Source organism: Halobacterium sp. DL1 (genome assembly GCA_000230955.3).
In the GTDB taxonomy this organism is placed as follows: domain Archaea; phylum Halobacteriota; class Halobacteria; order Halobacteriales; family Halobacteriaceae; genus Halobacterium.
On the sequence record CP007060.1, the window covers coordinates 1,562,436 to 2,004,523 of the forward strand.

The 442,088-nt window shown below is 67.6% G+C and carries 484 protein-coding genes, 7 tRNA genes and 2 pseudogenes (2 of these 493 cut by a window edge); 242 read left to right on the plus strand and 251 right to left on the minus strand.

The genetic code is table 11. The features are described from left to right. Positions 1-92, plus strand: the final stretch of a protein-coding gene (locus HALDL1_09735; protein AHG03849.1) for a 5-amino-6-(5-phosphoribosylamino)uracil reductase. It extends 568 nt beyond the left edge of the window; the window shows 92 of its 660 coding nt (coding positions 569-660); its start codon lies off the left edge, out of view; its stop codon occupies positions 90-92. Positions 93-172: 80 nt separating this feature from the next. Here HALDL1_09735 and HALDL1_09740 read toward each other — a convergent pair whose 3' ends face one another. Further along, a complete protein-coding gene (locus tag HALDL1_09740; protein AHG03850.1) occupies positions 173-1,102 on the minus strand; it encodes a glycosyl transferase in 930 nt (309 codons plus the stop codon). Between the two features lie 479 nt (positions 1,103-1,581). Here HALDL1_09740 and HALDL1_09745 point away from each other — a divergent pair, with 479 nt between their 5' ends. Next, positions 1,582-3,117 carry a hypothetical protein gene (locus tag HALDL1_09745; protein AHG05274.1) on the plus strand — a complete coding sequence of 512 codons (1,536 nt, stop codon included), beginning with the start codon at positions 1,582-1,584 and terminating at the stop codon, positions 3,115-3,117. Positions 3,118-3,201: 84 nt separating this feature from the next. Here the strand turns inward: HALDL1_09745 and HALDL1_09750 are convergent, their stop codons facing one another. After that, a complete protein-coding gene (locus HALDL1_09750) occupies positions 3,202-3,486 on the minus strand; it encodes a hypothetical protein (GenBank protein ID AHG03851.1) in 285 nt (94 codons plus the stop codon). Between the two features lie 65 nt (positions 3,487-3,551). Beyond that, positions 3,552-4,871, minus strand: coding sequence for a thioredoxin reductase (locus HALDL1_09755; GenBank protein AHG03852.1), 1,320 nt, complete (start codon positions 4,869-4,871; stop codon positions 3,552-3,554). 104 nt (positions 4,872-4,975) lie between these two features. Between HALDL1_09755 and HALDL1_09760 the strand changes: the two genes are divergently transcribed. The 4 genes from HALDL1_09760 (at position 4,976) to HALDL1_09775 (ending at position 6,222) form a co-directional block, all read left to right on the plus strand. Further along, positions 4,976-5,260, plus strand: coding sequence for a hypothetical protein (locus HALDL1_09760; GenBank protein AHG03853.1), 285 nt, complete (start codon positions 4,976-4,978; stop codon positions 5,258-5,260). A gap of 71 nt (positions 5,261-5,331) precedes the next feature. Continuing rightward, positions 5,332-5,607 (plus strand): DNA-binding protein, encoded by a 276-nt coding sequence (locus tag HALDL1_09765; GenBank protein ID AHG03854.1) that lies wholly within the window; start codon positions 5,332-5,334, stop codon positions 5,605-5,607. Positions 5,608-5,680: 73 nt separating this feature from the next. Continuing rightward, positions 5,681-5,983: a hypothetical protein gene (locus HALDL1_09770; protein ID AHG03855.1), complete on the plus strand. Its 303-nt coding sequence runs from the start codon at positions 5,681-5,683 to the stop codon at positions 5,981-5,983. Positions 5,984-6,039: 56 nt separating this feature from the next. Further along, positions 6,040-6,222, plus strand: a complete 183-nt coding sequence (locus HALDL1_09775) for a hypothetical protein (protein AHG03856.1) — start codon at positions 6,040-6,042, stop codon at positions 6,220-6,222. Here the strand turns inward: HALDL1_09775 and HALDL1_09780 are convergent, their stop codons facing one another. Next, entirely contained in the window at positions 6,223-6,624 is a 402-nt protein-coding gene (locus tag HALDL1_09780; protein AHG03857.1) for a translation initiation factor 2 subunit beta, read from the minus strand. 143 nt (positions 6,625-6,767) lie between these two features. Between HALDL1_09780 and HALDL1_09785 the strand changes: the two genes are divergently transcribed. Next, positions 6,768-7,007: a hypothetical protein gene (locus HALDL1_09785; GenBank protein AHG03858.1), complete on the plus strand. Its 240-nt coding sequence runs from the start codon at positions 6,768-6,770 to the stop codon at positions 7,005-7,007. A 63-nt stretch (positions 7,008-7,070) separates the two neighbouring features. On the opposite strand, the gene HALDL1_09790 is transcribed toward HALDL1_09785, so the two are convergent. Continuing rightward, positions 7,071-7,496: a hypothetical protein gene (locus HALDL1_09790; GenBank protein ID AHG03859.1), complete on the minus strand. Its 426-nt coding sequence runs from the start codon at positions 7,494-7,496 to the stop codon at positions 7,071-7,073. A gap of 86 nt (positions 7,497-7,582) precedes the next feature. On the opposite strand from HALDL1_09790, the gene HALDL1_09795 reads away from it, so the two are divergent. Genes HALDL1_09795 through HALDL1_09815 form a run of 5 tightly spaced genes read left to right on the plus strand, consistent with a single transcriptional unit; the run spans position 7,583 to position 11,375 of the window. Then, a complete protein-coding gene (locus HALDL1_09795) occupies positions 7,583-8,473 on the plus strand; it encodes an 8-oxoguanine DNA glycosylase (protein AHG03860.1) in 891 nt (296 codons plus the stop codon). A gap of 33 nt (positions 8,474-8,506) precedes the next feature. Then, positions 8,507-9,079 carry a hypothetical protein gene (locus HALDL1_09800; protein AHG05275.1) on the plus strand — a complete coding sequence of 191 codons (573 nt, stop codon included), beginning with the start codon at positions 8,507-8,509 and terminating at the stop codon, positions 9,077-9,079. A 31-nt stretch (positions 9,080-9,110) separates the two neighbouring features. Continuing rightward, entirely contained in the window at positions 9,111-9,389 is a 279-nt protein-coding gene (locus HALDL1_09805) for an acylphosphatase (GenBank protein AHG03861.1), read from the plus strand. Between the two features lie 50 nt (positions 9,390-9,439). Next, positions 9,440-10,876: a yjeF family carbohydrate kinase gene (locus HALDL1_09810; protein ID AHG03862.1), complete on the plus strand. Its 1,437-nt coding sequence runs from the start codon at positions 9,440-9,442 to the stop codon at positions 10,874-10,876. Then, the gene (locus tag HALDL1_09815; GenBank protein ID AHG03863.1) at positions 10,869-11,375 is read left to right on the plus strand and encodes a molybdenum cofactor biosynthesis protein MoaC; all 507 of its coding nucleotides are present in this window, start codon (positions 10,869-10,871) and stop codon (positions 11,373-11,375) included. The genes HALDL1_09810 and HALDL1_09815 overlap by 8 nt, the downstream gene beginning before the upstream one ends. Here the strand turns inward: HALDL1_09815 and HALDL1_09820 are convergent. After that, complete coding sequence (locus HALDL1_09820) at positions 11,372-12,679, minus strand: GTP-binding protein HflX (GenBank protein ID AHG03864.1); 1,308 nt, start codon at positions 12,677-12,679, stop codon at positions 11,372-11,374. The genes HALDL1_09815 and HALDL1_09820 overlap by 4 nt on opposite strands. Positions 12,680-12,786: 107 nt before the next feature. Here HALDL1_09820 and HALDL1_09825 point away from each other — a divergent pair, with 107 nt between their 5' ends. Beyond that, positions 12,787-13,104, plus strand: coding sequence for a hypothetical protein (locus HALDL1_09825; protein ID AHG03865.1), 318 nt, complete (start codon positions 12,787-12,789; stop codon positions 13,102-13,104). A 14-nt stretch (positions 13,105-13,118) separates the two neighbouring features. On the opposite strand, the gene HALDL1_09830 is transcribed toward HALDL1_09825, so the two are convergent. The 5 genes from HALDL1_09830 to HALDL1_09850 all read right to left on the minus strand — a co-directional run bounded on the left by HALDL1_09830 (position 13,119) and on the right by HALDL1_09850 (position 16,550). Then, complete coding sequence (locus HALDL1_09830; GenBank protein AHG03866.1) at positions 13,119-13,844, minus strand: RNA-associated protein; 726 nt, start codon at positions 13,842-13,844, stop codon at positions 13,119-13,121. Between the two features lie 78 nt (positions 13,845-13,922). Further along, positions 13,923-14,723, minus strand: coding sequence for a proteasome subunit alpha (locus HALDL1_09835; protein AHG03867.1), 801 nt, complete (start codon positions 14,721-14,723; stop codon positions 13,923-13,925). A gap of 3 nt (positions 14,724-14,726) precedes the next feature. Next, positions 14,727-15,206, minus strand: coding sequence for a ribonuclease P (locus HALDL1_09840; protein ID AHG03868.1), 480 nt, complete (start codon positions 15,204-15,206; stop codon positions 14,727-14,729). A gap of 53 nt (positions 15,207-15,259) precedes the next feature. Then, a complete protein-coding gene (locus HALDL1_09845; GenBank protein ID AHG03869.1) occupies positions 15,260-15,862 on the minus strand; it encodes an S-adenosylmethionine-dependent methyltransferase in 603 nt (200 codons plus the stop codon). Next, positions 15,846-16,550, minus strand: a complete 705-nt coding sequence (locus HALDL1_09850; GenBank protein ID AHG03870.1) for a ribonuclease P — start codon at positions 16,548-16,550, stop codon at positions 15,846-15,848. The genes HALDL1_09845 and HALDL1_09850 overlap by 17 nt, the downstream gene beginning before the upstream one ends. Before the next feature lie 113 nt (positions 16,551-16,663). On the opposite strand from HALDL1_09850, the gene HALDL1_09855 reads away from it, so the two are divergent. Beyond that, on the plus strand, positions 16,664-16,849 hold the full coding sequence (locus HALDL1_09855; GenBank protein ID AHG03871.1) for a hypothetical protein: 186 nt from the start codon (positions 16,664-16,666) through the stop codon (positions 16,847-16,849). Here HALDL1_09855 and HALDL1_09860 read toward each other — a convergent pair. The 9 genes from HALDL1_09860 to HALDL1_09900 form a co-directional block, all read right to left on the minus strand. Beyond that, complete coding sequence (locus HALDL1_09860) at positions 16,846-17,277, minus strand: hypothetical protein (protein ID AHG03872.1); 432 nt, start codon at positions 17,275-17,277, stop codon at positions 16,846-16,848. The two genes, HALDL1_09855 and HALDL1_09860, sit on opposite strands and share 4 nt — an antisense overlap. A 60-nt stretch (positions 17,278-17,337) precedes the next feature. Continuing rightward, positions 17,338-17,556: a hypothetical protein gene (locus HALDL1_09865; GenBank protein AHG03873.1), complete on the minus strand. Its 219-nt coding sequence runs from the start codon at positions 17,554-17,556 to the stop codon at positions 17,338-17,340. Between the two features lie 48 nt (positions 17,557-17,604). Next, complete coding sequence (locus HALDL1_09870) at positions 17,605-19,704, minus strand: DNA polymerase I (GenBank protein ID AHG03874.1); 2,100 nt, start codon at positions 19,702-19,704, stop codon at positions 17,605-17,607. Continuing rightward, positions 19,704-19,946, minus strand: a complete 243-nt coding sequence (locus tag HALDL1_09875; protein AHG03875.1) for a hypothetical protein — start codon at positions 19,944-19,946, stop codon at positions 19,704-19,706. The genes HALDL1_09870 and HALDL1_09875 overlap by 1 nt, the downstream gene beginning before the upstream one ends. Next, positions 19,946-20,575, minus strand: coding sequence for a hypothetical protein (locus HALDL1_09880; protein ID AHG03876.1), 630 nt, complete (start codon positions 20,573-20,575; stop codon positions 19,946-19,948). Before HALDL1_09880 ends, HALDL1_09875 begins: the two co-directional genes overlap by 1 nt. Positions 20,576-20,700: 125 nt before the next feature. Further along, the gene (locus tag HALDL1_09885; protein AHG03877.1) at positions 20,701-21,528 is read right to left on the minus strand and encodes a hypothetical protein; all 828 of its coding nucleotides are present in this window, start codon (positions 21,526-21,528) and stop codon (positions 20,701-20,703) included. 63 nt (positions 21,529-21,591) lie between these two features. Continuing rightward, a complete protein-coding gene (locus HALDL1_09890) occupies positions 21,592-21,708 on the minus strand; it encodes a hypothetical protein (protein AHG03878.1) in 117 nt (38 codons plus the stop codon). Between the two features lie 40 nt (positions 21,709-21,748). Beyond that, on the minus strand, positions 21,749-22,207 hold the full coding sequence (locus tag HALDL1_09895; GenBank protein ID AHG03879.1) for an aspartate carbamoyltransferase: 459 nt from the start codon (positions 22,205-22,207) through the stop codon (positions 21,749-21,751). Further along, positions 22,204-23,106, minus strand: a complete 903-nt coding sequence (locus HALDL1_09900) for an aspartate carbamoyltransferase (GenBank protein ID AHG03880.1) — start codon at positions 23,104-23,106, stop codon at positions 22,204-22,206. Before HALDL1_09900 ends, HALDL1_09895 begins: the two co-directional genes overlap by 4 nt. A gap of 83 nt (positions 23,107-23,189) precedes the next feature. On the opposite strand from HALDL1_09900, the gene HALDL1_09905 reads away from it, so the two are divergent. Beyond that, positions 23,190-23,801: a CDP-4-keto-6-deoxy-D-glucose-3-dehydrase gene (locus HALDL1_09905; GenBank protein AHG03881.1), complete on the plus strand. Its 612-nt coding sequence runs from the start codon at positions 23,190-23,192 to the stop codon at positions 23,799-23,801. A gap of 27 nt (positions 23,802-23,828) precedes the next feature. Further along, positions 23,829-24,455: a transcriptional regulator gene (locus HALDL1_09910; protein ID AHG03882.1), complete on the plus strand. Its 627-nt coding sequence runs from the start codon at positions 23,829-23,831 to the stop codon at positions 24,453-24,455. 93 nt (positions 24,456-24,548) lie between these two features. On the opposite strand, the gene HALDL1_09915 is transcribed toward HALDL1_09910, so the two are convergent. Then, positions 24,549-25,466, minus strand: a complete 918-nt coding sequence (locus HALDL1_09915; GenBank protein AHG03883.1) for a peptidylprolyl isomerase — start codon at positions 25,464-25,466, stop codon at positions 24,549-24,551. 25 nt (positions 25,467-25,491) lie between these two features. Next, on the minus strand, positions 25,492-25,731 hold the full coding sequence (locus HALDL1_09920) for a hypothetical protein (protein ID AHG03884.1): 240 nt from the start codon (positions 25,729-25,731) through the stop codon (positions 25,492-25,494). Positions 25,732-25,842: 111 nt separating this feature from the next. On the opposite strand from HALDL1_09920, the gene HALDL1_09925 reads away from it, so the two are divergent. The 4 genes from HALDL1_09925 to HALDL1_09940 all read left to right on the plus strand — a co-directional run bounded on the left by HALDL1_09925 (position 25,843) and on the right by HALDL1_09940 (position 29,839). Next, positions 25,843-26,454, plus strand: coding sequence for an adenylate cyclase (locus HALDL1_09925; protein AHG03885.1), 612 nt, complete (start codon positions 25,843-25,845; stop codon positions 26,452-26,454). A gap of 66 nt (positions 26,455-26,520) precedes the next feature. Beyond that, positions 26,521-27,741, plus strand: a complete 1,221-nt coding sequence (locus HALDL1_09930) for an S-adenosylmethionine synthetase (GenBank protein AHG03886.1) — start codon at positions 26,521-26,523, stop codon at positions 27,739-27,741. A 470-nt stretch (positions 27,742-28,211) separates the two neighbouring features. Continuing rightward, positions 28,212-29,390, plus strand: a complete 1,179-nt coding sequence (locus HALDL1_09935; GenBank protein ID AHG03887.1) for a tRNA sulfurtransferase — start codon at positions 28,212-28,214, stop codon at positions 29,388-29,390. Further along, the gene (locus HALDL1_09940) at positions 29,387-29,839 is read left to right on the plus strand and encodes a hypothetical protein (GenBank protein AHG03888.1); all 453 of its coding nucleotides are present in this window, start codon (positions 29,387-29,389) and stop codon (positions 29,837-29,839) included. Before HALDL1_09935 ends, HALDL1_09940 begins: the two co-directional genes overlap by 4 nt. Here the strand turns inward: HALDL1_09940 and HALDL1_09945 are convergent. Together HALDL1_09945 and HALDL1_09950 are read right to left on the minus strand one after the other, a co-directional pair. Continuing rightward, entirely contained in the window at positions 29,836-30,831 is a 996-nt protein-coding gene (locus HALDL1_09945) for a cysteine synthase (protein AHG03889.1), read from the minus strand. The genes HALDL1_09940 and HALDL1_09945 overlap by 4 nt on opposite strands. A 61-nt stretch (positions 30,832-30,892) precedes the next feature. Continuing rightward, on the minus strand, positions 30,893-31,243 hold the full coding sequence (locus HALDL1_09950; GenBank protein ID AHG03890.1) for a hypothetical protein: 351 nt from the start codon (positions 31,241-31,243) through the stop codon (positions 30,893-30,895). A 95-nt stretch (positions 31,244-31,338) separates the two neighbouring features. On the opposite strand from HALDL1_09950, the gene HALDL1_09955 reads away from it, so the two are divergent. Continuing rightward, on the plus strand, positions 31,339-31,704 hold the full coding sequence (locus HALDL1_09955; protein ID AHG03891.1) for a thioredoxin: 366 nt from the start codon (positions 31,339-31,341) through the stop codon (positions 31,702-31,704). On the opposite strand, the gene HALDL1_09960 is transcribed toward HALDL1_09955, so the two are convergent. Beyond that, entirely contained in the window at positions 31,694-33,868 is a 2,175-nt protein-coding gene (locus tag HALDL1_09960; protein ID AHG03892.1) for a hypothetical protein, read from the minus strand. The two genes, HALDL1_09955 and HALDL1_09960, sit on opposite strands and share 11 nt — an antisense overlap. Before the next feature lie 149 nt (positions 33,869-34,017). Here HALDL1_09960 and HALDL1_09965 point away from each other — a divergent pair, with 149 nt between their 5' ends. Beyond that, on the plus strand, positions 34,018-35,304 hold the full coding sequence (locus tag HALDL1_09965) for a phosphoribosylamine--glycine ligase (GenBank protein AHG03893.1): 1,287 nt from the start codon (positions 34,018-34,020) through the stop codon (positions 35,302-35,304). A 3-nt stretch (positions 35,305-35,307) separates the two neighbouring features. On the opposite strand, the gene HALDL1_09970 is transcribed toward HALDL1_09965, so the two are convergent. The 4 genes from HALDL1_09970 to HALDL1_09990 all read right to left on the minus strand — a co-directional run bounded on the left by HALDL1_09970 (position 35,308) and on the right by HALDL1_09990 (position 38,528). Then, a complete protein-coding gene (locus tag HALDL1_09970) occupies positions 35,308-35,934 on the minus strand; it encodes a hypothetical protein (protein AHG03894.1) in 627 nt (208 codons plus the stop codon). Next, positions 35,931-36,515 carry a hypothetical protein gene (locus HALDL1_09975; GenBank protein ID AHG03895.1) on the minus strand — a complete coding sequence of 195 codons (585 nt, stop codon included), beginning with the start codon at positions 36,513-36,515 and terminating at the stop codon, positions 35,931-35,933. The genes HALDL1_09970 and HALDL1_09975 overlap by 4 nt, the downstream gene beginning before the upstream one ends. Before the next feature lie 130 nt (positions 36,516-36,645). Further along, entirely contained in the window at positions 36,646-37,185 is a 540-nt protein-coding gene (locus HALDL1_09980) for a hypothetical protein (protein AHG05276.1), read from the minus strand. A gap of 1,073 nt (positions 37,186-38,258) precedes the next feature. Next, positions 38,259-38,528, minus strand: coding sequence for a hypothetical protein (locus HALDL1_09990; GenBank protein AHG03896.1), 270 nt, complete (start codon positions 38,526-38,528; stop codon positions 38,259-38,261). Positions 38,529-38,715: 187 nt separating this feature from the next. Between HALDL1_09990 and HALDL1_09995 the strand changes: the two genes are divergently transcribed. Beyond that, positions 38,716-39,735: a hypothetical protein gene (locus tag HALDL1_09995; GenBank protein AHG03897.1), complete on the plus strand. Its 1,020-nt coding sequence runs from the start codon at positions 38,716-38,718 to the stop codon at positions 39,733-39,735. A 4-nt stretch (positions 39,736-39,739) separates the two neighbouring features. On the opposite strand, the gene HALDL1_10000 is transcribed toward HALDL1_09995, so the two are convergent. From HALDL1_10000 to HALDL1_10015, 4 genes are all read right to left on the minus strand, one after another. Further along, positions 39,740-40,276, minus strand: a complete 537-nt coding sequence (locus HALDL1_10000) for a membrane protein (protein ID AHG03898.1) — start codon at positions 40,274-40,276, stop codon at positions 39,740-39,742. Next, a complete protein-coding gene (locus HALDL1_10005) occupies positions 40,273-41,271 on the minus strand; it encodes a membrane protein (GenBank protein ID AHG03899.1) in 999 nt (332 codons plus the stop codon). The genes HALDL1_10000 and HALDL1_10005 overlap by 4 nt, the downstream gene beginning before the upstream one ends. A gap of 269 nt (positions 41,272-41,540) precedes the next feature. After that, a complete protein-coding gene (locus HALDL1_10010; GenBank protein AHG03900.1) occupies positions 41,541-42,644 on the minus strand; it encodes a glutamate--cysteine ligase in 1,104 nt (367 codons plus the stop codon). 451 nt (positions 42,645-43,095) lie between these two features. Then, positions 43,096-43,761 (minus strand): hypothetical protein, encoded by a 666-nt coding sequence (locus HALDL1_10015; protein ID AHG05277.1) that lies wholly within the window; start codon positions 43,759-43,761, stop codon positions 43,096-43,098. A 381-nt stretch (positions 43,762-44,142) separates the two neighbouring features. On the opposite strand from HALDL1_10015, the gene HALDL1_10020 reads away from it, so the two are divergent. The 3 genes from HALDL1_10020 to HALDL1_10030 all read left to right on the plus strand — a co-directional run bounded on the left by HALDL1_10020 (position 44,143) and on the right by HALDL1_10030 (position 45,295). Next, complete coding sequence (locus HALDL1_10020; protein AHG03901.1) at positions 44,143-44,499, plus strand: hypothetical protein; 357 nt, start codon at positions 44,143-44,145, stop codon at positions 44,497-44,499. A gap of 114 nt (positions 44,500-44,613) precedes the next feature. Further along, entirely contained in the window at positions 44,614-44,859 is a 246-nt protein-coding gene (locus HALDL1_10025; protein ID AHG03902.1) for a hypothetical protein, read from the plus strand. A 118-nt stretch (positions 44,860-44,977) separates the two neighbouring features. After that, on the plus strand, positions 44,978-45,295 hold the full coding sequence (locus tag HALDL1_10030) for a hypothetical protein (GenBank protein ID AHG03903.1): 318 nt from the start codon (positions 44,978-44,980) through the stop codon (positions 45,293-45,295). Positions 45,296-45,330: 35 nt separating this feature from the next. Here HALDL1_10030 and HALDL1_10035 read toward each other — a convergent pair whose 3' ends face one another. Next, a complete protein-coding gene (locus tag HALDL1_10035; GenBank protein ID AHG03904.1) occupies positions 45,331-46,014 on the minus strand; it encodes a histidinol phosphatase in 684 nt (227 codons plus the stop codon). 49 nt (positions 46,015-46,063) lie between these two features. Further along, positions 46,064-46,990 carry a diacylglycerol kinase gene (locus HALDL1_10040; GenBank protein AHG03905.1) on the minus strand — a complete coding sequence of 309 codons (927 nt, stop codon included), beginning with the start codon at positions 46,988-46,990 and terminating at the stop codon, positions 46,064-46,066. Positions 46,991-47,211: 221 nt separating this feature from the next. On the opposite strand from HALDL1_10040, the gene HALDL1_10045 reads away from it, so the two are divergent. Further along, complete coding sequence (locus HALDL1_10045) at positions 47,212-48,000, plus strand: transport (protein ID AHG03906.1); 789 nt, start codon at positions 47,212-47,214, stop codon at positions 47,998-48,000. A gap of 45 nt (positions 48,001-48,045) precedes the next feature. Here HALDL1_10045 and HALDL1_10050 read toward each other — a convergent pair whose 3' ends face one another. The 3 genes from HALDL1_10050 to HALDL1_10060 form a co-directional block, all read right to left on the minus strand. Further along, positions 48,046-48,873, minus strand: coding sequence for a succinylglutamate desuccinylase (locus HALDL1_10050; protein AHG03907.1), 828 nt, complete (start codon positions 48,871-48,873; stop codon positions 48,046-48,048). 141 nt (positions 48,874-49,014) lie between these two features. Then, positions 49,015-49,245 (minus strand): membrane protein, encoded by a 231-nt coding sequence (locus tag HALDL1_10055; GenBank protein AHG03908.1) that lies wholly within the window; start codon positions 49,243-49,245, stop codon positions 49,015-49,017. 61 nt (positions 49,246-49,306) lie between these two features. Next, positions 49,307-50,197, minus strand: a complete 891-nt coding sequence (locus tag HALDL1_10060; GenBank protein AHG03909.1) for a small mechanosensitive ion channel protein MscS — start codon at positions 50,195-50,197, stop codon at positions 49,307-49,309. Positions 50,198-50,363: 166 nt separating this feature from the next. On the opposite strand from HALDL1_10060, the gene HALDL1_10065 reads away from it, so the two are divergent. Together HALDL1_10065 and HALDL1_10070 are read left to right on the plus strand one after the other, a co-directional pair. Next, entirely contained in the window at positions 50,364-50,819 is a 456-nt protein-coding gene (locus HALDL1_10065; protein AHG03910.1) for a rubrerythrin, read from the plus strand. 44 nt (positions 50,820-50,863) lie between these two features. Next, entirely contained in the window at positions 50,864-51,058 is a 195-nt protein-coding gene (locus HALDL1_10070; GenBank protein ID AHG03911.1) for a XapX domain-containing protein, read from the plus strand. A gap of 196 nt (positions 51,059-51,254) precedes the next feature. Here HALDL1_10070 and HALDL1_10075 read toward each other — a convergent pair whose 3' ends face one another. The 5 genes from HALDL1_10075 to HALDL1_10095 form a co-directional block, all read right to left on the minus strand. Beyond that, on the minus strand, positions 51,255-53,102 hold the full coding sequence (locus HALDL1_10075; protein ID AHG03912.1) for a succinate dehydrogenase: 1,848 nt from the start codon (positions 53,100-53,102) through the stop codon (positions 51,255-51,257). Positions 53,103-53,105: 3 nt separating this feature from the next. After that, positions 53,106-53,987 carry a succinate dehydrogenase gene (locus HALDL1_10080; GenBank protein ID AHG03913.1) on the minus strand — a complete coding sequence of 294 codons (882 nt, stop codon included), beginning with the start codon at positions 53,985-53,987 and terminating at the stop codon, positions 53,106-53,108. Between the two features lies 1 nt (position 53,988). Continuing rightward, positions 53,989-54,351, minus strand: coding sequence for a succinate dehydrogenase (locus HALDL1_10085; protein AHG03914.1), 363 nt, complete (start codon positions 54,349-54,351; stop codon positions 53,989-53,991). A gap of 1 nt (position 54,352) precedes the next feature. Continuing rightward, a complete protein-coding gene (locus HALDL1_10090; GenBank protein ID AHG03915.1) occupies positions 54,353-54,745 on the minus strand; it encodes a succinate dehydrogenase in 393 nt (130 codons plus the stop codon). Positions 54,746-54,862: 117 nt separating this feature from the next. Continuing rightward, on the minus strand, positions 54,863-55,885 hold the full coding sequence (locus tag HALDL1_10095) for a succinylglutamate desuccinylase/aspartoacylase (GenBank protein AHG03916.1): 1,023 nt from the start codon (positions 55,883-55,885) through the stop codon (positions 54,863-54,865). 93 nt (positions 55,886-55,978) lie between these two features. On the opposite strand from HALDL1_10095, the gene HALDL1_10100 reads away from it, so the two are divergent. Both HALDL1_10100 and HALDL1_10105 read left to right on the plus strand, forming a co-directional pair. Further along, positions 55,979-57,304 (plus strand): alpha-L-glutamate ligase, encoded by a 1,326-nt coding sequence (locus tag HALDL1_10100; GenBank protein ID AHG03917.1) that lies wholly within the window; start codon positions 55,979-55,981, stop codon positions 57,302-57,304. Positions 57,305-57,460: 156 nt separating this feature from the next. After that, entirely contained in the window at positions 57,461-58,732 is a 1,272-nt protein-coding gene (locus HALDL1_10105) for a hypothetical protein (GenBank protein ID AHG05278.1), read from the plus strand. Between the two features lie 44 nt (positions 58,733-58,776). On the opposite strand, the gene HALDL1_10110 is transcribed toward HALDL1_10105, so the two are convergent. Both HALDL1_10110 and HALDL1_10115 read right to left on the minus strand, forming a co-directional pair. Next, positions 58,777-59,352, minus strand: a complete 576-nt coding sequence (locus HALDL1_10110; GenBank protein AHG03918.1) for a 3-methyladenine DNA glycosylase — start codon at positions 59,350-59,352, stop codon at positions 58,777-58,779. Between the two features lie 25 nt (positions 59,353-59,377). Further along, the gene (locus HALDL1_10115) at positions 59,378-59,812 is read right to left on the minus strand and encodes a hypothetical protein (protein AHG05279.1); all 435 of its coding nucleotides are present in this window, start codon (positions 59,810-59,812) and stop codon (positions 59,378-59,380) included. Positions 59,813-60,006: 194 nt separating this feature from the next. Here HALDL1_10115 and HALDL1_10120 point away from each other — a divergent pair, with 194 nt between their 5' ends. The 4 genes from HALDL1_10120 to HALDL1_10135 all read left to right on the plus strand — a co-directional run bounded on the left by HALDL1_10120 (position 60,007) and on the right by HALDL1_10135 (position 64,959). After that, positions 60,007-61,980 carry a 3-hydroxyacyl-CoA dehydrogenase gene (locus tag HALDL1_10120; GenBank protein ID AHG03919.1) on the plus strand — a complete coding sequence of 658 codons (1,974 nt, stop codon included), beginning with the start codon at positions 60,007-60,009 and terminating at the stop codon, positions 61,978-61,980. 56 nt (positions 61,981-62,036) lie between these two features. Continuing rightward, positions 62,037-62,111 (plus strand) — tRNA-Glu (locus tag HALDL1_10125). A gap of 264 nt (positions 62,112-62,375) precedes the next feature. Further along, positions 62,376-63,200, plus strand: coding sequence for a hypothetical protein (locus HALDL1_10130; protein AHG03920.1), 825 nt, complete (start codon positions 62,376-62,378; stop codon positions 63,198-63,200). Positions 63,201-63,246: 46 nt separating this feature from the next. Next, on the plus strand, positions 63,247-64,959 hold the full coding sequence (locus HALDL1_10135) for a hypothetical protein (GenBank protein ID AHG03921.1): 1,713 nt from the start codon (positions 63,247-63,249) through the stop codon (positions 64,957-64,959). Positions 64,960-64,980: 21 nt separating this feature from the next. Here the strand turns inward: HALDL1_10135 and HALDL1_10140 are convergent, their stop codons facing one another. Next, positions 64,981-65,376, minus strand: coding sequence for an acyl dehydratase (locus HALDL1_10140; protein ID AHG03922.1), 396 nt, complete (start codon positions 65,374-65,376; stop codon positions 64,981-64,983). A gap of 88 nt (positions 65,377-65,464) precedes the next feature. Between HALDL1_10140 and HALDL1_10145 the strand changes: the two genes are divergently transcribed. The 9 genes from HALDL1_10145 to HALDL1_10185 all read left to right on the plus strand — a co-directional run bounded on the left by HALDL1_10145 (position 65,465) and on the right by HALDL1_10185 (position 74,710). Then, on the plus strand, positions 65,465-66,262 hold the full coding sequence (locus HALDL1_10145) for a 3-oxoadipate enol-lactone hydrolase (protein AHG03923.1): 798 nt from the start codon (positions 65,465-65,467) through the stop codon (positions 66,260-66,262). Continuing rightward, on the plus strand, positions 66,255-67,814 hold the full coding sequence (locus HALDL1_10150) for a long-chain fatty acid--CoA ligase (GenBank protein AHG03924.1): 1,560 nt from the start codon (positions 66,255-66,257) through the stop codon (positions 67,812-67,814). The genes HALDL1_10145 and HALDL1_10150 overlap by 8 nt, the downstream gene beginning before the upstream one ends. A gap of 52 nt (positions 67,815-67,866) precedes the next feature. Continuing rightward, the gene (locus tag HALDL1_10155; protein AHG03925.1) at positions 67,867-68,562 is read left to right on the plus strand and encodes a DNA-binding protein; all 696 of its coding nucleotides are present in this window, start codon (positions 67,867-67,869) and stop codon (positions 68,560-68,562) included. A 66-nt stretch (positions 68,563-68,628) separates the two neighbouring features. Then, the gene (locus tag HALDL1_10160) at positions 68,629-69,987 is read left to right on the plus strand and encodes a branched-chain amino acid ABC transporter substrate-binding protein (GenBank protein AHG03926.1); all 1,359 of its coding nucleotides are present in this window, start codon (positions 68,629-68,631) and stop codon (positions 69,985-69,987) included. Then, complete coding sequence (locus tag HALDL1_10165; protein AHG03927.1) at positions 69,988-70,758, plus strand: branched-chain amino acid ABC transporter ATP-binding protein; 771 nt, start codon at positions 69,988-69,990, stop codon at positions 70,756-70,758. Next, the gene (locus HALDL1_10170) at positions 70,755-71,450 is read left to right on the plus strand and encodes a branched-chain amino acid ABC transporter ATP-binding protein (GenBank protein AHG03928.1); all 696 of its coding nucleotides are present in this window, start codon (positions 70,755-70,757) and stop codon (positions 71,448-71,450) included. Before HALDL1_10165 ends, HALDL1_10170 begins: the two co-directional genes overlap by 4 nt. Beyond that, positions 71,447-72,424 (plus strand): branched-chain amino acid ABC transporter permease, encoded by a 978-nt coding sequence (locus HALDL1_10175; protein AHG03929.1) that lies wholly within the window; start codon positions 71,447-71,449, stop codon positions 72,422-72,424. The genes HALDL1_10170 and HALDL1_10175 overlap by 4 nt, the downstream gene beginning before the upstream one ends. A gap of 88 nt (positions 72,425-72,512) precedes the next feature. Then, a complete protein-coding gene (locus HALDL1_10180) occupies positions 72,513-73,700 on the plus strand; it encodes a branched-chain amino acid ABC transporter permease (GenBank protein ID AHG03930.1) in 1,188 nt (395 codons plus the stop codon). Next, entirely contained in the window at positions 73,697-74,710 is a 1,014-nt protein-coding gene (locus tag HALDL1_10185; GenBank protein ID AHG03931.1) for a hypothetical protein, read from the plus strand. Before HALDL1_10180 ends, HALDL1_10185 begins: the two co-directional genes overlap by 4 nt. 12 nt (positions 74,711-74,722) lie before the next feature. Here the strand turns inward: HALDL1_10185 and HALDL1_10190 are convergent, their stop codons facing one another. Continuing rightward, on the minus strand, positions 74,723-75,058 hold the full coding sequence (locus HALDL1_10190; GenBank protein AHG03932.1) for a hypothetical protein: 336 nt from the start codon (positions 75,056-75,058) through the stop codon (positions 74,723-74,725). 434 nt (positions 75,059-75,492) lie between these two features. Here HALDL1_10190 and HALDL1_10195 point away from each other — a divergent pair, with 434 nt between their 5' ends. Beyond that, positions 75,493-76,377 (plus strand): hypothetical protein, encoded by an 885-nt coding sequence (locus HALDL1_10195; GenBank protein ID AHG03933.1) that lies wholly within the window; start codon positions 75,493-75,495, stop codon positions 76,375-76,377. 25 nt (positions 76,378-76,402) lie between these two features. Here the strand turns inward: HALDL1_10195 and HALDL1_10200 are convergent, their stop codons facing one another. From HALDL1_10200 to HALDL1_10210, 3 genes are all read right to left on the minus strand, one after another. After that, the gene (locus tag HALDL1_10200) at positions 76,403-77,983 is read right to left on the minus strand and encodes a thiamine pyrophosphate-binding protein (GenBank protein ID AHG03934.1); all 1,581 of its coding nucleotides are present in this window, start codon (positions 77,981-77,983) and stop codon (positions 76,403-76,405) included. Continuing rightward, positions 77,984-79,345, minus strand: a complete 1,362-nt coding sequence (locus HALDL1_10205; GenBank protein ID AHG03935.1) for a succinate-semialdehyde dehdyrogenase — start codon at positions 79,343-79,345, stop codon at positions 77,984-77,986. Positions 79,346-79,512: 167 nt separating this feature from the next. Continuing rightward, on the minus strand, positions 79,513-80,172 hold the full coding sequence (locus HALDL1_10210; protein ID AHG03936.1) for a DNA-binding protein: 660 nt from the start codon (positions 80,170-80,172) through the stop codon (positions 79,513-79,515). Positions 80,173-80,258: 86 nt separating this feature from the next. Here HALDL1_10210 and HALDL1_10215 point away from each other — a divergent pair, with 86 nt between their 5' ends. Continuing rightward, on the plus strand, positions 80,259-81,047 hold the full coding sequence (locus tag HALDL1_10215) for an epimerase (GenBank protein AHG03937.1): 789 nt from the start codon (positions 80,259-80,261) through the stop codon (positions 81,045-81,047). Further along, the gene (locus HALDL1_10220) at positions 81,044-81,469 is read left to right on the plus strand and encodes a hypothetical protein (GenBank protein AHG05280.1); all 426 of its coding nucleotides are present in this window, start codon (positions 81,044-81,046) and stop codon (positions 81,467-81,469) included. The genes HALDL1_10215 and HALDL1_10220 overlap by 4 nt, the downstream gene beginning before the upstream one ends. Here the strand turns inward: HALDL1_10220 and HALDL1_10225 are convergent. After that, positions 81,454-81,963, minus strand: a complete 510-nt coding sequence (locus HALDL1_10225; protein ID AHG03938.1) for a universal stress protein — start codon at positions 81,961-81,963, stop codon at positions 81,454-81,456. The two genes, HALDL1_10220 and HALDL1_10225, sit on opposite strands and share 16 nt — an antisense overlap. A 357-nt stretch (positions 81,964-82,320) precedes the next feature. Beyond that, positions 82,321-83,495: pseudogene (locus HALDL1_10230) on the minus strand (creatinine amidohydrolase). Positions 83,496-83,605: 110 nt separating this feature from the next. On the opposite strand from HALDL1_10230, the gene HALDL1_10240 reads away from it, so the two are divergent. From HALDL1_10240 to HALDL1_10265, 6 genes are all read left to right on the plus strand, one after another. Next, the gene (locus HALDL1_10240; protein ID AHG03939.1) at positions 83,606-84,025 is read left to right on the plus strand and encodes a lactoylglutathione lyase; all 420 of its coding nucleotides are present in this window, start codon (positions 83,606-83,608) and stop codon (positions 84,023-84,025) included. Between the two features lie 246 nt (positions 84,026-84,271). Beyond that, positions 84,272-84,877: a carbon monoxide dehydrogenase subunit G gene (locus HALDL1_10245; GenBank protein ID AHG03940.1), complete on the plus strand. Its 606-nt coding sequence runs from the start codon at positions 84,272-84,274 to the stop codon at positions 84,875-84,877. A gap of 63 nt (positions 84,878-84,940) precedes the next feature. Next, the gene (locus tag HALDL1_10250; GenBank protein ID AHG03941.1) at positions 84,941-85,903 is read left to right on the plus strand and encodes an ATPase; all 963 of its coding nucleotides are present in this window, start codon (positions 84,941-84,943) and stop codon (positions 85,901-85,903) included. Further along, on the plus strand, positions 85,893-87,155 hold the full coding sequence (locus HALDL1_10255) for a hypothetical protein (GenBank protein ID AHG05281.1): 1,263 nt from the start codon (positions 85,893-85,895) through the stop codon (positions 87,153-87,155). Before HALDL1_10250 ends, HALDL1_10255 begins: the two co-directional genes overlap by 11 nt. A gap of 237 nt (positions 87,156-87,392) precedes the next feature. Continuing rightward, the gene (locus HALDL1_10260; GenBank protein ID AHG03942.1) at positions 87,393-88,448 is read left to right on the plus strand and encodes an inner-membrane translocator; all 1,056 of its coding nucleotides are present in this window, start codon (positions 87,393-87,395) and stop codon (positions 88,446-88,448) included. Positions 88,449-88,528: 80 nt separating this feature from the next. Next, positions 88,529-89,419, plus strand: coding sequence for an ABC transporter permease (locus tag HALDL1_10265; protein ID AHG03943.1), 891 nt, complete (start codon positions 88,529-88,531; stop codon positions 89,417-89,419). A 92-nt stretch (positions 89,420-89,511) separates the two neighbouring features. Here the strand turns inward: HALDL1_10265 and HALDL1_10270 are convergent, their stop codons facing one another. After that, on the minus strand, positions 89,512-90,279 hold the full coding sequence (locus HALDL1_10270) for a short-chain dehydrogenase (protein AHG03944.1): 768 nt from the start codon (positions 90,277-90,279) through the stop codon (positions 89,512-89,514). Between the two features lie 327 nt (positions 90,280-90,606). Here HALDL1_10270 and HALDL1_10275 point away from each other — a divergent pair, with 327 nt between their 5' ends. The 4 genes from HALDL1_10275 (at position 90,607) to HALDL1_10290 (ending at position 93,846) form a co-directional block, all read left to right on the plus strand. Beyond that, positions 90,607-91,878: a hypothetical protein gene (locus HALDL1_10275; GenBank protein ID AHG05282.1), complete on the plus strand. Its 1,272-nt coding sequence runs from the start codon at positions 90,607-90,609 to the stop codon at positions 91,876-91,878. 28 nt (positions 91,879-91,906) lie between these two features. Further along, the gene (locus HALDL1_10280) at positions 91,907-92,662 is read left to right on the plus strand and encodes an amino acid ABC transporter ATP-binding protein (protein AHG03945.1); all 756 of its coding nucleotides are present in this window, start codon (positions 91,907-91,909) and stop codon (positions 92,660-92,662) included. Next, positions 92,613-93,353, plus strand: coding sequence for a branched-chain amino acid ABC transporter ATP-binding protein (locus tag HALDL1_10285; protein ID AHG03946.1), 741 nt, complete (start codon positions 92,613-92,615; stop codon positions 93,351-93,353). The genes HALDL1_10280 and HALDL1_10285 overlap by 50 nt, the downstream gene beginning before the upstream one ends. A gap of 94 nt (positions 93,354-93,447) precedes the next feature. Continuing rightward, the gene (locus HALDL1_10290; GenBank protein AHG03947.1) at positions 93,448-93,846 is read left to right on the plus strand and encodes a universal stress protein UspA; all 399 of its coding nucleotides are present in this window, start codon (positions 93,448-93,450) and stop codon (positions 93,844-93,846) included. Between the two features lie 57 nt (positions 93,847-93,903). Here HALDL1_10290 and HALDL1_10295 read toward each other — a convergent pair whose 3' ends face one another. The 3 genes from HALDL1_10295 to HALDL1_10305 form a co-directional block, all read right to left on the minus strand. Continuing rightward, positions 93,904-94,608 (minus strand): cyclase, encoded by a 705-nt coding sequence (locus HALDL1_10295; GenBank protein ID AHG03948.1) that lies wholly within the window; start codon positions 94,606-94,608, stop codon positions 93,904-93,906. 87 nt (positions 94,609-94,695) lie between these two features. Continuing rightward, on the minus strand, positions 94,696-95,973 hold the full coding sequence (locus HALDL1_10300) for a histidinol dehydrogenase (GenBank protein ID AHG03949.1): 1,278 nt from the start codon (positions 95,971-95,973) through the stop codon (positions 94,696-94,698). Positions 95,974-96,183: 210 nt separating this feature from the next. Further along, complete coding sequence (locus tag HALDL1_10305) at positions 96,184-97,665, minus strand: methylmalonate-semialdehyde dehydrogenase (protein AHG03950.1); 1,482 nt, start codon at positions 97,663-97,665, stop codon at positions 96,184-96,186. A 170-nt stretch (positions 97,666-97,835) separates the two neighbouring features. On the opposite strand from HALDL1_10305, the gene HALDL1_10310 reads away from it, so the two are divergent. The 4 genes from HALDL1_10310 to HALDL1_10325 all read left to right on the plus strand — a co-directional run bounded on the left by HALDL1_10310 (position 97,836) and on the right by HALDL1_10325 (position 102,988). Beyond that, positions 97,836-98,321, plus strand: a complete 486-nt coding sequence (locus HALDL1_10310; GenBank protein ID AHG03951.1) for a carbon monoxide dehydrogenase — start codon at positions 97,836-97,838, stop codon at positions 98,319-98,321. Next, entirely contained in the window at positions 98,314-100,707 is a 2,394-nt protein-coding gene (locus HALDL1_10315; protein ID AHG03952.1) for a carbon-monoxide dehydrogenase, read from the plus strand. Before HALDL1_10310 ends, HALDL1_10315 begins: the two co-directional genes overlap by 8 nt. Next, positions 100,707-101,576, plus strand: coding sequence for a molybdopterin dehydrogenase (locus tag HALDL1_10320; protein ID AHG03953.1), 870 nt, complete (start codon positions 100,707-100,709; stop codon positions 101,574-101,576). Before HALDL1_10315 ends, HALDL1_10320 begins: the two co-directional genes overlap by 1 nt. Positions 101,577-101,719: 143 nt before the next feature. Beyond that, on the plus strand, positions 101,720-102,988 hold the full coding sequence (locus tag HALDL1_10325; GenBank protein AHG03954.1) for an FAD-dependent monooxygenase: 1,269 nt from the start codon (positions 101,720-101,722) through the stop codon (positions 102,986-102,988). A gap of 10 nt (positions 102,989-102,998) precedes the next feature. Here HALDL1_10325 and HALDL1_10330 read toward each other — a convergent pair whose 3' ends face one another. Next, the gene (locus tag HALDL1_10330; protein AHG03955.1) at positions 102,999-103,490 is read right to left on the minus strand and encodes a glyoxalase; all 492 of its coding nucleotides are present in this window, start codon (positions 103,488-103,490) and stop codon (positions 102,999-103,001) included. Positions 103,491-103,687: 197 nt separating this feature from the next. On the opposite strand from HALDL1_10330, the gene HALDL1_10335 reads away from it, so the two are divergent. Further along, on the plus strand, positions 103,688-104,242 hold the full coding sequence (locus HALDL1_10335; protein AHG03956.1) for an AsnC family transcriptional regulator: 555 nt from the start codon (positions 103,688-103,690) through the stop codon (positions 104,240-104,242). Positions 104,243-104,254: 12 nt separating this feature from the next. On the opposite strand, the gene HALDL1_10340 is transcribed toward HALDL1_10335, so the two are convergent. From HALDL1_10340 to HALDL1_10350, 3 genes are all read right to left on the minus strand, one after another. Beyond that, the gene (locus HALDL1_10340) at positions 104,255-107,296 is read right to left on the minus strand and encodes an FAD-dependent oxidoreductase (GenBank protein AHG03957.1); all 3,042 of its coding nucleotides are present in this window, start codon (positions 107,294-107,296) and stop codon (positions 104,255-104,257) included. Between the two features lie 108 nt (positions 107,297-107,404). Continuing rightward, entirely contained in the window at positions 107,405-108,967 is a 1,563-nt protein-coding gene (locus tag HALDL1_10345; GenBank protein AHG03958.1) for an amidase, read from the minus strand. Then, the gene (locus HALDL1_10350; protein AHG05283.1) at positions 108,967-110,064 is read right to left on the minus strand and encodes a hypothetical protein; all 1,098 of its coding nucleotides are present in this window, start codon (positions 110,062-110,064) and stop codon (positions 108,967-108,969) included. Before HALDL1_10350 ends, HALDL1_10345 begins: the two co-directional genes overlap by 1 nt. Here HALDL1_10350 and HALDL1_10355 point away from each other — a divergent pair. From HALDL1_10355 to HALDL1_10375, 5 genes are all read left to right on the plus strand, one after another. Next, positions 110,030-110,215: a hypothetical protein gene (locus HALDL1_10355; protein ID AHG05284.1), complete on the plus strand. Its 186-nt coding sequence runs from the start codon at positions 110,030-110,032 to the stop codon at positions 110,213-110,215. The genes HALDL1_10350 and HALDL1_10355 overlap by 35 nt on opposite strands. 195 nt (positions 110,216-110,410) lie before the next feature. Beyond that, entirely contained in the window at positions 110,411-112,351 is a 1,941-nt protein-coding gene (locus HALDL1_10360) for a 3-hydroxybutyryl-CoA dehydrogenase (protein ID AHG03959.1), read from the plus strand. After that, positions 112,351-113,544, plus strand: a complete 1,194-nt coding sequence (locus HALDL1_10365) for an acetyl-CoA acetyltransferase (protein ID AHG03960.1) — start codon at positions 112,351-112,353, stop codon at positions 113,542-113,544. Before HALDL1_10360 ends, HALDL1_10365 begins: the two co-directional genes overlap by 1 nt. Continuing rightward, positions 113,541-114,092 carry a hypothetical protein gene (locus tag HALDL1_10370; protein ID AHG03961.1) on the plus strand — a complete coding sequence of 184 codons (552 nt, stop codon included), beginning with the start codon at positions 113,541-113,543 and terminating at the stop codon, positions 114,090-114,092. The genes HALDL1_10365 and HALDL1_10370 overlap by 4 nt, the downstream gene beginning before the upstream one ends. After that, positions 114,089-115,729 (plus strand): long-chain fatty acid--CoA ligase, encoded by a 1,641-nt coding sequence (locus HALDL1_10375; protein ID AHG03962.1) that lies wholly within the window; start codon positions 114,089-114,091, stop codon positions 115,727-115,729. Before HALDL1_10370 ends, HALDL1_10375 begins: the two co-directional genes overlap by 4 nt. Before the next feature lie 16 nt (positions 115,730-115,745). Here HALDL1_10375 and HALDL1_10380 read toward each other — a convergent pair whose 3' ends face one another. The 5 genes from HALDL1_10380 to HALDL1_10400 all read right to left on the minus strand — a co-directional run bounded on the left by HALDL1_10380 (position 115,746) and on the right by HALDL1_10400 (position 119,819). Continuing rightward, positions 115,746-116,273 carry an AsnC family transcriptional regulator gene (locus HALDL1_10380; protein AHG03963.1) on the minus strand — a complete coding sequence of 176 codons (528 nt, stop codon included), beginning with the start codon at positions 116,271-116,273 and terminating at the stop codon, positions 115,746-115,748. 89 nt (positions 116,274-116,362) lie between these two features. Then, positions 116,363-116,437: transfer RNA gene (locus HALDL1_10385), tRNA-Glu, on the minus strand. 115 nt (positions 116,438-116,552) lie between these two features. Continuing rightward, complete coding sequence (locus tag HALDL1_10390; protein AHG03964.1) at positions 116,553-118,064, minus strand: sulfite oxidase; 1,512 nt, start codon at positions 118,062-118,064, stop codon at positions 116,553-116,555. A gap of 4 nt (positions 118,065-118,068) precedes the next feature. After that, positions 118,069-118,932 carry a hypothetical protein gene (locus tag HALDL1_10395; protein AHG05285.1) on the minus strand — a complete coding sequence of 288 codons (864 nt, stop codon included), beginning with the start codon at positions 118,930-118,932 and terminating at the stop codon, positions 118,069-118,071. Between the two features lie 143 nt (positions 118,933-119,075). Next, the gene (locus tag HALDL1_10400; GenBank protein AHG03965.1) at positions 119,076-119,819 is read right to left on the minus strand and encodes a thymidylate synthase; all 744 of its coding nucleotides are present in this window, start codon (positions 119,817-119,819) and stop codon (positions 119,076-119,078) included. An 84-nt stretch (positions 119,820-119,903) separates the two neighbouring features. On the opposite strand from HALDL1_10400, the gene HALDL1_10405 reads away from it, so the two are divergent. Together HALDL1_10405 and HALDL1_10410 are read left to right on the plus strand one after the other, a co-directional pair. After that, positions 119,904-120,242: a cupin gene (locus HALDL1_10405; protein AHG03966.1), complete on the plus strand. Its 339-nt coding sequence runs from the start codon at positions 119,904-119,906 to the stop codon at positions 120,240-120,242. A gap of 63 nt (positions 120,243-120,305) precedes the next feature. Further along, positions 120,306-120,881, plus strand: coding sequence for a flavoprotein (locus tag HALDL1_10410; GenBank protein ID AHG03967.1), 576 nt, complete (start codon positions 120,306-120,308; stop codon positions 120,879-120,881). Here the strand turns inward: HALDL1_10410 and HALDL1_10415 are convergent. Beyond that, on the minus strand, positions 120,878-121,144 hold the full coding sequence (locus HALDL1_10415) for a hypothetical protein (GenBank protein ID AHG03968.1): 267 nt from the start codon (positions 121,142-121,144) through the stop codon (positions 120,878-120,880). The two genes, HALDL1_10410 and HALDL1_10415, sit on opposite strands and share 4 nt — an antisense overlap. A 90-nt stretch (positions 121,145-121,234) precedes the next feature. Between HALDL1_10415 and HALDL1_10420 the strand changes: the two genes are divergently transcribed. After that, on the plus strand, positions 121,235-121,681 hold the full coding sequence (locus HALDL1_10420) for a hypothetical protein (protein AHG03969.1): 447 nt from the start codon (positions 121,235-121,237) through the stop codon (positions 121,679-121,681). A 28-nt stretch (positions 121,682-121,709) separates the two neighbouring features. Here HALDL1_10420 and HALDL1_10425 read toward each other — a convergent pair whose 3' ends face one another. Then, positions 121,710-122,312: a superoxide dismutase gene (locus HALDL1_10425; GenBank protein ID AHG03970.1), complete on the minus strand. Its 603-nt coding sequence runs from the start codon at positions 122,310-122,312 to the stop codon at positions 121,710-121,712. A 101-nt stretch (positions 122,313-122,413) separates the two neighbouring features. Between HALDL1_10425 and HALDL1_10430 the strand changes: the two genes are divergently transcribed. Further along, positions 122,414-123,625 (plus strand): MFS transporter, encoded by a 1,212-nt coding sequence (locus HALDL1_10430; GenBank protein AHG03971.1) that lies wholly within the window; start codon positions 122,414-122,416, stop codon positions 123,623-123,625. A 4-nt stretch (positions 123,626-123,629) separates the two neighbouring features. Here the strand turns inward: HALDL1_10430 and HALDL1_10435 are convergent, their stop codons facing one another. The 3 genes from HALDL1_10435 to HALDL1_10445 all read right to left on the minus strand — a co-directional run bounded on the left by HALDL1_10435 (position 123,630) and on the right by HALDL1_10445 (position 127,255). After that, positions 123,630-125,051, minus strand: coding sequence for an alkaline phosphatase (locus HALDL1_10435; GenBank protein AHG03972.1), 1,422 nt, complete (start codon positions 125,049-125,051; stop codon positions 123,630-123,632). 313 nt (positions 125,052-125,364) lie between these two features. Beyond that, complete coding sequence (locus HALDL1_10440) at positions 125,365-126,768, minus strand: deoxyribodipyrimidine photo-lyase (GenBank protein ID AHG03973.1); 1,404 nt, start codon at positions 126,766-126,768, stop codon at positions 125,365-125,367. A gap of 37 nt (positions 126,769-126,805) precedes the next feature. Next, entirely contained in the window at positions 126,806-127,255 is a 450-nt protein-coding gene (locus tag HALDL1_10445) for an esterase (protein AHG03974.1), read from the minus strand. A gap of 92 nt (positions 127,256-127,347) precedes the next feature. Here HALDL1_10445 and HALDL1_10450 point away from each other — a divergent pair, with 92 nt between their 5' ends. The 5 genes from HALDL1_10450 (at position 127,348) to HALDL1_10470 (ending at position 132,260) form a co-directional block, all read left to right on the plus strand. After that, positions 127,348-128,907, plus strand: coding sequence for an AMP-dependent synthetase and ligase (locus HALDL1_10450; GenBank protein ID AHG03975.1), 1,560 nt, complete (start codon positions 127,348-127,350; stop codon positions 128,905-128,907). A gap of 101 nt (positions 128,908-129,008) precedes the next feature. Further along, complete coding sequence (locus HALDL1_10455; protein AHG03976.1) at positions 129,009-129,773, plus strand: 3-oxoacyl-ACP reductase; 765 nt, start codon at positions 129,009-129,011, stop codon at positions 129,771-129,773. After that, entirely contained in the window at positions 129,770-130,774 is a 1,005-nt protein-coding gene (locus HALDL1_10460) for an oxidoreductase (protein ID AHG03977.1), read from the plus strand. The genes HALDL1_10455 and HALDL1_10460 overlap by 4 nt, the downstream gene beginning before the upstream one ends. A 67-nt stretch (positions 130,775-130,841) precedes the next feature. Continuing rightward, positions 130,842-131,813, plus strand: coding sequence for an NADPH:quinone reductase (locus HALDL1_10465; GenBank protein AHG03978.1), 972 nt, complete (start codon positions 130,842-130,844; stop codon positions 131,811-131,813). A gap of 87 nt (positions 131,814-131,900) precedes the next feature. Further along, positions 131,901-132,260, plus strand: coding sequence for a hypothetical protein (locus tag HALDL1_10470; GenBank protein AHG05286.1), 360 nt, complete (start codon positions 131,901-131,903; stop codon positions 132,258-132,260). On the opposite strand, the gene HALDL1_10475 is transcribed toward HALDL1_10470, so the two are convergent. Both HALDL1_10475 and HALDL1_10480 read right to left on the minus strand, forming a co-directional pair. After that, positions 132,261-132,941, minus strand: coding sequence for a hypothetical protein (locus HALDL1_10475; GenBank protein ID AHG03979.1), 681 nt, complete (start codon positions 132,939-132,941; stop codon positions 132,261-132,263). A gap of 131 nt (positions 132,942-133,072) precedes the next feature. Continuing rightward, on the minus strand, positions 133,073-134,188 hold the full coding sequence (locus tag HALDL1_10480; GenBank protein ID AHG03980.1) for a dihydropteroate synthase: 1,116 nt from the start codon (positions 134,186-134,188) through the stop codon (positions 133,073-133,075). A gap of 93 nt (positions 134,189-134,281) precedes the next feature. Between HALDL1_10480 and HALDL1_10485 the strand changes: the two genes are divergently transcribed. Continuing rightward, the gene (locus HALDL1_10485) at positions 134,282-134,821 is read left to right on the plus strand and encodes a hypothetical protein (GenBank protein AHG03981.1); all 540 of its coding nucleotides are present in this window, start codon (positions 134,282-134,284) and stop codon (positions 134,819-134,821) included. Further along, positions 134,814-135,551, plus strand: a complete 738-nt coding sequence (locus HALDL1_10490; GenBank protein AHG03982.1) for an RNA methyltransferase — start codon at positions 134,814-134,816, stop codon at positions 135,549-135,551. The genes HALDL1_10485 and HALDL1_10490 overlap by 8 nt, the downstream gene beginning before the upstream one ends. A 19-nt stretch (positions 135,552-135,570) precedes the next feature. Here HALDL1_10490 and HALDL1_10495 read toward each other — a convergent pair whose 3' ends face one another. After that, positions 135,571-136,023, minus strand: coding sequence for an acyl dehydratase (locus tag HALDL1_10495; GenBank protein AHG03983.1), 453 nt, complete (start codon positions 136,021-136,023; stop codon positions 135,571-135,573). 349 nt (positions 136,024-136,372) lie between these two features. Between HALDL1_10495 and HALDL1_10500 the strand changes: the two genes are divergently transcribed. After that, positions 136,373-137,179, plus strand: a complete 807-nt coding sequence (locus HALDL1_10500) for a hypothetical protein (protein AHG03984.1) — start codon at positions 136,373-136,375, stop codon at positions 137,177-137,179. A 127-nt stretch (positions 137,180-137,306) separates the two neighbouring features. Here HALDL1_10500 and HALDL1_10505 read toward each other — a convergent pair whose 3' ends face one another. Further along, positions 137,307-138,245, minus strand: coding sequence for a hypothetical protein (locus HALDL1_10505; protein ID AHG03985.1), 939 nt, complete (start codon positions 138,243-138,245; stop codon positions 137,307-137,309). A 143-nt stretch (positions 138,246-138,388) separates the two neighbouring features. Here HALDL1_10505 and HALDL1_10510 point away from each other — a divergent pair, with 143 nt between their 5' ends. Further along, positions 138,389-138,874 (plus strand): transcriptional regulator, encoded by a 486-nt coding sequence (locus HALDL1_10510; protein ID AHG03986.1) that lies wholly within the window; start codon positions 138,389-138,391, stop codon positions 138,872-138,874. Here HALDL1_10510 and HALDL1_10515 read toward each other — a convergent pair. The 9 genes from HALDL1_10515 to HALDL1_10555 all read right to left on the minus strand — a co-directional run bounded on the left by HALDL1_10515 (position 138,871) and on the right by HALDL1_10555 (position 146,788). After that, on the minus strand, positions 138,871-140,790 hold the full coding sequence (locus HALDL1_10515) for a glutamyl-tRNA(Gln) amidotransferase (protein AHG03987.1): 1,920 nt from the start codon (positions 140,788-140,790) through the stop codon (positions 138,871-138,873). The genes HALDL1_10510 and HALDL1_10515 overlap by 4 nt on opposite strands. Positions 140,791-140,826: 36 nt before the next feature. Then, positions 140,827-142,323 (minus strand): membrane protein, encoded by a 1,497-nt coding sequence (locus HALDL1_10520; GenBank protein AHG03988.1) that lies wholly within the window; start codon positions 142,321-142,323, stop codon positions 140,827-140,829. Further along, positions 142,320-142,808 (minus strand): membrane protein, encoded by a 489-nt coding sequence (locus tag HALDL1_10525; GenBank protein AHG03989.1) that lies wholly within the window; start codon positions 142,806-142,808, stop codon positions 142,320-142,322. Before HALDL1_10525 ends, HALDL1_10520 begins: the two co-directional genes overlap by 4 nt. A gap of 64 nt (positions 142,809-142,872) precedes the next feature. Then, on the minus strand, positions 142,873-144,279 hold the full coding sequence (locus HALDL1_10530; protein ID AHG03990.1) for an aspartate ammonia-lyase: 1,407 nt from the start codon (positions 144,277-144,279) through the stop codon (positions 142,873-142,875). A gap of 64 nt (positions 144,280-144,343) precedes the next feature. Further along, positions 144,344-144,598 (minus strand): BolA family transcriptional regulator, encoded by a 255-nt coding sequence (locus tag HALDL1_10535; protein ID AHG03991.1) that lies wholly within the window; start codon positions 144,596-144,598, stop codon positions 144,344-144,346. A 142-nt stretch (positions 144,599-144,740) separates the two neighbouring features. Continuing rightward, entirely contained in the window at positions 144,741-145,724 is a 984-nt protein-coding gene (locus HALDL1_10540; GenBank protein AHG03992.1) for an endonuclease, read from the minus strand. Positions 145,725-145,761: 37 nt separating this feature from the next. Then, a complete protein-coding gene (locus HALDL1_10545; protein ID AHG05287.1) occupies positions 145,762-145,974 on the minus strand; it encodes a hypothetical protein in 213 nt (70 codons plus the stop codon). Positions 145,975-145,981: 7 nt separating this feature from the next. Then, complete coding sequence (locus HALDL1_10550) at positions 145,982-146,200, minus strand: hypothetical protein (protein ID AHG05288.1); 219 nt, start codon at positions 146,198-146,200, stop codon at positions 145,982-145,984. Positions 146,201-146,209: 9 nt separating this feature from the next. Then, positions 146,210-146,788, minus strand: coding sequence for an acetyltransferase (locus HALDL1_10555; protein ID AHG03993.1), 579 nt, complete (start codon positions 146,786-146,788; stop codon positions 146,210-146,212). A 251-nt stretch (positions 146,789-147,039) separates the two neighbouring features. On the opposite strand from HALDL1_10555, the gene HALDL1_10560 reads away from it, so the two are divergent. Beyond that, entirely contained in the window at positions 147,040-147,441 is a 402-nt protein-coding gene (locus HALDL1_10560) for a hypothetical protein (protein ID AHG03994.1), read from the plus strand. Here the strand turns inward: HALDL1_10560 and HALDL1_10565 are convergent. Then, positions 147,428-148,651: a sugar transporter gene (locus HALDL1_10565; protein ID AHG03995.1), complete on the minus strand. Its 1,224-nt coding sequence runs from the start codon at positions 148,649-148,651 to the stop codon at positions 147,428-147,430. The genes HALDL1_10560 and HALDL1_10565 overlap by 14 nt on opposite strands. A gap of 241 nt (positions 148,652-148,892) precedes the next feature. Here HALDL1_10565 and HALDL1_10570 point away from each other — a divergent pair, with 241 nt between their 5' ends. Both HALDL1_10570 and HALDL1_10575 read left to right on the plus strand, forming a co-directional pair. Beyond that, the gene (locus tag HALDL1_10570; protein ID AHG03996.1) at positions 148,893-149,105 is read left to right on the plus strand and encodes a hypothetical protein; all 213 of its coding nucleotides are present in this window, start codon (positions 148,893-148,895) and stop codon (positions 149,103-149,105) included. A 70-nt stretch (positions 149,106-149,175) separates the two neighbouring features. Then, positions 149,176-150,174 (plus strand): ornithine cyclodeaminase, encoded by a 999-nt coding sequence (locus HALDL1_10575; GenBank protein AHG03997.1) that lies wholly within the window; start codon positions 149,176-149,178, stop codon positions 150,172-150,174. 158 nt (positions 150,175-150,332) lie between these two features. Here the strand turns inward: HALDL1_10575 and HALDL1_10580 are convergent, their stop codons facing one another. The 4 genes from HALDL1_10580 to HALDL1_10595 all read right to left on the minus strand — a co-directional run bounded on the left by HALDL1_10580 (position 150,333) and on the right by HALDL1_10595 (position 153,031). Then, positions 150,333-151,283, minus strand: coding sequence for a hypothetical protein (locus HALDL1_10580; GenBank protein ID AHG03998.1), 951 nt, complete (start codon positions 151,281-151,283; stop codon positions 150,333-150,335). A 52-nt stretch (positions 151,284-151,335) separates the two neighbouring features. Continuing rightward, positions 151,336-151,563: an H/ACA RNA-protein complex protein Gar1 gene (locus HALDL1_10585; protein AHG03999.1), complete on the minus strand. Its 228-nt coding sequence runs from the start codon at positions 151,561-151,563 to the stop codon at positions 151,336-151,338. Beyond that, positions 151,563-151,844: a signal recognition particle gene (locus HALDL1_10590; protein AHG04000.1), complete on the minus strand. Its 282-nt coding sequence runs from the start codon at positions 151,842-151,844 to the stop codon at positions 151,563-151,565. Before HALDL1_10590 ends, HALDL1_10585 begins: the two co-directional genes overlap by 1 nt. 62 nt (positions 151,845-151,906) lie before the next feature. After that, the gene (locus HALDL1_10595) at positions 151,907-153,031 is read right to left on the minus strand and encodes a cobalamin-binding protein (GenBank protein ID AHG04001.1); all 1,125 of its coding nucleotides are present in this window, start codon (positions 153,029-153,031) and stop codon (positions 151,907-151,909) included. Between the two features lie 58 nt (positions 153,032-153,089). On the opposite strand from HALDL1_10595, the gene HALDL1_10600 reads away from it, so the two are divergent. From HALDL1_10600 to HALDL1_10610, 3 genes are read left to right on the plus strand one after another with little or no spacing between them, the layout of a single operon-like run. Next, positions 153,090-154,193 (plus strand): cobalamin import system permease BtuC, encoded by a 1,104-nt coding sequence (locus HALDL1_10600; protein AHG04002.1) that lies wholly within the window; start codon positions 153,090-153,092, stop codon positions 154,191-154,193. Then, entirely contained in the window at positions 154,190-155,389 is a 1,200-nt protein-coding gene (btuD, locus tag HALDL1_10605; protein AHG04003.1) for an iron ABC transporter, read from the plus strand. The genes HALDL1_10600 and btuD overlap by 4 nt, the downstream gene beginning before the upstream one ends. A gap of 43 nt (positions 155,390-155,432) precedes the next feature. After that, the gene (locus HALDL1_10610; protein AHG04004.1) at positions 155,433-157,439 is read left to right on the plus strand and encodes a hypothetical protein; all 2,007 of its coding nucleotides are present in this window, start codon (positions 155,433-155,435) and stop codon (positions 157,437-157,439) included. Positions 157,440-158,425: 986 nt separating this feature from the next. On the opposite strand, the gene HALDL1_10625 is transcribed toward HALDL1_10610, so the two are convergent. The 5 genes from HALDL1_10625 to HALDL1_10645 form a co-directional block, all read right to left on the minus strand. Beyond that, positions 158,426-159,028 (minus strand): hypothetical protein, encoded by a 603-nt coding sequence (locus HALDL1_10625; GenBank protein ID AHG05289.1) that lies wholly within the window; start codon positions 159,026-159,028, stop codon positions 158,426-158,428. Positions 159,029-159,371: 343 nt separating this feature from the next. Continuing rightward, a complete protein-coding gene (locus HALDL1_10630; protein ID AHG04005.1) occupies positions 159,372-161,576 on the minus strand; it encodes an ATPase AAA in 2,205 nt (734 codons plus the stop codon). Between the two features lie 420 nt (positions 161,577-161,996). Next, a tRNA-Thr gene (locus HALDL1_10635) sits at positions 161,997-162,070 on the minus strand. A 61-nt stretch (positions 162,071-162,131) separates the two neighbouring features. After that, positions 162,132-163,115: a tRNA (guanine-N1)-methyltransferase gene (locus HALDL1_10640; GenBank protein AHG04006.1), complete on the minus strand. Its 984-nt coding sequence runs from the start codon at positions 163,113-163,115 to the stop codon at positions 162,132-162,134. A 66-nt stretch (positions 163,116-163,181) separates the two neighbouring features. Next, on the minus strand, positions 163,182-164,183 hold the full coding sequence (locus tag HALDL1_10645) for an aryl-alcohol dehydrogenase (GenBank protein AHG04007.1): 1,002 nt from the start codon (positions 164,181-164,183) through the stop codon (positions 163,182-163,184). 86 nt (positions 164,184-164,269) lie between these two features. Here HALDL1_10645 and HALDL1_10650 point away from each other — a divergent pair, with 86 nt between their 5' ends. After that, complete coding sequence (locus HALDL1_10650; protein ID AHG04008.1) at positions 164,270-165,055, plus strand: diphthine synthase; 786 nt, start codon at positions 164,270-164,272, stop codon at positions 165,053-165,055. A gap of 18 nt (positions 165,056-165,073) precedes the next feature. Here HALDL1_10650 and HALDL1_10655 read toward each other — a convergent pair whose 3' ends face one another. From HALDL1_10655 to HALDL1_10670, 4 genes are read right to left on the minus strand one after another with little or no spacing between them, the layout of a single operon-like run. Continuing rightward, entirely contained in the window at positions 165,074-165,208 is a 135-nt protein-coding gene (locus HALDL1_10655; protein ID AHG05290.1) for a hypothetical protein, read from the minus strand. Positions 165,209-165,263: 55 nt separating this feature from the next. Then, positions 165,264-166,049 (minus strand): glyoxalase, encoded by a 786-nt coding sequence (locus tag HALDL1_10660; protein AHG04009.1) that lies wholly within the window; start codon positions 166,047-166,049, stop codon positions 165,264-165,266. A 56-nt stretch (positions 166,050-166,105) separates the two neighbouring features. Then, positions 166,106-166,510, minus strand: a complete 405-nt coding sequence (locus HALDL1_10665; GenBank protein AHG04010.1) for a hypothetical protein — start codon at positions 166,508-166,510, stop codon at positions 166,106-166,108. Beyond that, positions 166,511-167,623: a Developmentally regulated G-protein 1 gene (locus HALDL1_10670; protein ID AHG04011.1), complete on the minus strand. Its 1,113-nt coding sequence runs from the start codon at positions 167,621-167,623 to the stop codon at positions 166,511-166,513. A gap of 101 nt (positions 167,624-167,724) precedes the next feature. Here HALDL1_10670 and HALDL1_10675 point away from each other — a divergent pair, with 101 nt between their 5' ends. Continuing rightward, on the plus strand, positions 167,725-167,931 hold the full coding sequence (locus HALDL1_10675; GenBank protein ID AHG04012.1) for a hypothetical protein: 207 nt from the start codon (positions 167,725-167,727) through the stop codon (positions 167,929-167,931). 39 nt (positions 167,932-167,970) lie between these two features. Then, on the plus strand, positions 167,971-168,462 hold the full coding sequence (locus HALDL1_10680; protein ID AHG04013.1) for a 50S ribosomal protein L11: 492 nt from the start codon (positions 167,971-167,973) through the stop codon (positions 168,460-168,462). Positions 168,463-168,514: 52 nt separating this feature from the next. On the opposite strand, the gene HALDL1_10685 is transcribed toward HALDL1_10680, so the two are convergent. Beyond that, positions 168,515-169,294: a methyltransferase type 11 gene (locus tag HALDL1_10685; GenBank protein ID AHG04014.1), complete on the minus strand. Its 780-nt coding sequence runs from the start codon at positions 169,292-169,294 to the stop codon at positions 168,515-168,517. Positions 169,295-169,567: 273 nt separating this feature from the next. Between HALDL1_10685 and HALDL1_10690 the strand changes: the two genes are divergently transcribed. From HALDL1_10690 to HALDL1_10710, 5 genes are all read left to right on the plus strand, one after another. Then, positions 169,568-170,206 (plus strand): 50S ribosomal protein L1, encoded by a 639-nt coding sequence (locus tag HALDL1_10690; GenBank protein AHG04015.1) that lies wholly within the window; start codon positions 169,568-169,570, stop codon positions 170,204-170,206. 1 nt (position 170,207) lies between these two features. After that, entirely contained in the window at positions 170,208-171,254 is a 1,047-nt protein-coding gene (locus HALDL1_10695; GenBank protein AHG04016.1) for a 50S ribosomal protein L10, read from the plus strand. A gap of 2 nt (positions 171,255-171,256) precedes the next feature. Beyond that, entirely contained in the window at positions 171,257-171,601 is a 345-nt protein-coding gene (gene rpl12p, locus HALDL1_10700; GenBank protein AHG04017.1) for a 50S ribosomal protein L12, read from the plus strand. A 129-nt stretch (positions 171,602-171,730) separates the two neighbouring features. After that, a complete protein-coding gene (locus HALDL1_10705; protein AHG04018.1) occupies positions 171,731-172,963 on the plus strand; it encodes a hypothetical protein in 1,233 nt (410 codons plus the stop codon). 110 nt (positions 172,964-173,073) lie between these two features. Then, the gene (locus HALDL1_10710) at positions 173,074-173,286 is read left to right on the plus strand and encodes a hypothetical protein (GenBank protein AHG04019.1); all 213 of its coding nucleotides are present in this window, start codon (positions 173,074-173,076) and stop codon (positions 173,284-173,286) included. Positions 173,287-173,318: 32 nt separating this feature from the next. Here the strand turns inward: HALDL1_10710 and HALDL1_10715 are convergent, their stop codons facing one another. The 4 genes from HALDL1_10715 to HALDL1_10730 form a co-directional block, all read right to left on the minus strand. Further along, entirely contained in the window at positions 173,319-173,537 is a 219-nt protein-coding gene (locus HALDL1_10715; protein ID AHG05291.1) for a hypothetical protein, read from the minus strand. Between the two features lie 2 nt (positions 173,538-173,539). Continuing rightward, complete coding sequence (locus HALDL1_10720; protein ID AHG05292.1) at positions 173,540-175,384, minus strand: hypothetical protein; 1,845 nt, start codon at positions 175,382-175,384, stop codon at positions 173,540-173,542. A 533-nt stretch (positions 175,385-175,917) separates the two neighbouring features. After that, on the minus strand, positions 175,918-176,211 hold the full coding sequence (locus tag HALDL1_10725; GenBank protein AHG04020.1) for a hypothetical protein: 294 nt from the start codon (positions 176,209-176,211) through the stop codon (positions 175,918-175,920). Positions 176,212-176,753: 542 nt separating this feature from the next. Continuing rightward, positions 176,754-176,930 carry a hypothetical protein gene (locus HALDL1_10730; GenBank protein AHG04021.1) on the minus strand — a complete coding sequence of 59 codons (177 nt, stop codon included), beginning with the start codon at positions 176,928-176,930 and terminating at the stop codon, positions 176,754-176,756. Positions 176,931-177,290: 360 nt separating this feature from the next. Here HALDL1_10730 and HALDL1_10735 point away from each other — a divergent pair, with 360 nt between their 5' ends. Beyond that, positions 177,291-177,527, plus strand: coding sequence for a hypothetical protein (locus HALDL1_10735; protein ID AHG04022.1), 237 nt, complete (start codon positions 177,291-177,293; stop codon positions 177,525-177,527). 7 nt (positions 177,528-177,534) lie between these two features. Here the strand turns inward: HALDL1_10735 and HALDL1_10740 are convergent, their stop codons facing one another. Continuing rightward, on the minus strand, positions 177,535-178,296 hold the full coding sequence (locus HALDL1_10740) for a hypothetical protein (GenBank protein ID AHG05293.1): 762 nt from the start codon (positions 178,294-178,296) through the stop codon (positions 177,535-177,537). A 113-nt stretch (positions 178,297-178,409) separates the two neighbouring features. Here HALDL1_10740 and HALDL1_10745 point away from each other — a divergent pair, with 113 nt between their 5' ends. The 14 genes from HALDL1_10745 to HALDL1_10810 all read left to right on the plus strand — a co-directional run bounded on the left by HALDL1_10745 (position 178,410) and on the right by HALDL1_10810 (position 189,521). Then, positions 178,410-178,832, plus strand: a complete 423-nt coding sequence (locus tag HALDL1_10745) for a molecular chaperone Hsp20 (GenBank protein ID AHG04023.1) — start codon at positions 178,410-178,412, stop codon at positions 178,830-178,832. A gap of 116 nt (positions 178,833-178,948) precedes the next feature. Further along, positions 178,949-180,391 carry a hypothetical protein gene (locus tag HALDL1_10750; GenBank protein AHG05294.1) on the plus strand — a complete coding sequence of 481 codons (1,443 nt, stop codon included), beginning with the start codon at positions 178,949-178,951 and terminating at the stop codon, positions 180,389-180,391. A 229-nt stretch (positions 180,392-180,620) separates the two neighbouring features. Continuing rightward, on the plus strand, positions 180,621-181,196 hold the full coding sequence (locus HALDL1_10755) for a transferase (protein AHG04024.1): 576 nt from the start codon (positions 180,621-180,623) through the stop codon (positions 181,194-181,196). Continuing rightward, entirely contained in the window at positions 181,193-182,314 is a 1,122-nt protein-coding gene (locus HALDL1_10760; GenBank protein ID AHG04025.1) for an aminotransferase DegT, read from the plus strand. The genes HALDL1_10755 and HALDL1_10760 overlap by 4 nt, the downstream gene beginning before the upstream one ends. Further along, entirely contained in the window at positions 182,311-183,285 is a 975-nt protein-coding gene (locus HALDL1_10765) for an oxidoreductase (GenBank protein ID AHG04026.1), read from the plus strand. The genes HALDL1_10760 and HALDL1_10765 overlap by 4 nt, the downstream gene beginning before the upstream one ends. Beyond that, complete coding sequence (locus HALDL1_10770; GenBank protein AHG04027.1) at positions 183,282-184,667, plus strand: nucleotide sugar dehydrogenase; 1,386 nt, start codon at positions 183,282-183,284, stop codon at positions 184,665-184,667. The genes HALDL1_10765 and HALDL1_10770 overlap by 4 nt, the downstream gene beginning before the upstream one ends. After that, positions 184,658-185,455, plus strand: a complete 798-nt coding sequence (locus HALDL1_10775; protein AHG04028.1) for a hypothetical protein — start codon at positions 184,658-184,660, stop codon at positions 185,453-185,455. Before HALDL1_10770 ends, HALDL1_10775 begins: the two co-directional genes overlap by 10 nt. Then, positions 185,452-185,586 (plus strand): hypothetical protein, encoded by a 135-nt coding sequence (locus HALDL1_10780; GenBank protein AHG05295.1) that lies wholly within the window; start codon positions 185,452-185,454, stop codon positions 185,584-185,586. Before HALDL1_10775 ends, HALDL1_10780 begins: the two co-directional genes overlap by 4 nt. Next, positions 185,586-186,617: a hypothetical protein gene (locus tag HALDL1_10785; protein ID AHG04029.1), complete on the plus strand. Its 1,032-nt coding sequence runs from the start codon at positions 185,586-185,588 to the stop codon at positions 186,615-186,617. Before HALDL1_10780 ends, HALDL1_10785 begins: the two co-directional genes overlap by 1 nt. A 68-nt stretch (positions 186,618-186,685) precedes the next feature. Next, positions 186,686-187,579: a hypothetical protein gene (locus HALDL1_10790; protein AHG04030.1), complete on the plus strand. Its 894-nt coding sequence runs from the start codon at positions 186,686-186,688 to the stop codon at positions 187,577-187,579. A gap of 61 nt (positions 187,580-187,640) precedes the next feature. After that, positions 187,641-188,333, plus strand: a complete 693-nt coding sequence (locus HALDL1_10795; protein ID AHG04031.1) for a hypothetical protein — start codon at positions 187,641-187,643, stop codon at positions 188,331-188,333. A gap of 320 nt (positions 188,334-188,653) precedes the next feature. After that, entirely contained in the window at positions 188,654-188,803 is a 150-nt protein-coding gene (locus tag HALDL1_10800; protein ID AHG04032.1) for a hypothetical protein, read from the plus strand. A 187-nt stretch (positions 188,804-188,990) separates the two neighbouring features. Further along, positions 188,991-189,101 (plus strand): hypothetical protein, encoded by a 111-nt coding sequence (locus HALDL1_10805; protein ID AHG05296.1) that lies wholly within the window; start codon positions 188,991-188,993, stop codon positions 189,099-189,101. A 300-nt stretch (positions 189,102-189,401) separates the two neighbouring features. Further along, positions 189,402-189,521, plus strand: coding sequence for a hypothetical protein (locus tag HALDL1_10810; GenBank protein AHG04033.1), 120 nt, complete (start codon positions 189,402-189,404; stop codon positions 189,519-189,521). Positions 189,522-189,727: 206 nt separating this feature from the next. Here HALDL1_10810 and HALDL1_10815 read toward each other — a convergent pair whose 3' ends face one another. The 4 genes from HALDL1_10815 to HALDL1_10830 all read right to left on the minus strand — a co-directional run bounded on the left by HALDL1_10815 (position 189,728) and on the right by HALDL1_10830 (position 192,951). Next, the gene (locus tag HALDL1_10815; GenBank protein AHG04034.1) at positions 189,728-190,069 is read right to left on the minus strand and encodes a hypothetical protein; all 342 of its coding nucleotides are present in this window, start codon (positions 190,067-190,069) and stop codon (positions 189,728-189,730) included. 171 nt (positions 190,070-190,240) lie between these two features. After that, positions 190,241-190,873 (minus strand): hypothetical protein, encoded by a 633-nt coding sequence (locus tag HALDL1_10820; GenBank protein ID AHG04035.1) that lies wholly within the window; start codon positions 190,871-190,873, stop codon positions 190,241-190,243. A 46-nt stretch (positions 190,874-190,919) separates the two neighbouring features. Further along, entirely contained in the window at positions 190,920-192,404 is a 1,485-nt protein-coding gene (locus HALDL1_10825; GenBank protein AHG04036.1) for a cysteinyl-tRNA synthetase, read from the minus strand. A gap of 70 nt (positions 192,405-192,474) precedes the next feature. After that, positions 192,475-192,951, minus strand: coding sequence for a hypothetical protein (locus tag HALDL1_10830; protein ID AHG04037.1), 477 nt, complete (start codon positions 192,949-192,951; stop codon positions 192,475-192,477). A gap of 86 nt (positions 192,952-193,037) precedes the next feature. Between HALDL1_10830 and HALDL1_10835 the strand changes: the two genes are divergently transcribed. The 4 genes from HALDL1_10835 to HALDL1_10850 all read left to right on the plus strand — a co-directional run bounded on the left by HALDL1_10835 (position 193,038) and on the right by HALDL1_10850 (position 195,850). Beyond that, positions 193,038-193,382 carry an ArsR family transcriptional regulator gene (locus HALDL1_10835; protein ID AHG04038.1) on the plus strand — a complete coding sequence of 115 codons (345 nt, stop codon included), beginning with the start codon at positions 193,038-193,040 and terminating at the stop codon, positions 193,380-193,382. After that, entirely contained in the window at positions 193,367-193,681 is a 315-nt protein-coding gene (locus HALDL1_10840) for a hypothetical protein (GenBank protein ID AHG04039.1), read from the plus strand. The genes HALDL1_10835 and HALDL1_10840 overlap by 16 nt, the downstream gene beginning before the upstream one ends. Before the next feature lie 94 nt (positions 193,682-193,775). Continuing rightward, positions 193,776-194,657 carry a hypothetical protein gene (locus HALDL1_10845; protein ID AHG04040.1) on the plus strand — a complete coding sequence of 294 codons (882 nt, stop codon included), beginning with the start codon at positions 193,776-193,778 and terminating at the stop codon, positions 194,655-194,657. Beyond that, a complete protein-coding gene (locus HALDL1_10850) occupies positions 194,657-195,850 on the plus strand; it encodes a hypothetical protein (protein ID AHG04041.1) in 1,194 nt (397 codons plus the stop codon). Before HALDL1_10845 ends, HALDL1_10850 begins: the two co-directional genes overlap by 1 nt. A 14-nt stretch (positions 195,851-195,864) precedes the next feature. Here HALDL1_10850 and HALDL1_10855 read toward each other — a convergent pair whose 3' ends face one another. The 3 genes from HALDL1_10855 to HALDL1_10865 all read right to left on the minus strand — a co-directional run bounded on the left by HALDL1_10855 (position 195,865) and on the right by HALDL1_10865 (position 198,160). After that, on the minus strand, positions 195,865-196,422 hold the full coding sequence (locus tag HALDL1_10855) for a hypothetical protein (GenBank protein AHG04042.1): 558 nt from the start codon (positions 196,420-196,422) through the stop codon (positions 195,865-195,867). 44 nt (positions 196,423-196,466) lie between these two features. After that, positions 196,467-196,661: a hypothetical protein gene (locus HALDL1_10860; GenBank protein ID AHG04043.1), complete on the minus strand. Its 195-nt coding sequence runs from the start codon at positions 196,659-196,661 to the stop codon at positions 196,467-196,469. Between the two features lie 185 nt (positions 196,662-196,846). Next, entirely contained in the window at positions 196,847-198,160 is a 1,314-nt protein-coding gene (locus HALDL1_10865) for an adenylosuccinate synthetase (GenBank protein ID AHG04044.1), read from the minus strand. Between the two features lie 236 nt (positions 198,161-198,396). On the opposite strand from HALDL1_10865, the gene HALDL1_10870 reads away from it, so the two are divergent. Then, complete coding sequence (locus tag HALDL1_10870; protein AHG04045.1) at positions 198,397-198,699, plus strand: hypothetical protein; 303 nt, start codon at positions 198,397-198,399, stop codon at positions 198,697-198,699. 49 nt (positions 198,700-198,748) lie between these two features. Here the strand turns inward: HALDL1_10870 and HALDL1_10875 are convergent, their stop codons facing one another. The 3 genes from HALDL1_10875 to HALDL1_10885 form a co-directional block, all read right to left on the minus strand. Continuing rightward, a complete protein-coding gene (locus HALDL1_10875) occupies positions 198,749-200,821 on the minus strand; it encodes a hypothetical protein (GenBank protein AHG04046.1) in 2,073 nt (690 codons plus the stop codon). 78 nt (positions 200,822-200,899) lie between these two features. Beyond that, positions 200,900-201,178 carry a hypothetical protein gene (locus HALDL1_10880; protein ID AHG04047.1) on the minus strand — a complete coding sequence of 93 codons (279 nt, stop codon included), beginning with the start codon at positions 201,176-201,178 and terminating at the stop codon, positions 200,900-200,902. Positions 201,179-201,236: 58 nt separating this feature from the next. Then, entirely contained in the window at positions 201,237-201,452 is a 216-nt protein-coding gene (locus HALDL1_10885) for a surface glycoprotein (protein ID AHG04048.1), read from the minus strand. A gap of 154 nt (positions 201,453-201,606) precedes the next feature. On the opposite strand from HALDL1_10885, the gene HALDL1_10890 reads away from it, so the two are divergent. The 3 genes from HALDL1_10890 to HALDL1_10900 are packed head-to-tail and all read left to right on the plus strand — an operon-like array spanning position 201,607 to position 205,342. Further along, on the plus strand, positions 201,607-202,203 hold the full coding sequence (locus HALDL1_10890) for a sulfite oxidase (GenBank protein AHG04049.1): 597 nt from the start codon (positions 201,607-201,609) through the stop codon (positions 202,201-202,203). Between the two features lie 51 nt (positions 202,204-202,254). Continuing rightward, positions 202,255-203,580 carry an isochorismate synthase gene (locus HALDL1_10895; protein AHG04050.1) on the plus strand — a complete coding sequence of 442 codons (1,326 nt, stop codon included), beginning with the start codon at positions 202,255-202,257 and terminating at the stop codon, positions 203,578-203,580. Positions 203,581-203,602: 22 nt separating this feature from the next. Beyond that, positions 203,603-205,342, plus strand: coding sequence for a 2-succinyl-5-enolpyruvyl-6-hydroxy-3-cyclohexene-1-carboxylate synthase (locus tag HALDL1_10900; protein AHG04051.1), 1,740 nt, complete (start codon positions 203,603-203,605; stop codon positions 205,340-205,342). On the opposite strand, the gene HALDL1_10905 is transcribed toward HALDL1_10900, so the two are convergent. Further along, the gene (locus HALDL1_10905) at positions 205,343-205,975 is read right to left on the minus strand and encodes a hypothetical protein (protein ID AHG05297.1); all 633 of its coding nucleotides are present in this window, start codon (positions 205,973-205,975) and stop codon (positions 205,343-205,345) included. Positions 205,976-206,077: 102 nt separating this feature from the next. Between HALDL1_10905 and HALDL1_10910 the strand changes: the two genes are divergently transcribed. Further along, positions 206,078-206,992 carry a crotonase gene (locus tag HALDL1_10910; GenBank protein ID AHG04052.1) on the plus strand — a complete coding sequence of 305 codons (915 nt, stop codon included), beginning with the start codon at positions 206,078-206,080 and terminating at the stop codon, positions 206,990-206,992. A 24-nt stretch (positions 206,993-207,016) separates the two neighbouring features. Here the strand turns inward: HALDL1_10910 and HALDL1_10915 are convergent, their stop codons facing one another. The 3 genes from HALDL1_10915 to HALDL1_10925 form a co-directional block, all read right to left on the minus strand. After that, the gene (locus HALDL1_10915; protein ID AHG04053.1) at positions 207,017-207,568 is read right to left on the minus strand and encodes a metal-dependent hydrolase; all 552 of its coding nucleotides are present in this window, start codon (positions 207,566-207,568) and stop codon (positions 207,017-207,019) included. Positions 207,569-207,713: 145 nt separating this feature from the next. Beyond that, entirely contained in the window at positions 207,714-208,424 is a 711-nt protein-coding gene (locus tag HALDL1_10920) for a hypothetical protein (GenBank protein ID AHG05298.1), read from the minus strand. A gap of 395 nt (positions 208,425-208,819) precedes the next feature. Further along, complete coding sequence (locus HALDL1_10925; protein AHG04054.1) at positions 208,820-210,013, minus strand: histidine kinase; 1,194 nt, start codon at positions 210,011-210,013, stop codon at positions 208,820-208,822. Positions 210,014-210,172: 159 nt separating this feature from the next. Between HALDL1_10925 and HALDL1_10930 the strand changes: the two genes are divergently transcribed. The 7 genes from HALDL1_10930 to HALDL1_10960 all read left to right on the plus strand — a co-directional run bounded on the left by HALDL1_10930 (position 210,173) and on the right by HALDL1_10960 (position 216,310). Beyond that, entirely contained in the window at positions 210,173-211,108 is a 936-nt protein-coding gene (locus tag HALDL1_10930; GenBank protein AHG04055.1) for a 1,4-dihydroxy-2-naphthoate prenyltransferase, read from the plus strand. Next, positions 211,105-212,100 (plus strand): chloromuconate cycloisomerase, encoded by a 996-nt coding sequence (locus HALDL1_10935; protein ID AHG04056.1) that lies wholly within the window; start codon positions 211,105-211,107, stop codon positions 212,098-212,100. The genes HALDL1_10930 and HALDL1_10935 overlap by 4 nt, the downstream gene beginning before the upstream one ends. Continuing rightward, positions 212,093-213,547, plus strand: a complete 1,455-nt coding sequence (locus tag HALDL1_10940) for an O-succinylbenzoate-CoA ligase (protein AHG04057.1) — start codon at positions 212,093-212,095, stop codon at positions 213,545-213,547. Before HALDL1_10935 ends, HALDL1_10940 begins: the two co-directional genes overlap by 8 nt. Positions 213,548-213,572: 25 nt before the next feature. Continuing rightward, on the plus strand, positions 213,573-214,262 hold the full coding sequence (locus HALDL1_10945; GenBank protein AHG04058.1) for a hypothetical protein: 690 nt from the start codon (positions 213,573-213,575) through the stop codon (positions 214,260-214,262). Positions 214,263-214,287: 25 nt separating this feature from the next. Further along, positions 214,288-214,644: a transcription factor gene (locus HALDL1_10950; protein ID AHG04059.1), complete on the plus strand. Its 357-nt coding sequence runs from the start codon at positions 214,288-214,290 to the stop codon at positions 214,642-214,644. 75 nt (positions 214,645-214,719) lie between these two features. Further along, on the plus strand, positions 214,720-215,022 hold the full coding sequence (locus HALDL1_10955) for a divalent cation transporter (GenBank protein ID AHG04060.1): 303 nt from the start codon (positions 214,720-214,722) through the stop codon (positions 215,020-215,022). Positions 215,023-215,092: 70 nt separating this feature from the next. After that, positions 215,093-216,310 carry a glycerol-3-phosphate dehydrogenase gene (locus tag HALDL1_10960; protein AHG04061.1) on the plus strand — a complete coding sequence of 406 codons (1,218 nt, stop codon included), beginning with the start codon at positions 215,093-215,095 and terminating at the stop codon, positions 216,308-216,310. A gap of 6 nt (positions 216,311-216,316) precedes the next feature. On the opposite strand, the gene HALDL1_10965 is transcribed toward HALDL1_10960, so the two are convergent. From HALDL1_10965 to HALDL1_10995, 7 genes are all read right to left on the minus strand, one after another. Then, complete coding sequence (locus HALDL1_10965; GenBank protein AHG05299.1) at positions 216,317-216,685, minus strand: hypothetical protein; 369 nt, start codon at positions 216,683-216,685, stop codon at positions 216,317-216,319. 40 nt (positions 216,686-216,725) lie between these two features. After that, positions 216,726-217,661 (minus strand): hypothetical protein, encoded by a 936-nt coding sequence (locus HALDL1_10970; GenBank protein AHG04062.1) that lies wholly within the window; start codon positions 217,659-217,661, stop codon positions 216,726-216,728. Further along, positions 217,661-220,966: a transmembrane oligosaccharyl transferase gene (locus tag HALDL1_10975; GenBank protein ID AHG04063.1), complete on the minus strand. Its 3,306-nt coding sequence runs from the start codon at positions 220,964-220,966 to the stop codon at positions 217,661-217,663. Before HALDL1_10975 ends, HALDL1_10970 begins: the two co-directional genes overlap by 1 nt. A gap of 126 nt (positions 220,967-221,092) precedes the next feature. Then, positions 221,093-222,148 carry a nucleoside-diphosphate sugar epimerase gene (locus tag HALDL1_10980; GenBank protein ID AHG04064.1) on the minus strand — a complete coding sequence of 352 codons (1,056 nt, stop codon included), beginning with the start codon at positions 222,146-222,148 and terminating at the stop codon, positions 221,093-221,095. A 44-nt stretch (positions 222,149-222,192) separates the two neighbouring features. Beyond that, complete coding sequence (locus HALDL1_10985) at positions 222,193-223,317, minus strand: nucleoside-diphosphate sugar epimerase (protein ID AHG04065.1); 1,125 nt, start codon at positions 223,315-223,317, stop codon at positions 222,193-222,195. Positions 223,318-223,356: 39 nt separating this feature from the next. Further along, positions 223,357-224,322, minus strand: coding sequence for an epimerase (locus HALDL1_10990; GenBank protein ID AHG04066.1), 966 nt, complete (start codon positions 224,320-224,322; stop codon positions 223,357-223,359). After that, positions 224,319-225,329 (minus strand): dTDP-glucose pyrophosphorylase, encoded by a 1,011-nt coding sequence (locus HALDL1_10995; GenBank protein AHG04067.1) that lies wholly within the window; start codon positions 225,327-225,329, stop codon positions 224,319-224,321. The genes HALDL1_10990 and HALDL1_10995 overlap by 4 nt, the downstream gene beginning before the upstream one ends. 92 nt (positions 225,330-225,421) lie before the next feature. On the opposite strand from HALDL1_10995, the gene HALDL1_11000 reads away from it, so the two are divergent. Together HALDL1_11000 and HALDL1_11005 are read left to right on the plus strand one after the other, a co-directional pair. Further along, a complete protein-coding gene (locus tag HALDL1_11000) occupies positions 225,422-227,167 on the plus strand; it encodes a polyprenol phosphate mannosyl transferase 1 (Ppm1) (GenBank protein ID AHG04068.1) in 1,746 nt (581 codons plus the stop codon). A gap of 4 nt (positions 227,168-227,171) precedes the next feature. After that, positions 227,172-228,821, plus strand: a complete 1,650-nt coding sequence (locus HALDL1_11005; GenBank protein AHG05300.1) for a hypothetical protein — start codon at positions 227,172-227,174, stop codon at positions 228,819-228,821. Here the strand turns inward: HALDL1_11005 and HALDL1_11010 are convergent. The 5 genes from HALDL1_11010 to HALDL1_11030 are packed head-to-tail and all read right to left on the minus strand — an operon-like array spanning position 228,729 to position 234,578. Further along, on the minus strand, positions 228,729-230,195 hold the full coding sequence (locus HALDL1_11010; GenBank protein AHG04069.1) for a polysaccharide biosynthesis protein: 1,467 nt from the start codon (positions 230,193-230,195) through the stop codon (positions 228,729-228,731). The two genes, HALDL1_11005 and HALDL1_11010, sit on opposite strands and share 93 nt — an antisense overlap. After that, a complete protein-coding gene (locus HALDL1_11015; protein ID AHG04070.1) occupies positions 230,192-231,406 on the minus strand; it encodes a glycosyl transferase in 1,215 nt (404 codons plus the stop codon). The genes HALDL1_11010 and HALDL1_11015 overlap by 4 nt, the downstream gene beginning before the upstream one ends. Continuing rightward, entirely contained in the window at positions 231,407-232,603 is a 1,197-nt protein-coding gene (locus HALDL1_11020) for a glycosyl transferase (GenBank protein AHG04071.1), read from the minus strand. It lies immediately after the preceding gene. Further along, entirely contained in the window at positions 232,596-233,258 is a 663-nt protein-coding gene (locus tag HALDL1_11025) for a glycosyl transferase (GenBank protein ID AHG04072.1), read from the minus strand. Before HALDL1_11025 ends, HALDL1_11020 begins: the two co-directional genes overlap by 8 nt. 57 nt (positions 233,259-233,315) lie before the next feature. Next, on the minus strand, positions 233,316-234,578 hold the full coding sequence (locus tag HALDL1_11030; protein AHG04073.1) for a hypothetical protein: 1,263 nt from the start codon (positions 234,576-234,578) through the stop codon (positions 233,316-233,318). 89 nt (positions 234,579-234,667) lie between these two features. On the opposite strand from HALDL1_11030, the gene HALDL1_11035 reads away from it, so the two are divergent. Beyond that, positions 234,668-235,321, plus strand: a complete 654-nt coding sequence (locus tag HALDL1_11035) for a type 11 methyltransferase (protein AHG04074.1) — start codon at positions 234,668-234,670, stop codon at positions 235,319-235,321. Here the strand turns inward: HALDL1_11035 and HALDL1_11040 are convergent. The 6 genes from HALDL1_11040 to HALDL1_11065 form a co-directional block, all read right to left on the minus strand. After that, complete coding sequence (locus HALDL1_11040) at positions 235,318-237,078, minus strand: hypothetical protein (GenBank protein AHG05301.1); 1,761 nt, start codon at positions 237,076-237,078, stop codon at positions 235,318-235,320. The two genes, HALDL1_11035 and HALDL1_11040, sit on opposite strands and share 4 nt — an antisense overlap. Then, a complete protein-coding gene (locus HALDL1_11045) occupies positions 237,079-237,444 on the minus strand; it encodes a hypothetical protein (protein ID AHG05302.1) in 366 nt (121 codons plus the stop codon). Further along, on the minus strand, positions 237,445-238,158 hold the full coding sequence (locus HALDL1_11050) for a glycosyl transferase (GenBank protein AHG04075.1): 714 nt from the start codon (positions 238,156-238,158) through the stop codon (positions 237,445-237,447). Positions 238,159-238,184: 26 nt separating this feature from the next. Further along, a complete protein-coding gene (locus HALDL1_11055) occupies positions 238,185-239,240 on the minus strand; it encodes a glycosyl transferase (protein ID AHG04076.1) in 1,056 nt (351 codons plus the stop codon). Continuing rightward, positions 239,237-240,379: a glycosyl transferase family 2 gene (locus tag HALDL1_11060; GenBank protein ID AHG04077.1), complete on the minus strand. Its 1,143-nt coding sequence runs from the start codon at positions 240,377-240,379 to the stop codon at positions 239,237-239,239. The genes HALDL1_11055 and HALDL1_11060 overlap by 4 nt, the downstream gene beginning before the upstream one ends. Before the next feature lie 120 nt (positions 240,380-240,499). Beyond that, on the minus strand, positions 240,500-241,702 hold the full coding sequence (locus tag HALDL1_11065) for a glucose-1-phosphate thymidylyltransferase (protein ID AHG04078.1): 1,203 nt from the start codon (positions 241,700-241,702) through the stop codon (positions 240,500-240,502). Between the two features lie 259 nt (positions 241,703-241,961). Here HALDL1_11065 and HALDL1_11070 point away from each other — a divergent pair, with 259 nt between their 5' ends. Continuing rightward, the gene (locus HALDL1_11070) at positions 241,962-242,876 is read left to right on the plus strand and encodes a glycosyl transferase (GenBank protein ID AHG04079.1); all 915 of its coding nucleotides are present in this window, start codon (positions 241,962-241,964) and stop codon (positions 242,874-242,876) included. On the opposite strand, the gene HALDL1_11075 is transcribed toward HALDL1_11070, so the two are convergent. Then, complete coding sequence (locus tag HALDL1_11075; protein AHG04080.1) at positions 242,873-243,532, minus strand: hypothetical protein; 660 nt, start codon at positions 243,530-243,532, stop codon at positions 242,873-242,875. The genes HALDL1_11070 and HALDL1_11075 overlap by 4 nt on opposite strands. A gap of 69 nt (positions 243,533-243,601) precedes the next feature. On the opposite strand from HALDL1_11075, the gene HALDL1_11080 reads away from it, so the two are divergent. The 3 genes from HALDL1_11080 to HALDL1_11090 all read left to right on the plus strand — a co-directional run bounded on the left by HALDL1_11080 (position 243,602) and on the right by HALDL1_11090 (position 246,092). Next, positions 243,602-244,285 (plus strand): fosmidomycin resistance protein, encoded by a 684-nt coding sequence (locus HALDL1_11080; protein AHG04081.1) that lies wholly within the window; start codon positions 243,602-243,604, stop codon positions 244,283-244,285. 84 nt (positions 244,286-244,369) lie between these two features. Further along, positions 244,370-244,723 (plus strand): hypothetical protein, encoded by a 354-nt coding sequence (locus tag HALDL1_11085; GenBank protein AHG04082.1) that lies wholly within the window; start codon positions 244,370-244,372, stop codon positions 244,721-244,723. A gap of 88 nt (positions 244,724-244,811) precedes the next feature. After that, positions 244,812-246,092 (plus strand): UDP-glucose 6-dehydrogenase, encoded by a 1,281-nt coding sequence (locus HALDL1_11090; GenBank protein AHG04083.1) that lies wholly within the window; start codon positions 244,812-244,814, stop codon positions 246,090-246,092. A gap of 17 nt (positions 246,093-246,109) precedes the next feature. Here HALDL1_11090 and HALDL1_11095 read toward each other — a convergent pair whose 3' ends face one another. After that, positions 246,110-246,403, minus strand: coding sequence for a hypothetical protein (locus HALDL1_11095; GenBank protein AHG04084.1), 294 nt, complete (start codon positions 246,401-246,403; stop codon positions 246,110-246,112). A gap of 77 nt (positions 246,404-246,480) precedes the next feature. Here HALDL1_11095 and HALDL1_11100 point away from each other — a divergent pair, with 77 nt between their 5' ends. Next, complete coding sequence (locus tag HALDL1_11100; GenBank protein AHG04085.1) at positions 246,481-246,627, plus strand: hypothetical protein; 147 nt, start codon at positions 246,481-246,483, stop codon at positions 246,625-246,627. Here the strand turns inward: HALDL1_11100 and HALDL1_11105 are convergent. The 3 genes from HALDL1_11105 to HALDL1_11115 all read right to left on the minus strand — a co-directional run bounded on the left by HALDL1_11105 (position 246,624) and on the right by HALDL1_11115 (position 248,354). Next, positions 246,624-247,067, minus strand: a complete 444-nt coding sequence (locus tag HALDL1_11105; protein ID AHG04086.1) for a hypothetical protein — start codon at positions 247,065-247,067, stop codon at positions 246,624-246,626. The two genes, HALDL1_11100 and HALDL1_11105, sit on opposite strands and share 4 nt — an antisense overlap. A 69-nt stretch (positions 247,068-247,136) precedes the next feature. Then, positions 247,137-247,532, minus strand: a complete 396-nt coding sequence (locus tag HALDL1_11110) for a hypothetical protein (GenBank protein ID AHG04087.1) — start codon at positions 247,530-247,532, stop codon at positions 247,137-247,139. Between the two features lie 99 nt (positions 247,533-247,631). Then, on the minus strand, positions 247,632-248,354 hold the full coding sequence (locus tag HALDL1_11115) for a hydrolase (protein ID AHG04088.1): 723 nt from the start codon (positions 248,352-248,354) through the stop codon (positions 247,632-247,634). Positions 248,355-248,434: 80 nt separating this feature from the next. On the opposite strand from HALDL1_11115, the gene HALDL1_11120 reads away from it, so the two are divergent. Together HALDL1_11120 and HALDL1_11125 are read left to right on the plus strand one after the other, a co-directional pair. Continuing rightward, the gene (locus HALDL1_11120; GenBank protein ID AHG05303.1) at positions 248,435-248,659 is read left to right on the plus strand and encodes a hypothetical protein; all 225 of its coding nucleotides are present in this window, start codon (positions 248,435-248,437) and stop codon (positions 248,657-248,659) included. Positions 248,660-248,748: 89 nt separating this feature from the next. Beyond that, positions 248,749-249,477, plus strand: a complete 729-nt coding sequence (locus HALDL1_11125; protein ID AHG04089.1) for a 2-hydroxyhepta-2,4-diene-1,7-dioate isomerase — start codon at positions 248,749-248,751, stop codon at positions 249,475-249,477. Positions 249,478-249,495: 18 nt separating this feature from the next. On the opposite strand, the gene HALDL1_11130 is transcribed toward HALDL1_11125, so the two are convergent. Further along, entirely contained in the window at positions 249,496-250,701 is a 1,206-nt protein-coding gene (locus tag HALDL1_11130; protein AHG05304.1) for a hypothetical protein, read from the minus strand. Positions 250,702-250,798: 97 nt separating this feature from the next. Here HALDL1_11130 and HALDL1_11135 point away from each other — a divergent pair, with 97 nt between their 5' ends. Together HALDL1_11135 and HALDL1_11140 are read left to right on the plus strand one after the other, a co-directional pair. Continuing rightward, a complete protein-coding gene (locus HALDL1_11135; protein ID AHG04090.1) occupies positions 250,799-251,317 on the plus strand; it encodes a hypothetical protein in 519 nt (172 codons plus the stop codon). After that, positions 251,314-252,903, plus strand: coding sequence for a GMC family oxidoreductase (locus HALDL1_11140; GenBank protein ID AHG04091.1), 1,590 nt, complete (start codon positions 251,314-251,316; stop codon positions 252,901-252,903). Before HALDL1_11135 ends, HALDL1_11140 begins: the two co-directional genes overlap by 4 nt. Position 252,904: 1 nt before the next feature. On the opposite strand, the gene HALDL1_11145 is transcribed toward HALDL1_11140, so the two are convergent. The 3 genes from HALDL1_11145 to HALDL1_11155 all read right to left on the minus strand — a co-directional run bounded on the left by HALDL1_11145 (position 252,905) and on the right by HALDL1_11155 (position 254,250). After that, positions 252,905-253,339, minus strand: coding sequence for a (2Fe-2S)-binding protein (locus tag HALDL1_11145; GenBank protein AHG04092.1), 435 nt, complete (start codon positions 253,337-253,339; stop codon positions 252,905-252,907). A gap of 71 nt (positions 253,340-253,410) precedes the next feature. Next, positions 253,411-253,833 (minus strand): hypothetical protein, encoded by a 423-nt coding sequence (locus tag HALDL1_11150; protein AHG04093.1) that lies wholly within the window; start codon positions 253,831-253,833, stop codon positions 253,411-253,413. Between the two features lie 57 nt (positions 253,834-253,890). Continuing rightward, positions 253,891-254,250 (minus strand): hypothetical protein, encoded by a 360-nt coding sequence (locus HALDL1_11155; protein ID AHG04094.1) that lies wholly within the window; start codon positions 254,248-254,250, stop codon positions 253,891-253,893. A gap of 123 nt (positions 254,251-254,373) precedes the next feature. Here HALDL1_11155 and HALDL1_11160 point away from each other — a divergent pair, with 123 nt between their 5' ends. From HALDL1_11160 to HALDL1_11185, 6 genes are read left to right on the plus strand one after another with little or no spacing between them, the layout of a single operon-like run. Continuing rightward, positions 254,374-255,447, plus strand: a complete 1,074-nt coding sequence (locus tag HALDL1_11160) for a histidinol-phosphate aminotransferase (protein ID AHG04095.1) — start codon at positions 254,374-254,376, stop codon at positions 255,445-255,447. After that, positions 255,444-255,950, plus strand: coding sequence for an adenylate kinase (locus tag HALDL1_11165; GenBank protein AHG04096.1), 507 nt, complete (start codon positions 255,444-255,446; stop codon positions 255,948-255,950). Before HALDL1_11160 ends, HALDL1_11165 begins: the two co-directional genes overlap by 4 nt. Then, on the plus strand, positions 255,947-256,546 hold the full coding sequence (locus tag HALDL1_11170; GenBank protein ID AHG04097.1) for a CDP-diacylglycerol-glycerol-3-phosphate 3-phosphatidyltransferase: 600 nt from the start codon (positions 255,947-255,949) through the stop codon (positions 256,544-256,546). The genes HALDL1_11165 and HALDL1_11170 overlap by 4 nt, the downstream gene beginning before the upstream one ends. 54 nt (positions 256,547-256,600) lie before the next feature. Continuing rightward, positions 256,601-257,131: a transcriptional regulator gene (locus HALDL1_11175; protein AHG04098.1), complete on the plus strand. Its 531-nt coding sequence runs from the start codon at positions 256,601-256,603 to the stop codon at positions 257,129-257,131. Positions 257,132-257,165: 34 nt separating this feature from the next. After that, a complete protein-coding gene (locus HALDL1_11180; GenBank protein AHG04099.1) occupies positions 257,166-257,813 on the plus strand; it encodes a triosephosphate isomerase in 648 nt (215 codons plus the stop codon). A gap of 45 nt (positions 257,814-257,858) precedes the next feature. Next, entirely contained in the window at positions 257,859-258,563 is a 705-nt protein-coding gene (locus HALDL1_11185) for a 3-oxoacyl-ACP reductase (protein ID AHG04100.1), read from the plus strand. Positions 258,564-258,578: 15 nt separating this feature from the next. On the opposite strand, the gene HALDL1_11190 is transcribed toward HALDL1_11185, so the two are convergent. The 5 genes from HALDL1_11190 to HALDL1_11210 all read right to left on the minus strand — a co-directional run bounded on the left by HALDL1_11190 (position 258,579) and on the right by HALDL1_11210 (position 261,657). Then, a complete protein-coding gene (locus HALDL1_11190; protein ID AHG04101.1) occupies positions 258,579-258,851 on the minus strand; it encodes a hypothetical protein in 273 nt (90 codons plus the stop codon). 30 nt (positions 258,852-258,881) lie between these two features. Next, positions 258,882-260,126 (minus strand): DNA polymerase IV, encoded by a 1,245-nt coding sequence (locus HALDL1_11195; GenBank protein ID AHG04102.1) that lies wholly within the window; start codon positions 260,124-260,126, stop codon positions 258,882-258,884. A 61-nt stretch (positions 260,127-260,187) separates the two neighbouring features. Further along, positions 260,188-260,484, minus strand: a complete 297-nt coding sequence (locus tag HALDL1_11200) for a hypothetical protein (GenBank protein ID AHG04103.1) — start codon at positions 260,482-260,484, stop codon at positions 260,188-260,190. Positions 260,485-260,486: 2 nt separating this feature from the next. After that, entirely contained in the window at positions 260,487-260,762 is a 276-nt protein-coding gene (locus HALDL1_11205) for a DNA-binding protein (GenBank protein ID AHG04104.1), read from the minus strand. Between the two features lie 127 nt (positions 260,763-260,889). Next, positions 260,890-261,657, minus strand: coding sequence for a GTP cyclohydrolase (locus HALDL1_11210; GenBank protein AHG04105.1), 768 nt, complete (start codon positions 261,655-261,657; stop codon positions 260,890-260,892). A gap of 366 nt (positions 261,658-262,023) precedes the next feature. Between HALDL1_11210 and HALDL1_11220 the strand changes: the two genes are divergently transcribed. Both HALDL1_11220 and HALDL1_11225 read left to right on the plus strand, forming a co-directional pair. Next, positions 262,024-263,412, plus strand: a complete 1,389-nt coding sequence (locus HALDL1_11220; GenBank protein AHG04106.1) for a glucose/sorbosone dehydrogenase — start codon at positions 262,024-262,026, stop codon at positions 263,410-263,412. Between the two features lie 378 nt (positions 263,413-263,790). Then, positions 263,791-264,897, plus strand: a complete 1,107-nt coding sequence (locus tag HALDL1_11225) for a hypothetical protein (protein AHG05305.1) — start codon at positions 263,791-263,793, stop codon at positions 264,895-264,897. A gap of 175 nt (positions 264,898-265,072) precedes the next feature. On the opposite strand, the gene HALDL1_11230 is transcribed toward HALDL1_11225, so the two are convergent. Continuing rightward, positions 265,073-266,149, minus strand: coding sequence for an aminoglycoside phosphotransferase (locus HALDL1_11230; protein ID AHG04107.1), 1,077 nt, complete (start codon positions 266,147-266,149; stop codon positions 265,073-265,075). Between the two features lie 137 nt (positions 266,150-266,286). Between HALDL1_11230 and HALDL1_11235 the strand changes: the two genes are divergently transcribed. After that, a complete protein-coding gene (locus tag HALDL1_11235) occupies positions 266,287-267,516 on the plus strand; it encodes an acyl-CoA dehydrogenase (GenBank protein AHG04108.1) in 1,230 nt (409 codons plus the stop codon). 3 nt (positions 267,517-267,519) lie between these two features. Here the strand turns inward: HALDL1_11235 and HALDL1_11240 are convergent, their stop codons facing one another. The 3 genes from HALDL1_11240 to HALDL1_11250 are packed head-to-tail and all read right to left on the minus strand — an operon-like array spanning position 267,520 to position 271,050. Next, on the minus strand, positions 267,520-268,923 hold the full coding sequence (locus HALDL1_11240) for a dienelactone hydrolase (GenBank protein AHG04109.1): 1,404 nt from the start codon (positions 268,921-268,923) through the stop codon (positions 267,520-267,522). Further along, positions 268,913-269,917 (minus strand): pyruvate dehydrogenase, encoded by a 1,005-nt coding sequence (locus HALDL1_11245; GenBank protein ID AHG04110.1) that lies wholly within the window; start codon positions 269,915-269,917, stop codon positions 268,913-268,915. Before HALDL1_11245 ends, HALDL1_11240 begins: the two co-directional genes overlap by 11 nt. After that, positions 269,914-271,050, minus strand: a complete 1,137-nt coding sequence (locus HALDL1_11250; GenBank protein AHG04111.1) for a 2-oxoacid dehydrogenase — start codon at positions 271,048-271,050, stop codon at positions 269,914-269,916. Before HALDL1_11250 ends, HALDL1_11245 begins: the two co-directional genes overlap by 4 nt. Positions 271,051-271,265: 215 nt before the next feature. Here HALDL1_11250 and HALDL1_11255 point away from each other — a divergent pair, with 215 nt between their 5' ends. After that, positions 271,266-272,237: an agmatinase gene (locus tag HALDL1_11255; protein ID AHG04112.1), complete on the plus strand. Its 972-nt coding sequence runs from the start codon at positions 271,266-271,268 to the stop codon at positions 272,235-272,237. Positions 272,238-272,411: 174 nt separating this feature from the next. On the opposite strand, the gene HALDL1_11260 is transcribed toward HALDL1_11255, so the two are convergent. Next, complete coding sequence (locus HALDL1_11260) at positions 272,412-273,206, minus strand: transcriptional regulator (GenBank protein ID AHG04113.1); 795 nt, start codon at positions 273,204-273,206, stop codon at positions 272,412-272,414. 126 nt (positions 273,207-273,332) lie between these two features. Between HALDL1_11260 and HALDL1_11265 the strand changes: the two genes are divergently transcribed. Together HALDL1_11265 and HALDL1_11270 are read left to right on the plus strand one after the other, a co-directional pair. Continuing rightward, complete coding sequence (locus tag HALDL1_11265; GenBank protein AHG04114.1) at positions 273,333-274,661, plus strand: 4-aminobutyrate aminotransferase; 1,329 nt, start codon at positions 273,333-273,335, stop codon at positions 274,659-274,661. Further along, positions 274,654-275,616 (plus strand): 2-hydroxyacid dehydrogenase, encoded by a 963-nt coding sequence (locus HALDL1_11270; protein ID AHG04115.1) that lies wholly within the window; start codon positions 274,654-274,656, stop codon positions 275,614-275,616. Before HALDL1_11265 ends, HALDL1_11270 begins: the two co-directional genes overlap by 8 nt. Positions 275,617-275,635: 19 nt before the next feature. On the opposite strand, the gene HALDL1_11275 is transcribed toward HALDL1_11270, so the two are convergent. Next, complete coding sequence (locus HALDL1_11275; protein ID AHG04116.1) at positions 275,636-276,814, minus strand: X-Pro dipeptidase; 1,179 nt, start codon at positions 276,812-276,814, stop codon at positions 275,636-275,638. Positions 276,815-276,932: 118 nt separating this feature from the next. Here HALDL1_11275 and HALDL1_11280 point away from each other — a divergent pair, with 118 nt between their 5' ends. The 3 genes from HALDL1_11280 to HALDL1_11290 are packed head-to-tail and all read left to right on the plus strand — an operon-like array spanning position 276,933 to position 281,120. Beyond that, positions 276,933-278,297 (plus strand): aminotransferase class III, encoded by a 1,365-nt coding sequence (locus tag HALDL1_11280; protein AHG04117.1) that lies wholly within the window; start codon positions 276,933-276,935, stop codon positions 278,295-278,297. A gap of 1 nt (position 278,298) precedes the next feature. Further along, on the plus strand, positions 278,299-279,573 hold the full coding sequence (locus tag HALDL1_11285; protein ID AHG04118.1) for an indole-3-acetyl-L-aspartic acid hydrolase: 1,275 nt from the start codon (positions 278,299-278,301) through the stop codon (positions 279,571-279,573). 59 nt (positions 279,574-279,632) lie between these two features. Next, on the plus strand, positions 279,633-281,120 hold the full coding sequence (locus HALDL1_11290; protein ID AHG04119.1) for a glutamyl-tRNA(Gln) amidotransferase: 1,488 nt from the start codon (positions 279,633-279,635) through the stop codon (positions 281,118-281,120). Between the two features lie 3 nt (positions 281,121-281,123). Here HALDL1_11290 and HALDL1_11295 read toward each other — a convergent pair whose 3' ends face one another. Then, positions 281,124-281,240, minus strand: a complete 117-nt coding sequence (locus HALDL1_11295; GenBank protein AHG05306.1) for a hypothetical protein — start codon at positions 281,238-281,240, stop codon at positions 281,124-281,126. Positions 281,241-281,255: 15 nt separating this feature from the next. Here HALDL1_11295 and HALDL1_11300 point away from each other — a divergent pair, with 15 nt between their 5' ends. Next, a complete protein-coding gene (locus tag HALDL1_11300; GenBank protein AHG04120.1) occupies positions 281,256-282,065 on the plus strand; it encodes a creatininase in 810 nt (269 codons plus the stop codon). A 33-nt stretch (positions 282,066-282,098) separates the two neighbouring features. Here the strand turns inward: HALDL1_11300 and HALDL1_11305 are convergent, their stop codons facing one another. Beyond that, entirely contained in the window at positions 282,099-283,043 is a 945-nt protein-coding gene (locus tag HALDL1_11305) for a D-2-hydroxyacid dehydrogenase (protein AHG04121.1), read from the minus strand. Between the two features lie 151 nt (positions 283,044-283,194). Here HALDL1_11305 and HALDL1_11310 point away from each other — a divergent pair, with 151 nt between their 5' ends. Continuing rightward, the gene (locus HALDL1_11310; GenBank protein AHG04122.1) at positions 283,195-284,001 is read left to right on the plus strand and encodes a short-chain dehydrogenase; all 807 of its coding nucleotides are present in this window, start codon (positions 283,195-283,197) and stop codon (positions 283,999-284,001) included. Positions 284,002-284,036: 35 nt separating this feature from the next. On the opposite strand, the gene HALDL1_11315 is transcribed toward HALDL1_11310, so the two are convergent. Then, positions 284,037-284,849, minus strand: coding sequence for an oxidoreductase (locus tag HALDL1_11315; GenBank protein AHG04123.1), 813 nt, complete (start codon positions 284,847-284,849; stop codon positions 284,037-284,039). A 147-nt stretch (positions 284,850-284,996) separates the two neighbouring features. On the opposite strand from HALDL1_11315, the gene HALDL1_11320 reads away from it, so the two are divergent. Then, positions 284,997-286,358: a succinate-semialdehyde dehdyrogenase gene (locus HALDL1_11320; GenBank protein AHG04124.1), complete on the plus strand. Its 1,362-nt coding sequence runs from the start codon at positions 284,997-284,999 to the stop codon at positions 286,356-286,358. A 98-nt stretch (positions 286,359-286,456) separates the two neighbouring features. On the opposite strand, the gene HALDL1_11325 is transcribed toward HALDL1_11320, so the two are convergent. Both HALDL1_11325 and HALDL1_11330 read right to left on the minus strand, forming a co-directional pair. Beyond that, positions 286,457-287,596: an acyl-CoA dehydrogenase gene (locus tag HALDL1_11325; GenBank protein ID AHG04125.1), complete on the minus strand. Its 1,140-nt coding sequence runs from the start codon at positions 287,594-287,596 to the stop codon at positions 286,457-286,459. 234 nt (positions 287,597-287,830) lie between these two features. After that, positions 287,831-288,202 carry a hypothetical protein gene (locus HALDL1_11330; protein ID AHG05307.1) on the minus strand — a complete coding sequence of 124 codons (372 nt, stop codon included), beginning with the start codon at positions 288,200-288,202 and terminating at the stop codon, positions 287,831-287,833. 340 nt (positions 288,203-288,542) lie between these two features. Between HALDL1_11330 and HALDL1_11335 the strand changes: the two genes are divergently transcribed. Both HALDL1_11335 and HALDL1_11340 read left to right on the plus strand, forming a co-directional pair. Then, positions 288,543-288,644, plus strand: coding sequence for a hypothetical protein (locus HALDL1_11335; GenBank protein AHG05308.1), 102 nt, complete (start codon positions 288,543-288,545; stop codon positions 288,642-288,644). A gap of 476 nt (positions 288,645-289,120) precedes the next feature. Further along, complete coding sequence (locus HALDL1_11340; protein ID AHG04126.1) at positions 289,121-289,333, plus strand: hypothetical protein; 213 nt, start codon at positions 289,121-289,123, stop codon at positions 289,331-289,333. On the opposite strand, the gene HALDL1_11345 is transcribed toward HALDL1_11340, so the two are convergent. The 3 genes from HALDL1_11345 to HALDL1_11355 are packed head-to-tail and all read right to left on the minus strand — an operon-like array spanning position 289,330 to position 290,697. Next, positions 289,330-289,554, minus strand: a complete 225-nt coding sequence (locus HALDL1_11345) for a hypothetical protein (GenBank protein ID AHG04127.1) — start codon at positions 289,552-289,554, stop codon at positions 289,330-289,332. The genes HALDL1_11340 and HALDL1_11345 overlap by 4 nt on opposite strands. Positions 289,555-289,607: 53 nt before the next feature. Next, positions 289,608-290,522 carry a hypothetical protein gene (locus HALDL1_11350; protein AHG04128.1) on the minus strand — a complete coding sequence of 305 codons (915 nt, stop codon included), beginning with the start codon at positions 290,520-290,522 and terminating at the stop codon, positions 289,608-289,610. A gap of 1 nt (position 290,523) precedes the next feature. After that, on the minus strand, positions 290,524-290,697 hold the full coding sequence (locus tag HALDL1_11355; GenBank protein ID AHG05309.1) for a hypothetical protein: 174 nt from the start codon (positions 290,695-290,697) through the stop codon (positions 290,524-290,526). 306 nt (positions 290,698-291,003) lie between these two features. Between HALDL1_11355 and HALDL1_11360 the strand changes: the two genes are divergently transcribed. Together HALDL1_11360 and HALDL1_11365 are read left to right on the plus strand one after the other, a co-directional pair. Then, on the plus strand, positions 291,004-292,503 hold the full coding sequence (locus HALDL1_11360) for an inosine 5'-monophosphate dehydrogenase (GenBank protein ID AHG04129.1): 1,500 nt from the start codon (positions 291,004-291,006) through the stop codon (positions 292,501-292,503). A 58-nt stretch (positions 292,504-292,561) separates the two neighbouring features. Beyond that, positions 292,562-292,840: a hypothetical protein gene (locus tag HALDL1_11365; protein ID AHG04130.1), complete on the plus strand. Its 279-nt coding sequence runs from the start codon at positions 292,562-292,564 to the stop codon at positions 292,838-292,840. A gap of 2 nt (positions 292,841-292,842) precedes the next feature. On the opposite strand, the gene HALDL1_11370 is transcribed toward HALDL1_11365, so the two are convergent. The 4 genes from HALDL1_11370 to HALDL1_11385 all read right to left on the minus strand — a co-directional run bounded on the left by HALDL1_11370 (position 292,843) and on the right by HALDL1_11385 (position 294,936). Beyond that, positions 292,843-293,271 (minus strand): hypothetical protein, encoded by a 429-nt coding sequence (locus tag HALDL1_11370; GenBank protein ID AHG05310.1) that lies wholly within the window; start codon positions 293,269-293,271, stop codon positions 292,843-292,845. A gap of 64 nt (positions 293,272-293,335) precedes the next feature. Next, positions 293,336-293,872 carry a DSBA oxidoreductase gene (locus tag HALDL1_11375; protein ID AHG04131.1) on the minus strand — a complete coding sequence of 179 codons (537 nt, stop codon included), beginning with the start codon at positions 293,870-293,872 and terminating at the stop codon, positions 293,336-293,338. Between the two features lie 26 nt (positions 293,873-293,898). After that, a complete protein-coding gene (locus HALDL1_11380) occupies positions 293,899-294,417 on the minus strand; it encodes a thioredoxin peroxidase (protein ID AHG04132.1) in 519 nt (172 codons plus the stop codon). A 153-nt stretch (positions 294,418-294,570) separates the two neighbouring features. Continuing rightward, entirely contained in the window at positions 294,571-294,936 is a 366-nt protein-coding gene (locus HALDL1_11385; GenBank protein AHG04133.1) for an HxlR family transcriptional regulator, read from the minus strand. A 142-nt stretch (positions 294,937-295,078) separates the two neighbouring features. Between HALDL1_11385 and HALDL1_11390 the strand changes: the two genes are divergently transcribed. From HALDL1_11390 to HALDL1_11400, 3 genes are all read left to right on the plus strand, one after another. Next, positions 295,079-296,023, plus strand: coding sequence for a diguanylate cyclase (locus HALDL1_11390; GenBank protein AHG04134.1), 945 nt, complete (start codon positions 295,079-295,081; stop codon positions 296,021-296,023). After that, positions 296,020-296,655 (plus strand): phospholipase, encoded by a 636-nt coding sequence (locus HALDL1_11395; protein ID AHG04135.1) that lies wholly within the window; start codon positions 296,020-296,022, stop codon positions 296,653-296,655. The genes HALDL1_11390 and HALDL1_11395 overlap by 4 nt, the downstream gene beginning before the upstream one ends. Before the next feature lie 450 nt (positions 296,656-297,105). Continuing rightward, entirely contained in the window at positions 297,106-297,501 is a 396-nt protein-coding gene (locus tag HALDL1_11400; GenBank protein AHG04136.1) for a methionine sulfoxide reductase B, read from the plus strand. Here HALDL1_11400 and HALDL1_11405 read toward each other — a convergent pair whose 3' ends face one another. Beyond that, positions 297,502-297,735 (minus strand): hypothetical protein, encoded by a 234-nt coding sequence (locus HALDL1_11405; protein ID AHG05311.1) that lies wholly within the window; start codon positions 297,733-297,735, stop codon positions 297,502-297,504. 76 nt (positions 297,736-297,811) lie between these two features. Continuing rightward, entirely contained in the window at positions 297,812-297,958 is a 147-nt protein-coding gene (locus HALDL1_11410; GenBank protein AHG04137.1) for a hypothetical protein, read from the minus strand. Positions 297,959-298,076: 118 nt separating this feature from the next. Here HALDL1_11410 and HALDL1_11415 point away from each other — a divergent pair, with 118 nt between their 5' ends. The 3 genes from HALDL1_11415 (at position 298,077) to HALDL1_11425 (ending at position 301,902) form a co-directional block, all read left to right on the plus strand. Further along, positions 298,077-299,876: a DEAD/DEAH box helicase gene (locus HALDL1_11415; GenBank protein AHG04138.1), complete on the plus strand. Its 1,800-nt coding sequence runs from the start codon at positions 298,077-298,079 to the stop codon at positions 299,874-299,876. Then, on the plus strand, positions 299,869-300,135 hold the full coding sequence (locus HALDL1_11420) for a hypothetical protein (protein AHG04139.1): 267 nt from the start codon (positions 299,869-299,871) through the stop codon (positions 300,133-300,135). Before HALDL1_11415 ends, HALDL1_11420 begins: the two co-directional genes overlap by 8 nt. 852 nt (positions 300,136-300,987) lie before the next feature. Further along, the gene (locus tag HALDL1_11425) at positions 300,988-301,902 is read left to right on the plus strand and encodes a histidine kinase (GenBank protein AHG04140.1); all 915 of its coding nucleotides are present in this window, start codon (positions 300,988-300,990) and stop codon (positions 301,900-301,902) included. A gap of 489 nt (positions 301,903-302,391) precedes the next feature. Here the strand turns inward: HALDL1_11425 and HALDL1_11430 are convergent, their stop codons facing one another. After that, complete coding sequence (locus HALDL1_11430; protein ID AHG04141.1) at positions 302,392-303,822, minus strand: dihydroorotase; 1,431 nt, start codon at positions 303,820-303,822, stop codon at positions 302,392-302,394. Between the two features lie 102 nt (positions 303,823-303,924). On the opposite strand from HALDL1_11430, the gene HALDL1_11435 reads away from it, so the two are divergent. Both HALDL1_11435 and HALDL1_11440 read left to right on the plus strand, forming a co-directional pair. Next, positions 303,925-305,064 (plus strand): 3-ketoacyl-CoA thiolase, encoded by a 1,140-nt coding sequence (locus HALDL1_11435; GenBank protein ID AHG04142.1) that lies wholly within the window; start codon positions 303,925-303,927, stop codon positions 305,062-305,064. A 47-nt stretch (positions 305,065-305,111) separates the two neighbouring features. Further along, a complete protein-coding gene (locus tag HALDL1_11440; protein ID AHG04143.1) occupies positions 305,112-305,369 on the plus strand; it encodes a cobalt transporter ApaG in 258 nt (85 codons plus the stop codon). Between the two features lie 48 nt (positions 305,370-305,417). On the opposite strand, the gene HALDL1_11445 is transcribed toward HALDL1_11440, so the two are convergent. Beyond that, positions 305,418-305,780 carry a hypothetical protein gene (locus HALDL1_11445; protein AHG04144.1) on the minus strand — a complete coding sequence of 121 codons (363 nt, stop codon included), beginning with the start codon at positions 305,778-305,780 and terminating at the stop codon, positions 305,418-305,420. Between the two features lie 93 nt (positions 305,781-305,873). Next, positions 305,874-307,460, minus strand: coding sequence for a xanthine permease (locus HALDL1_11450; GenBank protein AHG04145.1), 1,587 nt, complete (start codon positions 307,458-307,460; stop codon positions 305,874-305,876). A gap of 175 nt (positions 307,461-307,635) precedes the next feature. Here HALDL1_11450 and HALDL1_11455 point away from each other — a divergent pair, with 175 nt between their 5' ends. Further along, positions 307,636-309,564 (plus strand): acyl esterase, encoded by a 1,929-nt coding sequence (locus tag HALDL1_11455; GenBank protein ID AHG04146.1) that lies wholly within the window; start codon positions 307,636-307,638, stop codon positions 309,562-309,564. A gap of 30 nt (positions 309,565-309,594) precedes the next feature. On the opposite strand, the gene HALDL1_11460 is transcribed toward HALDL1_11455, so the two are convergent. After that, the gene (locus HALDL1_11460) at positions 309,595-311,046 is read right to left on the minus strand and encodes a purine-cytosine permease (protein ID AHG04147.1); all 1,452 of its coding nucleotides are present in this window, start codon (positions 311,044-311,046) and stop codon (positions 309,595-309,597) included. A 657-nt stretch (positions 311,047-311,703) separates the two neighbouring features. Continuing rightward, positions 311,704-312,939, minus strand: coding sequence for a cytosine deaminase (locus tag HALDL1_11470; GenBank protein ID AHG04148.1), 1,236 nt, complete (start codon positions 312,937-312,939; stop codon positions 311,704-311,706). A gap of 199 nt (positions 312,940-313,138) precedes the next feature. Between HALDL1_11470 and HALDL1_11475 the strand changes: the two genes are divergently transcribed. Together HALDL1_11475 and HALDL1_11480 are read left to right on the plus strand one after the other, a co-directional pair. Next, positions 313,139-314,035, plus strand: a complete 897-nt coding sequence (locus tag HALDL1_11475) for a carbon monoxide dehydrogenase medium subunit (protein AHG04149.1) — start codon at positions 313,139-313,141, stop codon at positions 314,033-314,035. Then, positions 314,028-314,531 carry a carbon monoxide dehydrogenase subunit G gene (locus HALDL1_11480; protein AHG04150.1) on the plus strand — a complete coding sequence of 168 codons (504 nt, stop codon included), beginning with the start codon at positions 314,028-314,030 and terminating at the stop codon, positions 314,529-314,531. Before HALDL1_11475 ends, HALDL1_11480 begins: the two co-directional genes overlap by 8 nt. An 87-nt stretch (positions 314,532-314,618) precedes the next feature. Here HALDL1_11480 and HALDL1_11485 read toward each other — a convergent pair whose 3' ends face one another. The 4 genes from HALDL1_11485 to HALDL1_11500 form a co-directional block, all read right to left on the minus strand. Further along, positions 314,619-317,087 carry a carbon monoxide dehydrogenase large subunit gene (locus tag HALDL1_11485; GenBank protein ID AHG04151.1) on the minus strand — a complete coding sequence of 823 codons (2,469 nt, stop codon included), beginning with the start codon at positions 317,085-317,087 and terminating at the stop codon, positions 314,619-314,621. After that, positions 317,088-317,657, minus strand: coding sequence for a (2Fe-2S)-binding protein (locus tag HALDL1_11490; protein ID AHG04152.1), 570 nt, complete (start codon positions 317,655-317,657; stop codon positions 317,088-317,090). A gap of 130 nt (positions 317,658-317,787) precedes the next feature. Beyond that, positions 317,788-318,936 (minus strand): cytochrome oxidase I, encoded by a 1,149-nt coding sequence (locus HALDL1_11495; protein ID AHG04153.1) that lies wholly within the window; start codon positions 318,934-318,936, stop codon positions 317,788-317,790. 114 nt (positions 318,937-319,050) lie between these two features. Next, a complete protein-coding gene (locus HALDL1_11500; GenBank protein AHG05312.1) occupies positions 319,051-320,253 on the minus strand; it encodes a hypothetical protein in 1,203 nt (400 codons plus the stop codon). Between the two features lie 81 nt (positions 320,254-320,334). Between HALDL1_11500 and HALDL1_11505 the strand changes: the two genes are divergently transcribed. Continuing rightward, positions 320,335-320,859 (plus strand): OsmC family protein, encoded by a 525-nt coding sequence (locus HALDL1_11505; GenBank protein AHG04154.1) that lies wholly within the window; start codon positions 320,335-320,337, stop codon positions 320,857-320,859. 12 nt (positions 320,860-320,871) lie between these two features. Here HALDL1_11505 and HALDL1_11510 read toward each other — a convergent pair whose 3' ends face one another. Beyond that, positions 320,872-321,918: an NADPH:quinone oxidoreductase gene (locus HALDL1_11510; GenBank protein ID AHG04155.1), complete on the minus strand. Its 1,047-nt coding sequence runs from the start codon at positions 321,916-321,918 to the stop codon at positions 320,872-320,874. Positions 321,919-322,042: 124 nt separating this feature from the next. Here HALDL1_11510 and HALDL1_11515 point away from each other — a divergent pair, with 124 nt between their 5' ends. Then, positions 322,043-323,437 (plus strand): uracil permease, encoded by a 1,395-nt coding sequence (locus HALDL1_11515; GenBank protein ID AHG04156.1) that lies wholly within the window; start codon positions 322,043-322,045, stop codon positions 323,435-323,437. 51 nt (positions 323,438-323,488) lie between these two features. On the opposite strand, the gene HALDL1_11520 is transcribed toward HALDL1_11515, so the two are convergent. Next, positions 323,489-324,253: a cyclase gene (locus HALDL1_11520; GenBank protein ID AHG04157.1), complete on the minus strand. Its 765-nt coding sequence runs from the start codon at positions 324,251-324,253 to the stop codon at positions 323,489-323,491. A 180-nt stretch (positions 324,254-324,433) separates the two neighbouring features. Next, complete coding sequence (locus HALDL1_11525; protein AHG04158.1) at positions 324,434-325,636, minus strand: CoA transferase; 1,203 nt, start codon at positions 325,634-325,636, stop codon at positions 324,434-324,436. Between the two features lie 318 nt (positions 325,637-325,954). Here HALDL1_11525 and HALDL1_11530 point away from each other — a divergent pair, with 318 nt between their 5' ends. From HALDL1_11530 to HALDL1_11545, 4 genes are all read left to right on the plus strand, one after another. Further along, complete coding sequence (locus HALDL1_11530; protein ID AHG04159.1) at positions 325,955-326,719, plus strand: IclR family transcriptional regulator; 765 nt, start codon at positions 325,955-325,957, stop codon at positions 326,717-326,719. 359 nt (positions 326,720-327,078) lie between these two features. Then, positions 327,079-328,293: a molybdenum cofactor biosynthesis protein gene (locus HALDL1_11535; protein AHG04160.1), complete on the plus strand. Its 1,215-nt coding sequence runs from the start codon at positions 327,079-327,081 to the stop codon at positions 328,291-328,293. Continuing rightward, a complete protein-coding gene (locus tag HALDL1_11540) occupies positions 328,290-328,937 on the plus strand; it encodes a molybdopterin-guanine dinucleotide biosynthesis protein MobA (GenBank protein ID AHG04161.1) in 648 nt (215 codons plus the stop codon). Before HALDL1_11535 ends, HALDL1_11540 begins: the two co-directional genes overlap by 4 nt. A 40-nt stretch (positions 328,938-328,977) precedes the next feature. Continuing rightward, positions 328,978-329,376 (plus strand): thioesterase, encoded by a 399-nt coding sequence (locus HALDL1_11545; GenBank protein AHG04162.1) that lies wholly within the window; start codon positions 328,978-328,980, stop codon positions 329,374-329,376. Here HALDL1_11545 and HALDL1_11550 read toward each other — a convergent pair. The 5 genes from HALDL1_11550 to HALDL1_11570 form a co-directional block, all read right to left on the minus strand. Beyond that, entirely contained in the window at positions 329,353-330,123 is a 771-nt protein-coding gene (locus tag HALDL1_11550; protein ID AHG04163.1) for a histidine kinase, read from the minus strand. The genes HALDL1_11545 and HALDL1_11550 overlap by 24 nt on opposite strands. Before the next feature lie 81 nt (positions 330,124-330,204). Next, complete coding sequence (locus HALDL1_11555; protein ID AHG04164.1) at positions 330,205-331,095, minus strand: transporter; 891 nt, start codon at positions 331,093-331,095, stop codon at positions 330,205-330,207. Positions 331,096-331,200: 105 nt separating this feature from the next. After that, a complete protein-coding gene (locus tag HALDL1_11560) occupies positions 331,201-331,452 on the minus strand; it encodes a hypothetical protein (protein ID AHG05313.1) in 252 nt (83 codons plus the stop codon). Between the two features lie 241 nt (positions 331,453-331,693). After that, positions 331,694-332,251, minus strand: coding sequence for a thioredoxin reductase (locus HALDL1_11565; GenBank protein AHG04165.1), 558 nt, complete (start codon positions 332,249-332,251; stop codon positions 331,694-331,696). 31 nt (positions 332,252-332,282) lie between these two features. Then, entirely contained in the window at positions 332,283-332,756 is a 474-nt protein-coding gene (locus tag HALDL1_11570) for a cyclase (GenBank protein AHG04166.1), read from the minus strand. 129 nt (positions 332,757-332,885) lie between these two features. Here HALDL1_11570 and HALDL1_11575 point away from each other — a divergent pair, with 129 nt between their 5' ends. Then, a complete protein-coding gene (locus HALDL1_11575; GenBank protein ID AHG04167.1) occupies positions 332,886-334,028 on the plus strand; it encodes an aspartate aminotransferase in 1,143 nt (380 codons plus the stop codon). Here HALDL1_11575 and HALDL1_11580 read toward each other — a convergent pair. The 3 genes from HALDL1_11580 to HALDL1_11590 all read right to left on the minus strand — a co-directional run bounded on the left by HALDL1_11580 (position 334,021) and on the right by HALDL1_11590 (position 337,384). Further along, the gene (locus tag HALDL1_11580; GenBank protein ID AHG04168.1) at positions 334,021-334,449 is read right to left on the minus strand and encodes an AsnC family transcriptional regulator; all 429 of its coding nucleotides are present in this window, start codon (positions 334,447-334,449) and stop codon (positions 334,021-334,023) included. The two genes, HALDL1_11575 and HALDL1_11580, sit on opposite strands and share 8 nt — an antisense overlap. A gap of 107 nt (positions 334,450-334,556) precedes the next feature. After that, on the minus strand, positions 334,557-335,495 hold the full coding sequence (locus HALDL1_11585) for a 2-ketoglutarate ferredoxin oxidoreductase subunit beta (protein AHG04169.1): 939 nt from the start codon (positions 335,493-335,495) through the stop codon (positions 334,557-334,559). 2 nt (positions 335,496-335,497) lie between these two features. Continuing rightward, positions 335,498-337,384 carry a 2-ketoglutarate ferredoxin oxidoreductase subunit alpha gene (locus HALDL1_11590; protein AHG04170.1) on the minus strand — a complete coding sequence of 629 codons (1,887 nt, stop codon included), beginning with the start codon at positions 337,382-337,384 and terminating at the stop codon, positions 335,498-335,500. Between the two features lie 232 nt (positions 337,385-337,616). Here HALDL1_11590 and HALDL1_11595 point away from each other — a divergent pair, with 232 nt between their 5' ends. Both HALDL1_11595 and HALDL1_11600 read left to right on the plus strand, forming a co-directional pair. Next, positions 337,617-340,895, plus strand: coding sequence for a hypothetical protein (locus HALDL1_11595; protein AHG04171.1), 3,279 nt, complete (start codon positions 337,617-337,619; stop codon positions 340,893-340,895). A gap of 307 nt (positions 340,896-341,202) precedes the next feature. Next, the gene (locus HALDL1_11600) at positions 341,203-341,829 is read left to right on the plus strand and encodes a hypothetical protein (protein AHG05314.1); all 627 of its coding nucleotides are present in this window, start codon (positions 341,203-341,205) and stop codon (positions 341,827-341,829) included. A 4-nt stretch (positions 341,830-341,833) separates the two neighbouring features. On the opposite strand, the gene HALDL1_11605 is transcribed toward HALDL1_11600, so the two are convergent. After that, the gene (locus HALDL1_11605; protein AHG04172.1) at positions 341,834-342,049 is read right to left on the minus strand and encodes a hypothetical protein; all 216 of its coding nucleotides are present in this window, start codon (positions 342,047-342,049) and stop codon (positions 341,834-341,836) included. Beyond that, positions 342,042-343,076 carry an ATP-binding protein gene (locus HALDL1_11610; GenBank protein ID AHG04173.1) on the minus strand — a complete coding sequence of 345 codons (1,035 nt, stop codon included), beginning with the start codon at positions 343,074-343,076 and terminating at the stop codon, positions 342,042-342,044. The genes HALDL1_11605 and HALDL1_11610 overlap by 8 nt, the downstream gene beginning before the upstream one ends. A 138-nt stretch (positions 343,077-343,214) precedes the next feature. Here HALDL1_11610 and HALDL1_11615 point away from each other — a divergent pair, with 138 nt between their 5' ends. From HALDL1_11615 to HALDL1_11680, 14 genes are all read left to right on the plus strand, one after another. Beyond that, positions 343,215-344,174, plus strand: coding sequence for a radical SAM protein (locus HALDL1_11615; protein ID AHG04174.1), 960 nt, complete (start codon positions 343,215-343,217; stop codon positions 344,172-344,174). A 133-nt stretch (positions 344,175-344,307) separates the two neighbouring features. After that, a tRNA-Ser gene (locus HALDL1_11620) sits at positions 344,308-344,390 on the plus strand. 22 nt (positions 344,391-344,412) lie between these two features. Next, positions 344,413-344,928: a 30S ribosomal protein S13 gene (locus HALDL1_11625; GenBank protein ID AHG04175.1), complete on the plus strand. Its 516-nt coding sequence runs from the start codon at positions 344,413-344,415 to the stop codon at positions 344,926-344,928. Beyond that, positions 344,928-345,440 carry a 30S ribosomal protein S4 gene (locus tag HALDL1_11630; protein AHG04176.1) on the plus strand — a complete coding sequence of 171 codons (513 nt, stop codon included), beginning with the start codon at positions 344,928-344,930 and terminating at the stop codon, positions 345,438-345,440. The genes HALDL1_11625 and HALDL1_11630 overlap by 1 nt, the downstream gene beginning before the upstream one ends. 7 nt (positions 345,441-345,447) lie before the next feature. After that, the gene (locus HALDL1_11635; protein AHG04177.1) at positions 345,448-345,831 is read left to right on the plus strand and encodes a 30S ribosomal protein S11; all 384 of its coding nucleotides are present in this window, start codon (positions 345,448-345,450) and stop codon (positions 345,829-345,831) included. 2 nt (positions 345,832-345,833) lie between these two features. After that, positions 345,834-346,577, plus strand: coding sequence for a DNA-directed RNA polymerase subunit D (locus HALDL1_11640; protein AHG04178.1), 744 nt, complete (start codon positions 345,834-345,836; stop codon positions 346,575-346,577). 127 nt (positions 346,578-346,704) lie between these two features. Continuing rightward, a tRNA-Leu gene (locus tag HALDL1_11645) sits at positions 346,705-346,789 on the plus strand. Positions 346,790-346,822: 33 nt separating this feature from the next. After that, entirely contained in the window at positions 346,823-347,176 is a 354-nt protein-coding gene (locus HALDL1_11650; protein ID AHG04179.1) for a 50S ribosomal protein L18, read from the plus strand. After that, on the plus strand, positions 347,173-347,610 hold the full coding sequence (locus tag HALDL1_11655) for a 50S ribosomal protein L13 (GenBank protein ID AHG04180.1): 438 nt from the start codon (positions 347,173-347,175) through the stop codon (positions 347,608-347,610). The genes HALDL1_11650 and HALDL1_11655 overlap by 4 nt, the downstream gene beginning before the upstream one ends. Next, the gene (locus HALDL1_11660; protein ID AHG04181.1) at positions 347,604-348,002 is read left to right on the plus strand and encodes a 30S ribosomal protein S9; all 399 of its coding nucleotides are present in this window, start codon (positions 347,604-347,606) and stop codon (positions 348,000-348,002) included. The genes HALDL1_11655 and HALDL1_11660 overlap by 7 nt, the downstream gene beginning before the upstream one ends. A 12-nt stretch (positions 348,003-348,014) precedes the next feature. Continuing rightward, positions 348,015-348,215: a DNA-directed RNA polymerase subunit N gene (locus HALDL1_11665; GenBank protein ID AHG04182.1), complete on the plus strand. Its 201-nt coding sequence runs from the start codon at positions 348,015-348,017 to the stop codon at positions 348,213-348,215. Continuing rightward, positions 348,212-348,391 (plus strand): DNA-directed RNA polymerase subunit K, encoded by a 180-nt coding sequence (gene rpoK, locus HALDL1_11670; protein ID AHG04183.1) that lies wholly within the window; start codon positions 348,212-348,214, stop codon positions 348,389-348,391. Before HALDL1_11665 ends, rpoK begins: the two co-directional genes overlap by 4 nt. Continuing rightward, positions 348,392-349,588, plus strand: coding sequence for an enolase (locus HALDL1_11675; protein ID AHG04184.1), 1,197 nt, complete (start codon positions 348,392-348,394; stop codon positions 349,586-349,588). Continuing rightward, positions 349,585-350,334, plus strand: a complete 750-nt coding sequence (locus HALDL1_11680) for a 30S ribosomal protein S2 (GenBank protein AHG04185.1) — start codon at positions 349,585-349,587, stop codon at positions 350,332-350,334. Before HALDL1_11675 ends, HALDL1_11680 begins: the two co-directional genes overlap by 4 nt. Before the next feature lie 126 nt (positions 350,335-350,460). On the opposite strand, the gene HALDL1_11685 is transcribed toward HALDL1_11680, so the two are convergent. Both HALDL1_11685 and HALDL1_11690 read right to left on the minus strand, forming a co-directional pair. Beyond that, on the minus strand, positions 350,461-351,021 hold the full coding sequence (locus tag HALDL1_11685; GenBank protein AHG04186.1) for a hypothetical protein: 561 nt from the start codon (positions 351,019-351,021) through the stop codon (positions 350,461-350,463). 133 nt (positions 351,022-351,154) lie between these two features. Beyond that, complete coding sequence (locus HALDL1_11690; GenBank protein AHG04187.1) at positions 351,155-351,997, minus strand: hypothetical protein; 843 nt, start codon at positions 351,995-351,997, stop codon at positions 351,155-351,157. A 122-nt stretch (positions 351,998-352,119) separates the two neighbouring features. Between HALDL1_11690 and HALDL1_11695 the strand changes: the two genes are divergently transcribed. The 10 genes from HALDL1_11695 (at position 352,120) to HALDL1_11740 (ending at position 360,296) form a co-directional block, all read left to right on the plus strand. Beyond that, positions 352,120-353,106: a mevalonate kinase gene (locus tag HALDL1_11695; protein ID AHG04188.1), complete on the plus strand. Its 987-nt coding sequence runs from the start codon at positions 352,120-352,122 to the stop codon at positions 353,104-353,106. Next, positions 353,103-353,840, plus strand: a complete 738-nt coding sequence (locus tag HALDL1_11700) for an isopentenyl phosphate kinase (protein AHG04189.1) — start codon at positions 353,103-353,105, stop codon at positions 353,838-353,840. Before HALDL1_11695 ends, HALDL1_11700 begins: the two co-directional genes overlap by 4 nt. A 216-nt stretch (positions 353,841-354,056) precedes the next feature. After that, the gene (locus HALDL1_11705; protein ID AHG04190.1) at positions 354,057-355,403 is read left to right on the plus strand and encodes a ribonuclease J; all 1,347 of its coding nucleotides are present in this window, start codon (positions 354,057-354,059) and stop codon (positions 355,401-355,403) included. After that, positions 355,404-356,450: a phosphoesterase gene (locus HALDL1_11710; protein ID AHG04191.1), complete on the plus strand. Its 1,047-nt coding sequence runs from the start codon at positions 355,404-355,406 to the stop codon at positions 356,448-356,450. 208 nt (positions 356,451-356,658) lie between these two features. Continuing rightward, a complete protein-coding gene (locus HALDL1_11715; GenBank protein ID AHG04192.1) occupies positions 356,659-358,419 on the plus strand; it encodes a glutamyl-tRNA synthetase in 1,761 nt (586 codons plus the stop codon). A gap of 79 nt (positions 358,420-358,498) precedes the next feature. Beyond that, positions 358,499-358,789, plus strand: coding sequence for a hypothetical protein (locus HALDL1_11720; protein AHG05315.1), 291 nt, complete (start codon positions 358,499-358,501; stop codon positions 358,787-358,789). Next, positions 358,786-359,121 (plus strand): hypothetical protein, encoded by a 336-nt coding sequence (locus tag HALDL1_11725; protein ID AHG05316.1) that lies wholly within the window; start codon positions 358,786-358,788, stop codon positions 359,119-359,121. The genes HALDL1_11720 and HALDL1_11725 overlap by 4 nt, the downstream gene beginning before the upstream one ends. Then, positions 359,118-359,405 carry a hypothetical protein gene (locus HALDL1_11730; GenBank protein AHG05317.1) on the plus strand — a complete coding sequence of 96 codons (288 nt, stop codon included), beginning with the start codon at positions 359,118-359,120 and terminating at the stop codon, positions 359,403-359,405. Before HALDL1_11725 ends, HALDL1_11730 begins: the two co-directional genes overlap by 4 nt. Continuing rightward, entirely contained in the window at positions 359,402-359,761 is a 360-nt protein-coding gene (locus HALDL1_11735) for a hypothetical protein (GenBank protein AHG05318.1), read from the plus strand. Before HALDL1_11730 ends, HALDL1_11735 begins: the two co-directional genes overlap by 4 nt. Further along, the gene (locus HALDL1_11740; protein AHG04193.1) at positions 359,748-360,296 is read left to right on the plus strand and encodes a hypothetical protein; all 549 of its coding nucleotides are present in this window, start codon (positions 359,748-359,750) and stop codon (positions 360,294-360,296) included. Before HALDL1_11735 ends, HALDL1_11740 begins: the two co-directional genes overlap by 14 nt. 12 nt (positions 360,297-360,308) lie before the next feature. Here the strand turns inward: HALDL1_11740 and HALDL1_11745 are convergent, their stop codons facing one another. Both HALDL1_11745 and HALDL1_11750 read right to left on the minus strand, forming a co-directional pair. Continuing rightward, on the minus strand, positions 360,309-360,782 hold the full coding sequence (locus HALDL1_11745) for a hypothetical protein (protein ID AHG04194.1): 474 nt from the start codon (positions 360,780-360,782) through the stop codon (positions 360,309-360,311). A gap of 24 nt (positions 360,783-360,806) precedes the next feature. Beyond that, entirely contained in the window at positions 360,807-363,041 is a 2,235-nt protein-coding gene (locus tag HALDL1_11750; GenBank protein ID AHG04195.1) for a tRNA(Met) cytidine acetyltransferase, read from the minus strand. Between the two features lie 204 nt (positions 363,042-363,245). On the opposite strand from HALDL1_11750, the gene rpl7ae reads away from it, so the two are divergent. From rpl7ae to HALDL1_11780, 6 genes and pseudogenes are all read left to right on the plus strand, one after another. Beyond that, complete coding sequence (gene rpl7ae / locus HALDL1_11755; GenBank protein ID AHG04196.1) at positions 363,246-363,608, plus strand: 50S ribosomal protein L7; 363 nt, start codon at positions 363,246-363,248, stop codon at positions 363,606-363,608. A gap of 6 nt (positions 363,609-363,614) precedes the next feature. Next, a complete protein-coding gene (gene rps28e / locus HALDL1_11760) occupies positions 363,615-363,839 on the plus strand; it encodes a 30S ribosomal protein S28 (protein AHG04197.1) in 225 nt (74 codons plus the stop codon). After that, on the plus strand, positions 363,839-364,024 hold the full coding sequence (locus HALDL1_11765; GenBank protein AHG04198.1) for a 50S ribosomal protein L24: 186 nt from the start codon (positions 363,839-363,841) through the stop codon (positions 364,022-364,024). The genes rps28e and HALDL1_11765 overlap by 1 nt, the downstream gene beginning before the upstream one ends. Before the next feature lie 3 nt (positions 364,025-364,027). Continuing rightward, positions 364,028-364,510 (plus strand): nucleoside diphosphate kinase, encoded by a 483-nt coding sequence (locus HALDL1_11770; GenBank protein ID AHG04199.1) that lies wholly within the window; start codon positions 364,028-364,030, stop codon positions 364,508-364,510. A 44-nt stretch (positions 364,511-364,554) separates the two neighbouring features. Continuing rightward, positions 364,555-365,128, plus strand: a pseudogene (locus tag HALDL1_11775) (Appr-1-p processing protein). Between the two features lie 32 nt (positions 365,129-365,160). Then, positions 365,161-365,436: a hypothetical protein gene (locus tag HALDL1_11780; GenBank protein AHG05319.1), complete on the plus strand. Its 276-nt coding sequence runs from the start codon at positions 365,161-365,163 to the stop codon at positions 365,434-365,436. Positions 365,437-365,440: 4 nt separating this feature from the next. Here the strand turns inward: HALDL1_11780 and HALDL1_11785 are convergent, their stop codons facing one another. The 8 genes from HALDL1_11785 to HALDL1_11820 are packed head-to-tail and all read right to left on the minus strand — an operon-like array spanning position 365,441 to position 371,398. Beyond that, positions 365,441-366,502: a methionine synthase gene (locus HALDL1_11785; protein AHG04200.1), complete on the minus strand. Its 1,062-nt coding sequence runs from the start codon at positions 366,500-366,502 to the stop codon at positions 365,441-365,443. Next, positions 366,499-367,488 (minus strand): 5-methyltetrahydropteroyltriglutamate/homocysteine S-methyltransferase, encoded by a 990-nt coding sequence (locus HALDL1_11790; protein AHG04201.1) that lies wholly within the window; start codon positions 367,486-367,488, stop codon positions 366,499-366,501. The genes HALDL1_11785 and HALDL1_11790 overlap by 4 nt, the downstream gene beginning before the upstream one ends. Before the next feature lie 60 nt (positions 367,489-367,548). Beyond that, positions 367,549-368,124, minus strand: a complete 576-nt coding sequence (locus HALDL1_11795; GenBank protein AHG04202.1) for a methyltransferase — start codon at positions 368,122-368,124, stop codon at positions 367,549-367,551. Next, positions 368,117-369,259 (minus strand): small mechanosensitive ion channel protein MscS, encoded by a 1,143-nt coding sequence (locus HALDL1_11800; GenBank protein AHG04203.1) that lies wholly within the window; start codon positions 369,257-369,259, stop codon positions 368,117-368,119. Before HALDL1_11800 ends, HALDL1_11795 begins: the two co-directional genes overlap by 8 nt. Continuing rightward, positions 369,256-370,095 carry a 16S rRNA methyltransferase gene (gene ksgA / locus HALDL1_11805; GenBank protein AHG04204.1) on the minus strand — a complete coding sequence of 280 codons (840 nt, stop codon included), beginning with the start codon at positions 370,093-370,095 and terminating at the stop codon, positions 369,256-369,258. The genes HALDL1_11800 and ksgA overlap by 4 nt, the downstream gene beginning before the upstream one ends. 37 nt (positions 370,096-370,132) lie before the next feature. Continuing rightward, the gene (locus HALDL1_11810; protein ID AHG04205.1) at positions 370,133-370,702 is read right to left on the minus strand and encodes an adenosine deaminase; all 570 of its coding nucleotides are present in this window, start codon (positions 370,700-370,702) and stop codon (positions 370,133-370,135) included. A 41-nt stretch (positions 370,703-370,743) separates the two neighbouring features. After that, positions 370,744-371,103 carry a DNA-directed RNA polymerase subunit F gene (locus HALDL1_11815; GenBank protein AHG04206.1) on the minus strand — a complete coding sequence of 120 codons (360 nt, stop codon included), beginning with the start codon at positions 371,101-371,103 and terminating at the stop codon, positions 370,744-370,746. Position 371,104: 1 nt separating this feature from the next. Continuing rightward, positions 371,105-371,398, minus strand: a complete 294-nt coding sequence (locus tag HALDL1_11820; protein ID AHG04207.1) for a 50S ribosomal protein L21 — start codon at positions 371,396-371,398, stop codon at positions 371,105-371,107. A gap of 109 nt (positions 371,399-371,507) precedes the next feature. Here HALDL1_11820 and HALDL1_11825 point away from each other — a divergent pair, with 109 nt between their 5' ends. Beyond that, positions 371,508-372,668 carry a cystathionine beta-lyase gene (locus HALDL1_11825; protein ID AHG04208.1) on the plus strand — a complete coding sequence of 387 codons (1,161 nt, stop codon included), beginning with the start codon at positions 371,508-371,510 and terminating at the stop codon, positions 372,666-372,668. A 63-nt stretch (positions 372,669-372,731) separates the two neighbouring features. After that, entirely contained in the window at positions 372,732-373,343 is a 612-nt protein-coding gene (locus HALDL1_11830) for a hypothetical protein (GenBank protein ID AHG05320.1), read from the plus strand. Between the two features lie 254 nt (positions 373,344-373,597). Here the strand turns inward: HALDL1_11830 and ef1B are convergent, their stop codons facing one another. The 3 genes from ef1B to HALDL1_11845 all read right to left on the minus strand — a co-directional run bounded on the left by ef1B (position 373,598) and on the right by HALDL1_11845 (position 374,710). Beyond that, the gene (gene ef1B / locus HALDL1_11835) at positions 373,598-373,864 is read right to left on the minus strand and encodes an effector protein (protein ID AHG04209.1); all 267 of its coding nucleotides are present in this window, start codon (positions 373,862-373,864) and stop codon (positions 373,598-373,600) included. 2 nt (positions 373,865-373,866) lie between these two features. After that, positions 373,867-374,046: an RNA-binding protein gene (locus HALDL1_11840; protein ID AHG04210.1), complete on the minus strand. Its 180-nt coding sequence runs from the start codon at positions 374,044-374,046 to the stop codon at positions 373,867-373,869. A 94-nt stretch (positions 374,047-374,140) separates the two neighbouring features. Then, entirely contained in the window at positions 374,141-374,710 is a 570-nt protein-coding gene (locus HALDL1_11845) for a hypothetical protein (protein AHG04211.1), read from the minus strand. A gap of 111 nt (positions 374,711-374,821) precedes the next feature. On the opposite strand from HALDL1_11845, the gene HALDL1_11850 reads away from it, so the two are divergent. From HALDL1_11850 to HALDL1_11870, 5 genes are all read left to right on the plus strand, one after another. Then, complete coding sequence (locus HALDL1_11850) at positions 374,822-375,655, plus strand: nucleolar (protein ID AHG04212.1); 834 nt, start codon at positions 374,822-374,824, stop codon at positions 375,653-375,655. Continuing rightward, a complete protein-coding gene (locus tag HALDL1_11855; GenBank protein ID AHG04213.1) occupies positions 375,652-376,287 on the plus strand; it encodes a fibrillin in 636 nt (211 codons plus the stop codon). The genes HALDL1_11850 and HALDL1_11855 overlap by 4 nt, the downstream gene beginning before the upstream one ends. 72 nt (positions 376,288-376,359) lie before the next feature. Then, on the plus strand, positions 376,360-377,469 hold the full coding sequence (locus HALDL1_11860) for a carboxylate-amine ligase (GenBank protein AHG04214.1): 1,110 nt from the start codon (positions 376,360-376,362) through the stop codon (positions 377,467-377,469). Between the two features lie 68 nt (positions 377,470-377,537). Continuing rightward, positions 377,538-378,020, plus strand: a complete 483-nt coding sequence (locus HALDL1_11865) for a transcriptional regulator (GenBank protein ID AHG04215.1) — start codon at positions 377,538-377,540, stop codon at positions 378,018-378,020. Positions 378,021-378,059: 39 nt separating this feature from the next. Then, complete coding sequence (locus HALDL1_11870) at positions 378,060-378,536, plus strand: phosphopantetheine adenylyltransferase (GenBank protein AHG04216.1); 477 nt, start codon at positions 378,060-378,062, stop codon at positions 378,534-378,536. Here HALDL1_11870 and HALDL1_11875 read toward each other — a convergent pair whose 3' ends face one another. After that, the gene (locus tag HALDL1_11875; protein ID AHG04217.1) at positions 378,537-378,845 is read right to left on the minus strand and encodes a cyclin; all 309 of its coding nucleotides are present in this window, start codon (positions 378,843-378,845) and stop codon (positions 378,537-378,539) included. Between the two features lie 86 nt (positions 378,846-378,931). Between HALDL1_11875 and HALDL1_11880 the strand changes: the two genes are divergently transcribed. After that, positions 378,932-379,015, plus strand: a tRNA-Leu gene (locus HALDL1_11880). A 220-nt stretch (positions 379,016-379,235) separates the two neighbouring features. On the opposite strand, the gene HALDL1_11885 is transcribed toward HALDL1_11880, so the two are convergent. The 3 genes from HALDL1_11885 to HALDL1_11895 form a co-directional block, all read right to left on the minus strand. After that, entirely contained in the window at positions 379,236-379,529 is a 294-nt protein-coding gene (locus HALDL1_11885; GenBank protein AHG04218.1) for a hypothetical protein, read from the minus strand. Positions 379,530-379,668: 139 nt separating this feature from the next. Next, a complete protein-coding gene (locus tag HALDL1_11890; protein ID AHG05321.1) occupies positions 379,669-381,825 on the minus strand; it encodes a hypothetical protein in 2,157 nt (718 codons plus the stop codon). Between the two features lie 2 nt (positions 381,826-381,827). Further along, a complete protein-coding gene (locus HALDL1_11895) occupies positions 381,828-382,289 on the minus strand; it encodes a chemotaxis protein CheY (protein ID AHG04219.1) in 462 nt (153 codons plus the stop codon). 534 nt (positions 382,290-382,823) lie between these two features. On the opposite strand from HALDL1_11895, the gene HALDL1_11900 reads away from it, so the two are divergent. After that, positions 382,824-383,558, plus strand: a complete 735-nt coding sequence (locus HALDL1_11900; protein AHG04220.1) for a hypothetical protein — start codon at positions 382,824-382,826, stop codon at positions 383,556-383,558. Between the two features lie 71 nt (positions 383,559-383,629). Here the strand turns inward: HALDL1_11900 and HALDL1_11905 are convergent, their stop codons facing one another. Beyond that, positions 383,630-384,130, minus strand: a complete 501-nt coding sequence (locus HALDL1_11905; GenBank protein ID AHG04221.1) for a hypothetical protein — start codon at positions 384,128-384,130, stop codon at positions 383,630-383,632. A 264-nt stretch (positions 384,131-384,394) separates the two neighbouring features. Here HALDL1_11905 and HALDL1_11910 point away from each other — a divergent pair, with 264 nt between their 5' ends. The 3 genes from HALDL1_11910 to HALDL1_11920 are packed head-to-tail and all read left to right on the plus strand — an operon-like array spanning position 384,395 to position 386,548. Then, on the plus strand, positions 384,395-385,207 hold the full coding sequence (locus tag HALDL1_11910) for a hypothetical protein (GenBank protein ID AHG04222.1): 813 nt from the start codon (positions 384,395-384,397) through the stop codon (positions 385,205-385,207). Position 385,208: 1 nt separating this feature from the next. Next, complete coding sequence (locus HALDL1_11915; protein ID AHG04223.1) at positions 385,209-385,985, plus strand: mechanosensitive ion channel protein MscS; 777 nt, start codon at positions 385,209-385,211, stop codon at positions 385,983-385,985. Further along, on the plus strand, positions 385,982-386,548 hold the full coding sequence (locus tag HALDL1_11920) for a hypothetical protein (protein AHG04224.1): 567 nt from the start codon (positions 385,982-385,984) through the stop codon (positions 386,546-386,548). Before HALDL1_11915 ends, HALDL1_11920 begins: the two co-directional genes overlap by 4 nt. Here HALDL1_11920 and HALDL1_11925 read toward each other — a convergent pair. Both HALDL1_11925 and HALDL1_11935 read right to left on the minus strand, forming a co-directional pair. Continuing rightward, the gene (locus tag HALDL1_11925; protein AHG04225.1) at positions 386,545-387,066 is read right to left on the minus strand and encodes an acetyltransferase; all 522 of its coding nucleotides are present in this window, start codon (positions 387,064-387,066) and stop codon (positions 386,545-386,547) included. The two genes, HALDL1_11920 and HALDL1_11925, sit on opposite strands and share 4 nt — an antisense overlap. A gap of 260 nt (positions 387,067-387,326) precedes the next feature. Further along, a complete protein-coding gene (locus HALDL1_11935) occupies positions 387,327-387,491 on the minus strand; it encodes a hypothetical protein (protein AHG05322.1) in 165 nt (54 codons plus the stop codon). A gap of 77 nt (positions 387,492-387,568) precedes the next feature. Between HALDL1_11935 and HALDL1_11940 the strand changes: the two genes are divergently transcribed. Beyond that, a complete protein-coding gene (locus HALDL1_11940; GenBank protein ID AHG04226.1) occupies positions 387,569-388,540 on the plus strand; it encodes a glucose-fructose oxidoreductase in 972 nt (323 codons plus the stop codon). On the opposite strand, the gene HALDL1_11945 is transcribed toward HALDL1_11940, so the two are convergent. The 3 genes from HALDL1_11945 to HALDL1_11955 form a co-directional block, all read right to left on the minus strand. After that, positions 388,526-390,916 carry a helicase gene (locus tag HALDL1_11945; protein AHG04227.1) on the minus strand — a complete coding sequence of 797 codons (2,391 nt, stop codon included), beginning with the start codon at positions 390,914-390,916 and terminating at the stop codon, positions 388,526-388,528. The genes HALDL1_11940 and HALDL1_11945 overlap by 15 nt on opposite strands. Positions 390,917-390,988: 72 nt before the next feature. Continuing rightward, a complete protein-coding gene (locus HALDL1_11950) occupies positions 390,989-391,993 on the minus strand; it encodes a hypothetical protein (protein AHG04228.1) in 1,005 nt (334 codons plus the stop codon). A gap of 44 nt (positions 391,994-392,037) precedes the next feature. Further along, positions 392,038-392,238: a hypothetical protein gene (locus HALDL1_11955; GenBank protein AHG05323.1), complete on the minus strand. Its 201-nt coding sequence runs from the start codon at positions 392,236-392,238 to the stop codon at positions 392,038-392,040. A 114-nt stretch (positions 392,239-392,352) separates the two neighbouring features. Here HALDL1_11955 and HALDL1_11960 point away from each other — a divergent pair. Next, positions 392,353-392,437, plus strand: a tRNA-Leu gene (locus tag HALDL1_11960). An 88-nt stretch (positions 392,438-392,525) separates the two neighbouring features. Here HALDL1_11960 and HALDL1_11965 read toward each other — a convergent pair. Continuing rightward, positions 392,526-394,385, minus strand: a complete 1,860-nt coding sequence (locus HALDL1_11965; GenBank protein AHG04229.1) for a potassium transporter TrkA — start codon at positions 394,383-394,385, stop codon at positions 392,526-392,528. Between the two features lie 163 nt (positions 394,386-394,548). Between HALDL1_11965 and HALDL1_11970 the strand changes: the two genes are divergently transcribed. Genes HALDL1_11970 through HALDL1_11985 form a run of 4 tightly spaced genes read left to right on the plus strand, consistent with a single transcriptional unit; the run spans position 394,549 to position 398,108 of the window. Further along, positions 394,549-395,580 carry an oxidoreductase gene (locus tag HALDL1_11970; protein ID AHG04230.1) on the plus strand — a complete coding sequence of 344 codons (1,032 nt, stop codon included), beginning with the start codon at positions 394,549-394,551 and terminating at the stop codon, positions 395,578-395,580. A 51-nt stretch (positions 395,581-395,631) separates the two neighbouring features. Then, positions 395,632-396,426 carry an inositol-1(or 4)-monophosphatase / fructose-1,6-bisphosphatase gene (locus HALDL1_11975; protein ID AHG04231.1) on the plus strand — a complete coding sequence of 265 codons (795 nt, stop codon included), beginning with the start codon at positions 395,632-395,634 and terminating at the stop codon, positions 396,424-396,426. Between the two features lie 32 nt (positions 396,427-396,458). Continuing rightward, a complete protein-coding gene (locus HALDL1_11980) occupies positions 396,459-396,908 on the plus strand; it encodes an AsnC family transcriptional regulator (protein ID AHG04232.1) in 450 nt (149 codons plus the stop codon). Positions 396,909-396,968: 60 nt separating this feature from the next. Further along, positions 396,969-398,108 (plus strand): hypothetical protein, encoded by a 1,140-nt coding sequence (locus HALDL1_11985; GenBank protein AHG04233.1) that lies wholly within the window; start codon positions 396,969-396,971, stop codon positions 398,106-398,108. Positions 398,109-398,421: 313 nt separating this feature from the next. On the opposite strand, the gene HALDL1_11990 is transcribed toward HALDL1_11985, so the two are convergent. Genes HALDL1_11990 through HALDL1_12015 form a run of 6 tightly spaced genes read right to left on the minus strand, consistent with a single transcriptional unit; the run spans position 398,422 to position 404,403 of the window. After that, on the minus strand, positions 398,422-400,071 hold the full coding sequence (locus HALDL1_11990) for a hypothetical protein (protein AHG04234.1): 1,650 nt from the start codon (positions 400,069-400,071) through the stop codon (positions 398,422-398,424). Between the two features lie 50 nt (positions 400,072-400,121). Next, the gene (locus tag HALDL1_11995; protein ID AHG04235.1) at positions 400,122-402,245 is read right to left on the minus strand and encodes a RecJ domain-containing protein; all 2,124 of its coding nucleotides are present in this window, start codon (positions 402,243-402,245) and stop codon (positions 400,122-400,124) included. 56 nt (positions 402,246-402,301) lie between these two features. Beyond that, positions 402,302-402,565: a hypothetical protein gene (locus tag HALDL1_12000; GenBank protein AHG04236.1), complete on the minus strand. Its 264-nt coding sequence runs from the start codon at positions 402,563-402,565 to the stop codon at positions 402,302-402,304. A gap of 24 nt (positions 402,566-402,589) precedes the next feature. Next, a complete protein-coding gene (locus HALDL1_12005; protein ID AHG04237.1) occupies positions 402,590-403,198 on the minus strand; it encodes a hypothetical protein in 609 nt (202 codons plus the stop codon). Between the two features lies 1 nt (position 403,199). Then, on the minus strand, positions 403,200-403,787 hold the full coding sequence (locus HALDL1_12010) for a thymidine kinase (GenBank protein AHG04238.1): 588 nt from the start codon (positions 403,785-403,787) through the stop codon (positions 403,200-403,202). A 40-nt stretch (positions 403,788-403,827) separates the two neighbouring features. Next, positions 403,828-404,403, minus strand: coding sequence for an FMN reductase (locus HALDL1_12015; protein ID AHG04239.1), 576 nt, complete (start codon positions 404,401-404,403; stop codon positions 403,828-403,830). Between the two features lie 70 nt (positions 404,404-404,473). On the opposite strand from HALDL1_12015, the gene HALDL1_12020 reads away from it, so the two are divergent. Continuing rightward, a complete protein-coding gene (locus HALDL1_12020) occupies positions 404,474-404,908 on the plus strand; it encodes a universal stress protein UspA (GenBank protein ID AHG04240.1) in 435 nt (144 codons plus the stop codon). A gap of 58 nt (positions 404,909-404,966) precedes the next feature. Here the strand turns inward: HALDL1_12020 and HALDL1_12025 are convergent, their stop codons facing one another. After that, on the minus strand, positions 404,967-405,110 hold the full coding sequence (locus tag HALDL1_12025) for a hypothetical protein (protein AHG05324.1): 144 nt from the start codon (positions 405,108-405,110) through the stop codon (positions 404,967-404,969). Positions 405,111-405,156: 46 nt separating this feature from the next. On the opposite strand from HALDL1_12025, the gene HALDL1_12030 reads away from it, so the two are divergent. After that, on the plus strand, positions 405,157-405,255 hold the full coding sequence (locus HALDL1_12030) for a hypothetical protein (GenBank protein ID AHG05325.1): 99 nt from the start codon (positions 405,157-405,159) through the stop codon (positions 405,253-405,255). 22 nt (positions 405,256-405,277) lie between these two features. On the opposite strand, the gene HALDL1_12035 is transcribed toward HALDL1_12030, so the two are convergent. Further along, the gene (locus HALDL1_12035; GenBank protein ID AHG04241.1) at positions 405,278-406,285 is read right to left on the minus strand and encodes a sodium:calcium antiporter; all 1,008 of its coding nucleotides are present in this window, start codon (positions 406,283-406,285) and stop codon (positions 405,278-405,280) included. A gap of 37 nt (positions 406,286-406,322) precedes the next feature. Then, complete coding sequence (locus HALDL1_12040; GenBank protein ID AHG04242.1) at positions 406,323-407,246, minus strand: adenine glycosylase; 924 nt, start codon at positions 407,244-407,246, stop codon at positions 406,323-406,325. Positions 407,247-407,355: 109 nt separating this feature from the next. On the opposite strand from HALDL1_12040, the gene HALDL1_12045 reads away from it, so the two are divergent. Both HALDL1_12045 and HALDL1_12050 read left to right on the plus strand, forming a co-directional pair. Continuing rightward, positions 407,356-408,102, plus strand: a complete 747-nt coding sequence (locus HALDL1_12045) for a hypothetical protein (protein ID AHG05326.1) — start codon at positions 407,356-407,358, stop codon at positions 408,100-408,102. Between the two features lie 43 nt (positions 408,103-408,145). Further along, a complete protein-coding gene (locus HALDL1_12050) occupies positions 408,146-408,460 on the plus strand; it encodes a hypothetical protein (protein ID AHG04243.1) in 315 nt (104 codons plus the stop codon). A 44-nt stretch (positions 408,461-408,504) separates the two neighbouring features. On the opposite strand, the gene HALDL1_12055 is transcribed toward HALDL1_12050, so the two are convergent. After that, complete coding sequence (locus tag HALDL1_12055) at positions 408,505-410,352, minus strand: ATPase (protein ID AHG04244.1); 1,848 nt, start codon at positions 410,350-410,352, stop codon at positions 408,505-408,507. Positions 410,353-410,525: 173 nt separating this feature from the next. Here HALDL1_12055 and HALDL1_12060 point away from each other — a divergent pair, with 173 nt between their 5' ends. After that, positions 410,526-410,942, plus strand: a complete 417-nt coding sequence (locus HALDL1_12060; GenBank protein ID AHG04245.1) for a plasmid stabilization protein — start codon at positions 410,526-410,528, stop codon at positions 410,940-410,942. A gap of 52 nt (positions 410,943-410,994) precedes the next feature. Here HALDL1_12060 and HALDL1_12065 read toward each other — a convergent pair whose 3' ends face one another. From HALDL1_12065 to HALDL1_12080, 4 genes are all read right to left on the minus strand, one after another. Beyond that, entirely contained in the window at positions 410,995-412,371 is a 1,377-nt protein-coding gene (locus HALDL1_12065) for a 4-aminobutyrate aminotransferase (protein ID AHG04246.1), read from the minus strand. Between the two features lie 55 nt (positions 412,372-412,426). Next, positions 412,427-413,731 carry a magnesium transporter accessory protein gene (locus HALDL1_12070; GenBank protein AHG04247.1) on the minus strand — a complete coding sequence of 435 codons (1,305 nt, stop codon included), beginning with the start codon at positions 413,729-413,731 and terminating at the stop codon, positions 412,427-412,429. Positions 413,732-413,847: 116 nt separating this feature from the next. After that, a complete protein-coding gene (locus HALDL1_12075; GenBank protein ID AHG04248.1) occupies positions 413,848-414,096 on the minus strand; it encodes a hypothetical protein in 249 nt (82 codons plus the stop codon). Positions 414,097-414,098: 2 nt separating this feature from the next. Beyond that, positions 414,099-414,377 carry a PadR family transcriptional regulator gene (locus HALDL1_12080; protein ID AHG04249.1) on the minus strand — a complete coding sequence of 93 codons (279 nt, stop codon included), beginning with the start codon at positions 414,375-414,377 and terminating at the stop codon, positions 414,099-414,101. A gap of 142 nt (positions 414,378-414,519) precedes the next feature. Between HALDL1_12080 and HALDL1_12085 the strand changes: the two genes are divergently transcribed. Further along, positions 414,520-414,807, plus strand: coding sequence for a hypothetical protein (locus HALDL1_12085; GenBank protein AHG04250.1), 288 nt, complete (start codon positions 414,520-414,522; stop codon positions 414,805-414,807). Between the two features lie 219 nt (positions 414,808-415,026). On the opposite strand, the gene HALDL1_12090 is transcribed toward HALDL1_12085, so the two are convergent. Further along, complete coding sequence (locus tag HALDL1_12090; protein ID AHG04251.1) at positions 415,027-415,173, minus strand: hypothetical protein; 147 nt, start codon at positions 415,171-415,173, stop codon at positions 415,027-415,029. A gap of 80 nt (positions 415,174-415,253) precedes the next feature. Between HALDL1_12090 and HALDL1_12095 the strand changes: the two genes are divergently transcribed. Then, complete coding sequence (locus HALDL1_12095; GenBank protein ID AHG04252.1) at positions 415,254-416,387, plus strand: citrate (Si)-synthase; 1,134 nt, start codon at positions 415,254-415,256, stop codon at positions 416,385-416,387. A 47-nt stretch (positions 416,388-416,434) separates the two neighbouring features. Here the strand turns inward: HALDL1_12095 and HALDL1_12100 are convergent, their stop codons facing one another. The 8 genes from HALDL1_12100 to HALDL1_12135 all read right to left on the minus strand — a co-directional run bounded on the left by HALDL1_12100 (position 416,435) and on the right by HALDL1_12135 (position 421,567). After that, a complete protein-coding gene (locus HALDL1_12100; protein AHG05327.1) occupies positions 416,435-416,662 on the minus strand; it encodes a hypothetical protein in 228 nt (75 codons plus the stop codon). A gap of 117 nt (positions 416,663-416,779) precedes the next feature. After that, the gene (locus tag HALDL1_12105) at positions 416,780-417,118 is read right to left on the minus strand and encodes a hypothetical protein (GenBank protein ID AHG04253.1); all 339 of its coding nucleotides are present in this window, start codon (positions 417,116-417,118) and stop codon (positions 416,780-416,782) included. Continuing rightward, positions 417,115-417,447: a hypothetical protein gene (locus HALDL1_12110; protein AHG04254.1), complete on the minus strand. Its 333-nt coding sequence runs from the start codon at positions 417,445-417,447 to the stop codon at positions 417,115-417,117. Before HALDL1_12110 ends, HALDL1_12105 begins: the two co-directional genes overlap by 4 nt. A gap of 260 nt (positions 417,448-417,707) precedes the next feature. Beyond that, positions 417,708-418,601, minus strand: coding sequence for a hypothetical protein (locus HALDL1_12115; protein AHG05328.1), 894 nt, complete (start codon positions 418,599-418,601; stop codon positions 417,708-417,710). Further along, positions 418,598-419,617, minus strand: coding sequence for a hypothetical protein (locus tag HALDL1_12120; GenBank protein AHG04255.1), 1,020 nt, complete (start codon positions 419,615-419,617; stop codon positions 418,598-418,600). Before HALDL1_12120 ends, HALDL1_12115 begins: the two co-directional genes overlap by 4 nt. 7 nt (positions 419,618-419,624) lie before the next feature. After that, positions 419,625-420,023 carry a hypothetical protein gene (locus HALDL1_12125; protein ID AHG05329.1) on the minus strand — a complete coding sequence of 133 codons (399 nt, stop codon included), beginning with the start codon at positions 420,021-420,023 and terminating at the stop codon, positions 419,625-419,627. Positions 420,024-420,162: 139 nt separating this feature from the next. Further along, positions 420,163-421,074, minus strand: coding sequence for a hypothetical protein (locus HALDL1_12130; GenBank protein ID AHG04256.1), 912 nt, complete (start codon positions 421,072-421,074; stop codon positions 420,163-420,165). Between the two features lie 31 nt (positions 421,075-421,105). After that, complete coding sequence (locus HALDL1_12135) at positions 421,106-421,567, minus strand: hypothetical protein (GenBank protein ID AHG04257.1); 462 nt, start codon at positions 421,565-421,567, stop codon at positions 421,106-421,108. Positions 421,568-421,748: 181 nt separating this feature from the next. Here HALDL1_12135 and HALDL1_12140 point away from each other — a divergent pair, with 181 nt between their 5' ends. Further along, complete coding sequence (locus HALDL1_12140; protein ID AHG04258.1) at positions 421,749-422,021, plus strand: hypothetical protein; 273 nt, start codon at positions 421,749-421,751, stop codon at positions 422,019-422,021. A 21-nt stretch (positions 422,022-422,042) separates the two neighbouring features. Here the strand turns inward: HALDL1_12140 and HALDL1_12145 are convergent, their stop codons facing one another. Next, the gene (locus tag HALDL1_12145; GenBank protein ID AHG04259.1) at positions 422,043-422,591 is read right to left on the minus strand and encodes a hypothetical protein; all 549 of its coding nucleotides are present in this window, start codon (positions 422,589-422,591) and stop codon (positions 422,043-422,045) included. A gap of 285 nt (positions 422,592-422,876) precedes the next feature. Between HALDL1_12145 and HALDL1_12150 the strand changes: the two genes are divergently transcribed. Then, positions 422,877-425,618: an ATPase AAA gene (locus HALDL1_12150; protein AHG04260.1), complete on the plus strand. Its 2,742-nt coding sequence runs from the start codon at positions 422,877-422,879 to the stop codon at positions 425,616-425,618. A gap of 1 nt (position 425,619) precedes the next feature. Here the strand turns inward: HALDL1_12150 and HALDL1_12155 are convergent, their stop codons facing one another. Next, complete coding sequence (locus tag HALDL1_12155; GenBank protein AHG04261.1) at positions 425,620-426,633, minus strand: alcohol dehydrogenase; 1,014 nt, start codon at positions 426,631-426,633, stop codon at positions 425,620-425,622. Between the two features lie 130 nt (positions 426,634-426,763). Here HALDL1_12155 and HALDL1_12160 point away from each other — a divergent pair, with 130 nt between their 5' ends. Further along, on the plus strand, positions 426,764-427,156 hold the full coding sequence (locus HALDL1_12160) for a hypothetical protein (protein AHG05330.1): 393 nt from the start codon (positions 426,764-426,766) through the stop codon (positions 427,154-427,156). 9 nt (positions 427,157-427,165) lie between these two features. On the opposite strand, the gene HALDL1_12165 is transcribed toward HALDL1_12160, so the two are convergent. Next, positions 427,166-427,876, minus strand: coding sequence for a proteasome subunit alpha (locus HALDL1_12165; protein AHG04262.1), 711 nt, complete (start codon positions 427,874-427,876; stop codon positions 427,166-427,168). After that, entirely contained in the window at positions 427,877-428,596 is a 720-nt protein-coding gene (locus tag HALDL1_12170; protein AHG04263.1) for a proteasome subunit beta, read from the minus strand. It lies immediately after the preceding gene. A 108-nt stretch (positions 428,597-428,704) separates the two neighbouring features. Between HALDL1_12170 and HALDL1_12175 the strand changes: the two genes are divergently transcribed. Next, on the plus strand, positions 428,705-429,226 hold the full coding sequence (locus HALDL1_12175; protein ID AHG04264.1) for a hypothetical protein: 522 nt from the start codon (positions 428,705-428,707) through the stop codon (positions 429,224-429,226). Between the two features lie 18 nt (positions 429,227-429,244). Here HALDL1_12175 and HALDL1_12180 read toward each other — a convergent pair whose 3' ends face one another. From HALDL1_12180 to HALDL1_12190, 3 genes are all read right to left on the minus strand, one after another. Continuing rightward, the gene (locus HALDL1_12180; protein ID AHG04265.1) at positions 429,245-431,872 is read right to left on the minus strand and encodes a helicase; all 2,628 of its coding nucleotides are present in this window, start codon (positions 431,870-431,872) and stop codon (positions 429,245-429,247) included. 193 nt (positions 431,873-432,065) lie between these two features. Next, positions 432,066-432,515 (minus strand): GCN5 family acetyltransferase, encoded by a 450-nt coding sequence (locus HALDL1_12185; protein ID AHG04266.1) that lies wholly within the window; start codon positions 432,513-432,515, stop codon positions 432,066-432,068. 52 nt (positions 432,516-432,567) lie between these two features. Next, complete coding sequence (locus HALDL1_12190; GenBank protein ID AHG04267.1) at positions 432,568-433,218, minus strand: bacterio-opsin activator; 651 nt, start codon at positions 433,216-433,218, stop codon at positions 432,568-432,570. A gap of 139 nt (positions 433,219-433,357) precedes the next feature. Here HALDL1_12190 and HALDL1_12195 point away from each other — a divergent pair, with 139 nt between their 5' ends. The 3 genes from HALDL1_12195 to HALDL1_12205 all read left to right on the plus strand — a co-directional run bounded on the left by HALDL1_12195 (position 433,358) and on the right by HALDL1_12205 (position 435,281). Beyond that, positions 433,358-434,179, plus strand: a complete 822-nt coding sequence (locus HALDL1_12195) for a hypothetical protein (GenBank protein ID AHG05331.1) — start codon at positions 433,358-433,360, stop codon at positions 434,177-434,179. A 42-nt stretch (positions 434,180-434,221) separates the two neighbouring features. Next, the gene (locus tag HALDL1_12200) at positions 434,222-434,965 is read left to right on the plus strand and encodes a ribonuclease Z (protein ID AHG04268.1); all 744 of its coding nucleotides are present in this window, start codon (positions 434,222-434,224) and stop codon (positions 434,963-434,965) included. Between the two features lie 121 nt (positions 434,966-435,086). Further along, a complete protein-coding gene (locus HALDL1_12205) occupies positions 435,087-435,281 on the plus strand; it encodes a hypothetical protein (GenBank protein ID AHG04269.1) in 195 nt (64 codons plus the stop codon). Positions 435,282-435,336: 55 nt separating this feature from the next. Here HALDL1_12205 and HALDL1_12210 read toward each other — a convergent pair whose 3' ends face one another. From HALDL1_12210 to HALDL1_12220, 3 genes are all read right to left on the minus strand, one after another. Continuing rightward, positions 435,337-436,407, minus strand: a complete 1,071-nt coding sequence (locus HALDL1_12210) for an mRNA surveillance protein Pelota (protein ID AHG04270.1) — start codon at positions 436,405-436,407, stop codon at positions 435,337-435,339. 407 nt (positions 436,408-436,814) lie between these two features. Continuing rightward, positions 436,815-439,052: a fibronectin-binding protein gene (locus HALDL1_12215; GenBank protein ID AHG04271.1), complete on the minus strand. Its 2,238-nt coding sequence runs from the start codon at positions 439,050-439,052 to the stop codon at positions 436,815-436,817. Positions 439,053-439,122: 70 nt separating this feature from the next. Next, a complete protein-coding gene (locus tag HALDL1_12220) occupies positions 439,123-439,929 on the minus strand; it encodes a zinc permease (GenBank protein ID AHG04272.1) in 807 nt (268 codons plus the stop codon). A gap of 115 nt (positions 439,930-440,044) precedes the next feature. Between HALDL1_12220 and HALDL1_12225 the strand changes: the two genes are divergently transcribed. Beyond that, complete coding sequence (locus HALDL1_12225; protein AHG04273.1) at positions 440,045-440,818, plus strand: 5'-nucleotidase; 774 nt, start codon at positions 440,045-440,047, stop codon at positions 440,816-440,818. 336 nt (positions 440,819-441,154) lie between these two features. Here the strand turns inward: HALDL1_12225 and HALDL1_12230 are convergent, their stop codons facing one another. Then, positions 441,155-442,088 carry the 3' portion of a biosynthesis docking scaffold protein, SagD family gene (locus HALDL1_12230; protein ID AHG04274.1) on the minus strand. It continues 764 nt past the right edge of the window, so 934 of the gene's 1,698 nt are visible here — the last part of the coding sequence; its start codon lies beyond the right edge, outside the window — the gene reads right to left on this strand; it ends in the stop codon at positions 441,155-441,157.

The window sequence follows — 442,088 nt, forward strand, 5'->3', positions numbered from 1 at the left end:
ACGGCGAAGGGTTCGTCGACGACTTCCCGGAGCTAGCGCTGACGGGCGTCGAGCGCCTCGACGACGGCGTACTGCTCCGGTACGACTGCTAGGGAGCGCGGCGGCGAGTCGACGGACGCTGTCGCAGTCCGGTGAACCAGCCTGCGCAGAGACGCGGCCGAACTGCGCAAAGTCAGACCACCTGTCGGTAGACCGCCTCGATCCGGTCGAGTTGATTCGCTAGCTGGAGGTCCGCAACTGCCTCTCGGCCGTTGGAGCGTTCCCCGGAACGGAGCACCGCGACGAGCGCGTCCACGAGCACCTCGTCGTCGTTGCTGGCCGTCGAGTGCGTGACTCCTTCGACCCGCTGGGCGGTATCCCCGACGTCGGTCGTGACTACCGGGAGATTGCAGGCGAGCGCTTCCTTCACCGTGTTCGGCGACCCCTCCCGCGTGGAGGTGAGGAGCATCGCGTTGGCGGCGTTCATGTACCACGGGACGCGTTCGTGCGGTACTCCTGACATGGTCTGCAGTTCTACCGGGTCATCGAGTCGAGTCCTCGCCTCTTCCACAATGCGTTCCGCTCGCGAGAAGTTCTTCTCCTCCCGTGCAGGGCCATAGGGGAACAGTACCTGGTGGGCCTCGGAGTCCCAGCCGACCTCCGTGCGCGCAGTCGACTGTGGCAGTGGCCGGAACGTCTGGAACTCGACACCGTGTGGAATCACGTGACAGTCGCCGCCGACGATGTCCGCCATCTCCCGGGACATCACGACGACGGCGTCCGCGAACCGGGCACAGGCACGGCTGAGAAGCGAGATGTCCCCCGTCACGTCGCTCCCCCACAGGGTGAGTACGACCGGGTGGAACGGCTGGAGAACCGCCGGCGGGCCGGTTAGCCCGTAGTTGGCGTGGACGACGTCGTACGCTCCGGCCGCGGCGACGACCGCTCGTGGATAGTACCAGAGGTACGACGAAACGGGTCTACTCCCGGTGCGTTCCCCGTCGGTTCCGATGTTCCCGGGCACGGGGAGCGTATCGACGGTGTGGCCGCGGTTCCGGAGGCCCGCGACCTGCTGGCGGTAGAAGTTGGCGGTGTCGTTGGTGACGAGGCTGAGTACGCGCACTGCTTATCAGCTGTGGAACGGCCGGGAGCGTTCGAGAGCCCAGTTTCCACGTCCAGCGATGCCGAGTGACTGTCCGCCGGGGAGAACCGATACACTGTGGTTCTGAACACTGTCTGTCGCCCACTCACGACTGGCTGGTTCTCGCCGGTCAGACCCGTTCCGTGACATGAATCAGAGTGTTGTGTCCACCGTTGATTGGTACACCCCCCTTACTGAGTGTGGTGGCAATGGTTCCCCCACTCTCTCCGACAAAAGTACGACCGTCGTGGCTTCAGACGAACACACTCACTCGTTAGCGAGACCCTCCAATATCTGTCCGCTTCGTCGTTCTCGACCAGTTCGGGCTCGAATCTACGAACGGGACGGCTACCGCGTGAACGGGCGTTATAACAACGGATACGAGTAGCGAACACGTTCTCATCGATGGCTTCCAGACTCGAACGGTCGGTCCACCAGTCCACGACGGGGGCCGGTGATAGATGACCCGCGTCGTCTCGATCGGACTCGACGGTGCAGCGTGGCACAAACTCGACCGACTCATCGACGAGGGCCGCCTGCCCAACCTCGCGGAACTCACGAACGAGGGGGTCCGCGCCCCGCTACGGTCGGTCACACCGCCCGTGACGTGCCCGGCGTGGCGCTGCTCGACGTCGGGCAAGAACCCGGGGAAACTCGGTGTCTTCTGGTGGCTGAACGTCGACCGGGAGCGCGGAGAGATCACCTCGCCCGACGCAAATTCGTTCGAGACGGCCGACGTCTGGGACTACCTCGGTGAGGACGGCCATCGCTCTGCCGTCCTCAACGTCCCGATGACGTACCCCCCGAAGGCGATAGAAGGGACGATGGTTTCGGGGTTCGGCGCAGCGTTCGACCCAGGCGGGGACTCTGAGCAGTCGATCACCCATCCGCCGGAGTTCGAGCGCGAACTCACCGAGCGGTACGACTGGCAGACCACGATAGACGACGTCACGACACCAGACGGACTGGAGACGGCCTACGACGTTATCGACTCCCGCTTCGACCTGCTGTCGGACATCCTCGAAGACGACTACGACTACGTCCACCTCACCCTATTCTACATCAACGCCCTCGAGCACAAGTACGGGGACGGTGAGGAGACGAGTCGTGCCTGGGAGCTGATCGACGAGCGCCTCGGCCAGATAGACACCGAGGACACGTTACTCCTGCTCTACTCGGACCACGGCCACGGCCACATCGAGCACACGTTCGTCGTCAATCGGTGGCTCCTCGACAACGACTATCTCTCGCTCTCCTCGGACTCCTCGTCCGGGCCGGGGCTCTCACAGAAGCTGTACAGTACGCTCGAATCCCTCGAAGTGTCGCCGAAGAAGATGGCAGCGTACGGCCGGCGGTTCCTCCCAGAACCCGTGTACGACCGAATGATGCCGTCGAAGTTCCCGATATCGAGCGCGGAGCTGGCCGAGGAGGTCGACTGGGAACAGACCGACGCCCTCGCGTTCAGTCAGGGGCCGCTCTACCTCAACCGCGATCGGCTGGGCGACGACTATTCGAGCGTACGAGAAGAGCTCCGCCAGCAGCTGGCGGACCTGACTCACGAGGGCGAACAGGTGCTCTCGGACGTGCAACCCGCTGAAGACGTCTACGAGGGCCCGTTCGTCCCTGACGCACCGGACCTCCTGCTGTCCAGTCATGACGGGTGGGAGATCTACGGCGGCATCGTCCCCTCGACGTTCGAGTCCCAGGTCATGTCCTGGACGTCCGGGAACCACCCGGTCGGAATGCTGCTGGCGGCCGGCCCGGACATCGAGGCCCAGAGCCTCTCCGAGCGGTCGATTCTCGACGTGGCCCCGACGGTCCTCCACGCCCTCGACTCGGCGGTTCCGAGCGACGTGGACGGAACGGTGATAGACGAGATCGCCGGCACAGAGTCCCCCGTTTCAACTCGCGACCCGATCGACGGGTCGCGGACGGTCGAAGAGTCACGGAACGGTGACCTCGAAGAACACCTCCAGGATATCGGCTATCTGGAGTAGCAGCCGGCCTGAAGAACCTGCGTCCAAAATCTGGTCATCGGGCTACCTGCTGTCACGCCCTCGAGCGCAGCCGTCGGGAATCGCTTAGTGCTGGTGGCCGGTCGCCTCGCCGTACGTCATCCCGAAGCGCTCCTCGAACTGGTCGAGAGTCGCCTCCTCGATGGCCTGGAGTTCCTCGCTCGGGTTGTCCTCGTTGTGGTGGACGACCATGTGCGCGCGCTGGGCGAACGCCATCAGCGAGATGTCGCCGACGACCTGCGCCTGGGAGTCGTCGTCTTCCTCGCTGAACAGTTCGACGAGTTCGGCGGGAAGCGTGAGTTCGTCTGTGTTGCCGTCCGCGTCCTCGATGGTGAACGTGGTCTCGTTCATACTCGCACCGAGGCGACGGCGCCTAAAAGGGATGTGGGTACGCAGTTCTCGGCCGGGACCCGGCGTCAGTCGTCGGCGGGCGCCGCTTCGCTGCCTTCGCCGGTCGCCGCCGCAGCCTCGCTCTCGAGGTAGTCGTCGGCGTCGATGGCAGCCTTGCAGCCCATGCCGGCCGCGGTGACCGCCTGCTGGTAGTGGGCGTCGACGACGTCGCCCGCGCCGAAGATGCCCTCGACGTCGGTGTGGGTCTGCTCACCGCCCTCGCCACCCTTCGTCAGAATGTACCCCTCCTCGTCGAGTTCGACGCCCGTGTCCTGGAGGTACTCCGTGTTCGGCGTGTGGCCGATGGCGACGAAGAACGCCCCGACCGGCAGCGAGAACTCCTCGGTCTGCTCCGCGTCGAGTTTCTCCGTCGGGTGGCCCTCGGGGTGCTCGGCCAGCGTGACGCTCTCGACGCCGCCTTCCTTCGAGCCCTCGACCTCGAGAGCCTCCGTGTTCCACAGCACCTCGATGTCGCCGGCGTCGACGTGCTTCTGGACGCGGTCCTCCCAGTAGTCCTCCGCGCGGAGGTCCTCGCGGCGGTGGACGAGGTAGACGGTGTCCGCAAACTTCGTGAGGAACGTGGCCTCCTCGGCGGCCGCGTCGCCGCCGCCGACGACGACCATGTCCTCGCCCTTGAAGAACGCGCCGTCGCAGGTCGCACAGGTCGAGACGCCGAAGCCCATCAGTTCGTCCTCGCCCGGGATACCGAGAGTGCGCGCGCTGGCGCCGGAGCCCGCGATGACGGCGTCCGCCGTGTAGACGGTGCCGTCGGTCAGTTCGACGCGGAACGGGCGCACCGAGTCGTCGACAGACGCCACCATGCCGTGTTCGATGTCGGCGCCGAAGCGCTCGGCCTGCTCTTTCATGTTGTTGATGAGGTCCGGCCCAGAGATGCCCTCCGGGAAGCCGGGGTAGTTGTCCACCTCGGTGGTGAGCGTGAGCTGTCCACCGGGTTCGTCGCCCTCGAACAGCAGCGGGTCGTTGTTCGAGCGGCCCGCGTAGATGGCCGCGGTCAGCGCCGCGATGCCGGTTCCGGTGATGATGAGTTTGCGGTGCGCCTCGACGTCCGGTCCGTCGTCGGCGATGCCGAGCAGTTCGTCGAGTTCGCCGGTCTGGTCGAGTTCGCTGGTGTCGTCCCAGCCGCCGATCAGTTCGTCGTCGACGAACACCTCGGGTGCGGTCTCCCTGCCGTTCGCGCGCTCCTTCATCTCCGCGAACAGGTCGTCGTCGCCGGTCACGTTGTACGTCACGTAGTCGACGCCCTTCGCGTCGAAGAGCTCCTTCGCCTTCTCGCAGTACGGGCAGTCGTTTTTCGTGTAGATCTCCACTCGGGGCTCGTCGCTCATACCTCTACTTCGACGACCACGGGGTTTGTAGATTGTGTTGACCGAACTGGGTGCCGCTTCGAGACACCCAAGCGCTTACGCCGCCACTCCACGGAGAGACGACCATGACCGCGGACCTCCACGAGAAGATGGACCGCTACGAGGGGTTGCTCGCCGAGGCGCTGGACGAGGCCGAGTCAGTCCCACCGGCGGGGACGCCGCTCGCCGAGGCGGCCGCCGAGTACGAGGAGATGGCACAGTCCTACCTCGAGGACGGGCGGCACTTCCGGGAACACGACGACCCGGTCAACGCCCTCGCCGCGTTCTCCTACGGTCACGCGTGGCTCGACGCTGGCGCGCGCATCGGCCTCTTCGACGTCCCGGAGTCGGGGCACCTGTTCACCGTGTGAGCGCCGACCCGAACGTCCGCTACGCTCCCAGTTGGGAGGTTTTACGGTACTCCGCCGCGACGGCCCGACCAATGGAGGCTGCGCTCTGGTACGTGTTGACCGGCACGCGCGGCGGCCCCAACCGGGTTCGCCTGCTGCGCGCCGTCGACGAGCAGCCGCGCAACGCGAACCAGCTCGCGGAGGACCTCGAACTGGACTACAAGACGGTTCGTCACCACCTGGACGTGCTCGTCGAGCACGACATCGTGGAGTCGAGCGGGGACGACTACGGTGCCATCTACCTGCCGACCGACCGGGTGCGAGCGAACTGGGACACCGTCGAGAACATCGTCGAGGAGGTCGAATGATGGGGCAATCCGGGCTCGAACCGGCCGAATTTGGGAAAGCGTATAACTGTTGGAGTTGCCAACGGTGGTGTAGATGACAGTCTGGGCCGACGTCTCGCGGGTCGCGATGGGGGTGAACGTGGTGCTGCTCCTCGCGCTGTGCGTCATCTGGGCGCGGAACTACCGTCGGTTCGGCTCGAAGCACACGCTCGGTCTGCTGCTGTTCGGCCTGCTGCTCCTCGGGGAGAACGCGCTCGGGCTCTACTACTTCATGATGCACGCGACGCTTGCGGGCTGGTTCGGAGGGCTGCCGGAACTCGCCGCCACCGCGCTGATGGCGCTGCGCGTCCTCGAGACGTTCGCCATCGCCTTCCTCGTCTGGGTCACCTGGGACTGAGGCTCGTCCGCGGGAGCGCGACAACCTTTTTCTGCGCTCCCGTTGGACAGTGGGACATGGCTCACGAGGCGTTCGTCCAGCTGGACTGTCCCGAATGCTCGAAGAACTGGGAGAGCACCCCCAGCGAGTTGCCCGCGCACAACGTCAATTTCAGCTGCCCGAACTGTCACGCGACCCGCCGGCTAGCGGAGTTCATGCGGACCGACCGGGACCTCGAGAATCTCAAGCGGCTGCAGTAATCAGACGGCAGACCGGGCGCCACACGCCTCGCAGTGGAGGCGCTCGTCGCCTTGCTCGTTCGCCTCGATGTTCGTGTCCGGCAGGCCACACTCCGGGCAGATGACGTACGTCTCGACGTAGTCGTCGAGCACTTCCTCGACGCGGCGCTGGCCGAACTCACCGGTGAAACGCGCGCGGCCGCGGTCGTCGATCTGTGCGCTCGTCCCGAGTTCGTTCTGGATGAACTTCAGCACGTGGTCCTGCTGTCGGCTCAGGTCGTCGAGGGTCGACTGGAAGTTCTCGTACACCGTGACGTTCCCCTCCTTCCGCACGTTCGGCTCCGGCACCTCGAAGCGGCTCTCGTTGCCCGCGATGTCGGGTTTCTCTTCCATCGCGCGGTCGAGTTGCTCTTCGTAGTCCATAGGAGGCAGAAGTGGTGTCCTGCACAAAAGCCTTTCATAAGAGGCGGCGGGAACAGCCGAGAACACGTCTCCCGTTCACTAGCAGTCGTGTTAACGGTTCTCAGGATAATACTATAACCCCTTACCCGTTAGAATCGGGTGTCATGAAGAAGCAGGAGCTAATCCACCTTCACGGCCTTCTCGCGGAGGTCGGGAACTACTACGAGCAGCGAGAGAACGACGACATTCCACTCGACGAGTACGAGGACCTCGGTGTACGACCGACGTCTATCCACAAGTCGAAAACAGACCACAAAGCAGCAGTGTTCGCACTGGCCGGCGGCATCACGTCCACGATGAACGACGCCGAAGAGACGGACGCGGTCCCGGCCCAGGCCGACTAACTCGTCGGAACGCGACGGCTCCTCGTACAGCAACACTCCACAGCGACAGCCTCGCTCTGCGGTCTACGTGCCGTCCGTCGACGGACCCCGGCCACCGTCCCCACGCTCCTCGCTCCCCGCGTCCTCGGTCTCCTCCGCTCCGTCCTCGCTCTCCTCGATCACCTCGACGGTGAGCACCTCCAGTGGGATGTTCTCCAGTCGCTGACCGATCTCCTTCCTGGCGATGCGGGCGGCGTGCTCCTCGCGCTCGACGTTGAACACGGTCATCTCGAGTTCCAGGGCGACGAGGCTCTCGTCGGCCGCGACGAACGCCGGTTCCAGGACCTCCCCGCAGTGTGGGCACGACCGGTCGCCCATGCTGATCTCGACGTAGTTGAGGTCCGGATTCAGCATCTCGCCGGTCTTCGAGATGGCGATGCGCACTGCTTCGTCTGCGGACTGCACGTCGTAGACGGGGACGGCAGCCTCGACGACCACCCTACAATCCATAGCTACCTGAACTGTTCGCGGGCAACGTAGAAGAAATTTGGCCCGGAACCGAACCCGTCTTCACCCGCGACGGCCAAATCCGGCCGATGGAGCGCGGCGCTATCGCCCTCGACGACGTTCCGGGTTCGGTGGACCTCCAGTCGACCCTGGAGAGCGGACAGACGTACCTCTGGTGGCGGCCCGACGGCGCGACCTACGACACGACTGGCGCGTACGGCGGCGACGCCTGGTACCGGACCGTCGTCGACGGCGACGTGGTCGAGGTCAGACAGACCCCGGACGCGGTGGAGTGGCGCGCGACGACGGACGCCGACCCGCTCGTGCGTGAACTGCTCGGCCTGCACGACGACCTCCACGAGATACGGGCGGCGGTCACGGACGACGAGCTGCTCCAGGCGGCGTGGGACACCTACGACGGCCTGCGCATCGTCCGGGACCCGTTCTTCGGCTGCCTCGTCTCGTTCATCTGCTCGGCCCAGATGCGCGTCGAGCGCATCTTCGCGATGCAGGAGGCGCTCCGGGAGACGTACGGCGACCCCATCGAGTACGACGGCGAGACGGTGCACGGCTTCCCCGAACCGGCGGCGCTCGCGGCCGCCACGGAGGACGACCTCCGAGACCTCAAACTCGGCTACCGCGCGCCGTACGTCCAGCGCACCGCCGAGATGGTCGCCACCGGGGAACTCACCAAAGCGGACGTCGAGGGCCGGGCGTACGAGACGGCACGCGACGCGCTCACCGGGTTCGTCGGCGTCGGCGACAAGGTGGCGGACTGCGTGCTGCTGTTCTCGCTGGGCTACCTGGAGGCCGTCCCGCTGGACACGTGGATGCGAACGGCCATCGAGGAGCACTACCCGGACTGCGACCACGGCAACTACGCCGACACCTCGCGGGCCATCCGGGAGCGCTTCGGCCCGTACGCGGGCTACACCCAGACCCACCTGTTCCACTACCTCCGGTCGGGCGACGACACCTGAAGACACTTACCGGACCCGCGAGCTTCGGCGAGTATGGTTTCTCGGAGGCGACTGCTCACGGCCGTCGCGTCGGCCGCCGCGGTCACCGGTTGTCTCTCGTCGCCGGACGCGTCGGCAGCTGACGGAACGGAGACGTCCACACGGACGACCGAAACGACGACCCGAACGACCGAAACGACGACCACGACGGAGAAAACGCGCGACCGGGCGACGGACGACACGAAATACGACCGGACTGTCGTGGAGAACCGGACGGACACCGAACACCGTGTTTCCGTGGCAATCGAACTGGACGGCGAGACGCTCCACGAGGGGACCTACCGTGTACCCGCGAAGACGGGGCTCCGCATCGAACAGCAGTTCGACTGGGGAACGCAGACGGTCCGGGCCGCCGTCGACGGCGGCGAGACGAGAACGTACGAGTGGGAGCACGGGTCCTGTGCGAACACGCCCCACCCGAACGGCAACCAGAACGCCGGCGTCGTCGTCGAACCGGGCGAGTGGTTGTTCGTGACGAACGGCTGTGACTACCTGAAACTCGGCCAGGTGTACGTCGAGGAGTACGCGCCGGCGTCCGAGCACACTGTCACGTCCACGACAGCGTAGTTTTTTCGCTGGCACGGACAATGGTGCACGTATGTCCGACCGCACACGCGCACACGTCTTCGTCTCGGGCACCGTCCAGGGCGTCTACTACCGCGCGACGACACGCGAGCAGGCGGGCGAACACGGCGTCGACGGCTGGGTTCGGAATCTGGAGGACGGCCGCGTCGAAGCAGTGTTCGAGGGACCCGAGGACGCCGTCGAGGCGATGGTCGACTGGTGCCACGAGGGCAGTCCTGCTGCCCACGTCGAAGACATCGAAGTCGAGTACGACGACCCCGAGGGCGAGACCGGCTTCCGCGTCCGCCGGTAGCCGCCGCGCGCCCCCACGGTTTTAGGGTGGACGGCGACGAACGACCGGACATGATCACCAGCGAGCGCATGGCCGCAGTCGATCGGAACGCGGCCGCCCTCGGCGTCCCACGGAAGCAGCTGATGGAGTCCAGTGGGAACGCCGTCGCCCGCGAAGTACGGGACATCGCCGACACCGGTGCGAGCGTCGCCGTCGTCGCGGGTCGCGGGAACAACGGGGGCGACGCGTTCGTCGCGGCGCGCTTCCTCGACGACTACGACGTCACCGTCCACCTGCTTGGCCGACCGGAGTCCATCGCGACCGACATCAGCCGCGAGAACTGGGCAGCGCTCCAGCAGGCGGAGTACGACACTCGGATAGTCAAAGATTCTCGGAGTCTCGACCTCGGCGACCCGGACGTCGTCGTCGATGGCATCCTCGGGACTGGCGTCTCCGGCGCACCCCGGCAGCCCGAATCGTCGGCCATCGAAGCCGTCAACGATGCCGGAGCGACTGTCGTCGCCGTCGACGTCCCCTCCGGAATGGACGCGGACTCCGGCGAGACGTCGGGAGCCGCCATCGACGCGGACCGGGTCGTGACGTTCCACGACCAGAAACCCGCGCTCGCGGACCGCGAGGACGTCACCGTCGCGGACATCGGCATCCCCGACGCCGCCGACCTGTTCGTCGGCCCGGGCGACCTCCAGCGCCTCGAACGCGACCCCCAGGCCCACAAGGGGGAGTTCGGGCGCGTGCTGGTCGTCGGTGGCGGTCCGTACACCGGCGCGCCCGCGCTCAGCGCGCAGGCGACGCTCCGCGCGGGCGCCGACCTCGCCTTCCTCGCCGTCCCCGACAACGTCGCGGACAGCGTGCGCGGCTACAGCGAGAACCTCATCGTCGACTCCCTCGTCGGGAACCGCCTCGTCCCCGAGCACGTCCCCGAACTCCTCGACCGAGCTGAGGACGTGGACGTGGTCGTGCTCGGCCCCGGTCTGGGCGACGCCGACGACACGCTCGCGGCCGTCATGGCGTTCCTCGAGAAGTTCGACGGAACCGCGGTCGTCGACGCCGACGCGCTCCAGGTCGTCCCGGAGGTGGACACCGACGCGACGCTCGTCTGCACGCCCCACCAGGGCGAGCTACAGGGGATGGGCGGCCCGAGCGCGGAAAGCTGGGAGGAACGGGCCGAAGCCGTCGAGTCGTTCGCCGCCGAACTCGGCCACACGCTACTCGTGAAGGGCGCCTACGACGTGGTCTCGGACGGCGACACCACTCGCGTGAACCGCACCGGCAACCCCGGCATGACCGTCGGCGGCACCGGCGACGTGCTGGCGGGCGCGACGGCCGCGATGTGCTCGACGCTCGACCCCGTTCCCGCGGCGAGCGTCGGCGCGTACGCCAACGGCACCGCCGGCGACCTGGTCGTCGACGAGCAGGGGTACGGCCTGCTCGCGACCGACCTGATCGATGCGCTTCCCCGCGCGCTCTGGGGTGACGGCGATGAGTGAAAATAGCGAGAACTCGACGGCCGGCGACGACCTCACGCACACCACCGACGACGGCGACGTCCAGATGGTCGACGTCGGCGACAAGCCCGACACCGCGCGACGGGCGGTCGCCCGGGGCGAGATTCGTCTCTCGTCGTCGACCGTCGACGCGATTCGTGCCGACGAAATCGGGAAGGGCGACGTGCTCGCGACGGCTAGAGTCGGCGCCGTGCAGGCCGTCAAGCACACCTGGGAGACCATCCCGATGTGCCACCAGATTCCCATCACGAACGTCGAGACGAAGTTCGACGTGCGCGACGACCGCGTGGTGCTAGAGGTCGCCGTCGAGACGACCGGGAAGACGGGCTGCGAGATGGAGGCCCTGGAGGGCGTCACCACTGGGCTGAACGTCGTCTGGGACATGGTGAAAGCGGCCGAAAAGGACGAGTCGGGTCAGTATCCAGGCACTGCTATCGAGGGCGTGGAGGTCGTCTCGAAGGAGAAGCGGGAACTGGACTAGGCCTCGGCGACGAGTTCGCTGGCCTTCGCGTGGGACTGCTCGACGACGGTGGGCCGAGCTTCGAAGTCGATGACGACCTGTTCGTCACCGTAGTCCACCTCGCGGACGTACGCGTGGTCGTGGACCCAGGAGACGACACTCATCGTGTCCTCGGTCATCGGGAGGACGAGTTTCTCGCGCTCCCGCGGCGGGAGTTCGGCGTCGATGCGCGACCGGAGCGTGTCGAGGTTGGTGGCTTCAAGGCCGCTCACCGCGACCGGGTTCGGGGCGAGCGCCGACAGCGCCTCCATCTTCTCCGCGAGTTCGTCCTCGTCCACAGTGTCGACTTTGTTGAACACGGTGATGATGGGCGCCTCGTTGCGCTCGTAGAGGGTGTCGTGGCTCGTCGTCAGCTTCTCGCGTATCTCGTCGATAGACTCGCCGGCGTCTACGACGAGGAGCACGAGGTCCGCCTGGTAGACGGATTCGAGCGTGGACTTGAACGACTCCACGAGCCAGTGCGGCAGGTCGCTGATGAACCCGACGGTGTCCGTGAGCAGGACGTTCCGGCGGTCCATCTCGAGGCGCCGGGTCGTCGTCCCGAGGGTCGTGAACAGCTCGTCCTGGGACTCCGCGGTGGTGTCGAGGTCGGGGTGGAGGTCCTCGTTCTCGTCGACGTCCAGGTCGTCGGCAAGCTGGCGGAGTAGCGTCGACTTCCCGGCGTTCGTGTAGCCCGCCAGCGCCACGAGGTCGAAGCCGGACTCCCGGCGGGTGTCCCGCCGCTGGGACTCTGTCTTCTCGATCTTCTCGAGTTCGTCACGGATGCGAGAGATCTGGGCCTTGATGTCCTGCTCGCGGCTCTCGTCGTACTCGCCCAGCCCCATGAACCCGGGTCGCTCGTCGCGCTTCGCGAGGCTCGTCTTGGCTTCGGCCCGCGGGAGTTCGTACCTGAGTTCCGCGAGCTCGACCTGTAGCTGGGCCTTCCGCGTGTGTGCGCGCTGCCCGAAGATGTCCAGAATGAGGCGGAAGCGGTCGCCTACCTCGGTGTCCTCGGGGAGCCGCTGGCCCAGGTTGTACGTCTGGTAGGGGCCGAGACGGTTGTCGAAGACGACCCGGTCGGCGTCCGTCTCGTCGACGACCACCGCCAGTTCCTCGACCTTCCCTTCACCGAACTGGAGGGCCGCGTCGGCTTTCCGCTCCTGGGTCACTTCCGCGGCCACGTCGTAGCCCGCGGCGCGAACAAGGTCCCTGATTTCGGCGGTGTCCGGAGTGCCGTCGTCGACGCGCTTGGCGACGACAGCCACGTTCGTATCGGTTCCTGTCACTCGCTGTGAGCTACGCCCCGGCGATACTTAACTTCGGGGCGAGGAACGTGTCACGAACGTAGCGACTGGACACAAGAGTCTTACCAGTTGGTTGCACAGTGGTTCCTATGCCAGACGTAGATCTGACCACACTCGGCATCGAGTTCGGCGGTGGTGCGGGCATCGGTGCGATAATCGGGTTCGCCGCGAAGAAGATCGCGAAGCTCATCGCGGTCATCGTCGGCCTCCAGCTCGCGCTGTTCAAGTTCCTCGAGTCGCGGGGTATCCTCGAAGTCGACTGGAACCGTCTCACGGCCGGGATGGTGAAGGCGACGGAAGTCGGGGCGGGCGGCGCGCCGCCGTCGTGGATGAACACCATCCTCTCGACGCTGTCGGTCAGCGCCGGGTTCACCGGCGGCTTCCTGCTCGGCTTCCGGCGCGGATAACTGGCTGCGGGCGGTTACCGTGTGTCCAGTTCGTCCTTTTCCTTGACTATCTGCGTCTCGCCCTCCCCCTCGGAGACCTCGTTGACGAGTCCGTAGAAGTCGTTTTGCATCCCCGCGGGGAACGTCAGCACGCCCACCCACGAGCCGTCGGCCTGCCACTCCTCGCGTTCGAGTTCCGCGAACTCACGGACGCGGGCCTGCCCGCTCCCGGCGTAGTCCGCGGGCAACTGGACGGCCACCGTCACCTCCTCGAAGCGGATGGGAATCACCGGACGGAGCGCCTCCAGAGCGTCGTCGACCTGCTGCTCGGCGGGCGTCATCGGGTCGACGGTGAACCCGGCCTCCTCCAGCGCGCTCTCGATGCGCTCTGGTGGGTGCGGGGCGTCGTCCATCTGCGGGTTGATGGCGTTCCGCGTGATGGTGTTGATGAGCTTCCGGCGCTTTTGCTCCTGCATCTCCTCTCGCTGCTCGGCGGTGATCTGGATCTCCCCGCGTTCGATGACCTCCGGGATGATCTCCATCGGGTCCGTCGTCCCGAACACCTCCTCTAGGTCCTCCTCGGCGGGCCGGTCGCCGCGGGAGGCGTTCTCGAAGACGTCGCGCGCGGCGATGACGTCCTCGAGTTCGCCCTCGAACTCGTCGCGTTTCATCTCCAGGGCGGCGTCGGGGTCCACGAGTACCTCGAATCGCTCCCCGTGCGTCTCCAGGCGAGCCGTCACGGCCTCGTCGAGTGAAATCATACGCGTCGTTTCGTCGGGTCACTAAAAAGACCTTCTCCCGCGAGTCGCGCTAGCACGGAACGTGGTCGCGGCCGAACCTCACTCCTCGCTCTCTTCGTCCGCGCCGCTCTCGTCCTCCTGGCTACCGTCGTCCTCGTCCTCGTCCTCGTTCTCCGGGAGCAGTTCGTGTTCGCCGAGGTACCCCCTGATCTCGTCGTCCGTCAGTTCGTCGAACGTGGCCGTCTCCACGTCGATGGTCCCGACGCCGACGTCCTTCGGCGTGAGGGAGTCCCGTATCTGGCCGAGCGCGCGGAGCGCGAGTTCGACGCCCTCGTCGAGCGTGAGGTCGGGTTCGTACTCGTCCTCGAGGTAGTCCTGGACGTCCGAGCGGTTCTCGCCGATGGCGATTGCCTTCCACTCGTAGGGGGTGCCCGAGGGGTCCGTCTCGTAGAGGTGCGGTTCGCCGTCGGAGACCCCGCCGATGAGGAGGGCGACGCCGAACGGGCGTGCGCCCCCGACCTGCGTGTACTGCTGGATGTGGTCGGTGATATCCTTCGTGAGCGTCTCCACCGCGATGGGTTCGTCGTAGCGGACGCGGTTGACCTGCGCGTCGCGGCGCGCGAAGTCGATGAGCTGGCGGGCGTCGGCGACGTGGCCCGCGCTCGCGATACCGATGTGGTCGTCGGCCTTGTGGATCTTCTCGACGGACGTCTCCTCCATCAGGTCCGAGCTGATGCGCTTGTCGACGAGGAGGACGACGCCTTCGGCGGTCCGGACGCCGATGCTCGGCGTGCCGCGCTTGACTGCCTCCCGCGCGTACTCGACCTGGTAGAGTCGGCCGTCCGGGGAGAAGATGGTGATACCGCGGTCGTACGCCTGTTGCTGGTTCTGGCCTTGCATATTTCACCTGCAGTCGAATGTCGTCGCGCCGACGAACGACTCGCCGAGTTCCACGTCGACGCGCTCGCCGCGGACGACGGCGCGCCTGCAGTCGCCGTCGAACGCGACCGTCTCGTCCGATGAGGATTCTGCTCCGTCTCCTAAATACTTTTCCGCGGCCGCTCTGATCGTGCCCGAGACGCCCCGTACGGCGACTCTGATGGGGTTACCGTGGACCGAGTCCACGCACGCGACGGCGGCGCGCGCCCGCTCGACCTCCCCCCGGCGCACCCTGAGGAGCGCCTCGCCGCTCCCCGAGTCGAACGCGAACCGGACGACGCGGAGGTCCGCGTCCGCGCTGCCCGCGTCCCCCACGAGGTTCTGGGCGGCGAACCAGACGCTGCGCTGGAACTCCCCGCGGGAGACCGCTGCGTCCGGCCACGCCTCGAGTTCGACGGCGAGGTAGCGCCAGCGCGGCCGGAGGTGTTTCGGGAGGTGCTTCACGCCACTACGTTCGCCGGGCACCCATTTGTCAGTTTGTGTTGAGCAGCGGGCAGCTACCGGCGCTCGGCGACCAACACGCCGACCTGGTCGTGGACCATCTCGACGGCCGTCAGCGCGTAGCCCGCGTCCGTGAACGCGTCCGCGAGCAGGCCGACCGTCGCGGGGTCGTCCACTTTGGGGCTGAAGAACGGGTCGTCGGGGTCCGGTTCGCCGAAGAACATCACGTCTCCGAGCACTATCTTCCGGGGGCCGAGAGCGGCGATGGTCGCTATCGCGTCGCGCTTCTCCGCGTCGCTCAGGTGGTGCATCGCGAAGTTCGAGGTGACGACACTCACCGCGCCGTCGTAGTTCGGCTCCCGGAACCGGCCTTGGCCGAACTCGACGTTCTCCAGGCCGCGCTCGGCGGCCTTCTCCCGGGCCTGGGCGAGCATCCCGTCGCTGATGTCGCGGCCCACGACGCGCTCCGCGGCGTCGGCGAGGCCGAGAGCGATGGCGCCCGTCCCACACCCCAGGTCGAGGACCGTGTCGTCGCTCTCGGGAGCGGCGTGTTCGAGGACGAGCGCGACGCACTCGTTGTACTCCTCGCTCTTGTCCTCGTCGTACTCCGCGGCCACCTCGTCGAAGCGAGCGGCGTGCTCGTCAAGCGTCTTCTTCATCGTCGGCGACTTCGACGCCCGGCGCAATGAACTCCTCGGAGAGCAGTTCCCGGTTGCGCTCCGCGAGAACACCCCACTCCTCGAGACCCGCGCGGACCTGCTCGCGGTCGAACCCGATCTCCTCGCCGACGGCGAGCAGTTCCCGGGGTGCGCGCAGTTCGAGGTGGGAGGTCGGGTCCGCGCTCACGACGAACGGCGCGTCGTAGTACTCCACGAGTTCCCGGAGTTTCCGGAGACCCCGCAGCGCTTGCACGCGCTCGCCGCCCTCGGCGCGAAGCACACCCGAGAGGTCGAACTCGATGCGGACGCCGTTCTCCTTCGCGGCCTTGACGATCACGTGGTTGACGTCGCCGTCGCCGCGCATCGGCCCGGCCAGCACGTCAACCTTCGGTGATTCCGCGACGAACCGATTGAGTTCCGGCGTACCCCCGCGCACGGCCAGCAGGGTCACTTGCTCCCGGAGGCTGGCGATGGAGCCGCTGGCGTGCGAGCGGTCCTCGGCGTCCACTTCCACGCCGTCCACGACGTCCACGTCGTACTCTTCGCGGACCGCGTCGAGGTCGGTCTCCGGGCGGGCGTCGCTCCGACTCCGCACCACGACGCCGTCGAAGCCGTCGCTCGCGGCGGTCAGCGCGAACCGCGCGACGGTGCTCTCGCCGTCTGGGTGGGCGTGGACGGCCTCGTACACGGACTCTCGTTGACACCCGCTCCTAAAAACGCGTGCGGTCCGGGCGCCGGTTAGCGTCGCCCAAACGTGTTAGGCAGACACCAACTATCTCGGCCGGACCCGTACTCGACGGTATGCCCGAGAGCACCGAGCGCGCGACCTGGACCGACCCCGAGACGTGCCCGTTCTGTGGCGAAGCGTTACGGAACGGCGGCGCGGGCTTCGTGGAACACGCCGACGCGAACGCCGACTGCAGGACGCGATTCGACGAGTGGCGGGAGAACGTCGCTGGAGACGTGCGGTCCGAGTGGTCCGGCTAGGCCGCTTCGTCGGCCAGCGCGTCGCGGGCGTTCTCCACGGCTGCCTCCTTGTTCGCGGGGTACGCCTCGACTTTCGCCCGGAGGGAGATGCCGTTGCCCAGGCGGGCGTCCCCGAGGAACGCCTCCTGCTTGTCGAGGTGGACGAACAGCGAGCAGTTGTCGTCGACGCGCTGGTCGAGTTCCCCGCGGATGCGGTCGATGTCCGCGCCGTCGCGCAGCTGGCCGAGGACGTGGCGCATCTCGTCGGCGCGCTCGACGCGCGCCGAGAGCACCACGATGCGGTCGCCGTGGTGGCCCGCCGATTCGGCGCGTTCGAGTTCGACGTCCTCCGGGAGGAAGTGCTGGAGGGCGTCGGCGACGCGGTTCTCGTCCTCCGTGTCGTAGCAGAACGCCCGAAGGTCGACGTAGTGGAACGGAACCTCGCTCATTGATTCTGGGTACTCACCGGACGCCTAAAAGGGACGCTACTGCGGGCCGCTCGCGGGTCGCTACTCTTCGCTGTCTTCTTCGGCGTCCTCGAGGTCCTCGCCGTCCGCCGCTTCGAGGTTGTCCGAGGGGACGCCGGCTTCCTGGCCGTCCTCGAAGCTGACGGTGTAGTTCGGCTCGCCGAACATCGTGTCGACGACCTGCGTGACGCTGCCGGTCTGGCCGTCGTACTCGCTGTGCTTGTCGTGCAGGACGACTTCGTCGTCTTCCTCGAAGCTCATACAACTGGATTCCGTCGGCCCGCTCAAAAACACCCCGATTCCGGCGCCTCAGAACGACGACAGCGTCACGTCACGCGTCCCCCGTAGCTCACGTTCCACCCGCGAGCGGTCCCAGCCGAACGGCGAGAGCACGGTCGCTGCGGCCCGCACGAGGCAGTCGGCGTAGTGGTCGGTGTCGTAGTCCGCACAGTCCTCGAACGGGAGGCGGACGCGCCGCCGGCCGTCCGCGTCGTCGTCCACGACGACGTACTCGACGCTCTGGCCGGGATGGCGCTCGACGCCGTGGGCCTCGTACCGCCGGAGCGCCGCGACCGTGCGCGTCTCCCGGTCGTACTCGCCGGCGGGCTTCGACGCACGGCGAGTCACCACGAGGTCCGCGGGAGCCACCTCGCCCGCCCGGAGCGTCGCGAGGTCCCGCGAGAGCGCGTCCACCACGACGCCCGGGCCGCCGCGGTCGAGGACGCGCAGCCACTCGCGCTGGCAGTCCGCGACGAACGACGGCGTCGAGCGGCGGCGCGCCTCCACGCCCCTGAGTTTGTGGTCGTCTTCCCCGGCGACCTTCCCGAAGTACGACGTGAGCGCGCCACCGCCGCCGTCGCGCCGGGGCACGAAACAGACCCAGTCGTAGTGGCCGTCGCGCTCGAGGCGCACGTCCCGGTTCTCGGTGATGCGCTCGCAGACGTCGTCCAGTGGCTCCGGGTCGTCGGCGGGCGTCACCCAGACGCTGTCCACGATGGCGTGGGCGACGTGCCAGCCCGCGGCCTCCAGCGTCTCCTTCGCGCCGAGCAGGATGTCCCGCGCGTAGGCGTTGATGGCCTCGTGGCACTCGATGCGGCCGAACTTGCTGTTCCGGTAGCCCTGGTAGCCGAAACACGACACCAGCACCCACTTGATGGCCGCCGACTTCGCTTCGAGGCGCTCGGCCGCGTCCCCGGTCGCCGTCTCCAGCGCATCCTTGATGCCGCGGCGGTCGTCCAGCAGCGGACCGAGCACGTCCCCGAGGAAGCCGTCCTCGGGACAGAGGTTGTAGCCGAGTTCCGGCACCACCATCCGGTCGGGGTGACAGTCGCAGAGGACGGTGTCCGGGCTGACGTTGTACTCGCGGATGATGTTCGGGTACAGCGACGCGAAATCCACCGCGTAGACGTCCTCGTGGCGGCCGACCTCCGGCGCGAGCGTCGTGCCGCCGCGGTCCGCGGCGTGGAGCGTGCGGGCGTCGGTGAACTGCTCGGGTTCCCACTTGTTCCACGGAACGAGCACGCCGCGGTCCAGTGCCTCCCGCGTCTGCATCGCGGTGAGGACGTTGCCGATGCTCGCCCACCCGGCCTCCTCGATGGGTTTCCACGAGCGCTCGACGAGGTAGCGCAGGCCAGCGAGCCCGGACTGCCCCCAGAGGAAGCTGTTGGACTCGTCCAGCACGGCCCGCCCCGGCACCGTGTACCGGGCGGGCGAGTGGCCGGTGCGCCCGTAGCTCTCGTACGTGTTCGCGCCCGACAACTGGGTGACGCCGCCCGCCTCGCGGCCCCACTGCAGCGACACGCCCACCTCGCTCGCGCGGTCGGCGGCGAGTTCGAGGAGTGCGCCGTGACTCACCACCAGCACGTCCGGGTTCTCGCGGGTGAGTCGCGTCGCCAGCGTGCGCAGGACGGCGCCCTCGTCGCCCGCGACGCGCTCGCCGTCGACCCGGAGTTCGGTGAAGTCGCCGTCGGCGAGCGCGCGGTCGGTCGTCCGCACCGCGAGCGTACGCAACTCGCGGTCCGGCGTCGGGTCCGTTCCCGTCTCCACGCAGTACCGGAACCCCGGCGAGAAGTCGACGTTGTACAGCCGGAACGTGCCGGGGGCGCGGCCGCGCTCGTGGCGCTCGCGCACCTCCCGTGCGAGCGTCCGGACCTCTCGGACGCGCTCGACGTCCACCGCCAGCACCTCGGTCCGGTCGTCCGCGTGCAGGTCGAGGAAACGCTCGACCCACCGGAGGTCGGCGACCTTCGGGTCGTCGTCGAGCGCGTCCGCGAGCGACCCGAGCGCGCCGTCGCTGGCGTGGACGAACACGGTCGGCCGGTAGTCGGTGTCGCGTTCGGCGCGCCCCCCGTCCTCGGTGAGATGCCACGCCGTCACGCCGTTTTCGTCCACGTCGAAGGCGTACGCCATCAGTCGAGTCGCTCGCGGAGGTCCCGGAGCGCCGCCTCCTGGGCGACCAGCACCGAGAGGATGGCGGCGCGCTCCGGGTCGACCGCGTTCAGGTGGCCGGCGGCGTGGGCGTGGTTCCGGGCGCGCTCGAAGACGCGGTCGAAGTCCTGCTTGCGCTCGCGGCGGAGCGCCCGCCGGAACGACTGGCAGCGCTGCTCGTAGGCGTCGAGGTGGTCGCGGTACGTCGCGTTCGTGCGGCCCATCAGACCACCACCTCCGGTTCCGGCGGCTCAATGCGCTCGGCCACCCGCCCCGCGACGTCGACCCAGTACGGGATGGTCGTCTGCCAGCCGTTCTGCGTCCAGTACGCCGTCGTCTCGACGTCCTCGCCCTCGAAACGCGGGCCGAACCGCGTCTCCTCGACGGAGAGTTCGGCGTCGGCGTGCTCGGCGACTCTGTCGTCGTCCGTGGCGGTCACGAGCACCGGCACGTCCCGCGCGTCGGCGAGCGCCGAGAGCGTGGACAGCGACGCCGTCCGGAGCCGCTCGGCCTCGCAGGCGAGCAGGTCGTCGTCGCGGTAGCAGTCGTCCACCGCGGGCGCGACGACGAGACTGGTCGGCCGCCGGGCGTCGGCCACCAGTTGCCGGACGAGCGCGTGGTGCTGGTGGGCGGTGAACGCCCGCGCCACCCGCACACGGTCGAGGACGCGGTGGGAGCGCGCGGCGTCGGCGAGCGCGTACGTCGAGGCGTGGTTCCGGGCGTCGACCCAGCGAGCGGGGCCGTCGCGGCGGTCCAGCACGGCGACGACGAGCGCCGCAATCTCGCCGCGGTCGCCGCCCCGGAGCAGTGTCACGCCCGAGTCGAGTGTCGGCAGTGGGTCTGCGCGTGGCATACTCCAAGCGAGTGTCGACGCCCCGGATAACGGACGGCCATCCTCGGGGTGAAAGTGAAAGTAGACGCTATCTGGTTACAACGGTGCAGGTGACGAGGCTGGAGTCCGGGTCCGGGACTGAACCGTCACGTCGGGCCGAAGGACTCGCCCTCGCGCTCCTCGGCGCCCATCCGCCGGAGCGCCGCCCGCGCGTTACTCGCCTCGTAGCCGAAGAAGACGTCCTTCGCGTACTCGTCGGCCACCTCGGCGGCGTGGACGAGATTCTCCACGTCGACGTTAACGCCGTACAGTTCGACGCTGAACGGCGCGTCGAGGGCGTCCTGAAACCCAGAGGCGATGGTCTCCAGCCAGTACGTCGTCCCGTAGTGGGTGTCGTATAGCGGGACGACGAACTCGTCGACGTGCTCCGAGAGTGCCTCGAGGTCGAGGCCCGCGCGCTCGTAGAGGTGCCCCGGGTAGGGGTCGGGGTAGAGCGTGAGGTAGACCCGTCCGGGGATGCGGTCGGCCGCCTCGGCGACGAACTCCGTGATGACGCTCGCGCGCCAATCGTACCAGTCGTCGTGAGAAGACTCCTGGAAGGCGGTCACGCAGCGCTCGCAGCGACAGTAGTCGTCCCGGGGGAAGCCGACGTCGTCGAGGCGCACGTCCTCGTTGAGTTCCGCGCACGTCTCGACGACGGTGAGCACGCCGTTCCGGTAATCTTCGGCGAGCGGACAGATGTACGCCCAGTCGAAGTACGGCTGTTCGCGGGTGGCCCGGTTGCCCTCGCTGTCGACGGGGACGAGGTCGGGTTCGGTGCCCGCGGTGGCGTTGTCCCCGAAGCAGGAGACCATGTTGACCGCGTTCTCCACGGGGTCGGTGTGTCGGCCGGTGACGTCCTTGACCTCGTAGAACGCGCGGTCGAACTCCGGCCAGTCGAGTTCCTCGGCGTTCCGGGTGACGACGCCGTACATGCGACTGCGTTGACCGCGCTGCCGCGTAAGTCGTTCGGAAAGAGAACGAGAGAAGCGTGTTCGTCAGTCGATTCGGTCGACGCCGTCGTCGATAGTCTCGGCGTCGCCGCCGAGGAAGAGCTTCCAGACTAGCACGATCACGACCAGGGCGAGGGCGAACTTCAGCAGTTTTCCAGCCATAGCTGTTAGTATCGTGCGAGGAAGTAAACGCTTTGTGGGGTCAGTCCCGCAGGTAGTCGGTGAGGTCCTCGCGGACGATCTCGTCGCAGTACTCGCAGCGGACGCCGTCGTCGATGACAGCGAACGTCGGCTGGACGGGTTCACCGGCGTTCGTGATGCAGTCGCGGTTCGGACAGCGCAGGACGCCGGTGACCCGGTCGGGGCGTTCGACCTGGCGCTTCTCCACGACGTCGTAGTCCCGGATGATGTTGATGGTGGCCTCCGGCGCGATGAGCGACAGCACCTCCAGTTCGGAGTCGCTGAGTTCGCGGCCCTCGACTTTCACCACGTCCTTGCGACCCATGCGGTCGGAGGGGACGTTCATGCCGAGGCTGACGGTCGCCTCGCTTTCGCCGTCGATGCCCAGCAGGGAGAGCACGTGGAGTGCCGCACCGGCGGAGACGTGGTCGATGACGGTGCCGCTCTGGATCTTCGAGACGCGGAGTTCGGTGTCTGTCATAGCAGGAGGTCGAGGAGGGCCATCCGGACCGGGACGCCGTTGTGTGCCTGTTCGAAGTACGTCGCGTTCGGCGCGTCGTCCACCTCCGCGGCGATCTCGTCGACGCGCGGGAGCGGGTGCATCACCGCGAGGTCGTCTTTGGCCGCCTCGAGGGTCTCGGCGGTGATGCGGTACTCGCCGGCGACCGCCTCGTACTCGTCCTCGTCGGGGAACCGCTCGCGCTGGATGCGGGTGACGTACAAAACGTCGAGGTTCGGCAGCACGTTCTCGAGTTCCTCGTGCTCGCGGACCTGCGCGCCGGCCTCGTGGAGGTCGTAGCGGACGCCGCGAGGGAGGCGCAGGCTCTCGGGGCTGACGAAGTGCTGGCGCGCGTCGAAGTTCGTGAGCGCGTGGGCCAGCGAGTGGACCGTCCGGCCGTACTTCAGGTCGCCCATGATGCCGATGGAGAGGTCCTCGAGGCCCGCCTGCTCGCGGATGGTGTAGAGGTCCAGCAGCGTCTGACTCGGGTGGTGGCCGGCGCCGTCGCCGGCGTTCACGACTGGCACGTCGACGTAGTCGCTGGCGAGTTTCGCGGCGCCCTGTTTGGGGTGGCGCAGCACGAGGCCGTCGGCGTACCCCTCGACGACGCGCACGGTGTCCGCGAGCGACTCGCCCTTCTTCACCGACGAAGATTCGACGGAGCCCATGTCCACGACGTCGCCGCCGAGGCGCTTGGCGGCCGCCTCGAAGCTCATCTTCGTGCGCGTGCTCGGCTCGAAGAAGCAGAGCGCGAGCAACTTCCCGGCGTGCAGGTCGCGGGCGGCGTCGGGGTCCGCGTCGAACTCCGCGGCCCTGTCGAGCACCGTCTCGACGTCGGCCCGCGAGAGCTGTTTGGCGGTGAGGAGGTGGTCGTGGCGCATCGGTTGAGAGCGCGACGCCCAGCAGGGTAAAACTCTCGGAGTGTGCCGGAAGTTAAAGTGCGATGGCGGGACCACCCACCACCGTGCTCGCAGTCGCTGGCGGCAAGGGCGGGAGCGGCAAGACGACCACCGCGCTCGGCGTGGCGAGCGCGCTCGCACAGCGGCGGCGCCGGCCGCTGGTCGTGGACTGCGACCTCGACGCGCCGAACCTCCACCTCCGCGCGAACGTCGAGCGGGACCCCGGACTCGACGCGGAAGACCCAGCCACGGTCGCCCAGGAATCCTCCGTCGCCCCCGGCGTGGACGTGCTCCCCGCGGGGGACGCCGACGGCGCGACGCTCGAATCCGTGCTCCCGGAACTCCCCGGGAGCCGTCCTGTCGTCCTCGACTGCCCGGCCGGCGCGAGTGAGGCGGCGGCGCGCCCACTCCGCGCGGCGGACGGCTGTCTGGTCGTCGCAACCCGCGGCCGCGAGAGCGTCGAGGACGCGGTCAAGACGGCGGCGATGGCCCGGGCGGTCGGCACGCCGGTTCGCGCCGTCGCAGTGTCCCGGGAACGCTCGGTCCCCAGCGGACTCGCCGGCGCGCTCGACGCTCCGCGCGTCGTCCCAGTCCCGGAAGCTCGGGACCCCCTCGCTAGCCCCGAAACGGACGCTGCGCACGCGGAACTGGCGGACTGCGCGGAGCCAAATAGTTAACTTGCAGCGGTTCGTTGCGGTCATCGAATGGCCAGGCGGCTCTCGACGGGCATCGACGTGCTCGACCGGGAACTGGGTGGCGGGGTGCCAGCGGGGACGGTGGTCGCGTACGAGGCGCCTCCCGCGAGCCAGGGGGAGCTACTGCTGTACGAACTCACCAAGCCGCGCCCGACGCTGTACCTCACCACCGACCGCACGGAACAGGCCGTCCGCGACGCCTTCGAGGCGACGAACGCGCCGACGGGGGACCCCCAGTTCGGCTACATCCCGGGCGCGGACTCCCTGGAGAACGCCCGACGCGCGTTCCGTAGCGTCCCCGAGGAGTCCACCGTCGTCATCGACCCTGCGGACGCGCTCGAGCGCGCCGACCGGGGCCGCTACGAGAACTTCCTCAACGAACTCGGCAACCACATGCGGAACGTCGGGGGCGTGGCCGTCCTCCACTGCCTCGACACCGACCACGAGGGACCGCTCCGCGGCACCACCGAGCATATGGTCGACGTCGTGTTCCAGTTGCAGGTCGAGGAGAACAGCGGCGAGGTCGAGACGACGCTCACCGTGCCGAAGTTCCGCGGCGGGAGCGCACTCGACGCCCCGATAAAACTGAACCTCCGCGAGCGCGTCCAGGTCGACACGAGCCGCGACATCGCGTAGCGACTCTACTATACCGGCGCTGCGTCGCCACTCTCTCGTACGTACGCTAAAACCCGTCCCAGACGGCGGTCCGTCCGGCGCGGGAGAAGGGGGTTACTCCTCGTCGCCTTCAGCTTCGAGTTCGTCGACGATCTCGTCGGCGTCGACGTCGGCGTCCTCGAGGGCGTCCTCGATCTCACCGAGGTCCTCGCCGCCGCCCATCCCGCCCATGCCGCCCATCATGCCGGGCATGCCCGCGGGCTGGCCGTCGATGATCTCCTGGACGATGACGCGGTCGAGGTCCAGCATCTCGATGAACTCGTTGAGCACCTGCTGCTTGCCCATCATCCACTGCTGGTTGAACTGGAGCTGCTGGGACTGCTCGATGTACAGCGTCTCCTTCTCGACGGTCTCCGTCTCGGTCTCGCCGTCGTCGTTCTCGACCTCCTCCTCGACCTCGTCGGTCTCGATCTGCATCTCGAGGTCGACGTCGAAGTACATCCGCATCAGGCCCTTGGCCTTCTCGACGCGGTCCTCGACCTCGCCAACGATCTCGTAGTCGTACTCGACGTCCTCGCCGGCCAGCGGGTGATTGAAGTCGACGCGAGCGCGGCCGCCGATGATGGCCTCGATGTGGCCCTGCTGACCGTCGATCTCGACGTGGGCGCCGGGGTAGCGGTCGTCCTCGGGGATCTTCTGGGCGCTGACGGTGCGGACCTGTTCGTCGTCGTACTCGCCGAACGCCTGCTCGACGACGACGTTCCCGGAGTCGCCGACCTCCTTGCCGATCAGGTCGTCCTCGACCTCGTCGAAGATGTGGCCCTCGCCGATGACGATGGTGCGCGGGGAGAAGTCTCGCTCCTCCGTGTCGACGCCTTCCTCCTCGGCGGTCTCCTCGTCGGTGGTGTCGACGAGTTCCTCGCTGTCGACCGTGTAGGCGGTGTAGGAGAGTTCCACGAAGTCGCCTTCCTGGAAGCCGCCCTGTTCAGCGTCGGATTCATCGGCCGTCTCGGCCTCGGGTTCGTCGCTCATACCCGTACGGACTCCCGTTCCACCCTTAAGAATCACGTTTCGTGCCTGTCAGCCTCGGTCGCCGCGAATCGCCCGGCGGGACCATCGCGTCGGCGTTCACGGAGAGCCACGCGGTCAGCCGCCGGTCGTCGTCGACATCTGCCGGTGCGAGCGTGCACCGGTCGGGGCTGTCGCGGTACCGGACGACGGTCGCCTGTAGTGGTTCACGGCCTGCGTCTACGTCGACCCTCTCGCCCACGTCGGCCTGTTGGGTGTCGGCGGACATCCTACTCGAGTGGTCGACGGTGGGCGCTTAACGGCTGCTAGGAGCCCAATGTAGCAGTACTGAGTGCTCGGAAGCGCGGGTCTTTTCTCGGGTGGCCGCGTCCGGTAGGTCATGTACGAAGTCGAAGTGAAGGTGCCCGCCGACCTCGATGCGGTGCGCGAACGACTCGCGGACGCAGGAGCGGGCCGGGTTGCGACCGTCGCCCAGGCGGACACGTACTTCGACGCGCCACACCGGGAGTTCGCGGAGACCGACGAGGCGCTCCGCGTGCGACGCGTGGCGACAGCGGACCCCCAGTTCGAACGCGACCGTCCGCTCCCGAAACTCGTCGACGCCGTCCTCGACGGCGAGGAGCATGCGAGTGGGGAGTCCCGCGTGACCTACAAGGGACCGCTCGTGGAGGCCCAGTCGAAGACCCGAGAGGAGTTCGAGACCGGCGTCGACGACGGCGACGTGATGCGCGAGCTCCTCGCGCGTCTCGGCTTCGAACCCGCCGCGACCGTCCGGAAACTCCGCGAGAAACACGAACTAGACGGGTTCACGGTCCTGCTCGACGCGGTCGAGGACGTCGGCGAGTACGTCGAAGTCGAGACCGAAGTCGACGGCGAGGCGGCGGTCGAGGCGGCCCGCGAAGACGCCTACGAACTGCTCCGATCGCTCGGTCTCGACCCCGGCGACCAGGTCCGGACGTCCTATCTCGGACTTCAACTCGAAGATGCGTAGCGCGCATACTGTCGGCACTTTCCCTTTTCGCAAGTTATAGAAGCGGAGGCCGGGTACGTTCGCGCAATGACCGAGCGGAACATCCAGGTCCAGTCTCTCGACCGCGGAGCGGTCGAAGACGAAACCGTCGAAATCGTCGAACGAAAGGGGCTCGGACACCCCGACTCCATCTGCGACGGCATCGCTGAGCACGTCTGTGAGTCCCTCGCCCGAGCGTATCTCGACCGCGTCGGCGAAGTCCTCCACTTCAACACGGACGAGACCCAGCTCGTCGCCGGCCGGGCCGCGCCCGCGTTCGGCGGCGGCGAGGTCATCGAACCGATCTACATCCTCGTCGTCGGCCGCGCCACCAGCCACTACGTCGACGACGACGGCACCGAGTACGACATCCCGGTCGAGAGCATCGCGCTGGACGCTGCCCGCGACTACCTCCGCGAGAACCTCCCGAACCTCGACCTCGAGACCGACGTCATCGTCGACGTGAAACTCGGCGAGGGCTCCGGGGACCTCCAGGAGGTCTTCGTCGAGGACGGTCCCGACGTCCCGATGGCCAACGACACCTCCTTCGGCGTCGGCCACGCACCCCTCACGGAGACCGAGCGCGTCGTCTACGAGACGGAGCGCTCGCTCAACGGAGCGTACGGCGAGGACAACCCCGCGGTCGGCGAGGACGTCAAGGTCATGGGGAAACGCGAGGGCGACCACATCGACCTCACCGTCGCCGCCGCGCTCGTCGACACCTACGTCCCCAACATGGAGGCCTACGAGGCCGAAATCGAGGCCGTCCGCGAGCACGTCGAAGAACTCGCTGGCGAATACACCGACCGCGACGTCACTGTCCACGTCAACACCGCCGACGACTACGACTCGGGGTCGATCTACCTCACCACCACCGGCACGAGCGCCGAGCAGGGCGACGACGGCTCCGTCGGACGCGGCAACCGCGCGAACGGCCTCATCACGCCCAACCGTTCGATGAGCATGGAGGCCACGTCCGGGAAGAACCCGGTCAACCACATCGGGAAGATATACAACCTGCTCTCCACCCAGATCGCCGAGAGCGTCGTCGCGGAGGTCGAGGGTATCCGCGACCTCCGCGTCCGACTGCTCTCCCAGATCGGCCGCCCCATCGACCAGCCCCACGTCGCCGACGTCCACGTCGTTACCGAGGCTGGCGTCACCATCCCCGACGTCGAACCCGAGATTCGGGACATCGTCGACGAGGAACTAGCCGGCGTCACCGACATCACCCAGCGCGTCATCGACGGCGAACTGGACACCTTCTGAAGCGCACTTTTTGCGCTGCGGGGGTGCGCCGAAGGCGCACTCCGCTCGGCAAAACTTGCGGGAAATCACTCCTCCTTCGGTCCCGTCGGTCCCTCAGTCGTCGGCCTCCGCTCCCGCCGGTCGCGGAGTGAACCACTTCACTCGGGTTCTTCGAACCGCTCACGGGTCACGTCGTTCCCCGTTCGCACGTTCGGCGGTTCTCGCTTCGCTCCGAACCGCCCGCCGCTCGCTCGCGGATGCTGACACTGCAGGCGCATCTATCAGCCATGGGGCTCTGCTCGCGTAAATTCAAGTAGGAGAGCAGGACCAACCCGTCGCGTGACCTGATTCCGAGTGCGGGTCCGGCCGAGGCGGGAGCGTGGCGAGCCGGCCCACAGCGACGAGTCGCCACCTGTACGCACCTATCCGAGCGGTCTGTCTGTCCGCGAGAAGGCGATAGGCGTTTAATGCCGGGACGGCTTGCATCGACCATGCTACCACCCGGAGCGGACTCCGTGGTCGTCCGACACGGCGACGTGGGGGTGAAGTCGAGCCAGGTGCAGGCGGACATGGAGACGACGCTCCGGGAGAACCTCGCGGCGATGCTGGAGGCCAGGGGGATTCCTGGGACAGTCGAGCGAGAGTGGGGGCGACTGCTCGTTCGGACGTCCGACCCCGACGCAGCAGCGACTGCCGCGGCGGACACGTTCGGTGTCGTGTCAGCCAGTCCCGCCGTCTCCGTCGCGCCCGAGATGGACGCCATCACTGAGGCGCTCGCCAACGCCGCCCGCGAACAGTACGACGGCGGCGCGTTCGCGGTGGACGCGCGCCGCGCTGGTGAGCACGCGTTCGACAGCCACGACGTCAACCGTGAGGGCGGCGACGCCGTCTGGCAGTCCGTCGAAGACGAGTTCGACCCAGAGGTGGACCTCGACGACCCGGACCTGACGTTCTCCGTCGAAGTCCGCCAGGAGGAGGCGTTCGTCTTCCTCGAGACCCGCGACGGTCCGGGTGGGATGCCGCTGGGCACCCAGAAGCCGCTGGTCGCGCTGTTCTCCGGCGGTATCGACTCGCCGGTCGCCGCCTGGGAGGCGATGAAACGCGGGTCACCCGTCGTTCCGCTCTACCTCGACCTGGGCCGCTTCGGCGGCCCCGACCACCGTGCCCGTGCCGAGGAGACCGCGCGGAGACTCGCCGAGTTCGCACCGGGAGAGGACCTCCGCTTGCGCGTCGCTCCGGCCGGCGACGCCGTGGAGGAGCTCGCCGGACGAACCGGCCGCACGCGGATGCTCTCCTACCGGCGGTTCATGTACCGGGTCGCCGAGCACGTCGCCGAAAGCGTCGGCGCTGTGGGCATCGTCACCGGCGAAGCGATGGGCCAGAAGTCGAGCCAGACCGCCGCGAACTTCGCCGTGGTCGACGGCGCGACGGACCTCCCGATTCACCGCCCGCTGTTCTCGCTCGACAAACAGGAGATCATCGCCCGGGCCCGCGACATCGGCACCTACCGCGACTCGACGCTCGACGTGGGCTGTAACCGGCTCGCGCCGAGCCAGCCGCTGACAGCGGCGCCCGCCGAGAGCGTCCGGAAGGACGAACCCGACGAACTGTTCGAGTGGGCGCGGGACGTAGCCGATGCCGTCGAACAGACCAGAGAGGTGGAGGCGTGACCCGCGTCTGCATCGTCGGCAAGGACGACGTCGACGTCCGCCTCGACCTCTTCTCCTACGAGACGGCGCGGAAGGCGCTCGCCACCTACGACGTGCGCTCGCCGTACGAGAACACGGTCGCCGTCGACACCGTGAGCCTGGGGGCCGCCGTCTCCCTGCTGAACGACCTGAACTGGTATCTCGTCCGTCTCGCCGACGAGGCGTTCGTGCTCGAACCGTCGATATCGGAGACCGAGTGGCTCTCCCGGGAGCTCGCTGCCGCGGTCAGGGAGAGCGAGGTGCGCGCGTCCGAGACGGACGCCCGCCTGAAGGTGTACGGCGTCGCGGACGGCGAACTCGTCGAACCGATGTACGTGACGAGGGTCCAGGGGGAGCGTCCCGACTACGACCTGCGGGACGTCGAGGAGACGGTCGTCGTTCGCGTCGCCGAGTCGGAGTTCCAGACCTAGTCGAAGACGCCCGCGGAGAGGTACCGCTCCCCGGAGTCAGGGAAGACAGTGACGACGAGCGGGCAGTCGTCGTACGGATCACCGCCGTCCGCGAGCGCGTCCTCGTCGATGTCGGCGTCCGCGAGGTCCTCGGCGTCGAAGCTCACCTCCGGGCAGTTGAGTTCCGGTTCGGCGATCCGCTCGGCGACGCGCTTCGCGCTTAGGTACGCGGCCCCGCTGGACTGTCCGACGAGGATGCCCTGTTCGCGGGCGAGTCTCCGGACTGCGGCCTCGGCGTCCGGGAGCGCCACGGTCTCGACGTGGTCGATGAGGTCGAGGTCGGTGATGTCGCTGACGAACCCTGGCCCCATTCCCTGGTAGTCGTCGCTCCCGGCCTTCCCCGTCGAGATTACGGCGTTGCCTTCCGGTTCGACGGCGACGACATCCATGTCGGGGAACTCCTCGCGGAGGCGCGTTGCCGTCCCGGTTATCGTCCCGCCGGTGCCGACGCCCGCGACGAACGCGTCGATTTCGCGGCCCTCGACCTGCTCGAGTATCTCCTCGGCGGTCGTCCGGTAGTGCGCCCGGGGGTTCGCGGGGTTCTCGAACTGGGAGACGCGGAAGCCACCGTTCGCTGCGGCGAGCTGGTCGGCGCGTTCGTTGGCGGTCGTCATGCCGCCGTCGACGAGTTCGAGGTCCGCGCCGTACGCCCGCAGTAGCTGCTTGCGCTCCTCGGACATCGACTCGGGCATCACGATGGTGAGGTCGTAGCCGCGCGCGGCCGCGACGACGGCGAGGCCGATGCCGGTGTTCCCGCTGGTGGCCTCCACGAGGCGGTCTCCGGGCTGTACGAGCCCCTCTTGCTCCGCGGCCAGCACCATCTCGCGGGCCGGGCGGTCCTTCGCGGAGCCGCCGGGGTTGAACCCCTCCAGTTTGGCCGCGATGGTCGCGCCCTCGGGCGCCGGTACCCGCACGAGTGGCGACCCGATGGCGTCCAGAATGCTGTCCTTCATCGAGTGGAACTACTCATCCGGGGGGTAAACATTTGGCGGGCAGTGGCAGTTGCCGCCGCCTCTACAGACTACCGAGGTGGGTGTCGCCGAACCCGGTCGGTTCCTTGAGTCCGTACCCCAGGGCGCGGTCCGCGCCGATGTGCGCAGCCCAGACGAGCCCGCCGAAGACGGCGAGTTCGGCGCCGAACGCGAGTCCACCGCCGGCGAGCGCGAGCGGCCAGACGTAGAGGTGGGTTGCGTTGTACGTCCATGACCCAACGCGCGGGCCACCGAGGTAGCCGACCATGCCGAGGTCCGGCAGAAGGACGAGCAGGAGATAGAGCCACCAAGCACCGTCGAGCGTGACGAAACTGCCCGTGGCCGCGAGGAACACCGCCAGCCCTTCCAGTCTGAGGAGGCGAATCGTCGCCATACGGACGTACACGTCAGTTCTGTGGATAATCGTGTCGGCCGGCAACCACCGCGACGAGCGCGAGCCTTTTGCCGGGTGCCCACCAAGCCGGATGCATGACGCTGAACACGATGGAGCCGAACCCGACGTGGGGGGCCGACGCCTACCCGGAGGTCGTCGAGGCGTTCTCGGCCCTCGAGGACGACGCAGTCGTGCGGGTGTGGGGCGCGGACTGGTGTGGCGACTGCCGCTCACAGCTACCGGACTTCGCCGCGGCGCTCGAGGCGGCGGGCGTCGAGAACGTCGAAGAGTACCCCGTCGAACGCGTTGACGGGGAGAAGGTCGGCCCGAAGGTGGAGGCGTACGACGTCACGCTCATCCCGACCATCGTGATCGAGCGAGACGGGGAGGAGGTCGCCCGGTTCATCGAAGAGGAGCCCGTCAGTCCCGAAGTGTACCTCGCGGAGCAGCTCAGCGACTGAACTCCGCGAGCCACTCCTCGATCTCTTCTGCGGTCGACAGTGGTGGCGAGCACGCGCGCCGGCAGACGTAGGCGGTCGCAGCCTCGTGGCTCTGCCTACCTGCCCAGATTGGCGGAGCGTCGGCGAGGCCGAGGGCCGCGAGCCACTCGTCCAGTTCGACGGCGCTCCGCGGCCGGCGGCTCAGTAGGCGGTCCGGCAGGTACGCAGTGCCGACCGTCCGGCGCCACTCGACGGGCAGCGAGTCCGCGGCGACGGTGACCTCGCGGTGGCCAGTGACGAGCATGTCGGCGGCGAGCACGAGCGTCGGGTGGGCCGCCGGACTGCGCTGGACGCGTTCGCCGTACCGTTCGAGCATCGCTTCGGCGGCGTTCGCGTATTCAGCGTCGGGGTCGAACGCGTCGAGGGCGAGCAGCGTCTCCGCGGCGACGCCCACTGGCGAGGGCGTGGGACCGCCGTCGACAGCCTGCGAGCGCACGTCGACGTCCTGGACGGACGCCGGCGTCTGGTAGAGCGCACCCGTCTCGGCGTCGTAGCAGGCGTCGAGAAGCGCGTCCGCGAGGTCGAGTGCGAACCCGAGGTGCGCGTGGTCGCCGGTCGCCTCGTAGGTCGCGAGCGCGCCCGCCGCGAGGTAGGCGTAGTCCTCGGCGTAGCCGATGCCGGCGACGTCCCCGTCGATGACCCGGCGCGCCAGACGCTCGCCGTCCCAGAGTTCCGAACGCACGTGGTCGATGGCCTCGGCCGCGCGCTCGGCGTAGGAATCCTCGTCTGCACGCGCCTCCGCACCGTCGAACGCGAGGCCGGCTTCCGCGTAGGCTCGCGCCATGAGCCCGTTCCAGCCGGCGAGCACCTTGTCGTCGCGAGCGGGACGCGGCCGGTCGTCGCGGGCGGCGCGGAGCCGTGTCTCTGCGGCGGCGAGCAGTTCGGCCACCTCGTCTTCCTGGTAGCCGAATTCGTCGGCCAGTTCTTCGCGGGACGCCGAGACAGTCAGGACGGTCTGGCCGTGCTCGAAGTTCCCGGCCTCGTCGACGCCGTAGCGCGCACGGAACAGGTCTACGAGGTCGCCAGGGTCAACGTCGGCGGGCGCTTCGTCGGCGTAGTCGGCAACCGCGTTCTCGACCTGTTCGGGCGTCCAGACGTAGAAGGCGCCCTCCACACGTTCTCCCTCCGGGTCGTCGATCGGCGGACTGCGCGCGTCGAGCGTGGCGTAGAAGCCGCCGTCCGGGTGACCGAGTTCACGGTCGACGAACGCGAGCGTCTCCCCGACCTCGTCGGCGTAGCGCTCTTCGCCGAAGGACCGATAGCCGTCCACGTACGTTCGGACGAGCGTCGCCTGGTCGTACAGCATCTTCTCGAAGTGCGGGACCGTCCAGTCGGCGTCCGTGCAGTAGCGGTGGAAGCCGCCGCCGAGGTGGTCGTAGAGACCGCCTCCGGCCATCGCGTCGAGTGCCTCGCGGACGATGTCACCGTACTGTTTCCCGTCGTCAGAGGCGTCGTGGGCCCGGAGCAGCGCGTCCACGCGGCCCGCCTGGGGGAACTTCGGCGCCCGTCCGAAGCCGCCGTTGTCGCGGTCGGCGGTCCGGGCGAGCGCGTTCGCCGCCTCGTCGAGCGGGCTGTCGTCGCCGAGGTCCGTTGCGTCCGGGAGGTCCTCGAGTTCGCCCTTCGCCGCGCTCAGCCACTGCTCCGCGCGGTCCTCCAGGTCGCCGCGCTCGGTCTGCCACGAGTCGGCGACGTCGTCGAGCAACTGCGTGAAGCCTGGCTGGTTCCGCTTGGGCTCCTTCGGGAAGTACGTCCCGACGAAGAACGGCTTCCGGTCGGGCGTGAGGAACGCCGACAGCGGCCACCCGCCGCCGCCCCGGACGACCTGGCAGACCTTCATGTACAGTGAGTCCACGTCTGGGCGCTCCTCGCGGTCGACTTTCACCGGGACGAAGTTCTCGTTCAGCGCCGCGGCGACGCCGTCGTCGGAGAACGACTCCTCCTCCATCACGTGACACCAGTGGCACGCGGAGTAGCCGATGGAGAGGAAGATGGGGACGTCGCGCTCGCGGGCAGCCGCGAAGGCCGTCTCGTCCCACGGCTGCCAGTTGACGGGGTTGTCGGCGTGCTGGCGGAGGTACGGGCTCGCAGCCTCGTCGAGTCGGTTGCGCCGCGTCGGGTCGGTCATGGCTCTCTCTCGGTGCTGCGAGCGGGTAAAACCCCGCGTAGAGAGACCGCCTGGAGGCCCGCCAGCAGCCCGTCAAATATGCACGAACGAGCACACAAACGCCCGGTCGAAGGGCAAGGTTTACACTTGTTTGCTCACTCCGTTCGGGTATGACCGAACGCGTCCTGCTCGTCGGTGGCGGCGGCCGCGAGCACGCCATCGCCGACGCGCTGGCCCCCGACTGCGACCTGTACGCCTGCGCGAGCAACCGGAACCCCGGTGTCGACCGCCTCGCCGAGGAGTTCCGCGCGCTCGACCCGAGCGACCCCGACGCAGTAGTAGAGTACGCAGAGGACGTCGAGGCGACACTCGTCGTTGTCGGCCCGGAAGGACCGCTCGACGCGGGCGTCGTTGACGCGCTCGAAGACGCCGGCATCTACGCCTTCGGCCCGAAGCAGGCCGAGGCGCGCATCGAGACGGACAAGACGTTCCAGCGGGAGTTCATGGCCGAGGCGGACGTCCCCGGACAGGCTGGCTTCGAGACGTTCACCGACGCCGAGGCGGCCGCCGACTACGTCGAGAACGTCGAGGGTGACGTCGCCGTCAAGCCCGCCGGCCTCACCGGCGGCAAGGGCGTCCGCGTCACCGGCGACCAGGTGACGAAGGCCGAGGCCGCCGACTACGTCCGGACCGCGGGCCACGACGAGTGGGTCATCGAGGAGCGACTCGTCGGCGAGGAGATCACCGTCCAGGCGCTCATCGCGAACGGCGAGTTCCGCGCGACGCCGGTCGCCCACGACCACGGCCGCGCCTACGAGGACGACGAGGGGCCGAACACCGGCGGCATGGGGAGTATCGCCGGCCCGGAGAAACTGCTCCCGTTCGTCACCGAAGCGGAGTACGAGGCGGCCCTCGAGACCATCGACGCCGTTGTCGAGGGGCTCCCGGACTATCGCGGCGTCCTCTACGGCCAGTTCATGCTCACCCCCGAGGGCCCGAAGGTCGTCGAGTTCAACGCGCGCTTCGGCGACCCCGAGGCGATGAACACGCTGCCCGCGATGGAGACGCCGCTGCTCGACGTGCTGACCGCGGCGCGGGACGGCAACCCGCTCCCCGAACTGACGTTCGCCGAGGTCGCGACCGTCTGCAAGTACGCCGTCCCAGAGGGCTACCCCACGAACCCCGAGGGTGGCGTTCGCCTCACCATCGACGAGTCGTCGGTCGGCGACGCCCGGCTGTTCTACGCGAGCGTCGACGCCCGCGAGGACGGCGTCTACACCACCACCTCGCGTTCGTTCGCGGTCGTTGGCTCCGGCGAGACGCTCGCGGAAGCGAACGCCCAGGCCGAGGCGGCGCTCACGGACCTCCCCGATGGCGTCCGCGTCCGCCACGACATCGGGAGCGAGGAACTGCTCCAGCGCCGCATCGACCACCTGGCCGAACTGCGCGGCGAGTAGGCGCTACTCGAGCAGACGGCGGCGTGCGAAGGAGACGACGCCGTCGAGGTAGCCCGTTCCGAAGACGGCCAGTATCACCGCGCCGAGCGTGTTGAAGACGAGGTCCGAGACGATGTCGTCGACCCCCTTTACCGCTAGTGGTGCCTTTGCGCCGACGAGTGTCGCGGCCACCCCGGAGCCGAACTCCAGTAACTCCCAGAAGACGCCCGCGGCGAGCACGAAGACGACGATGAAGAGGGCCCGGAACTCCCCGGGCACGTCTATCTCCGCGGAGTGCTGCTCGAACGTCCGCAGTATCACGTATCCGATGCCGGCGATGAGTACGGCGGAGACGGTGTGGGCGACGCTGTCGTACCATCCCCACCAGTCGTAGGGCCCCAGCGAGCCGATGGTGTGGATGAAGATGGAGAGCGTGATCCAGAGCGCGAGCAGCGGGTCTAGCGAGTAGCCGTACTCCCGGCGTACCACCGCGGGCAACAGGGTGACGGCGAGGCCGAACCCGACGCCGAGCGCGAGTCCGAACCGCGCCCGCACGAGCGTGTAGACGAGGAGCGCGAACAGCACGGCCTGCATCGCACGCACAGCGAGTCGTTCGGCTTTGTCGGAGCCGTCGTCCTCTTCGCCGCTCACGTTTCGTTCACCGTCGGTTCCTCCTGTGAGCCGGCGTCGTCCGCCTGTTTGAAGTACAGTTCGAAGGCGCCACTGAACACCAGCGCGACGAGCGTGACGAAGACGAAGTCCCACTGGACGTCCGCCTGGCTCTGGATGTACTCCGTGCCGAGCAACTGGTCGGAGTAGAACCGGACGATGGTCCAGATCCCCTGGATAGCCATCGTCGTCAGCGCGGCGAACGCGATGGCGAACCGCCGGCTCATCTCCACCTCCGTGTACGCCTCCAGTTCCGCGACGCCGACGAGTGCGAAGGCCGCGACGGCCGTGTACGCGGTCAACTCCTGGTGGAGGCCGAGCGACTGGGCCCCCATCGCGACGGCGCCGACGAGCAGGAGCGGCCACGGGACGAGCACCCGCCAGTCCCGGCTGAACAGGACCGGCAGCGCGGCGACGACGACGAAGAGGAGTTCGAACCCGCCCCAGAGGTATCTCGCCGCGAGGAAGCTCTGGGCGGCCGACAGCAGGACGACGCCGAGTAGCCCCCAGCCGATGATTCCGTTCGTCCGCTCGTCGGTGTTCCAGAGACGGTCTACCGACACAGCCGTACTTCGGTAGAGTTCCCTAAAGATATGAAGTCCGTACTCGGCTAAGGTGGCCGCAGGCCGGCGGTAAGGTGACCTTTCGACGGGACGGCCGGAGGGATATCAGTCGCCAGGCCATCGTCGATGCCTACGACTCCCGGTTCGGAAGTTCAGCTATCTCGACGTCCCCGCCGGTCTTCGGGTCCCGCTCCTGGGCCGCGTCGACGGCCGCTCGCGCGACGTCCGCCGCGTCCGCCAGTTCCAGGCCGACGTCCCCGTCCTCCAGTCGGCCCAGCGCGACGGACGATCCGCTCCCGATTGCCGCCTTCTCCGCGGACACCGTGCGACCGTCCGATCCGACCTGCAGGAACGCGGCCTGGCCCTCGCCGTCGTGGGTCGCCACGATAGCGTCGACGCCGAGGTTCTCCGCGATGTCGGCCGCAATCTGGCCGAAGCTGGTGAGGCCGAGTTCCCGGCCCGCCTCGACGTCGACCTGCCGCAGTTCGGCCTCGAGGCGGCGACCGAACTCGTCGACGTCGCCATGGTCGCCGACGACGCCGGCGGCGCCCCCCTCGAACTCGAACAGCCGGTGGGCGTGCTTGCTCGTCACGTCCCCGTCGTCGACGGCGAGCGTGTCGGCGGCGAGCACGACGCCGTCGGCGGTCTCGATAGCGACGACTACCCCCATCGACTCACCTTCGGGGTCGCAGCCTCATCGCCGACTCCAGCGGCGGAGGAGCCGCCGGACGGCCGTCGCCGCCAGAACGCCCGCCACCATCCTGCCCGTTCGGCCGGTCAGTCGCTTGCGGAGTCCGCCGCTGTCGGACCGGCCGCCGGACGACCCGCTGGAGGACGAGGCCGACCGGTTTCGTTTCTTTCGCCGTCCGGAGCGCAGCCGACGGATGAGGGCTGCGGCGCCGAGTCCGGCGACAGCCAGTCCGAGTCGCCGGCGCATCGACCCACCGCCGGAACTGGACCCACTCGACGGCTTTCCTCGGGCTCGCTCGCTCGACGTCGTCTCTGCTTTCGTGCTCGAACCTGACGGTAGTAAGCTGCTCATTGCAGCCTACCAGACGGGGTCGGCGAGTATAGTTAGCCAGTGCGGTCACGAACCAATGCAGAGGTTACGGGTCGGCGCTCGTCGGTGGGTCAGGTTCCGATCGAACGCGAGACGATGGCCACTCTTAGACCCCTTTACTGTGCCGGGTGGCAGCGTATTCCGCTCACGGGAGTAGTAGGTCCGATGGCACGGTCTCGACCACCACGGAGTCGTAGCCAGGAGGAACCGCCGGAGCACGGGTTGCTCCGGTCAGTCGTGAACGGCGCCCTGGGCGGCACGCTGGCGACGGTCGTGATGACCGCCTACCGGATGCCGGTAGCGTCGTCGCTGCCGCCGACGGCGGAGTTCTGGGCGCAGTACGTGGCGGACGGCGACGCCGACGACCACCCGATTCCCGCGCTCGTCCTCCACCTCGTCTACGGCGCCGGCGCGGGCAGCGCGTTCGGCGTCCTCTTCCGTCCCGTCGACCGCCGCATCGAGAGCGACGAGGCCCGCGAGACCGCCGGTGTAGTTCTCGGGGCGCTGTACGCCCTCACACTCTCAGTGTTCGGCGAGCGGGTGGTGCTCGGTGAACTCCTGGACGTGGACCTCGACGGCTCGGAGTCGCTGGTGTTCCACGTCGGCCACCTCGTCTTCGGCCTCTCGCTCGGGTCGTGGGTCGCGTCCCGGTCGACGTTCGAGGACCTCGAACTCCGGTGAGATCACTCCTCTATCTTCTGGACGATCTCGTTGGCCTGCTCCTCGGCCTGGTCCTCGCCGACGTGTTTGTCGATGAGGACGGACTGGACCTCCCAGTCGTCGCTGTCCTCGCGTTTGCCGGTCCGCACTTCGCTGCCGTCCGAGACGGAGTCCGACGCTTCGTCCGCCCAGTCGGGAGTCCGAATCGTCTCGAAGTCGTCGGGGTCGCGGTATCTGACGTGGATGTACTCGTCCTCGGTCTCCACGGCCGTCGGTTCTGGGTGGTCGGCCATGTGAGAACGTAGGTTGCGAACGTGGAAAAGACGTATGGCAGCCCCAGGCCACCGAGCACGCCGGTCCAGGGCTTGCACTTGCAGGCTCTCCCTGTAAGTGGCTGACGGCCGTCAGTTCTCGTATGCGCGACGTTCCAGTCGTCCGGAGTGAATCGTGTCGAGCCGTCGTGTGGCCGACCACGTGGCGATGAGTTTGGCGGACCACTTCTACGCGCTGCGGGACTGGGTGCCCGTGCCAGTGGACGGCGTACGCGTCGAAATCGTCCGGTGGGTGCTGCTGGAGGCGAACCGGCGGGCGGTCACCGGCGCGCTGCTCACGCTCACGTTCGTCTCGATGCTGGCGCTCGGGAACGTCTGGACGTTCGAGATGCAGCGCCTGTTCACCGAGACCGACAGCGTCCAGACCGTCCTCAACAGCCTCCTCAGCGGGATCATCCTGCTCGTCTCCGTCGTCGTCTCCATCAACTCCATCGTGCTCACCTACGACATCACCGCCATCAGCACCCAGCGCGAGCGCGTCCAGGGGACGACGGAGTACCGGCGGGAGATCGGGCAGATGGTCAGAAGCGAGCGGAGCCCGACGGACCCGCGGTCGTTCCTCGAGCTGATGACCCACGTCATGCAGGAGCGCGCGGAGGACCTCCAGGAGACTGTCACCCGGGACAACCACGAGGAGTTCGCCGAAGCCGTCGACGAGTTCGTGGACTCCCTCGAGACCTCTATCAGGACACTCGAGGACCCACGCGAGGAGGTCGGGGGCGCGGACTTCGGCACGCTCTGGCTCGGCCTCGAGGCGGACTTCGGTCGGCTGGTCGACGAACTGCAGACGATCAGGATCGCCCACGCCGAGGAGATTCCGGACGAGGAGAAAGAGGAGTTCGACAAGCTGATGGAGGCGTTCGAACTGTTCGAGACCGGCCGCCAGTACTTCAAGACGCTGTACTACTCCCGGGAGATTTCCGAGCTCTCCCGGACGCTGCTCGTCATCTCGTTCCCGTCGATTCTGGTCACCGCGTGGACGATCATGGCCATCGACGCGGGCACCATCCCGGGCTTCGGGCTGTTCGGCCTCCCGCCGCTGCAGGTCTTCCTGGCGACCTCGTTCACCATCTCACTGGCTCCCTACCTGGTGCTGACTGCCTACGTCCTCCGGACCGCGACTGTGGCCAGGCGCACGGCGGCCGGTGGGCCCTTCGTCCTGGACTGAGGGGTCACCGCTCGTGTAACTCCAGGTCCTCGTCGAGTTCCTCACCGAACACCGTCTCGTCGCCGACCGATTCGATGACGGAGAACTCCCCGCTCGACTCGATGACGATGGCCTCCACCTCGGCGAGCGTGCTGAAGTCGTTCTTCCGTGCCGCGGTCTCGAGTTCCGACCTGGTGACGCGCTCGCGTCGCATCGCGTCCCGGAGGAACTCCCCGCGGAAGTAGAGCAAGACGGGAGGGTTCGTCACCACCCGTCCGAGAGACGGCCAGCGGACCTTCAGCCTGGTGACGACGTACTGCAACGAGATGAGCAGCGCGAACGCCGCGACGGCCTCCACGAGCGTCACTCGTCTGGCCGTGAGGGCGCGACCGAAGACGGAACCGATTGCGACGGTGATGATGAAGTCGAACGCACTCATCGTCGACAGCGTCCGGCTCCCCGAGACGCGGAGGAACGCCACGAGCGCGATGTACATCGATACGCCGACGACGACGATGCGGACGAGTGGCCGCAGTCCGTCGAAGATGAAGGGGCTGCTCATTGTTCGATTGGGGGCCAGTGCCACGCGTCGCTGCGCACGAGCGCGAGCAGTTGCCGTCGCCGTTCCTCGAGGTCGTCGACCGCGTCCTCGAACTCGTCGTCGGACACCGTCGGGACGTCCGCAGACCGGACGCGGTCGAGGTCCGGCGGGTCGGGCGTCTCGTCGGCCGGATCGATGAACGCCTCGTTGAGCGTCTCGAGGTAGTTCTCGGTGGCGCTCCGCGCGTTCTCGACGAGCGCGTGGTTCGGGCGGTCGTCCTCGGTGACGCCGAACCTGAGGACGGTCAGCGCCTCGTCGAAGATGACGACAGCCATCGTGGAGGCGTGTTTGGCCTCCTCGCTGTGGTAGTAGTGGAGTATCGGGTAGGCCTTGTGCTGGGTGGCGAGCGTGTCGAGTCCGGCGGCCAGGGAGTTCAACGGCGGGTGTATCCCCTCGAAGTCCTCCCCGTCCCACCCCGTCTCGACCACGGTCTCGCTGCGTTCCCCGAGCCCCGTGACGCTGCTGGCGAACGACCGCTTGTCCGAGACGGCGCCCAGCACCGAGAGGACGTAGGAGACGCCCATCGTGACGAACAGCATCCCGCTGGCGGTCGTCAGCGAGGCAGCGATCTGGAAGCCGCCGTCCGCCGGGTAGAAATCGCCGTTCCCCATCGTGAACATGGTGTAGGCGACGAAGTAGATGCGGTCGATCCACGTGACCGGCGTGCCGCTCCGCGCGTTCGTGAGCGAGGCCCCGCTGCTGCCGAACACCAGCGTCCAGCCGCCCCAGATGGCGGCGACCCAGACGACGAGCGTCGTTGTCAAGATGATTGGGCCCGCCAGGCTGAGTACCCGCGAGCGCTCGCTCCCGAACTGTCGGAGGCCACGCCAGAGCCACGACGTCAACCGGGAGGACAGCGGGCCGGAGCCGCCGTCGACCCACAGCGTCGTCCAGAGGATGTCGACGATAGTGACGACGAGAACTGCGATTCCGACGACGAGGTAGACGAGACTCATGGTCCGGGAGAGCGTCCACTCGAGGCGTCTGTCGAACCTGTCCGGAACACGCTTCTACCGTCTCCGTCCTCGGGACGTTCGTTCGTTCACCCGCTCGCGGGCGACGTGACGCCGACGGTCAGCAGCCCGCACGACGATTCCGCGGCCGACGCTGACCGTTCTCGGCGTCGGACAACCGCCTCTCGTTCGCCCGAGCGGGGGTTCGTGCACGATAGCTCTGTACGTGACTGAGCGGCATAAGCAGCGGACTGGCACCTGCAAGCACCAGGTCAGGCTTCCTCGATGGGGTCGGAGACCGCGGGCTGCGGGGCCGTGAGTTTCGCCACGTCGGCCTCGAATCGGTGGGCCTGTTCGAGGCGCATCCGGCAGGCCTCTTCCTCGCTCAACGTCTCCCCGCCGTCGATGCGCGGCGACAGCGGTCGGTAGGCCGAACAGTCGAACCCCAGTCGCTGGAGGTAGTTCTGGACGGGCGACGGTCCGAGCCCGAAGTTGATGGCTACCCGGCTGAGGTCGTACAGTTCGTCGAACGGCGGGACGGAGATTCGGTCGTCCGAGACGCCCGGGCGCCCGACCTCGACGGCCTTCTCCTCGGTCTGTTCGACGAGTCGGCCGACGTCGGTGGCGAGCCTGACGACCTCCGAGGGGAGGGCGGCGTCGGGCGCCCGCCACTCGACCGTCGGCTGGCAGCGCCGGAGTCGCACGGGGTTCAACACTGTGTCCTCGGGGTCGAACTCTTCGTCGACCCTCGCGGGCGAGACGCCGCGGTCCGCGGCGAGAGACTTGAACGCCTCGTACGAGGAGTCCACGCGTCGTTCCCACTCCTCGACGGAGTCGGTGTACGCCCAGAGGTCACAGAACTGCGTGAACTCGTTACCGCACTCCTTGCGGTAGGCGTGGGCCCTCGACGACGACCGGCCGCGCTCGCCGCAGTAGTACGGCGAGGAACTCGTCAGAGCGAGCGCCGGGTCGAGCGCGGTCAGCAGGTTGAGCTGCCGGACCGTCTCCTCGCGCTCGAAGTGGACGTGGGTGCCGGCGCAGTTCTTCGCGCTCCTGACGCCGTCGCCGTATATCTCCTCGAACAGCTTCCCACGTTCGGTGTAGCACGGTTCGTCCGCCTCCGTGAGCGGCGTTCCCAGCGGAACTAGTCGCTTGTCGCTGGCGCGTGCGGCCCGGATGGCCGTCCGGAGCGTCTCCTGGAGGTCCTGGCGGAGTTCGGTCTCCGAGGCGCGGGGTTCCGTCTGCACTTCGAGGAGCGGCCCGATGAATTCGGGCTTGATCCGCTCGTGTTCGTCGGCGATCTGCCGACCCTCACACAAACAGCCGTTCTGGTCGACGACCCAGAGTTCTAGCTCGATCCCCGTGTTTACTGTCATTGTTGTAGGTTCTAGCCGCGAACGGCTACCGATTTGACATCGCTGAGACGACGAACGTCTCTACTTCACCGAAGACGAAGCGCCCGGTTGTGCCCGTCCCTTACTTGTGCAACCTCTTTATCACAGATAGGGGCCTGTGCGGCCGGATACTCCCCCGATATGGCCGTCGAAAGGGGGTTCCGAACACCACTGGAATCGTCCGCCGTCCCGTGGTATCGTGAGACACGGTCGCATCACGACTGGTGGGAAATCACGAAGCAGCACCGCCGGGAATCGTGGCCACTGGGAGGGGGCCTCGACTGACTGCCCAGTAACCACGAACTATCGATTCGGCTACCGCCGTCTCATCCGGTCGGAGCCGGCCGAATATCTACTAGGATTCGGTTACCGGTTACTGAGTCGAGCGGAGGCGACGGGTTCGCTTTCGGGGTGGAGGGAACGGCCTCAGCCGTCACTTGACGTGGGCGAGCGGAAAGTCGGCGGAGACGACGTTCGTTATCATCACCCGGTGGGCGCGGGAGAGGCGTTCCGAGAGCGCCTGGTGGGTGACGTCGAACTCGTCGGCGAGTTCCTCGAGGGTCACCTTCCGGGGGATGTCGTAGAACCCTTTCTGGAGCGCGGTCTCGAGAGTGACGTACTGCTTCTGGCTGAGTCCGTACTGTCGCGGGCGGACGGCCACCGTCGGGTCGTAGATCGACTCGATGTCGACGCGGAGGCCACAGTCGCGGCAGTGGTGGTACCAGTCCTCCATGGACTCCCGCTCGGCGAAGAGGACGCGGAAACACCACTTGCCGTCGAACGCCTGGGTCCGCAACACCGTGCCGTGGTCCCAGAACATCTCGCGGAAGCGGTCCTCCGTCGGCTTCGCCCACTCGACCCGGTAGACGGACTCCTTCTCTAGTGTGGCGAGCGGTGACACACCCTCGACGGTGGGGTCCTCGCGGAGTTCCGGACCGATGTCCTCGTCGGTCCCCTCGAAGGCCAGCACGGGCATCACCGAGTTCGGCCCCGTGGTGACCGTCCGCAGCACGTCGACTCTCGTCTCCGGCACTCCCGACAGCGTGTCGGCGAGTGCGAGCTGTTCGGCCGGAACGGCGATTTCGATGATTGATGTCATGAGCGGAGCGCTTCTCGTCGATTCGTGTTCGGCTGTACCAGCGACCGGGCGGACGGACCCGTGGGCGGCGAGCACGCTCCGGGCGGCGCCCGTCGGACGGAACTCCGTCTCGCACCTCCCTGTGCCTCCATTGCTTGGAGCCCACTGCGGGGGAGCACGTACTATCGATAGCCCCAATGTTATTTGGACTGTATCGTACGAAAGGGGCGTCTACGCCCCGATTTCAGCCGAATTTCGAACTGGCCCGTATCGGAGAGACTGGCGGTAGAGCCGGGTAAGGCCGGTCTGCGGGACCGACGACTGTGGGTCGGTCGCGCGTTCCGACCGGTCGCAGCCGAGACCGGCACAACACGCTTACGACGCATTGCCGTAGTTGGGGGCATGGCATCCGACGACGAACGGGACGCTAGCACCTCAGAGAGCGACGACAGCCGCCAGCAGGGGGTCGAACTCGGACCCCTCGACGAGGAGCTGGAGTCCCACGACTACCCCACCACGTCGACGGAGCTGGTCGAGGAGTACGGCGACTACGAGATCGACCTCCCGGGTGGCTCCCAGCGCCTCGAGGAGGTACTCGGTATCCTCGAACAGAACGAACAGGAGTACGAGGAGCCCGAGGACGCGCGCCAGGCCATCTACAACCTGGTCGGGTCGGAGGCGGTCGGCCGGGACCGCTACAGCGACCGCGGGGGCGATACCCCGGACGCGGGGACGGACAGCGAGGACGAGTCGTTCTGAGTCTCCCCGCCCGGCGAATCGAGTGATGCCGGGCGGACGCCCTCCCGGGACAGTTAAACACCACGCAGTCGCAGCCCCCGGTGCAATCCGACGAGCCGCCGAAGGGACTACTGCATGGATTCGAACGTCACGATAACCGAGGACGAGAAGGGCAAGAAAGTTGTCAACGAGCACGGCGACGCAATCGGTCGTGTCGTCGAGGTGCAGAACGGGACCGCACAGGTCGACCCCGACCCGGACATCACGGACACCATCATGTCGAAGATCGGCTGGAGCAGCGACGACGGGGGCACGTACGCGCTCGAACCGCAGGCTGTCGACAGGATCACGGACGACGAGATTCGCCTCGACCTGCAGTAGCGCCGTCGGCCGCGGACTCCTGTTTTTCCACCGCTGTCGAGGAGTGCAAACCGTCGATAGGCCTCGCTGTAGTCCCACTGGCAGTAGGTTGATGTGCGCGGCTCTACAACGTTATAGCATGGAAGACTCCGGAGACGATTCTCCCGAAGCCGTCAGCATCGAGAGTGGTGACACGGTGTACGACGACGAGGGGCACGTGCTCGGCATGGTCACCGAGTCCACCGACGAGGGGTTCGCCGTCGAGGTGGTCGAGGCCGGACCCGACGTCGAGGTGTCCGAGGAAGGCACCGAAGCGGCGGACGACGACGGGGAGGGGTACCTAATGTGGCGGTGCGAGGACTGCGGGGAGATGGGCGACCTCGACGACGGCATCCCCGAGGAGTGTCCGAACTGCGGGGCGCCAAAGGAGCACATTCACAAGGCCCAGGAGGACTGACCGCGGTCGCGAGCCGCCGTTTTTCGAGGCGACGGTTACTGCTGGACTTCCCGAGAGCGCGTCACGGAGCGCCGCTTGTACCGGTGGACCTGTCGATACGCCCTCCGGAGCAGTCGCTGGGTCGGCCCGGTACGCACTCTGGGTTCGACCCGGCCGTCACGGATGGCGTCGACGACGGACTCGGGAGTCAGCGTGTCCGCGTCGATGCGGGTGTAGGCGCGCCCGGCCTCTAACGGGAAGTGAGCGTCGCTGCCCGCGACAACGGGGAGCCCGAGGTCCTTCCCGAGTTCGTGTATCTGGTCGGCGTTCCGCGGGTGTTTGCCGCTGATCTCGACCGCGTCGAAGTCGGCGCCGCTCTCGTGGATGCTGCCGTGCCGGTAGGGGTGGGGGATGATGGCGGCGCAGTCCGCACCGTGAGCCAGGTCGACGACCGCCTGGGGCGTGAGTTCGCCGGGCGGCGTCCGGGACGGCGGGTCGGGTCCCACGACGATTGCGTGGCCCTCCGTCGTCGAGATTTCGATGCCCGGAATGAACAGCGGCGTCGTCGAGATGGCGCCGACGTCCGTGTAGTAGTCGTGGTTCGTGAGCGCGACGCCGTCCAGTCCGCGCCACCGACTCGCCAGTGCCAGCAGGTTCGCCCCGAGCGGGTCGTAGCGCGTCGGCTCACCTGCCCACTGGTGGAAGAACCGGGTGTGGGCGTGCAGGTCTACGTCGAACATCCGACCACCTCCGCGCTGACCGCGCCCGGCAGCCCTGTTCCACACCGACTCATTGCCTGTCCGGGTCGGGGTCGTACCCCTCTCCCACGGCCACCTCCACTCTCCCGGGGTCGGTGTGCACCGACAGCGACTGCCCCTCGACCATCTCGCCGTCCAGACTGAACTGCGTCGCCTCCGGCGTCTGGAGCGTGATGTCCAGGGCCGGCGCGTGGAACCGAGTGACGTACTCGGAGGCCCGGCCGAACAGCCGGCCCGCGACGGCGTCACCCATCAGGTCGAGCGCCGAGACGTCCTCGACGACGGTCACGTCGAAGCGGCCGTCCTCGACGTTCGCCTGGCTATCCTCGCCCGGGACGAAACGGCGGGCGTTTCCGACAAGCACCGTCATCGCGTTGCCCTCCCAGACGGTCGCCTCGCGGCCGTTCTCGTAGATGTCGACGGAGATGGGGAGCGACTCGAACTCCGCGACCGAGCGCAGCGTCGCGACAACGTACGCCAGCACGCCGAGGCGCTCTTTCATCTCGTCGGAGGTGTCCCCGCTCGATTCCGCAGTCAACCCCGCGACACAGGAGTTCACGAACAGGTGGTCGTCCGTCCGCCCGAGGTCGATGCGGCGCCGCTCCCCGTTCTCGATGACGTCGAAGGCGTCGTCGATGCCGGTGACGTCGATGTTGCTCGCGAAGTTGTTCCCCGTGCCCACGGGAATCACGCCGAACGTCACGTCGTCGAAGGCGTCCGCGGCGTCGATGCCGCGGAGCACCTCGTTGATGGTGCCGTCGCCGCCGGCCGCCACGACGGTGGACGCGCCGGCCGCGGCCGCCTCTCGCGAGAACTCGACGGCCTCCCCCTCGTTCTCCGTCTCCCGGAGGCCGTACCCCCGTATCGATGCCCTGTTCCGAATCGCCTCCGCGTGCTGTCCGTCCCCGCTGTTCGGGTTGACGACGACGACCGTCTCCGGTGACTCTGTTGCTGACATGGTGTGTACAGTGACTCCATCTCCGGGTGGACCGGCGAACACCGCGGCGGTTCTGACCACCCGCCGGCGACTGGGAGCGCTGCCGGCCGGTCGGACGACCCCCATCCTGGCGTCTCTAGGCATCCGTCGGCGGCCGCGGGTTTTGTTATGGACGGCGTACGGAAATCGGCCCGGAGAAAGCGCCCTGCACACTTTTCGACCTCCCAACCGACCGTCTACCCGTGAGCGGTGCCCCCGACCCGAGCGAAATCTTCCAGCGCGCCGTGGACGAGGGAAACCGACGTCTAGACCAGACGACACTCGAACTAGTTTCGACGAGTTTCATCGCGGGATTCACCGTCGTCTTCGGGATGGCAGCCCTCGGCATCGCCCACGCCGCCGTCGAACCGCAGTTCGGCGACGTCTCCAAGATCGCGGGCGGGCTCGCGTTCGGTCTCGCGCTCGTCTTCCTCGTCGTCGGGCGCACGGAGCTGTTCAACGAGAACTTCTTCGACCCGACCGCCGCGGCGGTCGACAACGACGACTCCTGGATGGTCGGTCCGCTCGTCCGCCTGTGGGCGCTCACGTTCGTCTTCAACTTCGTCGGGGGCGCCATGCTCGCGACGTTCGTCGCCATCGAGGGGGCGCTCCCGCCGGGCACTGCAGAGGCGCTGGTCAGCACCGCCGAGGATATCGTGGCCAGGAGCCCGCTGGCGCTGTTCGCCAGCGCCGTCTTCGGGGGCGCGCTCGTCTCGCTGCTGTCCTTCCTCCTCCAGGCCGTCGACAGCGACGGCGCGCGAATCACCCTCTCCTACATGGTCGGGTTCCTGCTCGCGCTCGGTCCGTTCGACCACGTTGTGGTCAGCGTCCTCCACGTCTACTTCGGGATGCTGTTCGGCGGCCCCATCGGCTACGGCGCGCTCCTCGTCACGATGGCTGTCTCGACAGCAGGAAACTTCGTCGGCGGTCTGGGCCTGGTGACGGTCTCGCACGTCGCGCAGGTGAAGGGGTCCCGCAGCGAGTCCGACTGAGTGGAGGACTCTGGCTGACAGCCTAGACCCCAACAGGGCCCACGGTCAGGCGGAGAGCCAGCCGTCCTCGACGTCCTCGAGCGAGTCCCCGAGCTTCCGGCCCTTGTAACCGTAGATATCGACGTAGCCGCACTCGGACATCAGTATCGGGTAGAACGGCCGGTCGGCGACCAGTTCCTCCCCGTCGACAGTGGCGTACACAGTCCCCTCCGGGACGCACTCGAAGTTCTTGACGTGGAGCTCTCCGTCGGCATCCGGACGCTTCGGGACGGCTCCGGTCATGTGGAAGAAATCCGGGTCGCCCTCCGGCGGATTCCCCGGGAGGGAACCGACCCGGCGGAGGAACGCTCGGGCCTGCAGTTCCGCAGAGATAGCAGCCGCGTCGGTTCCCTGGATTCCCACTTCGATCTCGACGAGACAGCCACACGTCGTAATCGTCCCTTCGTTGACGCCCGAGTGGTCGACGACGTGGGGGAGTGGCAGTTCCGAGATGAGTTCGTACTCCTCGGGCTGTGAGCGGTGGACCAGTCCGAACGGCTCCGGGTGTGAGTGCGTCCCGTGTATCGACACCGTGGTCAGTGGCTCGATCAGGTCGCAGAGTTCCGCCGCGAGACGCTGCTCTCTGTTTCCCTCCGAGTCGCCCGGAAACATCCGGTTGAGGTCCGAGTCGAGGAAGCGCTGGCCCGCCTCGACCGCTGCCGGGTTGGCGATGACGAACATCACTCCCCGCTGGAGGTCGAGGTCGGCCTGCCGGAGGGTACGCACGGCGTGAACGCCGCTCGGTTCGTCGCCGTGGACGCCGCCGACCACGGCCACCTCGGGTTCGCCTGGACCGGCGACGGTCACGTCCGGCGGGACGTACTCACCAGTCATGATTCCAATTTGGTTCGCACGTCCCTGAACGCTTCGCCGCACCCCGGTCTACGGGTGAGAAGTGCCGTCGAAGACAGTGTTGCGCCACCGGAGGGGCCGACGCGCCAGCGGGGTCAGCCGCTCACCTCGTCGGGGAGCGGGTCAGAGGAAGAACGTGACGATGGCGAGCACCACGAAGATGATGACGAGCCACTTGGCGATATCCATACTCAGCCCCGCGATACCTCTGGACCCGAGGACGGCGGCGACGATTGCGAGTATCAGGAAGAACACCGCCAGGGCGATGAGGTCACCCCCGAACTGGAGCGGCGTTAGCTGACCAATCTGCGCGACTGTACCTGCAGCCACCACGGTTGACGGTGTGAACGCCATGCCAATTCGAACGCGCCACGAACACTTCGTTACCTGATGCATAGTGTCGCCGCCTGTCGCCTCACTCGGGGCCGTCGACGGTTATGCTGCCGCTGAGTTCCTGCTCCGGTGCCGGACTGATGGCGACGCCCTCGTCCTCCAGACGGCGTTTCACTGCTCGCGCGTACGCTGACCGGACGTCCACGACGTACCCGGGTCGTGGCCGCTCGATCCAGTAGTGGACGCGGACTACGACCGCGTCGTCCCCGAGTTCTTCGACGTAGGCACTCGGCGCAGGTTCCTCGAGCACGGCGTCGAGTTCCGCCGCTGCCTCCCTGACGTAGCGCAGTGTCTCGGTGACGTCTGCCTCGTAGTCGACATCGACGTGGTCGACGATACGGTGTTCGGCCCGACCGTACGGACGGACGATGGCGTCGTTCGTCAACGCCGTATTCGGAACCGTGACGAGTTCGCCGTTCACCGTCTCGATGCGTGTCGCCCGAAGCTGTATCGACTGGACGGTTCCCTCGTACTCCCCCCACTCGATGTAATTCCCGACGCTGAACTCCGGGTCGAAGACGAGCACCAGGCCGCTAACCAGCGACCCGATGACCGTCTGCGCGGCGACACCGACGGCGAGCGTCCCGGCGGCGACGACGATGGCCGAGTCGCCGATGATGTGTCCGTACCCCGCGACCACGGCCCCGACCAGGACGGCGAAGAGCAGCACGAGGAGGCGGACGTACCGGGTTATCGCATCCTGGAGAGTCGGGTTGTTGCGGTTCCGTCGACGGACCGCCCGACGGACGAGCGGTTCGACCACGAACCAGCCGACCGAAACGACGACGAGAAACCCGAGGAGGAACCACGCGGCCTGGAGGAGGATCGGCACCAGTTCGACGAGTTCCTCGGGGCCACTGCCGGGCGTGGCTGTCGCGGGTTCTGCGCCGAGATGGTGACTGGTGGGGGACATGACAGACGCCCTGCTCCGTGGATACCCTCCGTCGGCCAATGTTATGTGGGCCGTACGGCTCCGAGGGTCGCTATCGGAACCACTCGGTTGTTCTCTGTCGGCACCGAGAACCCGCAGCATCTCACGCAGCAGACAGTTTGATACGTCTCGTCCCCGTAGCGTCTGTATGACCAACGAAGAGGTCACTCGACTGCTGAAGAAGGCGTACGGTGACGAGATCGAGACCGTGATGAACTACCTCACGAACTCGATCGTGCTCGACGGCGTACGCGCCGAGGAGATCAAGGAGTCCCTCAAGGTAGACATTCAGGAGGAACTCGATCACGCCGAACGGCTCGGCGAGCGACTCAAGCAGCTCGAGGAGGCGCCGCCCGCCTCCGCCGATTTCGAGGCCCACCAGCACTCCCTCCAGCCGCCCGAGGACACCACGGACGTGCCCGCTGTCATCGAGGGCGTGCTTGAGGCCGAGGAGGGCGCCATCGACACGTACCGGGCGCTCATCGACGCCGCGACGGACGCCAACGACCCGGTCACGGAGGACCTCGCGGTGACCATCCTCGCCGACGAGGAGGCCCACCGCACCGAGTTCCGTGGCTTCCGGAAGGAGTACGTCAACGACTGACGCGTATCGCGCGCTTTTTGGGCTGCGTCCGTCTGTCGGTCAGTATGGACGTGGCTTTCGTCGCGGCGGCGACGCTCACCGGACTGGTCGTCGGTGCCGTGTTCGCATCGCTTCGCATCCCCATCCCGGCCCCGGGGAATCTCGCGGGCGTGATGGGTGTCGCCGGTATCTGGCTCGGCTACCGACTCGTCAGACACTTCGACGTCGGCATCGACCTGGTGGACGCGCTCGGGCTGTAGCTAGTCGTGGGGTCTAGGCGCGTCGAGGTTCGGGCTGACAGACGGCGCGCAATCGAACCCGGGCCGGTGCGCCGCCAGTTTCCGCGTCGCCGGCCCGGGCAGCACTCAGGTCACACGGCGAGTTGCCCCCGCTCTCGTAGATAAAGCTACGCGACGGGGCGGCAGTGGAGAACTGAGGTAGGGAGTCTGCAGCCAGTTAGTACGAGCGTTCCTTCGGCTCGTACTTGCCTTCGGCGCCTTCGAGGAGCACCGGGCGGTACCAGAGTTCGGGTTCGCCGTCGTTCCAGGAGACGAGCGTGTGCTTGAGGTACTCGTCGTCCTTACGCTCCTGGTGTTCGGCCCGCCAGTGGGCGCCGCGGAACTCTTCGCGGGCGAGGGCGCCCATCGCGATGGCCTCCGCGACGTCGAGGAGGTTGCGCGTCTCGATGGTGTGCTGGAGGTCCGTGTTGAACGTCCGGGACTTGTCCGCGACGTAGACGTCCTGGTAGCGTTCGCGGGCCACCTGGATGTCCCGCAGGGCCTGCTTCAGGCCCTCCTCCTCCCGGAACACGTTGACGTTCTCCGTCATCGTCTCCTGGAGGTTCGCGCGAACGTCGGCGTGGTTGACGCCGTCCTCGCGTTCGAGGAGCGTCTCGATGCGCTCGGCTTCCGCGTCGCGCGTCGCCTGCACCACGTCGCCGGGGCCGCGAGCGTCTCTGCCGCCTTCCACGCTCGCGCCGCCGTCGGCCGCGGGTTCGGCCTCTTCGCGGTCCGGGGCCCCGACCGGCACGCCGATTTCCTCGCGCTCGGCGTCGTCGTACGGTCCAGTCTCGATCTTCGGCTCCGGCATGTCGGCACCAGCAGCGTGCCGACCCGCACGCGCGCCGAAGACGATGAGTTCCGGGAGCGCGTTGCCGCCGAGGCGGTTCGCGCCGTGGAGACTCACGCAGGCGCACTCGCCCGCGGCGTAGAGGCCGGAGATGCACGTCTCGCCGTGCTCGTTGACCTCGATGCCGCCCATCGCGTAGTGCTGGCCGGGCTTGACCGGCATCGGTTCGGTGAGGCCGTCGACGCCCTCGAAGTCCCGCGCCAGGTGGAGGATGTTCTCCAGTCGGTCCGTGATGCGCTCCTCGCCGAGGTGGCGCATGTCGAGGTAGACGTACTCGTCCTCGACGCCGCGACCTGCGGCGATCTCCGTGAGTTCGGCGCGAGCGACGACGTCCCGGGAGGCGAGTTCGCCGTCGTTGGTCGCGTAGCCGTACTCGAACATGAACCGCTCGCCCTCCGAGTTGTAGAGGATGCCGCCCTCGCCGCGCACGCCCTCGCTGATGAGGACGCCCGTAGAGGGGAGCGTCGTCGGGTGGAACTGCACCATCTCCATGTCCTCCATCGGGACCCCGGCTCGGTAGGCGATGGCGACGCCGTCACCGGTGTTGGCCACGGCGTTCGTCGTGTGGTCGTACGCCTGGCCGGGACCGCCCGTCGCGAGGATGACGCCGTCGCGGGCGCGGAAGCCAGCTATCTCGCCGCTCTGGACGTCCCACGCGACGATGCCGTTACACTCCCGGTCGTTCGGGTCGTCCTCGTCGGTGACGGCTAGCTGGCTCACGTACCACTCGTCGTACACCTCGATACCCCGTTTGACCACCTGCTGGTAGAGCGTGTGGAGCATGTGGTGGCCGGTCTCCGCGCCGGCGTACGTCGTCCGCGGGAACGACAGCCCGCCGAACGGCCGCTGGCTGACCGTCCCGTCCTCTTCACGGGAGAACGGCATTCCCCAGTGCTCCAGCTGGATGACCTCCTCGGGGGCGTCCTGCGCGAGGGAGTCGACGGCCGGCGCGTCGCCGAGGTAGTCCGACCCCTTCATCGTGTCGTACGCGTGGTCCTGCCACGAGTCCCCCTCGCGGAGCGCGGCGTTGATGCCGCCCTCCGCCGCGCCCGTGTGCGAGCGCACCGGGTGGAGTTTCGTGACGATCGCTACGTCTGCGCCTTCCTCGTCGGCGGCGATGGCTGCGCGGAGCCCCGCACCGCCACCACCGACGACGATTACGTCGTGTTCGTACATGTTCTACCAGAATTTGAGGTTCTGCTTGACGGCTTCTCGCTTCAGTTCCTGAATGTGTTCGGTGAGCGGGATGTCCTTCGGGCAGACCTCCGTACAGGAGAACTGGGTCTGACACCGCCAGACGCCGTGTTCCTGCTCGATGATCTCGAGGCGCTCCTGGCGCTTCTGCTCGCCCTCGCGCTCGTCCATGTAGAACTGGTAGGCCTTGTTGATGGCCGCCGGGCCGAGATACTGGTTGTCGCCCGCGGCGATGTTACAGGAGGACATACAGGCGCCACACCAGATGCACCGCGTGCTCATCTTCACCTTCTCGTGGTTCTCCCGGGACTGGCGCTGCTCCGCGAGTTCGCCCTCCGGCAAGGAGTCGGGGTCGAAGAACGGGTCGACGGACTCCATCTGGTCGTAGAAGTGGTCCATCTCCACGACGAGGTCCTTCACGACGTCCTGGTGGGGGAGCGGTTCGACGCGGACCGGCCGCTGGAGGTCCGATATCTGGGTCTGGCAGCCGAGTCGCTGCTGGCCGTTGACGAAGAACGCGTCGGAGCCACAGACCGCCTGGCGGCAGGAGTGGCGGAACGTGAGACTGGAGTCGTACTCGTCGCGCGCGTAGATGAGCGCGTCGAGCACCGTCATCCCCTGCTCGAACGGGATGACGAAGGAGTCGAATCGGGGGTCCTGCTTGCCCGCTATCTCGGGGTCGAAGCGGAACACCTTCAGCTCCACCGTCTCCCCGTGGATCTCCTGGGCGGCAGCATCGCGTTCGGTGTCCTCACGCTCTCTGCGCTCTCGTTTCTCGGCCAGCCGACGGTCCTGGTGGGGCGTGGTCGAGGCCTGTTCGGTCTCCGTTTCGGTCTCGGTCTCGGTTTCGGGTGTCTGGGTACTCATGTTAGAACCCCGCGAGCGCGTTTGCGACACGGATTCCCTGTGCGATCAACAGCAGGCTGGCGACGCCGAGCACGACCTGGGCGGCGCGCTTGGCCGTCCCGTCGAGGCCCTGGTTGAGGAGGGCGTTGTAGACGCCGTTGACGCCGTGGAACGTCGCGGTCACGAGGAACAGCACCATCGTGAGGTAGTAGCCAACTTCCTCCATGCGCGCCTGACTGCCCAGGAACTCGATCTCGTAGGCGTGGTGGACGAAGTGTAGCAGGAAGAAGTGGAACGCGAGCACGACGACGAGGAACGCTGCCGTGACTCGCTGGAGCAGCCACGTCGTCGAGTTCGAGTCGAACGAGGAGTATCGCTTCGCCATCTCAGAACGCCCCCGAGACGAACGTCGGCACGCTCGCGACCACGATGATGCCGGTCAACACGAGCGACGCGTAGAAGCTCTTGTCCTGCGATTCCAGCCCGATTCCCAGGTCGACGAACAGCAGGCGGATGCCGTTGAGGATGTGGAAGACGGCGACCGCCAGCAGTCCGACCTCGAGGATGCGGACGAGCGCGAGGCTCTCCAGTCCGCCGAGCGTGCTGTTGTACGCCTCCGCGCCCTGAAGCGACGTGCTCAGGACGGGAATGTGCATGAACAGGTACCCGACGAGCACCCACCCCGTAAACTTGTGAAACACCCAGGCCCACATGCCGGCTTGGAAATCCCGCCACCGGCCGAAATCCTCGACGGGGCCTCGGTCGTACGACTCACTCATACATCGGATGATGTGAGCCCTCGGCACATAGAAGTTACTACACGCGCGTCGTCCGCTCCCCCGCAAACGACAGACGTCGGCAGTTCGCGCTGACCGCCGTTGCCCCGCTCGTGACGTTCACGACGGCCGTTCGGGCATCGTCCCGCTGCGCTCCCGGAGGTAGGCGCGCTGGGTCCGTTCGTCCAGTTCCACGAGGTGACAGATCGGGTTCCCCGGGTAGACCACTGGGTTCTCCAGCGCGCCGGCGAGAAGTCCAGTGAACGGCGCCGTGACGGTGACGACGTCCGTCTTGAACGGATTGGAGATGGTGCAGATGGTGGCGCCCTCCTCGACGAGTTCGCCGGACTCGTAGTGGTGGTCGACGAGGCCCCCGGCGTCCGCGCGAATCCACGTCTTCTGTTCGGCCGAGACGACGGTGCGCCACCCCGGCCAGTTGACGGGTTCAGTTGGGTGGACAGCGTACTCCGCGAGGACGCTGGCGATGCCGTCGAGCGCCTGGTCTATGAGTCGGCGCTGAAAGCGGTGGGCCTCCCCCATCTCGACGGTGATGGTGGGAATGCCGCGCTCGGTGGCTTCGCGGCGGAGCGTCCCGTCGGCGCCGTCGCTGTCGATGATGACGTTCGTGCCAAAGGCCCGCGCGAGTCTGGGGACATCGTCGTCGCTCATGTCCGCTCGCACGTGAATCATGTTCGTTCGGCCCCGGGTGGACGTGTGGAAGTCGACGCCGAAGTCGCAGGGCTCGATGAAATTCCGGAAAACCTGGTCGGCCATGCGTTTCGAACTGGTCGAGTCCTCGTGGCCCGGGAACGACCGGTTGAGGTCTCGGTCGTACACCGGGAGATAGCGCTCCTGGGCGAGGAACCCGGGCACGTTCACGACCGGCATGCAGACGAGCGTGCCGTGGAGGTTGCTGTGGGGCCACTCGTGGGCCACCTCGCGGACTACCTCGACGCCATTGAGTTCGTCGCCGTGGATGGCCGCCGAGAGGAACACTGTGGGACCGGGTTCCTCGCCGTTGATGATGGAGACCGGGATGCGAACCGGGTCCCCCAGGTAAGTATCGCTAATGCTGTACCTGATGTCCGCGCGCTCTCCGGGTGGGACTCGCCCGCCGTTGTACGTGAACGCCCCCGCTGTCATGGCCCCGGCTTGGTAGCGGACACGTAAAACAGGGCGGAACTACCGACAGAGCTATCGGCACCATTTTGGTCGCGTCGGTGCACGATACCGACAATGGATGATTCTGTCGCGGTCGGCGTACTCAGCCTCCACAACAGCAAGGAGACGAAGGCCATCGTGAACGCGGTGGACGCGCTCGGTCACACCGGCGTCTGGCTCCGCGAGCACAACCTCTGCGTGGACATCGCCGACAACGAGGTCGTACTGGACCCGGACGTCGACGTCGTGGCGAACCGCCTGCTAATGTCGAACACCGAACAGCCAGCGGAGCTGCTCGGTCTGGCGCTCTCGCTGAGCCGCCTGCGTCCGACACTGAACCGCCCGGAGAGCGTGCTCACGGCGTTCCACAAGTTCGCCACCGCGACGACGCTGGCGGAGACAGGCGTCCGACTCCCCGACGCGACGCTCGCACTCGACTCGGACCGACTGAACGCGGAGAAGGCGAAGTACGGCGACGAGGTCGTGTACAAGACCGCCATCGGGACCCACGGCGGCGGGACCTGGAAGATCGGCGCCGACGAGCAGGTGAACCCACGCGTCGGCGACCGCTACGCGTTCCTCCAGGAACTCGTCGAACGCGACTCCGACCGCCACCGCGACCTCCGCATTTACGTCGTCGACGACAAGATCATCGGGACGATGCGACGGTACGCCCCCGACAACGACTGGCGGACGAACGTCGCGCTGGGCGGGGACGTCGAGGGCGTTTCGGAGCTCCCGGAGGAGGCCGCGGAGATGGCCCTGAGCGCGACCGACACCATCGGACTCGACTACGCGGGCGTCGACCTCGTGGAGGGGACCGACGGCTGGCACCTCCTCGAGGTGAACCCGACGGCGGGGTTCAAGGGACTGTTCAAGGCGACCGGCATCAGCCCGGCGCCGCACATCGCCAAACTCGCCATCGAGACGGCGGGCGGCAGCGTCGACGACGACGAGGTCGAACGGCTAGCGAGGACGCTGGACGACTCCACACCGCCGGACGTGGACACCCGACGCGAGCAGCTCTCCGAGGAGGTCAACGTGATCGGGTACACGGAGGACGTCCTCGTCTCGGGGACGAGTGGCACCGAGCGCGTGGTCGCGAAGTCCGACACCGGCGCCTCCCGGACGAGCATCGACACCCGGCTGGCGGCCGAGATCGGCGCCGGACCCATCAAGTCGATGACGAAGGTGAAGTCGGGCAGCATGAAGTCCGGAAAGGCGCGTCCCGTCGTGGACATCGTCGTCGGCGTCGCCGGCGACCGGCACACGGTCGCGGCGTCCCTGGAGGACCGCGGCCACATGGAGTACCCCCTGTTGCTCGGCCGGGACATTCTCGAAAACTACCAGGTCGACGTTCGCCGCCAGAGCGGTGTCGACCGGGAGAGCAACGAGGAGTAAGGGAGCGAAACACACGACGAGAGAGGGGTCGAACGGCTCACTTACCGAAAGTAGGGGAACTACTGTTGTGACGGGCGTGAACACCGCGTCGCGAACCTGATTCATAACAAACTCTCTCGTCTCCGAAGGTCGGACACCGCTGCGAAGCGGTCTACTATGACTGACGACTCCCACCGCGAAACGACCGAACGGAATCGAACGACGGCGACCGACGGCGGCTCGCTGCTCACCCGGCGCCGGATGCTAGCGCTCGGCGGAACGACAGTCGGCGCGCTCGCGTTCGGCGGGGTGTCGTTCGCCGGCGCCCAGGAGGACGACGGAGACGACGACGGCGACGGCCAGTCCGCCCGGCAGTACCGCGTGACCGTCGCGAACCTCACGCCAGGCCAGCCGTTCACCCCGCCGCTCGTCGCACTCCACCGCCCGAGCGTCGAACTGTTCTCCGTCGGCGAGCCGGCGAGCGAGCCGATCCAGGCGCTCGCCGAGAACGGCAACCTGGAACCCCTCGTCGAACTCGCCGGGAGCACGAACAGTGTCAGGGCGGCGGCAGTCGGCGACGAGCCCCTGGTCCCCGAGGAGGACCCCGGCGACACGGACTTCCCCTACTACACCGAACTGGAGCTGTCGGCGGACGCGAGCGCGACACACCTCTCGTTCGTCAGCATGCTCGTCGCGACGAACGACGGCATCGTGGGACTCGACACTGTCGAACTCCCGGACGAACTCAACGCCTCAGACACGCACTACGCGAACGGTTACGACGTCGGAACCGAGGAGAACACGGAGTCGTTCGAGGACCTCGTCCCGGAGGCGAGTCTGCTCATCACCGGCGAAGAGTCCGACGGAACCAGCGAGAGCAACCCCGACCTCGCCGAAGACGGCGTCATCCGCCCGCACCCCGGCATCGAAGGCGGCGGCGACCTCGACCCGGCGGTGTACGACTGGCGGGAGCCAACAGCGCTGGTGCAGGTCGAACGCATCGAGACCGACGAGGGGGACGGCGACGGCGACGGTGGCGGTGGCGGAGGCGGAGGCGGAGGCGACGGAGACCTGCAGCGGGTGTTCGAGGCCGACCTCTCTGGCGACAACGAGGTCCCAGCCGTCGACACCGACGCGTCCGGCACCGCGAGGGTGGCAGTGAGCGAGGACGGAGACCAGATCTCCTACCGTTTCCAGGTCCAGAACCTCAGCAACCCGGTTGCCGCCCACATCCACTGCGGCGGCCCCGACGAGAACGGACCGGTCGGCATCACGCTGTACAACGACGGCGTGTTCACGCCCGGGATCGCGGCGCAACCCGACGAGGGCAACGAGTGTGACTGGGAGACCCTCGACGACGCTGTGGCTGCGATGCGCGACGGCGACACGTACGTCAACCTCCACACCGAGCAGAACCCGCAGGGAGAGATCCGGGGGCAGCTCGAGTGAATCGGTGACGTCGGCACTGTGCCCGGTCCCACTTCTTCGGTGTCCTACCCCTCGTAGGCCCGCCAGAGGTAGAGCGAAGCGTACGAACGTACGGGTCGCCAGCGCTCGGCGATGTCCCGCATCTCAGCTCTCGTCGTCTCCGCGCCGTAGAGCGCCTCCATCCCCTTCCTGATGCCCAGGTCGCCGACCGGAAACACGTCCTCGCGACCCAGCGCGAACATGAGGAACATGTCCGCTGTCCACGGGCCGACGCCGGCGATGGACGTGAGTTCGTCGTGGACCGCGTCGTCGGAGAGGTCGGCGAAGAACGCCCGGTCGTAGCCCCGTTCCCGGTACGCCGTGGCAACGTTCTGCACGTAGTCCGCCTTCGCCGCGGAGAGGCCGACGTCCTGGAGGGCGAGGGGGTCCGCCGCCGCGATCACCGCCGGCGTTACCTCGAAGCGGTCGAACAGTCGCTCCTCGATGGCGTCCGCCGACGCGATGGACACCTGCTGACGGAGGATGGAGGTAACGAGGCGCTGGAACGTGTCCTCGACCAGGTCGAGTTCGAGTTCCCCGTGTTCGGCGACGAGCGGGGCCATCTCCGGGTCCGCCCGGAGCAGGTCGTGTGGGTCGGTCATGTAGTCGGCCAGGGCTCCGGTCGCCCTACGTGTTTTGCTCCGCGAGGAGGAACCCCGCGAGCGCGCTGACCCCGCTGTAGGCGGCGGGCGAGACAGCGTTCACGAGGTACGCCCCAGCGAACCGGACCTGGAGCGCCTCGCCGAACGACGCGCCAGCAGCTTGGGCGGAGAGCAGCGGGTAGGTGGCGAAGACGGCAACGCCCGTCCCTACCCCGACGACCACTGCGAGCGCCGTCCCCCGGGACGTCGTTCCGGGAACGCCCATCCGTAGCGCGCCGTACAGTGGCAGACCGAGCAGCACACCGAGTCCCAGCAGAGTCGCGACAAGCGTCTGGAGGAGGAGTTCCGTGAGAGACGCTCCGAGGGCGGTACTGGTGGAGTCGAGCACGAACAGTCGGAGGACCGTGTGCGAGAACCCGACGACGAGTCCGAGGAGGGCCGCGCGACGTCTGGCGTCCATAGACCGGCGTTCTCGAGCGCCCGACAAGTGCGTTGTGTATCGTACTTGACCGTTCCATCCACCGCGCTCGGGCGTCGCTCATCGGTTCCGGGACGGCCCGCAACGCCGTCTCGTTCCCACGCGTGTAAACGCGTGAAACGTTGTCAGCCGGCGAGAGGGAAACCTTCAACCGGTATCCGGCAGCATCTACCTGTATGGACGTAGACGACATCGAGACCGTCGCGGTGCTCGGCGCAGGCAACATGGGCCACGGCATCGCAGAGGTCGCAGCGCTCGCAGGCTTCGACGTGCACCTCCGAGACATCAACGAGGAGTTCGTCCAGAACGGCTACGACCAGATCGAGTGGTCGCTCGGCAAACTCGCCGAGAAGGAACAGATCGGGGAGGAGGATGCCGACGCCGCGCTCGACCGCGTCACGGCCTACGTGGACTTCGAGGAGGCGGTCCAGGACGTCGACTTCGTCGTCGAGGCGGTGCCCGAGAAGATGGAGATCAAGCAGGACGTCTACGAGGAACTCGAGGAGTACGCCCCCGAGGACGCCGTCTTCGCGACGAACACGTCCAGTCTCTCCATCACCGACCTCTCGGAGTTCACCGAGCGCCCCGAGCGGTTCTGCGGAATGCACTTCTTCAACCCGCCAGTGCGGATGCAACTCGTCGAGGTCATCTCCGGCGAACACACCGACGGCGAGGTCCTGGACCTCACCGAGGACCTCGCGGAGGAGATGGGGAAGACGCCCGTTCGCGTGCGCAGAGACTCTCCTGGCTTCATCGTCAACCGGGTGCTCGTCCCGCTGCTGAACGAGGCCGCGTGGCTCGTCCACGAGGACGAGGCGACCATCGCGGAGGTAGACTCCACGACGAAGTACGACATCGGCCTCCCGATGGGCGCATTCGAACTCGCCGACCAGGTCGGCATCGACGTCTCCTACGACGTCCTCGACTACATGCAGGGCGTGCTCGGTGACGCCTACGAGCCGTGCCCCATGCTCGTCGAGAAGGTCGAAGCCGAGGAACTCGGGAAGAAGACCGGCAAGGGATTCTACGACTACGAGAACGGCGGCGCCGACGTGCCGACCGACGAGACACGCGACGACGTGGCTGACCGCCTCACCGCCGTGATGGCCAACGAGGTCGCCAAACTCGTCGGCAACGACGTCGCGGACCCGGCCGAAATCGACGAGGCCGTGATGCTCGGCGCGGGCTACCCCGAGGGCCCCGCGAAGATGGCCGACACCGCTGGCATCGAACACCTCTACGAGACGCTCGCCGACAAGTACGAGGCGAGCGGCGCGGCGCGGTACGAACCCGCCGCCGAACTCGAACGGATGGCCAGTGAGGGCGAGCAGTTCCACGGCGCCGCAGACACCGAAGACGGTGGGTACGCCGGCTTCGACAACGTCAGCGTCACGGTGGACGGCAACGTCGGCCACCTCGAGATCGACCGCCCGCACCGGATGAACACCATCAGCGGCGACCTCCTCGACGAACTCGGGGAGGCAATCGACGCGCTCGGCGAGGACGACGAGGTGCGCACGATTCTCCTCACGGGCGCCGGCGAGAAGGCGTTCTCCGCGGGCGCCGACGTGCAGTCGATGGCGGGCAGCGCCGACCCCATCGACGCCGTCGAACTCTCCCGGAAGGGGCAGCAGACGTTCGGCAAACTCGAGGAGTGTGACGTCCCGGTCGTCGCCGGCATCGACGGCTACTGCCTCGGCGGCGGCATGGAACTCGCGACGTGCGCGGACATGCGCGTCGCTTCCCAGCGCAGCGAACTCGGCCAGCCCGAACACAACCTCGGCCTGCTGCCGGGGTGGGGCGGCACCCAGCGACTCAAGCACATCGTCGGCGAGGGCCGCGCGAAGGAGATCATCTTCACCGCCGAGCGCTACGACCCCGAGACGATGGCGGAGTACGGCTTCGTCAACGAGGTCGTCGAGAACGACGAACTGGCGGACCGCGCGTGGGAACTCGCCCGCGACCTCGCCGCCGGCCCGCCCATCGCTCAGACGTACACGAAGCGCGCGATGCTGGCCGGCCGCGACTCGACGGACGCCGGCCTCGAGACCGAGGCGCAGGCGTTCGGCCAGCTGATGAACACCCAGGACCTGATGGAGGGCATCAGCGCGTTCTCCGCGGACCGCGACCCCGACTTCGAGGGTCACTGACGCGGCCACTGGAGAACGACACGTTTAAACTACTCTCACGGGTACGCTGGACTGTCGCTCGGTTGGTGTAGTCCGGCCAATCATGTTGGCCTTTCGAGCCGACGACCAGGGTTCAAATCCCTGACCGAGCACTTTTCGAACGAAGTGAGAAAATCGCGCAGCGAAGGGATTCGAAGTAGAGAAGTCGCAGCCGTGAGCGTAGCGAGCGGACCGTCTTCGCGTAGTTCAAATCCCTGACCGAGCACTTCTCTAAAACCGAACCGCGTAGCGACTTCTGGGCGGCTACGCACTCGTCTTTCGTAAGCGCCGAGGAGGTCCAAAACTCTCCCCGGGCATGGAACCACGCAGCTACGCCGACCGAACGTTTACCCCGGATGGCGCGCAATCCCGGACCCATGCAGGAGTTCCCGCCGATGCCGCCCGTCGAGTCCGCGCCAGCCTCCCTCTTCGACGGCGGCCACCTCTGGCTCCAGGAGTGGGTAGACGGTGCGCCGCTACGGTTCCGGCTGCTGGAATCCGGGCTGCTCCAGTTCGCCAGCGATGAGGAGAGTCTCGACCCGGAAGACGTGCCGCTGGGCTACCGGCGGGCGGTCCGACACGTCCGGGAAAACTTCGACCGTGACGTGCTCCGGAGCGCGCTCGACGACGTCGAGTCGGCGGTGTTCTTCGGCGTCGCGCCGCGCCGGCAGTCGGTCGACTACGACTGGTCGCGCACGCCGCCGTTCCTCGGTCTGGACGTCTGGACGGCCGACGGCGACCGCCTGCTGCCGCCGGACGCGGTCGAGGCGCTCTACGAGCGTCTCGGTCTACAGCCCGTGAACACCGTCCAGAAGGAACTTCGGGCGACGGATTTCGACCCCGGGGAGTACGAACTTCCGACGTCGAACTGGTACGACGGACCTGCGGCGGGCGTGCTGATTCGGAACAAGACCGGTGACCGCGCGAGGCTCGCGGGTCCCGCGCTCGGCGAGCTCCCGGAGCCGTTCGACGGCGACGCAGCGGCCGCAGCCGAGCAGTTCGTCACGGACGAGCGCGTCGATTCCGCGGCCGAGGTGTTACAGTCCGAGGGACAGCAGGCCGACGTGGACGCGGTGGTCGAACGAGTGGTCGAGGGAGTCGCTCGCGAGGAGTACGCTCGGCTGTTCGGGGAGGACGCGTCCGTCGACCCCGACGCGTTCAGGTCGGCGGTCGCGGCGCGGGCGAGCCGGGTGCTCGGGTGAGCTGGAATCCGTGTGCTGATACGGTCCCCCGGCGTAGGCCGCGGCGATGAGCCGCCGGTTCCGCTGGACCCGACCGCTACCCGACGGCGACGCGGTGACGGTTACGCGCGTCGTCGGCGACCACGAGGAGGGCGCGGACGGTCGACAGCGTCGCTACACGCTGGAGTTCCCGCCCGGGAGCGACGCGTCCGTCGAACCCACCGACGAGGTCCGTGCTCGAGTAGAAGACGGTACACACTGGGTGACCGTCGACGACGGTGCTGGCCTGACTCGCGTTCGACTCCGGGTCAGCGACGCGACGTCCGCCGTTCGGCTCCCGTCCCCCTCGTTCGACGAGCGCTGCACGGCCGCCATCGACGGGAACGAGGCGGCGGCCCGCGACCTGCTCGGTACTGTCGCGGGACCGGTCGCGCTGGCGTTCGCGTGCGGCGAGTTCCTCGACCCGGCAGCGCTCGCAGCGCTCCTGGACACGGTCACGAGCGCGGACAGTGGCGCCTCCGACGAAATCCACGCTGCCCGGTACGACGTCCTCCGGGCAGCGATTACGACGCCTGCGGGACCGACTGTCGACAGACGCGAAGCGTTCGAGACGCTGGCCGAAGGGCTGGACGCGGCACCCGCTATCGGCGACGTGGACGCGGTGGACGCACTCGCCGACGCACTGTTCGTCGCCTGCGACTCGCCGGGGGAAGCTCGCGCACTCCTCGATTCGCTCGGCTACGACCTGCGCGACCTGGAATCGAGCGGTGACGGTCGCTTCCTCGCGTACTACCTCGCCCACGTCGCGACGACCGGCGGTGTGAGCGCGGCGAAACACGACGCCGCCAGGCGGGCGACGGACCTGTCTAGCGAGGAGGCGACGACGCGGGCCGAGAACGCGGACTACTGGGACCGCGGCGCCGCGTGGCGGGACGCCGTCGTGCCCGCCGCCGACCGCTCGTTCGAGGAGTTCGCGTACGTGCTCGCGAACGCGCTCTACTGGACCGGCGAGGTCGGACGCGGCGACTCCCGGGCCGACGAACTCTGCTTCGCGGGCGCCGCGGCCGCCGCGCGGACCATCGACCTGGAGTGGGTCGTCGGCCACGCGCGCTTCGAGCGGGCGCGCGCCGTCGGCCACCGCCACCGGAGCAAACGGAACCACGCGCTCGCGCTGGCCGCGTTCGACCGTGCCCGCAGAATCGCCGGCCAGTACTCGTTCCTCGACCCCTGGGAGCCGAAGTACAGCCACGCCGTCGTCGCGTCGAACCGCCACTCGACCGCGGGGGACCACGCGGCCGCCATCGAAGCGCTCGCCGAGGGACGGGACACCCTCGAAGCGCAGGACGTTCCTGCGGAGCGCCTCGAGGAGATGCTGGCGCACCTCGACGCCCAGCGCCACGAGCGCAGCGCCATCCTCGCCGACGACCCCGAGTCAGAGGTTTCACATCTCGAATCTGCAGTCGAGAACTACGAGTCCGTGGAGTTCGAGCGCTCGCTCGAACGCGTCAGAGAGAAACTGGACGAGGCCCGCGACGCCGCCGACGCGGCCGTCGAGCACGAGGACTCGGGGGACGAGTCGAGCACTGAGTTCGTGGCCGATCTCCCCCGGAAGACGCTCCGCGCGACTGCGGACCGTGGGCCGACACTCGCCGACATACCGAGCCTCCACGACTTCCTCACGGAACCGGACCCGAACGCCGTGGGGAGCGCGGATCCTGGCGTGCTGCCGAACGAACGCGGAAACGACGGGTTCGGCGATCCCGACCCACGTGGCTACTGAGTCGGGTCGTGTTCCGGTCGACTACGATTCGTGGGGGACGGAGAGGACCACTGCCTCGCCGGAGATGACCGTCTCGTCCGTCTCGGCGGTGGTGTCGACGCGCAGTCGGTCGCCGCCGAGTTCCTCGAGGACTTCCACGCGCGCGGTGACGATATCTCCGGGATAGACGGGGTTCTCGAACTGGAGGTCCTGGGAGAGGTAGACGATGTCGCCCGGGAGGTCCGCGAGCGCGGCGCTGACGGGGCCGGCGGAGAGCATCCCGTGGGCGATGCGGCCGCCGAACATCGTCTCGCTGGCGTAGTCGTCGTCGGCGTGGATGGGGTTGTCGTCGCCGGAGAGGTCGGCGTACGTTTCGATGGTCTCCTCGGTCACGGTGATGGAGGCGTCGGCGGTGTCGCCGACGGACGCGACTGGCATACCCGGAACTCCCTGCCCGCTCGCCGAAAACCCCGTGGTTAACATGTGAAACACGGGGTTGAAGGCGGGGGTCGTGTATCAGTCACCTATGGAGACGGTTTCTCGTGACGGCGTCACGCTGGCCTACGAGCGGGCGGGGCCGGCGGACGCGGAGACGGTCGTCCTCGTTGAGGGACTGGGGTACGGCCGCTGGATGTGGCACTGGCAGCGAGACGCCCTCGAAGACGAGTACGACGTGATCATCCCCGACAACCGGGGGACGGGGGACTCCGACGCCCCGGAGGGACCGTACAGCATCGCGGAGATGGCGGCGGACCTAGACGCGGTGCTCGCGGACGCAGGGGTCGAGGCGGCGCACGTCGTCGGCGCGAGCATGGGAGGGATGATAGCCCAGCAGTACGCGCTGGACTTCGACCGCGCCGAGTCGCTGACGCTGCTCTGTACGTCGCCGGGTGGTGAGCTGGCCGAACCCACGCCCTCGGAGACCCAGCAGCGGATGTTCGACGTTCCGGAGGACCTCGACGAGCGCGAGGAGATCCAGTACAAGATGGAACCGGCGGCTACCGAGCGACTGCTTGGAGACGAGGACCTCGTGGAGCAGATAGTCGACTGGCGCCTCGAGTCCGACGCGCCCCAGCACGCCCGGGAAGCCCAGGGCGCCGCCGTCGCGGCGTTCGACGCCAGCGACCGCCTCGGAGAAATCGACGTTCCGGTGCTCGTGATGCACGGCACCGCCGACCGCGTTCTCCCCGTGGCGAACTCGCGGCTCATCCACGAACGGCTGCCGGACAGTGACCTCGAACTCGTCGAGGGCGGCCCGCACCTGTTCTTCGTCGAGGACGCGGCGCGCGTGAACGAGACGCTCCTGGCATTCCTCGATGACTGAAACGGGCGACTGGGTGGGCGACTGGAGCGCCCGCCGCGCGACGCTCTCCCCGGACGCTGACGCGCTCACGGACGCGACCACGGGCGAGACGTGGACGTACGCCGACCTCGACGCTCGCGCCAATCGGACCGCGCGACTGCTCGACGAGTTCGGCGTCGCCGACGGCGAACGAGTCGCAGTCGTCTCCCGGAACCGTCCCGAACTGGTCGACCTCCTGTTCGCCTGCGGGAAGACGGGTGGCGTCCTCGCGCCGCTGTCCCACAGGCTGGCACCGCCGGAGCTCGCGGAACTGCTCGACTCGGTGACGCCCGGACTCGTGGTCGTCGAGGAACCGTTCGACGAGGACGTCGCCGACGCGCTCCCCGACGACGTGGACGTACTCTCGCTGCCGACCGATGGCGACCACGCGTGGTCGGCGTTCGGTGAGGCGCTCCCGGCGGACGACTCGCCGGTGGAGACGGCCGACCTCTCGACGGACGACCCGTTCATGTTCCTCCACACCGGCGGTTCGACGGGCACGCCGAAGGAGACGGTGCTCACGCACGGGTCGGTGACGTGGAACGCGACGAACACGGTGACTGCGTGGGGTCTGCGTCCGGGGGACGCGACGCCGATGGTGTTCCCGATGTTCCACACCGGCGGCTGGCACGTGCTCACGCTACCGCTATTCCACGTCGGCGGACACGTCGTCGTCGCCCGTGACTTCGACCCCGGCGAGGTGCTGGGCTACGTCAAGTCCTACGACGCGAGCGTGCTGGTCGCCGTTCCTGCGGTCCTGCGGATGATGACCGAACACGACGACTGGGCCGACACCGACCTGTCGTCGCTGCGGTTCGCGAAGAGCGGTGGCGGGCCGTGCCGGCAGGCGGTCATGGAGACGTGGTGGGACCGCGGCGTCGACCTCTCCCAGGGGTACGGCCTCACGGAGTGCGGCCCGAACAACTTCTCGATGCCCGACGCCTGGCCACGGGAGAAGGCCGACAGCGTCGGCGTCCCGGCGATGCACGTCGACGCCCGTATCGTCGACGACGAGCGCGACCTCGTCGAGCAGGGTGAGGTCGGCGAACTCGAACTCCGCGGCCCGCACGCCGCCGCGGGCTACTGGCACGCGCCCGAGGAGAGCGCCGAGACGTTCGACGTGCCCGCCGTCGACGACCCGACGACTGTCTCGGAGCGAAGCGGCTGGGTGTCGACAGGGGACCTCGCCTGCCGGGACGCGGACGGCTACTACTACATCGAGGGCCGCAAGAAGAACATGTTCGTCAGCGGCGGGGAGAACGTCTATCCGCCGGAGGTCGAGGACGCACTCGCGGACCACCCAGCCGTCGACGAGGTAGTCGTCATCGGCGTCCCCGACGAGACGTGGGGGACGGTCGGGAAGGCCGTCGTGCAGGGCGACGAGTCGCTCACGCTCGACGACATCGACGCGTTCCTGGAGGGTCGCCTCGCGCGCTTCAAACACCCACACCACCTGGCGTTCGTCGACGAGATGCCCACCAGCGGCCCCTCGAAGATAGACCGCGAGGCTGTCACCGATGAGTTCGGCGACTGAACAGAGAAAACGTTTTCAACGTGCTATGCTACACTCCGGTTAGCAGCGAACAATGATTAACGTTAGCATGGAGATGGAGCAGTACGACTGCCCGTTCGTCCATGCGAGCGATCGCCACGAGGTCGCGTTCTCCTCGGTCCACTGCGACACCGGCCCGGACCGCACGGAGGTCCGGATGGTCGCCGAGGCCACGGACCGCGACGCACTCGAATCCGGGCTCTCTGCCGTGCGGAACAACGAGGGCGTCCGTGACTACGAACTGTTCTCGAAGGTGGACAACGTCGCGAAGTTCCGGACCGTCGTCGGTCCGACGGCCGCGATGGGCGTCGTCCACGACCACGACGGCTACATCACGGGACCGTTCTACGCAGAGGCGGGCACCGAGACGTGGCACGTCGGCTTCGACGAACCAGACCGTGCGGACGGCGCGCTCGCGGCGCTCGAGCGCAGCCACGAGTTCGACGTGGTGGGCCGCGACGACACGGACGAGGCGGAACTCCACCAGCTCGTGCAGAACGCGGGCGCGGCGATGACGCTCATCGAGGGCTGCCGGGACCTTTCTGACGTCGAACGCCAGACGCTGGAGGCCGCCGTCACGGACGGCTACTACGAGAATCCGCGGGACGCCACGCTCGGTACGCTAGCGGACCGCTTCGACGTCTCGAAGCCCGCGGTGTCGAAGAACCTCCGGCGCGGCGAACAGAAGATGATCCAGCGCGTCATCGAGGCCATCGAGAACATCGAGTGAACGTCGCCCCGCTGTTCACATGTTAACCCGGCCGTATTTGCAGGAAGCGTAACAGAGTAGGTGAGTATGACGGGGATTGGCACGTCACGTCGAACCGTACTGAAGACACTCGGCGCAACCGGCGCCGCCGGAATCGCAGGCCTCGCGGGCTGTTCGGGGCTCGGAGGGTCGGAGAACCCAGATACAATGAAAATAGGTGTGATGCAGCCGCTGTCGGGGAACATCGCGTACTACGGACAACAGGCGCTGTGGGGCTTCCTCTCGGGGCTCGCCTACAAGGGCGACACCGACCCCATCGCGGACCCGTCGACGGGGAACCACGAAGTGGACGTCGGGGGGACGACCTACGAACTCGTCGTCCGCGACTCGAAGTTCTCCGCTGACGAGGCGCAGTCCATCGCGAACAACCTCGTCACTGACGAGGAGGTTGACATGCTGTTCGGGTGTGCGTCCTCCACGGCCGCACGCCGCGTCGTGAACAACGTCCTGAGCGCCACCGACATCCCGTACATGGCGGGGCCGGCGGCGTCCGCCGACCTCACGGCCAGCAGCGAGACGTGTAGCAACCAGCTGTTCCGCGCGAGCGAGAACACGGCGATGGACGCCCGGAGCGGCGGGAAGTACGTCGCCGAGGAGTCCGACGTCAACAGCGTCTACCTGTTCGGCGCGGACTACTCGTTCGGCCGCGCGGTCGTGAACAACTACAAGCGAGTTCTGCAGGACGCGGGCGTCGAGATCGTCGGCGAGCGCTACGTCCAGCGCGGCCACTCCGAGTGGGAGGGTCTGCTCCAGCAGGCCGAGGAGGCGGGCGCCGAGGGCGTCGTCGGCGGCTTCACCGTCGCGACGCTCCCTGCGATGTTCTCCCAGTTCCTGCAGGGGGACTACTCCTACCGGCTGTTCGGCGGGTTCGCGACTCGCATCTCCAACGCCGTGCTCGGCCAGACGCTCCAGGGCGTCGTCGGCAAACCGCTCACGCAGGAGAAACTCGACGGCGTCAAGGCCGGCCCGTTCACGACGCGTTACCACTGGAACCAGTACGACAACGACATCAACAGCGACTTCGTGGAGATGTACTCGAACGCCTACGGGACCGTGCCGGACCTGTTCAGTTCCGGGACGTTCACCGCGGCGTCCGCCATCGTCCAGGCCGTCAACGAGGAGAGTTCGACGGCAGCCGAGGATATCCAGGCCGGCCTGACGGGGATGACGGTGACGGACACGCCGAAAGGCGAGGGCGGCTACACGTTCCAGGAGTACAACAACCAGGCCCGCTCCGAGATGACCATCGCGGACGTGGTGCCGACCAGCGACGAGTGGGCGGACAGCTGGAACGCCGCCATCATGCCGAGCGAGCCGCTCTCGCGGGTCTCCGGCGAGGAAGCGACGATTCCGAAAGACGGCGACCAGATGACCTGCTCGCTGTAGATGCTGCGCACGCGGGGATTGACCCGTCGATTCGGCGGCCTGGTCGCGGTCGACCACGTCGACTTCGAACTCGGCGAGAACGAACTGTGTTCGCTCATCGGCCCGAACGGCGCCGGGAAGACGACGTTCTTCAACCTGTTGACGGGCGTACTCGCCCCCAGCGACGGCACCGTCGAACTCCGTAGCGGGGACGGCTGGCGGGACGTGACCGCCGCCGGCCCGGCCGAGACGGCCCGGATGGGCATCCACCGGTCGTACCAGATCACGAATATCTTCCCGACGAACACCGTCCTGGAGAATGTCCGCGTCGCCGCGCAGGCCGACGCCGACACGGGTCGGCGGTTCTACCGCAACGTCAACGCCTTCGACGACCACGTCGAGGAGGCCTACGACATCCTCGACCGCGTCGACCTCGCCGAGGAAGCGGACACCGTCGCGGAGAACCTCAGCCACGGTGCAGCCCGCCAGTTAGAGGTCGGCGTCGCGCTCGCGGGCGACCCGGACGTGCTCCTCCTGGACGAACCGAACGCGGGCGTCTCCAGCGAGAGCGTCGACCGCATCGTCGACCTCATCGAGGACGTCGCCCGCGACCACGCCGTGCTGCTGGTCGAACACAACATGGACATAGTGATGAACGTCAGCGACAGGGTCGTCGTCCTCGACCGTGGGTCCGTCATCGCCAACGACCCGCCCGAGGACGTCCGCAACGACGAGGAGGTCCGCCAGGCGTACCTCGGCGGCTACGAACGAGAAGCGGAGGGGCGGCCATGAGCTTACTAGAAGTCGAGGGCGTCCACACGTACTACGGCGAGAGCCACGTCCTCGAAGGCGTCTCCCTCGACGTCGAGCGCGGCGAGGTGGTCGCACTCGTCGGCCGGAACGGCGTCGGGAAGACGACGACGCTCCGGTCGATACTCCAGTTGACGCCACCCCGCGAGGGCGACGTCCGCTACGACGGTGAGAGCCTCGTCGGACTCGACACCCACGAGGTGGCAGACCGCGGCGTCGGGTGGATTCCCGAGGACCGCCGCGTGTTCGCCCACCTCACCGTCGCGGAGAACGTCCGCCTGTCGGTTCCCCAGGGCAGCGACGAGGAGGCGGGCCTCGAAACCGCCTTCGAGGCGTTCCCGGACCTCCGCGACAAGCGGAACCGGGACGCCGGAACGCTCTCCGGCGGACAACAGCAGATGCTCTCCATCGCACGCGGCCTCGTCGGCGAGAACGACCTGCTGCTCGTCGACGAACCCAGCGAGGGACTCGCGCCGCTCATCGTGCAGAACGTCGCCGACGCGCTACGCGAAGTGGCCGAGGACACCACGCTGTTGCTGGTCGAACAGAACCTCCCGCTGGCCCTCGACCTGGCGGACCGCTTCTACGTCGTCGACCACGGGACGGTCGTCGACGAGGGGACCACGGAGGGCGTCACGACCGACGACGAGCGCTTCCGGAGGTTGTCGGCATGATCGGCGCTATCGCCGCCTTCCCGGACCCGGCAACCCTCTTCGAGGTGTTCGTCTCCGGGCTGGCGAAGGCGTCGCTGTACGCGATGATGGCGCTCGGTCTCACCCTCATCTTCGGTCTACTCGGCGTGCTGAACTTCGCACACGGGTCGCTGACGATGCTCGGCGCTTACATCGCCGGCCTCGTGATGGTGACGTTCACCGGCAGCGCACCCGCAATCGCGCTGTTCGTCGTCGCCGCCGTCGTCGCGGGCGTGCTGGTCGGCGGCGTCGGCGCCGCGATGGAGGTCGGACTGATACGGCGACTGTACGACCGGCCGCCCATCTACCAGATTCTCCTGACGTTCGGCGTCACGCTCGTCATCGACGAACTCGCGCGCATCGTCGTGCTGTTCTACGGCATCCAGCCGAACGCGGACTGGCGCACCGCAACCCAGACGAAACCGACGTCGATGGGCGGGTCGATGGACCTGCTCGGCGCCTCCATCGGCAACCTGGAACTGTTCCAGATAGCGTGGGGCGTGGCCACTGTCGTCGCCGTGTGGGCGTTCCTCAACCGGACGCGCTACGGCCTCGTCGTGCGCGCGGGCAGCGAGGACGACGAGATGGCGGCCGCCCTCGGCATCGACGTCCGACGGGTGTTCACTGTCGTGTTCGCGCTCGGCGCCGCCCTCGCCGGGTTCGCCGGCGCGCTACTGATGTGGGACTCCGTCTGGGGCGCAAGCGTGCCGCTCGCCTCCGAGACACTGCTCCCGGCGTTCGTCGTCGTCATCGTCGGCGGCCTCGGGTCGTTCCGGGGGTCCGTCCTCGCAGCGCTGCTCGTCGGCATGGTCGACGCGGTGATGACCCACGTCTTCAACCTGGGCATCATCAGGTTCTCCGGCCTCTCCGAACTCACCATCTTCCTCATCCTCGTGGGCGTGCTCGTCGTGCGCCCGCAGGGCATCTCCGGGTTAGCGGAGGTGGGGGGCCATTAGCACCGAGACGGTCGGGAGCGGGGACGCGACCGACACGGAGACGACCTGGGTCCGCCAGTACGCCCGCGACCACGTCGCCCACCTGCTGGTGGTTGCGTTCTTCGGCGTCTACCCGCTGATATACTCGTTCTTCGGTGGTGTGGCCGAGTTCGAGGCGTTCCTCCCGAAGACGGAGACGATGATTGCGGTGTTCTACTTCGGCCTGTTCGCGATGAGTTTCGACTTCATCAGCGGCTACACGGGCTACCTGTCGTTCGGTCACGCCGCGTTCTACGGCACCGGCGGCTACTTCGTCGTGCTCGTCGCCAGTGGCAAGATTCCGTTGCTGCCCGCGCAGACCCCGTTCATGGTGAGTCTGCTGCTCGCCGGCGTGCTCGCCGCGCTGCTCGCCGTCGTCATGGGGTCGGTGTCGTTCCGGCTCTCCGGCGTCTACTTCGCGATGATCACGCTCGGATTCGCGCAGGTGCTGTACGTGCTGATGCGGGACTGGGACTACCTCGGGTCGAACCCCCGTGACGGCGTCTCCGTCAGCAACCAGCTACACCCTCAGGGCTTCGAAATCGGGGTACCGGGCGTCGACGCGCTCAACTTCGCCATCGGGCCACTCCGGGGGGACGAACTGGAGTTCCTCTTCCTCGACCTGGGGGCGACGGAGGTGTCCTACTACATGGTCGGGCTGGTCGTGCTGGTCAGCTACCTCGCGATGCAGCGGATGGTCCACTCGCCGTTCGGGCGCGTGCTCGTCGCCATCCGCGAGAACGAGGAACGCGCCCGCGCGGTCGGCTACGACACGTTCCGGTACAAACTCGCGGCGTTCGCCGCCAGCGGCTTCTTCGCCGGCATCGCGGGCGGCCTGTTCGCGGGCTACCGGCGGTCGGTCACGCCCGAGAACTCGCTGTACTTCCTCGTCAGCGGGGACGCGCTGCTGGCGTCCATCATCGGTGGGTTCGGCACGCTCGCCGGCCCGCTGTACGGTCGGCTGTTCGACCGCTCCATCCGCGAGTTCCTCTCGAAGACCGGCGGCGGTGGTGGCCTGCTGCCGTTGCTCCGGGACCACGTCCCGTCTGGCGTCCTCGACACCCCAGTCGTCAACGGAATGACCGTCGGCCAGGGCATCGAGACGTTCCTCAACGGACACGCCGCGCTCTACCTCGGCGTCGTCTTCGTCGTGTTCGTGCTGTTCGTCCCCGGCGGCCTGCTCGGGGCGGTCCGCGACCGCCTGGGCGGCACCGTCGCGAAACGCCTTCCCGACTACCTCGCCAACTTCCGACGATGACAGTCTCCCTGACCGGCTACGGCGTCTACACGCCCGAGGAAGTCCTCACCGGCGAGGAGATCGCCGCCGAGAGCGGCATTCCCGAGGACGTCGTCGTCGAGAAGATGGGCATCCGCGAGAAGCACGTCTGTCCGCCCGACGACGACCACGTCACGGACATGTGCCTGAAGGCCGCAGATGACGCGCTCGCCGATGCTGACATCGACCCCGCGGACATCGACCTGGTGCTGTATCACGGCAGCGAGTTCAAGGACTACGTCGTCTGGAGCGCTGCCGCGAACGTCGCCGAGCGACTCGGCGCGGAGAACGCCTACGCGACCGAGAGCTACACGCTCTGTGCGGGCGCGCCGCTGGCGCTCCGCCAGACGCGCGCCCAGATCCAGACCGGTGACGTGGACACCGCACTCCTGGTCGCCGCGAGTCGCGAGGAGGACCTCGTGGACTACGGCGACGAGGACGCGTCGTTCATGTTCAACTTCGGGAGCGGCGCTTCCGCGTTCGTCCTCGAGGGCGACGCCGGCGACCGCGCGCGAGCGGTCGTCCACGAGAGTGCCGCAGTCACGGACGGCAGTTTCTCCGAGGACGTAATCATGCCCGCGGGTGGGTCGAAACACCCGCCGACCCACGATACGGTCGACGCCGGGATGCACACGCTCACTGTCGCGTCCGACGACATGAAAGAGCGCATCGCGCCCGTCAGCGGCCCGAACTTCCTCTCGGTCGCCGACGACGCCCTGGAGAAGTCCGGGCTGACCCGAGAGGACGTCGACTTCGTCGCGCTCACCCACATGAAGCGGTCGTTCCACAACTGGCTGACCGACGAACTCGCTGTCGACACAGATGGCCACCACTACCTCGATGGCTACGGCCACGTCCAGAGCGTCGACCAGGCGCTCGCGCTCGACGAGGGACTGGAGGGCAGAAGCGTCGAAGCGGGCGACACGGTACTCTTCCTCGCGGCCGGCACTGGCTACACCTGGGCGGCGACAGTGCTGGAGTGGCGCGGCTGAATCGGCTCCCGGTCAACCCACCTCCGGTACGGGTGGGTCGAAGTCGGCGTCGTCGCGCCGGACGTTCTCGACGGCCTCGACGCCGAAGCCATCGGCGAGCGCGCTGCGGCCCGCCGCCTCAGCGTTCGGCGCGTCCTCGACGTCGAGGGTGACCGCCACCGTCGCGTCGACCTGGAGGTCGTTGAGCCGTGGGCGGAGGTTCGTCACGTCGACGCTCTCGACGCTCCTGACGGCAGCGATTCGTTCGACGACGCCCTCGGCGCCGCTGTCGAGGTCGCCGCTGTCGTTGCGCGGTACGTGCATCGTGACGTCCGCGACGACGCGGACCGCCTGGCAGGTCGTTGCCATAGACTCCCACCGAGAGTCGAACTCGGACGGCTCCACGGGCGTGCCCGTCGGGAGCGGACACAGCCCGCGCTCACCAGTTGTCCCAGGAGAAAGACGCGCAGGTGCCGTCACTGAATGGCGACGGCGTCCGCGTCCTCCCCGGGGATAGGCCACCGCGTTACGCGGCGAGGGTGGACGCGGACTGCGCGTTCGGGTGATATCCGGCGACCACGAATCCCACGAGAGAGCGCTCGAAGCAGCCGCTGACGCGAGCGGCGGCCCCTGCGTGGATTGTGGTCGTCATCGGTGTGTCACCCGGTGTCGGACTCGGTCGGACCGAGCCTCGATTCGATTGGTACGTCCACGCCCCGTACAATAAGTTTTGTTCCGGTGTGCGGGACGCTACCACTACCGTCGGCCATGGAGTTATCCCCGGCCGCTGGATACTGTCGGTCGTGCTCCGCCAGCGCCTCCCGTCGGTCGGCCGCGACACCGTCGGTGTGCTCCTCATCCTCGTCTCGGCGGCCGGATTCGGCACGCTCGGCATCTTCGGCGTCTACGCCCAGCGCGCCGGGCTCTCCATCCCGACCGTGCTCCTCTACCGGTTCGTGGTGGCGACCCTCGTCGTCTGGGCACTGCTCGCGTGGACTGGGCGGCTAACGCTGCTCCGGGGACGCGCGCTCGGGGTCGGCCTCGGCCTCGGCGTCTTCGGCTACGCGGCACAGAGCGGGCTCTACTTCCTCGGCCTGGAGTTCATGACCCCTGGGATGGTCGCCATCGTGCTCTACACCTACCCCGCGTTCGTCGTCGTGCTCGCGGTGCTGGCCATCGGCGAACGAGTGGGTCGGCGGACCCTCCTCGCGCTGGCGCTCTCGCTCGGCGGCGTGGCGCTCGCCATCGGCGCGAACCCGGCCGGGGCGTCGGTGATCGGCATCCTCATCGTGCTCGGTGCAGCCATCGCCTACGCCGCCTACATCACGCTCTCCCGGCGGATGCTCGACATCACACACCCGCTGGTGCTGACCGCCCACGTGCTCCCAGGGGCGAGCGTCACGTTCCTGACAATCGGCCTCGCGACGGGGTCGCTGACGGTGCCATCGGCGTCTCCCGCGTGGGGAATCCTCGTCGGCCTCGGGACGGTGGCGACGGCCGTTCCGGTGTTCGCGTTCTTCGCGGGACTCGAACGAATCGGCGCCAGCAGTAGTGGCATCGTCAGCACCGTTGAACCGCCGATAACGGTGGCGCTCGGGGCGTTGCTGTTCGACGACCCGGTCACCGTCGTCACGGTGGTCGGCGGCGCGCTCATCCTCTCCGCCGTCGTCATCCTCCACAGACGCTGAGAGGGAGGCACGGACGGTCGCCGCGCTACCGCACGGGAATCTCGACGAGCGACATCCCGTCGCCGACGGTCTCGCCCAGCACGTCCCGAAGTTCGTCGGCCGACTCGGGGCGGTAGCCGTCGATGCCGAAGCTCTCGGCGAAGGTCACGAGGTCGGGCGTCGTCAGTTTCGTGCCGAACGACTCCCCCGTGTGTTCCTCCTGCTTCTCGGAGATGAGGCCGTAGTCGTCGTCGACGAAGACGACGATGGTGTAGCCACAGCCCACGCGGGTGGCGGTCTCTATCTCGGCGGCGTTCATCAGGAAGCCGCCGTCACCGGTCGCCGCGACCACGTTCGTGTCGACCGCGAGGTCGGCCGCGAGCGCGCCCGGAACGGCGATACCCATCGACGCCAATCCGTTCGAGACGATGCAGGTGTTGGGTTCGTAGGTCGGGAAGTTCTGGGAGATGGCCATCTTGTGGCTGCCGACGTCCGACACGAGCACGTCGTCGTCGGCCATCGCGTCCCGGAGCACTGGTAGCACGCCCTCGACGGTAAACGGGGCCTCGGGGTCGGGCTCGCGGGAGACGTCCGAGACGATCTGGTCTCGGAGGTCCGCGTACCAGTCGGCGTCGAACACCACGCTCGCGGACCCGCACCACTCGGTCATGTCGCGGAGCGTCCGGCCGATGTCGGCGACCACCTCGACGTCCGGGGTGTAGGCCTCGTACACCTCCGCGGGCTCGCTGTCGACGTGGACGACGGCGGCGTCGCCGATGCCCCACTCCGCCGGGTCGTGTTCGGCGATGTCGTAGCCCACGGTGACGACGAGGTCGGCCGACTCGATGGCGCTCTTGGCCTCGCCGCGGGCGCCGGAGTCGAGTGTCATCAGGGAGTGTTCGTCGGCGTCCGACACCGCTCCCTTCCCCATGTAGGTGGAGACGACCGGGAGGTCCGTGGCCTCGACCAGGTCGCGGAGTTCGGCGGCTGCGCCCGTGCGGACGGCGCCGTTGCCCGCGACAAGCAGCGGTCGGTCGGCCTCCCGGAATAAGTCACGCACTCGCTCCAGGGAGGCTGCGTCCGGCGCCCCGACGCCGACGCGGTTCCGGACCGGGAGCGGACGCACGTCTGTCTCCTCGGCGGCCACGTCCTCGGGGAGTTCGAGGTGGGTCGCGCCCGGTTTCTCGTACTGCGCGACCTTGAACGCCTTCCGGACCGACTCGTGGACGATGTCCGGGTCGTTGAGCTGCGCGTTCCACTTCGTGACGGGCGCGAAGAGGTCGACGACGTCGAGGGCCTGGTGGCTCTCCTTGTGGAGCCGTTCGAGGCCGCCCTGGGCCGTGATGGCGACCAACGGGCTCTTGTCGAGGTGGGCGTCTGCGACGCCGGTGAGCAGGTTCGTCGCGCCCGGCCCGAGCGTTGAGAGACAGACGCCCGCGTCGCCTGTGAGTCGGCCGTGGACGTCGGCCATGAACGCCGCGCCCTGTTCGTGGCGCACCGGAACGAAGGCCACCTCGGAGTCCCGCAGGGAGAAGAGTAGGTCCTCCATCTCCTCACCCGGGAGGCCGAAGACGTGGTCGACGCCCTCGCGCTCGAGACACTCGACGAGGAGGTCGGAAGCCCGCATCTACTCCACCCACACCGTCTTCCGGTTGACGAACTCCTTGATACCGGCCTCGGCGAGTTCGCGCCCGTAGCCCGACTCCTTGACGCCACCGAAGGGCACGCGGGGGTCGGATTTGACGAGCTGGTTGACGTAGACGCAGCCGGCTTCGATGCGCTTGGCGGCGCGCTCACCTCGCTCTCGGTCCTCCGTCCAGACGCTCGCGCCGAGACCGAACTCCGTGTCGTTGGCCTTCTCGACGGCAGCGTGCTCGTCCTCGACCGACCACACCGCGGCGACGGGGCCGAACGTCTCCTCGCTGTCCGCGGGGCAGCCCTCCGGGACGTCCGTCAGGATGGTCGGCGGGTAGAACGAGCCCTCGCGGTCCATCGGCTCGCCACCGGTGACGACGTTCGCCCCGGCTTCGATGCTCTCCTGGACCTGTTCGTCGAGTTCCTCGAGGAGGTCCGGGCGTGCCTGCGGGCCGACGTCCGTCTCCTCGTCGGTCGGGTCGCCGACGGTCAGCGACTCGACCTCGTCGACGAACCGGTCGAGGAACTCGTCGTAGACGTCCTCGTGGACGATGAAGCGCTTGGCCGCGATGCAGGACTGCCCGCCGTTCTGGTTGCGCGCCCACGCGCCGGTCTCCGCGGCTGCCTCGACGTCAGCGTCGTCGAGGACGACGAACGGGTCGCTCCCGCCGAGTTCCAGCACCGTCTTCTTGAGATTCTCGCCGGCCGTCGAGGCGACCGCCTGCCCCGCCGGGCCGCTGCCGGTGACCGTCGCCGCGCGGCAGCGGTCGTCCTCGAGGATATCGGCGACGAGGTCCGAGGGAATGAGCAGCGACTGGAAGACGTCCTCGGGGTAGCCGGCCTCTCGGAACACCTCCTCGATGGCGACAGCACACCCCGGGACGTTCGAGGCGTGCTTCAGCAGGCCGACGTTGCCGGCAGTCAGATAGGGGGCGGCGAACCGGAACACCTGCCAGAACGGGAAGTTCCACGGCATCACCGCGAGCACGGGGCCCAGCGGTTCGTGCACGGTTTTCACGTTCGACCCTGCTGGACTCGGGTGGCCGTCTTCGCCGAGGTAGGCGCTCGCGTTCTCGGCGTAGTGGTCGCAGCCCCACGCGCATTTCTCGACCTCCGAGACGCCCTGTTCGATGGGTTTCCCCATCTCGCGGGTCATCGTCTCGGCGTACTCCCGCTTGTTCTCGCGGAGGACGTCGGCCGCGTTCGCTAGCAGCTCCTCGCGCTCGCGCATCGGCCGCTCCCGCCACTCGTCGAACGCCACTATCGCGCGGTCCAGTGCGTCGTCGACGTCGCTCTCGGTGTGGTCGTCGTACGTCTCGACCTGCTCACCGGTGGCTGGGTTGATCACCTGCATACGTGTGCTAACGCGCCGCACGTGTTTCAACCCTCAGTCGGGTGGTCGCCGACACCGCCACGTCACCCTCAGAACGGAGCGTCCAATCCTCTGCCACCCGACGCTCGAAAACCGTCATTTGCCCATAAACTATTGTCCGGGCCGACCCAGGAGGTCCGTCCGGGTAGTCAGTCCCCGAGGAACGACCTGAGCTGCGTCGACTCGGCCTTTCGCAGGTGTTCGGCCGCCGTGCTCGGTGCGCAGCCGATGGCGTCGGCGACGTCCTCGTGGCTGGCCGTGCGGGGAATCTCGTAGTAGCCCAGAGTGAACGCGGCGTCGAGGGCCTCCCGCTGGCGGTCGCTCAACAGCGAGTCGAGCACGCCGGGCACCCGCTCCATCCCGCCGACCTCCGTGACAGTCACGTCGATCGGGTCGGGGATTCGTTCGACGACCGCCTGGATGTCCGCCGCGGGCCCAAACGCGGAGTACGACACCGTCCCGTCCGCGGCGTACTCTATCGGGGGTATCGCGACGACCGGGCCGTGGTCGACGAGTTCGAACAGTTCCCGGACCGCCTCGTTGGTCGCGTCCCTGATGTAGACGTAGAAGTCGTTGGGCCCGGCGGGCGTGAGTTCGTAGTCGAGCACCTCGGGAATCTCCGCGATGGCCGCCTCGAACGGCTCCCGGTCGCCCTCCACGTAGTGCATGATGCCGAGTTCGTCACCGGAGAAGTTCCAGTGCATCGCGGTCGCCCGGTCGACGTACGGCGCGTTGACGATGAGGTCGAACATCGGGTGTATCTCGGCCTCGCGGCCGCCCGCGTCGAGGGTCAGGCGGACGTGGTTCATACGCGATGGTCCCACGCTCCGCGACTTAAACCCCACAGACGCGTCCGGCAGTTGAAACATCGTGGCCCGGCGCGAAGTCCCACGTGATGCCCACTCGGACCCTGCTCACTGGCGCAACGGGGACGCTCGGAGCGACGTTGCTCCCGCGACTCCAGGCCGACGGACACGACGTGCTCGCGGCGAGTCGGTCGCCGCCGACCGACGGCGACGCGAGATGGCAGACGCTCGACCTGACCGACGGAACAGGCGTGGAAGATGCGGTGAGTGACGTTGACGTCGTCGTGCACGCGGCGACTGCCCCACAGGGAGACAGCGAGGCCGTCGACGTGCGCGGCACCGAACGCCTGGTCGAGGCGGCGACTGAAGCGGGCGTTTCCAACTTCCTCTACGTCTCCATCGTCGGCGTCGACGAGATTCCGTTCTCCTACTACCAGCACAAGCGGGAGGCGGAGGAAATCATCGAGACGAGCGACGTGCCCACGACAATCGTCCGCGCGACGCAGTTCCACTCCTTCGTCGGTGACCTGCTCGACGGCGTGTCACGTCTCCCGGTGTGGCCGCTCCCCACCAGGCTACGGGTCCAGCCCATCGCCGTCGAGGACGCCGCGGACGCCATCGTCGAGCACGCGGCGGCGGACCCCGCGGGCCGAGTGCCGCCGGTAGGCGGCCCGGAGGTGCTGACGCTCGGCGAACTCGCAACGGCGTACCGCGCCGCGAGAGGGCTCCGTCGCCTAATCGTCCGCCTGCCCCTCCCGGGAAAGGTCGCCGGCGGATTCCGCGCGGGCGAGGGCACCTGCCCCGACCGAACGGTCGGGTCGGTGACGTGGGAGGAGTGGCTCGAGACCCGATACGGGAGCGGAACAGGGGAACGGTGAACTGCGACGATCGGCTGGTCGCGGGCGCCGTTGCCGTCCACCTCGCGCTCACGCTCGGCCACGGCTGGGCGCACGCCTCGATTCCGGTGCCGTACGTGGAGTGGCAGGGCGTCTACGCAGGAGTCGTGTTGTTTCTCGCACCCGTCGCCGGCCTGCTCGCGCTGGTCGGCGGTCGGCAGCGGCTCGGCTACTGGCTCGTCCTGCTCGCTGGCGTCGGCGGCGTCGCCTTCGAGGGGCTGTTCCACTTCGTCGTCCACAGTCCGGACCACGTCGCATCGGTCGGGAACGCCGCGGGGCTGTTCGCCTCCACGGCGGTGCTGACGACGCTCGGGGACGCGCTCCTCGTCGCCGTCGCGTACTGGTCACTCCGCACATCCACGACGGCGAGCGGCGTCCGGAGGCCGCGTCACTCGGGTCCGTAGACGCCGGTGTCCAATTCCGCCCGCGGAGTGGCCTCACGGAGTTTCGCAATCTTCGTCGGGCTCCGGTGGCGGACGATGACGACGTCGTAGGCGTCGTCTGCCGCGACGCTCGCGCCGACGCAGCTCACCGTCGTGACCATCCGGCCGGCGTTCTCGCTGCCGATGAACACCATCGACGCCTCGGCTTCGCGTGCCACCCGTCGCACCCGCTTGGCCACCGTCCCCGCGCGAGCGTACCGGTCGACGACGAGGTGGCGAAACTCCGCGTCGGGGCAGAGCGAGCGCACGGCCTCGCGGAGTCTCGCCACGACCGTCTCCATCTCGAACTGCTCGTCGGCGTCGATCAGGTCTCGCTCGCGGGCGAAGCTCGCCCCGCCCTCCGGAACCACGCTCACGGCGAGCACCGGCTCCTCGAGGACCGCGCTGAACTCCGCAGCGCGCACCAGTGCCGCCGCGGCGAGCTCCGACCCGTCGAAGGGGACGACCAGAGTCATATCGAGTAGCTGTCTCGTGGTGGCAAAAGTCCCTCGGGTGTGTCCCAACTGATGGGAACAGTCGGTCGTCTATCTACGACCGACCTAACGACCCGAAATTCCGTTCCGGTCGACGAGTGTCAGGGTAAGACGACCATACTTATTCCATCATTTACGCAAGGTTATCCTACTCTACGGGCAGTTGTATCAACCCTCGATAAGCGAAGTCGTTTATATAAACTTCTGACATTAACACACTCTGTCGGCGGTGAACGGGGGTATACAACCAGCCGTTTCTGGTTGCGAGCCAGCGCGGACTTCGCCGTCTCCACTCGCGCCCCGTTCTCGACTAGATTCCGGGTCCGATCACCTTCTGAGCTACCCTTCCACTCCTGACGACCCCGCATCCCGGAGCGCTGCGAACTCGTCGCGAACGTAGTCGGCGTGTGCGTCCGCTACGAATTCCAGGAGCGTCTCACCAGCCTCGGCGGTCGCGGGGCGGGCGTCGCCGAGGACGCCGTTCTCCGCGTGCGTCTCCACTCCTTCCGCGAACAGCGCCGCCGCGGACACATGGTCCGTGTAGCCCTCGGGGAGGTCCTCTGCGACGAGTTCCGGAGCGAGAGCGAGCACCATCGCCGTCTCGCTCGCGCCGGCGTGGCTGACTGGCTCGTCGACCTCGATGCCCGCCTCCCGGAGCCCCGCCTCGAGCAGTTCCATGAAGCGCCGGAGCCCCGTGACCGCGACCACGTGGACGTCCGTCTCTCGCGCCAGTTCCGGGAACGCGGCGTCGACGACGGGAAACCATCCACCGTGTCCCGGGAGGACGACGACGCGCTCGAACCCCTGCGCCTCGAACGATTCGACGTAATCCCGGAGGAGCGCAGTCAGCGTCTCCGGCGAGACGGACACGGTCCCGGGAAGCCGGCGTGTTCCTCCGAGGGGCCGACTGGGACAGTGGGCGCGACGCGCTCCCGGACGTCGTTCAGCAGGTCGTTGAGGTGGCTCTCGGGGGTCCGGGAGTAGGCCGTCCGCGAGCGCGTGGCGCCGCTGAAATCCGCCTCGACGACTCCGAAGACGGCCTCCATCTCGTCGGGGATTCCGGGGAGAACGTAGACGTTCCCGCAGACGCAACCCGGGACGATTCCCTCCTCGTTCGGGACAATCTGGGCGCCCGCGGGATACTGGGACCCCGCCTCCACGTCGTGGTCGAACTCCGGGTACTCCTTCCGGATTTCTTCGACGGCTGCCTGGACCTGCTCCCTGGCCTCCGGGTGAGGTTCGAGCGACCGTTCGAGGGCCCTGGCCACCGCGTCGACGGTGACGTCGTCGGGCGTCGACCCGAGACCGCCCGTGGTCACGACGAACGTACACGACTGTCCCAGTTCGGCCACCGCGTCGGCGATTTCGTCGACCTCGTCGGGGACGACGCGGATCTGTCGAACCCGGACGCCGCGGTCGGTCAGGCGGCTGGCCAGCCAGGTCGCGTTCGAGTTCTCGATGTCGCCGGCGAGCAGTTCGTCGCCGACCGTGACGACCGCCGCTGTCGTGGGCATTCGTCGTCTCCTACGGTGTTGCGTTCCCTAACTCTAGGGGCGACCGACGAGAGTTCGCCGAGAACACTGCACCGGTGGGAACTTTGGGGGCGCGCGGTGTAGCGTGGGGTATGACGGAGCTACGGATGCACCACGTCGGCATCGTCGTGAGCGACCTCGAGGAGTCGGTCTCGTTCTACCGCGACACGCTCGGCTTCGACGTCGCCGCGGAGTTCACGGTCTCCGGCGACGGAATCGGCACGGCCGTCGACGCAGACGGCGTCACCGGCGACTTCGCCCACCTCGACGCGGGCGACGGGCTCGTCGAACTCATCGAGTACGACCCCGCGGGCGACGACGTGAGCGCTGACGCCATCACCCAGCGCGGGGCGAAACACGTCGGCTTCACCGTCGAAGACATCGACGCGTTCCACGCGGACCTGCCCGACGACGTCGACACTGTCAGCGAGCCGCAGCAGACCCAGAGCGGCGCGACCATCCTCTTCTTCGAGGACCCGGACGGGAACTTCGTCGAGGTGGTCGAGGCGTGACCGGAGCCCAGGGCCGTTCGCTCGCGACGAACTAACGACGCCTCCTGTTGGCTCGGCAGCGCGCAGTCTCGTTTCGGCAGTACCGATTCGGGGTCGTTCCGTCGGGCGGTCTCGTCCGCCTGTGACAGAACACACTCCTCGCTCGGAGCTCACAGAAGGGCAAGCGTTTATACTCGTGGACGCAATTTTTCCGGTGTAAACACGATGAGTGCTATCACACCACTTGTACGCGGGGGGCGGTAATCGATGGAGTTCGACGGGACGTTCACGCTGGAGGGTGCGACGACCAAGGAGGTTTGGCTGGCGTTCTCCGACCCGGTCATGATCAAGAACGCGCTGCCGGGCTGTCAGTTCCTCGTGGAGGTCGACTCCGCGGACCCCTCGGACGTGGACTTCGAGGCATTACAGGCCGAGGCCGAGGAGCGCGATGACCCGCCCACGCTCCCGGACGCGGACCCGGAGGACGTCGCCGAGCGGGCGTTCAAGGAGGGGGGCCACTATGCGGCGCTCCTGCAGTTGAGCGTCGGCAGCGTCAAACCCCGCTTCGAGACGGTCATCACCATCGACAGGCGCGAGATGCCCGAGATGGACGCCTCGGGGCAGGGCCAGTCCAGCAACAGCAGTTTCGACATGACCTCCGGCATGACACTGCACGAGGTCGACGACGGCGTCGACGTCGAGTGGTGGGCGGACACGGACGTCTTCGGTCGCATCGCGAACATGGGCCAGCGCATCATCAACCCGGTCGCCAACCGGGTCGTCAAGCGGTTCTTCAAGCAGGTCCAGAGCAAGATCAGCGACGTCAACGAGGACGACACCGGCGTCCGGGACCGCATCCGGGATCTGCTATGACAGCAGCGGTCCGCCCGCACCGGAGCGCCACGCTCGGGTGGTCTCGTCCGTAACCGGCACACAATGAATCCGGGAACCAGCCAGTCAGTCATCGAATCCGAGTCAGACCTCAGAGCGGCCTTCGAGGCGGCCGACTACGTCGCCGGCGACGAGATCGTCACCACGGTGAGCCTCGCGATGCGCCTGGAGAAACCGCTGCTGGTCGAGGGGCCGCCGGGCGCCGGGAAGACTGAGATAGCGAAGGTGCTGGCGTCCGCGCTCCAGTCCGAACTCGTCCGCCTCCAGTGTTACGAGGGACTCACCGCCGAGAACTCGCTCTACGAGTGGAACTACACGAAACAGTTGCTGGCCGTCCAGACGCGCGCCAGCGCCGGGGAGAGCGGCGGCGCGGAGAGCGACTCCGTCTTCTCCGAGGAGTACCTGCTCGAGCGGCCGCTGCTGCGCGCGCTGCGCGCCGGTACGGAAGCGCCGCCGGTACTCCTCATCGACGAGGTGGACCGCGCGGACGAAGCGTTCGAGGCGCTGCTGCTCGAGGTGCTGAGCGACTTCCAGGTGTCCGTGCCCGAAATCGGCACCGTGAGCGCCGACGTGGCGCCCATCGTCGTCATCACGTCCAACCGGACCCGGGGGCTCAGCGACGCGCTGAAGCGGCGGTGTCTCTACCTCTACATCGAACCGCCGGACTACGAGAAGGAACGCACCATCGTCGAGCGGAAGGTCCCCGAGCTGGAGGCCGCGCTGGTCGACGACGTCGTGGGGTTCGTCCAGGGGCTCCGGGGGACCTCGCTCCGCAAACAGCCCGGCATCTCGGAGACGCTCGACTGGGCGCGGGCCATCGCGGCCTACCACGCCGAGGGGGACGACCTCTCGGTCCCGGAGGTCAAGCGCACGCTCGCCTGCCTCCTGAAGGAGGCCGATGACGTCGAGCGCGTCGACGATGACCTGATAGCGGAGCTTCTGGCCGAGCGCCCGACCGCGTCGGCGAACGGGGCGGGGAGCCAGGGCGACGGATCAGATGGCGGGTGACGGGCCGGGAGATGAGTCGCCCGTCCGACTGTTCGAGGAGTCCGTACACGGCGAACTCGTAACGTTCGTCCGCGCGCTGCGAGCGGCGGGCGCCGCGGTCCCCGCGAACGCCGCCATCTCGGCCGCCGAGGCGCTGTCGGCGGTCGGTCTGACTGAGAAGGAGCGGACACGCCTGGGCTTGCGCGCCGCGGTGCTTACGCGGGCGGACGACCGGGACCTGTTCGACCAGCTGTTCGAGCAGTTCTGGGACCGCATCCAGGACGCGACTGCGGGGAGCCAGGACGATGCGTCCGACCTGGCGGACGACGAGGGGTTCGGCTTCGACGTGGATTCGGATCCAGCAGAGTCCGAGACAGTCGACGAACTCCCCGGGGAGTCCGACGGCGCCAGCGGGAGCGAACTCTCGGTCGGCGAACAGGAGAGCGACCCCGCGGACGTCTACGAGATGGCCCAGTACAGCCCCGTGGGCGCCTCCGAGTCGGTCGCAGCGACGTCGCTCTCGGCGGAGGAGGCGACGGCGGCAGCGACCGAGCGCCTCACCGGGGTGCTCGCGACGCTCGCGGGGCGGCTGCCCGAGCACACGGAGTCGGGGTCGCGGCCGGACGTCAGGCGGGCGCTGCGGTCGAGCGTCGCGACGGGCGGTGTCCTCACGTCCGTCCCGGAACTCCAGCGGAGACGGAGCGAGGTCCGCGGCGTCGTGTTCGCGGACGTGAGCCGGTCGATGCTGGACGTCCTCGACAGGTCGTTCCTGGTCGGGTTCCTCCGGGCCGTCCACCAGTCCTGGCGGTCCGCGCGGTCGTTCATCTTCGACACGGACGTCAGGGACGTCACCGACGCGCTCGACGCCGAGACGGCCGACGCGACGTTCACCGCCCTCGAGGACGCCGAGGCGGCGTGGGGTGGCGGCACGCGGATCGGCCACGCCATCGAGTCGGTGCGACGAACCGACCCGGACGTCGTGGACCGGCGGACGGTCGCGGTCGTACTCAGCGACGGACTGGAGATGGGCGACCTCGACGAACTGGAGTCCGGGATGGCGTGGTTGGCGCGGCGTGCCTCGCTGGTCGTCTGGTTGAACCCCCTCGCGAAGTCGGGGGAGTACGAGCCGACGGCGGCAGGAATGGCGACGGCACTTCCGTATATCGACTGTCTCTACCCGTTCGCCGGAGTCGAGGACGTCGACGCACTCGCACGCGAACTACAGCGCTACCCGCCCCAGCGGGTCGGTGTTCGGGCGGGTTCCGGCTACTGAACGCTTGCGTCGGCAACACCTGGGCAACCGGTGGCGTTTGTGACCCGCGGAATCCAATCTCTCGGTCACCCACTGAAATGATGGTTGTTCCGACAGAAACCAGAGGTTCGCCTGGACAGCCGTTAGTTCTGCGCCCTACGGGAGAGAGATTTTGGACTGCTCGTGTAATATATTATGTGTCAACGTAAGAGATTTGAACGGTACCTTTATAGTGAACGGGTGCCGCTTCCTTTGGTAATGGAGAGCAAGGAGCAAGAGTCGGGTTGGCTAGAGAGAACCGCGTCCATGGTCGCTGGGCGGGAGATACTGTTGCTTTTCGCGCTCATACTCTTCCCCCTGTTCCTCACGGGGAACTTCTCGCTCACCACACACGTGTTGATCTTCGCGATGTTCGCGATGGGCTACTACATCTCGCTGGGGGAGACGGGCATGCTGACGTTCGGCCACGCCGCCTTCTTCGGACTCGGCGCGTACGGCTCGGCGTTCTGGCTCGTCCACGTCGACGCCCCGGCCTACCTCGGCTTCTTCGGCATCGTCACCGGGACCCTGCTCGCCGTCGTCGGCGGCATCATCATCGGTGCGCTCTCTCTCCGGCGGCGAGGGACGTACCTGGCGCTCATCACGCTGGCGTTCCAGCAGATGGTCTACTTCACGTTCTTCCAGTGGGAGTCCGTCACCGGCGGCGACGACGGCCTCTACGGGCTCTCGACGCCGAAGCTCGGAATTCCAGGCGTCTTCGTGCTCGAGTTCGAGGAGGGACTCGGTGGGCTGGTCACCTCCGAGATGCTGTTCTTCCTCTTCGTGTTCTTCATCTTCACCCTGAGCGTGCTCGCGATCAGGCGGCTCAAGCAGTCGAAACTCGGCCACGTCTTCAACGCGGTCCGGGAGAACGAGGAACGCGCGAACTTCCTCGGCTACAACGTCCAGCGCTACCGGATGATCGCGTTCGTCGCCAGCGCGGGCTTCGCGGGCCTCGGCGGCACCCTCTACCCGGTCTACCTCAACTTCGTCGGTCTGAGCACGCTCAACTGGGTGCTCTCCGGGGAGGTCAACTTCTTCCTGCTGCTCGGCGGCCTCGGGTCGTTCCTCGGTCCGGTCGTCGGGACGATGTCCTACTACTGGGTGGTCGACGAGATCAGCGCCTTCACCGACCACTGGCAGCTCATCGTCGGCCTCATCTTCATCTCGCTGGTGCTGTTCCTCCCGGAGGGCATCGTCGGGACGCTCCGGAACTACGTCTCTGACCGCACGTCGTACACCATCCACGAGGTGCCTCCACGCAGCGATGACTGAACGCCACAGAACAGACGGACGCGCAGGCGGCGCAGTCGAACCGGCGACCACCCACACCACTACACGGAGTCGAACGTAACATGGTATCCACAAGCCAATTCCTGATTCAGGTACTGAACGGCCTCTCGCTGGCGAGCATCTTCGCACTGACGGCGATGGGACTGACTATCATCTTCGGGCTGATGGGCGTCGTCAACTTCGCCCACGGAGCGTACTACGGCCTCGGCATCTACTTCGGGCTCGCCGCCCTGCAGATGATCTCCGGGCCGTGGGCGTTCTTCGCGGCGTTGCTGGTCGCCCTGCTGGCGACGGCCGCCGTGGGGGTGGCCACCGAGGTGACCGTGATACGGCCGCTCTACGACCGCGACCTGATAGCGTCGTTGCTGTTGACCTTCGGGGTGATGCTCGTCCTCCACGAGGTCATCCGGCTCGTCTGGGGGGTCGGTAGCCAGACCATCAGCACGCCCTCCCTGCTCAGCTTCTCGGTGGGCCTGGGCATCATCAACTACCCCGCGTACCGGCTGTTCGTCATCGGGATGGCGGTCGTCGTCTCCCTCGCCGTCTGGCTGTTCCTCCAGCGGACGGACATCGGGATGATCATCCGCGCGGCCACGGAGAACCGCGACATGGTGAAGGCCCTCGGCATCGACATCGACCGCGTCTACACGTTCGTCTTCGCGCTCGGCGTCGGCATCGCGGGTCTGGCGGGCATCCTCCACGCGCCGATGATCAGCGTCTACCCCGAGGTCGGGACGACCATCGTCGTGCAGAGCTTCGTCGTGGTCGTCATCGGCGGCCTCAACAGCTTCCGCGGGTCCATCATCGCGGCAGTGCTCGTCGGCGAGGCGAGCGCGCTCTCGTACCTCATCTGGCCCCCGATGACCGACGTCGCCATCTTCATCGTGATGGCGCTGTTCCTCATCCTGCGCCCCCAGGGCATCTTCGGCAAGTCCCTGGGTGGACTCGAGTAGCCCGCACGCAGCCCCTTCCCTGGTCTGTTCTCAGTCGCCACTGCGAAAAACTACCACTGCCGAGAGAACGAGCGGCTGTCCCGTCGGCGACGTCAGTACCAGACGCTGCCGCCGTCGACGTTGACGTCCTGCGCGGTGACGTGGCGGCCCTTCTCGCTGGCGAGGTAGACGACCTGGTTCGCGATGTCCTCGGGGACGACGAGTTCGCCGAGCGCCGCGTCCTCGGTGAACACGCGGCGTTTGGCCTCCTCGTAGGAGACGTCCATCTTCTCGGCCTGCTTCTCGATGACGCTCTCGATTCTGGGGCCCTTCGTCGCGCCGGGACAGATGGCGTTGACGGTGACGTCGTCCTCCCCGAGTTCGAAGGCGAGCGTTCGCGTGAGTCCGATGACCGCCATCTTCGACGCCGTGTACGGCGTTCGGTTGGGGAGCGGGCGCTTCCCGCTGATCGAGGAGAGGTTGACGACACTTCCGGCGTCGCTCTCCCGGAGGTGTTCGGCGGCGTGTTTCGTGGTGAGGAACATCCCCATCACGTTGACGTCCATCGTCTGCTGCCACTCGTCGACCGTCACCTCCTCGACGGGGGCCGTGGGACCGGCGATGCCGCTGTTGTTCACGAGGCAGTCGAGGCCACCGAACTCGTCGACCGTCGCCTCGATGGACGACGCCACGGACGCCTCGTCGGTGACGTCGGTCTCGACCGGGAGCGCGCCCTCGCCGATTTCGTCGGCCGTCTCGTAGATGCCGTCGCTGCGCGCCGCCACGGCGACGTTCGCACCCTCGTCGGCCAACGTCACGGCTATCTCCCGGCCGATGCCCTGGCTACCGCCGGTGACGAATGCGGTGAGTCCGTCTAGCATAGGTGCTACGTGAGCGGACGGCGGCAAATAGTTGTTCCCGGTAACGGAAGAACCGGTCCACAGCCACCGGGAGAACGATACTATTGAATTTGTTATATTTGTGGGGGAGTCACTGGATTGACGGAGTCGCCCCTTCGGACGACACGGCGCGCGTGCAGTCCGAGATGCGGCAAATAGGTCCGGGTAACTGACGATGCACTCCCTGGGGGACTGGTTTAACCTCGGGTCGCACGAAATTATGCCGGATTTCTGTCTCTTATCGTCTACGTGGCACGTTTTAGAGAAACATTTATCAGGGATGTCTATGATAGAGATTCACGCACATTCATGAACGGGGAGAATTCGGCAAGCGAAACGCGGAGGAGCAGCGGCGTCTCGCGGCGCGACGTCATCAAAGCATCGGGGGCAGGAGGACTCGTCGGCATCACGGGACTGAGCGGCTGTCTCGACGTGCTGTCGGGTGGCGGCAGCGGAACGGTCAAGCTGGGGACGGCGTTCCCGTACACGGGCGCCTACAGCGAGGAGGCGAAGACACAGAAGCAGGGCGTCGACCTCGCAGTCAAGGAGATCAACGAGAACGGCGGCCTGAACGGAGACGAGGTCGAGGTCGTCGACCGCGACACGGAGCTTAACGGGGACACGAGCGCACGGCGCATCCGTGACCTCATCAACAACGAGGACATCGACCTGCTCGTGGCGAACCTCTCGGGAGGCATCTCACTGCAGACGAATACGCAGGCCAAAGAGGCCGGTATCCCGTACATGGCGGGCTGCCAGACGATCCCGGACTTCCACACCGAAGAGAACCTCTACGACTGCTCGTACACGCCGTACGCGCTGAACTACCAGACCCAGTACGCGAACGCCGCGTTCATCCACGAGAACCTCGGCGAGACCATGTACGGCCTCTACGCCGACTACGCGTGGGGCCAGGACTCCTGGAAACACCAGAAGAACGCGTTCCAGGAACTCGGCGGCACCATCGACGGCGAGGTCGCCGCGCCGCTCGGCGCGAGCGACTTCTCCTCGCAGCTCTCCTCCGCGGAGAACTCCGACGCGGACGTGCTGTTCATCCAGAACCTCGGCGCCGACCAGGCGACGTCGCTCAGCCAGGCCCGCGAGTTCGGACTCCACGAGAACAAGGAGATCTTCATCGGCCTGACGACGGTGACCGTCGCGCGGCGCGCCGGTCTGGACCAGTGGGACAACATCTACGCCGGCATCCAGTACAACGCGAACGCCGACAACCCGGCCACCAACGAGTTCGCCCAGAAGATGTCCGACGAGTTCGACAACCCCGGCGACTCCTACTCCGCGGTCTGTTACACCGCGACCAAGGAGTTCGAGCGCGCGGTCAACAGCGCGGAGAGCCTCGAACCCGAGGACATCACGAGCGCCATCAACGAGAGCCCGTCGTTCCAGCACACCAAGACCGGCGAGGAGTGGCGCGACTGCGACAACCAGGCCATCCAGGACTGGTACATCGTCCAGGGCAAACCCCAGTCCGAGCAGGAGGACGAGTGGGACATCTTCGCCTTCGAAGACACCCAGGGTGGCAGGGACCTGCTCCCCGAGTGCGGCGGCGACCTCTACACGTAACGCCACCTGAACACCGGTTTCCGCTACAATGCCACTACTGCAAACAAAAGGACTAACGAAGCGATTCGGCTCGTTCGCCGCCGTCGACTCGGTGGACTACCACGTCAACGAGGGCGAGATCGCGAGCATCATCGGCCCGAACGGGGCCGGCAAGACGACGTTCTTCAATCTCATCACCGGCGAGTACGAGGCGTCAGAAGGGACCATCACGTTCGGCGGGTCGGACGTCACCGACCTCGAACCGTACGAGCGCGTCCAGCGCGGGATTGGGCGCGTGTTCCAGATATCGAACGTCTTCCCCGAGCTGACCACTTTCGAGAACGTGCGGCTGGCGGTCCAGTCTCGCGAGACGGACGGCCAACGAGGGATCATGCAGAAGGTCACCGACGACCAGGAGATCATCGACGAGACCCACGACATCCTCGAGGAGCTGAAACTCCACGAGAACCGCCAGACGGTGGCGGCCAATCTCTCGTACGGGAACAAGCGACGCCTCGAGATCGGGATGGCCATCGCGCTCGACCCGGCGTTGCTGTTGCTCGACGAGCCGACGGCCGGCCTCCCGGAGGAGGAGATGCACGAGGTGTCGGAGTTCATCCGCTCGGTGTCCGACGACCACACCATCCTCCTCGTGGAGCACAAGATGGACGTCGTGATGGGGCTCTCCGACCGCATCTCCGTCCTCCACGAGGGCGAACTGATCGCGGACGGCACTGTCGACGAAATCCGCAACAATGAGCGCGTCCAGAGCGTCTACCTCGGGGAGGACAGCATCTATGCTTGAGGTCTCGGACGTAGACGCCTACTACGGGGAGACCCAGGTCCTGTTCGACGTGAACCTCAACGTGGAGCCGGGCGAGGTCGTCTCCATCGTCGGGCGGAACGGCGTCGGGAAGACGACGACGCTCCGGTCGATCCTCAACCTCGCCGAGGTCAAGGACGGCACGATCACGTTCCGGGGCGACGACATCACCCGGATGGACACCCAAGACATCGCGAGCCGGGGGATTGGCTACGCCCCCGAGGAGCGGGACATCTTCGCCGGACTGACCGTGCGGGAGAACCTGAAGATGGCCGCGACGTCGATGTCCGCCTCCCGGACCGAGAAGCGCATGGAGGCAGTGACCGAGCGATTCCCGAAGCTCCGGGAGCTGTACGAGAGCAAGGGCGGCCACCTGAGCGGCGGCGAGCAGCAGATGTTGACCATCGCTCGCGCGCTGATGGAGGACAACGAGATCATCCTCATCGACGAACCCACCGAGGGACTGGCGCCCCGCATCGCCGAGGACGTCAGGGACGCTATCGCCGACCTGAAAGGCGAGAAGACGGTCCTACTGGTCGAGCAGTCGACGAAGCTGGTGTACGAACTGTCCGACCGAATCTACGGGATGGTCGACGGCGAAGTCGTCTACGAGGGGACGCCCGACGAGGCCGAGGACACCGGCCGCGTGAAGGAACTGCTGACCATCCAGTAGACCCCCGAACCGCCCGCCGCTGAACCCCTGCTTCTGACCGTTATTGTGCGTCCTCGGGGCAACCTATAAGCAGCCGCTGCGCCGAACTACTCGCATGTACCGGGTACTCGTGGCGGTCGGCGACGACGAGGACAGAGTGACCAAACAGGTCGAGTTCGTGAAGTCGCTACCGGGGACGGCGGACGAGGTGGAGGTCACCGTCGTCCACGCCGTCGAGAACCGGAAGGGGTCCCGCGACCTCCAGAAACCGGACCGCATCCAGTCGGTCCGCCACGCCGACCGTACGCTCACCGAGGCCGGCTACAGCGTGACCGAGGAGGACGCCCGGGAGGACCCCGTGGAAGGCATCGTCACCGTCGCCGACGACATCGACGCCGACCTCGTCGTGCTGGGTGGTCGGAAACGAAGTCCCGCCGGAAAGGCGGTGTTCGGCAGCGTCACGCAGTCCGTCATCCTCACGACCGACCGCCCCGTGGCGGTCACCGGCACCTGAGCGGGCCCAGGCGTTGCCTAGAACCGATTCTACTGTTCTTTCGCACTCTACCCGTGGTCACTCCTCGCGGATGGCGACAGCGCGGATGGGCGAACCGGTGCCGTCGCGGATGGGGAGCGGGAGGCCGAGGAACGTGAACTCCTCGCCGACGACTTCGTCGATGTTCCGGAGGTTCTCCATGTGTGGGAGGTCGTGCTCCCGGCAGAGCGTGTGGCAGGGGTAGGTCGGGTCGTCGGGCGTGTCGGGGCTCGGCTGGTCCACGCCGAAGTTGACGACGCCGTGGTCGACGAGCCACTGGGTCGCCGCTTTGTCCAGCCCTGGGTAGTTCGCCGAGTACTCCCGCGTCGGGTGGGTCTCGTCGTAGTGACCCGTCCTGAGCAGGACGGTGTCCCCCTCCTCGACAGTCACCCCGGCGTCCTCGCAGGCGGCCTCGATGTCGTCAGCCGTGATGTACTCACCCGGCCCACGGTGCGAAACGTCGATGGCCTTCCCGGGGGAGCGGAACGTGTCGAGGGACATCTCCTCGATGGAGTCGCCGTCCTCGCTGTAGTGCCGTGGGGCGTCGACGTGCGTCGGGCCGTGCTCGCAGATGAGCAGGGCGTTCGTCTCGAACGTGAACGGCGGGTCGTCGTCAAGTTCCTTGCGGAGCATGTAGTCGATGTCCTCGAAGGAAGTGTCCCGCCACGTCACCGTCTGCTGGTGGGTGTGGTACACTGGTTGCCCCTCGTATATCTCCTGAGTGAGGTCGACGATGTCAGCCATAGGTTCACACTTCTCATGGCGTGGCGTGATTATAACGATAGGGGTGTACTGGACAGCACTACCCGGAGAACGGAGGGAGAGTAGCTGCTATTCGTCGTCGAGGAGGCGGGCCTCCGCGGAGAGCTGGTGGGCGTGGGTCCCCTCCAGTTCACAGATACGGGCCGCCCACTTCGCGACCTCGCCAGCGCCCTCTCTGGTCGCCTCCTGGTGGGTGAGCGTCTTCAGGTACGTCCCGACCCAGATGCCGCCGCTGTACTTCGACACTTCGAGCGTCGGCAGGCTGTGGTTGGTGCCGACGGCCTTGTCGCCGAAGACGACGGGCGAGTGCTCGCCGATGAACAGCGAGCCGTAGTTCCGGAGGTCGTCGACGAGTTCGCGCGGGTTCTCGACCATCAACTGGAGGTGCTCCATCGCGTAGTCGTTGGCGGCCTCGACGGCGGCGTCGCGGTCGTCGGCGACGATGACCTCGCCGTTCTCTTCCCAGGACTCGCGGGCCACGTCCTCGGTACGGATGCCGGGGAGCTGGTCGTGGAGTTCGTCGACCACGGCGTTCGCGTGGTCCTCGTCGAGGTCGATGAGTACCGCCCGCGAGTTCGGGTCGTGCTCGGCCTGCGCGAGCAGGTCGGTCGCGACGAGCCCCGCATCGACGGTTTCGTCGGCGATGATGAGCACCTCAGTCGGGCCGGCGAGGAAGTCGATGCCGACGTGGCCGTACACCTGCCGTTTCGCCTCCGTCGTGAAGATGTTGCCCGGGCCCGCTACCTTGTCGACGGCGGGGATGGTGTCCGTGCCGTAGGCCATCGCCCCGATGGCCTGTGCGCCGCCGGCGACGAAGATGTCGTCGGCGCCCGCCTGGTCCATCGCGTACAGTTGCGCGGACTGGATGGAGCCGTCGGACTGGGGCGGCGCACAGGCGACGACGCGGTCGACGCCGGCGACCTTCGCGGGAACGATGGACATCGCGGGCGCGGCGACCAGCGGGTGGCGACCACCGGGGATGTAGACGCCGGCCGTCTCGATTGGGACGATGCGCTGGCCGAGGTGGACGCCCTCCTGGAACTCCTTCTCGAAGGACTGGAGGTGCTCGCGCTGCTCTTCGTGGAACCGGTGCACGTTCGCGATGGTGTGGTCGATGGTCTCCTTCTCGTCGGCCGAGAGGTCGTCGTGGGCGGCCTGTATCTCCTCGTCACCCACGCGCAGGTCGTCGCGCTCGACGTCGTCCCAGCGGCGCGTGAACTCCCGGATGGCGTCGTCGCCCGACTCCCGGACCTCCGAGAGGATGTCGTGGACGGAGTCCGTCACGTCCTCCGGAATCTCGAGAGCTTTGCGCTCGGTTTCCTTCAGGTATGTTAGAGATTGTGACACGTATTAAAGATGCCCTCCAGTTCACAAAAGCGTTTGGGGGAGCTATCGGCGCGCCGATAGCTGTCACTGGGATCGAAACCGGAGGTAGAGGCAACATTCGGCAGTTACAACCCAGTACTGCTTCGGAGAGAGATAGAGTGGTAAGATACCAGTCACGTTCTGGAGGCGGTGCCGGTGGCAGTTCGCCGAACCGAGTGGTTCGAGCGCGACTCAGGCGTCCGGCCAGCGCTCGATGTAGACGTGCTTGTCGGTGTAGAAGTGGATCATGTCCTCGCCCTGGGCGTGCAGGTCGCCGAAGAACGAGTCCTTGCGGCCGCCGAAGTGGAAGAACGCCATCGGCGCGGACGTCCCGACGTTGACACCGAGGTTCCCGACGTCAGCCTCGTGACGGAACTTCCGGGCGTCGGCGCCACGGCCCGTGAACAGGCTGGCGGCGTTCCCGAAGTCGCTGGTGTTGAGGCGCTCGATGCCGGCGTCGACGTCCTCGACGGAGGCGAGGGCGAGCACCGGTCCGAACACCTCCTCGCGGGCGATGACCATGTCCTCGGTCACGTCGCCGAAGACGGTCGGGCCGAGGAAGTTGCCGTTCTCGTAGCCCTCGACGGTGACGTCGCGGCCGTCGACGAGCAGGTCGGCGCCCTCCTGGACACCGGTCTCGATGTAGTTCCGGACGGAGTCGACGTGGTCGGGGGTGATGAGCGCCCCGATGTCGGTGTCCTCGTCCAGACCGTACCCGACCGTCTGGTTCTCCGCGGCCTCCACGACGAGGTCCGTGAACTCCTCGTAGACGGACTCCTCGACGAGCGCGACGTCGTTCGCGAGACAGCGCTCCCCGCCGCAGGCGTACGACGAGGAGACGGTCTTCTGGGCGGCGAACTCCAGGTCCGCGCTCTCCGTGACGATGACGTGGTTCTTCGCACCGCCCTGGGACTGCACGCGCTTGCCGTGCTCGGCTGCCGTCTCGTAGACGTGCCGTGCGACGGGCGTGCTGCCGACGAAGGAGACGCCCGCGATGCCCTCGTGTTCGAGCAGCGTGTTCACCGTGTCCACGCTCCCGTGGACGAGCTGGACGACGCCGTCCGGGAAGCCGGCCTTGTCGATGAGTTCGAAGATCTTCTCGGCGACCAGCGGGTCCTGCTCACTGGGCTTGAGGATGAAGCTGTTCCCGGTGGCGACAGCGTACGGGAGGAACCAGAGCGGAATCATCCCCGGGAAGTTGAACGGCGTGATGGCAGTGAACACGCCGAGCGGCCGCCGGACAGCCGTCTCGTCGATGTTCGGTGCCGCGTTCGGGAGCGAACCGGCCTGCATCATCGACGGGATGCCACAGGCCACCTCGACGTTCTCGATACCCCGGCGGAGTTCACCCCGCGCCTCGTGGACGTTCTTGCCGTGCTCCTGGACGAGGACCTCCGCGAGTTCGTCCTGATTGTCCTCGAGCAGTTGCTTGAACGCGAACAGCGGCTGGATGCGCTCCTCGACGGGCCGCTTGCTCCAGCTCTCGAACGCCTCCTGGCCGCGCTGTACGGCGTCGTCGACGTCGCTCTCGGAGCTGTAACCGACGTAGCCGAGTTCCTCGTTGGTCGCCGGGTTCACGACCGGCTGACCGTCCTCTCCTGTCGGTGACTGCCACCCACCACCGACGTAGTTCTGCACCTGTTCCTCCTCCGTCAGGGGCTCCAGATCGCTCATCGGGGGTATGTTATCCCGAACCAAGAAAAGGGTTCGCGTGTGAACGGTGTTTAGTGTGACACGAACCGGGCTTCATTACCTTCGATTGGCCCGCCTGGACTGGGTTACCCCGACGATACCTTTTTCATACAGTGTTGGCATTATTCTACGAGACTTGTGGGAGAGTCACAATGGCAAGACACGACATAACACTCACTGTAAACGGGGAAGAGCAGACGCTTTCGGTAGACTCGGAGACGCTGCTCGTCCACGCGCTTCGCGAGGAACTCGACTACACGGGGCCGAAGGTGGGCTGCCAGAGCACGATGTGTGGCGCCTGCACGGTGCAACTCAACGGCGACCCGGTCAAGTCGTGCACCCTCTTCGCCGTCCAAGCCGACGGGCGCGAGGTGACCACCGTCGAGGGACTCGGTGATCAGGACGACCTCCATCCACTCCAGGAGAGCTTCCGGGAAGAACACGGCCTCCAGTGTGGCTACTGCACGCCGGGGATGTTGATGACTGCCGATGGCCTCCTCGAGGAGAACCCAGACCCCGACCGTGAGGAGATCCGGGAGGCCCTCGAAGGGAACATCTGCCGCTGCACCGGCTACGAGAACATCGTCAACGCCGTCGAGTCGGCGGCCGCGAAAGGGGAGGGCGGGAGCGATGACTGAGTTCACCGAGGGCGAGTCCATCGGCGACTCCATGGAGCGCCGCGAGGACCTGGAACTCATCACCGGCCACGGCGACTACCTCGACGACCTGAAGCGGCCGGGGATGCTGTACGTGTCCTTCGTGCGCAGCGAGTACGCCCACGCCCGCATCGAGGACATCGACACGGAGGCCGCCGAGGCCCACGACGACGTGGTCGCCGTGTTCACGCACGAGGACGTCGAGGCCGCGGGCGTCCCGGGCGACATCCCCCAGATCTACCGCGTGCCGAATCTCACCGAGACCGAACACCTCCTGTTCGCCCGCGACAAGGTCCGCTACCAGGGGAAGCCGGTCGCTGCCGTCGTCGCGACGGACCGCTACGCGGCGCACAACGCCCTCGACCTCGTGGACGTGAACTACGAGCGACTGGAGACCGTCACCGACCCCGTCGAGGCGGCCAACGAGGACGCGCCGACGCTCCACGAGGAGCGACCCGACAACGTCGCGTTCACGTGGGGGACCGGCGACGAGGAGGCCGTCGAGGAGGCGTTCGAGGCGGCCGACCGGACGGTCAGCTTCGAGTACGAGAACCAGCGCATCGTCCCGAACGCACTCGAACCGCGGGGCGCGCTCGCCGAGTACGACCCGTACGACGAGCAGTTGACGGTCCACACGCCGAGCCAGCAGCCGTTCCTCCACAAGACGATGCTCGCGGACGTCCTCGACCACCCCGAGCGAAAGGTCAGGGTGCAGGCGCCGAACATCGGCGGCGGGTTCGGGAGCAAGTCGATGGTCTACCCCGACGAGGTGGCGACCGCGTTCTGCGCGATGCAGCTGGACCAGCCCGTGAAGTGGGTCGAGACGCGCGGTGAAGCGTTCCAGGCCGACGAACACGGCCGCGGTCAGTACGTCGAGGCCGAGGCCGCCGTCGACGAGGACGGCCGGATGACCGGTCTGCGCGTCGAATCCACCGCCGACATGGGCGGCGAACTCGGGTCGAAGGGCTGTCTCGCACCGTCGACGACGTTCGGCCTGCTGCTGTCGGGCCAGTACGAGATTCCCGCCATCCGCTTCGACAGCACCGCGGTGTACACGAACCGGACGCCGACGGGCGTCTACCGCGGCGTCGGGCGGGCGGAGGCCATCTGCACGCTCGAACGACTGGTCGACAAAATCGCCCGCGAACTCGACGTCGACCCGGCGGAGTACCGCCGCGACCACCTAATCGAACCCGACCAGTTCCCCTACGAAACCGGCCTGGGAAGCACCTACGACAGCGGCGACTACGAGAAGGCCCTCGACAAGGCCCTCGACATGGCCGACTACGAGGAACTCCGCGAGCGGCAGGCGGAGCTCCGCGAGGAGGACCGGTATCTCGGCATCGGCATCTCCTGTTTCATCGAGTCCGGCGGCCTCGCGCCGTCGAGTCTCTCCGAGATGTTCGGAATGGGGCTCCCGGACGCCGCCGTGAAATCGAGCTACTGGGAGTCCAGCACCATCCGGGTCCACGGCTCCGGCGAGGTTACCGCCTACGTCGGGACGGCGAGCCCGGGCACCGGCGTCGAGACGACCCACAGCCAGATCGTCGCGGACAAACTCGGCATCGAGGTCGACGACGTCTCCCTCTACGAGGGGAAGGACACAGACAGGGTTCCCGACGGCACGGGGAGCGTCGGCTCCCGGAGCGCCCCGGTTGGCGGTGGCGCCATCAAGCACAGCATCGACAAGGTCGTCCAGAAGGCGACCGAGATAGCGGCCCACCACCTCGAGGCGAGTCCGGAGGACGTCGAGTTCGAGGACGGCGAGTTCTACGTCTCCGGGGCGCCCGGCCGGTCGATGTCGCTGCAGGCCATCGCTACGGAGTCCCAGGTCGCGACGGAACTCCCGGAGGACATGGAACCGGGTCTCGAAGCGACGTCGTACTACGACCCCGAGAACTTCACCTGGGCGTTCGGCACGCACGTCGTCGTCGTCGAAGTCGACGGCGAGACGGGCGAGGTGGAACTGCTCGACTACATCGGCGTCGACGACTGCGGCGTCCAGATCAACCCCCAGGTCGTCGAGGGCCAGATCCAGGGCGGCATCGCGCAGGGCATCGGCCAGGCGCTTTACGAGGGCGCGGTGTACGACGACAACGGGAACCTGCTCACGGGGGCGTTCCAGGACTACACGGTTCCGAAGACGACACTCATGCCAGACCTCACACTCGACAGCACCGAGACACCGAGTCCACACAACCCGCTCGGCGTGAAGGGCGTCGCCGAGTCCGGGACCATCGGCGCGACGCCGGCGGTGGCGAACGCCGTCGTGGACGCGCTCGAACCGTTCGGCGTCGAGAACGTCGAGATGCCGATGACCGACAGGCGCGTCTGGCACGCGATTCAGGACGCGGAGGAGGGGTCGTAATGTACCCCGACTCCTTCGACTACTACCGGCCCGACTCCGTCGACGAGGCGCTTGCGCTGATGGACGAACACGCCATGGACAGTCCGGCAATCCTCTCGGGCGGTCACAGCCTCGTGCCGACCATCAAGTCGGGGCTGGCGTCCCCGGACGTCATCGTCGACATCGGCGAGATAGACGAGATTACGGGCATCGAGGAACGCGAAGACCACGTCCACATCGGCGCGTGCACCCGGTACTCGGACGTCGTCGGCCACGACACCGTCGAGGAGCACGTCCCCGTTCTCGAGGAGGCCACGAGCGAGATCGGCGACACGCAGGTCCGCAACCGCGGCACGGTCGGGGGGAACATCGCCCACGCCGACCCCGCCTCGGACCTGCCGGCCGTCGTGGTAGCGACGGACGCGACGATTCACGCCCAGGGCCCCGAGGGCACCCGGGAACTCGCTGCGGACGACTTCTTCCTCAGCGTCTACATGACGTCGCTCGGCCCGGACGAGATTCTCACCGGCATCGACTTCCCGAAACTGGAGAACGGCGTGGCGGCCTACGAGAAGAAGCCAAGTCCGTCCTCGGGTTACGCGATGGTCGGCGTCGCGGCGCGCCTCGAGTTCGACGGCGAGACGGTCTCCGAGGCGGGCATCGCCGCCAACGGCGCCCTCGACCGGGCAGTCCGACTCGACGCGGTCGAAGCGGAACTCGAGGGGAGCGAACCGACGACGGACGCCATCTCGACGGCCGCCGAGGCGGCGACGGACGAGTACGGTGCCGACGAGATGATGGACGACATCCAGGCCGATGGCGCGTACCGCGCGCAACTCCTGGAGTCGTACACCCGGCGGGCGCTCGAGACCGCGGTCGACCGGCGATAGACCGTCCGGTCTCCCGGCGAACACTCCTCGATTCTCGCTCCGCGCTCGACGCAGCAGTCCTATTGTGACCACCGGAGGGACTGCCGGTCGGCGGTGGATTTATCGTTGTATGCCAACGTCCCACAGTACATGGAGACTGTTCTATGACCGACCGGGTGTACGACTACGCCGGGCCGCCACGGGTCTGCCACGAGGGCCACGTCTACTACGAGACGGACGTGATGCGGGAGCGGTACGACCTCCCGGACGTCGACCAGCGAGAGCAGACGGTGGCGGACGTCGAGGACCGACTGGACGTCGTCGTGTCGGGCGGGTCGATGGGCGGCCTGTTCGCGGCGACGGCGCTCCGGCAGGCGGGCCACGACGTGACCGTCTTCGAGGTGACCGAGCGGGGGAAGATGCAGGAGCGCGGCGCGGGCATCATCGCCCACCCGGAGATGCTCACGTACCTCGAGGAGCAGGGCATCGCCGACTGGGACGAGCTGGCGACCCACACCAACCGGACCCACCACCTCGACGGGGCCGGGAAGCCGGTGGACGTCGAGGGGCACGCGACGTACACGACGTCCTGGGACACCGTCTACCGGAAACTCCGGGACGACCTGCCCGACGGCACCTACCGGATGGGCAAGGAGACGACGGGCGTCGAGCAGCACGACGACGGCGTCACCGTCTCGTTCGCGGACGGCGACCAGGTTGAGGCCGACCTCCTCGTCGTCGGGGAGGGCTACCGGTCGTCGACCCGCGAGCAGTTCGCCCCCGACCGCACGCCGGAGTACTCGGGCTACGTCGCCTACCGCGGGACGCTTCCCGAGTCCGCGGTCCTCCCGGAGTACCCGTCGCTGTTCAGCGACGTATACAACCTCTACCACGCGCCGCGCTCGCAGTTCCTCACCTACCCCGTGCCGGGCCCGAACGGCGAGATGGAGCGCGGGGAGCGCCGCATCAACTGGGTCTGGTACTACCCCTTCGAGGAGGGCGAGGCTCTCGACGACCTGCTCTACGACAACCGCGGCGTCCAGCGCTCGCACTCACTGCCGCCGGGGCTGATGCGCGAGGCGGTCCGCGACCAGCAGATAGAGATCGCCGGGGAGATCCTCCCGCCGCAGATGGAGTGGCTCGTCCGGCAGACCGACGAACCGTTCGTCCAGTGCATCTACGACCTCGCCATCCCGAAGATGGTGTACGATGACGTCTGCATCCTCGGGGACGCCGCGTTCTTCATCCGGCCGCACATGGCCGCGGGCACCGCCCACGCCGCGGCGGACGCGCTCGAACTGGCCGAATCAATCTACACTACCGACGACCTCGACACTGCGCTCGCGGAGTGGGAGCGCGACCAGGTGGAGATGGGGTACCGACTCGTCGAGGAAGCGAGTCGGCGGGGCGACCGCTACACGGGACAGTTCTAGGGCCGGGTCGCTACTCGTTCTCGCGGCCCACCGGCGAGAGGTTGAGCGTCGCGTTCGCGGCGGCACCCGTCTGCGGGATGAGGTCGTCGCGGTTCACCACCTCCTCGACGATGGACTTGTCGACGGCGTCGAAGTCCGGGTAGTCCACCTCGACGAGGTTCCCCTCTGGGTCGTTGACGTACATCTGGGCGCCGCCGTCGGGGAGTTCGTAGACGCTCGCGTTCGAACTCTCGCCCCAGTTCGCGAACAGGCCGTCGGACTTGGCCCGCTGGTAGACACCCTCGAAGTCGTCGACGGTGACCCCGAAGTGGTAGTACGGGACCGGCTCCATGTCGCGTTCGAAGAGGTGAATCTGGCCGGACTCGGCCTGCAGCCACTGCACCGGCACCTCGAACTTCGGCGCCGGAACTCGCTCCAGGCCGAGCACGTCGCAGTAGAACTCCGCGGAGGCCTCCAGGTCCCTGGCAAGCACACTCACGTGGTTGAGACTAGCACGCACCATGGAGAATAGGACGTAAACTGAGGGGATAAGTGTTAATGTGGCTCCAGCCGGGTCTCGGCGCTCCGACCGAAGTGAGGGGGTCTCCGAGGTTCTCGGTCTGCGACACGCAGGCGTCGGGCCGTGGAATCGGTCAGTCGCCGAACCGTGTTGTTCTCGTAACCAGTAGGAATTTAGCGGCTCTCCACGGACTCTCCCCCATGTCATCGTACGGGCCGGACGACGTCGTCTCCCCCCGGAACATCGTCATCCTGAAGTCGCGCGTGGCGAACCCCACCGCGTCCACGCGGGAGCTGAGCGAGATACTGGAGGCCGACTACGGCATCGAACTCTCGCACAACCGCATCAGCGAGATCCTCCGAGAGATGGCCGAGGACGGCCTCTACCGGGAGACGGTTATCCCCGACCAGAGCATCTTCAACCACTACCTCTTCCGGCTCTCCTTTCACTACCCCAACTTCGCTGACCAGTGGGAGGACTGCTACTGGGCGCTCCGGGACGACCCCCACGTGTTGATGTTCTTCAACGCGGACTCGGAGTACCACTGGCAGTTCATCACCCAGTTCCGCACTAACGACCGGATGCAGCGCTGGATTCACGAGTTCTTCAAGGAGTTCGGCGAGTTCATCTCCGGGTTCCACAACACCGTCCTCCACCAGGTCCACAAGTTCCAGACGGACGCCGCGGTGTTCGACGAGATGCTCCGGGAGACGCCGGAGGGACGCGCCTACCTCGCCGAGAACGACTCCGAGTAAGAAGACTCCTCCTCAGTCGTCGAGTGCGGCCGCGAGCATCTCCACGGGCGTCGGGGGGCTCTCGCGGTCCTCCGGGACGATTCCGCTGGCGTCCCGGGCGTCCTCGTCGAGCATGTCCTCGAGTTGCGTCCGGCAGGACGCGCCGGGCGCGACGGCGAGTTCGCCGGGGCTGTCGTCGAGCTGGTCGACGAGGATGTCGCCGATGGCCGTGCTCATAGCATGGTGTTCGGCCTCGTAGCCGAACGAGCCGGCCATCCCGCAGCACGTCGAGTCGACGGGGTCGACGGGGTAGCCCGCGCGGCGCAGCACGCCCACCGCGTGGTGGTCCTTCTTCGAGGCCTTCTGGTGGCAGTGGCCGTGGTAGGACACCCCGACTTCGTGGGCGTCCCACGCAACCTCGCTGTCCAGACCGGACGCGTCGAGGTACTCGCAGACCCCGTACGTGTTCGCGGCGACGGTCTCGGTGGCGTCGCCCGAGAGGAGGTCGAGGTAGTCGACCTGGAACATCACGGCGTCGGAGGGTTCGACGAGCACCACGTCCCAACCGTCCCGCACCTGCGGAGCGAGGTCGGCAACGTTCGCCGCGGCGGTGTCCCGCGCCCTGTCGAGGAACCCCTTCGAGTGGGCGGGGCGACCGCTGTCCGTGCGGTCGGCGAGCGCGACGTGGACGCCAGCGGCCTCGAGGACCCGGACGGCCGCCTTCCCGATCTCGGGGTGGCTGTAGTTCGTGTACGTGTCCGGGAAGAAGACGACCCGGTGTTCGGCGTCCGCGGCGTCGACGCGAGCGCCGCCGCGCGCGTCGAACCAGTCCTGGAGCGTCTCGCTCTCGAACGTCGGCAGCGTCCGTTCGCGGGCGATACCGACCGTCTTCTCCATGAGTGCTCGCGCGCCCGGCAGGTCGGGGAGGCGGTTCGCGACGGGCGCCGTCGCGCTCCCGAACTTCGCGAGCGTGTCCACGTTCGCGAACAGTTTGTCACGGAGGCTGGCGCCCTCGCGCTGGTGGCGCTCGTGGACGACTTCGGCCTTCAGTTTCGCCATGTCGACCTCGCTCGGGCAGTCACGCGCACAGCCCTTGCAGCCGATACAGAGGTCGAGCACCTCGTCGACGAACTCGTCGTCCGTGGGGTCGTCGGGCAGGTCGCCGCTCATCGACTGGCGAAGCATGTTCGCGCGACCCCGCGTGGACGTAATCTCCTCCTCGGAGGCCCGGTACGTCGGGCACATCACGCCGCCGCCCGTGTCCTGGCTGGTGCGACAGCCGCCACAGCCGTGGCAGAGTTCGACCATCCCCTCGAAGCCGTTCTCGTTGGGCCAGTTGAGTTCGGGGTCGAGGCCCGCGTCGAACTCGTACTCGGGGTCGAAGCGGAGGTTCTCCGTCATCGAGACGTCGCCACAGACCTGGCCGGGGTTGAGCAGCCAGTCCGGGTCGAAGGCCGTCTTCAGGTCGCGGAACGCGCCCCAGAGGTCGTCGCCGTACAGTTTCCGGTTCCACTGGGTGCGCGCGCGTCCGTCGCCGTGTTCGCCGGAGACGCTCCCACCGAACTCGACGACCATGTCGGTGACGCGGTCGGCGATGTCCTCCATCGCCGCGAGGCCTGGTTCGGTCTTCATGTTCACCAGCGGGCGTACGTGGAGGACGCCGGGGCCGGCGTGGGCGTAGAACGACGCGAACGTGTCGTTGTCGTCGAGGATCTCGTGGAACCGCGTGACGAACTCGGGGAGGTGTTCGGGCGGGATGGCGCAGTCTTCGATGAACGAGAAGTGCTTGGCGTCGCTCGTCCGGCCGAGCAGGATGGGGAGCCCGGACTTCCGGAGTTTCCAGTAGGTCGCGCGCTCCTCGTCGTCGTGGGCCTCCAGCGCGTCGAAGGCGAAGCGGTCTTCGTCCCCGCTTCCGTCGCGAACGCGGTCGGCGACGAGGTTGGCGGTCTTCTCGCGGCCGTCCGCGTCGTCCTCGGCGTAGAACTCCACGAGCAGCGCGGCCCGCGTCTCCTCGGGCAGCAGGTCGACCACGTCGGAGAACTCCGCCGTCTCGCTGGCGAGGTCGATGAGCGTGTCGTCGATGAGTTCGACCGCGGCGGGGTCGTGTTCGAGGACGTGCTGGACGTCCGTGACTGCGTCCACGACGCTCTCGTAGGTCAGCAGCGTCACCGACTTCGTCTCCGGGATGGGTTCCAGGGAGACAGTGGCCTCCGTGACGACGGCGAGGGTCCCCTCGCTGCCCGCGAGCAGACGCGCGAGGTTGACGGTGCCGTCCCGGGACTCGTCGACGAGTCGGTCGAGGTTGTAGCCGGAGACGTTCCGCTTCAGGTCCGGGAACCGGGCGTCGACCTCGTCGGCGTGCTGGTCGAGGATGTCGAGGACGCCCGCGTAGATGCGCGGGAGGAGGGCCTCGGCGTCAGCGTCGGCCTCCTCGCGCAGGGTCTCGATCTCCATCTCGCCGAAGGTCGTGACGGTCCCGTCCGCGAGCACCACCTCGCACTCCTCGACGTAGGCGTCCGTCTTCCCGTACTTCAGGGAGTGCGCGCCCGTGGAGTTGTTCCCGATTGCGCCGCCGACGGCGCTCCGGTTGCCGGCCGCCGGGTCCGGCGCGAACTTCAGGTCGTGCGGTTCGAGCAACTGGTTGAGTTCCGCGAGCACGGCGCCGGCCTGCGTGGTCGCCTCGCACTCGTCTGGGCGGACGTCGACGACGTCGTTCATGTACCGCATGAAGTCGAGGACGACCGCCTCGTTGACCGCCTGGCCGGCGAGACTCGTGCCGCCGCCGCGGGGCAGGACGGGTATCTCCCGCTCCGCGCAGTAGGAGACGACGGACGCGACGTCCGCTGTCCCCGTCGGGAAGACGACGCCAATGGGCGTCACCTCGTACGCCGACGCGTCCGTCGCGTACATCTGACGGGTGTACGTGTCGAAGCGGACGTCGCCGTCCACACGTTCGTCCAGCGCTTCGACCAGCTCCGGTCGCTCGACGTCCTCGCCCACGTAGTCGTAATCCGACCGGTCGTCCGCCGCCGGGAGGTCCGCGTCCCGGGGCCCACCGTGCTCGTTAGAAGCCATCTATTGCCACGGGGTAGGTGGGTCAGCCTCCTTGGCCTTTCGGATGCGGGGAAAGTTCGACGGTAGCTAGCTCCCGCGTCGCTGACCGACAAAAAGCGCCAGACCGGGCTACTCGCGCTGCTCCCAGTCGGTGGCGTCCTCGAACGCCGCGGCGAGCGTGAACAGCGTCGACTCGTCGCCGTGCGCGCCGACCAGCATCATGCCGACGGGCAAACCGTCGGGTTTCGCACACGGCACCGAGATGGCGGGGTGGCCGGTGAGGTTGAACATGCAGGTGTTCGCGATGGTCGCCACCTCGCGTCGGAGCGACTCGACGCGCCCCATCTCGGGGGCTTTCTCGAACGCGCGGACGACGGTGGTGGGCAACAGGAGCGCGTCGTAGTCCGCGAGGACGTCGTCGTAGTCGCGCTCGGCCGCCATCGCGACGCTCCGCGCCTTGGCGTACGGTTCGACGCCGTGCTCGGACTCCAGGAACGCGGCCGCGAACAGCGACCGCTTGACAGTCGGCGGCAGGTCGCGGGCCCGGGCGCGCCGGAAGGAGTCCATCGATCGCGCGAGTTGCGGCCACGACCACCCGTCGTGGTTCGTGCCGACGCTCCCTTCCCGGAGGAGTCGCGCGCCGCCCTGGGTGGCGATGGCGCCCCACGCGGCCATCGACTGGCGGTGTCGCGGCACGCTCACGCTGTCCACGGTGACGCCGGCATCCTCGAACACGTCGGTCGCACTTCGCACCGCCTCGTCGACGGCGGCCTCGGAGAACTCCCAGCCGAACCCCTCGTCCAACACTCCGACCGAGAGCCCGCCCGCGCTCTCCGCGGTCGCTCCGACGTAGTCGTCGGCTCCCACGCCAGTCGGCTGCCGCTCGTCCAGTCGGACGCCCTGGGCGGTGTCCTCACCGGCGATGACTTCCAGCGTCTTCGCGACGATGTCCACGGACGTCCCCATCGGCCCGACGTGGTCGATGCTCCGCTCGAGCGGGACGACGCCGGTGTACGGGACGAGGCCGTGGGTCGGTTTGATGCCGACCAGCCCGCACCACGAACTCGGAATCCTGACCGACCCCGCCTGGTCGGTGCCGAGGGCGACGTCACAGTCGCCGTTTGCGGGCGCCGCGCCTGACCCACTCGACGACCCGCCCGCGAGGTGGTCCGCGGAGTGCGGGTTCGTCACCGGCCCGTAGTCGCTCGTGTCGCCGGTCCCCGACCACGCGAAGCTCTCCATGTTTAGCTTCCCGGCGACGTCCGCGCCGGCGTCGCGGAGCCGGTGAACCACCGTCGCGTCGATGGTCGGGACGAACCCCTCCATCACCGAAGACCCGAGTGTCAGTTCCACGCCCGCGAGCGCGATGGAGTCCTTCAGGCCGACGGAAACACCGGCGAGCGGCCCGTCATCGGCCCCCGAAACGTCCGTGAACCGGAGCCACGCGTTCAGCGGGTCCTCGTCCTCGTCCGGCCGGCGCCCGCCGCTCCTGCCCGCGAAGTCGTCGGGTTCCAGCCCTGGGTCGAACGGCGAGGCGTGTCGAATCGGGTCCGAGCCGCTGACGGCGTCGCCGACGAGCGCCTCGTAATCTTCGGCTTCGGCGTCGCTCAACGGGATGCCAAGGTCGGTAGCGTACGACGCTATCTCGTCCCGGGTCGGCGCCCCGAACGCCGACTCGTCGCTCCGCGGCACTACCGCTCACCCCACGGCTGGAGCGGGTACTGGAGCTCCATCGACGCGGGGTGGTCGGTCTGCGGGGAGACGAGTCGCTGCTGGCCCTCCCACCACTGGCCCGTCGGTACCGTGATCTCGCCCTCCCGGGGACGGCCCACGTCGTCGAAGCCGAACGACCCGGTGACCGTCTCGAACGTCTCCTCCTGGAGGACCCCCTGGACGTCGGCCGGGTCAGTGGAATCCGCGCCCAGCAATGCCTGTTCGGCGACCTGCGTGAGGTTGTACGACGCGCCGACCATCACCGGCGGGTACTCGTCGCCGGTGTCGTACTCGGTCCGGAAGTTCTCGTAGAGCGCCTCGTTGCCGTTCCCCGTCATTCCCGGCACCCAGCCGGGACACATGCAAACGCCGCGGCCGCGCTCGCCGAGCGCCGACCACCACGCGAACGGGTCGGCGGCGCGCACGAACTGGATGAACTTCGGTGTGTAGCCCGACGAGGCCATCTGCTGGATGGCCGTGATGCCGCCCGGGGGCGTCGGGTTCGACAGCAGGATGTCGGCCTCGCTGTCCGCCGTCTGCGAGATGAGTGAGGAGAAGTCGTCGGTTCCGATGCTGTACGTCTCCCTGAAGACGATGTCGTACCCCGCACTGGAGAGGGTGTTCTCCCACGTGTTCGCCATCTCCGCACCCCACCCGGAGTTGGGCTCCCAAATGGCGACCCGCGAGGAGTCGTCGGGCACCTGCTCGAGCGCGTTACGCGTCCCGCGGACGACGTCGCGGCTGTGCGGGAACGGGATGAACGTCCAGTCGGCGTTCGTCTCGACGCGGTTCTTCTCGTAGGACGCCGCGATGGCGAGGAACGGTAGCTCCTGGCTCTCGGCGAACGCCGACCCCGCCGGCACGAGGAGGCTGGAGAAGCTCCCCCAGAGCATGTCGACGTCGTTGTTGCTCGTGATCTGCTGGAGCTGCTGGCGGACGACCTCCGGGTCGCTCTCGTCGTTCTCGACGACCAGATTGACCTCCCGGCCGTCGATGCCGCCGCCCTCGTTCATCCGCTGGACGCCGAGTTCGTAGCCCCGCTTGAGGTCCTCGCCGAGCGACGAGAACGAGTTCAACACCGTCATCGGCGACTTCGGCTTCGACGAGCACGGAATGCCCGAGCAGGGGCAGCTCTCCGCCGCGAGCGCGCAGTGGTGGGAGGGCGAGCAGCGACTCGTCTACCCGCAGACGGAGAACGCCGCCGAACTCAAGTTCCCGCTCGAGTAACGAGTAGACGCGAACCGTTGGCGTAGCCACCAGGACCTGTTCCGTTCGATTCGGTCACCGCGCCACCCCAGCGGAAACGACGACGGACCGCTCCGACAGCCACCGTCGATTTTAATCAGTAGTTAAGCAAACGAGGGTGTTTTGCAAACAGAGTAACCGACAGTTTAAGTATCGCGGTTAACTATATTCTACACGATGGTAGAACGTGACATAGAGACCGTGACCTTGCTCGGTGCGGGGAGCATGGGCCACGGCATCGCCGAAATCGCCGCTATCGCTGGCTACGAGGTGGTGCTTCGGGACCTCGAGATGGAGCTCGTCGAGGACGGACTCGAACAGGTCGAGTGGAGCCTCGGCAAACTCGAGGAGAAGGGGAAGATAGACGAATCGGCCGACGACGTACGCGCCCGGATGCACGGCGAGACGGACCTCGCGACGGCCGTCGCGGACGCGGACCTCGTCGTCGAGGCGATTCCGGAGAACCTCGACCTGAAGAAACAGACGTTCGCCGAGGTCGACGAACACGCGCCCGACCACGCGATTCTGGCGTCGAATACGTCCGGACTCAGCATCACCGCCATCGGCGCGGCCACGAACCGCCCAGAGCAGGTGGTGGGGACGCACTTCTTCAATCCGCCAGTGAAGATGGACCTCGTGGAGGTCGTCCACGGCGAGCAAACCAGCGACGCGACCCTCGAGACCGTCCACGAGTTCGTCGACGACCTGGGAAAGCGCGCCATCGACGTCAAACGCGACGTCCACGGCTTCATCGTGAACAACGTGATGCTGCCGTTCATGGAGGAGGCCGCGTGGATGCTCGCCGACGGCGACGCCACGGTCCAGCAGGCCGACGCCGCGATGGTGTACAAGCGCGGCTACCCGATGGGGCCGTTCGAACTCGCCGACTACACGGGCATCGACATCGCCTACCACTTCCGCGAGGACACCGACCTCGACTCGCCGCCGACCATCGCCGAGAAGGTCGAGAACGAGAACCTCGGGAAGAAGACGGGACAGGGCTTCTACGACTGGGAGGCCGATGGGCCAAACTATGAACCCGGTGACGGCGACGGCTTCGACACGCTTCGCGTCGAGGCCCGCATGGTCAACGAGGCCGCGCGACTCGTCGGCGGCGACGTGGCGACGCCCGACGACATTGACCTCGGGAGCCGCCTCGGCGCTCGGTTCCCGGAGGGCGTCTGCCGCCTCGGCGACCAGATCGGTCTCGATTCGGTCCTCGAGAAGCTCAGTTCGCTCCACGAGGAGACAGGCGCGGCCCGGTTCGAACCGGCCGACTATCTCGTCGAAATGGTCGAGGACGGGCGGACGGGCGTCGACGCGGGCGAGGGCTTCCACGACTACCACGGCGACGGGCCCTACCAGTACATCAACAAGACCCTCGATGACCGCGGCGTCCTCGAGATAGAGTTCGACCGGCCGGAGCGCCTGAACGCCTTCTCCGAGACGATGTTCGGGGAGGTCGAGGCCGCCCTCGAGAACGCCGACACCGACGAGGTGTCGTGTGTCGTCTTCTCGGGCGCCGGCGACGACGCGTTCAGTTCCGGCGCGGACATCACGGGCTTCATGACCGCGTCGCCGACCGAGCTGATGGACGTCGACGAGACCATCGTCGCCATCGACGAGTTCGAGCGGCCGACGGTCGCGGCCATCGACGGCTTCTGCCTGGGCGCGGGCTTCGAAATCGCGCTCGCCTGCGACCTCCGGGTTGCGACCGAGGACTCGACGTTCGGCTCCCCGGAGATAAACCTGGGACTCATCCCGGGCGGCGGCGGCACCCAGCGCCTCACCCGCATCGTCGGGGAGGGCCGCGCGAAGGAACTCGTCTTCCGCGGGGAGCAGATTCCCGCCGAGCGAGCCCAGGACTGGGGGCTCGTCAACCGCGCTGTTCCGGACGAAGAGTTCGACGACACGGTCGCGGAGTTCGTCGACGACCTCGCGAACGGCCCGTCGACGGCGCTGAAGGTCGCCAAGCGCGTCATCGACGACGGCCAGGACACGAGTCTGAAGGCCGGCCTCGACGCGGAGAGCCAGGGCTTCGGCCTGCTCACGACGACCGACGACATGGTCGAGGGCGTGACGGCGTTCAGAGACGACCGCGAACCGGAGTTCGAGTGATGCCCCGGAACGCAGCAATCGTCGGCGGCGGACACGCGGACTGGGGCAAGCGGGCGGCCACGTGGAAAGACCTCGCCCAGGAGGCGGGGAAGGCAACCTTCGACGACGTCGACGGCCTCGGCCCCGACGACGTCGAGGGGCTGTTCCTCGGCGCGGTCCAGCCCGAGCGCTTCGCGTTCCAGAGCCACGTCGCGCCGCTCGCGGCGGAACTGCTCGGCGTCGACGTGACGAAGATGATAGCGCGGACGGAGCTCGCGTGCGCGAGCGGGCAGGCCGCGCTGCGGTACGCGTGGCTCGCCATCGCCGCGGGCCAGCTAGACGTCGCGCTCGTGCTCGGCGTCGAGAAGATGAACCTCGGCGACGACTACGTCGCGGAGACGCAAGCGAGCATGACGAACGTGCTCGACCGAGAGTTCGACGGCGTGAACGGCCTCAACGCGCCGTCGTTCTTCTCGATGTTCGCCCAGCGGCACATGCACGAGTACGGAACGACCCGCGAGCAGCTCGCGAAGGTCAGCGTGAAGAACAAGAACCACGCCGCGAACAACCCGTACGCGCAGTTCCAGCAGGAGGTCGACGTCGACGACGTCCTCGACTCCTACCCAATCGCGCCGCCGCTGTGCCTGCTCGACTGCAGCGGCATCACGGACGGCGCCGCCGGCCTCCTGCTCGTCAGTGAGGAGAAGGCCCGCGAACTCACGGACACCGCGGCCTACGTCACGGGCAGCGGCCAGTCCTGCATGGCGGCCAACTCCATCAACAACCTCCCGTCGTTCTCGGCGTGGCCCCAGGCCACCCAGGCCGCCGAGGAGGCCTACGACCAGGCCGGCATCGAGGACCCCGTGAAGGAACTCGACGTCGCGGAGATACACGACTGCTTCTCCATCAGCGAGATCATCGAGTACGAGGACCTCGGCTGGGTGGAGAAGGGCGAGGGCGGCCAGTTCATCGAGGACGGCCGCAGCGAACTCGACGGCGACATCGCCGTCAACCCGCGGGGCGGCCTGCTGGGCTGTGGCCACCCGCTCGGCGCGACCGGCGTCTCCCAGGCGCTCGAAGTGTACAAGCAGTTCACGGGCGAAGTCGAGTCCGCACGACAGGTGCCGGACAGCCCGGAGACGGGGCTCATCCACAACCTCAGCGGGAGCGGCTCCGTCCACAGCGTCATGACGCTCGCGAGGGACCCACAATGACCGACACGCACGACCAGGCGGACGCGCGACCGGACGGCGGTGAGCCATCTGAGGACGCCGACGAATCCGCGCGTCGCACCATCTCGATTCCCGACAGCATCGAACTGCCGCGCCTGCTGGACTTCTACGACCTGCAGGACGCCGACCACACACGCATCCACGAGTTCTACGACCGCCTCCGAGAGGGGTCGCTTTCTACCACCCAGTGTGAGGACTGCGGCGAACTCCACTTCCCGCCGCGGGTCGTCTGCCCGGAGTGCACGAGCGACGACCTCGACTACGTCTCGCTCCCGCACGAGGGGACGCTGTTCGCGTTCTCGACGGTGCGCGGGAGCGGGCCGCTCGGGATGACCGACGACGTGCCGTTCGTGACGGGCGTCGTGGAACTCGACGGCGTCGACCTCCGACTGTCGGCCCGCATCGACGGCGCTGAGTACGACGACCTCGCCATCGGCGACCCGGTGGAACTCGAAGTCGTGGACATCGACGGTCCCACCGACCAGCACCGGGTGTTTTACCGGTTCCGCCCCCGGGGTGAGACAGCATGACGATGGACTACGACCTGACGATCACGAAGTTCCTGGAGCGCGCGAACGACCTCTTCGACCACAAGGAGATCGTCACCGCGCTCCCCGACGGCAGCACGCACCGGTACACGTACGGCGACGCCTACGAGCGAATCAGCCAGCTCGCCCACGCACTCGACGACTACGGGATGGATCCCGGCGATCGCTCGGGCGTGATGGCGGTCAACCACTTCCGCCACTACGAGCTCTACTTCGGGCCGTCGTGCAGCGCGCGCAGCATCCACATGGTGAACCACCGGCTCCCCGAACACCACCTCGTCGAGATTATCAACGAGGCCGAAGACCGGTTGATGTTCGTCGACCCGCAGTTCGTCGACACCCTCGAACCCATCGCGGACGAACTCGAGACGGTCGAGCAGTACGTCGTGCTCGGCGACGAGGACGACGTCCCGGACACCTCCCTCGAACCGGTGACGGACTACGAGTCGTTCATCGCGGGCTACGACACCGACTACGACTGGCCCGAGATGGACGAGGAACGCGAGAGCGCGCTCTGCTACACCTCCGGAACGACGGGGTTACCGAAGGGCGTCCAGTACACCCACCGCGGCCAGTTCCTCCACACGATGATGCACAGCCACGTCGACGTCTTCGCGGTCAGCGAGTCCGACGTGGTGATGCCCGTGGTGCCGATGTTCCACGTCAACGGCTGGGGGTTCCCCTACACGACGACGTTCACGGGCGCGAAGATCGTGCTGCCCGGCCAGCACACCGACCCCGATGACCTCATTCCCATCATCCAGGACGAGGACGTGACCATCGCGGCCGCCGTCCCCACTGTGTGGATGGAGGTCGACCGCATCATCGAGGAATCCGACGACATGGGCCCGGAGGTCCTCGAGAGCCTCCAGGATGTCCTCATCGGCGGGAGCTCCCCACCCGAATCGCTCATCCGGAAGTACGACGAGGTGTACGAGGCGCCCATCGGGCAGGGCTACGGGATGACCGAGGCGTCCCCCCACCTCGCGAACACGCTGATGACGACCGAGGTGAAACAGCTCTCGGAGTCCGAACAGGACCGCCTCCGCATGAAGGCAGGCGTTCCGGCGCCGGGCGTGAAGATTCGGCTCCGTGACGAGGACGACGAAGACGTGCCCCACGACGGGGAGAGCCCGGGCGAGGTCCAGGCGCGAGCGCCGTGGCTCGCCGGCGAGTACTACGAGCGCCCCGACGCCACCGAGGCCTCCTTCAGCGACGACGGCTGGTTCTGCAGCGGCGACGTCGCGACGCTCGACGAGTACGGCTACCTCGACGTCGTCGACCGACTCGACGACGTGATCAAGAGCGGCGGCGAGTGGATCTCCTCCATCGAACTGGAGAACGCCCTCATCGGGCACGACGGCGTCGAGGAGGCGACCGTCATCGGCGTCCCCCACGAGAAGTGGCAGGAACGCCCCGTTGCGTACGTCGTCACGGCCGACGGCGTGACCGTCGACGACCTGCGCGAGTACCTCCTCGAGCAGTTCCCGAAGTGGTGGCTGCCGGACCGCTTCGAGTTCGTCGACAAAGTGCCGAAGACGACCACCGGGAAGTTCGACAAGAAGGTGCTCGTCGAGCAGTTCGAGTCCGAGCACGGGTCGCTGCCCGTCGAGGACTGACGGCGACCGCCGTCCGCTAGAACTTCCGGTTGTTCTCCGGGTCGAGGTTGTCGAACAGCTCGGGACTCGCGCCGAACTCCAGGACGTTCGTCATCACGGAGGTACGGACGTTCAGCACCGTCTTCCCGTGGTTCTTGTAGAACTCGTGGAGCCACCGCTCGCCGTGTTCCCGCGTCGGGAACAGCATGATGGTCTTCCACTGGTACTCGCCGTCAGAGAGGAAGTAGAGGAGGGTATGCTCGTCGTCGCGGATGTGCTCCATCGTCCCCCGCCACTCCTCGGCGAAGTACTCGGGGTTGAACTTGAACTCGAACAGCTCGAAGACGAAGTACTCCTCGTTCGGGACGATGGCCTCCCGGAAGACGCCCGCCTCGCGCATGTTCCGGATGGACTCGTTGACGGTGACGTAGGAGACGTCGATGTCGTAGTCGGCCGCCAGAATCTCCGAGAGGTCCCGTGAGGAGACGCTGGGGTCCTTCGCGAGTTCGCGGAGAATGTAGATGTCCCGCTCCTTGAACTCGTGGGCCGGTCTGTCGTTCGCCATGACGCTTCGTTGCCGAGTAGGCGTGTTAAGCGTCGTGATTCCTTGGCGATCCCCAGCAGTATCGTCCCGGGGTACGTTCCGCAGAAGAGTGCTCCGTCAGGGATTTGAACCCTAGTCCTTGCCGTGAGAGGGCAAGATGATTGGCCGGACTACACCAACGGAGCGCGACACTCCTCCGTAGCCTGGGTGTACAAATAACGGTTTCGTCTCGCCGCCCGTGTGCCACGGTCTGACGGGTCGGAGCGGCGGGGGGGACGGGCTTGCGACGGGGGACCCAACTCAGGGGTCGACGGACTTCGACACCCACCCGGAGGCCCCGCTCGGGTACGGCGACTCCTCCTCGCGTGGCTGGAGCGTGCCGGTGCCGTCGGTGGCGCGGACGACGACCTCGTGGGAGCGCTCCGGTGGGTCGTACTCGTAGGCCCACTGGCGCCAGACGTCCTCGCCGGGCAGCGGTCCCGAGAGGCGCGCGTCCGCCCACGAGTCGCCGCCATCGGTCGACACCTCGACGCGCTCGATACCGCGCGTCCCGGCGTAGGCGTGGCCGGCCACCTGCTTGCGGCCGTCCTCGAGGTCGTTCTCGACGTGGAGTTTGGCGACAGTGTTCACCGGCCCGGTCCCGTGCCAGCCGCGCTCCTCCCAGTAGCCGTCCTCCTCGGTCTCCAGGATCTCGATCTCCGTGAGCCACTTGACGTTGATCTCGCCCCAGTGCCCGGGAATCAGGGCGCGCGCCGGGTAGCCGTGCCCGCGGGGGAGCGCCTCGCCGTTCATGCCGAATGCGAGGAAGCCGTCCTCAAGGGCGGACAGCGGGAACTCCTCGTAGAACCCGTCCGCCGCGCGCAGCATCACGCAACAGCCCTCGGTGGGTACCGCGGGTTCGACGAGGTCCATAATCGGCACGCCCTGCCAGAGCGCGTTGTCGAGTTTCCGGCCGTTGAGCCCCTCGCCGACGCAGCGCAGGGAGACGAACTGGTTCTCGGCGTCCATCGACGTCACGTCGTCGTACGTGTACGTCCGCTCCTCCTCGACAGCGCCGGTGACCGACAGCTCCCAGGAGTCGGCGCTCCGGTCCGGGTTCACCGAGTTGATGTCGACCTCGTAGAAGCTGTCGCTGACCAGGGGCTCCAGCCCCGCCACGTCGAGGGACTGTGTCTCGGCCGTACCGAGCAGGCTCTCGGTCTCGGATTCGAGGCTGCGGTCCACCTCGAGCGGTGCCACGGTGGTGTCGGAGTCGCGGCCCGACCCGAGGAGGAAGCCGGCCAGCGTGACCGTGACCGCACTCGCCACGCCGCCGAGGATGCGGCGCCTGTCCGCGGCGACGTCCGGCGTCCGGCCGTCCGCCGAGAGCGTCGTCGCAGCGATCACCACGCTGACGGCTGCGCCGGTCGCAAAGGCGGGGAGGAGGGCGCCAGTGAGGACGACGGACAGCAGCCCAGTCGAAGCGGCGCCGACCACCGGGGCGACGACCCGCGACCGGGCGCGCCGGCCGGCGGCCAGTCCGACGGAGGCGGCGAGCGTCAGCAGGAACCAAGCGAGGGCGAGCGCCGCCACCAGGTTGAGCGTCTCGCCGAGATCGCCGAGGACGAGAATCGCGAACCTGACGACCGCCGCGGGCATCTCGCGACTCAGCAGGCTGGCGATGGGTCCGGCGACGAACGAGGGGGTGAACCCCGCGACGGCGTACGAGGCGGCGAGCCCAGCGAGCCCCGCGAACAGGGAGACGATCACCGTGGCTGCGCCCGGGAGGCGGCGGGCCGCGGCGCGACGGACGCTGAGAGGCTGTTCGGTCACAGGCTCAGGCCTCCATCGAGTCGACCGTAACGGTGACCTCGAGGACGTCACCGGTCGCGGGGTAGTCGAACCCGTCGTCGACGGACATGACGTTGCGGACGGTGGCGTCCTCGCTCGGTCCGGAGTCGGCCTCCATCTGCCGCGGGGCCTGGTCGCCCCCGGTTCCCGGCTCCTGGTTCTGCTCGGTGCCCGCGTCCCAGAGCGTGAACTGGTCGGTCACGTCGCCCGTGACCGGTTCACCGTCCTCGTACAGCGGGACGCCGTCCGTCCCGGGGGCGTAGAACAGGTCGTTCGACTGGACGAACATCGTCGCCAGCGAGAGGCGCTTACCCGCGGCCGCTTCGACGGTGAACTCGTAGGACTCGCCTGGACCGATGGGCGCGGGTTCGTCGGCGTCTTTCGGCACGGCCACCGAGTCGACCGTCGCGTCACTCGTCTCCATCGAGACTTCCTCGACGAGTGCGGTCGGCGACCCGTCCTCGGCGAGCCGTTCCAGTCCCGTGCTGGCGGCCGCTCCGGGCGCGAACAGCGGGTTGTCGCCCTCGTGGACGGCGTAGGCCGCGGGAGAGAGCGGGACGGCTTTGCCGCCGTCCATCGTCTGGAGGGTCGACCTGTCGGAGACGTTCCGGACGCAGACGGTGAGCATCGTGGACATCATCTCGTCCTCCGTGGTGTCGTCCATGTCGTCACCGTCGTTCATCCCCTCTTCGGTCGTAGTCATGCCATCCTCCGTCGTCGTCATCATTTCCCCGGTCGTCGTGTCGTCGCTGCCACCGCGGTCCACGATATCCGTGCACCCGGCCAGGGCCGCGACGCCGAGGGTCGTTGCGCCAGTGACGAACCGCCGTCGGGTCGTGTCGTCTGACATCTCGTTCGTACCGTGGACGTATCACTGAATAGTGATTTCTCAAACTCCGGACGAACTCCCACTCGGCTCTCTGCAGACTCTCTCTAGAGTTCGACCGAGTTCGCCCGGGCTGTTCCGAGAATTGGTGGCTGGGCGTCTCGCTGTCAGGGCGCGAGCCGGTTCTTGCGGTGTTTCATCTCCGACTCGTAGTAGTCGAACGTGTGCGGACACCACTCCGCGGCGATGTCGAGTAGCTCCTCGGTGAGCTCCCGGATCTCCCACTGGGCGTCGGCGGCCGCGCGCATGTCCGCGACGTGCATCAGCGAGCGCGGGTTGAGCGTGACGACGACGTTCACCTCCGTGCCGATGGGGAGGACGAACCGGGCGTCCTCGGGGGGCATGCCCAGGTCGAGCAGTTCCTGGTACTCCTCGACCGACCGCCTGACCGAGGAGCGGAAGACCGCTTCGCGCTTCTCGATGGTGTCGTCGTCGACGTCGCTGTTCTTCTGGTTGCGGCCGACCCAGTCGGGGTCGATGGCCGACGGCGGCGTGACGACCATCTCGCCGTCCTCGACGTCCGCCGGGTCGACGTCGTCGAACGCGACGTAGCGCATCGACTGGACGTCGAAGCTGGCGTGGCGGTGGCGGGTGAGCTGTGCCATGCAGGACCGGCTCATCCCCTCGATGGCGAACGTCGCGCTCGGGTGTTCGAACGGGCCGTAGTGGCCGCGCTTGAGGAGCTTCGCGAGGAAGTTTGCCGTCTGTTCGTCGATGGTGTCGCCCTCGACGCCGGCCATCGCCTCGTCGAAGGACTCGTCACCGACCCAGTCGCTCTTGTAGTCGTTTCGTGCCCCCCGGCAGATGAGTTCCTCCGGGTTGTCGGTTGCTTCGAGGAGGCGCACTCGCATACTGCCGATGAGTGTCCGCCGCGTCACCAAAAACGCTCCGACCCTGCCGCCAACCCGAAGTGGGACTGGCAGGTACTAGCACACATGCCGTACCAGAAGCAGAACCTCGCGGACGCCGAATCGTTGCTCCCAGACGACGCGCGAGCGGAGATGTTCCAACTGAAGGACGCCCTGGGTACCGACGAGGTGGCGTTCACCGTCTACGCCATGGAGCCCGGTTCGGAGGGGATGGCCCACGACCACTCGGCCGACGACCAGGAGGAGGTGTACTACGTCGTCACCGGCGGCGTGGACATCGACTTCGGCACGGAGACGGTGCCACTGGAGGAGCGCGAGGCCATCCGCATCGACCCGGACGAGGAGCGCCAGATCCGGAACCGGGACCACTACTCGGAGCTCGTGCTCGTTGGGGCGCCGCGATAGGTCGCGGCCGTCCCCGCCGAAATCGGCCAGAAACGTCTAAGTCGCGGCCGTCGTAGCGAGGGCATGGTCACGAATCTCTCCGCGGGCGTCGACGCGTTCACGAGCAACGCGTTCCTCGTTCCCGGCGAGCGGCCCGTCCTCGTCGACACCGGCGCGAACTACGACGTCGTCTCCCGCATCCGGAGACACGTGAGTGACCTCGACGCCGTCGTCGTCACGCACCCCCACCCGGACCACGTCGGCAACGTGGAGGTCGTGAAGAACACCTTCGACGTGGACGCGTGGGGCTTCGACGCGGACGACGACTGCGTCGACCACGAACTCGCGGACGGCGACAGAGTGACCTTCGGCGACCACGAGTACGAGGTGCTCCACACCCCCGGCCACGAGCCACACCACCTCTGTTTCTACTCGGCGGACGCGGGCGTGCTGTTCTCCGCTGACCTCGTCTTCCAGAACGGGAGTTTCGGGCGCACGGACCTCCCCGGCGGCGACCGGCGGACGCTCTGGGAGAGTATCGACCGCGTCCGCGACACGGTCGACCAGAACCTCCGGGAGATGCATCCGGGCCACGGGCCGAGCGTCACCGAGGACGCCTACGCCGAACTCGAACTCGCCGCGCGGGCGGCCCAGTTCTAGGTGTCGACGCCGTAGAAGCCCGGTTCGTCGTCGTCGCGTGGTTCGGCGACGACCAGGTCCTCACTGTGGAACATCACCCACGGGATCGCCCAGTCGAGCAGCACGTTCTCGACGTCCTGGCCGATGTCCTCGTCGGCGTCGAGGTCCTGCAGGAGACGCGCAATCTCGTACACCGTGTACAGTTTGTCCTCGTCAAGCAGTTCCGCGGGCGTGTAGAAGTCACAGGGGTACAGCGAGTCGAACTCGTCCTTCGGGACTGGCATACGGCTACTGCGAGCGGTGTGAGCAAAAAGTCCCCGATGGTGGGCGAACGTTTTTACGAGCGTCAACCAATTCACGAGCAAGGGGATTGCATGACAGGCAACGACACACAACCCTCGTCGGACCGCAACGAGGCCAAGTCGGCGCTCGTCTCCACGCTCCAGGCCGAACTCGGCGAGAATCTCAGGGACGTCTGGGTGCTCGACGAACGTACACAGGAGTCGCTGTACCTCAGGGCCGACGTAGCCGAACGCGTCTCCGACATCGACGTCGAGAAGTTCCTCGACAACGAGCGGTACGGTTTCGTCACCCGCCAGACGTACAACCTCCTCCACTACTCCGACTTCCGGTACACCCACCGGGGATTCGACACGTGGGAGCTGTTCCGCACGTTCGTCGGCGACGAGACGCAGGTCGGCGTCGTCGTCGGCGTGGACTCTGACGGCACGAACTACGACTTCGGCGCGCTGACCGACGCTATCTGGGAACTCGGCGAGACGTACGGCGCTGACGCGCTCGCACCTGTGGCTACGGAGTGACGCGAAAGAAAACGGGAGGTCGGCGCGGCTACTCGTGGTTCGAGACCGTCTTCTGGTAGTTCTCGGCGACGTCGTCCCAGTCGACGACCTCGAAGAAGGCGTCGATGAAGTCGCCGCGCTTCGGGCCGTAGTCGTAGTAGTAGGAGTGCTCCCAGACGTCCAGCGCCAGAATCGGGTGCGAACCCCAGAGCGCGCCCTGGTCGTGCTTGTCTACGGCCAGGTTGCGCAGCTGCTTGGACACCGGGTCGTAGACGAGGAGCGCCCAGCCACCAGCGGCCGAGGCCGCGGCCTTGAACTCGCCCTTCCAGCCCTCGTAAGAGCCGAAGTCCTCCTCGATACGGTCGGCGAGTTCACCGGACGGCTCGCCGCCGCCGTTCTCGCTCATGTTCTCCCAGAACATCGTGTGGAGGTAGTGGCCACTGCCGTTGTGGGTGACGCTGCCCAGCGCGCCGGCCGTGGAGCCGTACTCTCCGGACTCGCGGTTCTCCGCGAGCGTCCCCTCGGCGGCGTTCAGGCCGTTGACGTACCCCTGGTGGTGGGTGTCGTGATGCCACGTGAGCACCTGTTCGCTGATGTGAGGTTCGAGCGCGTCGTAGTCGTATGGAAGCGGCGGAAGTTCGTGCTGACTCATTGTGCTATCACCAGGGTGTACAACACGACGTATCGTGTTAAATCTTGGTGGGGTTCACGACAACGACTACCACGAGAGAACCGGCAAGAGCCGCCGTCTGCGTGTGGTTTGGAAGGGTAGCAATTGACATACGAAGAGATGACTCGTGCATGAAATCGTGGCGTAGTGTCGGGCTCGTGACCGGCTGGCAGCTCACCGCGAGCCTCGCGTTCTACGCCATCTTCGCGGCGACGGCGTTCGTCCGCGACACGTTCGGCGTCTCTCGGGCGATGACGGGCGTCGCCATCACCGCCATCATGTTCGGGTACACCGCGTTGTTGTTCGGTGCGGGCGCGGCCGTCGACGGCTACGGCGAACACCCGGTGATGGTCGTCGGCCTGCTCGGGATGGCCGTCGGCGCGGTGGGCGTCGCGTACGCCACGACGTTCCCGCTCCTGCTCGTCGCGCTCGTCGTACTCGGACTCGCCTACGCCAGCGCGATGCCGGCGACGAACCGCGCTATCGTCGTCGCCGCGCCGAAGGGGCGCCGCAACCTCGCGATGAACGTCAAGCAGGTCGGCGTCACCGCGGGTTCGGGACTCGGCGCGGTGCTCATCACGGGCATCGCGGCGACCCAGTTCGGCTGGCGCGGCGGCTTCCTCGTCGTCGCGGCCATCGCCGTCGCTGTCGCCGGCGCGTTCGCGCTCGGCTACGAGGGGACGACGGGGTCGGAGACGCTCTCGCTGCCGGACGTCCGGGGGCTGCTCGACGACCGCGCGTACCGCGGCCTCGTCACCGCCGGGTTCTTCCTCGGCGCAGCAGTGTTCACGACCACTGGGTACGTCGTCCTCCACCTCACTGAATCCGTCCGCGTCGCCGCCGGGTTCGCGGGCGCGGTGCTCGCGGGCGTGCAGGTCACCGGGAGCGCGGGTCGGCTGGTCGGCGGTGAACTCGCCGACCGCATCCGCGGGCCGCCGGTCCGCGGCCCTGCGCTCGTGTTGACCGCACAGGCCGCGCTCTCGGCCGTCTGCTTCCTCGGCATCGTCGTCGCGGACGCGCCGCTGGCGGCCGCCGCTGCCTTCCCGCTGCTCGGACTCTTCATCCTCGGGTTCCCGGGCGTCTACTACGCGACCATGACCGCCATCGTCGACGACGACGAGGTCGGTGCGGCGACCGCCGGCGGCCAGACCGCGCTCAACCTCGGTGGGCTGGCCGCACCGCCGCTGTTCGGACTCGTTGTCGACCTCCAGGGCTACGACGCGGCGTGGACGCTCGTCGCCGGCGTGACCGTCGTCGCGGCCGTCGTCCTGTGGACGCAGGTGACGCGGACCTGAGGAGTTAATCGCGGCGCTGGAGGACGTCGCTGCCCGCCGGTACCCGGTACCTGGTCAGAAGCTCGCGAGAGGCGTCCCCCGCGGGCACGGACTTGGGCACAGCGTAGGCCGTGTAGGTCGCTTCCTCGGGGGTGAACTCGACGGTCGCGTACCCCCAGTGGTGGCTGTCGAAGAACGACACGTGGGGGTTCTCCTGGCGGGCGGCCCGCCCGAGCAACGCCGCCGCCAGGTCGCTGGTGGGTAGGTCAAGCGTCTCCTGGAGGTTCGCGCTCGACACCGCTGGCACCACGAACTCCACGCCGACCGGCTCCGAGGCGTCGTCGTAGGTCGGGTGGAGGTGGCCCACGGCGCAAGAGTGCAGGTCGCCGGTGAGCGCGACCGCGTTCTCCGTAGCCGCGAGGTCGCGGGCGACAGACGCACGCTCCTCCTCGTAGCCCGCCCACGAGTCCGCGCTGTACGCCGCCGCGCCGCGCACGTCGACGTCGAGGTCCATGTGGACGATTTCGTTCGCCCACGCGGTCCAGGTCGCCTCCGAGCTGCCGACCTCGTCGGCGAACCACGACCGCTGGCGCTCGCCGAGAACGGTTGGCGTGCCCCCCGGCCCACTCGGCTGGTCGGCGAGCGAAGTCGCGAGCGGCGTCGGCAGTTCGCTCTGGGGTGGCGCGGACCGGAACAGGCGCTCGTCGGTCACCACGAGGTCGAGGAGGTCGCCGAACTGGAACGACCGGTAGAGCCCCAGAGAATCCACCACGTCGGCGTCCGGGTCGTATCGAACCCGTGCGGGCGTGTACTCCCACCAGGCCCTGATGCCGGCTGCGAACAGCGACCGCATGAACGCGTCGTCGTCGTTTCGTGGGTGTGCGTCGTCGCCGGCGTACGGCCGGCCGTCCCGGTAGCTGTAGAACCGGTCGTTGACGATCTCGTGGTCGTCCCACGTGGTGATGGCGGTGTGCGCGGCGAGTGCGGCCTGGAGCGCGCGGTCTGTGCGGTACGTGCGGTGGAGGTGGCGGAAGTCCGAGAGCCCGCTCGCGACCGCGTTCCCGCTCGGCAGGTTGATGTCGCGGCCGGCGTACTCCGAGGGCCCACCGTGCTCGTAGACGAAGTCGCCGAGGTGGAGGAGGAAGTCCACGTCGTCGTCGGCGACGTGGCGGTACGCGCCGTAGTAGCCGTTGCGGTAGTCCTGGCACGTGCAGAGCGCGAAGGAGACGCTGTCCGGCGACGAGCCCGGTTCCGGCAGTGTCCGCAGGCGGCCGGCCGGCGAGACGCGGCCGTCGTGCTCGAACCGGTACCAGTACGTCCGGTTCGCGTCCAGTCGGCCGTCGAGGTCGGCTTTCACGGTGTAGTCGCGGTCCGCGCCCGTAGTGCCGGCGTCGTAGAAGCCGATGGGGAACTGGAAATCCTCGTCCCGGGCGACCGTCAGCGACACCGAATCGCCGTCGCTGTGAGCGGACGGGCTGAGACGCGTCCAGACGACGGCGCCGGAGGGCGTCGGGTCGCCGCTCGCGACGCCCTGCGGGAACGCCTCGCGGTCGGGTGCGCCCCTGGCAGTGCTCCGGTCGGTCGGCGCAGCCTCGACGGTCGGCGGGACGAGCGCGCCACCGGCGGCGAGACCCAGCGATTCGAGGAGTCGGCGGCGGTGGAGGCTGGGTATGCGAGAGCGATGCCAAGCGCCGACATTTGTAATGAGGGTTGTACGAACTGTACGGCTTTCTTACCTGTGGTTAGGATGACCGTTCGGGTCAGTCCGCGTCGCCGCGCGCCCGCTCGAACGTTGCGATGGCTTCCTCGCGGCGCTCCGCGTGGTCGACGATGGGGGCCGGGTAGTCCGGGGCGAGTTCGTCGCGCTCCTCGGGCGAGAGGTCAGGCCACGCGTGGATTTTCGCGGGCGGAACGTCACGCAACTCGGGGACGTACCGCTTGACGAACTCCGCGTCCGGGTCGTAGCGCTCGCCCTGCGTCGTCGGGTTGAACACCCGGAAGTACGGCTGGGCGTCGGTGCCTGTCGAGGCGGCCCACTGCCAGCCGCCGGTGTCGTTGGCCGTGTCGTGGTCGACGAGGTGCTCGCGGAAATGGGCGTACCCCTCGCGCCAGTCCACCAGCAGGTCTTTCGTGAGGAACGCGGCGACGAGCATCCGGACGCGGTTGTGCACGTACGCCTCGTCTCTGAGCTGTCGCATCCCGGCGTCCACGATGGGGTAGCCCGTCTCGCCGTCCTTCCACGCGCGGAGTTCCGTGGGGTCGTCCCGCCACTCGATGGGCTGGGCGTACTCCTTGAAGTTCTCCGTGACTACCTCCGGGTTGAAGTACAGCACCTGCGCGTAGAACTCCCGCCAGGCGAGTTGCCCCTGGAACTCTTCGACGCTCGCGCGTTCGTCATCGTCGTCGGCGTCGGTCATCGCCTGCTCGGTCCGTTCGTACAGTTCCCGGACGCCGAGCGTGCCGAACTTGAGGTCCGCCGAGAGCCGGGACGTCGCGCGCTCGGCGGGGTAGTCTCGCGCGTCCTCGTAGCGAAAGACGTCCCGCTCGCAGAACGCTTCGAGTCGCTCCCGGGCCGCATCGGTCCCGGCAGCCGGAATCTCGGCGTCCGGTTCCTCGAAGCCGAGGGTCGCCGCGTCCGGTAGTTCGTCGCCCGTCACGTCGGCGACGGCGTCGGGTTCTGGCTCCGGCGCCGGGTCGGCCTTCTCCCGGTCGCGCCACTTCTTCCAGAAGTACGTGTACACGGAGTACGGGTCGCCAGCGTTCGTCCGGATCGCGCCCGGTTCGTGGAGGACGGCGTCGTGGACCTGCTCGTGGGCGGTGCCCTGGTCGTCGAGGGCCGCGCGCACCGCCTCGTCGCGCTCGCGGGCCAGCCCCGAGTAGTCGTGGTTCCAGACGACGCGGTCGGCGCCGAACTCGCGAGCGAGGTCTGGGAGGACGGCGGAGGGGTCGCCGTGGCGCACGAGCAGGTCGCCGCCGAGTTCCCGGTAGCGCTCGCGGAGCGCGGCGAGGGCGTCCAGCATGAACGCCATCCTGGACGGTGCGGCGTGGTCGAGGACAGCGTCGTCGAAGCAGAAGACCGGGACCACGTCGCCCGCATCCGCGGCCGCGGCGAGCCCCAGGTTGTCCGCGGTGCGGAGGTCCCGGCGGTGCCAGAACAGTTCCATGTCCGTGGGTGGGGTTGCCACCGCCGTATAACCCCGGTCAGTCCGACTGGAAGACGCGGAACGACCCGCGGCCGACCGCGACCTCCTTCTCGTCGCCGTCGTCGTCCTCGGCGGTGACCTCGACCTCGGCGACGCCGACCGTCGAGCCGACGCGCACCACCTCGGCTTCCGCGACGAGGTCGCCGCGAGCGGGGCGGAGGTAGGAGACGTTCAGGTCGATGGTCGCGACGCCCGCCTCGACTGGGTTGTCGAGTGACGTGCGGACGGCGAGGCCACCCGCGGTGTCGATGATGGTCGCGGCGATGCCGCCGTGGACGTTGCCGCGACCGGCGCCGTGGTTCGCGAGTTTCTCGTGGTAGGGGATGCGCAGCGTCATCTCGCCCGACTCGACGTCCTCCACCTGGAGGTCGAGGAAGGAAAGGAAGCCGTGGTCGTCAACGTAGGACTGGATGAACGCTTGCGCGTCGTCCGCGTCGAACGCCGTCATGTATCGGCGTGCGGTGTCTGCCCGCTTAAGCCCACCGAGGCCACCACGACGCAAAGTTTCTTGCCCGAGGGCACCGTGATATCGGTTGACACATGACGAACCTCGTCACGAACGTCGAGTCAGTCGTCGCGGACCACCCCGAGGAGCCGGCGCTGGTCTTCCGGGACCAGACGGTCTCCTACCGGGAGTTCTGGGCCCAGACCGGCCAGTTCGCCGCCGCCCTGCGCGAGCACGGCGCCGAACCCGGGGACAGGGTCGCCATCTACCTGCCGAATCTACCGCAGTTCGTCGTGGCGTTCCACGGGGCGCTCCGGGCCGGCTGCGTGGTCGTCCCGATGAACCCCCAGTACAAGAGCCGCGAAATCAGTCACCTGCTCGAGGACTCCGGGGCGACCACCGTTGTCGCGCTCGCGGACCTCGTGCCGTTCGTCCAGCAGGTACGCGACGACACCGGGGTCGAGCAGGTCGTCACGGTCGGCGGCGAGGCCGACGCGGGGACGCCGTTCCGAGAATTCCTCACCGACGGCGACGACAGCGTCGCCGAGCGCGCAGACGACGACGTGGCGGTCCAGCCCTACACCTCCGGGACCACGGGGCAACCGAAGGGCGTCGAACTCACCCACCACAACCTCGCGTCGAACGCCCAGCAGTCCGTCGACATCATCCCGGACGGCATCACCCCGGGCGACCGGCAGCTCGGCGTGCTGCCGCTGTTCCACATCTACGGGATGACAGTGGTGATGAACGCGACGCTGTTCGGCGGCGGAGCGTACTACCCGCTGCCCCAGTGGGACGTTCAGGAGGCGATGACGCTCGTCGAGGAGGCGGAGCTCACGCTGATGCACGGTGTCCCCGCGATGTACAACGACGTCATCAACCAGCCGAACGCCGAGGAGTTCGACCTCTCGTCGCTCCGGCTCTGTGGCGTCGGCGGCTCCGGCATCCCCGTCGAGGTGCTCCGGAAGTTCGAGGAGCTCTACCCGGTGAAGCTCTACGAGGGGTACGGGCTCACGGAGACCAGCCCGGTCACCCACTTCAACAGCCCGAAGTGGGGGCGCCGCGTCGGCTCCATCGGCAAACCGCTGGACGGCGTCCACGCCAAGATCGTCACCGGCGACTTCGAGGAGGTCGAGGCGATACCGGAAGGACCCGTCGACGAGGACGAGGTGGACATCGACGAGATAACCGGCGAACTCGTCGTCTCCGGGCCGAACGTGATGCAGGGCTACTCCGGACTCCCGGAGGCCAACCGCGAGGCGTTCTCCGAGCACGAGGGGCGGCGCTGGTTCCACACGGGCGACCTGGGCTACCACGACGAGGACGGCTACTTCTACGTCGTCGACCGGAAGAAGCACATGATCAACACCGCGGGCTACAACGTCTACCCGCGCGAAGTGGAGGAACTACTGTTCGAGCATGAGGCGGTCGCCGACGTCGCCGTGGTCGGCATCCCGGACGACCGGCGCGGCGAGACGGTGAAGGCGTTCGTCGTGAAGACGCCCGACGCCGACGTCACCGAGGACGAACTCAAGCAGTTCTGCCTAGAGCGACTCGCGGAGTACAAACACCCACGCGAGGTGGAGTTCGTCGAGGAACTGCCGCGCACGACCACCGGGAAGGTCAAGAAGTTCGAACTCACCGACGCGGAGTGACCGGCTGACGGGCGACGGCCGCTGGCTGCAGCGGTCGAAACCCGGCGCACGTTGTCAGTCGTTGACACAGTTTTATGCGGAGCGGTGGCGAAGTTCGCCCCATGACAGACCGATTCTCCGTGTCCGGCACGGCAATCGTCACGGGCGCGTCGAGTGGCATCGGGCGGTCCATCGCCGAGCAGTTCGCCGCGGACGGCGCGAACGTCGTCGTCTGCTCGCGCGAGCAGGAGAACGTCGACCCCGTCGCGGAGGGCATCCGCGACGACGGCGGGGCCGCGCTCGCCGTGGAGTGCGACGTCACCGACCGCGACGCCGTGGACGCGCTGGTGGACGCGACGGTCGGGGAGTTCGGTGGCCTCGACGTCCTCGTGAACAACGCGGGCGCGAGTTTCGTCGCCGGCTTCGACGACATCTCACCGAACGGCTGGAAGACCATCGTGGAGATCAACCTCACCGGCACCTACCACTGCACGCAGGCCGCCGCGGAGCACCTGCAGGACGGCGGCGGGAGTGTCGTCAACCTCGCGAGTGTCGCGGGCCAGAGCGGCGCGCCGTACATGAGCCACTACTCCGCCGCGAAGGCCGGCGTCATCAACCTCACGAAGACGCTGGCGATGGAGTGGGCAGGGAAAGGGGTGCGCGTGAACTGCATCGCACCCGGGTTCGTCGCGACGCCCGGCCTGGCGTCCCAGATGGGCGTCTCCGCCGACGACATCGACCGCGAGGAGGTCGACCGACGCATCGGCGTCAGCGAGGAGATATCGGACGTGGCGCGGTTCCTCGCGAGTCCGGCAGCCTCCTTCGTCGTGGGCGAGACGGTGACTGCTGGTGGCGTCCCGCAGGGCGAGGAGGTGCCGTCGCAGTGACCGACCGCACGGTCCACCTCCCGGTCGCCGCCCAGGAATCCCTCGACGACGTACTCGACATCGGCGTCCGCGCGGAAGAACTCGGCTACGACCGGGCGTGGTTCCCAGAGACGTGGGGCCGGGACGCGGCCACGACGCTGGCCGCGCTCGCCGACCGCACCGAGGATATCGGCATCGGGACGAGCATCGTGAACACGTACTCTCGCAGTCCCGCGCTCGTGGGCCAGACGGCCGCGACGCTCGACGAACACTCCGACGGTCGGTTCCGCCTCGGCCTCGGGCCGAGCGGGCCCGCGGTCATCGAGGGGTGGCACGGCGAATCCTTCGAGCGACCGCTCCGGCGTACACGCGAGTACGTCGAGGTCGTCCGGCAGGTGCTCTCGGGCGAGCAGGTCGACTACGACGGCGACCTGGTCCAGACCCGGGGGTTCCGACTCCGCCAGGACGCCCCGGAGCCGGCGCCCGAGATAGACGTCACCGGGATGGGACCGAAGGCCGTGGAACTCGCGGGCCGGTTCGCGGACGGCTGGCACGCGCTGATGTTCACCCGCGAGGGGTTCGCCGAGCGTCTCGGCGACCTGCGGACGGGCGCCGAACTCGGCGACCGCGACCCTGAGGACGTGCGGACGACGTTCGTGCTGCCGTGCTGTGCGCTTCCGGACGCGGACGCCGCGCGCAACCTCGCGCGCCAGCACCTCGCGTTCTACGTCGGCGGGATGGGGGACTTCTACCGGAACGCGCTCGCCCGACAGGGGTACGAGAAGCAGGCCCACGCCATCCACGACGCGTGGCAAGAGGGCGAACACAAGCGCGCGGTGGGCACCGTGAGCGACGACCTGCTCGACGCGCTGGCCGCCGTGGGGACGCCCGAGGAGGTCAAAGAGCGCTATGACGAGTTCGCGGACATCGACGGTCTCGACGCCGTCGCCGTCTCCTTCCCGCGAGCGGCCGACCGCGAGGTCATCGACGCGACGATGCAGGCGCTCGCCCCGGAACGCTGAGGGAACCCGAGTCCCGTTTCCCGGGGTTTGACCCGCCTTTTTGCGAGTGGCCCGCCTACGACAAGCCATGCAAGCAATCGAGGTCACCGAGTTCGGCGACGACGAGGTGCTGACGCGCGTCGAGCACGAGCGACCCGAACCCGGCCCAGGCGAGGTACTGATCGACGTCGAGGCGGCGGGCGTGAACTTCGCGGACGTGATGCAGCGCCGCGGCCACTACCACGGCGGCCCCCAGCCCTCGTACGTTCCGGGGATGGAGGCCGCGGGAACCATCGCCGCCGTCGGCGACGGCGCGGAACGTGAGGTCGGCGAGCGCGTCGTCGCGATGGTCGGCCGTGGCGCCTACGCGGAGTACGTCACGGCACCCGCGCTCGCGCTGTTCGACGTCCCTGAGTCGATGTCGTTCGCGGAGGCTGCGGGCTTCCCAGTCCAGTTCCTCACCGCCCACCACTGCCTCCACGACTGGGGCGAACTCGACGCCGACGAATCCGTCCTCGTCCACGCCGCCGCGGGCGGGGTCGGCACCGCGGCTGTCCAGCTAGCCGACCACCACGGCGCGGAGGTGTTCGGCACGGCGAGCACCGAGGAGAAACTAGCGCTCGCCGAGCGACTCGGCTGCGACCACCCCATCAACTACACGGAGGTCGACTTCGCCGACGTCACCGACGACCTGACCGACGGCGCAGGCATCGACCTCGTCCTCGACGGCGTGGGCGGCGAGACGTTCCGGGAGAGCGTCGACGCGCTCTCGCACTTCGGCCGCGTCGTCGCCTACGGTGCAGCCTCGGGAGAGCCCGGCACCGTCGACACGGCGACGCTGCTGTTCGGCAACAAGTCCGTCGAAGGGTTCCACCTCGGCCAGGCGATGGAGCGCGACCCCGAGCGAATCTACGAGGCCGTTCCCGAACTCTCCGCGCTGCTCCGCGACGACGTCCTCGAAGTCGTGGTCGGCCAGACGTTCGACCTCGCGGACGCCGCCGACGCCCACCGGGCACTGGAGAACCGCGAGACCACCGGGAAGGTCGTTCTCGAACCCTGACAGGGAAACCCAACTGACTGGAGCCGGGAGTACTGCGAGTCTTTGAGTTATCCGGACACTTTTCACCCTAGTAGACGACAGGTGTGTGTGAACAGACGATTCCGGCAAGTCGCCCTCGCTGCCCTCCTCGCAGTCCTCGTCGCGTCGGCGGGGTGCAGCGCGTTCGGCGGCGGCGCCACGACGAACCTCCTCCTGGTGAACAACGACGAGACCCAGCACGACGTCACCGTCGAAATCGTGCAGGACGGCGAAGCGCAGTACACCTCTGAGAAGACGCTGCCGGCGGAGGCCCAGGCAGACCTCCTGACGTTCGAGGGGTCGGGCGAGTACACGGTGGCCGTCACCGTCGACGGGACGACCACCGAACAGACTCACGAGTTCAGTAGCGACGACGACACGCTCTCCATCGGCGTCCAGAACGACGGTTCGGTCATCGTCGGCGGGTAGCTACACGCCGACCGACTCGATGTCGCCGCGCCGCCCGTCGAGGACGGCGAATCGCTCCCCGCGTCGCGTCTCCAGCCAGGAGAGCATGCGCTCGGCCCACGCCAGTTTCTTCGCCTTCTCCGCGTCCACGCTCTGGTCGTCGAAGTCCCACCCGGGGAAGACGAGTTCCGCTGCGCCGCAGTGGTCGGCGAGGAACGCCGCCCGGTCGCCGTCGGTGAATCCGCCGAAGTTCCGCACCGGGCCCGCGGGTTCGGCCTGCGTCGTGCCGAGGACGTGGGCGGCGTCGAACGTCGGAACGTGCTCGCGGACGGCGGGGACGTTGTCGCCGTGGGCGTGCGCGGCGACTGGGACGCCAGTTTCGGTGAGTCGGCGCGCTGTGTCGGGGTTCTTGTCGAGGTCGGTCACCATCAGGTCGACGTCCACTCGCGCCTCCACGAGGACGTCGACGGCCGTCGAGGCAGCGAACACGCGGTCTGCATCGGCCGCGGCGTCCGTCTCGTCGGCGAGCGACGGCGCGCCACCGGTGATTGCGACCGTCGCTCCCGAACAGTCCAGTCGCGAGCTGTCGAACGGTTCGACGTACTCGGCGAGCACGTCGCGGGCGCGCTCGTCGGCGCTCCGCGGGTACCCGAAGTCGGCGAGTATCGTCTCGTACACCGGCTCCCAGTCGTCGAACTCCATGGTAGTCACTACTCGGTGGAATAAATGAAAGATTCCGTGGTCCGAGCCGAGACGCCCCGCAAAGTACCCCTACCCGGCGGGAGTCCGGCTTCCAGTCCCGGCTTCTTGCCCCTCGGGTATAAGCTTTCCCGTTAGTTGCCAACTGTCTCCCAGGTGGCACCTAGCTCACCCAGGGCTCCGTCACGGCCTGCCAGCGCCGACGACGCGTCCCGCAGTCTATCGACAGTTCCCGCGACGAACGCGGGGTCCTCGCCCGTGACGGCGACGCCGAACTCGGCGAGTTCCGCCCGCTCCGCCGGTCCGAGACCTCGAACTTCGTACGCCCGGGCCGTGGCGTCCGTCGCCGCGTCCGCGTCGCCGCCGAGTCGGTCGACGTGCCGCTCGGCCTCCCGCACGGTGGTCGCCTCCAGTTCCTCGACGTCGGCGGTGCGAGTCCGGTCGCGGGCGAACGCCTGCCCGACGAACGCGGCGTCCCGCGTCTCCGCCACGTCGTGGGTGCGGACAACGTGGGCGCCGCGCTCGACAGCCATCGACGTCGCCGCCAGCGAGACCGGGAGCGCGTCCTCCGTCGAGCGGTCGGCGAGTTCGCGGAGGAAGTTCTTCCGGTTGATGGAGACCAGGATGGGGTAGCCGTGGCCGCGGAACTCCCGCAGTCGCTCGAAGGTCTCCCGGTCGTCTGCGGTGGTCTTGGCCTCCGACCAGCCGCCGAACGCGGGGTCGACGATGGTCTTGTCCGTGAAGCCGTTGAGCGCGAGCGCGTCGTAGATGTCGTCGACCGACTCGACCGCGCCCGGTCGTTCGAGGTCCGGCGGGCTCGCCATCTTCGCGACGGCGACGTCGTGGGCCTCGCAGACCGCGGGCATCTCCGGGTCGGCGAAGCCGCAGATGTCGTTGACCATGTCGAAGCCCCGCGAGAGCGCCTCGTCGGCGACCTCGCTGTAGCGCGTCTCGATGGAGAAGACGGCGTCGCCCTCCACGCTGTCGATGGTCTCGACGGCCGTCTCGAGGCGGTCGAGTTCCTGCTCGGCGGAGAGCACCTCGAATCGCTTGTTCGCCGACTCCAGGCCGACGTCGACGATGTCCGCGCCCTCGCCGATCAGTTCCTCGTCGACGTACGCGGCGGCGTCCGCCGGGTCGTCGAAGACGCTCGGGTCGTACGGCGATTCCTTCGAGACGTTCAGCACGCCCATCACGCGGGGCGGGTGGTCGTCCCCGATGGGGAGGCCGGCGGCGTCGACCGTTCGCATACACCCACCGCGGGCCCGTGCGTGCATAGGCGATGCGGTTCCGGCGGCGCCGGCTTCAGGCGACTTATGTGGCGGCGCTGCCAACACCCGGCAATGACGAAGGTGAGCATCGGCTTCCGTGGGTGGCGCTTCGACGAGGACGAGGTGTTCGACGAGAGCGGCGACTACCGGCCGCTCGAGGAGATGAGCGAGGACACCCGCGAGCGCCTCGGCCGCCTCCCGGTGCTGGCCGACCAGCCCTGCGACGCCTGCTACCTGAGCGACGGCGACGACAACTCGCCGACGGCGGTGTACGGCGAACCCAACGCGGAGGTGCTGGTCTGCGACGACCACGAGGCGGAGTTCTACTACTGGTTCCTCGAGGACGGCGGCGACGAGCACCGCGGCACCGACGCCCTGCAGGACGCCTTCCACGAGTGGTTCGCAGCGGGCAACCGCGCCCCCGAGTGGTACGACGGTCCCGACCACGTGGAGACCGAACCCGAGAGCCTGCCCGAACCCGACCTCGACAACGTCGAGGCGGTGAACGTCGACCTGCCCGAGGACGAGCAGGCGAGCGTCGACCTGCGCGAGGTCGAGGAGAGCATCCGGGACGCGGACATCGAGATGGACTACCCGACCGCAGATGAGTGAGGGCGGCGGGAAGCGGAGCAAGCCGGCGGTCGCTGTGGTCGACGCCAAGACCGCCGGGAACGTGGGCACCATCGCGCGGGCGATGAAGAACTTCGGGTTCGAGGACCTCCTCCTCGTGGACCCGCCGTACCTCGGCCGGGACTCCGAGGCGTACGGCTTCGCCGGCCAGGCCCGCGAGGACGTGCTGCCGAACGCCACGGAACTCTCCTTCGACGAACTCGCCGAGACCTACCACACCGTCGGCTTCACGGCGGTGACGAACCAGGACGCGACGAAGCACGCCCGCTTCCCGTTCCGGACGCCCGCGGAACTCGGCGCGAGTCTCGCGGACGTCGAGTCGAAGACGGCGCTCGTATTCGGCCGCGAGCGCGTCGGCCTCACGAACGAGGAACTCGAACGCATCGACGAGGTGTGTGCGATACCCGCGAGCGAGGAGTACCCCGTCCTGAATCTGGGGCAGGCCGCAACCATCGCGCTGTACGAACTCCGGGACCTGGCGATGGGCCGCGACCAGTTGCCGGACGTCGAACGCCACCGCGCGACGGAGGAGGAGATAGAGGCGTTCTACGAGCACGCCGCCGAGTTCCTCGACGCCGTCGACTACCCCGCGGAGAAGCGCGAGAAGACGCTGCGGATGCTCCGCCGGATGCTCGGCCGCACGCACCCGACCGGCCGGGAGATCAACACGGTCCACGGACTGCTGCGCCGCGCCGAGAACCGGATGGACTGAGAGGCCGGACCTCGCCGCGTCACTCCCTGGGGCGCCGCTCGTACATGCTGATGGGCTTCATCGACGCCTTCACATCGCCGTCCTGGTTCGTCGTCGTGAGTTTCGTCCGGACGATGCCGCGGCTCGGGTCACTCTCCATCGGGCGCTTGGATAGCACTTCGATGGTGACGGACAGCGACTCGCCGGGGAACGTGGGGTTCGGCCAGCGCAGTTCGTCCACGCCGATGGCGCCGAGACTCCCCGCTTCCGAGAGGTGTTCGTCGACGAGCAAACGCATCGACATCGCCGCCGTGTGCCAGCCGGAGGCCGCGAGGTCACCGAAGTGTGATTCCTCACGAGCACGCTCGGCGTCGACGTGGAACCACTGCGGGTCGTACTGCTCGGCGAAGGCGACGATCTCCTCCGCGGTCACCTCGTATGTGCCGAACTGCATCGTGTCGCCGACCGAGAGGTCCTCGTAGTAGACGGTCATGGCGTGGGCTTCGACGGTCGGGATGGTAGCTGTTGGGTTCGCGGCGGGTCAGTACGAGGGTACTGTATTCACAGTATCGCGGTGACGAATCGTAGCACGTAGGTGGAAGTTTCAGATGTATTTCACTCGAATCATCAACACAGGTAATTCCGGGGGAAGAGGGACGACCAGTCAGTAACTCCGTCGTATTCGGCGGTGAAATTGCCCAATTGCGGAGCTGGCGAACGACTCGGAGGTTGCTGACGACATATCGAACGTACGACAGTACTACGGCATTCTGGGGGAACAATAACAATACATATCATACTCCTTATATCGATTCGTCGGACCTGACAGTCCGGCTGAACTAATGACGGACTCAAACGAGACACCTGACGACGTCGCGAGGCGCATCGCTACCGCAGTACGTGACCAACTGAACGAAGCCGACCCGTCCCGGCGGGGGTTCCTCGGCAAGACAGCTATCGCCGGCGGTAGCCTCCTCGCACTCGGAACTGGCGTCGGCGCCGCGAGTTCTGACCACGGGGACGAGGGGGACGGTGGGTCGTCGGCAGCGTTCGACGACACCGAAGGCACCGACCTCGACGTCCTGAACTACGCGCTCACGCTCGAACACCTCGAGGACGCACTCTACCAGCAGGGCATCGAGATGTTCGACGAGGGGGACTTCGCCGACTCCAGTACACTCGAAGACGCCCCCGAGGGGCAGGTCGCCGAGGTCTACGAGTACGTCCAGACCGCCGGCGAACAGGAGTCCATCCACGTCGAGACACTCTCGAAAGCCGTCTCGTTCCTCGGTGGCGAGCCTGTCGAACCCGCAGAGTACTCCTTCGGCGTCGACTCGGTAGACACCTTCCTGGCGACCGCCGCTGCGATAGAGAACGTGGGGGTGTCTGCGTACGCGGGTGCTGCCCCATTCGTGGAGAGCCCCGACCTGCTGGGCGTCGCGCTCGCGATCCACAGCGTCGAGGCGCGCCACGCCGCCGTCCTCAACAACGTCGTCGGCGAGCCGCCGTTCCCGAACGCCTTCGACCCGGCACGTTCCCAGGAGGAGGTTCTCGAGGCTGCGGGCCCGTTCTTCGCGAGTAGCGCGGAGGAAAGCGACGACGGTGACGGCGGCGATGGAGACAACAGCTCGGCCCAGTCTCTCATCTAAACCGTCGACAGTCCGCAGCGGCGTCCCTCCCCGTCCGGACGCAGGCACGCCGTCCGACCTGGCCCCGCAGATTCCTGTTCGTCTGGCGAATCGAGGGGCACAGCAGACCCGGTTCGTGGTTCGACGGTCAGTGGTGTGACCTGACGGCGTCGGCGGTGTCGAGGGCCACAGACGACAGCGCGTCGCGCTTCAGGAGGGCGAACCCGAGGAAGATTGCCGCGAAGCCGACCAGCGCCTGCGCGTCGACGACCTGTCCGAGGAGCACCCAGGCCGCGAACGCGGCGACGACGGGTTCGAGGTAGCCGACGAGGTTGAGTTCGGTGGCGCCGATGCGGTCGAGCAGTTCGAAGTACATGAGGAAGCCGACACAGCCCGAAATCAGCGTGAGGTAGACCAGACTCGCCACGGCGGGCGCGGTCCACTCGACGCCCGACAGGGACTCCCCGCGGGCGCCGGCCCCGACCCACAGCACAGCCGACCCGAGCAGCATCGCCCATGCCTCGAGCGTCTCGATGGGGAGGCCGGTCGAGAGCGGGCGCGCGAGCACGGCGCCGAGGGCGAACGCCACGGCACCCGCAAAGACGAGCACGACGCCGAGCAGGTCCGTGCCGCCACCGCCCGGCGCGGCGACGGCCGCGACGCCCGCGAAGCCGAGCAGGAGACCCGTGCCCTCCACGCGGTCCACGCCAGCGTCGTCGAGGAGGCTGCTGGCGAACGCGACGGTGAGAATGGGGGAGAGGCTAACGACGATGGCCGCCACGGCGCCCGACACCCGGAGTTCACCGAGGTAGAGGGCGCCGTGGTAGACGGCGATGACGAACACGCCGGCGACGGTGGCGGCGAACCACTCGCGCCTGCCGCGTGGCCGCCAGCGGTCGGTGGCGACCGCGGCGTACGCGAGGATGATCGCCCCCGCGACGGTGTACCGGAGCGCTGCGAACGACAGCGCGGGGACGGCGTGTAGTCCGATTTCGATGGCGACGAACGAGGTGCCCCAGACCGCGGCGAGCAGCAGGAACATCGCGGTCGTGGGAGACGGAGCGAACGAGGGGCGACGGTAGCTCATATCCACCCAACTATTCGAGAGTATATTAGAGTTATCTTCAAGAGATGCCACAAGAGTGGAAATGTCCGCAATCACTGCCGCTTTCGTAGACGATGCGACCGACTCCCACAGGCTTTTGCCGGCGGTCGCCGATTCGGCGAACGATGGACGAACGCGACGTGCGCCTGCTGAAAGCGATCTCGGACCTCGGCACTGGCAGCCCAGAGCGGCTCCACGAGGAGACCGACATCCCCGTGTCGACCATCCACTACCGGCTGAACAACCTCCGCGAGGAGGGCGTCGTCGAGAACGACCTCTACGACCTGGACCTCGACGAACTCGGCCTCGGCGTCACCGTCGTCCTCGAGGTGCTCACCAGCTACGAGGGGAGCTACGAGGACGTCGGGGAGAAGATCAGCGCCATCGAGGGCGTCACACAGACGTTCTTCACGATGGGCGAGACGGACTTCATGGTGGTCGCCCGCCTCCCCGACTCCGAGGACGTCGAGCGACTCATCTCCGACTTCGAGACCATCCCGGAGGTCGACCGCACGAACTCCACGTTCGTCGTCGAAGAACAGAAGGACCTGACGCGACCGCTGCAGAGCTACGACCTGGAGACGCTGCTGTCCGAACTGGCCGGCGACTAGCTACGCGCCTGTATCTCCTCGCGCAGCACCTCACTGACCAGGTCGCCGTCCGCCTTCCCGCGGAGCGCGCCCATGCACTCGCCCATCAGCGCGGAGAACGCCCCCATCCCCTCCGCTTCGACCTGCTCGCTGTTCTGCTCGACGACCTCCGAGACCGCATCCCGGACCTCGTCCTCGCCAGCGGAGCCCAGACCGAGTTCCTCGGCGAGTTCTGCGGGTTCCCGGTCAGGGTTCTCCGCGAGGCCGGTCAACAGGTCCGGCACGCCCTCCTGTGCGAGGTCGCCCGAAGCGACGAGGTCGAGGACGCCCCGGAAGTGGTCGTCGGTGAGGTTCTCGACCGGCACGTCGTCGCGCCGGAGCTCCGTCACCGTCGATTCGAGAGTCTGGGCGGCGAGCGTGGCGTCGACGCCCGACTCGACGCGCTCCTCGAACAGCGGCCAGCGGCGCCCGAACGCTACCTGTTCGGCCAGTCCCTCACCGAGACCGAACTCGGACTGGTAGCGCTCGACCTTCGCCGTCAGCAGTTCGGGGACCGTCACGTCCGCGAGGTCGGGGTCGACGGGCGGCACGTCCGTCTCGGGGTACATCCGCGCCGCGCCCGGGAGCGGACGCAGGTAGCGACTCGTGCCGTCGTCGTTCGCGCCCCGCGTCTCCTCGGGGACGCCCTCGATGGCCGTCCGCGCGCGCTCGGCAACCGCACCGATTGCGCTCTCCGCGATTTCTTGGGCGTCCGCGACGATTGCGACCGCGTCTTCCTCGTCCGCGTCTACCGCTTCGCGGAGCGCGGCGACTTCATCGCCGGTGACGCCGTAGGCTGGGAGTTCGTCCGTGTGGAAGATGCCACCCGCGCCGTGGCGCTTCGCGTGGTCCGAGAACTCCGTGCCGACGCGGCGGTCGTCCTGCAGTTCGCGGCCGACGAAGCCATCGAAACCGTACAGTGGCACGGCGTGGACCTGCCCGCCGGCTCGCGGCTCGTCGCCGCTCGCGTTTTCCGCGGAGCGTGGCTCCGCGCCGTCGTCCAGTGCACCGCGGATGACACCCGACTCCGTCTCCGCAAACACGTCGGTGACGTCCTGCGTGTCGCCGACGCTCGCGTCGCGGTCCTGGAGTTCCTCGCTGACGTCGACGAGTTCGACCTGCCGGCGGACCTCCTCGCGCACCAGGTCGTCGATGTCGTCGAGACTCTGGACGCCTTTCATCTCGACGCGCGCGCCCTCGGCGATGGAAACGTTGACGTCTTGGCGGATGGTGCCCAGGCCGCGCTTGACCTGCCCCGTCGAGCGGAGCAGCATCCCGATGGTCTCGGCGGCCTCGCGGGCCTGCTCGGGCGAGGCGATGTCGGGTTTCGTGCCGATCTCGACCAGCGGGATGCCGAGGCGGTCCAGGGAGAACAGCACGCCGTCCTCGCGCTCCTCGACGCGCTGGGCGGACTCCTCCTCGAGCATCACGTCCTCGACGCCGACCGGCCCTTCACTCGTCTCGATCTCGCCGTCCTGGGCGACAAGCGTCGAGCGCTGGAACCCCGAGGTGTTCGACCCGTCGATGACGACCTTCCGCATCACGTGGGCGCGGTCGACGGGGTCCATGTCTAGCAGTTCGGCGATTTCCAGGGTCGTCGCCAGCGCCTCCTCGTCCAGACGGTGGGGCGGCTCGTCGTCCTCTTCGACGAGGCAGGTCGAGTCGTAGGCGAGATACTCGAACTCGCGTTCGACCTTGCTCTCCTCGAGAGCCGCCTCGTCGATCTCGCCAAGCTCCGAGCGCGTCGGGTGGAGGTAGCGCGTGAACGTCCGCTCGGACGCCTCGGGCTCCCGGAGCTCGGTCGGGCACTCGCAGAACAGCTTCGTCGCCGTGTCGAGTTGCTGGTGGATCTCCAGCCCGGCGACGAGGCCCAGTTCGTCGTAGTCGAACTCGGTCATTACGTGGAGGTGTGCGTCCGAGCGGTAAAAAACCGTTCAGTCGCTCCCGAGCGCGTCGAGGAGGCGGGTCTCCACGTTGTCGGAGATGTCGTCGGCCTCCTCGTCGTCGCGGTCCAGCGCAGCGGCGTCGCTCCCCGCGATGGAGCGCGACCCGGCGGTGTCGACGACGACAGAGGTGAGCGACCAGCGCCGCTGGAACACCGTCTGTCGCCGGATGACCGTCTGCACGCGGTCGTAGGGGACGATGCGGGTCTGGCGCCGCCAGAACCCGGCCTGCGTGACGACGTGGTCAGGCCCCAGGTCGTAGCCGCGGTTCCGGTGGGCGCGGTCCGCGGCCGGAACAGCGAGCACGAGCAGCGGGACGAGCGCCTGCCACGGGAACGAGACGAGGAACCGACTAATGGCGTAGCCGACGACGAGCAGGCCGACGCCCACGAACAGGTAGCGTCGGATGTAGCGCTTCCGGGCGCGCTCGGGCGGCCGGGAGAGGCGGATGTCGTGGAACGGCTCTAGCGTGTCCGCCATCTCGAATACCGCCGCGCGGGAGGCGATGGGGATGGCGGCCTCGGAGCCGCCGCTCGGGGAGCTACCGGGAGCGTAGCCAGCCGTCTCGACGGCCAGCGACGCGAAGCCGTAGCGCCGCATCAGGGGGTTGTCCTCGACGGAGACGGTCTGGAGCTTCGACAGCGGGATGGTGCCGTCTTTGACCTCGAAGAGGCCACGCTCGTAGCGGAGGTCGTCGCCGACGCGGCGGAGTTCGAAGCCGTAGAACCGCACCATCCGCGCGACGGCCGACACGACCCACAGCGCGACCATGGCAACGACGGCGATAGCGACGAGCAGGACAACGCCGAATCTGGTTATCTCCACCCTGTCGCTGACGAACGGCACGAGGAACGGCGCGAACGCCAGCACACTCGAGAACAGCCGCGGGTCGAAGGATAGCGCGCCGTACAGCGCCAGGTCGCGGTTCGACAGTTCGAACAGCGTCTCGCCGCGCCGCGTCGACTCGGTGCTCTCCGCCTCGGCCAGGTCCCCGGGCGCTCGTTCGTCGGCACCCTCCGCTTCGGCGCTCGGCGTGCCCGTTTTGCCCTGTGCGGCCGCGCGGCGCTCCCGGACCTCCTCCTGGAGTCGCTGGGCCTCCTCGCGGGAGACGTACCGGAGGCTGGCCTCGGTGCCCCCGCCGCCCGCCGTCTCCACGTCCACCTTGGCGAGGCCGAGCAAGCGGGCGACGAACGACCGCGTGACGTCGACGTTCTGGACGCGGCGGAGCGGAATCTCGCGCTCCCGCCGGGAGAACACTCCCGAGTAGATGTCGAGGCTGTCGGGCGTGAGTTCGTAGTGGAAGCGGCGGTAGTACGCCACCTCGTAGGTGAACACGGCGGCGATGGCGAGCACCGCGAGCACGACGGCGCCGCTCGTCAACAGCGGGTCGCCCTGGGCGAGTGCCACGCCGCCGACGAGGAACGCCCAGGCCATGCCGACGCCGCGGGAGACGACGCGGTACGGAATCGACAGCGGGTGGAGTTTCATACGGCGTCCCCGGCGTCGCCCTCGGTCGGTTCGCTCTCGATGGCGAGGCGGCGAAGCGTCTCCTGGGCTTCGTCGGCGCGTGCGGCCGTCAGCCCGGGTATCGAGACGTCCGCACCCCGGGAGCCCGCGGTGTAGACGACGACGCTCCCCAGGCCGAGCAGGCGCTGGAGCGGGCCGCGGCGGGCGTCGACGTGCTGGACCCGAACGTACGGGACGACCGTTCGCACGCTCACGAGGACGCCGCGCTCGATGTACAGCGTGTCCTCGCGCACGTCGAAGCGCCACGCACGGTAGCGCAGGAGGAGGTGGATAGTGCCCAGCACGCCGATGGTGCCGAACACGGCGGCGACGGCGACGACGGGAGCGACGACCCCGAGGAAGTCGACGTTGGCGACCGCGACGCCCGCGAGGACGGCCGCGACGGTGGCGAAGACGAGGACGCGGACGAACCAGACGAGCCGAACCCGGGAGTCGAGTCGTTCCATGCGTTCGCGTTGTGGAGGACGGTTAAGAAAGTAGGCGGAGCTTACCTGCCGTCGCGAGCGCTCTTCAGTCCTGACCGGGGATGCCGCGGTGGGTCATCTTCTCCGGGTCGAGGGCGTCTTCGGCCTCCTCCTCGCTGAGGTAGCCCTTCTCGACGACGACCTCCTTCACCGTCTTCCCCTCCTTGAGTGCGGTCTTCGCGACCTCGCTGGCCTTGTCGTAGCCGATGGCGGGGTTGAGCGCGGTCGCCAGCGCCATCGAGCGGTCGACCTGGCGCTCGCAGTGTTCCTCGTTGGCCTCGAGTTTCGCGACGAAGCGCTCAGCGAACACCTCGCTGGCGTTCGCGAGCATGTTCGCCGACTCAAGGAAGTTGTGCGCGAGCACGGGTTTGTAGAGGTTGAGGTCGAGTTGCCCCTCCGCGGCGCCCGCGCTCACGGCGGCGTCGTTGCCCACGACCTGCTTGTGGACCTGGTTGACGGCCTCCGCAACGACGGGGTTGATCTTCCCAGGCATGATTGAGGAGCCGGGTTGGTTCTCGGGCTGTTCTATCTCGCCGAGGCCGTTGCGCGGCCCGGAGGCGAGCAGGCGGAGGTCGTTGGCGATCTTGTTGAGGCTTCCTGCCACCGTGCGGAGTGCGCCGTGGGCCTCGGACATCGCGTCGTGGGCGGCCTGGGCCTCAAAGTGGTTGTCGGCCTCGCGGAAATCGATGCCAGTCTCCTTGCTGATGTACTCGGCCGCCTTCTCCGGGAAGTCGGGGTGCGTGTTGAGTCCCGTCCCGACGGCGGTGCCGCCGAGCGCGAGTTCCGCCAAACGCGGCTTCACGTCCTCGACGCGGCGCCGTCCCTTCTCGACCTGCGTCCGGTAGCCCCCGAACTCCTGGCCGAGTCGGACGGGCGTGGCGTCCTGCAGGTGGGTGCGCCCCGTCTTCACCACGTCGTCGAACTCCTCGGCCTTCTCGTCGAGGGCGTCCCGGAGCGTCTCCAGGGCCGGTTCGACGTCCTTCTCGACGGCCTCCAGCGCCGCGACGTGCATCGCGGTCGGGATGACGTCGTTGCTCGACTGCCCGTAGTTCACGTCGTCGTTCGGGTGAACGGCGCGGTCGCCGACCTCCTTGCCGAGAATCTCGGCGGCGCGGTTCGCCACGACCTCGTTGACGTTCATGTTCGAGGACGTGCCGCTGCCCGTCTGGAAGACGTCGACGGGGAACTGGTCGTCGTGCTCGCCCGCGATGACCTCGTCGGCGGCGTCGGCGATGGCGTCGGCCGTCTCCTCGTCGAGGAGGCCGAGGTCGTAGTTCGCCTGCGCGGCGGCCTTCTTCACGACGCCGAGCGCTCGCACGAACCGCCGCCCGAAGGTGATGCCCGAGATGGGGAAGTTCTCGACGGCGCGCTGGGTCTGGGCGCCCCAGTAGGCGTCCGCCGGCACCTGCATCTCCCCTAAACTGTCCCGCTCCGTCCGGTAGTCCTCGCTCATGTGCAGAACGTGGGGAGGTGGCTGCGTAAAACCCACCGAATCGGGTCGGCGTTGTCGCGAGCGCTCAGTCCCGCTGAGCCTCGTACTCCTCGGGGGTGTACGTCGACAGTTCGAGCGCGTGGACGTCTGTCGTCATGACGCCGTCGAGGGCGTCGTAGACGTGCTGGTGCTGCTGAACGAGGCGCTCGCCCTCGAAGGCGGGGGAGACGACCGTGGCGCGGAGGTGGTCCTCGTCGTGGTCACCGCGCATCTTCGTCACCGTCGCCTCGCTGTCCGGAATCGCGTCCTCGATGAGCGCTTCGACGTCGGAGAGGTCCATACGCCACCTGGGTGGGCCGGCGAGAAAAGCGCGTGGGTCGACCCTGCTATCCCCCGCTTGTGTCTGGAAGGTCGGCTCGTACCACGTCTAGCGGTGGTCTCGGACACCACCGAGCGCCAGTCGCCCGGCTACAACCCGCAACTCAGGTCCACTGGTCGAGACCGGTCTGCGTGACCGCCTCCTCGATGCGGGAGAACCCCCGTTCGACCTCGTCGGCGTCGACCTCCCACTGCTCAGTGACGAACTCGCGGGCTGCCGCCACGTCCGGCGAGAGGGCGGTCTCGATGTCGTAGTCGTCGGTGACGTCCGGGTTCAGGAACAGTTCGCGGATGCGGTCGCCGTACTCGACGTACTCGTCCTCGGCGTCGAGGACGGCCCAGAGGTCGCCGTGTTCGTGGATTGCTTTCAGCGCCGTCTTCGGCCCGAAACCGTCGATTCCGGGGTTGAAGTCCGTCCCGCAGAGGATGCCGACGTCGACGAGCTGTTCCCACGTCAGGTCGTGACGGTCGAGCGTCGCCTGGAAGTCCATGCGCTCGGGGTCGCCCTTGCTCGTCAACTGGCGGAGCGTCAGCGGCGACCCGAGCAGGAGGCAGTCGTAGTCGTCGCTGCCGGCGTAGTCGACAGCGTCGTCGACGCGCGCCATGTAGGAGGCCTGCGCCTCGCCCTCCGCGGGCGCCTCGACCTGCGGGACGTCGAGCAGGTCGAACAGCTCCCGCGTGGTTTCGTGGATGGTCTCGGTGAGCCGCTGGGTGCGGGCGTCGAGGCGTGCGGCCTCGAGGTGGTCGCCCGCCTCGCGGGCGTCCGCGAGTTGCTCCTCGTACTCCTCGCGCTGGTCGCGGCGCTCTTCGATCTCCTCGTCCTTGAGTTCGGTGACCCCGCCGTCCCAGACGAAGACGGGCGTCAGGTCGTGCTCGAAGAACTTCGGGAGGCCCTGCACGACGCCGACGAGATTCGCCACTTCGGTGCCAGCGGCGGTCGTGTAGACATCGTCGCTGGTCCACTGCACCGTCGTCGTGAGGTACTTGTACAGCCAGTTGTGCACGTCGACGGCCACCACGCTCCCCTCCACGTCCGCGAAGGGAACCTCCTCGATGGCCGCGAGCTGACGGAGGTCGGCGTTACCCATTACGCGTGCTTGGTTCCCCCCGTGCTTGAAGCTTCAGTCACGACCCGAGCGCGCCCGCGATCAAGAGCAGGGAGATGCCAACCGAGGTGACTCCCATGCCGAACCCGCGCCACTGACGGCGCTCGCCGACTGCCTCGGCGTACCGCGGCGGCAGACGCGTTCGGACGAACCCGGGCGCGAGCATCGCTGGGGCGCCGATGAGGAGGTGGAGCGCGGCGAGCACGTACAGGAGGAGTGAGAGTGTGGACACGGGTGAGTCAGACGCTGGTGATCAACAGCAGGCCGATGCCGGCGGAGACGAGGCCCGCGGCGCGCCACTGCTGGTCGTTGCCGCCGATACCCGGGAACACCCTCCGGAGGGCGGCTTCGACTCTGGTCGGTACGAACACGGTGGCCGCGCCGACGACAACGCAGAGCGACCCGACAGCCAGCGCGACGAGCGAAACGGGAGACACGCGGAGGAGTTGGCTGGCCACCGTGAAAAGTCACCCGTCGACTCTCGCGGGCGGCGACGCGCCGCGCTTCCGGTCGAGGAACGCGACTTCCGCGTCAGAGAGGTCCCGCTCGCGGTAGCGGTCGAGGCCCGACTGGTAGGTCGCCCCGCGGTCCGCGCAGGGGCGTTCGAGGACGAGTTCCGCGATGCCCGTCTCCTCGCTGGTGAACCCGAACCCGGCCCTGTACAGCGCCTCGTATGCGAACGGGTTGTTCACGGCGATTCGCACGCGGTCGTACTCGTCGCGGAGGTGGTCGGTCGCGAACGCGCAGAGCCGGGGGCCGACACCGTCACCACGTCTGTCCTCGTGGACAGTGACGTACCGGAGCCACGCCGTTCCGGAGTCGGTGCGGTCCTCGTTGAACGAGACGGCCGCCACGACGTCCTCCAGTGGGTCGTCCATCTCCCGGGCGGCAGGTGGCCAGCTCTCCCTGTCCGCGAGCGGGACACCCTGGTAGGCGATCGCCTTCCCCGTGTTCGACATGACGAACTTGCCGGCGTAGCTGAACGCCCGCCAGTCGAGGCGGAGCGTCGGGCCGTCTTCGGGGCCGCCGAGCACCGCGTATCGCACGACCGGCAGTTGGCAACCGAGCGCAAAGAGTTGCGTGGGTGGCAGCCGTTCTCTCTCGCTTGCCGACCTACCGCACTTCGACCAGTCCGCGGGCGTCTACGACCTCGCGATGCTGGCTGCTCACAGGGAGTACCTGGAGGGAGGGGCGCAGGGACGGGACCCGCTGAGTCCGCTCTCGACGGCGGGTTCAGGGCGACGACCGTCGGCGCGAAATCGGGAGACGGATAATCCCCCGCCGAGAAGCGCGCTCCATGAATCTCGTCGACGTCGACGCGCGGGCGTTCGTGCGGTTCCTCCCAGGGGACCTGCTGGCAGTCCTCACGATGGTGTTGCTCGGCACGATGCGTCACGGCTCGCTGACAGCCGAGCGGTACGCCGGCGTCCTCGTTCCGTTCCTCGTGGGCTGGCTCCTCGTCGCGCCGCTGGCCGGCGGCTACGACTCGCAGGTTCTTTCGTCCACCCGCAGCGCGCTCGTGCTCGGTGTCGCGTCGTGGCTGGGCGCCGACTTCGTCGGCCAGGTGCTTCGTGGCACCGACTACTTCCCGGGGGAGGCCGACCCCGTGTTCTTCCTCGTCGCGCTGCTGTTCGGCGGCCTGCTGATCGCGGTCATGCGGTTCGCGACGCTCGTCGTCGTGGACCTCACCGGAAACTGAGCCAGACGGCGACCCCCGAGGCGAGCGCGGCGAACACCGCGAGCACCGCGAACAGCGTTGGCGGGCCGGCGTACTGGAGGACGCCCCCGGCGATAGCCGCGCCGAGCGCGCCGACGCCGAACACGCCGAGGTAGGTGTAGCCGTAGGAGAGCCCCCGGGTGCCGGCGGGCGTGTAGAGGGCGACCGTCGCCTGGTAGAGCGGTTGGATGACGAACAGCGTGAACCCGAGGAGCGCGCCGACCACGAGCAGCGGGACGAGACCCGCCTCCGCCGCTGGCAGGAACGCGAGTGCGAGGACGACGAGCGCGCCGAACCCGACCGCGATGGCGCGCTCCGTCGACACGCGGTCCGTGAGTTTCCCGCCGACGTACTGCCCGAGGACCCCCACCATCAGCAGTCCCGCGTAGGCGTACCGGTAGGGCTCTATCTCGCGGCCGGCAAACTCGACGGGCGCGAACGCGGGGAACTCCGAGAGCACGTTCGGCAGGAAGGTCAGCACGCCGCGGTAGTAGAGACCGTCGAGCATCACGACCAGCAGGATGGCGGCGAAGGGACCGACGAGCAACAGTTTCGACTCGGCGAGGAACTCCGAGAGGGAGCCGACGCCCACGCTCGCCTTCGAGTCGCCGCCGTCGGCTTCCGCCCCGGCGACTGCCGCGCGCTCGTCGAAACGCACGCGGAGTGCGACGAGCCCGGCGACCACGGCGGGGGCGGCGAGTACGATGGCGACCGTCCGCCAGTCGGCGACGAGCAACAGCAGCGTGACCGCCAGGGGGCCGAGGGCGATGCCGACGTTGCCCGCGATGCCGTGGTAGGCGAAGGCGTTCCCGCGGGCCTCGACGCCAGTGCTGATGAGCGAGAGGCCGGAGGGGTGGTAGACGCTCGCGGCGACCCCCCAGCAGACGAGCGCGAATCCGACGGCGAGAATCGAGGGCGCCAGCGAGAGCACGACGAACGAGGCGGCCATCCCGAACAGACAGCCAGCGATGAGTCGCCGGGAACCGAACCGGTCCGAGAGCACGCCACCCGGGAGTGCGCCGAGGCCGAACAGCCCGTAGCCGATGGCGACGACGACGCCGATGGTCGCCCGGTCGACCTGGAACGCCTCCAGCCACAGCGGGATGAGGATGGGGATGGAGAGTTCGTAGGTGTGGACCATCGCGTGCGCGAGGGAGACGAGGCCGACGATGGCGCGGTCGTTCCGGTTCACTGCAATCGTCCCTACCATCCACGCGGGGCGTTATAGACGTGTCCACATCGGAAACAGTCCCTCGTTACACACCGCGAAAGAAGCCGCACTCTCTGCACCATCCGCCTGTTAGCTACTGTCAACCCGGCTCAACGCCGCGTTGTCCCCCGGGTACCGCCCGCCACTGCATAACTTACGCAGCACATTTGCCAATAGTCCAAGAACCCTTTTATTGTGGTTCGGTCACAGCGAAAAGACAACCATGACCGGCTACTACGACGCACTCCTCGTTCTCATTCCGGTCGCGCTCGTCGGCGTCAGCGCCGTCCTCGCGGCCATCGGCGCGGCGAACACGACGGCCGTCACCCTCGGCGGCGTCGTCGCGGCAGGACTGGTTGCACACGGCCTCTTCGTCAACGAACCCAGCGACACCGGGACTCACTCGTCGTCATCGTCCTACGAACCCGCTGACTGAAACGACCGCGGTAGCACCGACTCGGCGAGCGGCCTCAATTCTTAACCCGTTGACGCGCGAATCGGCGCATATGACCGAGACGCTGTTCCTCGCCGACGAGGACGTCGCCGACCTCGCCGACCCCGCCGACTACGTCGACGCCGTCAGAGATGGGTACCGGCAGCGCGGCGAGGGCGCGCCGGCGAAACCCCGGACGAAGCTCCTCAACGAGTCTCCACCGGGCATGTTCACGGCGTACGCCGCAATCCTCCCGGAGACCGGCGCGATGGGGGGCTACATGTACAGCGCCGGCTTCGGGGAGCGGGACGCGTGGTTCGTCACGCCGCTGTTCGACGCCGAGTCGGGCGAACCGCGCGCGATAGTCGACGGGGCGCGGATGAACCCGTTCAAGACTGGTGCCGCGGGCGCCGTCGGTGTGGACGCGCTCGCCCGGGAGGACGCCAGCACGCTCGCCGTCATCGGGAGCGGCGCACAGGCGCGCGGACAGGTCCGGGCGACCGCTACCGTCCGCGACCTCGACACCGTCTGGGTGTACTCCCCGACGAAGGAGCACCGCGAGTCGTTCGCCGCGGAGATGAACGAGCGACTGGACGCGTCGGTCGCTGCCGTCGCGTCCAGCGCCGCGGCGGTCGAGGAGGCCGACGTCGTCGTCACCGCGACAAACGCGAGCGAACCCGTCTTCGACGGCGCGAACCTGGCGGACGGCACCCACGTCACCGCGATGGGGCAGTACGACCCGGAGAAGCGGGAACTCGACGCGACCACCATCGAGCGCGCAGTCTACGTGCCTGACCTCCGGGAACGCGCGACGCAGGACGCCGGCTCGTTCATCCAGGCTGTCGAGGAGGGCGTCGTCACGGCGGACCACGTCCACGCGGAACTCGGGGAGGTCGTGGCCGGAAGCGCGCCCGGCCGGGAGTCCCCCGAGGACGTCACGGTCTTCGACAGCGGCGGGACGGGCATCGAGACGGCGGCCGCCGCTCACATGCTGTACGAGCGCGCGGTCGAGCGGAATCGCGGGAAAGAGATCGAGTTCGCGCCCGCGAGCGAGGCGCTCACCGGCGAGTAGTCCGAGGGTTTACGTACCAGAGCGGGGCCATCCCCGGCCGTGACCTGAAAGCCAGCGTGGAGCGACGAGTGGGATCGCGGCGGCCCCCTCCACGATACCCGAACGTGAGCCTCCGGTGGAAGCTTCCCGGAGCGCTCACCTGCCGCCGCCTGTTCGCCCTACACCCACTGCGTCAGGCCCAGCGCCTCCACGAGCGGGATTCCCGCCGCGAGCGCGCCGACCAGATAACCGAGGATGGCGCCCCCGTTCAGCAGCGGTAGCCCCGCGTGCGCCCGTCCCTTGAACACCATTCGCATCAGGACGAGGAGGCCCACTATCGTCCCGACGATGGCCGTCAGCGCGGCGAGTTCGACGCCGAACACCCTCGGCGTGTCGAGAAAGAACGCCGCGCTCGCCACGAGTATCGTCGGCATCACGGCGTCCCCGAGTCCGATGAAGTACGCGCTACGGTCCGCCCCCGACTCGTCGCGTTCACTCTCCTCGGCACTCTCTGCCACCTCCTCGGCGTCCTCGCGGAAAGAGTACGCCAGCGTCGTCGGCACGACCAGCACCACGGGGAGCCGTAGCTCCATGACGCCCGAGGCGAGCGTCAGCATGTGTTCGGTGCCGTAGACGCTGATGGCGTCGTAGACGGCCAGCGCCGTCAGCAGCACGATAGCGGGGAGGATGCCGAAGCTGATGCCGAACAGCGCCGCGGCCCCCATCCCCATGATTGCGCCGGCGCTGTCGATGACCCACCACTCGGGGTAAGCGTACAGCGCGACCACCAGAACGGCCGCGGGGAGGTACGCCGCGAGGTTCACGCCCTCGACGATGACGGCCGGGAACGCCACGCCGAAGACGTAGGAGGCGATGAAGCCGCTCGTCAGCAGGACGAATCCGCGGAGAATCCACTGCACGTCGTACTTGATGACGAGCAGGATGGCGCCCGTGACGACCAGCAAGAAGCCGACGTAGAAGACGCTGTTGAGCGGGTTCTGGGGGTCCTCCGTCGACTGCAGGCCAGCTGACTCGAACGGTTCGAGGAGTGCGAGCGCGCCGAACTGGACGACGAGAAAGAGCGCGACGACGGCGCCGAGCACGGTGGCGACGCGGGTCGAGTCGTTCATACCCAGGTTCTCTCACCCGCCCCGCTTTGGTGTTGCGACTCGACTGAGTCGGTCACCGGACGTAGAGGGTCTGTCCGACGAGCGCCGGCAGGTGGACGCCGCGGTCGGGCGTGACCGAGAGGTACGGCCGTTCGACCGGGCCGAACACGTCCACGACGCGCCCGACAGAGTCCAGGTTCTGGTCGACGACGCTGTCCCCGATGTCGGGGTGGTCCTCGCCGTCGCAGCGCACCACCGCGACGTTCTGTGCGGTCCGCACCACGTCGCCGGCGCGCCGCATCAGTCACGGAGCGCCGTCACGTACGCGGCGACGGCCTGCAGGAGGTCAGACTTCCCGGCGTCGTCGGCGTCCTTCACGAGGACGCGACCCGACTGCTCCCAGTGTCGCCGGGGGTAGGATACGTCACGCTCGACGACGGCGTCGTAGCCGACCTGCTGGACGGCGGTCGCGATCTCGTCGACGGTCGGCTCCTCGACCGCGAGTGATCGAGGGATGCGACGTCCATCGCGGCGGGAGAGCGTCGCGTCGAAGTAGGCTGGCCAGATGACGTTCTCGACCATGGCGGAGCGTACCGGTTCACGCGGTTAAATGGTATCGGAGCGGACCGAGAGAATGGGCTGCGTTATCGGCGTGCGAGCAGCGCGGCGCCGAGCACGGCGACGATTGCAGCGGGAACACCGAACCCGGGGACACCGCCGCCGGACTCGCCGTCAGTGGTGGTTGTCGTGGCCGGCGCGTCGGCCGTCGTGGTCGTCGGCGCTGCCGTGGTGGTCGTCGTGGTCGTGGTGTTGGCGTCGGCGTACGCCTCGGGGTGGAACGCCTGGGCCATCTGCGTCATCGGTTCGACGATGCGCGGCGCGGGCTGACTCAGGTGGTTGGTGTCCACGACGACGATGTTGCCTTCCTCCCAGGCGGTCGTGTTCCGGATGACCGAGTCCTGGGGGATGTACGAGCGGGACTCGTTGCCCAGCTGTTCCGGGTAGACGCTGACGACGACGAACTCGGGGTCCTGGTCGGCGATGAACTCCTCGGAGAGCTGCGGGTACGGCGCGCTAGAGTTCGCCTCGGCGGCGATGTTCTGCCCGCCCGCCCGCTCGATTATCTGACCGACGAAGGTGTTGGGGCCAGCGGTGAAGCCGGCTTCGGTGCCCCAGTAGACGCTGGGCTTCTGCTCGCCGGCGACGGCTTCCTCGACGGTCTGGACGCGGTCGCGCATCTGGGTGACGGTCTCCTCGGCGCCAGCGCACTCGCCGGTCAGCCGACCGATGAGCTGGGTCTTGTTGTAGATGCTGTCGATGGAGTCGGCCAGTTCGAAGCGGTAGACGGCGATGCCGGCACCCCGTATCTGCTGGACCGTGTCGTTGTTGATGGTGTTGGGCGCGAGCACAAGGTCGGGTTCGAGGCTGATGACCTGCTCGACGTTCACGGTCGACGGGAAGCCGGAGGTCACGACCTCACGGGAGTCGGCTCCCTCGAGGTAGCCCCCGAACTGCGAGATGCCGACGACCTTCTCGCGGCCGCCGATCTCCCACATCGTCTGTGCGGCGCTCGGGTTCAGTGTGACGACGCGTTCCGGTTCCGCGTCGACGGTGACCTCGTGGCCGCTGGCGTCGCTCTCGGTCAGCGGGAACTCGCACTCGAGCGTTCCGCCGTCCTGTGCACCGACGGCGCTGGCGGCACCGGCGGCCGGGGCCACCGCACTAAGAACGAGTAGGACTACACCAACTACGGTTGCAGTTCTGCGCATACCTCATCGAGGCAGCTAACGCAATAAATATCTGTCTAAAGCAAATACGGTTGTAGTAATGCGCGTTCGAACCCGAGCGAGCCTCTGGAGTGCCGTCGCGTTCGCCGTCCTCGTGGCGGTCATGCTCGTCAGCGCCACCATCGGCCACGTCTCCATCCCCATCGAGCAGGTGGCCCTCGCAGCCCTGGAGACGGTCGCCGTCCCCACGGCCGTCTCCCCGTTCGTCGATTCGGCGACGATTCCGTTCGTCGGGTCGCTGCCTTGGCCCGCCATCGACGTCGGCTACAGTTCGCCGCTCCAGTTCGACGTACCCGGCGAGGCGCAGTACATCGTCGGCCAGCTCAGGATGCCCCGCATCGTGCTCGGGGCCACCGTCGGCGCCGCGCTCGCCGTCGCGGGCACGGTCATGCAGGGGTTCTTCCGGAACCCGATGGCCGACCCCTCCATCATCGGCGTCTCCTCGGGCGCCGCGGTGGCCGCAGTCACCGTCATCGCGTTCCCGGCCTTCCTCCCGTTCGGCGTCCAGGTCGCCGCGTTCGTCGGCGCGCTCGTCGCTGCGTTCGCCGTCTACCTCCTCGCCACGCAGGACGGCCGCACGCCGGTCGCGACGCTCCTGCTCGCGGGCATCGCCGTCCAGACGCTGCTCGGCGCCGTCACGTCGTTCGTCATCGTGAAATCCGGGCGGAGCATCCGCGAGGCGATGTACTGGCTGATGGGACACCTCAACGGGACGCGCTGGCACGAGGTCGAACTCGCGCTTCCAACGGTCGTTCTCGGAACCCTCGTCCTCCTCGCGTACGCGCGGGACATGAACGTCCTGCTCGCCGGGGAGGAGGACGCACACACCCTCGGTGTCGACGTCGAGCGGACGAAGCGGCTCCTGCTCGCGGTGTCGAGCGTCGTCACCGCTGCCGCCGTCGCCGTCGCTGGCGTCATCGGCTTCGTCGGCCTCGTCGTGCCCCACGCGATGCGCCTGCTCGTTGGCCCCGACCACCGCGTGCTCCTCCCGACGTCGGCGTTCGCGGGCGGCGCGTTCCTCGTCCTCGCCGACACCGTCGCCCGGACCGGGGCGGCCGAACTTCCGGTCGGCATCGTCACCGCGTTCGTCGGCGCGCCGTTCTTCCTCTACCTGCTCCGCGACAGGGAGGTGCGTGCGCTGTGACCCTCGACGTCCGTGACGTCGACGTGGAACTCGGCGGCGAACAGATCCTCGACGCCGTCAGCGCGACAGTGGCCGACGGACGACTCGTGGGCGTCGTCGGTCCGAACGGCGCCGGGAAGTCGACGCTGCTGCGCGCGATGAACGGCGTCATCGACCCGGAAAACGGGACCGTCCTCGTCGACGACCAGGCGGTCGAAGAGCTCTCCTCGAAGGCCGCCAGCCGGCGCATCGCCAGCGTCCCACAGGACACCCACGTCGCCTTCGAGTTCACCGTGCGCCAGACCGTCGAGATGGGGCGCCACCCCCACATCCCGCGGTTCGGTGCTGACGACGACCCGGACGCCGTCGACCGCGCGATGGAGCGCGCGGAGGTCGCGCAGTTCGCAGACCGCGACGTCACCTCGCTGTCCGGCGGCGAGACCCAGCGCGTGCTGCTGGCGCGCGCGCTCGCCCAGGAGGCGCCCGTCCTCCTGCTCGACGAACCGACCGCGAGCCTCGACGTGAACCACCAGATCCGCACGCTCGAACTCGTCCGCGGCCTCGCCGACGACGCCGACCGCGCGGTCGTCGCAGCCATCCACGACCTCGACCTGGCCGCGCGCTACTGCGACGAACTCGTCCTCGTCGCGGACGGCCGCGTCGTCGACTCCGGGCGCCCGGCGGACGTGCTCACGCCAGCCGCTGTCAGGGACGCCTTCGACGCGCGGGTCGCGGTCGGCACGGACCCCGCGACGGGGGCGCCGACAGTCACGCCCCTCCCCGACGTAGAGGACGGCCTCGACCGCCGGGTGCACGTGCTCGGCGGCGGAGCCACCGGGGCGCCGCTGATTCGACGTCTCGCGGACGCCGGGGCCGAGGTGACGGTCGGCCCGGTCGTCGACGGCGACGTCGACCACGAGACGGCCCGCCGGTTCGGCGCGCAGGTGGTCACCGTTCCGCCGTTCGCCCCACCCGCGGAAGCAGTCGATCGCGCTCAGGAACTCGTCAAAGCGGCCGACGCAGTCGTCATTGCGAGCGAGGCCGCCGAACTCGGGGCGAACCCCGAACTCCAGCGGGCTGCGACGAACGTCCTGGTCGTCGGCGACCAGGGGTCGGGGACGCGAGTCGCTCCCGACGGGCTGGTTCCCGCGGTCGCGGCGCTCGACGACGTTGGCGACCAGTTCGCGGTGGCAGACGGCGGCAACGACGAGGGGTGACGCGGCCACGTCGCCTATGAGTGTCGGGCTCAGAGGTGGGGGCATGATACGTGCGGTGGCGCTGTCGGTGCTGGTCTTCGCGTCGCTGGTCGCAGGTCCCGCCGCCGCTGCGGTGCCGGCCGCTGGTGACTCTCTCGACGCGCCAGCCGTCGAACAGTTCCGAACGGCGGACACGCAGTCGGCCGACGCCCGGTCGGCGACCACCCGGACCATCGAGAAGTCGATACGACTCCACCGGACACCGGACGAACCCGGTGAGATAGACGTCAGCGCGACGTACGACGTCCCCGACGAACTCACGTCGATGAAGGTGCGGCTCCCCGCCGAGGCCCACGACGTCAGGAGCGACTCGTTCTCGCAGGACGGCGACCGCTACGCCTGGGACGGGAGCACCGACCCCGCGACGCTGCGGTTCTCGATACCGGCGAACCAGTCGGCCAGCGGCCCGCGGGCACCCGCGGGGTCCGCGGACCAGCAGTACTCCTTCACCGACACGGGCGAGTGGGCGCTCGTCACGGTGCCGGGACTCCAGACGGGGTGGGGCTGGCGAGGCCCCGACTCCCTCACTGTCACGATAGACGAGGACGTGGCCGTCGACGGCCCGGGCTCGACGGGCGGCGAGATAGCGTACATGGGGGACGTCGAGGAGTACACCCGCACGGCGAACGGCCAGACGTTCACGCTGGTCGTCCCGGAGCGCGCCTCGATGGCCGAGTCGCCGGGGGACGTCCTCGAGGCCCTCGGGGCCGCCTCGAGTCGGCTCCGAGTCGGTTCGAAGGACGAGAACGTCTGGTTCGTCGCCGCGCCGGCGAACGCGAATTGGGGCGTCAGGGGCGTCGAGTACGGCGGTAACGACGCGTGGGTCGTCGCGGACTCCCGGCTCTCGGACCCGGGGAACGTCTGGCTCCACGAGTACGTGCACACGCGCCAGGACTACACCACGGCGACCAGCGGCCGCTGGACGATGGAGGCGGCAGCAGAGTACTACGCGGGGTCGCTCTCCCTGCGCGCCGGCTACGTCGACTTCCAGTCGTTCCAGCGGTACCTCGGCTACGGCGAGCGCGACCCGTGGCGCGACGCGATTCTCGCCCAGCCGACCACGTGGGCCTCCGGCGCGAACTACCTCAAAGGGAGCCTGGTGTGGGGGAGCGTGGACCGGCAGATTCGACTCGACACGAACAGCGCTGCCACCACTGACGACGTGCTGTGGCGGCTGAACCAGCACGACGGTCCGGTGTCGAACGAGGACGTGTTGGACGTCGTCGCTGCGGTGTCCTCGTCGTCGGCCCGCGAGTACGCCCAGCGCTACACGGAGACCAGCGACACGCCCGAGATGTGGTCCGAGGCCGAACACGGCGAGGCGTTCGACACCCAGCCGGCCCGCATGCGCTACGACGTCGAGTCCTACCAGGTCACGGGCCCGTTCCGCGACGAGACGTTCACCTCGCAGCCGACCCTCTACGTCGGCGAGACGCTCGCGGTCAGCGCGAAGGTGACCAACGACGGCGGTAGCCAGGGGTCGTACGTCGTGAAACTCGGCTTCGATGACTCCACGCTGGCGGCGGTGCGCGGCGAGCTCGACCCCACGCGGAGCGACGACGTCGCCCTCCAGCACCAGTTCACCGAAGCCGGGACGTACAACCTCACGGTCGGAAGGAACACGGTTCCGGTCACTGTCCGAGAACCCGCCGACCCCGTCGTCGATAACCTCTCCGTCTCCCCGGGGAGTGTCGCACCGGGCGAGGACGTCACCGTCACCGCCACGTTCGCGAGTCCGACCGCCCACCCCGCGACGGGGACCCTCCCGCTCACTGTGGACGGCCAGCAGGTCGGGAGCTTCGACGTCACCCTCGACGCGGGCGAGTCGGTCACGCGCTCCCGGACCGTCACCCTCGACGAAGTGGGGGAGCGCGAACTCGCGGTCGGCGACCTGAGCGTGACCGTCGACGTCAGTGAGTCGGACGCCACGGTTCCCGGATTCGGTGTCGGTGTCGCGCTGGTCGCGCTCGCGCTGACGGTTGGCGCGCTGGTCGCGCGGCGCGAACGTTAACAAGTCCGAGCGCCCAACCCCGCCCCGTGAACCGACGCGCGCTCGCCGTCGTCGTCCTCGTCGCGCTCGCCGGCTGTTCCGGGTCGCTGCTCGGTCCCGAGACCACGCCGGACGAACGCACCGCGACCGTCGTCCACGTCGTCGACGGCGACACCCTCGACGTGCGCTTCGCGGACGGCAGCGAGGACCGGGTCCGCCTGCTCGGCGTCGACACCCCGGAGGTCCACGAGGGCGTGAGCCCGGACGAGTTCGAGGGCGTCCCCGACACCGAGGCCGGACGCGCCTGCCTCCGGTCGTGGGGCGAGCGCGCCAGCGAGTTCGCCACCGAGCGCCTCGCGGGCGCCAGCGTCACCGTCACAACCGACAGCGAGGCCGACCGCCGCGGCGGCTACGACCGCCTGCTCGCGTACGTCACCGTCGAGGGTGAGTCGTTCAACCGCGCGCTCCTCGAGGACGGCTACGCGCGACTCTACGACACCCAGTTCTCGAAGCGCGACGCGTTCGCCGCCGCCGAACAGCGCGCCCGCGAGAACGGGACCGGCCTCTGGTCGTGCGCCAGTTGACCCAGGGAGTGCCGGACGGAGCCCCCGCGGCGAGAAACTATTTCACCGGCTCCGTCGTACGACGTTCGCATGGCCGGGCACACCGGGGACATCGACGCACTGCTGGACGACATGCACGAGCGGGCTGCGGCGATGGAGGGGCAGGCCGACCTCCCGCTCGCGGAGATGTTCCCGCCGGCGTTCATGCGGAGACACACTCACGAGGACTCCATCGACTCGTTCCTCGACGCCTGCCGGTGGGACGTCGACTCCCGAGAGGCGTTCGCTGACGTCTCACAGGACGAGTTCGACGACTACGTCGCCGAGCGGACGCGCTTCGATGACTGGGACGCGATGGTCGGCCGCGCCGGCGAGGAGTGGATGGCGCGACAGATGGGGATGGAGCTCTGAATCGGGGCGACGACAGAGAAGTCGGGCTGGTTCTCAGAACGGGTTCTTGTTCGAGGGGCGCCACTTCGACGCGGCGTACGTGCTCAGCGCCCCGAACAGCACCATCGGGATGCCGACGATTGCGCCGACGACCGTGAGCGTCAGCAGCGCGCCGAACAGGACGAACAGCAGGCGCCCGGTCGCGTGGCGGTTCTTCGGTTCGTAGCCACACTGGGGGCAGCGGACGACCACCGTGGAGATGTTCGTCCCGCAGGCGCGACACGGTGCGGTGTCCGCGTCCCCGGTCGGCGCCTCCTCGGTGGCCGTCGCCGCCACGTCTAACTTGTCGGTCGGTGCCGCTCCACGGACGATTGGGCGGTTGCCGCCGCGGGTGACTCGCCCGTAAACCCGGTAGAGGGCCGTGGCGCCGAAGACCCACGTGAAGGCAACCAGTGCGCCGACGACTAATCCGGAGGCGAGTTCGACGAAGGTCGCGTCCGCCGACATGCCGGTCACGACCAGCAGGACCGCGATTCCGACGACGACGCCCCACTTCCACCGCGGCATCCAGTCGCGGAGCACCGCCCGCATCCGTCTCCACCTCGACCGGCCGTCCGTCACTGCCGGTTCGTTCTCCGACTCGGGTGCGCTAGCCATACCCCACGCTATCAGTCCCCGTAGAAAGCAGTTGGGTATGTTCACACTCGGCAGGGACGCTCCCGCTCGTCGACGCGAGCCGCTTCGTGGAGTCGTACCGGGAGACACATCCCCGACGACACGGAGACACTGGACAGAGTCGACCTGCTGGATGGTCCGCTTGACGACCAGAACTGCAAACGGCCCCGCTCAATCGAACAGGGGACGACTCAAAGCACGCGGCGCGTCGAGTGGCGTCCAGCCCCATTGAACCACTGCACACTCCATACGGATACTGCCAAAAGTCGTCTGGTGAATCCAGGGAGCGGTTACAGGAAGTCGATGATTCGAATGGAAGACGCCCTCACAGGCTGTCGTCCTCGTCGTCGGGATCGGCGTCTTCCGGACTGACCTCCTCGAGTGCCGCTTCGAAGTGCGCCTGGGTTAGCACGATATCCTCGACGGCCGTCGCCGAACCCTCCGTCTGGGACCGGACGTGCTCCCGAACGGCTACCGTCGCCGCCTCCCGACACAGCGCGGCCAGATCCGCACCCACGAAGCTGTCCGTCTCGGCCGCCAGACGGTCGAGATCGACGTCGTCCGCCAGTGGCCGGTCCCGGGTATGGATCGCCAGGATTTCGCGCCGAGTCTCCTCGTCCGGCTCTCCCACTTCTATTTTGCGCTCGATTCGACCCGCACGCGTGAGGGCGTCGTCGATGAGGTCTGGCCGGTTCGTGGCCGCGATCACGACCACGTCCTCCAGTTCTTCGAGCCCGTCGAGTTCGGTTAACAGCTGTGAGACGACGCGTTCACCGACGTTCGAATCGCTGCCGCCGCTCCCGCGTTTCGTCGCGATGGAGTCGATCTCGTCGAAGAAGATGACGGTCGGAGCGTTCGACCGCGCCTTCTCGAAGATCTCCCGGACGCCCTTCTCGGACTCCCCGACGTACTTGTCGAACAGTTCGGGTCCTTTGACGGAGATGAAGTTGGACTGGGCTTCGTTCGCGACGGCCTTCGCGAGCAGCGTCTTCCCGGTTCCGGGCGGCCCGTGGAGCAGTATCCCCTTCGGCGACTGGAGGTCGACCTGTCTGTACGCCTCGGGATACTCCAGTGGCCACTGGATGGCCTCCTGGAGTCGGGCTTTGGTCTCCTCGAGACCGCCGACGTCCTCCCAGGTGACGTCGGGCGTCTCGACGAATACCTCTCGGAGCGCGCTGGGGTCGATCTCCCGGAGTGCCGCTCGAAAGTCCGGCTCGGTCACGTCGAGCGTTTCGAGCGTCTCGGCGTCGATCTCGTCGCCTTCGAGGTCGAGGTCGGGGCGGACACGTCGGAGCGCGTTCATCGCCGCCTCGCGGACGAGACTCTCGAGGTCGGCGCCGACGAACCCGTGGGTGTTCTCGGCGTACTGTTCGAGATCCACGGACTCGGCGATGGGCATCTCCCGGGTGTGGACCTGGAGGATCTCCTTGCGGCCCCTGGTGTCCGGCGCGCCGATCTCGATCTCGCGGTCGAAGCGGCCGCCGCGGCGCAGCGCGGGGTCGATGGCGTCGACGCGGTTGGTTGTTCCGATGACCGTCACCTGCCCACGGTCCTCGAGGCCGTCCATCAGCGAGAGCAACTGCGCCACGACGCGGCGCTCGACGTCGCCTTGCGTGTCGTCCCGGTTCGGGGCGATGGAGTCGATCTCGTCGATGAAGACGATCGCGGGTTCGTTCTCCTCGGCCTCGTCGAAGACCTCGCGCAACCGCTCCTCGCTCTCGCCGTGGTACTTCGACATGATCTCGGGGCCGGAGATGGTCTGGAAGTTGGCGTCGATCTCGTTGGCGACCGCCTTCGCGATGAGCGTCTTGCCAGTTCCGGGCGGGCCGTGGAGCAAGACGCCCTGCGGTGGCTCGATGCCGAGTGCCTGGAAGAGCTCGGGATGCGACATCGGCAGTTCGATCATCTCCCGAACCTGGTCCAGTTCCTCGTCGAGCCCGCCGACGTCCTCGTAGGTGATTCCCGGGGCCTCGGAGCTCCCGGTCGCGTCGTCCGGGTGTCCGGCGTCGACCTCCTCCGCAGACTGTTCGACTACGTTGATGCTCGTCGACTGCGTGACGATCACGGTCCCGTCGGGATCACTGTCGACGATGCGGACCGGAATCCGGCGGTTGGATCGCCCCGGCATGGAGCCGAACCCGATCGCTAGTGGCACGGTCTGACCCGTCTGGACCGCGCGGTTGACCAACTTCTCGCGCAGATACGGTGTGAGATCGCCGCGGATCTGCAGGGCGGGCGGGAGCGCGATCGACAGCTCCTCTGCCGTCGCCACGTCGGCCGGTTCCACCCGGGCAAGTTGGTCGATTCGTACCCCAGTGGTCTGGCGCGTCTGGCCGTCGATGCCGACGACGCCGCGCTGTCGTTCGCCCGCCCGTCCCGGTCGGACACGGGCAACCACGGTCCCTTCCTCGCCCTCGATCGTGACGAAGTCACCGCTACTGAGGTTGAGTTCCGCCATCGCCTCGCGGTCGATCGCCGCGATACCTTTTCCTGCACTCTGCCGGTCGAGTGGTTTGACAACGAGTTTCATGAGTGGTAGTCTCACCAGGCATCATTCGAACGGGAACACCCCTCACCGCGGGTGGTCGAGAGAAGTATAGCGCTGGGTTAGGTGTACGAGTGTCCGGAGAACTGAAATAAGTACGTGCCTCGAACCCCATAGATACCAACAGGTGACTTCCCCAATAGTTCACTGCCTCACAGGCGCGCCGTAATCACCACCTTCTATCCAGGGCCAGCCGACAGTGATTGAGTCCAGCCGAAGTCCGCCGGTAGTGGTGGTTGCCCCCGACGCTGCGGGCCTACCCCGGGGTCGACTCACGGCACCTGCCGCCTATCCGACACCGGCGTGCCTCGATCCGTTCGGGACAGATACGGAAAGCCGAGTGACCGCTATTGACCAGTTCGGCCGAATTGCGAGAATACGAGGGTTACGAACCCGTTTCCCTGAAGCCGGTAAAGGGATTTGAACCCTTGGCCTATTCCTTACGAAGGAATCGCTCTACCAGTCTGAGCTATACCGGCACGGCTCGGACACGCTCGCTGCACTCTACCGTAGCCGCATACGAGAAATAAGGCTTGCGAATCAGCGGCGGACGAGGCGAGCGTCCACGACGACGTTGAGTTCGTGGGGCGCGTACGACCGGACCGACCGGCGGTTCTCGACGGTCACGTCGTACGCCGGTTCGGCGGCCTCGCGGATGGCGTCCTCTGCGGGGCCGTACGGGTCGTCCTCGTGCTGGATGTCGTAGAGGTGGAGCACGCAGTCGTCGCCCGCGAGCGCGACGGCGGTGTCGAGGAACTCGTCGGCCGTGTGGGGGAGGTTCATCACGACGCGGTCGGCCCAGTTCTCGTAGTCTCCGGCGACGACTCGGACGTCTCCCGCGATGGCGGTGACGCGGTCGGCGACGCCGTTTCGCTCGGCGTTCCGCCGGAGGTAGTGGATGGCGCGTTCGTTGATGTCGGTGGCGACGATCTCGGCGCCCGCGGCGGCTATCGGCACCGCGTAGGGGCCGACGCCAGCGAACATGTCGAAGGCGTGTTCGCCGGGCGTAACCTGCTCGACGACGCGGTGGCGCTCGGTGGCGAGGCGCGGCGAGAAGTACACCTCGGCGATGTCGAGTTCGAACTCGTAGCCGTACTCCCGGTGGACTGTCTCCGTGCTCTCCCCGGCGAGGACGTCCCAGTCGCGGACACGCTCGGTGCCCTTGATCTTCGACGCCCGGTTGACCACCGTCCGCGCGCGCACGTCCGACTCGACGATTGCGTCGGCGATGCGCTGGGCGCGCTCGGGGTCGTCCTCGTCGACGATGACGACGTCGCCGAGGCGCTCGTAGGACGGTTCGAAGCCGAGGATATCTGCAGGGTTCGTCTGCGTGCGGCGCTCGGGCGCGTCGAACTCGACGACCGCGAGGTCCTCTGGGACAGCCTCTGGTTCTGTGACCGGGATGTAGAGCGACCCGTCCTCGCCGGTGATGGTGTACTCGGCGTCGACGAGGTCGGCGTCCGCGAGGCGGCGTCGGGTGGTTTCGCCGTCCTCGGTGGGGACGCGCACGCACGGGACTGGCATCGTCGGAGTTCGGCGCGGCGCGGCCTTACCGGTGTCGCTTCCGCGACGACTAGCGGCCTCGGGCGCTCAGTCGTCGGTGTCGCCCGCTCCGGTGCGGGCGTCGTCGATGCGCGCTCGCTGGTCCTCCGAAAGTGAGAACTCGGTGGCGCCGACGTTCTCGTCCAGCTGGTCGGTGGTTCGCGCGCCGATAATGGGCGTGCAGGTGAACGCCTCGCGCTCGACGAGCCAGCGGAGCGCGACCTGCGCGGGCGTCCGGTCCAGTTCGTCGGCGACGGCGCGCAGTTCGTCGAGGACCTGCCAGCCGCGCTCGCTCACGTAGTACTCCGCGAACCGGTCGTCGAGGTCCGCCCGGGCGCCCTCGGGTCCAGTGACGCCCCCGTCCTCGGTGCGCTCGTACTTACCGGTAAGGAAGCCACCGGCGAGCGGCGAGTAGGGACAGACCGCGAGGTCCTGGTCGGCGCAGACCTCGAGGTAGTCGGCGACGTCGTCGCCGGCCGCGGCGTGGAACATCGGCTGGGTGACGTCGAAGCGCGCGTGGTCCTCCACGTCGGCCGTCCAGAGCGCCTTCGTCAGCTTCCAGGCCGCCATCGTGGAGGCGCCGAGGTGGTTGACTTTCCCCGCCTCGACCAGGTCCGTGAGTGCGTCCAGCGTCTCCGCGATGGGCGTCTCGTCGTCCCAGCGGTGGATGTAGTAGACGTCGAGGTAGTCCGTGCCGAGTCGCTCGAGAGTGTCGTCGATCTGGCTCCGGATGTGCTTCCGGGAGAGGCCGCTGTCGTTCGGGCCGTCGCCCATCTCCCCGTACACCTTCGACGCGAGCACGAACTCCTCGCGGTCGTGGTCCGCGAGCCAGTCGCCGATCCACTCCTCGCTGGTGCCCGACGGCGTGCCGTAGACGTTCGCGGTGTCGAGGAAGTTGACGCCGTGGTCCCACGCCCGGTCGAGCAGGCGGTGGGCCTCCCGCTTCGTGGTCTCGGTCTCACCGCTGGCCGCCTCGCGCCCGAATCGCCAGGTGCCCAGACAGAGCTGTGAGACCTTCGTTCCCGTGTTGCCGAGGGTGACGTACTCCATGTGTCTGCAATGGTCGGCCACGCGCAAAGTCGTTAGTCCCGCAGCGGTCTCGAAACCCATAGGGTCGCTCGCGCACAACCCCGCCCATGCTCACGTTCGTCGGCCTCGGACTCTACGACGAGCGCTCGGTCACTGTCGAGGGCCGCGAGGCCATCGCCGACGCAGACCGCGCGTTCGCGGAGTTCTACACCAGCAGACTCGTCGGCGCGGACGTCGCCGACCTCGAAGCCTACCACGACACCGACATCGAGGTCCGGGACCGCGCGGGCGTCGAACAGGACCCGGAGCCGATTCTCGACGCCGCAGAGGCGGGGGACACCGTCTTCCTCACCGCTGGCGACACGATGATCTCTACGACCCACGTCGACCTCCGCCTGCGCGCCGAGGACCGCGACATCGACACCCGCGTCGTCCACGCGCCGACCGCCGAATCCGCGGCGTCGAGTCTGACGGGGCTCCAGAACTACCGCTTCGGGAAGGCGACGACGCTCCCGTTCGAGTGGGCCCACGGCGCCGACGGCGTCCCGGGTTCGGTCGTCGACACCATCGAGGCCAATCTGGAGCGGGGGATCCACACGCTCTGCTACCTGGACATCAAGGTCGACCACCCGCGAATCGAGGGCGACGAGTACATGACCGCGAGCCACGCCGCCGCACTCCTCGCGAAGCACTGGGACCCGGACGCGCTCGGCGTCGTCGTCGCACGTGCGGGTGCGCCCGACGCGAGAGTCAGGGCGGACACGCTCGCTGCGCTCGCAGAACTCGACTTCGGCGACCCGCTCCACCTGCTCGTGCTCCCGGGCGACCTCCACCACGTCGAACGGGACGCGCTGGTCGGACTGGCCGACGCGCCCGAGGACCGTCTGGACTGATTCGCCGAGCGTTCCCGACTACCGCAGCTTATCGAACACCGTGCTGTCGCAGTTCGAGCAGCTGCGCCGGTTGCGCCGGTAGCTCTTCCCGCAGTTCTGGCACTCCCACTTCGGCTTCAGCGACTCCGGCTTCAGCGACTGGAGCAGTCCCATGCGCTGGGTAGGTCGCCCGCGCAGAAAAACTGCCCGAAGACGGGGAGGTCGTCGGTCAGACCGAGCGGTCCATCGGCGACTCGTCGGGGTTCAGCACCTCTATCTCGTGGCCGTCGGGGGTCTTCGTGAACGCGTAGTTCATGTCGCAGGACTCGGGGTCGCGGTAGTCCGCGGCCTCCCGGACGAGGAGGTCCTCCCAGTCGCCGACAAGGTCGTCGGTGCGCACCGCGAGGTGGCCCCAGCCGTCGCCGAGCGTGTACGAGCGACCGTCGTAGTTGTAGGTGAGTTCGACGGCCATCGCCTCGTCGCTCGCCCCCTCGGGCTTCATGAAGTAGTTCGCGAACGTGTCTGACTCCCAGCGGCCGGTGTGCTCGTAGCCGAACTTCCGCGTCCAGAAGCCGAGGTGCTGGTCGGCGTCCTCGACTCGAACCATCGTGTGGTCGATGCTCCACTGCTGGCCGTAGTCGCGCTCGACGAGTTCGACCTCGTGGCCGTCCGGGTCCTTGACGAACGCGTACGAACCGCCACAGGAGTCGGGGTCGCGGTAGTCCTGGGCGCCTCCGTCCATCAGTTGCTCGTAGGCGTCGTAGACGTCCTCCGTGCGCACGGCGATGTGGCCGAACGCGTCGCCCATATCGTACTCGTTGGTGTCGTGGTTGTGCGTGAGTTCGAGGAGCGCGCCCTCCTCGTGGGGGTCCGCCGGACCGAGGTAGACGTTCGTGAACGTCTCGCCCTCCCAGCGCGCGTGCTCGACGTAGTCGAGGTGGGTCTCGTACCAGGCCAGAGACGCCTCGAGGTCGCCGACGCGCAGCATCGCGTGGTCGAGTACGAAGTCGCTCATGTTCTCACGGTGTACTGCGTGGTCGAAAAGCGTACCGGAGGCGGAACAGCGGGTCGTCAGTCAGCGAACTGGTCGGTGTAGCAGACGGCGGCGGCCGCCCAGAGCCACAGCGTTCCGAGCGGAACCGCGGTGATGCCGCGCTGGCCGGACAGCGAGAGGGAGAGCGAGAGCACGCTGGCCCCCGCGAGCGCGAGTAGGCCCACGGTCACAGCCGAGTCGACCCGGTCGACGGCTGCGGTGACGACGGCGCCAGCCCACAGCAGGACTGCTATCGGCCACGCCTGCAGGTGGCTCGGGAAGGCACCCACGCGGGCGACGTACGTCGGGAGCGACGTGAACGCGAGCGTCTCGACGCGGAGGAAGCCGGCGGAGAAGATTGGGTACCAGCCCCCGGGCCAGGCGACGACGACCCACGGCAGCAGGCCGGCGAGGACGACGACGCCGACGCGGCGACGGTTCATCTACCGCCGCGCGACGACACGCAGAATGTCCTCGTCCGCCAGTTCGTGGTCGCGGCCGACCTGCTGTTCGTCGTGCTGGCCGGAGGGACCGGTCACGCGAGCGAAGCGGAAGCGCTCGTCGAGCGTGCCGCCGAGTTTCCGCAGCGCGTCGTCGACTGTGTCGCCCTCGCGGACGATGAGCGGTTCCTCGTAGTCGACGCCACGTCCGGGCTTGTCCATGTAGATGCGGATGAGACCGAGTTCCTCCCAGATGCGTTCTTTGAGCGTGTCGAGGCCCTTCTCCTCCGCCGCGGAGATGAAGATGGCGTCCTCGGGGTCGATGCCCTGCTCGCGGAGGTTCTCCTTCATCGTCTCCGCGTACGACGGGTCGATGAGGTCGACCTTGTTCACCGCGACGAGCGACGGCATGTAGACGCGGTTGTCCATCACGCCGTCGACGAGGCGGTCGACGGAGGGGTTGCCGCGGATGGTCACGTTCGCGTTGACGAACCCGCGTTCGCGGAGGATGCCCTTCACCGTCCCCTCGTCGAGGTCCATCTCGCCCGAGGAGTTCACGTCGATGCCGTCCTTACCCTTCGGGCGGACGTTCACCGTCGGGGGCTCCTCGTCGACGCGGATGTTGACGTTGTACAGTTCGTCCGCGAGGCGCTGGTAGCGGTCGATCTCGAACGCCGACAGCATGTAGATGACGAGGTCGGCGGCGCGGATGACCGAGAGGATCTCCTTGCCACCACCGCGGCCGCCGGCGGCGCCTTCGATGAGCCCCGGCACGTCGAGCAGCTGGATGTTCGCGCCGCGGTAGTCGAGCATCCCGGGGTTCACGTCGAGGGTCGTGAACTCGTAGGAGCCGACCTCGCTGTCTGCGTTCGTCATCGAGTTGATGAGCGAGGATTTCCCGACCGATGGGAAGCCGACGAGCGCCACCGTCGCGTCGCCGTGCTGCTCAACGGCGTAGCCGCCACCGCCGCCGCTGCCCGCCTCTTGCTTCTCGAGTTTCTCCTTCTTCTCCGCGAGCTTCGCCTTCAGGCGCCCGACGTGGGCCTCCGTCGACTTGTTGTACGGCGTGTTGGAGATTTCTTCTTCGAGCGATTCGATCTCCTCCTCGATACCCATTGACCGAGGCTATGCTGCTGGTGCCGAAAAGCGCTTTCCTCCGCGCCCGCCGGCGTTGCTTTCGACACGTTAATAGTTCGTCTCAAAGCAAGGGAGACGTAATGGGCGACCCCTCCACGTTCCGCGACAGCACCCAGATAGTGCTGCCATCGTCCACGCTGGCGGAGTTCCGCGAGGACCTGGAGGCGGAGTTCGTCGTCACCGTCTTCGAGCCCGAGGACAGCGACCTCGTCCGCATCATCGGAAGCCCGGTCGTCATCAAGGAGGTCAGCGACTACCTCGCGCGGCAGGGCGTCAGTCTCCCTTGAAAAGAAAGGGTTAAAACCGCGGCGGCGGTTCTTCTGGGTATGGCTGAGACGATAGAAGTGCTCGTACCCGGCGGTCAGGCCGATCCCGGCCCACCGCTCGGTCCCGAGCTCGGACCTACTCCCGTGGACGTGCAGGGCGTCGTTGCAGAGATCAACGACCAGACCGAAGCGTTCGACGGCACCGAGGTACCGGTCACCGTCGAGTACGAGGAGGACGGCTCCTTCAGCATCGAAGTCGGCGTTCCGCCGACGGCGGCGCTCATCAAGGACGAGGCTGGCTTCGAGACCGGCTCCGGCGAACCCCAGGAGACCTTCGTCGCGGACCTCTCCATCGAGCAGCTGAAGAAGATCGCCGAGCAGAAGAAGCCGGACCTGCTCTCCTACGACACCCGCAACGCGGCAAAGGAGGTCGCGGGCACCTGCGCCTCCCTCGGCGTCACCATCGAGGGCGAGGACGCGCGGACGTTCAAGCAGCGCGTCGAGAACGGCGACTACGACGACGTGCTTGGCGCGGAAGAAGCCGCAGCGTAAGTCTGGTAACCAATCGCAGTTCGCTGTTCTCCGATTCTCCGCCGCCGACCAGTCAGACTGCTGTCTTCACGGCGACGAAGCGAAGCCGTCGGTAGTCCGCGGTCCAGACGCCGCCTTCGAAGTGGTCGGCCCGGAGTTCGTCCTCGACGGCGGCGACGACGTCGTCCAGTTCCGACGCCGGCACTGGGGAGAGCAGGCTGTCGCCGAACATCTCCAGCCACGAGGCGAGGCCGTCCTCTCCGTCGTCGAGTTCGGTGGGTCGGTCGAACAGCGTCGCGTACTGCACCTCGAAGCCGTGCGCTTCGAGGCGCGGAGCGTACTCGCCGATACTCGGGAAGTACCACGGGTCAGATTGCTCGTAGCCCCGGCGCTCCAGTTCGGTGAACACCGCGTCGACGATGGCGCTGACGTTGCCGGTTCCGCCGAGTTCCGCGACGAACCGACCGCCGGGCTCGAGCACCGAGGCGACCGACTCCAGGACGCTGTCCTGGTCGGCAATCCAGTGGAGGGCGGCGTTCGAGAACACCGCGTCGAAGGATTCCTCGAACGCCAGGTCGCGGGCGTCTCCGTGCACGAACTCGTGGTCGGGGTAGTCCGAGCGCGCTTCCGCGAGCATCGACTCGGCGCTGTCGACACCGACGACCTCTGCCCCCGAGTCGGCGATCGCGTCTGTCAGGTGACCGGTCCCGCAGCCGAGGTCGAGGACGCGTTCGCCGGCCTGCGGGTCGAGTAGCGAGACGACGTCCTCGCCGTACTCGAAGACGAAGGAGTGGCTCCCGTCGTACGTCTCGGTGTTCCAGTGGTTGGGACTGTCGTCGGGCGAACGGGTCATCTCTACCCGGGACCCTCGCGGTCGGGCCGGATTACTCCACCGCTCGGCCGCATGTTTGCCGGTCGAGCCACGCAAATCGGTACCCTGAACTGACTGGGCTGGAGCCGCTGTATCAGGAGCTCTCAGGCCGTGGGAACGTCGCACGCGGGCGGGACTGGTTCGACGGTTTTAAGGCCGGCATCCCCCTCTGTCGAAGCGAGACAGGCGTAGCCTGTTTCACTGACCCGTAGGAGATCTGGCCTTCACAGGGTCGACGCACTACGGAGGTGAAAGATGGCAGACAACGATATCCAAGAGGCGGTAGCTCGCGCACTCGACGAGGCCCCAGAGCGGAACTTCCGTGAGACGGTGGACCTCGCGATCAACCTGCGCGACCTCGACCTCAACGACCCGTCGAATCGAGTCGACGAGGGCGTCGTACTGCCGTCGGGCACCGGACAGGAGACGAAGATCGTGGTCTTCGCAGATGGCGAGACCGCGGTTCGAGCCGAGGAGGTCGCCGACGAGGTTCTCGACGCAGACGACCTCGCAGACCTCGCAGACGACACCGACGCCGCGAAGGACCTCGCTGACGATACGGACTTCTTCGTGGCGCAGGCATCCCTGATGCAGGACATCGCGGGTGCACTCGGTCAAGTTCTCGGCCCGCGCGGCAAGATGCCGACGCCGCTCCAGCCCGACGACGACGTCGTCGAGACAGTAAACCGAATGAAAAACACCGTGCAGCTTCGCAGCCGCGACCGGCGCACGTTCCACACGCGCGTCGGCGCGGAGGACATGTCCGCCGAGGACATCGCCAGCAACATCGACGTTATCCTGCGTCGCCTGCACGCGGACCTCGAGAAGGGCCCACTCAACATCGACGGCGTCTACGTCAAGACGACGATGGGGCCCGCCGTGGAGGTGGCCTGATATGTCCGCAGAAGAGCGCACGACGGACCACGTCCCCGAGTGGAAACAGCAGGAGGTCGACGAACTGGTCGACCTCCTCGAACAGTACGACAGCGTGGGTGTCGTGAGCGTCACGGGCATCCCGAGCAAGCAGCTCCAGGACATGCGCCGCGGCCTCCACGGTTCGGCGGCCCTGCGCATGAGCCGCAACACGCTGCTCGTTCGCGCGCTCGAGGAGGTCGACGACGGCCTCGAGGAGCTCACCCAGTACATCTCGGGTGAGGTCGGACTGGTCGCCACGAACGACAACCCGTTCGGGCTGTTCAAGCAGCTCGAGGCGTCGAAGACGCCGGCACCGATCAACGCCGGCGAGGTCGCCCCGAACGACATCGTCATCCCCGAGGGTGACACCGGCATCGACCCCGGTCCGTTCGTCGGCGAACTCCAGACCATCGGCGCCAACGCGCGCATCCAGGAGGGCTCCATCCAGGTGCTCGAGGACTCCGTCGTCACCGAGGAAGGTGAGACGGTGTCCAACGACGTGGCCAACGTCCTCGCGGAACTCGGCATCGAGCCGAAGGAGGTCGGCCTCGACCTGCGCGGCGTCTTCTCCGAAGGCGTCCTGTTCACGCCGGACGAACTGGAGATCGACGTCGAGGAGTACCGCGCGGACATCCAGTCCGCGGTGGCCTCGGCCCGGAATCTCTCGATCAACGCGGAGTACCCGACGGCGCAGACCGTCGGCGCGCTGGTCGCGAAGGCCAGCGGCGAGGCGAAGAGCCTCGGCCTCCAGGCGGCCATCGAGAGCCCGGATCTCGCCGACGACCTCGTCAGCAAGGCGGACGCGCAGGTTCGCGCGCTCGCCGCGCAGATCGACGACGAGGAGGCGCTCCCCGAGGAGCTCCAGGACGTCGAAGCGCCCGCTGCGCCCGCCGAGGGCGACAGCGAGGAGGAGGAGGAAGCACAGAGCGACGACCAAGATACTGAATCCGAGGCAGACGCCGACGACTCCGACGATGACGACGACGGAGACGACGGCGCCGAAGGCCTCGGGGAGATGTTCGGATAACAATGGAGTACGTTTACGCAGCACTCATCCTGAACGAGACTGGTGAAGAGCTCAACGAAGAAAACATCACTGGCGTCCTCGAGGCCGCCGGTGTCGATGTCGAGGAGTCCCGAGTGAAGGCGCTCGTCGCCGCGCTCGAGGACGTCGACATCGAGGAGGCCGTCGAACAGGCCGCCGCCGCACCCGCCGCGGGCGCCGCGCCCGCCGGTGGTGCCGCGGAGGCCGACGAGGCCGAAGCCGAGGAAGCGGACGAAGAGGAGCCCGAAGCGGAAGCGGAAGACGAGGGCGACGACGACGACGAGGAAGAGGAGGCCAGCGGCGAAGGTCTCGGCGACCTCTTCGGCTAATCCGGTTCCACAGCGACCCACATTCTTTCGCGCGCCACGCCACGTAGCGACGCGTACGTTCGTCCGTCCGGCATCGACAACGGGAGCGACGCGTAGGTTGAAATGCGAGTACGGGACCAACTCGACTCGATGGACGTCGTGGGGGTGCGCGTGTTCGTCGGGCCGGGTGCGACAGCGGTCGCGCTGGCAGCCGTCTCGACCGGCATCCTGCTCGGAACCTGCTCCGGCCTCGTCCCCGGGTTGCACGTCAACACGCTGGCGCTCCTGCTCGCCGCCGCCGCGCCGGCCGTTCCGGGACCGCCCCACCTCGTCGGCGCGGCGCTGCTCGCCGCGGGCGTGACCCACTCGTTCCTGGACGTCGTGCCGACGCTCGCGCTCGGGGTCCCGGACCCGGCGATGGCGGTCAGCGCGCTCCCCGGCCACCGACTCGTGATGGGAGGGCGTGGGCGAGAGGCGCTGCGCATCTCTGCGCTCGGTAGCGGCGTCGCTGTGGGGGTGGCCTTCGTCCTCGGGATTCCGGTGACCTGGGTCGCCAACCGCGTCGCGCCGCTCGTCTACGCCCACCTGACCGTGGTGGTCGCGGCGCTGCTGGTGTTTCTGCTCGCCCGCGAGACGTCGTGGCGGGCGCGCGCCGGCGGACTACTATCCGTCGTCGCGAGTGGCGCGCTCGGCGTCGTCGCACTCCCGATGGACCCGACCGGCGTGGTCCCGACGGGGGACGTGCTGGCGCCGCTGTTCGCGGGCCTGTTCGGTGCACCGGTGTTGCTCGCGGCCTACCGCGGGGCCGGCGTCCCCGAACAGGGCGACCCGGTTGTCGCCGACCGCCCGCGCGACGTGGTCGAACCCGGCGTGGCAGGGAGTCTGGCCGGCGCCGCAGTTGCGTACGTGCCCGGCGTCTCGGGCGCCATCGCGGCCATCTTCGCGCTCGAGGCCACCCGCACGGAGGGTGACCGGGCGTTCGTCGCGGCGCTCTCCGGAGTGAACACGGCCAACACGGTCTTCGCGCTGTACGCACTGTTCGCCCTGGGTGATCCGCACACGGGCGTCCTGGTGGCGTTCGAGCGGGCGAAACTCCCCCGGACGCTCCCCCTGCTGCTCGCGAGCGTCGCGCTGGCTGCCGTCGTCGCGGCCGTCCTTGTCCCGGTGCTCGGTGACCGGTACTTCCGGCTCGTCCGTGCCGTCAACCATCGGCGACTCACGGTCGCGGTCTGCGTCCTCCTGGTAGTCCTGTCGTGGCTATTCGCGGGGGTGGTTGGCGTCGCGTTACTCGTCGTCGCGACGCTGGTCGGGACGATTCCGCCATGGTTCGGCGCCCGTCGCGTCCACCTGATGGCAGTGTTGCTCGTCCCCATCGCGCTCTGACCGCGGCCGGGCGCCGACCGACCCGACGCCTGTGGAGTCTCTCGAAAGCCGGCGTTTCGCGGTGTACGGCGTTCATACCAATGGTGGCCGGCCTGCTACTGTGGGTCGGCATGACTGCTGTCAAAATCATCAAAGTGCTGGGCACTTCAGAGGAGTCCTGGGAACACGCCGCCGAGAACGCGGTCGAACAGGCGAGCAACACCGTCGAGAACATCAGCGGGGTGGAGGTAGAGGACTGGACTGCGGACGTGGAGGGAGGAACCGTCACCAACTACAAGGCGACCGTGGAGATCGCGTTCCCCGTAAAGGGGTCCCAGGAATGAGGGCTTCGGACGTCAGCGGGTGAGCGGCCGGGTCAGACCATCGTCTCGAGGTCGCAGATGGCCGATTCCTCGACGACCATGAACGCGTCCTCACGAAGCATGTCCTCGTCCTCGGGCAGGACGAGCACCTGCGGCCGGCCGCCGGCGGTGGTCTGGATGACGTCGAGTTCGATGAGTTCGTACTCGAGGTCGTTCGACGGGTCGGGGTCAGGGGAGACTTCCTTCCAGTCGGTGGCAGGGAGAGACGCCATCGTTAGACGTCCCGGTAAATGGCGATCTCGGCGTCGCCGCTGACCGTCACGTTCTCGACACTCCCGCTGAACCGGTAGGAGTCGACGCCGCTGCCGACGATGCCGACGACCTGTCCGTCGCTGGCGATGTCCTCCAGTTCGTCCCACTCGTTGCCGTCGCTGGTGACGACGCTCGCCGCGGCGTCCCGGGTGACTTCCTCTGTCACCGTGAACGTGTACGTCGACGCGGCTTCCTTGTCCCGCGCGAACACGGAGACGCGGTGCGGGAGAGGGTCGTCTGTGCTGCCGTCGGACGTGCTGCCATCAGACGTGGTGTCGTCGCTCGTGCTGTCGTCCGTCGTCTTCCCGGTCGACTCGTCGTAGATGGTGGCGCCGTCGGCGACGAGTTCCTCGAACGTCGTCGTGACGCCGTTGAGCGCCAGCGTGTAGTCGTAACCGTCGTCGAGCGCGTAGTCGACGACTGTGCCGGTGAACCGGAAGGAGTCCAGTTCGTCGGGCCCGAGGTTGTTGATCTCGACCTGCGTGTTCCCGTCCGAGAGCGTCGTGATGGAGTCGCTGCCGGACTCGGCGTGCTCGCCGAGCGTCGCGTCGCCGCTCACGACCACGTCGAGGTCGAAGTCGCCAGCGACTGCGTCGCTGGACGTGGGGTTATCGGGGTCGCCGTGGAGAACGAGCGTGTGCTCGTACTCCGTCGTCGTGGTCTCCTCCTCGGTCGGCTCCTGGGTGGTCGTGCCGCTACCGCTCCCAAAAGGGCCGACGTCGGAGCCAACACCCTCGATTTCGTCGGCGACGGCGTAGCCAGTGATCTCCGAGGGGAGGGGCACCGTGACCTCCTGGTCCGTGAGTCCGTTCCCGGAGTAGTCCGGCTGGATGCCGCGGTTGCCCGAGCCGGAGAACGTGCAGTCCTCGATGGTGACGGTGCAGTCACCGCCGGTCTTGTCGCGGACGACCCAGCCGTCGGTGTCGTTGTGGAAGTGGCAGTTCCGGATCTCGACGTTGGCGCCCGGCGCTTCGTCGTGGATCTCGACCAGGTCGGCCGTGCCGGTGACGTCGAGGTAGACGACGTAGCAGTTCTCGATGACGAAGTTGCCCGGGTAGCGCATCCGGATGCCGCGGGCGTACGAACCGGCCTCGTAGTCGCTTCGTGTCTGCTGGGTCACGGCGACCAGGCAGTTCCGGATGTACGTCGTGTGGTCCATCGGGTTCGACGTCCCGGCGCTCTCTCGGTGACCGACACGGATGTTGGCGATGTTGTTGTTGACCGCTGCGACGTTCTCGTACGTCGCCGGTGCTTTGTCGGTGTACGCGCCGTTGTTCGCCATCCACGCGATCGCGGAGTTCCGGACGGTCGTCCGCTCACTGCCACCGTCGGGGTGGTAGAACGCGCGGTCCTCGCCCTGGCCGCCGCCCTCCGGCCAGATGAAGCCGTCGACGACGCTGCCCGGGTGGAGGTCGAGACCGGACTTCGACTGTGGGTTGTCGCCGCGGACCACGACGTTCTCGAGTGTCCCCTCGACGGAGCCGGACATCGTGCCGGACTCGAGATTCCAGACGACGTCGCCAGGGTTCCCCTCGCCGACGAGCGAGTCGCCGGACGCGATGTCCACGCCCGAGCCGCTCCACGAGTACTCGCCAGCGGGGATGGTGACGTCGCCACTCGCGTCGAGGAACTCTTCGACACTGCCCTGAGCCCGCGCATTGCCGAGTAGGGTCGTGCTACCGCCGATTGCGGCGGCCGCACCGACTGTCTTGATGAACGTCCGCCGGCTGGTAGACGGAGCTTTCTCGTCGCTCGCGTCGGTAGGAGTCTCTTTCTGCGTTTCGTCGTCGTTGTGGCGTTTCGCCATGGACCGGTAGATTGGGGTTACCTAAAAAGGGATTCTGACGGGGTAGCCGTCCGACGGTAGTAGGATGCTCCTTCTTGCGGACAGATGGATGCAAGATAGGGACGAGTTAGATACCAGATAAAGGTGAACGACGGTAGATACCCCTTACCCATCTATAGAAGCGGCTTTCGAGGCGGAAGGTGTTGGCTACTGTGACTGTCGAGGCGGTACGAGCGGCGTACTTGGGGAAGCAGCAGCCTATTCCGCGGGTAAGAGGCTCTTACCAGGCGTCGAGGCGGCGATTTAGGCGTATTCTGCCTCGCACCCGACGTCGAGTACTCTGCGGGGGGAAGCGGTAGGGAGGACAGTACGCGCGTCGCGAAGGACGCGTGACCTACGACCGCAGGACACTGCGCTCCAGGCGCATCGTGGTCCGCGTGAGCGTTCACAGGACGCTGCTCGCACTGCTAGACGTAGGTACCAAGAGAAGGCATCGGGCAGACTGTACAGCAAGCTACTGTGACCGCTCTCGGTCACCGAGCGTGTGCTCGGCCCTACGTCCAGATCTCGATGACGCCCGCGCCGGTGATGCGGACGTCGACACCGTCGTGCGTGAACGAGAGTTCGAGGCGCGGCGAGTCCGAGTTGGTTAGGAGTGCGTCGAGTGCGTCTGCGTCGACGCTGTGCTGTAGTGGGTCGAGCTCCGTCTGCTCTTTCCCCGTCGCTTCCGCGACTGCCTCCGCGACAGCGGTGCTCGGGTTCCCGTAGGAGGTCCAGTCCGACCGGAAGATGCCCGTGTCAGAATCTGAACGCGTCGAATTCCGGGAAAGGTTCTTATCAGATGGCATGGAGTTCGTTTGTCGCTGCCGTTGCTTACCGTTCGGGGGTTAAATAATCGGTGGATTCGGGCAGAAGCTTCGCTTTGCCGGGTTCTATCGCACCGGGCCCCCGGGACGCGTGCCGACTGAACCCGATAACTACCAGGTAGGAGTCACGTTCGAGGACCGCTACTGCGTGGATTCCCACGCGGGTCGGCTGGGCGGACCGTCCGCGACGGGGAGGCCGACAATTCCGGGGCGGTACCCGGCCCGCGCGGAACAGTGACAGGCCGGTGTCAGCGAGACTCGCCGGTACAATCGGCGGACCAGACCGTCGAATCCCGTCTAAACGTCAGTCATCGCACGTTCTCACGCACCCGCTGGGCGGTCCTCTCGGCATCCCCCAGGTAGCCGCCCCATCTACCGCGACTCGGGGCCTCCTGGTCGGGAAAGAACGCAGGCGAGAAGAGAACGAACAGCCGCTGTCGACGAACGCGTGCGGGCACTGCCCCACTACCCCCGTTCGTAGCCGCCCGATCAGACACCGGGCCGGGAGCCAGCGGCGACTCTCGTCACTCGCTCCACGCGAGCGGCGACTCAGACCGACTCTGTGAGTTCGACGCGGCACCGTCGTCGAGCTCAGCGTTCGGCACACAGTCCATACAGTTGTGGACCGAGTCCTGGTTGTCACCGAACACTCGTGCGAACTGGACTGTCACGTGACTCCCGCAGTTTCTACACTGTGGCATCGTTGATGTACGCACAGGCCACGGATTTGGTTATACACCTCCTTCACCCGGGGCCCACTTCGTCCGGTTACCCGGGAAGCCCGCCCCGTCCCCGCAGCGGCGCTGTGCGTGCCTCTCGGCCGCCGAGTGGTCCCGTTACCAGCCAGATAACTGAGCGCTGAGGCTATCGACTGTAACCGCGGCTTACCATCTGTGGTCCGCCGAGAGCGCCTCGCCCCGTTCGAACCCGTCGCAGTCTGTCGGTTCTTTCGAATCAGTCGTGGCCATCGTCCGCGTAGCTGCAGTATTACAATGCGCTCGTCAGGCGTGAGCGTGACCGGTGACGACGCCGGACAGCGGCGCCCCGTCACCTGATTGACTATGGTACGCGCGTTCAACGCCGACGACAAGGGGAAGAAAGTGATGACGAACGACGGCGACAGCGTCGGAACCGTCCAGGAGGTCGAGGAGGACACCGCGCACGTCCAGCCGGACAGCGACCTGTCGACGAGCATCCGCCAGCGCCTGGGGTGGGCGAAGGACGACAAGGAGATGTTCGCGCTCGACAACTCCCACGTGCGCTCGTTCACCGACGACGAGGTGTATCTGAAGGACTGAGTCCGCCTCAGGCGCTCCCGGCGCCGCGAACCGCAGCCTCGATGCCGTCGAGGTGGCCGTAGCCGACGACGGCGACGACCGACGACTCTTTTCGCATCGCGGCGAGCCGACGCCCCATGAACCGTTCCCGGGTCGCGTCGAGAATGCGGGTCGCTTTCGGCGGGTCGAACGCGCGCAGCAGCGTGCTGCTGCGCTGGAGGTGCGATCGCTCGTGCGCGGCCTGCTCTGTGGGCGACGCTTCGGGGGTGCAGTCGTACGTGCGCGTCCGCTCGAACCCGCTGCCGAGCCACCGGTCCGAAACTCCCGCATGGCGGAGACAGCCGAGCGCGGTGTGGGTGACGAACCGCCCGAAACCGTACACCGCGCGGGCGGCCGTCTCGAGGTTCGGGTCGGCCGCCCGCAGCTCCGAGAAGAGGGCGCCGACCGAGTGCCGACCGGGGACGTCGATGCCCGCGACCTCGTCGGCCGTCGTCGCGGCGATAGCGCCGGCCATCTCGCCGCCTTCTTCGCCGCCCGCGGCGGCGTACTCCTCGAACATCCCCACCAGAACGTCCGGCAGTTCGAGCGCGAGCGTGTCGGGGTCGAGTTCGGCTGCGACGGTTCGCGCGCGATAGACACTGGAGGGGTGGTCGTGTGCGACGCCGACGACGACCACAGGTTCGTCGCCGCCCTCGCCGGGGATAACCCGGACGTACTCCTGTTCTAGCCGGGGGTCGTTTTCGAAGACTTCCCGGAGCCGTCTGTGGGTTTCGGACTGTTCGCCCGTCACTGTCGTTCGACCGTCGTAGGGACCATCTTACCGTTGGTACAGGCCGAGTCTACTTACGTTGTGCGCGTCCTAACAGCGTCCTAACAAAGCTCGCTGGCCCCGAATCGACGACGATGTCCAGAAACAGCCCGTTCGGCGACTTCGAGCGCATCGTCGACGAGATGCAGAAGCGACTCGACGACTCCGGCGGCGGTGGCCAGCGAGGAACCCAGCCCAGCCTCGACGTGGTGGAGTACGACGAGGAGTTCGTCGTCAGTGTCGACCTCCCCGGCCACGAGACCGACGACGTGGAGGTCAAGCTCGTCGGACGAACGCTCACCGTGGAGACCGAGCGGTCACGCGAGGAGAGAGTCGAGGAGGACGACGGCCAGTTCATCCGCCAGGAGCGCTCCCGGAGCACCTCGAGCCAGCAGGTGGAGTTCCCGGCGAGCGTGCGGGGTAGCGACGCCGCCGCGACGATGCAGAACGGCGTGCTCACCGTTACGGTGCCGAAGACAGACACCGAACAGGACAGCACCAGGGTCGACATCGAGTGAGACCGGAGAGAGCCACCGAGCGCTTCTACCGGCAGAAATCGAGGGTTCAGGCCGGGCTTACTCGACGGAATCGCTCCATAACAAACCCGCTTGGCTAGCATCGTTCTACCATCACTATGAACCGCCGGACGGTCCTCTCCAGCATCGGCACCGCCGCACTCGTCGCCGTCGCCGGTTGTGGCGGTTCTCAGGACCAGCAGTCGACGACGGGGGACGGACAGCCCGACTCGGACGGGTCGGGCGGTCCACCGTCGCAACCACCGGGGAACGAACAGTACCCGCGGTCGCTCGCCGAGGAGTTCGGCTTCGACGAGGTCGTGAACTTCGGCGAGATGGGCGCCGACCAGACGGGGAACCGACCCGCGGACGACCTGTTCAAGGAGCATCTGGTGGACAACCGACTGCTCTACCTGCCGCCCGGCCGCTACCGCGTCACCGACACGCTGATGTTCGGCGGCGGTGGCAGCGACCGCCTCGGCATTGTGGGTGAGAACGCGACCATCGTCCCACCGGACGGGTTCCAGGGCGTCATGTTCGGCTTCGGCTACCCGTCGACGCTCTCGGAGTTGCTGGTGGAAGGACTCACGTTCGACTGCACCGCGAAGAACACGGGTGTCCGCCCCTTCTTCGTGAGCGCCGACGACCAGATCGTCGCGAAGAACCTCACGGTCCGCGGGGAGATCGACGTCAGACAGGACGTCCTCCGGTTCGACGTGACGAGCAAGTCGGGCCAGGCGCTCGTCAGGGACGTCAACCTGCCCGACGGCGGCGTCCCGGGGATGGGTGTCACCGGCATGGAGGTCGGCGACAAGAACCACGGCGACATCAGGTTCGTGGACTGCCACGTCGCCGGCTTCCCGGACAACGGCCTCTACGCGGACCCGCCGGAAGGGCGAGTAGAGGTGCTCGGCGGAACGTTCCTCAACAACGGCATCGCGGGCGTGCGCATCGAGACAGCGAACGAGAGCGTCGTCCGCGGCGTGCACGTCCGCTGCGACGACGCCTCGGGCGCCGGCGAGAACATGCGGGGCATCCGTCTCCGGAGCGGCAAGTCGTTGCTCGTCGAGGACTGCCTGGTGGAGATGCTCGACGTCACGACGAGCGACGGCGCGGTGACGTTCTCCTCGGAGCTCGGCTCCGCGACGGTCCGCAACTGCCAGATCAAGGTCGACGCCGACAAGGTCAACGCCGTCCGCATCAAGGAGCCGATGGGGGAGGGCGCCGAACGGGGGCCGTTCCGCTGTGAGAACGTGGTCATCACCGGGTCGGCTGCCGGCGGCGAGGCCATCCAGGCGGCGAACCGCAACGGCTGCAAGTTCGACAGCGTCTGCGTCCACCAGACTGGCGAGAACCGGGACGGTTTGGTCGCGGACAACGTCGTCGGGGAACTCCAGAACGCGTACATCTCCGTCACGGGCGACCCGATCTCCGCGAAGGACTCCGTCATCACCCGGACGAACGTCAACATGAACTCGCGGCCGGGGAAGACCAGCGCGGACATCGACCGCTACTGCAACGCCGCCGAGACCACCGGGGACCCCCACCCGAACGAGGAGTAACCCACTCCGTACTCGGGCTGTGGACGAAACCCTGTAATCGCCATCAGGCGAGGTCTAACGCCTCGCAAGCGCGTCTATAACAATGAGACGTTCGCGGGATAAACCGACAACCGCCACCGGCGGTGTCGACAATGTCTCCACGAACCAAACCTATCCGAACCGCCCGGCCGAACCGACCCGAGAGCCGCGCATCGAGCGCTGAACGTCGCCACGTGGGAGGAGGGGAACGATGACTGACGCCGCATTCGGTCCCGAAGCCGACGTCCACCCAGACGCGACGCTCGGCGAACGAACGGACGACGAGCCGACCATCGGTGCGGAGCCGACCATCCGCAGGGGAACCGTCGTCTACGCCGACGTAGAAATCGGCGACCGGTTCACCACCGGTCACGACGCCCTGGTCCGCGAGGACACCACCATCGGCGACGACGTGCTCGTCGGTACGCAGGCAGTCATCGACGGCGCCTGCACCATCGGCGACGGGACGCGCCTCCAGACGGGCGTCTACCTCCCCGCGAACACGACTGTCGGCGACCGCGTGTTCTTCGGACCGCACGCCGTGCTCACGAACGACCCGTACCCGCTCCGCACGGCGACAGAGCTCGTGGGTCCGACCATCGAGGACGACGCTTCCATCGGCGCGAACGCGACGATCCTCCCAGGCGTCACTGTCGGCGAGGGCGCGTTCGTGGCCGCGAACGCCGTCGTCACCGAGGACGTCCCACCGGAGACGCTGGCGGTCGGCTCGCCGGCCGTCCACGAACCGCTGCCGGAGGAGCTCGAAGGGGGGAACGCGAGCCGATGATTCCGATAGCCGCCCCCGACGTCGGTGCCGCCGAGCGCGAGCGCGTCCTCGAAGTGCTCGAGGACGGCCAGCTCGCCGACGGCCCCGTCGTGCGCGAGTTCGAGGACGAGTTCGCCGACTTCTGCGGCGCCGAGGAGGCCGTCGCGACGACGAACGGCACCACTGCCCTCCACGCGACCCTGGAGGCACTCGGCGTCGGCCCCGGCGACACCGTGGTGACGACGCCGTTCTCGTTCATTGCGAGCGCGAACGCCATCCGTCTCGCGGGCGCCGAACCTGTGTTCGCTGACGTCGAACCGGAGACGCTGACGCTCGACCCCGAGACCGTCAAGGACGTCGTCTGTCGCCGCGACGACGTCGCCGCGATTCTCGCGGTCCACCTCTACGGGATGCCCGCCGAGATGCGACAACTCAGGGACATCGCCGACGACCACGGCCTCGCGCTCGTCGAGGACGCCGCGCAGGCCCACGGCGCCGAGTACCGCGGGGAACCCGTCGGCACGCTCGGCGACGCGGCGTGTTTCTCCTTCTACCCGACGAAGAACATGACCTCGGGCGAAGGCGGGATGGTGACGACGGACCACTCGGCGCTCGCCGACCGCGTCCGACGGTTCTGTGACCACGGCCGCACGTCGGGGTACGACCACGCCGACGTCGGCCACAACTTCCGCATGACGAGCCTCTGTGGCGCCATCGGGCGCGCACAGCTCCGGAAGCTCGCGGAGTACAACGTCGCCCGGCGCGGCAACGCCGCCTACCTCAGCGACCGCCTCGAGGACGCCAGCGTGGAGACGCCGGCCGAACCACGGAACCGGCGCTCGGTCTACCACCAGTACACCGTGCGCTCGGACGACCGCGAGGGGCTGAAGGCCCACCTCGCCGACGCCGGCGTCCAGACCGGCGTCTACTACCCGACACCGATCCACCAGCAGGGGGCGTACGCAGACGTTCGCGCGGATATGCCGGTCGCAGAGCGAGCAGCCGACCGCGTACTCTCCTTGCCAGTCCACCCCGCGCTCTCCGTCCAGGACCTCGACGACATCGCCGACGCCGTTGAATCGTTCGACGCCCAACCGACTGGCGCCAACGTCGCCGAAACAGGTGTGATGGACTCGTGAGCGGCACGCAACTCCGCGCTGGCGTCATCGGCGTCGGGAGTATGGGCCGCAACCACGCGCGGGTCTACCAGGAGCTCTCGGACACCAAGCTCGTCGGCGTCGCCGACGCCGACCGCGCGGCCGCAATCAGGGTCGCGACGGAGTACGGGACGTCCGCGCTGGACACCGACGTGCTCCTCGACCGCGTGGACGTCGTCTCCATCGCGGTGCCGACACCGGTGCACGCGACGCTCGTCGAGGACTGCATCGACGCCGGCGTCCACGCGCTCGTCGAGAAGCCGTTCGTCGACGACCCGGCACGCGGCCGGGAACTCGCGGCGGCCGCGCGGGCCGCCGGGGTCACCCTCCAGGTCGGCCACATCGAGCGGTTCAACCCGGCGGTGCGCACGCTCGCGGACATCGTCCCAAACCTCGACGTGATGGCGGTGACGGCCGAGCGACTCGGCCCGCCGCTCGACCGCGAGATGGAGTCGAACGTCGTCTTCGACCTGATGATCCACGACATCGACATCGTCCGGTCGATGCTCGGCGACGACCCGGTGTCCGTCACCGCCTCGGGAACCGCCGAGGGCGACTACGCCACGGCGTGCTGCTCGTTCGACGACGGCGCGGTGGCGTCGCTGACCGCTAGCCGCGTCACCCAGCAGAAGGTCCGTCGACTGGCGGTGACGGCCCGGGAGTGCCGGGTCACCGTCGACTACACCGACCAGTCAGTCGAGATCCACCGGAGTTCGACGCCGGAGTACGTCGCCTCCGACGGCGACATCCGCCACCGCACGGAGAGCGTCGTCGAGCGCCCGCTGGTCGAGAACGGAGAACCCCTGAAACACGAACTGTCGGCGTTCGCCGAGGCCGTCAGGGAGGGGACCGAGCCGGTCGTGACCGCCGAGGACGGCGTTCGTGCGGTCGAACTGGCCCAGCGAATCAACGAACTCATCGTCACCCGCAGCGCCACGGAGGTGCCGCAGTGAGCCGCTCGCTGTACGGGTCGGCGGCGGCGCCGTCCACGCAGCGTGAGTGGTTCCGCACCGGCGAGGTGCCGGTGGCCGTCTACGGCCTCGGCAAGATGGGGCTGCCGCTGGCGGCCGTCTACGCGGAGACGTCCGGCAACGTGACCGGCGTCGACATCGACGAGTCGGTCGTCGAGGCGGTCAACGCCGGGCGGTCCCACGTGGAGCGCGAACCGGGGCTGCAGGACCTCGTCGCGGACCTCACGAGCCGGGGCGCGCTCTCCGCCACGACGGACGGCGTCGAGGCGGCACGCGACGCGTCCATCCACGTCGTCATCGTGCCGACGCTCGTCGACGACAACAACGAACCCGACCTCTCGGCGGTCACCTCGGTCGTCTCGGACGTGGCCAGCGGGCTCTCGCCGGGCGACCTGGTCGTCGTCGAATCGACGCTCCCGCCGCGAACGAGCAGGGACGTCCTGCGGCCGCTGCTCGAGGACCGCAGCACCGTGGCGAGCGAAGAGTTCGGCCTCGCGTTCTGCCCGGAGCGGACGGCCAGCGGCCGCGCGCTCGGGGACATCCGCGGCGCCCACCCGAAGGTCGTCGGCGGTGACGACGACGAGAGCACGCGGGTCGCGGAACTCGTCTACAACGAGATCGTCGACAACGACGTGATTCCGGTGTCGGACACCACCACCGCGGAGGCCGTGAAGGTGTTCGAGGGGCTCTACCGGGACGCCAACATCGCGCTCGCCAACGAACTCGCGAAGTTCACCGACGAACTCGACATCGACGTGCGTGAGGCCATCGACGCGGCGAACACGCAGCCGTTCTGTGACCTCCACACGCCCGGCCCCGGCGTCGGCGGCCACTGCATCCCCTACTACCCGTACTTCGTGTTGAACTGGCTGCACGGCGACGCGCCGCTCGTTGCGACGGCGCGCCGCGTGAACGACGGGATGCCCGGGTTCGTTGTAGACACCGTCTCGGAGGGGCTGGCCGCCGCCCACGAGGCCGAGGAGCAGAACGACGTCTACGCGGCGGACGGGGGCGCCGTCGAGGACGCGACGGTGGCCGTTCTCGGACTGACCTACCGGGCGGGCGTCCAGGAGACCCGCGCGAGTCCGGGCGTCGACATCTGCGAAGACCTCGACAATCGCGGCGCCGAGGTCCTCGCCGCGGACCCGCTCGTCGACGCCGAAGGGGTGCCCGCAGAGCACGTCGAACTCGACGAACTCGCGGACCGCGACCTCGACGCCGCCGTGCTCGCCACCGCCCACGCGGAGTTCGACACCGTCGACTGGACGACGTTCGACCCGATGGTCGTGGTGGACGGGCACGACGCGCTCCACCTCTCCGGCACGGACCACCGGGTGTACACAGTCGGGAGGGGGTGGCAGTGAACGACGGGTTCACGATGGCCGGCTACGCCGACCTCCTCGACGCCATCGCGGAAGCCGGCTACGACACCCTCACCGTCCGAGAGTACCTCACGGCGGGGCGACTCCCGGAACGGTTCGTCGTGCTCCGCCACGACGTCGACCGGAAGCCCGACAACGCCGAGCGCATGGCGGAACTGGAGGCCGAGTACGGCGTCCGGGCGACCTACTACTACCGGGCGAGGACGTTCTCCCCGGAGCGCGTGCAGCGCGTCGAGGCGCTCGGCCACGAGGTGGGCTACCAGTACGAGGACTACGCCGACGCGGGCGGCGACACCGAACTCGCCCACGCGCTGTTCCGGAACAATCTCCGCGTGTTCCGCCGCGCCTGCGACGTCGACACCGTCTGTATGCACGACACGCCGCTGTCGCCCCACGACAACCAGGAACTGTGGGCGGGCGCGGAGGCGCCCGGCTTCGCGGACTACGACCTCGTGGGGGACGCCTACCTCTCGGTGGACTTCGTCGACGTCCCGTACTTCTCGGACGTCGGACGCACCTGGACGGACGTCCCCACTGGCGTCGAGCGGCGCGCGGTCGGCTGCCACGACAAACCGGTCTCCGCTGACACCACGTCGGCCCTCACTCGGCTCCTCCACGACCGCGAACTGGACCGGGCGTGCCTGCTCGTCCACCCCAACCGGTGGGTGGACTCACTGCCCGAACTGGTCGTCGAACGCTCGAAGGAACGCGCCGCGAACCTCGTGAAACGCGGCGTCGGACTGTTCGAGGACGACACAGCAACATCATGACCACGAACGCCTACGCACTGGACGAACGAACGGACGCATCGGGGGAAACGAACGGGGGGTCGCCGGGGGGCTGGCCCGACGGCAGCGCGCCGGGCTCGCGGCGCCGGGCAGACGACGGGATGGTCGACTGATGCACGCGCTCGTCGACGTCACCCACCCGGCGCACGTCCACCTCTTCCGGAACGCCATCACGGCCCTCGAGGAGCGCGGCCACGAGGTCAGCGTCGCGTCCCGGGAGAAGGACGTGACGACGGAACTGCTCGACGCCTACGGCATCGAGCACACGCCGCTCACGGGCAAGCAGACAGGGCGCTTCGCGCTCCCCCGGGAGTGGGTGAGCCGCGAACTGCGGCTGTTCCGCTTCATGCGAGCCACCTCGCCGGACGTCGTGCTCAGTCACCTCAATCCGGCCGCCGCACACGTCTCGCGCGCGCTGGGCGTCCCGAACGTCGTCTTCCACGACACGGAGGTCGCGGGCCTCGTCGAGCGGTTCACGGCGCCGTTCGCGGAAGTCGTCTGCACTCCCGCAGAGTTCGACCGCGAGGTGCCCGGCCGGCAGTTGCGCTACGAGGGGTTCCACGAACTCGCCTACCTCCACCCCGCGCGCTTCGAAGCCGACCCCCAACCGCTGTACGAGGCCGGTATCGACCCCTACGAGCCGTTCTCGGTCGTCCGCCTCGTCGCCATGGACGCCCACCACGACCACGGCTCTGGAGGCTTCTCGCGAGAGCAGGTCGCGGACCTCGTGGAGGGCCTCTCCGAGCACGGCGACGTCTACGTCACGGGCGAGAACGACCTCCCCGACGAACTGGGCGCCTACGAAGCGCCGACGCCGCCGGAGGCGATGCTCGACCTGCTCGCGTTCGCGGACCTCTACGTGGGCGACTCCGGAACAATGGCGACGGAGGCCGGGCTACTCGCCACGCCCGCGGTGCGCTACAACCCGCTGGACAGCGAGATGAGCGTCTTCGAGGAACTCGCTGAGTACGGCCTCGTCACCTCCACGATGGACGCCGACGAGGCCGTCGAGCGGGCCCTGACGCTGGCCGCGGACCCGGACGCGGGCGCCCGGTGGCGCCGCCGCCGGCGCGAGTTGCTCGCGGAGAAGGTCGACGTCACCGCGCTCGCCGTCGAACTCGCAGAGGAGGTCGGCGGACCGTGATTGGGAACCGCGAGAACTACGCGGAAGCTCCCGAGCAGGTGGGCCTCGACGGCGAGGGCGAGCGCCCGATTCCAGACGGCCACGAGTTCGCGCTCCTGCTCACCCACGACGTCGACCGGCCGTACAAGACCTACCAGTACCTCTACTACGCGCTCACCGACCCGGAGAACCGCTGGAACCACCTCTCGGGGCTGCTCTCGGCGGAGAACCCGTACTGGCAGTTCGACCGCGTGACGTCCATCGAGGACGACCTCGGCGTGCGGTCGGCGTTCTACCTGCTCGACGAGCAGCGCCTCCGGGACCGGTCCGTCCGCGAGTGGGTCTCGAAGACCGGCTGGCAGCTGTTCGGCGGCCGGTACTCGCTGGACGACCCCGCCATTCGGGAACTGGTCCAGACCCTCGACGACGGCGGCTGGGAGGTCGGACTCCACGGCTCCTTCGAGTCCTTCGACGACCCCGACCGCCTGGCCGCCGAGAAGGGCGCCGTCGAAGCGGTGCTCGGAGACAGCGTGGTCGGCGGCCGACAGCACTACCTCAACCTGGACGCGCCCGTGACCTGGCGCATCCAGCGCGACCTCGGCCTCCGCTACGACGCCAGCCTCGGCTCCAGCGACGACTACGGCTTCCAGCACGGCTACGGCCTCCAGCGACCCTTCGACGACGAGTTCGTGGTGTTCCCGCTGACGATCATGGAGCAGGCTATCCCCGACCCCGGCGACTCCTTCGACGCCGCGTGGACGGCCTGCGAGGAGACCCTCCAGGAGGCACGCGAGAACGACGCCGTGATGACGATTCTCTGGCACCCGCGGCACTTCAGCGAGCGGGACTTCCCGGGCTACGGACGACTCTACCGCCGCCTCGTCGAGCGCGCGCTCGACCTCGGCGCGTGGGTCGGGTCGCCGGGCGAGTTCTACGAGCGAGCGGCCCTCGACGAGCGGCCGGTCGGGACCGGCGCCGACTGACCCACCGGGGGGTCGGTAGCCGCTCTATAACAAACGGTTCGCGGCCGCCCCTCACCAGTACATGGAGATCGAGCAGCTCTCACGCGAGGAGTGGGGAGAGGCGCTTCCGTCGTCCGGATTCGAGGTGTTCCACACGCCCGCGGCGCTCGGCGTTCTCGAGGAGCACACAGCCGGCGAACTCAAACTGTACGGCGGATTCAAGGGCGACCAGCCTGTCGGGCTGTTTCCCGTCGTCGTGCAGGACCGCGCGGTCGGACGGGCCATCCTCTCGCCGCCGCCCGGGTTCGCCATCCCGCGACTCGGCCCCATCGTGATGCCGACCAGTCCGAAGCGCCGCAAGCAAGAGCAGGTCAACGGCCGGTTCGCCGAGCAGGTGCTCGAGGAACTCGACGTCGACGCCTCGATGACGCTGTTCCGGACCGTCTGCCCGACCGCCTACCCCGACCCGCGCCCGTACGTCTGGTCGAACCTCTCGCTGGACACCTCCTTCACCTACCACCTCGACGTCGAGGAGGACACCGACGAGATGCTGAAGTCGTTCAGCAAGAGCCTGCGCCGGGAGGTCCGGGACGGGAAGGACCTCGACGTCGAGCTCTCCGTGACCCACGTCTCCCGGGCGCTGAAGTCGCTGCGCGAGCGGGACCTCGTCGAACTGCTCGTGCCCGAGGAGCGGCGCAAGGGCCGCGTCTACGGCATCACGGAGCAGGGACAGGAAGCGTGGGAGCTAATCCAGGCGAAGGACCTCAGCAAGTGAGGTCCCGAAACGGGGGTGGGGGAGAAAGTGGCTCCGGTTCGGGGGTGTGGGGAGCAGCCGTTCCGAGGGGCGTGGTTCGTCTGCGCCCCGTCTGTCTGCTCGACCGCTACCTCCTTTGTTAACCACCCCGTGAGGCGTGCTGCCGCGGACTGACGACTGTTTTCCACACTCCGCCCGGGCGGCCTCCTTCCTGTGAACGGCGACTTCGAACGGGGAGCGACGCCAGGGGCGGCAGGGTGAGCCCCACGGGCGACTCCAGCCTACATTTGACCGTGGCTAGTCGAGTCGTAACAAAGCTGTTGGGGGTCGCCGTGGGAAGCATGGAAGGCCCAGAAACCGTCCTCGGGGACTGTCCGCACTGCGCGACGACCATCCCGAAGGGTGGGCTGCTCGTCAGCTACCAGTGCGACGGGTGGCCCGCGATGTACGCCGAGTGCCCCGATTGCGCCGAGGTCGTCCACCCACAGTAGACGGCGGACCGTCGACCGTGGCGTGGGATTGGTCGCGGTAGTAGCGGTAGCGCGGTCCTCGTTCCTCTCGACGTCCACGATCCCGTTCGACTCGCGCTCGTAGAGTAGTCAGCACCGTTCGTCGAGCTCCGGTGCGGTGGAAGCCGCTGTATAACGAACTGGGTTCGGGGGCTCGATACGTCTGGCCATGCGCCTCAAACTACTCGCGACGACTGTCGCCATCGCAACCGTCCTGCTCGCAGCGCGGACCTTCGAACGACGTACTCGACCGAACGTAGCCGACGAGTACGACAGCTAGCGACCACCTGTCCTCCGTCCTGGGCCGGCGCGATGGGTGACGAGCTCACCCTCCTCCAACGCCGGGCCATCTCTGGTTCTGGGCGAATCCTCCTGCTCGGCGCGTAGAGACGTCTCCGACCCGTAGACGGCGTCTTCACCGCCGTGTGGTGGGGTTCGTCTTCCTCGGAGCCGCCCGATGGCTGTCCCGCTGGTCTTCGGCTCAGGGCACGGCAGAACCGGTCGTAGACCGACCTTTAGGCGGTGTATACTGTGGTTACTGTAGATATTACTTTAGCCGAATCTAACCAAGAGAGGGTCGATGGCACACCAGATAACCGACGCCGACAAGCAGCGTATGCAGAAGTTTGCGACCACACCGAAGTACCAGCGCAGCCCGCACCTCCTGGAGCCAGAAGCCGGCGACGACGACGACGAATAGCGCCGGCAGTAACGAGGGGCAAACCCCGAACTGCCGGGGGTCGACCTCCGCGAGCGTGCTCGGTTCCGGCGCGCTGGGCGTTCAGACCCCACTCTTCTCCGTTTTCTCCACGGCTCCCCAGGAACAACGGCCAACGACCGAGCGACAGGAGTGGTCCAGTGTACGTACAGATTACTGCTGGAAGGCGGAGGATGTGTCGACGAGGCCTACTCCCCGTCGGTTATTAACGTGTCGACGAACTCGAGGAGGGACTCCAGGTCCTCGTCCGGCAGGTAGGTGACAGCGTTGTTGGCCGGGTCGTAGTCGACGACGCCGCGGTCGTCGAGCGTCGGGAGGTGCTTGTGGTGGAGTTCCGACCTAATCCGTCCTCTATCGGGGGGCCGCGCCCCGCGCGCCTCGGATTCGGCGACCACCTGGTCCACGACGTCGTCGACGGACTGGTCGTGTGGCCCAGTGACGAGTACGTGGAGAAGCGTTCTGCGACACGAGTCCGTGAGCAGCCGGATGAGTTCGTCGAGGGACTCCGACTCGGTCGAAGTACACGTCATTGGTCCACCTTCCCCTTCCAGTCAGCGGCCAAACCATAATAATTTAACGGCGGGTTTTGTGGGGTACTGGAACGTAAAGTTCGAGCCGGGCCTCTGCCACCGGAGTTGGACGGTCGACGAAGAGTCGGGCAAAAGCGCCGGAGTCCCTCACCGGCCAATCCGGCGAGTCTGCTAGTGTTCGAGTCCCTCGAGGAGCGCGTCGACGTGCTGCTGCTCGTCGTCCAGCGCCTGCGGGTAGATGGCGACGGCGACGACGAAGTCACCGTCGTGTTTCACTTTCGTGACGTGGACGTAGACGTCGACCGACTGGCCGCCCTGGAAGGTAGCGGTCCCGTCGAATTTCGAGACCTCAGCAGTCTCCTCGAGGACGGTGACGGTCCGCGTGCCGACTTCCTCCCCGATGGAGAGGCTGCTGTACTGCTCCTGGGCGAGTTCGGCGAGTTCCCGGTTGGAGTAGTCCTTGATGGGGTTGAACGTCTGGCCGACCACGCTGACTTCGGGGCTGGCGAACGCCGAGAACACCGCGGCGCGCTGCTCGCCGAGCACGGGAACGTCGACGTTGCGCTCGTACATCGCCACCTGGTTCGTGACTGTGACGTTCTTCGACTGGCCGGCCGCGGAGAACGTTTTGGTAATCTCGCTGCTCGTGACCGACGCCTCCTCGTAGCCGGTCTCATCGAGCGTACTGTCCCCCACCGTCGCCGCCGACGCGGAGAACGTCACTGGGCCACTGAGAATGCCGAGACAACCACTCGTCGCGACCAGCGCTGCGAACGCGAGGACGACTGCTGTTCGTCTATGCATGACCTACCGACACCGTCGGGTGGAAATAAGCCTGTTGGCAGACGCCTCAGCGTCGAAACGAGACGCCGTCGTCCGTATCCTCGACGGTGACCCCGAGCGTCTCGAGGTGGTCGCGGAGTTCGTCCGCTCGCTCGTAGTTTCCGGCGGTCCGCTCCTCCTCGCGGACCTCCAGGACCAGTTCCACCAGGTCGTCCGCCAGCGTGACGTCGCCGCCCTCGTCCGCGTCGCCGAAGCGGAAGCCGAGGACGTCGCCACCGAATTCCTCGAACGTCTCGACGGCGTCCACGAGCCCGCGATAGTCGAAGCTGTCGGCGGCGTCGGCGTGCCGGTTCACTGCGGTGGCGAGTTCGAGCAGTGCGCTCACCGCCGCGCGGCTGTTGAAGTCGTCGTTCATCGCGGCGGTGAACGACTCGCGCGCGGACTCGACGGCCGCCCGCAGGTCCTCGTCGACGGTAGTCGCGTAGGCGTCGGGGCTGTCCGCCGCCTCGACGGCGCGGTCGTAGGCGCGTTCGAGGCGCTCCCAGCGCTCCTCGGCCTCCGAGACGGTGGCCTCCGAGAACGTCTGTCGCTGCGTGTACGACGTCGAGACGAGGAACATCCGCACGACGTCCGCACCGAACTCCGCGACGGCGTCCTTCACGGTGAAGTAGTTGCCGAGGCTCGAACTCATCTTCTCGTCCTCGGTCTCCAGCAGGCGGACGTGGAGCCAGTACTTCGCGAACGGTTCGCCGGCGGCCGCCTCGCTCTGGGCGATCTCGTTCTCGTGGTGGGGGAAGACGAGGTCCTGACCGCCGACGTGGACGTCGATGTGGTCGTCGAGGTGGGTCATGCTCATCGCGGAGCACTCGATGTGCCAGCCTGGGCGGCCCTCGCCCCAGGGGGAGTTCCAGGTCTGGCCGGACTCGTGGTCCAGCGGCGGCAGGGACTCGTCGCGGTGTTCGTTGGCGTCCGCGGGGTCGACGCCGCCCGCCTTCCAGAGCGCGAAGTCCGCGGGGTGGCGCTTCTCGCGCTGCTCGTGTTCGGGGCCCTGTGGCTCCACCTCGTCGACCTTCTGGCCCGAGAGCTTCCCGTAGTCCTCGAAGGTTGTGACGTCGAAGTAGACGGAGCCGTCGGTCTCGTAGGCGTAGCCCTCCTCGATCAGCGTCTCCACGAGGTCGATTATCTCGGGGACGTGCTCGGAGACGCGGGGGTAGACCTCCGAGCGGTCGAGGTTCAGCGCGCGCATGTCCTCGATGACGGACTCGATGTAGTGGCGCGCCACCGCGGCCTCGCTGTCGCCGAGGTCGTCCTCGCCGGTTCGGGCGACGATCTTCTCGTTCACGTCCGTGAAGTTCTGCACGTGGCGCACGTCGTAGCCGGCCTTCGCGAGCCAGCGCACGACCACGTCCGACTGCACCCAGAGGCGAGCGTGCCCGAGGTGGGCGTCGTCGGAGACCGTGAGCCCGCACGTGTACACGAGCACGCTGTCGGGGTCGAGGGGCTCGAAGGGCTCTCGCTCGCCGGAGAGGGTGTTCGACACGTAGAGCGTCATCCCCGGATGCTACGCGCGCCAGCGTTTCAAAGCGTCGGAACTGGCGGCGTCTGTCTGTGGTGGGGCGGGGCTACCGCGGGACGCTCTCGAGGGCGTCCTCGACGACCCGGAGCGCGTCCGCGGCGTCCCGCCGTTCGACGAGCAGCGCGAGCGCTCCCTCGGCGACCCCCGCGGCCACGGGTTCCACGTCGGCCGCGTGGAGTCGGTCGAGCGCGAACGAGAGGGCGCGCGAGTCCACGTCGCCGTTGGCCAGGAGCGCGGTGAGACAGCCCTCGCCGGGCGCGTAGCCGTGTCCGGAGACGACCAGGAGCCCGTCCTCGCTCGGGCCGAGACCGGACTCCATCGACACGGTGGCCGCCCGTTCACCGGCGTCGAAGTTCGAGAGTTCCTCGCCGTACCGCCTGATGGCGGTCGCGACCGCCTCCTCGTCGCCGTCCACGTCGAGGAAGCGCGCCGCGGCGGCGTGGTTGACGACGCCAGCGCTGAGCGCCTGTCGGAGGAACGGGTGGTCGTCTATCGCGTCCCGGGTTGTCGCCGCCTTCGTCATGGCCTCCCCTCGGCGCCCCCGCGGCTTAAATCTCAGCTCCTGCGAGCGACGACCGTCTTTAAATCCCCGGGGCTGAAATGGCGGGTGTGAGCGAGGACAGCGACCCGACCGCGGTGCTCTCCGTGCTCGACGACGAGCACGCCCGAGCGATCCTCGCTGCCGCCAGCACGCAACCAATGTCCGCCAGTGAACTGAGCGAGGCGTGCGACGCATCGACGGCGACAGTGTACCGCAGAATCGACGACCTCACCGAACTGGGACTGCTAGAGGAGTCGATCAACGTCCGCTCGGACGGCAACCACCACCGCGTCTACCGCGCGACGCTACAGCGGTTCACGCTCGAACTCGCCGACGGCGAGTTCACCACCGAGGTGGAGTGCGAGTCCGAGGACGTCGCCGACCGATTCACGCGCATGTGGGAGGGACTCTGATGGACGCCTGGTACGTCGCCATCTTCGCAGTGTCGCTGGCCTCGACTGCTGTGGGCCTGTTCGTCGGCTACCAGGCCTACCGGGGCTTCCGGCGCCACCAGAGCGAAGCGATGCAGTACCTCTCGGCCGGACTCATCCTGTTGACCGCCGTGACGAACACGGCGGCCTTCGTCGGGTCCGTGCTGCTCCAGTACGGCGTCATCGACGCGGCGCTGCAGTCGCCGTTCACTCTCGGCGTCCGCCTACTCCAGTTCGCCGGTCTGCTCTGCATCGCCTACTCGCTGTACCGCCGGCCGTAGCTGCTCGCAGTCCATCGACTCCGCGCGGGCGACGTGAACACCGGATTCCCCCGATTCCCGAATCCCTAAGGTCGCTTCGTCCCTACCCGCGAGCATGCAAGCGCTGGTCATCGTCGGGCACGGCTCGCACCTCAACCCCGGGTCCTCGGACCCGGCGTTCGCGCACGCCGACACCATCCGCGAGGCGGGTGCCTTCGACGAAGTGCGCGAGGCGTTCTGGAAGGAGGAGCCGTCGTTCCGGGAAGTTCTCCGCACGCTCGAATCCGAGGAGGTGTTCGTCGTCCCGCTGTTCATCTCGGAGGGCTACTTCACCGAAGAAGTCATTCCGCGAGAACTCCGCCTCGACGACTGGGACCCCGCGGACTGGGACTCAGACGGCACCGACGCCGACCACGTCACCCTGCGCGCCGAGGACGTGGACAAGACTGTCCACTACTGCGGCCCGGTCGGCACCCACGACTCGATGAGCGACGTCATCGTCCAGCGCGCGAAGTCCATCACGGGCGACGACGACGTCGGGCCGGGCTTCGGCCTCGCCGTCGTCGGCCACGGCACCGAGCGCAACGAGAACTCCGCGAAGGCCATCTACTACCACGCCGACCGCATCCGCGAGACGGGACGCTTCGAGGAGGTGCAGGCCGTCTTCATGGACGAGGACCCGGAGGTCGACGACGTCACCGAGTTCTTCGACGCCGAGGACATCGTCGTCGTCCCGCTGTTCGTCGCCGACGGCTTCCACACCCAGGAGGACATCCCCGAAGACATGGGCCTCACCGACGACTACCGGACCGGCTACGACGTGCCCAGCGAAGTGGACGGCCACCGCATCTGGTACTCGGGCGCGGTCGGCACGGAACCGCTCGTCGCCGACGTCGTGCTCGAACGGGCGGCAGAGGCGGGCGCCGACGTCGCGGACGCCATCGAACTGGTTCGCGAGCGAACCGGCGGCGCGAACGCCGCGAGCGCGGGGGACTGATGTCCGCACCAGAAACCGTCGACGCCGTCGCCGACGCGCTCCTCGACGCCGCAGACGCCGGCATCGACTTCGATGGCCTGACCGTCGAACCGTTCCGCGAGGCGTACCGCTGGCAGACGCCGGAGGCCGAGGCCGTCGTCTCCGCCGAGGAACTCCGGGGGTACGCCGACGACCCGTACGCGACGAACTGGTACTACTGGGAACGCGAGGTCGGCGGCCACGACACCGCGCGGCGCGCGTTTCTCCGATGGCTGGAGGGTGACGACCTGGCCCCCGACCGGTACGAGCAGTTGCGCGGCGGCCACACGCGCCACTGGGGCGAACTCGCTATCACAGTCGTCCTGAGCGAGGGTGGCACCCGGCGCTACGAGGTGCGCCACGAGGACGACGTGGGCGAAGACGTTCGGAAGACGACTGAGTCGTCTTCCGCAGTCGCCCGAGAGTCGCTCTGCGTCTCTCGGGATGACGAGAGGGCGAAGCCCTCTCGAACCACCCATCAGAACGCGAAGCGTTCTGAGGACGTCGACGCGTACACGGACCCCCTCGATGCGCGCCACCTGGTCAAGCACGACGACGAGGGGCGCTACCGCCCGCTCTCGACTGCACCGTCGCTCCCCCACGGCTGGGCGTTCGTGGACCTCGACGGCAGCGACCTCGTCCAGACCGTGGAGTACATCTACCCCGCGACGGTCGCCAACTGGTACCGCGAGCGCGAGGGCGACCTGGACGTCGATCACTGGGCCGACGCCGCGGGCCGCCAGACCGGCATCTACAGCATCGTCGAACAGCTCGACGGCGAGGCCCTGGAGTGGGCCGCAGAGGCCTGCTGCGTCGACTCGCAGTGTCTGAAGCGCCGCGAGTGGGACGAGGACGAGGACACCGAACTCGACGTCCCGCGCGGCGACGGCGAGTTCCCCTGCCGCGAGCCCTGTTCGCTGTTCGTCGCGGCGGCGCGGAAGTTCGTCACGCTCGAACGCGAGGAGAGCCGCGAGTACACTTTCGAGCTGACGCCGGCCGAGAAGGAACAAATCGAGGACATCATCGGGACCGTCGCAGACGGCCGCACGGACGAGATCCGCGAGGCGGACGTCAACGAGGGCGCGAACCGCTACCGGGCGCGGTTCCTGCGCGCCAAGCGGATGGACGAACACGGCCTCTCGGGGACGCCGACGTACCCCGAGGACCACGACTGACGGCCCGGACGGACTCAGACGAAGAGGAGGTAGGCTGCGACGGCGACGCCCGCCAGCAGGGCGAGCACGCCCAGAACGAGGGCCAGCGAGTCGGCGACGGCGAGCGCGAGGGCGGCCGCCAGGACCACGCCGCCGCCCGCCAGGACGAGGTTGCGGACCCCCTCGGTGGTCGTCCCCCCGGCGTCCGTCTCGGCGCTCTGTTTCTCCGCGAGCGTCTCGTCGACGGCCACCTCGGGACCGCCGTCCTTGCGCTCGGCGGTCACCGTGACGTTGAGCCTCGCCTCCTGGGCGCCGTAGCCGGTCACGAGGTCGACATACCCCTTCACGGGGTCGTGTCCCGGCGGGATGGCGACTTCGACGTCAGTGGTCGCCTCCTCCGCGACGTACACCTGGGTCGAGGACGGGCGGGCGACGGCGCCGAGCGCCTCGTCGAGGTGGAGGTGGACGTGGAGCGGGCCACCGTGGTTGACGAACCGCAGAACGAACGAGCGGTCCGTCTCCAGGGACGCCGCTTCGGGCGCGACGTCGCGTGGCTCCTCGCGGTTGAGGTGGACCGTCAGGGTCTCCGGCACGCTCGGGGGATGGAACCGGGGTTAGAAAAAGGTTCCCTGCCGAGTCAGGCGGGCGCCTCCTCGCGCATGTCCGGCGGGAGGAGGTTCGGGATGCCGTCCTCGATGGGGTAGGTCTCGCCGCACTCCGTGCACGTCAGCGTCCCCGACATGACCTCGCCGTCCTCGCGGGACTCGACGTCGAGTTCCAGGTCGTGCTTGTCGAGCGGACAGCAGATGATGTCCATGAGGTCTTCCTTCATGTTCTGAGCGTGGACGGCGCCGGTCAAAAGCGTGCGGGTTCCAGAGTGGGTCCGTGCCGAACCATGCGAGCACACCCCGAGAACAACAGGAACACCAGAAGGCCCTCGGCTCGCTCGTTCAGTCCAATCAGGCTGCCGGCTGCCCGCAGCAGCTTCCCGCGGAAAAACTGGTCGGGTGGAGACGCTTACTCGAACGGGTCCTGGCGAACGACCGTCTCCTCGCGACCTGGGCCGACGCCGAGGACGTACGTCGGCGTGTCGAGTTCGTCCTCGAGGTACTCGACGTACTCGCGGGCGGCGGCCGGGAGCGCGTCGTAGCCACCGTCCGCGACCGTCTGCGGGTCGAACTCCTCCCAGCCGTCGAAGCTCCGGAAGACTGGCTCGCACTCGTCCCAGCGCTCGGTGCTGGCGGGCGTCGCGAGCAGTTCCTCGCCGTCGAGTTCGTACGCGTGGCCGACCTTCAGTTCGTCGAGGCCGGCGAGCACGTCGAGGTGGTTGATGGCGAGGCCGGTGAAGCCGTTGGCACGGGCGGCGTGCCGGAGCATCGGGACGTCCAGCCAGCCGACGCGGCGCGGGCGGCCGGTGACGGTACCGTACTCCCCGCCCTCGTCGCGGATGTACTCCGCCAGGTCGCCGTCCAGTTCCGTCGGCATCGGGCCGCTACCGACCCGGGAGAGGTACGCCTTCACGATGCCGACGACTTCGCCCTGTCCGATGACCGTCGGGCCGAGGCCGGTTCCGGTGGCGGCGTAGCCCGCGGTCGGGTTCGAGGAGGTGACGAATGGGTAGTCGCCGTGGTCGATGTCGAGGCTGGTGCCCTGGGCACCCTCCAGCATCAGTTCCTCACCGGCGTCGACGCGGTCGGCGAGGTACTCGCCGGCGTTGACGGCCATGTTATCCTCGCTGATGCGTTCGCCGTACTCGCGGCAGCGCTCGTAGATGGCGTCGACGTCGAACTCGTCGCCCGCGTCGCCGCCGTAGACGTCCTCGTACAGCGTGCGCTTCTGCGGGACGGCGTACTCCAGGCGGTCCCGGAGCACGTCCGGGTCGAGCAGGTCGCCGACGCGGACACCGCGGCGGCCGACCTTGTCCTCGTACGTCGGTCCGATGCCGCGGCCGGTGGTGCCGATCTCCTGGTCGTCGTCGGCCTTCGTCTCCTCCTCGATGCCGTCGAGGACGCGGTGGTACGGCAGGATGACGTGTGCGCGGCGCGCGACCCGGACGTCGGGGTCCAGCCCGCGCTCGCGGAGGGCGTCGATCTCCTCGAACAGGGTCTCGGGGTTCACGACGCAACCGTTGCCGAGCACGCCGGTCTTCCCGCGGATGACGCCGGAGGGGACCAGGGAGAGCTTGTACTCCTCGCCGCCCACGACGACGGTGTGGCCCGCGTTGTCCCCGCCCTGGTAACGGACGACGACGTCCGCGGCGTCGCCGAAGATGTCGACGACACCGCCCTTGCCCTCGTCGCCGAGCTGTGCGCCCACGATAGTGACGGTCATACACGTCCGTTCCACGACTGGCGACAAACCCGTTACGGTATTCGCGGAGATTGTGTACACCCCTATGCACATATCCTGGTCGAAGCTCCTACTCCATTGGACGAACGAGCAGGTTCAGGCCGCGACACCGGTGGAGCGAAATCGTTAATTGCTAGCACTCCCAAGCTGAGAGCACTCTTACTCGCCGGGAAGTGTGACAACCTTTAAAACCCCGCCAAGACAAGTTAACAAGTGCCATGATAGACCGGCTTGAGAAGGAAGTCGATATGCTAGAACGACATCTGCAGGTCCTCCGAATGGTCATCGAGAACGAGCCCATCGGTATCGTGAAGATGTCCAACGAGACCGGCTACCCCCACCACAAGGTTCGGTACTCCCTCCGCGTGCTAGAGGAGGAGAACCTCATCGAACCGTCCAGCCAGGGCGCCATCACCACCGAGCGCACCCAGGAGTTCGTCGACGAACTCGACGGCAAGGTCGACGAAATCGTGGGGAAGATGGAAGCGATGAAGATCGACGCGGCCGCGGAAGCCGAGTGAGGCGTCTCCGACTTCGGTAGCTGCAGTGAACGGAGGTTCCCGTCGGTAGCTACAGTTCGGGGACCGTCAGGTGGAACGCGTCGTTTCTATCCTCCACCAGACAGAGGTGGTAGCCGTCCTTGCGTCCGACCTTCACGTAGCTCTCCTTGTCGCTGCGCGAGAGGAAGCCGCCGCCACCGGTCTCCTCGGCGGCGGTCTCCAAGGCCGCGGGCTCGAAGAACGACGCGGTCACGTACATCGCCGCGCTGAGCCCCTCGGTACCCTCGCTGACGGCCGTCGTCGCGTCCACGAGCGCCTGCATCTCGTCGCCCGTGACGGGTTCTCGCTCCGCGTTCAGCTCCGCGACGACGAGCGGTTCGCCCATGCGGTCGCGCAACACGACGTCGAACGACCGGGAGACGTTGCCCTCCTCCGTCTCGACCTCGACGGAGCCGTCGAGTTCGGCGCGGTCCACGCGGGGAATCGCGTCGTAGAGGTCGGAGAGCCCGGACGTGTGGCCCGCGTCCCGGATCTCGTAGGGGAGTTCCCGGACCGCCCAGGCGACGAAACGGTACGCGCCCGTTCCCGTCAGGAACGATTCGAACGCCTCCCCGTCGACGGTCGCGGTCGAAGCTTCGAACTGCGTGTGGTGGTCGACGCGCATGTTCTGGTTCACGTCGTCCGCGTCGATACCGTCGCCGAGTCCGTCGAGCGTGGCCTTCCCCTTCGAGTCGTAGCGGACGAAGAGGTTCGTCCCGGAGAGCGCGGCCTCCGGAGAGAGGTCGTTCTGGGCCGGTTCGCCGCCCGCGTCCCCGGTTGATTCGGCGGCCTCGAGTTCCGCTTCGAGCTCCTCCGCGCGCGCCGCGAGTTCGTCGCGCTCCTCCTGGAGGCTCCGCACTCGCTCGCGGAGCTGCTCACGCTCACCCTCGAGGTTGTCGATGCGTTCGGCGGCCTCCTCGAGTTTCGCGTCGCGCTGCTGGACGGCCCGCTTCAGCTTCTCGACGTTCGAGCGGGACTTCCCCGACGATGACGACTGCCGGGTTCGCTTCGGTTGACTCCGTTTGCGCTGGCGCTTCGCCGTCTTCCCCGTCGAACTCTGGCTCGCCTCCTCTCCAGCCGTCTCGCTCTTGTCCGGGTCGAGTGTCGGGACTGAGCGCGCGTTGCGCCACTCCTCCTCCTCGTCGAAGACACCCTCCTCGCCGGCCGCAGCGGCCGCCTTCGCCGCGGCTGAGCCACCGTTGGACGCCGCTTCCTCCGGAGCGTCCGTGGGTCCCGCACCGTCACTTGGTGACGAGGGAGAATCCTGCTCGGGGGCATGGGTGGGTGGGCTCCTGGACTCGTCGGACTCGTCGGCGCCCTCAGCGCGTGAACCAGTTTCCTTCGTTCCTGGCGTCGCCTCCTCGGACGGGGACGCTTGTTCCGTCTGAGACGCCCGTTCTGTCTGGGACGTCTGTTCCGCCTCGTCGACGGCACCGGACGGGGGTGTCGACACTGCTTCGGCGTCCTTCGCAGTGTCGTCTTCCGCCGTGTCGTCTGCCCGGTCCGCAGTCCCGGTGGCTGCTCCAGCGGCGGCCGCGTCGTCGGCGTTCGACTCGTCGTCCTCGATATCGGGGATGCTCGTGACGTTCACCGGCGTCTTCAGCACCTCGTAGAGGCCCACCTCGTCGTCCGCGCGCTCGAAGGCCTCGTCGCCGGTGATCAGCTCCTCGCTGGCGCCGACGAACGCGGCGCTCATCGAGCGACCACCGTAGTAGACGACGTAGTAATCGCCGGAGAGAACGTTCTCGGAGAGCTCGACGTAGCCCGTGAACTTCGCGTCCGAGAGCGTCTCGTTGGCCTCCGAGAGCGGCGTTTCGTTCGTGTAGTACTTCGCCTGCGTCTCGCCGCCCCGCTCCTGCATTGAGAACAGCAACGCGAGCGACGGGTCCGGCGCCTCGTACACCGTCCCCTCAGCGTCCTCGAACTCCTCGATCTCACCCTCGAAAATGCCGATGACGCGGCCGTTCAACATGAACAGCCACGTGTCGCTGGCGACGACCGCGCCCGAGAAGTCTGCGTCCGCGAGTTCGTGCAACTCGTGGAAGCCACCCGAGAACGGTCGGGAGTGCCAGGACTCCACCCGCTCGACCGTGTGTGCCTGCATGGTCAACCGAACGCAAGGGGCGGGTATAAGGCTTTCCGGGGCGGACGAGCCCCTTTCAGAACTGTTCGGGAACCGTCGTTACAGTTTGCCCGAGGCGTCGTCGGCCAGCTCCTGCATGCGCTTGCTGAGTCGGCCCGCGTTGGAGAACTCGTCGTCGCTCATCGCCGCTGCCAGCGCGTTGCCGAGCAGGAAGACGGCGTGTTTGTGTTCGCTCTTGGACTTGTGGACGTGCGAGGGGTCGACGTCCAGTTCCTCGTAGGCCGCGAAGGCGTCCTGGTCGACGCTGTCGAACGCGAGGAACTGGTCTTTGATCTGGACCATCTGTTCGTGCAGGTCGAGGAGCTCGTCCTTGTGCATCGTTGGTCGCAGTACGGAATTCGGTGGTTTAAGCGTTGTCCGCTACGGTGTCACACGGTCAGAAGACGTATTCGTCGTCGTGGCCCATCATGCCGCCCTCGCTCTCCAGACCCGGGTCCTCCTCGTCGGACGGTCCGCTCGTCTTGTAGGCCCGGATGCCCGAGGACAGCAGCTGTTCGACGGCCTCTTCGCGGCTCACGAACTCCCCCTGTTCGACGAGCTGAGCGATCTGCATCTCGATCTGGTCCGGGATGTTGATTTCGACGGTGGGCATGCTACTGGACGGGGGTTCGCCACCACCGTTCTTAAGCCTGACGGGGTACCCCCTAGCGGACCCATCAGCGAGCGTCACGGTAGCCGCCAATTTCGGCGGAGCGGCGGGAGCCACAGTCGGTAAGAATACGTGTACCGACCCGTTAGGCGCGCTCATGAATGCCGAGAACGTGACCGACCTCTACCGGGAGTTCGGCGACGACCGCCTCCCGCCGGGGCAACGCGAGACGTCGAAGTTCCCCGTGCTGTCGAAGGGAAGTACGCCGAAGTGGGACCCCGAGACGTGGGAGTTCACCGTCCGGGGCGCCGTGGAGAACGAACTCACGCTCTCCTTCGAGGAGTTCACTGACCTCGATTCCGTCACCCAGCGACAGGACTTCCACTGCGTCACCGGCTGGTCGAAGTTCGACTGCGAGTTCACGGGCGTCACGTTCCCCCACCTCGCGGAGCTCGCGGGGGTCCGCGGCGACGCGACCCACGTGATGTTCCACGCGCTCGACGGTTACACGACCAACCTCCCCCTCGAGGACTGCATGCGCGAGGAGGTGCTGTTCACCTGGGCGTTCGACAGCGAGGACCTCCCGGCGGAGCACGGCGGCCCGCTCCGCGTCGTCACGCCCCACAAGTACGCCTACAAGGGTGCGAAGTGGGTCGACGGCGTCGAGTTCCTCACCGAACCCGAACGCGGCTACTGGGAGAAGCGCGGCTACTCGAACACCGCCGACCCCTGGGCAGAAGACCGGTACAGCTAGCCCGAGTCGGAAGGAACAGGCTATTAGTCGGAGCGCCCTCAACGTCGCACAATGAGTTCTCTGTCCGGCGAATCGACCGTCCACGGGCCGGTCGTGAGCAGGAGCGCCCGGGTGGCGGACGTCTCCTACCGGGCGTTCCTCGCGTCGCGGGACCCGCCCCGCATTCACTGGGCGGACCCCGACGGCCTCGAACTGTCGGGCGCGGGCGCGGCGGCCGCCGTCACCGCGTCGGGCGCCGAGCGCTTCGACGCGGTACGCAAGTGGGCGGACCGACTGTTCGCCGAGTCCGACCACGACGGCCCCGACGTCGCCCGACCGCGCCTCCTCGGTGGGTTCGCCTTCTTCGACGACCACGAGGCCGGCGGAGCGTGGGCCGGGTTCCCCGCCGCGCAGTTCGTCCTCCCGGAGGTCCAGTTGACCAGTGCGGGCGACGAGACGTGGCTGACGGTGACGCGCGCGGGAACGGACGTGGACCCCTCGAACGTCGAGGCCGCCCTCGACGACGCCCAGGCTGCCGTCGAGTCGCTCCCGGCGATGAAGCCCGGCGGCCCGCACCCCGGCGTCGACCGCACGTCGCCGACCCCCGAGAAGGAAGTGTGGTGCGAGCAGGTCGCCGACGCCCTCGACCGCATCGAGTCGGGCGACCTGCAGAAGGTCGTGCTCGCGACGGCACTGCGCGCGGACCTGGCCGGCCCCGTCGAACCCCGGGACCTGCTCGAACGCCTCCGGCAGCGCTACTCGGAGTGCTTCCGTTTCCTCGTCGAACCGACCGACGACGCGGCGTTCCTTGGCGCCACGCCCGAACGACTCGTCACGCTGCACGGCAACGTCGTGGAGACGGCGGCGCTCGCGGGGTCGGTCGGGCGCGGCGACACCCCCGCCGAGGATGCGCGCCTCGCCGAACGCCTGCGCGAGAGTGACAAACTCCGCCACGAGCAGCGCCTCGTCACGGACGCCATCGCCGACTGCCTCGACGCGTTCGGGGACGTCACTGTCAGCGACCGGGGCGTCCGCAGACTGTCGAACATCCAGCACCTCGAGACGCCCATCCGCGCAGACGTCGACGAGTCGACCCACGTCCTCGACGTGGTCGAAGGCCTGCATCCGACGCCCGCAGTGAACGGCCTGCCCCCCGCCGCGGCGCTCGCCACCATCCGCGAGACGGAGACGTTCGACCGTGGCTGGTACGCCGCCCCAGTCGGCTGGTTCGACGCCGACGGCGACGGGACGTTCGGCGTCGGCCTCCGGTCGGCCGTCACCGCCGACCGCACCGTCACGCTGTTCGCGGGCAACGGCATCGTCGCGGACAGCGACCCCGAGGCCGAGTGGGAGGAGGTACAACTGAAGTACCGCCCCATCCTCGACGAACTCGAATGACGACAGCGACGGAGGCCCCTCGATGAGCGACCCGAACCGGAACGCGCTCTGGGCGCGCGCACTCGTCGAGGAACTCGCCCGCAGCGGCGTCGACGCCGCCTGCGTCTGCCCGGGCAGCCGGTCGACCCCGCTCACTGTCGCGCTGACCGAACACGAGGACGTGCGCGTGTTCTCCCACCTCGACGAGCGCTCGGCGGCGTTCTTCGCCCTCGGCCGCGCAAAGCGCACCGGTCGACCCACGCCCGTCGTCTCCACGTCTGGAACTGCGACCGCGAACTTCCACCCGGCGGTGATGGAAGCCAACCAGGCCCGCGTTCCGCTGCTCGTTCTCACCGCCGACCGCCCGCCGGAACTCCGCGACTCCGGCGCGAACCAGACCGTCGACCAGGTGAAACTGTACGGCGACGCCGTCCGGTACTACCGCGACCTGCCGGAACCCGAGGCCGACGACCGGAAACTCCGCTCGCTCAGGACCGCCGTCTGCCGCGCCGTCGGCGCGACGACGGGCGCGAACCCCGGCCCCGTCCACCTCAACGTTCCGTTCCGCAAGCCCCTCGAACCCGTCGAGGTTCCCGGCGACGTTCCCGAGGAGTTCGCCGCGGACTACCCACTCGCCGCCGAGGGACGGGACGGCCCGTTCGTCGCCGTCGATCACGGCCGCGCGCTCCCCGGCGACGCGATGCTCGCGGACCTGGCGGCCGCAGCAGAAAGCGCAGAGCGCGGACTGGTTGTCGCCGGTCCGGACGACAGCGGTCTCGCGCCCGAGGCGGCCGCGGCGCTCACCGACGCCACCGGCTTCCCGATTCTCGCGGACCCGCTCTCCGGCCTGCGGTTCGGCGACCACGTCCCCGACGCGCCGGTCGTCGGCGGCTACGACGGCTTCCTCGCGGCCGGGGTTCCAGAGCCTGACTTCGTCCTCCGGTTCGGAGCGTCGCCCACGTCGAAGCCACTCCGCAACTACCTCCGTGACAGCGGCGCGCGAGAGGTGCTCGTCGACCCCGCAGGCGGGTGGCGCGAGGCGACGTTCACCGCGAGCGACCTCGTCGTCGCGGACCCGACCGAAACCGCTCGCGCGCTGGGCGAGCGCGTGCACGCCGACCGAGACGGGTGGACCGAACGCGTGATGGCGGCCGAATCCCGCTACTGGGAGGCAGTCGACGAGTTCGACGCGGACGGACTCATGGAGGGCGACGTGGTCGCGGCCGCTGCCGACGACGCCCCCGACCCCGCCACCGTCTTCGTCTCGAACAGCATGCCGGTCCGTGACCTCGACCGCTTCGCTCGCCCGCGGGCGGCGGACCTGACCGTGCTCGGCAACCGCGGCGCGTCGGGCATCGACGGCGTCACCTCGTCGGCGCTCGGCGCGGGGAGCGCGACCGACGACCCGCTCGTGTTGATTACGGGCGACCTCGCGTACTACCACGACTCGAACGGCCTGCTCGCGCTCGAACGCTGCGGCGTGGACGCGACGGTCGTCCTGCTCAACAACGACGGCGGCGGCATCTTCCACATGCTCCCCATCGAGGCGTTCGACCCGCCGTTCACCGGCCAGTTCAAGACGCCACACGGCCTCGACTTCGCGCCCACGGGCGACACCTACGACCTCGAGTTCTACCGCGTGGAGACGCTCTCGGCGTTCCGCGACGCCTACGGGCAGTCCCTCGACTCGCCGGGGACGCAGGTGATCGAGGTGCGGACGGACGCCGAACGGAGTCACCGCGAGCGCGAGCGCCTCGAAGAACGAGTGGCCGACCTGCTCTGACTAGTCGCCCTGGACGTAGGCGCCGTGTAGCGCGGCGCCGACTGTTCCGAACGCGACCGCGTATCCCGTGCAGTAGAGCGCCACCGTCGTCGGGTCCGGCCCGACCGTCATCGACGCGAAGCCGAGGCTGCGCGAGTACGACACGGCGGAGACGACGGCGACGGCGGTGCCACCGTAGCCGAGCGCGATTCGGACACCGGTGAGGGGACTGCTGACGGGTCGTTCGTCGGCGGTGCGTGCGGCGAGCAGGAAGCCTGCGAGTAGCAGGACGCCGGGCGGGACGAGCACGAGCAGGGAGTCCCAGACGGCCGTCTCCTGGACGTCGACCGTTCGGTGCACCGTGTTGCCCAGCAGCGACCCGCGGAACTCCAGGGGGACGTAGTGGCTGCCGTAGAAGAACCAGCCGACGAGCTGCACGGGGTCCGGCTGGAGCCACTCCGCGACGCTCCGAAAGAGCTCCCCGCCGTCGGCGCCGAGGCGCGCTGCGACGTCCTCGACGACGCCAGCGGACTCCCGGACCTCGTCGTACTGGACGGCGAGTGTGGCGACGAAGCCCACCCAGAACGCGAGAACGCCGGCGAGCGCGCCCGCGGCGGTCGCCCGCCACTCCCGCCACAGCGCACCGAACTCCATACTCGTCGGTCCCCGGGCCAGTCCATAAGCGTGCGGGTCGATGCGCGGTCCTCGCGCGGCTGCTGTACAAACGCTTTTGCCCGCCGCCCGCGGACGCCCGGTATGGTTTCCGAGCTCTTCGACCCCGACCGCTGGGAGGCGGTCGACGACGTCGACTTCGAGGACGTGACGTACCACCGCGGCACGGACGTGGACGCCGTGCGCATCGCGTTCGACCGCCCCGAGGTGCGCAACGCCTTCCGCCCTGGCACCGTCGACGAACTCGCGGAGGCCCTCGACCACGCCAAGCGCCAGGCCGACGTGGGCTGCGTGCTCCTGACGGGCAACGGCCCGAGCCCAGAGGACGACGGCTGGGCGTTCTGCTCGGGCGGCGACCAGTCTGTCCGGGGTGACTCCGGCTACGAGTACCGCGACGACGACGAGGCCGGCGCCGCGGAGGACGATTCGGTGCGCGAGGCGAAGGCGGGCCGCCTCCACATCCTCGAAGTCCAGCGCGCAATCCGCTTCATGCCCAAGCCCGTGGTCGCCGTCGTCCCCGGGTGGGCAGTCGGCGGCGGCCACTCGCTCCACGTTGTCTGTGACATGACCCTCGCCAGCGAGGAGCACGCGAAGTTCCTCCAGACGGACCCGGACGTCGCCTCCTTCGACGCCGGCTTCGGCTCCGCGTACCTCGCCAAGCAGGTCGGCCAGAAGAAGGCTCGCGAGATATTCTTCCGCGGGAAGACTTACTCCGCCGAGGAGGCCGCCGACATGGGGATGGTCAACGAAGTCATTCCCCACGACGACCTCGAGGACGTGGCCCTGGAGTGGGCCGACGAGATGGCGAGCAAGTCGCCCACGGCCATGCGGATGCTGAAGTACGCGTTCAATATGGCCGACGACGGCCTCGTCGACCAGCAGGTGTTCGCGGGCGAGGCGACCCGACTCGGCTACATGACCGACGAGGCCAGGGAGGGCCGCGAGGCGTTCATGGAGGGCCGGGAGCCCGACTTCTCGAAGTACCCCTGGCACTACTGAGCAGCGTGGGAGCGCCGACGTCCATCAGCTCTGGACGGCCGAGGGGTTGGTCGAGTGGGTCTTCGAGTAGTAGAGCGCGACGTTGAGGACGACGCCCGCGACGAGGAGCCCCCAGTTGAACCACGGGTTGTTGTACCAGACGATGTCGATGCCGAGGGACTGCTGGTAGAGCGGCCAGAACGGCTCGGTGGCCTCGGCGATGTCGGGGGCCGACAGCATGTCCGCGAAGATGTGGGCGAGGCCGGCGACCCACACCATCACGAACCCGAACGAGTAGGCGTCCCACGCCGTGTCGGGGGAGAACCACTCCGAGTCGCCGAGCGTTCGCCGGAGAACCAGGCCGACCAGGGGGCCGATGACGGCCGCCAAGAGCGTCACCGCCAGAATGGTGTGCATGATGCCGTGGTGTTTGACGGTCTCGAAGACGCGCCGTAGGTAGAGGTCGGTGTCCGGGAGCATTCCGAACCAGACGCCAACACCGACGAACGTCGCGGCTGTTTTCGGCGTGTCGAGAATGAACCACGCCGGAGCGAGCCAGATGAGCGCCATCCCGAGGTGACCAGCGACGTCGACCATACACATCGTTTTCGCCGCACGTCCGTATGCGTGATGGCACCCGTCGGCCAATACCGCAGGCCGATTCAGGACGAGTGTCGCGGACCCCCGTCGAAAAATCGAAACAGATTCAGTCGGCGGGTCGCTCCTCGCCCTTCGGTCCGACTCAGAGGTACTGGTCCTCGATGGGGACGCTGTCCTCGTTCACGCGGTTGAACTCGACGGCGACCAGGTTCCCGGCAGGATTGAACAGCTCCCACTCTTCCTGGACAGTGTAGATGGCCCCGTCCTCGACCGTCGCGTCCTCCTGTGGGAAGAAGAGGAACTCGTCGTCCGCCCCGAGGTACTGGGCGTGGTGGGTGTTGTAGTCGGTGAACAGCCCGCTCTGTGCGACGTCGTCGGGAACCCACCCCTGTTGACCGGAGACGACCCGGAAGATCGAGCCGGGCGAGAAGTTCCGCGGCCGCAGCGCGCCCTCGCCACCCTCGTCGAGCACCTCGACCTGGTTGTTGTCCACGAGGTCGAAGGTGAACTCCTGGTCGTCGACGGTCTGGAACTGGACCTGGACGATTCCCTCGGCACCGCCGCCGTCGACGAACTGGAGGTTCTCGCTCAGCTGGTACAGCTCGCCCTCCTCGACCTGCACGTCCGGCGGGAGGAACAGCAGGACCTCCTCGTTGGTGTTGAAGTACTCGACGACACGGACGGAGACCCCCTCCAGTGCCTGTGCGGCGTCGCCCTCGACGGCGTCGAGGCTCGGCGGTTCTTCCAGCTCCGGCGACTGGACGCGGAAGACGGCGCCGGGACGGGCCTCGTCGTTGAACATCCAGGCGCTCGTCCCGCTCTGGTTGCCGCCGCCGTCGCCCTCCTGGGCCACCGCACTCCCCGAGAGTCCGACCAGGGAAGCGAGCGTCGCTGCACCGCCTGCTTTGAGGATCGATCGTCGCGAACTCTCTACGCCACGCTCTGAGTGAGATGTCTTGACCATGAGTCGTAGTACCTGCGCGAATCCGTTGGGTTCTGAGACAGAAAAGCCGGCGAGATAGTTAATCAAGTAACGTCGGCTTTGTCCCGTCGGTGTCCACTGTACCAGCCCTTAGCGCTCGTTCCGGCCGGATTCGCCGACCCGAGAACCCTCTAGGCCACCCTTTTTCGACCGCCGCCGAGGCGTATCGGTCACTTATTCGTCGTCTCCCATAAGACACCGCACGGGCAACCTGACGGCGCACGGGTCGTCGTGTGCCGTGCGGGTACTTCCCGCCGGCCCGCCGTTCAGTCGACGGACGTGCCGAACGAGGAGGTGGGGTCGGCTGGCGATTGCCCCGGCTCACTGGACGCCGTCGCTCGCGGGAGTGTTACCCTGAACGTGCTGCCCGCTGCCCCCGTCTCCACCAGTTCGATTGAGCCCCCATACTGCTCGACGAGTTTGGCCGCGAGGTGCGTCCCGAACCCGTGGTCGGCCGTCCGCTGTGACGGGCGGTCGAACAGCGTCTCGACCTCCTCCTCGGGGATGCCACGACCGTTGTCTGTGATATCGACGGTCACGCGGTCGTCGGCCGCGTCCACACTCACGGACACCCTCGGCGGGCTGCTGTCGTTGTGCTCGACGGCGTTCGCCAGCAGGTTCCCGAACACGCGGAGCAGCAACGGGTCCGCCCAGACGTGAACTGATTCGGGCATCGACGTCTCGACCACCACGGTCTCGTCGAGGTCCTGGAGTTTCGCGACCTCCTCGACGAGCGTCTCCGTGAGGTCGACGGGTTCAGCCGTCGCCTCCCCGTCGGTCGCGAGCAGCAGGACACGGACGTCCTCGATGACTCTCGTTATCTCCTCGCTGCGGCGGTGTATCGTGTCGCTGTGCTCGTACACGGGCGTCTCCTGGTCGTGGTCGTCCTTCAGAAGCGACGCGTACCCCGAGATGACGTTGGAGGCGTTCAACACCTCGTGGCGCAGGAGGCTGTTGAGGTAGTCCAGCAGGTCACGCTGGGCCTCGAGGTGTTCGGCGTGGACCTCGGTGCGTTCGGCGTCCGTCGCTGCCTGGATGGCCCGGGCCTCGACGACGCCGATGAGGACGCCGACGCCCGCACCAACTGCGACGGCCCAGCGGAGCCAAGCGAACCCCATGAGCGCGGAGTCGACGGGGAGCACGGTCATGAGAGCCAGGTTCAGGACGGCAGACACGACGGCGCCGACGACCGTCCAACGCCAGATGCGCCCGAACCGCTGGGGGTCGAGGTCGCTGCCCGCCAGCCAGTATCCGGCGTACGCGATACCCACCAGGAACGGCACCATCGTCGCCACCCCGACGAGGAACGCGCTGTCGAAGGCGAGGAAAACCGCAGATTCCTCCGGGGAGCCGAGGAGCCGGACGACGGCGTCGGCGACGATGAGGAGACCGAGGACGACGCTCGTCCCGAGTATCCGCGCCGGCGCCCGGCTATCGGCCCGGGCCGAGGGGATGGACATTCGTGCCACCAACGACCGGTCGTCTGTATAAACGCTGGGTTCGTACCACAATCTGACATAGAGGGGTGCTAACACGTATCTCTGGCGCCGGAGGTGACGACTCGGAAGGCCGACGACCGACCGCCACCGCTTTTGTACCGCTGTCCGTAGAGCCGAGCAATGAGCGACACGGCTGACGTGACGCGCCGGCAGGCGTGGCTGATGGCGGCCCGCCCGCACACGTTGCCGGCGGCCGCCGCACCCGTCGTCGTCGGGACAGGGCTCGCGGTCCACGCGGGCCTGTTCGCGGCGCTCCCGGCGCTCGCCGCCCTCGTCGGCGCGGCGCTGATACAGGTCGGCACGAACTTCGCGAACGACTACTACGACGCCGTCCAGGGCGCGGACACCGACGAGCGCGAGGGGTTCACGCGGGTCACCGCGGGCGGCCTCATCGAACCCGAGCGCGTGAAGTTCGCGATGTACGCGACGTTCGCGCTCGCCATCCTCGACGGCACCTACCTCGTCTACGTCGGTGGCCTCCCGATTGTCGTCGTGGGCCTCGCTAGCGTCGCGTCCGGCATCGCGTACACCGGCGGCCCGTACCCGCTTGGCTACCACGGCCTCGGCGACCTGTTCGTCTTCGTCTTCTTCGGCGTGGTCGCCGTCACCGGCACCTTCTACGTGCAGGCCGTCACCCACCTCGCCGACCCGCTGACGACGACGATTCCGCCGGGGACTGTGACGACGGCGGCGCTGGTCGCCAGCCTCCCCGTGGCGGCCCTCTCGACGGACATCCTCGTCGTGAACAACGTCCGCGACCGCGAGGAGGACGCGACGACGGGCAAGCGCACGCTCGCGGTCCGGTTCGGCTACACCGCCTCTCGCGTCCAGTTCGTCGCGCTGCTCGCGCTCGCCTACGTCGTGCCTCTCTGGTTCTACGTCGAGGGGTACAGCGCGGCCGTCTTCTTCCCGCTGCTCTCGCTCCCGCTCGCCGTCTCGGTGACCCGCACGCTGCTCTCGCGGACCGACGGCGAGGCGCTCAACCCCGCGCTCTCTCGCACCGGCCAATTACTCGCGGTGTACTCGGCGCTGTTCGCCGCCGGGTTCGCAGTATGATTCGAGCCTTCACCCTCCCCCTGGCGCGACCGCTCCCGACGGCGAGAGGTACCATCGAGAACCGCTCGGGGTTCCTGTTCGCTCGAGACGGCGGCGTCGGCGAGGCCACCCCGCTCCCCGGGTGGACGGAGTCCCAGGACGACTGCGGGAGCGCGCTCCGTGACGCCGACGCCGCCGACGACTGGGCGGGCGCGCTCGACGCCTGCGAGGGCGCCCCCGCCGCCCGCCACGCCGTCTCACTGGCGAAACTCGACGCCGAGGCCCGGGAAGCGGGCGTCCCGCTCGCCGCGTACCTCGCGGACGACCCGGCCGACACGGTGACGGTGAACGCGACGGTCGGCGACGCGAGCGCGGCGGACACGGCCGACGCCGTCCGGAACGCTGCGGACGCGGGCTTCGAGACGGTGAAGGTGAAGGTCGGCGCGCGTTCGCTCGACGAGGACGTCGAACGGCTGCGCGCCGCACACGACGAGACGGACGCCACGCTGCGCGCCGACGCGAACGGCGCGTGGTCCCGGGAGCGCGCCCGCGAGGCGTTCGACCGGCTGCGGGACTTCCACGTGTCGTACGTCGAGCAACCGCTCTCGGCCGACGACCTGGAGGGGCACCGCGGCCTGGGTGAGGAAGACGGCGTCGGCGTCGCGCTCGACGAGGCGCTGGTCACCCACGAGTTCGGAGCCATCCTCGACGCGGCGGACTACGTCGTGCTGAAGCCGATGGCGCTCGGCGGCGTCGACCGCGCCCGCCAGGCCGCCCTCGAAGCTCGCGAGGCGGGCGTCGAACCCGTCGTGACCACGACAATCGACGCCGTCGTCGCGCGGACCGCAGCGCTCCACCTCGCCGCGAGCGTCCCCGACCTCCCGGCCTGTGGGCTCGCCACCGCCGACCGCCTCGCTGAAGACCTCGCCCCGGACCCCGCGCCAGTCGAGGACGGTCGGATGGCGGTCCCGGACGCACCGGGACACGGCGTCGAGGGGGCCTTCGATGCGTGACGCGGTCGCGCTGCAGACGGCGAGCAACCCCGACGCCACGGCGCTGATCGACGCGGAGAACGGTGAGGCGTGGACGTACGACGAACTCGACGACGCGGTCGAGGTGACTGCGGGCCGACTCGCGGCGCTCGGCGTCGAATCCAGCGACCGCGTCGGCGTGCTGATGGAGACCCGGCCCGCGTTCGCCCGACTGGCGTTCGCCTGCGCCCGCCTCGGCGCCACCCTCGTCCCGCTGAACGCGCGCCTCGCCGTCCCGGAACTCCAGGAGCAGGTGCGGGCTGTCGAACCGGTCTCCGTCGTCTGCGAGGCGGAAACTGCTGACGACGCCCGGGAACTCGACGCGCCCGTCGCGAGCGTCGACGCAGGGAACTTGCCGGAACTCGCGGGCAGGAACACAGCGGAGTTCGAGGCCGCCAACCTCGCGTGGAGCGACACCCGCGCGCTCCTGTTCACCTCCGGAACGACGGGGTCGCCGAAGGCAGTTCGCCTCACCTACGGGAACGTCGCCGCGAGCGCCGTCGCGTCGGCGTTCCGCCTCGGCGTGCTCCCCGACGACCGCTGGCTCTGCCCGCTGTCGATGTACCACACAGGCGGCCTCTCGGTCGTCCTCCGGTCGGCGCTCTACGGTACGACCGCTGTCCTGACCCGCGGGTTCGACGCCGCGGACACGCTGGCCGCCCTCGACGACTACGACTGCACCGGCGTCTCGCTCGTCCCGACGATGCTCCGCCGGCTACTCGATTCGGGCGAGGTGTCCGACTCGCTGCGGTTCGCGCTCGTCGGCGGTGCGCCCACGCCCCCCGAACTCGTGGAGCGCGCGCTCGACGCCGGCGTGCCGGTCTGTCCCACGTACGGGATGACCGAGACCGCCTCCCAGGTCGCGACGCTCCGTCCTGAGCAGGCGCGAGAGCGGCCGGAGAGCGTCGGCCGCCCGCTGCTCGGCACCGAGGTGACCGTCGTCGGCGACGACGGCAACCCCGTGTCCCAGGGCGAGGTCGGCGAACTCGTCGTGTCGGGCCCGACGGTCACCCCAGGATACGTAGGCGGGAGAGGAGAGTCGTTCTGCGAGTTCGGCCTGCGGACGGGCGACCGCGGGCGCGTCGACACGGACGGCTTCCTCCACGTCGGCGGGCGGCGGGCCGACCAGATAGTCACTGGTGGCGAAAACGTCCACCCGGAAGAAGTCGGCAACGTGCTGAAGTCCCACCCCGGCGTCGAGGTAGCCGCGGTCGTCGGCGTCCCGGACGACGAGTGGGGCGAGCGGGTGGGCGCACTCGTCGTCCCGGCGGGCGACGTGACCGTCGAGGCCCTGGAAGCGTTCTGCGAGGACCGTCTCGCGGGCTACAAGCGCCCCCGCGTGGTGGCGTTCGCCGAGGAACTCCCACGGACAGCCTCGGGGACGGTCGACCGCGAGGCCGTTCGGCGCGCGCTCGCCGACGAGAACTAAGTGCGGGCGGCCCCTACGGTGGCCCGTGTGTACGCTGGCTCTCGCGTGGTGCGAGTTCGACGACGCGCCACTGGTGGTCGCCGCGAACCGTGACGAGGCAGTCGGCCGGCCGTCCTCGCCGCCCGCCGTCCGCGGGGACCAGCCCCGCGTTCTGATGCCCCGCGACGAGGAGGCCGGCGGAACGTGGATCGGCGTGAACGAACACCGCGTCTTCGTCGGCGTCACGAACCGTCCTGCCGACGTCGAGGGCGAGCGCTCGCGTGGCCTGCTCGTGACCGACGCGCTCGGCGCCGAGAGCGCGATGGACGCCCTCCAGCGCGTCGAGCGCGAGCTCGCCGAGCGCGACTACTCGGGGTTCAACCTCCTGCTCGCGGACGGCGAGGACTGCGTGCTGCTGGAGTGGGACGGCGTGCTCCGCACCCACGACCTCGACCCCGGCACGCACGCGGTGGTGAACGCGGGATACGACGACGCCACCGAGAAGTCCCGCTGGGTGCGGGACGCGCTGTCTGGCCACGACTCGCGGGCCGCGTGGCACGACGCCGCCCGGACGACAATGCGCGACCACGACGCCGGCGTCTGCCTCCACCACGACGGCTACGGCACGCGCTCGTCGTCCCTGCTCGCAATCTCGGCCGATGGGAGCGTCGACTACGAGTTCGCCGAGGGCCCGCCTTGTGAGAACGACTACCGGCGTGTGAACGACCACATTTAAACGGGTCGCGGTACGTATCACGCATATGAGCGCCGAAGCCACCGAGGCGGAACTCTCGGAGGACGAGCAGCACGGACTCGAACTCGTCCGGGAGACGCTCGGTATCCACCAGAGCGAGTTCTGGAAGGAACTCGACGTCTCCTCGCGGAAGGGGAGTCGCATCGCCTCCAAACTGGAGGAGAAGGGCCTCGTCGAGCGCGAGGAGAGCGTCCACGAGGGGAACACCACCTACCTCATCACGCCCGTCATCGACGAGCGCAACCTCGACTTCTCGCTGTTGATGGCCGGCGAGATGCTGTCGCCGTTCGTCGGCGAGGAGGAGGTCGACCCGCAGGGCGACGCCTTCTCGCAGTGGATCATGAGCCTCGCGTACGAGGACTGAGCCAGCGAGTCCCGCAGGGACGACCAACCGCCGACGGCCGACGCCGTTTTGCCGTCCGCTTCCCACCTCCCAGCCATGCCGACAGCCTACGTCACCGCACCCCAAGACGCGGCCGACGACCTGGCCGAGCGACTCGTCACTGAAGAACTCGCCGCGTGTGTGAACGTCGTCGACTGCCGCTCGGTGTACCGCTGGGAGGGCGACGTGGTCACTGACGACGAGGCCATCCTGCTCGCGAAGACCACCGACGACGCGTACGACGACCTCGCCGCGTCCGTCGAACGCGTCCACACCTACGACGTCCCCTGCGTCGAGCGCTTCGACGAGGACGACGTGGCGCCCGAGTTCGGCGCGTGGATTCGGGACTCGGTCGCGTGAACGGTCGCCGCCACCCGACCGGCGCGAGCGCTCTCGGTACGTCCAAGTGCCAGCACGCAGAACTCCGGACGTGACTCACGAGACTGACGTCCTCGTCGTGGGCGGGGGAGCGACCGGCGTCGGGGTCGCCCGCGACCTCGCGATGCGCGGCGTGGAGGTGACCCTCGTCGAGCGCGGCAGCCTGGGGAGCGGTACCTCCGGGCGCTCGCACGGCCTGCTCCACAGCGGCGCGCGCTACGCCGACACCGACCCAGAGGGCGCCGCGGAGTGCATCGCGGAGAGCCGAATCCTCCGCGACATCGCGGGCGCTTGCGTCGACGCCACGGGTGGGTTCTTCGTCCAACTCCCCGGCGACGACCCCGACTACTTCGAGCGGAAGGTCGCTGCTTGCCGCGACGTCGGCATCCCCGTCGACGTGCGCGACGGCGAGGCGGCCCGCGCGGACGAACCAGGACTCTCGGCGGACACCGAGCGAGTGGCAGAAGTCCCGGACGGTGTCGTCTACCCCTCGAGATTGGTCGCAGCGACCGCCGCGGACGCCCGCGGCCACGGCGCGAGCGTCCACACGCACACCCCGGTCCGCAGTCTCCTCGTCGAAGACGGGCGCGTGGTCGGTGCAGACGTGCGAGGCGTCGGCAGAATCGACGCCGACCACGTCGTCAACGCGACGGGCGCGTGGGCCGACTCGCTGGCCGCCACGGCCGGCGTCGAACTCGACCTCCACCCGACGAAGGGCGCGATGGTCGTCGTAGAGTACGCGGACCTCGACACGGTGTTGAACCGCTGTCGGCCCGCCGCCGACGGCGACATCGTCGTGCCCCACGCCGACCGCGTCGTCCTCGGCACGACCAGCGTCGAAGTCGCGGACCCCGACGACGTCCCCGAGGACGAGGCGGAGGTCGAGCGCGTCCTCGCGGAGTGTCGCGCGCTCCTGCCGGAACTGGACGACCACGAGGTCGAACGCGCGTACTGGGGCGTCCGCCCGCTGTACAGCCCGCGGTCCTACGGCGAGGACGCTCGCGCCATCTCTCGGGGCTTCTACCTGCTCAACCACGCCGACCGGGACGGCGTTCCAGGCTTGACCACCATCGTCGGCGGGAAACTCACGACCTACCGGCTGATGGCCGAGGCCACCGCCGACCACGTCGCTGACCGTCTCGGAGTGGCCGAGCCGTGCCGGACCGCAGCCGAACCGCTGGTCGGCCACGACGACCCGGCGGAACTGGACGCACTCGTCGACGAGTTCGACGCGGCGAACCCCGCCGACGCCGACGTCCGTGACGACTGAGTCTGCTCAGGCGCGACCCAGCACCAGCGTCACGCGGTCCACGTCGTCGTCCGCCTCGTCATCCTTTTCGGCAGACTCGGTCCCGTGGAGCGTTGCGAGGGCGAGGCGCAAGTCGTCCCGCACGCCGGCTCGGTTACAGAGGTCCTCCCAGACGCGCTCGGGGACGCGCAGCACCCAGCGCGCCCCTGTCCGCTCGACCAGCGGGTCCTCGCGGAACGCCTGGCGCCACTCGTACACGAGGCCGTCGACGGTCGTGCCCGGGTAGTCATCGACGGCCGCCTGCACCGACGCGGCGGCAGAGGCGAGGCCGGACTCGCTCACGCCGAGGGTGGACGCGACCTGGGCGACGGTGTCGCGTTCGAACGTGCCATTCATGACTGCCCGTTGGTCCGCGACGAAGAAAACGCCTCGGCCGTCAGTAGTCCAGCTCCCCGGTCGCGGCGTTGAGCGCGAGCACGAGGCCGGCGCCGACCACGCCGGAGACGAGCAGCGGCACCGCAGCGGCGACGGTCCACTCGGGCGTCGCGTCGGCGATGCGGATGGCCGGCGCGCGGAGCGCACCCGCCATCAGCGCCACGAGGAACGTCAGCGTCGCTGCGCGGTAGGTGTCCAGCGCCCACTGGACGACCCGCGCGAACGACAGGATGCCCACGAGCGCACCGAACATGAACACGACGAGCGTCGTCAGCGGGTCGACCGCCTGCCCGAACTCGCCCGCGAACAGGGTGTCCGTCGTGGCGCTCACCGCTCCCGTCATCGTCTCGTACTTCCCGACGGTCAGCAGGATGAGCGACCCCGAGACGCCCGGCAGCACCATCGCACAGATGGCGAACGCCCCGACGACGAAGATGACGAGCAGGCCGCCCGGGAGCGCGTCGCCCTGCGCCTGCCCGCTGAGCACGAACGCGAGGGTGAACCCGAGGACGCCCGCGAGCACTCGGCCCGGCGTGTCCGCGGACACCTCGTCGAACAGCACGACGACCGAAGCCGCGATGAGACCGAAGAAGAACGCGAACGTGAGCCCGGGGTAGTCGTGGTAGGCGACCTCCACGAGGTTCGCCACCGTGACGACGGCGCTCAGCACGCCGATTCCGAGAATCGCGAGGAACGGAACCTCCATCTCCGAGAGCGTCCCCCCGAACTCCGCGCGGACGCCGTCGTTCCCGAGGTCCGGCACGAGCGCAAGGAGCCCCACGGCCTCCCGCGGGTCGAGCGCCGCGAGCGCGCCGACGAGGCGCTCGTAGATGCCCGTGATGAGCGCTATCGTCCCGCCGGAGACGCCCGGCACCGCGTCCGCCGCGCCCATCGCCGCGCCCTTCAGGTAGACGGCGGCCCAGTCACTAGCCGCCATCAGCCAGTACGATGGACCAGGAGGCCGGCGACGGCGGGCAGTGCAGCGGCGGTCAGCCCGGCAGTCGTCGGCTGTGAGTCAGCAGGTCCGTCGCCCGTAGCGTCCGAGGAGCCCTCGGCAGTAATCGACGACGGGTCCGGAGCGCTCACAGACGCGGACGTGTTGTTCTGTGCGCCCTCGGGTTCGTCGACGACGTTCCGCTCGAGGTCGACGGTCACCGAATCCTCGGACTCGCCGAGCACCTGCGCCTCGGTCACGTCCGCCGTCGCGTTCCAGTTCACGACCGTCAGGCCGTCTTCGGCGGTCGTGTTCCCCGTCGAGAACTCGTAGGGGCCGGCCGCGCGCACCGAGACGTTCGTGTGGCCGTTCTCCGGCCCGAAGTTCTCGTAGCCCGTCGTCGAGTACGGCAGCGTCATCGTGAACTCGCCGTCCGGACCGGTCTCGGCGTGCTGCCTGTAGGTGAACGTCGGGTGAGAGCCGTCCTGACTGCTCGTCATCTGCGTGAGGTTCAGCTCCACCGTCGCGGTCACCGTCGTGTTCGCGGGCGCGGTGCCGGTCACCTCGGCGCCCTCGACGCGCTCGAACATCTTCACCCACGTCGGCATGTAGGCGTAGTTCAGCTCCCCGTTCAGGATGAGGTTCGCCGGCGCCAGGCTGTCGTCGCTCACGCCCACCAGCCGGTACTGTTCGAGCGCCTCGACGTCCCGGGTCGGGACGTCCTGGAAGCCACCGATCTGTGACGTCGAGTCGTTGGCGACGTACGCCTCGGCGGCGCTCATGTTGGCGAACTGCTGGACGTTCGGCGTCGAGGAGTCGAAGACGAGCAGTTCCTGTCCGGTCCGGCTGGTACGGGTCTCCCGCCAGTCGAGCACCGTCGGTTGGGCCTGCTTCGCGCTCCCGTGGTAGCGGTAGAGCCGCACCATCATCGACTCGAAGTACGGCTGGCTCTTCACGAGCGGCGCCTGCTGGAGGTAGCGCGCGCTCTGGATCTGGCCGTTCTCGTACTGGGCGTTGTACGCGACCCGGTAGAAGTCGTTACCGCTGAACTCCCGCGGCCCATCGTAGAACACCAGCGGCGCGCCGAACTTCGACTGTCCGGAGCTGAGGTCCGGACGCGGCGGCATGATCATCTTCCAGTCGACGGCGACGTACTTCGTCTCCGCGTCGTCCTCGTTGATGCCCGCGAGGACATCCGCTGCCTCCGACTCGTTCTGGGCGAGCAGGAAGTTCGCGGCCGTGTTCGCGCCCTGCTGGAACGGGTTGGCGTGGGGCACGCGCTGGCCCTCGACGGTGATCCAGTGGCCGTAGTCCCACCAGGACATCACGCCGTAGGAACCGTCGGGGTAGTCGAAGTCCCCAGTCCGGGAGTACGTCCCGTAGTAGTCCATGGCCTCAGCGTTCGACGCGCCGTCGAACTCACCCTCGGTCGGCGTATGCGTCTGCATCCACTCGAGCGCGTCGTCCCACTGGACGACAGCGCCGGGACCGTTCGACGAACCGACAGTGATCGCAGACCGCAGCGGCACCTGCTGGTTGTTCGCGTTCGTCAGCGTGATCGGCGACGCGCTCCCTCGGACGGAGTCGTTGTTCGTCGCCTCCGCGAGGGCGGGTGCCGCGACCGGCACCAGCACGAGCAGGACGACCATCACGACCGTGCCGACCTGGTACCAGCTCACGTCCTCGATGGTCGAGGCGGGCCGGTCGAGGTCGAGCACCGAGAGCACGCTTGCGAGCAGGTACGCGTTCAGCACGACGACCGGCACGACGAGGTAGTAGTTGAACCGCACCTGCGTGAACGCCGCCGAGGTGATGAACGCGCCCCAGACGACGACCAGCAGCGGCCCAGCGTCGTAGTCGCCGGTCACGGCGATGGCCGCCAGCGTGATGCTGACAATGCCGAGTGCAGTGAGCTGCCCGCCGATGCCGAAGAGATCGCCGATCCACGCCGGGAAGCCGGGCGCGGCGAACATGAGGAGAACGACCGCGACGCCGACAGCGGCGCCGGCGAGCCGCTTCAGACTGCCGCTCTCGAGGTGCGGACGCAGCAGGATGATGGCCGCCGCGAGCAGCGCCGTGAAGAACGCGAGCCCGTACTCCAGGAAGATGACGCCGAACATCCCCAGACCGTACGCGTTCGTCCGGGAGAGGAACGGCTGGGCTTCGCCGATTGTTCTTTGTGCTGCACCAGAACTAAATCCGATGAAACGAAGCAGATTCGACTCCATCATACCCCAGAAGCTCGGTAGAGCAACCGCGGTTACCCCCACACCGACGATGACTATAGCGAACACTGTGACCGGGAACGAAGCGCTAGTAAACCCACGTTCGTCCCACTCCCGTGCTAGCCATGCTAGAAAGACGGCGCCCACAGCAACTGCCAGCGAGAACAACGGTTGGAGTAACCCAAACTCTGTTGCCGAAAAGCTAGTGGTCGAGAGCGTAACCAGCATCAGGAGGGCGGTCGTCGCCATGCTCACCGCGGCGACGATGGCGACGTGCTCCGGGCTCCGACCGCTGTAGTAGTCGCTGGTCAGCTTCACGAGATAGAAGACGCCGAAGATACCCACGAGGAGGATGCCCGGCGGCCACATCCACATGTAAGCCGCAGCCGCGGCTCCCGCGAGGATGCTCCAGGCGACGACTCTCCGGAGGCCCGCGATGTCGCGGTCGAGGAACTGTTCGTAGACCGGTTTCTCGCGTTCGGCGACCCGTAGTGCGACGAGCGTCCCGAGAACGGCGAGTGACTGGAACAGCGGCTCGGCGCCGTTGTGGTCGGCCGCGCCGACGAGGCTGCGCTGGAGGAAGTAGCCGGGGAGCAGTGCGAGGATGACCGCCGCGAAGACGCCACCGATGCGGCCGCCGAGTTGCTTCCCGATGAAGTAGACCGGGATGGCCAGCAGCGCGCCGAAGACGGCGGGCGCGAACAGCAGCGTCATCGCGACCGTGTTCTGCGAAGGGTCGCCTAGGCCGACGACGAGCGCCGCCGTCGCGACGATCTGGTCGAACAGCGTGCCGAACTGGCCGACTGATGTCCCAGTAGAGAATGCCGTCCAGACGTCGAACGGCATCGTCTGCGGCCAGTGGTCGACCGTGTACATCACCTGCCGGAAGTGGTACCAGGCGTCGTTGCCGGAGAAGTACACCTGCCCGTTCCGCGTGAAGTTCTCCCACGACTGGACCCGAACCCATAGCATGAACGCGAGCACAGCGCCGAGCGCGGGCACGTGGTACCAGTCTTCGAGAGCGTCGAGGGCTGTATCGACGGAGAGGGAGGACTCCCTCGACGCTTCGGTCTTCTCGCTCATTACCCGTAGGGGCGGCCAGCGCGCGAATAAGCCTTGTGAAGTTTCCGGGCCACCCTATCCACTAAGCTTGGGCAAGCATCGGGACGTTGATCGATTAGAACCCCGTCTGGGACCCGACGGTTTAGTTCAGCGGTTGCTCCACCAGTCGATGAACCTACCGACGCCCTCCTCAAATCCCACCTGGGGTTCCCAGTCTAGTTCGTTCCGAGCACGAGAAATGTCCGAGACGTACACCTTCTGGTCTCCCTCTCGCCACTCGTCGTACGAGATGTCCGTTCTTCTCCCGGTCTCGTCCTCCAGTATATCGAGGAATTCTAGTAAGCTAGTGGTGTTCTCTGGCCCGCCACCGACGTTGTACACTGCCGGCTTCCCTTCCGGATCGGAGAGGAATGCGTCGTATGCTCGAATCAGGTCTTTCACGTAGAGGACGTCTCGGACCTGTTTCCCGTCGCCGAAGATGGTGAGGGGTTCGTCCCGGAGTGTGCTGATGGCAAAGTGAGCTACCCAACCTTGGTCCTCGTTGCCGAATTGGCGCGTTCCGTAGATGCAACTCATTCGGAACGCGGCAGCGTCGACTTCTCCCCGATCGGCGTAATCCTGTACGTAGAGATCCGCCGTAAGTTTCGACACCCCGTATGGAGTGTGTTCACAGTCGTCGATAGATAGTGACTCCGGAATACCGTCCTGATAGTCGGGGTCGTCGTACTGGTACCGCGTGTCCTCCTCACGGACTGGAATCCCGTTGACGTTGTCACCGTACACCTTGTTCGTCGATGCTAGCACGACTGCTGGATCACTGTCTGCTTTCCGTGCTGCTTCGAGAACGTTGAACGTCCCGAGAGCGTTCACTTCGAAGTCCGTTCGTGGGTCCTGAATCGAGGCAGTGACGGCGACCTGGCCTGCGGTGTGAACAATTGCATCGTGACCCTCTACAACCTCTTCTAGAAGTTCCTCGTCACGGATATCACCCTCTACGAGATCGACACCGGGATGGTTCTCTGAAATGTACTTCCAGTTGTACGCCGCCGTGTTCCGGCTATCGTCCGCCGTTTCTAGTGTGTCGACTCGACTGAGGTTGTCGAGTGCCGTAACGTCGGCGCCTCGTTCGGCGTAGTACTCCACGGCATGACTGCCGACGAAACCCGCACCGCCAGTGACGAGAACTGCGTCTGGCATGCTCATACAGAGCCAGTGAGACTTCCAAGACAAAGGTATTCCTCTTCTCCTCAGTCTTCACCAACTAGGCCCTTCTCTTCCAGTTCTTGGTGCGCCTTCTCGAAGTTGTCCTCTGCTTCCTGCTCACGGCCCCACTCGACCAGTTCACGCATTCCCTCCTCGAATCCAATTTCGGCTTCGAACCCGAGCTTGTCGTCGGCCTTCGTCGGGTCTGCGAAGCAGTGGCGGATATCCCCCTGACGATAGTCGTTCGCGATTTCGGGTTCGAGTTCAGCGGACCTGTCGTAAAGGTCTATGAGCGTTTCAGCTACTTCGTTGATTGTGGTCGGACTGCCGCTACCAACGTTGACAGCAACGTCTTCCGCGTCGGACTCGACGGCAAGTCGGTTCGCTCTCGCGATATCACTCACGTGAATGAAGTCCCGGGTCTGTTCGCCGTCCTCGAAGACGAGCGGGGGATTACCGTTCTTGATGCGACTCGAGAAGATGGCGCAGACGCCGGTGTACGGGTTGTCGAGTGCCTGGCGGCTGCCGAAGATGTTGAAGTAACGCAGCGCAACGGTCGGGATGTCGTACGCGCGACCGATGGAGAGCATCATCTCCTCCTGGTCTTTCTTCGTTATCGCGTAGATGCTCGTGCTATCCCGCGGCTTCGACTCGGGCGTCGGTTCGGGTTCGAGCGTCGAACCGCACTCCGAGCAGACGTGTTCCCAGCCGCCACTACCCATCTGTTCTTCGCTCCGGAGTGAGGGATGCCGGGATTTCTCGCAGTCCTGACAGTAGTACTCACCCTCGCCGTAGATGGACATCGACGACGCCACCACCATCTTCTCGAGTTCGATGTCGTCGTTGACGATTATGTCGAGGATGCGGGCAGTCGCTAACGTGTTCACGTCGACGTACTTCTCGATCTCGTACATCGATTGGCCGACACCCACGGCGCTGGCCTGGTGGTTCAGGACATCTGCGTCCTCGAGAAGGTCGATCATCAACTCGCGGTCGCGGACGTCACCCCAAACGTACTCTGCGTCGTCGTTCAGGTAGTCAGGTTCGTCCTCGTGGACTTGATCGGTGAGGTTGTCGACGACCGTCACGTCGTAGTCTGCGTCGACGTATTCGTCGACGATGTGGCTGCCGACGAATCCAGCACCGCCAGTGACAAGCACGCTGGTCATACAGACTCCGTTTACTGGGTCGGGCAAAAACCCCGCGGTTCAGTTGGTATCGACGCCGAGATTTTCTTCGAAATCGGGTACTGTTTGCCCGATACCCCGCTCAAGTGAGACGGTCGGCTCCCATTCGAGGAGTTGTTTCGCCCGACTGATGTCCGGCCGGCGTACCTGCGGATCGTCTTGCGGAAGGTCTTCAAAGACGATGCCACTGTCTGCGTCCAGCACGTCGACGACGACGTCCGCCAACTCCCTGATTTCGATCTCCTCGGTGTTCCCGAGGTTGATTACTTTGCCGGATGCCACGGACGGGTCTGCGTCGGCGAAGGCGCGGATTCCCCGCACGAGATCGTCGACGTAGCAGAAGCTCCGCGTCTGTGTACCGTCCCCATACACTGTCAGTTCGTCGCCACGTAGTGCCTGGGAGAGGAAGTTCGGAATCACTCGGCCGTCGTCTGGTCGCATTCGCGGCCCGTACGTGTTGAAGATTCTGACTGTTCTGATATCGATATCGTACTGCTGTCTGAATGCGACGGCGAGTGCCTCAGAGAATCGCTTGCTCTCGTCGTACGGTGCTCGAGGGCCGCGAACGTTCACGTTGCCGTTGTACTCCTCAGTCTGGGGATGTACCTCTGGATCGCCGTAGATCTCACTCGTTGAGGCGAGGATGGCGCGGGCATCGTGCTCCCGGGCATAGGAGAGCGCATTGTGAGTGCCCTGGCTGTTTGTCAAGGCGATTTCGACGGCGTGGGACTCGAAGTCTTTCGGACTCGCGCGAGATGCGAAGTGGAACACGTAATCCACGTCTCCGAGGTCAGGAAACGGCTCCCGGACGTCGTGGTCCACCGAATCGAAGCGCGCGGAGTCGATGTGCTCCAAGTTCTGTGGTCGACCACTTCCAAAATTGTCGAGAGAGGTTACCCGGTGGCCGTCTGCGAGCAGAGAATCGACCAGGTGACTACCGACGAAACCGGCACCACCAGTGACGACAGAGTGAGGAGTAACAGTCATAGGTTGATGGTGCTGTTATCGCCAACGTTCAGGTGGTTCGCTTCGCCCCGGACCGTCGCACCGTCGCCGACGATGCTCTGCTCGAGGTTCACGTTCTCGAGGGTCGCATTCTGACCGACGATGCTGTCTCGAATGACACTGTTCGTGATTGAAGCCCCGTCGTCTACGCTAACGTGTGGTCCGACCACACTCTCCTCGACACTGATGTTGTCACCGAAATCCACGGGTGGAACGACGACTGCGCTATCGATAGCTGACGACCCGTTCGTGTCTAGCTTGGAGAGGAGTACGCGGTTCGCCTCAAGAAGTGTTTCCGGGCGTCCGCAGTCGTACCAGTCCTCGACCTCGAAGATATCTATGCGCGCGTTCTGGTCGATCATCCGCTGGAGGGCGTCAGTTAGTTGGTACTCGTCTCCGGCGCCGCGGATGTTATTCTCGACTAGGTGGGCCAGTGCATCGAAGAGCAGTGGGGAGTTCTCCACGACGTAGACTCCGCTAATTGCGTAATTCGACTCTGGTTCGTCTGGTTTTTCGACGAGTCGCTCAACACGACGATCGTCTTCGAGTTCCGCCACACCATAGTGCTGGGGCTCCTCGACAGTCTTCACGCCGAGGCTGGCGTCGGAGGACCCCAGTTCCTCGTGAGCGGCAAGAAACGTGTTGTAACCTTTCTCGAAGAGCATGTCGCCGAGTACGATGAGGAGTGAATCGCCGCGTGCAACGCTCTCAGTCTGGTGAATACTGTGGCCGAGTCCCTCGGCGCTCTCCTGCTCGACGAACCAAAACTCGAACTCGTCACCGAAGGACTGCTTCGCATATCGTACAATCTGGTCTTTCATCGGACCACCAACGACGATAACGGCTTCATCGATTCGCGTCTCGGTCAAGTTCGAAAGAATGTGGCCCAGTATGGGTTTACCAGCCAATCGGACCATCGCCTTCGGCTTCGTGTGCGTCTGCGGATACAGACGCGTCCCCTGTCCTGCAGCGGGGATGATAGCCTTCATGCGTATACCCAGCCACAATTCCGTAAAAAGTGCGTCGTTCCCATCCGCACAAGGGAAGAGTTTTGAGGAGGGTTCGTTAAACCTCGTTCGGAATGCAGGTCTCAGTCGTCGTCCCGGCCCACAACGAGGAGGGGAATCTCCGGCGACTAGTGGACCGTGTGCGGACGGAACTCGCCGAAGTCGACTTTGAGTTGGAACTCGTTCTCGTCGACGACAACAGCACCGACTCGACCGGCCGTATCTGCGACGAGATTGCCGAGGAGTTCGACGAGGTGACCGTCGTGCACCGGACCACCGACGGCGGGTTCGGGAACGCAATTAAGGCGGGGCTTGCGGTGGCCTCCGGCGACGCCCTGATTCCGTTCATGGGCGACCTGTCGGACGACCCCGCGGACATCCCGAAACTGGTCGGCGCCTTGGAGGAGGGCTACGACGTCGCCTACGGGTCGCGATTCACATCGGGCGGGCAAGTCGACGGTTATCCCCCGTTGAAGCTGTTCTACAACCGCTCGTTCAACAACCTAATCCGACTCGCGTTCGGCATCCGCGCGAGGGACGTGACGAACGCGTTCACCGCGTACCGGCGCGAAGTCATCGAGGAGATCGGCGTGGAGAACCTCGAATCGGAGAGCTTCGACCTAACCGCGGAGCTCCCGCTACGGGCGCACATCCACGGGTTCAGCAGCACGGAAGTCCCGGTGTCGTGGCGGAGCCGGGACGCGGGCGTGAGCAAGCTCAACGCCACCCGAAAGGGGCCGCTGTACCTGAAACGACTCGCACAGATGTTCGTCCTCGGGAACGTAGCTGGACTGCGAGACATCGTTCGCGTCGTCACAGGCGGCGGCCCGGTGCGCCTGCTCGCCACTGCCGTGTTCGGGCTGCTCGTCCTCGTCGGATTCTTCTCGGTGACGGGGTTCACAGAGGTGTTTGGGGTCGTATCGGGCGCCAACCCTACCCTCGTCGCCGTCGCGGCGCTCGTGTATCTCCTGTCATTCGTCTTCCGAACGTGGCGCTACCGCGTCCTGCTCCGCACGTCCGGCCACCTGGCGAGTGTAGGTGGCGTATTCAGGTGCATTGTCGCCGGGTGGTTCGTAAACTTCCTCGTTCCGGCGCGGGCAGGTGACGTCGTTCGCGGCCTTGCCCTCAAATCCACCGAGGACGTGCCGTTCGGAGTGGCGACCGGATTGGTCGTAGTTGAGCGTATTCTCGACATGGTCACGCTCGGCACAACGATGCTCTTCGTCGCCGTGGTGGTCGTCGAGACCCAGCAAGTGTCCGACTTCGCCGTTGGCGCGCTCACGATTGCGGTGCTGCTCGCAATCGGCCTCGTCGCAATCTGTGTTCTCGACGAACACGTCGTCTCCGTACTCGAACCCGTGCTTCCGAACGCCAGCGGTACCATGGCGGCGTTCAACGAGGCGCTCTCGCAGGTGGCCCAGAACCGTTACGCACTCGCCCTCACTGCACTCCTGAGCGCGCCCGTTTGGTTACTCGAAGTCGGTACGCTGTACGTGAGTGCGCGAGCGTTCGGCGTCGCGCTCCCCGCGGTCCAGACCTTGGCCGCCGGCGTCGCCGCATTCCTCTCGCAGGTCGTCGCCGTGACGCCCGCGGGCATTGGCTCCTACGAGTCGGTCCTCGCAGGGGTGCTCACCCAGTTCGACGTCGCCGCGGCCACCGGGACCTCCCTCGCACTCCTTGACCACTTCACGCGGGTCGCCGTCATCTCCGTCGTCGGCACCATCTGTATCGTCCACATCGGATTCCGCTCGCGGGTCTACTTCCGGGAGCGTACAGAACCGACCGAAGATCAGACCGTGCCCGCGTCTGTGGAGGAGTGAAACGATGGGCGTGAATCGCTACTGGCAGCAGCTTAACCCGCAGACTCGGGTCGTCGTCATCTTCGCCATCGTGTTCGCAGTTGTGCGGCTCGCGCTCGCCACTCAGTCGACGTTTCCGTGGCATCAGGGGTGGAATGAAGGCCAATACGCGATGATAGCCCACGGGTTCCTCGACCACCCGCTGGAGCCGCAGTACGGCGACCGGCACATCTACAACGTCCCGCCACTATTCCCGTACATCGTCTCGCTGAGTTTCGCCATCTTCGGGGAGTCGACAGTCGCGGCTCGCGCGCCGAGCACGCTCTTCGGCGCCGGGACGATCCTCGCGACGTACTTCCTCGGCCACCGAGTGTTCAGGGACCAAACGGTCGCCGCAGGCGGGGCCTGCCTGCTCGGCACGCTCCCATACTTCCTGCTTTACAGCGGGCGCGCACAGACGGACGTGGCGATGTTGTGGTTCTTCACAAGCAGCCTATACGCAATCGTGAGAGGGTACGAGGAAGAATCGTCACGGTGGCTAGCCGCCGGTGGAGTCCTATTCGCGCTCGGCGTCACCACAAAGCAGCCGACCGTGCTGTTGGCGGGCGTCGTCCTCTGCTGGCTGGTGGTCGACCGCCGCTGCCATCAACTGTTCGGTCGAGAGACAGGCGTGATCATCGGTGTGAGCGCTCTCGCACTCCTACCGCTGTTTGCGTGGCTCGCGCTCAATTATCTCGCTTCACCGGCGGCGTTCGTCCACGATTGGCAGCACGAGCTGTTCACACGGACGCCACCGTTCGCAAACGTGAAATTGCTCGCCACCGTCGGGCTCTCGCTGGGCGTTACGCCACCCGTGCTCGCGCTCGCCGCCGTCGGGTCGCGTCCGGAGAGCGGGCGGTGGCTTCGCGAGACCGGCAGTGAGGCGGTGCTGCTCCTCTGGGTTCTGCTATATGGCTCCTTTGTACTCTATCGGACGCCGCACGGCCACCAGTACTACCTGGTCGGCCTGCTGGTCCCGCTGTCGCTGTACGCGGCGCGAGGCGTCGCTCGGGCCGGACGGTTCCTCCGCGCACGGAAGCTCGTCACGCACCGGCCGAACGCTCTCGTGGCCGGGCTACTAGTTGTTTTGACGCTCTCTGCGAGCGGCGTGCTCGTTGGCCTCGCTGGCGACTACGCGGTGGGAGGTGGCGAGACAGTGTCAGGGGAAGCCGGCGAATTCGTAGCAGGGTCGATACCCGACAAGGCGACCGTCTACGTAGTCAACGAGTACGGTCCGCCGATTCAATGGTACGCGCGTGAAGGGTTCAACGCGTCGAAAGTCAACGTCTACTACGTCTCCAAATTTACCCCTGAGTTCGCGTCGAAACTTCAGAACGATTTCGACGTTCCCGTGTATCTCATGTACCCGACGACCAGCACTGACCGCGCCCCCGACCTCCCTTACGAGCGCGTCTACGAGACGTCCGTCTACCGGCCGCCGTTCGTCAGCAGTCTCGGGGTTCTTGTGGACGCGCCGGGGAAGTTCCAGTACTACCTGGACGGCAGGGGACTGGTCGTGTACCGGCTGGACGCGGCGAACGAATCAGTCGCGGCCGCCGGAGAGAGGGCTGGCGTATCCGAGGCTCTCGGCGACGCTCCGCAGCATCGCTCGCGTCTGACGGCTCACGCCGAGTAGCAAAACGAAGTATCCGGTGACTCCGACAGACACGACCACAGCGAGCGACACCCACCCCCTTATCGTGACAAGGGAACGGACCCCAACGACGATTGCCAGCATGCCTGCGGCAGCAACGGTCTGTTCTAGCAGCGGGCGTGGAAGCAGTTCGATGTTCCCCAACTGTCGCCTGACGACGAATGCGAGCGCCGCATACCGGACGGCCTCCGAGACGATTGTAGCGGCCACAATACCGTACACACCGTAAGCGTATCCCAGTGTGACTCCGAGGACGACGTTCAATCCGAGTGCGACAATCGATACCCGCATGTCCGCCCGCGGATCGTCAAGTCCGCGAAGGACGTGGCTGAGTGGACGGTTCTGGGTCATTATAATGCGCGCGAGCGCGAGACCAACGAGTAGCGCAGGCGCAGTCTGGTATTCAGTGCCGAAGAACACGCGAATCAGCGGCTCGTTGAGTGCGAGTGCGCCCGCGAACAGCGGGAGCGCGAGCACGCTCGTGTACGACAGCGAGTTTGTGACGTCCATCACGACGTCCCGCCGCTTGCTCCTGAGGTTACTCACGCGGGACATCAACCCCCCAGCGGCGACCTCCGAGACGAAAGTCGCGGGAACGACCAGTGCGAACGCAACTTGGTAGTCGCCGGCGTAGTCAGCTGCGAGCAGCGCGCCGATTAGGAGCAGGTCAATGTTGTCGAACGTCGTGTTGAATAGTTCCGCGGGGACGCTGTAGACGGCGAACGAACCGAGACTCTCAACGATTTCCCGCGAAGGGAGCACAGGCGCAGTAGCGAGGACGTACAGGAGGAGCGGCACCACGAGCAGAGACGCGGCCGCCAGTCCGAGCGCGAGGCCGACCACGCCCGCGCCCGCTCCCACGACGAGCAGGAGTTGCGTGCCGAACGTCACGTACGACCGGACGGCGTCGATGGCAGTTGTCACGCTCATCATACCGGTCGCTTCCACGAGTCGCTCGGACGCCTCAAAGAGTCCGATGGTGGCGACGAGCACGACGAACAGTACGGGGCCGGCGTTGAGGCCAGTGTACTCAACGATGACGTCGGCCGCCAGTAATCCGCCGACGGCAGCGACGGCCGTCCAGAGGACGTACCCAGCTATGACGGACCCCAGAATTGAGCGCCCATCACTCGCCGTCTCGGAGAACCGCTTCTTCCCGGCTTCTGCCCAGCCGCCGACTGGACGAATCGTCAGCTGGACCGCGGTCAACAACAGGTAGTAACCTCCGAACGAGTTCGGGCCGAGCGCCCGCGCGAATACCACCGTGCCGAGGAATCCGACGATTGCCATTCCGAACTTCGCGACTGTTCCCTTCGCCGCCTCGCCGCCGAGGCTCAGTTCGGAGGGTTCGGTCATCGGTCGAGGAGATCCCGGTATGAATCCATTTGCCGGCTGACTATGGGCTCCGCGCTGAACTGCTTGATTACGTGATCACGTGCGGCAGCACTCATGTCCGCGGCGAGCACGTCTTCAATTCCGTCCGCGACGCCTGCCGCGGAGACCGGTACACGCCGCCCGGTTTCGCCGTCAACGACTGTCTCGGTCATCGGCGGTTCGTCGTGCACGACAGGTGGCGTCCCGCATGCCATCGCCTCTACCGGCACCATGCCGAACGATTCGAGTACGCTCGGGAACACCACAGCGTCGGCGGTTGCGTAGTACGCTGGCAGGTCGGCGTCGGGCACATACCCGACGAACCTCAGTCGGTCCTCAACCCCCAAGTCTTGCGCCGTCCTGAGCACGCGCCGCAGGTACGGGTCGAGCGACTCGGTGTCAGTGGGGAGGCCGTCCTCGTCGTCGAACCCCGAGCCGATGGGGCCGAGCACCGCGAGCGAGACGGAGGTCTCGGTTTTCGGGAGTGCTTCGACCGCTCGATGGAGACCCTTGTGGGGGACCTTTCGACCGGCGTACAGGACCGTCGGCCCGTCCAGCAGGTCGACGCTCCCCTCTGGTTGCGCGTCCGGGCGGTACGTCTCCGTGTTGACGAAGTTGTACATCGTTCGGCGCTTCGAACTGACCGACGGCACTGCCGCCTCCATCCACGCGCCCTGCGCGTCACTGACGCTGTAAACGCGGTCGGCTTCACGGAACACCTTCCACGCCTCGACGCGACGAATCCAGGTGTCTGCCTGCCAGCGGGCCGCGTGCAGCGCCGAGAGGTTTTCGATGAATTGCTGTTCCCGGCGCCACGGGTGCGCATTGTGCTCCGTGACCACGACGCGGGTCGACTCGGGCGCCGAGAACCCGAGCAAGTGAGGGTAAAACTGAGCGTGTACGACGTCTATCGGGTCGCGACGGTGGACGCGGCGCACGGCGTCTTCGAGCGTGCGGCCAAACCGTATCGGTGGCAGTACGTGAGACGGCGGTTTCGCTATCGGTTCGGTGATCACCTCGAACGAGACGCCGTCGGCGACGTACGACTCAGGAGGGGCCTCTCCCACGGTGAAGATTGTCGCAGAATGGCCACGTTCGACGAGCGCGACAGCGTACTCGACGGTGAGTTTCTCGATGGCGCCTCGACGCTCCGGCGTCACTGGCGCGCGCCCACCGACGAAGGCCACGTGCATTTACGTCACGCTCCAGTACTCGGCTTCTATTTCGTCTACGATTCGCTCCCAGCTGTAGTGCTCGATTGCGTAGTCGCGCGGGACAATCCGCGGGATATTGGCTGCCAGGATTTCGACGATAGCGTCAGCGAGCGCTTCCCTGTCAGCCGGGGGGACAACGCTGCCGACGTCGGCAGTCACTACTTCTGGGATGCCACCGACATCCGTGCCGACGACGGGCGACCCGCTGGCGAGCGCTTCGGTGAGTACCATCCCTTGTGCCTCGAATCGCGACGGCAGCACGAACACGTCCGCTGCAGCGTACAGCGCTCGCAGCTCGTCGTCCGGCACTTGTCCCACGAAAACGACGTGCTCCCGGAGCGCTTGCTCGTCGAGGAGCGAATCGATCCGGCGCTCGTACGCATCGCCGCCCGACCCGCCGAACATGTGCTTGTTCGGACCGACGAAGACGAACCGCGGAGTCTCGTCTGCTACCTCGATCACTCGCCTCGCCGCCCGGAGCAACACGTCCACGCCCTTCGCTTCAACGAGCCGACCGACGAACAGGACAGTCGACCGGTCGCCGAGGTTGTAGCTCTCGGTGACATCGCTCGTCGAGACGTCTGGCCTGTACAAGTCGACATCAACGCCGTTCGGAATGACTTTCGGACTGGCGTCTGCGTGTTCTTGCACCCCGTTGGCTACCGCCTGGCTGACGGCGATTGGAAGGTCCGCGCTGCGGAGGAGGTGTCCCTCCACGCGGCGCGCAACGTGTCGCTCGTACACGTTCACGTCGTCCGCGCACCACATTCCATTGTGGCAGGTATAAGCGAACGCTGCGTCGGCCCGGCGAGCCAGCCGCATCGCTCGCAGCCCCGCATAGGCGTTGTGGGCGTGGACCACGTCGGCGTCCGTGACCACACGGGCAGCCTGTCCCAATCGTGCCGCGTAGAGTGCCTCGTTGATGAGGTGGTCGGCCCACCCGTCCAGCAGACCCGTGGAGACGCGCCGGGCGGATACACGGCGAAGTGTCACACCGTCCAGCGCGTCTGGGTCGTCGGGACCGTACTGACGGTCCACGACAGTGACGTCGTGCCCTCGGGACGCTAGTTCGGTCGTCACTGAGCGAACGTGGCGCTCGACGCCGCCGCCGAACTCCCCGTGGATGGGAACGATACCCGCCGTGACGTGCACGACATCAAGGCCTTCGTCAGCCATACTGCCCTCGAGTCAGCCCCGCTTTCTGGAAGGCGAACTGGAGGAGTTTCGGCGCCATGGTCACGGGATGGTGGCGCGTGAGATAGTACAGCCACTCCAGGTGCCCGCTGCGAGTCAACGTCGTGTCGACGTCGTGGTGGGGGACGACGTCACGAGGTAGCTTGCAGACACGCGCACCTGCTTTTTCACAGCGGATGCAGAAGTCTGTGTCCCCTCCGTGCTCTCTGTCCTCGTCGAATCCGCCAACTGCTTCCCACACCGAGCGGTGGAACACCATGTACCTGGTCAGCAGCCAGTCCATCGGCCAGAAGTCTTCGAGACCGACGACGTGGTGTTCGGACATACCCTCGACCAGCATCGCGGTCATCGTCGTGGGGAACGTGATGTCGTCGTCAGCGACGATTATCCACTCGCCACTCGCCTCGTCGACGCCCCGGTTGCGCGCGACGTTTCGACCCGGGTCGGTCCGGACAACGGTCTCCAGCCACTCGGGCGTGCTCTCGGCGGTGTAGTTGCGCACCCGGTTGCTCGCGACGACGACGGACGCCGACGAAAGCGTTTCCTCTACATCGAGGTCGGCGTGTGCCTCGCCTGTCAAGGGGGCGGGTCCAGGAGTGTCATCGTCGTCGGAGTCTCGGTATTCGTCGTCTGACATAGTGTCACGCCCCTCGGATGGGTGGGTGTGTGGTCCAATCATCGTCCCGTTGTCGACTTAAGTATAGCGTCCACTGGCCGACGCTGTCCACGCCTCGTAGGCACGGTACACCTGTAAGCCAAAGAGCGCGAACAAACCCCAGATGCCGAGCTGGAGTAATGAGAGTATCGGCCGCAGCGCGGCGAGCTGTGGGAAGATTTCAACGCCGAAGCCTGCGAAGAACCCCAGCACGTAGGAGTGGACGTGCAACGAGAACACTGCTAGCACCGGCAGCACTGGCACACCATCCGGCCGGCGGAATTCGTCGACGAGAACGACGATGAGCGCGGGAAGAATCATGTAGACGGCGTACAGATCGGGGATCGGGGTCGCGAGCGGGACCGTCAGGAACCCGAGACAGAGGACGTGCCGGTCGAGTTGTTCGCTCCGTCGGGTCGCACTAACAAGCGCGCCTGTGGCGACGACTCCGGCAACGAGGAAGTGCGCGTACAGTGCAGCGTCGCCTAAGACGTAGAACGGTCGGAAGAAGTACGGCCCCCATTCCGTGATGCCACTCGAAACACCGCCGTCGACGGTCTCCTGCCCCCATCCTTTGCCGATGAGGAGGACGTCGACATAGGACTGGAAGGTGTCGACTCCGAATACGAGAACGCTCGTTCCGTAGAGGAACACGACTCCGCCGATGCCACCGAGGAGGCGCCGCCAGTCGCGGAGGAGGTGCGCGTTCGCCGGCGCGTACATTGGCTTCACGAGCGACGTCACCGCGGTAATCCCGCCAGAGAGGACCGCGGGAACCTCGTCGCCGACGCGAGCGCGCTCAGTGAACCCCGCGGCGACGCAGAACGCGCCGGCGAGCAATCCGGAGACCTGCCCAGACTTCACCCAGAGAATGGTCGGGAAGAAGCCGAATAGCGCTAGGAATACGAGTACGCGCTCCGACCGCGTGAGCGAGACATCCAGCGAGCGCAGCAGGAATGTGACGCCGCCAAACATGAGGACTAGCGAGAAGGCGACCCAAAGTGTGCCTGCCAGATGCGGCGGTAAAACGGTAAACGGGACGAACACGGAGACGACCACTGGCGGATAGACGTACGGATTGTGGACGCGTGCGTACAACGGCTGCGAGCCGACCGCGCGCTCGCCGGCGGTGTAGAACGCCTGTATAAAGTCGTAGAACGTGAACCCGGGAACGACGCCGAAAATCTGGAGCGATAACTCGACAACTGGGAACGCAACTAGTGAGACAAGTGTCAGGAGTGTACAGTAGTACGTAAGAGGCCCCCTTTCTCGGAGGTGGGGAAGGCGATTCCGGACGGTCATGATACTGGTCTTCCCTTAGCCTTACTTGCAAATACCGGTTTCATCCCGGTACCGACGTGTTCAAATACGAAAAATCCCCATGGGGAGTAATGGTCGGTGACATCTATACCGAGGCGGACTACTTCCGCTCCCGGTTTCCGTACGACCGTTCGAAACATCGTATCTGGGCTGAAATTGGGAGTTATCTCGATCAGGAATACGGTATCGACGGTACCGTCGTTGACGTTGGCGCTGGGTACGGCTACTTCCTTTCGGCGGTTTCCGCGCGTCGGAAACTCGCGGTGGACGTCAGCGCATACCCTCTGTCTCGGGTTGACGAGCCCATTGATACGTGTCTCGGAAACGCCACGGACCTGCCGCTCGCCGACGATACCGCCGACGTCGTGATGGCGAGCAACGTTCTCGAACACCTTGAAGTTGAAGAGATTCGGCGCGCATTGACGGAGTTTCGGCGCGTGCTCGGTAAGGACGGCACGTTGTTCGTGATAACGCCGAACTTCGCGCTTGCGCCAGGTAAGTACTTCGACGACTTCACTCACCGGACGATTCTCACCCACCGGTCCGCCGCTGACCTCCTTGCTGTCTCCGGGTTCGAAGTGAAGGAAACAGTCGTTCGATTTCTGCCGTTCTCGGCCGAGGGACGGGTCCCTGCGTTCCGCCCGCTCGTTAGACTCTACTTGGCGCTTCCGATCTCGCCGTTCGCGGGCCAGTCACTGCTGGTCGCGGAGCCGAAACACGACTAACCGGACTCGTTGACGGGAGTGCGAACGAACACCGTAAACGAACCGTACGATTCCCCTGTGTAGTTCTCGTCCCCCTGCAGTACCGACAGGAGTGGCGAGTCGATGCGATAGTACTGCTCGTTGCGGAGCACGACCAACGGTGGCTTGTCGCGCTGGAAGTCGGCGACTGTATAGCGGTCCTTGTCGTGGTATGGCCCGTCAACGTAGTACCCGATGTCCGTCGGGAATACGGCACGCTTCCTGGCGTCCTCCGGCAGGGATTTGTACTTCTCTTGCACGACTTTGAGAGTCTCTTCCATACCCTCTTGGCCGTAGTAGTAGTGCGTACTGTAGTCGGCCGATGACTGGATCGCGAGCGTCGCGCCATTAGTCCCGATGACGACGACGATGAGCGCGATTGTCGCCGCCGTTCGGCCGTCGACGGATACGCGGTCGGGTGCGCGGCGTCGCAAGACGTGAACCGCGAAGAGAACGCCGATGAACAAGAGGGCATACGCGCCCACCGTCCTCGCCGTGTCGACGGTCACCGAGTGGAAGCCCGCCTCGAACGGCGCGAGGAAGGGGTCACCGACGAGGACGGCGGACCCGACGGCGACGGCACCCACCGCGCCGACGAAGAGTCGGCGGTTGACGCACGCCTCGTGGACACGATTCGACACCGCCAGCGCACCGAGTACCGCAAGCAGTGGCACCGCTGGCCCGACGTACTTCGGGAACCCGTACGGCATCTTCGCGAGGACCGCGTACTGGAGTATCGTTGCCAACGCCACAGAGAGCAGGAGCGCGGACGCCGAGCGCTCGCGGACGCCGGCGACGATGCGGTTGGCCGACGGAAACGTCCGGCGAACCGGTGACGGCACCAGCGCGAGCACGGCGAGCGCGACGAGGAACGGCGATACCCAGAGCAGTTCCGTGTACAGCGTCCACGCGGACAGCATCACGCGCTTCGCCGTGGACGCGGCGTCGGCGTCGGACGCCTCAAAGAGCATACCGAAGTTGTGGGCGTACGGCGAGAGGAACGACAGTTCGAGCGCCGACGACACTGCGTACCACGTCACCGAGAAGAGCGCGAAACCGCCAACCGCTGCGCCCAGTGTAACCGGCGCCAGCCGAGGCCCACGACGGACGACGAGATAACCGCCGACGCAGACGAGCAGTACGGGGAGCGGCCCGAACTTAACCCACGATATCGCGGCGAACCAGAGCAGTAGCCCAGCGGCGAGTTGGCCCGTCGACCATTCCTTGATTTCCGTCGCCCAGATCGTCCACAGCAGGAACGTTATCGTGGCGAGCGTGAGTAGTGACCCGTCGATGTCAATGAGCGTCGCGTCCTGCACGGCAATCGGCGACGCGACGAAGAGCAGTGCTGCAAGTCCGAGCAGCCTCGGAGACCCGGGCACCCCGTCCAACCGGTGTACGGCCCGGTGTAGGACGACGACGACCGGCACGACGAGCGCGGCGAGTAGCATCGTCGCGCCGCGTGTGACGACCACGTCGGCTCCCAGGGTATCAATCCATCCGCCTACGTAGTAGATGTATGTCGGCGGGTGCCAGAGGCCATACTGCCAGCCGGCCTGCTCGCTCTTGTAGTAGAACGGGACACCGCGGACCGCAACCGCCCGCATCCCTCGGACGAACACAGTCTCATCGATGATGTAGTTGTCTGAGAGGGAAGGGATGGCGGCGAGCACGAACGCGGCGACGGCCACCACCGACGTCGCGACTTCACGCCGGGACGGCAGGAGTCTCACGGACATTCACGCGCTCCCCCCGAGACCAATGAGGGTGATGCCCACGAACACCAGCAGCGTCCCGAAGATGGTTCGCGGACCGACCGACTCGCCGAGCACAGTCACGCTCAGGACGACGACAAGTACGTACGTCAGCCCCATAAACGGGTAGGCCAGCGAGAGCCGGGTGCGGGAGAGCGCGTTCACGTAGAGCGTGAAGCTCGACGCGTACAGCACGCCGCCGACGAGGAAGTACGGGTGGCCGAGTAAGCCGAGCGGGTTAGTAAAGAGGTCACCGAGCGAGCTCAACGCGTCGGAGCCGATCTTCAACGACAGCTGGCCCGCGGCATTCAGGACAGCAACGAGGACCAGTTGCAGGATGGTAGAACGCATCTACTTGCGGTTCACCCATTCTTTCACAATGAACACGATCATCACAAGCCCGAGTTTGAAAGCGGGCAAGAACTCCCCGGTAATCTTCGACGTACCCTCCCGCGGCCGGTAGTTGACTGGAATCTCGATCATCGACGTGTCACTACTCGCGACGCGGACTAGCATTTCGGGGGAGAAGTGCGAACCACCAACCGTCAACTCGTCACGAATGTCCTCGTAGGCGTCCGACGAAATAAGCCGGAACGTGCAGCCTACGTCCGTCAGCGACGACGTGTTATGTAGTACTTCAAGAATCTTTCCGACAAACCAGTTCCCCCACCGGAGGAATGGGTCCATGTTTGCGCCCTCCCAAATGAGCTCCCGGGCCGTGCGGGTCCCGACGACGAAGTCGAAGTCGTTGGAGTAAGCGAGCAGTTTCTCGATGTCCCGGGCGGCGAACGTCCCGTCCGGTTCGACGAGGACGAGTAGGTCGCCCTGCTCGTTCGCTTCCGCGAGGGCGCGCCGGCAGGCGTACCCATAGCCTTGATTGGGTTCTCTGATAACGACCGCGCCGGCTTCCTCCGCGAGTTTAGCAGTCCCGTCGGTGGAGTTGTTGTCAACGACCACGACGTCATCGACCCACTCCTGATTCAAGAACGACGTCACCGCAGTCGCGATGTTCGCCGATTCGTTGTACGCCGGCATCCCGACGACCACGGACTCGCCACAATACATCGACTTCAACTCCCCAAACAGCAGATTTAAAGGCTTCGTCTCGCCGTGGCGTACCGTTCGAAAATTCGTTCGGCGACGGTTGGCCACGTCTCCACCGCATCTAGGCTCGAGTCTCTACTACTCGACGCCGAGACGGCGGCGGCGACGGCCGACGGCGTGACATTCGCGACCCCCTCGACGCTCGCCTCACTCGTCCAATCCCGCAGCGCCGCGCACTTCCTGACGACGCACGGCGTTCCGGCGGTGAGTGCCTCCGCGACAGTCATCCCGAAAGACTCGAACGACGAGAGCGTAACGTACACATCAGCACCAGCGTAAAGTCCTAATAGCTGTTCGTCGTCAACGTGCCCTAAGAACTTCACGCGATTCTCAACGTCCGTCTCCCGAGCAACTCGCTCCAGTTCCCCACGATACGGGCCACTTCCGGCAATCAACAGCTCGTACCCAGGGAGCTCCGTCAGCGCTCGAATCACATGCTGGACGCCTTTGTACTCCTCCAGCCGACCAACACAGAGCAGATAAGGGCGCTCTCGCTCCTCGGGTTCTGCCTCCGCAAACCGCTCGACGTCAACGCCATTCGGAATCACGGTCGCGTCGATACCAAAGTCATCGTACAGCCGCTCTCGCTCCCACTCGCTAACTGCAATAACCTCGTCGGCCTTCTGCACAGCCCACCGACCGAGTGGGCGATACAGCGACAAGAGTCTATCCCGGAGTCCGCTTGCACTCTCTCCATGGTAGTGGGTTGTTACGACGAACCGTTCGTCGGTGACACCAAGCGCCGCAAAGAATAACGGGAACGCGTGGTAGTTGTGGGCGTGGACGACGTCGGCGTCGGCACGACGAACTGCAAATACCATCTGCGGCGCGACGTAGAACGCCCCTCCCGGACTGAGCGACCTGAACCGTCGAACCCGAACTCCCTCATCCGAACTCTCGACTGGGATGTCTTCATCGGCGTCGGCACTGAACACAATAACGTTGTGTCCGCGGTCAACCAGGCGCTTCGCGATCTCTTGGACGTGCGTCTCAACGCCACCTGTGTGTGGTGGATACCGATGGGTGACTAGCACAATTCTCATTCGAACGCCTCCCGCAGTTCCGCGTCAACGTCCCAAGTCCCGTCCGAATCACCAACCAGCAACTCGACGCTCGCCCGAAGCAACGAAACTTGCGTGTCGAAGATGGAGTAGAACGCCTGAAGCGGCCCGAGTAAATCCTTCTGTCCGAAGTACGCGAACGTCCCAACGGCAACAGGCAACAACAGGCCACCGAAGCCAAACTGCGACACGGTTGCAGCAGATCCGACAACCAACGTCACAGCCAGTAACCACGGCGACACTAGCATGAACCACCAGTTGAACGGCAGCACCACGCGACCGTAGTTCCCGTACCGCCCGAGTGCGTCTCGGTGTTGCACCAGCAACCGAATCAACCCCATCCCACGTCTGTCCTTCTGCTTGCGGCGCTTCACGAAGTCCGAGAAACTGGCTTCCATGTACTTCACAGCAGGGTCGAAAATTACCCGTCCGCCCTGACGTCGAATCTTTAGCGCCAACTCCGTGTCGTCGGCCAGAGAGTTCGGATCGATTGGCAGCAGGGCGTCGTTTTCGAACGCGGAGAATGGGCCGTGGAAGATCAGCGTCGAATCCAGATGCGACTCCAGTTGCTGGATATAATTCTGAACGCCGCGGTAGCCGGACTCCACTTCGCTCCCGCCGAGGACCTCGACGTTCCGACCTGTTACTGCGGCTACCTCGTCGTCCGCGAGATTCGCTGCGGCCTCCCGGAGGACGTCCGACGGGAGTTTCGAGTCACAGTCGGTCTTCACGACCATCTCGTTTTCCGCTGCCTCGTAAGCGTCGTTAAGTGCCGGCGCCAGTCCGCGGCGCTCGTCCTCCTCCAGCAGGACTAACTCGGGCGCCGACCGCTCCGCAAAGTACTCCCGGATGAGTTTGCGGGTGTCGTCCGTCGAAGAGTCCACCACGACCAACTCCACTTTCTCCATCGGGTAGTCGAGGTCGAGCAGGTCGTCGAGTTTCGTCTCCACTATCTTCTCCTCGTTGTACGTCGGCAGGACGATGCTCACCGTCGGCTCCGCTGGCTCCTTCTCCGCTGGCGAGCCCGCCGGTCGCACCCAGACGTAGAGCAGGAGATATCCGAGATATGGGAGGGCCGTCACCGACGCGAGTGCGACGGCAGCCACCACGAGCAGGTTCATACGGTGGGGTTGAACACCTCGGGATAAAACCTCTCCGCCCTACCGGCACGGAGGCGTCGGCTGGACTCAGCTCGGTTCTTCAAACTGGGAGAAGTCCGAACCACACGGTAGAACACTTGCTCAAAGGCCCGTGTCAGTATCCCGGGTCACCGCCTCTCCGAGCCCCGTCCTCGTCTCCTCACCTAACTTCACGCCGGCGTTGATGCTAGTGTTGATCCCAGTCTTCGTCCCGTCCCCGACGACGACTCCAAGTTTCCGCCGGCCGGTGTCGACGGCTTCGCTCTTCACCCGCATCTCGACGTTCTCGTCGTCGTGGCGGAGGTTCGCGACTTTCGTTCCTGCCCCCAAGTTCACGTTCTCACCGAGCACAGAGTCGCCTACGTACGAGAGGTGGCCGACGGCGGTGTCCGCCATCAGAATCGAGTTCTTCACCTCGACAGCGTTTCCGACGCGGACGTCCGGTCCAATCACGGTCGACCCCCTCACGTACGCGTTCGGCCCGACATCCGCACCAGACTGAATGAGTACGGGTCCTTCGACGTACGCACCGGCTCGAACTCGCGCACCATCCTCGACGACGACTGGTCCGTGGATTGTTGCGCCGTCCTCGATAGTTCCACGACGGTCGTCCTCAAGGTCCGCGAGCAGCGTCTCGTTCGCCTCAAGGAGGTCCCACGGCCGGCCGACGTCGAGCCACCGACCGTCGTACTCGACGGCGTCCACGCGTTCGCCGTCTGCGACCAGCGCCCCGAGCGAGTCGGTGATCTCGTACTCGCCGCGCTCGCTCAGTTCCGTCGCCTCGATGTAGTCGAATATCTCGGGTTCGAAGGCGTAGACACCGAGGTTGGCGAGATTAGTCGGCGGGTCCGCGGGCTTCTCGACGATGCCCGTGACGCGCCCGTCCCCAACGTTAACCACACCGAACGAGGACGGGTTCTCGACGCGCTTGACCGCCATCGCGTTCGCTGGCGTCTCTGCGAGCCCCGTCACCAGATTCTCGGTGAGCAGTACATCCCCGTTCAGCGCGAGGAACCGCTCGTCGACGTGGTCGGCCGCCTGCCCGATGGCGTGGGCGGTGCCGAGCTGTTCGCCCTGTTTCGTGTACGTCACGGGGTGACCAGCGTACTCGTCGCCGATTCGGTCGCGGACCTGGTCGCCGCGGTAGCCGACAACCAGCACGTAGCCGTCGACGAGATCCGCGCAGGCGTCCATGGCGTGTTCGACGATTGGACGCCCGGCGACTGGAAGCAGTGGTTTTGGGCGCTTCGCTGTCAGCGGCCGCATCCGGGTTCCCTCGCCGGCTGCGACGACGACCACTTTCACGAGCGAATCAGCCTCCAGATGCCGTTCTCGCCTGGCCGCGTGGATTCGGCAAGCTGTGGGTCTGCGGATCCCGCATCGCAGTCGGTATCGGAACCCACTCCGACGTCCCTCGAATGGAAGCGGCCGTAGGTACCTCCCGGCCCGATAGGCACATATTCCGACATTTCCGTGTGGATGATACGTCGGAGGGGACGATTAAGCTGGCGGCGGTTACTCGAAAACGCAAAGCGTTTTTCGCCCCCCTACCGAACTCAGGTCAATGACCGACTACGAGGACGTGTGCGCCCTCGTTCCTACCCGGAACGAAGCCAGGACCATCGGCGACGTCGTCGACGGCCTCCACGACGTCGGCATCGAGCACGTTCTCGTCGTCGACGGCCACTCGACGGACGACACCACGGAGATTGCCGAGGACCACGGCGCCCGCGTCATAGAACAGTCAGGTGCCGGCAAAGGCCAAGCCGTCCGCGAGGGCGTTGAGCACATCGAGCAAGAGTACGTCATCCTGCTCGACGGCGACGGGACGAACCCGCCCGAGCAGGCGCCACGCCTCCTCGACCCGCTCGTCGCCGGCGACGCAGACCACGTCATCGGCGACCGGACCGCGGACATGCAACCTGGCGCGATGAGCAGATTCAACCAGGTCGGTAACCACATCATCAACGCCGCGTTCGGCCGCATCCACGGGGAGGATTACGGCGACATCCTCTCGGGCTACCGCGCGTTCACGCGGGACTCCTTCGAGCAGATGTTCCTCTCCGCGGAGGGGTTCGGCATCGAGACGGAGATGGCCGTCGAGTGCGCGCGCCACGATATCCCCGTCGCAGTCGTGCCCACGACGTACAAGGCGCGCCCCGAGGGGTCGGAGACGAACCTCCACCCCGTGGCGGACGGCGGACGCATCATCGTCACGCTGTACAGCCTCGCGAAGACGTCGAACCCGCTGTTCTACTTCGGCAGCATCGGCACAGTTTTCGGCGCTATCGGCGCCGCCATCGCAACGTACGTCGCCTACGACTGGTTCGTCAACGGCATCTCCCACGAGGCGCTCACCATCGTCGGCGGCGTCAGCGTCCTGTTCGGCCTCCAGTTGCTGATGTTCGGGCTGCTGTCGGACCTCGTGGTGACGCTCCACCGCGAGCAGAGCCGCCGCCTCGAGGAGCTCCGCGACTAGAACATCGACCGCAGGCCGCGCAGCCACACCTCGGGCGCGCGGCGGCGCGCGCCGTCCACGGCCGTGCGCAACGCAGCCGTGCCGTTCTCCATGACGCCGTCGCCGTGACCCGCGAGGATTCGCTCCGGACTGAACTCCCGGAGCACGCGCGGCGGCATGACGCGCAGCATCGGGTGGACGCCGACCCGCTCGGGACCCGCGAGGAAGTAGTCGGCAGTGCCGACGAGGTCGGCGACGACGAGCGTCTCGCCGTCGTACAGCGCCGCCTCGTTCCAGCCCGGCCAGTCGACGGTCTGGACGACCTGGAACTCCGAGTCGGGGAGCCTCCCGACGAGCTGTTCAGTCGGTGCGTCGACGTCGACGTTGACGAACGGCGGCACGTAAACGGGGACGTCGTAGCGGCGGGCGAACGTCGCTGCGTCCCGCGAGTGGCGATCCATCAGCACGACCACGCCGCGCACCTCGCCCAGGTCGGCGAGCAGGTCGTCGATTCCCTCGGCGTCCACGGGGTCGACCAGCCAGACGTCGCCATCAACAGTCAGCGCGTGACTCGACCGACGCATCGCCTCCTCGGGGTAGGCGACCCACCCGACGCCGCCGTCGAAGCGGTCGACGACCTCGAGGTCGGTTGCGCGTCCGCTTCCTTTGAGAGCCATACCTCCCGGTACGGCCGGTACGCCCATAAAACGAGGTAGGACTATGGTGAACGCGAACGAACGACGGGTATGCTCACGGCGCTCGACGAACTCGCGCTCGAGGTGCTCTTCGTCGACCGCGCGGCGTCGTTCTACGAGACCCACCTCCGTCTCGACGGCACCCGGGGCGACCACGAGGCCCACTACGAGGTCGGGGATACGACCCTCGTCCTGCGCGAACCCTCGACGGTCCCCCGGGGTGGCGTCCACCTCCACTACGCGTTCTCGACGCCGCCGGACCGCTACGACGAGTGGTACGACCGCCTCGACGACGACTTCGACCTCGCGGAGTTCGACTTCGGCACCGCGCGCTCGCTGTACTTCGACGACCCGGACGGCCACTGCGTGGAGATTGGAACCGGCGGCAAGGGCGGCGAAACGGCGCTCACGGGCGTCTTCGAGGTCGTCCTCGAGGTCGAGGACCTCGACCGCTCGGAGGCGCTCTACCGCAACCTCGGTTTCGAGGTCGTCGACCGCGGCGACGAGCGGCGGCGCGTCCGACTCACCGGCCCCGTGGACCTCGAACTGTGGGAGCCACAGCGCGGCATCGCGGACGCACGCGGCGGCGTCCACGCGGACCTCACGTTTCTCGCTATCAATCCGCAGTCCGCCGCGAGTGCGGTCGCCGACCGTGCGTGCCGCGTTGAGGACGTCGAACCGGGTGTTCGCGTCAGGGACCCCGACGGCCACTACCTCACGTTCGTTCCGGAGTGACACAGCCGGCAGCCTACCAGTGGGTGTTATGTTCCTCGCTGTCTGGGAGTGGGTATGGACGTGGTCGGTATCGAGCAGGTCGGTCTGGAGCAGGTCGAGCTAATCGCGGTGGCTGTCGGGGCGGCAGTCCTGTTGCTCGCCCTCGTCGTGCTGTGGCGGCGCCGGTCGGCCGGCCGCCGCAAGTCGAAGCACGCCCACGAGTCGGCGCAGGAACGCGCCCCGCCGGTGGAACTGGGCGAGACCTACGAGTTCGGTGTCACGGAGTTCGCCGACCACCACTCGGGGAAGCGCGTCGCCGTCGGGAAGGTCGAGGGGTTCGTGGTGTTCGCCGAGGACGTCCCCGGCAGAGTCTCGGAAGGCGACGTGATTCGTGCACGGGTCCTGTCGTTCAACCGCGGGAAGACGTCCGCGGACGCGTCGTTCGTCGGGTCTGCCTGAACGCTCGGGCGTCCTCGGCTTCTGGCCCTGGGTGTGACGAACGACATTTGTAGGGGTCGCTCGTACGGGTCGCTAAGGTGGAGCTCTCGTGAAACTCAGCATCGTCGGCAGCGGGTACGTCGGCACGACCATCGCGGCGTGTTTCGCGGACCTCGGGCACGACGTGGTGAACGTCGACATCGACGAGGACATCGTCGAAGCGATCAACGACGGCCGCGCGCCGATTCACGAACCCGGTCTCGAAGAGCGCATCGCCGAGCACGCCGGCGACCGACTGCGTGCGACCACGGACTACGACGCGGTGCTGGATACCGACGCCACGTTCCTCGCGCTCCCGACGCCGTCCCGCGAGGACGGCAGCATCGACACGTCCATCATGGAGGCCGGTGCGGAGTCCCTCGGCGAGGCACTCGCTGGCCGCGACGACCACCTCGTCGTCGTGAAGAGCACGGTCGTTCCCGGAACGACCGAGAACGTCGTGGAACCGGCGCTCGAACGCGGCGGGTTCGAGAACGCGACGATGGCGATGAATCCCGAGTTCCTGCGGATGGGGTCGGCCGTCGCCGACTTCCTCGACCCGGACAAGGCCGTCTTCGGCGCGCGCGACGACTCAACCTACGACGAACTCCGAGAGGTGTACGAACCACTGCTCGCGGAGGCTCCGGACGCGGCCGTCGTGGAAACCGGCCTGCGGGAAGCGGAGATGATCAAGTACGCGAACAACGCGTTCCTCGCCTCGAAGGTCAGCCTCGTCAACGACCTCGGGAACATCTGCAAGGAGTTCGACGTCGACGCTTACGAGGTTTCCCACGCCATCGCGCACGACGACCGCATCAGCGGCCGGTTCCTCCGTTCCGGTGTCGGCTGGGGTGGGAGCTGTTTTCCCAAGGATGTCGCTGCTATCATCGCCGCCGCGAAACAGGAGGGGTACGACCCGGCAGTCCTAGAAGCCGCTGTCGAGGTGAACGACGGCCAGCCCGAACGACTGCTCGAGCTTCTCGACGACCACGTCGACGTGACCGACAAGCGAGTCGCCGTGCTCGGTCTCGCGTTCAAGCCGGGGACCGACGACATACGCGGCACGCGGGCGATTCCGGTCATCGACGGTCTGCAGGAGCGCGGCGCGAACGTGGTCGCCTACGACCCTGTCGCGACTGAGAAGATGGCAGAGAAGCGCCCGGACGTCGAGTACGCCGACAGTGCCCGGGACGCGCTGGACGGAGCGAGTGGCGCGGTCGTCGTCACCGACTGGGACGAGTTCGCCGCGCTGGACGAAGAGTTCGACGCGATGGCCGAACCCGTCGTGGTGGACGGCCGCCGCATCGTGGAGCGGCGTGACGGTATTACGTACGAAGGACTCACCTGGTAGCCGGAAAACGAGACGCGTTACAGTCGGTCGGTGTCCACGCCGACGCCGGGCGGCGCGACGACGAGGAAGTCCCGGAAGTGCATCAGCGTGCCGCCGCCGTCCTTGACGTCGCCGGCGAAGCCGGCAGCGAGTTCGTTCAGGTCGCCGTCGACGGCGAGCAGGAGAACGTTGCCGTTGTCGATTTCGTCGAGCCACTCGGCGTCCGGCGTCGTGCCGTCGAGGACGCCGAGCATGACGTGGCCCTCGAACTCCTCCGGGAGGTCGATCTCCTCCTCGGCGTTCCGCAGGTCGAGATTGAAGCCGTCACCCATAGACGACCAGTCAGCACCGCGGTGGCAAAAACCTTCCCGCCTGTGTGTTTATGCGGCCGGCTGCCGTTTCTCGAAGTATGCCAGAGATCACGCTCAGCGAGGAGACGGTCGAGCGCCTCGACTCGCTCGCGGTCGACGACGAGTCCTACGACGAACTCGTCACGGAGCTGTTGAACATCTACGAGGCCGAGGAGCTGACGATGTTCCGCTCCGGCGACGGTTAGTAGTTCGCGGCGACCCGGCGGACCTCGTCCCACCGGTCCTCGCTCTCGAGGTGCGCCTGTAGCTGTTCGGCGTACTCCTGGGCGAGCTGCGCCGACTCCTCGGCGAGTTCTTCGTTGTCGTCGTCGCCGCCACCCAGCCCCAGCGCGTTCTTGATGTTCCCGACGACGCCGCCCCCGCTGCTGCCGCCCGCGGAGCCGCCGCCCATCGCGTTCATCTGTTCGTCGACGTTGGCCATCTCGGGGAGCACGTGCTGGAGTTTCGACGTGTCCGCGACCAAGGTCGCCGTTTCCGGGTCCTCGGGGTTCTCTATTTCGAACTCGACGGCGGTCATGACGAGCCCCCACTGGGAGCGCGAGAGCGACGACCCCCGGACGCGGTCGGCGAACTGCTGGTCAACGGTCATGCGTGCGCCGACGATCTGGTCCTGCCAGCCACTCATGTGCGGGGCTACGCAGGCAGCCCGCTTGTATGCTACGACAAAAACGAGTGGTGAGTTCGGGAACTGCGTTCAGAACGCGCCGGTCTCGCCGGAGATCTCCGCGTGGAGACCGTCGCGGAGCGCGGTGTGGACGTGGCAGATGTCCTCGGCGCGCTCGGCGATGTCGTCGAACGTCTCGTCGTCGAGGTCGGCTTCCACGAGAATGTGGAAGCGGATGGCTTCGAGGTCGTCGTCCTCGTTGACGTCGCCCTCGACGTCGATGTCGACGCGGCCGAGGTCCTCGTGGCCCTCCTTGTTGGCGCCGACGCGGAACGCCGGGATGAAACAGGACGCGTAGTTCGCGATGAAGACCGCGTTCGGTTCGGGGCCGTCCTCGCCGGTCGCGTCGACGGTGAGTTCGAAGTCCCCGACGCGGGACCGCGTGACGTAGCCTTCCTCTGACGTGCTGGTAACTTCGATTGTCATTACGGTCGAATAGTCCAGCGCCCGCCGTGTAAGCGTTGTTCTTTCGGAGGCGTTCGCCTGCGGAGGATGCCCCTGCGACTCGGGAAGCCGGGGCCGACCTCAGTAGCCTTCGGTGAGGTCGAACGTCTCGTCGCCGTCGAGGACGTGTACCTGGGCGTCGCTGCCGACCGCCTCGACCTCGCGCTCGAAGTCCTCGACGTCGATCTCGATCGGCGGGAACGTGTCGTAGTGCATCGGGAACACCACGTCGGCGTCGATCCAGTCGACGGCGACGGCGGCCTGCCACGGCCCCATCGTGAAGTGGTCGCCGACGGGGACGGCGACGGCGTCGGGTTCGAGGTACGGCGCGACGACGTCCCGCATCTCGGTGTGGAGGCTGGTGTCGCCCGCGTGGTAGAAGGTCTCGCTCTCCTCGTCGGCGACCTGGGTCGGCTTAGTGTTCGAGATGACGAAGCCGGCGGGCATCCCCGCGGAGGTGCCGTAGTCGGTGTCGATGCCGTTGGAGTGGTCCGCGCGCACCATCGTCACGAACGCGTCGCCGAGTTCGACGGTGCCGCCGAGGTTCATCCCGGTGGCGTCGTCGATGCCGTGCTGGTCGCCGAGCCAGCCCGCGAGTTCGGGTGTGGCGACGAAGTGCGCGCCGCGGAAGCGGTCCACGTCCGCGATGTGGTCGGCGTGCCCGTGGGTCAGCAGGACGTGGTCCGGGTCGAGTTCCTCGGGGTCCGTGTCGGTGAACGGGTTGTCGAAGAACGGATCGATGAGCAGGCTCGTCTCCCCGACTTCTACGTGCCACGTCGAGTGACCGTACCAGGTGAGTTCCATAGCGTACTCACATTCGCCCGATTCACACATAAAACGTGACGGCCCGGTGGATTCTTCTCCCTCCCCGGAGACGCCCCGGCATGGACGTGGACGCCGTCCGGGAGACAGAACCTGCTCGAACGCACCCTGACCGCGTTCGCAACGCCCTCCTCGCCGCCGTGGTCTTCGAACTCGCCGTGGTCGCCGCTGGCACAGCGGACCTGGCTGGCGGCCTCGACGGCGCGTACGTCGTCGGTCTCGTCGTCACCACTCTGCTCGGCGTCTTCGGCTTCGTGGCGTTCCTCTACTACCTCGTGACGCTCTGAAGACGACCGCCGACCCAGACGTGCGACTCGGCCAGTGAGCGATTGCCCCGGCCCAAATCCTTACGCACGGGCGGCGGGAATCCGCTGTCATGCACCGAATGCGATTCCGCGACCCGGCGGGCGCCGTTCGAACCGGCGAATACGAGGACGGAACCGTCTCCTTCGGCGGACGGACCTACGACACGAGTGACGTAGACGTGCTGCCGCCCTGCGAGCCATCGAAGGTCGTCTGCATCGGCCGGAACTACGCCAAGCACGCCGAGGAGCGCGGCTCGGAGGTCCCCGACCGCCCGATGCTGTTCCTGAAACCGCCGAACGCGCTCGCCGGCCATGGCGACACAGTGACGCTGCCCGCCGGCAAGGAGATCGAACACGAGGCCGAACTCGCCGTCGTCGTCGGCGAACAGTGCCGGAACCTCGACGAGAGCGAGGCGATGGACGCCGTCGCGGGGTTCACCTGCGCGGACGACGTCTCGAACCGCACCGACCAGAGCGAGGAGCGCAACTGGGTGCGCGGGAAGGCCTTCGACGGCGCCTGCCCGCTCGGCCCAGTGCTGGCGACACCCGAAGAACTTCCCGATGACGCGAGCGTGGAACTCCGCGTGAACGGCGAGGTCAGGCAGTCCTCATCTATCGAGCGATTCATCTTCGACGTGCCGGAGCTGCTCGCGGAGATCACGGCGTACATGACGCTCGAACCCGGCGACGTGGTCATCACGGGGACGCCAGCGGGCGTCGCCGAACTGACCGACGGCGACAGCGTCGAGGTCGAGGTGGAGGGTGTCGGCACGCTCGAACACGACGTCGAGCAGCCGTAGCGGGAAGGAAGGCTCTTCTCAGACGCGGACCGTGACGTCCGAACTGTTGCCGGTCGCGCTCGCGTTCTCCACGAACGCCTCGTCGCCGGCGTAGACGACGACAGTCTCGTCGGTCACGGCCTCCGTGCGGAAGGCCACGCCGTTGCTGGCGTCGTAGTCGGCGAACGCCTCGCGGAACGCCGCGGCCTCGCTGGCGTCGTCCCAGCGCAGCACCCAGGCGTACGTGTTCGCGCCGTGGTCGCCGGAGACGTGCAGGAGCCGGTCCATCCCCCACCCCGCGGAGGCGTCGGCCGCGCGCTCCCAGCCGAGTTCCGTCGAGAGCGCGAGCCTGACGAACAGTTCGCCCTTCGTCGTCGCACGCATCCGAGAGAACTCGCTGTCCGTGGCCGCGAGGTCCACCGACAGCTCCTTCGCCGGTTCCGCCTCGGGGGCGTAGCCGTGGGCCACCTGTTCGGCTGTCCGGGGCGGGTCCTCGTAGACGTCCGTGACCCCGCTGGCGTTCTGGAGTCGGAGTGCGAAGTACCGCGAGCCGTACTCGTAGGGCGCGAGGCGCCAGCGGACGTACGCCGAGGCGTTCTTCCACCTGGCGGTGATGGCCGTCTGGTTCCGCGTCTGGTTCTGGTAGCGGACGGCGTAGCGCTCCTGGACGTACTGCGCGGATCCCTCGGTCACCACGGACTTCAGGAAGCGGTGGTTGCGCCGCCTGTCGAGGTCGTCGACGCCCTCACGGGTGGGGAGGCGGGTCTGGTAGACGTGGACGAACTCGTGAGCGAGGACGTTCTCCTTCCACGCGACGGAGGCGTTGGGGTGGTCGAACAGCGTCACCAGCGTCCCGCGGGCCACCGCGCCGACGCTGACGCCGCCACCTTCACCCGCGGACGGGAGCGGTTCGATGCCGACGAGGTTCGTGAAGCCGCTCGTCGACGCCGCGCCGAGAACGTCACCCTGTGGCGGTTCCTCGACGCCTACCACGGTTGTCGGGCGCTCCGCCTCCGGGACGCCGAGCATCCGACCCACGCGCTCGTAGATGGGGGTCACTCGGAACGGGAGTTCGTCGGTCACCCTGACGAGTTCGGTCTCCTCCGGCGCTGCCTGGGTCGTCCCGTCCGTCGTCGCCGTGGCGTTCTCCGGGGCGGCGGTCGCGCCCTGCTGGACTGGCGCCTGACAGCCCGCGGTGACGAACAGCACCGCGAGCGCGACGGCGACCACCGGTCGCGTCTCCATGCCGCGTCCTTCGTTCGACCGCACGTAAATCCACGGTCGTCGCTCAGGGGCCGGGAAGCGCAACCCTGAAGATTAGGCTGGCCTAAGACGTTCGCGAATGGAGCTGACGCGACGCGACGTCATCGCCGCGCTCGCCGCCACCGGCGCAGCCGTCGGCGCGGGCGCGACCCTCATCGAGGAACCCGACGGCGACCCTGTCGGGGGCCACGAGGTGGAGACGCTCGTCGCCGTCGCGGGCGTCGTCTACCCCTCGGCCGTCGAGGGCGTCGAGTCGTTCGTCCGCCAGTACAGCGTCAACCGAGTCCGTGACCGACCAGAGTACGCAGCGGGCGTGGCGGACGCCGTCGCCGCGCTGGACGACTACAGCCGTGAGTGGAACGGCGACGACTTCGCGGCGCTCGACCCGGACAGCCGAGAGAGCACCCTCGACGGAATGAGCGTCGACGTCGCCGACCCGGTGCCGGACGGCACCGACCGCGAACGGGCGCGCTACTACCTCGTCAACGAGCTGCTGTACGCGCTGTTCACCACGCCGACCGGCGGCGAACTCGCGGGCATCGAGAACCCGCAGGGCCACCCCGGCGGCACAACCTCCTACCAGCGAGGGCCGCGATGAATCGCGAGCCCTCGGACAGCGTCGACGTCTGCGTCGTCGGTGCTGGCCCTGCCGGCAGCCTGCTCGCGGACCGACTCGCTCGCGAAGGCTACGACGTCGTCGTTCTGGAGGCCGGCCCGCGCTTCGACGACGTGGACCGCGAGCGCCGCATGGAGCGGGACATCCGGCCCGCCCACGGCCCGGATTCTGTCTGGGAGATGGGGGGCCAACGGGACGCTTACTCCGCGTCGGGCGAACGGCACTACCCGCTGAACGCGGCCCGCGTGAAGGGCGTCGGCGGGTCGACGCTCCACTGGCAGGGGATGGTGATGCGCCTCCACGAGCAGGACTTCCGCCTCGAGAACGAGATGGGGGTCGGCGCCGACTGGCCCATCTCCTACGACGACCTGCGGCCGTACTACGCGGCCGCGGAGGACGCGCTCGGCGTCGCGGGCGCCAGCGACAACCCGTTCGCGCCGCCCCGTGAGCAGCCACACCCGCTCCCCGCATTTCCGCCGAGCCACTCGGACTCGCTGTTCGCCGAGGCCTGCGAGGAACTCGGCATCGCGACGCACTCCGTGCCGAACGCCAGACTCTCCGAATCTCGTGGGGGCCGGAGCGCCTGCGTCGGCTACGGCACCTGCCAGCCGGTCTGCCCGTCGGGCGCGAAGTACGACGCCACCGTCCACGTCGAGCGCGCCGAGAGCCAGGGAGTGCGCGTCGTCGACCGCGCGCCGGTCCAGCGCCTCGAACACGACGACGCAGGCGAGCGCGTCACCGCCGCGGTGTACGCGACGCCCGACGGCACCGAACACCGCCAGACCGCCAACGAGTTCGTGCTCGCGGCGGGCGGCGTCGAGATTCCCCGCCTCCTCCTGCTCTCCGAGTCACCGCAGTACCCGGACGGCCTCGCGAACGCCTCGGGTGCCGTCGGCCGCTACTTCACGGACCACCTGTTCGCGGGCGTGGGCGGCACGCTCGACGAACCGACGCGGCAGAACCACGTCGGCTTCAACACCACCGAGAGCCACCAGTTCTACGACCGAACCGACGACTCCCGGGGCGCCATCAAACTGGAGTTCCTCAACTACGCCGGCCCGTCGCCCGTCAAGATGGCGCTCACGGGCGACGACTGGGGCGACGCGATGCTCGAGCGCATCCGCGAGGACTACGGCACGCACGCCGCTGTGGGCGCGCTCGTCGAGCAGCGACCGCGGGCGGAGAACAGGGTCCGCCTCGACCCCGAGCGCACCGACGACCACGGCAACCCGGTGCCCGACGTCGTCTGGTCGCTCGACGACTACGAGCGCCGCACCATCGAGCGCGCGAACGAGATCCAGCGCGACATCCTCTACGAACTCGGCGCCGACGTCGAGTGGACGGTCGGGCCAGAGACCACCGGGCCGGCGTTCCACCACATGGGCACCACACGGATGGGCGAGAACCCCAACGAGAGCGTCGTGAATGCCAAACTCAGGACGCACGACCTCGGGAATCTGACCATCGCGTCGTCCAGTGTGTTCCCGACCGGCGGCGCGATGAACCCGACGCTCACCATCGCCGCACTCGCGCTGAAGGCCGCCGGCCACGTGGCCGCCCGCCTGTAGCTCAGAACTGGATGTGAGAGGTCGAATCCGGGCCGCCGTCGTCGCCGTCGTCGTTCTTCGTGCCTTCGTAGAGGAAGCGCACGTCCTCGTCCGTGAGGTACACCTGGCCGTTCTCGACCTCGACGTCGACGGAGGGGAGCGTGGTGTCCGCGGCGTCGCCGTTGTCGCAGTAGCCCGAGCAGTTGTCGAACATCGACCCGTGTTTCGGGCAGAGTATCTCGCCGTTTCGGACGACGGCGCCGACGCCCTCGCGGTAGAGGCGCTGGGACTCGTGCGTGCAGCGGTTCAGCCAGGCCTCCACGGCTGGCCGGTCGTCGCCCTCGCAGGGAACGAGGAAGAACTCCTCGTCGTCGCCGTGTTCGTCCCGGGCGGTGAACGCCCACGACCCCTGCTCGCGGACTGTGTCGACGCTCGTGAGCCGGTGCCGACTCGCCATACAGGGTGGCGGAGTGCCTCGCAGATAGTTCTCCCGGTGAGGCTGGCCAACGGGAAAGAGTGAGCGGTACCTCAGATACCGCCGAGGAGCGCGCCGGCGTCCAGTAGGAGCAGGACCGAGAGCAGGGCCCCGCCGTACAGCAGGCCGGTGGCGTCCTCGCCGTCTTCGACTCTGCTGCCGGCTACCTCAACGACGCCCGCGAGGAGGAACCAGAGCACGACCATCGCGACGACGAGGAGGCCGCGGTCGGTGCCGGTGAGCGCGTCGCCCTCCGTGTAGCCCGCGAGCGTGAGCATGTAGCCGCCGGTGAGGAACAGGAGGAGCGCGCTCGCGCGGGAGACGTTCCGTAGGCGGCTGGCGACCGCGTCCCTGGCGGTCGCCGGGAGCTCACCCGAGAGCCCGGGCAGGGTGAGTGCAGCGAACAGGACGCTCCCGGTCCAGAGGGCGGCGAACAGGAGGTGCGTGGCGTACACGACTGTCTCGGTGAGTGCCATGTCCACCCCTCCGGAGGGAGCCGCCGTAAAACGCGGGGATTGCAGCGAGCGAGGGTGTCAGAGCCCGGGGACGCCGACGGCGCCGAAGCTGGATATCTCGAGGACGGCGAGGATGTAGAGGACGACGAGGGAGGCGAGCCACGCGATGAGCGCGATGGCGAACGCCCTCCCCCACCCGCCGGGGTATCGGCTGTTGATGACCCAGACGTAGGCCAGCAGCGTCAGTAGCGGCCCGAGGAACGGTATCCAGCCGATGAAGAAGCCGACGACCGCCCAGACGAGGGCGCCGATGAGCGCGGTGACGACGGCGTAGCCGAAGTCCTCCGTGTCGGCGATTGCGCGCGCACCGACGTAGATGCCGAAGGCGCCCACGAGCAGGCTGACCGCGAACACGACGAGTGACTCGATAAGTGCCATGGCCGGCAGTTGGCCGGCGACGCCCTTTACAATGGTGTTCCTACGAGAGCGCCGCGCTGATAACCACCGGCTACCCGGCCGCGTGAAGGCACGCTTAAGGCCCGCCCCCATCTTCTCCCGGGCATGCAACTCCGGGACCTCTCCGACCACGTGGAGTACCGGGCCGGTCGGGGTATCGAGGAGGTCGCTCGCGAACTCGGCCGCGAACCGGGCGAGTTCGTGAAACTCTCCTCGAACGAGAACCCCCACGGCCCGAGTCCGAAGGCCGCGAGCGCCATCCGCGAGAGCGCCGCGGAGGTCCACCGCTACCCGAAGGCCGTCCACGCCGACCTGACGGCCGCCGTCGCAGACCACTGGGACGTCACCGACGAGCAGGTGTGGCTGGCCAACGGTGGCGACGGCGCGCTCGACTACCTCGCGAGAGCGACCCTCGACCCCGGCGACATGGTGCTCGTCCCGTCGCCAGGATTCACCTACTACGGGATGAGCGCGCGCTTCCACCACGGCGACGTCGCGGAGTACAACGTGACCGAGGACGACGGCTTCGCGCTCACGGCCGACAGCGTCCTCGACGCCTACGACGGCGAGCGCGTCGTCTACCTCACGAGCCCCCACAATCCGTCGGGCGGGCGGTTCTCCCTCGACGACGTCGAGCAGATCGCCGACGAGGTGGGCGAGGACGCACTCGTCGTCGTCGACGAGGCGTACGGCGAGTTCGCCGACGCGCCCTCCGCCGTCTCGCTGCTCGGCGAGCGCGACGACGTGGCGGTCCTCCGCACGTTCTCGAAAGCCTACGGGCTCGCCGGCGTTCGTCTCGGGTACGCCGTCGTCCCCCCGGAGTGGGCCGACGCCTACGCCCGCGTGCAGACGCCGTTCGCCGCGAGCGCCGTCGCCTGCAAGGCCGGCCTCGCGGCGATGGACGACGACGAGCACGTCGAGAAGACCGTCGAGAGCGTCGAGTGGAGCCGGGAGTACATCCACGACGAACTGGACGCGGAGACCTACGAGAGCCACGGCAACTTCGTGCTCGCGAACGTCGGTGACGCGACCGAGGTCACCGACGCCGCGAAGCGCGAGGGCGTGCTGGTCCGGGACTGTTCGAGTTTCGGCCTCCCCGAGCACGTCCGCATCACCTGCGGGACCCGCGAGGAGACCGAGCGCGCCGTCGCGGTGCTGAACGAGGTGCTCGCGCGGTGAGAGTGGCGGTCACTGGGACGCCCGGGACGGGCAAGACGAGCGCGACGGACCTCCTGAAGACGGACCTCGACGTGCTCCACCTGAACGACCTCATCGAGCGCGAGGGACTGTTCACGGAGGTCGACGAGGCCCGGGACAGCAAGGTCGCCGACCTCGAGGCCGTTCGGGACTGGCTCGAAGGCGAGGACGACGTACTGGTGGAGTCTCACCTCGCGCACCTCCTGGACGTCGACCGCGTCGTCGTCCTCCGGTGTGCGCCCGAGGAACTGGAGCGCCGCCTGACCGAGCGCGGCGAGCCAGCGAAGAAAGCCGAAGAAAATGCCGAGAGCGAGTCGCTCGACGTCATCCTCTCCGAGTCGGTTCGCATCCACGGCGAGGGCAATATCTACGAGATAGACACCACGGACCGCGACCCGGAAGCGGTGGCGGCGGCAATCGAGGCCGCGATTTCGGGCGACCGCGACCCCTCCGCGGGCGACGTGGACTTCACCGACTACCTATGACGCTGGACCAACTCCGCCCCCTCGCGAACCGCGCGCTCCGGCCGTGGGTCCGCGGCGCGAAGGCGGTCGGCGCGACCCCGAACGGCGTCAGCGTCGTCGCGTTCGTGTTCGCGGTCGGCGCGGGTGCGGCGTTCTACGTCGCCACGCCGCTGGCGTACGCCGTCGGAGCGCTCCTCGTCTTCCTCAACGGCTGGCTCGACCTGCTCGACGGCGCGCTCGCGCGGGAGCTCGGCACCGACTCGCTGGCCGGCGACCTGCTCGACCACGTGCTCGACCGGTACGCCGACGTCATCGTGGTCGCGGGGCTCGCCGCCGGCATCGGGCGCTACGACCTCGGCCTCGCCGCCGTGACTGGCGTCCTGCTCACGTCCTACCTCGGGACACAGGCCCAGGCTGTCGGCCTCGACCGGGTGTACGGCGGCCTGCTCGGGCGCGCGGACCGACTCGCGCTCGTCGGCTTCGTCGGGGGTTTCACCGTGTTCGTGCCGGCCGTAGGCGGATTCTCGCTGGTGGCCTGGCTGCTCGGTCTCTTCGCCGTCGTCGGCCACCTCACGGCGGTCCAGCGGTTCGTCTCCGCGTGGCGGCAACTCGCCTGAGTCCGGTGACGGGCCGGGCGTGCCATTTAAACGTGCCCCCGGGCAAGTAGCGGTATGGTTCAGTGCGAGATGTGTGGTGCTGACGTTCCGAACCCGAAGACCGTGAAGGTCGAGGGCGCGGAGTTGGACGTCTGCGACGACTGCGCAGACTTCGGCACTGAGGTCGAGCAACAGACCTCCAGCAGTACCAGCACGAAGTACTCGACGTCCTCGTCGTCTGGCGGTTCCTCCGGTTCGTCTGGCGGGTCCTCCGGCTCCTCTGGCGGCCGCCGCCGCAGGGACATGTTCGACGAGATGGATGAACTGGCCGGCGACTACGACGACCGCATCCGGAACGCCCGCGAGGCGGAGGGACTCAGCCAGGAGGAACTCGCCAGCGAACTCAACGAGAAGGCGAGCGTCATCCGGAAACTCGAGCGCGGTGCCAGCCTCCCGAGCGACGACGTCAGGGAGAAAGTCGAGAAACACCTCGGCATCGTCCTCACGGAGTCCGGAGACACCAGCGACGAGGAGTGGTCCTCCGAGAGCGACAGCGCGGGGCTGACCCTCGGCGACAAGGTCCGGCGGAAGGGCGACGACAGCTAGGAACTTTTTTCGACCGGGCGGACGGTTTTCCGGTATGTTCGTACTCGTCAACCTGAAGGCCTACCCCTGCGACCCGGTCGCCGTCGCGACGGCCGCACGCGACGTCGCCGCGGAGACAGACACGACAATCGCCATCGCGCCCCAGACCGCGGACCTCGCGCGGGTCGCGGAGACGGGCGCGACGACCTACGCCCAGCACGTCGGCCCCGTCGAGCACGGCAGCCACACCGGGAGCGTGCTCGCCGAGTCAGTCGCGGACAACGGCGCGACCGGGACGCTGCTCAACCACTCCGAGCACCGCCGCAAACTCGCGGACATCGACGGCAGCCTCGACGCCGCCGAGCGCGTCGACCTCCACACCGTGGTCTGCGCGAACAACCCCGAGCAGGTCGCGGCCGCCGCGACCCTCGGCCCGGACGCCGTGGCCGTCGAACCGCCCGAACTCATCGGCACCGGGACGCCCGTCTCGCAGGCCGACCCGGACATCGTGGAGGACGCCGTCGCCGCCGCCGAGGCGGTCGACCCGGGCGTCGACGTCTACTGCGGCGCGGGCATCAGCACGGGCGACGACCTCGCCGCGGCGCGCGACCTGGGCGCGAGCGGCGTGCTGCTCGCGAGCGGCGTCGCCAAGGCCGACGACCCGCGGGCCGCCCTGGAGGACCTCGTCGAACCGCTCGCCTGAGTACCGCCAGCACACACTTTTCTCGGGCGGCGCCGAAGGACGCGCATGGACACAGAGCACGTCGCGATCGTGACAGCCGCGGGTCGGGGAATCGGAGAGGCCTGCGCGCGCCGGCTGGCCGAGGACGGCTACACGCCGGTACTGCTGTCGAAGTCAGGCGCCGCCGTGGACGTCGCCGAGGACCTCGGCGGCGTCGGCTTCGAGGGGTCGGTGACCGACAGTGACGACCTCGCAGCGCTCGTCGACGCCGCCCACGAGCGCTACGGTCGCATCGACGCCGTCGTGAACAACACCGGCCACCCCGCGACCGGCGACCTGCTCGGCATCACGGACGACGAGTGGCACGACGGTCTCGACCTCGTGCTGTTGAACGTCGTGCGGATGGCCCGTCTCGTGACGCCCATCATGCGCGAACAGGGCGGCGGTTCCATCGTGAACCTCTCGACGTTCTCGGCCTACGAGCCGAGCGCGGAGTTTCCCGTCTCATCGGTGCTCCGGGCGGGTCTCGGGAGTTTCACGAAGCTCTACGCCGATCGGTACGCCGCCGACGCCGTCCGCATGAACAACGTGCTCCCGGGCTTCACGGACAGCTGGGACGTCGACGACGAGACGGCCGCCGAGATTCCGATGGGTCGGCCCGCGGAGACCGCGGAGATAGCTGACGCCGTCGCCTACCTCGTCTCGTCGGACGCCAGCTACGTTACGGGGCAGAATCTGCGCGTCGACGGCGGCCTCACGGACTCCGTGTAGCGACGGCAGAGTCGGTCACGCCGACTCGATGACGTAGCCGCCGTCGTGCTCCCGCAGTACGCTCTCCTCTCGCATCTTCACGATGGAGCCAGTCGGCTGGCTCTGGCGTTCGTGGTCGGCGTCCGTGCGGAGGAGGTGGCCGACGACCTGCGCCGAGGGTGGGGCCTGGGCGGCGCCGCAGTCGTAGATGGTGAGGAGCTGACCGCCGTCCTCGGCGTCGTAGACGACGACGTGGGCGTGCCGGGCGAGTCGCCACGTCCCCTCCTCGACCTGCGGGAGTTTGTTCACACGCGCCGTAGGTGGAGCCGGGCCAAAAACCTACTCGAAGTCGCCGAGTGACACCTGTCCGTCGCGGTCCGACTGGTCGGACTCCCGGTCCCGCTCGTAGCTCCCCCGGTCCAGAGTGCCGTCGTCGCCAGCGGCCGCGTCGGCGAAGCCGTCGAGGTTCGCCTGCTCGCGCTCGGAGAAGTCGAGGTTCGAGACGCGGACCCCGACCTTCCGGACGCGCTCGTCGGCGAACTCGTCGAGGAGGTCCTGGGTGACGTCCTCCACCAACTCGGAATCGTCGACCGGGCCGGGCAGGGACTCGGCGCGCGTGTGCACGTCGTACGGCGGCGTCACGACCTTGATGCCGATGGTGCGGTAGAAGGCGTCCTTCCGGGTGGCGCGGTCGGCGACCGCCTCCCCGAGCGTCCGGGCCTGCTCGCGGACGCGCTCGAAGATGTCGGTCGCGCCGTCGAAGGAGGACTCCCGGGAGAGACTCTTCGGTTTGCCCCGGGGTTCGACGGGCCGGTTGTCGACGCCCCGGGCGCGCTGGTGGAGTTCGCGGCCGCGCTCACCAAAGCGCTCGACGAGTTTGTACGGGTCGGCGGCAGCCAGGTCGCCCGCGGTGTCGATGCCCATCTCGCGGAGTTCCCGCGCCCGAACCGGGCCGACGCCGTGGACGTCGTCGATCTCGATGGGTGCGAGGAACGACTGGACCTCGTCCGGCTGGACGACGACGAGTCCGTCGGGTTTGTCGTGGTCGCTGGCGAGTTTCGCGGTGCTCATGTCGGGGGCGACGCCGACGCTCGCGGGGACGCCGACCTCGCGCTGGATGCGCTGTTTGACGTGGCGGCCGAACCCCTCGGCGACGTCCCAGGCGGTGCGCTCGGTGACGTCGAGGTACGCCTCGTCGATGCTCACCTCGCGGACAGTGTCCCCCAGTTCGTACAGAATCTCCTTGACCTCGCCACCCACTTCCTGGTAGAAGTCCATGTCGACGGGTCGGTAGTAGCCCGCGTCCGGGTTGTCGGGTTCCTCGGCCGTCCGCGGGAGGTTATCGAGGGCGGCGCCGATGGCCTGGGCGCTCTCGACGCCGTACTCCCGAGCCTCGTAGCTCGAGGTGGCGACGGCGCCGATAGTCTCGCCGGCCTCGTAGCCCATCCCGACGACGAGTGGCTCGCCCTCGAGTTCGGGTTCGCGCAGGCGCTCGCAGGAGGCGTAGAAGCAGTCCATGTCCACGTGGAGGACGATGCGCTCCGCGCGGTCCGGCGCCCCGGGCAGTCGCTCGCCTGCGGGCATCACTCGCGGGTGAGAGCCCCGCCCAGATAAACGACCGGGTGCCGGCCTTTCGGCGTCGCGCTCACCGCAGTGTCACCCACGAGAGCGCGACGACGGCGACGAACTGCAGCGCGCGTAGCACGAGCACCGCCGTCTGGACGCTCGGGTCACCGGAGTAGAGCATCTGGGTGCTGAAGAAGTAGTAGAGCGCGACACCGTTCTCCAGGGCGAGCACGGCGCTGAACGCCACCAGTCCCAGAACGAGCGGCGTCCGGAACTCGAAGTAGTTGCGGACCCACACCGACGCGAGGACCGCGAGCAACACGAGGTTGACCGCCGCCAGCGCGCTCGCTGCCAGCAGTTCGGTTCCCATCGCCATTGTCACTCCAGGTGTTCCGCGACGTCCTCGAAAGCGTCGCGGTGGGCCTCGAATCGGTCGGTGAGGAAGTACAGTTCGCCGTAGTCCTCGCCACCCGCCTCCACGACGTCGTGGTCAGCGAGTTTGTCGAGGTGGTAGCGGACGGTGTTGTAGTCTACGTCGAGCATGTCACTCAGTTCGTTCGCGTTGCGCGGGCGCTCGTCGAGCGCGCGGACGAGGCGCGCCCGGTTCGCGCCGCCCCTCGTCCCCACGAACAGGTACCACAGCGCTTTCTCCATGCTTCGGTGGCGTTATCGGTCGTCGCATTCGTCCAGGCTCACGTCCGACGGTGGGCAGCGTACACAGTTCACAGTTTCTCAAAGTCTCTCTAGAGTTGTCCGAAGACGCCAGCCCACGGCGATAAAACTACCGCCCGGCCAGAATCTCGACGGCGGACTGCTCCTCGCGGGCGTCCTCGAGGGCGTGTTTCGCGCCCATCCCCGCGTCGTGGGGGGAGACTCCGTGGCCGACGCCGACGCGGAGGTCCACACCCGCGGCCTCGCGGACGTGGTCGATGGCGTCGGCGTAGTCGGCCTCGGTCAGCGCCGGACAGACCGCGATGATGTTGTCCCCGCCCACGAAGAACGACAGCGAGTCGTGGGCGTCGTGCATGTACTTCATCAGTTCCGCGTACCCCTGCTCGATGTGGATGAACGAGGAGAACGCGTCGAGTTCGTCGGTGTACTTCCCGGTGGCGTCGACGACGTCGAAGTGAGCGATCTGGACGTCCTCGTCCGTGCGCTCGGACTCCTCGATGGGCTGGCCGAGCAGCGCCTCCGTGCGCTCGGCGTCCTGTGCGCTCCCCTGGTCCTGGAGCGCCGCGGTGGCGTCCACGAGACCCTTTGCGGGGGAGGCCCCGGTGCCGATGGAGAGGCTGACGGTGACCGGGTAGCGGTTGCGGATCGACTCCTGGATTCGCGCGTGGTCCTCGAGGTCGAGGCCGTTGGTCACCGCGAGCATGTTGTCGAAGCGCGTGAAGAAGACGTAGCCGTCGCGCATGCCGAACGCCTGCGAGAGGTCGGCGTAGAGGCGCGACTGGAGCGTCTGGAGGTCCACTTCCCGGCGCGGCGTCGGCGTCACGGTCCACGGGCCGTAGTTGTCGAGCTGGACGAGAGTGACCTGCGTGTTCGTCACGGGTACCGGGAGTCAGTGCGGCGGGGGTATATCGGTTTTGGATTGCGTTCCAGATGTGTTCGGCGTTCGGGGGTAGAACGGAGGGGCTGGCTCAGTGCGTGTGCGAGATGGAGACGTCGCCGCTCGAGTCGGAGCGCTACGTGCCTCGACGCCCTTGAAGAAGCCCCGAATGGCCATCTAGTGGCTCGTCAGGTCGCCGGGACGCAGGCCCCACACGTACGCGCCGTCCCGGTAGCCGTCCTCAGTTCCGTCACCCACCTCCGCGTCGCGACCGTGTCAAACACTAACAGTCTGGAGGGCGTACCGTCCGTATGCAGTACTGGTCCTCGAACGGCCGACAACAGCCCGCGCCAGCGGGGTCGGTGGATGACTGACCGTCGGCTCTCCCGCCGCGCGGTTCTCGAAGCGGGCGCGGCACTCGGCCTCGCCGGCGTCCTCTCTGGCTGTCTCGGCGAGACGGGCGGGAACGCCGCCCAGCCGACGACCACCGCCGACACGGCGACCGGGGACGGCACGACCAGCGATACAGGTCTCCCGGAGAGCGTCGGCACCGAGTTCGTCGCGGGCGGGTTCGCCGCCCCAATCGACGTGGAGTTCGGTCCCGGTGACTCCGGTCGGACGTTCGTCGCCGACCAGGTCGGTGTCGCCTACGTGGTGGCATCGGGCGGCGTCCGCGACGAGCCGTTCCTCGACGTCCGCGACCGGATGGTCGAACTCAGCGGTTACGAGGAGCGGGGGCTGCTCGGACTCGCTCTGCACCCGGATTTCCAGTCCAACGGCCGCGTCTTCGTGCGGTACAGCGCGCCACGGACCAGCGAGACGCCCGACGGCTACGACCACACGTTCGTCCTCTCGGAGTTCCAGGCCGGCGAGGACCTGACCGTCGACCCGGCCACCGAGCGGCGCCTGCTCGAGATACCCCAGCCCCAGTCGAACCACAACGCCGGCAGCGTGCTCTTCGGCCCCGACGGCTACCTCTACGTCGGCGTGGGCGACGGCGGTGCCGCGAACGACGCGGGCCTCGGCCACGTCTCGGACTGGTACGAGGACAACGACGGCGGCAACGGACAGGACGTGACGTCGAACCTGCTCGGCAGCGTCCTCCGCATCGACGTCGACGAGACGGGCGACGGGATGCCGTACGCGATTCCAGAGGACAACCCGCTCGTCGGCGAACCGGGGCCCGACGAGCAGTACGCGTGGGGATTCCGGAACCCCTGGCGGATGTCGTTCGCGGGCCAGACGCTGTTCGTCGCGGACGTCGGCCAGAACCGCTACGAGGAGGTGAGCGTCGTCGAGCGCGGCGGCAACTACGGCTGGAACGTCAAGGAGGGGACCCACTGCTTCAGCGCGAACTCCCCGGGTTCGCCCCCCGAGAACTGTCCGTCGGAGACGCCGGACGGCGACCCGCTCCGGAACCCTGTCATCGAGTACTCCCACTCGAGTGGCGACATCGACGGCGTCTCCGTCATCGGCGGCTACCGCTACTCGGGGAGCGCCATCCCGGGGCTCGAGGGACGGTACGTCTTCGGCGACTGGCAGTCCGGCGGCGACGTCTACGTCGCGACGCCCGCCGAGGAGGGGCTCTGGCCGATCGAGCGCGTCTCGCTCGGGCACGCCGGGGAGAACCCGCCGGGCCAGTACCTGCTCGCGTTCGGGCGGGACCAGGACGACGAACTGTACGTCGCGACGACCGGGTCGGCAGCGCCGAGGGGCGAGAGCGGCGCGGTCCACCGACTCGTCCCCACCGAGTAGCGCGGGTGCGGCGCGGTCCGCGAGGCGCTCCGGACGACACTGATTTTCTGATACCTGTTCCACCGTCACCCCTGTCGTCGCGGTGCATTCCACGTACCGTACTTTGCCGGCTAGTTACATACCAGATGATTTCAATTCGCCCCAGTAAGCCCCGCTTACTCCCGATAACGTCAGTCTACTGTGATAGGACGTTAAGTCAGTCAGGTCCAATGGCGGACCATGCACCGCCGCCAGTTCCTGGGCCGGGGCGCCGCAGTAGGCGGTGCTTTACTTGGGCGTAGGTCCGTCCTGTTCGCCCAGCGGAACCTGGGTCTGGGCGGGGAGACGGCCCGCTCGGGCGGTAGCCTACCGCCGCGTGACGAGGACATCTCCGGTGAGGTGACTCGCGTCGCGGGCACGGACGTGGCGGTGGAGGTTACCTGCCACGAACCGCGGTCCGGGTTCGAGGTCGTCGTAGTCCGCCGGGAGTATCCGACCGGAGCAGTTCTGGGCCGCGGGGTCAGCGAGGGGCTGCAAGCGCCGGTGGGCGGTCGGTCGGCGACGGTCGACGTCGCGGTCCCGCGCGAAAACCGCGACCCTGGAGCCTGGTTCTACGAGGTGTACGTCAGGCCCGCTGGAGAGGACGAGGTCGCGGCCTACCTCTGCGAGTCCGCGCCGTTCCAGTGGGCGGACGCGACCGGAAGCGAGGTCGTCCCTGCGGACCGGGTGACTGACGCGCACCCTGCTGTCCGGGGGACGCGGTTCGAGCGTCGGCTCTCGGGCAACGACTACGCGCTGACGTACCGGTGGCAGAACGAGGACGGCGACGTCTGGGCCGTGGATTACCGGCTCCGTCGGTCCACCCACGAGGCCGCGGTTGCCGCCGAGCGCGGCTACACGACCACCTACGAGGGGTCGCTGTCGAGTCCGGTCGCGAGGGATTTCGCCGCGACGCTGGCGCAGGACGCACGGTGTATCTCCAGGGAGGCGAGCGGCGAGGACGAAGAGGACGAGTTCTCGTTGGCCGACCTCGACGCGGGGAAACGCTTCGACGTGGTCGTGCGGTTCGTGCAGGGGCTTCGCTACGCACGGGACGCCGAGTCGCTGGACACGTACGACTACCACCGCACCGTCGAGGAGACGCTCGTGGCGGGCGTCGGCGACTGCAAGGACTTGACCTACCTGCTGGCCGGACTGCTGTCGGCGGCGTTCGACTGCGAGACCGCGCTGCTGTTCCAGGCGGGCCACCTGATTCTCGGCGTCGAATCCGACGACGTGCCGTCGGTACCCTACAGCGTGGACACGCTCGCTCTGGGTGGCCGCGAGTTCCTCGTCGTGGACCCGTCGCTGCGCGGCCCCATCGACTTCTACCCAGACGACCCGTTCGTCGCGGCCTACGGCGACGGCGAGTGGTTCTACACCGACCCAACCGCGATGGGAGCGGGAGTGGACGACGTGATCCGCGACTGGCTGGAGAAGACGGACGTGACGCCACACGTATTCTGAGTCCACCGTGGCGCTGCCCATCGCTCGCCGTTCTCTACGTAGCGAGCGAGAACGACGCCGAGAGCAGCGTCAACAGCGTCGACATGGCGATTTCTTCGGTGGTCGAGAACTCCGCATTTCACTGCTCGTCTAAATAATCGTTTCGTTTTCGTAATCATCGCGTCCCGACGGTCCGTTACAGCGTCTCTTCGCCGTCGATAATCCGCATGGCGCGCTCCGCGAGGTCCGGGACGCGGTGTTCCATCACCGGGTAGAGCGGGTCGTCGCTGTTCCCCTCGAGGTGCCGGCGGAAGAACATCTCGCCCAGTCCCGCGAGCTTGTACACCGCCAGCGTTCGGTAGAACCGGTCGTGCTCGAGATTCACGCCCGTCCGCTGCTCGTAGCGGTCGACGAGTTCGGCGCGGGTCGCGTAGCCGGGGCGCTCGGTGATCGTCGTTTGGAGTTCGGGGACCGAAGGCTCGGGGTCGCCGTCGTCCCGCCAGAACGCAAGCAACCACCCGAGGTCCGTCAGCGGGTCGCCGAGGGTCGCCAGCTCCCAGTCGAGGACACCGACGACCGCTGGCGGCGTGCCCGGGGCGTACATCACGTTGTCGAGCTTGTAGTCGCCGTGGACGAGCGCGGCGTCCGTCTGCTCTGGGACGTTCGCCGAGAGCCAGTCGCCGACCGTCTCCAGGCGGGGAATCTCGCGGACCTCCCCGGTGACCTCGAAGGCCCAGTCGAGCTGTTTCGTCCACCGCTCGACCTGGCGCTCCGTGAACCCGTCCGGGTGACCGAAGTCGCCGAGACCGACCGCCTCGTGGTCCACCTCGTGGATGGCCGCGAGCGTGTCCACGAGTTCCTCGCCGAGCGTCCGGCGGTGGTCCGCCGTGCCGAACCGTTCGGGTTCCGTCTCCCGGATGACGTCGCCCGCCATTCGCGTCGTGAGGTAGAAGTCGCTCCCGATGATGGAGTGGTCGTCGGAGGCCAGCACCGTCTCCGGGAGAGGGACGTCCGTCGACTGGAGCGCTGACAGCACCTCGTACTCCCGGAGGACGTCGTGTGCTTTCTCCGCCGTCTCTCCGGGCGGAGGTCGGCGCAGCACCAGGTCGCGGTCACCCCACGTCAGGAACAGCGTCTCGTTGGAGTGGCCGGCCTGGTGAACCTCGATGTCGAACGTCTCGGTCTCCCCGAGGTTCGCCCGCAGGTACGCCTCGAGCGCGTCCTCGTCGACGAGTCGGTCGAAGTACGTGTCGTCCGAATCACCAGTGGTCATAGTAGAGGGACGAGCACGGCGGCCAGACCGCCGCGCGTTCACTGTTCGTACGTGCGACGGGTTCCCACGAATAAGTTCCGGTCACCCCAGTCGGCGTCCGGAACAACACTTAGGCCGGTCCGCTCGGAACGGGACGTATGGAGTACGGTGACTCGGACCAGGCGAAGGAGGTAGCCGAACGGACCCGGAAGTTCGTGGACGAGGTCGTCGTCCCGGTCGAGCGGGAGCTGCTCGGGGGCGAGCCGGCCACGGAGACTCAGGTCGCGGCGCTCCGCGAGGAGGCCAGGGAGTGGGACGTCTACGCCCCACAGCTCTCGACCGAGTACGGCGGCATGGGACTGGACTTCCGGGACATGCTCCCCGTCTTCGAGCAGGCCGGCCGGAGTCTCGTCGCGATGGACGCGATGCGGGTCGCGGCGCCCGACGAGGGCAACATGCACCTCCTCGAACTCGTCGGAACCGACGAACAGAAAGACCGGTGGCTGGAACCGCTCGCGGCGGGCGACATCCGGTCGGGGTTCTGCATGACGGAGCCGCTGGACGGTGCGGGCTCCGACCCGAAGATGATCCGGACGACCGCCCGGAAGGACGGCGACGAGTGGGTCATCGACGGCCACAAGTGGTGGACGACGCAGGGCACCGAGGCCGACGTCCTCATCGTGTTCGCCCGGTCCGACCCAGACGCCCACCCCTACGAGGGCTGCTCGACGTTCCTCGTCCCGAAGGACACCGACGGCGTCGACGTCGTTCGTGACATCCCGCACGTCGGCGGCAGCGTCGCCGGCGTGAGCCACGCGGAGATAACATTCGACGGCGTCCGGGTCCCCGAGGAGAACCTGCTCGGCGACCTGCACGAGGGCTTCCAGAACGTCCAGTTGCGTCTCGGCCCCGCTCGGCTCACCCACTGCATGCGGTACACGGGGATGGGCCAGCGGTCCCTGGACATCGCGAAAGCGTACGCGTCCGAACGGCAGGCCTTCGACGGGCCGCTCTCGGAGAAACAGGACCTCCGCTACCGGGTCGCCGACGCGGAGACGCGCCTCCACGCCGTCCGCACGATGGTCCGGCACGCCGCCGAACGCATCGCCGAGGGCGAACAGGCCCGCGTCCCGGTGTCGATGTGCAAGGTGTTCGCCGCGAACACCGTCCAGGACGCCATCGACCTGTCGCTGCAGGTCTGTGGCGGCAACGGCATCGGGAAGGACCTCCCCATCGCGGACTTCTACGAGAACGTCCGGCAGTTCCGCATCATCGACGGCGCCGACGAGGTCCACAAGCGCGTCATCGCCAGGGACGCCTTCGACGATGTCGATTCGTGGGAGCTAGAGGGCGTCACGCGGTACGGCGACCCGGTGACACGGCGGTAGCCGCTACAGTCGCGAGACGAGGACGTCGGCGTCCTCGATGGCCTCGATGACGTACTCGGCGAACTGTGCGGCGGTGACGCCGTCGACGAGGCGGTGGTCAAAGGAGAGGGTCAGCGGCAACACCTTCCTGACCTCCATCTCGGTGTCGTCGACGGCGACGGGCTTGTTCTGGATGCGACTCATCCCCAGGATGGCCACCTCGGGGTGGCGGATGATTGGCGTGCCGAACGTCCCGTGTTCGCTGTGACTACCCGTGTTCGTGACGGTGAACGTCCCCCCACGGAGGTCGCTGGCGTCCACCGAGCGCTCGCGGGTCCGTTCGGCCAGGTCGCCGAGTTCGGTGCTCAGTTCCGCTACCGACTTCCGGTCGACGTCGTGGACGACGGGCACCATGAGGCCGTCGTCGGTGTGGGTCGCGACGCCGAGGTTGTAGTAGCGCTTCTCGACGATCTCCCCGGCCTCGTCGTCGATAGTGGCGTTCAGCGTCGGGAACTCCTGGAGCGCGGGGACGACGGCCTTCATCACGAGCGCGGTGTAGGAGACAGGTGCGTCCAGTTTCTCGTCGAGGCGCTCCTTCAGCGCGACGAGTTCGGTGGCGTCCGCCTCGAAGCCGGAGGTGACGTGGGGAATCGTCTGCTTGGACTCCACCATGTTCTCCGCGATGGTCTCCCGGAGACCGCTCAGCGGCCGCCGGACGACCTCACCGTGCGCGTCGGCGTCCTCGCCCTCGGCCTCGCTCGCTGCTGCTCCGCTCGACGGGGGCGCGGGCTGGCCGGCCTCACTGCCCGTCTCCGTGGTCGCGGCCTGCTGGCTGTGCGCGTCCACGTCCGCCCGGAGGACGCGGCCGCCCGGGCCGGACCCATCGACGGCGGCGAGGTCGACGCCTTCTTCGCGGGCGTACCGCCGCGTGCTCGGCGCCGCGAACACGCGCTCGTCGCTGGTCTGCGTGGCTGTCGACTCGCCCGACGACGACGCACCGGTGTCCGCCGCATCCGCCGTTTCGCTTGCCTCTGCGGCGTCGTCGACCGGCGAGACGGCCGACTCGACGTTCTCGGCGTCCTCGGTCGATTCTTCGGACTCTCCGCCCGCGTCGGCAGTCGCGTCCGCCTCCGAGTCCGCCCCCTTCCCGACGGCGACCTGGTCGCTCGGCGGGTTCTCCGTCTCGAAGACGGCGATGACGTCGCCGACGGCGACGACGTCACCGGGTTCGGCGCGGAGTTCCAGCACCGTCCCCGCGACCGGGACGGGTATCTCCACGATGGCCTTGTCCGTCTCCACCTCGCAGAGCACGTCCGCCTCGTCGACGGCGTCGCCCTCCGCGACCAGCCACGTCTCTATCTCCGCTTCTGTCAGCCCCTCGCCGGGGTCGGGCATCCGGAACTCGAACTGTTGGTGTTCAGAACTCATAGCTCATCACCGCCTCGATGGCGTACTCTGCACGCTGTGCGTCCGGCAGGTACTCGTCCTCGATCTGGTTGCTCGGGAAGTGGACGTCGTAGCCGGTGGCGCGCTGGACCGGTGCGTGCAGCCGGTCGAACGCGTACTCGTTGATGACCGCGGTCAGTTCGGCGCCGAGGCCGAGCGTCCGCCGGGCCTCGTGGAACACCACGCAGCGCCCGGTCTTCTTCACGGAGTCGAGCACCGTCTCGACGTCGAGCGGACTCAGCGTCCGCAGGTCGACGATTTCCACGTCGGCGTCGACGCGGTCGGCGGCCACCTCGGCCTGGCGCACCATCGCGCCCCACGTGATGACCGTGAGGTCCTCGCCCTCGCGGGCGATGCGCGCCTCGTCCAGCGGCAGCGTGTACTCCTCGTCGGGGACGGGTTCGCGGTGGGTCCGGTAGAGCTTCTTGTGCTCCATGAACACCACGGGGTCGTCGTGGCGAACGCTCGCGGTGAGCAGCCCCTTCGCCTCCCGTGGCCCGCTCGGATAGACCACGCGGACCCCGGGCGTGTGGACGAGGTAGCTCTCCGTCGACTCGGAGTGGTACTCGCTGGACTTCACGCCGCCGCCACAGACCATCCGCACCGTCAGCGGGACGTCGATGGCGCCGCCGGAGCGCTCGTGCATCTTCGCCAGCGTGTACATGAACTGCCCGAACGCGGGGTAGAAGAACCCCATGAACTGTATCTCGGGAATCACGCGCTCGCCGCGCATCGCCATGCCGACGGCGGTCCCGAGAAGACCGTTCTCGGACAGCGGCGTGTCGATGACCCGGGCGTCGCCGAACTCGTCGATGAGGTCCTTGGTCGTCCGGTAGACGCCGCCGATGGGGCCGATGTCGTAGCCCAGCAGGCGGACGGAGTCGTCGTTGTGCATCTCCGCGGCGAGCGTCTCGTTGATGGTCTCCACGAGGTTGCGCTCGCTCGTCTCGCCGTCGACGTCCGCTGCGTCGCTCACTGGAACCCCTCCCCCGTCCAGTCGGTGAACGGGTTCTCGCCCTCGAGTTCGCGCTCGAGTTCGGCGCGCTGGTGGGACTGCTTCCAGGACTCTCCACGCAGGTGGTTGTCGAACATCCGCTGGGGGTCGGATTCGGGCACCTCGCGGGCAGCCTCGATGGCCGACGCGACCTCCTCGTCGGCCTCCGACTCGACGTCCTCGACGTCCGCCTCGGTGAGGACGCCCTCGTCGAGGAGGAAGGTCTCGAAGCGGTCGATGGGGTCGCGCTCTAACCAGTAGTCGCGCTGTTCCTCGTCCCGGTAGACGCTCGGTTCGTCCGCGGTGTTGTGTTCGACGATGCGGTAGGTGACGCACTCGATGAACGTCGGGCCGCCGCCGTTGCGGGCGCGCTCGACTGCGTTCCTGGCCGCCTCGTACACCGCGAAGATGTCGTTGCCGTCGACGCGCTCGTGGGGGACGCCGTACGCGTCGCCCTTCTGGGCGAACGTCTCGGAGGCCGTCTGGCGGTGTGCGGGCACCGAGATGGCCCACTGGTTGTTCTGGCAGATGAACACCGCTGGCACCTCGAAGACGCCCGCGAAATTGAGCGCGTCGTGGAAGTCGCCCTGGCTGGTCGACCCGTCGCCGACGAACGTTAGCGATACCGTGTCGCGGTCGTTGAGTTTGTCGGCGAGCGCGGAGCCGACGGTGTTCGGGAGGTTCGCGCCGAGGGGCACGTAGCCCGGCGAGAAGTTCACCGGCGGTTCCCTGGCGTCGTCCATCGGGAGGTGCTCGTCGATGGTCTCGGGTTCCGCGCCCATCAGGTTGGCTAGCTGCCGGTCGAGCGGGACGCCCCAGTAGACGAGCCCGGAGCGCTGTCGGTACAGCGGGAAACACCAGTCGCCGGGGGAGAGCGCTGCCGCCGCGCCGAGCGGCGTCGCCTCCTCGCCCCGACACCGGGAGATGATGCTCAGTTCACCGCTCCGCTGGAGGCGGAGCGCCCTGTCCTCGAAGGCGCGCGTGAGCTTCATCGCCCAGTAGAGCTCCTTGAGCGCGTCGTCGTCGAGGTCTGGCGGGTCGCCGACGAGCGTCCCGTCGGGTGCCAGTACCCGGTGGAAATCTTCGGACGGCTGTTCTTCGGACCAGAGTGCCATGTCAAACCAACACAGTTCACCTGTCGCCTTAAAAATATGCAAGCCGGGGAAATTCGAACGGTACACACGCTGTCTGCCCGGCGGTCAGAGACCACTCGACTCCAGCAGGGCGCCACGACCTCTGGAAACGTGCGTCGTCCTGCTGGCGACCGAACGTGTCGTCCGCTCGCCACGCCGCCACAGCTATTTAGCCTCGTTCCGAGAACAGGACCCCCATGGAAGACGTCGAAGACCTGCCCGAGCTATCGTTCGCGGGCGTACAGACGTTCCTGAAGGCCGAACAGGCGACGGTCGAGGACATCGACGACGGGGCCGACGTCGGCGTGCTCGGCGTGCCGTTCGACGGCGCCGTCTCCCGGCAACCTGGCGCCCGCTTCGGACCGGCAGCGATCCGGGAAGCCAGCGCCTGGTACGCGTATCTCGGCGGCTACAAGGGCGGTGTGTTGAACGTCGAGACCGGCCAGACCGTCGACTACGGGGATATCGAGATTCGGGACTGCGGGGACGTGCCGACGGTGCCGACGAGCATCGAACGGACTCGCCCCCAGATCGAGGCGGCCGTGGAACTGGTAGCCGAGCAGACGTTCCCGCTCGTGCTCGGCGGCGACCACTACGTGACGTACCCATCCTTCCTCGGGTACGCGCGGAGCGTCGACGGCCCCGTCGGCGTCGTCCAGATCGACGCGCACAGCGACACCGTCGCGTCGAGCACGCTGTACGGCGAGCACTTCCACGGGTCACCGATGGCGCGCATCGACGAGACCGACTACGGCTCCTACGAGACCCACTCGATGGTTGGAATCCGGGGGTACGAGGGGCCGGAGTTCGCCGACCTCGTGGACGACCGCGACATCGACGTCCGGACCGCCCCGGAGGTCCACGAACGCGGCATCGAGGAGTGCGTCAGGGACGCCGTCGAGCACGCGACCGACGGCACGGACAGCGTCTACCTCACCGTCGACATCGACGGTGTGGACCCCGCCTACGCCCCCGGCACCGGGACGCCGGAGCCGGGCGGGCTGACGAGCGCGGACCTCCTCGAGGCGATGGACGTTCTGGGGGAGTACGACGAGATCGGCGCGATGGACCTGATGGAGGTCGCGCCGAAACTCGACCCGACGGAGTCCACGCAGCGACTCGCTGCGAACGCTATCGTCAGATTCCTCGAGGCGAGGTTCCTCGGCTGACCACCCGCCGCTGACCGCTTACCCTAGTTGTGTTCGAGAGAATGTGAGAATTGTTGTCGTCAAACGCATTGATAGCCCCACGGGCGATATCAGGTAGTTCGTTACGTACATACGTCTGTAATAGAAGGCAGGATAGCTGGTGAAATCGCCACCAGTATTTGACCAGAGCAAATCCTACATGGAGATGTCCCCAGTCTGCAGGTTCACCTCGATGATGTTGACGTACTCCTTGACGACGCGGGGGAGATCCTCCGTGAACCGCTCGTCCTGGAGTCGGCTCGTCGGCGCCGAGAGGCTGAGAGCCCCCAGTACGTCGCCGCTGGGACCGAGAATCGGGCTGCCGACCGCGCGGATGCCGAGCAGGTCCTCCTCGTCGTTCGCGGCGTACCCGCGTTCACGGACCGTCTCCAGTTCGGCTTTGAACTCCCCGAGGTCGGTGATGCTGTAGGGGGTGTGCTGGGGGAGGCCGTGCTGGTCGATGACTGCGTCGACGTCGTCCTCGTCGAACTCCGAGAGGATGGACTTCCCGGCGGCGGAGTAGTGGAGGTGTCGGTCCGTCTCCTCCCGGTTCTTCATGAAGAACTCTCTGCCGACGGCGCGGTCCCCGAAGGACTCGTAGAGGATCGACTCGAGGCCGTTCTCCTCGGTGATGAGGTGGACACACTCCCCTGACTCCACGGCGAGTTCGTCCACCTCGCCCTTCGCCGCGCGGTAGAGCGGGACGCTGTTCCGGACGTACTCCCCGAACGTGAGGAACGCGGGACCGAGCGCGTAGCTGTCCCCCCGGTGTTCCACGAAGCCGTGGTCGCGCAGCGTCGCGAGGTGGGTGTGGAGCGCGCCCTTCGAGAGGTCGATCTCCCCGGCCAACTCCGCGAGCGTCGCCCCGCCCATACTCCGGAGCGCTTCGAGAATCTGGAGCGCCTTGTCTACGGAGGCGATGGTCCGCTTCCCCCCGTCGTCTGTTGCCATGCTGCCCTATTCGTGCCGGCGCCCAAATAGGTTTTGACCATCACAAATTCCGTTCCTTCCCCAGGGCATAATCACTTACTGACTACCGAGAACAAGACTTAAGACCTATTTAGACAAATTCCGTGTATGAACAGGGAGACGGCCGAGCCCACAGCCGACCAGCGCTCCGGCGACGCGTCGGAAGCCTGGGTCGCAGCACACCAGGACGTCGCGGCCCCCAGCGAGTACTCACACGAGTTCGTCTGGGACGTCACCGGCGACGCCGAGGGGCCGTTCGTGACTGACCTCGACGGCAACGTCCTGATGGACTTCACGTGCCACATCGGCGCCGCGCCGCTCGGGTACAACAACCCCAAGGTTCTGGACAAACTCAGCGAGTTCGACCTCGTCGACCCGCTGAAGATCGCGGGCCAGGACTTCTACTTCGGCAGCGGCACCGTCGACGACCCGGAGTTCCCCGGGTCGACCCAGCTGATGCAGGAGCTCACCGAGCGGTCCAGCCAGTACGGCATGGACACGGTGTTCCTCTCGAACTCCGGCGCGGAGGCCATCGAGAACGCGATGAAGGTGGCCTACGACTACTGCGACGCCCCCAAGTACGGCATCACGTTCACGGGGGCGTTCCACGGTCGGACCTTTGGCGCGCTGTCGCTGACGAGAGCCAAGAGCGTCTACACGCGAAAGTTCCCGGAGCTGTCGGGCATCCGGGAGGTGCCGTTCTGCGCCTGCGAGGGCGACTGCACGTGCGGGTTCTGGGCGGGCGGCCAGTCGCGACTGGAGACCCTCCTCGGGCCGGGCGGCCACGTCGACCCGAACGAGGTCGCGTTCCTCGTGATCGAACCGATCCAGGGCGTCGGCGGCTACCGGTTCCCGAGCGACGAGTTCGCGCGCGAGGTCGGCCGCGTCTCCGAGACGTACGACATCCCGCTCATCGTGGACGAGATTCAGACCGGCGTCGGTCGCTCCGGGTCGATGTGGGCCTCGGACCACTACCCGTTCGAACCAGACATCATCGCGGCCGGGAAGGCGCTGCGCGTCGGCGCGACCGTCGGCCGCTCGGAGCTGTTCCCCGACGAGAAGAACCGCCTCGGCTCCACGTGGGGCGGCGGCGACGTCATCGCCTCGATGCAGGGCGCGTTCACGCTCGAAGCCATCGACGAACACGACCTGCTGGCGAACGCGGAGACCCGCGGCGCAGCGCTCGTCGACTCGCTCGACACCCACCACGACTGCGTCGAGGACAGCCGTAACCTCGGGCTGCTCGCGGCGGTCGACTACGATACGAAGGAACGGCGCGACGCCGTCGTGGCGGCGGCACTGGACCGCGGTCTGCTCACGCTGGGCTGTGGTACCCGGACGCTGCGCCTGCTCCCGCCACTGGACGTCACCGAGCGCGAGGTCGACCTCGGGACCTCGCTGCTGAACGACGCCGTCGCGGAGGTCGCCGATGACTGACGCACCCGACGTCGTCGTCCTCCGCGAGGGGACGGAGGGCCTGGACATGGCCGACTACGCGGACGCCATCCGCGAGCGCCTGCCGGACGCCGACGTCCGCCACGCCCGCACCCCTCACGAGGAGCGCGAACTCGTCCAGCACGCGCCGGTCGTCACCGGCGTGGGCATCGACGAGGACCTGCTCGACGCCGCCGAGGAACTGGAACTGTTCGCGTGTGCGTTCGCCGGCACCGGCCACCTCCCGACTGACGAACTCGAGGCCCGCGGGGTCACCGTCACGAACGCCGGCGGCATCCACGCGCCCGGCATCGCCGAGCAGGCTATCGGGAACATCCTGACGTTCTCCCGCCGCCTCCACGAGGGGTGGCGGCGCAAGCAGAACCGCGAGTGGCGGCACTTCCAGTCGTTCGAACTGACCGACTCGACGGTCACCATCGTCGGCCTGGGGTCCATCGGCCAGGCAGTCGCCCAGCGCCTCGAGGGGTTCGAGGTCGACACCATCGGAGTCCGGTACACGCCGGAGAAGGGCGGCCCGACGGACGAGGTCATCGGCTTCGGCGAGCGCGAGTTCCACGACGCGCTCGCCCGGACGGACTACCTCGTCGTCGCGTGCCCGCTCACGGACCTCACCCGGGGACTGGTCGGCGACGCCGAACTCGCCACGCTGCCGCCGCACGCCGTCGTCGTCAACACCGCGCGCGGCCCGATTCTGGACACGGACGCCGTCGTCGGAGCGCTCCAGACGGAGAGCCTGCGCGGCGTCGCGCTGGACGTCACCGACCCCGAGCCGCTCCCCGAGGACCACGTGCTCTGGACGCTGGAGAACGCACTCATCACGCCCCACACGGGTGGCCACACCCCCAAGCACTGGGACCGACTCGCGGACATCCTCGCGCACAACTACGACGCCCGCGACTCTGGCGAAGAACTACAGAACGTCGTCATCGCCGGCTGAATACGGAAAGTCGGCTCGCCTACACGACGAAGAGGTCGCGGTCGAAGTCCGCCAGCGTCTCCGCGCCGTTCTTCGTGACCCGGAACGTCTCGCTGATCTCGACGCCGAAGTCGTCGAACCAGATGCCCGGAATCATGTGGAAGGCCATGTCCTCCTCGAGCACCGTCTCGTCGCCGGGCCGGAGGCTGGCGGTGTGTTCGCCCCAGTCCGGCGGGTAGCCGATGCCCGTCGAGTAGCCGAGGCGGGAGTCCTTCTCGATGCCGTGTTTCGCGATACTCTCGCTCCAGACAGCCTCGACCTCCTCGGCGGTGACGCCGGGTTCGACGGCGTCGAGAGCGTCCTGGAGTCCGCCCCTGACGACCTCGGCGGTTTCGGCCATCTCGGGGTCTGGTTCGCCGACGCTGAGCGTGCGCGCCATCGGGCAGTGGTAGCGGTGCTTGCAGCCCGCGAGTTCGACGATGACGGGGTCACCGTTCTCGAACTCGCGGTCGGACCACGAGAGGTGCGGGGTGCCGGTGTAGTCCCCCGAGGGCATCAGCGGGACGATGGCCGGGTAGTCGCCGCCGAACTCCTCGGTGCCGCCGATGAGGCCCTCGTAGATGGCGGCCGCGGCGTCGGACTCGCGGACGCCCTCGCCGATGGTGTCGACGGCAGCCTGCATCCCCGTCTCGGCCAGCTGTGCGGCCTGCTCCATGTACGCTATCTCCGCGTCGGTCTTCTTCAGCCGGACCCAGTTCACCAGCAGCGTGGCGTCCTCCGTGTCGGCCTCGGGCAGCTGGTCGGTGAGGCGCGCGTGGGACTTCGCGGTGTAGTAGTAGGCGTCCATCTCCACGCCGAGCGTTCGGTCGTCGTAGCCGAACTCCTCGACCACCGTCGCGACGTAGTCCATGGGGTGTTTGTCGTGTGGGGACTGGACGTAGTCGTCCGTGTAGGAGAGGACGTGGTCGTCGTCCATCCACGTCGTCACCTCCGCGGACTTGGCGTCCATCTCGCGGCCGACCCACACGGGGTCGTGGTCGAGCGTGAGCAGCACGCCCTGGTGGACGTAGAACGACCAGGACTCGTAGCCCGTGAGGTAGTTCATGTTCGCGGGGTCGGTGACGAGCAGGGCGTCGAGGCCGGCCTCGCGCATCCGTTCGCGCGTCCGGTCGACCCGCCGTTCGTACTCACTACTCCGGAAGGGGACGAGTTCACTCATTCACTCGGACCCTCGTGGAGTGTTCGCATAAACCTTGCGCGAGACGGTCAGTTTCTGACTACGGAAACACTGGTTCCTGTGAACAATCTATTTGTGGGCGTGCCACCTGGGTGGTCGTATGGCCGGACCACCGATTCACGAACTCCACTACGCAGAGGCACCCTCGGTCGACTCAGTGCCCGGGCCGAACTCCGACCGCCTCCTGAAGAAACAGGCCGAAGTCGACAGCAGCGCCGTCGCCTACCCAAACAACATCCCGCTCGCCTTCGAGGAGGGGAAGGGCGCGACGCTCAAGGACGTCGACGGAAACGTCTTCCTGGACTTCTTCGCGGGCATCGGCGTCTACAACGTCGGGCACGCCAACCCCTACGTCAACGAGGGCGTCCACGAGCAGATCGACAAGCTCACGCACACCGTCGACTTCCCGACCCAGCCCCGACTCGACCTCATCGAGAAGCTCGACGAGATTGCGCCCGGCAGCCTCTCGGGCAACAGCCGCGTCGTCTTCGGCGGCCCGACTGGGAGCGACGCCATCGAGGCCTGCATCAAGCTCGCGAAGTACAACACGGGCGGCAACGGCCTCCTCGCGTTCCGGAACTCCTACCACGGCGCCACCTCGGGCGCGATGAGCATCACGTCGAACAAGAAGTTCAAGAAACCGTACGCGCCGCTGCTGTCGGACGTCGTCCACGCGCCGTTCCCCTACCCGTTCCAGGAGGGTCGTGACCCCGAGGAGTCCGTCGAGCACGCACTCGCGGAGGTGCGTTCCATCGTCGAAGAGCCGTACGGCGGCATGGCTGACCCCGCAGGCATCTTCGCCGAACCCATCCAGGGCGAGGGCGGCGTCATCGTCCCGCCGGAGGGGTTCTTGCAGGGGCTCCGCGACATCGCCGACGAGAACGACCTCCCGCTCGTCTTCGACGAGATCCAGGTCGGTCTGGGCCGCACCGGCGAGTGGTGGGCCTCGGACCACTACGACGTGACGCCGGACGCCATGGCGATGGCGAAGGCCCTCGGTGGGAACGGCCAGCCGCTGTCCGGGACGCTCTACAGCGAGGAACTCGACACGTGGGGGCCCGGCGACCACGCCGGCACCTACCGGGGGCACGTCCCCGCGATGGTCGGCGGTTTGCGCGCCATCGAGTACATCGAGTCCCACGACCTGCTCGACCACGCCACCCAGGTAGGCGAGCAGATCCGGAGCCGGCTCCGGGACGCCGCGCAGAACGACCCGGGGCTCGGCCAGGTGCGCGGGAAGGGGCTGTTTGTCGGCGCGGAGTTCGTCGACGACGAGGGGAACCCGGACGACGACCGTGTGGACGCCATCCAGCAGTACTGCTACGAGCACGGCGTCCTCGTCTGGACGGCCGGCCAGTACAGCAACGTCCTCCGCTTGCTCCCGCCGCTGGTGCTCACCGAGGAGCAGGCCGAGGTCGGCACGGAGATCATCGCGGACGCCATCGAAGCGACGGCCGCCAACTAGTATGCCCGACACCGAGCGATTGCGAACGCTGCGGCGGGAACTCCACCGGTTCCCCGAACCGGCGTGGCGGGAGTTCCGCACGACCTGTCGGCTGGTCGCGGAACTGGAGTCGGTCGGCGTCGACGAACTGCACGTGGGGCGCGCGGCGATGGACCCCGACGAGCGGATGGCCGTCCCCGAGGACGACGAACTCGGCGAGTGGTACGAGCGCGCCGCCGCGGCGGGCGTCGACGACTCCGTGCTCTCCCAATTAGACGGTGGCTACACCGGCGTCGTCGCGCGGATAGCCTCCGGGGACGGCCCCCACGTCGGCCTGCGGGTCGACATCGACGGGCTGCTCGTCGAGGAGTCCGAGGACGACGCCCACGCGCCCGAGCGGGAGGGGTTCCGCTCGGAGTACGTCGAGTCGATGCACGCCTGCGGCCACGACGGCCACATGACCATCGGGGTCGGCGTCATCGAGGCCATCAAGGACAGCGACTTCGAGGGCGCCCTGACCGTCTTCTTCCAGCCGGCGGAGGAGGCCTCCGGGGGCGGGAAGCCGATGGCCGAGAGCGAGCACGTCGACGGCATCGACTACCTTTTCGCGGTCCACCTCGGCCTCGGCCACCCGACCGGCGAGGTGGTCGGCGGCATCGAGAAACCGCTCGCGATGTGCCACGTCGAGGCGACGTTCCACGGCGAATCAGCACACGCCGGCGTCGCCCCCAACGAGGGGCGGAACGCGATACAGGCGCTGACGACGGCCGTCCAGAACACGTACGGCATCCCGCGCCACGCCGACGGCATGACGCGCGTGAACGTCGGGAAGATCGGCGGCGGCACCGCGAGCAACATCATCGCGGAGCGGGCCCACGTGCTCGCGGAGGCCCGCGGCGAGACGACCGAACTGATGGCGTACGCCCGCGACGAGATGCGCCGCGTCTTCGAGTCCGCAGCGGAGATGCACGACTGCACGGTCGACTTCGACGTCGTCAGCGAGTCGCCGCGCGCGGACAGCGACCCCCAACTCGCGGCACTCGTCGCCGACGTGGCCGACCACGACGACCGGGTCGACAGCGTGCTCCAGCACGCCGACTTCGGCGCGAGCGAGGACGCGACCTTCCTGATGGAGGCCGTCCAGGAGCAGGGCGGTGCCGCCACGTACGCCATCGTCGGCACGGACCACCCGACCGCCCACCACACGCCCACCTTCGACGTCGACGAGCGCTCGCTACCGGTGGCGGTCGACGTGCTCGCGGCGTCCATCGAGCGGGTCGCCGCCGACGGCGTGTAGACGGCCCCGCCGGGGCCACGCGAGCGAACGTTTATCCCCTCTCCTGCGGTCGTTCCGGTATGCGAAACGCGGACCACGTCCGTACCGTTGGCGAACTTCTCGGGTGCTCCCTCGACAGCAGCGACGTGGACGACTGGCGCGACGTCCCGGACGAGTACGACGCACTCGGAATGGCGGACGGCGAGTCCGCGCCGACGCCCACCGACGTGACGGTCGACCCGGACCTCTCCGCGGACGAGTTCAACGCCTTCGTCTCCACGTTCGCGCTCGTCGGCGACGGCGGGCCGCTCGGGGACCTGGACCTCGCGGTGAAGGACAACGTCGCCGTCGCGGGCGTCCCGCTCACGGCGGGGGTCCGCGCGTTCGAGGACGCGACGCCCGAACGGCACGCGCCCGTCGTCTCGCGACTGCTGGACGCCGGTGCGACGCTCGTGGGGAAGACGAACATGGACGAACTCGCCTACGGGCCGACCGGTGAGACGGGCGGGTTCGGGCCGACGCGGAACCCTCGCCACTCCGCGCACGTCGCCGGCGGGTCCTCGGCGGGCAGTGGTGCCGCCGTCGCCGCCGGCCTGGTGGACGCCGCGCTCGGCACCGACACCGGCGGTAGCGTCCGGATTCCCGCGTCGTTCTGTGGCGTCGTCGGCTACAAGCCGTCGGCCGGGGCCGTGCCGCGCGCCGGCGTCGTTCCGCTCGCGCCCTCCCTCGACCAGGTCGGCGTGCTCGCGGACTCGGTGCGGGACGCCGCCCGCGTCGCCGACGTGCTAGCCGGCCCACACCGCAGTGACCGGGCGACGCTGGGCAGGTCCGTCGGTCGCCTCGCTGCAGGCGCCGGCGACTCGCCCGCAGTCGCGGACTGCTCGTTCGGGCTCCCCGACGAGTTCCTTGGGCCCCACGTCGACCCGGCGGTGCGTGGCCACGTCGAGCGCGCAGTCAACACGCTCGAAGCGGCCGGCGCGTCCGTCGAACACTGCTCCATGCCGCGGTTCGACGAGACGGCCCCCGCGTGGGACGCCCTCGCCAACGTCGAGTTCGCCGCCGCACTGTTCGCCGGGCTCACGCCCCTCGACGGCGTCGGCGTCGACGCCGCGTGGCACTCGGACGTCGCGAGCGTTCTCGGGTCCGACCCCCGCCACCGGTTCTGCGACCGGGTGGTGGAGAACGCTCTCGACGGCGCGGCGCTGCTCTCGGAGAGCGGTGGCGAAGTCTACGACCGGGCGCTCGCGGAGTGCGAGCGCTTCGCGGTCGGCTACCGGGACGCCCTCGAGGGGCACGACGCGCTGCTCGCGCCCACGATGCCAATCACGGCACCGGCCGTCGGGGAGTGGCCACTGTCGGGGTCCGAGCGGGCGGCAGACGGCGTCGAGGACCGGCCGCCGCTGTCGGTGAACGTCCGCCAGGCGAACCTCCTGGGGGCGCCCGCGCTCTCGCTCCCGTGCGGCCGCGAGAGCGGCCTCCCGGTGGGCCTCCAGTTGCTCGGCGCGCCCGGCGAGGACGCCGCGCTAGTCGCGGCTGCGAGCGCCGTCGAGGCCGCACTGTCGGCGTGACGGTTACGAGGAGAGGGAGACGATTGTCGTCCCGACAACGACGACGGCGGCCGCCGCGACGAGGCGGGGGGTGACACGCTCCAGGCGACGCGGGAGCAGGGCGGCCGAGAACACGAGCACGAGCAGTGGTGCGGTCTGGAAGATGGGGACGACTCCGTCTACCGGCTCGCGGACATGACCTGGCAAGAGGTCGAGGCGGCCATCGAGGAGACCCAGACGATGCTGTTGCCGGTCGGGAGCACCGAACAGCACGGCCACCACATGCCCCTCGGCGTAGACGTCTACATGCCGGAGGCGATCGCCGAGCGCGTCGCGGAGCGGACTGGCTGTCTGCTCGCACCGCCCGTCTGGTACGGCGTCAGCCCCCACCACACGTTCAAGCCGGGGACGTTCACCGTCGAGAGCGAGACGTTCCAGCACTACGTCCGGGACGTCTGCACCTCCGCCGCGGAGTGGGGCGTCGAGAACGTCCTCCTCGTGAACGGCCACTACCTCGTGCAGGACCCGGAACTCGACGTGGTGGTCCGCGAACTGACGACCGAACACGGGATGCGCGCGTTCCACGTCCCGCTCATTTCGGTGTTCCAGGACGCCGCCACGGCCGTTCGTACGAGCGACGTCTCCTTCCACGCCTCCGAGTTCGAGACGAGCCTGATGCTGGCACTGTTCCCGGACCTCGTGCAGATGGACCGCGCGGAGGCCGTCGACGTCCCCGACGACGCGCTCCCGCTCACGGAGTACGACGCCTACGGCGACAACCGCGTGGGCTGGGCGCTGTCCGCCGAGCGCATGAACGCCCTGACCCACACGGGGAACCTCGGCGACCCGACGGTCGCGACCCGCGAGAAGGGCGCCGAGATGGTCGAGGACGCCGTCACGAACGTCACGAACCTCGTCGACGCACTCGCCGGTCTCGACGCTCCAGAGTCGGGAGACGAGGAGTGAGGAGCGGCGGCGAGCACCGACCGGGGAGAACGCTCAAACGACGCGGTTCTTCAGTGCGTCCCCCGCGTCGAGTCGCGAGAGGTTCTCGCCGACGAGCGTGGCGATATCCCGGTAGAACGCCTGGTTGGCGGCGGCAGCGTGGGGCGTGACGACGACGTCGTCGAAGTCCCACAGCGGCGAGTCCTCTGGGAGGGGTTCCGTCTCGAAGACGTCCAGTGCGGCCCCGGCAATGGTCTCCTCGCGGAGCGCGTCGACGAGCGCGTCCTGGTCGACGACTTCGCCGCGAGCGACGTTCACGAGGTAGGCGTCCTCGCGCATCGTCTCGAACTCGGACTCCCCGAGGAGTCCCTCCGTCTCGTCGGTCAGCGGGACGCAGAGCACGACGAACCGCGCGTCCTCGATTGCGTCGTCGAGGTTCTCGGGGTGGAAGAGTTCGTCCACGCCCTCGACGGACTCCTCGGAGCGCTGGACGCCAGTCACCTCCATGCCGAGGGCGCTGCAGCGCGCCGCGACGGTGCCACCGATGGTCCCGAGGCCGACGACGCAGACGCGTTCGCCGGGCAGCGTGAACGGGGCGTCCCATTCCGGGAACTCCCAGTGGTGGTCCTGCTGGTTCGCGACGTAGTCGTGGAGGCGCCGCGCCAGCGCCAACATCATCCCGAGTGCGGTGTCGCCGACGCTGTCTCCGTGGAGACCCGTGCTGTTCGTCAGCGCGATGCCCCGCCGCTCGTACTCCTCGACCGGGAACGATTCGACGCCCGCGAACGTCGTGTGGATCCACTCCGGGTCGACGTCGAGGAGCCGTGGCTGGTGGGTGAACGTCACGAAGGCGTCGCAGGTCTCCGGGTCGGCGCCCTCGTCGTCCGCGTCCCGTATCGAGACGACGTCGGCGTCGACGCCCGCGAGTTCGTCCCGCAGCGCCTCGTACGGGAAGTCTATCGCTGTCGACTCGTGGACGCCGATGCGCTCGACTGCCATGCCAGAGGGGACCACGGGCCGCCGCATCAATGTTTGCCTCGGCGCAGTCGTCGGGGGGAGACGCTACGAGCAATGCGGCGCTGTGCGAGCGTCGAGCGGTCGACAATCGGCCGGGACTAGAACTAATATCCGACAGTCCGAGTCTCGGCCCATGAACGGAGATCTCAGCGGAGAGACCGCCATCGTCACGGGGTCGAGCAGCGGGCTCGGTCGCGCCATCGCAGAGGGGTTCGCCGAGGCGGGGGCGAACGTGGTCACCAACTCGCGGGCCCAGGAACGCGCCGACGACACCGCCGACGCCATCCGCGACGCCGGCGGAACGGCCGTCGCTGCGGAGGCTGACGTTAGCGAGAAGGAGGACGTGGAGGCGCTCGTCCAGGCCGCCGTCGACGAGTTCGGGAGCCTCGACATCATGGTGAACAACGCCGGGACGACCGTCGAGAAACAGCTCTTCGACCAGACGCCCGAGGACTGGCAGCACGTCCTCGACGTGAACCTCACCGGGACGTTCTACGGTTCGCAGGTCGCCGGCGAACAGATGGCCGAGCAGGGCGACGGTGGCCAGATCATCAACATGTCCAGCATCTACGGGAGCGTCGGCGTGCAGGGCCGCGCGCCGTACAACGCCACGAAAGGCGGCATCGAGAATCTGACGCGGTGTCTCGCGGTGGAACTCGCGGAGTACGACGTCCACGTGAACGCGCTCGCGCCGGGCTACATCAAGACGGCCCTCGCGGAGGCGCCGTGGGGCGAGGAGATAACAGAGGACCACGACTGGCCGTACTACGGCTACACGGAGGAACACATCACGAACCGCACTCCACTCGACCGCTTTGGCACGTTCGAGGAGGTGAGCAACTGCGCGACGTTCCTCGCGGCCGGCGACCACTACATGACCGGCGAAGTGATGCACATGGACGGCGGGTGGCTGGCGTTCGGCTGGGGAAGCAAAGCGTAGCGGACGCGGTCGCGGGCGAGGCGTGCGTAGCGTCCCTACACCGACCGGACGACGCCGCCGTCGACGAGCAGCGCCGTCCCGTTGACGTAACTCGCGCCCGGCCCGGAGAGGAACGCCACGACGTCGCCGAGTTCCGAGGGCTGGGCCACGTCCCCCGTGGGGATGTCGTCCGGCCAGTAGCTCTCCAGGCCCTCCTCGTAGGAGTCGTACTCGCCGCGCTCGACGGCATCCTCGACGATGTTCCGGAGCGCGGGCGTCTCCACCGCCCCCGGGAGTACGGCGTTCGCGCGGACCTCGGGAGCGAACTCCCGCGAGAGCGTCTTCACGAGGCCGATGACGCCCATGCGGACGGTGCTGGAGAGCACGAGCGACGGGACGGGCTGGCGGACCGTGATGGACGCGATAGCCACGATGGAGCCACCGCCGTCGCGGAGGTGCGGGCCGGCCTCCCGCGTCAGCCAGACGGCGCTCATCACGAGCAGGTCGAACGCCTCGTACCAGTCGTCATCGGTCACGTCGTAGAGGCCACCGCTGGCCGGGTCGCCCGTGTTGAGGACGAGGTGGTCGATGCCACCGAACGTCTCGACGGTCGCTTCGACCAGGCCGGCGACGGCGTCCGCGTCCGTCAAGTCCGCAGCGTGCCCGACGACGTCACCGGGTCCGGCGGCGTCCACGTCGGCGACTGCGTCGTCGAGTCGGTCCTCGTCGCGGCCGTTGAGGACCACGTTCGCTCCCGCCTCGGCCAGCGACGTCGCGGCGGCCTTCCCGAGGCCGCTGCTCGACGCGGCGACGAGCGCGGTGTTCCCGTCGAGGTTCGGCGTTCCAGATGGGTTGTCGACTGTTGGCACACCGGCCCTGTTCGTCGTCACCCCGCTTAAATGGAGGAGCACCGCGGATTCGGTCCGCCGTGTTGGGAATCCACCAGCAATTTCTGACCACAGGGACAAGGTATATTCAGCTCCGTATTCAATAGCCGTTGAGACGGAACTTTAGCCATGGACGTAATCAACCCTGCCACCGGCGAACAGGTCGACTCATTCGCGGAACACTCGGCGGGTGACGTCGAGGACGCCCTCGAGCGCGCTGAAGACGCCTACCAGGACTGGCGCGAACAGCCGATGCGCGAGCGCGAGGAGCTGCTCGCGAACGCCGCGGACGTCCTCCGCGAGAACAAGCGGAAGTACGCGGAGACGATGACCCAGGAGATGGGGAAACCGATCAGCCAGGCCATCGGCGAGGTCGAGAAGTGCGCGTGGCTCTGCGACCACTACGCCGAGAACGCGAGCGCCTACCTCGGCGACGAGCACCACCCGAGCCCGGCGGGCACGGACGTCAAGACGGTCCACCAGCCCCTGGGCGCGGTGCTGGCCGTGATGCCGTGGAACTTCCCGTTCTGGCAGGTGTTCCGGTTCGCCGCGCCGTACCTGACGGCCGGTAACGTCGGCCTCCTGAAACACGCCTCGAACGTTCCCGGGTGCGCCGTCGCCATCGAGGAAGTGTTCCGAGAGGCGGGCTACCCCGAGGACGTCTTCCAGACGCTGCTCATCCCCTCGGACCTCGTCGACGACGTCATCGCCGACGAGCGCGTGAAGGCAGCGACCCTGACCGGGAGCGGCCCAGCGGGTCGCGCAGTCGCGTCCTCCGCGGGCGAGAACCTCAAGAAGACAGTCCTCGAACTCGGCGGGAGCGACCCGTTCGTCGTCCTCGACGACGCGGACGTCGAGGCGGCCGCGGAGACCGGTGCGTGGGCGCGCAACCAGAACGGCGGGCAGTCCTGCATCGCTGGCAAGCGCTTCGTCGTCCACACCGACGTCTACGACGAGTTCGTCGACCGGTTCGTCGACGAGTTCGAGTCGCTGACCGTCGGCGACCCGATGGACGAGGAGACGGACGTCGGCCCGCAGTCGCGGCCGGACCTCCTCGAGGAGCTCGACGAACAGGTCCAGGAGAGCATCGAAGCGGGCGCCACCGTCCTCACGGGCGGCGAGCCGATGGACCGCGAGGGCTCGTACTATCCGCCGACCATCCTGGCCGACGTCCCCCACGGCTGTCCGGTCGACGCCGAGGAGACGTTCGGCCCCGTCGCCGCGGTGTACGAGGTCGAGGACGAGGAGGCCGCCATCGAACTCGCGAACGACACGGAGTTCGGCCTCGGTGGGAGCGTCTGGACCGAGGACCGCGAGCGCGGCGAGCGCGTCGCCAAGCGCATCGAGGCTGGCTGCGTCTACGTCAACCAGCTAGTCAAGTCCGACCCCCGCGTGCCGTTCGGCGGCATCGGTGAGTCCGGCTACGGCCGCGAGCTCTCCGGGGTGGGCATCAGGGAGTTCGTCAACAAGAAAACAGTCTGGATCGAGTGACGGAGCAGTCCGTCGGGCCCGCGTCGGCTGTCGAACGGTAGCGGGAACGGTTCCTACTCAGATTTTACCCGGACGGTAAGCGGTGTCGCCTCCGCTCCTCAGTTCGAGCGCGATTCGTACACAGCCTCGCCGAGCGTGTCCCTGTGGCCTTCGTTCGGACCGCCAGCAATTGTCAACAGCCGCGCGTCCCGGAGGTAGCGCTCGACGTGCTTCTCGGTCGTGTAGCCGATGCCGCCGTGCAACTGCATCGCGGTGTTCGCGTTCTCGACGGCCGCTTCGGTGGCGTGCACCTTCGCCATGCTGTACGCCCTCGAGGACTTTGCTCCCCGGTCGGCCGTCGCGGCGGCGCGGAGCGTGAGCAGTCTGGCCGCGTCGACGTTCGTCGCCATCTCGCCGACCTCCCAGGTGACCCCCTGGAACTCCGCGATGGGGTGGTCGAACTGCTCGCGCTCTGCCGTGTACGCCACCGTGTCGTCGAGCGCCGCCCGCGCGATGCCGACGGCGCGGGCGGGGACGTTCAAGCCGGTCGCGAGGTCGCCACGCTGGACGTACCCCTCGCCCACCGGCCCGACGCGCTGGTCGTCGGGGACGCGGACGTCAGAGAGCGTCGCCTTCGGCGACTTCACGGGGTTGGCGCCGAGCGTGTCCCAGACTGTCTCGACGTCGAACTCCCCGGCGGGAACGAGGAACGCGGTGACGTTCCGCGGCGCGTCCGCCTCGGGCCCCGTCTTCGCGTAGGTGAGGACGTAGTCGGCGTGGCGCAGATTCGTCACCCAGCGCTTGTGACCGTTCAGCAGCCACTCGTCGCCCTCCCGTTCGGCCGTCGTCTCCATCGCGAGTTTGTCGCTCCCGGCGCCCTCCTCGCTCAGGCCGAGCGCGCCCACGGTGTCGTAGGACGCCATCTCGGGGAGGAACCGCTCGCGCTGGGCGTCGGAGCCGAACCGCTCGACGACCTCCGCGACGCCGAGGTGCAGCGCCAGCGCACTCGCGACGGGCATCAGCGCCGCTGACAGCTCTTCGACGACGACGGCGAGTTCAGTCATTCCCTCGCCCATGCCGCCGTACGCCTCTGGGATCGTCAGTCCGCCGTACCCCATCTCCGCCAGGTCGTCGAGAATCTCGGTGGGGTACGTCTCGCTCTGGTCCAGGTCGATGGCTCTCGGTCTGATAGTCTCCTGGGCGTACTGCCGGGCCTCCGCTCGGAGCGCCTGCTGGGACTCGGATAGCTGGCTCGTCACGACACGACACCTCCGAATGCGAAACGGCGGACTCCGGACTGGCGGGGTCGGTCGGCGGTGCTAGCGGCGGACGGTTGGACGCCCCGTGAGGCGACCGACGGCCCACAGGCGGCTCGCGTGGGGGACTCGGAACGACAGTACATAGCCACCCTGACAGTTGTTCGAGGGAGAGGTAAATCCTTGCGCTGGACGACCTGGGAACGTAGTGATGAAGGCTCTGCTACCGACGAGGAATCAGGCCGGTGACCCCTCCGGGAGCCCGCGTTCCATGCTCTCGTGGATGAACGCGACGAGCTGGCGGGCCGCCTCGGGGTCGAGGCCGACGAGAATCCCCGACCGTGGCTCCCGTCGGAAGTTGAGGACGACGGCGTGCTTGCGTACGCTCAGTGTCGCGTAGGCCTTCCCGAACGTCTCGTCGCCGATCTCCGCGGCGGGTTGTCCCACGATGCTCTCGTGGATGTTCGAGACACGGGCCCTGAACGCGTCCCCGTCCAGTCCGTCCCGCACGTAGACGACGTCGAACCCCGAACCGTCGTAGCGCACCACGCCCCGCAGATGGCCACCGGCACGGTCCTGGAGGTACTCGACGAGGGACTCGACAGTCATAGGCCACCTATCACTCCAATGTAGAAAAAGCATTATTGTACCGGGGATGCCCGCTTATTCAGCATCACCCAATGCGGATTGAAAGGAGCTCGTTCCAGTCATATCGCCAGAGGAATTCGGAGATAATGCGAAAAAATTATGATTCGGGGGCGCGTTGGACCAGGACGTAAACCAGGCTAATCATTCCTCCGGTAGCAAGCTCTAGAGGACGTTCTTACCCTACGTAGCAGGGTACCGAGTGAGAGTCGTCCTCCGGGACTTCGGGGTGATTGTGCCCTCGTTGAACTCAAAATCCATCGGAATCATCAATTTTTCATTTTGAATCTTCATCTGGTACGTCATGAGCGACGGCCACTACCAGTGCATCCCTCACCTTGCCTGGTTTCGTTTGCAGGATACGGCCGCTCCCGTCCCCGAAGTGGGGGATTCTCGCGTGACCTAAACAGGACGACACTATCGGAACGGCGGAGTTGCTACTGTCTCGCGGTTTTGGTGTTCAGGTAGCAACAGTGCGGTGGAGGAGTTGTGAACCGATGTCGCTTCGCTATCGCTCGCGACTGGGTTCAGATCCCGTCCCAGTCACTCGAACAAGCGACGTGAGCGACACAACAGTCGCTCACGGTCGCGGTAATCTAAGAAGTGGGGCCGGAGGGATTTGAACCCCCGATCGACTGATATCTCCGGTGCGCCTCGGAACTCCAGAGGGTCGTCGTCGCGAACCGATGATCAGTCGGCCGCTCGGTATACCAGTCTGGAATCTCGTCCCGGGCGCGTGACCTCTGGAGTCAGTCGCCATTCCTGGCTTGGCCACAGCCCCGCGCGTTCGCTGGTACGATGATTTTCCGTAAGTGCGTTTCGATTCGCGCGGCGGTAGCGCCGCAACACAGATTCTTGGCGCGGGACCGCGTAGCGTGACTCATGCGCGAGTACCCGATAGTCGTCCGGGAGATCGGCGGGGAGCACAGACTCGGCGTGGAGGACGCCGAGGAGTTCGACGGGGACCTGCGGGACGTCGTCACGGAGGGGTACGGTCGCATCGACGTCGCGGAACGTGAGGACGGAGAACAGGTCGGTACGGTAGTCGCGAGCGAGACGGCCCCGGAGGTAGAGACGGTGCGCTGGCGGGACTAGCTCTCGCGCTCGCTCCAGTCGCAGTCCTGGCACTTGTAACCGGTGACGAACTCGGTGACCGAAGGCATGTAGCCCACCGAGAGCACGTCGCCGCCACAGTCGGGGCAGTTGCGGTCGGCCTCCTCGATGGGTTCGGCGTCCATGACGGACTCTCCCTCGACGAGTTCCGCGAGCTTCTTCGGCGTGACCATGCGACCCTGCACGACACGGTTGTCGGCCATACGTGAGCGAGGAGGGCGCTACGGTAAAGAGTTCTGTCGGGCGGTCGGCCGACTCAGAGCCACGGCGCGCGTTCCTCGGCGCCGTTCTCCCCGGGGTAGCCGTACGCCGGCTCCTCGTCGTCGGTGTCGCTGGCGTCGCTGCCGCCGTCGGGGGTCGCCGCGGGGCTCGACGGGGTGGGGCGGTCCGGGCCGTCGTCGGCGTCCGGGACCGACTGGGGCTCGTCGTCGCCCGCATCGTCGGGCGCTGCCTCGGGGTTGAACGCGAGGAGGCCGGCGACGCCGAAGACGACCAGCGGCGCTTGGGACGGCACGAGCTGGAAGATGGAGAGCGCGAGCGTGCCGAGCGCGACGGCGCTCCCGAACCGGAAGCGGTCGATGTCGACGACGCGCCGGAGGTACGGCCGGAGCGCGACGACGGCCAGCGCGAACGCGACGGCGACGCCGCCGGCCGCGGCCGCGCTGAACAGCAGCATCGGGTCGTAGTCAGGGACGAACTTGAACGAGCCGGGCTGGAAGCTCGCGATGAAGCCGAGTCCGATGATGATGCCGGGCGACGGGAGGTAGTCCCCGATGGTGGAACTGGCCGTCTTCGCGGCGATGGCGAGGATGACGAGCGCGGCGAACCGCTCGAAGGTAGGGACGTCGACGAGCGTCGCGATGGTCGGCGCGAGTGCCGCCTCGACGGCCGCGATGAGAATCAGCGGCACGCCGACGACGAGGACGCTGGTCACCTGCTCCCAGGGGTCGTCGTCCATCTCTGCGAGGATGACCGCGAGCGTGGCGCTGCCGCCGAAGACGAGCAGGCCGATCTGGGTGATACCCGCCCACGTCTCGAGTTCGCCCGCCAGCACGAGCGCTGCGAAGATGCCGTCGGCCAGCGGGAGCAACATCACCGTGGCGAGCAGGCGCGTGGCGCCGCCCACCCGTTGCTCGAGGCGGAGGGCGACAGGGTGGCGTGAGCTACTCATGCTACGGGCTCAACTCGGGCCTGGACGGCGTGCGTCCGGATTCGCGGTGCGTGGCGGCGTGCGCCGAGCGTCCGAATCCGAGTGTGTCCACCAGTTTCCCGAAAAATGTGAAGACGCCGGAGACGTCGCTGTTGTTACCGGCGATGCGGATCACATCGGGACTGGTGGAGTCCATACACCACAACACTGGGGTTAGTAGCATAAAGATTGCGTGACACGCGACCACAAATGGTGTGGGACCGAAACCGCCATTTAAGTACCCGACTACGGAGTGACGGCGTTTTTCCGATTTGGGAAGAGATATCGTCCCCGGAGGTGGATTATCTTCACGTTCGTTCCATAGAGACTCCGCGACTGGACAGTCGTCGAGTGCCGCCGGCCCGATACACGTCCGTGCCCCAAACGGCCCGCGTGGCTGTGCACTATTCGCACGTTCGGCCAATCTCGCAACGCTTTTGCCGTGGGCGCCGCGACGGTTTACATGGCGCACGACTCCTCGAACGACGGCCGATTCTCCGAAAAACTCCGCGTACCAGAGGCGCTCACCTTCGACGACGTCCTGCTCCGCCCCAGCGAGAGCCGCGTCGAGCCCGACGACGCCGACGTCTCCACGCGCGTCTCGACGAACGTCACGCTGAACGTCCCCATCCTCTCGGCGGCGATGGACACCGTCACCGAGTCCGACCTCGCAATCGCGATGGCCCGGGAGGGCGGCCTGGGCGTTCTCCACCGCAACATGGACGTCGCGGACACCGCCGCGGAAGTCGAGCGCGTCAAGCGCGCCGACGAGCTCGTCATCCAGCGCGAGAACGTCGTCACCGCCGAGCCCGAACAGACCGTCAGCGACGTCGACGAGATGATGAACCGCGAAGGCGTCTCCGGCGCCCCGGTCGTCGACGACGACGACACCGTCCTCGGCATCATCTCCGGGACCGACATCCGTCCGTACCTCGAGGTCGGCGAGTCGGACTCCGTCCGTGAGGCGATGACCGACGAGGTCATCACGGCCCCCGAAGAGGTCACCGCGCGCGACGCCCTCGAACTGATGTACGAGCACAAGATCGAGCGCGTCCCGCTCGTGGACGACGACGAGCGCCTTGTCGGCCTCGTCACGATGCAGGGCATCCTCAACCGGCGCGAGCACGAGGACGCGGCCCGTGACGAGAACGGCCGCCTCCGCGTCGGTGTGGCCGTCGGTCCCTTCGAGACGGACCGCGCGACCGCCGCCGACGGGGCGGACGCCGACGTGCTGTTCATCGACTGCGCGCACGCCCACAACGAGAACGTCATCGACGCCGCCCGCGAGATAGCCCAGACCGTCGAGGCCGACGTCGTCGTCGGCAACGTCGGCACCCGCGAGGCCGCCGAGGCTGTCGTCGACTTCGCGGACGGCGTGAAGGTCGGCATCGGGCCGGGCTCCATCTGTACGACGCGGGTCGTCACGGGCGCCGGAATGCCCCAGATTTCGGCCGTCTCGCAGGTCGCCGACGTGGCGAGCGAGCAGGACGTCCCTGTCATCGCGGACGGCGGCATCCGGTACTCCGGCGACGCCGCGAAGGCCATCGCCGCGGGCGCCGACGCAGTGATGCTCGGCTCCTACTTCGCGGGCACCGACGAGGCCCCGGGCCGCGTCATCACGATGAACGGCAAGAAGTACAAGCAGTACCGCGGCATGGGGTCGGTCGGCGCGATGCAGTCCGGCGGCGGCGACCGCTACCTGAAAGACGACGAGGAGGACGAGGAGTTCGTCCCCGAGGGCGTCGAAGCGGCGACGCCGTACAAGGGGCCGCTCTCCCAGGAGCTCCACCAGCTCGTCGGCGGCATCCAGTCCGGGATGGGCTACGTCGGCGCACCCACGATTCCCGCTTTCAAGCAGGAAGCGCGCTTCGTGCGGGTGTCCTCGGCGGGCCAGACCGAGGGCCACCCCCACGACGTGATGATCACGGACGAGGCGCCGAACTACAGCCCCCACGAGAGCTGAGAACGCTGACGGCGGTACGACCGAACCGTATACAACGCGGCCCCACGTCACTGGGGCCATGACGAAGACGGTCGACGACCTCCGGAACGAGATCCGGGAGGCAGTGGGGCGCTACGAGCGAATCGAGTCGACGGCGTTCACGAAGGAGGCGCTCGCAGCGGTCTGCGACGCCGTGGGCGCCGACGTCGACACCAGCGGGCGGCCGTCGAAACCCGAGATGCGGGCGGGCATCCGCGAGCAGGTCGACGGCCTCGCGGCCCCCGACGACGAGAACACGTCTCGCGCCTTCCGGAAGGCGGACCTCGAGACCATCGCGGCGGCGCTCCGCGACGAGTAGCCTCAGACCTGGACTCCACCGACGACGAAGACGACCAGCGGCACGGCTACCAGCAGGTGGTAGAGGAGGAGGACGCCCTGGCCCACGAGGGTGACACCCATCTCCGGCGTCAAGAGAAGCAACGGGCCGAGCATGAAGACGAAGACGGCGACAGCGAGCGCGACGAAGTACCGGGCCGGCCGGTCGGTGAGTTTGACCAGGACGGCGTACGCGACAGCGGCGCCGACGCCGGCGACGATGGTCGTCCCCACGAGTGGGACTGCCGAGAACGGACTCGTCGCGCCGGTTGCGCCGACGTCGACACCGACTGCGTCGACGAGCACCTGCGCCACCAGGAGCGACAGGACGGCTACAGTGACGCCGATGGTCGTGCGGCGCGCGAGAGCGCCGGCGGTTCTCGGGACGGGATACCGCGATTTTGCGTGTGCCATACGTCCTCCACGTCGTCTATCCCCAAAGTACGACGTGCTGGATTGGGACTCCGACGGCACGCGCTCAGTAGCCGCGGAGGCGTCGCTCGATGGCCGCGCCGAACATCGGCGCCGTGTGCGGGCCGTCGTAGCGGACGCCGTCGACGTAGAACGAGGGCGTGCCGTTGACGCCGCTTCGGGCACCGCTGAGGAAGTCCGCCTGCACGCGCTGGTCGACCGTCTCGCTCGCCAGGTCGGCGCGGAACCGGTCCATCTCCAGGCCCAGGGTCTCGGCGCACTCCAGAATTGCGTCGTCGTCGAGCGGGCCCTGGTGTTCGTACAGCAGGTCGTGCATTGCCCAGAACGCGCGCTCGTCCTGCAGGGCAGCGGCCTCGCTCGCCATCGCCGCCTGCCGCGCGTGGGGGTGCATCGACTTCATCGGGAAGTGGCGGAACACCACGCGGAGTTGCGGGCCGTACCGGTCCTGGAGTTCCCGCACGACCGAGTAGGCCGCCTTGCAGAACGGGCACTCGAAGTCGCCGTACTGGACGAGCGTCACCGGGGCGTCCCGCGGGCCCTGGACGTGGTCGTCGTCGCCGACCGGGACTGTCAGTTGTGACACCCGCGAGCGCATCGGGGTACCGCCGTTCATTCCTCGGAATCAGCGTCGAGCGCTTCGAGCGCCTCGAGGATGCCGTCGGCGCCGGGGTTGATGCCGACCGGCGAGACGTAGGACCACTGGATGACGCCGTCGCCGTCGACGACGAACAGCGCGCGCTCGCTGCTGCCGACCTCCGGACGGTAGACGCCGTAGGCTCTCGCCACCTCGCCCTTCGGGTGGAAGTCCGAGAGCAGCGGGAACGAGATGTTGCGGGCGTCGGAGAACGCCTGGTGGCTCCACGGGCCGTCGACGGAGATGGCCAGCACCTGCGCGCCGTACTGCTTGAACTCGTCGACGAGTTCGTTGTACAGCGCTATCTGGTCGCCACAGACCGGGCTCCAGTCCGCCGGGTAGAACACCAGGACGACCGGCTGGCCGCGGAACTCGTGGAGCGAGACGGTCTGGTCGGCGGTCGTCGGGAGCGTGAAGTCGGGTGCCTCCGTCCCCTCGGGGAGCGGTCCGGTGTCGACCGTCGCCTCCGGGAGGTCGTAGTGGGCGTCTGCCATACACCAAAGAGGCCGGCCTGATAGAAAGAATCTCGGTTGGTGACAGTCGCCGTCGGCCGTGTACTGGGTTCCGACGAGCTCGCTGTCGGCGTTGCCCGTTCCGACGATGCCGACGTATAGACGTCAGTCGTAGACTGAGGGCCCTTGAAATCGCTACCCGTCCGCGAGCGACTCGACGGCCTCGGCGGCGCTCGTCTCGTCCGCGAGCCACTCGTCCGCCCAGGACTCGATGGCGTCGAAGACAGGGAACAGCGACTCGCCCTTCGGCGTCAGCGAGTAGTAGGTTGCGACCGGCGACTCCTCCTCGAGGCGGCGGTCGACGAACCCCATCTCCTGGAGGTCGTCGAGCACGCGGGAGAGCGTGCGGGAGCTCGCGTCCGTCGAGCGCTTCAGTTCGTTGAACCGCTTCTCGCCGTCCTGCAGGTCGTGGAGCACGATGAGCCGCCACTGGGAGCCGATCTGCTCCAGCGAGTCGATGACGTGGCACGCCTCCTCGCTGTACCGGTCGTCCTTGGTCATGTGGGGACGTAGGCCCGCCCTCGCCATAGTGGTTCCGGAACGCACCAAGTATCACACCGACACCTCAGGTGACGTGCGTGTCACCGGGTGGCCGGGTGGTTAGCTGAGAGGTTTACGTGCGGACTGCCTACCCGGTAGCACAATGACCACATCCGACGCCCCGGAGACGGCGGGTCTCCACCACGTCACCGCGGTGGCCGGCGACCCCCGGGAGAACGTCCGGTTCTACCGGGAGGAACTCGGCCTCCGCCTCGTCAAGCGCACGGTGAACTTCGACGACCCGACGACGTACCACCTCTACTACGGCGACGAGGTCGGGACACCGGGCACCATCTTGACGTTCTTCCCCTTCGAGAACGGGCGCTCCGGGACGCCGGGGCGGGGCCAGACCACCGCGACGGCGTTCGTCGTCCCCGAGGGCAGCCTCGGATTCTGGACCGAACGCTTCGAGGAGCGCGGCGTCGACCACGGTGACCCCGAGGAGCGTTTCGGCGCCCGCGTCCTGCCGTTCCAGGACGGCGACGGCCAGCCACTCGAACTGGTGGAGGGAGAGAGCGACGTCGAACCGTGGAGCGACAGCCCCATCCCCGAGGAGCACGCGATTCGCGGCTTCCACGGCGTCACGCTCCACCCCACCCAGCCCGAGTCGACCGGCACGGTGCTCGAGACGCTCGGCTACGAGCGCACCGAGGAGGCGAGCGAGCGCGTCCGCTACGTCGCCGGCGAGCGCGCGAGCGTCGTGGACGTGCTGACGAGCGGCGGCTCGTGGGGTCAGCCCGGGGTCGGCACGGTCCACCACGTCGCGTTCCGCGCGGCCGACGACGACGCGCAAGCCGCGCTCGGCGACGCCGTCAGCGAGGTTGGGATGTCCACGACGCCACAGAAGGACCGCCAGTACTTCCGCTCCATCTACTTCCGGGAACCCGGCGGCGTCCTCTTTGAGGTGGCAACCGACGAACCAGGCTTCGCCACCGACGAGGACGTCTCGGAGCTCGGCTCGTCGCTCAAGCTGCCGCCGTGGCTCGAGGACGACCGCGCGGAAATCGAGTCCGAACTGCCGCCGCTCGAACTGGAGGGACCGGCGTGAGCGACGCGAACCCGCACGCCGGCCAGCCGGTCGAGCACCGCGGGACAGCCCTCGAAGACGCCGAACGCGCCGTCGTGCTGCTCCACGGACGGGGTGCCCGAGCCACGGGGATGCTCCAGTTCGCCGAGGACCTCCCGAGCGAGGACACGGCGTTCGTCGCGCCGCAGGCCACCCGCGCGACCTGGTACCCGAACAGCTTCCTCGAACCCACGACGGAGAACGAGCCGTGGTTCTCCTCGGCGCTCTCGCTCGTCGGCGACGTCTTCGACGACGTCACCGAGCACGTGCCCGCCGACCGCGTCCTCGTCCTCGGGTTCTCCCAGGGCGCCTGCCTGGGCAGCGAGTTTGTCGCGCGCAACCCCCAGCGCTTCGGCGGTTTCGTCGCGTTCTCCGGCGGCCTCCACGGGCCCGAGGGGACGTCCTACGACTACGACGGCAGCCTCGACGGGACGCCCGTCTTCCTCGGCTGCAGCGACCGCGACCCCCACATCCCCGAGTCCCGCGTCCACGAGACGAAGGCGGTGTTCGAGTCGATGGACGCCGACGTCACCGAGCGCATCTACGAGGGGATGGGGCACGGCGTCAACGAGGACGAACTCGAGTTCGCGGCGGGGATGGTCGACAGGCTGTAGGGCAGAATCAGTTATCCGTTATCGAGCAGCGTCAGTAGAATCCGACAGCTCCTTCTCGAAAGCCCCGGGCGGCTACGCTCGCGCGACTCGCTGTCGTTCGAAAGACGGCGCAGCCGTCTTTCGTGATGACGAGAGAGCCTAGCTCTCTCGAACCACGCTCCTCGGCCTTCGGCCTGCGGTGCTTACGTCGTCGTGCTTCCCGTAGCCGTCCGCCCCTTTCAGTCCCGCCCAGGCTGGTTGGTCAGCCGCCGCGATGGGATTGAAAGGGGCCGCTGGGTCGACGAACCCGGGCGACGTAAGCACCACAGCGAACGTAGTGAGCGAGGAGCGCAGCGAGCCCTGGGAGTCGACCCAGCGGGGGCTTTCGAGGAGGCGTCAACGGATCGAGCACTCCCGAACCCCAAGTTGGCCAACCTGTACGCTTACCTGCGGTCGGCACCTAAACGCGGTATGTCGAACACACCCGAGAGTGAGACCGACTGGCGCGAGAAACTCACCGAGGAGGAGTACCGCGTGCTCCGCGAGCAGGGCACCGAGCGCCCGTACTCCGGCGGCCACGTCGACCGCGACGAGGAGGGGACGTACACGTGCGCCGGCTGCGGCGCCGTCCTCTTCGACGCGGAGACGAAGTTCGACGCGCACTGCGGCTGGCCGAGCTTCTGGGACGCCGCCGACAGCGAGGCCGTCGAGCGCCGACCCGACCACAGCCAGGGGATGGAGCGCACCGAGGTCGTCTGCGCGAACTGCGGCGGCCACCTCGGCCACGTCTTCGAGGACGGGCCCGAGCCGACGGGCGAGCGGTTCTGCATCAACTCCGTCTCCCTCGACTTCGAACCCGACGAGTAGCTACCAGTCGATGAGCCTGGTCGCGAACCAGTAGAGGCCGTAGAGGCAGGCGGCGAGGACCACGACGACGGTTGCCATGCCGGCTGTCTGCCGGGAGAAGCCCAGCGACATCAGCCCTTCTGTACCGTACGCGAGACTGTACCCCACGACCATGATCAGCCCGAACGCGCCGACGCCGAGCGCGGCCTGTCCGAGGAGTGCGCTCGGAACGAGGTCGATTACTTTTCTGAACACACCCCCACCCTGACTACCAATCAATAATAAACCCCTACGGTAGCTGTAAGCTGTGCGACTACTCGTCGTGCTCGGGCTACCGCTTCGTCTGCACGTTCGTGCTCCCGCAGTCCGGGCACTGCGTCATCGTCCCGAGCGTCGGGTGCGTCGCGGTTTCCCAGTCGTCTCGGGCCTCGGAACGCCCGCAGCTGGCACACCGGAGTGTCGGCATTGATTTGGCCATGTGTGCCACTTCGTCACACGCGGCAAAATAGTTCCCGGCGGACAGACCCGGTGGCGAGCGCGAACCGACGCCGACGAAAGCCGTAACCCGTTTTCCCGCTCGCGCCCTACGCCGGGTAGTGACCGACATCTCGAAGGAGGCGTTCCACGACGCCCTCGAATCCGTGGGGCGCCCAGTCGCCACCGCCGCACAGGTCGCGCGGGAACTGGGGTGCACGCAGGCCGAGGCCGCCGATGCGCTGGAGGAACTCGCGGAGCGCGGCGACGTCGAGCGGGCGGGCGTGGAGTCCGACCCCGTGGTGTGGTATCCGCGGGACTGGCTCGAACTGACCGACCGCGAGCGCGTCGTCCCGTTCCCGGGGCGCCGGGAGATCATCGTCGACCAGCCGGCGCAGTTCACGCGCGCCCAGCTCTCCCGGTTCGCGCACCTCGAGGACACGACGCGAACGGGAAGCTACCGCTACGTGGTCCGCGAGGAGGACGTGTGGGCGGCGCCGTTCGAGTCCCTGGAAGCCCTCCTGGATGCGATGCGCCGCGTGCTCCCGCGGGAGGTGCCCGGCCTCGAGGACTGGGTCGAGGAGCAGTGGACGCGCGCGACCAGGTTCCGCCTGCGAACCCACGACGACGGCTACGTCGTGCTCGAGGCCAAGAGCGAGAGTCTTCTCGGGAACGTCGCCGAGCAGAAACTCGCGGACGACGTGCTCCGCGCGAAGATCTCGGACACCGAGGCGTGGGTCGCCGAGGAGAAGGTCGCGGAACTGAAGCGCACGCTGTACGAGGCGGGCTACCCTGTGCGCGACGACCGCGACCTCGAAACGGGCGACCCCCTCGACGTCACCCTGAACCTCGAACTCCGTGACTACCAGGCCGACTGGGTCGAGCGATTCGTCGACGCCAACTCCGGCGTGCTCGTCGGACCGCCGGGTGCGGGGAAGACGGTCGCCGCGATGGGCGCGCTGGAGGCCGTCGGCGGCGAGACGCTTGTGCTGGTCCCGAGTCGCGAACTCGCCGCGCAGTGGCGCGACGAACTGCTCGCGCACACCTCGCTCACCCCCGACCAGGTGGGCGAGTACCACGGCGGCAGCAAGGAGGTCCGGCCCGTCACCATCGCCACGTACCAGACCGCGGGGATGGACCGCCATCGCCACGTCTTCGACGACCGGGAGTGGGGGCTCATCGTCTACGACGAGGCCCACCACATCCCGAGCGAGGTGTTCCGGCGCTCGGCGGACCTCCAGAGCAAACACCGCCTGGGGCTGTCGGCGACACCAGTACGGGAGGACGACAAGGAGATGGACATCTACACGCTCATCGGGCCGCCCATCGGCACCGACTGGGACGCGCTGTTCGACGCGGGCTACGTCGCGGAACCGGAGGTCGAGATACGCTACGTGCCGTGGCTGGACGACGACGCGCGCTACGAGTACGCCAGCGAGAGCGGCCACACGCGCCGCCGGCTCGCCGCAGAGAACCCCGCGAAAGACGAGGAGGCGCGACACCTCCTGGGCCAGCATCCCGACAAGCAGGCGCTCGTGTTCGTCGACTACCTCGAACAGGGCCGGCGCCTCGCGGAGGCACTCGACGCGCCGTTCGTGAGCGGGGAGACCCGTCACGTCGAGCGCCAGTCGCTGTTCGACCAGTTCCGGACCGGCGCGCTGGACACGCTCGTCGTCTCCCGCATCGGGGACGAGGGCATCGACCTGCCGGACGCCGAACTCGCAATCGTCGCGTCGGGCCTCGGTGGCAGTCGGCGCCAGGGCGCCCAACGCGCCGGCCGCACGATGCGTCCGGGCGGCCAGTCGCTGCTGTTCGTGCTGGCGACCCGCGGCACCGAAGAGGAGGACGACGCGCGCAACCGGATGCGCCACCTCGCGGCGAAGGGCGTGCGCGTCACCGAGTCCGGGAGCAGCCGTGACTGACGACCGCCTCCGGGAACTCCACGACCACCTGGCCGCGACGGGCGAACTGCCCGTAGAGCGCTCGGCGAGCCACTACCTCGGGGAGGCCGAAGCCGTGGTGGCCGACGCGCTGAAACCTGGAACGGACGACGAGGTCGTCCAGAAACGCGTCGAGCAGGCCCGCGAACTGCTCTCGAACGTCGAGGGAACCGGGGACGAGCGGGCGGACGAGCACGTCGAAGCGGCGCGAGCGTGCTGTGCGGAGTTACTCGACGAGTGACATTATTCCCGAGGCGACCACCCTCGAACTATCATCACTGAGAGACGGAGCCCACATTTTAAATAGGAGGTTCGTCATCTCTCGCCTAGTCAGAGTGACCGCAGCAATATGTTCGAATTTTTAACAAGTGTGGTCGCCGGCGTCACCGGCTCGGCGAACAGCGCCGACGCCGACAGCACGGCGGGTGCAGGTGCCGGACCGGGTACCGACCAGGACGGAGATGACCACGACCCCGAGGCGTGGCGGGAGCGAGCGACCGTCGGCTCCGTCGTCGAGAGCATCATGGACGGGATGGGGTACCCCATCTTCATCGTCGACGACGAGGGCTACTTCACGAAGCTCAACGAGGAGGGGCGGGAACTGTTCGACCGCGAGCCGGGGGAACTGTACGGGGACTGCCTCTTCGACTACGACGAGGCGGACAACTCCGTGATGCGGAAGGTTCTCGACACCGGCGAGGCGGTCCGGAACCTCGAGGACACGGTCAGCGTGGACGGCGATGAGGTCCCCGTCAACCGCACAGTCATGCCGTTCTTCGGCGCGGACGGCGAGGTCGTCGGCGCCCTCGAGATAAACGAGGACATCTCCGAGCGCGTCGAGTTGCGGGAACGCGAGGAGCAACTCGAGGCCTACCAGAGCGAGGTTGTCGACGAACTCAAGAAGAGCCTCGACGCACTCTCGCAGGGCGACTTCACCGTCGAACCGTCGGTTCGCGAACCCGACGCCGACTTCGAGGCCATCAAGAACGTCTACCGGGAGTTCGACGAGATGGCGTCAGACCTCGACCACGCGGTGCGGACCACCCGCGAGTCGCTGCGGACCGCCCGCGACCACGCCGCCGAACTCGACGACATCGCGGAGACGCTGAGCGACGCCAGCGAGGAGGCCAGTTCCGCTATCGGCGAGATCGAGGCGTCAAGCGACCAGGTCTCGGAGGTCGCCCAGCAGCAGACCGAGCGCACGGAGCGCGCCGAGGCGAACGTCTCGGAACTCTCCGCCACGGTCGAGGAGATCGCGGCGACCGCCCAGGAGATCGACCGCCTCGCCGAGGACGCCAACGACCTCGCCTCCGAGGGGACCGACGACGCCGAGGACGCCATCGAGCGCATGGAGCGCGCGATGGAGGCCTCCGAGCGCAACATGGAGGTCGTCCAGTCCCTCGAGGAGCGGATGGACACCATCAACGAGATGACGGAGATGATCGACGAGATCGCCGACCAGACCAGCCTCCTCGCGCTCAACGCCAACATCGAGGCGGCCCGCGCGGGCGAGGACGGCAGCGGCTTCAAGGTCGTCGCCGACGAGGTGAAGTCCCTCGCCGAGGAGTCAAAGGAGGCCGTCGCGGAGATCTCCGAGATCGTCGACGACCTCAAGGAGGGCATCGACACCACCGCCGAGGCCATCGACGACAGCAACGAAGAGGTCAAGCAGGGCGCCGACGCCGTCGAGGACGTGGTCGACCGCATCGACGAGATCGACGAAGCCATCTCCGAGACGAACCACGGCCTCAGCGAGATCACGAGCGCCACCGAGGACCAGGCCGAGAGCGCCGAGACCGTCCACCAGCTGGTCGAGGAGGTCGCCGACTCCAGCCGCGACGTCAGCGGCCGGATGCAGCAGGTCGCCGCGGGCGTCCAGCAGCAACGAGAGTCCGTCTCAGACGTCGCCGACCAGTCCCGCGACGTCGACGACATCGCCGACGACATGGCCGAGAGCCTCACCGACTTCCGCCTCGACGAGGACGAGGCGGCGACCGTCGACGAGTAGTCGCCTCGGTCACCACTCCCGTCACTGCATAGTTCTCACGCGCGAGACCGCAAACGCGACCCAGGGTTTCCCCGTGTCACGCTGTGACACATCTCGTGCGGTGCGACAATGAGTGTGATACAGAAATTCAGATCGGCGCTGCCCGTAGACGAGGAGGAGAGTGTCCGCGATACGTACGAGTGCCAGCAGTGCGGAACACGTTCGAATCTGCGAAGACGCCAGACCGTGCCAAGTGCGTGGAGTGCATGTCAGAGGACGTGCGGACCACCGACTGACACCGCTCGCTAGCTGACCTGCCTCAATCCCCAGTTCTATCGTGTCACACACGGGTCCCGAAGACGGGACTCCGTCTGCTACTCGCACGGACAACGGTGAGAGTGGCGCCCAACGGAGCGCCAGAAGAGCGTCGGAGAGACTGACTACGCTACTCGTCGCCGCGCGGGACACCGCCAGACTCGCTCCGCTAGCCCGACGAGTCCTGCGCTCGTGTTACTCGCGCGGGACCCCGTTGTCGTACCGGGGCAGGTAGTCGCGGCCGCCCGCGTCGACCTGCAGTTCGTCGTCCTCGACGACGACCTCGCCGCCGACGATGGTGTGGGTCGGGAGGCCCGTCAGTTCCTCGCCGTGGAACGTCGAGTAGCGGGGCTCCATCGTGTGGTAGAAGTCGTCGTCCACGACCTTGCTCTTGTCCAGGTCGACGATGACCATGTCGGCGTCCGAGCCCTCCGCGAGTGCGCCCTTCCGGGGGTAGAGGCCCCAGCGCTTGGCGTTGTTCTCGGCGCAGATTTCGACGAGACGCTCCATCGAGATGCGGTTCTTGTTGACGCCCTCGCTCATCATCACGGGGAGGAAGTACTCGATGCCGTTGTTGTCGCCCGGGATGGCGTCCCAGATGTCGCCGTGCTTGCCCGTGTCCTTCTCCTTGAACTCGAGTTTGTGCGGGCAGTGGTCGGTGCCGAGGTAGTCGACGGTGCCGTTGCGGAGGCCCTCCCAGAGGCGCTTCTGGGACTCCTCGCCGCGGAGCGGCGGGCTGATCTTCCCCCACGTGCCGAGTTCCTCGTCGTGTTTCGTGTGGCTGAGGAACGCGGGCAGCGTCTCCGCGTGGACGTTGACGCCCTGGTCCTGCCAGCGCTCGCAGATGTCGACGCCCTCGCCCGTGGACATGTGGACGATGTACGAGCGGGAGTCCGTGTACTCGGTGAGGCGAGCAATCTGTTCTATCTGCATCGCCTCGCAGATGTTCGGCGCGGACTCGCTCCACGCTTCGAGGTCGTTGCGGCCCTCCTCCTGGAGCTCCTGGCGGCGCTCGTAGGCGAGGTCCTCGTTCTCCGCGTGGAACATCACGACGCCGTCGTTGATCTCGGAGACCTTGTCGAGCACCTTGTAGGTGCGGCCGGCGTCGGAGTGGTCGATGCCGAGTTCGGGGCTGGCGTGCTTGTACCAGTTGAAGAAAATCTTGTACGAACGGATGCCCTCCTCGGCCAGACCCTCGATCTCGTCGACGTGGTGGTCCTGGTGGACGATGGCGTGATACGCGAAGTCGATGTAGGAGTTCTCCTCGCCGGCCTGCCGGAAGAAGTCCATGTCGGGCAGGTAGGGGTCCGGCTGGAGGAGGAAGTTCACGACGCTGGTGACGCCGCCGTGGACCGCGCCGCGGGTCTCCGTCTCGAAGTCGTGTTCGAGGCCCTCGTGGTAGTCGAACTCGTAGCGGGAGAGCCCCCAGTGGACGTGCGGGTCGATGAACCCGGGAATCAGGTAGTTGCCTTCCGCGTCGATGGTTCGTTCGGCGTCGGGGAGGTTCGCCTCCGTGCCGACGTTCACGATCTTTCCGTCGCGCGACGCTACACCACCGTCGATGGTGCCGGACGGCGTGACGACGCGCGCATTGACGACTCTCAGGTCTGCGGACTGCGTGCCCATACCAGAGAAATCGCGTTCCCCAACTTAAGTTTACGCATGCCGGGAGTCACCGGATTCCGAACCTATACGTGAACGTGGGGGTAATTCACGGCCGTCAGCCCAATGGAGAGAGCCATCACTATCGCCGGCGCCGGCATGACCCGCTTCGCTTCGGACGCGGACGCCGACGTCAGGACGCTGCTGGAGCGCGCGGGGACGCGCGCGCTCGACGACGCGGACGTCGCGGGCCACGAACTCGACGCCGTGCACGTGGGGAACATGGCCGCGGAGGCCTTCGAGGACCTCTCGGGCCTCCACAACGCGCTCGCCGCGAGCCTCGGCGCCTACGGCGCGCAGGCCGACCGCGTGGAGAACACGAGCGCGAGCGGCGCGAGCGCGTTCCAGCGCGGCCTCCAGGCCGTCGCTTCTGGCGCCGCGGACACCGCACTCGTCGCGGGCGGCGAACGCATGTCCAGCGCCAGCACGGAGACAGCCACGGGCGTCATCGGGAGCATCGTCCACCCGGAGGAGTACGAGTACGGCGTCACGCTGCCGTCGTTCGGCGGCCTCGCGGCGGACGGCTACCTGCGCCGGTACGACGCGCCGTACGAGGCGCTCGCCACGGTTGCCGCGAAGAACCACGCGAACGGCGCGAACAACGAGTACGCGCAGTTCCAGAAGGAGATAACGGTCGAGGACGCCGTCGAATCACCCAGGATCGCCGACCCGCTCAGACTCTACGACTGCTGTCCGACCAGCGACGGCGCGGCGGCGCTCGTCCTGCAGGCCGAGGGCGGCGACGTCGCCGTGCGGGCCTGCGAGAGCGCGGTCGGCACGCACGCCGTCGCCGAGCGAGACGACCCACTGGAGATAGCGAGTGTGGCGACGGCCGGCGAGCGCGCGTTCGCCGCCGCCGACCGCGACCAGGGGGATATCGACGTGGCCTGCATCCACGACGCGTTCACGGTCCTCGAACTGCTCGAACTGGAGGAACTGGGCTTCTACGACGAGGGCGAGGCGTGGCGGGCGACGATGGACGGCGAGACCCGCCTCGACGGGGACCTGCCGGTGAACCCCGGCGGCGGCCTGAAGGCCCGCGGCCACCCGCTCGGCGCGACCGGCGTCTCGCAACTCGTCGAACTCGTCTGGCAGTTGCGCGGTGAGGCCGACGGCAGACAGGTTGACTGCGAGACGGGACTGGCGGTGAACGTCGCGGGCTTCGGGAACAACGCTGTCTGCTCGATACTAGAGGAAAACACATGACTGCGACCGAGTGCGAGAGCTGCGACGAGGCGTGGGCGTACGACCGGGTGCGCTGCCCGAACTGCGGCGGCGAGGAGTTCGAGTCGGTCGAACTCGGGGCGGGCGAACTCGTCGCGACCACCGTCTCGCGGGTGACGCCGCCCGGGGTGCGCGAGCCGAACCCCCTGGGCATCGCTCGCTTCGGCGACGTGGCACTGACGGCGCAACTGGTCGACGAGGAACTGGACGCGGGCGACGAGGTGGTGCTGGCTGGCGACTACCAACTGCGCGACGGGCACCGCGGACCGCGACTGGAGCAGGCGTAATCGACGGTAGCGACCCGGCGCTGACTGGAGAACAGCGGCCCGATTTACTCACTCCAGGCCGATGGTGTCTGCCAGCCGGTCCTGGCACTCCCTGGGGTGTTCCGGGTGGACGGCGACGGGTTTCGCCTTGTCCTCGACGTGGATGACGAGGACCCGCCGTTTGCTGTACGTCCGGTAGAGGCTGAACACCCCGACCGCGGCGAACGCAAGCCCGACGAGGGGGTTCCTCGTCATGACGACGTAGGCACCCACGGCGATCAGGACCAGGCTCATCACGGCGACGTCCCACTCCAGGGTCCGCAGGTCGATTTTCAGGATGGCGTCGTTGTGTATCTTCACTCGTTCGTCGTCGCGTTGCACGAACACCGCGTCGTCGGAGTACCCGATCCAGCCGCCGGTTCGCAGCGACATGCGGGTAATCTCGGTGGTCCGGCGTTCCTGTCCCTGTTCGGTCATGGTCGAAAGAAACTGTAGTCGTTCTTTTGCGTTGCGGAACCGCGGACGTCAGTCGTCCGCGAGTTCTTTGTTGGCGGGTTCGCCACCCCCCATGAACCGCTCGTGGTACGGCTCGAAGGCGTCCTCGTCCTCGGTGATGTCCTCCCAGGCGGTGAGGCCGCGTTCCTCCGCGGTTCCGGGGATGGTGTTGTCGAGGATGAACGCGGCGATGCCGCCGACCGCGATCTCCGTGCCGAGGATGATGCTGATGGTGGTCGCGACCTCGGGGATGCCGAGGACGGAGCCGAGCACCGGCACCTGCGAGAAGCCGGCTTCGAAGGACAGCCCCTCTGCACCCTGGACGCTGGAGACGTACTGCGGGATGGAGAGGCCCGCGAAGAGGCCGAACCCGAGCACGAACACGTTACGGTTCTGGTTCAGGTCGACGTGCTGGAGCTGCGAGAGCCCGACGCCGACGATCTGTGCGAACATCGCCAGGAACAGGCCGCCGACGATGGCGTTCGGAATCGTCGTGACGAACGCGCCGAAGTAGCCGACGTAGCCGACGACGATCATCACGACGGCACCGATCTGGACGACGTAGCGGGACGCGACGCCGGTGATGCCGATGGCGCCGACGTTCTCCGTGTAGGACGTGGAGCCGTTGCCGGTCCCCATGATGCCCGCGAAGACGTTGCCGAGGCCCTCCATGCCGAGGCCGTGGTTGATGCGCTTCTTGTTCGGCGCACCCTCACCAGCCATCCGCGCGACGGAGTGGTAGTCACCGAAGCTCTCGATGGCCGACGCGAGCATCCCCGCGACCATGCCTGCCGCGAACGACGGCGTGAACAGGGGTGCCCCCCACTGGAAGGGCACGATGGGGCGGAATAGGGGTGCCTCGCTGATGGCGGAGAAGCTCACAATCTCGACGATGCCCGCAACGGAGAGTACCGCTGCGAGGAGGTAGGCGAGCCCCAATCCGAGAAGAACCGGGAACAGCTTGAACGCCCGCGAGTAGTCGTCGAGGTACTGCGAGAACAGCACGATGAGCACGAGCGTCAGGCCCGCCAAGTACCAGTTCTGGGACGCAGTCGTGATCTGGGGGACGCCGATGAGCGCCAACCCAATTAGCGCGATGACCACGGAGATCGTCAGCGGCCCGATGTACTTCTTGAGTTTCCCGAAGACGCCGAAGTAGCCGATGAGTACCTCAATCGCACCGGCGATGATGATGGCGCCCTGCAGTTCGCGCATCATGACGGTAGAACTCGCGCCACCGTCGGCGCCGCCGAGCACGACGATGATGGCGATTGCCGGGCCGAGCATCGAGAACGTCCCCCCCTGAACGATCGGGTACTTGTTGCCGATCGTAGTCTGGGCGAGCGTCGCGATGCCGGAGACGACGAAGAACGTCCCGATGAGTTGCGCCGTTTGGGATGCGTCGAATCCGAGGAAGCCCGCGAGTACGAGCGGGATGGCGACCGTCGCGCCGATCATCGTCAACCAGTGCTGGGTTCCCAGCAGGATTGACAGACCGAGCGGAGGCTTGTCATCGATGCCGTACTCGACCATCGAGGCCTCGCTTCCACCGTCTGTTATCATCTCGGAGTCGTCCGAGCGCTGCGGTTCTCTTGTTTGGTCAGTGTCTGATGTCATACATTATCCTCCGTCCTGGTGTGGCTTGGATTCCGTGTGGAGTGCTGCCATACCGGGCACGTACCTTTCTCTACAAACATCCATTATAAAACTGCCGCCATTTCAGATAGAGGACGTGCCACTATCGGGCAGTTTCGGGGGAAACGTATTTGCAGATGCTACCAGTCGTTGACGTATGCCGAGCACCAGCGAACCAGCGTACAGTGTCCACGCCGACCTCGACGTGATGATCGAGGCACGTGACGGCACTGGACTGGCGACAGACATCTACCGACCGGCCGACCCGGACACCCGCGAACCCATCGAGGAACCCCGGCCCGTCATCCTCGACCGCACGCCGTACGACAAGACTGGCGGCCGGACTCGTCACGGGGAGTGGTACGCCTCGCGGGGGTACGTCATCGCCATCCAGGACGTGCGCGGCCGCTTCGACAGCGAGGGCGAGTTCTTCATCAACAAGAACGAGGCCGAGGACGGCGCCGACACCGTCGAGTGGCTCGCCGACCAGGAGTTCTGCGACGGCAACGTCGTCACTCTCGGCACGTCCTACGGTGCGTGGGTGCAGAACGCGCTCGCCACGCAGGACCCCGACGGCCTCGCCGGGATGTTCGTCAACATGGGCGCCGCCAACGGCCGGAAGAAGACGTTCCGCCACAACGGCGCCTTCGAGCAGCGGTGGCTGTCGTGGGCGCTGACGCTCGGCGCAGGGTTCTCCCACGAGTCCCTCGCCGACCCCGACGTCCAGCAGGTGTTCGCGGACGTGGACGTCCGCGAGGTGTTCGAGAACGGCCCCATCCAGCGGGGCGAATCGGCGCTCGCGGAGTTGCCCCAGTACGAGGACTGGGCGTTCGAGATCATGACCACGGCGTCGGCGAGCGACGACTACTGGCAGAACCCGAGCGTCAACTTCGAGCGCTACTACGACCAGAGCGCGGACGTCCCGACGGTCTACTCCGGCGGGTGGTACGACTCCTACACTGGCGCGACCTGCGACAACTTCGTCGGCCTCGCCGACCGGAAGGACAGCGACCACTACCTCCTGATGGGGCCGTGGACCCACCTCGCGCGCCTCCCGGGCGGCCACGACCACAGCGAGAACCTCCTGTTCCCGCCGCTAACGTGGGAGCACCCGACCGCCGGCGACCTGGCGTTCGGGGAAGACGCGACGATGAACTACCGCGAGACCCGCAAGCAGTTCTTCGACCAGTACGTCCTGGGCGAGGATTCGTGGGACCTCCCCCGCGTCCAGTACTTCCTGATGGGCACGGGCGACGGCCACCAGACCGAGGAGGGCAACCTGTTCCACGGCGGCGAGTGGCGCAGCGCCGAAGAGTGGCCGCCCGAGGGCACGGAGATGACGAAGTTCTACGCGCACGACGACGGCACGCTCTCCACCGAGAAGCCTGCCGCCAGCGAGTCGTACACGTCCTACCAGTACGACCCCGAGGACCCGGTGCCGACCATCGGCGGCAACACCTCCTCCTATCTCACCTACGAGCCACGCGAGGAGTCCGTCGAGGCGTACCCGCTGGGCGACAGGAACATAGTCGACTTCGCGGGCCGCGGCGGCTACGACCAGCGCACGGACGAGGACACCTTCGGCGCCAGCGAGCCGTACGGCCCCCTCAGCCAGCGCGACGACGTCGTCGTCTTCCGCACGCCGCCGCTCGAGGAGGCCGTCGAGATCGCGGGCCCCATCCGCGTCCGTGTCTTCGGCGAGACGGACGCGCCGGACACGGACTTCACCGCGAAGCTAATCGACGAACACCCCGAGTCCGATGACTACCCCGACGGCTACGACCTCAACCTCTCGGACTCCATCTGCCGCGCGCGCTTCCGGGGCTACCGCGACGAACCCGACTTCGTCGAACCCGGCGACGTCTACGAGTTCTACATGGAGCCCTACGACACCGCGAACCGGTTCAAAGCGGGCCACCGCATCCGCCTCGACATCTCCTCGTCGAACTGGCCGCGCTTCGACGTGAACCCGAACTCGGGCGGCCCGCTGTACACTGACGACGACTACCAGGTCGCGGAGAACACCGTCCACCACTCTGCGACGCACCCGACGCACGTCGAACTCCCCCTCCAGCCGACGAACTGAGGAGCGAAGGAAAAGCGGGCTGTACTTCTTTCAGAACGTCTCGGAGTCGTGCGTGCCGACGATGCCGGGACGTTCGAGACCGTAGTGGCCGACGACCTGCACCACCATCGCGGCGATGATGCCGTTGAGCGCAGCGATACCGGGAATCAGCTGTGGCGCACCGACCCCGGGGATGACGGCACCCGCAGTGAGCGCGGCGACGACGCAGCCGAGGACGTACGCGACAACCGGGACGACCCGCACGCTCGCGAAGTCGACGGACTCCATCCGCGGGATGTTCAGCCGCCAGCAGAGCAGCAAGTCGGCGATGAGGACGCCGCCGAGCGGCGGGACGTACTGGCCGAGCGTCGAGAGCCACGGGATCAACAGGTTCGCGACGCCGAACAGGGCGAGCGCGATACCGATGGCCCCGCCCGCCAGCACGAACGGACGCTTCCGGTCGTAGTCGAAGGCCTCGCTACCCGCGACGCCGAACGCGTACGCGGCGTTGTCGTTCGTCGTCCAGATGTTGAGGATGAGCGCGATGAGACCGACCGCTGCGAGCCCCTGGACGGCGAGCACCTCGTAAAGGTCCCCGCCTGTGTCGGCGTAGACGGCGCCGCCCACCGCCCCGCTGACGAACAGGAAGCTGTTGCCGATGAGGAACGCGATGAGGCCGGCCCAGAACCCGGTGCGCCGCGAGGAGGCGAATCGGGCCCAGTTCGGCGCCTGCGTGCCACCCGAGATGAACGTCCCGACGACGATGGTGACGGCGGCACCGAACGTCATCGAACCGGCGCTCCCAGTCGTCTCCATCAGGCCGCCGAGGCCGCCGGCGTCCTGGAGCGCGATGCCGATGGACAGAACGCCGACGACGACGAGGACGGGGACGGCTACTAGCGAGAGTTTCTCCATGCCCTCGTAGCCGAAGTACGCTGTCGCGAGGTGGAACAGCCCCCAGAGGAGGATGAGCGCGGACACCCACGTGGGCGTGTTGACGCCGAAGAACTTCGCGGTCGGGATAGCGACGAGCGGGATGGTGACGCCGAACCAGCCGACCTGCGTCCCGCCGAGCAGGAGGTCGGCCCACTTCGCGCCGAGGCGGCCGAACGTGTACCGGGAGAGCAGTACGGTGGTGAGCCCGGTCTGTGCCCCGATGGCGCAGAGGGTAGCGACGTAGATGCCGAGTATGGCGCTGCCCACGGCGTCACGCGCGTTCGAACGCACGCCGACACCACAGAGGAGTCGCTCACGGCCGTCGAAGCACTGCTCGACCTCCGCGACGAAGTCGACGACCTGGTCGACCTGCAGGTCGTCGCGTTCCCCCAGGACGGCGTCTACACGGACGACCACCACGAGGACTTGCTCCGGGAGGCCGTGGAGATGGGGGTCGACGTCGTCGGCGGCATCCCCCACAACGAGCACACGCGCGAGGACGGCGTGAAAGACGTGAAGATAGCCTTCGACCTCGCAGAGCGCTACGACCGCCGAATCGACCTCCACATCGACGAGACGGACGACCCTGGGTCGCGGTTCACCGAGGTGCTGGCGAGCGAGGCCATCAAGCGAGACATGGGCGACCGCACCACCGCCAGTCACACGACGGCGATGCACTCCTACCCGAACTCGTACGCGAGCAAAGTCACAGCGCTGCTCGCGGAGTCCGGCGCCACCGTCGTCACCAACCCGCCGGACAACAGCGTGCTCCAGGGGCGGTACGACGACTACCCGCGACGGCGCGGCCACACCCGCATCGACGAACTGCGCGAGGCGGGCGTGTCCGTCGGCGTCGGCCACGACTCCGTGATGGACCCCTGGTACCACTACGGCGTCGGGGACCCGCTCGACGCCGCGTTCGTCCTCCTCCACTACGCCCACATGAGCGGCCGCGGCGACGTCGAACCCATCTGGGACATGCTCACGCACGCGAACGCCGAGGTGTTCGGTGTCGACGCCTACGGCCTCGCCGAGGGCAACGAGGGGTCACTCGTCGTCTACGACAGCCCCGACGGCTTCAACGCCCTCCGCACACAGGCACCCCGCCGCCTCGTGCTCAGGGACGGCCGCCCCATCGCCCGCACGGAACCCGCGACCACGACAGTCAGCCGCGAGTCCAGCGACGTCGACGTCGACTTCCACCGCTGACCAGCGGCCACCCGACTACGCCACCACCGCCGACCGAATCTCGTTTTCCGCGACCACGCTGCCCTCGTGGAGCACGTAGCGCGGCGCCACGCCCTCCCGGAGCGCGTCCGTCGGGGTCTCGACACTCGGCGGGAAGACGTTGACTGTCGCCGGTGCGCCCGCTTCGAGGCCGTGGTCGATGCCCATCACGTCCGCGGCGTTTCTGCCGACCATGTTCCACGCAGCCTGGCGCTCGGCGGGCGTCTGAAGGTGGGCGGCGTGCGCGGTGAGCAGTGCCGTCTCCAGCATGCTCGCGCGGCCGTACGGGTAGAAGCCGTCGCGGATGCAGTCCTGGCCCGTTGCGACCGTGAGGCCGGCCGCGCGGAGTTCGTCGACCCGCGTGATGCCGCGGCGCTTCGGGTGGCTGTCGTGGCGGCCCTGAAGCAGCAGGTTGGTCGGCGGGTTCGTCACCATCTTGACGCCGGCCTCAGCGAGCAGGTCGACGACCCGAGCGGCATGTGCGTCGTCGTAGGCGGCCAGTGCGCACGTGTGGCCGGCGGTCACGTCCTCGACGCCACGGTCGATAGCCTCCGCGGCGAGGTACTCCAGGGAGCGCGCGGTCGGGTCGTCGGTCTCGTCGACGTGCATGTCCACTGGGACGCCGTATTCGGTGGCCAGGTCTAGGCAGGCGTCGACGTGCTCTTGGGTGTCGGCGTCGCTGCGTTCGTTGGCCGGCATCCCGCCGATGGCGTCCGCGCCCTCCGCCAGTGCGTCCACGAGCAGCTCCGCCGTGCCGGGGTCCCGAACGACGCCCTCCTGGGGGAACGCGACCACCTGCACGTCGGCGACGTCGCTCCACGCCTCGCGGGCCTCGACGACGCCGCGGAGCGGTGTGAGACCGCCGATGGTGTCGACGTCGACGTGCGTGCGGAGTCGGGTGCAGCCGTTCCGGACGTGGGCCTCGATGGCTCGTCCGGCGCGCTCTCGGACGTCCTCGACCGTGTACTCCCGTTTCCTGTCGTGGATGTTCGCGATGGCCTCGCCGAGCGTCCCGCTCTCGTTGTCGGGGAGTTCGTCGGCGATGTACGCCTTGTCGAGGTGCACGTGGCAGTCGACGAACCCGGGCGCGAGGAGGCCGCCGTCGGCGTCGAGTTCGCGTGCTGCGTCGGCACTCGTGCTGTCGAGGGAGGCGATAGCGTCTCCGTCGATTGCGACGTCCGCGGTTCGGCCGTCGGGTAGGCGAGCGTTCCTGACGAGGAGGTCGTGTGCCATGGTTGCCCATGGCCCACTGGTTCCTTAACTGCTCGCCGACCGGGACTCCGTGGGACGGGCTAGCAAAACGCTTAATAGCTGGCTAGAGCGTATTTCACAATCGTCCGACCGGATTACCGGATATCCACGTGAGATACATGTGCAGGTATCGTTCACCCCCTGACGAGAGAGGCGCCCCGCACGCCGGAGGTCGGCCGCCATGAAGCCGGCCACCTTCGAGTACCACCGACCGTCGTCCGTCTCCGAGGCCACGGAGCTGCTGGCGGACCTCGGCCACGACGCCGAACTGCTCGCCGGCAACCAGAGCCTCGGCATCATCATGGCCAACCGGCTGGCCACGCCCGACCACCTCGTCGACATCAACCGCGTCGACGAACTGTCCGGCGTCTCCATCGACGACGACGAGGTCGAGGTGGGCGCGATGACGACCCACCGCGACCTGGAGTTCGCCGACGACCTCCGCGACGTCGTGCCGATGCTCCCCCAGTCCGCCGAACAGATCGCCGGTCCGAGCGTCCGCAACCGGGGGACACTTGGCGGGAGCGTCGCGGAGGCCGACCCCGCCGGCAACTACCCCGCGGCGCTGGTCGCCCTCGACGCCGACCTCCACATCGTCTCCGAGGACGACGGCGAGCGCACCGTGCCCGCCCGCGACTTCTTCATCGCGTACATGTTCACCGACCTCGGTCCGGAGGAACTCGTCACGGGCGTCTCCGTATCCCGGGAGCCGTTCCCGGTCGAACGGACGGGGATGGCCTTCGAGAGTCTGAAGCGCGCCGCCCAGACGTTCCCGACCGTGAGCGCCGCGACCGCAGTACGCGTGGACGACCCGGACGCTGCGGACCCCGAGATCGAGGAGGCGCGTGTCGCGCTGGCGAACGTCGCGGACGTCCCGCTCCACGTCCCCGACGCCGAGGCGGCCGTCGAGGGAACCACCCTCGACGAGGACGCACTCGACGAGGCCGAGGCGGCCGCGAACGACGCCGCCGACCCCTCCCCCGAGATGCACGCCGACGAGGAGTGGAAGGTCGAACTGGCCGGCGAATACACCCGTCGTTCCCTGCAGGCAGCACACAAACGAGCTACCAATGATTGAGTTCTCAGGCGAATTCGAGTCGGATCACGAACCGGAAGAGCTGTGGAAGTACTTCACCGACCCCGACATCCTGGCGCAGTGCGCGCCGGGCTGTGACCACATCGAGCAGCACTCGGAGTCGGAGCTGTCGGCCACCGTCGCCGTCGGCGTCGGCAGCGTCAAGCCGACGTTCGACGTCGACATGACCGTCGTGGAGGCCGACGCGCCGAACCGTCTCGTGATGCACGCGGGCGGCGACGCGTCCCGGAACTCCTTCGAGACCGTCGCGGAGATGGACCTCCTGGAGAACGAGGCGGGCGGCACCACGGCGACCTGGCACGCCGAGACGAACGTCTCGGGGCTCATCGCGAGCCTCGGCCAGCGCGCGCTCGGCAGCGTCGCCGAGCGCCTCGTCAACAACTTCTTCGACGACCTCGAGGAACTCGCAGACGAGGGCGTCCCCGCGGAGTCGAAGATCAGCGCGAAGCCGGACGCGACGGCCAGCCTGGACGAGTAACGCGGCCCCCCAGTCCGTTTTCCGTTCTCCTGTTTCGACAGCGACTGCTGTCCGAAGTTTCGGTCGAACGCAGAACGGAGGGTAGGGTTACTCCGCGTCGCGGAGCCGTTTGCGGACGCGGTGGGGCGTCATCGGAATCTGGTCGGTCACGAACTGCTGGTCCTCGAGCGCCGCGTTGATCGAGGAGGCGATGGCCGCGGGGCCGTCGATCATGCCGCCCTCTCCGGTCCCCTTCGCGCCGGTGACCGTGAACGGCGACGGCGTCTCGGAGTGCTCCAGTTCGACGTCGGGCATGTTCTTCGTCGACGGGAGGAGGTACTCGAACATCGTGATGGCCTGTGGCTGGCCCTCGTCGTCGTACTGGAACTCCTCCATGAGCGCCGCGCCGAGGCCCTGGGCGAGGCCGCCGTGGGCCTGCCCGTCGACGATGGTGGGGTTGAGGCGTGTGCCGCAGTCCCGCAGCGAGTAGAACTTCAGGATGTCGACCTCGCCGGTGTTCGTGTCCACCTCGACGATGGGCGCGTTCGCGGCGAACGCGGCCGTCGGGTAGACCGGGAACTTCCGGGTGAGCGCCTCGTCGAACTCGGGGAGGCTCGTCGTCGGGTGCTCGTAGTCGTAGCTGACCCGGGTGAGTCGCTCGTTCTTCTGCCCCGAGTCGAGTTCCGCGAGTTCCGCGAGCGTGAGCCGTTCCGAGCCGTCGGCGCGCTCGACACCACCGTCGCGGTAGACGACGTCGTCGACGTCGCAGCCGAACTCGCGCTGAGCGGCGAGCTTCCGACAGTTCTCGCGGAGCTTCTCGGCGGCGCCATCGGTGGCGCCCGACAGCATCACGGCCATCCGGGAGGCCGCAGTGCCGTACTCGGTCGGCGCGGTGACGCTGTCGAGGTAGCCGACCTCGATGTCGCTCGGGAGCACGCCGAGGCCGTCGGCGAGCAGCTGGGTGACGAGCGTCTGGTGGCCCTGCCCGGAGGTGTCCGTCGCGAGGTACGACTGGACTGTGCCGTCGTCGAGCAGTTCGATGCGGAAGTGCTCGGGGAGTTCGGAGACGTCCTCGCGCTCACGGGCTTCGAGGGCGTCCTTGTCGGTGCGCTGGCGGTCCGTCCAGTCCGAACCGGAGACGCCGGGTTCGATGTGGACGGTGGGGCTGTAGCCGCGGTACTTCCCCTCCTCGCGCTTCTGCTCGACGACGTCGGGGTCGAGCAGGCCGCCCTCGCAGACCTCCCGTTCCTCGACGATCTCCTCGATGCGGTCGAGGGCCGCCGGGAAGTCACCGGAGTCGTAGATGTTGTGCGTCGGGAGGCGGAACGGCATGTCCTCGGGCTGGATGAGGTTCAGCCGCCGGAGGTCAGAGGCCTCGACGCCGAGTTCGCGGGCCGCCTCGTCGACGACCATCTCGAGGGCGTGGAGGTGCGGGGGCACGCCGAAGCCGCGGTAGGCGGTCTGGGCGGTCTTGTTCGTGAGCGCGACCTCGTAGTCGTAGCGCACGTTGTCGATGTCGTAGGCGTTCGTCACCACGGACAGCGGCTTCAGCGCCTGGTTGACGGGGTAGTGGGGGAACGCGCCGAAGTCGTCGACGAACCACGTGTCGAGGCCCTGGATGGTGCCGTCGTCGTCGTAGGCCAGCCGGACGCGGTAGTCGCGGTCCGAGGAGTGCATGTCCCCGCCTTGCAGGTTCTCGACGCGGTCCTCGACGAACTTCACGGGGCGACCGTCGAGCTGATGGGACGCCATCGCGGCCAGCGTGCAGTAGCGGTGGATGGCGATCTTCGTCCCGAAGCTCCCGCCGACGTCCGGCGGCACCTCCAGATTCACCTTCTCCGGTGGGTAGCCCAGCGGCTCGTAGATGGTGTCGTCGACGAGCGTGTGGAGCTGGATGTTGCAGTCGATGTCGAAGGCGTCGCGGTCGGTGTCGTAGGTCGCGACGACGCCCGCCGTCTCGAGGGGAACCCCGGAGATGCGGCCCCAGGAGTACTCCCGTTCGATGACGTTGTCCGCGTCCTCGAAGGCGCCCTCGACGTCGCCGAAGTCAAGCGTCTCGCTGTCGGCGACGTTCGACCCGTAGTGCTCGTGTACCAGCGTCTCGTCCTCGCGGGCCTCCAGCGGGTCGACCACGGGGTCGAGCTGGTCGTATTCGATGTCGACGAGGTCGACGATGTCCTCCGCGGCGTAGCGGTCCTTCGCGACGACGGCGACGACCGGTTCGCCGACGAACCGGACCTTGTCGTCGGCCAGCGACCACTCCTCGAACCCCTTCAGGCCGCAGGGCATCGGCTCGTACTCCGCTTTCAGCGTGTCGATGGTGAGCGCGAGGAGGCAGTCCGGGTGGTCCTCGGCGGCGCTCGTGTCCACGTCCTCGATGTGGGCGTGGGGGTGGACGCTGCGCACGAGCGCCATGTGGACGGTGCCCTCCGGCTCGATGTCGTGGATGTACTCGGCCTCCCCGGTGAGGATGCGGTGGTCCTCGACGCGTTCGAGGCCCGAACCGACGAACGATTCGCGCTCGACGTGCGTGTCAGTCTCGGTGCCCGGTTCGGTCGGGGACTCGGCGCCGGACATCTACTCGCCACCCCCGGTGCGGTCCTCGATGTCGTCGCTCGGTGCGTCGAGCATCGCGCCCGCCGCACCGTCGAGTTCGTCGGCGGCCCGGTCGACCGCCTTGTAGATGTTCTGGTAGCCCGTGCAGCGACAGATGTTGTCCGCAAGTCCCTCCTTGACCGCCTGCTTGTCCGGGTCCGGGTTGCGGTCGAGGAGTTCCTTGGTGGCCATCACGAACCCGCTGGTGCAGAAGCCACACTGGAGGGCGTGCTCCTGGTGGTAGGCCTCCTGAATGGGGTGGAGTTCGCCGTCCGACGCCAGTCCCTCGACGGTCGTCACCTCGGCGCCGTCGACCTGGACGGCGTAGGTGAGACAGCTCTTCGTGCTCTTCCCGTCGACGAGCACCGTACAGGCGCCGCAGACGCCGTGCTCGCAGCCGACGCGGACGCCGCGCTGCCCGCACTCGCGACGGAGGAAGTCCGAGAGCTTCAGGCGGGGCTCCACGGTCGTCGATATGGTCTCGCCGTTCACCGAGAGCGTGAGCTCCTCGGTCGGACGGTCGAGACTCTGTGAACTGCTCTCACTGCTCATGTACACGTTCAAAAGTAGTGGCTGTTCATTATAGTTTCGTTGAGAACGCCACCAGAACGCCGGGAGGCGAACGAGTCGGGCGAGCGAACGAACCCCGCTTAGCTAGTGAATCTGACAGTCCGACGCGCGGTCACGGCGTCGGGTCGGTGCGCGGGTGGATGGGGCCGGACTGTTCGCGGAGTCGCCCACCCTCAGCGTCGTTCGCGACGGCCAGCGCCTCCGCGACGACGCTCAGTGCGATGCCCGTCGGGCTGCCATCCCCGAGGTCGAGGCCCACCGGCGTCGATACGCGGTCGAGTTCCTCGGGCGTGAACGTCGCCCCCTCCGCGGCGGCCGCGTCCCGGATCTCCTCGAAGCGCTCCCGGGGACCCATCAGCCCCACGTAGGGCACGTCGGTCTCCCGGAGCAGTTCCTCGAGTGCGAGTTGGTCGTCGATGAGGTTGTGTGACATGAGGACGGCGTACGTGCGCTCGGGAGCTTCGACTGCGTCCCCGATATCGTCAGGGTGCGTGCCGACGACGCGGTGGGCGTGCGGGAACGCGTCCTCGTCGGCGCGGGCACCCCTGGCTGACGCCACAGTCACCCTGAACCCGGCCTCCGCACCGAACCGGGCGACAGCGTGGACGTCGTTCTGCGCGCCGAACAGCAGGAGGTCGGGCGCGGGTTCGACGCCGTCGACGAACACGAGCAGGTCGCCCGCCTCGCGCTCGACGGTCACGCCGCCGCTCGACCCCGACTCGCGGGCGTCGGCCGCGGCGTCGCGCAGGTCGTCGAGCGCGTCGTCCGGGAGTCCTGGCCGGTCGTCCCCGGTTCGGAAGCCTTCAGCCGTGAGGACGCTGCGCGCGCCTACGGGGACGGCCTCGTCGTCGCTCTCGACGACGGTCAGTACCGTCGCCGGTTCGCGCTCCGCGAGCGCGTCCAACAGCGGGTCGTAGGAGTCGTCGAGCGGTTCGACGAGCACGTCGATGATGCCGTTGCAGCCGAGGCCCAGCCCCCACTCGTCCTCGTCCATCAGGTCGAACGTCTCCACGGCCGCAGCCCCCGTCTGGCGGGCGTCGGCGGCGAGTTCGGCGACCGGTCCCTCCAGGCAGCCGGCGGTGATGGCGCCGAGCGCGTCGTCGTCGGCGGGCGCGAGCAGTTTCGCGCCGGGCCGGCGGTAGGCCGACCCCTCGACGCCCACGACGGTTGCGACGGCCGCCGTCGCGTCGGTCTCCCGGAGGCTCCGGAGTCGGTCGTGGAGGTTGCGGTCTGTCACGCTCCACGGGTCGTCGGAGTCCATGCCAACGCCTTCCACCCGCGCACACTTAGACGTATCCACGAATTCGGCGCGACGTACCCACTGACGGTTACGGTCGCTTCACAGGGTGTTCGGTTTCGGCCACGAGAACGGGCGTCAGTCGGCCAGCGTGACCTCGGGGGCGCCGCCGATGGCGCGCCGCCAGAGCGCCCAGATGCCGACGACGGTGACGCTCATCGCCGCGAACCCCGTCGCGTACGTCGCCGTCGCCGCCACGAGTTCGCCAACGAGCCACGGGTAGGCGAGCGCACCGGCGTTGCCGACGGCGAGCATCACGACCAGCGTCACCCCCGCGTCGTCGGCGAGGTTCGAGAACGCGAGCGCGAACAGCGGCCCGAACGGGACGCTGAAGCCGAAGCCGGTCCCCGCGACAGCGACGACGAGCAGCGCCGGAGCGTCGTAGTGGACGCCCGCGGCCATCCCCGCGAGCGCCGCGGCGAGACCGAGCAGCGACCAGCGGACCACCGCGCGTTCACCCATCCGGGCCGCCAGCATCCCGCCGAGCGCGCGGCCGACGACGGTGGTCGCCGCGAACGCGAGCAGCGTCGCAGTCGCAGGCACCCCCGGAACCCCCTCCAGCGCGTCGACGTACCACGTCGTCGCAACGATGAGGAAGCCGAAGGTAGCCATGTTGCCGAGGCCGAGCGCGAGCCCCACCTGCGACCGGAGCGGCGCGAGGTAGGCGCGGAGCGGTACCACCGGTTCGCTCTGCCCCCTGTCGAGGAACGGCGCGCCCGCGGCGCCGACTGCGACGACGACGGCGACGGCGAGCATCGCCGCCTGGACGCCAACGTACTCGAACGCCGCGGAGGCGACGGCGAGCGCGACGGCCAGCCCCAGCGTGAACAGCGCGCCGAGCAGCCCTTGCGCGGTCGCCACGAGGTCGCCGGGGGTGCGCCGTCCGACGTGTTTCATCGCGCCGACGAACGCCGCGCCCTGGCCGATACCGAGCAGTCCACGCGCCGCGAGCGTGGTTCCGACGCTTCCGGTCGCCGAGAGTGCGACGGCGGCCGCGCCGGCGAGCAGGCCGACGGTCGCCACCAGCGCGGAGCGCCGGGTCCGCGTGAGTCGGTCGGCGGGCGCAACGACGACGAGCTGCCCGAGCAGGAACAGCGTCATCCCGAGGCCCGCGACGCCGGGCGCCACGCCGCGTTCGAGGAGTCGCGTGACGGCGGCGCCGTAGCTCCCGACCGCCAGCCCCATGCCGAAGAGACCGACGCCGAGCACCGCGAGCGCACGGTTCGGGAGGCCAGCCGGGAACACGGCCGCCAGCGCGCGGCGCGACAGGTCGTCGTTCACGACTTCCGGTCGGTCGTCCCCGTTCAAAACAGTTTGTGCCCCGGCACGAACGTTCATCCGCCAGTGGTCCCGAGTAGGGGTATGCCACTCGACTGGGACCTGCAGAAGGCCGTCTGGGAGGAGTTCGAGACGCTCGCGGACGCCGACCGCGTGCCGACCGGCGAGAACCGCGTGGAGACCGAACTCGTCGAGAACTACCACGGCCGCGGGACCGCGCGCGACTTCGAGTTCGAGTCCGACGAACCCGCGTCGATGGCCGGCGGCCAGAACCGCGGTCCGCGACCGCTGGAGTACTTTCTCGCGGGGTTCGCGTTCTGCCAGCAGGTCGTGCTGGCGAAGCACGCGCTCGCCATGGGCGTCGAGGTGGACGACGTGCGCGTCGAGGTGGAGGGCGACGTGGACCCCCGTGGCGTCCTCGGCATCGACGACGTCGACTCTGGCTTCGACGGCGGCCTCAGGCAGGTCACGCGCATCGAGAGCCCGGCGACCGAGCGTGAAGTCAAGCAACTCGTGGCGACTGCGGACGAGAACTGCCCGGCCAGCGCCTCGCTCGCGGTGCCGGTCGACCGCGAACTCTACCTGAACGGCGAGCGCATCGATGCCTGAGCGCCCCCTGCGTCAGGGCTCCAGAATAGTCATCCCGTGGGTGTCACCCGACCTGAGCGCCTCGTGGACCTCCGGGACCTCGTCCAGTCCGACTGTCTGGGTGTACTCGGCCGTGACGCGGTCGTCCGCGAGCAGGCGGGCGGCCCGCACCACCTCGTCCTTCGTCGCGTAGCGGGAGCCGACGAGGCTCGCTTCCTTCACGACGAACTCCTTCAGCAGCGGCGCGAACGAGCGCTCGTGGTGGGTGGTCAGCGAGACGACGTCGCCGCCCAGCGCGAGCGCGTCCCACGCGTCCCGGAGCGTATCGATGTCCCCGACCGTGTCCACGGCGACCATCGGTCCCTCGCCGTGGGGCGTCGCTGCTCGTGCGCGCTCGGCGAAGTCGTCGCCGCGAGCGTCGATGGGCGTGACCGCGTCGCTGGTGACCTGGTCGACGTACGCCAGGCGGTCCTCGTCGACGTCGGCAGCGAGTACGTGTGCGCCGCGGCGAGCGGCGAGTTGCGAGAGGTGGACGCCGATGCGGCCCGCAGCGCCGACGACGAGCACGGTGTCGTCGTCGCGGACGCCGGTGCGCTCGCAGACGTGCAGCGGCGTGGCGAGGCCGTCGGCGGCCACCGCTCCGTCCACGAACGTCGCTTCGTCGGGCAGCGGGAGGACGTTCGATTCGGGAATCGTCGTCGCCTCCGCGTACGCGCCGTCTCGCTGGACACCGAACCACCCCCCGAAGTTCGTGCACTGGTTCGTGTCGCCGCGCCGGCAGCGATCGCAGTGCCCGCAGGTGAGGTAGAAGTACGCGAGCACGCGGTCCCCGGCCTCGAAGTTGGTGACGCCGGGACCCGTCTCCGCGACGACGCCCGCGAACTCGTGGCCCGGAATCCGCGGGACGTGCTCGTCGGCGTCGCTGAGTCCGCCCTGTACCGCGTTCTCTATCGTCCGCGTGACGCCGCAGGCGCGAACGTCGACGAGGACTTCGCCCGCATCCGGCGTCGGTCGCTCGACCGTTCTGACGTCGAGTTCGCCGCCCCACTCGTCGAGGACAACGGCGTTCATGGTCGACATACCGCAGTCGTTGCTCGCGGCGGTAGTTAGGTGTTCGGCCGTGCGGGCGTCTGCCGTTGTATTCGGCCGAGTAGGGGCGAAATTCGCCCAAATATTTAAATCGTGGGTCGTGGTGGGTACCCCCATGCCAGACGGTAATACAGAGGCAGAACAGAGCAGAGGTAACGGACTAGTCCGGTACGGCATCGAAGACAGACCCGAAAACGGCGAGGCAGTCGCGCTGGGCATCCAGCACCTCCTCGCGATGTTCCTCTCGACAGTGGCGCTCCCGCTGGTCATCGCCAGCGCCATCGGCCTCGGGTCCGCGGACATCACCTTCATCGTTCAGATGGCGCTGCTCGTCGCCGGTATCGCTACCCTCGTCCAGGTGTTCCCCATCGGTCCGGTCGGCGCCCGCCTCCCCATCGTGATGGGGACCAGCGCCATCTTCGTGTCGCCGCTCATCGACATCGGCAGCACGTACGGGCTGGCCACCATCTTCGGCGCCGTCATCATCGCGGCGCCCGTCGAAGTGGTCATCGGCTACTTCTTCGACGACGTCGAGGACTTCTTCCCGCCGCTGGTCACTGGCATCGTCGTGATGCTCGTCGGCCTCACGCTCATCCCCATCGCAATCCAGTACTCCGCCGGTATCCCCGGCACGGACGCCTTCGGGAGTCTGGAGAACCTCGGGCTCGCGGCGCTCGTGCTCGTCGTCGCGCTCGTCACCAACCAGTTCTTCGGCGGCTTCATGCGCTCGGCGAGCGTCCTCATCGCCGTCGTCGTCGGCTACCTCGCGGCCATCCCGCTGGGCCTGCTCGACCTCTCGGCGGTCGGTTCGGCCGCGTGGTTCTCGTTCCCGACGCCGCTCAAGTACGGCATCGCCTTCGAACCCAGCGCCATCATCCTGGCCGCGTTCGCGTACATCATCACCTCGATGGAGACCATCGGCGACGTCGCCGGCACCACCGAGGCGGTCGGCCGCGACCCCACCAGCGAGGAGACCAAGGGCGGCCTCATCGCGGACGGCGTCATGTCCGCGTTCGCGGGCTTGTTCAACGCGTTCCCGAACACCTCCTTCAGCCAGAACGTCGGGCTCATCAGCTTCACAGGCATCGCCAGCCGGTTCGTCGTCGGCATCACCGGTGTGTTCCTCATCGTCCTCGGCCTCGTGCCGAAGGTCGCTGCGGTCGTCTCCGCGATGCCCAACCCGGTGCTCGGCGGCGCCGCCGTCGTGCTCTTCGGGATGATCTTCTCCATCGGCCTCCGCATCATCACCCGCGGGTCGGACCTCTCGCAGCGTAACCTCACCATCATCGCGACCTCCATCGTCCTCGGCGTGGGCGTCGAGTGGCGCTCCGACGCGCTCGCTCAGCTTCCCGACGACATCCAGGTGCTCGCGACCTCCGGACTCATCGTCGGCGGCGTCACCGCGCTCGTGATGAACGCCGTTCTGCCCGAGGACGCCGCACCGATGGGCGAGGGCGCAGTCGGCGACCCGGTCGCTGGCGAGGACCCCGAGACCCGCACCGACGACTGACGGAGCGACCGTCGAAAAAACGAAATCCGATTTTTCGAACCGCCTGCGGCGCTACTCCTCGGTGAACGCGACGACCCGCGAGACGGAGGACTCGCCGCCGCGGAACCGCCACGGGAACGTGCCGATCTGTACGCGCTCGTTGAGCAGCTCCTCGGGCACCTGGGCGTTCTCGACGTGGACGATTCCCTCCGGGAACAGCTCCGTGTGCATGAGCTGGTAGCCCTCGGGCGGGAAGATCTCGTCGAGGTCGTCGACGCCGTGCTTCTCGCGCGCCTCTGCGGCGAGTTCCGGGCGGACGTCGCGGACGATCGTGTTCATCGGGTGGTCTGCGCTCCCGCAGTCCAGGATGAGGTAGTTGAGGTCCATCTCCTTGCACCAGTCGGCGAACTCCTGGTTCGGGCCGGGGTGCTTGCAGAAGAACGAGTGGGGGTCGGCCTCCTCGCGGTGCCACGCGTACTTCTGGTAGCCCGTGTGGATGAAGAGGATGTCTCCCTCCTGGACGTCGCAGACGTCCTCGATCATGTCCGAGGTGTAGACGTCGTAGTCGCCCACCTTGTCGGAGATGTCCGCGACGACCGCGTCGCTGACGAGCTCGTCGAGGGGCATGCTCTCGATGTCCCGCCCGTGGGCGATGAAGTGCTTCTCGCCGTCCAGGTGGGTCCCGGTGTGGTTCATGAACTCGATCTTCTGGCCGTTCACCTTCTCCGTGTCCAGTGACTTCTCGTACCAGATTTTCGGGTTGTCGTACGTTGGCCACGCGGGCGTGTCCTGTGACCACGGCTGCGTCAGGTCGTGCATCTCGTAACCGTCGAGCATGCACCAAAGGTGGCGGGACACCCTCATAAGAATTGGCCATTGGGCAGTTGACAGGGTGCTCCACCGCTCGTTACCAAGACTTCGGGCGCGGGAGCGAGCAGTCGGTCGATTGGCGCGTCGAACTCCGGTCGCCTACGAGAATCCGGGTGCCAGGCGGATGCCGAGCGGGTGCCGAAGCGCTCAGTCCTCGCCGAACACGCCGGCGTCCGCGAGCGCGTCTATCTCCGCCTCGCTGTAGCCGAGTTCCTCGAACACCTCGCGGTTGTGTTCGCCGAGTTCCGGCGGCGGCGAGCGGAACCCGCTCTCGCTCTGCTCGTAGTTCAGCGGGTGTTCGATGACGGGGATGGTCTTGCCGCGGGCCTCCATCTCGCGGACGACGCCGCGAGCCTCGGTCTGCTCGTTGTGGAGCGCCTCTTCGACGGAGTAGACCGGACCGGCGGGGATGCCGGCCTCCTCGACGAGGACGTCCATCCAATCCTCGGTTGTGCGCTCGCGGAGCACGCCCTCCAGTTCGGCCTCGAGTTCGTCCATGTTTTCGACGCGGTCGGCGTTCGTCTCGAAGCGCTCGTCCTCGGTGAGTTCCGGGCGCTCGATGGCCTCGCAGAAGAGGCGCCAGAGCTTCTGGTTGAGGCAGGCGACGTTGATGTGGCCGTCGGCCGTCTCGAACGTCTGGTAGGGTGCGAGTACCGGGTCCTTCGTCCCCATGCGCTGGGGCTCCTCGCCGACGAACGCCTTCCCGGCCTGCTTGGTGAGCCACGGGAGCGCGGCGTCGAGCATCCCGAGTTCGACGTAGTCGCCCTCGCCCGTCCGCTCGCGGCGGTAGAGCGCGTTCACGATGCCGAACGCCGACCACATCGCCGTGATGAGGTCGGTCTGGGGGAGGCCGACCTTCACGGGTCGGCCGTCGGCCTCGCCGGTGACCGACATGATGCCGCTCATCCCCTGGACGAGCAGGTCGTAGCCGGGGCGCTGGCTCCACGGGCCGGTCTGTCCGAACGCGGAGATGGCGCAGTAGACGACCTCCTCGTTGACGCCGCGGATGTCGTCGTACGCGACGTTGAGTTTCTCGGCGGTTCCGGGGCGGTAGTTCTGGATGAAGACGTCGGCCTCCTCGGCGAGGTCGTACAGCGCCGCCAGCCCCTCCTCGGTCTTCAGGTTCAGTTCGATGCTGCGCTTGTCGTAGTTCACGGTCCAGAAGTACGGCGACTCGCCGTCCACGAACGGCGGACCGGAGTGGCGGTTGTCGTCGCCAGCGTCGGGGCGTTCGACCTTGATGACGTCCGCGCCCTGGTTCGCGAGCATCAGCGAGCAGAAGCCGCCCGTGACGAACGTGCTCAGGTCGAGCACCGTCACGCCGTCGAGTACGTGTCCGTCTGTAGCCATCACCAGCCACGAGGGGGACTGGCTGCATAAATCATTGCCGTGGCGGGCGCCGCCGGCGAGCAGAGACTGACAGGAGTTCGAGGACCGTAACGTTCAACGATGCCGAACGATGATTCATTCAATCGTGCGGAGTTAATTCGCCAACAGAGCGAGAAAACCAGCTGAAGAAGCCAAATAGCCAGAAAACACCGAGTTCGGAGCCCATATTATCGTTCGTTATGGTGGGTTTACGCACTGTTTCGTCAGCATTCGAGGACGACTATCCCACATCACTGAACACAAGTATTACATAGACGAACGGCCTCTATCCGTCTACGCATGCCCGACGCGGACTCCCCGACGGTGAAATCCGTCGAGACGACGTTCAGGATCATCGAGGCGCTGCACGAGCACGGGGGCGCCGGCGTCACCGAACTCGCGAACGAACTCTCCGCCCCGAAGAGCACGGTCCACAACCACCTCCAGACGCTCGAGGGCAACGAGTACGTCGTCAACGACGACGGTACGTACCGCGTCGGCAGTCGCTTCCTGGAACTCGGCGCCCACGCCCGCGACCGGCGGGACATCTACGAGGTCGCGCGCCCGGAGGTCGACCGCATCGCCGAGGAGACCGGCGAACTCTCCGGGGTCGTCGTCGAAGAGCACGGCCGCGGCGTCTTCCTCCACCGCGCGAAAGGCGAGAACGCGGTCCACGTCGACACCTACGCGGGCAAGCGCATCTACCTCCACGGCGCGGCGCTCGGGAAGGCCGTGCTCGCCCACCTGCCCGAGGCGCGCGTCGACGACATCGTCGAGCGCCACGGCCTCCCCGTGCTCACCGAGAACACAATCACGGACTGCCAAGCGCTCCGGGAGGAACTCGCCGAGATTCGGGAGACTGGTATCGCCTTCGACGACGAGGAGCGCCTCGACGGGCTGCGGAGTGTCGGCGCCGCCATCACCAGCGAGGACGGCGACGTGCTGGGCGCGGTCAGCGTCGCGGGCCCCACGAGTCGCCTCCGCGAGGAGCGCTTCCGCGAGGAACTTCCGGCGGTCGTCCGGAGCGCGGTCAACGTCATCGACCTCAACGTGACCTACTCATGACTGTTACAGACGTACGTCCGTAACTCCGACGAATTACCAGAAACCGGTAAGGACGTAAAACTAGCCAGTATTGTTACCTTACCCGTGGGAAAGCGGGCATTTCGACGAGTCCGCCGTTAGGCCATAAATTCGCCGCTTTAGACGGTTTCCCTGTGTTCACACTCGTGAACCGTTTGTAACAGTAAACTACCCCGTTCACGAGCGTTAGCGCGGTTTTATCCGGTTTCACAGCGGGAGTAGGAAGCATCCGTTTCGCGGATTTTCCCAGTTCACGATACTGTTTCGATTTCTTATACGGTTCCGCGAGCAGCCCACGGCAGGGGACAAGACATAACGGGTGGGCCGCGTTCGTCTATAGCATGGACCACGACCACGCGGACATGCTGTCCCGCGACGACGCCGTCGAGCGCGTGCTCGACCACCGCGAGACCACAGTGGACCGCCTCGGCACGGAAACGGTGGCGCTCGACGACATCGCGGGTCGGGTGCTCGCGACCGACGTCGAAGCGACGGCGGACCAGCCCCCGCACAGCCACGCGACGATGGACGGGTTCGCCTTCGACGCGAGTGCCGACTACCCCTACAAGGTCGTCGACCGCGAGGTGTTTCCGGAGGACGACCCGGGGACGCTCGACGCCGACGAGGCGGTCCGAATCGCGACCGGCGCGCCGCTCCCGGCGGGCGCCAACGCCGTGCTGAAAGTCGAGGAGTCGACAGTCGAGAACGGTGAACTCCGGGGGACCGACCTCGAACCCGGGACGTACGTCTACGAGCGCGGCAGCAACGTCGAGGCCGGCGAACGGCTGTTCACCGCGGGCGAGGTGCTGTCGCCGAAGGACGCGATATTCCTGCGGGACCTCGGCGTGGAGGACGTGGCGGTGCGCGAGCGGTTCTCGGTGGGTGTGCTGGCGACCGGGACCGAGATCCACGAGGGACGCATCGACGACCTGGACTCCCCAATGCTCGCGGGCCTCGTGCAGTCGTGGGGCCACGACGCGACCCACGAGGGCAGCGTCCCCGACGACTACGAGACGGTCGAGGACCGCATCTCGGAACTCGCCGACGAACACGACGTCCTCCTGACCACGGGCGGCACGAGCGTCGGCAAGAAGGACTACGTCATCCGCGCGCTGGACACCCTCGGCGAGGTTCGGTTCCACCGCGTGGCCGTCCGGCCGGGCAAACCCATCGCGCTCGCTGCCCTCCCGGACCACGACGCGACGGTGTTCGCGATTCCCGGCAAACCCGTCGGCGCACACACCATCTCGTCGCTCGTCGCTCGCCCGTTCTTCACCGGGCGCGCGGACCTCCCGACCGTTCCCGCGACGTTCACCAACGACGTCGGCCTCGGCCCGGAGGGCTTCGAGTACGCGGTTCCGGTCACACTGGACGGCGGTGAGGCCACGCCGCTCGGGCACGCCGACTCGGCGCTCTCCGTCTACGAGGAGACGTTCGACCCCAGCGTGCTGTCGTCGAGCACGCGCGCGACCCGGGCCGACGGCTTCGTGCTCACCGAAGCAGGGCTGAGCGCGGGCGAGGAGGTGCGGGTCGTCCCGTACCCCGTCGTGGAATGAGCCTCCCAGTCGTCGACCCGCCGGCCGAGCGGACAGGGCGTTCGCGTGTCGCGGGCGTCCTGCTGGCGGCGGGGACGAGTTCCCGGTTCGGCGAGGCGAACAAACTGCTCGCCGAAGTGGACAGGGCGGACGGCTCCGCGGAGAGCGGCGGGAAGGAGGGGGAACCGATGGTCCGCCGGAGTGCGGAGACGGTGCTCGCGGCAGGCATCGACGACGTGCTCGTCGTCGTCGGCTACGAGGCCGACCGCGTCCGTGAGGCGCTGGCTGGACTCGACGTCTCGTTCCTGGAGAATCCCGAGTACGAGACGGGGCAGGCGTCGTCCGTGCGTGCAGGCGTTCGGGCGCTCGGCGACGTGGACGCCGCCGTGTTCGCGCTCGGCGATATGCCCTACGTCGACGCCGAGAGCATCCAGGCGCTGGTGGCTGCCTACGAAGACGGGACGGCCACCGCGCTCGCCGCTGGCAACGAGGGAGAGCGAGGAAATCCGGTGCTGTTCGACGCGATGCACTTCCCCGCGCTCGCCGACAGCGACGGCGACACGGGCGGGAAAGAAGTCTTGTTCTCGGCCGACGACGCGGCCGTCGTGGAGACGGGCGACCCGGGCGTGAGGCGGGACGTCGACCGGCCAGACGAGTTCGCCTGAACCGCGGGCGTTATGCGGTCGGCGGGCGCAGTTCCGGGCGATGACCGAGTTCCCGTACACGACCACCGTCGACGTCCGCTACCAGGACCACGACGAGATGGGGCACGTCAACAACGCCACCTACGTCACGTACATGGAGGAGGCGCGGACGAAGTACCTCCGGGACGAACTCGGCGTCCCGGCCGACGAACTGAGCATGGTCGTCGCGCACATCGAGGTGGACTTCGTCCGGTCGGTCCAGTACGCCGATGAGGTGACGGTAGCGGTGTCCGTCACCGACCTCGGGGAGTCGAGTTTCACGATGGCCTACGAGCTGCGCGACGGCGAGGGGGTCGTGGCCGAGGGCGAGACGGTGCAGGTCGTCCTCGACCCGGAGACGGGGACGAGCACGCCGATTCCCGAGGCGTGGCGCGAGTCAATCCGCGTAGTCGAGGGTTGAGGACCGCGTCGACGGGAACGCTCCGAGTCGGTCAAGGATGGTGTCGACGATATCTTCGTCGAACGTCCAGAACCCGTAGAACTGGTCGCGCTCGCGTTCCTCGGCGAGCAGCGCGCGCTTCTCCGCGTCCCGTTCGGCGTCCAGCACCACGAACCACGTCGACCTGATTTCGTCGTCCTCGTACTCGTGGAGGTCGTGGACCTCGCTCGGAACGCGCCAGTCCGGCTCCCCGTAGAGGTGGGTGTCGACGCCCGCTCTCGCCAGCCGGTCGTAGAGGGTGTACTGCGGTTTGAGGTTCGAGAACGCCTGGAAGCCGGCGTGGAGGCTGCCGCCGTGTCGGTAGGCGAACTCCTCGATTTCCCGGGAGGCGATGGTCATTCGCCGCCAGCCGTAGTCCGTGAACACTGTATGGTCGATCTGCTGGAGCAGGTCCGGATACTCGATCTCGTCGGGGTCTGTGAGGTCGAGTAGCTCGGAGTTGGGTCGGATCACGCGGTAGAGGGACGACAAACTCGTCGCGGCGACGAACTCGTCGCGGTCGTGGAGCACGAGGAAGTTCCGCGGGCGGCCGTCGTCGGTGGTCGCGCGCCTGAGGTCGACGCTCTGCACCTCGAAGTACTTACGAACGTCCCGGCGGATGCCGTCGCCAGCGTCGTCGTTGTACAGCGTGAGCGTGAGCCCGCGCTCCCCGACCAGGTCGACGATGTCCGGAAGCGCCGGCACGGCGTCGGTCTCGGATCCCACCATCTCTACCGGTGGTTGTGACGGCGAGCCTATAAAAAAATCAGTTTGCGGCGGCTGCTGCGCGACGTCTCGTGGTGTAGCCGGTTACGTCGCCCGCCCGGTGGCGGTGAGCGCGATGCCGAAGAGGATGATGGCGCCGCCGGCGATGGTGAACTCCCCGGGAACCTCGCCGAAGATGGCGAGCGCGAGCAGCGCGGCACCGACGGACTCCCCGAGCAGGGAGACGCTGACGACGCTGGACTCGACGTACTTCAGCGCCCAGTTGATGAGCGTGTGGCCGAACAGCCCCGGCCCGACGGCCATCGCCGCGAACAGCGCCCACTCGTGGGCGGGGTAGTCGACCAGCGGCAGTCCGCGCGCCACGGCGACAGCGAATAGGACGGCCGTGCAGACGCCGTAAACGACGAAGACGTACGGTGCGAGCGACAGCCGCTGGCGCACGGAGCGGCCGGCGAGCACGTAGCCCGCTGCGGCGGCCGCCCCGAGGACTGCGAGCGCGTTGCCGAGTTCGGGGTTCGGCCCCACTGTCGCGCCGCCGAGAAACTCTCCCGCAGACAGGAGCACCGACCCGGCGATGGCGACGAGAATGCCGCCGACGATGCGAGCGCTCGCGCGCTCGTCCAGCAGCAACCACGCGCCGACGGCGACGAACGCCGGTTGCGTCTGGACGAGCGTCGCCGACGCCGCGATGCTGGTGTAGTCGATGGAGGCGAACCACGACGCGAAGTGCAGCGCCAAAAGCGCCCCCGAGAGGGTGACGAGCGCCCAGTCGCTGCCCGAGACTGACGCGAACTGGTCGCGCTCGCGGGCCGCGAACGGCGCTACGAGCGCGGTCATGAACAGCACGCGGTAGCACGCCTTCACGAGGCTCGGGGCATTGCTGAGGTCGACGAGCACCGCGCTCGTGCTGACCGCCACCACCGCGACGGCGACGCCCACCATCGGCGGTACCGGCAAGTCGTCTGGACTGTTCACGAACTGTGGTGGCGGGGGCCGCCGTTAGGCGTTGCGCTCGCGGCCAGACGGCCGCGCCACCAATGCGCCGAGAAATCGTGGACGGCTGGGCCTAGAACGCCGTGGCTAGCGGTTCTGAAGGGTCGACCGAACCTTCGCGACGGAGCCGTCGCAGTTCGAACACGTCTCCTTCTCGGTCGCGACGTAGACGGTGTCACAGGACGGACAGTGGAAGAGCCCGGAGCGTGACTGCTCCTCGGCAGTCTCGGACTGTTCCTCCGCTTCCTCCCGCGATTTCAGGGCCTGCGCTGCCCGCTGGTCGGCGGTGGTCTTCTCGCTCCGCAGCCGGTCGACGGCCGCCGAGAGCTTAGCAAACACGCGCCCGCTCCCCCCGGTTAGAACTGGTCTCGATTCCCGGCGTCTGGCCGATCTGTACGTCCCCAACGGTGTCCGGAGTGCACCCTGACATAACCCTGGCCATACCACAGCCACGGTCTGAACATACTTCAACTACCGGCCTAGTCAAGTAGAATTAGTCGCCCGCATAACCCGGTTATCGGGCCGCTATCCCGTGTTTTCCGGACCGCCGCCACCCCCAATCTGTTGGAGCGGCTACTGCTTACTCGATGTCCTCGGGCGTCTCGAAGTCGTGGAACTCCTCGCCCGCCTCCTTCGAGAGGATGTTGAGCGCGGCAGCGGCGCCGTCGCCCGCGGCGATGACCGCCTGCCACTCCCCGGCGCGCACCATCGCGCCCGTCGCGTAGGCGTCTTCGACGCTCGTCTCCATGCTCACGTCGACGCCGACGACGCCCTCCTCGGTCATCGCACACCCCAGTTGCTCCGCGAGGTCCAGGTCGTCGCCGGTCGCGAGGACCAGGTAGTCCGAGTCGTACTCGTCGGCTTCGGTCAGAACTTCGAAGCCGTCGTCGTGGACGTTGACGCCCGTGACCGCCTCGCCCTGGTGGCGCTCGGCGCCGAAGCCGTCGACCTGTTCGCGGACGTCCTCGACGTACGCAGTTCCGTCGATGGAGTCGATGCCCGGGTAGTTGAACAGGTGGGCCTTGTGCATCCACGTCTCGTCGGTGTCGAACACCGTGGTGTCGAGGCCGTTCTTCGCGGTGAATAGTGCCGCGCTCAGTCCCGCTGGACCGCCGCCGACGACGGTGACGTGTGCCATGACTGCACGGTGGGCTCTGAGGCCGATAAACCTACGGCCGTTCGAGAATCTCGCGGGTTCGTCGGTGGCGGTAGCGGAACATGGGCTCGAAGAACAGCCCCGCCAGTTCGTCCGCGACGCCGCCGACGGGCGTGCGGTACTCGACCCGGTCGCGGGCCAGCGTCTCGTCGCCGTCGGCGTAGAACGAGTGTGTATGCTCCCACTCGGGGAACGGGCCCTCCTCCATCACGTCGGCGAAGTAGGCGTGGCCGTCCCCCTCCTCGCGCTCGATGATGCGGGACACCCAGCGCTGACGGGGTCCCACCCCGAACGGCCGAACAGACATCCGGATGCGGGTGCCCGCGGTGAGCACGTCCCCCTCGCTGCCCTCCGGATACTGGACCGCCTCGACGCGGAGGTTCGCCCACCGCGGCGTGAGCGCCTGGAGTCCGTCGATGGTTGAGTGGAACTCCCAGACGTCCTCGAACGGGGCGCGGACGCGGAGTTCACGCTCGAACGTCGCCATGGGTGCGGTTGGGGCGGTGGACGCAAAACTCCGGCGGCGTGCGCCCGCGTGGCTTGGTACGGTGCTGGAACGCCGGCAAGTGTTGTCGACCGACGAATGGTTATACCGACGAACCCCTTTCCTCGCGCTATGCCATCGGAGCGCGCAACCGACACCACGCCGTTCGCGGCGATGGACGTGCTCGAGCGGGCGAGCGAACTCGAGGGTGTCGTCCACATGGAAGTGGGCGAACCCGACTTCCGGCCGCCGGAAGCAGCGACGGATGCAGCGGTTGCAGCACTCCGGGCAGGCGACGACGACTACGGCACCTCGCGCGGCACGGCGTCGCTCCGCGAGGCGATCAGCGACTACTACGCTGAGACGTACGGCGTCGACGTGCCGACCAACCGCATCATCGTCACGCCCGGGTCCTCGCCCGCGCTCCTGCTCGCGCTCCTCTCGATTGTCGACCCCGGCGAGGAGGTCGTGCTGACGGACCCGTACTACGCCTGCTACCCGAACTTCGTGCGACAGGCCGAGGGCCAGGTCAGAACGGTCGAACTCGACCCGGCCGACGGCTTCGAACCGAGCGTCGACGCCTACGAGCAGGTCGTCGACGACGACACCGCCGCGATGCTGCTGAACTCCCCCGCGAACCCGACGGGCGCCGTCACGAGCGGGGAGACGCTCTCGGACCTCGTCGACCTGGCCAACCGCACCGACACGATGGTCGTCTCCGACGAGGTGTACCACGGCCTCGCGTTCGACGCCGAGGAGCACTCCGTCCTGGAGTACACCGACGACGCGTTCGTCCTCGACGGCGTCTCGAAGCGCTACGGAATGACCGGGTGGCGCCTCGGCTGGGCGGTCTGTCCGCCCGAGTACGTCGAGGCCATCAACCGCCTCTCCCAGAACGTGCTCATCTGCGCACCGCCGTTCGTGCAGGCGGGCGCCGAGGCCGCCATCCGCGAGGGGACCGAGCAGTTGGCGGAACACCGCGAGGCGTACCGCGAACGCCGCGACCTCCTGCTCGAGGCGGCCGAGCGCTGGGGGTTCGACGTCGGCTACACCCCGGAGGGCGCCTACTACCTGCTGCTCGACGTCTCGGACCTCGGAGACGCCTTCGACGTCGCGGACGTCTTCCTGGAGGAGGCCGGCGTGGCGATGACGCCCGGCCCCGACTTCGGAGACGGGGCGACGGACTACCTGCGCGCGTCGTTCGCGAGAAGTACGGAGGACGTGCGCGAGGCTATCGAGCGCATCGACGAACTGCTCGCGACGACCACTACTTGAGCCGTTCCTGCAGGAAAGAAGGGTGGGCGGCGGTGACGCCGTCGATGCCCAGCACGTCGTCGCTGATGACGCCGCCGAGTTCGTCGCCGTCCGCAGCGCGGACCTCGGCCATCAGCATGTGGTCGCCACTGGAGGTGTAGAGCGCCCGCACGGCGTCCAGTTCTTTCAGATCCCGGGTCGCCTCCACGTAGCGCTCGGAGGCCACGTCGATGCCCACGAGAGCGATGCTCTGGCCCGACAGTTTCTTCGGGTCCACGTCGGCAGAGTAGCCGACGATGACGCCCTCCTCCTCGAGTTTGTCGATGTACTTGCGCACCGTCGGCTTCGAGACGTCGGCCCGCGCGGCGATGTCCGCGTACGACGCCTGCGCGTCCTCCTCGAGGGCGGCGAGGATTCGGTCTTCCGTCGATTCGGTACTCACAGACAGTAGTTTGGCGGCTTTGAAAAAATATCTTCCGAATCGGAAAGTGATGGCTCGTCCGGTGCCAGTCCACTCTCCTCGGGGAGCCGCTCCCCGGTACTGCGGGGCTACTTGTGGCGGTCGATGAACTCGTAGGACCGCTCCCACTCCTTGTCGTCGTCGAAGTAGGCGCCGGCGAGCGGTTCCTCGGGCATGTCGCCACGGGACTGCTTCTCCTGCTGGTAGGAGTTGCGGCCCTCCTGCTTGTAGTAGCGGCCAGTCAGCACGGTGCCCTCGTGGAGCGCGTCCTCCGTCTCGTACATCATCTCCGAGGCCTCGCGCCGGTCGGAGACGTCGAAGTCGTAGTCGTCGGAGTCCTGGACGTCCACGTACGGGACGTACTGCTTGGCGTCCTTGTTCCACGTCGGGCACTGGGTCAGGAAGTCGACGTGCGAGAAGCCGTCGTGCTCCATCGCCTCGACGAGGATCTCCTGTGCCTGGTTCGGGTTGACCGCGGCCGTCCGCGCGACGTAGGAGGCGCCAGCCGAGAGGCTCATCGAGAGCGGCCGGATCGGGTCCTTCGCGGAGCCGTGGGGCTGGGTCTTGGACTTGTGGCCCTTCGGGGAGGTCGGGGACGTCTGTCCCTTCGTCAGCCCGAAGATCTCGTTGTTGAACACGATGTACGTGATGTCGTGGTTCTCACGCGCCGTGTGCATGAAGTGGTTGCCACCGATGCCGTAGCCGTCGCCGTCGCCGCCGGCCGCGACCACTTCGAGGTCGTGGTTCGCCAGCTTCGCGGCGCGGGCGACCGGCAGGGAACGACCGTGGATCGTGTGGAAACCGTAGCTGTCGAAGTAGCTGTTGAGCTTCCCCGAGCAGCCGATGCCCGTACAGAGCAGGATCTCCTCTGGGTCCTTGCCGAGCTCCGCCATCGCGCCCTTCAGCGCCTTCAGGACGCCGAAGTCGCCACAGCCAGGACACCACGTCGGCTGCGGTTCGACGCCGGGCGTGAACTCGTCTCGTTCGACCTCCCGTTCCTCACCGATAGCGCTGAATGCCTTGCTCATGGTTAGTCACCTGCCGCGTGTTCGAGGGTGGTCTGAGCGGTCGGGAGTTCGCCGCCACCGTCCTGTTCGATCTCGACGGCTTCCACGATCTCCGCGGGCTCGAACGGGTTGCCGTTGTACTTCAGGAGACTGGAGAGCTTCCCGCCGAAGGTCCCGGCCTCCTTCTGGATGAGGCCGCGGAACTGCTTGGTCGCGGACATCTCCACGACGATGGCCTCGTCGACGCTCTCGACGAACGCCTGTACCTCCTCGGCCGGGAACGGCGCGAGGTCGCTGACGCCCAGCGCCTTCACGCTGTTGCCGTCGTCGTTGAGGCGTTCGACGGCCTCCTCGACGGTGCCCTGCTGGCTGCCCCAGACGATGAGACCGAAGTCGGCGTCCTCGTCACCGTAGACGACCTGCTGCTCGCGCTCGTCGAGGTCGGCGCGGATGGACTCCAGCTTCTGGATGCGTCGGTCGACCTGCATCTGGCGGTTGTCGGGGTCCTCCGCGATGTGGCCGTTCGGCCAGTGCTCGTTGCCGGAGGCGAGGTAACGGCCGCCCTTCTGGCCGGGAATCGATCGCGGGCTGACGCCGTTGTCCGTCTGCTGCTGGAAGCGGTGGAACTTCCCCGTGTCGTCGTGGGGCGCCTCCGCCAGTTCGTCCTCCGTGAGCGTGCTCCCGAGCGTCGGGTTCGGCTCGCGGTCGAAGAAGGAGGCGTCCACGTTCCGGTACTCACCGGAGAGCTTCTGGTCGAAGACGACGATCGAGGGGATCTGGTACTCCCAGGCGATCTCGAACGCCGCCCGCGTCTGCTCGTAACACTCCTTCGGGTCGCTGGGGCCGAACGCCACGCGGTGGCTGTCGCCCTGGCTCGTGTAGAGGATGTGTTCGAGGTCGGCCTGCTCGGGCTTCGTCGGCATCCCCGTGGAGGGACCAGCGCGCATCGCCTCGAGCAGCACGAGCGGCGTCTCGGTCATCTCGGCGAGACCGAGCGGCTCGCTCATCAGCGCGAAGCCGCCGCCCGACGACCCGGACATCGCCTTCACGCCAGTGTGCGAGGCGCCCACTGCGAGCGCCGCCGCCGCAATCTCGTCCTCGACCTGCTCGGAGATGCCGCCCATGTCCGGCAGGAGGTTCGTCATGATGGTGAACACGTCAGTCCACGGCGTCATCGGGTATCCGGCGATGAACCGACAGCCGGCGTCGATGGACGCGTACGCGATGCCGTGGCTCCCGGAGACGAGCACCTGCTCTTCGTCGTGCTCGCCCTCGGGCACGCGCAGGTCGTGGGAGAACTCCATCTCGCTGACCTGGTCGTAGGCGTCGTGGAGGACCTCGAGGTTCTGGTCGAGGATATCGCCGCCCATCGCGTCGCTCATCAGGTCCTCGATGTGGTCGAGCTCCATGCCGGTGAGCGCGGCCGTCGCGCCGACGCCAGCCGTGTTCCGCATGACCTCTCGGCCGTGCTCCTTGGCGATGCCGCGGAGGTCGAGCGGATAGACGTGCCAGCCGTTCTCCTCGGCCTGCTCCTCGAGGCCGTCGACGTCGTCCTCGTCGAGGAGTCCCTCGTCGTAGACGATGATGCCGCCCTCGCGGAGGTCGTCGAGGTTCTCCGTCAGCGGCTTCACTTCTTCGTCGCCGTAGACGGCGTCGTCGGTCGGGTTCCGGGCGAACGAGTCGCCCAGTGCGAGGAGGAAGTTGTAGCCATCCCCGCGCGAGGTTACGTTGCCATCCTTCGCCCGGATCTCCACGAACGTGTGGCCGCCGCGGATCCGGGAGGGATAGTGACGGTGCGTGAAGACGTCGAGCCCCGAGCGCATCAACGCCTTCGCGAAGTTCTGACTCGTGGAGTCGATTCCGTCGCCGGAACCGCCCGCCACTCGCCAGATGAGTTCGTCGTTAGTCATAGTGAATCTGGCCCTCGTCTGGACCGTTACCCGAGGTTGGTACGTTGGCTACTAAATCGTTTGCCATCCATTATCATGGAAAGATAATGAAGGTCTGCCGTAGACGCGGCGGAGACCCTGATTTCGGAGTGGCTGGCCGGTAACTCACCGGCCATAATATCCTCAGCGCCGTTCCTGAAATTTTATATACCATATCGAACATTCAACTATTCGTAGTGTGAAAGCAGACTGGCTGCTGGCCGTGCTCGTACTACTCGCGGCCGCGACTACACCGGGAATCGCCACCTCGAACGAACCCCCGCTCGCCGACGCAGGCCTCGACCAGACCACCACTCGCGGATCCACCGTCTACCTCGACGGGGGTGGCTCCCGCGACCCGGACGGCGTCGTCTCTAGCTACGAGTGGACCGTCACCACTCCGGCCGGGACGGCCACGACCCTCGACTGCGGGAACTGTGAGCGATCGCAGTTCCAGGCAACCAGCGTCGGTACGTACGAGGTGACGCTCCAGGTGACCGACGATGATGGCGCGACGGCGACGGACACCCTCTACGTGACCGTCGAACCCGGGGCTCCACCCGACGCGTCACTCGCGGGTCCCAGTCGGCTCACGACGGGTGCACGGGGTGAGTTCACCGCGGACATCACCGCCGGCGCAGCACCACTCGAGCGCGCCATCTGGTACGTCGACGGGGAGCAACGTTTCACGTCGTCCCTCGACGACTCAACGGCTGCGCCGGAACACCGTGTTCGGTTCCCGACGACGGGCACTCACGAGGTGACAGTCGTCGCGGTCGATGCCGACGGTCAGCGGGCCGAGGCCACACGGACTGTGGCGGTCACACGGCCCACTACGCCACCGTCCTCGCCGACGGGAGGGTCCAGCGGTTCGTCAGCAGAGACCGACACCATCGACGGTCCTCGCGTACTCACCGAGAGCGACGACCTCCGTGGCGAGTACGTCCTCAGTGGGACTGCGAGCGGGAGCTGGCACGTCGACGGACAGCGGGTCGCAACGGGTGACTCGGCCTCGCTCGCGTTCACCCCTGGGAGGCACGGACTGTACGCAGTTCCGAACGGTGGCTCCTCGGGTGTGGCGACTTTCCCCGACGGTAGTCGGACTGTCGTGGCGGACCCCGCCCCAGACGTCTCCGAGCTCGACATCGAGAACGGCAGTATCGTCTCTCTAGACGTGCAGGCGACCGACGCCCTCGGGAATCTCGAGTCACTCGTCATCAGCGTCGACGGTCAACCCGTCGAGACACTCACCACGGGGAATTTCCGGAACGACCGGACCGGTAGGAGTCTGAGCACTGTGAAGCGTCTCAGTTCGCTCGACCCTGGAAAACACATCGTGACGGTGGAGGCCCGCGACCGTCGCGGGCAGATCGAAACTGTCGTTCGGACGGTGACTGTCCCCGGACCTCCGAGGGTCGTCTCTGCCGGGTTCGTTCAGGAGGGGCCGCTCGACCAGTATCACCCGCGAATCCACGAGTCACGGTACATGGCGACGTATCGTGTTGTGATTGACTTGAACGGGGTATCCACAGATGCAGTTAAATCTCGGGTAAAATTGACATATACTGGTGAAGAGTCGGAGATTCGGAGAGAGACCAGATCAAATGGTGACATTCTAGTCATAGAGAAGAATGCGTATAACCGGAATTTAGGAGAGATAAAAGGGAAGGCAGGAATCCACTTCATATCGGGAGAACCAATACTGACAGATATCTCAACAATAAAGGTGACTCCTTCACCACCCGAGATTCGCGTCTCAGTTGTCACTCCCCAGGCGGATGACGGCCCTGCTAGACCTGGAATTGAGTTCGACGCGAGTAATTCGTTCGATCCCGACCAAACGAAATTAGATTACGATTGGTACGGAGTTGATGGAGATCACACAGAAGGTCCACAAGCGACCCTGGATTCGTTCAAGCTCGCAAAGTTGGAGCTTACGGATTCGCACGAGCAAACGAGTAGTACGAATGGCCTCTTGAGGTGGTTCGCCCCGGACCTGCGCAGCGCCCAGATTACTAATCGAGGACCATTCTATCCGAACGAGACGGTCACGTTCTCGGTGCGGTCAAAACTCTTCCACTTCTCCAAGCCGACGTACGGAGATTCGGTGTCTGTCAACCTGAACGTCGACGAAGGACGGGTACTGCGAAAAGAGCTGTTGAGGGGTAGAAGTGACGAAATCGGCGCCCCGGACGCGGAGCCGAGTTCACGCCAGTATCGATGGACTGTGGCAGTCCCAGCACGAGCATTCGTCGAGAATGATGAGCCGTTGATAGTTAGCTCGTATCCGACCGAACACCCGACTGTCGAGTACGAATCTCCTCTTCCAGAACCGTCGGTGTACGTACTGGTGAAAACCGAACTGCGTGATGTGGCGACGTCCGTCAGCTACCTCGTCGAACGGCCGGAATACAAGTCGCGGACTACCGCCAACGAGGAGTATCGCGACACGCTTCTCGAAAACGGCTACGACGTCGCGTTAGTAACCAACAGTGGCCGTGAGTACCTCATCGAAGAGCGCGTCAAAGTCGAGGAGGCCGAGTACGACGTCGAACGCCAGCAGTTCCGGCAACGAGGCCGTCGTAGCGACTTCCTCGAACTCCATCCTGACTGGTCCGACGCAGGCTCGAGGATGGAGACTCGCAGATGGACGACGACCGAACGTGAGTGGCGATCCAGCCGAAGTGGCTCCGGGACGTTCACCGGTGAGACCCGTCGCAAACTCGTAGAACGCGGTGCGTATCGAACCCAGAAGCAGTTCCGGTACGAGGAGACCGAGACCTACGAGACGACAGAGACCTACGAAGACACGTACACTACTACCGAAACGGAGGTTGTGACACGGGAGCGGTGTACTGCTTTCGGCTGTGTCCCTTACCAGACGACGGTCACCGAAACGGAACACCACACTGTGACACGAACGCGGGCTGTAACCCGGACGAGAACGGTGGAGAAGACGTACTGGTCGGAGGTCCCCCGGGACTGGTCACACGAGTACACCGGCAGGAAGCGTCAGATTACGCTCAGGGAACCTGAGTACGAACGACAGTACGAGTTCGAATTCGAGAAGAGGCATTCGGAGACAGTGTACGTCTACCTGGCCGAAAACCGAACGAAAGTCGAACCAGCAGCGTACGAGTGGCAAATCGAGAGGACGGTGACGAGACGGTCGGTGGCCGAAGTTGAGGCGATGGCTCCGAATACGCGTATCGGTGCGAGTCGTCCGACAAAGGAGTGGGTACTCGAGAAGCAAGTTGGGACCGAAGTGGTGACGCTAGATCACACCAAACCAGAGTGGGACGTCCTCGAAACGATCGGACGAGGAGAAGCCACGATTGTCGAGCAGTACGTACGCCACCAAGGGAAGCAGACCTTTGGTCGACATACTCGAGAGCGACAAATCGAGGTTAACCTTACGTCCCGTGGGTTTTTACCAGAGGAATCGGTTAGAAATATAGTAATCGAGGAGATGAAGCCAAACAATGAGGAGTAGTCAACTGTTCACGCTGATTGTTGTGGTGCTGCTCATAGCTACGAGTCCCGTGCTCGTAGGTGGCTCTAGTAAGCAGTCCGGGAACCCGTGTAACGGCGCTGAAAAGAAGATCGTCGTAGACAAGGATCCCACGTTCAATTCACACGTCAAGTATACCTTCCAGTTCTCGCCAGAAAAGAACCAGTATTGTGTTCTAGTTGCAAACAAAGGAGAGCACAAAACTGCGAGTGCTTTTGGAGCAACCGTGGATGATAGGACTGCTGCGCCTGAAATGCCGACACTTCAGCCCGGTGAGTCGAAATTCGTAGTGAAGAACGTCACAGAACACCTCGACGTCAAACGGGACAACCACACAGTCACTCTAGGCGTGTTCGAAACAACGTACGTCTACAACTTCACACAGGAGATGAATGCCAGCGACCCCGACGTTCCAGCACCTTACATCGAGAACGTCGAGGTCGTCCGGTACGACGAAAACAGTTCGACGGCGCTCAAAGTCGCCGTCCGGAACCCGACGAAGCGGGGGTACGGGATTTACGTCCAGGCGAAAACGTTCGAGACGAAGAACGTGGACGATATCGGCGCACCGCAGGAGAACGAGACGCGCGTGTTCACGCTACCACTGAAAGAGGCCAGCGGCGACGTCGTCGCGGGGAAGGTTCGAGTCTTCGACAACGTGGGAGAACCCGAGGGCAAGTTCGACCAGAAGGAGTTCCTGGCGAAACCCGGCAACGACACCAAGGCGTGGGACGACGAGTTCGAGACAATGCCGGGTGTCGGCGACAGCCCCGACTACAGCAACGAGTCGGCTCGACAGTACCGCGACGGATACGTGGACGACGACTACCTCTCTCCCCGCAATCAGAAGATTGGAGCGGGCCTCACAGTGGCCCTCCTGTTCGTCGGCGTCCTCTGGCGCCGTCGCCGTCGATAAACCGTCAGCGGTCGATACCGCCTTGCTCCGATATCTGCAGGATGTTCCGCATGTTGAGGTAGACGTGTTGGGGGTCTGTGTCCTCGCTGTCGTCGTAGATATCGCTGACGCGGTGGACGAGCGCGGCGATGCGCTCGGCCTCTTCGGTCTCTTTCTCTCGGAGTTCGTCGGCGACGGCGCGGAGCGCGTCGCGTTTCTCGGTGTCGTCGAAGTCAGTCATCGCTGACACTCCGGCGGTTGACGAACCCGAGCATGTCGGCGGTCTCTGCGGCGAACTCGCGGAACGACTCTCCGGTCTGGTTGTCGTCGTCGAGGACCACGGGTTGGCCTTCGTCGCTACCGGTGCGGACGCTCGGGTCGAGCGGGATAGAGCCGAGGAACGGGAGGTCGTTGTCCTCGGCGAACTGCTCGCCGCCGCCGCTGCCGAAGATGTCGTGGTCGCCGCCGCAGTCGGGACAGACGAACGTGGCCATGTTCTCGACGATACCGAGGACCGTGGTGTCGTGGCGGCCGAACATACGCAGCCCCTTCCGAGCGTCGTCGACGGCCACGTCCTGCGGGGTGGTGACGACGACGGCGCCGGTGAGCGGGACGGTCTGGAGGAGCGTGAGCTGCGTGTCGCCGGTGCCCGGCGGGAGGTCGACGACGAGGTAGTCGAGGTGGCCCCACTCGACGTCTTCGATGAGCTGGGTGAGGACCTTGTGGACCATCGGGCCGCGCCAGATGACGGGGTCGTCCTCGCCGATCATGAACGCCATGCTCATCAGCTTCATCCCGTACTTCTCCGGCGGGACGATGGTCTCGTTCTCGGTGGCCTGCGGGTGGTCGTCGGCGTCGACCATCCGCGGGACGTTGGGGCCGTAGATGTCTGCGTCGAAGAGACCGACGCGGGCGCCGCGGTCGGCGAGACCCGCGGCGAGGTTGACGGCGACGGTAGACTTGCCGACGCCGCCCTTCCCGGACGCGACAGCGACGACGTTCTTGACGCCAGGGAGAACGTCCTGGCCGTTGCGGTCGGGGATGGCCGCGGTGAGGTCCGACTCCAGGCCGGCGTCGGCGAGCACCTCGCGCACGCGGGCAGCGATGTCCGTCTCGGCGGGGGAGTACGGCGCGCCGAGCGCGAGCGAGATGGTGACCGTGTCGCCGTCCACGTCGAAGTCGTTGACGAGCCCCAGCGAGACGATGTCGTCGCCGAGCGCGGGGTCCTCGACGTCCCGAAGGAGCTCCCGCACGTCGTCTTCGTTCATGGCTGCGAGTAGGACGTGGCGTGCCGATAAGGGTTGTGTCGAACGGCTGTCGGTGCGTCCGATCGAGTAACCACATTTGGTTACGAATGGGCCGTTTCCACCCGCGGATTTAAACGTCTCTGCGTGGGACGTTAGGCCATGCTCTCGGACTCGTTCGGGCGTGAGGTGTCCGGCGTCCGCGTGTCCCTCACTGACCGGTGCAACTTCGACTGCGTCTACTGCCACAACGAGGGACTCGGGGACACGCGGGGCCCGATGGACCCCCGGGACCACGAGATGAGCGCGGACGACGTGGTCCGGTTCCTCGATGTCGCCGCCGAGTTCGACGTGGAGGCGGTGAAGCTCACCGGCGGGGAACCGATGCTGCGCGACGACCTGGAGGAGATAATCGAGCGGACGCCCGACTCGATGGAGGTGTCGATGACGACCAACGGCACCTTCCTGCCGGGGCGGGCCGAGGACCTCGTGGACGCCGGGCTCGAACGGGTGAACGTCTCCCAGGACGCCCTGGACGCCGAGGACTTCAAGGCGCTCACGAAGAGCGGGACGTACGAGCGCGTCCTAGAGGGCGTCCGGGCGGCCGTCGACGCCGGCCTCGACCCCGTGAAGCTGAACATGGTCGTCTTCCGGAAGACGGCTGGCTACGTCCCGGAGATGGTCGACCACGTCGCGGAGAACGACGCCCTCCAGTTACAGCTCATCGAGTACATGCCGGAACTCGCCGGCCACCCGGAGTGGGCGGTGGACATCGAGGACGTCCACGACTGGCTCGCCGAGCGCGCCGACCGCGTGGAGACGCGAGAGATGCACGACAGGCGGCGCTACTGGGTGAACGGCGGCATGGTCGAGATCGTCGACCCCGTGGGGAACGAGGAGTTCTGTGCGAACTGCCACCGCGTGCGCGTCACCCACGAGGGCTACCTCAAGGGCTGTCTGAACCGCAACGACGACCTGCGGTCGATGGGCGAGATGACGAAACCGGAGATCCGCGAGGCGTTCCGGGAGACGATCGAGAACCGGGTGCCGTACTACGGCGAGTACATGGTCGAAGACGGGGATGGTGGCTGGGAAGTGAACGACGACTACATCGAAGTGTGAGGGACGGCGCGGGGTGTCGGTGGGCCAGCCTTTCGTGATGTTTAAGTACGGGCCGCGATTTCTCTCAGACGCAGTCACTGTAGGGGCCCAGGCCCCGAGTCCGGAAGGGCGAAGATACACCAACGAAAGTCGTGTCGTGGTAGCCTAGCCTGGTCAAGGCGCAGGGTTGCTAACTCTGTGGCGTAAGCCTCCGGGGTTCAAATCCCCGCCACGACGCCTTTCCGCAAGACACCAAATCATGAGTTCGGAAGAACAACAGGACGCGGACGAGGACATTCGATACTTCGTCCGCATCGGTCAGACAGACCTCGACGGGACGAAGACCGTCGAACGCGCCCTCGCGGAACTCGACGGCGTCGGCCGTCGCGTAGCGCGAGTCATCGCGGACGACTCCGGCGTCAACCGCTCGGCGACCATCGGCCGCCTCGACGACGACGACATCGACAGCGTCAAAGAGGCAGTCGACGGGTTCACCGAGCACGCACCGGAGTGGCTCGCGAACCGCCGAAACGACTTCTACTCGGGCGAGACCCGGCACATCACGGGGAACGACCTCGGTCTCACCCGCGACCAGGACATCAACCGCATGCGGATGATCCGTTCGTACAAGGGCATCCGTCACGAGCGCGGACAGAAGGTCCGCGGTCAGCGCACGAAGTCCACCGGTCGTACCGAGGGCACCATCGGCGTCAACGTCGAGGCTATCAAGGAAGAACAGGCAGCAGAAGAAGCGGCGGAGGGTGATGAGGAATAATGGCGCTTCCAGGCGAGAACACCAAGTTCTACGAGACGCCGAACCACCCCTACCAGGGCGAACGCATCGCGGAGGAGTCCGACCTCGTCTCGCGATACGGCCTGAAGAACAAGGAGGAGTTCTGGCGCGCGCAGTCTAAACTGCGCAACTTCCGTCGCGAGGCGCGACGGCTGCTCGGCGAGACCGGCGAGGTCTCCGGCGAGGAGTTCGTCAGCCGCCTCCAGCGCATCGGGATCCTCTCCAACGAGGAGAGCCTCGACGACGTCCTGTCGCTCGACGTGACGGACGTCCTCGAACGACGCCTCCAGACCGTCGTCTACCGCGACGGCCTGGCGAACACGGTGGGGCAGGCCCGCCAGTTCGTCAACCACGGCCACATCACGGTCGACGGCGCTCGCGTCACCGCACCGTCGTACACGGTGCCGGTCGACGAGGAGACCGCCATCGAGTTCGACGAGCGCAGTGACCTCACCGACGAACTGCACCCGGCTCGCGCCGGTGCACAGGAGTGACATAAGCATGGCTGACGACACCAAATGGGGCATCGCGCACATCCACGCCTCGTTCAACAACACCATCATGACGGTCACCGACGAGACGGGCGCAGAGACGCTCGCAAAGTCGAGTGGCGGTTCCGTGGTGAAGCAGAATCGGGACGAGGCGTCGCCGTACGCCGCGATGCAGATGGCAGAACAGCTCGCAGAGAACGTCCTGGACCAGGGCATCGAGAAGGTGCACGTTCGCGTGCGCGGTCCGGGTGGCAACCTGCAGCGGAGCCCGGGTCCGGGCGCGCAGGCCGCCATCCGGGCGATGGCGCGCGCCGGCCTCGAGATCGGCCGCATCGAGGACGTCACCCCGGTCCCCCACGACGGGACGCGACCACCGAAGAACAGCGGGTACTAACCATGAGTACGGACTTCGACGTCGAATTCATCGAACGCGGCGACCGGGAATCCCTGTTCGTCGTCCGCAACATCACGCCGGCGTTTGCGAACGGCATCCGGCGAGCAATCCTCGCCGACGTGCCGACGCTCTCCATCGAGGACGTGCGGTTCGTGGAGAACTCCAGTGTGATGTTCGACGAACAGATCGCGCTCCGTCTCGGGCTGGTGCCGCTGACCACGCCCGACGACTTCGCGGTGGGCGACACCGTGACGCTCGCGCTCGACGTCGAGGGTCCGGGCACGGCGTACTCCGGCGACCTCGTCAGTTCCGATCCGGACGTCGAGGCCGCCGACAAGAACGTCCCCATCATCGAGCTCAAAGACGACCAGCGTCTCGAGTTCGAGGCCGACGCGGTGTTGGCCCACGGCCGCGACCACGCCAAACACCAGGGCGGCGTCGCTGTCGGCTACCGACACCTCCAGCAGGTGGACGTGGTCGGGGACCGCGGTGAGTACGCGGACGACGAGCCAGAGATGATTCGAGGCGTCGTGGAAGACGACGGCGAACTCGTGCGGACCGAGGAGTTCGACAACGACCTCACCGAGCGCTATCCGGAGCAGGAGGTCGAAATTTCGGACGTCCCCGGCGCGTTCGTCTTCCACGTCGAATCCGACGGCTCGATGCCCGTGAGCGAACTGGTGCTCCGGGCGGTCGACACCCTGGTCGACCGCGCGGACGAACTCGAACAGGCAGTCCAACTGTAACAAATGTCCAATCCGACCCCTACTACCGCGCCGGCGTCCGTCCCTGCCCCGGGACCCACGGGTCCGGCAATCGAAATCGGTAAGAAGGGTCGGGGGCAACTGAGAAGCGTAGCGCCACCGAGGCCGTGCAGGGATAGCCAAGTTAGGCCAAAGGCGCAGCGTTCAGGGCGCTGTCCCGTAGGGGTTCGCAGGTTCAAATCCTGCTCCCTGCACTCGCTTTCTCACGATTTCCAGGAGTTAGGAGCATGAGCAAGACAAGTCCGAGACTCAGCAGTCTCATCGCCGAACTGAAGTCCGTCGCCCGAGATTCGGGCGCGGACGTCTGGCACGACGTCGCGGGTCGGCTGGAGAAGCCGCGCCGCACGCACGCCGAGGTGAACCTGAGTCGCATCGAACGATACGCGAACGAGGACGAGACGGTCGTCGTCCCCGGCAAGGTGCTGGGGTCCGGCACGCTTCGAAAATCCGTCACCGTCGCTGCCGTGGATTTCTCCGGCAGCGCGGAGACGAAGATCGAGCACGCCGACGGCGACGTCGTCCATCTCGAACAGGCAGTCGAACAGAACCCAGACGGCAACGACGTACGGGTGATCCGATGAGTCTCGCAGAATTCGACGCCGACGTGGTCGTCGACGCCCGGGACTGCATCATGGGTCGCGTGGCGAGCAACGTCGCCGAACGCGCACTCGCCGGCGAGACGGTCGCCGTCGTGAACGCCGAGCAGGCGATCATCACCGGCGCGCGAGACGACATCCTCGGGACGTACAACAAGCGCGCGGAGCTCGGCTCCGACAGCGGTCCGTACTACCCGAAGCGCCCCGACGGCATCTTCAAGCGCGCCGTCCGCGGCATGCTCCCGTACAAGGAGCAGGCCGGCCGCGAGGCGTTCGAGAACGTCCGCATCTACGTCGGCAACCAGACCGGCGAGGACGGCGAGGTGCTCGAGGGGACGTCGCTCGACCGACTCTCGAACATCCGCTTCATCACCCTCGCCGAAGTCTCCGAAGAACTGGGGGCAAACGTCACATGGTAACCAACACGTCAGGCAAGAAGAAGACGGCTGTCGCTCGCGCCACCGTGAGCGACGGGAAGGGTCGCGTGCGAATCAACTCCACGCCCGTCGAGCTCGTCGAACCGGAGATGTCCCGCTTCAAGATGCTGGAGCCGTTCCGCATCGCCGGCGAGGACCTCCGCGACGGGGTCGACGTCGACATCGACGTCTCGGGCGGCGGCTTCGCGGGTCAGGCAGACGCGGTCCGCACCGCCATCGCCCGCGGGCTGGTCGAACACCTCGGCGACGCGGAGCTCCGCGACGCCTACCGGGAGTTCGACCGCAGCCTGCTCGTCAACGACGTCCGCCAGAGTGAATCCAAGAAGTGGGGCGGCCCCGGTGCCCGCGCCCGCTACCAGAAGTCCTACCGCTGAGGTGATCGAGCTATGATGGTACCAGTCCGGTGTTTCACGTGCGGTAACGTCGTCGGCGAGTACTGGGAAGAGTTCAAGGCACGCGCCGACTCCCACGACGGCGACGAGGACCCAGCGGACGTGCTGGACGACCTCGGCGTGGACCGGCACTGCTGTCGACGGATGTTGATCTCCCACCAGGACCTGGTCGACGTGGTCTCCCCCTACCAATGAGCGAACTACAGCACTTCAATCGATACGAGAAGGCACGCATCATCGGTGCGCGAGCACTGCAGGTGTCCTACGGGGCGCCCGTCCTGGTCGACACCGACCAGACGGAGCCCATCCTCATCGCGGCCGAGGAGTACGACGCCGAGGTGCTCCCGTTCACGGTCCGGAGGGAGAACTGAATGACGCGCATCGAGGCCGTCCGATTCCGCCCGGTGCTCGACTCCCGCGGCAACAAGACCGTGGAGGCCGAGGTCACCACAGAGAGCGGCGGGTTCGGCCGTGCTATCGCGCCGTCGGGCGCGAGCACGGGCGAGTACGAGGCCGTCGAACGCCCGGTCGACGAGGCCATCGCGGCGGCCCGTGAACACGTCGCCCCGCGCCTGAAGGGCCGGGAGTTCGCCGGCGACCAGCGCGGCGTCGACTCGGCGCTGCGCTCGGCCGACGGCACGGAGGACTTCTCCGAGATCGGCGCCAACAGCGCCGTCGCCGTCAGCATGGCGACCTCGAAGGCCGCCGCGGACGTCCTCGGTGTGCCGCTGTACCAGCATCTGGGTGGCGCGTTCCGCGGCCGGAACTTCCCGGTTCCGCTGGGGAACGTCGTCGGTGGCGGCGCACACGCCGCCGACGCGACCGCCATCCAGGAGTTCCTCGCGGCCCCCGTCGGCGCGCCGAGCGTCCGACAGGCCGTCTTCGCGAACGCCGCCGTCCACGAGCGCGTCGGCGAACTGCTCGACGAGCGCGGTGTCCCCGCGGCGAAAGGGGACGAGGGCGCGTGGGCGCCCTCGGTCGACGACGCCACCGCCTTCGAGGTCGTCTCCGAGGCCGTCAGTGAGGTGGCCGACGAGTTCGGCTTCGACATCCGCATGGGCCTCGACATGGCCGCCGCGGAGTGCTTCGAAGGTGGCGAGTACGTCTACGGCGACGAGACCCGCTCGACCGACGAGCAGATCGAGTACGTCGCCGGCCTCGTCGACGAGTACGACCTCGCGTACGTCGAGGACCCCCTCGACGAGGACGCCTTCGAGGCGTTCGCCGAACTCACCGACAGGGTCGGCGACCAGACGCTGGTCTGTGGCGACGACCTGTTCGTGACGAACACCGAGCGCCTCGGACGCGGCATCGACGAGGGCGCGGCCAACAGCATCCTCGTCAAACCCAACCAGATCGGGACGCTGACCGAGGCGTTCGACGCCATCGAGCTCGCGACCCGGAACGGCTACGACGCCGTGGTCTCCCACCGCAGCGGCGAGACCGAAGATACGACCATCGCACACCTCGCCGTCGCCACCGACGCCCCGTTCATCAAGACGGGCGCGGTCGGCGGCGAGCGCACCGCCAAGCTGAACGAACTCATCCGCATCGCGGACGAAGCATGAGCGAGAACGAATCCGACACAGAGGCCGAACTCGAGGACGCCCCCGAGGAGCAGGAGCAGCCTGCCTCCGAGGAGGGCGCCGAAGGCGAGGTCCAGACAGACGAACAGTCCGCCGAAGAACCGGAGCCGGAGTCCACGGCCACCGAGGACGTGATGTCCGACGAGGAGGCCGACCTCCTCATCCCCGTCGAGGACTACCTCGGCGCCGGCGTCCACATCGGTACCCAGCAGAAGACCAAGGACATGGACCGGTTTATCCACCGGGTCCGTACCGACGGTCTCTACGTGCTCGACGTCTCGAAGACGGACGAGCGCATCCGCACCGCTGCGGACTTCCTGGCGAACTACGACCCCGAGCAGATTCTGGTCACGTCCAGCCGCCAGTACGGTCGCTTCCCCGCGGAGAAGTTCGCGGAAGCGGTCGGCGCGCGCGCCCGGACCGGCCGGTTCATCCCGGGAACGCTGACGAACCCGCAGTACGACGGCTACATCGAGCCGGACGTGCTGGTCGTCACCGACCCCATCGGTGACGCGCAGGCAGTCAAGGAGGCCATCACGGTCGGCATCCCCGTGATCGCCATGTGCGACTCGAACAACCAGACGAGCAACGTCGACCTCGTCGTTCCGACGAACAACAAGGGGCGGCGCGCGCTGTCGGTCGTCTACTGGTTGCTCGCCAACGAGACCCTCGACCGGCGCGGCGCGGAGCCGACGTACGCCCTCGAGGACTTCGAGGACGGCCTCTAACCCCGTTTCCGACGTCGACGCAGTACCTTTCTCGAACTGGCGTCAGTACGCTTCGGCAGTGGCGACGCCGTCGCTGTGCGAGAACAGGCGAGGGGACCGAACGGGGAACGACGGTTTGGTGCCGGGTCAGTACCCGCCGCCCGCGTCGTCCGTCGTCGTAGTCGTCGAATCCGTCCCGCCAATCTGGGAGCCGTCGGGCGCCAACAGGAGCCATACGCCTCCAACGCCCTGTCCGTTGGTGTCGCCAGGAGCGCTGTCGCCGGCGAAGTAGTACAGCGGTTTACCGGCGGCGGTCACCTGCGTCGACCCGTCGTCGCGTTCTGTCGTGCCCAGTGTCGCGGTCACGCCGCTCACTGCGGTCGGTTCGCCGTCGACTGTAAGCGGCGGCCAGTTGTCCGCACAGCCGTCGTAACAGGTCGACGTGCTGCCCTCGTCCTCCGTGAACAGATAGAGGCTCAGTCCCTCACTGTCCACGAGGACGTCGCCGTACTCGTCAGTCGACCGGACGGCGACGGTGGCGTTCCCGTCCATCGAGTCGGTGGTCGTGGCCGCCGACCCCGTCGTCTCCGTCGCCTGCGCTGTTGTCGTGGTTTCCTGGTCGTTGCCGCCGGTCCCGGTCGTGCAGCCGGCGAGAACTGCCGCCACACTGGCTGCGGAGGCGGTGAGGAATCGTCTGCGGTTCGTCATATCTAGAACTGCGCGCGACTCCGAGAAAGAGATTTACCGAACTCTGTGCAGAAAGTCACCAGAATCTCCGAGAACTGCCAGCGCGTCCCGCTCACTGGCGAGCGGGGGACCGGCGGCCAGCGACCGGCCGTGGCTACCGCGCGACCAGACCGAGGTAGCCGTCGAGGCCCTCGACGAACCGGACGCGGCGGCCGAACCACTCCCGGCCGTCGCCGAGGGGGTGCTGGTGGCGCGCGTCGTCGACGTCCGCACTCAGCAGGACGGTGGCGGGACAGGGCCCGAACTCGGCGACGCGGTCGGCGACGCGGCCGCCGTCCGGTTCACAGAGGACGACGTCCTGGCCGGGGAAGCACGCCAGGTCGCCGTACTCGTCGTCGTAGTCGTACTCCGGGGAGGGGAAGCGGTAGAGGCGCTCGAAGCGGTCGACGGTGCGTTCCATGTCGTCGGTGGCGAGGACGACCCACGCAATTCCGGACACGGGCGACCCGTACAGTTCGCTGTCGGGGACGCGGTACTCGCGGGGCGTGCGGTCGCTGACGACGAACGGGAGGAGGTGTTCGTCGGGCGGCCCGAGGAAGGCGTTGTCCCACTCGACGACCGTGCCGTCGGGGCGTTCGCGGCTCCCGCGGGAGGGGCCGTGGACCTCCACGTCGTGGTCGATGAGCCGCTGACACTCGGCGTGGACGCTGCCGGACTCGACGCACCAGTCGCTGGGGCCGCCCAGGGGGTCGCCGTACTCGAAGAACTCGCCCCACCACGCCGGGTCCGACCGAGTGGGCGCGACGAGTTCGAGGTAGGAGCCGTCCGGGAGGACGAGCGCCGCCATCTCGGTGCCCGCGTCGGGGTGTTCCCCGCCGTAGTCGGGGTCGAACCCCGCCGACTCGAAGCGCTCGACGATGGCGGTCAGGTCGCTGGCGGCGAACGGCACGTGGTCGATGACCGGGCGCATGGTCGCCCGTTCGCCGCCCGTGCACATAAGGTCGGGGCGGAACGGTCCGTTCGAGTGGACTGCTCAGCCCTGCTCGCAGGTGAGCGACCCGCCGCTATCGCTCGCGGTGTTCCGGAACATCTGTTACCTCGGGGGTCACACCGGGAGGTATGCCAACGACTTCGAGTGCGCCGGGGAAGGTGTACCTCTTCGGCGAGCACGCCGTCGTCTACGGGGAGCCGGCGGTGCCCTGCGCCATCGAGCGCCGGGCGACCGTCACCGTCTCCGAACGCGACGACGACCGCCTGCGGGTGTCCGCGGACGCGCTCTCGCTCGACGGATTCACCGTCGAGTACAGCGACTCTGACGACGAGGCGCCGGACGTGAACGTGCCGACGCCGCTCGTCGAGGCGGCGACGGGGTACGTCGACGAGGCAGTGTCGCAGGCGCGGGACGCGGCCGACAGCCAGCACGCGGGCTTCGACGTGGAGATAGTCAGCGAGATTCCCCTCGGCGCGGGCCTCGGGTCGAGCGCGGCCGTCGCGGTAGCGGGTATCGACGCCGCGACGCGGGAACTCGGCGTCGAACTCGACGCACGGGAGGTCGCAGAGCGCGCCTATCAGGTCGAGTACGAGGTCCAGGAGGGACAGGCGTCCCGCGCCGACACGTTCTGCTCGGCGATGGGCGGCGCGGTGCGCGTGGAGGGCGACGACTGCACCACCCTCGAGGCGCCCGACCTGCCGTTCGTCGTGGGCTACGACGGCACCAGCCACGACACCGGCGAGCTGGTCGCGGGCGTGCGCTCGCTCCGCGAGGAGTTCGGCTTCGCGGCGGACACTGTAGAGGCAATCGGTGACCTCGTCCGGGAGGGCGAGCGCGCGCTCGCCGACGGCGACGTCGAGACGCTGGGCCGCCTGATGGACGTCAACCACGGCCTCCTGTCGGCGCTCGGTGTGTCCGCGCGTTCCCTCGAAAACATGGTGTGGGCGGCCCGGGAGAGCGGCGCGCTCGGCGCGAAACTGACTGGCGCCGGCGGCGGCGGGAGCGTCGTCGCGCTTGACCCCGAGGACGGCTCTGAGACCGCTCTCTCGCTCACGCCTGACTGCGAGGAGGCGTTCCGCGCTGCGCTCGCCACGGAGGGCGTGCGCGCAGAATGACGGTCGTCCTGAAACTCGGCGGCAGCGTCGTCACCGAGAAGGAGCGCCGAGAGACGGTCGACGACGAGCGGCTCGCCGACCTGGCGATGGAAGTGGGAGCGGCAGACGTCTCGGACCTCGTCGTGGTCCACGGCGCCGGGAGCTTCGGTCACCCACACGCCGCCGAACACGGCGTCTCTACCAGCGACGGGACGACTGACCCGCAGGCGGTCCGGGACATCGCGGGGACGATGGAGCGCCTGAACACCGCCGTCGTCGGGGCGCTCGCGGAGGCGGGTGTGCCCGCGGTTCCCGTCCACCCGTTCTCCGCCGGGCATCGCGACGCGGCGGCCGACCTCCACCTGCCGACAGCCCACGTCGCCGCGATGCTCGACGAGGGATTCGTCCCGGTGATGCACGGAGATATCCTCGCACACGCGGGCAAGGGCGCGACGATCCTGAGCGGCGACGAACTCGTCACCCACCTCGCCGCGGGTCTGGACGCCGACCGGCTCGGCCTCTGCTCGACGGTTCCCGGCGTCCTCGACCAGTCCGGCGAGGTCGTCCCAACCATCGAGAGCTACGACGACGTCGCGGCGGCCCTCGGCGGCAGCGACGCCACCGACGTCACCGGCGGCATGGCGGCGAAGGTGCGAGCGCTCCTCGACGCGGAGTCGTCCGCCTTCGTCTTCGGCCCGGCGAACCTGGAGGCGTTCCTCGCCGGCGAGGACGCCGGAACGAGAATCGAGGGGTAGGCCCGTCTCGCTCCGTGGGATTGTGGTCGTCTCCCGCGATTTGGGGCCACCGGCAATCCCTGCTGTTTTTAACAACGCGGGTACAACGATGACCAAGAGCAGCGTCGCGGGCGTTCACGCGACGGCGGCTAACGGCCGCAAGATGCCGTAGATCGCCGTCGCCAGTCCGCGGCTGTTTAGAGACGCGCAAGACAGCGGGTTTCAGTGATTCCAACCATGGAAATCGAAATTGCAACCATCGGCGGTTACGAGGAAGTCGGGCGACAGATGACGGCGATCCGAGCGGGTGACGACATCGTCATCTTCGACATGGGCCTCAACCTCTCGCAGGTCCTCATCCACGACAACGTCGAGACCGAGAAGATGCACAGCCTCGACCTTATCGACATGGGCGCCATCCCCGACGACCGGGTGATGAGCGACCTCGAGGGCGACGTGAAGGCCATCGTGCCGACCCACGGCCACCTCGACCACATCGGCGCGCTCTCGAAGCTCGCCCACCGCTACAACGCGCCCATCGTCGCTTCGCCGTTCACCACGGAACTGGTGAAAGGTCAGATCGAGGGCGAACAGAAGTTCGGCGTCGACAACGAACTCGTGAAGATGAGCGCCGGCGAGACGATGCAGATCGGTGACCGCTGCGAACTCGAGTTCGTCCACGTCACGCACTCCATCATCGACGCCATCAACCCCGTCCTCCACACGCCGGAGGGCGCCATCGTCTACGGCCTCGACAAGCGCATCGACCACGACCCTGTCCTCGAGGACCCCATCGACATGAAGCGGTTCCGCGAGATCGGGCGCGAGGACAACGGCGTCCTTTGCTACATCGAGGACTGCACGAACGCCGGCAGGAAGGGCCGCACGCCCTCCGAGAGCGTGGCGCGGCGCCACCTCAAGGACGTGATGCAGAGCGTCGAGGACTACGACGGCGGCATCGTCGCCACGACGTTCTCCAGTCACGTCTCCCGGGTCTCCTCGCTCGTGGAGTTCGCGAAGGACATCGGCCGCGAACCCATCCTGCTCGGCCGCTCGATGGAGCACTACTCGGGCACCGCCGAGCGCATGGGCCGCGTGAACTTCCCGGACGACCTCGGGATGTTCGGCCACCGGAAGTCCGTCGACCGCGCGTTCAAGCGCGTGATGAACGAGGGCAAGGAGAACTTCCTCCCCATCGTCACCGGCCACCAGGGTGAACCCCGCGCGATGCTCACCCGGATGGGTCGCGGCGAGACTCCCTACGACATCGAGGACGGCGACAAGGTCATCTTCTCGGCCCGCGTGATTCCGGAGCCGACCAACGAGGGCCAGCGCTACCAGTCCGAGCGCCTCCTCCAGATGCAGGGCGCCCGCATCTACGACGACATCCACGTGTCGGGCCACCTCCGCGAGGAGGGCCACTACCAGATGCTCCAGGCGCTCCAGCCGCAGAACGTCATCCCCGCCCACCAGGACACGAAAGGGTTCGCGCCGTACACCGACCTCTGCCGGAGCCAGGGCTACAAGCTCGGCCGCGACCTGCACATCACGCAGAACGGCAACACCATCCAGCTCGTCGAGTAGATGTCCCGGAACGCCCGCGAGGAGGCGGTGCTCTCCGCGGTCCGCGAGCGCCGCGAACTGGTCAACGCCGCCATCGACGAGGACCTCCCGCCGAAGCGCCCGGAGCGCCTCTACGAGGCCTCCCGCTACCTCCTGAAGGCCGGCGGGAAGCGCCTCCGACCCGCGATGCTGCTGTTGACCGCCGAGGCCCTCGCCGACGTCGAGGCGGGGGACGCCGACTACCGGGCGTTCCCGGACCTCACGGGTGAGACGGTGGACGTCATGTCGGCCGCCGTCTCCATCGAGGTCATCCAGTCGTTCACGCTCATCCACGACGACATCATGGACGACGACGACCTCCGTCGCGGCGTGCCCGCGGTCCACCAGGAGTACGACACGGAGACCGCCATTCTCGCCGGCGACACGCTCTACTCGAAGGCGTTCGAGATCATGATGCGGACCGGGGCGCCGCCCGAGCGCGGCCTCGGCGCGATGCGGACGCTCGCCGAGACCTGCACCCACATCTGCGAGGGGCAGGCCCTCGACGTCGACTTCGAGACCCGCGACGACGTGGTGCCCGACGAGTACATGGAGATGGTGGAGCTGAAGACCGCGGTGCTGTACGCCGCGGCCGCCAGCATCCCCGCCATCGTGCTCGGCGCCGACGACGACACCGTCGAAGCGCTGTACGAGTACGGCCTGCGGGTCGGGCAGGCGTTCCAGATCCACGACGACGTCCTCGACCTCACGCAGTCCTCCGAGGAACTCGGCAAGCAGCGGGGCTCCGACCTCGTCGAGAACAAGAAGACCGTCATCACCCTCCACGCCCGCGACCAGGGCGTCGACGTCGCGGGCCTCCTCGACGCAACCGACCCGGAGGACGTGACCGACGACGAGATCGAGGACGCGGTCGCCGAACTCGAGGCCGTGGGCAGCATCGAGTACGCCCGCGACCTCGCCGAGGACCTCGTCGCCGAGGGGAAAGACCACCTCGACGTCCTCCCGGACAACGAGGCCCACCGGCGCCTCGAACAGGTCGCGGACTACCTCATCGAGCGGACCTACTAAACGAGGACCTTTTTACTTCGGTGGGTTTCCTCGGTCGCTTCGCTCCCTGCGGGAACCCACCTCGCAAAAAGCTACGCTAAAAACTCCCGCGAGCCTCCGGCTCGCGGTGAAACGCGCGGCGAGGCCGCGCGTATGCCATTCCGCGACAGCGAGTTCAGCTCACGACAAATCCCAACGGATTTGCCTGCCTCGGGCGAACTCAAAACCAATGGACGACGAGATTCGCGAGCGCGTGCGACGAGAGGCCGAGGTGGCGGCCCTCTTCAACGCGCTCAAGCACGACAGCGACGCGCAGGTCGGCGCCATCATGGGGCCGATGATGGGCGAGAATCCCGAGTTCCGCGAGCACGGCGACGAGATTCCGGGCGTCGTCTCGCCGGTCATCGCGGACGTCAACGGGATGGACCGCGAGGAGAAGCGCGAGCGTCTGGGTGAACTCGCGCCCGAGCGCCTCGAGGAACTCGACGCCGAGGACGAGGAGGACGACCAGGTGCTGCCGGACCTCCCGAACGCCGAGGCGTACGACGAGATCCGGATGCGGTGTGCGCCGAACCCGAACGGCCCGTGGCACATCGGCCACTCGCGGATGCCGGCGGTCATCGGGACGTACGCCGAGGAGTACGACGGTGAGTTCATCGTGCGCTTCGACGACACCGACCCGGAGACCAAGCGCCCGCTCCTGTGGGCGTACGACGAGATTCTCGACGAGATAGGGTACCTCGGGTTCGAGCCGGCCGACGTGTACCGCGCCAGCGACCGCCTCGACGTCTACTACGAGCACGCCCGTCAGCTGATCGGGATGGGCGGCGCGTACACGTGTAGCTGTCCGGCCGGGGAGTTCTCCGAGCTGAAGAACGGCGGCGAGGCCTGTCCGCACCGCGAGAAGGACCCGGCCGTCGTCGCCGAGGAGTTCGACGCGATGGTCGACGGCGACTACAACTCCGGGGAGATGGTGCTGCGCGTGAAGACCGACATCGAGCACAAGAACCCCGCGCTCCGGGACTGGGTGGCGTTCCGCATCATCGAGACGCCCCACCCCCGCGAGGAGGCCGCAGCGTACCGCTGCTGGCCGATGCTGGACTTCCAGTCGGGCGTCGACGACCACCTCACTGGCGTCACGCACATCATCCGCGGCATCGACCTGCAGGACTCCGCGAAGCGCCAGCAGTTCGTCTACGACTACTTCGACTGGGAGTACCCCGAGGTCATCCACTGGGGCCACGTGCAGGTCGACGCCTACGACGTGAAGATGTCGACGTCCACCATCGGCGAGCTCATCGACGCGGGCGAACTGGACGGCTGGGACGACCCGCGCGCGCCGACGCTACCGAGCGTCCAACGCCGCGGCATCCGCGGGCAGGCGCTCGTGGACGCGATGACCGAACTGGGGACGTCGACGAGCAACGTCGACCTCGCGATGTCCTCGGTGTACTCGAACAACCGCGACCTGGTGGACGACGAAGCGCCCCGCCAGTTCTTCGTGCGGGACGGCTTCGACGACCGCGGTAGCGGCGCCGAGGAGCAGTTCGACGCCACCGAGGTGCCGCTGTCGGGCGGCCCCGACAGCGCACACCCGCTCGTCCACCCCGACCACGAGGACCGCGGAGAGCGGAACATCCCGGTCGGCGACGCCGTCCTCGTCGAGGAGCGCGACCTCCCAGCGGCCGGCGACCGACTCTGGCTGAAGGGGTACGGGCCGGTCGAGTTCGACGGCGACGAATTCGACTACCTCGACGAGGCCGACATCGACGTTGTGCGCGAGGAGGGCGTGGACGTGGTCCACTGGGTGCCCGCCACGGAGAACGTCCGCGTGCGGATGCGCACCCCGAACGGCGACGTCTCCGGCTACGCGGAACCCGGGTTCTCCGACGTCGACCCCGACGCTGTGGTGCAGTTCGTGCGCGTCGGCTTCGCGCGCTGCGACCGCCACGACGACGCGGAGTCGGTAGCCTACTACGCCCACCCGTAGGCTCCCGTCGGCGGGACTCTTCGTTCGGCTGACACTGTCTAGCAGGAACTACTTTGATGGTGGCCCCGCGTGACCGGGTATGGTTCAACAGTCGCTCGTCGAGGGACTCTCGGTGGTGGGGCTCTCGATGTCCCTGCCGCTGTTCGCGGTGGCGGTCAGACAGTTCTACGGGTCCGCGTTCGGCAACGTGCTCGCTGCGATCGCGGTGACAGTGGCTCTCGGTCTCGCGAGCACGCTCGTCGGATCGGCGCCCATCCCGGCGCCTACCGCCCGAGCCATCGTCCTGGTGCTCCTGGGTGCCGCCGCGGCGCTTTCGACGGCGAGCGCCGTGCAACTGGTCCGGATGACGAGTGGCCGGTGTTCGCTATGAGCGAGGCGTTCGACCTCCTCCTCGTCGCCGAGTCAATCGTCATCGCCGCGTCCGGCAGTGTCGTCGCGGTCACTGCGGCGACCAACCGCGACGTCGTGCTCTACCCGTACGCACTGGTTCTTGCGGGGATGGGTCTCGTCGTCGGCGGAGCGGCGACGGTGCTCGCCGTCGACGCGACGGCGGCACACGACGCGTTCGTGCTGGCTGCCGCCGTCCCGTTCTGTCTCGCGGGGTGGCGCATTGCGACAGACGCCGTGACCAGGAGCGACCACGGCCCCTACGTATCGCCCCGAGACACGGCAAGCGACGGCTTCGGAGGTGAGCGGGAGTGAACGTCTTCGACGTCCTCCTCTACCTCCAGGCTGGATTCATGTTCGCCGCCCTCCCGCTCAGCCTCATCGCCGCGTACGGGTTCCGCGGGACGCCGTGGGGCCGCGTGCTCGCACCGCTTCCCGTCATGGAACTCGCGTTCGCCGCCGCGCTCGCCATCACCATCCTCGGGGGTAGCGGAGACTGGCTGGTCGTCGAGATGGTCGCCTACGGCGTCGGCGTCGTCTCCGTCAGTCTGGTCGCCTTCCGCCTCGCTCGCATCGTGAGTGGAGGTGCCCGGGCGTGAACGTCGTGGAAGCAGCGTACACGGGGATGTCGGCACTGCTGGTGCTCTCCGCCGCAGTGCTCATCTACCCGGCGGCCCGCGGGTTCCAGGTGCTGGTCTACCGGCGTGCCGTACTGTATCTCGGGACGAGCGTCGTGCTGTTCGTCGGTGGGTGGGTCGGGGCCGACCTCCTCTACTTCGGGCTGGTCGGCTCCCGGGCGCCGTACGTCGTCTCGTTCGTCGTGCTGACCGCGGCGGCCGCACTCCACTTCGTGGCAGTCTGGCTGTTCGTCCGCGACTTCGTCGACATCGAACCCGGGTCCATCAGCATCGAGACAAGTGACGTCGAGGGGGGATTCGCCGATGACGCCGAGTGAGGGCGAACTCCGTCCGGAGACACCGGGGGAACTCGACGGCGTCGCGGCGGGCGAGCAGGCGCTCGTCGCGCTCCCGGGGACGAAGTTCAAGTACGAGATGCTCCCCGAACGCGCCTTCGAGAACCTCCTGGTGGTGTCCATTGGCCGGAGTCCGACGCAGATAGAGCGGGCCCTCGAACAGCGCGGCGTCCCCACGCGGAACGTCGGCGTCGTCCCCATCACCGGGTCGTCCGTCAACTACGAGGGACCGATGTGGACGTCGAACCGCGTGAGTCCGATGGACTTCACGGGTATCAGCATCGAGTTCAACCGCGGGTTCGGCCACCTGAAACCCGGTACCGGGTGGGTGCTCGTGGACAGCGTGAGCATCCTGTTGATGTACGCGGAGGTGAACCGGGTCTACCGCCTGCTGGACTCCATCGTCGGCACGTGTCGCACCCGCGACGTCACTGGCGTGTACACCGTCGACGGCAACGCGGTGACGCCGGAGACGCTGAACCGGTTCCGGGGGCTGTTCGACGAGTTCGTGGAGTGACGGGCGCCGACGCTACGCGAACTGCACCCACACCATCACGGCGAGGATGGCGACAGTGAGCACGAGTTGCATCGCAGAGGACGCGAGCACGCCGACCGTGGCGTACGCTGCGCGGCGCGCGCTCTCCTCGACGTCCCGGTCCTCGTACAGTTCGAGTGCGAAGACGGTGCCCGCCACGCCGACGAGCAGACCGATGGGGCCGGTCGGAATCATCAACGCGAACCCGACGATTCCCGCGGCGATGGCGGTCTTCGTGTCGGTCCCGCCGGCGCGGGCCCCGACGAACCCCGCGAGCCAGTCGACGGCCACGGCGAGCAGCGCGACGAGTACGAGACCGGCGAGCAACAGCGGGCCCGGTCGGCCGGTCTGCCACCAGTAGACGAGGACACCGGCGAGCGAGAGGAGACCACTTGGCAGCAGCGGGAGCACACTCCCGACGACGCCGAGGGCCAGCAACACGAACGCGAGCGCGACGAGCACCTCCATGTCCGCTCGTTCGGCCGTCTGCCCCTAATCCTCGTCGGTGAATCGGGCCAGTTCGGCGCGCGCCGCGTCGTCGCCGTACGCGACGACGAGCGGCCGGAGCGCGTCGCCGAGGGCGCGCATCGCCTGCCCCGTCGAGTGGAAGCCGAGTTCCGCGACGACGTCGCTCCACGGGCGGGCCTGCAGGAGTTTTCGTACGAGCAGGCGCTCCTCGCTTGCGGAGAGCAGGGCGGCGTCGCCGGCGACGAGGTGGTAGCGGGCGAGGCGCCGGAACGGTCCGGGGTCGACGCTGTACATCCCGGGACCGTGCGCGGCGCCCGCGACGACCCGCCACTCGTCGGCCGAGAGGTCGAGGCCGGGGTCGGCGTCGCACGCACGCAGCGCCGCTCGCGCGACGTCCGTGTCGAGGTCCCGCAGTGGGTCGGAGAGCACGCTCGCGCTCCGCCGGGCGAACCAGGCCGCGTGGCGGTCGTGGAGCGCGCGGCCGGCGTCGGTGAGCGGTGCGAGCATCACCGCGGAGTACTCGCCGCTGGTGTCGTTGCGCGTCGTCGAGAGGTGGACCGTCGAGTAGCCGTTGTCGGCCCAGAACGACAGCAGTTCCGGGGTGGCGCCGTAGCCCACGCCGAGCCAGTCTGCTTCACCCTCGAACTCCCCGCGGACCGCCGAGAGGAGCCGCGAACCGAGGCCGCGCTCGCGGACCGCGTGGTGGGTGGCGATGCGCATCACGCGCCAGCCGACGGGGACGGCGGCGTCCTCGTCGCGCAACTGGCTGGTGAGCACATCCGGAATCATGTTCCCCTTGACGCGTTCGCCCTCGTACATCGCCGTCCGCAGGCCGGTGTCGAGGCCGCCTTCGCGGGCGAGCAGCGCGACGCTCACGACGTGGCCGTCGTGGACGAGCGCGCGGACGGCGAGGTTCGGGGCGTCCAGCAGGCGCGCGAGGTCGTTCGGCTCGGTCCTGTAGTGGGCGTAGACGAGCAGGCCGAACGTCTCCCGGAGCAGGTGGTCGTCCGCGAGCAGTGCCTCTGGAGAGAACGCTTCGTACGCCGCGTCGTCGACTGAGGCGTCGGTGACGAGCGGGTCGACGGCGGGCCGCGCGTCGAGCAGGAGCGCGCGGAACGCCCACGTCTCTACCGGGTCGCCCGCAGCGTACCGGATGGGGTCGACGAGCGCCACCTCCGTCACCTCGTGGGCGCTGTCGTCGAGTCGGTCCCGGAACCGGACGTCGAAGCCGCGGCCCGCACCCTCGTAGCCGTGGACCGTGGTCGTGAACGCGAGTCGCTCGCAGTCGAGCAGCGCTTCGAGCAGTCGGACCGGAATGGCTGCCGCTTCGTCGGCGAACACCGCGTCCGGGTCGCCCGGAAGTTCGGCCGCTACTGGGGGTTTCTCGAACCTGATTCGTCCGCCCGAATCGGTTTCGATGGTGTCGCCATCACCCCGGAGGGCGTCGAGTTCGCCGAGCAGTTCCCGGGCACGGGCGAACAGTTCGTCCGTGCTCCGGCGACCCGGGGCGGTGACGAGCACGTCCATCCCGTCGCGGGCGAGGCAGGCGGCTGCGAGGCCCGCGACGCTGGATTTGCCGCGGCCGCGGTCGGCCTCCGCGACGACGGCTGCCGGGACCTCGGCGAGTTCTTCGAAAGTCGTCAGAGCGCTCATCTGGTCGCCCGTGAGGCAGGCCTCGTACGCTTCACGGGGGAAGGCTGCGGCGTCGGGCGGGTCCGGACGTGGTTCGGCGAGCTGGGGGGCGGGGTCGGTCAGTCCGTCGCGTTCGAGCCGGTTCTCGTCCACGTCGTAGATGGCGATACCGGGATGTGCGCGCAGTGTGGCGACGAGGCGTCGTCGGAAGTTCCCCGCGACGTCGTCGACGCCGAACGGCGGCACCGCCAGCCCCTCGTCGAAGGCGTCGCGGCGCTCCGGCCAGTCGTCGAGTGCGGGGGCGAGGAGTACGAGGAGGCCGCCGCCGTCCACTGCGCCGACGACGCGGCCGAGCGCGTTCGGGCGGCAGTCCGGGTGGGCGTCGAAGACGACGGCGCTCCGTGTGGTGCCCAGCAGGCGGTCGGCGTTCCGCGGGGCCACCTGCTCGCAGGCGAGGGCGTCCCGCGTCGACACCAGGGTCGTGCCCCCGAGCGGAATCGGGAGTTCCTCGAGGAGCGTGCTGGCGGCGTCCAGGCCCGCCTCGCGGTCGCCGGCGAGGACGAGCAGGCGTCGCTCGTCGGCCGACCGGGCCTCCCGGAGCAGTGCCCGCGCAGCGTCGACGTTCATCGACCCCTGCTTCGGGGAGGCGGGGGAAGGGCGTTTCGTCCGGCGTGTCTCGCCGTCGCACGGCGACGTGCTTTGAAAGCGCTTTTAACTGAGGGACCCGGATGAGTAGGATACAGCCTGTGGAGGGTCGATGATGCTCCTAGCCGTCAGGGATTCCGAACCGGCAGGGGAGCGCAAGCCCGTCCGCGGGAAGGTGAACAACATATGCCAGTGTACGTTGACTACGACGTTCCAGCCGACCTCCAGGAGCGAGCCCTCGAAGCGCTCGAAGTGGCTCGTGACACAGGAACAGTAAAGAAGGGAACCAACGAGACGACCAAGGCCGTCGAGCGCGGCAACGCCTCGCTCGTCTACGTCGCCGAGGACGTCTCTCCCGAAGAGATCGTGATGCACCTGCCCGAACTCGCCGACGAGAAGGGCATCGGCGTGACGTTCGTCGAGACGCAGGACGAACTCGGCAACGCCGCCGGCCTCGAAGTCGGCAGCGCCGCCGCGGCCATCGTGGACGCCGGCGACGCCGAGGACGACGTCGAGGACATCGCGCAGAAGATCGAGGACCTCCAGTAACCAGCAATGAGTGCAGAGGAATCTGAAGAGGGCGCCACGCCCGCCGAAGTCATCGAAGTCGTCGGCAAGACCGGGATGCACGGCGAGGCGATGCAGGTGAAGTGCCGCATACAGGAGGGCTCGAACCAGGGCCGCATCATCACGCGGAACGTCCTGGGCCCCGTCCGAGTGGGGGACGTCCTCCAGCTCAAGGAAACCGCCCGCGAGGCGGACTCCATCGGTGGTCAGTAATGGTTCAGACTCGAACGTGTGACTACTGTGGCGCCGACATCGAGCCCGGTACGGGCACGATGTTCGTCCACAACGACGGGAGCACAGTGCACTTCTGTTCGTCGAAGTGCGAGAAGAACGCCGACCTCGGCCGCGAGCCACGCGACGTGGAGTGGACCGAGGAAGAACAGGAAGTCGAGGACTGACAGATGAGCCACCACGACGAACGCACCTTCGTGATGGTCAAGCCCGACGGCGTCCAGCGCGGTCTCATCGGCGACGTCGTCTCCCGGCTCGAGGACAAGGGCCTGAAGATGGTGGGCGGCAAGTTCATGCAGATCGACGAGGAGCTCGCCCACGAGCACTACGCCGAGCACGAGGACAAGCCGTTCTTCGACGGGCTCGTCGAGTTCATCACCTCCGGACCCGTCTTCGCGATGGTCTGGGAGGGCGCGGACGCCACGCGGCAGGTCCGCCAGATGATGGGCGCGACGGACGCCCAGGAGGCCGCTCCGGGCACCATCCGCGGCGACTACGGCAACGACCTCGGCCACAACCTCATCCACGGGAGCGACCACGAGGACGAGGGCGCCAACGAGCGCGAGATCGGGCTCTTCTTCGACGAGGACGAACTCGTCGACTGGGAGCTCAGTACCGCCTCGTGGGTGTACGAGGACGCCGACGACCACTAGCGACGCCGACCTTTTTCGTCGCGCAGTTAGAACTTCGAGTAGCCATGCAGTTCAGCGTCGACCAGGGCGACATCGCCGCACAGAAAGCGGACGCGCTCGTGAACGCCGCGGGGACGAGCCTCGAGATGGGGTCGGGCGTCGAGGGCGCACTCCGCCGGGGCGCCGGCCCCGAAATCAACGAGGAGGCGACGTCGAAGGGTCCAGTGGACCTCGGCGAGGTCGCGGTGACAGACGCCTACGACCTCGACGTTCGGAAATCGTGGAGCGATTTCCGCAGCCCATCAGAAATCAGGGATTTCTGAGGACGCGGAGTACGTCATTCACGCGGCCGCGATGCCCCACTACGGCGACGGAGAAGCCACCGCGGAGAGCATCAGAGCGGCCACCCGGAACGCCCTCGCGGCCGCCGACGAGCGTGGTTGTGAGTCACTCGTGATTCCGGCCCTCGGCTGTGGCGTCGCGGGGTTCGACCTGACTGAGGGGGCCCGCATCATCCCCGAGGAGATTCTGGAGTTCGACCCCGATTCGCTCCGTGACGTCCGCTTCATCGCCTACGCCGACGACGAGTACGATACCGTCGGGCGCGTCGCGAGCGAGGTCCGCGAGCGCTCGGGCTAGGGTTTCTTCCGGCGGCGGAGCGACCGCCCCGTATGGACTGTATCGTCTGCAACAAGACGGGGCCGATCTACCGGCTCGTCGACGGTGACGCGATCGGCATCTGCGAGCAGTGCGTCGCCGAGCACGTGCCCGCCGACATCGACAACGCGACGTGTCTCTACTGCGGCCAGCCGGGCGACTACGACCTCGTGGAGTTCGTCGGCGCCGTGACGGCCGCTGGCGAGGAGTCCCAGGAGGAGTACGAACGGGTGACTGACGACGTCGTCTGCAGGAGCCACCTAGAAAAACTGCGCCGGGAGGACGCCTGAGGCGTCAGTCGTCGGCGGGCGCGGCCGCCGAGACGTCGATGTTCCCCTCGTCGAGGTCGGCCTCGACGTTGCGGGCGGCGGTGACGAGGTTCGCCATCTTCTCGTAGGCGACCTCACGGGGGAGGAGTTTCACGCCGCAGTCAGGGCTGACGGTGAGCCGCTCGGGCGGCACGACCTCCAGGCCCTTCCGGATGTTCGCCTCGATCTGTTCGACGGATTCGACCTCGGCGACGTGGGCGTCGACGACGCCGAGCGCGAGATCCTTGGTGAAGTCGGGGTCCTTGAAGACGTCTAGCTGCTCGTAGTCGCCGTTGGCGAGTTCGAGGTCGAACTCGTCGACCGGGAACTCCAGAATCTCCGGGTAGATGCGGGAGTAGTCGCCGTAGCAGACGTGGAGACCGATGCGGACGTCCTCGGGAATCCCGTCGGCGATGCGTTCGAGGCAGCCGCCGACGATGGCGTGGTCGTCCGGCGTGGTCGCGAGGGCGGGTTCGTCGATCTGGATGTAGCGGGCGCCCGCCTCGACGAGTTTCTCGATCTCCTCGTTGACGAGGTCCGCGAGGTCGTAGGCGAGGGCCTCGTCGTCGTCGTAGGCCTCGTTGAAACTCCAGTTGGCGAGCGTGTACGGCCCCGTGATGGGGACCTTCACCGGGCGCTCGGCGACGCTCGCGGTGAACTCGTACTCGTCGACGAGCCACGACTCGTCGTACTCGACGTCGCTGACGACGCTGGGCTTGTCGAAGTAGTTGTGGCCCCACACCTTCACGGGGCCGTTGAACTCGTAGCCGTCGATGCGGTGGGCGAAGAACTCCACCATCTCGTTGCGCCGCATCTCGCCGTCCACGACGACGTCGAGGCCCGCGCGCTCGTGCTCCTCGGTGATGAGGCGAGCGGCGTCGTCGGTGGCTTCGGCCCACTCGTCGTCGCCGAAGTCGGCGTCCGGGTCCTCCCAGAGGTCCTTCGCGCGGTCGAGCCACTTCGGCTTCGGGTAGGAGCCGACGACGGTGGTCAGCAGGAAGTGGTCGTTCGCGTGGCCCTCGGGGCGGAACTGGTCGCGGTTGCTCATGCTTCCACCTCCGGGGCGACGGCCTGCCCGAGCGCGGCGAGTTTCTCCTCGAAGCGGTTGACGGGCAGGTAGAACAGTTCGGTGTTCGACGTGACGTAGACGTCGTCGAAGTCGCCGGGGACGGCGTCCTGGAACCAGTCGATGCGTTCCCGGATGGTCTCCGGTGACTCGACGAGCGTGTTCTGGCCGTCGACGACGCCGAGGGCGACGGAGTCCTTGGTGCCGTACTCGGCCACGTTGTAGACGTTGTCGTCGTGGTTCGAGACGAGGTCGTAGCCAATTGCGTCGACGTCCGCGTCGAGCAGGTGGGCGTGGACCTTCTCCTCGAGGGCGCCCCAGTAGGAGTGGGCGACGACATCCGCGTCGGCGGCCCTGGCTACCTCGTCGATGGCTTCGCTGGCGCGCTCGTCGGCGCCCTCACCGGGCGGATTCGTCACGAGCGAGGGTTCGAGGACGAACACCGTCTCGACGGCATCCGGGAACGCCTCGACCTCGCCGGCGAGGAACTCCGCGACGGCGGCGAGGAACTCCTCGTCGTCGCCGTAGTGCTCGTCGGTCGCGAGGTCCGCCAGCGAGTACGGGCCGGGGACGACGGCCTGCAGGTCGTCGGTGAGGTCGGCCGCTGCGTCGAGGTCTGCGGCGATGTCCCCGGAGAAGTCCAGGTCGCCCTGCACGACGGGGTCGCGGTAGAAGTTGTTGTTGTCGTAGTAGCGGACGATGCCGCCGGCCTCCACGTTCTCGTGGACGGTGAGCGGGTGGGCGAGCATGTCGTCCCAGCGGGCCTGGCCTTCGACGACGCGGTCGAGGCCGGCGTCCTGCTGGGCGCCCACGAGTTCCTCGCGGACGTCGTCGTACGTGGATTCGATGGCGGGGTCCTCGTCGCCGCTGACGAGGTCGTGTTTCTGGTGGCCCTTCAGGTCCGACAGCCGCTCCTTGGCGTCGTCGGGGAGGGGGTAGAGGCCGAGAGTCGTGGCGATTCGGGTCATCTACCCGACGGTATGCGATACCCGCGTTTAATATTTTCCATCAAGAAATATTCCCGTAGGTTATTTCTTCAGCTTGAGGACGGTCAACGTCTCGAACGGGTAGGACTCCTCGCGGATGGCGGCCGCCGAGAACCCGGCGTCACCGGCGTACTCGACGACCTCCTCGACGCCCGTCAGCGTGCTCACGAGCAGCAGAACCACGCCGCCGGGGGCGAGCACGCGGCCGACCGCGTCGAGGAACGGTTCGACGACCTCGCGACCGCTCTCGCCGCCCGACAGCGCGACCTCCATCCAGTCGTCGCGCTCGGCGGCATCGTCCCGGGGGAGGTAGGGCGGGTTGAACAGCACGGCGTCGAATGCGTCGTCGCGGAACGCCGAGAGCAGGTCGGCACGAACGACGGGGACGCCGCGGTCGAACGCCTGCCGGCAGGCGAACGGGTTGAGGTCCGACCCGACAACGCTGGCGCCCGTCTCGTCGGCGACGGTGGCGGCGACGTAGCCCGACCCGGTACCGACCTCGAGCACGCGGGCCCGCGCGTCGACGTCGTCGACGGCAGCTTCCGCGAGCAGCAGCGAGTCCTCGGCGGGCTGGTAGACCTCCGTCTCGGCGCCGCGGCGGTCCGCCAGGTCAGTCATCCTCGGGTTCCGGCGCGTCCACTTTCGACTGCGGGTTCGCGTCCGTCCGCGTCTCTTCCGGGGGTTGCTCTCGCACGCGGAAGCCGCCGGTCTCTGCGCGCCCCGAAACCTCCCGCTGCGGGAACGGGATCTTCACGCCCTCCTCGTCGAAGGCCGACTTCACCGACGTGATGACCGCGGTCTGGGCGCGCCAGCGGCGGCGGGCGCTCGGCTTGTCGATCCAGAACCGGAGGTCGAGCAGCACCGAGGAGGACTCGAACTCCCTGACGACGACCTGCGGGCGCGGTACGGTGAGGATGTCGTCGAGGTCGCTCATCGACTCCTTGGCGACCTCCCTCGCGAACTCGATGTCGTTGCTGTAGTCGACGCCGACCTCGACGTGGATGCGGAGGCGGCCCTTCCGCGAGCGGTTGACCACTTCGTTTGACCCGACGTAGTCGTTGGGGAGCATCACGTACTCGCCGTCGAACGTCTGGAGTCGCGTGTTGACGATGGTGATGTCGGTGACGATGCCGTCGTTGTCCCCGATCTTCACCCAGTCACCGATCTCGAACGGTCGGGAGAACATCAACACGAGCCCCGCGATGACCGCGCCCAGCGTCTGCCGGGCGGCCATGCCGAGCACGATACCCGCGAACCCGGCCCCGATGAGCAGGCCGCCGAGCTGGATGCCCCAGAACCCGAGTATCACCACCAGCGCGAGTACGTAGACGGAGATCTGGAGGATTCGGTACGTGATCTCTGCCTGGTGGTCGGTGATGCCGTCGGTCCGCTTCATGAACCGCTCGACCGTGCGGTGGACGACGCCGGTACCGACGTAGACGGCCACGAAGAAGCCAACCGTGACCATCACCCGGACGAGCGTCTGGGCGTGTCCTTCGAGGATGCTCAACTGCTCGGTGGCGGCGGCTTCGAGTCCCCAGACGACCACCACCACGCCAGCGGCGGCCGCGAGTGCGGCGAGCGACGCGAAGACGGCGACGACGCGGGTCACCCGCGACGGCCGCCGGTCGACCTCGCGGTGGGCCAGCGCGATGACGAGGAAGGGGACGGCGACCGCCACCGTCGACGCCACCAGCCGTTCGATGGAGGAGAGGTCGGTGAGCAACGCGTCCATCGCCGTCAGCCAGTTCACGACGACCCACCTCGTTTGACGCCGAGAGCGACGTTCGCCAGCGCGGCGAACGCCGACGGCGAGAGGTTGCCGGGTCGCTGCCCGAGCACGTCCTCGTCGACGGCCGCGACGACCGCGTCCGGGTCCGAAAGCCCGGAGATGTGGCCGGTGTTGCGGATGGCGTTGCGCACCGTCTTGCGGCGCTGCGTGAACAGCGCCTTCACGAAGTCGAAGAAGAACGACTCGTCCTCGACCACGTAGTCGGGGTCACGGGGCGTCAGCCGCACCACCGCGCTCTGCACGCGGGGCTGGGGGTCGAACGCCTCCGGTGGGACCGTCTCGACCACCTCGACGTCCGCGTAGTGCTGGGTCGTCACAGAGAGGCGGCCGTAGTCGCTCGTTCCCGACTCGGCGGCCATCCGGTCCGCGAACTCCCGCTGGTACATCAACACCAGGGGCTGCCCGAGCGGGAGCAGTCGGAACGTCGTCTCGCTCGAGACGCCGTAGGGCAGGTTCGAGACAGAACAGCTGAACTCGGGGAGGTCGACCTTGAGGACGTCCCCCTCGAGAACGGTGAGCCGGTCGGCGGCTAGCTCGTCGGCGAACTCCTCGCGGAGGAACGCAGCGTAGTCCGCGTCGCGCTCGACGGCGGTCACGTGGTCGGCGACGGCGAGCAGGCGGTCGGTGAGGGCGCCGGTGCCCGCACCGATTTCCAGGACGTGCGAGCGGTCGAACCCCTCCGCGTACGTCGGAATCCGGTCGAGGACGCGGTCGTCGACCAGGAAATGCTGGTCGAACTCGGGGTTGGGACGACCGGCTCTGCGGATCAGGGCATCCGGGTCCCGGGGGTCAGTCATTGCCGGGTGTAACCCCCGGTGGTTCCTAAAGGCTCCCCTACGAGCGCGCGAAGTTGTGGTACTTCAGGTCGTCCTCCTGCATCTCGTCGAGGATCCGTTCGATGATGATCTCTCGCGGGCTGTGGAGGCCGTCGACGCGCTCCTCGAGGTCCGCGAAGCTCTCGAAGGGGCCGCTGCGCTTGCGCTCGTCGAGAATGTTGTCCCGGAGTTTGTCCCCGATGCCGGGCAGCAGGTTGAGCTGGTGGAGCCGGAGCGAAATCGGCTGGGCCTCGTTGTAGAAGTCGACGAACCGCTGTTCGTCCTCGTCGACGATGTCCTCGACGACGTAGTCCAGTTCCGAGCGGGCACCGTCCGAGAGGTCGCCGTAGTCCACCTCGCGGCCGCGCTTGATGCCCTCCTCGAAGTCCGGGCGGATCTTCACGCGGTCGAGGATGGAGATGTCTGCGTCCTCCGACAGATTCAGTTCGTAGAGCGTGAACCGGTCGACGGAGACCGCGTAGGCGAGAGATCCGTCGCTGTAGTCGCGGCCGCCGTCTGAGCGGCCGTGGGCGAGGTAATCGAGGACGACGGCGAGCTCCTCGTCGTCCGTCGAAGGCGTATCACTCATACGAATGGGTACGCCTAGCCGACACTTAAACGGTCGGCAACTCAGGCGTACTTCGCAACGACGTCGAGAATCTCGTCGAGTTCGTCGCCGTCGAGCGCGTAGCGCTCCTGGGCGAACACCGCGCGGAGTTCCGTGCGCGTCCGGGGGAGGAGGTCGACGATCTTGTACGCGACTGCCTCGTCGCCGATGCTCTCCAGTTCGAGGAGTTCGTCGACGAACTCCCGGGCCTCCTCGGGTTCGAGCACCGCGAACCGGTTGACGTGCTCGACGGCCCGTGCGAGTTCGAAGCGGAGCTCGCGGTTCTCGTCAAGCGCGCGCTCGGCCTCGACCTCCGAGAGCAGCTCCTTGGCCTCCGAGATGGTGAGGAACTCCTCGTCGAGGGTCTCCTTGAAGATCGTCATGTCAGTCGTCCTGCGCGCGGAGGTGTGCCGCCTTGGCGATGACGGTCTTGTCCTTGCCGCCGTCGTTGATTGCGACCTTGAACGCGCGTCCCTGCTTGCCGGTGACGGTGCCGGTGAGACCGTCGAAACGCGGGTGGAAACGCCCGTCGGAGACGCTGGGGTCGGTCTTCAGGTGGACCTTCTGGCCCTCGTCGAACTCGGCGATGGCGCGCTGGGGCGGGGAGGTCCCCCGGTCGCGGGGGCTGTTCGAGAGCTTCTTTCGGGTGCTGTTGAGGGGTCCGTTGGAACTCGGCATGGTCGTATGGAGTGGTGTACTGGCGTCGCGGTTATAAAACGCACGTTACGAAGCGGGTTCGTCTCCGGCAACGAACAGACCTAACTCGCGGGCCCACACACCTGCACCCATGACTGACGACGAGGAACACATCGACACGCGAGCCATCCACGCCGGCCAGGAGCCCGACGAGGACACGGGCGCGCTGATGACGCCCATCTTCGCGAACTCCACGTACGTCCAGGACGGGCCGGGCAACCACCGCGGCTACGAGTACAGCCGCACCGGCAACCCGACGCGGACGGACCTCGAGGAGAACCTCGCGAGCCTCGAGGGCGGGGAGTTCGGGCGCTGTTTCTCCTCGGGGATGGGCGCCATCAACACCGTCCTGAACCTCCTCGAGGCGGGCGACCACGTGGTCGCGGGCGACGACGTCTACGGCGGCACTCACCGCATCTTCACGCAGGTGTACGAGGAGTACGACGTCTCCTTCGACTTCGTCGACACCACCGACCACGACGCCGTGCGGGCGGCGATGGGCGAGGAAACGGAACTCGTCTGGGTCGAGACGCCGACGAACCCCCTGATGAACGTCAACGACATCGGCGCGCTCGCGGAGATCGCCCACGAGTACGACGCGCTCTGCGCGGTCGACAACACGTTCGCCACGCCGTACCTCCAGCGTCCCCTGGAGTTCGGCGCGGACGTCGTCTGCCACAGTCTCACGAAGTACCTCGGCGGCCACTCGGACCTCGTCGCTGGCGCGCTCGTCACAAACGACGCGGACCTCGACGAACGCCTCGGCTTCTACCAGAATTCCGTCGGCGCCACGCCGTCGCCGTTCGACTGCTTCCTCGTGCTCCGCGGGACGAAGAGCCTGGGCGTACGGATGGACCGCCACTGCGAGAACGCCAGCGTTCTCGCCCACTGGCTCGACGGCCACGACCACGTCGACGAGGTGTACTACCCTGGTCTCGAGAGCCACCCGCACCACGACCTCGCTGCCGAGCAGATGGACGACTTCGGCGGGATGGTCTCCTTCGAACTCGACGCCACGCTCGAGGAGGCCAGCGAGTTCGTCGCCGCCACGGAGGTGTTCACCCTCGCGGAGAGCCTCGGCGGCGTCGAGTCACTCATCGAACAGCCCGCGGCGATGACCCACGCCGCGATTCCGAAGGAGGAGCGCGAGGCCGCCGGACTCACGGACGGACTCATCCGCGCGAGCGTCGGCATCGAACACGTCGAAGACCTGGAGGCCGACCTCGAACAGGCGATGGACGCGACGCTCTGAGGCGCTCAAACGCTCGTTTCACTCCCGAGAAAGCGTTTATCCCAGAGCCACGTTCGGACAGCTATGGAGCGCCGAACCCTCCTCGGAACGCTCGCCGCGACGGCGTTCGCTGGCTGCACCGGCTACGCCACCGCACCCGTAGGTAAGGACACGACCACCGAAGACGAGACGACCACCGACGGCGGCTGGTTCCCGTACCAGATTGAAGACGTACGGACCGACGACCCACCGGCCGACGACGTCACCATCGAGGTAACCGTAGAACGGCACTTCACCGTCGACCACCCGGCGATGCTCCGCGTCGCGTTCACGAACGAGGCCGACGAGGCACGCGAGTTCGCGTTCGGGTCGCTCGTCCCGTGGGACGGCCTCTTGGGCCAGCACGAGGACGGGACAAGTTCGCTCCTTCTGTCGCCGGGGGATTCAGTCGTTCCGGACGAACCCGACGAGAACTGCTGGCAGGCGACCGACGGCATCGCCCTCCCCGCGGTGATGCGGACCGAGACCCTCGACCCTGGCGGGACCGTCGCCGCTGACTTCAACGTGCTCGCTGCTCACGACAGCCACGACTGCATCCAGACCGGGAGCTACCGCTTCGAGGACGGGAACTACCTCGACGAGGGGTGGGGGTTCGACGTGCAAATCGTCGCCATCGTCGAGGAGGAGAACGAATAGCGACACAGCCGGTGGTGACTAGCGGTCGCCGACCGAGCGGTTCGAAGAACCCGAGGGAGGCGATTTCCCGTCAACGCTGCGCGCTGACGACATCACGCTCGCTGTGCTCGCGTGACCACCGCGCGAGCGCAGTGAGCGCGGGTCGACGACTGAACGGAACGCTCGAAGAGCGTGAAGTGAAGGAGGAGTGCTTTTTCCGCAAGTTTTTGCCGAGCGGGGTGGCCTCCGGCCACCCCCGCAAAGCAGAGACGTGCTTAAATGCGGCCGACTTCCTCGACGGCGACGGACTCGACGGTGTCGACGTTCGAGAACGCCTCCTCGACGGCTTCCGTGCCGCCGGCGTCGTCGGGGACGATGACGGTGGTGAGCAGGGCGGTGAGGCCGAAGGCGACCTCCTCCTCCTCGGTGCCGTTGATCTTCGCGCCCTCGGGGAGGGACTCCGAGAGTCTCTCCCGGAGGTCATCGAGGTCGATCTCGGGGCTCTCGGGCATGACCTTGAGAATGGCGGCGACCTTCCCCATGGTTACGGCCCTCGGAACCCGCAGTCGGGGCACTCGTAGAGGTTGCTCTGCTTGCGGCACTTCGAGCAGCGGTAGATCTGGAAGCCGCAGTCCGGGCATTTGAACGCGGCTGCGGTGGTGCCGGAGATGTTGATGCCACAGGAGACGCACTTTCGCGCCCGCTTGGCTTCGCTTTCGCTCATACCCCGACTATGCGCCCGGATGCATTTTAACCATTGTCTTTCGGCGTCGCCAGCGCGGATAGAACGAAATCCCACTGAGTGGCTTCGTGAGGGCTCAGCTCCCGGGAAGGATGTCACCCAGGGCGGCGCCGATGGCCATCGGGGCGAACGCGACGGCCACAGTACAGACCGCGACCCAGGGGTCGGCCCAGTCGACGCGGCCCCACCCCGTGAGGAGGAGGGTTGCGGTGACCGTGGAGACGCCGAGGACGCCCACGAGGCGACGCGGGACGAAGCCGAAGAACGGGTCCGAGACGCGGACGTCCTGGAAGCGGGCGATGTAGAGCACGCCGTAGACGATGAGGACGGTGGCGACGAGGCTTCCCGCGAGGTTGAGGACGTGTTCGGCGACGAACGCGCCGGCTTCGTTGGTGCCCCCCTCGACGGCCATCGGGATGCCGAACAGCAGACTACCGAGGGCCGCTTCGGCGGTGTCGTGGCGGTCGAAGCCGTAGATGACCTGCCCGAAGGTCCGGCCCTCATCCTGCATTTCGCCGGCGAGTTCCTTGACCGCGTCCAGGCGGGCCTGGGCGTCCGGTTCGTCGACGATCTCGTCGAGATCCTCGAGTTCGTCGAAGAGGTCGGACATGTCCGGCGGGTCGTCCTCGTCGCGCGAACGGCTCATGGGCGGGCCGACGACCTGGAGTGTCTTAAACGGTCAGCCTGGGCGGCGAGCGGTCGAACGGTCGCGGTCGAGCGAGGTAGGTTTAAACGCGCGCGGCCGGAATCCCCGGGCATGACCGCACAGGGATGGTTCGCCGGCGTCGACCCCGACGACGCGGCGGCCGCCGGCGACGCCGTCCGGACGGGCCGCGCCGACGCCCCCGAGGACTGGCCGGCGCTGGCCGTCGAAGCGGGCGCGGCCGGCGACGAGGACGAGTACTACGAGTTGCTCCACGACGCGACGCTCGCCGGGACGCGGGCGGCCGTCCGGGAGCGCGAGAGCGCCGACGACCAGCAGTTGATTCACGCCGTGCGCGCGATGGCCGACCTCGCGGAGGCGGCCAACGAAATCGCCGAGCGCGGCACGGAGTGGGCCGGCAGTGTCCTCGACGACGTCGGCAGCGGTGTCGACGGTGCACGCGAGATGGCCAGCCGGGACCCCGCGACGCCGAGCGAGGAGCAGGCAATCTCGCTCTGTCGACGCGCTGCAGACCTCGGAGACGAACGGGACGCCGTGCGCTCGTACGTCGAACAGCAGGCGCCCGCGGTGGCGCCGAACCTCTCGACGCTCGCGGGCCCCGTGCTCGCGGCGCGCCTGATAGCGCTCGCTGGCGGCCTCGGGGAGCTCGCGAAGAAACCGAGCGGCACCCTCCAGGTGCTGGGCGCCGAGGACGCGCTGTTCGCCCACCTCCGCGGGCACGCTCCGTCCCCCAAACACGGCGCCATCTACACCCACGACTACGTCCGGGGCACCCACCCCGAACAGCGCGGGTCCGCCGCCCGCGCACTCGCCGGGAAACTCACCATCGCAGCCCGCATCGACCACTACTCGGGGGACAGCAGGCCCGACCTGCAGGCGGACCTCGACGAACGTATCGAGCGCATCCGTGCGCGTGATTCGTCGTGACGCTGCCCGACGGAGTCGAACGGCGGGAGTTCGGGGGAGAGAGCGACGACTCGCTGGCGACCCAGGGCGAACCGGTGTACGGCGAACCCGTCTCGGAAGGGTGGCGCCGCTGGAACCCCCACCGATCGAAACTCGGTGCGACGTTCGAGAAGAACGTCGACACCGGGCTCTCGGGTGGCGACGCGGTGCTCTACCTCGGTGCGGCGAACGGGACGACGGTGAGCCACGTCGCCGACTTCGCGGGGCCGACGTACGCCGTGGAGTTCGCGCCGCGGCCGACGCGTGACCTGCTCGCCGTCGCCGAGGACCGACCCAACCTCTTCCCGTTGCTGAAGGACGCACGCAAGCCCGAGACGTACGCCCACGTCGTCGAATCCGGCCTCGACGCCATCGTCCAGGACGTCGCGACCCGTGGGCAGGCGGAGGTTGCGCTGTCGAACCGCCAGTTCCTGCGCGACGACGGGCGGTTCGTGGGCGCGGTGAAGGCCCGCAGCGAGGACGTGACCCGGGAGCCCGAGGCCGTCTTCGAGGACGTGCTCGACCGACTCCGGGACGGTTACGAAGTGCTGGCGACCGAGCGTCTCGAGCCGTACCACGACGACCACCTCGCTGTGGTGGCGGCGCCAAAGTAGGGAGACGGAACTACCCCGAGGGCCCGCCGGTTCCAGAACTATTTACGCGCTCCGGGGAAAAGACCCGGCAGGATGGACGTGGGTTCGGCCGAGGAGTTCACCGAGATGGGGACCCTCGGCGTCGAGGAGGAGTTCTTCGTCGTCGACAGCGACGGCGTTCCGACGTCGGGAACCGACACGCTGGTGTACGAGTCCGACCCACCCGAACTGCTGGCGGGGCGCCTCGACCACGAACTGTTCAAGTTCATCGTCGAGACGCAGACGCCGAAACTCGATGGCCCCGCGGGCGCCGCGGACGCCGTCAAGGAGGTGCGGGCCGCGCTGGTTGCGCACGCTGAGGACAACGGCTTCCGCATCGCCGCAGCGGGCCTCCACCCCGCCGCCTACTGGCGCGAGCACGAACACGCGGAGAAACCCCGCTACCGCTCGCAGCTCGAACGCATCCAGTACCCGCAACACCGGAACACGACCGCCGGCCTCCACGTCCACGTCGGCGTGGACGACGCGGACAAGGCGGTGTGGGTGGCCAACCAGCTGCGCTGGCACATGCCCGTGATGCTCGCGCTCGGCGCGAACTCGCCGTTCTGGAACGGCTTCGACACGGGGCTGGCGTCGGCTCGGGCGAAGGTGTTCGAGGCGCTGCCGAACACCGGGATGCCGACGGCGTTCGACTCCTACGAGGAGTTCGACCGGTTCGAGACGCTGATGGTCGAGAACGACGCCATCGACGACCGGGGCGAACTGTGGTACGACGTGCGCCCTCACTCGGGACACGGCACCGTCGAGGTGCGCGCGCCCGACGGGCAGACCGACCCGGAGACGGTGGCGGCGTTCGTGGAGTACACGCACGCGCTGGTGGTGGACTACGCGGAGCGCTTCGAGGACAGCGCAGACCCCGAACCACCGGTGGCGGTCGGCGCCGCCGATGGGCCGGCGGCGCTCCGCCGCGAGGTGCTCGACGAGAACAAGTGGCGCGCGACCCGGCACGGGCACGACGCGTCGTTCGTCCGCCGAGACGCCAGCGGCAACGTCGACCTCGGCGAGGTGGTCGAGCGGGAGTGCGACCGCCTCGACGTGTCCGGTATCCGAAACGTTCTGGGGCGCGAATCTGGCGCACAGCGTCAACGTCGGCTACTCGCAGAATCCGGGGAAGCGGCGCTCTACGAGTCGCTCGTGCTGTAGGCCGACGGGGGCCGCGGGGCGAAGGGTTTTTTACCCGGCCGTCGCTTGTGTCCCGATTGAGACAACGCATGTCCGAGGACGCAAGCGAGAACACAGACGCGGAGGGCCGGTCCGCACGGGACCGATTAGGGGCGGAGAAAGAGCGCGCCGTCGCGGGGTTCGACAAGGGCATCGTCGACATCCTGTCGTGGGTCCTGGACACGGAGACGCGCGCCCGCATCTTCGTCTACCTCCGGCAACACCCCTGGAGCACCAGCGAGGAAGTCGCCGACGGCACGGGGCTCTACCCCTCGACCGTCCGCGAGGCGCTCGCGGAACTGGCCGGCGAGGACGTCGTCGACAGGCGCAAGCGCCAGAGCGAGGGCGCCGGCAACAACCCCTACGAGTACACCGCCATCCCGCCGAGCGACCTCGTCGGCGGCGTCGCCGGCCGCGTCCAGGACGAACTCAACACCGTGTTCAACCTCGACGCCCACCTCGGGAACGGCGACAACACGGACGCAGACGCGGAACCCGTCAACATCGAGGTCGAGGACAGGGAGAGCGCGTGAACCCAAACTGCTAAACGACGCGGGGACCTCCGCGAGCGTATGAACGTCGCTCTCGGCGGGACGTTCGACCCGGTCCACGACGGCCACCGGAAACTGTTCGAGCGCGCGTTCGAACTCGGTGACGTCACCGTCGGGTTGACCAGCGACGAGTTGTCGACGCAGACGCGACACGTCCAGCGGCCGGTACGCTCCTTCGAGGAGCGCGAGGCCGACCTGGAGGCGGAGCTCGCTGCTCTCGCCGGGGAGCACGGTCGGGAGTTCGAGGTTCGGACACTGGAGGAGCCGACGGGCATCGCCACCGAGGAGCGATTCGACGTGCTCGTGGTCTCTCCGGAGACGAAACACGGCGGCGAGAAGATCAACGAGATCCGCGAGGAGCGGGGCTTCGACCCGCTGGAGATCGAGATCGTCGACCACGTCCGCGCCGAGGACGGCGACATCATCTCCTCGACCCGCATCGTCAACGGCGAGATAGACGAGCACGGCAATCTCACGCCAGAGCGCGAGGGCCGGTAGCTACCAGGAGGGCGGTTCGAATCCCGCGTCCTCGAGAATCTCCTTCCAGCGCTGCTGAATCACCAGCCGAGAGACATCCGCGGCCTCTGCGACCGCGGTCTGGGAGCGCTGGTCGCCGGCGATGAGCGCGCCCGCGTAGACGCTGGCCGCGACTGCTGCCGGCTTCGAGCGCTCCTCGTTCGGCACCGCCGAGAGGAACAGGTCCTTGGCGGTAGCGCGAGCCTCCGCGTCGATGTCGAGGGCGTCCGCTACTGCCTCGAGTTCGTCCAGCCACGCTTGCTGGTCCACCTCGTCCCCCGCGCGGTACATACCCGTTCGTTGGTCGTCACGAACGTAAACCTTCGCCGGGCGCGGAGCGCAATTCTCATTTAGGTGCCTCCGATAGTCGGGAGTGCGCGCGGGTAGCCAAGCCAGGAAAAGGCGTAGCGCTTAGGACGCTATCCCGTAGGGGTCCGCCGGTTCAAATCCGGTCCCGCGCACTGCGAGACGCGAACGGAGTGAGCGTCTCGGGAACCGTGAACGGCGAGCGGAGCGAGCCGTGAACGAGAGCGAACGAAGTGAGCGAAGAAGCAGGCGCGGATTTGAACCCTGGAAGACGAGCGACAGCGAGTCTTCCTCCGGTTCAAATCCGGTCCCGCGTACGGTCTGTCCGAGTGAAACGAGAAAACGGAGGACGACGGTCCAGACAGGTCGACCGTCTCAGTCCAGGCTCTCCGTGGGGGCGGTTTCGAGCGAAACCGCACCGCCGGCGGTGACGTGCACCTCGAATCCGTGGTACGTGAACCGGACCGCGCCGGTGCCGAGGCTGTTGACGCTCGGTCGTGAGTGGAACAGGGAGTTGAGTGCGTCGGGGTCGACGACGTCGTAGAGTGGGTCGAGGTCGACGGCGTCGACGCCTGTCTCGGCGGCAACCGCGTCGACGATCTTTCGTGTAATCCGGTCGGATTCCGCTGCAGTGTGAGGAGATTCGATGCCGATTGTGGACTGTTCCATCGTACTCTATCCAAATACACGGTAGAGAATATGGATTTGGTCTCCGTACGAAGCCCCTCTCGCCGAGCGGGGCTATGAGTGTAGGGTCGCCGCCCTGAGAACCGTCGAAACGGTGGTTTCCGGCGCTCCGTCTCCAGGCCTACGACATGTCGTCGTCGAGCAGTTGGTGGAATATCTTCTGCTGGGCGGCCCGGAGGTGGGAGTTGAACGTCGGCTGTGCGATGTCCATCGTCCCCGCAATCTCGCTCGCGGTACGGGTCCGGGGCTCCTCGAAGTAGCCGCTGAAGTAGGCGATCTGGAGGGTCTCCAGCTGGCGGTCTGTGAGCGTATCGAACATCCGACCGCGGAGTTCCAGCGGCGAGCGCTGGGGTTGCTGGTGGGTCCGCTGGGCGACCAGCTCCGAGCCCGGGTAGTGCTCCTGGAACATCTCGACGAACTCGCGGACGGCCGCGTCGGCGGCCATCTCGACGACCACGGTGGCCGTTCCGTCTGCCATCTCGTAGGTGTGCAGCCGGCCGCCGTGGTCGAGCGTCGTCGCCGCGAGACTCTCGCTCGTCAGGTCCGCCTCGAAGAGGCAGACCGTCTCCTCGTCCTCGCCGGTCTCGGAGATGAGCGTGACCGTCGACGCCGGGAGCCGGTGTGTGAACTCGAGGCCCTCCTCGGCTTCGAAACCTCGCGTGGAGTAGAACCCGCGGACGCCGCCGTCGGGCCGGAGGACGATGCTCTCGAGGAAGAACTCGGCGCCGAGCTCCTTGGCGACCTCGACGAGTCCCAGGTTCGAGTTCGTGACGTCGAAGGTGAGCCGACGGATCTGGCTGCTGAGCAGCGCTTTCTTCCGCTCGACGGCGTTGATGGCGTACGCGATGGTGTCGGCGAGCTCCGTCAGGACGGCCTGTTCCAGTTCGTCGAACACGCCGGGCTGGCCCGAGTAGATGTTGAGGATGCCGTACAGCGTGCCGTCGTATATCAGCGGGAGCGAGATTGAGGCGTGGTAGCCGTAGTTGAGCGCTTGCTGTCGCCACGACTCGAAGGCGCGGTTCTCCAGGATGCTGTTGACGACCTGGGGTTCCCTGGTGAGCACTGCCCTCCTCGCCGGCCCCTGCGCCTCCGCGTCCTCGGCAGTGCTGATGCTGATTTCGTCGAGGTAGCTCTCCCCGGAACCCGCGGACGCCCTGGGCGTGAGTTGCTCGGCCACCGTGTCGTGCTCGCCGATCCAGGCGAGTTCGTACGGGCCGGCGTCCGTCAGCTGCTCGCAGACGACCGACTCGATCTCCGCCCGCGTCGACGCCTGGACGAGCGCCTGGGCGATGTTCCGGATGATGTCGTTGACGCGGTTGAGTCGTTCGAGCGCCTCGGTCTGCTCCTGAAGGGTCTGTTCGCGCTCGTAGAGCTTTCGCTCGCGGTCCACCCGGTCCAGGGCCGACTCGAGGTTCCCCGCGACGGTCTCCGCGAACTCGAAGTTCGTCGCGCTGAACCCCGGCGACTCGGTCGCGCCCGCGACGAACACGCCGTGCTGGGTGAGCGGGAAGATGGCGAGCTCCGAAACCGAACCGTCGGTCGTTTCGTCCTCGGCCAGCGAGATGCGACGGTTCTCGTTCCCGACGAACGACTGCCAGCCGGCGCCATCCCCCCGCTCGAGGAGGCCGCTGGTCGCGAGCAGTTCCGCGGCCGCGTCCGTGGCCCGCGTCGGTTCGAGGACGCCCGTCTCCCCGTCGTACAGCGCGACGGCGGCGACGGGCAGACCGAGGAACTCCTCGGCCGCCTCGACCACGTACTCGCTCACCTCGGTGCCGGTCTGGGCGTCCATCAGGTCTCGGGTCAGCGTGTTGAGCGCCTCCAGTTGCTGGCGCCGACGTGTCTGCTCTCGCTCCTGGCGGTTGCGCTCGATTGCGTGGTGGATAGTGCGGACGAGCAGTTCGCTCTCCACCTCGTCTTTCACGAGGTAGTCCTGGGCGCCGTTCTTGATAGCCTCGATGCCGATCTGGTCGGTGCTGAGGCCCGTGAGCACGACGACCGGGAGGAACGTCGTCGCGTCGATGACGGTGGCGAGCGTGTCGAGGCCCGTGCTGTCCGGGAGGCCGAGGTCGAGGAGCAGGACATCGATGTCGCCGGCCGAGAGCCTGTCGAGGCCGGCCGAGAGGCGCTCTTCACGGTGGACCGTCGCACCTCCGGCGACCGATTCGGTGGCGTCGACGCGCTGGAGCAGTTCACCGGCGTCCTGGAGCATCTCCTCGATCAGCCGCGCGTCGCCCGGGTTGTCCTCGATGAGGAGGACGTCGAGTTCGTCCGTGCTCATCGTCACTCGTCACCTGGCGGGAGCCGGACGACGGAGAGCCAGAACTGCTTGAACGACTTCACCACCTCGATGAACTCGCTGGGGTCGACGGGTTTCGTCAGGTACGCGTTCGCCTGCAGCTCGTAGGACTGTGCCACGTCCTCCTGGGCCTCTGAACTCGTGAGGACGATGACGGGGATGCGAGCGAGGTCCGGGTCGGCGCGCACCTCCGCGAGTACCTCGTCGCCGTTCTTCCGCGGCAGATTGAGGTCCAGCAACACGATGTCCGGAGTCGGCGCGTCCGCGTGCTCGCCCTCGTTGCGGAGGAACGCCAGCGCCTCGTCCCCGTCGTTGACGACGTGGAGGTCGTTGTATATCTGGCCGTTCTTGAACGCCTCCTGCGTGAGTCGCACGTCCCCCGGGTTGTCCTCGACGAGCAGGATGTCGACGTGCTCCTGAGGCGACTGCTCGGTCACCACGACCACCTCTCCCCTGTCCCGGGGGTCGTCAGGTCGTCGACGACGGTGGCCACGACCGAGTCGCCCCGGTCGTCTCCCCCAGTGGTGTGCTTGCGCCACGCGGCTCCGGTTCTCGCCGCCGACCGGCGGACGGCGCACGGATTCACTCGGGTGGGCCTACTCATCTCGATACCCTACCTCGGCCACGTCCGTAAACTCTTCACTCGGCTCTGTAGTTTCGCTAGGCGGCGCTACAATTGGTGAGAAATTGCTCCTGAACTGTCGGTAGATGGACTTATGCTCCGAATAGACCGCAGTCTCTTGATTTTCTCGAAATCCGATTGGAAGAACCGCCGGACAATGCTAAAAATCACGTGGTAAAATAGGGAATATACTGGCCAAAATAGCCCAAATCGACTGCTGTCTAGCGAAACTACAGAGCCCTTCACTCTAAATCCGACGTGTAGGGCGGTCGGCGGTCGTTCCACTCTCGGGTTCGGCCGCCCCCGCCAGAATTCCTTTGCGCGTGGAAAGCGTCCGGACGACTAGCGGTGAGTTCCTATGGTAACTACAACTCCGACTACCAAGACCGTCGACGCCATCGTCGCCGACTGGCCCGATTCCGGTCCAGGCAACCAGCTCCCGAGGGAGACCGCAGAGAAGATGCGCGAGAAGTACGGCGAACCCGACGAAGCCACGCCGAACCGCCTGGTCTGGCACGACAACGGGCCGTGGAAACGGACCGAAGTCCACCGTAACGGACCGGAACACCGGTTCCCCGTCCCGCACGTCGACCACCTCTACCAGTTCGTCGACTACCAGGTGCCGCCGGAGAAACACGACGACCTCGCGCGGTTCGACGGGAGCCTCCTGCTCCGCCGGACAGAGGGCGAGATGGGCGTCACGTGCCACAGGGAGGAGGCGAACATCCTCGGACTGAACCTGGCACACGACGTCGTCGACGGCGACCGGACCGTCGAGGAGGCCCGCGAGGACTACGCGGCCATCAACGCGAAGCTGATGGCGGGCGGCTCGCCGGCGTACACACAGCGCTTCCAGTTCCCGCTCCCGAGCGACGACCAGCGCGACCCGGACGTGACGATACTCACCGAGGAGCTCAAGCGCCGACGCCGCGGGCTCGCGGTCGCCGGACTCGCGCTCGTCGGTCTCCTCTTCGTCCTCGCGCGACGACGCGGGGGACAGCAGGAGCAGTCGGGTTCCGGGAGGGCGGACGAACCCACCGAGGGCATCGAAACGTCCGGCGAAGCGAAGGGGCGGTTCCCCGGCCTGACGTAGCACCGGTCACCGACGCGACTCGGCGGGTCGCGGGCCTCAGAGACGCCCACATCTCGGGACCGCGCCGGCCCTCAGCCGGTGAGCCTGGTCCACAGTGACTTCAGCCCCGACCCGTTCGACACCGCCTTCAGCTTCTTGAGGGCCTGCTGCTCCTCCTCGAGGTTCTCCGCCAGCGGGTCCGTCACGTCGTCGCCGAGGCCGGCCTTCTTCGCGGTCAGCAGCAGCGCCTCGTAGCTGGCGATTTCGAACCGCTCGGTCTCCATGCCGGCGCCGATGTAGTGGACGTCCCGCAGGTCGTCGACCGTGACGCTCTCGTCGTACACGGCCTTCTCCTCGAGGAGCGCGTCGACGACGAGGTTCTCCCGCCGCGTGGGTTCCCTGCCGAGCGCCAAGAACGCAGCCTCCACCCGTTCGACGTGCTCTTTGGTCTGCTCACGGTGCGTCTCGAACCCCTCGCTGAGCGTCTCGCTTTTGGCCATCTGGGACAGCTCGCCGAGGGGCTCGACGAGCTTCACCTCCATGTCGTAGACGGCCTCGAGTTCGTAGACGAACTGGTCCTCCAGATTCCGAATCCGCATCTGTGGTGCACTCATGTCGTCAGGCCGGTTCGTGACTGCTGCCAAAACGACTGTGGGCCACGAACCGTCGCGGTGGGGTCGGCTACTCCACGGTTGGCCGCGTCTCCACCCCTGGTTGTGGACCTGTCCGAGTCAAGCGGGCGGCCCTGTCGGCATCCAGGCACGGTCGAATTCCGCCCGTCCGCGGCAGACAGTCGTCTGACAGCCCCGTGCCGGGGCCGCTAACCTTTTTGCGGGCGCGGTGAGAGGCTTACGCAAATGGCTCGGCCACCGGACCTCCTCGACGACATCCTCGACGGTATCGACGCGCTGTTGCTGTTCTCGCCGAACGGTGCGTTCTACGAGCGCGCGGCCGGCGTGGAGGACACGAAGGTGGTTGTCGTCGACACGGAGAACGCGGTGGGCGCGCCCCGGTTCGTCGAACTGCCAGTGGAGTTCGACGACGTCCGCGAGCGCATCCGGTTCGGCGTCGAGGGAGCGCTCAGCGAGGGCGTGGTGTCCGACGGCGACGCCGTCGGCTGTGCGGCGCCGCTGTTCGGCGACGCCATCGACATGGTGACGCGAACGACCGCCAGCGAGGACGACCACTCGGGCATCTACAATCTGTTCGCGAACTCGCGGGGCGAACCGAGCGTCATCCGCGACGTCTTCGAGGTGGCCATCGAGCTCGGGAAGAAGGGGCAGAAGGGCAAGCCCGTCGGCGCGCTGTTCGTCGTCGGGGACGCCGGGAAGGTGATGAACAAGTCCCGACCGCTCTCGTACAACCCCTTCGAGAAGAGCCACGTCCACGTCGGGGACCCCATCGTCAACGTGATGCTCAAGGAGTTCTCGCGGCTGGACGGCGCGTTCGTCATCAGCGACTCCGGGAAGATCGTGAGCGCCTACCGCTACCTCGAACCGGGCGCCGAAGGGACGGACATCCCGAAGGGCCTCGGCGCGCGGCACATGGCGGCGGGCGCCATCACTCGGGACACGAGCGCCGTCGCCATCGTGCTCTCGGAGTCCGACGGACTCGTGCGTGCGTTCAAGAACGGGGAACTCGTCCTCGAACTCGACCCAGAGGAGTACTGAGATGCCCCTCCAACTAGACTGGCTCCTGGACGCGGACTTCCGCTACCTGCTGGCGGTCGTGGTGCTGTTCACGGGCGTCGTGCTCGGCTACCTGGTCGGCCGCGTGAACGAGCGCATCCTGCTCGCGATGGGCGTCGACCAGACGGTCGAGGCGACGAGCGTCGAGCAGATGGCCCGCGAACTCGGGACGACGACTGTGTCGCTGACGGCCCGACTCACCTCGTGGATCATCTACGGAGTCTCTGTGCTCATCGCCCTCGAGGTCGCGCAGTTGACCGTGCGCGGCGCGGTGTGGTACCCCATCGTCACGTTCGTTCCGTCGCTGGTGCTCGCCGTCGTCGTCCTCCTGTTTGGCGTGCTGCTGAGCGACAAGGCCGAACTCGTCGTCAGCGAGCGTCTGCGGAGCGTGAAGGTCCCCGAAATAACGGTGCTGCCGAGGGTGGTCAAGTACAGCATCATGTACGTCGCGGTGCTGGTCGCGCTCTCGCAGGTCGGCGTCCAGGTGACGGCGCTGGTCGTCCTGCTGTTCGCGTACGTCGGGGCGCTCGTCCTCTACACCGCCATCGCCACCCGGCACCTGCTCACGTCGGCGGCGGCGGGCCTCTACCTCCTGTTGAACCAGCCCTACGGCATCGGTGACCGGGTCGCCATCGGCGAACACGAGGGCATCGTCCAGGAGGTCGACGTCTTCGTCACCCGGATCGAGGGCGAGGGCCGGGAGTACGTGCTCCCGAACCACCTCGTCTTCCGGCGCGGCGTCGTGCTGGTGAGAGAATGAGCGCGGCGGAGTGGGCGTTCACCGTCGGGGGGTGGCTCGCGCTCACCGCCGCCGGCTACGCGGCCGTCTCGACCCACGGCATGCGCTCGTGGGCGTCGTCGTCCGGGGGCCGGTGGGCGACGCGGTTTCTCGGCGTCTTCGCCGCCCTCCTGCTCGCGGTGAGTACGGGAGCGTTCTCCGTGTCGCCGCCGCTGGGCGTCTACCTCTTCGCCGTCGTCGGGGTAATCGCGTTCGCGGCCGCGGCTGTCGCGGCGGCCGGCGCGGCGGACGTCGCGCTCGTCGCCGTCGCCGACCGGCCGTCGTTCTGGCGGCGGGTGCGCGCGTTCTGGTACGCGGCGGCGGTCGGCTTCCGCGCCACACGGTACGCGCTCGTGCTGGGCTTCGTGGCGTTCGTCGTCGCCGCGGTGGCGGCCGGCGTGGCCGTCGACCCGCTCGTGAGCACTGTCGGAGCGCTGTCGGTTGGCGGCTTGCTGGCCTGCGTCACCGGGTTCGCGGCGGTAGGCATGTTCGTCCCGGGCAGCAGAAACGGGGCGGTCGCCGAGGACGTCGAGCGCGCGAGCTAGTCCCGCTCGAGGGGTTCGGCGGGGACGCCGGCGACCGTGGCCCCCGCGGGCACGTCGTCGGCGACGAGGGAGTTCGCGGCGACCTGTGCGTCGTCACCGATTTCGACGCCCGGGAGGACGACGGCGCCCGCACCAATCATCGCGCGGTCGCCGACGACGACCTCGCCGGTGCGGTACTCGTCCTGGAGGAACTCGTGGCAGAGCAGCGTCGCGTCGTAGCCGACGACGGCGTCCTCGCCGACGGTGACGAGTTCCGGCCAGAACACGTCCGGCGTCGATTCGAGGCCCCACGACGCGCCCACCCCGACGGTCACGCCGAGCCGCCGGAGCAGCACGTTCTTCGCGCGGAGACTCGGGCAGATGCGGGCGAGGACGATGACCACGTAGTTGAACGCGACGCGAAGCGGGTGCTTGGCGTCGGTCCAGTGGCGCAGCGAGTTCCCCGTTCCCTGCGTCGGGTGGCGGTCGAGGCGGTCGTGGCGCGACGGCACGGCTCTGGATAGAACCGCCGGCGGCATCAACCCACCTGTTTCGACTATCGTCGAGAGTAGATTTTATTATCGTCGAAATCCACGCGTCAATCGACGAATGAGTAATCGACAGCTTCCGACAACACTGGAGTCACCACGGGGGAAACTCGTCTACCTGTCGCTCGAGCGAGAGCGCGCCACCGTCTCGGAGCTACACGCGCGGCTGGGCGTCCCGCGAATCACGCTGTACAGCGTCCTGAAAACGCTCCAGAGCCGAGGGCTCGTCGACCGCGACGGGCGGGCCTACGTCACTGCTCGACCGGTGTAAACGTCCCCGTCACGTCCCACGCGTGGACGCAGAACACCTCTCCCGCGTCCTCGTCTACTCGCCACTGGGCGTCGGCGTCGTCCCACCGCTCCGAGCGGCCACAGCTGGTACAGGAGCGCTCGGTCGGCGCGCGAATCCGTGTCATTGACCCCCACGAGACGGTGCACCCTCTTGAGGCCTGCGGTCCGAACAGTTAGGTTCCTGGCACGCCCGCTTCGAGGCGTGCAGTTCGGCATCATCTCCACGGCGAACATCGGCGACCTGGCTGTCGTCCCAGCCATTCGCGACTCCGAGCACGAGGTCCGCGCGGTGGCCTCCCGGGACGCCGACCGTGCCGCCGCCTTCGCCGACCGTCACGACATCCCGGAGCGCTACGACAGCTACGACGCGCTCCTCGGCGCCGACATCGACGCAGTGTACAACCCCCTCCCGAACGCGCTCCACGCCAAGTGGACCTGCCGGGCGGCCGACGCCGGCCTCCACGTCCTCTGCGAGAAACCGCTCGCCACCGACGCCGAGGAGGCCGTCGAAGTCGTCCAGCACTGCCGCAACGCCGGCATCACGCTGATGGAGGCGTTCATGTACCGCTACCACCCCCGGACCGAGCGCGCTCTCGAGGTAGCAGCCGACCAACTCGGTGACCCTCGGCACGTCCACGCGGCGTTCAACTTCCCGATGCCCGCCAGCAAGGCGGACGTACGACTCGACCCGGAACTCGCGGGCGGCGCACTGATGGACGTTGGCTGTTACGCCGTCAGCGCCGCCCGGCAGTTCCTGGGCGAACCGGTCGCTGCGACCGCGAGCGTCCACGACGCCCGGGACTGCGGCGTCGACACGGAGCTGGCGGGCACCCTGCGGTTCGCTGACGGTGCCACCGCTACAGTCGAGGCGAATTTCGAGACGCGGAACTACCAGTGTTACCGCGTGGAGGGCACCGAGGGCTGGCTGGAAGCGACGGACGCCTTCAACCCGACGAGCGACGGCGGCACGGTGCTGCGCTGGGGCATGGACGGGAAGACAGTCGAGGAGACGTTCGACCCGACCGACCACTACCGCCTGGAGGTCCAGCATTTCGCCGACTGCGTCGAATCGGGAGCGACGCCGCGGACGGACGGCGAGGAGGCCATCGCGAACATGCGCGCCGTCGACGCGCTGTACGAGGCCGCGGCGACCGACGGCTCAGTCTCGCTCTGACCAGAACGCGTCCAGCTGGTCGCCGAGGAACTCCGGGGTCATGCGGGTGAACTCCGCGCGCTCGCCCGGCCCGAGGTAGCCGTGGACCGAGTGGCGCGCGCCCTCCACGTAGCGCTGCCCGACGAGCGCACGAACGCCGACCTCCTCTGGCCCACGAATGACGCGCCCGATGGCCTGCCGCGCCCTGCGCACGGCGGGAACGGTAAGCGCGTACTCGAAGGCCTTGTCCTCGCCGAAGGCGTCCGCGTACGCCCGGCGGACCGCCCGCACGCGCGGTGACCCGACGTTGACGAGAGGGACGCCGACGACGGCGCACGCCGCGAGTTTCTCGCCGTCGTAGTCGACGCCCTCCGTCAGCGTCCCTCGCGTGCTGGTGACGAGGACCTTCCCGTCACCGCGGAAGAACTCCGCCTTCAGGTCGTCCGTCACTTCGTTCGAGGAGGACTCGTCGACGAGCACGTCCTTCTCGACGGCGTCGGCGAGGTAGTCGCCGGCCCACGCCGCCTCCCGGTAGTTCGGCATACAGACGAGGACGTTCCCGGGCGAGCGCGCGATGGTGCGGAGGACGTAGCGGTACTCCTCGCGCGTCCGGTTGTCGTTCTCGCGCGTCGGGTCGCCGCGGTTGCGGGCCGTGAACGGCGTCGCGTCCACGAGGAAACTCGCGCGGTTCTCGCGGGGGAATCGGAGGTCGTAGCGGCGCTCGACGACCGGGCGGGCTTCGGCGGTGCCGGCGCCCGCTTCGAGGCGGTCCAGCCCGGTGACCTCGCGGAAGACGTCGAGCGGTTCGAGGGTCGCGCTCATCAGCACGCCGCCGCCGAGTCCCGCGAACGTCTCGCGGAGCGCCCGCGCCGGCATACAGTTGTACGTCACGAGCGCTGGCGTGTACGCCTCCGCCCACGCGGCACCCGCGCGGCCCGAGTCCTTGGGGACGTGTTCGAGTTCGATCTCCCGGAAGTAGGTGGCGTGGTCGCGCTCCCACCACCGCTGGAGGGTGACCCCGACCGCGCCGCAAACCGCCGAGCGGTCGCCGTCGTCCTCAAGGATGGCCTCGACGGCGGTGCCGACGTCCGCCAGCGACCGCCAGAGGTCGCCGGTGTACCCCTGCTTCTCGGCCCACCGCGTGAGGTCGTCCGGTTCGTCCGTCTCGGGGTCCCTGAGCGGGACCTCGTGGTCGTACTCCGGGAGGTTGCGGGCGCTGTTCGGGTCGTGGCCCTCCTCGGCGAGGTACTCCGCGACCCGGTCGTCCAGCCAGTCGAGGACGTCCCCGAGGAACTCGACGGTGGCCTCCACGGCGTCCATCGAGAGGTCGTAGCTGCTGAGGTGGTCGGCGACCTGCTGGCGGTTCGACTCGCTCTGCCTGGCCTCCGTCAGCAGCGTCCGCACGTCGTTCCTGGCGCGGGCGAGCGTGTGGCGGCCCACCCTGTCCGAGAGCAGGTCCCGCACGCGCTCCTCCAGGCGGTGGGCTTCGTCGACCACGACGAACGTCTGCTCGTCGAGGAGGTGTTCGGTGAGCCCGCGCGTCTTCGGGTCGAAGAGGTGGTTGTAGTTCCCGATGACGACGTCCGCGTGGTCGAGCAGCACCTGCTGGACGCGGTGGGGACAGGTGCCGTACTCGACGCTCTCCGGGAGCACCTCCTCGCTCGTGACGACGTTGTGTCGACCGGCGTCGAAGCCCACCGGCGACCCCTTGTTGCGCCCGTACCAGTCGGCCTCGAACGGGCAGAACAGCGGCGGGTCGCCCTCCGAGAGGTCCTCGGGGGCCGTGGGCTGGTGCTGGACGTACGGCGAGTCCACGCCCGCCGTCGCGAGCGGCGCCTGCGAGAGGTTGTGGTCGACGTCCGCGCGGGCCGAGCGCGCCAGTTCGCGCCCCGTCGCGGGGTCCCACCACGGTTCGTCGAGGGCCTCGGCCGCCCGCAGTTCCACGAGTTCGCGGGCGTCCTGTCCGTCGAAACTGTCGCCGTCGCCCTCCACGAGTCCCGCTGTCGACTCGCGGAGGTCCTCGCAGCGGTCGTGGACGCTCGCGTCCCGGGGGAACGCGTCCTCCCGACCGTACGGACAGAGGTCGCGCTTCCCGACGAGTGCGACGCCGTCGAGGGGGTCCTCCATCCCCGCGTTCATCGTCCGGAGGTCGGCGACGAACTGCTCCAGTTGCTGTTTCACCGGCGTGACGACCAGCACGCGGCTGTACTGGTCGCCGTTCCGCACGAGGTGGGCGGCCGCGGTGAGCGCGGCCATCGTCTTCCCGGTGCCACAGGGCCCCTCCATCGCGAGGTAGCCGCCCTGCTCCCCGGCGTCGATGGCGGATTCGATGGCGTCGGCTTGCTGGTCGTACGGCGCGTCGAATCCGAAGAACTCGCGCCACGGCTCGTCGGCCATTCGCTAGTCGGTGGGTCGTCACGTCGTAAGAACCTGCGGAATCGGGGTGACCGAACGCGGGTCGGCTCCCCGTCAGTGGGAGTCCAACTGCGGCAGGTCGAGCGGAACCGAGCCCTTCGTGTACCCCTGGACGGTTCCGTCCGGGCGCACGCGGAAGACGACGGCGGGCCGGTGGTGGACCTCCGGCTGTTCGCCGAGGATGCGGCGCCACTCGTCGTCCGGGAACGACGAGCAGTCCACGAAGAGGACGGCGCCGCCGCCGTGGGCGTCGAGTTGGCCGCTGGTCTTCGTCTGGGCGGTGTCCTTGACCGCCGCAACCGGCGTGTGGGCGGCGCGCTTGTTCGTCGGAACGGGCCGAGTTACCTCGACGAGAACGCCCTGTTCGCCCGGTCGGTCCGCGCGGTAGTCCAAGGAGTGCCCGGTCGTCACCTCTATCTCGGGGGTGACCTCGTAGCCCGCCTCGTGGAGCAGCCACGCCGCGTTGAACTCGCCCATCGCGCCGTTCGCGCGCGCCACGTCGAGGTACTCGGAGGTGCCGAGCTTGCCCGCCATCACGTGGCGGTGCTCGTCGAAGATCCCTGTCTCGAGGAACGACTCGTAGAACGCCAGCGCCTCGTCGGCGGTGGCGTCCGGGAAGCCCCCGGCGTGGTCTTTGAAGAACGCCCGCGTCGTCTCACGGCCGTCCTTCGAGCAGAAGACGGCCAGGAAGAACCACGAGACGTAGGGGTATTCCGCGAGCCACGGCGCCTCCTCGTGGAGTTCCGCGAGGAGTTCGCGCTCGGCCCAGCGGGTCACCTCGTAGGGCGCCTCGGCGAACGACTGCTTGTCCGTCCGCCACAGCACCTGCGGCGTCTCGGTGTTGCCGACCCACCACGCGCCCTGGTCGTCCCAGGCGAACAGCGCGGTGTCGCCGTTGTCCATGTCGAACCTGCGTGCCTCGTACCCTGGCGGCGGGCTGAACCACGGCGACGACATCGTCGCGCCGAGGTTCTGGTCCAAATCCTCGAAAATCCGGGCGGTGACGCGGTCGCTGTTCCACGTCTCGTGTGACCGCCGGAAGCGGAGGGGTTTGGCCACGAGCGGTCTACTCAGGGGGAACTGATACGTCTGTCGTCGCGCACTTAGACCGGTTCCAGTTCGTCGGACCGGTAGGGCAGCGCGTCCCACCCGTACTCGTCGAACCGGACGACGTACCACGTGCCGGCGTCGGTCTCCCGGACGTCCGTCACGACGCCCGCGTCGCCGTAATGCTCGTGGTGGTCGTAGCCGTACACCGCTAGCTTCGCCTTCTGTGGGTCCTGGCGCGCGACCCGGACTGGCACCCCCCGACGGAGTCGTTCGCTTCGTGCCATGTGTAAACGTACCACGCGCTCCGTATTCGTTCTTTCGCCGATTCGCAACGCCTAAACGCGCTTCTGTCCGACCTACGAACGCGTGCGAGGGTAGCCAAGCTCGGCCAACGGCGACGGACTCAAGATCCGTTCTCGTAGGAGTTCGAGGGTTCGAATCCCTTCCCTCGCATCGCCGGCACACGCCACGTGTGCCGCGGGATGCGGGAAGTCCGCGAGGCGGACTTCCCTCGCAAAAACGCTTTCCTGTGAGTTCTGGTCTACAGTCCCCACATCACTGCGACACCGACCGTCGTGACGACAGCGAGCAGCAACTGGAGGGGCGCACCGACCTTCAGGAAGTCGCCGAACCGGTAGCCACCCGGCCCGTACACCATCAGGTTCGTCTGGTAGCCGATGGGCGTCATGAACGACGTCGCCGAGGCGAACATCACGACCAGCAGGAACGCGAACTGGTTGGCGCCGAGCTGGACGGCCGCGTCGACGGCGACCGGAATCATCAGGACGATGGTCGCCACCGGCGTGATGACGTTCGCGAGGAGCCCGGTCAACACGGAGGTGAGGAGGAGGACGCCGAGCAGCGGTAGCACTGCGTCGGCCGCGACGAGTCCCTCCGCGATGACCGCGGCGCCACCGGTCGCCTCCATCGCTAGACCGAGCGGAATCACGCCCGCGAGCAGGAAGATGACGTTCCAGGACACCGCGTCGTAGGCGTCTGCCGGCCTGAGACAGCCCGTGACGACCATCGCGAACACGCCGCCGAACGCCGCGATGACGATTGGTGCCACGTCCAGGGCCGCGACGGCGACGACGGCGGCCATGATGGCGACGGCGAACGGCGTCTTCGGGGAGAGCGGCGCGACCTCGGCGGGGTCCGCCTCGAGGAGTCGGTCGTAGGCGCGCTCGTCGGCGACGTAGAGGTCGCCGTTGTCGTTGAAGTACTCGATGGACTCCTGGGGCATCCGGGTCAACAGCAGGTCACCCGCCTCCAGCGTCACGTCTTCGAGGTCCGTTCGCAGGAGGTCGCCGCCGCTGCGGATGGCGAGCATGGTCGCCCGCTGGAACTCCTCGATCCTGGTCTCCGCTACCGTCTCGCCGACGTACTTCGAGCCCTCGCCGACGATGGCCTTCGTGAGTTCGAAGTCGGTCGGTGCGTCGTCGAATGTCGCCTCCGTCACCTCCTCGCGGGTGAGCTGCCGGAGGTCGTTGGCCCCCTGGAACTGGTTGACCGCCTGTAGCGTCCCGTTGACGACGAGCACGTCGCCGGCCTCGATCGGGATGTCCGAGTACGGCGCCGGGTACACCTCGCCGTTGCGGTGCAACTGGAGCACCACCACGCCCGCAGTGTCACCGTTCTCGAACTCGTCGACGGTAGTTCCGACGACCGGGGAGTCGGCCCTGACCTCGACCTGAGCAAGGTGGTCCTCGAGGTCGAACTCCTCGACGAGGTCGGCGTCGACCGGAATCCGGCCGGGCGTGAGTCGCCGCCCGACGGTCATCAGGTACGCGAGTCCGATCACGAGGACGACCACGCCGAGTGGCGTGAACTCGAACATCCCGATGCCGGTCCGTCCGTCGACGAGCACCCGGGCGAAGTCGCTCGCGAGGAGGTTCGTCGACGTGCCGATGAGCGTGAGCGTTCCGCCGAGTATCGCCGCGTAGGACAGCGGCAAGAGGAGTTTCGAGGGCGATAGCTTGCTCTGCTCGGCCAGGTCCGATATCATCGGGATGAACACGGCCACGACCGGTGTGTTGTTGATGAACCCGGCGATGGGGCCCGTCGTCCCGATGGTGGCAGCGAGGGCGCGCGTCTCGCTGCCGTTCGTCAGGTCCGCGAGGTAGACGCCCAGTCGCTGCACGAGACCGGTCTGCTGGATGCCCGCGCTCAGCATGTACATTCCGACGATCGTCACCGTCGCGGGGTTGGCGAACCCCGAGATAGCGTCCCGCGGAGTGATTCCGACGTCGATACCGAACACCGGTTGCATCGAGGCCAGCGCCACGATGACGCCCATCGCGGTGACGTCGTTGGGGATGAGTTCGGAGACGAAGAGAACCAGCGCGACACCGATGAGTCCGAAGACGACGACCGCTGGCGTCGACAGACCGGCAACAGACATACTGCTGGGTCACAGGTGGGATACATAACGCGTGCGGTTCCACGGTGTGTCGTCGTTGAGTCGGTCAATCAGCGACCGAGCCGACGTCGCGCCGCCGGTGTCTCCGGCCCTGTTCACCACTCGATACCGAACATTGAGATAGCTCGAGCCACTCCACTGGGCCGTGACTATCCGTGAACACGCGTCCCAGCACGGACACGCGCAGTCGCTGCCGCTGATATCGAAGTCCGCCACCGTCACCGAGGTGGAGGCGCTGGACCGCCCCCGGAAGGACGAGATACGGTCTAGACTCCGCGAGTTGGGGTCCGAGTACGGGTTCGCGGACGCCGTCGCCGACCAGGGTCCCCTCGACTGGGACGGCGTCTTCGAAGCGGCTACGCGGGCCGACCGGCGGCTCGCACCGCGAATCGGCGCGCTGCGCGACCGCTTCGAGCGCGCGCACCCGGCGCTCGTTCGCATCGTCTTCGAGACCGACGAACCGTTCGAGTTCGCGGCTGGCCAGTACCTCTCCATCCGGTACGGGAACCGGACCAGGGCGTACTCCATCGCGAGTTCGCCGACCCGAGAGGACACCGAACTCTGCATCCGTCGCGTCCCCGACGGGCGCCTCTCGACGCGGCTCTGTGAGGAACTATCGGTCGGTGACGAGATTACCGTCCGCGGCCCCCACGGCCACCTCCTCCTCGAGGACGTCTCCGAGCGCGACCTCGTGTTCCTCGCGACCGGCACCGGCGTCGCGCCGATGAAGAGCATGATCGACTACGTCTTCGAGGCGGGCCGCGACGAACACCGGGGCGAACCCCGCGACGTCTGGCTGTTCCTCGGCGCAGCCTGGGAGGACGACCTGCCGTACCACGACGCCTTCTCCGACCTGGCCATGGAACACGAGAACTTCCACTACGTTCCCTGCCTCTCCCGGGAGCCCTGGCTCACCGACTGGGACGGCGAGACGGAGTACATCCAGGACGCGTTGCTGAAGTACGTCGACGAGCGCGCGCTCGCTGACGCCGCGTTCGGCAGACACATGGCCGGAATGCTCGCCGAGCGCCCAACGACCACCGTCGACGCGCGCATCGACCCCGAGGCCGTCGAGGTGTACGCCTGCGGCATCAACGCGATGGTGTACAGCCTCGAAACCGCCGTGCGTCGCCTCGGCGTCCCCCAGCGCTACGTCCACTGCGAGGGGTACGGGTAGTGACAGCACGCCAACCGACGGCTCTTTGAGCGACAGGACCGACCTGCCGGTATGAGCGAGGAGTACGCGAACGTCGCGGAGCGCGCCGCCCGCGAGGGCAGCGAGGTGGCGCTCGCGGCGTTCCGCACCGACATCGACGTGGAGACGAAGTCGGGCAAGACGGACGTCGTGACCCAGGCCGACCGCAGCGCCCAGCGCCGCGTCATCGAGGTCATCCGCGAGACGCACGTCGAGGACGCAATCGTCGGCGAGGAGGACGACGAACTCAAGACCGTCCCCGAGTCGGGCGCGGCGTGGGTCATCGACCCCATCGACGGGACGAACAACTTCGTCAGGGACACCCAGGTCTGGGCGACGTCCGTCGCGGCCGTCGAGGACGGCGAGTGTCTCGCCGCGGCGAACGTCATGCCCGCGCTCGGCGACGTCTACGTCGCCGACGACGAGGGCGTCACGCTGAACGGTGAATCCGTCACCGTCAGCGAGAAGACGGACCCGGAGACGTTCGTCGTCGCGCCGACCATCTGGTGGGACTTCGACCACCGCGACGAGTACGCAAACGCCTGTCGCGCCATCGTCGAGCGTTTCGGGGACATGCGGCGGTACGGCTGCGCGCAGGCCGTCCTCTCGATGGTCGCCAGCGGCCAGCTCGAGGCCGCCGTGACGAACGTCGACGTGAACGCCTGGGACAGCGTCGCGGGCGTCCACATGGTCCGACAGGCCGGCGGCGTGGTCACGGACGTGCACGGCGACCGGTGGGTGCCGGGCTGCGCCGGCCTCGTGGCGTCGAACGGCGAGGCCCACGATGCGGTGCTCGCTGCCGCCCAGGAGATACGGCCGGAAGGGTAACCGTATTGAGGGTTCGCCCCACGTCTACAGGTATGGAACTCGACGACACGGACCGCGCCATTCTCCGCGCGCTCCAGGCGAACGCGCGCAAGCCGTTCAGCGAGATTGCCCGCGAGATAGAGATGTCCAGCGCGACCGTCCACGACCGCGTAAACCGCATGGAAGAGGCGGGCATCATCCGCGGCTACCACGCCGACGTGGACCCGAAGGCCGCCGGCTTCGGCACCTCCGCCATCGTGGGGCTGCGCGTCGAGCAGGGCCGCGAGGACGAGACCCTCGACCGGCTCGCCGAGATCGACGGCGTCCAGGAGGTGAACCTGACCACCGGCGAGTGGGACATCATCCTCCGCGTCGTCGCGGAGAACACGGACTCGCTGCGCGAACTCATGTTCGAACGCATCGCCAACATGGACGGGTTCGCGCGCTCCCAGACGATGGTCGTCCTCGGCACCGAGTACGAATCCAAGGAACTCCCCCTCTGAGCGGCCGCCCGGCGGTCCGAGACCGCAACCATAAAACCCTCACCGCCCGCGTCTCGCAACATGAGCTTCCCCGAAACCGACCGCGAACGGACGTGGACCGCGGTCGTCGGCCTGGCCCTGGTCGCCCTCGTCGTCGGCTCTCTCCTGCTCCGGGATACCGTCTACGGCGGCTTCATCTGGCACTACTTCTGGGGGCCAGTGTACGCCGACGCGCAGGGCGCGCAATGTGCCGTCTGGAACGGCGGTAACGTCGAGTTGCTGTCCAGCACCGCGGCGTGTGCGGCCGCGACCGAGCCGGTCGCCTACCCAGGCTACACGCTGATCTCCGAGGCCGGCTACGCGGTCACGCTGCTCGCGTCGCTGATCGGTGTCTCCTTCCTGCTCGACCACATGCGGGTCGCCGAGAAGACGAAGTTCCTCTACGCGCTGTTCCCGTTCGTCCTGTTCGGTGGCGCGCTCCGCGTCGTCGAGGACGCCAACAACGCCGCCGAACTGTTCGGGAACACCGAACCGTTCCTCGACTACCCGCTGAACGCGCTCATCATCAGTCCCGTCATCTACTTCGTGATGTTCGCCATTACGCTCGTGGTGCTCGTCGCCGCCGTCTACCTCGCACGCCGAACAGACATCGCAGAGGACTACTACCGGCCGCTGGCGGCTGCAGGGACCGTCCTGCTCGTGGCGAACATCCTCGGGCTCGGCTACCTCGCGGCGACCCGCGACTATGTCTCGTTCATCCCCGTGTTCACCGTACTCACGCTGGGGCTCGCCACGGTCATCACGGCCCCCGTCTGGTGGGTCGTCCGTCGGTCGCTCCCGACCGTGTACAGCGGTACCGAGAACGTCGGTGCCCTGATCCTCTGGGGGCACGCCGTCGACGGTGTCGCGAACGTCCTCGGCCTCGACTGGGGCGCCGAACTCGGGTACCCGAGAGGTGACCTCGGCTCCAAACACCCGCTCAACCAGTACATCGTCGACTTCACGCACAGTGTCCTCCCCGAGTCGGTCATCCACTACACCGGTGACACGTGGCCGTTCATCGTCGTGAAGGTCCTCGCCGTCCTCCTCGTGCTCTCGCTGTTCGACGAGGAACTCAGAGAGGAGGCCCCGCGGTACTTCACGCTCATGCTCGTCGCCGTCCTCGCGGTCGGCCTCGGTCCCGGCACGCGGGACATGCTGCGCGCGACGTTCGGCATCTAGAGACGGACTTTTCCAGCGGGAGGGCGCCAGTGGCCCCCTCCCCTGCAAAAACGTGCGGGAAAACCACTCCACCTTCGGTTCGTTCGCTCCGCTCACTCCCCTCAATCGTCGGCCTCCGCTCCCTCCGGTCACGGAGTGAACCGCTTCGCTCGGGACCTCCGGACAACTTGTTCGCGGATGCCAGTCACTACCCGCTGCGTAGGTTCAAATAGCAGGCCGGGACCACCCCGGCGTGTGACCTGACAGTCGGCCGGTGCGTGCGAATCCGGAACGGCGGCACCACGCGCCGGCCTAGTCCCGCCGCCTGCTCGCCCTATCGGAGCCGTTTGCTGACGTACGGCCCGTCCTGGCGGTAGCCGAGTTTCTCCTTGTAGTACTGCCGGGCGCCGATTCCCGAGATGACCGAGAGCTTCTCGAAGCCGGCGTCGGCGGCCATCTCCTCGGCGCGCTCCATCAAGCGGCGGCCGTAGCCCTGGTGCTGGTGCTGGCCGTCGGCGGTGTCGTCACCGACCCCCACCTCGCCGCCGTAGACGTGGAGTTCGCGAAGCAGTGCGGCGTTGTCCAGTTCCTGGCGCACCGGCTCGTTCGGGAAGCGGAGGCGCGCGAAGCCGACGAGCAGGTCGCGGTCGAAGTCCTCGAAGCTGAGGAAGTGTTCCGTGCCGCCCGCGGCGTCGTAGGTCAGCACGTCGAGTTCGACGTTCTGGGGGTCCTCGTCGTTCATCCCGGCCTCGCGGCAGCGGATGCACTCGCAGGTGTAGCCGTGTTCGTCCATCCGCTGACGGGCGAGCTGCCGGAGGTTCGACTTCCAGACGCCCGCGTCGATGTGGTCGGCGGGAATGTCCCGCTGGACGCGCTGGAGGCGCGTGTACCGGGGGATCATATCCTTGATCTCCGCGACCAGGTCGGCGGCCTCCTCGTTCCGCAGCGGCTGGAACTCCTCGTTGCGCCACATGTCGTACGTGACGGTATCGCGGACGACCAGCGTTGGGTAGATCTTGAGGTAGTCCGGCTTCCACTTCTCGTCCTCGAAGATCCGCCGGAAGTCCTCGAGGCACATCTCCTTCGTCATCCCGGGCTGACCGGGCATCATGTGGAACCCGACCTTGAACGCCGCGTCGCGGAGGCGCCGGTTGGCGTCAATCGAGGCCTGCACGCCGTGCCCGCGGTGCATCTCGCGGTTGATTCGCTCGTAGGTCGTCTGCACCCCAACCTCGACCTTCGTGCCGCCGAGGTCCAGCATCCGGTCGACCTGCTCGGGGTCACACCAATCGGGCTTCGTCTCGAACGTCGTGCCGATGTTCCGGATGTCGCCGTGTTCGTTCTCGGCGATGACGTCCTCGAGGTAGCTGAACTCGTACTTCTCGGGGTCCTGCGCGAACGACTCGCCCTCGGCTGGCTGCGGGTCGGCGTCGAGGTCGTAGTCGTTCATCGCCTCGAGCGCGCGCTTCACGAACCACTCCTGATAGTCGTGGCTCCGCGCGGTCATCGTCCCGCCCATCAAGATGAGTTCGACCTTGTCCACGGGGTGGCCGATTTCGCGGAGCTGGTGGAGCCGCAACGTCACTTGGCCATACGGGTCGTAGTCGTTCTGCACGCCGCGGGCGGCCGCCGGCTCGTGGCCCGTGTACGACTGGCTGGACGAGAACTCCGAAGCGGGCCCGCCCGGGCAGTAGAGGCACTTCCCGTGCGGGCACATGTGCGGACTCGTCATGATGGCGACGGGCGTTACGCCCGACGCCGTCCGGACGGGCTTGCGCTGGAGGACCTCCTCCAGTTCCTCGCGGCGGCCGTCGGGCGCGAAGTCCAGCAGCTCGGAGTGCTTGGGCACCTTCGCCGCGGAGTGCTCCGAGCAGGCCTCCAGTTTCGCGCTCTCGACGTCGTCTCTGCCCACGTCACCCTCGAGGATGCGCTCGACGAGCGCCTCGCAGGCCGCCGTGAACGCGCCGTCGGCGTCGCTACTCATTGCGCGAAGGAAGCAGTCGAGAGCGAAAAAGCGTGTCGTTGCCGTGCTGCCTACGCGAGCTGGTCGGCGATGGCGGAGACGACGCTGTCGACGACGGCGTCCTGCTCGCCGGAGAGGAACTCGATGCGGCCGTCGCGGGCGCCGCGGGTGAGGACGCCGGCCTCGGGGAGTTCGTCCGAGATTCGGTCGCCGACAGCACGCACGTCAACCGAGTCGTCGCTGCGGACGCGGAGTTCGTCGCCGCTGACGCCGACGAGCACGTCCGCGCGGTCGTTTCGACGGTGGAGGGCGTCGAGCAGCAGGTCGACCGGCGGGAAGTCGTACTGGTGGGTGTAGTCGTCGACGTCGAGCACCTCGAAGGTGACGCCGTTCTCGCCGCGCACCCGGAGGTGGGGTTCGGCGGTCGTGAGTTCCGTGTCGAGGCGCTCGCGGAACTGCGCGGAGACGTGCGTGATGAGCGAGTCGTCGGCCTCGCCCCACAGCAGGTCGCTGATGAGTTCGCGCTTGTCCTCGTAGGACTGGTAGAACGCCTCCAGTGCGATGGCGTCCCGGAGGTTCTCCAGGGTCTCGCGGCTGTACTCCGTCGAGTCCGCGAGGTCGGCGTACGCCGCCGGCGGCTCCTCCCAGTAGGCGACCGCGGGGAGATGGTAGAGGTCCTCGCGCACGTCGTCGTTGACGAACGCGGCGAGCTGCGCGCCCAGCGCCCCCGTGTTGACCGGTGCTTCGCCGGCGTCGGTCGGGCTGACGAGGACGTCCGCGCCCGCGGCGTCGTCGGTGTAGCCGCCGTCGACGGCGACGGTGTCGACGTCGTACATGTCGAGCAGGTCGATGGCGTCCGTGGACTCGCTGGTGGAGCCGGCGCCGACGAGCACGAACAGCGGGTGCTTCTCGTCGTGGCGCTCGGCGGCCTCGAGCAGGTCCGTCACGTCGCCCGTCGCGTCGTCGATGGTGTAGAACGCGTCGTCGAGCGGTCGGCGGTCGACGTAGTGGTACTCGGCGTCCGCCCGGGCGTGCTTCTCGCGGATGATCGGGAGGAGCGCGCGCTCGAGAGCGGTGCCGGCGACGTACCCCTCGACGGTGGTGGTGTGGCGCACGATGACCGGACGGGAGTCGACGACGGCGCGGCGGATGGCCGTCGCGGCGTCCACGAGGTCGTCGTGGATGGCCTCGACCGCGGGGTCGTCGGCGAGCAGTTCGGTGACTTCGGGGCTCGCCTCCTCGGTCAGCGCGTCCTCCATCCGGGTGGAGACGTCGTCGGCCGCCTGGCCGTCGAGGATGGTGAGTTCCTCGGTCTCGACCTGCAGTTCGCCGCGGCGTCGTTCGACGTCACCGACGATGCGGACGACGTCGCCCGCGTCGGCCTCGGGGTAGGCGCGCACGCCCGCTTCGACGAACGCGGCGCAGTCGACGCTGCCGGTCTCGTCGGCGAGTTCGAACACCGTCGGGCCGCTCGTCTGGCGCGCGCTCTCTATCTCGCCCTCGACGCTGACGCGCTCGTCGACGTGGTCGGCGAGGGCCGCGATGGAGACGCGGTCGGGGGTGTCATCGGCAGTAGGTTCGTCGGCACTCTCCGCTGCGTCCGGCGTCGGCGCGTCCTCCGCGGGTTCGCTCTCGGTGGCGTCGTCGTCCTCCGCGAACTCGAACTCGTTGCCGTCGTCGGCGACCGGCGTCCCGCCGTCGGCCGTCTCGGTCTCGGAGTCGGCGTCCGTTCCGGTCGCGCTGGTCGACTCGTCGGTTTCCGCCGACTCGGTTGCGTCGGCGGTCTCTTCGTCGGTGTCGCCGTCGTCCTCGGGGAGTTCGGCGTTCGAGTCGGCGCTCGGGTCGTCGACGAGGTGGCCCCGGAAGTCCCGCTCGGTCTGCCGGATGGACCAGCCGAGGTCGACGTTGCCGTTGTCGTGGACGCCCGTCACCTGGACGTACACTTCGTCGCCGGCGTCCCAGCCGAGGGACTCGACGCGGCCGGGCACTTCGCTGCGGTGGAGCAGTCCGGTGACGCTGTCACCGATGTCGACGAAGACGCCGAACTCGGCGAAGCCGTCGACGCTACCGCGGTAGAAGCGGCCAGAACTCAACTGGTTGGGGGACCGTCCTCGGAACTCGAACGCGACGTCTTCTTCGTGCGTGTCACAGATGCGGCCGTCCGTGGAGGCGCCGCAGACAATACATGAACCCATTTGCATGGAGAAAGCGGTCGCTCCCGTAAACGATTATCGAAAGTCCGGCGCGCGTGTCACTCGAACACTGGGCTGTCGTCTTCCAGCGACTCGACGTCCGAGACGACCTCGCGGACGTCTTCCGGGAACAGCGCGACCTGCACCTCGTTGCCCGACTCGTCCTCGAAGACGAGTTTTACGCGCTTGTCGCCGAACTCGCGGGCCCGGGCGTCGTCGACGTCAAACAGTTTCACGTCCGCGCGTTTGTTCGACGGCCCGACGTTCTTGATGGCGCCGTCTTTCAGTTCGATCATGAACTCGGAGAGGTTGACGTTGAGCACGCCCGCCGGTTCGAGGCCCACCGACTAAAGTGCGAGTGCGGGAGCGGCGAGGCCCGCGAGTTCGGCGGCCGCGGCGAACCCGCCGAACCCGGAGCCGAACGCGAGCGCGCCGGGGAGGACGGCGGCGATGAACGCCCGCGGCAGCGAGAGGTCGTGGACGACGCTCGTCCCGAGGACGAGCAGGCCGAACGCCCAGAGCGCGCAAACGACAGTGACGGCCGGGACGGAGACGCCGACGAACGCGCAGGGGGCGGCGGCGTACGCCAGCACCTGGACCGTCTCGCTCACCCCGCCGCGGTCGGACGCGAGCACGACGAGCGCCAGCGTCTCGAGCGCGGAGAGCGCGTGGATGGCCGCCGGCGCAACCAGCAGCACCGCCAGCGCGACGGTGAGCGCCGCCGCGAGCCACCGCGCCGTCGGGAACTGGAGCGCCGCGCCGGGATTGACCGCCATCCGGGTCGCCTCCTCGACGAGCACGACGGCCATCCCGAAGACGAGCCCGGGGGCCTGGTCGCCCGGCGAAACGGCCTCCTCGAAGAACGTCCGCGGGTTCACGAGCACCTGCGTGAACGACTTGGCGAGCCCCACCAGCCCGCGCTCGCGGCCGCCCTCGGGTTCGACCCAGGTGGTCATCTCAGGCGCGTTCGACGACGTGACAGTTCCGGCAGCGCGCCTCGTAGGACTCCTCGGCGCCCACCATGATGGTCGGGTCGTCGTAGTGGGCGGGGTCGCCCTCGATGAGCCGCTGGTTCCTGGTCGCGGGCTCCCCGCACTGCGTGCAGATTGCCCGGAACTTCTCGACGTACTCCGCGACGGCCATCAGCTGCGGGATGGGGTCGAAGGGCTCCCCGCGGAACGTCTGGTCGGTGCCCGAGACGACGACGCGCCGGCCGTCCGCCGCGAGTTCCTGGCAGACCGCGACGAGGTCGCCGGGAAAGAAGTTCGCCTCGTCGATGGCGACGACCTGCTCGCCGTTCAGGTCGTCTGGAATCGCCTCGACGCCGTCGGCGGTCGTCTCCACGACCGTCGCCTCCCACGTCCGCCCGGCGTGGGAGCCGAGGGTGGCTTCGCCGTAGCGGTCGTCGATGGCGGGCGTGAACGCCGCGACCTCCTGGCCCGCGATCTCCGCGCGCCGCAACCGTCGCAGTAGCTCCTCCGTCTTCCCGGAGAACATCGACCCCGTGATGACCTCGACCCACCCGGAGTTCGTGATGGCGTGCATGCCCGAAGCCGGTGCGGGCCGACGGCAAAACGCTTGCTCTTCAGTCGCCGCCGACGTTCTGCTCGCTCTCGAAGGAGTGGGGTTCGGGCTCGATGTTGGCGTACTGCACGACCCGGTCGCCGAGCTGTGCCACGCGGTCTTCGAGTTTCTCGTCGGTGAACTCGCCGTCCGAGACGCGGGAGGAGGCGTTGGGCACCGCGGCCTGGTAGGGGAGCACCCAGGCGTCGAGCGCGCGCATCACCGAGCGCAGGTGGTCGAGCGCGGAGATGGGGAAACTCCCGCCGGCCACGCAGAGCAGGCCGACAGTCTTCCCCTCGAACTCGTCGAAGCCGCAGTAGTCGAGGGCGGTCTTCAGCGGCGAGGAGTAGCTGCCGTGGTACATCGGCGTGGCGAGCACGACGGCGTCGGCCTCCAGCACCCGCCGTTTGAGTTCGGGAGCGTCTCCCGCGTCCCGCTGGTCGGGGTCGAACAGTGGGAGGTCGAGTTCCCGGAGGTCGACCAGGTCCGTCTCGGCGCCGCGGTCGGCGGCGGCGTCGAGCGCCCGCTGGAGGGCGATCCTGGAGACGCTGGCGTCGCGGAGACTGCCACAGATGCCGACGACGGAGGTGTCTGCCATACTCGGGGAATCAGTTGCCGCCATCAAAAGGCTACCCGTATTTATTGCCCGGGCAGTCGAACTCCGGGGCGTGTACGACGCGATTCTACTCCCCACGGACGGCAGCGACGCGGCGACGGCGGCGGTGGCCAACGCCATCGACCTCGCAACGCAGTACGACGCTACGCTCCACGTCCTCTACGTGGCGGACACGACGGAGTACAGCACCGTGACCTTCGAGGACGACGTGGTCGACCCCCTCGAACAGGAGGGCAAGCGCATCGTCGACGACATCGTCGCGCAGGCGGAAGCCCGGGACGTCGAGGCACTCGGTGTCGTGATGCAGGGCGGCGTCTACGAGACGCTCCTGCAGTACGCCGACGAGCAGGCGATCGACGTCATCGTGATGGGGACCCACGGCCGCCGCGGCCTCGGACGGGCGCTCCTCGGCAGCGTCACCGAGCGCGTGGTCAGAACCGCCGACGTCCCGGTGATGACGGTGCGCGAACAGACCGACGAGGAGTGACTGCAGGATTCAGGTTATGCGCTCCCACCGTCCCGCCGGAACTTGTCGGCGTCGTCGGTCACGTACGCCTCGATTCCGCGGGGCGGCCGCCCGAGCAGGAGTTCGACGTCCCCGTGACGCGGTCGGCGAGGCCGAGGCGCGCCGTCGTGTAGATGCCGTTCATCAACAACACGTAGCCGAGCGGGTGGCCCCGGGAGCGCATCCAGTCGACCGTCCTGGAGTTGCTAGAGCGGGCGGCCTACGACGAGGTGCCGCCCCGCGTGGAGTACACGCTGACGCCGAAGGCCGAGTCGCTGTTCCCGGTGTTCGGCCACCTCCACCACTGGGCCATCGAGCACGAACTGTAGCGGCGGACGGTAGACGTCCCGTTCAGATGCCCTGGACGGTCTCGATGACCCCCACCGATTCGAGGGTCATCCAGAGGAGGAACAGCACGTAGACCCCGAGCAGCGCGTAGGCTTCCAGGTCGGTGAGTTCGAGGCGGGTGCGGGTGAACACGATGAACAGCAGCGTCGCCAGCGCGAGGAACCCGAACGTGGGGATGGCCGCGAGGAAGTTGATGGTCGCGGTCCCCGCGAGCAGGACGCCGAGGGGGATGGCGACCAGGAGGTTGAACGTGTTGCTCCCGAGGACGTTCGTGAGGCTGGTGACGCTGTCGCCCTCCCGGGCGGCGCGGACACTGACCAGCGCGTCGGGGAGACTCGTTGCGGCCGCGAGTACGGTCAGCCCCCAGAGAAAACTCGGCGTGTCGAAGATGCGGCCGAAGTCCAGCGCGGACCGCACGAGGCCCTCGACACCGACCGCGATGACCGCGAGTGCGACCGCCAGCACCGCCCACTCGCGGGCCGGGCGGACGTCGACGACCTCCGGGGCGTCGTACTCGCTGGCGTCCTGCTGGTGGAGGAAGACGTAGATGCCGTAGGTCGCCAGCGGGAGGACGACCAGCGTCGGCGTCAGGACGGCGGCCTCGTTCGTCCCCCCGGGAACGTACGTCGCGCCGAGCGCGAACACGATGAACAGCACGAGGATGCTGATGACGTAGAACTGGGCGTCCTTGTGGACGATGTCCCGGGTGGACTCGAGTTCCTCGCTGTAGAGCGCCGACAGCGCGGGGATGACGAGCAGGTTGAAGATGGCGCTCCCCACGATGGCGCCGACGCCGAGCGAGAACTCGCCGTGGACGACCGTGCTGATGACGACGGAACTGATCTCGGGGAAACTCGACCCGACCGCGACCACGATGGCGCCGTGGGCGGCGACCGGCAGCCCGTAGTGTCTGCTGAGGCGCTGGGCTGCCTGCTCGAAGTAGCCGCTCCCCACCCAGACCACGGCCGTCGCGACCACCGCGAGCGCGAGCGGAACGAGCAGCTCGCTCATGGAGTGGGGGTTCTCGGAGGACACTGATAGGCGTGGCTCATCGGCGGAGCCGCGCGACGGGTTCCCCGTCGCGCTCGTTCACCTCGACCAGTCCGTCCGCTTCGAGGTCCGCGAGCAGGTCCCGGAGCCACACCTGGCCGCCGTCGCCCTCTGGCGTGTAGTCGACGCGCACCCGGGGACCGAGTTCGTCGAGCACGAGGTCGCCGTGTTCGCGGAGCGCGCCGACGACGCGGCCCCGCTTCTGGCGCCGACTCCCCTCGAACGTGGACTGCTGGGGGACGTCGGGCGCGGAGAAGTCGCCCGAGGCGTACGCCCCGCACCACTCGCGCCACGGGCAGTCAGCCGCGTCGCACTTCGGCGTCTTCCCGCAGGCCACCCCACCCAGTTCCATGACGGCGTTGTTCCAGACGCGGGACTCCCCCTCGGGCATGAGTTCGTTCGCGGCTTCCTCGAACGCCGAGTCGTCGTCGGGCACGTCGAAGGCGCGGTAGAGCACGCGCTTGACGTTCGTGTCCACGACGGCGTCCCCGTTGTCGAACGCGAACGACGCGACGGCGTTGGCGGTGTAGGGCCCGACGCCCATGAGTTCCGAGAGTTCGCCGGGCGTCTCTGGGAACTCGCCGGCGTAGTCGGTCTCGACCTGCTGGGCTGCCTCGTGTAGGTACTTCGCGCGGTTGTTGTACCCGAGGCTGTTCGCGGACCAGAACCCCACGACGTCGGCGCGGTCGGCGGCCGCCAGGTCGGCGGTCGTCGGCCACCGCTCGAGGAACGCCGCCCACGCCTCCTCGACGCGGGAGAGCTGGGTCTGCTGGCTCATCACCTCGGAGACGAGGATCTCGTAGGGGTCGGTCGTCTCCCGCCACGGGAACGCGCGGTGGTCGGCCTCGTACCACGAGACGAGCGCGTCGCGCACGGCGTCGACGTCCCCCGGGAGCGCCCACGCTCCCTCGCCGTCAGTCATGCCCACGGCTTCGAGGCTGTGGCGCTTAGGGGTGGTGGTTCGGGCCGGCGTCGCGCGCCGATAGAACAGCCACGGTAGTTAAGCCTCAGCCGACAGAACGTCGACACGTATGCAGCGACGAACACTCGCCACACTGTGCGTCGCCGCCCTCCTCGTCACCGCCGGCTGCGCCGGACTCACGGGGAACGGCGGTGGCGCGAGTGACGCCGAACAGGTCAAAGACGACGCTGTGGCCGCGATGCAGGACGTCGACACCTACCGCATGGAGATGGAGATGAACATCACCGCGAACGACCGGACACTCTCGATGTCCCAGGACGGGGTGTTCGACCACGAAGCGAAGCAGGCACGCCTGAACATGACCGCCTACGGCACCGAGGCGGTGGTGTACATGGACGGCGACATGATGTACGTGAATGCGGGCAGCCGCTGGCAGACCCGGGACCTCTCCGGGCAGGACCCCTGGGAGTCCGGTAACGGCATCACCCAGCAGCAGAACGTCCTCGAGTCCGGCGACGTCTCGGTCGAGGGCACAGAGACCGTCGACGGCGTCGAGACGACCGTACTCGCCGTCGACCCCGACCTGAGCGAACTGAAGGCGCTGATCGCCCAGCAGCAAGCCCAGAGCCTCGAGGGCGTCACCATCGACGACGCCACCTACCGACTCTACGTCGCGACGGACAGCAACCTCCCGCGGAAGATGGAGATGGCGATGGAGATGTCCGTCGACGACCAGTCCACCGAAGTGGAGATGACCACGCGGTTCTCGGACTACGGTGAGCCCGTCAACGTCACTATCCCCGAAGAAGCGACCGCCGGCTCGGTGGACTTCGCGGCCGCGGGCGTCGCGGCGTGAGGACACGGGAAGGCCTATCCCCTCGCCGTGAGTCGCATCGAACATGAGCCTGGACGACCTCGAAACCGACGTCGAACTGTCCGTCGACGACCTCGACGACTACGAGTTCCTCGACCGCGAGAGCCGACAAGAGCTGGCGATGCTGACCGCCGCGCTGGATACGGACACGGACGAACTGCTCCGGCGCGCGGTCCACCAGCTGTTCCAGTCGACGGCCGAATCCGGCCGCCTCGACTTCCACCTGCGCTCGACGTACGACGTCACCTACGACGAGTACCTCTCCGGGATGACGTACGGCGAGATGACGGGTGCCGGCCAGTTCGCGGGCGGCGACGACGACCGACGCTACCAGTTCTGAGTGCACTGCGGGCGACGCCCGCACTCGTTGCGCCGAACGTCGGATTACGCTTCTTCGACGCCCGTGAACTCGAAGCGGGCGCCGCCAGACTCGCCGTTCGCCAGCGACACCGTCCACCCGTGAGCCTCCGCGACGTCCGTGACGATGCTCAATCCGAAGCCGGTGCCGCTGGCGGCCGTCGAGTACCCGGCGTCGAAGACGTCCTCGTGCTCCCCAGCGGGGATGCCCGGACCGTCGTCTTCGACGTAGAATCCGTCGTCGAGCGTTCCGACGGTCACAGTGACGTCAGGCCCGGCGTGTTCCACCGAATTCCGGAAGAGGTTCACGAGCAACTGCCGGAGCCGATCCGCGTCGGCCCGAATCGTCACGTCGGCGTCGACGACGAGCGATGCGTTCGCCGTCTCGACGGTCTCCCACGCGTTTCGAACGGCGTCGTCCAGACCTGTCGGCGCGACTTCCTCGACGCCCTCCCCGGCGCGCGCCATCGACAGGAGGTCGTCGACGAGCGCCTCCATCCTGTCGATGGTGTCGCGGCACTGCTGGAAGTGCTCCGCGTCGCCCGTCTCCTCGGCGAGTTCGAGGTAGCCGTCGAGCACGTTCAGCGGGTTCCTGAGGTCGTGTGAGACGATGGACGCGAACTGGTCGAGTTTCTCGTTCTGGTCCTCGAGGCGCTTCCGGGTGTGCCGACGCGTCAGTTCGTAGCCCACCCACTGACTCAGCAGTTCGACGAGCGTCACCTCCCACTCGGAGAACGCCGTCTCCCGTGGCTCCTCCCCGTAGAAGCAGAACGTCCCGTGCACATCGCCGTCGACGAACACCGGCGCGCCCAGGTAACAGGAGATTCCCCACTCCGCGTAGCCCGCTTTCTCCGTCAGTTCCGGCGCGTCCCGGGCAATGTCCGCCATCACGAGCGTCTGCTCCTCGGCAGCGGTCCGCTCGCAGTTCGTCGCCGACAGCGGCGCGGTGTCCCCTGGCTCTGTATCTCCGGTCCCCCGAACCGCCTGGAACTCGTAGACTTCCCCGTCGATTCGGGAGAGCGCGCCCGAGGACGCCCCGAGCGCCTCGATACCGAGGTCGAGGAGCGCGTTCACCTGCTCCTCGAAGGACCGCTCGGTGTCTGAGGTGATGTCGTGGACCTCCCGGAGGGTCTCTTCTCGCTCCCGGAGCGCGTCCTCCTGTTCGTGGCGCTCGGTGACGTCCCGGAAGTAGACAGAGAGGCCGGTCGGCGACGGGTAGGCGCGGACCGCCAGCCACGCGTCGAGCGGGTCGTAGTACGCTTCGAAGGAGACCGGCTCCTGGCTCGCCAGCGCCTCGTGGTACTGCTCGTAGAACACGGTGTCGACGGCGTCCGGTATCGCCTCCCACAGCGTCAACCCCTCCAGGCTCCCGTCGGGCGGGTCGGCCATCGCCGCGGTGAGCACTTCGCTGGCCTGGTCGTTGACGTACGTCAGCCGCCACTCCTCGTCCAGGGCGAAGAAGGCGTCTGTCATCCGGTCGAGTATCCCCTGCCGGTCGTCGGTCACATGCTTCTCTGCGGGCAGTTCGCGCGTCACGACGACGAATCGGTCGGCCTCGCCCGCGGCCACCGACGACACTCGTAACTCGACGGCGACACCCTCCCCGCGTGCGGCCGCGAGCACCGCCTCGGGGAGTGTGTCGGTCCCGTCGTCCGCGGCGTCCCGGAGGCGGTCGACGGAGACGCCCTCCAGGAGTTCCGACAGCGTCGCCCCCGCGAACTCCTCGTCGCCGTAGCCCGTGGCATCGCTCGCGGCGGCGTTCCAGTACTGGACGACGCCCGCCGCGTCGAAGACGAACACCGGGTCGGATACCGCGTCGAGTGTAGCGGTAGCCGTAGCAGCGTCGAGCGTCGGGGAGAGAGAATCATCGGACATCGTGTAGTCGGCTCTGTCGCGACAGAACCACCGTGGCCGTATAGGTGTGTGTTACCGTCGCGTGACATCCCCAAGCGGACCGGCGCTCGCGAAGGCCGGCTACCGCGCCATCAGTTCCGCCACGCGAAGCGGAAGCCGACCGGCTTAAATCCCGGCTGCCCCGAGAACGACGTATGCGACAGCGAACCCGACGCGACGTGATGCGCGCGACCGGTGCCGCGGGACTGTCGGTGGCGGTCGCCGGCTGTCTCGGTCTCGGCAGCGGGAGCAGCGGAGACGTCGACGCCCTCGACGCACCCGACGGAACGGCGGTGGTGGAGGTCGGGCCGGACGGCTCGAACACCTTCACTCCGGACTCGCTGACCGTCTCGCCCGGGACGCCGGTGCGCTTCGTCTGGCTCTCCGGCGGCCACAACGTCGCCGTAGCCAGCCAGCCGACCGACGCCGACTGGAGGGGCCACGACCCACTGGAGAGCCGGGGCTTCTCTCACGAACACACCTTCGGGGTGCCAGGCCGCTACGAGTACGTCTGCACGCCCCACCAGCAGTTCGGGATGCGCGGCGAGGTCGTCGTCGAGACCGAAGGATAGTGGAGCCACCGGGCGAGCGCGGGCCGGCGGACGCAGCGACAGGGGACGCGTTTTAGGAGACGTTCTCGGTGTTGACCTTCGAGGTGCCGGCGTGGCGGACCTCGCGGTCGGTGAGCGCGTCGAGGAAGACGCCGAGCGCGACGTCGATCTCCCGCTCCGTGACGTCGAGTGGCGGGAGCAGTCGGACGGTCTGGTAGCCACAGCCGAGCAGGAGCAGTCCGCGCTCCAGGCACGCCTTCACCACCGCGTCGCGGCGCTCCTTCGTGTCGAGTTCGACGCCGATCATGAGGCCGTTACCCCGCACGTCGGTGACGAAGTCGGGCGCGTCGTCAGCCAGCACCTCCTTCACCTGACGGCCGCGCTCCTGCACGTTGTCGAGGACGCCGTCGCTCGTGATGGCGTCGATGGTGGCCACACCCTGCGCGGCCGCGAGGATGTCGCCCGCCCCCCACGTCGAGGAGAGCCGCCCGGTCTCCTCGGGGAAGAGGTCCTCGTTGGCGACCGTGGCACCGACGCGGAGGCCCTTCGCGGACGTGATGACGTCCGGGTCGAGGGAGGTGTGGTCGACGCCCCACAGCTCGCCCGTGCGGCCGAGGCCGGACTGGATCTCGTCGGCGACGACCGGGATGTCGTAGGTCTGCTGGATGTCGACGACGTCGTCGATGAACGACTCGCTCGGGACGCGGTAGCCGCCCTCGCCCTGCTGGGGTTCGAGGATGAGGTAGGCGACCTCCTCGGGGTCGATGACGCCGCGCTGGGGGTGGAGTTTGTCCGCGAGGACGTTGCCGCCGGGACCGTTCGTCTCCCAGCCGCAGTCGCAGTCGCCCTCGCAGGCGCAGTACGGCGCGGAGACGACGCCGCCAATCTCCGGGTAGCCCTTTCGGTGGACGGTCTTCGAGCGGTTGAGCGAGAGCGCACCGAGCGTCCGCCCGTGGAACGCGCCGTCGAACGTGAACGCGCGGTGGCCGCCCTGCGCATAACAGATCTTGATGGCGTTCTCGACGGCCTCGGCGCCCGTGTTCGAGAGGAAGACGGTGTCGAGGTCGTACTGCTCGGTGATGTCCGTGAGGCGGTGGAGGAGCTGCGTGGAGGTGTCGACGTCGGGGTCCTCGGGCGGCCAGCCGCCGCTCGCGTAGAAGTCCTGGCCCGCGATCTTCGAGGGGTCGACGAGGTCGAACTCGTCGAGGCGGTCCATGATCTTCGGGTTGTTGTAGCCGAACGGCGCTGCCGCGACGTGGCTCGTGAAGTCCATCAGGACGTTCCCGTCGACGTCCCTGCAGAACGGGCCGTCGGCGTCCTCGGTGATATCCCAGACGAACTCGTAGACGTACGTGCTCGGGGCCGCGTGTTCGTGGTGGTAGTCCACCCACTGCGCTGCTTTCTCTCCCGGCAGACTTCGGACGCTCGGCTCGGCAGTGTCCCGGTCCATGATACGTTTTGGCGGGCCCCCTAGTAAAAGGCGTTCGTTCCGGTCGCGGCAACTGTTACGCGGCGACGACGACCGACGCGACACCGCCCGCAGCAAGCAGAGCGGTACTGTAGGCGGCGACCCGCCACGCGAACCCGCGGTTGGAACTCGTCGCCGTGAGTGCTACCTTGACCCCGATGGAACTCGCCGTCGTGAGCAACACCGCGATGGTGGCCGACTGGGCTGTGATTGCGCCCGTCCGGTAGAGGACGACGGCGGACGTGGTCGCGCCCGCACTCGACACCAGCCCGGAGACGATGGCGGTGACGTAGAGCCCGGTCGACCCGAACTGCGTCTGGGCGAGGCCGCCCGCAACGACGACGACCAGGAACATCGCGCCGAAGGCGAGCGCGTTGCGCATCGAGAACGGGCTCTCGAGGTCCATCTCCACGCTGGTCGACCAGTCCGCGGAGACGGCAGCCACGAGGATGCTCCCCGCGACGATGACAAGCAACGGCACCATCCCGCGTAGCAGCACGCCCGTCGAGAGCGTGAACACGACGACGATGAGGAGGTTACGCAGCGCCATCGCGGCGTTCGCCAGCAGCACACCCGCGACGGCGTACGCCGCCGCGTCGCGCTCCTGGCTCACGTGGTCGAGCATCGTCCCGACGACGGCCGTCGAGGAGGCGAGGCCGCCGAAGAAGCCCGTGACGGCGACGCCGCGGCCGCCGTACGTCTTCACGATGACGTAGTTGAGGATGCCGATGCCGGCGACGAAGACGACCATCAGCCAGACGACCCGCGGCTCTATCTCGACGGCGTAGACGCCGGAGCCGAGCTGGACGGAGCCCGGTGGTAGGACGGGGTAGATGACGAACGCGAGGATGGCGAACTCGGTCGTCGAGCGCAGTTCCTCCCGGGAGAGGTCCCACGCGAACCCGTGGAGCTCCCGCTTGAACACGAGCAGGATGCTGCTGGTGACCGCCACGACGGTGGCCGGCAGCACCGCGCCGAGCGCGACGAGCACGCCGACGCCGTAGGCGAGGAGGATGCTCACCGCGGTGGTGAGGTGGAGCCCCTCCTCCTCGTCCTGGAGCCCCGACAGCATCAGGACGCCGGCGAGGACGATGACGAACAGCGCGCCCGCCCCCGAGAGGTACGGCGGACAGACCGCCACGTCCGCGGTGCAGCGCTCGGTGTCCACCATGGTGAAGATGGTGCCGAGGACGCTGACCAGCGCGAACGTCCGGATGCCCGCTGCCTTCTGGGACCACTCGCGTTCGAGGCCGAGAAACAGCCCGAGCGCGACGGAGAGCGCGATGCGGACGATGCGGCTGTCCAGGGGGGCGTTCGCGACCGCGTCGGCGGCGGGAGACACCCCCGAACGTTCCGGTCGACCGGACAAAAGTCTAGTGGCACTAATGTGGCGGACGGGCGGTTGTCGCCGAGTCGGGACGGCCAGACGAGTCAGTCAGCCGCCAACGACGACGTGGACTACCGCCGTTCGAGTCGCGTCCCGTCGCGCGGGCAGTAGTCGAAGTCGGGGTCGCGTGTGCTGAACCCGCACTCCGGGCAGGTCCATGTCGACGGCTCGCTGGTGTCGCCACGACTCCGGAAGAGGAACGGGACGAACGGGACGGCGAGGAAGAACAGCGCCACGTCGAAGACGTACCAGATGACCGCACTGACCAGCAGACTGAGGACGACGCCCGCGACCGCGGTGGCGAGGCGGGCGGAGACCACGGCTACTCGAGGTCGACGTACTGGGCCTCCCACTCGCGGCGCGCGTCGAGTTCGCGGCGGCCGCGGCGGGTGAGCGTGTAGTAGTTCGTTCGCTGGTCGAGCTGGCCCTTGTCGACGAGCCCTTTGTCGACGAGCGTGTCGAGGTTCGGGTAGAGCCGGCCGTGGTGGATCTCGGATTCGTAGTACTCCTCGAGTTCCTCCTTGATGGCGAGTCCGTGGGGCTCCTCGAGCCCGGCGACGACGTACAGCAAGTCCCGTTGAAACCCTGTCAAGTCGTGCATATGTTTCGTACTCGGTAGAAATTTCCACCGCGAAAACATAAGCGTGGTGGGTCGAAACCGACCTCGGCAGCCGGAACGGCGGATTTCGTCTAGTGACATGTCCGTCGTCGCACTTATGCGCTAGACGGCCGTATCCCGGAGTATGCCCGAAGAGGTACTCTTCGAGAGCGAGCACAGTCAGTCGCGCTCCGAGGTGGCGGCCTACCTGCGTACCGTGGCGGACAGACTCGACGGCGACGCGACGCTGACGCTCGCCGACGGCGACCAGTCGGTCGACATCGAACCGCCCGCGACGGTGGCGTTCGAGGTGAAAGTCGAGCGCGAAACCGGGTCCGGGCCGGACGAACTCAGCCTGGAGTTGGAACTGGAGTGGGACGACACCGACGAAGCAAGTGGCGACGAACAGACGGACGGGCTCGACATCTCCTGAGCGGGTCGGGAGCGACCGGGGCCGCTCCCGCGTGACAGTACTGACGGCAGTCCTGGCTGCCGATTGTAGTGCAACGGAAAAGGATGCGGAGCCGGAACGTCCGGCCCCGCAGCCGCCCTGAATTGGTCCCCGCTGACGCTTCGGCCCTCCAAAGCGAAGCGTCACCTGTGTCAAGACGCGGCACGATAATAAAACTATCCCCCGCCCCGATTTGTGCCGCTACATGTGTTCTTCCTCTAACACCCAGCCGAGGGCGCGCCGGTAGTAGGTGAACATCTCCCGGACGCCCTCGTGGTTCATCTCCTCGGACTCCAGTTCCTCGACCAGAAACTCGTACTGCTCGCGGACTTCCTCCTCGTCTCTCATGCTCTCGCCTACCGGCTACAGGCGTATGAATATCGGTGGCGACGAGTAGATTCAAGAGGAGCCCACTGGAACTCGTTGACATGACAGACGACCTGCAGCGCGGCCTGGAAGGCGTCACCGTCGCAGAGACGCGGCTCTCCAGCATCGACGGCGAGAACGGCGTGCTCGTCATCGGGGGATTCTCGCTCGACGAACTCGCGCCCAACGCCACCTTCGAGGAGACGCTGTTCCTCCTCTACGAGGACCGCCTCCCGACCGAAGCGGAACTCGAGGCGTTCCGCTCGGACCTGGCCGCCAGCCGGCGCGTCCACCCCGACGCCGTCGACACCGTCGTCGACGCCGCCGAACGTGGCCTCCCCGCGATGGACGCCGTCCGCATGGGAATCGCCGCGGCGCCCCTCACCCGGGACGGCGAGGAGGACCCGCAGACCGACGCGAAACTCGCCGTCGCCCAACTCCCCACTGTCGCCGCCGCGTACTGGCGCGCCCGGGAGGGCGAGGACCCCGTCGAACCCCGCGAGGACCTCGGCCACGCCGCCAACTACCTCTACATGCTTGACGGCGAGGAGGCGAGCGAGGAACGCGTCCGCGGCCTCGAGACGTACCTCAACTCCGTCGTCGACCACGGGCTGAACGCCTCGACGTTCACCGCTCGAACCATCGTCTCGACGGAGTCCGACGTCGTCTCCGCGGTGACGGGTGCGGTCGGCGCGCTGAAGGGGCCACTCCACGGCGGCGCGCCCGGCCCCGTCCTCGACATGCTGCGGGACGCGCAGGCGGCCGACGACCCGGCGGGCCTCGTCCGGGACATCCTCGACTCGGGTGAGCGCGTGATGGGGTTCGGCCACCGCGTCTACGACGTCCGCGACCCCCGGGCGGCCGTCCTCCAGTCGGCCGCCGAATCGTTCTACGAGGGCCGTGATGAGCGCGCGTTCTTCGAGGCCGCCCGCGAGTTCGAGGACGCCGCTGTCGACGTGCTCGCCGAGCACAGGCCGGACCTCCGCCTGGAGACGAACGTCGAGTTCTACACCGCCGTCCTGCTGAACGGCGTCGGCGTCCCGAAGGAACTGTTCACGCCGACGTTCGCCGTCGCACGCGCCGGTGGCTGGACGGCCCACTGTCTCGAACAACTGGAGGACAACCGGCTCATCCGCCCCCGGGCGGCCTACGTCGGCGAGACGGACCGGGAGTGGACGCCACTCGGCCAGCGGTAATCCGTTACTGTAGTCGACTGGTGCGCAGAGAACGGGCGTCCCTGGACTTAGCTCGGGACGACGTCCTCGCACCCGATCTTCGTGCGGGCGTTGACGAGACCGGGGCCCGCACGGTCGAGCGACACCCCGTCAGACGCCTCGACTGACTTGTCGAAGCCGTGGCTGGGGCTGTCACAGGCCGGATTCTCGTCGGAGGGCGCTGCGGAGACAGTACCCGCACCAGCGACGACTAGCAACAGCACAGACACCACGGCGACGACTCGTGTCGTATTCATACCGACAGATTCGCCGGCCACGAAGTTAAGCATTGGCCGACGGCCGTTCCACCTCTACTGCGGCCTCACGCGCCGGACGAGCGTGCGGTCGAGGGGGAGGGCCGCGGCATCGACCAGTCACTGGTCACCGGACTCTCCGTCCGCTGTCCCACGGATGGCCTGCTGCACGGCGATAGTTCCCCCGCTGCCGATGGTCGCTCGAACGCCGAGGGTATCCACAGTCACCTCGACGGAGTGGTCGCCGTTCCGTGACTCGATGATGGTGTCCAGCGCGCCAAGGTCGACGGCGTCGCCGACCGGGTCGAGCGAGAGGGGGTCCGTGCCCTTGGCCGCGGCGATTGCCTCCACGAGGGCGAGACTCGGTGCCTCGCGCTCGACATCGAAGGTGGAGTGGTGTGTCTTCGTATCGACGAACGGCGTCGGGTCGGAGACGTCGTCGGCGTCGGTCACTGTCACACCTGTGCTGCTGGCACACGGTGGTCGGAATCCCTGAGCGGAGCGAACCGTATCCGGCCGTCGCTCCCGACTGTCACGCGGTGGCCGTGGAACTCGAAGGAGAGGGTGGCGCTCTCGTCGGCACCGCGAACGTGCCTGTCGAGAGCGTCGGGGTCGACGGTGTGCGCGAGTGGCCGCATCTCCCTGGGGTCGTCATCAGTGAGCGAGCTGAGCGAGAGGACTAGAGTCGTGGTGACGTCCAACGCGCTGTCGCCGTCGTGGTGTACTTCGTAGGTCTCCGTGCGGGGGTCGTACGACGGGTGAACGGCATCCGCGTGAGTAGAAACCATGGTCGGTCGGAGAGTTATAGACCACTGACTGACTTGTATTCACCGTTTCACTGGTGGAAGGGAAACCCGGTCGTGGGACCGTGGCCAACGATGACCACTGTCCGATGACTGTCTCCGTTGCCCACTGCGTGGGACGTGGGCCAGACGTGGGACGGCTGATCGTTGGAAGCGCGCTGCTCGGTCGCAGAGGTCGGACGGCTGGGGACAGAAGCGGGCCGCGTCACAGCGACAGCGGGGAGAAATTGGGCTGCCAGTCAGCGCTACAGCGTCACGGATTCGGCGTCGGAGAGGTGTCGAGCGTAGAGGCCCTCGGCCCACTCGACGGCTGCCGGGTCGCGGCACTCGACGAAGATCTCGGCGTTGCCGTTGTCGTTGTGGGCGGCCATCCCGACCCGCCCGTCGGCGATGAACAGTTCGAAGGGGAGGCCGGTGTGCGCGTAGACGTCGAAGTTGCCCGTCGAGATGGTCTCGTAGGCCTTCTCGGGGTACTCCGAGAGCATGATGTCGATGAGCTCCTCGTCGAATATGGCGTCGATCTCCATCCCGTCCATCATCTCGCGGTAACCGACGTCGACGTAGACGGGAGAGAGGACCGTCGAGAGCATTCGGAGCCGGTCGGACTGTTCGATGAACTCGATAATCCGGTGGATGGTGGTGTGTGGCTGCCGGGCCTTCCGGCGCACGACCATCGCGTCGGTGAAGTGTTCGACCGGCACCGACACCGCCTGCCGGTCGACGGAGTTGAGGAACTGGTCGAGCGAGAGCGCGGTCGCCGTCCGGGTGTCGAACGTCTCGGCGCCACGGGAGACGATGGTCCCGACGCTCGTGAGGCGGTACTCGTCGCCCGACGCCTCGACCAGCCCGTGGTCCGTCAGCGAGTTGAGCGCGCGGTGGAGGGTCGACCGCGAAACGTCGACGTCGTCGAGGATGTCGCCGGGGCTCGCCGGCCCGGAGCGCAGTGCCTGCAGGAGCGGGCGCCGCCGGACCACCTCCAGGAGGAACTCCTGGCTTCGCTCCTCTGCACTCTCCAAACCGTTCCGCGACGCGTTCGCCAGTCCCTCCTGCGGGCTGCTGTCCTCGCGGCCGTCCTCGAAGACGTCCGTTCCGCCGTCGGTGAGCGCATCGACTTCGTGGACTGCTGGTTCATCCGTCATTTGAGACCCCTCGTCATCAGGTGGTACTCCATCACGGTCTCGATCCCGTCGAGGTACGACCCGACGTCGACGGAGTCGAACGCTCCCTCGAACTCTCTCGCGGCGGCGAGTTCCTCGCTCCACTGGCGGAGGAACAGGTCCTCGACGTCGTGCTCGTGGATGGTTCGGCGTATCTCGGCGACCTCGTGTTCACCCCCGTCTTCCCGGGACGCGGCCAGCTGGTCGGCCGAAACGATGCCCGACTCGAGCGCGTGCGCTACGATTCCCGACGTGAAGTCGCCCTCGGCGACCTCCCGCTCCCAGGTGGTCACCCAGTTGCCGATGCGGACCATCCGCTGTGCCCGCTCGAGCACCCGACGGAGCGCGGACAGGTCCGAGCGGTCGAACGACGGCGACAGCGTGAGGTCGACGTCGGCGAACCCGTACAGCATCATGTTGTGGGCGTCGTACGTCTGGAGCTCCGATTCTGTGATGGCGTCGAGGTGCTGGTTCGCGAGGTAGGAGTACTCCATCGCAGTGACGACCTGCCTGAGGTCGAACCGGACGACGTCGTCGAACTCGGCGGCCCGCGGGCCCGCCCGGAGTCCGGCCGAGAACTCGTCCCAGACGTCGCTCGCGAACGCGAGGACATCGGTGTCGACGCCGTCGCGGTCGTAGTCGACGACCCGGTGGTCGAACGGCAGCTTCGCGGCCTCGTCGAACGTGGCCCAGTCCTGTTGCTTCTCGGCGACGTCGTCGAGGACGCTGACGAACATGAGCCCGAGCAGTTTCGTGTTCTGGGCCCGCTCGCGGTGCTCCGGGGCGACACACGAGAGCGTGAACTCCGGGAAGAGGTGGTGGGCCCACTTCCAGAGGAACTGGTCTCGGTCGCCGACGACCGTGTCGTACGCCTCGACCAGCGGCAGCGTCTGTTCGGGGAGCTGGTGGTTCTGGATCTGCTCGAGGGGCGCTCGCAGCTCCGCGACCTTGTGTGGCTGCGGCTGGCCGTCCGTCGATGTGCTGTCTCTGATTGTCATCGTGGTATCACTCGGTCGCTCCGTCGCCCGTCTCAGTCGGCCCGAGGAACGACTCCAGGCGCTCGGACCCGTGGTACTCGACAGTCCCCTCCTCGAGGCCGTAGAACAGGAGGCCCGCGTCGGCCAGTTTCGGGAGGTGGACGTGGTGGAGGTTGGTCGCCACGCGCTGGCGATGAGTCCCCGGTCCGGAGTCTGGACACTCGCTCTCGACGACGACGGCGACGAGGTCGTCGAAGTCGACGGTGATGCCTGGTCGAGTCGCGAGGAACGACACGACGGTGCGTCGGCGCCCGCTCGCGAGCAGGCGGTGACGTTCGTCCCGCGGAATCTCACCCTGCTGGGGTGTCTGGTGGCTGTCGTTGCGGAATGCGGCAGTATCCCGCTCCGTGGGACTCTCGTCACTCATGCGAGTGCGCCCACGCCGTTGGCGGGGTTAAGCTTTGTCTGTAGGAGAGTCCTAATTCTGCCCCCTGTGCCTCTAGGACGCCCCTACCTAGCGTTTCCGCCCAGTAGATTGAACCCTGTCTAGGCTGACGTAGTGGTCGTCACTTCCGGTCCAGTCGGCTGAGACCGTGCCAGATGGCGTTGACAATCCGGTCCTCGCCCTCGCCGTCCGCGTCGTCCCACCCGCGGGCGAGCGCGTCCTCCAGAGCGTCGAGGTCGTGGTTCTCGAAGTTGTTCATCCCGCGGAAGTCCTCGAGGGCGTCGCGGGCGTCCTCGCCAAACTCGGTAGTCATCTCGCCGTCGTAGAAGCCGAGGGACGCGAGCGTGCGCTGGACGTCTTCGGCGGTGTTACCGTCGAGTTCGGCGAACTCCTCGGGGCTCTCGCGCTCCAGGAGAGTGATGTCGTAGATGCGGAAGACGCGTTCGAGTTCCGCGATTGGCGCGTCGTGGTCGTCGACGCGGACGTCGATCCAGCGGTCGTTCTTCCCGTCGTAGCCGCCCGCCGGTTTGGCGACGTACAGCGCCGCGCTCTGCTCTCCGCGCTGGTCGCCGCCCGCCTCGTTGCCCGCGTAGAGGGCGGCGATGAGCTTCTCCGGGAGGCCGCCCGCTGTCTCCTCGAAGGCGTCGGCCATCGCGTCGACGGTCTCGCGGTTCTCCAGGATGTTCCCCTGGACGGTGTAGTTCTCGCCCTGGCGGTCGCTCGCGTGGTCGAAACAGTCCTCGCCCGTGAACGCCGCGGCGGAGCCGTCCTGTCCGATTACTCCGACCTGACGCTGTGGAGCTTCGTCGTCCTCGCTCGTGAGTTCCTCGACCACTTCAGCGGCGGTGTGGCCCTCGCGGAGCAAGTCGAGACCGTCCGGGCCGTAGGCGACGTTCGCGAAACTCTGCGTGGCGACGGCACCGGCGTCCGCGCTGACGAACGGGACGACGGCGCCGACGCCGACGAACTTCGACTGCACGGCGATGCCCACGGCCTCGGTCTCCGGGTCGCGGGCGGCGATGGAGAACGTCATGGGCGACGGGTCGCCCGCCGCGGCCAAAAGCCTACGGCTCGTCCACCCCCGTTGCCGCCACCTTCTGCGCCGTCAGGGGCTGTCTGCTCGACAGGTCGCAGGCGAACGCGGGGTGCTCGACGAGGTGCCACAGCACCATGTGCCGGCGGCCTGCGGTGAGCCCGCTCCCCGAGAGGTCCTCGGCGATGAACTCCGCGGGGAGCCTGTCGAACAGCCGCCGCAGGCAGCCGAAGGTGTCGAACACCTTGCGGTTGCCCGTGGAGTCGGCGCCCCGGCGCTCCACGACGTAGCTGCCGTCCGCGCGGTGTTCGCCGGTGGTGTTCAGGAACACCTCCCGGGACGTCAGTGCGTCTTCGAGGGAGTCCCGTAGCTGGTCGGCGTCCTCCCGCGAGAGAACCAGTTCGTCGCCGTCGACAGAGAGTACGACCCGGTCGCCGCGTCGCTCAGCCCTTGGGTCAGGCGAGCGGTCGGATTTCTCGACCAGCCGCGTCACCGCGGCTTACTCTATCCTCGGCGGCCGGAGTCGTGAGGTTCTGACTCGGCATCGTACCCACTGGTTCCCGGGAATCGTACATAAGTCCGGCGGTGGTACAGATTCGTCCTGCCGGCGGCAGTCGATTCGGGGGACGGCGGTCGGCCAAACGACTTTCCGGTAGTCGGTCGAACGTGAAGGTATGAGTGAGGAGAGCAGCCCCGAGGTCGTTCGCCGGAAACTGGACCCGGAGCGAGGGGAGCCGAACGTCCAGGTCGCCGAAATCGTCGCCGACATCAAGGACACGGAGCCGGCCGAACTGGAGAACATGTACGGCTGCATCGACCATACAATCGACCACATCTTCTCGAACCCGCCGTCGTCCGAGGCGGACGTCGAGGTCAGGTTCAGCTACGAGGGCTGTCGAATCACGGTCGAACAGAACGGGGAGGCGACGTTTGTGAACACCCGGTAACGCTGTCTCGGTGGTCCGGCGCTACTGGAATCCGCGTCCCACGGCGTCCTCGTCGACCAGGTCGTCTAACTCCTTGTCCAGGAGTTCGTCGGCGTCCGCGAACTCGTCGGCGAGGTCGTCCATCCGGTCCGGGCGGCCGTACGGGTCGTAGTCCATCGGGCCGAACGCCGGACTGTCCAGCGCGCCCATGACGTCCTCGAAGAACGCGTCGGGCGTAGTCGGCGCGTCCGCGTGCGCCTGCACGACCTGTTCGAGTTCGCTCACCTTCTCTTCTGCTTCGTCCTCGTCCTCGATGGCCTGCTGGACCGCGAACCGTCCGGCGTCGTCGTCCGGGAGGAAGTCCGCGAGGCCGTCGTCGACCTTCCGCGCGACGCGCGCCCCAACCCCGCGCACCTCGAAGGGGTTCTTCGCGTACGTCTTCAGGTGGTAGACGCCCTGCGAGGGGTGGCCGAGGTAGAAGTCCTCGCCGACCCCCGAGGCGCGGTCGCCAGCCACCGCTCGCCAGTCGTCGGGGTCGGCGCCCGAATCCACCACGTCAGAGACGATGTCCTCCCAGTCCCGTATTCGCATCGTGTCTCTGTACTCACGGCGTAGCCTTAAGCGGTCGCTTCGTCAGTCTTCGTTGCCTAAACTGGGTCTGGAGGTGTTGTCGTCGCAGTTTACTCTCGAAAGCCCTCGCCCTTTCAATCCACCAGGCTTACTGGAAACGCAGTCCGGGAGGGACTGAAAGAGGCCGCGTTCTGGGAGTCAACGCAGTCTACAAATTCGCCCACGCCAGACACAGCGACGGACGAAACGAGAACTCACGCTACTAGGAGCGACACCGTTATTCGCCGTCCCTCCCACACCTCCTCCGTGAACGTACGGGGCGAGGTCACCGACGTCGGAGACGTACGGTCGGTGAGCACGCAGTACGGCGAGCGCGACATCCTGGAAGTGCGCGTGCGCCAACCGACCGAGGCGGAGTCTGTCCAGGTCACCCTCTGGGGGAAGTGGACGGAGACCGCCGACTACCTCGACCCGGGAATGGAACTGCTCCTGACCGAGGCGGAGGAGCGCGAGTGGAACGGCGAGACGCAGTACGCGACGTCGAAGGAGTCCTACGTCGTGGTCGAACCGGACTTCCTCGTGGACGTGACGAACATCCGGTCGTTCGTGCAGTGTCCGCGGCTCTACTACCTGAACAAGCTCTCGGGGCTCCCGCTGAAGTACCCGGTGACGAAGGGGACAATCGTCCACGAGGTGTTCGGGGACCTCCTACGGGGCCGCGACCTCGACGACGCCATCGAGGAGCGCGTCGACGAGGCGGGCCTCGAACTGGGACTGCTCGGCCGGGACCGCGCGGAGGTCGAGGCGGACGTGCGCGCGAACGCGTCGGCCATCGAGGGGTGGCTGAAGCAGGGCCACTTCGCGGGCGACGGTGGAACGGAAGCAGACGACGACTGGCAGGCTGGCGACGACTGGCGCTCGGAGTACACCCTCATCTCCGAGACGTTCGGCATCAAGGGACGCTGTGACGCCATCCGGCGCGGGATGCCCGTCGAACTGAAGACCGGGAAGAACACGAACCGCGACCCGCGGTTCCACGACAAGGTGCAGGCGGCGTGCTACGCGCTGATGCTCGACGAGCGCGGCGTCGACGCCGACACCGGAACGTTGCTGTACACGAAGAACGCGGCCGTCGAGCGCGGCGAGGAGAGCGGCGACCTCTCGCCCGCGAAGGAGTTCTCCATCGGGAAGGGGTTTCTCGACTTCGTCGTGCGCCAGCGCAACCACCTCGCGGCCATCGAGTTCCGGGGCGACCCGCCGACGGGGTTCGAGGCGGACGCGAAGTGCGAGTACTGCTTCGAACAGGACACCTGCATGGTCGTCTCGGGCCGCCTCGACCAGGAGTCGAAGGCCGGCCAGCTGGGCGAACCGCTGCCCGAGGAGGAACGCGACTACTTCGACGACATCTACGCGGCCGTCGAGCGCGAGCGCCGCGCGGTCCACGACGAGTACCGCAAGCTGTGGGAGCAGAGCCCCGAGGAGCGCGCGGACGACGACCGCGCGGTCATCGACCTCGAACCTACCGGGCAGGAGGAACTCGCGGACGGCCGGTGGCGGATGACCGCCGACCGCCCGAGCAGCGCCGCGTCGAAGATCCGTGAGGACGACCGCGTGCTCGCGTCCGACGGGAATCCCGTCACGGGAACCGCGGAGATGGCGCGCGTCGAGATGCTCGACGAGAACCAGGTGGTCGTCACCGCCGACGAACCCGTGGAACTCCGGCGCCTCGACGTCTACCCCTCGGAGCTGAGCGTCGACCGGATGCTGACGGCGCTCCACGACGCGCTCCTGAAGGGCGACCAGCGCCGGAAGGACGTCCTCTTCGGCCGCGAGAGCCCCGAGTTCGCCGACGAGAACCACGCGGTTATCGACAACAACGAGGCACAGAACGCCGCGGTCAGCAGGGCACTGAACGCCGAGGACTTCGCGCTCGTCCACGGGCCGCCCGGCACCGGGAAGACGTACACCATCGCCACGCTCATCCAGGCGTTCGTGGAGCGGGGCGACCGCGTGCTGCTGTCGGCGTTCACGAACCGCGCGGTCGACAACGCGCTCGAAGCGCTCCGCGAGCAGGGCTACGAAGATATCGTCCGCGTCGGGACGTCGACGGGCGTCCGGGAGGACATGGAGGACCTCCGGCTGAACCAGTCCGGCGACCCCGCCGAGCGCGCGCGAGCCCTGGAGAGCGCCGACGTGGTGGCGGCGACCACCTCGACGTCCGGTTCCCGCGTGATGCGCGAGCAGGAGTTCGACGTCGTCCTCGTGGACGAGGCGAGCCAGTTGACCGAACCGGACACGCTCGCGGCCATCAACCGCGGCGAGCGGTTCGTGCTCGTCGGCGACCACGAGCAGTTGCCGCCGGTCGTGCGCTCGGGCGGACGGCTCTCGGAGTCGCTGTTCCAGCGCCTCGTGGAGACCAACCCGGAGGCCGCGGTGATGCTCGACCAGCAGTACCGGATGAGCCAGCGCATCCAGGCGTTCTCCTCCGACGAGTTCTACGATGGACAGCTACGCCCCGCCACGGCCGAGGTTGCGGGACAGACGCTCGCGGACCTCGGCATCGAGACGGGCGGCGCAGTCAGGAACGGGGTCCCCGCGAGCGATGCGAGCGGGGGCTCGTCGCGGAAGCACAGCGTACGCGACGGTGTCTCGTTCCACGACGTCGAGGGCACCGACGACGCGCACGTCGACCCAGTGGAGGCCGAGCGCGTCGGGGACATCGTCAGAGAGTACGTCGACGCCGGCCTCGACCCCGCGGACGTCGGCGTCATCGCGCCGTTCCGCGCGCAGGTCGCGGAGATCGGGCGCCACGTCCCCGACGGCGTCTCCGTCGACACCGTCGACCGCTTCCAGGGCTCGTCGAAGGAGGTCATCGTCGTCTCGTTCGTCGCGACCGGCACCCTCGACGGCCCCATCTTCGAGGACCACCGGCGGGTCAACGTCGCGCTCACCCGCGCGAAGAAGAGCCTCGTGCTCGTCGGCGACGAGACGGCGCTCCGGTCCGAACCCCTCTACGACCGGATGGTCGACTGGGCGTCGCTAGACTGACTCAGTTCGTGACGACGAGTTTGCCGACCGTCTCCCTGTTCTGCATCGCGGCGAACGCCTCACCAGTCGCTTCGAGCGGGTAGGTCTCAGCGATTTCGGGTTCGAGCCGTCCGGCCGCGACCAGGTCGACGAGCGTCTCCAGGTCGGCCTGGGTGCCCATCGTGCTGCCGATAACTCGCTTGTGTCCCAGGTAGAGGTCCGGCACGTCGATAGTGGACTCCTTGCCCGCGGTGCGACCGCAGACGACCATCCGTCCACCTCGCCGCAGGACGTCCAGGCCGACCTGCGTGTACTGGCCGCCGAGGTGGTTCACGACGGCGTCCGGCGTCCCTATCGCCGCAACGTCAGCACGAATCTCGTCGGGGTCGGTCCCGTGGACGGCGTGGTCGAGGCCGAGTTCGGTCGTCCGGTCGAGTTTCTCGCGCGACGAGGACGTCCCCACGGAGTCGGCGCCGAACACGTCCGCGAGTTGCACGGCAGCGACGCCGACGCCGCCGGTGACGCCGGGGACGAACACGAGGTCGTTCGGTTCCACCTGTGCCCGGCGGAGCATGTGGTAGGCGGTCATGTACGCCGTCGGCACCGCCGCGGCCGTCGTGGTGTCCACGGAGTCGGGGAGCGCGACGAGTCTGTCGGCGTCTACGCGGGCGGATTCCGCGAGGCCGCCGTGGTAGAGCGAGTAGTTCTCGCAGAGGTTCTCGGGGCCCTCGCGGCAGAACCGACAGACGCCACACGTCTCGTTCGGGCAGAGCACGACGCGGTCGCCGGGTTCGACCGCGGTCACGCCCTCGCCCACCTCGCTGACCGTCCCGGCGACGTCGAGGCCGCTGACGAACGGCAGTTCGTCGCCGTCGACCATCGCCGAGTCGCCCTCCAGAATCCAGAGGTCGTGGTGGTTGATGGCGCACGCTTCGACGTCGACGACCGCCTCACCGGCGTCGGGGGCGGGCGTCGGGCGCTCCACGACGGCGACGCCGTCCGGGCCGGTCAGTTCGGTGAAGGCTGCTGCTCGCATCGGCTCCACCTTCGCCCGACCGCCGGATAGGAATGGGGGCTGGGGCAGTTTTCGGGGTCGCGAGTCCGAGCGGGCGCTCGGCTGCCGGGACCCCAGTCCTTTTTGTCACGTGTCCCGGACTCCCCTACCAATGGAGGAGTCGAACGGCTACGACGGCGTCCGGGAGGAGTCCGGACTCTCCCCGGTCCCCGCGGAGGTCGACGCCCTCGCGTTCGACGAGCGGCCGGACGAGGGCGCGGCGAGTGAGGCGTTCCAGGCGCTCGCGAGCGAGGTCCGCGTCGCGGTGCTCGTCCAGTTGCTCCGGGCCGAGCGGGAGCGGTCGGGGCCCCAGTCGTTCGCTGAGATTCAGGAACTCGTCGGCAGCGACAGTTCCGCGCGCTTCGCCTACCACCTGCGACAGCTAGACAGCCAGTTCGTGAAGAAGACGGCCGAGGGCTACGTTCTTACGCCCGCGGGTCGCCGGGCAGCGACGGCCGTCCTGACGGGCACGTTCACCGACGACGGCGACCAGCGCGCGAGCTGATTTTCGTTCTCACTCCCCGTCCGCGTCGAACGCCGCGTCGAGTCGGTCCTCGGCCACCGGTTCGTAGCCGTCCGCGGTGACGACCCCGACCTCCACGTCGTCGACCGAGAGGTCCTCGACGGCGGCGTCGAGTCCCTGGAGGGCGAGACCGAGCGCGTCGCCCGCGGCGAGCGGCGCGGCGTACTCGTCCTCGAAGTGGGTGATGGCGTCGCTGGCGCCGCGACCGACCGCGTCGGCGCGCCACTCGCGGGTCGCCCCCGAGGGGTCGATTTCGAACAACTGCGGGCCGTCGTCGTAGCCGCCGACGAGCAGCGCCGTCCCGTACGGGCGCGCACCACCGGTCTGGGTGTACTCCTGGAGGTGGTCGGCGACGCTCGTCGTCAGTGCTTCCACCGTCGCCGCTTCCCCGTACCGGACGTGTTCGTCCTGCGCGCGGCGGCGGGCGAGGTCGACCAGTCTGCGCGTGTCGGCCGCGTGACCCGCGCTGCCGATGGCGACGTGGTCGTCGACGGCGAACAGTTTCTCTACGCTCCCGGGGTTCACGAGCGGCGAGCGCCGCGGTACGTGGGAGGCGAGCACGACGCTGTCCTCGCCGCGGACCCCGACGACTGGGGAGCCCTGCTTCACCGCCTCACGGGCGTACTCGACCTGGTAGAGGCGGCCGTCCGGCGAGAAGATGGTGGTCCCGCGGTCGTAGGCCTGCTGGTCGCTGTTCTGCATTCAGGCCACCTCCGAGACGCCGTCGAACTCGTCGAACGCGACGCCCTCGCTCGTTATCGTGGCGACCGTGAGGCCGTTACCGCTGGCCGTGTCGCGCTCGCTGGCGCTGTCGATCGCCTGCGCGGCGACGGCGCGGCCCTCTTTGGCCGAGAGGGCGTCGTCGTACTGCTGTTCGAGCACGCCGTACGCGATCTGCATCCCGCTGCCGCCCGCGGCGTAGGTGTCCGAGAGGACGCCACCTCCGCCGTCGAGGCTGAAGACGTGACCGCCGTCCTCGTCGACGCCGCCGAGCAGCGGCGTGACCTGCAGCGGGGCGCTCCGGAGCACGTTGCCCGCGAGCGTGGAGAGCGCGGTCATCGTGAGCTCCTCGCTGCGGCGGTTCTCGTAGAGGCGCGCCTCCGCCTGGAGCAGCCTGACGAACTGCTGGATGTGCCCGACTGCGCCCGACAGCCCGGCGGCCGCGGTGGGGTGGAGTTGTTCGACCTTCTGGGTGCGCTTGTTCGTGACGAGTCGGCCGCCGAGGCTCGCCCGGCGGTCGGCCGCCAGCACGACGCCGTCCGCGGTGGTCAGGCCGACGACGGTCGTTCCGGTCTTCACCACGCCCTCCTCGTCGGGCGCTGGCACCGCGTCGAGCGCCGACGGGTTCGCCTCGTGGATGGGCGGCCATCCCTGCCGGGGTTCCTGGGCCTGTTCTGGCTTCGACTGGTGGGTGTTCACCATGGGAGTGAGGTAGGACGCCACACGCATAACTGTAATCTAAATTATATTTTAGTGCGGGGCGCTGTCACTCCCGGCCGTTTATGTGCGCTCCCCGTGAGGCGTCTCACAATGCAGGAGTTCGCCGTTGCGGCCGTCTCGAAGACGCTGTTTGCGGTGATCGACTCGGGCGTAGACGTCGACGTCACGCTCGGCCAGGGACTCGCGGGCGGCGCCGTCGGTGCGTTCCTCACGACGCTCGTCGTGGGCGCCATCGCCGTCGCCGTCTTCCCGGAGCGCACCGAGCGCCTGATGGACGCCGTCGTCGAGGACCCCGTCGGCTCCTTCGCCTACGGACTGCTCGTCTCCATCGCGCTGTTCATCGTCGCGCTGGTGCTCGTTCTCACCATCATCGGCATCGTCGTCGTGGTTCCGCTGCTACTGGTGGCGTACGTGGCGTGGGCCGCCGGCGCCGCCGTCGCCTACCTCGCCATCGCCGACCGACTGGTCGGCCACGAGGACGGCTGGCTCAAGGCGCTTCTGGTCGCGGCCGTCATCAACGGAGCGCTGGCGGCGACCGGCGTCGGCGCCATCGTCGCCATCTGTATCGGACTCACTGGGTTCGGCGCCCTCCTCCGCCCGTACCTCGGCTGACGCGCTCACCCCTCTCTACTAGTCGTCTCCGACCTGCTCGCGCACGCGCTCGTGGAACTCCCGGAGCACGGCGTCCTCGTCGTCCGCGAGCACGACGTCGCTGGCCGACAGCGTGGCGAGACCGAAGGAGAGCGGCGACGGCGATTTGAGCGACGTCTTCCGAACCGCCACCTCGCCGTCCTGCACGCGGGCCAGCACCTCCGTGACGCCCGCGAGGTCGAGTTTGTCCTCGACGAGTTCCCGGTGCGTCTCCTCGATGACCGCGAACTCCTCGAGGCCCTCGGCGAAGCCGAGCAGCATCTCGCTGGCGACCTGCTGCTTGCTCGCGGACTTCTCGTGGCCCTTGTACCGCTTGAGGATGAGCAGCGCGCGGGTAGCGTTGATGCGGAAGTACCGCTTCAGGAGGTCCGTCTCCCGGAGCGCGCGCCGCAGGTTCTCGCGGGCGTCCGCGGGGTCGGTCTTCTCGAGGAGGCCCGCGACATCGACTTTCCTGTTGAGCGGCATCGACAGCGTGAACCCGTTGTCCGCCACGGAGACGGCGACGTTCGCGTTCGCCTCGTTCGCGCAGCGGTAGGCGAGCAGCCGCGAGAGCCCGTCGTTGAACCGCCGCCCGTACGGCGTCCGGACGTGATAGCGCCGCCGGTACTCGTCGCGGTCCTTCACCTCCTCGACGGCGATGCGCTCGGGCGTGCTCACGCTCTCCGTGCCCGCGTACGCCACCTGGTCGTCGTACATCCGCGAGAGCGCCCGCACCGCGTTGCCGTCGATGGGGAACTCCCGGAGCCACCGCCGGACCGCAGCGGGACCCCCCGCCTCCATCTTCGCGAGGAGGTCGCCCTGGAAGCGCGCTATCTCGCGGCCGAGGTCGTAGGAGAGCGGGAGGCGCTCGGAGAACCACGACGGGACGGTGGCGCGCTCGCTCGTCCGGTCGACGTACACCTTCGACCCGCGGCGGTAGCGGTACGCGAACCGGTCCCCGCCGAGGACGAACACGTCGCCCGCTTCGAGCGTGTCGAGGTAGCCCTCGTCGAGCTGGCCAACCCACTCGTCGTCGCCGCGGACGTAGACGTTCACCGTGAACGAGTCCGGGATGGTGCCGATGTTCTGCAGGAGGATGGGGCGCGCGAGTCGCCCGCGCTTCCCGACCAGGCGCTCACCCACGTCGAAATCGGGGTAGTGGTGTTCCCCGTCGGGGGCGTCGTTCTCGTCGCGCCACACCTTCGCGTACACCCGCCTGTCCTCGAGGCCGTCGTAGTCGGCGGTGAGGTAGCGCAGCAGCGTCTCGTAGTCGTCGTCGCCGTAGTCGCGGTAGGGGTACGCCGACCGGAGAATCTCCTTCACCTCGCTGTCCGGCAGCGGCCCCTCGATTGCCATCCCGTAGACCTGCTGGGCGGCGACGTCCTGGGCGCGCTCCGGGATGTGGACGCGGTCGACGAATCCGCGCTCGGCCTGCCGGAGCATCACCGCACACTCCACGAGTTCGTCGCGGTCGAGTGCGATGACCCGGCCCGTCACCGTCCGTCCGGGGCGGTGGCCCGCGCGCCCGACGCGCTGGAGCAGGCTGGCGACGGACTTCGGGGAGCCGACCTGCACCACGAGGTCGACGTGGGGCATGTCGATGCCGAGTTCGAGGCTCGTCGACGTGGTCGTCACGTCCAGGCTCCCCTCCTTCAGCCGTCCTTCGACGTCCTTCCGGCGCTCCTTCGAGAGGCTCCCGTGGTGGCACGCCGACCGGTCGGCTTCGACGATGCCGCGCTCGCGGAGGTTCTCCAGCACGCGCTCGGCGCCCGACCGCGTGTTCGTGAAGACGAGCGTGCTCTCCGCGCCGCCGACGAGGTCGCCGAGTTCGTCGTAGAACGCGTCGTTGATTGCGCCCGAGGAGGCGTTCACGAGGTCCGGGCGCGGACAGTGGAGTTCGAGGTCGTAGTCGCGGGCGAACCGCGCGTCGACGAGTTCGCAGTCCCGCGCCGCCCCCTCGCCGTCGAACCCGACGAGGAACCGGGCGATGTCCGACAACGGTTCGACCGTCGCCGAGCAGCCGATGCGGGTGAACCCGCCGGCCAGCCGCTGGAGGCGTTCGAGGCTCACCGAGAGGTGGGTGCCGCGCTTGGAGTCTGCGAGGCTGTGAATCTCGTCGACGACGACGTACTCGACGCTCTCCAGGCGCTCCCGGAACTTCGGGGAGTTCAGCAGGATGGCGAGGGTCTCCGGCGTCGTGTTCAGGATGTGGGGCGCCGTTTCCAACATCTGCTGGCGCTCGTAACTCGTCGTGTCGCCGTGGCGTATCGCCTGCCGGACGTCCGTCTCGGCGCCGCGCTCTTCGAGTCTGTCGGCGATTCCCTCCAGCGGTTCCCCGAGGTTGCGTTCGATGTCGTTGGCGAGGGACTTCAGCGGCGAGACGTAGAGGCAGTAGACGCCGTTGTCGAGGCCCTCGGCCTGCTCGCGCTCGAACAGTTCGTTCAGAATCGCAGTGAACGACGCGAGCGTCTTCCCGCTCCCAGTCGGCGCGGCGACGAGCGCGTTCGCCCCGCGCTGAACGAGCGGAATCGCCTCGCGCTGTGGCGGCGTGAGACAGCCACCCTCCTGGGTCGGCGGGCCGAACCGGTCGACCCACCACTCCCGGACCGCTGGGTCGAGGGCGTCCAGTATCTCGCGGTCGGTCGCGCCCGACCCCGTCAGCGCCTCCGACTCGGTCGCCATTCCCTCGTTCCTTCGAGCCCGGACGCCAAGTGTCTGACGCCGCCACCGTCGCCGAGTAAGCCGTGATTACTCCGCCGCGTCCCGGATTCTGTCTGCCCAGTCGGGTGCTACGTACTGTGGGCTTACCGGGGCGCGCAACTCAGAATTCTCGCTCCATCTCGACGACCGGGAACGCGACGTTCGCCGGGTCCAGCACTCGGCGGTCGACCGCCTCGTAGCCGTAACGCTCGTAGAATCCGACGGCGTTTAGCGACGACGTGAGCGTCGCGCGGTCGTAGCCGGCCTCGCGCAGTTCTTCGTGGAGGCGTTCGAGGAGCGCGCTGCCGACGCCCGTCCGCGCGTGGTCGGGGTGGACGTAGCAGGCGACCACCTCGCCGTCGTCCCATTCGCCGAACCCGGCGACCTCGCCGTCTCGCTCGCCGACGAGCAGGTCCGCCGTGTCGTAGCGCTCCGGACCCTCGCCGCGCTTGTTCGCCCAGTCCAGGGCCTGCGCCTCGGTGTACTCGGGGCGAGCGAGGCGGCGGGAGGCGGCGACGTGGAGGGCGAAGACGGCCATCGCGTCCTCGGGGGTGGCGTCGCGGAGCAGCATACGCCGAGTATCCACGGCCACCGCCTCCTCGGTTTCGGTCGTACAGACGCGCTCAGAACCGCTCCCCCAGGACGTCACCGACGAGCCTCGACTCCGCACGGCGCAGTAGGTCCGAGGCCGTCGAGACGGCGCAGTCGAGGGCGGCCGCGACGTCCTCGATGCCGCCGTTTCGGGGCACTTCGTAGAAGCCGGCGTCCCACGCGGCGGCGAGCGCCTCCCGCTGGCGGTCAGTGAGGCCGTCGTCTACGGTGCCTGTGTAGTCGCCGACACGACGCACGGTGGGCACCGTGCCATCCGGCATGCCGTCGATTGCCGCCTGCAGGTCGTCGGGGTGGCCGACCACGGTGAACCGCGCGGTACGGTCCGACCGAAACTCGATAGGGGGCACCACGACGAGCGTCCGCTGGTCGAACGCCTCGAAGACAGGGACCTCGGCGTCCCGGTTCTCCACACGCGTGTAGACGTAGAACGCGTCGTCGCCCTCCGCAGTCACGTCGTGCTCGCGGACGCCCGGGCGTTCGGCTAGCACCGACTCGTAGGCCGCACGGTCGCCCTCGACGTAGAACAGCAGCGTGCGCGTGTCGCCGTCCCGCTTCCCCTCCAGCAGCACTTCGCGCTCCACGACCGGCGACTCGCAGACGAACGCGTGCATCGGGTGGATTGTCTCCTCGTCGTACTCGATTTCGAGTTCGAGGGACTTCACAGACTACCGTCCACAGCCTGTCACTTAAATTGGCGATACGTTTCGTGAGAAGACTGGTTGTCCGGGGCGTCCCTCACTCTCACGTGAACCACACAGATCGGACAGGAGAAGTGGTCACTGACGCACGGAGGACCGCGACGTGAACGACGGCTGCTTCGTCTCGTGGCCGCTACGAGCGACCGCACTCGACGACATCCGAGAGACGGTGATCGCCGAACTCGACGGTGCTGAGGGGAGCGGCATCGCCGAACTACTGCCGGTCGACGGCGTCGAAACCGTCTCGCTGTTCGTCCACAACCCGGACGACGGGCGACCCACGCTCGTCTGGTACGTCGAGCACGACAGAGACTACGAGTGGAGCGACCCCGCAGCGGTCGTCCGCGAGCACTCCCCGCTGTTCCCCGCGCTCGCCGAGTTCCTCACGGATGGCGAACCGAACGTCGTAGCGGCTGCCAGCCCCGACACCACGTTGCTCGTCCACGCCAATCTGCCCGGCCGGCCGAGGGCGTACGCCGACCGGAGTGAGGGTCTTCCAATCGTGCTCTCGGCGAATGACTCTGGAGGGGAGGTGCCCGACGTCGTGCCGCTGCGACTCGCGGTACGTTCCGGCCTCGGGTCGCTGGTCGCTCGCGCGTTCGCCGGTCTGTTCGAACGCACGCCAGCGTGGCTGGAGGCGAAGTTCGAGGCCGCCTCCCTGGACGTCATGGAGGCGGAGGGAATGTACACGGAGACGCTGCTGCTGGAGCGAACGGACGCTGGCTACGACATCTGGTGGTACATGGAGTCCGGCGACATGGAGCAGGTCGGCGAAGCGTACTACGAAACAGACAACCGTGTCGCGCGCGTCTCCGAGCACGTCCTCGGCTGGGTGCTCGAACGTCCCGAGCGAGTGCTCGCTCACCCAGTCGAAGCGAGCGAGTTCGAGTTGCTCGCCCACGCCGTCGACCCCGACCGAGAGTAGCGTGCCGAAACCGTTACCCGGCGCGCAGTCCGGGTTTCGGGTATGCGACTGACGTTCCTCGGCACCGGGAGCGCGATGCCGACCGGCGAGCGCATGCAGACTGGATTACTGGTCGAAGACGACGACCGGCGCCTGCTCGTCGACTGCGGCAGCGGCGTCCTCCACACGCTCGCCCGCACCAACGTCGGCTACGAGGGCGTCGACACAGTCCTGCTGACCCACCACCACCTCGACCACGTCAGCGACCTGCTCGTCCTGCTGAAGGCGCGCTGGCTCGCCGGCGAGGAGTCCCTGACGGTGGTCGGGCCGCCCGGGACCGAGGCCCTCGTGACCGACATGCTCGAGGTCCACGACTACCTCCAGGACCGTGTCGACCTGACGCTGCGCGACGTCGAACCGCCGAACTTCGAGGTTGCGGGCTTCGACGTCGAGGCCATCGAGACGGTCCACTCGATGAGCGGCTACGCCTACAAGTTCGACGACGAACTCGTGTTCAGCGGCGACACCGAGGCCCTCGACGGGATGGCGGCGTTCACCGAGGGCGCGTCGGTGCTCGTCCACGACTGCTCGTTCCCCGACGAGGTGGACGTCGACAACCACCCGACCCCGACCCAACTGGGCGAGTCGTTGGCCGACGCAGACGTCGAGGAACTCTACCTCACGCACCTCTACCCGCACACGGACGGCAAGCACGACGAGATGCGGGCGTCCATCGCCGAACAGTTCGACGGCGAGGTAGCGTTCGCGCGGGACGGCCTCGAAATAGAGACGGACGGTCCCCGCTAGCACTGGTCCTGCGTCGGGACAGTTCTTAGTTATCCGACGAACGTGAGGTAGAATTTCGGGCGCGGTTCCCTGTAGCATGGGTGTGCTACTTACCGCTCGGCCACCTACAGACGGAGTACAGATGACGGGTTTCAACACCAGATCCGCGAACAAGATCAGCATCGTCTCCACAGTGATCGACGCGGCGATGGCGTTCGCCCGTGGCCGCAAGAAAGAGAGCCTGTTGCTCCTCGGTGCCGCCGCACTCTCCTCACGGATTCCCGGCCTCGGCACGGCAGTCTCGATACTCTCCCGAATCGTCCGGCGACTCCGATAGTCGACCTGGTTCCTCCCAGACTGACTACAACTGGTAGCGGCGTCTGGCCGTCGAGTCAGTCCAGGCGGTAGCGCAGCACGGCCGCGATGCCGCCGAGGTTCCGCAGCTGTTCGCCGGGCGCGAACTCGTGGCTGAACACGGTGACGTCGCCGCCCTGCTGCTCGACGTTCGTCACGAGGTCGTTGACGTCGACGTCCCAGTCACCCTCGTCCGCGCGCTCCATCCGCAGACGCTCGTCCAGAATGAGCAGCGACTCGACCGCCCCGAACTCCACCGCCTCGGCCACCGAGTCGACGCCGTAGGCTGCCTTCCCCTCGGTCGCTATCTGCGTGGTGAGTTCGTCGATGAGTTCTGACTCCTCGGCGATGCGGGTCTGCTCCTGGACTTCCTCGACGGCGCCGCGCTTGAGGACCTCGTGGACGCCGCGGCCGCCCACCGCGCTCGTGTCTACCATCGTGATCTTGTCCTGCAGGTCGGGGTACTCCTCGGTGACGTAGTCGAGGGCATCCTGCTTCGTGAATCCGGGGCCGGCGAGGATGATGGCGTCGGCCTGCATGCGCGCCAGCGCGTCGGCGAGCGTCGCGAACAGTTCGTCGCGGCCGCGGTCGTTCTGCTCGCCCTTCCCTGTCGTCGCCGTGAACGACCCCTGCTCGTCGACGCCGTACTGCTGGACGACGTGGATGTGAGCCTCTCCCTCCTCGACCGTCGCGATGGCGACGTCGGGCTGGTCGGTCGCCTCGACGGCCTCGTTCAGCCGTTCGAGCTGGTCTGGCTGCCAGTGCTTCTCGACCTCGATCTCCTCGCGCTCCTCGACGTTCAGCGTGTGGTGCATGCCGAGCTGATCTTCCCGCGAGCAGTGCTCGATGGTGCCAGCGACTCGCAGGCGGTTCGAGAACTTGTGGAACTCCACGTCCTCGACCTCGATGGTGACGAACATGTGCTCGCGCTCCCCGCCCGTGTCCCGCATCTGGTCGTCCTTGCGCTGGATGCGGCGGTGGGTGTCGCCCGCCACGAGGTCCCCGGGTTCGAGGACGTACGCGAGGTGCCAGAGGTCGTCGAGGCTCTCGGGGACGAGCGTGATGCGCTCGCCGCCGCCCTCGACCCGCCGGCGCTCCTTCAGTTGCATACGTAGGGGGAGTGGGGCGACCGTCAAGTGTCCTGCTACTCTCAGTTCAGCGGTTCGTATCTTGGTAACTGCTTGCTTGCGACAGCGTCTAGAACACCCAGAAAGCCCCGGGTGGCTGCACTCCCGCGGCTCGCTGCGCGCTTCACTCGCTTCGCTCGTTCCAGTGCGTGCGTCACCGGGGTTCGCGCAGCCACCCGCCCCTTTCAGTCCTCCCGTTGCCGGTTGGTCAGCCGGTTCTGGGTGGGACTGAAAGGGGCGGCACTGTCGACGAACCCGGACGACGGGAGCACCGAGGGAGCGTCGCGACCGAGGCGCGCGACGAGTCCCGGGAGTCGACAGTGCCGGGGCTTTCTGGTGGTACTCGTTGGCTGAGCAAGAAGCAACGCAACCCGCAAAACGACCGAGTCCTAGTCCCGGATTCGACTCCCGCCCGGGGGCATGTACTTCTGTATCTCGTCAGGGCTGGCGGCCTTCCGGACGAACGACTGGTCGGCGAAGCGCTCGCGGAACATCCGGTAGATGCGCTTGGCGGCGTCGCCCTGCGCGTACCGGCCCGGCTCTACCTCGACGAGCGTCTCCACCTGGTCGCGGACCGCGTCGATGGGGCCGCCCAGGACGCGGGTGTTCGGTTCGCAGGCGATGCCGACGGCCCACTCCGCGGGGAGGTCCCGGAAGTACGTGCGGTCGCCGCGGATGGCGAACCCGCCCTTCTCCAGGTACTCGCCGCTCTCGGGCGTCTTCGAAACCTGGTCCGGGGAGACCATGTAGGCGTCGCCGGCGCCGCGGCCGTCCTTCCACACCGACGAACAGCAGACCGCGAACTGGGCGGCCTGGCGCTTGTCCGTCTCGGGCACCTCGATCTCGTTCGAGGGCTCGCTCGGCGCGGAGGTCTTCAGCACCGTGATGGGGCCGCCGTGGGCCTGCGAGTGGAAGAACCGGTCGTAGCGGTCCATGTACTTCTTGACGAGTTCCTCGTTCTGGTCGGCGTCCCGGCCGCCGAGGACGAGGAAGCCCTCCGACGTACGGAACCAGCGGAACCGCTCGTACCACTGCTCCTGGTTCCGAATCGGAATCGACGACCGGGAGAGCCAGTCGACGTCCGCCAGCTCGTCGTCCGCCTCGGATTCCTGCTCGTCCGGTTCGGCCTCCCACTCCTCCCGGCGTTGCTTGGCGGATTCGAGGTCCCCGCGGGTGTTCTCGATTGCCGCGCGGGCACCTTCCTGTTTCTCCTCGATGCGCTTTGCCTCCGTGTAGATGCGGTCGGCGTTCTTCTCGACGCCCGACTCCGGGTCGAGTTCGATGGTGTGGTCGTCGATGCGCACGCGCACGGTCCCCTCGGACTCGTTGACGCCCACGAAGACGTCCGCACCGGGCACGTCGCCCGCGGCCTCCTCGAACCGCTCGGCGATGTCCTGCCACCCGTGGCCGGCGCCGCGGGCGTCGGCGACGACCCCTATCAGTTCGTCGACGAGGTCGTAGTTCCCGTACAGCAGTTCGGCCTTCTCGCGTTCGGCCTCGGCCTGCTGTTCGAAGTCGTCGATGGCCTGCTGTTGCTGCTCGATGATGCGCTTCTGTTTCTCGATTTCGGCCTCGAAGTCGGGCCGCGAGACGGCCTCGCCGCTCTCCTCCTCCTCGGTCGTGTCGAGGTTCGTGAAGTAGTCGTCGAGGGCGTCGTTGAACCGGTCGAAGGCGTCCGCCGGGAGCTCCTCGCGCTCGCGGAGCGGGACCGGCGTCACGTCGACGCGCTGGCCGCGATTTGGTGCGCTGCTCGCGGCCCCGCCGCTCGCTCCTTCCGCGGCCTCTCGCTGGTCGGCCGCGGGCTCCTCGTTCTCCTCACGGCTCGCGGGTCCTTCCTCCCCGCTCGCTCCTTCCGCGGACTCACTTCGTTCGTCCGCGCGTTCGAAGTACACCCTCGGGTCGAGTTCGCCGGCGCGGATGCCTTCGAAGAGGCGCGTGCTCTCGTCGTAGAGCGCGCGGAACGCCTCGTCGCCGGCGTCGTCGATGTCCTCCGTCTTCTCCACGTCGGCCCGCGTGCAGAGCTCCTCGGCGTAGAGGCCGCCGAAGTTGAGCTGGGTGGCGAGCGTGCGCACGAGGTCGGTGTCGGACTGGCGCATCTTCGCCGCGAACGCCTCGTAGTCGAGGTCGATGGGGTTGACCCGGGCGCTCGGGAAGCCGTACTGGGCGCCAGCGGCGACCGTCCGGGACTTCAGCCGCACCGTCTCCAGGCAGTCGACGACCTCGCCGTTCTGGTCGAGCACCGCGACGTTGCCGTCGCCGAACAGTTCGACGACGATGGTGGTGTCCTGGTCCTCGCGGCGGAACTCGAACTCCAGGATGCGGTCGAAGCCGTGCTGGCGCACCTCGTGGAAGTCCGCCCCGGAGAGGCGGTTGCGCAGCATCTTCGCGAAGTTCGGCGGCCGCCCGGGGGCGTCGGGGACGTGCTCGGGTGCGGCGACGTGGGCGCGCTTCGTCTCGCCGACTTCGAGGAGGAGTTCGACCCGCCCGCGGTCGAAGTCCCGCATCTTCAGGCGGACGAGGTCGTCCCCGTAGAGGTAGGCCTTGTCGACTTTCGCCCCCTTGTAGTCGTTGAGTTCGGCCGTGAGGGCGACGAGGTCGACGCTCGTCAGCTCCCGCTTCTGGTCCATACTCCCGATTCACCCGGGGCGGCCCTCTGCCTTACGGTCCGCAGCCGCCGCTATCGTTGCCCCGACAGAGTCAGGCGAGGCTCACGTCCAGATAGAGCATCACGACCACGCCTGCCATGAGTCCCAGCGTCGCGACCCGCTCGTGGCCGTTCGAGTGGGTCTCGGGGACGATCTCGTCGCTGATGACGAACAGCATTCCGCCCGCCGCGAACCCCATCGCGTACGGGAGGATGGCGCCGGAGACGCTGACTGCCCACGCGCCGAGCAGCACCATCGGAATCTCCACGAGCCCCGCCCGGACGCCCGTGAGGGCGGCGTACGTCGTCCGGTCGAAGCCCGCGTTCACGGCCGCGACGGAGACGGCCAACCCCTCCGGGATGTTCTGGACACCGATGGCGAGCATCAGCGCCAGCCCCTCGCCGACGTTCCCGCTGCCGAACCCGACGCCGACGGCGAGTCCCTCGGGCATGTTGTGGATGGTGATGGCGACGATGAACAGGAGGAGTGGCGCCAGGTCGGCCTGCGAGATGGTCTGGTCGGCGCGCTCGCGGCCCGTGATGAGCACGTGCACGTGGGGCACCCAGCGGTCCGCGCGGTCCAGCAGCGCGACGCCGATGGCGATGCCCGCGATGACCTCCAGCAACCCGTTCTCGCCGCCGAACTCGATACCGGGGATGATGAGGCTCGTGAAACTCGCCGCGAGCATCACCCCCGCAGCGAAGCCGAGCGCGGCGTCCAGCGAGCGCTGAGAGGGGTTCCGCCACACCACCACGAGCAGCGCGCCGAACAGGTTCATGCCGGCGATGACGACCCCTGCGACCAGCGCCTGCACGATTGGGTCGGTTCCCGCGACGTCGAGGAACCACGCTTCGAGCATGGCGGACGGTGACGCCACCCCACAATAAAGCCGCCCCCTCGAACGACAGCGCAACTGCCTCCCTCCCGGGACCTGCTTCCGGAACGCATACTGTCGCCGACACGCAACGACGACCATGAGCGACCCACTGTCCGTCCTCCTGACCAACGACGACGGCATCGACGCCCCCGGCATCCGCGCGCTCTACGACCGCTTGAGCGCGGACCACGACGTCACCGTCGTCGCGCCGGCCGACGAGCAGTCCGGCACCGGGCAGACGCGGACGTTCCAGGAGTTCGACTACGACGAACGCGACGTCGGCTACGCCGTCGACGGCACACCCGCCGACTGCGTCGCGCTCGCCGTCGCCGGTCTCGACGTCACCCCGGACGTCGTCGTCTCCGGGTGCAACGACGGGCCGAACCTCGGCGCGCACATCCTCGCGCGCTCGGGCACCATCGGCGCCGCGATGGAGGCCTCCTTCCTCGGCTACCCCGCCGTCGCGGCCTCGATGTACGACTGGGCGTTCGACCCGGCGGGTGACTGGGAACCGGAGTACGACCAGTTCGAACTCCCCGCTAACGCCGTCGCCGACGTGCTCCCCGCGTTCGTCGACGGCGACCTCCTCCCCACCGCCGACTATCTCTCCGTGAACGCGCCCGCTACCGAACACGCCGACGACCCGGTCAAGCGCGTCACCCGCCCCACCGAGGAGTACGAACTCCGCGCCGAGTTCACCGAGAACGGCGTGAACGTCGAGGACCGCTTCTGGCACGAGTTCCTCGACCGCGACGTCTCGGACCCCGCCGGGACCGACCGCCCCGCCTGCGTCGACAACGAGGTCAGCGTCACCCCGCTCACTGTCCCCCACTCCATCGCCGACGGCGCGACGGTTGGCGGGCTACTGTAAACCCACTTTTTGCTCTGCGGGGGGTCGCCTCCGGCGACCCCCGCTCGGCAAAAACTTAGGGAAAAAGCACTCCTCGCTCCCGATGGTCGCTCGTCGGCCTCCGCTCGCTACACTCGCGGAGTGAATCGAGCGTTTCGGGTTCTCCGAACCACTCGACGCTCGAACGCTTGTCCACTGACTGTTCATACTGCTGGTAGCATTCGCGGCCCGAACGGCTCGAAGAGCCCGGTAGGGCCGCGATTCACTCCGCGAACGAACGAAGTGAAGCGAGGGAGGAGTGCTTTTGGCGGAGCTTTTGCCGAGGGCTGGCGAAGCCAGCCCGCAGCGCAAAAGGTCCTATGGGAACGGGTGGAACGGTCTGTCCAGGCGAGCCTGGAAACCCAGCTCACGGGGCACGTCACGGGCGCGCTGGCCGAAGAACGACTGGCTGACGAACAGCGGTTGGGCCTCGGGGACGAGGACGCGGACGGCCTCGAAGCCGGCCTGTTCGACGTCGCGGGTGGTGAGGCGGGCGGCGTAGGCGTCGAGGTCGGCGTCGGCGAGCGCGTCGATGACGGCCTCGAGTTCGGCGTCGCCAGTGGGGGCGTCGGCGGGGCCGACGTCCGTGGCCGGGATGGTGGTCTCGGGGTCGACGAACCCGCGGACGTCGCGGGGGAAGTCGGCGTACTTCCCGATGGCGCCGTCCTCGTCGGGGGCGTCCTCGCGGCCGATAGCGCGCAGTTCCATCCAGTTCTGGAGCGCCTCGGCGAGCGCGGAGCGCGCGGCGGCCTCGGGGTCGAGGTCGGCGGCCGACCCCGCGGCGAAGCGCGGCCACTCGTCGCGGTGGACGGCGACGGCGACCACGGGGACATCTACGTCCTGCGTGCAGAGAAGCGGGGTGACGGAGAGGTTCTCGGCGTGGGCGTGTTTGGCGAGTTCCGCGAAGCCGTCGTCTTCGACGGCGAGGCCCAGCGGGTCGAACGTGGAGTACCACGAGAGCATCGTGGCGTCGCGCTCGACCGTCTCGTAGAGTCCCGAGAGCAGCGCCTCGCGCCCGGAGTTGCCGAGGCCGAGGCCGGTCGTGATGGACGGCCCTGTCGAGTCCTCCGGTGGTGGGAAGACGACGCGGTCGGTGGGCAGGAGCGCCTCCTCCCCGGACTGAAGGTGTTCGCCGCGCATCCAGTCGAGTTCCGCGGGAGTCGTAGCGTCGTCCGGCCGGACGAACTGGTCGGGGGCGACGGCGTCCGGGTGGTCCGGCGGATGGGACTGGAACTCCGATTCGCGGTAGACC

Bases quoted from the DNA above. Each gene is read 5' to 3' on its own strand.
- HALDL1_09745 (AHG05274.1), top strand. From the start codon at position 1,582: ATGACCCGCGTCGTCTCGATCGGACTCGACGGTGCAGCGTGGCACAAA.
- HALDL1_09750 (AHG03851.1), bottom strand. From the start codon at position 3,486: ATGAACGAGACCACGTTCACCATCGAGGACGCGGACGGCAACACAGAC.
- HALDL1_09755 (AHG03852.1), bottom strand. From the start codon at position 4,871: ATGAGCGACGAGCCCCGAGTGGAGATCTACACGAAAAACGACTGCCCG.
- HALDL1_09760 (AHG03853.1), top strand. From the start codon at position 4,976: ATGACCGCGGACCTCCACGAGAAGATGGACCGCTACGAGGGGTTGCTC.
- HALDL1_09765 (AHG03854.1), top strand. From the start codon at position 5,332: ATGGAGGCTGCGCTCTGGTACGTGTTGACCGGCACGCGCGGCGGCCCC.
- HALDL1_09770 (AHG03855.1), top strand. From the start codon at position 5,681: ATGACAGTCTGGGCCGACGTCTCGCGGGTCGCGATGGGGGTGAACGTG.
- HALDL1_09775 (AHG03856.1), top strand. From the start codon at position 6,040: ATGGCTCACGAGGCGTTCGTCCAGCTGGACTGTCCCGAATGCTCGAAG.
- HALDL1_09780 (AHG03857.1), bottom strand. From the start codon at position 6,624: ATGGACTACGAAGAGCAACTCGACCGCGCGATGGAAGAGAAACCCGAC.
- HALDL1_09785 (AHG03858.1), top strand. From the start codon at position 6,768: ATGAAGAAGCAGGAGCTAATCCACCTTCACGGCCTTCTCGCGGAGGTC.
- HALDL1_09790 (AHG03859.1), bottom strand. From the start codon at position 7,496: ATGGATTGTAGGGTGGTCGTCGAGGCTGCCGTCCCCGTCTACGACGTG.
- HALDL1_09795 (AHG03860.1), top strand. From the start codon at position 7,583: ATGGAGCGCGGCGCTATCGCCCTCGACGACGTTCCGGGTTCGGTGGAC.
- HALDL1_09800 (AHG05275.1), top strand. From the start codon at position 8,507: ATGGTTTCTCGGAGGCGACTGCTCACGGCCGTCGCGTCGGCCGCCGCG.
- HALDL1_09805 (AHG03861.1), top strand. From the start codon at position 9,111: ATGTCCGACCGCACACGCGCACACGTCTTCGTCTCGGGCACCGTCCAG.
- HALDL1_09810 (AHG03862.1), top strand. From the start codon at position 9,440: ATGATCACCAGCGAGCGCATGGCCGCAGTCGATCGGAACGCGGCCGCC.
- HALDL1_09815 (AHG03863.1), top strand. From the start codon at position 10,869: ATGAGTGAAAATAGCGAGAACTCGACGGCCGGCGACGACCTCACGCAC.
- HALDL1_09825 (AHG03865.1), top strand. From the start codon at position 12,787: ATGCCAGACGTAGATCTGACCACACTCGGCATCGAGTTCGGCGGTGGT.
- HALDL1_09830 (AHG03866.1), bottom strand. From the start codon at position 13,844: ATGATTTCACTCGACGAGGCCGTGACGGCTCGCCTGGAGACGCACGGG.
- HALDL1_09835 (AHG03867.1), bottom strand. From the start codon at position 14,723: ATGCAAGGCCAGAACCAGCAACAGGCGTACGACCGCGGTATCACCATC.
- HALDL1_09845 (AHG03869.1), bottom strand. From the start codon at position 15,862: ATGAAGAAGACGCTTGACGAGCACGCCGCTCGCTTCGACGAGGTGGCC.
- HALDL1_09855 (AHG03871.1), top strand. From the start codon at position 16,664: ATGCCCGAGAGCACCGAGCGCGCGACCTGGACCGACCCCGAGACGTGC.
- HALDL1_09860 (AHG03872.1), bottom strand. From the start codon at position 17,277: ATGAGCGAGGTTCCGTTCCACTACGTCGACCTTCGGGCGTTCTGCTAC.
- HALDL1_09865 (AHG03873.1), bottom strand. From the start codon at position 17,556: ATGAGCTTCGAGGAAGACGACGAAGTCGTCCTGCACGACAAGCACAGC.
- HALDL1_09870 (AHG03874.1), bottom strand. From the start codon at position 19,704: ATGGCGTACGCCTTCGACGTGGACGAAAACGGCGTGACGGCGTGGCAT.
- HALDL1_09875 (AHG03875.1), bottom strand. From the start codon at position 19,946: ATGGGCCGCACGAACGCGACGTACCGCGACCACCTCGACGCCTACGAG.
- HALDL1_09880 (AHG03876.1), bottom strand. From the start codon at position 20,575: ATGCCACGCGCAGACCCACTGCCGACACTCGACTCGGGCGTGACACTG.
- HALDL1_09885 (AHG03877.1), bottom strand. From the start codon at position 21,528: ATGTACGGCGTCGTCACCCGGAACGCCGAGGAACTCGACTGGCCGGAG.
- HALDL1_09890 (AHG03878.1), bottom strand. From the start codon at position 21,708: ATGGCTGGAAAACTGCTGAAGTTCGCCCTCGCCCTGGTCGTGATCGTG.
- HALDL1_09895 (AHG03879.1), bottom strand. From the start codon at position 22,207: ATGACAGACACCGAACTCCGCGTCTCGAAGATCCAGAGCGGCACCGTC.
- HALDL1_09900 (AHG03880.1), bottom strand. From the start codon at position 23,106: ATGCGCCACGACCACCTCCTCACCGCCAAACAGCTCTCGCGGGCCGAC.
- HALDL1_09910 (AHG03882.1), top strand. From the start codon at position 23,829: ATGGCCAGGCGGCTCTCGACGGGCATCGACGTGCTCGACCGGGAACTG.
- HALDL1_09915 (AHG03883.1), bottom strand. From the start codon at position 25,466: ATGAGCGACGAACCCGAGGCCGAGACGGCCGATGAATCCGACGCTGAA.
- HALDL1_09920 (AHG03884.1), bottom strand. From the start codon at position 25,731: ATGTCCGCCGACACCCAACAGGCCGACGTGGGCGAGAGGGTCGACGTA.
- HALDL1_09925 (AHG03885.1), top strand. From the start codon at position 25,843: ATGTACGAAGTCGAAGTGAAGGTGCCCGCCGACCTCGATGCGGTGCGC.
- HALDL1_09930 (AHG03886.1), top strand. From the start codon at position 26,521: ATGACCGAGCGGAACATCCAGGTCCAGTCTCTCGACCGCGGAGCGGTC.
- HALDL1_09935 (AHG03887.1), top strand. From the start codon at position 28,212: ATGCTACCACCCGGAGCGGACTCCGTGGTCGTCCGACACGGCGACGTG.
- HALDL1_09945 (AHG03889.1), bottom strand. From the start codon at position 30,831: ATGAAGGACAGCATTCTGGACGCCATCGGGTCGCCACTCGTGCGGGTA.
- HALDL1_09950 (AHG03890.1), bottom strand. From the start codon at position 31,243: ATGGCGACGATTCGCCTCCTCAGACTGGAAGGGCTGGCGGTGTTCCTC.
- HALDL1_09955 (AHG03891.1), top strand. From the start codon at position 31,339: ATGACGCTGAACACGATGGAGCCGAACCCGACGTGGGGGGCCGACGCC.
- HALDL1_09960 (AHG03892.1), bottom strand. From the start codon at position 33,868: ATGACCGACCCGACGCGGCGCAACCGACTCGACGAGGCTGCGAGCCCG.
- HALDL1_09965 (AHG03893.1), top strand. From the start codon at position 34,018: ATGACCGAACGCGTCCTGCTCGTCGGTGGCGGCGGCCGCGAGCACGCC.
- HALDL1_09980 (AHG05276.1), bottom strand. From the start codon at position 37,185: ATGGGGGTAGTCGTCGCTATCGAGACCGCCGACGGCGTCGTGCTCGCC.
- HALDL1_09990 (AHG03896.1), bottom strand. From the start codon at position 38,528: ATGGCCGACCACCCAGAACCGACGGCCGTGGAGACCGAGGACGAGTAC.
- HALDL1_09995 (AHG03897.1), top strand. From the start codon at position 38,716: ATGAGTTTGGCGGACCACTTCTACGCGCTGCGGGACTGGGTGCCCGTG.
- HALDL1_10000 (AHG03898.1), bottom strand. From the start codon at position 40,276: ATGAGCAGCCCCTTCATCTTCGACGGACTGCGGCCACTCGTCCGCATC.
- HALDL1_10005 (AHG03899.1), bottom strand. From the start codon at position 41,271: ATGAGTCTCGTCTACCTCGTCGTCGGAATCGCAGTTCTCGTCGTCACT.
- HALDL1_10010 (AHG03900.1), bottom strand. From the start codon at position 42,644: ATGACAGTAAACACGGGGATCGAGCTAGAACTCTGGGTCGTCGACCAG.
- HALDL1_10015 (AHG05277.1), bottom strand. From the start codon at position 43,761: ATGACATCAATCATCGAAATCGCCGTTCCGGCCGAACAGCTCGCACTC.
- HALDL1_10020 (AHG03901.1), top strand. From the start codon at position 44,143: ATGGCATCCGACGACGAACGGGACGCTAGCACCTCAGAGAGCGACGAC.
- HALDL1_10025 (AHG03902.1), top strand. From the start codon at position 44,614: ATGGATTCGAACGTCACGATAACCGAGGACGAGAAGGGCAAGAAAGTT.
- HALDL1_10030 (AHG03903.1), top strand. From the start codon at position 44,978: ATGGAAGACTCCGGAGACGATTCTCCCGAAGCCGTCAGCATCGAGAGT.
- HALDL1_10035 (AHG03904.1), bottom strand. From the start codon at position 46,014: ATGTTCGACGTAGACCTGCACGCCCACACCCGGTTCTTCCACCAGTGG.
- HALDL1_10040 (AHG03905.1), bottom strand. From the start codon at position 46,990: ATGTCAGCAACAGAGTCACCGGAGACGGTCGTCGTCGTCAACCCGAAC.
- HALDL1_10050 (AHG03907.1), bottom strand. From the start codon at position 48,873: ATGACTGGTGAGTACGTCCCGCCGGACGTGACCGTCGCCGGTCCAGGC.
- HALDL1_10055 (AHG03908.1), bottom strand. From the start codon at position 49,245: ATGGCGTTCACACCGTCAACCGTGGTGGCTGCAGGTACAGTCGCGCAG.
- HALDL1_10060 (AHG03909.1), bottom strand. From the start codon at position 50,197: ATGTCCCCCACCAGTCACCATCTCGGCGCAGAACCCGCGACAGCCACG.
- HALDL1_10065 (AHG03910.1), top strand. From the start codon at position 50,364: ATGACCAACGAAGAGGTCACTCGACTGCTGAAGAAGGCGTACGGTGAC.
- HALDL1_10070 (AHG03911.1), top strand. From the start codon at position 50,864: ATGGACGTGGCTTTCGTCGCGGCGGCGACGCTCACCGGACTGGTCGTC.
- HALDL1_10075 (AHG03912.1), bottom strand. From the start codon at position 53,102: ATGTACGAACACGACGTAATCGTCGTCGGTGGTGGCGGTGCGGGGCTC.
- HALDL1_10080 (AHG03913.1), bottom strand. From the start codon at position 53,987: ATGAGTACCCAGACACCCGAAACCGAGACCGAGACCGAAACGGAGACC.
- HALDL1_10085 (AHG03914.1), bottom strand. From the start codon at position 54,351: ATGGCGAAGCGATACTCCTCGTTCGACTCGAACTCGACGACGTGGCTG.
- HALDL1_10090 (AHG03915.1), bottom strand. From the start codon at position 54,745: ATGAGTGAGTCGTACGACCGAGGCCCCGTCGAGGATTTCGGCCGGTGG.
- HALDL1_10095 (AHG03916.1), bottom strand. From the start codon at position 55,885: ATGACAGCGGGGGCGTTCACGTACAACGGCGGGCGAGTCCCACCCGGA.
- HALDL1_10100 (AHG03917.1), top strand. From the start codon at position 55,979: ATGGATGATTCTGTCGCGGTCGGCGTACTCAGCCTCCACAACAGCAAG.
- HALDL1_10105 (AHG05278.1), top strand. From the start codon at position 57,461: ATGACTGACGACTCCCACCGCGAAACGACCGAACGGAATCGAACGACG.
- HALDL1_10110 (AHG03918.1), bottom strand. From the start codon at position 59,352: ATGACCGACCCACACGACCTGCTCCGGGCGGACCCGGAGATGGCCCCG.
- HALDL1_10115 (AHG05279.1), bottom strand. From the start codon at position 59,812: ATGGACGCCAGACGTCGCGCGGCCCTCCTCGGACTCGTCGTCGGGTTC.
- HALDL1_10120 (AHG03919.1), top strand. From the start codon at position 60,007: ATGGACGTAGACGACATCGAGACCGTCGCGGTGCTCGGCGCAGGCAAC.
- HALDL1_10130 (AHG03920.1), top strand. From the start codon at position 62,376: ATGCAGGAGTTCCCGCCGATGCCGCCCGTCGAGTCCGCGCCAGCCTCC.
- HALDL1_10135 (AHG03921.1), top strand. From the start codon at position 63,247: ATGAGCCGCCGGTTCCGCTGGACCCGACCGCTACCCGACGGCGACGCG.
- HALDL1_10140 (AHG03922.1), bottom strand. From the start codon at position 65,376: ATGCCAGTCGCGTCCGTCGGCGACACCGCCGACGCCTCCATCACCGTG.
- HALDL1_10145 (AHG03923.1), top strand. From the start codon at position 65,465: ATGGAGACGGTTTCTCGTGACGGCGTCACGCTGGCCTACGAGCGGGCG.
- HALDL1_10150 (AHG03924.1), top strand. From the start codon at position 66,255: ATGACTGAAACGGGCGACTGGGTGGGCGACTGGAGCGCCCGCCGCGCG.
- HALDL1_10155 (AHG03925.1), top strand. From the start codon at position 67,867: ATGATTAACGTTAGCATGGAGATGGAGCAGTACGACTGCCCGTTCGTC.
- HALDL1_10160 (AHG03926.1), top strand. From the start codon at position 68,629: ATGACGGGGATTGGCACGTCACGTCGAACCGTACTGAAGACACTCGGC.
- HALDL1_10165 (AHG03927.1), top strand. From the start codon at position 69,988: ATGCTGCGCACGCGGGGATTGACCCGTCGATTCGGCGGCCTGGTCGCG.
- HALDL1_10170 (AHG03928.1), top strand. From the start codon at position 70,755: ATGAGCTTACTAGAAGTCGAGGGCGTCCACACGTACTACGGCGAGAGC.
- HALDL1_10175 (AHG03929.1), top strand. From the start codon at position 71,447: ATGATCGGCGCTATCGCCGCCTTCCCGGACCCGGCAACCCTCTTCGAG.
- HALDL1_10185 (AHG03931.1), top strand. From the start codon at position 73,697: ATGACAGTCTCCCTGACCGGCTACGGCGTCTACACGCCCGAGGAAGTC.
- HALDL1_10190 (AHG03932.1), bottom strand. From the start codon at position 75,058: ATGGCAACGACCTGCCAGGCGGTCCGCGTCGTCGCGGACGTCACGATG.
- HALDL1_10200 (AHG03934.1), bottom strand. From the start codon at position 77,983: ATGCGGGCTTCCGACCTCCTCGTCGAGTGTCTCGAGCGCGAGGGCGTC.
- HALDL1_10205 (AHG03935.1), bottom strand. From the start codon at position 79,345: ATGCAGGTGATCAACCCAGCCACCGGTGAGCAGGTCGAGACGTACGAC.
- HALDL1_10210 (AHG03936.1), bottom strand. From the start codon at position 80,172: ATGAACCACGTCCGCCTGACCCTCGACGCGGGCGGCCGCGAGGCCGAG.
- HALDL1_10215 (AHG03937.1), top strand. From the start codon at position 80,259: ATGCCCACTCGGACCCTGCTCACTGGCGCAACGGGGACGCTCGGAGCG.
- HALDL1_10225 (AHG03938.1), bottom strand. From the start codon at position 81,963: ATGACTCTGGTCGTCCCCTTCGACGGGTCGGAGCTCGCCGCGGCGGCA.
- HALDL1_10240 (AHG03939.1), top strand. From the start codon at position 83,606: ATGACGGAGCTACGGATGCACCACGTCGGCATCGTCGTGAGCGACCTC.
- HALDL1_10245 (AHG03940.1), top strand. From the start codon at position 84,272: ATGGAGTTCGACGGGACGTTCACGCTGGAGGGTGCGACGACCAAGGAG.
- HALDL1_10250 (AHG03941.1), top strand. From the start codon at position 84,941: ATGAATCCGGGAACCAGCCAGTCAGTCATCGAATCCGAGTCAGACCTC.
- HALDL1_10255 (AHG05281.1), top strand. From the start codon at position 85,893: ATGGCGGGTGACGGGCCGGGAGATGAGTCGCCCGTCCGACTGTTCGAG.
- HALDL1_10260 (AHG03942.1), top strand. From the start codon at position 87,393: ATGGAGAGCAAGGAGCAAGAGTCGGGTTGGCTAGAGAGAACCGCGTCC.
- HALDL1_10265 (AHG03943.1), top strand. From the start codon at position 88,529: ATGGTATCCACAAGCCAATTCCTGATTCAGGTACTGAACGGCCTCTCG.
- HALDL1_10270 (AHG03944.1), bottom strand. From the start codon at position 90,279: ATGCTAGACGGACTCACCGCATTCGTCACCGGCGGTAGCCAGGGCATC.
- HALDL1_10275 (AHG05282.1), top strand. From the start codon at position 90,607: ATGAACGGGGAGAATTCGGCAAGCGAAACGCGGAGGAGCAGCGGCGTC.
- HALDL1_10280 (AHG03945.1), top strand. From the start codon at position 91,907: ATGCCACTACTGCAAACAAAAGGACTAACGAAGCGATTCGGCTCGTTC.
- HALDL1_10285 (AHG03946.1), top strand. From the start codon at position 92,613: ATGAGCGCGTCCAGAGCGTCTACCTCGGGGAGGACAGCATCTATGCTT.
- HALDL1_10290 (AHG03947.1), top strand. From the start codon at position 93,448: ATGTACCGGGTACTCGTGGCGGTCGGCGACGACGAGGACAGAGTGACC.
- HALDL1_10295 (AHG03948.1), bottom strand. From the start codon at position 94,608: ATGGCTGACATCGTCGACCTCACTCAGGAGATATACGAGGGGCAACCA.
- HALDL1_10305 (AHG03950.1), bottom strand. From the start codon at position 97,665: ATGAGCGATCTGGAGCCCCTGACGGAGGAGGAACAGGTGCAGAACTAC.
- HALDL1_10310 (AHG03951.1), top strand. From the start codon at position 97,836: ATGGCAAGACACGACATAACACTCACTGTAAACGGGGAAGAGCAGACG.
- HALDL1_10315 (AHG03952.1), top strand. From the start codon at position 98,314: ATGACTGAGTTCACCGAGGGCGAGTCCATCGGCGACTCCATGGAGCGC.
- HALDL1_10320 (AHG03953.1), top strand. From the start codon at position 100,707: ATGTACCCCGACTCCTTCGACTACTACCGGCCCGACTCCGTCGACGAG.
- HALDL1_10325 (AHG03954.1), top strand. From the start codon at position 101,720: ATGACCGACCGGGTGTACGACTACGCCGGGCCGCCACGGGTCTGCCAC.
- HALDL1_10330 (AHG03955.1), bottom strand. From the start codon at position 103,490: ATGGTGCGTGCTAGTCTCAACCACGTGAGTGTGCTTGCCAGGGACCTG.
- HALDL1_10335 (AHG03956.1), top strand. From the start codon at position 103,688: ATGTCATCGTACGGGCCGGACGACGTCGTCTCCCCCCGGAACATCGTC.
- HALDL1_10340 (AHG03957.1), bottom strand. From the start codon at position 107,296: ATGGCTTCTAACGAGCACGGTGGGCCCCGGGACGCGGACCTCCCGGCG.
- HALDL1_10360 (AHG03959.1), top strand. From the start codon at position 110,411: ATGGTAGAACGTGACATAGAGACCGTGACCTTGCTCGGTGCGGGGAGC.
- HALDL1_10365 (AHG03960.1), top strand. From the start codon at position 112,351: ATGCCCCGGAACGCAGCAATCGTCGGCGGCGGACACGCGGACTGGGGC.
- HALDL1_10370 (AHG03961.1), top strand. From the start codon at position 113,541: ATGACCGACACGCACGACCAGGCGGACGCGCGACCGGACGGCGGTGAG.
- HALDL1_10375 (AHG03962.1), top strand. From the start codon at position 114,089: ATGACGATGGACTACGACCTGACGATCACGAAGTTCCTGGAGCGCGCG.
- HALDL1_10380 (AHG03963.1), bottom strand. From the start codon at position 116,273: ATGGCGAACGACAGACCGGCCCACGAGTTCAAGGAGCGGGACATCTAC.
- HALDL1_10395 (AHG05285.1), bottom strand. From the start codon at position 118,932: ATGTCAGACGACACGACCCGACGGCGGTTCGTCACTGGCGCAACGACC.
- HALDL1_10400 (AHG03965.1), bottom strand. From the start codon at position 119,819: ATGCGAGTGCGCCTCCTCGAAGCAACCGACAACCCGGAGGAACTCATC.
- HALDL1_10405 (AHG03966.1), top strand. From the start codon at position 119,904: ATGCCGTACCAGAAGCAGAACCTCGCGGACGCCGAATCGTTGCTCCCA.
- HALDL1_10410 (AHG03967.1), top strand. From the start codon at position 120,306: ATGGTCACGAATCTCTCCGCGGGCGTCGACGCGTTCACGAGCAACGCG.
- HALDL1_10415 (AHG03968.1), bottom strand. From the start codon at position 121,144: ATGCCAGTCCCGAAGGACGAGTTCGACTCGCTGTACCCCTGTGACTTC.
- HALDL1_10420 (AHG03969.1), top strand. From the start codon at position 121,235: ATGACAGGCAACGACACACAACCCTCGTCGGACCGCAACGAGGCCAAG.
- HALDL1_10425 (AHG03970.1), bottom strand. From the start codon at position 122,312: ATGAGTCAGCACGAACTTCCGCCGCTTCCATACGACTACGACGCGCTC.
- HALDL1_10440 (AHG03973.1), bottom strand. From the start codon at position 126,768: ATGGAACTGTTCTGGCACCGCCGGGACCTCCGCACCGCGGACAACCTG.
- HALDL1_10445 (AHG03974.1), bottom strand. From the start codon at position 127,255: ATGACGGCGTTCGACGCGGACGACGCGCAAGCGTTCATCCAGTCCTAC.
- HALDL1_10450 (AHG03975.1), top strand. From the start codon at position 127,348: ATGACGAACCTCGTCACGAACGTCGAGTCAGTCGTCGCGGACCACCCC.
- HALDL1_10455 (AHG03976.1), top strand. From the start codon at position 129,009: ATGACAGACCGATTCTCCGTGTCCGGCACGGCAATCGTCACGGGCGCG.
- HALDL1_10465 (AHG03978.1), top strand. From the start codon at position 130,842: ATGCAAGCAATCGAGGTCACCGAGTTCGGCGACGACGAGGTGCTGACG.
- HALDL1_10475 (AHG03979.1), bottom strand. From the start codon at position 132,941: ATGGAGTTCGACGACTGGGAGCCGGTGTACGAGACGATACTCGCCGAC.
- HALDL1_10480 (AHG03980.1), bottom strand. From the start codon at position 134,188: ATGCGAACGGTCGACGCCGCCGGCCTCCCCATCGGGGACGACCACCCG.
- HALDL1_10485 (AHG03981.1), top strand. From the start codon at position 134,282: ATGACGAAGGTGAGCATCGGCTTCCGTGGGTGGCGCTTCGACGAGGAC.
- HALDL1_10490 (AHG03982.1), top strand. From the start codon at position 134,814: ATGAGTGAGGGCGGCGGGAAGCGGAGCAAGCCGGCGGTCGCTGTGGTC.
- HALDL1_10495 (AHG03983.1), bottom strand. From the start codon at position 136,023: ATGACCGTCTACTACGAGGACCTCTCGGTCGGCGACACGATGCAGTTC.
- HALDL1_10500 (AHG03984.1), top strand. From the start codon at position 136,373: ATGACGGACTCAAACGAGACACCTGACGACGTCGCGAGGCGCATCGCT.
- HALDL1_10505 (AHG03985.1), bottom strand. From the start codon at position 138,245: ATGAGCTACCGTCGCCCCTCGTTCGCTCCGTCTCCCACGACCGCGATG.
- HALDL1_10510 (AHG03986.1), top strand. From the start codon at position 138,389: ATGGACGAACGCGACGTGCGCCTGCTGAAAGCGATCTCGGACCTCGGC.
- HALDL1_10515 (AHG03987.1), bottom strand. From the start codon at position 140,790: ATGACCGAGTTCGACTACGACGAACTGGGCCTCGTCGCCGGGCTGGAG.
- HALDL1_10520 (AHG03988.1), bottom strand. From the start codon at position 142,323: ATGAAACTCCACCCGCTGTCGATTCCGTACCGCGTCGTCTCCCGCGGC.
- HALDL1_10525 (AHG03989.1), bottom strand. From the start codon at position 142,808: ATGGAACGACTCGACTCCCGGGTTCGGCTCGTCTGGTTCGTCCGCGTC.
- HALDL1_10530 (AHG03990.1), bottom strand. From the start codon at position 144,279: ATGAGCGAGGACTACCGGACGGAGCGGGACAGTTTAGGGGAGATGCAG.
- HALDL1_10535 (AHG03991.1), bottom strand. From the start codon at position 144,598: ATGGACCTCTCCGACGTCGAAGCGCTCATCGAGGACGCGATTCCGGAC.
- HALDL1_10540 (AHG03992.1), bottom strand. From the start codon at position 145,724: ATGGGTAACGCCGACCTCCGTCAGCTCGCGGCCATCGAGGAGGTTCCC.
- HALDL1_10560 (AHG03994.1), top strand. From the start codon at position 147,040: ATGAATCTCGTCGACGTCGACGCGCGGGCGTTCGTGCGGTTCCTCCCA.
- HALDL1_10570 (AHG03996.1), top strand. From the start codon at position 148,893: ATGACCGGCTACTACGACGCACTCCTCGTTCTCATTCCGGTCGCGCTC.
- HALDL1_10575 (AHG03997.1), top strand. From the start codon at position 149,176: ATGACCGAGACGCTGTTCCTCGCCGACGAGGACGTCGCCGACCTCGCC.
- HALDL1_10580 (AHG03998.1), bottom strand. From the start codon at position 151,283: ATGAACGACTCGACCCGCGTCGCCACCGTGCTCGGCGCCGTCGTCGCG.
- HALDL1_10585 (AHG03999.1), bottom strand. From the start codon at position 151,563: ATGCGGCGCGCCGGCGACGTGGTGCGGACCGCACAGAACGTCGCGGTG.
- HALDL1_10590 (AHG04000.1), bottom strand. From the start codon at position 151,844: ATGGTCGAGAACGTCATCTGGCCAGCCTACTTCGACGCGACGCTCTCC.
- HALDL1_10595 (AHG04001.1), bottom strand. From the start codon at position 153,031: ATGCGCAGAACTGCAACCGTAGTTGGTGTAGTCCTACTCGTTCTTAGT.
- HALDL1_10600 (AHG04002.1), top strand. From the start codon at position 153,090: ATGCGCGTTCGAACCCGAGCGAGCCTCTGGAGTGCCGTCGCGTTCGCC.
- HALDL1_10610 (AHG04004.1), top strand. From the start codon at position 155,433: ATGATACGTGCGGTGGCGCTGTCGGTGCTGGTCTTCGCGTCGCTGGTC.
- HALDL1_10625 (AHG05289.1), bottom strand. From the start codon at position 159,028: ATGGCTAGCGCACCCGAGTCGGAGAACGAACCGGCAGTGACGGACGGC.
- HALDL1_10630 (AHG04005.1), bottom strand. From the start codon at position 161,576: ATGAAACTCGTTGTCAAACCACTCGACCGGCAGAGTGCAGGAAAAGGT.
- HALDL1_10640 (AHG04006.1), bottom strand. From the start codon at position 163,115: ATGCCAGTCCCGTGCGTGCGCGTCCCCACCGAGGACGGCGAAACCACC.
- HALDL1_10645 (AHG04007.1), bottom strand. From the start codon at position 164,183: ATGGAGTACGTCACCCTCGGCAACACGGGAACGAAGGTCTCACAGCTC.
- HALDL1_10650 (AHG04008.1), top strand. From the start codon at position 164,270: ATGCTCACGTTCGTCGGCCTCGGACTCTACGACGAGCGCTCGGTCACT.
- HALDL1_10655 (AHG05290.1), bottom strand. From the start codon at position 165,208: ATGGGACTGCTCCAGTCGCTGAAGCCGGAGTCGCTGAAGCCGAAGTGG.
- HALDL1_10660 (AHG04009.1), bottom strand. From the start codon at position 166,049: ATGAGCGACTTCGTACTCGACCACGCGATGCTGCGCGTCGGCGACCTC.
- HALDL1_10665 (AHG04010.1), bottom strand. From the start codon at position 166,510: ATGAACCGTCGCCGCGTCGGCGTCGTCGTCCTCGCCGGCCTGCTGCCG.
- HALDL1_10670 (AHG04011.1), bottom strand. From the start codon at position 167,623: ATGGGTATCGAGGAGGAGATCGAATCGCTCGAAGAAGAAATCTCCAAC.
- HALDL1_10675 (AHG04012.1), top strand. From the start codon at position 167,725: ATGGGCGACCCCTCCACGTTCCGCGACAGCACCCAGATAGTGCTGCCA.
- HALDL1_10680 (AHG04013.1), top strand. From the start codon at position 167,971: ATGGCTGAGACGATAGAAGTGCTCGTACCCGGCGGTCAGGCCGATCCC.
- HALDL1_10685 (AHG04014.1), bottom strand. From the start codon at position 169,294: ATGACCCGTTCGCCCGACGACAGTCCCAACCACTGGAACACCGAGACG.
- HALDL1_10690 (AHG04015.1), top strand. From the start codon at position 169,568: ATGGCAGACAACGATATCCAAGAGGCGGTAGCTCGCGCACTCGACGAG.
- HALDL1_10695 (AHG04016.1), top strand. From the start codon at position 170,208: ATGTCCGCAGAAGAGCGCACGACGGACCACGTCCCCGAGTGGAAACAG.
- rpl12p (AHG04017.1), top strand. From the start codon at position 171,257: ATGGAGTACGTTTACGCAGCACTCATCCTGAACGAGACTGGTGAAGAG.
- HALDL1_10705 (AHG04018.1), top strand. From the start codon at position 171,731: ATGGACGTCGTGGGGGTGCGCGTGTTCGTCGGGCCGGGTGCGACAGCG.
- HALDL1_10710 (AHG04019.1), top strand. From the start codon at position 173,074: ATGACTGCTGTCAAAATCATCAAAGTGCTGGGCACTTCAGAGGAGTCC.
- HALDL1_10715 (AHG05291.1), bottom strand. From the start codon at position 173,537: ATGGCGTCTCTCCCTGCCACCGACTGGAAGGAAGTCTCCCCTGACCCC.
- HALDL1_10720 (AHG05292.1), bottom strand. From the start codon at position 175,384: ATGGCGAAACGCCACAACGACGACGAAACGCAGAAAGAGACTCCTACC.
- HALDL1_10725 (AHG04020.1), bottom strand. From the start codon at position 176,211: ATGCCATCTGATAAGAACCTTTCCCGGAATTCGACGCGTTCAGATTCT.
- HALDL1_10730 (AHG04021.1), bottom strand. From the start codon at position 176,930: ATGCCACAGTGTAGAAACTGCGGGAGTCACGTGACAGTCCAGTTCGCA.
- HALDL1_10735 (AHG04022.1), top strand. From the start codon at position 177,291: ATGGTACGCGCGTTCAACGCCGACGACAAGGGGAAGAAAGTGATGACG.
- HALDL1_10745 (AHG04023.1), top strand. From the start codon at position 178,410: ATGTCCAGAAACAGCCCGTTCGGCGACTTCGAGCGCATCGTCGACGAG.
- HALDL1_10750 (AHG05294.1), top strand. From the start codon at position 178,949: ATGAACCGCCGGACGGTCCTCTCCAGCATCGGCACCGCCGCACTCGTC.
- HALDL1_10755 (AHG04024.1), top strand. From the start codon at position 180,621: ATGACTGACGCCGCATTCGGTCCCGAAGCCGACGTCCACCCAGACGCG.
- HALDL1_10760 (AHG04025.1), top strand. From the start codon at position 181,193: ATGATTCCGATAGCCGCCCCCGACGTCGGTGCCGCCGAGCGCGAGCGC.
- HALDL1_10780 (AHG05295.1), top strand. From the start codon at position 185,452: ATGACCACGAACGCCTACGCACTGGACGAACGAACGGACGCATCGGGG.
- HALDL1_10785 (AHG04029.1), top strand. From the start codon at position 185,586: ATGCACGCGCTCGTCGACGTCACCCACCCGGCGCACGTCCACCTCTTC.
- HALDL1_10795 (AHG04031.1), top strand. From the start codon at position 187,641: ATGGAGATCGAGCAGCTCTCACGCGAGGAGTGGGGAGAGGCGCTTCCG.
- HALDL1_10800 (AHG04032.1), top strand. From the start codon at position 188,654: ATGGAAGGCCCAGAAACCGTCCTCGGGGACTGTCCGCACTGCGCGACG.
- HALDL1_10805 (AHG05296.1), top strand. From the start codon at position 188,991: ATGCGCCTCAAACTACTCGCGACGACTGTCGCCATCGCAACCGTCCTG.
- HALDL1_10810 (AHG04033.1), top strand. From the start codon at position 189,402: ATGGCACACCAGATAACCGACGCCGACAAGCAGCGTATGCAGAAGTTT.
- HALDL1_10815 (AHG04034.1), bottom strand. From the start codon at position 190,069: ATGACGTGTACTTCGACCGAGTCGGAGTCCCTCGACGAACTCATCCGG.
- HALDL1_10820 (AHG04035.1), bottom strand. From the start codon at position 190,873: ATGCATAGACGAACAGCAGTCGTCCTCGCGTTCGCAGCGCTGGTCGCG.
- HALDL1_10825 (AHG04036.1), bottom strand. From the start codon at position 192,404: ATGACGCTCTACGTGTCGAACACCCTCTCCGGCGAGCGAGAGCCCTTC.
- HALDL1_10830 (AHG04037.1), bottom strand. From the start codon at position 192,951: ATGACGAAGGCGGCGACAACCCGGGACGCGATAGACGACCACCCGTTC.
- HALDL1_10845 (AHG04040.1), top strand. From the start codon at position 193,776: ATGCAAGCGCTGGTCATCGTCGGGCACGGCTCGCACCTCAACCCCGGG.
- HALDL1_10850 (AHG04041.1), top strand. From the start codon at position 194,657: ATGTCCGCACCAGAAACCGTCGACGCCGTCGCCGACGCGCTCCTCGAC.
- HALDL1_10860 (AHG04043.1), bottom strand. From the start codon at position 196,661: ATGAAGGAAGACCTCATGGACATCATCTGCTGTCCGCTCGACAAGCAC.
- HALDL1_10865 (AHG04044.1), bottom strand. From the start codon at position 198,160: ATGACCGTCACTATCGTGGGCGCACAGCTCGGCGACGAGGGCAAGGGC.
- HALDL1_10870 (AHG04045.1), top strand. From the start codon at position 198,397: ATGATAGACCGGCTTGAGAAGGAAGTCGATATGCTAGAACGACATCTG.
- HALDL1_10875 (AHG04046.1), bottom strand. From the start codon at position 200,821: ATGCAGGCACACACGGTCGAGCGGGTGGAGTCCTGGCACTCCCGACCG.
- HALDL1_10880 (AHG04047.1), bottom strand. From the start codon at position 201,178: ATGCACAAGGACGAGCTCCTCGACCTGCACGAACAGATGGTCCAGATC.
- HALDL1_10885 (AHG04048.1), bottom strand. From the start codon at position 201,452: ATGCCCACCGTCGAAATCAACATCCCGGACCAGATCGAGATGCAGATC.
- HALDL1_10890 (AHG04049.1), top strand. From the start codon at position 201,607: ATGAATGCCGAGAACGTGACCGACCTCTACCGGGAGTTCGGCGACGAC.
- HALDL1_10895 (AHG04050.1), top strand. From the start codon at position 202,255: ATGAGTTCTCTGTCCGGCGAATCGACCGTCCACGGGCCGGTCGTGAGC.
- HALDL1_10900 (AHG04051.1), top strand. From the start codon at position 203,603: ATGAGCGACCCGAACCGGAACGCGCTCTGGGCGCGCGCACTCGTCGAG.
- HALDL1_10905 (AHG05297.1), bottom strand. From the start codon at position 205,975: ATGGAGTTCGGTGCGCTGTGGCGGGAGTGGCGGGCGACCGCCGCGGGC.
- HALDL1_10910 (AHG04052.1), top strand. From the start codon at position 206,078: ATGGTTTCCGAGCTCTTCGACCCCGACCGCTGGGAGGCGGTCGACGAC.
- HALDL1_10915 (AHG04053.1), bottom strand. From the start codon at position 207,568: ATGGTCGACGTCGCTGGTCACCTCGGGATGGCGCTCATCTGGCTCGCT.
- HALDL1_10925 (AHG04054.1), bottom strand. From the start codon at position 210,013: ATGTCCATCCCCTCGGCCCGGGCCGATAGCCGGGCGCCGGCGCGGATA.
- HALDL1_10930 (AHG04055.1), top strand. From the start codon at position 210,173: ATGAGCGACACGGCTGACGTGACGCGCCGGCAGGCGTGGCTGATGGCG.
- HALDL1_10935 (AHG04056.1), top strand. From the start codon at position 211,105: ATGATTCGAGCCTTCACCCTCCCCCTGGCGCGACCGCTCCCGACGGCG.
- HALDL1_10940 (AHG04057.1), top strand. From the start codon at position 212,093: ATGCGTGACGCGGTCGCGCTGCAGACGGCGAGCAACCCCGACGCCACG.
- HALDL1_10950 (AHG04059.1), top strand. From the start codon at position 214,288: ATGAGCGCCGAAGCCACCGAGGCGGAACTCTCGGAGGACGAGCAGCAC.
- HALDL1_10955 (AHG04060.1), top strand. From the start codon at position 214,720: ATGCCGACAGCCTACGTCACCGCACCCCAAGACGCGGCCGACGACCTG.
- HALDL1_10965 (AHG05299.1), bottom strand. From the start codon at position 216,685: ATGAATGGCACGTTCGAACGCGACACCGTCGCCCAGGTCGCGTCCACC.
- HALDL1_10970 (AHG04062.1), bottom strand. From the start codon at position 217,661: ATGGCGGCTAGTGACTGGGCCGCCGTCTACCTGAAGGGCGCGGCGATG.
- HALDL1_10975 (AHG04063.1), bottom strand. From the start codon at position 220,966: ATGAGCGAGAAGACCGAAGCGTCGAGGGAGTCCTCCCTCTCCGTCGAT.
- HALDL1_10980 (AHG04064.1), bottom strand. From the start codon at position 222,148: ATGAGCATGCCAGACGCAGTTCTCGTCACTGGCGGTGCGGGTTTCGTC.
- HALDL1_10985 (AHG04065.1), bottom strand. From the start codon at position 223,317: ATGACCAGCGTGCTTGTCACTGGCGGTGCTGGATTCGTCGGCAGCCAC.
- HALDL1_10990 (AHG04066.1), bottom strand. From the start codon at position 224,322: ATGACTGTTACTCCTCACTCTGTCGTCACTGGTGGTGCCGGTTTCGTC.
- HALDL1_10995 (AHG04067.1), bottom strand. From the start codon at position 225,329: ATGAAGGCTATCATCCCCGCTGCAGGACAGGGGACGCGTCTGTATCCG.
- HALDL1_11000 (AHG04068.1), top strand. From the start codon at position 225,422: ATGCAGGTCTCAGTCGTCGTCCCGGCCCACAACGAGGAGGGGAATCTC.
- HALDL1_11005 (AHG05300.1), top strand. From the start codon at position 227,172: ATGGGCGTGAATCGCTACTGGCAGCAGCTTAACCCGCAGACTCGGGTC.
- HALDL1_11010 (AHG04069.1), bottom strand. From the start codon at position 230,195: ATGACCGAACCCTCCGAACTGAGCCTCGGCGGCGAGGCGGCGAAGGGA.
- HALDL1_11015 (AHG04070.1), bottom strand. From the start codon at position 231,406: ATGCACGTGGCCTTCGTCGGTGGGCGCGCGCCAGTGACGCCGGAGCGT.
- HALDL1_11020 (AHG04071.1), bottom strand. From the start codon at position 232,603: ATGGCTGACGAAGGCCTTGATGTCGTGCACGTCACGGCGGGTATCGTT.
- HALDL1_11025 (AHG04072.1), bottom strand. From the start codon at position 233,258: ATGTCAGACGACGAATACCGAGACTCCGACGACGATGACACTCCTGGA.
- HALDL1_11030 (AHG04073.1), bottom strand. From the start codon at position 234,578: ATGACCGTCCGGAATCGCCTTCCCCACCTCCGAGAAAGGGGGCCTCTT.
- HALDL1_11035 (AHG04074.1), top strand. From the start codon at position 234,668: ATGGTCGGTGACATCTATACCGAGGCGGACTACTTCCGCTCCCGGTTT.
- HALDL1_11040 (AHG05301.1), bottom strand. From the start codon at position 237,078: ATGTCCGTGAGACTCCTGCCGTCCCGGCGTGAAGTCGCGACGTCGGTG.
- HALDL1_11045 (AHG05302.1), bottom strand. From the start codon at position 237,444: ATGCGTTCTACCATCCTGCAACTGGTCCTCGTTGCTGTCCTGAATGCC.
- HALDL1_11050 (AHG04075.1), bottom strand. From the start codon at position 238,158: ATGTATTGTGGCGAGTCCGTGGTCGTCGGGATGCCGGCGTACAACGAA.
- HALDL1_11055 (AHG04076.1), bottom strand. From the start codon at position 239,240: ATGAGAATTGTGCTAGTCACCCATCGGTATCCACCACACACAGGTGGC.
- HALDL1_11060 (AHG04077.1), bottom strand. From the start codon at position 240,379: ATGAACCTGCTCGTGGTGGCTGCCGTCGCACTCGCGTCGGTGACGGCC.
- HALDL1_11070 (AHG04079.1), top strand. From the start codon at position 241,962: ATGACCGACTACGAGGACGTGTGCGCCCTCGTTCCTACCCGGAACGAA.
- HALDL1_11075 (AHG04080.1), bottom strand. From the start codon at position 243,532: ATGGCTCTCAAAGGAAGCGGACGCGCAACCGACCTCGAGGTCGTCGAC.
- HALDL1_11080 (AHG04081.1), top strand. From the start codon at position 243,602: ATGCTCACGGCGCTCGACGAACTCGCGCTCGAGGTGCTCTTCGTCGAC.
- HALDL1_11095 (AHG04084.1), bottom strand. From the start codon at position 246,403: ATGGGTGACGGCTTCAATCTCGACCTGCGGAACGCCGAGGAGGAGATC.
- HALDL1_11100 (AHG04085.1), top strand. From the start codon at position 246,481: ATGCCAGAGATCACGCTCAGCGAGGAGACGGTCGAGCGCCTCGACTCG.
- HALDL1_11105 (AHG04086.1), bottom strand. From the start codon at position 247,067: ATGAGTGGCTGGCAGGACCAGATCGTCGGCGCACGCATGACCGTTGAC.
- HALDL1_11110 (AHG04087.1), bottom strand. From the start codon at position 247,532: ATGACAATCGAAGTTACCAGCACGTCAGAGGAAGGCTACGTCACGCGG.
- HALDL1_11115 (AHG04088.1), bottom strand. From the start codon at position 248,354: ATGGAACTCACCTGGTACGGTCACTCGACGTGGCACGTAGAAGTCGGG.
- HALDL1_11120 (AHG05303.1), top strand. From the start codon at position 248,435: ATGGACGTGGACGCCGTCCGGGAGACAGAACCTGCTCGAACGCACCCT.
- HALDL1_11125 (AHG04089.1), top strand. From the start codon at position 248,749: ATGCACCGAATGCGATTCCGCGACCCGGCGGGCGCCGTTCGAACCGGC.
- HALDL1_11130 (AHG05304.1), bottom strand. From the start codon at position 250,701: ATGGAGACGCGACCGGTGGTCGCCGTCGCGCTCGCGGTGCTGTTCGTC.
- HALDL1_11135 (AHG04090.1), top strand. From the start codon at position 250,799: ATGGAGCTGACGCGACGCGACGTCATCGCCGCGCTCGCCGCCACCGGC.
- HALDL1_11140 (AHG04091.1), top strand. From the start codon at position 251,314: ATGAATCGCGAGCCCTCGGACAGCGTCGACGTCTGCGTCGTCGGTGCT.
- HALDL1_11145 (AHG04092.1), bottom strand. From the start codon at position 253,339: ATGGCGAGTCGGCACCGGCTCACGAGCGTCGACACAGTCCGCGAGCAG.
- HALDL1_11150 (AHG04093.1), bottom strand. From the start codon at position 253,833: ATGGCACTCACCGAGACAGTCGTGTACGCCACGCACCTCCTGTTCGCC.
- HALDL1_11155 (AHG04094.1), bottom strand. From the start codon at position 254,250: ATGGCACTTATCGAGTCACTCGTCGTGTTCGCGGTCAGCCTGCTCGTG.
- HALDL1_11160 (AHG04095.1), top strand. From the start codon at position 254,374: ATGCAACTCCGGGACCTCTCCGACCACGTGGAGTACCGGGCCGGTCGG.
- HALDL1_11170 (AHG04097.1), top strand. From the start codon at position 255,947: ATGACGCTGGACCAACTCCGCCCCCTCGCGAACCGCGCGCTCCGGCCG.
- HALDL1_11175 (AHG04098.1), top strand. From the start codon at position 256,601: ATGGTTCAGTGCGAGATGTGTGGTGCTGACGTTCCGAACCCGAAGACC.
- HALDL1_11180 (AHG04099.1), top strand. From the start codon at position 257,166: ATGTTCGTACTCGTCAACCTGAAGGCCTACCCCTGCGACCCGGTCGCC.
- HALDL1_11185 (AHG04100.1), top strand. From the start codon at position 257,859: ATGGACACAGAGCACGTCGCGATCGTGACAGCCGCGGGTCGGGGAATC.
- HALDL1_11195 (AHG04102.1), bottom strand. From the start codon at position 260,126: ATGCCCGCAGGCGAGCGACTGCCCGGGGCGCCGGACCGCGCGGAGCGC.
- HALDL1_11200 (AHG04103.1), bottom strand. From the start codon at position 260,484: ATGGCGATGGGAACCGAACTGCTGGCAGCGAGCGCGCTGGCGGCGGTC.
- HALDL1_11205 (AHG04104.1), bottom strand. From the start codon at position 260,762: ATGGAGAAAGCGCTGTGGTACCTGTTCGTGGGGACGAGGGGCGGCGCG.
- HALDL1_11220 (AHG04106.1), top strand. From the start codon at position 262,024: ATGACTGACCGTCGGCTCTCCCGCCGCGCGGTTCTCGAAGCGGGCGCG.
- HALDL1_11230 (AHG04107.1), bottom strand. From the start codon at position 266,149: ATGACCACTGGTGATTCGGACGACACGTACTTCGACCGACTCGTCGAC.
- HALDL1_11235 (AHG04108.1), top strand. From the start codon at position 266,287: ATGGAGTACGGTGACTCGGACCAGGCGAAGGAGGTAGCCGAACGGACC.
- HALDL1_11240 (AHG04109.1), bottom strand. From the start codon at position 268,923: ATGAGTTCTGAACACCAACAGTTCGAGTTCCGGATGCCCGACCCCGGC.
- HALDL1_11250 (AHG04111.1), bottom strand. From the start codon at position 271,050: ATGGCACTCTGGTCCGAAGAACAGCCGTCCGAAGATTTCCACCGGGTA.
- HALDL1_11255 (AHG04112.1), top strand. From the start codon at position 271,266: ATGGAAGACGTCGAAGACCTGCCCGAGCTATCGTTCGCGGGCGTACAG.
- HALDL1_11260 (AHG04113.1), bottom strand. From the start codon at position 273,206: ATGGCAACAGACGACGGGGGGAAGCGGACCATCGCCTCCGTAGACAAG.
- HALDL1_11265 (AHG04114.1), top strand. From the start codon at position 273,333: ATGAACAGGGAGACGGCCGAGCCCACAGCCGACCAGCGCTCCGGCGAC.
- HALDL1_11270 (AHG04115.1), top strand. From the start codon at position 274,654: ATGACTGACGCACCCGACGTCGTCGTCCTCCGCGAGGGGACGGAGGGC.
- HALDL1_11275 (AHG04116.1), bottom strand. From the start codon at position 276,814: ATGAGTGAACTCGTCCCCTTCCGGAGTAGTGAGTACGAACGGCGGGTC.
- HALDL1_11280 (AHG04117.1), top strand. From the start codon at position 276,933: ATGGCCGGACCACCGATTCACGAACTCCACTACGCAGAGGCACCCTCG.
- HALDL1_11285 (AHG04118.1), top strand. From the start codon at position 278,299: ATGCCCGACACCGAGCGATTGCGAACGCTGCGGCGGGAACTCCACCGG.
- HALDL1_11290 (AHG04119.1), top strand. From the start codon at position 279,633: ATGCGAAACGCGGACCACGTCCGTACCGTTGGCGAACTTCTCGGGTGC.
- HALDL1_11305 (AHG04121.1), bottom strand. From the start codon at position 283,043: ATGGCAGTCGAGCGCATCGGCGTCCACGAGTCGACAGCGATAGACTTC.
- HALDL1_11310 (AHG04122.1), top strand. From the start codon at position 283,195: ATGAACGGAGATCTCAGCGGAGAGACCGCCATCGTCACGGGGTCGAGC.
- HALDL1_11320 (AHG04124.1), top strand. From the start codon at position 284,997: ATGGACGTAATCAACCCTGCCACCGGCGAACAGGTCGACTCATTCGCG.
- HALDL1_11330 (AHG05307.1), bottom strand. From the start codon at position 288,202: ATGACTGTCGAGTCCCTCGTCGAGTACCTCCAGGACCGTGCCGGTGGC.
- HALDL1_11335 (AHG05308.1), top strand. From the start codon at position 288,543: ATGAGCGACGGCCACTACCAGTGCATCCCTCACCTTGCCTGGTTTCGT.
- HALDL1_11340 (AHG04126.1), top strand. From the start codon at position 289,121: ATGCGCGAGTACCCGATAGTCGTCCGGGAGATCGGCGGGGAGCACAGA.
- HALDL1_11345 (AHG04127.1), bottom strand. From the start codon at position 289,554: ATGGCCGACAACCGTGTCGTGCAGGGTCGCATGGTCACGCCGAAGAAG.
- HALDL1_11350 (AHG04128.1), bottom strand. From the start codon at position 290,522: ATGAGTAGCTCACGCCACCCTGTCGCCCTCCGCCTCGAGCAACGGGTG.
- HALDL1_11355 (AHG05309.1), bottom strand. From the start codon at position 290,697: ATGGACTCCACCAGTCCCGATGTGATCCGCATCGCCGGTAACAACAGC.
- HALDL1_11360 (AHG04129.1), top strand. From the start codon at position 291,004: ATGGCGCACGACTCCTCGAACGACGGCCGATTCTCCGAAAAACTCCGC.
- HALDL1_11365 (AHG04130.1), top strand. From the start codon at position 292,562: ATGACGAAGACGGTCGACGACCTCCGGAACGAGATCCGGGAGGCAGTG.
- HALDL1_11370 (AHG05310.1), bottom strand. From the start codon at position 293,271: ATGGCACACGCAAAATCGCGGTATCCCGTCCCGAGAACCGCCGGCGCT.
- HALDL1_11380 (AHG04132.1), bottom strand. From the start codon at position 294,417: ATGGCAGACGCCCACTACGACCTCCCGGAGGCGACGGTCGACACCGGA.
- HALDL1_11385 (AHG04133.1), bottom strand. From the start codon at position 294,936: ATGACCAAGGACGACCGGTACAGCGAGGAGGCGTGCCACGTCATCGAC.
- HALDL1_11390 (AHG04134.1), top strand. From the start codon at position 295,079: ATGACCACATCCGACGCCCCGGAGACGGCGGGTCTCCACCACGTCACC.
- HALDL1_11400 (AHG04136.1), top strand. From the start codon at position 297,106: ATGTCGAACACACCCGAGAGTGAGACCGACTGGCGCGAGAAACTCACC.
- HALDL1_11410 (AHG04137.1), bottom strand. From the start codon at position 297,958: ATGGCCAAATCAATGCCGACACTCCGGTGTGCCAGCTGCGGGCGTTCC.
- HALDL1_11430 (AHG04141.1), bottom strand. From the start codon at position 303,822: ATGGGCACGCAGTCCGCAGACCTGAGAGTCGTCAATGCGCGCGTCGTC.
- HALDL1_11435 (AHG04142.1), top strand. From the start codon at position 303,925: ATGGAGAGAGCCATCACTATCGCCGGCGCCGGCATGACCCGCTTCGCT.
- HALDL1_11445 (AHG04144.1), bottom strand. From the start codon at position 305,780: ATGTCGCTGCGAACCGGCGGCTGGATCGGGTACTCCGACGACGCGGTG.
- HALDL1_11450 (AHG04145.1), bottom strand. From the start codon at position 307,460: ATGACATCAGACACTGACCAAACAAGAGAACCGCAGCGCTCGGACGAC.
- HALDL1_11455 (AHG04146.1), top strand. From the start codon at position 307,636: ATGCCGAGCACCAGCGAACCAGCGTACAGTGTCCACGCCGACCTCGAC.
- HALDL1_11470 (AHG04148.1), bottom strand. From the start codon at position 312,939: ATGGCACACGACCTCCTCGTCAGGAACGCTCGCCTACCCGACGGCCGA.
- HALDL1_11475 (AHG04149.1), top strand. From the start codon at position 313,139: ATGAAGCCGGCCACCTTCGAGTACCACCGACCGTCGTCCGTCTCCGAG.
- HALDL1_11480 (AHG04150.1), top strand. From the start codon at position 314,028: ATGATTGAGTTCTCAGGCGAATTCGAGTCGGATCACGAACCGGAAGAG.
- HALDL1_11485 (AHG04151.1), bottom strand. From the start codon at position 317,087: ATGTCCGGCGCCGAGTCCCCGACCGAACCGGGCACCGAGACTGACACG.
- HALDL1_11490 (AHG04152.1), bottom strand. From the start codon at position 317,657: ATGAGCAGTGAGAGCAGTTCACAGAGTCTCGACCGTCCGACCGAGGAG.
- HALDL1_11495 (AHG04153.1), bottom strand. From the start codon at position 318,936: ATGGACTCCGACGACCCGTGGAGCGTGACAGACCGCAACCTCCACGAC.
- HALDL1_11505 (AHG04154.1), top strand. From the start codon at position 320,335: ATGCCACTCGACTGGGACCTGCAGAAGGCCGTCTGGGAGGAGTTCGAG.
- HALDL1_11510 (AHG04155.1), bottom strand. From the start codon at position 321,918: ATGTCGACCATGAACGCCGTTGTCCTCGACGAGTGGGGCGGCGAACTC.
- HALDL1_11515 (AHG04156.1), top strand. From the start codon at position 322,043: ATGCCAGACGGTAATACAGAGGCAGAACAGAGCAGAGGTAACGGACTA.
- HALDL1_11520 (AHG04157.1), bottom strand. From the start codon at position 324,253: ATGCTCGACGGTTACGAGATGCACGACCTGACGCAGCCGTGGTCACAG.
- HALDL1_11525 (AHG04158.1), bottom strand. From the start codon at position 325,636: ATGGCTACAGACGGACACGTACTCGACGGCGTGACGGTGCTCGACCTG.
- HALDL1_11530 (AHG04159.1), top strand. From the start codon at position 325,955: ATGCCCGACGCGGACTCCCCGACGGTGAAATCCGTCGAGACGACGTTC.
- HALDL1_11535 (AHG04160.1), top strand. From the start codon at position 327,079: ATGGACCACGACCACGCGGACATGCTGTCCCGCGACGACGCCGTCGAG.
- HALDL1_11540 (AHG04161.1), top strand. From the start codon at position 328,290: ATGAGCCTCCCAGTCGTCGACCCGCCGGCCGAGCGGACAGGGCGTTCG.
- HALDL1_11545 (AHG04162.1), top strand. From the start codon at position 328,978: ATGACCGAGTTCCCGTACACGACCACCGTCGACGTCCGCTACCAGGAC.
- HALDL1_11550 (AHG04163.1), bottom strand. From the start codon at position 330,123: ATGGTGGGATCCGAGACCGACGCCGTGCCGGCGCTTCCGGACATCGTC.
- HALDL1_11565 (AHG04165.1), bottom strand. From the start codon at position 332,251: ATGGCACACGTCACCGTCGTCGGCGGCGGTCCAGCGGGACTGAGCGCG.
- HALDL1_11570 (AHG04166.1), bottom strand. From the start codon at position 332,756: ATGGCGACGTTCGAGCGTGAACTCCGCGTCCGCGCCCCGTTCGAGGAC.
- HALDL1_11575 (AHG04167.1), top strand. From the start codon at position 332,886: ATGCCATCGGAGCGCGCAACCGACACCACGCCGTTCGCGGCGATGGAC.
- HALDL1_11585 (AHG04169.1), bottom strand. From the start codon at position 335,495: ATGAGCAAGGCATTCAGCGCTATCGGTGAGGAACGGGAGGTCGAACGA.
- HALDL1_11590 (AHG04170.1), bottom strand. From the start codon at position 337,384: ATGACTAACGACGAACTCATCTGGCGAGTGGCGGGCGGTTCCGGCGAC.
- HALDL1_11605 (AHG04172.1), bottom strand. From the start codon at position 342,049: ATGACTGACTTCGACGACACCGAGAAACGCGACGCGCTCCGCGCCGTC.
- HALDL1_11610 (AHG04173.1), bottom strand. From the start codon at position 343,076: ATGAACGAAGACGACGTGCGGGAGCTCCTTCGGGACGTCGAGGACCCC.
- HALDL1_11615 (AHG04174.1), top strand. From the start codon at position 343,215: ATGCTCTCGGACTCGTTCGGGCGTGAGGTGTCCGGCGTCCGCGTGTCC.
- HALDL1_11625 (AHG04175.1), top strand. From the start codon at position 344,413: ATGAGTTCGGAAGAACAACAGGACGCGGACGAGGACATTCGATACTTC.
- HALDL1_11630 (AHG04176.1), top strand. From the start codon at position 344,928: ATGGCGCTTCCAGGCGAGAACACCAAGTTCTACGAGACGCCGAACCAC.
- HALDL1_11635 (AHG04177.1), top strand. From the start codon at position 345,448: ATGGCTGACGACACCAAATGGGGCATCGCGCACATCCACGCCTCGTTC.
- HALDL1_11640 (AHG04178.1), top strand. From the start codon at position 345,834: ATGAGTACGGACTTCGACGTCGAATTCATCGAACGCGGCGACCGGGAA.
- HALDL1_11650 (AHG04179.1), top strand. From the start codon at position 346,823: ATGAGCAAGACAAGTCCGAGACTCAGCAGTCTCATCGCCGAACTGAAG.
- HALDL1_11655 (AHG04180.1), top strand. From the start codon at position 347,173: ATGAGTCTCGCAGAATTCGACGCCGACGTGGTCGTCGACGCCCGGGAC.
- HALDL1_11660 (AHG04181.1), top strand. From the start codon at position 347,604: ATGGTAACCAACACGTCAGGCAAGAAGAAGACGGCTGTCGCTCGCGCC.
- HALDL1_11665 (AHG04182.1), top strand. From the start codon at position 348,015: ATGATGGTACCAGTCCGGTGTTTCACGTGCGGTAACGTCGTCGGCGAG.
- rpoK (AHG04183.1), top strand. From the start codon at position 348,212: ATGAGCGAACTACAGCACTTCAATCGATACGAGAAGGCACGCATCATC.
- HALDL1_11675 (AHG04184.1), top strand. From the start codon at position 348,392: ATGACGCGCATCGAGGCCGTCCGATTCCGCCCGGTGCTCGACTCCCGC.
- HALDL1_11680 (AHG04185.1), top strand. From the start codon at position 349,585: ATGAGCGAGAACGAATCCGACACAGAGGCCGAACTCGAGGACGCCCCC.
- HALDL1_11685 (AHG04186.1), bottom strand. From the start codon at position 351,021: ATGACGAACCGCAGACGATTCCTCACCGCCTCCGCAGCCAGTGTGGCG.
- HALDL1_11690 (AHG04187.1), bottom strand. From the start codon at position 351,997: ATGTGCACGGGCGGCGAACGGGCGACCATGCGCCCGGTCATCGACCAC.
- HALDL1_11695 (AHG04188.1), top strand. From the start codon at position 352,120: ATGCCAACGACTTCGAGTGCGCCGGGGAAGGTGTACCTCTTCGGCGAG.
- HALDL1_11700 (AHG04189.1), top strand. From the start codon at position 353,103: ATGACGGTCGTCCTGAAACTCGGCGGCAGCGTCGTCACCGAGAAGGAG.
- HALDL1_11705 (AHG04190.1), top strand. From the start codon at position 354,057: ATGGAAATCGAAATTGCAACCATCGGCGGTTACGAGGAAGTCGGGCGA.
- HALDL1_11710 (AHG04191.1), top strand. From the start codon at position 355,404: ATGTCCCGGAACGCCCGCGAGGAGGCGGTGCTCTCCGCGGTCCGCGAG.
- HALDL1_11715 (AHG04192.1), top strand. From the start codon at position 356,659: ATGGACGACGAGATTCGCGAGCGCGTGCGACGAGAGGCCGAGGTGGCG.
- HALDL1_11720 (AHG05315.1), top strand. From the start codon at position 358,499: ATGGTTCAACAGTCGCTCGTCGAGGGACTCTCGGTGGTGGGGCTCTCG.
- HALDL1_11725 (AHG05316.1), top strand. From the start codon at position 358,786: ATGAGCGAGGCGTTCGACCTCCTCCTCGTCGCCGAGTCAATCGTCATC.
- HALDL1_11740 (AHG04193.1), top strand. From the start codon at position 359,748: ATGACGCCGAGTGAGGGCGAACTCCGTCCGGAGACACCGGGGGAACTC.
- HALDL1_11745 (AHG04194.1), bottom strand. From the start codon at position 360,782: ATGGAGGTGCTCGTCGCGCTCGCGTTCGTGTTGCTGGCCCTCGGCGTC.
- HALDL1_11750 (AHG04195.1), bottom strand. From the start codon at position 363,041: ATGAACGTCGACGCTGCGCGGGCACTGCTCCGGGAGGCCCGGTCGGCC.
- rpl7ae (AHG04196.1), top strand. From the start codon at position 363,246: ATGCCAGTGTACGTTGACTACGACGTTCCAGCCGACCTCCAGGAGCGA.
- rps28e (AHG04197.1), top strand. From the start codon at position 363,615: ATGAGTGCAGAGGAATCTGAAGAGGGCGCCACGCCCGCCGAAGTCATC.
- HALDL1_11765 (AHG04198.1), top strand. From the start codon at position 363,839: ATGGTTCAGACTCGAACGTGTGACTACTGTGGCGCCGACATCGAGCCC.
- HALDL1_11770 (AHG04199.1), top strand. From the start codon at position 364,028: ATGAGCCACCACGACGAACGCACCTTCGTGATGGTCAAGCCCGACGGC.
- HALDL1_11780 (AHG05319.1), top strand. From the start codon at position 365,161: ATGGACTGTATCGTCTGCAACAAGACGGGGCCGATCTACCGGCTCGTC.
- HALDL1_11785 (AHG04200.1), bottom strand. From the start codon at position 366,502: ATGAGCAACCGCGACCAGTTCCGCCCCGAGGGCCACGCGAACGACCAC.
- HALDL1_11790 (AHG04201.1), bottom strand. From the start codon at position 367,488: ATGACCCGAATCGCCACGACTCTCGGCCTCTACCCCCTCCCCGACGAC.
- HALDL1_11795 (AHG04202.1), bottom strand. From the start codon at position 368,124: ATGACTGACCTGGCGGACCGCCGCGGCGCCGAGACGGAGGTCTACCAG.
- ksgA (AHG04204.1), bottom strand. From the start codon at position 370,095: ATGACTGACCCCCGGGACCCGGATGCCCTGATCCGCAGAGCCGGTCGT.
- HALDL1_11810 (AHG04205.1), bottom strand. From the start codon at position 370,702: ATGAGTGATACGCCTTCGACGGACGACGAGGAGCTCGCCGTCGTCCTC.
- HALDL1_11815 (AHG04206.1), bottom strand. From the start codon at position 371,103: ATGACGATCTTCAAGGAGACCCTCGACGAGGAGTTCCTCACCATCTCG.
- HALDL1_11820 (AHG04207.1), bottom strand. From the start codon at position 371,398: ATGCCGAGTTCCAACGGACCCCTCAACAGCACCCGAAAGAAGCTCTCG.
- HALDL1_11825 (AHG04208.1), top strand. From the start codon at position 371,508: ATGACTGACGACGAGGAACACATCGACACGCGAGCCATCCACGCCGGC.
- HALDL1_11830 (AHG05320.1), top strand. From the start codon at position 372,732: ATGGAGCGCCGAACCCTCCTCGGAACGCTCGCCGCGACGGCGTTCGCT.
- ef1B (AHG04209.1), bottom strand. From the start codon at position 373,864: ATGGGGAAGGTCGCCGCCATTCTCAAGGTCATGCCCGAGAGCCCCGAG.
- HALDL1_11840 (AHG04210.1), bottom strand. From the start codon at position 374,046: ATGAGCGAAAGCGAAGCCAAGCGGGCGCGAAAGTGCGTCTCCTGTGGC.
- HALDL1_11845 (AHG04211.1), bottom strand. From the start codon at position 374,710: ATGAGCCGTTCGCGCGACGAGGACGACCCGCCGGACATGTCCGACCTC.
- HALDL1_11850 (AHG04212.1), top strand. From the start codon at position 374,822: ATGACCGCACAGGGATGGTTCGCCGGCGTCGACCCCGACGACGCGGCG.
- HALDL1_11860 (AHG04214.1), top strand. From the start codon at position 376,360: ATGGACGTGGGTTCGGCCGAGGAGTTCACCGAGATGGGGACCCTCGGC.
- HALDL1_11865 (AHG04215.1), top strand. From the start codon at position 377,538: ATGTCCGAGGACGCAAGCGAGAACACAGACGCGGAGGGCCGGTCCGCA.
- HALDL1_11870 (AHG04216.1), top strand. From the start codon at position 378,060: ATGAACGTCGCTCTCGGCGGGACGTTCGACCCGGTCCACGACGGCCAC.
- HALDL1_11875 (AHG04217.1), bottom strand. From the start codon at position 378,845: ATGTACCGCGCGGGGGACGAGGTGGACCAGCAAGCGTGGCTGGACGAA.
- HALDL1_11885 (AHG04218.1), bottom strand. From the start codon at position 379,529: ATGGAACAGTCCACAATCGGCATCGAATCTCCTCACACTGCAGCGGAA.
- HALDL1_11890 (AHG05321.1), bottom strand. From the start codon at position 381,825: ATGAGCACGGACGAACTCGACGTCCTCCTCATCGAGGACAACCCGGGC.
- HALDL1_11900 (AHG04220.1), top strand. From the start codon at position 382,824: ATGGTAACTACAACTCCGACTACCAAGACCGTCGACGCCATCGTCGCC.
- HALDL1_11910 (AHG04222.1), top strand. From the start codon at position 384,395: ATGGCTCGGCCACCGGACCTCCTCGACGACATCCTCGACGGTATCGAC.
- HALDL1_11915 (AHG04223.1), top strand. From the start codon at position 385,209: ATGCCCCTCCAACTAGACTGGCTCCTGGACGCGGACTTCCGCTACCTG.
- HALDL1_11920 (AHG04224.1), top strand. From the start codon at position 385,982: ATGAGCGCGGCGGAGTGGGCGTTCACCGTCGGGGGGTGGCTCGCGCTC.
- HALDL1_11925 (AHG04225.1), bottom strand. From the start codon at position 387,066: ATGCCGCCGGCGGTTCTATCCAGAGCCGTGCCGTCGCGCCACGACCGC.
- HALDL1_11935 (AHG05322.1), bottom strand. From the start codon at position 387,491: ATGACACGGATTCGCGCGCCGACCGAGCGCTCCTGTACCAGCTGTGGC.
- HALDL1_11945 (AHG04227.1), bottom strand. From the start codon at position 390,916: ATGGCCGACGAGCCGTGGCGCGAGTTCTTCGGATTCGACGCGCCGTAC.
- HALDL1_11965 (AHG04229.1), bottom strand. From the start codon at position 394,385: ATGTCTGTTGCCGGTCTGTCGACGCCAGCGGTCGTCGTCTTCGGACTC.
- HALDL1_11975 (AHG04231.1), top strand. From the start codon at position 395,632: ATGAGCGAGGAGTACGCGAACGTCGCGGAGCGCGCCGCCCGCGAGGGC.
- HALDL1_11980 (AHG04232.1), top strand. From the start codon at position 396,459: ATGGAACTCGACGACACGGACCGCGCCATTCTCCGCGCGCTCCAGGCG.
- HALDL1_11985 (AHG04233.1), top strand. From the start codon at position 396,969: ATGAGCTTCCCCGAAACCGACCGCGAACGGACGTGGACCGCGGTCGTC.
- HALDL1_11990 (AHG04234.1), bottom strand. From the start codon at position 400,071: ATGAGTAGCGACGCCGACGGCGCGTTCACGGCGGCCTGCGAGGCGCTC.
- HALDL1_11995 (AHG04235.1), bottom strand. From the start codon at position 402,245: ATGGGTTCATGTATTGTCTGCGGCGCCTCCACGGACGGCCGCATCTGT.
- HALDL1_12005 (AHG04237.1), bottom strand. From the start codon at position 403,198: ATGACCACCTGGGTCGAACCCGAGGGCGGCCGCGAGCGCGGGCTGGTG.
- HALDL1_12010 (AHG04238.1), bottom strand. From the start codon at position 403,787: ATGCACGCCATCACGAACTCCGGGTGGGTCGAGGTCATCACGGGGTCG.
- HALDL1_12015 (AHG04239.1), bottom strand. From the start codon at position 404,403: ATGGCAGACACCTCCGTCGTCGGCATCTGTGGCAGTCTCCGCGACGCC.
- HALDL1_12025 (AHG05324.1), bottom strand. From the start codon at position 405,110: ATGCGCTCCCGGGGCCACCCGCTCGGCTACGTGTTGTTGATGAACGGC.
- HALDL1_12035 (AHG04241.1), bottom strand. From the start codon at position 406,285: ATGAGCGAGCTGCTCGTTCCGCTCGCGCTCGCGGTGGTCGCGACGGCC.
- HALDL1_12040 (AHG04242.1), bottom strand. From the start codon at position 407,246: ATGACTGACGGCGAGGGAGCGTGGGCGCTCCCGGGGGACGTCGACGCC.
- HALDL1_12045 (AHG05326.1), top strand. From the start codon at position 407,356: ATGCAGCGACGAACACTCGCCACACTGTGCGTCGCCGCCCTCCTCGTC.
- HALDL1_12050 (AHG04243.1), top strand. From the start codon at position 408,146: ATGAGCCTGGACGACCTCGAAACCGACGTCGAACTGTCCGTCGACGAC.
- HALDL1_12055 (AHG04244.1), bottom strand. From the start codon at position 410,352: ATGTCCGATGATTCTCTCTCCCCGACGCTCGACGCTGCTACGGCTACC.
- HALDL1_12060 (AHG04245.1), top strand. From the start codon at position 410,526: ATGCGACAGCGAACCCGACGCGACGTGATGCGCGCGACCGGTGCCGCG.
- HALDL1_12065 (AHG04246.1), bottom strand. From the start codon at position 412,371: ATGGACCGGGACACTGCCGAGCCGAGCGTCCGAAGTCTGCCGGGAGAG.
- HALDL1_12080 (AHG04249.1), bottom strand. From the start codon at position 414,377: ATGCACGACTTGACAGGGTTTCAACGGGACTTGCTGTACGTCGTCGCC.
- HALDL1_12085 (AHG04250.1), top strand. From the start codon at position 414,520: ATGCCCGAAGAGGTACTCTTCGAGAGCGAGCACAGTCAGTCGCGCTCC.
- HALDL1_12090 (AHG04251.1), bottom strand. From the start codon at position 415,173: ATGAGAGACGAGGAGGAAGTCCGCGAGCAGTACGAGTTTCTGGTCGAG.
- HALDL1_12095 (AHG04252.1), top strand. From the start codon at position 415,254: ATGACAGACGACCTGCAGCGCGGCCTGGAAGGCGTCACCGTCGCAGAG.
- HALDL1_12100 (AHG05327.1), bottom strand. From the start codon at position 416,662: ATGAATACGACACGAGTCGTCGCCGTGGTGTCTGTGCTGTTGCTAGTC.
- HALDL1_12110 (AHG04254.1), bottom strand. From the start codon at position 417,447: ATGGTTTCTACTCACGCGGATGCCGTTCACCCGTCGTACGACCCCCGC.
- HALDL1_12115 (AHG05328.1), bottom strand. From the start codon at position 418,601: ATGACGGATGAACCAGCAGTCCACGAAGTCGATGCGCTCACCGACGGC.
- HALDL1_12120 (AHG04255.1), bottom strand. From the start codon at position 419,617: ATGACAATCAGAGACAGCACATCGACGGACGGCCAGCCGCAGCCACAC.
- HALDL1_12125 (AHG05329.1), bottom strand. From the start codon at position 420,023: ATGAGTGACGAGAGTCCCACGGAGCGGGATACTGCCGCATTCCGCAAC.
- HALDL1_12130 (AHG04256.1), bottom strand. From the start codon at position 421,074: ATGACGTTCTCCATCGCCGCCCGCGACCCGGAGACCGAGGCCGTGGGC.
- HALDL1_12140 (AHG04258.1), top strand. From the start codon at position 421,749: ATGAGTGAGGAGAGCAGCCCCGAGGTCGTTCGCCGGAAACTGGACCCG.
- HALDL1_12145 (AHG04259.1), bottom strand. From the start codon at position 422,591: ATGCGAATACGGGACTGGGAGGACATCGTCTCTGACGTGGTGGATTCG.
- HALDL1_12155 (AHG04261.1), bottom strand. From the start codon at position 426,633: ATGCGAGCAGCAGCCTTCACCGAACTGACCGGCCCGGACGGCGTCGCC.
- HALDL1_12160 (AHG05330.1), top strand. From the start codon at position 426,764: ATGGAGGAGTCGAACGGCTACGACGGCGTCCGGGAGGAGTCCGGACTC.
- HALDL1_12165 (AHG04262.1), bottom strand. From the start codon at position 427,876: ATGCAGAACAGCGACCAGCAGGCCTACGACCGCGGGACCACCATCTTC.
- HALDL1_12170 (AHG04263.1), bottom strand. From the start codon at position 428,596: ATGGTGAACACCCACCAGTCGAAGCCAGAACAGGCCCAGGAACCCCGG.
- HALDL1_12175 (AHG04264.1), top strand. From the start codon at position 428,705: ATGCAGGAGTTCGCCGTTGCGGCCGTCTCGAAGACGCTGTTTGCGGTG.
- HALDL1_12185 (AHG04266.1), bottom strand. From the start codon at position 432,515: ATGCTGCTCCGCGACGCCACCCCCGAGGACGCGATGGCCGTCTTCGCC.
- HALDL1_12200 (AHG04268.1), top strand. From the start codon at position 434,222: ATGCGACTGACGTTCCTCGGCACCGGGAGCGCGATGCCGACCGGCGAG.
- HALDL1_12205 (AHG04269.1), top strand. From the start codon at position 435,087: ATGACGGGTTTCAACACCAGATCCGCGAACAAGATCAGCATCGTCTCC.
- HALDL1_12210 (AHG04270.1), bottom strand. From the start codon at position 436,407: ATGCAACTGAAGGAGCGCCGGCGGGTCGAGGGCGGCGGCGAGCGCATC.
- HALDL1_12215 (AHG04271.1), bottom strand. From the start codon at position 439,052: ATGGACCAGAAGCGGGAGCTGACGAGCGTCGACCTCGTCGCCCTCACG.
- HALDL1_12220 (AHG04272.1), bottom strand. From the start codon at position 439,929: ATGCTCGAAGCGTGGTTCCTCGACGTCGCGGGAACCGACCCAATCGTG.
- HALDL1_12225 (AHG04273.1), top strand. From the start codon at position 440,045: ATGAGCGACCCACTGTCCGTCCTCCTGACCAACGACGACGGCATCGAC.